The organism is Gilvimarinus xylanilyticus (genome assembly GCF_024195295.1).
Taxonomy (GTDB): domain Bacteria; phylum Pseudomonadota; class Gammaproteobacteria; order Pseudomonadales; family Cellvibrionaceae; genus Gilvimarinus; species Gilvimarinus xylanilyticus.
On the sequence record NZ_JAMFTH010000002.1, the window covers coordinates 1 to 376,637 of the forward strand.

Annotated in this window: 332 protein-coding genes and 1 pseudogene; 164 read left to right on the top strand and 169 right to left on the bottom strand. The window is 54.0% G+C overall.

All coding sequences use genetic code 11. The features are described from left to right. Positions 1-188 precede the first annotated feature (188 nt). Positions 189-1,793, bottom strand: coding sequence for a murein biosynthesis integral membrane protein MurJ (gene murJ / locus M6D89_RS08955; protein ID WP_336297545.1), 1,605 nt, complete (start codon positions 1,791-1,793; stop codon positions 189-191). Positions 1,794-1,921: 128 nt separating this feature from the next. Here murJ and M6D89_RS08960 point away from each other — a divergent pair, with 128 nt between their 5' ends. The 7 genes from M6D89_RS08960 to M6D89_RS08990 all read left to right on the top strand — a co-directional run bounded on the left by M6D89_RS08960 (position 1,922) and on the right by M6D89_RS08990 (position 11,247). Continuing rightward, positions 1,922-4,039, top strand: a complete 2,118-nt coding sequence (locus tag M6D89_RS08960) for a TonB-dependent siderophore receptor (RefSeq protein WP_253967722.1) — start codon at positions 1,922-1,924, stop codon at positions 4,037-4,039. Between the two features lie 18 nt (positions 4,040-4,057). After that, a complete protein-coding gene (locus M6D89_RS08965; protein ID WP_253967723.1) occupies positions 4,058-5,230 on the top strand; it encodes a PepSY-associated TM helix domain-containing protein in 1,173 nt (390 codons plus the stop codon). A 57-nt stretch (positions 5,231-5,287) separates the two neighbouring features. Beyond that, on the top strand, positions 5,288-5,566 hold the full coding sequence (locus tag M6D89_RS08970; protein WP_253967724.1) for a YebG family protein: 279 nt from the start codon (positions 5,288-5,290) through the stop codon (positions 5,564-5,566). Positions 5,567-5,871: 305 nt separating this feature from the next. Then, entirely contained in the window at positions 5,872-6,555 is a 684-nt protein-coding gene (locus tag M6D89_RS08975) for an OmpA family protein (RefSeq protein ID WP_253967725.1), read from the top strand. A 194-nt stretch (positions 6,556-6,749) separates the two neighbouring features. Then, positions 6,750-7,613 (top strand): MlaA family lipoprotein, encoded by an 864-nt coding sequence (locus tag M6D89_RS08980; RefSeq protein WP_253967726.1) that lies wholly within the window; start codon positions 6,750-6,752, stop codon positions 7,611-7,613. Further along, positions 7,603-9,975 (top strand): efflux RND transporter permease subunit, encoded by a 2,373-nt coding sequence (locus tag M6D89_RS08985; RefSeq protein WP_253967727.1) that lies wholly within the window; start codon positions 7,603-7,605, stop codon positions 9,973-9,975. The genes M6D89_RS08980 and M6D89_RS08985 overlap by 11 nt, the downstream gene beginning before the upstream one ends. Positions 9,976-10,107: 132 nt before the next feature. Then, positions 10,108-11,247, top strand: a complete 1,140-nt coding sequence (locus M6D89_RS08990) for a hypothetical protein (RefSeq protein WP_253967728.1) — start codon at positions 10,108-10,110, stop codon at positions 11,245-11,247. An 85-nt stretch (positions 11,248-11,332) separates the two neighbouring features. Here M6D89_RS08990 and M6D89_RS08995 read toward each other — a convergent pair whose 3' ends face one another. The 3 genes from M6D89_RS08995 to M6D89_RS09005 are packed head-to-tail and all read right to left on the bottom strand — an operon-like array spanning position 11,333 to position 18,011. Next, positions 11,333-13,312 carry a PhoX family protein gene (locus M6D89_RS08995; RefSeq protein ID WP_253967729.1) on the bottom strand — a complete coding sequence of 660 codons (1,980 nt, stop codon included), beginning with the start codon at positions 13,310-13,312 and terminating at the stop codon, positions 11,333-11,335. Continuing rightward, positions 13,305-15,188 carry a phytase gene (locus tag M6D89_RS09000; protein WP_253967730.1) on the bottom strand — a complete coding sequence of 628 codons (1,884 nt, stop codon included), beginning with the start codon at positions 15,186-15,188 and terminating at the stop codon, positions 13,305-13,307. Before M6D89_RS09000 ends, M6D89_RS08995 begins: the two co-directional genes overlap by 8 nt. A 48-nt stretch (positions 15,189-15,236) precedes the next feature. Beyond that, positions 15,237-18,011, bottom strand: a complete 2,775-nt coding sequence (locus M6D89_RS09005) for a TonB-dependent receptor (RefSeq protein ID WP_253967731.1) — start codon at positions 18,009-18,011, stop codon at positions 15,237-15,239. A gap of 315 nt (positions 18,012-18,326) precedes the next feature. Here M6D89_RS09005 and M6D89_RS09010 point away from each other — a divergent pair, with 315 nt between their 5' ends. From M6D89_RS09010 to fabB, 7 genes are all read left to right on the top strand, one after another. Next, positions 18,327-19,232 (top strand): GGDEF domain-containing protein, encoded by a 906-nt coding sequence (locus M6D89_RS09010; RefSeq protein ID WP_253967732.1) that lies wholly within the window; start codon positions 18,327-18,329, stop codon positions 19,230-19,232. Next, positions 19,233-20,246 (top strand): AraC family transcriptional regulator, encoded by a 1,014-nt coding sequence (locus M6D89_RS09015; protein ID WP_253967733.1) that lies wholly within the window; start codon positions 19,233-19,235, stop codon positions 20,244-20,246. Between the two features lie 443 nt (positions 20,247-20,689). Then, positions 20,690-21,673, top strand: coding sequence for a Gfo/Idh/MocA family protein (locus tag M6D89_RS09020; RefSeq protein ID WP_253967734.1), 984 nt, complete (start codon positions 20,690-20,692; stop codon positions 21,671-21,673). A 158-nt stretch (positions 21,674-21,831) separates the two neighbouring features. Beyond that, positions 21,832-23,124: an NAD(P)/FAD-dependent oxidoreductase gene (locus tag M6D89_RS09025; protein WP_253967735.1), complete on the top strand. Its 1,293-nt coding sequence runs from the start codon at positions 21,832-21,834 to the stop codon at positions 23,122-23,124. Between the two features lie 87 nt (positions 23,125-23,211). Beyond that, positions 23,212-24,174, top strand: a complete 963-nt coding sequence (locus M6D89_RS09030; protein ID WP_253967736.1) for a polyprenyl synthetase family protein — start codon at positions 23,212-23,214, stop codon at positions 24,172-24,174. 116 nt (positions 24,175-24,290) lie between these two features. Beyond that, positions 24,291-24,815, top strand: a complete 525-nt coding sequence (gene fabA, locus M6D89_RS09035) for a 3-hydroxyacyl-[acyl-carrier-protein] dehydratase FabA (protein WP_253967737.1) — start codon at positions 24,291-24,293, stop codon at positions 24,813-24,815. A 138-nt stretch (positions 24,816-24,953) separates the two neighbouring features. Next, positions 24,954-26,168 carry a beta-ketoacyl-ACP synthase I gene (gene fabB, locus M6D89_RS09040; protein ID WP_253967738.1) on the top strand — a complete coding sequence of 405 codons (1,215 nt, stop codon included), beginning with the start codon at positions 24,954-24,956 and terminating at the stop codon, positions 26,166-26,168. A gap of 28 nt (positions 26,169-26,196) precedes the next feature. Here the strand turns inward: fabB and M6D89_RS09045 are convergent, their stop codons facing one another. Continuing rightward, complete coding sequence (locus M6D89_RS09045) at positions 26,197-27,069, bottom strand: sugar nucleotide-binding protein (RefSeq protein ID WP_253967739.1); 873 nt, start codon at positions 27,067-27,069, stop codon at positions 26,197-26,199. 231 nt (positions 27,070-27,300) lie between these two features. Between M6D89_RS09045 and M6D89_RS09050 the strand changes: the two genes are divergently transcribed. After that, on the top strand, positions 27,301-28,629 hold the full coding sequence (locus M6D89_RS09050; protein ID WP_253967740.1) for an alpha/beta fold hydrolase: 1,329 nt from the start codon (positions 27,301-27,303) through the stop codon (positions 28,627-28,629). Between the two features lie 80 nt (positions 28,630-28,709). Here M6D89_RS09050 and M6D89_RS09055 read toward each other — a convergent pair whose 3' ends face one another. From M6D89_RS09055 to M6D89_RS09065, 3 genes are all read right to left on the bottom strand, one after another. After that, a complete protein-coding gene (locus tag M6D89_RS09055; protein ID WP_253967741.1) occupies positions 28,710-29,504 on the bottom strand; it encodes a hypothetical protein in 795 nt (264 codons plus the stop codon). A 125-nt stretch (positions 29,505-29,629) separates the two neighbouring features. Next, complete coding sequence (ssb, locus tag M6D89_RS09060; protein ID WP_253967742.1) at positions 29,630-30,187, bottom strand: single-stranded DNA-binding protein; 558 nt, start codon at positions 30,185-30,187, stop codon at positions 29,630-29,632. Between the two features lie 91 nt (positions 30,188-30,278). Then, positions 30,279-31,640, bottom strand: a complete 1,362-nt coding sequence (locus M6D89_RS09065) for an MFS transporter (protein WP_253967743.1) — start codon at positions 31,638-31,640, stop codon at positions 30,279-30,281. Positions 31,641-31,769: 129 nt separating this feature from the next. Here M6D89_RS09065 and uvrA point away from each other — a divergent pair, with 129 nt between their 5' ends. From uvrA to M6D89_RS09095, 6 genes are all read left to right on the top strand, one after another. Then, entirely contained in the window at positions 31,770-34,592 is a 2,823-nt protein-coding gene (gene uvrA, locus M6D89_RS09070) for an excinuclease ABC subunit UvrA (RefSeq protein ID WP_253967744.1), read from the top strand. Between the two features lie 195 nt (positions 34,593-34,787). Beyond that, the gene (rnk, locus tag M6D89_RS09075; RefSeq protein ID WP_253967745.1) at positions 34,788-35,177 is read left to right on the top strand and encodes a nucleoside diphosphate kinase regulator; all 390 of its coding nucleotides are present in this window, start codon (positions 34,788-34,790) and stop codon (positions 35,175-35,177) included. Positions 35,178-35,224: 47 nt separating this feature from the next. Continuing rightward, positions 35,225-36,280 (top strand): sulfite exporter TauE/SafE family protein, encoded by a 1,056-nt coding sequence (locus M6D89_RS09080; protein ID WP_253967746.1) that lies wholly within the window; start codon positions 35,225-35,227, stop codon positions 36,278-36,280. 1,239 nt (positions 36,281-37,519) lie between these two features. Further along, on the top strand, positions 37,520-37,846 hold the full coding sequence (locus M6D89_RS09085) for a hypothetical protein (RefSeq protein ID WP_253967747.1): 327 nt from the start codon (positions 37,520-37,522) through the stop codon (positions 37,844-37,846). 162 nt (positions 37,847-38,008) lie between these two features. Next, complete coding sequence (locus M6D89_RS09090) at positions 38,009-38,386, top strand: septal ring lytic transglycosylase RlpA family protein (protein WP_253967748.1); 378 nt, start codon at positions 38,009-38,011, stop codon at positions 38,384-38,386. Between the two features lie 81 nt (positions 38,387-38,467). Further along, the gene (locus tag M6D89_RS09095; RefSeq protein WP_253967749.1) at positions 38,468-38,884 is read left to right on the top strand and encodes a GFA family protein; all 417 of its coding nucleotides are present in this window, start codon (positions 38,468-38,470) and stop codon (positions 38,882-38,884) included. A 77-nt stretch (positions 38,885-38,961) separates the two neighbouring features. On the opposite strand, the gene serB is transcribed toward M6D89_RS09095, so the two are convergent. Beyond that, positions 38,962-40,179, bottom strand: coding sequence for a phosphoserine phosphatase SerB (gene serB / locus M6D89_RS09100; RefSeq protein WP_336297546.1), 1,218 nt, complete (start codon positions 40,177-40,179; stop codon positions 38,962-38,964). A 96-nt stretch (positions 40,180-40,275) separates the two neighbouring features. Here serB and M6D89_RS09105 point away from each other — a divergent pair, with 96 nt between their 5' ends. Both M6D89_RS09105 and olsF read left to right on the top strand, forming a co-directional pair. Further along, positions 40,276-41,406 carry a hypothetical protein gene (locus M6D89_RS09105; protein WP_253967751.1) on the top strand — a complete coding sequence of 377 codons (1,131 nt, stop codon included), beginning with the start codon at positions 40,276-40,278 and terminating at the stop codon, positions 41,404-41,406. Positions 41,407-41,492: 86 nt separating this feature from the next. Further along, entirely contained in the window at positions 41,493-43,211 is a 1,719-nt protein-coding gene (gene olsF, locus M6D89_RS09110) for a bifunctional ornithine lipid synthase OlsF (protein ID WP_253967752.1), read from the top strand. Between the two features lie 39 nt (positions 43,212-43,250). Here the strand turns inward: olsF and M6D89_RS09115 are convergent, their stop codons facing one another. The 6 genes from M6D89_RS09115 to M6D89_RS09140 form a co-directional block, all read right to left on the bottom strand. Beyond that, positions 43,251-43,964: a hypothetical protein gene (locus M6D89_RS09115; protein ID WP_253967753.1), complete on the bottom strand. Its 714-nt coding sequence runs from the start codon at positions 43,962-43,964 to the stop codon at positions 43,251-43,253. 323 nt (positions 43,965-44,287) lie between these two features. Then, positions 44,288-44,851: an HdeD family acid-resistance protein gene (locus M6D89_RS09120; protein WP_253967754.1), complete on the bottom strand. Its 564-nt coding sequence runs from the start codon at positions 44,849-44,851 to the stop codon at positions 44,288-44,290. Positions 44,852-44,895: 44 nt separating this feature from the next. Continuing rightward, positions 44,896-45,756: a TraB/GumN family protein gene (locus M6D89_RS09125; protein ID WP_253967755.1), complete on the bottom strand. Its 861-nt coding sequence runs from the start codon at positions 45,754-45,756 to the stop codon at positions 44,896-44,898. Positions 45,757-45,779: 23 nt separating this feature from the next. After that, positions 45,780-46,217: a D-aminoacyl-tRNA deacylase gene (dtd, locus tag M6D89_RS09130; RefSeq protein ID WP_253967756.1), complete on the bottom strand. Its 438-nt coding sequence runs from the start codon at positions 46,215-46,217 to the stop codon at positions 45,780-45,782. A gap of 27 nt (positions 46,218-46,244) precedes the next feature. Beyond that, the gene (gene pip, locus M6D89_RS09135; protein ID WP_253967757.1) at positions 46,245-47,216 is read right to left on the bottom strand and encodes a prolyl aminopeptidase; all 972 of its coding nucleotides are present in this window, start codon (positions 47,214-47,216) and stop codon (positions 46,245-46,247) included. Between the two features lie 119 nt (positions 47,217-47,335). After that, positions 47,336-48,628: an endo-1,4-beta-xylanase gene (locus M6D89_RS09140; protein ID WP_253967758.1), complete on the bottom strand. Its 1,293-nt coding sequence runs from the start codon at positions 48,626-48,628 to the stop codon at positions 47,336-47,338. Between the two features lie 123 nt (positions 48,629-48,751). On the opposite strand from M6D89_RS09140, the gene M6D89_RS09145 reads away from it, so the two are divergent. Further along, positions 48,752-49,879 (top strand): PQQ-dependent sugar dehydrogenase, encoded by a 1,128-nt coding sequence (locus tag M6D89_RS09145; protein ID WP_253967759.1) that lies wholly within the window; start codon positions 48,752-48,754, stop codon positions 49,877-49,879. 124 nt (positions 49,880-50,003) lie between these two features. Here the strand turns inward: M6D89_RS09145 and M6D89_RS09150 are convergent, their stop codons facing one another. Then, positions 50,004-50,360 (bottom strand): thiol-disulfide oxidoreductase DCC family protein, encoded by a 357-nt coding sequence (locus M6D89_RS09150; protein ID WP_253967760.1) that lies wholly within the window; start codon positions 50,358-50,360, stop codon positions 50,004-50,006. 127 nt (positions 50,361-50,487) lie between these two features. Here M6D89_RS09150 and hemH point away from each other — a divergent pair, with 127 nt between their 5' ends. Next, complete coding sequence (gene hemH / locus M6D89_RS09155) at positions 50,488-51,504, top strand: ferrochelatase (RefSeq protein WP_253967761.1); 1,017 nt, start codon at positions 50,488-50,490, stop codon at positions 51,502-51,504. A 5-nt stretch (positions 51,505-51,509) separates the two neighbouring features. Here hemH and M6D89_RS09160 read toward each other — a convergent pair whose 3' ends face one another. Together M6D89_RS09160 and M6D89_RS09165 are read right to left on the bottom strand one after the other, a co-directional pair. Further along, a complete protein-coding gene (locus tag M6D89_RS09160; RefSeq protein ID WP_253967762.1) occupies positions 51,510-52,310 on the bottom strand; it encodes a sulfite exporter TauE/SafE family protein in 801 nt (266 codons plus the stop codon). Between the two features lie 2 nt (positions 52,311-52,312). Continuing rightward, a complete protein-coding gene (locus tag M6D89_RS09165; protein ID WP_253967763.1) occupies positions 52,313-52,540 on the bottom strand; it encodes a peptidase S14 in 228 nt (75 codons plus the stop codon). 64 nt (positions 52,541-52,604) lie between these two features. On the opposite strand from M6D89_RS09165, the gene M6D89_RS09170 reads away from it, so the two are divergent. The 3 genes from M6D89_RS09170 (at position 52,605) to M6D89_RS09180 (ending at position 54,989) form a co-directional block, all read left to right on the top strand. After that, the gene (locus M6D89_RS09170; RefSeq protein ID WP_253967764.1) at positions 52,605-53,285 is read left to right on the top strand and encodes a TrmH family RNA methyltransferase; all 681 of its coding nucleotides are present in this window, start codon (positions 52,605-52,607) and stop codon (positions 53,283-53,285) included. 563 nt (positions 53,286-53,848) lie between these two features. Further along, on the top strand, positions 53,849-54,646 hold the full coding sequence (locus tag M6D89_RS09175; protein ID WP_253967765.1) for a transporter substrate-binding domain-containing protein: 798 nt from the start codon (positions 53,849-53,851) through the stop codon (positions 54,644-54,646). A gap of 1 nt (position 54,647) precedes the next feature. Continuing rightward, positions 54,648-54,989: a hypothetical protein gene (locus tag M6D89_RS09180; RefSeq protein ID WP_253967766.1), complete on the top strand. Its 342-nt coding sequence runs from the start codon at positions 54,648-54,650 to the stop codon at positions 54,987-54,989. 33 nt (positions 54,990-55,022) lie between these two features. On the opposite strand, the gene M6D89_RS09185 is transcribed toward M6D89_RS09180, so the two are convergent. Beyond that, entirely contained in the window at positions 55,023-55,823 is an 801-nt protein-coding gene (locus M6D89_RS09185) for a DUF4824 family protein (RefSeq protein ID WP_253967767.1), read from the bottom strand. Further along, complete coding sequence (locus tag M6D89_RS09190) at positions 55,820-56,881, bottom strand: DUF2157 domain-containing protein (protein ID WP_253967768.1); 1,062 nt, start codon at positions 56,879-56,881, stop codon at positions 55,820-55,822. The genes M6D89_RS09185 and M6D89_RS09190 overlap by 4 nt, the downstream gene beginning before the upstream one ends. 213 nt (positions 56,882-57,094) lie before the next feature. Between M6D89_RS09190 and M6D89_RS09195 the strand changes: the two genes are divergently transcribed. After that, the gene (locus M6D89_RS09195; RefSeq protein WP_253967769.1) at positions 57,095-59,056 is read left to right on the top strand and encodes a glycoside hydrolase family 97 protein; all 1,962 of its coding nucleotides are present in this window, start codon (positions 57,095-57,097) and stop codon (positions 59,054-59,056) included. Positions 59,057-59,313: 257 nt separating this feature from the next. On the opposite strand, the gene M6D89_RS09200 is transcribed toward M6D89_RS09195, so the two are convergent. Next, a complete protein-coding gene (locus M6D89_RS09200) occupies positions 59,314-60,021 on the bottom strand; it encodes a hypothetical protein (protein WP_253967770.1) in 708 nt (235 codons plus the stop codon). A gap of 162 nt (positions 60,022-60,183) precedes the next feature. Here M6D89_RS09200 and M6D89_RS09205 point away from each other — a divergent pair, with 162 nt between their 5' ends. The 8 genes from M6D89_RS09205 to M6D89_RS09235 all read left to right on the top strand — a co-directional run bounded on the left by M6D89_RS09205 (position 60,184) and on the right by M6D89_RS09235 (position 66,543). Then, complete coding sequence (locus M6D89_RS09205) at positions 60,184-60,732, top strand: DUF2058 domain-containing protein (RefSeq protein WP_253967771.1); 549 nt, start codon at positions 60,184-60,186, stop codon at positions 60,730-60,732. 21 nt (positions 60,733-60,753) lie between these two features. Next, positions 60,754-61,893 carry an endo-1,4-beta-xylanase gene (locus M6D89_RS09210; protein ID WP_253967772.1) on the top strand — a complete coding sequence of 380 codons (1,140 nt, stop codon included), beginning with the start codon at positions 60,754-60,756 and terminating at the stop codon, positions 61,891-61,893. Positions 61,894-62,061: 168 nt separating this feature from the next. Then, positions 62,062-62,784, top strand: a complete 723-nt coding sequence (minC, locus tag M6D89_RS09215) for a septum site-determining protein MinC (protein ID WP_253967773.1) — start codon at positions 62,062-62,064, stop codon at positions 62,782-62,784. A gap of 28 nt (positions 62,785-62,812) precedes the next feature. Further along, on the top strand, positions 62,813-63,622 hold the full coding sequence (minD, locus tag M6D89_RS09220) for a septum site-determining protein MinD (RefSeq protein WP_253967774.1): 810 nt from the start codon (positions 62,813-62,815) through the stop codon (positions 63,620-63,622). Beyond that, positions 63,622-63,882: a cell division topological specificity factor MinE gene (gene minE / locus M6D89_RS09225; RefSeq protein ID WP_253967775.1), complete on the top strand. Its 261-nt coding sequence runs from the start codon at positions 63,622-63,624 to the stop codon at positions 63,880-63,882. The genes minD and minE overlap by 1 nt, the downstream gene beginning before the upstream one ends. Before the next feature lie 191 nt (positions 63,883-64,073). Beyond that, positions 64,074-65,270, top strand: a complete 1,197-nt coding sequence (locus M6D89_RS09230) for an MFS transporter (RefSeq protein ID WP_253967776.1) — start codon at positions 64,074-64,076, stop codon at positions 65,268-65,270. A 670-nt stretch (positions 65,271-65,940) separates the two neighbouring features. Then, the gene (locus M6D89_RS17475; protein WP_418930353.1) at positions 65,941-66,150 is read left to right on the top strand and encodes a zinc ribbon domain-containing protein; all 210 of its coding nucleotides are present in this window, start codon (positions 65,941-65,943) and stop codon (positions 66,148-66,150) included. A gap of 45 nt (positions 66,151-66,195) precedes the next feature. Continuing rightward, positions 66,196-66,543 (top strand): VOC family protein, encoded by a 348-nt coding sequence (locus M6D89_RS09235; protein ID WP_253967777.1) that lies wholly within the window; start codon positions 66,196-66,198, stop codon positions 66,541-66,543. Positions 66,544-66,658: 115 nt separating this feature from the next. Here the strand turns inward: M6D89_RS09235 and waaA are convergent, their stop codons facing one another. From waaA to M6D89_RS09275, 8 genes are all read right to left on the bottom strand, one after another. Beyond that, positions 66,659-67,933 carry a lipid IV(A) 3-deoxy-D-manno-octulosonic acid transferase gene (waaA, locus tag M6D89_RS09240; RefSeq protein WP_253967778.1) on the bottom strand — a complete coding sequence of 425 codons (1,275 nt, stop codon included), beginning with the start codon at positions 67,931-67,933 and terminating at the stop codon, positions 66,659-66,661. 325 nt (positions 67,934-68,258) lie between these two features. After that, positions 68,259-69,524, bottom strand: a complete 1,266-nt coding sequence (locus M6D89_RS09245) for a metallopeptidase TldD-related protein (RefSeq protein ID WP_253967779.1) — start codon at positions 69,522-69,524, stop codon at positions 68,259-68,261. Then, complete coding sequence (locus tag M6D89_RS09250) at positions 69,524-70,882, bottom strand: TldD/PmbA family protein (protein WP_253967780.1); 1,359 nt, start codon at positions 70,880-70,882, stop codon at positions 69,524-69,526. Before M6D89_RS09250 ends, M6D89_RS09245 begins: the two co-directional genes overlap by 1 nt. Before the next feature lie 139 nt (positions 70,883-71,021). Next, entirely contained in the window at positions 71,022-71,300 is a 279-nt protein-coding gene (locus M6D89_RS09255; RefSeq protein ID WP_253967781.1) for a hypothetical protein, read from the bottom strand. Positions 71,301-71,334: 34 nt separating this feature from the next. Beyond that, entirely contained in the window at positions 71,335-71,877 is a 543-nt protein-coding gene (locus tag M6D89_RS09260; protein ID WP_253967782.1) for a DUF7010 family protein, read from the bottom strand. A 49-nt stretch (positions 71,878-71,926) separates the two neighbouring features. Next, entirely contained in the window at positions 71,927-72,229 is a 303-nt protein-coding gene (locus M6D89_RS09265; RefSeq protein ID WP_253967783.1) for a hypothetical protein, read from the bottom strand. 80 nt (positions 72,230-72,309) lie between these two features. Further along, positions 72,310-72,636, bottom strand: a complete 327-nt coding sequence (locus M6D89_RS09270) for a hypothetical protein (RefSeq protein WP_253967784.1) — start codon at positions 72,634-72,636, stop codon at positions 72,310-72,312. A gap of 147 nt (positions 72,637-72,783) precedes the next feature. Continuing rightward, positions 72,784-73,338, bottom strand: coding sequence for a DUF3299 domain-containing protein (locus tag M6D89_RS09275; protein WP_253967785.1), 555 nt, complete (start codon positions 73,336-73,338; stop codon positions 72,784-72,786). A 76-nt stretch (positions 73,339-73,414) separates the two neighbouring features. Here M6D89_RS09275 and M6D89_RS09280 point away from each other — a divergent pair, with 76 nt between their 5' ends. The 4 genes from M6D89_RS09280 (at position 73,415) to M6D89_RS09295 (ending at position 78,008) form a co-directional block, all read left to right on the top strand. Continuing rightward, positions 73,415-74,089, top strand: coding sequence for an ATP-binding cassette domain-containing protein (locus M6D89_RS09280; RefSeq protein WP_253967786.1), 675 nt, complete (start codon positions 73,415-73,417; stop codon positions 74,087-74,089). Continuing rightward, a complete protein-coding gene (locus M6D89_RS09285) occupies positions 74,086-75,306 on the top strand; it encodes an ABC transporter permease (RefSeq protein ID WP_253967787.1) in 1,221 nt (406 codons plus the stop codon). Before M6D89_RS09280 ends, M6D89_RS09285 begins: the two co-directional genes overlap by 4 nt. 280 nt (positions 75,307-75,586) lie before the next feature. Further along, positions 75,587-77,047 (top strand): family 43 glycosylhydrolase, encoded by a 1,461-nt coding sequence (locus M6D89_RS09290; RefSeq protein WP_253967788.1) that lies wholly within the window; start codon positions 75,587-75,589, stop codon positions 77,045-77,047. A gap of 436 nt (positions 77,048-77,483) precedes the next feature. Then, on the top strand, positions 77,484-78,008 hold the full coding sequence (locus M6D89_RS09295) for a PepSY-like domain-containing protein (protein ID WP_253967789.1): 525 nt from the start codon (positions 77,484-77,486) through the stop codon (positions 78,006-78,008). Between the two features lie 60 nt (positions 78,009-78,068). Here the strand turns inward: M6D89_RS09295 and M6D89_RS09300 are convergent, their stop codons facing one another. The 4 genes from M6D89_RS09300 to M6D89_RS09315 form a co-directional block, all read right to left on the bottom strand. Then, positions 78,069-79,412: a hypothetical protein gene (locus tag M6D89_RS09300; RefSeq protein ID WP_253967790.1), complete on the bottom strand. Its 1,344-nt coding sequence runs from the start codon at positions 79,410-79,412 to the stop codon at positions 78,069-78,071. Positions 79,413-79,739: 327 nt separating this feature from the next. Then, positions 79,740-81,305 (bottom strand): MFS transporter, encoded by a 1,566-nt coding sequence (locus M6D89_RS09305; RefSeq protein WP_253967791.1) that lies wholly within the window; start codon positions 81,303-81,305, stop codon positions 79,740-79,742. Positions 81,306-81,481: 176 nt separating this feature from the next. Next, entirely contained in the window at positions 81,482-81,841 is a 360-nt protein-coding gene (locus tag M6D89_RS09310; RefSeq protein WP_253967792.1) for a PilZ domain-containing protein, read from the bottom strand. 32 nt (positions 81,842-81,873) lie between these two features. Beyond that, a complete protein-coding gene (locus M6D89_RS09315; RefSeq protein ID WP_253967793.1) occupies positions 81,874-83,619 on the bottom strand; it encodes a DUF1631 family protein in 1,746 nt (581 codons plus the stop codon). 278 nt (positions 83,620-83,897) lie between these two features. Here M6D89_RS09315 and M6D89_RS09320 point away from each other — a divergent pair, with 278 nt between their 5' ends. The 6 genes from M6D89_RS09320 to M6D89_RS09340 all read left to right on the top strand — a co-directional run bounded on the left by M6D89_RS09320 (position 83,898) and on the right by M6D89_RS09340 (position 91,448). Next, entirely contained in the window at positions 83,898-85,373 is a 1,476-nt protein-coding gene (locus M6D89_RS09320) for a NarK family nitrate/nitrite MFS transporter (RefSeq protein WP_253967794.1), read from the top strand. Positions 85,374-85,465: 92 nt separating this feature from the next. Then, complete coding sequence (locus tag M6D89_RS09325; RefSeq protein WP_253968038.1) at positions 85,466-87,187, top strand: bifunctional protein-serine/threonine kinase/phosphatase; 1,722 nt, start codon at positions 85,466-85,468, stop codon at positions 87,185-87,187. 2,057 nt (positions 87,188-89,244) lie between these two features. Further along, entirely contained in the window at positions 89,245-89,697 is a 453-nt protein-coding gene (locus M6D89_RS17480; protein WP_418930356.1) for a GNAT family N-acetyltransferase, read from the top strand. A 72-nt stretch (positions 89,698-89,769) separates the two neighbouring features. After that, entirely contained in the window at positions 89,770-90,111 is a 342-nt protein-coding gene (locus M6D89_RS09330) for a hypothetical protein (RefSeq protein WP_253967795.1), read from the top strand. Between the two features lie 89 nt (positions 90,112-90,200). After that, positions 90,201-90,668 carry a GNAT family N-acetyltransferase gene (locus M6D89_RS09335; protein WP_253967796.1) on the top strand — a complete coding sequence of 156 codons (468 nt, stop codon included), beginning with the start codon at positions 90,201-90,203 and terminating at the stop codon, positions 90,666-90,668. A 60-nt stretch (positions 90,669-90,728) separates the two neighbouring features. Beyond that, on the top strand, positions 90,729-91,448 hold the full coding sequence (locus tag M6D89_RS09340) for a ZIP family metal transporter (RefSeq protein WP_253967797.1): 720 nt from the start codon (positions 90,729-90,731) through the stop codon (positions 91,446-91,448). Positions 91,449-91,470: 22 nt separating this feature from the next. Here the strand turns inward: M6D89_RS09340 and M6D89_RS09345 are convergent, their stop codons facing one another. Next, a complete protein-coding gene (locus tag M6D89_RS09345) occupies positions 91,471-91,764 on the bottom strand; it encodes an immunoglobulin domain-containing protein (protein WP_253967798.1) in 294 nt (97 codons plus the stop codon). Positions 91,765-91,970: 206 nt separating this feature from the next. Here M6D89_RS09345 and M6D89_RS09350 point away from each other — a divergent pair, with 206 nt between their 5' ends. The 3 genes from M6D89_RS09350 (at position 91,971) to M6D89_RS09360 (ending at position 95,644) form a co-directional block, all read left to right on the top strand. Beyond that, positions 91,971-92,684 (top strand): spermidine synthase family protein, encoded by a 714-nt coding sequence (locus tag M6D89_RS09350; RefSeq protein ID WP_253967799.1) that lies wholly within the window; start codon positions 91,971-91,973, stop codon positions 92,682-92,684. 172 nt (positions 92,685-92,856) lie between these two features. Beyond that, positions 92,857-94,254, top strand: a complete 1,398-nt coding sequence (locus M6D89_RS09355) for a DUF1254 domain-containing protein (protein WP_253967800.1) — start codon at positions 92,857-92,859, stop codon at positions 94,252-94,254. 16 nt (positions 94,255-94,270) lie between these two features. Beyond that, a complete protein-coding gene (locus M6D89_RS09360; RefSeq protein WP_253967801.1) occupies positions 94,271-95,644 on the top strand; it encodes a DUF1214 domain-containing protein in 1,374 nt (457 codons plus the stop codon). 22 nt (positions 95,645-95,666) lie between these two features. Here M6D89_RS09360 and M6D89_RS09365 read toward each other — a convergent pair whose 3' ends face one another. The 3 genes from M6D89_RS09365 to M6D89_RS09375 form a co-directional block, all read right to left on the bottom strand. Beyond that, entirely contained in the window at positions 95,667-96,260 is a 594-nt protein-coding gene (locus M6D89_RS09365) for a DUF3313 family protein (RefSeq protein ID WP_253967802.1), read from the bottom strand. A gap of 222 nt (positions 96,261-96,482) precedes the next feature. After that, a complete protein-coding gene (locus M6D89_RS09370) occupies positions 96,483-96,911 on the bottom strand; it encodes a DUF4168 domain-containing protein (RefSeq protein ID WP_253967803.1) in 429 nt (142 codons plus the stop codon). Positions 96,912-97,259: 348 nt separating this feature from the next. After that, positions 97,260-97,982 carry a glutamine amidotransferase-related protein gene (locus M6D89_RS09375; RefSeq protein WP_253967804.1) on the bottom strand — a complete coding sequence of 241 codons (723 nt, stop codon included), beginning with the start codon at positions 97,980-97,982 and terminating at the stop codon, positions 97,260-97,262. 89 nt (positions 97,983-98,071) lie between these two features. On the opposite strand from M6D89_RS09375, the gene M6D89_RS09380 reads away from it, so the two are divergent. Next, positions 98,072-98,857, top strand: a complete 786-nt coding sequence (locus M6D89_RS09380) for a polysaccharide deacetylase family protein (RefSeq protein WP_253967805.1) — start codon at positions 98,072-98,074, stop codon at positions 98,855-98,857. On the opposite strand, the gene M6D89_RS09385 is transcribed toward M6D89_RS09380, so the two are convergent. Continuing rightward, a complete protein-coding gene (locus tag M6D89_RS09385; RefSeq protein ID WP_253967806.1) occupies positions 98,843-100,081 on the bottom strand; it encodes an EAL domain-containing protein in 1,239 nt (412 codons plus the stop codon). The genes M6D89_RS09380 and M6D89_RS09385 overlap by 15 nt on opposite strands. Before the next feature lie 372 nt (positions 100,082-100,453). Here M6D89_RS09385 and fusA point away from each other — a divergent pair, with 372 nt between their 5' ends. Together fusA and M6D89_RS09395 are read left to right on the top strand one after the other, a co-directional pair. Then, positions 100,454-102,544, top strand: coding sequence for an elongation factor G (gene fusA / locus M6D89_RS09390; protein WP_253967807.1), 2,091 nt, complete (start codon positions 100,454-100,456; stop codon positions 102,542-102,544). Positions 102,545-102,671: 127 nt separating this feature from the next. Further along, positions 102,672-103,685 carry a Solitary outer membrane autotransporter beta-barrel domain gene (locus M6D89_RS09395; protein ID WP_253967808.1) on the top strand — a complete coding sequence of 338 codons (1,014 nt, stop codon included), beginning with the start codon at positions 102,672-102,674 and terminating at the stop codon, positions 103,683-103,685. 31 nt (positions 103,686-103,716) lie between these two features. Here M6D89_RS09395 and M6D89_RS09400 read toward each other — a convergent pair whose 3' ends face one another. Next, entirely contained in the window at positions 103,717-104,634 is a 918-nt protein-coding gene (locus M6D89_RS09400; protein WP_253967809.1) for a LysR family transcriptional regulator, read from the bottom strand. Between the two features lie 559 nt (positions 104,635-105,193). On the opposite strand from M6D89_RS09400, the gene ahr reads away from it, so the two are divergent. Together ahr and M6D89_RS09410 are read left to right on the top strand one after the other, a co-directional pair. Continuing rightward, positions 105,194-106,198 (top strand): NADPH-dependent aldehyde reductase Ahr, encoded by a 1,005-nt coding sequence (ahr, locus tag M6D89_RS09405; RefSeq protein ID WP_253967810.1) that lies wholly within the window; start codon positions 105,194-105,196, stop codon positions 106,196-106,198. 126 nt (positions 106,199-106,324) lie between these two features. Next, a complete protein-coding gene (locus M6D89_RS09410; protein ID WP_253967811.1) occupies positions 106,325-107,254 on the top strand; it encodes a hypothetical protein in 930 nt (309 codons plus the stop codon). A gap of 44 nt (positions 107,255-107,298) precedes the next feature. Here the strand turns inward: M6D89_RS09410 and M6D89_RS09415 are convergent, their stop codons facing one another. From M6D89_RS09415 to M6D89_RS09455, 9 genes are all read right to left on the bottom strand, one after another. After that, a complete protein-coding gene (locus tag M6D89_RS09415; RefSeq protein ID WP_253967812.1) occupies positions 107,299-108,375 on the bottom strand; it encodes an ABC transporter substrate-binding protein in 1,077 nt (358 codons plus the stop codon). A 12-nt stretch (positions 108,376-108,387) separates the two neighbouring features. Beyond that, on the bottom strand, positions 108,388-109,647 hold the full coding sequence (locus tag M6D89_RS09420; RefSeq protein WP_253967813.1) for a porin: 1,260 nt from the start codon (positions 109,645-109,647) through the stop codon (positions 108,388-108,390). Between the two features lie 435 nt (positions 109,648-110,082). After that, on the bottom strand, positions 110,083-112,194 hold the full coding sequence (locus M6D89_RS09425) for a BCCT family transporter (RefSeq protein ID WP_253967814.1): 2,112 nt from the start codon (positions 112,192-112,194) through the stop codon (positions 110,083-110,085). Between the two features lie 208 nt (positions 112,195-112,402). Beyond that, a complete protein-coding gene (locus M6D89_RS09430) occupies positions 112,403-113,407 on the bottom strand; it encodes an HAD family hydrolase (protein ID WP_253967815.1) in 1,005 nt (334 codons plus the stop codon). Between the two features lie 138 nt (positions 113,408-113,545). Beyond that, positions 113,546-114,286, bottom strand: a complete 741-nt coding sequence (locus M6D89_RS09435; RefSeq protein WP_253967816.1) for an alpha/beta fold hydrolase — start codon at positions 114,284-114,286, stop codon at positions 113,546-113,548. Positions 114,287-114,296: 10 nt separating this feature from the next. Beyond that, positions 114,297-114,791 carry a TspO/MBR family protein gene (locus M6D89_RS09440; RefSeq protein ID WP_253967817.1) on the bottom strand — a complete coding sequence of 165 codons (495 nt, stop codon included), beginning with the start codon at positions 114,789-114,791 and terminating at the stop codon, positions 114,297-114,299. A gap of 48 nt (positions 114,792-114,839) precedes the next feature. Continuing rightward, positions 114,840-116,588: a C4-dicarboxylic acid transporter DauA gene (dauA, locus tag M6D89_RS09445; RefSeq protein ID WP_253967818.1), complete on the bottom strand. Its 1,749-nt coding sequence runs from the start codon at positions 116,586-116,588 to the stop codon at positions 114,840-114,842. Between the two features lie 85 nt (positions 116,589-116,673). Beyond that, the gene (locus tag M6D89_RS09450) at positions 116,674-117,318 is read right to left on the bottom strand and encodes a class GN sortase (RefSeq protein WP_253967819.1); all 645 of its coding nucleotides are present in this window, start codon (positions 117,316-117,318) and stop codon (positions 116,674-116,676) included. Further along, positions 117,308-119,350: a marine proteobacterial sortase target protein gene (locus M6D89_RS09455; protein ID WP_253967820.1), complete on the bottom strand. Its 2,043-nt coding sequence runs from the start codon at positions 119,348-119,350 to the stop codon at positions 117,308-117,310. The genes M6D89_RS09450 and M6D89_RS09455 overlap by 11 nt, the downstream gene beginning before the upstream one ends. A 116-nt stretch (positions 119,351-119,466) precedes the next feature. Between M6D89_RS09455 and M6D89_RS09460 the strand changes: the two genes are divergently transcribed. Together M6D89_RS09460 and ybaK are read left to right on the top strand one after the other, a co-directional pair. Further along, on the top strand, positions 119,467-120,039 hold the full coding sequence (locus M6D89_RS09460) for a GNAT family N-acetyltransferase (protein ID WP_253967821.1): 573 nt from the start codon (positions 119,467-119,469) through the stop codon (positions 120,037-120,039). Then, on the top strand, positions 120,014-120,493 hold the full coding sequence (gene ybaK, locus M6D89_RS09465) for a Cys-tRNA(Pro) deacylase (protein ID WP_253967822.1): 480 nt from the start codon (positions 120,014-120,016) through the stop codon (positions 120,491-120,493). Before M6D89_RS09460 ends, ybaK begins: the two co-directional genes overlap by 26 nt. Here the strand turns inward: ybaK and ypfJ are convergent. From ypfJ to M6D89_RS09495, 6 genes are all read right to left on the bottom strand, one after another. Next, positions 120,486-121,379 (bottom strand): KPN_02809 family neutral zinc metallopeptidase, encoded by an 894-nt coding sequence (gene ypfJ, locus M6D89_RS09470; RefSeq protein ID WP_253967823.1) that lies wholly within the window; start codon positions 121,377-121,379, stop codon positions 120,486-120,488. The two genes, ybaK and ypfJ, sit on opposite strands and share 8 nt — an antisense overlap. A 76-nt stretch (positions 121,380-121,455) precedes the next feature. Further along, the gene (locus M6D89_RS09475) at positions 121,456-121,677 is read right to left on the bottom strand and encodes a hypothetical protein (RefSeq protein ID WP_253967824.1); all 222 of its coding nucleotides are present in this window, start codon (positions 121,675-121,677) and stop codon (positions 121,456-121,458) included. A gap of 129 nt (positions 121,678-121,806) precedes the next feature. After that, a complete protein-coding gene (locus tag M6D89_RS09480; RefSeq protein WP_253967825.1) occupies positions 121,807-122,286 on the bottom strand; it encodes a P-loop nucleotide/nucleoside kinase family protein in 480 nt (159 codons plus the stop codon). Next, the gene (locus M6D89_RS09485; RefSeq protein WP_253967826.1) at positions 122,283-122,705 is read right to left on the bottom strand and encodes a CBS domain-containing protein; all 423 of its coding nucleotides are present in this window, start codon (positions 122,703-122,705) and stop codon (positions 122,283-122,285) included. Before M6D89_RS09485 ends, M6D89_RS09480 begins: the two co-directional genes overlap by 4 nt. 150 nt (positions 122,706-122,855) lie before the next feature. Then, positions 122,856-123,362 (bottom strand): nucleotidyltransferase family protein, encoded by a 507-nt coding sequence (locus M6D89_RS09490; protein ID WP_253967827.1) that lies wholly within the window; start codon positions 123,360-123,362, stop codon positions 122,856-122,858. 32 nt (positions 123,363-123,394) lie between these two features. Then, a complete protein-coding gene (locus tag M6D89_RS09495; protein WP_253967828.1) occupies positions 123,395-124,261 on the bottom strand; it encodes a PA4780 family RIO1-like protein kinase in 867 nt (288 codons plus the stop codon). 412 nt (positions 124,262-124,673) lie between these two features. Here M6D89_RS09495 and M6D89_RS09500 point away from each other — a divergent pair, with 412 nt between their 5' ends. Both M6D89_RS09500 and gdhA read left to right on the top strand, forming a co-directional pair. Next, a complete protein-coding gene (locus tag M6D89_RS09500; protein ID WP_253967829.1) occupies positions 124,674-125,117 on the top strand; it encodes a hemerythrin domain-containing protein in 444 nt (147 codons plus the stop codon). An 80-nt stretch (positions 125,118-125,197) separates the two neighbouring features. After that, positions 125,198-126,538 carry an NADP-specific glutamate dehydrogenase gene (gene gdhA, locus M6D89_RS09505; protein WP_253967830.1) on the top strand — a complete coding sequence of 447 codons (1,341 nt, stop codon included), beginning with the start codon at positions 125,198-125,200 and terminating at the stop codon, positions 126,536-126,538. A 66-nt stretch (positions 126,539-126,604) separates the two neighbouring features. On the opposite strand, the gene M6D89_RS09510 is transcribed toward gdhA, so the two are convergent. The 3 genes from M6D89_RS09510 to M6D89_RS09520 all read right to left on the bottom strand — a co-directional run bounded on the left by M6D89_RS09510 (position 126,605) and on the right by M6D89_RS09520 (position 128,524). Continuing rightward, entirely contained in the window at positions 126,605-127,066 is a 462-nt protein-coding gene (locus M6D89_RS09510; RefSeq protein WP_253967831.1) for a hypothetical protein, read from the bottom strand. A 77-nt stretch (positions 127,067-127,143) separates the two neighbouring features. Beyond that, positions 127,144-127,743 (bottom strand): exopolysaccharide biosynthesis protein, encoded by a 600-nt coding sequence (locus tag M6D89_RS09515; RefSeq protein WP_253967832.1) that lies wholly within the window; start codon positions 127,741-127,743, stop codon positions 127,144-127,146. A gap of 400 nt (positions 127,744-128,143) precedes the next feature. Continuing rightward, positions 128,144-128,524 (bottom strand): helix-turn-helix domain-containing protein, encoded by a 381-nt coding sequence (locus M6D89_RS09520; protein WP_253967833.1) that lies wholly within the window; start codon positions 128,522-128,524, stop codon positions 128,144-128,146. A gap of 79 nt (positions 128,525-128,603) precedes the next feature. Between M6D89_RS09520 and M6D89_RS09525 the strand changes: the two genes are divergently transcribed. Both M6D89_RS09525 and M6D89_RS17485 read left to right on the top strand, forming a co-directional pair. Continuing rightward, positions 128,604-129,095, top strand: coding sequence for a DUF2938 domain-containing protein (locus M6D89_RS09525; RefSeq protein ID WP_253967834.1), 492 nt, complete (start codon positions 128,604-128,606; stop codon positions 129,093-129,095). Between the two features lie 34 nt (positions 129,096-129,129). Then, positions 129,130-129,354 (top strand): DUF2798 domain-containing protein, encoded by a 225-nt coding sequence (locus M6D89_RS17485; protein ID WP_418930354.1) that lies wholly within the window; start codon positions 129,130-129,132, stop codon positions 129,352-129,354. An 853-nt stretch (positions 129,355-130,207) separates the two neighbouring features. On the opposite strand, the gene M6D89_RS09530 is transcribed toward M6D89_RS17485, so the two are convergent. The 3 genes from M6D89_RS09530 to M6D89_RS09540 form a co-directional block, all read right to left on the bottom strand. Next, the gene (locus M6D89_RS09530; protein WP_253967835.1) at positions 130,208-131,662 is read right to left on the bottom strand and encodes an RNA-directed DNA polymerase; all 1,455 of its coding nucleotides are present in this window, start codon (positions 131,660-131,662) and stop codon (positions 130,208-130,210) included. An 808-nt stretch (positions 131,663-132,470) separates the two neighbouring features. Then, positions 132,471-132,785, bottom strand: coding sequence for a HigA family addiction module antitoxin (locus M6D89_RS09535; protein ID WP_253967836.1), 315 nt, complete (start codon positions 132,783-132,785; stop codon positions 132,471-132,473). A 15-nt stretch (positions 132,786-132,800) separates the two neighbouring features. Then, entirely contained in the window at positions 132,801-133,082 is a 282-nt protein-coding gene (locus tag M6D89_RS09540; protein WP_253967837.1) for a type II toxin-antitoxin system RelE/ParE family toxin, read from the bottom strand. Between the two features lie 150 nt (positions 133,083-133,232). Between M6D89_RS09540 and M6D89_RS09545 the strand changes: the two genes are divergently transcribed. Both M6D89_RS09545 and vapC read left to right on the top strand, forming a co-directional pair. Continuing rightward, entirely contained in the window at positions 133,233-133,427 is a 195-nt protein-coding gene (locus M6D89_RS09545; protein ID WP_253967838.1) for a type II toxin-antitoxin system VapB family antitoxin, read from the top strand. 5 nt (positions 133,428-133,432) lie between these two features. Continuing rightward, a complete protein-coding gene (vapC, locus tag M6D89_RS09550) occupies positions 133,433-133,819 on the top strand; it encodes a type II toxin-antitoxin system VapC family toxin (protein WP_253968039.1) in 387 nt (128 codons plus the stop codon). Positions 133,820-134,012: 193 nt separating this feature from the next. On the opposite strand, the gene ppc is transcribed toward vapC, so the two are convergent. The 3 genes from ppc to efp all read right to left on the bottom strand — a co-directional run bounded on the left by ppc (position 134,013) and on the right by efp (position 138,447). Then, the gene (gene ppc / locus M6D89_RS09555; RefSeq protein ID WP_253967839.1) at positions 134,013-136,628 is read right to left on the bottom strand and encodes a phosphoenolpyruvate carboxylase; all 2,616 of its coding nucleotides are present in this window, start codon (positions 136,626-136,628) and stop codon (positions 134,013-134,015) included. A gap of 290 nt (positions 136,629-136,918) precedes the next feature. Continuing rightward, complete coding sequence (gene epmA, locus M6D89_RS09560) at positions 136,919-137,872, bottom strand: EF-P lysine aminoacylase EpmA (protein WP_253967840.1); 954 nt, start codon at positions 137,870-137,872, stop codon at positions 136,919-136,921. 5 nt (positions 137,873-137,877) lie between these two features. Then, the gene (efp, locus tag M6D89_RS09565) at positions 137,878-138,447 is read right to left on the bottom strand and encodes an elongation factor P (RefSeq protein ID WP_253967841.1); all 570 of its coding nucleotides are present in this window, start codon (positions 138,445-138,447) and stop codon (positions 137,878-137,880) included. 39 nt (positions 138,448-138,486) lie between these two features. Here efp and epmB point away from each other — a divergent pair, with 39 nt between their 5' ends. The 3 genes from epmB to M6D89_RS09580 all read left to right on the top strand — a co-directional run bounded on the left by epmB (position 138,487) and on the right by M6D89_RS09580 (position 143,698). Then, entirely contained in the window at positions 138,487-139,506 is a 1,020-nt protein-coding gene (gene epmB, locus M6D89_RS09570; RefSeq protein WP_253967842.1) for an EF-P beta-lysylation protein EpmB, read from the top strand. 87 nt (positions 139,507-139,593) lie between these two features. After that, the gene (locus M6D89_RS09575; protein ID WP_253967843.1) at positions 139,594-141,381 is read left to right on the top strand and encodes a hypothetical protein; all 1,788 of its coding nucleotides are present in this window, start codon (positions 139,594-139,596) and stop codon (positions 141,379-141,381) included. Positions 141,382-141,616: 235 nt separating this feature from the next. Continuing rightward, positions 141,617-143,698, top strand: coding sequence for an EAL domain-containing response regulator (locus M6D89_RS09580; RefSeq protein WP_253967844.1), 2,082 nt, complete (start codon positions 141,617-141,619; stop codon positions 143,696-143,698). A 166-nt stretch (positions 143,699-143,864) separates the two neighbouring features. On the opposite strand, the gene M6D89_RS09585 is transcribed toward M6D89_RS09580, so the two are convergent. The 5 genes from M6D89_RS09585 to M6D89_RS09605 all read right to left on the bottom strand — a co-directional run bounded on the left by M6D89_RS09585 (position 143,865) and on the right by M6D89_RS09605 (position 150,834). Then, positions 143,865-145,091 (bottom strand): glycoside hydrolase family 27 protein, encoded by a 1,227-nt coding sequence (locus M6D89_RS09585; RefSeq protein ID WP_253967845.1) that lies wholly within the window; start codon positions 145,089-145,091, stop codon positions 143,865-143,867. A gap of 11 nt (positions 145,092-145,102) precedes the next feature. Continuing rightward, positions 145,103-146,425 carry a glycoside hydrolase 5 family protein gene (locus M6D89_RS09590; protein ID WP_253967846.1) on the bottom strand — a complete coding sequence of 441 codons (1,323 nt, stop codon included), beginning with the start codon at positions 146,423-146,425 and terminating at the stop codon, positions 145,103-145,105. A 36-nt stretch (positions 146,426-146,461) separates the two neighbouring features. Continuing rightward, a complete protein-coding gene (locus M6D89_RS09595) occupies positions 146,462-147,682 on the bottom strand; it encodes an AGE family epimerase/isomerase (RefSeq protein ID WP_253967847.1) in 1,221 nt (406 codons plus the stop codon). Then, complete coding sequence (gene mgp130 / locus M6D89_RS09600; RefSeq protein WP_253967848.1) at positions 147,679-148,860, bottom strand: 4-O-beta-d-mannosyl-d-glucose phosphorylase Mgp130; 1,182 nt, start codon at positions 148,858-148,860, stop codon at positions 147,679-147,681. Before mgp130 ends, M6D89_RS09595 begins: the two co-directional genes overlap by 4 nt. A 114-nt stretch (positions 148,861-148,974) precedes the next feature. Next, positions 148,975-150,834: a sodium:solute symporter family protein gene (locus tag M6D89_RS09605; protein WP_253967849.1), complete on the bottom strand. Its 1,860-nt coding sequence runs from the start codon at positions 150,832-150,834 to the stop codon at positions 148,975-148,977. 271 nt (positions 150,835-151,105) lie between these two features. On the opposite strand from M6D89_RS09605, the gene M6D89_RS09610 reads away from it, so the two are divergent. Beyond that, entirely contained in the window at positions 151,106-152,107 is a 1,002-nt protein-coding gene (locus M6D89_RS09610; RefSeq protein ID WP_253967850.1) for a LacI family DNA-binding transcriptional regulator, read from the top strand. An 80-nt stretch (positions 152,108-152,187) separates the two neighbouring features. Here the strand turns inward: M6D89_RS09610 and M6D89_RS09615 are convergent, their stop codons facing one another. From M6D89_RS09615 to rsmD, 3 genes are all read right to left on the bottom strand, one after another. Next, a complete protein-coding gene (locus M6D89_RS09615; RefSeq protein ID WP_253967851.1) occupies positions 152,188-153,330 on the bottom strand; it encodes an AGE family epimerase/isomerase in 1,143 nt (380 codons plus the stop codon). Between the two features lie 122 nt (positions 153,331-153,452). Next, positions 153,453-153,938, bottom strand: coding sequence for a pantetheine-phosphate adenylyltransferase (gene coaD, locus M6D89_RS09620; protein ID WP_253967852.1), 486 nt, complete (start codon positions 153,936-153,938; stop codon positions 153,453-153,455). 37 nt (positions 153,939-153,975) lie between these two features. Further along, the gene (gene rsmD / locus M6D89_RS09625; RefSeq protein ID WP_253967853.1) at positions 153,976-154,647 is read right to left on the bottom strand and encodes a 16S rRNA (guanine(966)-N(2))-methyltransferase RsmD; all 672 of its coding nucleotides are present in this window, start codon (positions 154,645-154,647) and stop codon (positions 153,976-153,978) included. On the opposite strand from rsmD, the gene ftsY reads away from it, so the two are divergent. From ftsY to M6D89_RS09660, 8 genes are all read left to right on the top strand, one after another. Beyond that, a complete protein-coding gene (ftsY, locus tag M6D89_RS09630) occupies positions 154,646-155,818 on the top strand; it encodes a signal recognition particle-docking protein FtsY (RefSeq protein WP_253967854.1) in 1,173 nt (390 codons plus the stop codon). The two genes, rsmD and ftsY, sit on opposite strands and share 2 nt — an antisense overlap. Continuing rightward, the gene (gene ftsE, locus M6D89_RS09635) at positions 155,815-156,504 is read left to right on the top strand and encodes a cell division ATP-binding protein FtsE (RefSeq protein WP_253967855.1); all 690 of its coding nucleotides are present in this window, start codon (positions 155,815-155,817) and stop codon (positions 156,502-156,504) included. The genes ftsY and ftsE overlap by 4 nt, the downstream gene beginning before the upstream one ends. After that, positions 156,501-157,481 carry a permease-like cell division protein FtsX gene (gene ftsX / locus M6D89_RS09640; RefSeq protein ID WP_253967856.1) on the top strand — a complete coding sequence of 327 codons (981 nt, stop codon included), beginning with the start codon at positions 156,501-156,503 and terminating at the stop codon, positions 157,479-157,481. The genes ftsE and ftsX overlap by 4 nt, the downstream gene beginning before the upstream one ends. 212 nt (positions 157,482-157,693) lie before the next feature. Continuing rightward, positions 157,694-158,554 carry an RNA polymerase sigma factor RpoH gene (gene rpoH, locus M6D89_RS09645; protein ID WP_253967857.1) on the top strand — a complete coding sequence of 287 codons (861 nt, stop codon included), beginning with the start codon at positions 157,694-157,696 and terminating at the stop codon, positions 158,552-158,554. A gap of 69 nt (positions 158,555-158,623) precedes the next feature. After that, positions 158,624-158,998 (top strand): DUF423 domain-containing protein, encoded by a 375-nt coding sequence (locus tag M6D89_RS09650; protein ID WP_253967858.1) that lies wholly within the window; start codon positions 158,624-158,626, stop codon positions 158,996-158,998. 6 nt (positions 158,999-159,004) lie between these two features. After that, positions 159,005-159,712 (top strand): tRNA (guanosine(46)-N7)-methyltransferase TrmB, encoded by a 708-nt coding sequence (gene trmB, locus M6D89_RS09655; RefSeq protein WP_253967859.1) that lies wholly within the window; start codon positions 159,005-159,007, stop codon positions 159,710-159,712. Further along, positions 159,690-159,818: a hypothetical protein gene (locus M6D89_RS17290; RefSeq protein WP_256504571.1), complete on the top strand. Its 129-nt coding sequence runs from the start codon at positions 159,690-159,692 to the stop codon at positions 159,816-159,818. The genes trmB and M6D89_RS17290 overlap by 23 nt, the downstream gene beginning before the upstream one ends. A gap of 40 nt (positions 159,819-159,858) precedes the next feature. Beyond that, positions 159,859-160,581 carry a CPBP family intramembrane glutamic endopeptidase gene (locus M6D89_RS09660; RefSeq protein WP_253967860.1) on the top strand — a complete coding sequence of 241 codons (723 nt, stop codon included), beginning with the start codon at positions 159,859-159,861 and terminating at the stop codon, positions 160,579-160,581. Here the strand turns inward: M6D89_RS09660 and M6D89_RS09665 are convergent. After that, complete coding sequence (locus M6D89_RS09665) at positions 160,556-161,254, bottom strand: substrate-binding periplasmic protein (protein WP_253967861.1); 699 nt, start codon at positions 161,252-161,254, stop codon at positions 160,556-160,558. The genes M6D89_RS09660 and M6D89_RS09665 overlap by 26 nt on opposite strands. A 315-nt stretch (positions 161,255-161,569) precedes the next feature. On the opposite strand from M6D89_RS09665, the gene M6D89_RS09670 reads away from it, so the two are divergent. From M6D89_RS09670 to M6D89_RS09680, 3 genes are all read left to right on the top strand, one after another. Further along, positions 161,570-162,652, top strand: a complete 1,083-nt coding sequence (locus M6D89_RS09670; RefSeq protein WP_253967862.1) for an endonuclease/exonuclease/phosphatase family protein — start codon at positions 161,570-161,572, stop codon at positions 162,650-162,652. A 44-nt stretch (positions 162,653-162,696) separates the two neighbouring features. Further along, positions 162,697-163,416 carry an SIMPL domain-containing protein gene (locus tag M6D89_RS09675; RefSeq protein WP_253967863.1) on the top strand — a complete coding sequence of 240 codons (720 nt, stop codon included), beginning with the start codon at positions 162,697-162,699 and terminating at the stop codon, positions 163,414-163,416. A 115-nt stretch (positions 163,417-163,531) separates the two neighbouring features. Continuing rightward, a complete protein-coding gene (locus M6D89_RS09680; protein ID WP_253967864.1) occupies positions 163,532-164,485 on the top strand; it encodes a GGDEF domain-containing protein in 954 nt (317 codons plus the stop codon). Positions 164,486-164,553: 68 nt separating this feature from the next. Here the strand turns inward: M6D89_RS09680 and fghA are convergent, their stop codons facing one another. Then, on the bottom strand, positions 164,554-165,390 hold the full coding sequence (gene fghA / locus M6D89_RS09685; protein WP_254722284.1) for an S-formylglutathione hydrolase: 837 nt from the start codon (positions 165,388-165,390) through the stop codon (positions 164,554-164,556). Beyond that, positions 165,390-166,514: an S-(hydroxymethyl)glutathione dehydrogenase/class III alcohol dehydrogenase gene (locus M6D89_RS09690; RefSeq protein WP_253967865.1), complete on the bottom strand. Its 1,125-nt coding sequence runs from the start codon at positions 166,512-166,514 to the stop codon at positions 165,390-165,392. The genes fghA and M6D89_RS09690 overlap by 1 nt, the downstream gene beginning before the upstream one ends. A gap of 104 nt (positions 166,515-166,618) precedes the next feature. On the opposite strand from M6D89_RS09690, the gene M6D89_RS09695 reads away from it, so the two are divergent. After that, complete coding sequence (locus M6D89_RS09695) at positions 166,619-167,500, top strand: LysR substrate-binding domain-containing protein (protein WP_253967866.1); 882 nt, start codon at positions 166,619-166,621, stop codon at positions 167,498-167,500. Between the two features lie 127 nt (positions 167,501-167,627). Continuing rightward, positions 167,628-169,766, top strand: coding sequence for a methyl-accepting chemotaxis protein (locus tag M6D89_RS09700; protein WP_253967867.1), 2,139 nt, complete (start codon positions 167,628-167,630; stop codon positions 169,764-169,766). 19 nt (positions 169,767-169,785) lie between these two features. On the opposite strand, the gene M6D89_RS09705 is transcribed toward M6D89_RS09700, so the two are convergent. The 7 genes from M6D89_RS09705 to M6D89_RS09735 are packed head-to-tail and all read right to left on the bottom strand — an operon-like array spanning position 169,786 to position 178,292. Further along, entirely contained in the window at positions 169,786-170,985 is a 1,200-nt protein-coding gene (locus M6D89_RS09705; RefSeq protein WP_253967868.1) for a hypothetical protein, read from the bottom strand. Beyond that, entirely contained in the window at positions 170,978-172,588 is a 1,611-nt protein-coding gene (locus M6D89_RS09710) for a VWA domain-containing protein (protein WP_253967869.1), read from the bottom strand. The genes M6D89_RS09705 and M6D89_RS09710 overlap by 8 nt, the downstream gene beginning before the upstream one ends. Then, on the bottom strand, positions 172,581-173,570 hold the full coding sequence (locus M6D89_RS09715) for a VWA domain-containing protein (protein ID WP_253967870.1): 990 nt from the start codon (positions 173,568-173,570) through the stop codon (positions 172,581-172,583). Before M6D89_RS09715 ends, M6D89_RS09710 begins: the two co-directional genes overlap by 8 nt. Next, entirely contained in the window at positions 173,567-174,046 is a 480-nt protein-coding gene (locus M6D89_RS09720) for a DUF4381 domain-containing protein (protein ID WP_253967871.1), read from the bottom strand. The genes M6D89_RS09715 and M6D89_RS09720 overlap by 4 nt, the downstream gene beginning before the upstream one ends. 3 nt (positions 174,047-174,049) lie before the next feature. After that, positions 174,050-174,997 (bottom strand): DUF58 domain-containing protein, encoded by a 948-nt coding sequence (locus M6D89_RS09725; protein WP_253967872.1) that lies wholly within the window; start codon positions 174,995-174,997, stop codon positions 174,050-174,052. Between the two features lie 9 nt (positions 174,998-175,006). Next, positions 175,007-175,984, bottom strand: coding sequence for an AAA family ATPase (locus M6D89_RS09730; RefSeq protein WP_253967873.1), 978 nt, complete (start codon positions 175,982-175,984; stop codon positions 175,007-175,009). A gap of 16 nt (positions 175,985-176,000) precedes the next feature. Beyond that, positions 176,001-178,292: a tetratricopeptide repeat protein gene (locus M6D89_RS09735; RefSeq protein ID WP_253967874.1), complete on the bottom strand. Its 2,292-nt coding sequence runs from the start codon at positions 178,290-178,292 to the stop codon at positions 176,001-176,003. A 298-nt stretch (positions 178,293-178,590) separates the two neighbouring features. On the opposite strand from M6D89_RS09735, the gene M6D89_RS09740 reads away from it, so the two are divergent. After that, a complete protein-coding gene (locus tag M6D89_RS09740) occupies positions 178,591-180,165 on the top strand; it encodes an arylsulfatase (RefSeq protein WP_253967875.1) in 1,575 nt (524 codons plus the stop codon). 99 nt (positions 180,166-180,264) lie between these two features. After that, on the top strand, positions 180,265-180,702 hold the full coding sequence (locus M6D89_RS09745; protein WP_253967876.1) for a hypothetical protein: 438 nt from the start codon (positions 180,265-180,267) through the stop codon (positions 180,700-180,702). Between the two features lie 57 nt (positions 180,703-180,759). On the opposite strand, the gene M6D89_RS09750 is transcribed toward M6D89_RS09745, so the two are convergent. Then, complete coding sequence (locus tag M6D89_RS09750; protein ID WP_253967877.1) at positions 180,760-181,560, bottom strand: hypothetical protein; 801 nt, start codon at positions 181,558-181,560, stop codon at positions 180,760-180,762. A gap of 108 nt (positions 181,561-181,668) precedes the next feature. Further along, positions 181,669-182,241 (bottom strand): MliC family protein, encoded by a 573-nt coding sequence (locus tag M6D89_RS09755; RefSeq protein ID WP_253967878.1) that lies wholly within the window; start codon positions 182,239-182,241, stop codon positions 181,669-181,671. 152 nt (positions 182,242-182,393) lie between these two features. Here M6D89_RS09755 and M6D89_RS09760 point away from each other — a divergent pair, with 152 nt between their 5' ends. Continuing rightward, a complete protein-coding gene (locus M6D89_RS09760; protein WP_253967879.1) occupies positions 182,394-184,067 on the top strand; it encodes a diguanylate cyclase in 1,674 nt (557 codons plus the stop codon). Positions 184,068-184,291: 224 nt separating this feature from the next. Then, positions 184,292-185,443 carry a helix-turn-helix domain-containing protein gene (locus tag M6D89_RS09765; RefSeq protein WP_253967880.1) on the top strand — a complete coding sequence of 384 codons (1,152 nt, stop codon included), beginning with the start codon at positions 184,292-184,294 and terminating at the stop codon, positions 185,441-185,443. A 421-nt stretch (positions 185,444-185,864) separates the two neighbouring features. On the opposite strand, the gene M6D89_RS09770 is transcribed toward M6D89_RS09765, so the two are convergent. The 4 genes from M6D89_RS09770 to M6D89_RS09785 all read right to left on the bottom strand — a co-directional run bounded on the left by M6D89_RS09770 (position 185,865) and on the right by M6D89_RS09785 (position 192,005). Continuing rightward, positions 185,865-187,358 carry a tryptophan halogenase family protein gene (locus M6D89_RS09770; protein ID WP_253967881.1) on the bottom strand — a complete coding sequence of 498 codons (1,494 nt, stop codon included), beginning with the start codon at positions 187,356-187,358 and terminating at the stop codon, positions 185,865-185,867. A gap of 34 nt (positions 187,359-187,392) precedes the next feature. Next, complete coding sequence (locus M6D89_RS09775) at positions 187,393-188,160, bottom strand: cupin-like domain-containing protein (protein ID WP_253967882.1); 768 nt, start codon at positions 188,158-188,160, stop codon at positions 187,393-187,395. A 169-nt stretch (positions 188,161-188,329) separates the two neighbouring features. Next, positions 188,330-191,395 carry a TonB-dependent receptor gene (locus tag M6D89_RS09780; protein ID WP_253967883.1) on the bottom strand — a complete coding sequence of 1,022 codons (3,066 nt, stop codon included), beginning with the start codon at positions 191,393-191,395 and terminating at the stop codon, positions 188,330-188,332. A gap of 358 nt (positions 191,396-191,753) precedes the next feature. Further along, complete coding sequence (locus M6D89_RS09785) at positions 191,754-192,005, bottom strand: GlsB/YeaQ/YmgE family stress response membrane protein (protein ID WP_253967884.1); 252 nt, start codon at positions 192,003-192,005, stop codon at positions 191,754-191,756. A gap of 276 nt (positions 192,006-192,281) precedes the next feature. Between M6D89_RS09785 and M6D89_RS09790 the strand changes: the two genes are divergently transcribed. Then, on the top strand, positions 192,282-193,484 hold the full coding sequence (locus M6D89_RS09790; protein ID WP_253967885.1) for a DUF3300 domain-containing protein: 1,203 nt from the start codon (positions 192,282-192,284) through the stop codon (positions 193,482-193,484). On the opposite strand, the gene M6D89_RS09795 is transcribed toward M6D89_RS09790, so the two are convergent. Beyond that, positions 193,477-195,255 (bottom strand): alkaline phosphatase D family protein, encoded by a 1,779-nt coding sequence (locus M6D89_RS09795; RefSeq protein ID WP_253967886.1) that lies wholly within the window; start codon positions 195,253-195,255, stop codon positions 193,477-193,479. The genes M6D89_RS09790 and M6D89_RS09795 overlap by 8 nt on opposite strands. An 88-nt stretch (positions 195,256-195,343) precedes the next feature. Then, entirely contained in the window at positions 195,344-196,042 is a 699-nt protein-coding gene (aqpZ, locus tag M6D89_RS09800; RefSeq protein WP_253967887.1) for an aquaporin Z, read from the bottom strand. Between the two features lie 205 nt (positions 196,043-196,247). Between aqpZ and M6D89_RS09805 the strand changes: the two genes are divergently transcribed. Beyond that, positions 196,248-197,735, top strand: a complete 1,488-nt coding sequence (locus M6D89_RS09805) for a glycosyl hydrolase (RefSeq protein ID WP_253967888.1) — start codon at positions 196,248-196,250, stop codon at positions 197,733-197,735. A gap of 40 nt (positions 197,736-197,775) precedes the next feature. Here M6D89_RS09805 and M6D89_RS09810 read toward each other — a convergent pair whose 3' ends face one another. Next, positions 197,776-198,324, bottom strand: a complete 549-nt coding sequence (locus M6D89_RS09810; RefSeq protein WP_253967889.1) for a YbhB/YbcL family Raf kinase inhibitor-like protein — start codon at positions 198,322-198,324, stop codon at positions 197,776-197,778. A 144-nt stretch (positions 198,325-198,468) separates the two neighbouring features. Between M6D89_RS09810 and M6D89_RS09815 the strand changes: the two genes are divergently transcribed. Next, a complete protein-coding gene (locus M6D89_RS09815; RefSeq protein ID WP_253967890.1) occupies positions 198,469-199,536 on the top strand; it encodes a CNNM domain-containing protein in 1,068 nt (355 codons plus the stop codon). A gap of 81 nt (positions 199,537-199,617) precedes the next feature. Here the strand turns inward: M6D89_RS09815 and M6D89_RS09820 are convergent, their stop codons facing one another. The 9 genes from M6D89_RS09820 to tkt form a co-directional block, all read right to left on the bottom strand. Next, on the bottom strand, positions 199,618-199,824 hold the full coding sequence (locus M6D89_RS09820; protein ID WP_020207706.1) for a cold-shock protein: 207 nt from the start codon (positions 199,822-199,824) through the stop codon (positions 199,618-199,620). Positions 199,825-200,108: 284 nt separating this feature from the next. After that, positions 200,109-200,423 (bottom strand): YceK/YidQ family lipoprotein, encoded by a 315-nt coding sequence (locus M6D89_RS09825; RefSeq protein WP_253967891.1) that lies wholly within the window; start codon positions 200,421-200,423, stop codon positions 200,109-200,111. Between the two features lie 77 nt (positions 200,424-200,500). Continuing rightward, a complete protein-coding gene (locus M6D89_RS09830; protein WP_253967892.1) occupies positions 200,501-202,123 on the bottom strand; it encodes a DUF4124 domain-containing protein in 1,623 nt (540 codons plus the stop codon). A 99-nt stretch (positions 202,124-202,222) separates the two neighbouring features. Beyond that, positions 202,223-202,627, bottom strand: coding sequence for a GFA family protein (locus M6D89_RS09835; RefSeq protein WP_253967893.1), 405 nt, complete (start codon positions 202,625-202,627; stop codon positions 202,223-202,225). Continuing rightward, a complete protein-coding gene (locus M6D89_RS09840) occupies positions 202,624-202,926 on the bottom strand; it encodes a hypothetical protein (protein WP_253967894.1) in 303 nt (100 codons plus the stop codon). The genes M6D89_RS09835 and M6D89_RS09840 overlap by 4 nt, the downstream gene beginning before the upstream one ends. 43 nt (positions 202,927-202,969) lie before the next feature. Further along, positions 202,970-203,827, bottom strand: a complete 858-nt coding sequence (locus M6D89_RS09845) for a DUF6602 domain-containing protein (RefSeq protein ID WP_253967895.1) — start codon at positions 203,825-203,827, stop codon at positions 202,970-202,972. 128 nt (positions 203,828-203,955) lie between these two features. Beyond that, positions 203,956-204,333 carry a hypothetical protein gene (locus tag M6D89_RS09850; RefSeq protein WP_253967896.1) on the bottom strand — a complete coding sequence of 126 codons (378 nt, stop codon included), beginning with the start codon at positions 204,331-204,333 and terminating at the stop codon, positions 203,956-203,958. A 626-nt stretch (positions 204,334-204,959) separates the two neighbouring features. After that, entirely contained in the window at positions 204,960-206,135 is a 1,176-nt protein-coding gene (locus tag M6D89_RS09855) for a phosphoglycerate kinase (RefSeq protein ID WP_253967897.1), read from the bottom strand. A 106-nt stretch (positions 206,136-206,241) separates the two neighbouring features. Beyond that, the gene (gene tkt, locus M6D89_RS09860; RefSeq protein WP_253967898.1) at positions 206,242-208,242 is read right to left on the bottom strand and encodes a transketolase; all 2,001 of its coding nucleotides are present in this window, start codon (positions 208,240-208,242) and stop codon (positions 206,242-206,244) included. Positions 208,243-208,488: 246 nt separating this feature from the next. Here tkt and M6D89_RS09865 point away from each other — a divergent pair, with 246 nt between their 5' ends. The 7 genes from M6D89_RS09865 (at position 208,489) to ppk1 (ending at position 215,951) form a co-directional block, all read left to right on the top strand. Beyond that, positions 208,489-209,490, top strand: coding sequence for an ArsR/SmtB family transcription factor (locus tag M6D89_RS09865; RefSeq protein WP_253967899.1), 1,002 nt, complete (start codon positions 208,489-208,491; stop codon positions 209,488-209,490). 18 nt (positions 209,491-209,508) lie between these two features. Next, on the top strand, positions 209,509-210,663 hold the full coding sequence (gene metK / locus M6D89_RS09870; RefSeq protein WP_253967900.1) for a methionine adenosyltransferase: 1,155 nt from the start codon (positions 209,509-209,511) through the stop codon (positions 210,661-210,663). 65 nt (positions 210,664-210,728) lie between these two features. Beyond that, positions 210,729-211,085, top strand: coding sequence for a four helix bundle protein (locus M6D89_RS09875; protein ID WP_253967901.1), 357 nt, complete (start codon positions 210,729-210,731; stop codon positions 211,083-211,085). 51 nt (positions 211,086-211,136) lie between these two features. Next, positions 211,137-212,537, top strand: a complete 1,401-nt coding sequence (ahcY, locus tag M6D89_RS09880) for an adenosylhomocysteinase (protein WP_253967902.1) — start codon at positions 211,137-211,139, stop codon at positions 212,535-212,537. Between the two features lie 63 nt (positions 212,538-212,600). Next, complete coding sequence (gene metF / locus M6D89_RS09885) at positions 212,601-213,443, top strand: methylenetetrahydrofolate reductase [NAD(P)H] (RefSeq protein WP_253967903.1); 843 nt, start codon at positions 212,601-212,603, stop codon at positions 213,441-213,443. A 22-nt stretch (positions 213,444-213,465) separates the two neighbouring features. After that, complete coding sequence (locus tag M6D89_RS09890) at positions 213,466-213,783, top strand: DUF4156 domain-containing protein (protein WP_253967904.1); 318 nt, start codon at positions 213,466-213,468, stop codon at positions 213,781-213,783. A gap of 113 nt (positions 213,784-213,896) precedes the next feature. Then, positions 213,897-215,951, top strand: a complete 2,055-nt coding sequence (gene ppk1, locus M6D89_RS09895; protein WP_253967905.1) for a polyphosphate kinase 1 — start codon at positions 213,897-213,899, stop codon at positions 215,949-215,951. A gap of 19 nt (positions 215,952-215,970) precedes the next feature. Here ppk1 and ppx read toward each other — a convergent pair whose 3' ends face one another. The 4 genes from ppx to M6D89_RS09915 all read right to left on the bottom strand — a co-directional run bounded on the left by ppx (position 215,971) and on the right by M6D89_RS09915 (position 218,824). Further along, positions 215,971-217,479 carry an exopolyphosphatase gene (gene ppx / locus M6D89_RS09900; protein ID WP_253967906.1) on the bottom strand — a complete coding sequence of 503 codons (1,509 nt, stop codon included), beginning with the start codon at positions 217,477-217,479 and terminating at the stop codon, positions 215,971-215,973. A 118-nt stretch (positions 217,480-217,597) separates the two neighbouring features. Then, positions 217,598-218,116 carry a protein-export chaperone SecB gene (gene secB / locus M6D89_RS09905; RefSeq protein ID WP_253967907.1) on the bottom strand — a complete coding sequence of 173 codons (519 nt, stop codon included), beginning with the start codon at positions 218,114-218,116 and terminating at the stop codon, positions 217,598-217,600. Positions 218,117-218,146: 30 nt separating this feature from the next. Further along, positions 218,147-218,404 carry a glutaredoxin 3 gene (gene grxC / locus M6D89_RS09910; protein WP_254722286.1) on the bottom strand — a complete coding sequence of 86 codons (258 nt, stop codon included), beginning with the start codon at positions 218,402-218,404 and terminating at the stop codon, positions 218,147-218,149. Positions 218,405-218,410: 6 nt separating this feature from the next. After that, positions 218,411-218,824 carry a rhodanese-like domain-containing protein gene (locus M6D89_RS09915; RefSeq protein ID WP_336297548.1) on the bottom strand — a complete coding sequence of 138 codons (414 nt, stop codon included), beginning with the start codon at positions 218,822-218,824 and terminating at the stop codon, positions 218,411-218,413. 225 nt (positions 218,825-219,049) lie between these two features. Here M6D89_RS09915 and gpmI point away from each other — a divergent pair, with 225 nt between their 5' ends. The 5 genes from gpmI (at position 219,050) to M6D89_RS09940 (ending at position 224,368) form a co-directional block, all read left to right on the top strand. Continuing rightward, positions 219,050-220,600, top strand: a complete 1,551-nt coding sequence (gpmI, locus tag M6D89_RS09920) for a 2,3-bisphosphoglycerate-independent phosphoglycerate mutase (RefSeq protein WP_253967908.1) — start codon at positions 219,050-219,052, stop codon at positions 220,598-220,600. Further along, the gene (locus tag M6D89_RS09925; protein ID WP_253967909.1) at positions 220,600-221,787 is read left to right on the top strand and encodes a murein hydrolase activator EnvC family protein; all 1,188 of its coding nucleotides are present in this window, start codon (positions 220,600-220,602) and stop codon (positions 221,785-221,787) included. The genes gpmI and M6D89_RS09925 overlap by 1 nt, the downstream gene beginning before the upstream one ends. Before the next feature lie 51 nt (positions 221,788-221,838). Beyond that, entirely contained in the window at positions 221,839-223,197 is a 1,359-nt protein-coding gene (locus M6D89_RS09930; protein ID WP_253967910.1) for a S41 family peptidase, read from the top strand. After that, a complete protein-coding gene (locus M6D89_RS09935) occupies positions 223,169-224,071 on the top strand; it encodes a divergent polysaccharide deacetylase family protein (RefSeq protein WP_253967911.1) in 903 nt (300 codons plus the stop codon). Before M6D89_RS09930 ends, M6D89_RS09935 begins: the two co-directional genes overlap by 29 nt. Positions 224,072-224,146: 75 nt before the next feature. Next, entirely contained in the window at positions 224,147-224,368 is a 222-nt protein-coding gene (locus M6D89_RS09940; RefSeq protein WP_253967912.1) for a DUF6316 family protein, read from the top strand. A gap of 208 nt (positions 224,369-224,576) precedes the next feature. Here M6D89_RS09940 and M6D89_RS09945 read toward each other — a convergent pair whose 3' ends face one another. After that, positions 224,577-225,515: an alpha/beta hydrolase gene (locus M6D89_RS09945; protein ID WP_253967913.1), complete on the bottom strand. Its 939-nt coding sequence runs from the start codon at positions 225,513-225,515 to the stop codon at positions 224,577-224,579. Positions 225,516-225,615: 100 nt separating this feature from the next. Between M6D89_RS09945 and M6D89_RS09950 the strand changes: the two genes are divergently transcribed. Together M6D89_RS09950 and M6D89_RS09955 are read left to right on the top strand one after the other, a co-directional pair. Next, positions 225,616-226,233 (top strand): CPBP family intramembrane glutamic endopeptidase, encoded by a 618-nt coding sequence (locus M6D89_RS09950; protein WP_253967914.1) that lies wholly within the window; start codon positions 225,616-225,618, stop codon positions 226,231-226,233. After that, the gene (locus tag M6D89_RS09955; protein ID WP_253967915.1) at positions 226,214-226,456 is read left to right on the top strand and encodes a DUF5062 family protein; all 243 of its coding nucleotides are present in this window, start codon (positions 226,214-226,216) and stop codon (positions 226,454-226,456) included. Before M6D89_RS09950 ends, M6D89_RS09955 begins: the two co-directional genes overlap by 20 nt. 19 nt (positions 226,457-226,475) lie before the next feature. On the opposite strand, the gene M6D89_RS09960 is transcribed toward M6D89_RS09955, so the two are convergent. The 7 genes from M6D89_RS09960 to M6D89_RS09990 form a co-directional block, all read right to left on the bottom strand. Beyond that, positions 226,476-226,820 carry a cupin domain-containing protein gene (locus M6D89_RS09960; RefSeq protein WP_253967916.1) on the bottom strand — a complete coding sequence of 115 codons (345 nt, stop codon included), beginning with the start codon at positions 226,818-226,820 and terminating at the stop codon, positions 226,476-226,478. 30 nt (positions 226,821-226,850) lie between these two features. Continuing rightward, entirely contained in the window at positions 226,851-228,080 is a 1,230-nt protein-coding gene (locus M6D89_RS09965; protein ID WP_253967917.1) for a heme biosynthesis HemY N-terminal domain-containing protein, read from the bottom strand. Next, entirely contained in the window at positions 228,077-229,267 is a 1,191-nt protein-coding gene (locus tag M6D89_RS09970) for a uroporphyrinogen-III C-methyltransferase (RefSeq protein ID WP_253967918.1), read from the bottom strand. Before M6D89_RS09970 ends, M6D89_RS09965 begins: the two co-directional genes overlap by 4 nt. 113 nt (positions 229,268-229,380) lie before the next feature. After that, positions 229,381-230,169 (bottom strand): uroporphyrinogen-III synthase, encoded by a 789-nt coding sequence (locus tag M6D89_RS09975; protein ID WP_253967919.1) that lies wholly within the window; start codon positions 230,167-230,169, stop codon positions 229,381-229,383. Continuing rightward, on the bottom strand, positions 230,166-231,113 hold the full coding sequence (gene hemC, locus M6D89_RS09980) for a hydroxymethylbilane synthase (protein ID WP_253967920.1): 948 nt from the start codon (positions 231,111-231,113) through the stop codon (positions 230,166-230,168). The genes M6D89_RS09975 and hemC overlap by 4 nt, the downstream gene beginning before the upstream one ends. Before the next feature lie 52 nt (positions 231,114-231,165). Then, positions 231,166-231,888: a LytR/AlgR family response regulator transcription factor gene (locus M6D89_RS09985; protein WP_272496038.1), complete on the bottom strand. Its 723-nt coding sequence runs from the start codon at positions 231,886-231,888 to the stop codon at positions 231,166-231,168. Between the two features lie 21 nt (positions 231,889-231,909). Continuing rightward, positions 231,910-232,977, bottom strand: a complete 1,068-nt coding sequence (locus tag M6D89_RS09990) for a sensor histidine kinase (protein ID WP_253967921.1) — start codon at positions 232,975-232,977, stop codon at positions 231,910-231,912. 112 nt (positions 232,978-233,089) lie between these two features. Here M6D89_RS09990 and argH point away from each other — a divergent pair, with 112 nt between their 5' ends. Together argH and M6D89_RS10000 are read left to right on the top strand one after the other, a co-directional pair. Continuing rightward, complete coding sequence (argH, locus tag M6D89_RS09995; RefSeq protein ID WP_253967922.1) at positions 233,090-234,481, top strand: argininosuccinate lyase; 1,392 nt, start codon at positions 233,090-233,092, stop codon at positions 234,479-234,481. A gap of 148 nt (positions 234,482-234,629) precedes the next feature. Next, positions 234,630-237,131: a response regulator gene (locus M6D89_RS10000; RefSeq protein WP_253967923.1), complete on the top strand. Its 2,502-nt coding sequence runs from the start codon at positions 234,630-234,632 to the stop codon at positions 237,129-237,131. Positions 237,132-237,168: 37 nt separating this feature from the next. On the opposite strand, the gene M6D89_RS10005 is transcribed toward M6D89_RS10000, so the two are convergent. The 8 genes from M6D89_RS10005 to M6D89_RS10040 all read right to left on the bottom strand — a co-directional run bounded on the left by M6D89_RS10005 (position 237,169) and on the right by M6D89_RS10040 (position 251,580). Further along, positions 237,169-238,686 (bottom strand): tryptophan halogenase family protein, encoded by a 1,518-nt coding sequence (locus M6D89_RS10005; protein WP_253967924.1) that lies wholly within the window; start codon positions 238,684-238,686, stop codon positions 237,169-237,171. After that, on the bottom strand, positions 238,676-240,157 hold the full coding sequence (locus M6D89_RS10010; RefSeq protein WP_253967925.1) for a tryptophan 7-halogenase: 1,482 nt from the start codon (positions 240,155-240,157) through the stop codon (positions 238,676-238,678). Before M6D89_RS10010 ends, M6D89_RS10005 begins: the two co-directional genes overlap by 11 nt. Further along, on the bottom strand, positions 240,147-241,682 hold the full coding sequence (locus tag M6D89_RS10015) for a tryptophan halogenase family protein (protein WP_253967926.1): 1,536 nt from the start codon (positions 241,680-241,682) through the stop codon (positions 240,147-240,149). The genes M6D89_RS10010 and M6D89_RS10015 overlap by 11 nt, the downstream gene beginning before the upstream one ends. A gap of 137 nt (positions 241,683-241,819) precedes the next feature. Beyond that, positions 241,820-245,254: a TonB-dependent receptor gene (locus M6D89_RS10020; RefSeq protein ID WP_253967927.1), complete on the bottom strand. Its 3,435-nt coding sequence runs from the start codon at positions 245,252-245,254 to the stop codon at positions 241,820-241,822. A gap of 278 nt (positions 245,255-245,532) precedes the next feature. Next, a complete protein-coding gene (locus M6D89_RS10025) occupies positions 245,533-247,227 on the bottom strand; it encodes a family 15 carbohydrate-binding domain-containing protein (protein ID WP_253967928.1) in 1,695 nt (564 codons plus the stop codon). A gap of 536 nt (positions 247,228-247,763) precedes the next feature. Then, the gene (gene xylA, locus M6D89_RS10030) at positions 247,764-249,098 is read right to left on the bottom strand and encodes a xylose isomerase (RefSeq protein ID WP_253967929.1); all 1,335 of its coding nucleotides are present in this window, start codon (positions 249,096-249,098) and stop codon (positions 247,764-247,766) included. 65 nt (positions 249,099-249,163) lie between these two features. Then, positions 249,164-250,084 (bottom strand): aldose epimerase family protein, encoded by a 921-nt coding sequence (locus M6D89_RS10035; protein ID WP_253967930.1) that lies wholly within the window; start codon positions 250,082-250,084, stop codon positions 249,164-249,166. 11 nt (positions 250,085-250,095) lie between these two features. Continuing rightward, positions 250,096-251,580 (bottom strand): xylulokinase, encoded by a 1,485-nt coding sequence (locus M6D89_RS10040; RefSeq protein WP_253967931.1) that lies wholly within the window; start codon positions 251,578-251,580, stop codon positions 250,096-250,098. Between the two features lie 272 nt (positions 251,581-251,852). Here M6D89_RS10040 and M6D89_RS10045 point away from each other — a divergent pair, with 272 nt between their 5' ends. The 3 genes from M6D89_RS10045 to M6D89_RS10055 all read left to right on the top strand — a co-directional run bounded on the left by M6D89_RS10045 (position 251,853) and on the right by M6D89_RS10055 (position 256,646). Beyond that, positions 251,853-252,581: an NUDIX hydrolase gene (locus tag M6D89_RS10045; RefSeq protein ID WP_253967932.1), complete on the top strand. Its 729-nt coding sequence runs from the start codon at positions 251,853-251,855 to the stop codon at positions 252,579-252,581. A gap of 620 nt (positions 252,582-253,201) precedes the next feature. Next, a complete protein-coding gene (locus tag M6D89_RS10050) occupies positions 253,202-256,075 on the top strand; it encodes a glycosyl hydrolase 115 family protein (protein ID WP_253967933.1) in 2,874 nt (957 codons plus the stop codon). Positions 256,076-256,190: 115 nt separating this feature from the next. Then, on the top strand, positions 256,191-256,646 hold the full coding sequence (locus M6D89_RS10055; protein ID WP_253967934.1) for a DUF6491 family protein: 456 nt from the start codon (positions 256,191-256,193) through the stop codon (positions 256,644-256,646). Here M6D89_RS10055 and M6D89_RS10060 read toward each other — a convergent pair. Genes M6D89_RS10060 through M6D89_RS10070 form a run of 3 tightly spaced genes read right to left on the bottom strand, consistent with a single transcriptional unit; the run spans position 256,640 to position 259,352 of the window. Continuing rightward, on the bottom strand, positions 256,640-257,074 hold the full coding sequence (locus tag M6D89_RS10060; RefSeq protein ID WP_253967935.1) for a response regulator: 435 nt from the start codon (positions 257,072-257,074) through the stop codon (positions 256,640-256,642). The two genes, M6D89_RS10055 and M6D89_RS10060, sit on opposite strands and share 7 nt — an antisense overlap. Beyond that, a complete protein-coding gene (locus M6D89_RS10065) occupies positions 257,046-258,617 on the bottom strand; it encodes a sensor histidine kinase (RefSeq protein ID WP_253967936.1) in 1,572 nt (523 codons plus the stop codon). Before M6D89_RS10065 ends, M6D89_RS10060 begins: the two co-directional genes overlap by 29 nt. A gap of 9 nt (positions 258,618-258,626) precedes the next feature. Then, the gene (locus M6D89_RS10070; RefSeq protein WP_253967937.1) at positions 258,627-259,352 is read right to left on the bottom strand and encodes a substrate-binding periplasmic protein; all 726 of its coding nucleotides are present in this window, start codon (positions 259,350-259,352) and stop codon (positions 258,627-258,629) included. 239 nt (positions 259,353-259,591) lie between these two features. Here M6D89_RS10070 and M6D89_RS10075 point away from each other — a divergent pair, with 239 nt between their 5' ends. The 3 genes from M6D89_RS10075 to M6D89_RS10085 all read left to right on the top strand — a co-directional run bounded on the left by M6D89_RS10075 (position 259,592) and on the right by M6D89_RS10085 (position 262,056). Then, the gene (locus M6D89_RS10075) at positions 259,592-260,386 is read left to right on the top strand and encodes an AfsA-related hotdog domain-containing protein (protein WP_253967938.1); all 795 of its coding nucleotides are present in this window, start codon (positions 259,592-259,594) and stop codon (positions 260,384-260,386) included. Between the two features lie 38 nt (positions 260,387-260,424). Beyond that, a complete protein-coding gene (locus M6D89_RS10080; protein WP_253967939.1) occupies positions 260,425-261,072 on the top strand; it encodes an HAD family hydrolase in 648 nt (215 codons plus the stop codon). Between the two features lie 444 nt (positions 261,073-261,516). Beyond that, on the top strand, positions 261,517-262,056 hold the full coding sequence (locus M6D89_RS10085; protein WP_253968044.1) for a sulfotransferase family 2 domain-containing protein: 540 nt from the start codon (positions 261,517-261,519) through the stop codon (positions 262,054-262,056). Between the two features lie 15 nt (positions 262,057-262,071). On the opposite strand, the gene M6D89_RS10090 is transcribed toward M6D89_RS10085, so the two are convergent. Continuing rightward, complete coding sequence (locus M6D89_RS10090) at positions 262,072-263,151, bottom strand: hypothetical protein (RefSeq protein ID WP_253967940.1); 1,080 nt, start codon at positions 263,149-263,151, stop codon at positions 262,072-262,074. Between the two features lie 573 nt (positions 263,152-263,724). Between M6D89_RS10090 and M6D89_RS10095 the strand changes: the two genes are divergently transcribed. The 3 genes from M6D89_RS10095 to M6D89_RS10105 all read left to right on the top strand — a co-directional run bounded on the left by M6D89_RS10095 (position 263,725) and on the right by M6D89_RS10105 (position 267,691). Continuing rightward, complete coding sequence (locus tag M6D89_RS10095; protein ID WP_253967941.1) at positions 263,725-265,179, top strand: RICIN domain-containing protein; 1,455 nt, start codon at positions 263,725-263,727, stop codon at positions 265,177-265,179. Positions 265,180-265,322: 143 nt separating this feature from the next. Beyond that, the gene (locus M6D89_RS10100; protein ID WP_253967942.1) at positions 265,323-266,327 is read left to right on the top strand and encodes a family 43 glycosylhydrolase; all 1,005 of its coding nucleotides are present in this window, start codon (positions 265,323-265,325) and stop codon (positions 266,325-266,327) included. A gap of 530 nt (positions 266,328-266,857) precedes the next feature. Beyond that, positions 266,858-267,691: a glycoside hydrolase family 11 protein gene (locus M6D89_RS10105; protein ID WP_253967943.1), complete on the top strand. Its 834-nt coding sequence runs from the start codon at positions 266,858-266,860 to the stop codon at positions 267,689-267,691. A gap of 179 nt (positions 267,692-267,870) precedes the next feature. Here M6D89_RS10105 and M6D89_RS10110 read toward each other — a convergent pair whose 3' ends face one another. Next, positions 267,871-268,446: an SRPBCC family protein gene (locus tag M6D89_RS10110; protein ID WP_253967944.1), complete on the bottom strand. Its 576-nt coding sequence runs from the start codon at positions 268,444-268,446 to the stop codon at positions 267,871-267,873. Between the two features lie 578 nt (positions 268,447-269,024). Between M6D89_RS10110 and M6D89_RS10115 the strand changes: the two genes are divergently transcribed. The 5 genes from M6D89_RS10115 (at position 269,025) to M6D89_RS10135 (ending at position 276,116) form a co-directional block, all read left to right on the top strand. Next, positions 269,025-271,259 carry a TonB-dependent receptor gene (locus M6D89_RS10115; protein WP_253967945.1) on the top strand — a complete coding sequence of 745 codons (2,235 nt, stop codon included), beginning with the start codon at positions 269,025-269,027 and terminating at the stop codon, positions 271,257-271,259. Positions 271,260-271,479: 220 nt separating this feature from the next. Further along, on the top strand, positions 271,480-273,153 hold the full coding sequence (gene ilvD, locus M6D89_RS10120; protein WP_253967946.1) for a dihydroxy-acid dehydratase: 1,674 nt from the start codon (positions 271,480-271,482) through the stop codon (positions 273,151-273,153). A 293-nt stretch (positions 273,154-273,446) separates the two neighbouring features. Next, positions 273,447-274,388 carry an alpha/beta hydrolase gene (locus tag M6D89_RS10125; protein ID WP_253967947.1) on the top strand — a complete coding sequence of 314 codons (942 nt, stop codon included), beginning with the start codon at positions 273,447-273,449 and terminating at the stop codon, positions 274,386-274,388. A gap of 825 nt (positions 274,389-275,213) precedes the next feature. Beyond that, positions 275,214-275,456, top strand: a complete 243-nt coding sequence (locus M6D89_RS10130) for a TIGR02647 family protein (protein WP_253967948.1) — start codon at positions 275,214-275,216, stop codon at positions 275,454-275,456. A gap of 111 nt (positions 275,457-275,567) precedes the next feature. Beyond that, positions 275,568-276,116, top strand: coding sequence for a DUF3617 domain-containing protein (locus M6D89_RS10135; protein WP_253967949.1), 549 nt, complete (start codon positions 275,568-275,570; stop codon positions 276,114-276,116). Between the two features lie 40 nt (positions 276,117-276,156). On the opposite strand, the gene M6D89_RS10140 is transcribed toward M6D89_RS10135, so the two are convergent. Then, positions 276,157-276,672, bottom strand: a complete 516-nt coding sequence (locus M6D89_RS10140) for a protease complex subunit PrcB family protein (protein WP_253967950.1) — start codon at positions 276,670-276,672, stop codon at positions 276,157-276,159. A gap of 278 nt (positions 276,673-276,950) precedes the next feature. Between M6D89_RS10140 and M6D89_RS10145 the strand changes: the two genes are divergently transcribed. Continuing rightward, positions 276,951-277,226 (top strand): hypothetical protein, encoded by a 276-nt coding sequence (locus M6D89_RS10145; protein ID WP_253967951.1) that lies wholly within the window; start codon positions 276,951-276,953, stop codon positions 277,224-277,226. Between the two features lie 211 nt (positions 277,227-277,437). On the opposite strand, the gene M6D89_RS10150 is transcribed toward M6D89_RS10145, so the two are convergent. Further along, positions 277,438-278,076: a response regulator transcription factor gene (locus tag M6D89_RS10150; protein ID WP_253967952.1), complete on the bottom strand. Its 639-nt coding sequence runs from the start codon at positions 278,074-278,076 to the stop codon at positions 277,438-277,440. A gap of 11 nt (positions 278,077-278,087) precedes the next feature. Then, positions 278,088-279,242 (bottom strand): sensor histidine kinase, encoded by a 1,155-nt coding sequence (locus M6D89_RS10155; RefSeq protein ID WP_253967953.1) that lies wholly within the window; start codon positions 279,240-279,242, stop codon positions 278,088-278,090. Between the two features lie 162 nt (positions 279,243-279,404). Between M6D89_RS10155 and M6D89_RS10160 the strand changes: the two genes are divergently transcribed. Together M6D89_RS10160 and M6D89_RS10165 are read left to right on the top strand one after the other, a co-directional pair. Further along, positions 279,405-280,172, top strand: coding sequence for a MipA/OmpV family protein (locus M6D89_RS10160; RefSeq protein WP_253967954.1), 768 nt, complete (start codon positions 279,405-279,407; stop codon positions 280,170-280,172). Between the two features lie 12 nt (positions 280,173-280,184). Then, entirely contained in the window at positions 280,185-280,685 is a 501-nt protein-coding gene (locus M6D89_RS10165) for a hypothetical protein (RefSeq protein WP_253967955.1), read from the top strand. A gap of 426 nt (positions 280,686-281,111) precedes the next feature. Here the strand turns inward: M6D89_RS10165 and M6D89_RS10170 are convergent, their stop codons facing one another. Further along, positions 281,112-281,570, bottom strand: coding sequence for a helix-turn-helix domain-containing protein (locus tag M6D89_RS10170; RefSeq protein ID WP_253967956.1), 459 nt, complete (start codon positions 281,568-281,570; stop codon positions 281,112-281,114). Positions 281,571-283,189: 1,619 nt separating this feature from the next. On the opposite strand from M6D89_RS10170, the gene M6D89_RS10175 reads away from it, so the two are divergent. The 3 genes and pseudogenes from M6D89_RS10175 (at position 283,190) to M6D89_RS10185 (ending at position 286,094) form a co-directional block, all read left to right on the top strand. Continuing rightward, positions 283,190-283,828: a hypothetical protein gene (locus tag M6D89_RS10175; RefSeq protein ID WP_253967957.1), complete on the top strand. Its 639-nt coding sequence runs from the start codon at positions 283,190-283,192 to the stop codon at positions 283,826-283,828. 401 nt (positions 283,829-284,229) lie between these two features. Then, positions 284,230-284,961, top strand: coding sequence for a hypothetical protein (locus M6D89_RS10180; protein WP_253967958.1), 732 nt, complete (start codon positions 284,230-284,232; stop codon positions 284,959-284,961). A gap of 164 nt (positions 284,962-285,125) precedes the next feature. After that, a pseudogene (locus M6D89_RS10185) lies at positions 285,126-286,094 on the top strand (IS30 family transposase). A 768-nt stretch (positions 286,095-286,862) separates the two neighbouring features. On the opposite strand, the gene M6D89_RS10190 reads toward M6D89_RS10185, so the two are convergent. From M6D89_RS10190 to M6D89_RS10210, 5 genes are all read right to left on the bottom strand, one after another. Next, a complete protein-coding gene (locus M6D89_RS10190; RefSeq protein ID WP_253967959.1) occupies positions 286,863-287,846 on the bottom strand; it encodes a glycerophosphodiester phosphodiesterase family protein in 984 nt (327 codons plus the stop codon). A gap of 320 nt (positions 287,847-288,166) precedes the next feature. Further along, positions 288,167-288,658, bottom strand: coding sequence for a hypothetical protein (locus M6D89_RS10195; RefSeq protein ID WP_253967960.1), 492 nt, complete (start codon positions 288,656-288,658; stop codon positions 288,167-288,169). A 447-nt stretch (positions 288,659-289,105) separates the two neighbouring features. Next, positions 289,106-290,695, bottom strand: a complete 1,590-nt coding sequence (locus M6D89_RS10200; RefSeq protein WP_253967961.1) for a general secretion pathway protein GspF — start codon at positions 290,693-290,695, stop codon at positions 289,106-289,108. 480 nt (positions 290,696-291,175) lie between these two features. After that, a complete protein-coding gene (locus M6D89_RS10205) occupies positions 291,176-293,617 on the bottom strand; it encodes a LamG domain-containing protein (RefSeq protein WP_253967962.1) in 2,442 nt (813 codons plus the stop codon). A gap of 229 nt (positions 293,618-293,846) precedes the next feature. Continuing rightward, positions 293,847-295,052 carry a hypothetical protein gene (locus M6D89_RS10210; protein WP_418930355.1) on the bottom strand — a complete coding sequence of 402 codons (1,206 nt, stop codon included), beginning with the start codon at positions 295,050-295,052 and terminating at the stop codon, positions 293,847-293,849. A 182-nt stretch (positions 295,053-295,234) separates the two neighbouring features. Here M6D89_RS10210 and M6D89_RS10215 point away from each other — a divergent pair, with 182 nt between their 5' ends. The 12 genes from M6D89_RS10215 (at position 295,235) to katG (ending at position 310,428) form a co-directional block, all read left to right on the top strand. Further along, on the top strand, positions 295,235-297,910 hold the full coding sequence (locus M6D89_RS10215; protein ID WP_253967963.1) for an HzsA-related protein: 2,676 nt from the start codon (positions 295,235-295,237) through the stop codon (positions 297,908-297,910). Next, on the top strand, positions 297,910-298,671 hold the full coding sequence (locus tag M6D89_RS10220) for an outer membrane beta-barrel protein (protein ID WP_253967964.1): 762 nt from the start codon (positions 297,910-297,912) through the stop codon (positions 298,669-298,671). Before M6D89_RS10215 ends, M6D89_RS10220 begins: the two co-directional genes overlap by 1 nt. After that, the gene (locus M6D89_RS10225; RefSeq protein WP_253967965.1) at positions 298,641-299,279 is read left to right on the top strand and encodes an outer membrane beta-barrel domain-containing protein; all 639 of its coding nucleotides are present in this window, start codon (positions 298,641-298,643) and stop codon (positions 299,277-299,279) included. Before M6D89_RS10220 ends, M6D89_RS10225 begins: the two co-directional genes overlap by 31 nt. Positions 299,280-299,295: 16 nt before the next feature. Continuing rightward, on the top strand, positions 299,296-299,781 hold the full coding sequence (locus M6D89_RS10230) for a TlpA family protein disulfide reductase (protein ID WP_253967966.1): 486 nt from the start codon (positions 299,296-299,298) through the stop codon (positions 299,779-299,781). After that, positions 299,778-299,990, top strand: a complete 213-nt coding sequence (locus M6D89_RS10235; protein ID WP_253967967.1) for a DUF4266 domain-containing protein — start codon at positions 299,778-299,780, stop codon at positions 299,988-299,990. The genes M6D89_RS10230 and M6D89_RS10235 overlap by 4 nt, the downstream gene beginning before the upstream one ends. Positions 299,991-300,075: 85 nt before the next feature. Beyond that, complete coding sequence (locus M6D89_RS10240; protein WP_253968046.1) at positions 300,076-301,164, top strand: DUF3570 domain-containing protein; 1,089 nt, start codon at positions 300,076-300,078, stop codon at positions 301,162-301,164. 297 nt (positions 301,165-301,461) lie between these two features. Then, positions 301,462-302,151: a GOLPH3/VPS74 family protein gene (locus tag M6D89_RS10245; RefSeq protein WP_253967968.1), complete on the top strand. Its 690-nt coding sequence runs from the start codon at positions 301,462-301,464 to the stop codon at positions 302,149-302,151. A 24-nt stretch (positions 302,152-302,175) separates the two neighbouring features. Next, positions 302,176-302,511 (top strand): DUF6694 family lipoprotein, encoded by a 336-nt coding sequence (locus tag M6D89_RS10250; protein WP_253967969.1) that lies wholly within the window; start codon positions 302,176-302,178, stop codon positions 302,509-302,511. A gap of 26 nt (positions 302,512-302,537) precedes the next feature. Further along, positions 302,538-303,494, top strand: a complete 957-nt coding sequence (locus M6D89_RS10255) for a DUF4862 family protein (RefSeq protein WP_253967970.1) — start codon at positions 302,538-302,540, stop codon at positions 303,492-303,494. A gap of 242 nt (positions 303,495-303,736) precedes the next feature. Further along, a complete protein-coding gene (locus M6D89_RS10260) occupies positions 303,737-306,637 on the top strand; it encodes an NAD-glutamate dehydrogenase domain-containing protein (RefSeq protein WP_253967971.1) in 2,901 nt (966 codons plus the stop codon). A gap of 158 nt (positions 306,638-306,795) precedes the next feature. Beyond that, positions 306,796-307,899: a glycoside hydrolase family protein gene (locus tag M6D89_RS10265; protein WP_253967972.1), complete on the top strand. Its 1,104-nt coding sequence runs from the start codon at positions 306,796-306,798 to the stop codon at positions 307,897-307,899. 312 nt (positions 307,900-308,211) lie between these two features. Beyond that, positions 308,212-310,428, top strand: coding sequence for a catalase/peroxidase HPI (katG, locus tag M6D89_RS10270; protein WP_272496039.1), 2,217 nt, complete (start codon positions 308,212-308,214; stop codon positions 310,426-310,428). Positions 310,429-310,575: 147 nt separating this feature from the next. On the opposite strand, the gene M6D89_RS10275 is transcribed toward katG, so the two are convergent. Then, positions 310,576-311,043: an FAD-binding oxidoreductase gene (locus M6D89_RS10275; protein ID WP_253967973.1), complete on the bottom strand. Its 468-nt coding sequence runs from the start codon at positions 311,041-311,043 to the stop codon at positions 310,576-310,578. Positions 311,044-311,476: 433 nt separating this feature from the next. Here M6D89_RS10275 and M6D89_RS10280 point away from each other — a divergent pair, with 433 nt between their 5' ends. From M6D89_RS10280 to M6D89_RS10320, 9 genes are all read left to right on the top strand, one after another. Next, positions 311,477-312,892, top strand: coding sequence for a sugar porter family MFS transporter (locus M6D89_RS10280; protein WP_253967974.1), 1,416 nt, complete (start codon positions 311,477-311,479; stop codon positions 312,890-312,892). 131 nt (positions 312,893-313,023) lie between these two features. Continuing rightward, on the top strand, positions 313,024-313,392 hold the full coding sequence (locus tag M6D89_RS10285) for a DUF6249 domain-containing protein (RefSeq protein ID WP_253967975.1): 369 nt from the start codon (positions 313,024-313,026) through the stop codon (positions 313,390-313,392). A 6-nt stretch (positions 313,393-313,398) separates the two neighbouring features. Next, positions 313,399-313,959 carry an RNA polymerase sigma factor gene (locus M6D89_RS10290; RefSeq protein ID WP_253967976.1) on the top strand — a complete coding sequence of 187 codons (561 nt, stop codon included), beginning with the start codon at positions 313,399-313,401 and terminating at the stop codon, positions 313,957-313,959. Next, on the top strand, positions 313,943-314,263 hold the full coding sequence (locus M6D89_RS10295; protein WP_253967977.1) for a DUF5056 domain-containing protein: 321 nt from the start codon (positions 313,943-313,945) through the stop codon (positions 314,261-314,263). The genes M6D89_RS10290 and M6D89_RS10295 overlap by 17 nt, the downstream gene beginning before the upstream one ends. A 143-nt stretch (positions 314,264-314,406) precedes the next feature. Beyond that, entirely contained in the window at positions 314,407-315,147 is a 741-nt protein-coding gene (locus M6D89_RS10300) for an endonuclease/exonuclease/phosphatase family protein (RefSeq protein ID WP_253967978.1), read from the top strand. Between the two features lie 27 nt (positions 315,148-315,174). Next, positions 315,175-316,476, top strand: a complete 1,302-nt coding sequence (gene clsB, locus M6D89_RS10305; RefSeq protein ID WP_253967979.1) for a cardiolipin synthase ClsB — start codon at positions 315,175-315,177, stop codon at positions 316,474-316,476. 3 nt (positions 316,477-316,479) lie between these two features. Next, positions 316,480-317,472, top strand: coding sequence for a putative bifunctional lysylphosphatidylglycerol flippase/synthetase (locus M6D89_RS10310; protein ID WP_253967980.1), 993 nt, complete (start codon positions 316,480-316,482; stop codon positions 317,470-317,472). Between the two features lie 59 nt (positions 317,473-317,531). Then, complete coding sequence (locus tag M6D89_RS10315; protein ID WP_253967981.1) at positions 317,532-318,296, top strand: GIN domain-containing protein; 765 nt, start codon at positions 317,532-317,534, stop codon at positions 318,294-318,296. Between the two features lie 111 nt (positions 318,297-318,407). Beyond that, entirely contained in the window at positions 318,408-318,818 is a 411-nt protein-coding gene (locus tag M6D89_RS10320) for a hypothetical protein (protein WP_253967982.1), read from the top strand. 1 nt (position 318,819) lies between these two features. Here the strand turns inward: M6D89_RS10320 and M6D89_RS10325 are convergent, their stop codons facing one another. Next, the gene (locus tag M6D89_RS10325) at positions 318,820-319,287 is read right to left on the bottom strand and encodes a tRNA-uridine aminocarboxypropyltransferase (protein ID WP_253967983.1); all 468 of its coding nucleotides are present in this window, start codon (positions 319,285-319,287) and stop codon (positions 318,820-318,822) included. A gap of 61 nt (positions 319,288-319,348) precedes the next feature. On the opposite strand from M6D89_RS10325, the gene M6D89_RS10330 reads away from it, so the two are divergent. Further along, positions 319,349-319,528 carry a hypothetical protein gene (locus M6D89_RS10330; RefSeq protein ID WP_253967984.1) on the top strand — a complete coding sequence of 60 codons (180 nt, stop codon included), beginning with the start codon at positions 319,349-319,351 and terminating at the stop codon, positions 319,526-319,528. A gap of 3 nt (positions 319,529-319,531) precedes the next feature. Here the strand turns inward: M6D89_RS10330 and M6D89_RS10335 are convergent, their stop codons facing one another. Continuing rightward, positions 319,532-321,028 (bottom strand): putative bifunctional diguanylate cyclase/phosphodiesterase, encoded by a 1,497-nt coding sequence (locus M6D89_RS10335; RefSeq protein WP_253967985.1) that lies wholly within the window; start codon positions 321,026-321,028, stop codon positions 319,532-319,534. 107 nt (positions 321,029-321,135) lie between these two features. On the opposite strand from M6D89_RS10335, the gene M6D89_RS10340 reads away from it, so the two are divergent. Beyond that, positions 321,136-323,118 carry a sialate O-acetylesterase gene (locus M6D89_RS10340; RefSeq protein ID WP_253967986.1) on the top strand — a complete coding sequence of 661 codons (1,983 nt, stop codon included), beginning with the start codon at positions 321,136-321,138 and terminating at the stop codon, positions 323,116-323,118. A 73-nt stretch (positions 323,119-323,191) separates the two neighbouring features. Here the strand turns inward: M6D89_RS10340 and M6D89_RS10345 are convergent, their stop codons facing one another. Then, positions 323,192-324,841: a polysaccharide lyase family 7 protein gene (locus M6D89_RS10345; RefSeq protein WP_253967987.1), complete on the bottom strand. Its 1,650-nt coding sequence runs from the start codon at positions 324,839-324,841 to the stop codon at positions 323,192-323,194. Positions 324,842-325,014: 173 nt separating this feature from the next. Next, positions 325,015-326,763 carry a polysaccharide lyase family 7 protein gene (locus M6D89_RS10350; RefSeq protein ID WP_253967988.1) on the bottom strand — a complete coding sequence of 583 codons (1,749 nt, stop codon included), beginning with the start codon at positions 326,761-326,763 and terminating at the stop codon, positions 325,015-325,017. 815 nt (positions 326,764-327,578) lie between these two features. Here M6D89_RS10350 and M6D89_RS10355 point away from each other — a divergent pair. From M6D89_RS10355 to M6D89_RS10370, 4 genes are all read left to right on the top strand, one after another. Further along, positions 327,579-328,982 carry an SLC13 family permease gene (locus tag M6D89_RS10355; protein WP_253967989.1) on the top strand — a complete coding sequence of 468 codons (1,404 nt, stop codon included), beginning with the start codon at positions 327,579-327,581 and terminating at the stop codon, positions 328,980-328,982. Positions 328,983-329,002: 20 nt separating this feature from the next. Next, complete coding sequence (locus M6D89_RS10360; RefSeq protein ID WP_253967990.1) at positions 329,003-330,223, top strand: nucleoside recognition domain-containing protein; 1,221 nt, start codon at positions 329,003-329,005, stop codon at positions 330,221-330,223. A gap of 222 nt (positions 330,224-330,445) precedes the next feature. Beyond that, positions 330,446-331,183, top strand: a complete 738-nt coding sequence (locus M6D89_RS10365) for a hypothetical protein (RefSeq protein ID WP_253967991.1) — start codon at positions 330,446-330,448, stop codon at positions 331,181-331,183. 60 nt (positions 331,184-331,243) lie between these two features. Further along, the gene (locus M6D89_RS10370) at positions 331,244-331,576 is read left to right on the top strand and encodes a glutaredoxin family protein (RefSeq protein ID WP_253967992.1); all 333 of its coding nucleotides are present in this window, start codon (positions 331,244-331,246) and stop codon (positions 331,574-331,576) included. 46 nt (positions 331,577-331,622) lie between these two features. Here the strand turns inward: M6D89_RS10370 and M6D89_RS10375 are convergent, their stop codons facing one another. The 3 genes from M6D89_RS10375 to M6D89_RS10385 all read right to left on the bottom strand — a co-directional run bounded on the left by M6D89_RS10375 (position 331,623) and on the right by M6D89_RS10385 (position 334,981). Then, a complete protein-coding gene (locus M6D89_RS10375) occupies positions 331,623-333,047 on the bottom strand; it encodes a mechanosensitive ion channel family protein (RefSeq protein WP_253967993.1) in 1,425 nt (474 codons plus the stop codon). A 329-nt stretch (positions 333,048-333,376) separates the two neighbouring features. Continuing rightward, complete coding sequence (locus M6D89_RS10380; protein ID WP_253967994.1) at positions 333,377-334,000, bottom strand: prolyl hydroxylase family protein; 624 nt, start codon at positions 333,998-334,000, stop codon at positions 333,377-333,379. Between the two features lie 129 nt (positions 334,001-334,129). Continuing rightward, entirely contained in the window at positions 334,130-334,981 is an 852-nt protein-coding gene (locus M6D89_RS10385; protein ID WP_253967995.1) for a family 15 carbohydrate-binding domain-containing protein, read from the bottom strand. Positions 334,982-335,013: 32 nt separating this feature from the next. Between M6D89_RS10385 and M6D89_RS10390 the strand changes: the two genes are divergently transcribed. Both M6D89_RS10390 and M6D89_RS10395 read left to right on the top strand, forming a co-directional pair. After that, positions 335,014-335,451, top strand: a complete 438-nt coding sequence (locus M6D89_RS10390) for a hypothetical protein (protein ID WP_253967996.1) — start codon at positions 335,014-335,016, stop codon at positions 335,449-335,451. Between the two features lie 465 nt (positions 335,452-335,916). Next, the gene (locus M6D89_RS10395; RefSeq protein WP_253967997.1) at positions 335,917-336,219 is read left to right on the top strand and encodes a putative signal transducing protein; all 303 of its coding nucleotides are present in this window, start codon (positions 335,917-335,919) and stop codon (positions 336,217-336,219) included. A 21-nt stretch (positions 336,220-336,240) separates the two neighbouring features. Here M6D89_RS10395 and M6D89_RS10400 read toward each other — a convergent pair whose 3' ends face one another. The 4 genes from M6D89_RS10400 to M6D89_RS10415 all read right to left on the bottom strand — a co-directional run bounded on the left by M6D89_RS10400 (position 336,241) and on the right by M6D89_RS10415 (position 339,478). Then, positions 336,241-337,029 carry a sulfite exporter TauE/SafE family protein gene (locus M6D89_RS10400; protein ID WP_253967998.1) on the bottom strand — a complete coding sequence of 263 codons (789 nt, stop codon included), beginning with the start codon at positions 337,027-337,029 and terminating at the stop codon, positions 336,241-336,243. A 71-nt stretch (positions 337,030-337,100) separates the two neighbouring features. Continuing rightward, positions 337,101-338,141: a methionine synthase gene (locus M6D89_RS10405; protein WP_253967999.1), complete on the bottom strand. Its 1,041-nt coding sequence runs from the start codon at positions 338,139-338,141 to the stop codon at positions 337,101-337,103. A gap of 24 nt (positions 338,142-338,165) precedes the next feature. Next, positions 338,166-339,143 (bottom strand): DUF1852 domain-containing protein, encoded by a 978-nt coding sequence (locus M6D89_RS10410; protein WP_253968000.1) that lies wholly within the window; start codon positions 339,141-339,143, stop codon positions 338,166-338,168. 35 nt (positions 339,144-339,178) lie between these two features. Further along, positions 339,179-339,478 carry a hypothetical protein gene (locus M6D89_RS10415; RefSeq protein ID WP_253968001.1) on the bottom strand — a complete coding sequence of 100 codons (300 nt, stop codon included), beginning with the start codon at positions 339,476-339,478 and terminating at the stop codon, positions 339,179-339,181. A 20-nt stretch (positions 339,479-339,498) separates the two neighbouring features. Between M6D89_RS10415 and M6D89_RS10420 the strand changes: the two genes are divergently transcribed. After that, complete coding sequence (locus tag M6D89_RS10420; RefSeq protein WP_253968002.1) at positions 339,499-340,518, top strand: transposase; 1,020 nt, start codon at positions 339,499-339,501, stop codon at positions 340,516-340,518. A gap of 331 nt (positions 340,519-340,849) precedes the next feature. Here the strand turns inward: M6D89_RS10420 and M6D89_RS10425 are convergent, their stop codons facing one another. The 14 genes from M6D89_RS10425 to M6D89_RS10490 form a co-directional block, all read right to left on the bottom strand. Further along, entirely contained in the window at positions 340,850-341,230 is a 381-nt protein-coding gene (locus M6D89_RS10425) for a hypothetical protein (protein ID WP_253968003.1), read from the bottom strand. Positions 341,231-341,867: 637 nt separating this feature from the next. Further along, complete coding sequence (locus M6D89_RS10430) at positions 341,868-342,839, bottom strand: AgmX/PglI C-terminal domain-containing protein (RefSeq protein WP_253968004.1); 972 nt, start codon at positions 342,837-342,839, stop codon at positions 341,868-341,870. Then, on the bottom strand, positions 342,839-343,360 hold the full coding sequence (locus M6D89_RS10435) for an ExbD/TolR family protein (protein ID WP_253968005.1): 522 nt from the start codon (positions 343,358-343,360) through the stop codon (positions 342,839-342,841). The genes M6D89_RS10430 and M6D89_RS10435 overlap by 1 nt, the downstream gene beginning before the upstream one ends. Further along, positions 343,357-343,929 (bottom strand): ExbD/TolR family protein, encoded by a 573-nt coding sequence (locus M6D89_RS10440; RefSeq protein WP_253968006.1) that lies wholly within the window; start codon positions 343,927-343,929, stop codon positions 343,357-343,359. The genes M6D89_RS10435 and M6D89_RS10440 overlap by 4 nt, the downstream gene beginning before the upstream one ends. Positions 343,930-343,938: 9 nt before the next feature. Then, complete coding sequence (locus M6D89_RS10445; RefSeq protein ID WP_253968007.1) at positions 343,939-344,613, bottom strand: MotA/TolQ/ExbB proton channel family protein; 675 nt, start codon at positions 344,611-344,613, stop codon at positions 343,939-343,941. A gap of 58 nt (positions 344,614-344,671) precedes the next feature. After that, on the bottom strand, positions 344,672-344,977 hold the full coding sequence (locus tag M6D89_RS10450) for a hypothetical protein (protein ID WP_253968008.1): 306 nt from the start codon (positions 344,975-344,977) through the stop codon (positions 344,672-344,674). Beyond that, positions 344,974-345,663 carry a tetratricopeptide repeat protein gene (locus M6D89_RS10455; protein WP_253968009.1) on the bottom strand — a complete coding sequence of 230 codons (690 nt, stop codon included), beginning with the start codon at positions 345,661-345,663 and terminating at the stop codon, positions 344,974-344,976. Before M6D89_RS10455 ends, M6D89_RS10450 begins: the two co-directional genes overlap by 4 nt. Further along, positions 345,650-348,610, bottom strand: coding sequence for a tetratricopeptide repeat protein (locus M6D89_RS10460; protein WP_253968010.1), 2,961 nt, complete (start codon positions 348,608-348,610; stop codon positions 345,650-345,652). Before M6D89_RS10460 ends, M6D89_RS10455 begins: the two co-directional genes overlap by 14 nt. Continuing rightward, positions 348,607-350,541, bottom strand: a complete 1,935-nt coding sequence (locus tag M6D89_RS10465) for a tetratricopeptide repeat protein (protein ID WP_253968011.1) — start codon at positions 350,539-350,541, stop codon at positions 348,607-348,609. Before M6D89_RS10465 ends, M6D89_RS10460 begins: the two co-directional genes overlap by 4 nt. Beyond that, complete coding sequence (locus M6D89_RS10470; RefSeq protein WP_253968012.1) at positions 350,529-351,035, bottom strand: AraC family transcriptional regulator; 507 nt, start codon at positions 351,033-351,035, stop codon at positions 350,529-350,531. The genes M6D89_RS10465 and M6D89_RS10470 overlap by 13 nt, the downstream gene beginning before the upstream one ends. 164 nt (positions 351,036-351,199) lie before the next feature. Further along, the gene (locus tag M6D89_RS10475; protein WP_253968013.1) at positions 351,200-352,195 is read right to left on the bottom strand and encodes an FAD:protein FMN transferase; all 996 of its coding nucleotides are present in this window, start codon (positions 352,193-352,195) and stop codon (positions 351,200-351,202) included. Between the two features lie 60 nt (positions 352,196-352,255). Then, complete coding sequence (locus M6D89_RS10480; RefSeq protein ID WP_253968014.1) at positions 352,256-354,619, bottom strand: putative bifunctional diguanylate cyclase/phosphodiesterase; 2,364 nt, start codon at positions 354,617-354,619, stop codon at positions 352,256-352,258. 73 nt (positions 354,620-354,692) lie between these two features. Further along, entirely contained in the window at positions 354,693-355,244 is a 552-nt protein-coding gene (locus tag M6D89_RS10485) for a pyridoxamine 5'-phosphate oxidase family protein (protein ID WP_253968015.1), read from the bottom strand. 12 nt (positions 355,245-355,256) lie between these two features. Then, positions 355,257-355,913, bottom strand: a complete 657-nt coding sequence (locus M6D89_RS10490; protein ID WP_253968016.1) for a DUF4919 domain-containing protein — start codon at positions 355,911-355,913, stop codon at positions 355,257-355,259. 245 nt (positions 355,914-356,158) lie between these two features. Here M6D89_RS10490 and M6D89_RS10495 point away from each other — a divergent pair, with 245 nt between their 5' ends. From M6D89_RS10495 to M6D89_RS10505, 3 genes are all read left to right on the top strand, one after another. Continuing rightward, positions 356,159-357,418: a PepSY-associated TM helix domain-containing protein gene (locus tag M6D89_RS10495; RefSeq protein ID WP_253968017.1), complete on the top strand. Its 1,260-nt coding sequence runs from the start codon at positions 356,159-356,161 to the stop codon at positions 357,416-357,418. Positions 357,419-357,534: 116 nt separating this feature from the next. Then, positions 357,535-358,623: a BamA/TamA family outer membrane protein gene (locus tag M6D89_RS10500; protein WP_253968018.1), complete on the top strand. Its 1,089-nt coding sequence runs from the start codon at positions 357,535-357,537 to the stop codon at positions 358,621-358,623. A gap of 85 nt (positions 358,624-358,708) precedes the next feature. Beyond that, positions 358,709-359,161: a hypothetical protein gene (locus tag M6D89_RS10505; RefSeq protein WP_253968019.1), complete on the top strand. Its 453-nt coding sequence runs from the start codon at positions 358,709-358,711 to the stop codon at positions 359,159-359,161. Between the two features lie 18 nt (positions 359,162-359,179). Here M6D89_RS10505 and M6D89_RS10510 read toward each other — a convergent pair whose 3' ends face one another. From M6D89_RS10510 to M6D89_RS10525, 4 genes are all read right to left on the bottom strand, one after another. Beyond that, positions 359,180-359,647, bottom strand: coding sequence for a nucleoside deaminase (locus M6D89_RS10510; RefSeq protein ID WP_253968020.1), 468 nt, complete (start codon positions 359,645-359,647; stop codon positions 359,180-359,182). Positions 359,648-359,661: 14 nt separating this feature from the next. Continuing rightward, positions 359,662-360,471 carry a response regulator gene (locus M6D89_RS10515; protein WP_253968021.1) on the bottom strand — a complete coding sequence of 270 codons (810 nt, stop codon included), beginning with the start codon at positions 360,469-360,471 and terminating at the stop codon, positions 359,662-359,664. Between the two features lie 74 nt (positions 360,472-360,545). Further along, entirely contained in the window at positions 360,546-361,316 is a 771-nt protein-coding gene (gene yaaA, locus M6D89_RS10520; RefSeq protein WP_253968022.1) for a peroxide stress protein YaaA, read from the bottom strand. A gap of 16 nt (positions 361,317-361,332) precedes the next feature. Then, positions 361,333-361,809, bottom strand: a complete 477-nt coding sequence (locus tag M6D89_RS10525; RefSeq protein WP_253968023.1) for a DUF4265 domain-containing protein — start codon at positions 361,807-361,809, stop codon at positions 361,333-361,335. Positions 361,810-361,933: 124 nt separating this feature from the next. Between M6D89_RS10525 and M6D89_RS10530 the strand changes: the two genes are divergently transcribed. The 8 genes from M6D89_RS10530 to M6D89_RS10565 all read left to right on the top strand — a co-directional run bounded on the left by M6D89_RS10530 (position 361,934) and on the right by M6D89_RS10565 (position 370,364). After that, entirely contained in the window at positions 361,934-363,217 is a 1,284-nt protein-coding gene (locus M6D89_RS10530; protein WP_253968024.1) for a M48 family metalloprotease, read from the top strand. A 68-nt stretch (positions 363,218-363,285) separates the two neighbouring features. Continuing rightward, positions 363,286-363,819 carry a TRAP transporter small permease subunit gene (locus M6D89_RS10535; protein ID WP_253968025.1) on the top strand — a complete coding sequence of 178 codons (534 nt, stop codon included), beginning with the start codon at positions 363,286-363,288 and terminating at the stop codon, positions 363,817-363,819. Beyond that, the gene (locus M6D89_RS10540; RefSeq protein WP_253968026.1) at positions 363,816-365,171 is read left to right on the top strand and encodes a TRAP transporter large permease; all 1,356 of its coding nucleotides are present in this window, start codon (positions 363,816-363,818) and stop codon (positions 365,169-365,171) included. The genes M6D89_RS10535 and M6D89_RS10540 overlap by 4 nt, the downstream gene beginning before the upstream one ends. 108 nt (positions 365,172-365,279) lie before the next feature. Continuing rightward, positions 365,280-365,672, top strand: coding sequence for an acyl-CoA thioesterase (locus M6D89_RS10545; protein WP_253968048.1), 393 nt, complete (start codon positions 365,280-365,282; stop codon positions 365,670-365,672). Between the two features lie 305 nt (positions 365,673-365,977). After that, positions 365,978-366,538, top strand: a complete 561-nt coding sequence (locus M6D89_RS10550; RefSeq protein WP_253968027.1) for a cytochrome b — start codon at positions 365,978-365,980, stop codon at positions 366,536-366,538. 25 nt (positions 366,539-366,563) lie between these two features. Further along, positions 366,564-367,166, top strand: a complete 603-nt coding sequence (locus M6D89_RS10555) for a YceI family protein (RefSeq protein WP_253968028.1) — start codon at positions 366,564-366,566, stop codon at positions 367,164-367,166. 412 nt (positions 367,167-367,578) lie between these two features. Beyond that, positions 367,579-368,652 carry a DUF1254 domain-containing protein gene (locus M6D89_RS10560; protein WP_253968029.1) on the top strand — a complete coding sequence of 358 codons (1,074 nt, stop codon included), beginning with the start codon at positions 367,579-367,581 and terminating at the stop codon, positions 368,650-368,652. Positions 368,653-368,789: 137 nt separating this feature from the next. After that, positions 368,790-370,364 carry a DUF1254 domain-containing protein gene (locus tag M6D89_RS10565; protein WP_253968030.1) on the top strand — a complete coding sequence of 525 codons (1,575 nt, stop codon included), beginning with the start codon at positions 368,790-368,792 and terminating at the stop codon, positions 370,362-370,364. A gap of 80 nt (positions 370,365-370,444) precedes the next feature. Here the strand turns inward: M6D89_RS10565 and M6D89_RS10570 are convergent, their stop codons facing one another. From M6D89_RS10570 to M6D89_RS10595, 6 genes are all read right to left on the bottom strand, one after another. After that, entirely contained in the window at positions 370,445-371,479 is a 1,035-nt protein-coding gene (locus M6D89_RS10570) for an acyltransferase family protein (protein WP_253968031.1), read from the bottom strand. 181 nt (positions 371,480-371,660) lie between these two features. After that, positions 371,661-372,302, bottom strand: a complete 642-nt coding sequence (locus M6D89_RS10575; RefSeq protein ID WP_253968032.1) for a hypothetical protein — start codon at positions 372,300-372,302, stop codon at positions 371,661-371,663. 644 nt (positions 372,303-372,946) lie between these two features. Further along, positions 372,947-373,963: a Fic family protein gene (locus M6D89_RS10580; RefSeq protein ID WP_253968033.1), complete on the bottom strand. Its 1,017-nt coding sequence runs from the start codon at positions 373,961-373,963 to the stop codon at positions 372,947-372,949. Between the two features lie 202 nt (positions 373,964-374,165). Beyond that, the gene (locus M6D89_RS10585; protein ID WP_253968034.1) at positions 374,166-374,591 is read right to left on the bottom strand and encodes an FKBP-type peptidyl-prolyl cis-trans isomerase; all 426 of its coding nucleotides are present in this window, start codon (positions 374,589-374,591) and stop codon (positions 374,166-374,168) included. Positions 374,592-374,624: 33 nt separating this feature from the next. Continuing rightward, on the bottom strand, positions 374,625-375,047 hold the full coding sequence (locus tag M6D89_RS10590; protein WP_253968035.1) for a DUF488 domain-containing protein: 423 nt from the start codon (positions 375,045-375,047) through the stop codon (positions 374,625-374,627). 30 nt (positions 375,048-375,077) lie between these two features. After that, positions 375,078-376,526 (bottom strand): sodium:solute symporter family protein, encoded by a 1,449-nt coding sequence (locus M6D89_RS10595; protein WP_253968036.1) that lies wholly within the window; start codon positions 376,524-376,526, stop codon positions 375,078-375,080. Positions 376,527-376,637: the final 111 nt, after the last annotated feature.

The window sequence follows — 376,637 nt, forward strand, 5'->3', positions numbered from 1 at the left end:
GCTGGACGCTGGACGCTGGACGCTGGACGCTGGACGCTGGACGCTGGACGCTGGACGCTGGACGCTGGACGCTGGACAAATTATGTCCGCCTGTCCTTCCCTGTCAACCCAGCCCCTGCAAAAACGCGGCGCCAGGCGTAAGTCAGAGTAAAAGACCTCTTAATACAGAACTTAGTTAGCCAACACACTCAGAAACTGCGATGTTTTAGGTGACGCGGGCGCAGTCCGGTGATAAGCAGTACTGCGCCGTAGGTGGCGGCGCCCAAGGTGCAAAGGGCGGCCAGACGCCAGATGCGATCGAGCGCTCCCCACTGCACCCAATTGGGCCAGAGTATTGTGGCGGCGTAGAGCAGAGCGCCCATGGCGACATTGGCCAGAACTAGTTGCAGCAAGAAACGCCCCCAGCCCGGCTGACGCCAGAATATCTGTCGGCGGCGCAGGCCCCAGTAGAGTATACCACTGTTTATGTAGGCCGATGCCGCCGTCGCGAGGGCCAGGCCCACATGGCCAATGCCGTAGTAAAAGTGCAGCGGCACTACAAAAATCAGGTTCAACACCATATTGGCGACCATAGCGATAATGCCAATGCGCACCGGGGTTTTCATATCCTGGCGGGCGTAAAAGCCAGGGGCCAGCACTTTAATCAACATAAACGCCAACAAACCCAGGGCGTAGGCACGCATACTTAGGGCCGCCATATCCGTATCCGCCGCCGTGGTGGCGCCGTATTGAAACAGGGTAACCAGAATCGGCTGGGCCAGAATCAGCAGCGCCACCACGGCGGGCAAGGCGATTAAAAACACCAGGCGAATCGCCCAGTCCAGAGTACTGGCAAAGCTGGCGGGGTCTTTACCGGCGTGCTGGCGCGACAAGTTGGGCAAGATAACCGTGGCGATGGCCACCGCAAACACCCCCAGGGGCAAATCGGCCAAGCGCTCAGAATAGTAAAGCCAGGAGATACTACCATCGGGCAGCAGCGAGGCAATCACTGTATCCAGCAGCAGGTTGATTTGACTGACGGACACCCCAAACAACGCCGGCACCATCAAGGTCAAAATGCGTTTGACCCCGGGGTCGCGCCAATCCACCTTGGGCGAGGGCACCAAAGCAATGGGCTTTAAAAACGGCAACTGAAACAGCAGCTGCAACACCCCGGCGGCCAACACACCCCAGGCCAGCCCCAGCGCCGGAGGGTCAAACATGGGGGCGACGACCAAGGCGGCGACGATAAGCGCCACATTCAACAACACCGGAGTAAACGCCGGTATCGCAAAGCGGTCGTAGCTGTTGAGAATGGCGCCCACCAAGCCGGTTAGCGAAATCAACATCAAATAGGGAAAGGTGATGCGAATCATCTCGGTGGCCAGGGCAAACTGCTCGGGGTCACCGCGAAAGCCGGGCGCAAAAACCGTCGCCACCAAAGGCGCCCCCAACACCGCCAGCGCGGTCACCAGCAGCAACACCAATCCCAGGCCCCCGGCTACCCGATCCACCAGCGCCTTGACCGCCGCGTGAGAGCCATTTTGCCGATACTCCGACAACACCGGCACAAACGCCTGGGCAAAGGCGCCCTCGGCAAATAAGCGGCGCATAAAGTTGGGAATCTTGAACGCTACGAAGAAAGCATCGGCCCCGCCGCCGGCGCCAATGGTGTGGGCAAACACTACATCGCGCACCAACCCCAACACCCGCGAGCTCATGGTCATGGCGCCCACTTTACTGCTAGAGCGCAGCAAACCGGGTTTTGCGGGCGGCTTGTTGCCCGACGGCTGTGGGGTTTCTAACTGACTCACGCGGCATCCTGTGGGCGGTTACAAGAGCGCCATTATCCATATCAACCACGCGGTTGAACAGCACACCAATTGCAAATATACATGATAATCTTTACCATCCGCACAAATTTCGCAGAACGGATAACTTCATGCTTAAACGATCGCCTCTCTTTCTCGCCGTAGCCCTCGCCTCGCCCCTGACTCAGGCGGCCGACTCTGAACCCAGCGCCGAGAAACTGGAAACCATGGTCGTCACCGGCCGGGCTCAGTCGCTGTATCGGGCCAACAACTCCTCGGTATCGACCCGTATTGATGCCGACCTGTCGCGGGTGCCTGCCTCGGTGCAAATTATTAACGCCGACCTAATTGAAGACCAGGGCGCGCGAGATGCGCGGGATTTGTATCGCGATATCAGCGGCGTGAGCGTATTCAGTTATTCGGGCATTACCTTTCGCGGCTTTCGTCAGGATGATGCATTGTACGACGGCCTGCGCGGCGACCCCTACGCGGGCTTTACCGTACCGCGCACCTTTGGCGTTGACCGCCTGGAAATACTCAAAGGCCCCAGTGGCGCCATCTACGGTGCCGGCGCGCCGGGCGGGTTAATTAACTACGCCACCAGCCAGGCGAGCCTGGAGCAATACGGCCGCGCCCAGATTGTGGTGGGCGATTACGACTTAACCGGGGTGAACGTACAGGCCACCGGCGGCTTTGGCGACAGCGACTTTGGCTACCGGGTAGCCATGCTTAAAGAGACCGAAGAGCCGTTTCGCAACAACAGCACCAACGACAACGACCAGGGCGACTTAGGTTTTATTTGGCAGCCGGGCGTCGACACCAGCGTGCAAGTCAAATATTCGTTTGTGGATCAAACCCTGGGCGCCAACCGTTTGCGCGGCGTGCCGGTGGATGAAGACGGCGAGTTTTTGGTGGACCCCAGCTGGAACCACAACGAACCCACCGACTTTTTAAGCCTGAGCGCCGATGTGTTTTACTCGCGCCTGCAACACGCGTTTAACGACAGCGTCAAACTGGATGCGGCGGTTCGCTACTATGAAAACCAAGAGCTGCAAAACTATCACGAGCCGCGCGGACTTTACGACTCCAATGACGATGGCGTGAACGACATGATGGCCCGCCAGTTTCGCGACCAGGTGCGCAACAGTGAAGGCACCAGCGCTTACGCCAACTTAATTTACGAATTTAACACCGGCGGCATCAGCCATCAGCTGCTGACAGGTTTTGATATTTATGACCTGGACAGCGACTTTAAAGCCAAGCGCGGCAGCCCAATCGAATCCGGCGGCGTGGTGCCACCATTAAGTCTGTACGATCCGGTTTACGGCCAGACCTCTCGCGCCCAGTACGGCCTGGATGATCGCGACTGGGAAAGCGAGTCGCAATCGGGGCTGACCCAATCCGGACTTTATGTGCAAGACTTAATCGGATTATCCGATGCCTGGGATGTGCTGGTTAGTCTGCGCTTTAACGACTTTGAAAGCATCAGCGGCACCGCCGAAGACAGCGACACCGCCCTCACCTACCGCCTGGGCACGGTTTACCACTTAACCGACAACCTTAACTTTTACGCCAGCTACAGCGAGGGCTTTGAGCCGCAAAGTGTTTCGAGCCAGGACGAAGAAAAAGGCGGCCCCTTTGCCCCGGAAGAAAGCCAAAGCTTTGAAATTGGAAGCAAGCTCACTCTGTGGTCGGGCCGCGCGCAGTTAAACGTCGCCGCCTACGAAATTGAAAAAACCAATGTCGTGCAAGCCGACCCGGCGGGCGATGTCGGCGGCGACGGCGTGGACGACTTAATTGCCGTGGGCAAGGTGCGCAGCCGCGGGGTAGAAATGGACTTGAGCGCTGACTTACTGCGCCACTGGACCATGACGTTGAATTACGCCTACAACGATACCAAAGTGCTGGAAGCCACCAGCGGCATCACTAACGCCACCGGCGATCGGTTCGCCAATACGCCGCGCAACCTGCTGGGGCTGTGGACACGCTACGACTTTCCCTCCATTAACTCGGCATTCGCCTTTGGGGTGGACTACAAAGACGAGCAAATCGGCATTCAGGGCGATTATGTGAAACCCTACACCGTGTTCGACGCCAGCTGGCAAAGCACTTTTGACCAGTGGAAACTGCAACTGAATGTCAGCAACTTGTTCGATGAAGAGTATGCCGAAAGTGGCTTTATTACCCGCACCGGTCACTTCCCCGGTGAACCGCGCCGTGTGGTTGCCACCATCAGCCGCGAGTTTTAACACTCAGTGGCGCGGCGGATGAACCGCAAACAGTGGTTTAGTCTGCACAGCTGGGCGGGCATAAAATTCAGTCTGTTGCTGTTTTTTATCTCGCTCACCGGCACTCTGGCGGTGTTTGCCTATGAAATCGACTGGCTGCTCACGCCCGAACTACGGGTAGAAGCACCAGCGGATGGCAAGGAGCGTCCGGCCGCTGAACTGCTGGCCGCCGCCCACACCGCCAACCCCGACTGGACGGTCAGCTCTCTTAATCTGGGCCTGCCGCGCTTTATGGCGGCCGAAGCCATTGCCCAAGACAAATCCGGCGAGCTGCAGCGAATTTACATCAACCCCTACACCGCCGAGGTGACCGGCACCGCACCGTGGTTTAACGCGCACCGATTTCTTCGCCAGACTCACCGGCATTTAATGCTGCCGCTCAAATGGGGCCTAACCATTGTCGGACTGCTCAGCATCCCCTTGCTGTTGTCTTTTGTTTCGGCGTTTTTTATTTACAAAAAATGGTGGCGCGGCTTTGCCAAAACGCCTACCAGTGGCGATACCCCCAGACGCTGGTGGGGCGACCTGCACCGCTGGCTGGGTATTTGGAGCCTGCCGTTTATCGGTCTTATCGCCCTAACCGGCCTGTGGTATCTGGTGGAGCGCTGGGGCGGCTCGGCGCCCGCCGCAACCAGCCTTTTGCCCGAGGCAGCCGCTCAGGCTCAAGCGCAACCACAAGACGCCGCCAAACTAATTCCAGCCATTGAGCAAGCCCTGGCGCAGAACCCGGGCTTTAAGCTCAAGCGCATTCTGGTACTAAAAGACAACCCCCTGCTGCTACAGGGCGAAGACACGGCGATATTGGTGCGCGATCGCGCCAACACCATCGCGGTTGATGCCAATACCCAAACCCTTATCGGCCAGGTTAAAGGCGAGCAATTGAGCGCTCACCAGCGCATCGCCGAAGCCGTCGACCCACTCCACTTTGGCACCTTTGCCGGTTATTCCAGCAAAATCATCTGGTTTATCTGGGGCCTGGCCATGACCATTCTGTCAGGCAGTGGCGTCTGGCTGTGCGCATTGCGCATGGGCAGTCGCCGCAAAGGCCCCAACCCCCGCGCCGCCTGGCGGCTGATTGGCCACAGCCGCTGGCTGCAGCTGGCCCTGGTGCTGGCGAGCCTCGGGCTCACCCTTCCCTTCTTTTTTGCTTGACAGCTTAACCACCGCCCGATACTGTATATCCAAACAGTATCGCAATGGAGGTTAACCATGGCAGTAGTCGCCGTCTGGAAATGTGACCGGGATGGAAAGATGTTTGATGACAAAAAAGCCGCCGAAGCTCACGACAAAATGTTGGAGCTGGCAGCCAATATTACCGACCTGATTGAAAATTCCGTTAAAGGAATCAGCGAAGAACACAGCGAAGCCATTGGCCTGTTGCTGGCGCGCAATAGCGACAAGCTGGCCAAGGCCTGTAAAGGCAAGCCCGAGGCTTTATTAGAGGTAGATGAAGACTCCAGCATAACGCCGCTGGCCGCCAACCAGTAAAACCACACCCTTCACCACGCGCCGGATGACCACCACTCATCACCACAACGGCGCACGCGGCGTCGCACCGCTTCCACAACGCGCCGTCGCTTCTTCACCGCTGCATTCGCCTCAACGATGCGGCGGTTTTTTTACCTCTGACGTCTGACGTCTGACGTCTGACGTCTGACGTCTGACGAAACATCATATTTCCCCACAATTGCTCCGCAACTTGCCTTAATTGCGCCACGGCTCTGCCCTTTTCTTAGCGCTAAATAGCACCTGTAGACACAGACAACTTCTCACTGATTCACAGGAGCAAGACCATGAAAAAAGCACTACTCGCCAGCGCTATTATCGCCGCCAGCACCGCTCAAGTACCCAGCACCCAGGCCGCCAGCCTGGAGACCAAGCAGGCGGGCGTCGCCACCGCCGGGGTGATAACCGGCGCCTTAGTCGGTGGCCCAGTGGGTATGCTGGCGGCATTTGTGGGCAGTATTTACGTCGCCGAGCAAATGGAAAACAACGAGGAGGCCAGACAACTGGAAAAGCAGTATCAAGCATCGCAAAGCCAGCTGCGCGACGTAACCCAGCAGCTGCACGCCGCCCACACTACCATTAATGACTTTGAAAGCATTACCCTGGATCAGCTGGAGCTGCAGGTGATGTTTAAAACTGGCGATGACCAATTAACCCCACAAAATCGACAGGCGCTAAACACTCTGGCCAAGTTTTTGGTGGACAACGCCGAGCTAAGCATCCAGCTGGACGGCTACGCCGACCCGCGCGGTACCGATGAATACAACAACGTACTCTCGCAATATCGTGCTCACTCGGTCAAAGAGGCGCTGGTGGCCGCTGGAGTAAACGCCGAGCGCATCAACATTACCGCCCACGGCGCTGCACCAGTCACGGTCAGTAAGGACGCCGAAACCTATGCCCTGGAGCGCCGCGTGGATATTCAGATTCTTAACCAGAAGCAATCCCAATCTCTGGTGCAGGCGCACTAACCCCCACAAAATGCTTTCTAGCTCACCCCCACTTGGGCGACCTATGTCGCCCCTTTTTGGTAGAAATTACAAAAGTTCAGCTCGCCTGCGCCGTTTATTTCTTTAGCTGCGCAGCCTGAGGTCGTTTTGTGGCATGGCACACCACTTGCTACGCTTACCTTCACAATCACAATAGCCTATAACAGGACATGATTATGAATGGCGGCCTGCCTTGGTATCACCCTATTTCGCGCTGGATTTTTATTCTTAGCCTAATCGCATTGGGCAGCGGCTGTGCAAGCCTAAACCAACCCCAGGAAAATGTCGGGCGCACTTATGTGCCGGTAGAAACGCCGGCAAGCGAGGTAGACCAAGGGGTAAAGGTGATTGATGCACCTGAAGGCATTCCCGACGTCGAACCCACGGTGGTTTCCTACACCGATTATAACGACCCGCTGGAAGGCTTTAATCGGGCGATGTTTACCTTTAACGACGTCGCCTATCGCTATGCACTGATCCCTCTCGCCAGCGGCTACGTTCAAGTTGTCCCGCTGCCCGTGCGCAACAGCGTAACCAATTTCTTTTATAATTTAAAAACACCCATTTATTTTGTGAATAATGCTCTACAGCTTGAGGGCGCGCTCGCCTGCCGCAACCTGGCACGCTTTGTTATCAACTCCACGCTGGGGCTTGCGGGGCTTTTCGATCCGGCCGCCGATTGGTTTGGCCTGGAGCGCGCCGAAGCCCACTTTGACGATACCCTAATGAAATACGGGGCAGGCTATGGCGTGTATTTGGTACTGCCTTTCTTTGGTCCTTCTGACTTGCGCGACGGCACCTCGGCCATTACCGACTACTTCCTCAACCCCGTCACCTACCTGATGGACAACCCGGAAAAGTTCGGTGTAAAGGCGTTTGATTATCTGCAAGACTATTCCAGCGATGCCGAGCGCTATAATGCCCTGCGAGAAAAAAGTGACGACCCGTATATTTTATTCCGCAACCTTTACCTGCAGAGCATTATGCGCGATGCCGACTACCAAAACGTAGAGAACGCCGAGGTAAGCGATGAGCCATAAAATCGCGGCGGCGGTGCGCTACCACAAAATCATTCTCGCCTGTTTTATTGCTCTTACGGTGTTCTTGGGCTGGCAGGCCACCAAATTCACCATTGACGCCTCGGCCGATACGCTACTCACCAAAGACAACCAGCTGTATTTAAAAACCCGGGTCACCGACGCGCGTTTTGCACCGCAAGAGTTCTTGCTGGTGGCCTACGAGCCCCAAGATCACCCGGTGCTTTCAGAAAAAAGCTTTACCGAGATTGAATCGCTGAGCGACGAATTTTCTCAACTAGAGCGAGTCGACTCAGTCCGATCCATTCTTAATATACCTTTGCTGAGCCTCGCCAAAGGCGGCTTGAGTGGCAGCGCGGCTGATCAGTGGACCATCGCAAACAAAGATTTCGCCCCTCAAGAGCTCGCACAAACCTTTAAAGACCACCCGATTTTTGAAGACTTGGTGATTAACCGCGAGCAAACCGCAACCGGCATTCAAATACTGTTTAAATCTCACCCCGAACTGGAAAGCATTAACGCTGAAATTACCGCCCTGCAAGAAAAAATGCTGCAGAGCGAACTCACAGAATCCGAAACAAAGCAACTTGAACGCTTACAAGAAAAAGCCGAACCGATTGAAAAGCGTTTAACTACCACCCGCAACCGCGAAATTGATCGCATTCGCGATATTATTAAACCCTATGAATCATCGGCTAATTTATACATTGGTGGCGCGCACGCTGTAGGCTATCAGTTAATCAACATCATCAAGAGCGATTTACTGATTTTCGGCAGCGCGATTGCGGGCATGATTTTTCTGCTGCTGATCATACTATTTCGCAAACCGCGCTGGGTTCTTTTAACCGCCGCTTGTTGCGCCTGCAGCGTGGTTATGACCCTGGGGCTATTCGGCGCCCTGGGATTCAAAGCGACGGTTATTTCCGCCAATTTTGTCGCCTTGCAGCTGATTCTTACCCTTGCCATTGTGGTGCATTTAATTGTCCAGTACCGCGAGAGCTGCGACCGCCACGAGGACTGGAACCAAGCGCAGCTTTTGAGTGATACCCTCAAGCAAAAATTTAAGCCCTGCCTGTACGCGGGGCTTACCACTTCTGTGGGCTTTGCCTCTTTACTGCTGACCGATATTCAACCGGTTATTGCCTTTGGCTGGATGATGATCATCGCCATGGGTTTTTCCATTGCTACCAGCCTGTTGCTGTTTCCCGCGCTGCTCGCCTTCTTTTCTCGCGAAGCCCAGGGCAACCCCCACGGGCTGGCAAAACGTGTTTTGAATGTCTTTTTAACCTTGTCCGATAAACACGGCGTACTGGTCGTTCTGGCAAGCATTGCGATTGTGATTGTCAGTGCCCTGGGGCTACTGCGGCTGAGCGTCGAGAACAGTTTTATTAACTATTTTGCTGAATCGACTCAGGTGTATAACGAGCTGAGTTTTATCGACCGGGAGTTCGGCGGCACCACCGCACTGGACATCACCTATTCACCGCAAAGTCCCGACAATCCTGACCTAGACTTTAACGCGCTGCAGCTGCAACGCTTACAGTTAATTCAATCGGCACTGACAGACTATGAGGCCAGTGGTGATACCTTGTCGGTGGTGAACTTTACCGAGCTGGCTAAACAGATTAACGGCGGTAAACCCCTGACCGAATACGAAATTAACGCGGTTTACTGGACAATAGACAAAGAGCTTCGCGATAGCCTGCTGGGCTCTTACTACAACAACGAGCATCATCAGTTTCGGGTAAGTACTCGGGTGCAAGACACCACCGAGGGGCTCAACCGCGCTGACTATATTGAGCAAATCAAAGCTGACATGCAGGCGCTGGAAATCCCCGCAGAGGATTACCAGATGACTGGCCTATTTATGCTCTACCAAAACATTTTGCAAAAACTGTTTCGCTCGCAAATATTGTCTTTAGGCTTGGTCTACATCGCCCTAACCCTGGCATTCTGGGTTATTTTCCGCTCGCTGCGTTTTGCCCTCGTGGGCATTGCTCCCAACATAGTAACGACCGTTACCGTATTGGGGACTATGGGCTGGCTGGGTATTCCTTTGGATTTAATGACCATGACCATCGCCTCGATTGCCATGGGCATTGCCGTGGATGACACCATTCACTATATGCACCGCTACCGCGAAGAAGGCGGCCACAGCGACGCCATGCAGCGCACGCATCACAGTGTGGGTTACGCTCTGCTCTACACCACGTTAATTATTGTCCTGGGCTTTGCCATGCTGTTGTTTTCCGACTTTGTCCCCAGCGTACAGTTCGGCTTACTCTCGGGCTTGGCGATGACCATCGCGCTGGTGGCTGACTTAACATTATTGCCTGTACTTTTAAAACGCTTCGCTCCCCGCTAAAGCCACGGGCAAGGATGCCCGTTTTTAATCTATTTGCCTCGTCCCCATCACACCTTTATTATTGCCTATCTCTTTCAAGACAATAAAATCAATTCAAGATAACTATCGTATTTATAAGACAAAGGACAGGCGATGACAGAGGACGCTCTTTTCGATGTGCACTTCACCGGCAAGGTAAAAACCGGCCACTCCCCCAAGGCCGCTATTGCAGCTTTTGCCAAGCTCGCGAAAATAGAAACGACCAAGGCCGCGCAACTGGTGAAAAACAACCGCGCGATTAAAAAGTCGGTGAGCTTGGAACGGGCAGAGTCGCTGCGGCAACAAATGGAAAAGCTGGGATTGCTGATGGCCATTAAACCGCAGGGCGAAACTATAGCGCCTCAAGCCCCTGATTCTAATACTCAGCCGATCAGTGGTAGTGCCGGCTTAACCCTGGCGCCCATGGAGCCGACAGAGATGTCACGCGAACAGCAAGCCAGCGACACCGCTACGGACACAGCACAGCAAGAACCCGAGGCGCATACCCAGGCGTTCACACCCGAAACACAATTGGCAAGCGGCGCAATACGCTACAACAAAACCAACGCCGCAGACGACAGCACCGAGGAGATTTCGCCCTCTACGGTTAAAATTTTACTCGCCGCTGGCACTGCCGCGCTGCTTGGCGCACTGTTGTGGAAGTTTGTCGCCATAACCTTTGAACTGGAACTGGGACTTCTGGCCTGGGCGATTGGTGGCATGATTGGCGCAGCGGCCGTTTACTTTGGCGCCGAAGGTGACAACGCCGGTTATCTGTGCGGCGCGCTGGCGCTGGTGGCCATACTCGGAGGCAAATACTGGGTGGCGTCATCCTTTACCGAGACTTACCTCGCAGAGATGAACAACCACATTACGCAGGAAGAGTTCGATGACTTTATCTCGGTCGCGCGGGACCAAATTGCACCTTTGCAGGCAGCGCTTGCCAGTGACCGCGCTTTGCGCGAACACATTATTGACAATAATTATGTGGTGGGCGTTAGCCCCTCGGAAATTCCCGAAGCCACCGTTGCCGAGTTTCGCACCCAATTGCAGGAAGATTTAAATGAAGCGCGCGAGGTGGGTTCGGCAAACACTATCGAAGAGTTCTCTGAGCAATACGGCCATATTGCCACCTCAGAAATATTTAAAGCGTCGTTTGGCTGGCTGGACTTTTTATTTTTGGGCCTCGGGGTTTATACGGCGTTTAATATGGCGCGCAGCGGTTCTTCACCTTTGGGGCGCAAAGCCTATTAGCCACGAGACAATTAACCACGAAACAATTAGCACACATTTTAGCGCGCCTTATCGCCGCTTATAAAAACGGCGATAAGGCGCTTGGTTAACTACCAATCACACCGCCATCGTCTTTTGTCACCACCACCGTGGTGGAGCGCGGCCGGGTTACACCATCGCTGGCCGGATAACTTAATCCTGGATGCTGCACGTTAAACCACAGGGTTTTGCCATCGGGCGTGCCGGTTAAGCCGGTAATTTCTGCCCCCACCGGTCCGGTCATAAAGCGTTTTACCTCGCGGGTCACCGGGTCGGCGCACAGCAGCTGATTGGTGCCCTGCCCGGCGTACTCCGGTTCCAGCTCGTCGTAGTCCGTGGCAATCCACAACCGGCCGTCGCCGTCAAACCAAAGGCCATCGGGGCAGGAAAAGCGGTCGCCTTCCAGTGCGGCAAACTCGCCGGGTTTCGGCTGGGTTTGCAACACGGGGCCCGCGAGTAGAAACAACTCCCAGTGAAACTTCTCGGCGGCCGGGTTTTGATCGAACTCGCGCCAGCGCAAAATTTGCCCGTGGTCGTTATCCGCGCGCGGATTAGCGGCGTTCAACGGCTGATCGGGGTCAACCCCACGCTTGTAGTTGTTGGTCAGCGAGACATAGCCGTCGGTGGTTTGCGGATGCACCGCGACCCACTCGGGGCGGTCCATAGGGGTTGCCCCCACCACATCGGCAGCGCCGCGCAGATTAATCAATACATCGGCCTGGGTGGCAAAGCCATTCTCGGGGGTCAGACCATTTTCGCCTTGCACCAGAGCGCGCCATTCGCCGGTGCCGTCCGCGTGATAAACCGCCACATAAGCGGTGCCTTTATCCAGTAAATCGCGATTGGCAGCGGGCGCATCGGCGCGGAATTTACCCTCGGGGACAAATTTATACACATACTCGCCGCGTGTATCGTCGCCGGAATAAAACGCCATAGTGCCATCGTCAGCCATCACGCAGGTACAGCCCTCGCGCACCAAACGTCCAAGGGCCGTGCGTTTAACCGGACGGGATTCGGGGTCGAACGGATCAAACTCCACCACCCACCCGAAGCGGTTGGGTTCGTTGACATAACCGCCGCGCTTTTGCTCCGCCTTGGGTGTAGCATCAAAGCGCTCGTCCGCCGACTCCCAATAGTTGTAGTAACTGTTAGCCTCTGCGGATATGCCATAGCGTTTGTGAGCCGGACGATTTTGCCAGTCCTGCTCGTCGCGGTTAACAAAATAGTTTTTCCAGTTTTCTTCGCAAATTAAATAAGTCCCCCAGGGCGTAACACCCATCGAGCAATTATTTAACGTCCCCAGAACGCGACGCCCGGTTTCGTCCTGCAGGGTTTTCATCGCCGCACTGCCCGCCGCCGGCCCGCTGATATCCATTACCGTGTTGGCCGTTAAACGACGGTTATAGTGCGAGGGATACACTTTTTGCCACTGCCCGTCAGCGTCCTTTTTAATTTCAATGACACTAACACCGTGAGCGGCCTGCTCTTTAAGCACCTCTTGCATGGGGCGCTGCTTTTGCCCTTGCGAATTTTCGGTAACCGTGGGGCCATTGGGGTGCAAGGTGTCATTGATGTATTCGTGGTTTACCACCAACAACCCGTGCTCATTGGGCGCGTCGGGGAATGGAAAAAAGTGCATGCCGTCATTGTTCTGCCCGGCTTGCAGCTCTTGCTCGGCGGCGGTGTTACTGGCATCAGAACGCCAATCTGCCGCCCCTTTAACCACCTTATCACCCCAGGAAAAAAACGGCCGCGCCGTGTAGCCATAGGGCACAGTCACAACGTCTACCTGATCGCCGAGCGCCACTGGCACAGGGGTAAAGCCAATGGTTGGTCGCAGCGCATCGTTAAAAATGGACGGTGAACTCTGGGTAGTACACCCCGACAATAAAAAAGGCCCGGCGCCGGGCGCCAGGCAAGCAGCCATGGAACCTGTTACGAAGCGACGTCGTGAACAGGCGAGCTCCCCAAGGGAAGTTCTTTGGGTGGGGTTAACCGCGATATCGTCAATATCGATATCGCGCCCCGTTATTTGTTTCTCAGTCATTCAATTCCAACTCCTGGGCGATATCCGACCAAGATACCAGTTTAAAGTTTTGCGGCCTCTCGGGCATAATATTGTGACCGTCCTGCGCAATAAAGGCCCCTCGCTCATAGCCCTTACCCAGCGAACGATGGGTCACTTCCAAACCGTCGGTTTCGGAAATGGCATCCACACCGGCGCCATAATTTGCGCCCACCCGGAATTTACCTACACGCTTGTAAGGCGCGCTGGACTCAAACACCACATAGCTGTCATCGCCCTGACTGGACACAATCAGATAGCGACTATCGACCGCCGGGTAAAGCGCCATGCCTTCTACATCGGCCACCAAAACATCGTCGGTCGCTGCAATTAACGATAAAGGCTCGTCGCTGTCGGGTTTAGCCGACAGGGTATAAACACCCACGGCCTCTTCGCCCACAAACAGTCTTCCCGTGGCATCGTCAGCGACACAACCTTCGGGCTGAGTTTCCACGGCAAAGGTGCGCGCCAGGCGTGCGGTGACCTTACCTGCGTTCGCACTCAGCAGATACTGCTCGAAGGTACCACTTTTGCCGTTGGCAATGGCGTAGGTTTTAGCGCCATCCTGATACATACAAAAGCCGTAAATCTCTTCGAGCCCGGTGGGCAGCTCAGCCAAATGCGTCGCTGCACCGTTTTCGGCATCGACTCTGTAAATGGACAAAGAATTGTCATCGCGCTGGGTGGCGACCGCAATATCATCAACGCCATCGCCAAAATCAAAGCCATAGCGGATATCAACATTATTCAGGCGCCCCGTCGGAAGCATCTGCGATTGCGAGCCATCCAGGCGATAAACCCCCAGACCATACTTTTTGTCGGTGCCGTAAATCAGACTTTGCTCGGGACTAGTAGGGTGAACCCAAATCGCCGGGTCATCCGCCGCATCGCCAAAGCGGGCCACGGGCTCAGTTTGGATGCGCGGTTTAACGGTTTTAACCTCTGACTCTAGCGCCCGAGAAAAATCAAACTCCGCTGCAGCCACAGTAAAGCGGTTGCGCGCATAGTCGCCCGAGGCATCGTCGCGCACTTGCAAATGCAGTGTTTCGCTTTCGGCCTGATACCAGGCCTGTAACTGTTCGGGCTCCTCAACACCTTTCCAGGTACCCAACTCAACACGCGCCCAGGTGTTGTCCTCGCCCGGTTGATACATTTGCACCAACCCCGAATCGACAGTGACCGAAATCACGTTTCCGCCCAAGTAGGCGACCGCTTCGCTGCCTTCACCCAGATTTCCATAAGGTGCGACTAAATCCACCACCTGACGACTAACGGGTTTTTCGGCATTGGACGAATACCGCCACAGTCCCATTTCTTCCTCGGCGATAAACAAGCCGCCTTTACCGTCGGCCGCGCAAGCGGTGGCGTTGGGGGCAATGGGTAAGGTGCGAAGCTTGGCAGGCTTTAGTGTTTGCTGCTCGCTGTACACCACCCACTGTTCAGCACTGCCGCGCTCATCCAGCATAAACAAAGAAACACTGCCGTCAGCTTCGGATGCCAGGCACAAACCCTCTACTAAAAATTCGGGCGCCTGCAGTGAAGCCAAGCGCTCTGCCTGCTTACCCTTGGCGTTCAACCGATAGAGCACGGGCGTTGATTCCACGCCCTCAATGGCCGCGACTAAAAAGCCGTTATTTACCTGCGCAACATCAACCACCTGCACCGCGCGGGCGAAGACATCACCGTCGCTAACCGATAGGTTGCTCTGCGCATCAAGCTCTAACCAAAAAGCAGGGTTTCCCTGCTGCAGGGCGGGTACGGATAGGGTGCTGGTGTCGGCCGATTCTTTGTTAGGCGCAGCGCAAGCACTTAAGCTTACACAAAGCGCAACCGATGCCGCTAAATATTTAACTGTCATTTTACTCAACCCCATAAGCGGCGCCACGCACCGCTGCTGCATTATTTATTAAAAGTTAGTCAAGGTCAGACCCAGCTTAAAGGTAAGCCCATAGCTTTCGTACTGAGCGTTGTACTGGTTGTCGTTCACATAGGCATAGTAAGGCTCGTCGGTCAAATTAAGCGCCTCAAAATACACTTGCATTCCCTCGGTCAAATAATAGCGCGCCGAGAAATCCAGCTGGGTTTGCTCATCCACATAAACATCTTCCGCCGCATCGGTCACATCCTGAACTTCCAGCAAGTACTCCGATTTATAGTTGGCGGCCAGGCGCATATTAAAGCTGGACGCCTCGTAACCAATACTTAAATTACCGGTGGTATCCGACTGGCTGGGCAACTTGCTGTCGCGACTCAGCCAGCCGCCTTCATCGGCATCGTAATAGCTAAGAGAGGCTTCCGAATCCGAGAAGGTCGCATTGGCCGACAGCAGCAAGCCACTTAACGCACCGGGCAAAAAGTCCATTTGCTTGGAAAACGCCAACTCAATACCGGACACCTCGGCCGAGTCGCCATTGGCAAAGGTAATGGCTTCATCATAATCACTGTACTGATCGGCGCCTGCCAGATCGGTTTGATAGATAAAGTTATCAATTTCTTTGTAGTAAATGTAGGCCGAAACGACGCCTGCGACCCCCATGTAGTGTTCAAAACCAAAGTCCAGGTTTTCCGCTTCCATAGGATCAAGCAGCGGGTTGCCGAATTCGGCCTCTTCATCATCGATAACAAAGTTAGGAGCCAGCTGTTCAAAGTTCGGACGTATCAATGAGTTGGTCCAGGAACCGCGCAACTGAGTATTTTCGCCGATCGCGTAGCGCGCGTGTACCGATGGGAAAAAGTTATCGTACTGGTTGTCTACTTCAACCGGGGAAAACTCATCGCCGTCAAAACGGGTGCCCTTTGAGGAAAACTCGGTATCTTCGTAGCGCACACCGGCAATTAACCGCAAATCGTTCAGATCAATGCGCCCCATCAGATAGGCAGCCGATACGGTTTCCTCGACATCAAAGTCTTCAATGGTGGAATCTTCTTCGGAGTAAAACTCACTGTCATCTAAACCCGCCAACGAGGCGGCTACAGCATCGGTGTTAATGCCCGGGCCAAAGTTGCCCAGAGAATAATCCGGTGCGCCCTGGGCATAGCCGCTCAGCAACAGTTGCTCATCACTAAAGCCGTGCTCATCCAGATCTTCATAAATCCAGATTTCGACATCGTTATCTTTTTCACGGTTGCGGTATTTACCCCCAAACTTTAACTGGGCCGAATGCTGGGCCACAAAAAAGTCGCGGGTAATATCCAACTGAAACGACTCTTCACTATCGTCAGTGCCGGATTTAGCTTTCTCGACTTCGTCCATTTCATAGCTATCGCCGGAAAAGAAGGCGTCGGGAGTGCTCAGGTAAGGCTCGCGGGTATCGCTAAAGGACACATTTGCAAACGCATCGCTGCCAGCAAAAACGGCGCCGCTCACGTGGCGAGGCTCATCTTCACTGGATTCTGACAGGGCCGCACGGTAATCGATTGTCCAACTGTCCAGTCGCGTGGTACCACCGAGGGCGGTAGACAAAATTTCTTGTGTTTCTTCGCGGTCTTTGAGCTCGCGCCCTACCTCGGCCACGCCCGCTTCGCCTGCCATCACACCGTCTTCAAATTCAAAGATATTGGCTTGGCGGACTTCCGCGTCAGTGTACTTGCTGTACAGGTTACGCCAGTATAGCTCGGTGTTTTCACTCAGTTTGTAATCAAAGTTCAATGTCGCACCTGAGCGCTCGCGGGTGATTAAGTAATCACGCTGTTCCACTTCTTCTAACAGTGCCCCGTCATCGTCAAAATCCCAGCCGCCACCGGTCTCGACATTATCGGAACCGAACTCGCGGTCATACCAGCTGATACCGCCGGCAATGCCTAGGTTATCGGTGCCGCTGCCAATGCTAAACTGATCCGATGCGGTGAGTGCCAACTTGGGGCTGGTGCTTTCGGTCAGCTCGTTGTAGCTGGCCTCGGCAGTGAAAGAGTAAAACATATCGTCGCGATCAAACGCCGACAAACTTTGGATATCAATACTGCCGCCCAGGGAGTTGGCATCCATATCGGCGGTCAAGGTTTTGCTCACCACCAGGCCTTCCAACAAGTCTGAGGGAATCACGTCCAAAGCAACCGCGCGGCGGCCCGAGTCGGGGGAAGGCAGGTTAACGCCATTCACTGTTACCGCATTGTAGTCGGGACCCAAACCACGCACACGCACATAGCGACCTTCACCCTGATCTCGCTCAATGGACAAACCGGGCAAACGCTGCAACGCTTCGGAGACATTGGTATCCGGAAATTGACCAATGGCGTCGGCGGCCACCGCGCTTACTAAATTGTCCGCTGAACGCTGCACGTTAAGCGCTTTGTTCAAGCTGCCCGCTTGGCCCATCACAATCACATACTCTTGCTCGGGGCGTGAGGGCTGAATTTTAAAATCGCTGACCAGGGTTTTATTGTCTACCACCTCAACGGTGCGCTGCATGGTTTGCACGCCCAGGTAGCTCACGCTCAGAGTATAGCGGCCGGGCTCGATACCCGTCAGGTTATAGCGGCCGTCGCGGCCGGTCACGGTGCTGACATTTAACTCTTCAATTTTTACCCGGCTGCCCTGCAAGGGTACGCCGCTGATTTCGGTAGTTAGCTGACCCGAGATCTGGCCATCGGCCAGAACACTGGCCGATGTGAGTACAGCAATGGCTGAAGCCAGTAATTGGCGACGTACCTGTGGTGCACATTTGGTGGCAATAGAGTTCATGGAAAATCCCCCAATGATCTAAAACAGTGCCAGCAATTGGCCGGCATTTGAAATGTGGGGCAGACAATAAAAAGCCAGCATGACATTTCTGTGACAGGCTTAAGGCAGACCTGCGAAACGCGGTGCTATCAGCGACACTTTGAGCCAATAAGCCCCCGAAGAATAAGGCACACAGGGGTTTGCTCGCCGTAATTTCTGCAAAAACATACCCGGATCCAAAAACACCCTGAGCTAATATGCCCCTCCCGGCTGTCACACAACTGTTACATAAGCTTGATAGTTAGAAGGCTCTTTTAGATAACGCGCCGGACTCTCATGATTCGTTTACACAAGTGGAAACTGCTATTCATCGCTGTGCTGACCAATCTCACCATTTTATTAACGCTGGCGGTGGGTGAGATTAAGTTCTGGCGCGAGATCGACTGGCTGGATATTGTGGCCGAATCGGGGGTTTGTCTGCTGGCCGGACTCTGGCTGGTGTTTACCTTAAACAGCCGTCCCAAGGGTTCGGTAACCACCTTGCTGGCGCTGGGCCTGGGCTGTATTTTTATCGGCTCGTTTCAAGATTTAATGGACGAAGTAATCGCGATTCCCGATGCCAGCCCCTGGCGCGGCAGCATCGAGTCGGTACTCATGCCTGTTGGTCTGATTATTTTAACGCTGGGTTTATACCACTGGCACAAAGAGCAGCTACTGCTTAGCCAGCAGCGCCAGCGCCAAGAACAAGATTATCGCGATTACCGTTTGCAAGACCGGCTTACCGGACTGGGTGATGCGCGTTTTTTAATGCAGCAGCTCAGCCAGCTGCAACTGCGCTGTCAGCAACAACACACCCCCCTGGCCATTGTACTGCTGGATTTAGACGACTTTGACACCATCAACCGACGCTACGGCCACCGCGAGGGCGACCGTTTGCTGCAAGAGCTGACCGAAGTCTTGCTGCTTAATGTGCGTCGCTGCGACCTGGTGTGCCGCTACGCGGGGGATCGGTTTGCGGTGCTGCTACCCGGGGCCGGAGAGCAATTGGCACAGCAGCTAGGGGCACAGCTACAAGACGCAGTGGCCCACTTTGCCTACAAAACCACCCGGGGTGAGACTATTTACCACAGCGCCAGCACCGGGATTGCCACCGACACCGGAACCCCGGCCGACGCATTGCTAACGCTTGCCACCCAACGCCTGCTGCAGGCGAAGGATTCGCGCACCCCGAGGGTGGCCTAAATGACCCTGTGGTACGAAAACGACACCCCGTGTATTGCCGCCCACGAGTTTCCCGCCGCCCTGATTGACTTGGCCTGCAGCCGCGACCTAGAGCCCGACAGACTGTTGCGCGGCACCGGAATTTTTATGGCGGACTTTCTCTCCGCCAGCCTGATTATTAAACCCGTTCAATGCTACGCCCTGCTGCGCAATATTCAGCGGCTTATGCCCGCCAGCGACACCGCTTTTCTCGCCGGGCACCGATTGTTTCCGGGAAACTTTGGTCCGGCCAGCACCGCGCTCACTCAGGCGTCTCACTTGCTGGACGCACTGCAAACACTGGAAAACTACAGCGCCCTGTTAAGCCCGCTGCTGCAGCCGCGCCTGTCACTGGACAGTGACTTTGTTTACCTCTACTGGCAGGAGAGCTGCGAAGCCAGCGACCAAGGGGCGTTTTTGCGAGATATGCTGATGACTGCCATAACCTCCCTGTCGCGTCAGCTTTACCAGCAATCGCTCCCCTGGGAGTACTTTCTGCCCGGCGAGCTCACTCACCCGGAACAATACTCGGTGAACTGGGGCCCGCGCGTTTACTCAAAACGTCACATCACCGCCATGCGCTTGCCCCGCGAACTGGCCACCCAGAATACCCCTATGGCCACTACCAGCGCGGCCACTATTGCCAAACGCCAGTGTGAAGTATTGTTTAAGGACAAGCCTAGTGAAGGGTTTATCAGCCATATCGATCAGCGCATTCGCCGCAGCATACCCGGCCATGTCAGTTTGGAATCACTGGCCCAGGCGCTGGAGGTCAGCCCCGCCACCCTAAAGCGCAAACTGAAAAAACATCACACCCACTTTCAACAGCGCTACGATAACGTGCGCAAAGAGCTGGCCATTGAGTGGTTAACCCGCCAGGAGCTAAGCGTAGAAGACATTGCCGCCCGCCTGCACTTTCACGATAGCCGCAACCTGCGCCGCGCCTTCAAACGCTGGACCGGTGTATTGCCCAGTGCGCTCAGCGCTTCGGTTTAACCGGTAACGGCGCACCCGCCCGCCCAATTACACACAGCCCGCCGATAAAACCACCTTTAAGCGCGCGTTAAAATTGACTATTCTTTAGAAACAGCTTGAAGTTATCCACATAGTGCGGGCTCGCCTAAGAGCGTATAATGCCGCAAGGAACCTCTGATCAAGTCCTCAGCAGTCTCTGGCTTACAGAGCTTTTCGAGGTCAAGGCGGCGAGCCGATGGCGTGCTGACGGCCCGGCGAGGTGAGCCAACGCAGAGATCGGAAAGCTCTGTAAGCCCCGAAGGGCGCGGCCAAAACGTCCATCCGCGGTGTTGCGCTTCTTGCCAAGGGCTATGGCCATTGCCTGCGAAGCGCGCCTTGCGGAGTGAACGTTTTGGACTCGCGCAGAGACCGCTGAGGACTTAATCAGAGGTTCCCTAAATTACCCCGCAGCGCCCGAGGAGACTATGGCCAAAATTCGTTGGGGTGTACTCAGCACCGCTAAAATTGCCCGTGAACACGTTATTCCCGCCCTGCAAAGCTCATCGTTAGGTGAAGTGGTCGCCATTGCGTCGCGCCGCCCCGAGCAGGCACAACAGACAGCGGCCGCCTTGGGCATTGCCCGCGCTCATGACAGCTACGAAGCGCTGCTGGCCGACCCCGAGGTAGACGCCATCTACAACCCGCTGCCCAACCACCTGCATGTGCCCTGGTCAATCAAAACCATGCAAGCGGGCAAGCATGTGCTGGTGGAAAAGCCTCTGGGACTGGACGCCAGCGACGCGCAAAAACTCTTACAGGCCTGCGCAGACTACCCGGACATTAAAGTCATGGAAGCGTTTATGTACCGCTTTCACCCCCAGTGGCAGCAAATACGCGAGCTGTGCGACAAGGTGATTGGCCCGGTGCGCAATATTCAGTGCGAGTTTTCCTACAATAATCGCGACGCTAGCAATATTCGCAACAATGCCGATATGGGCGGCGGTGCGCTGATGGATATTGGCTGTTACGGCGTCTCCCTGTCGCGCTTTATTTACCAGAGCGAACCCACCCGGGTGTGCGGCCACATGAACTTTATGAACTACGAGGTAGACGCGATTACCTCAGCCATTATGGCGTTTAGCGAGGGTACAGGTAGTTTTAGCTGCTCCACCAAAACCGAGCCGGGCCAGTGGGCCAAAATCTGCGGCGAGGCGGGCTTTATCAGCATTCCCCGGCCGTTCAACCCCACCGCCGACAGCGAAGCCCAGATTACGGTGCAGCACAACGATCAGACTGAAACCATCACCCTGGCACCGGCCAACCAATACCGGGCCATGGGCGATCACTTTTGCGATGCCATACTGCACAACAAACCAGTGCCCACACCACTGCAAGACGGGGTGAATAATATGAAGGTGATTGATCGTATTATTGCCAGCGCTAAAGCGGGGCAGTGGGTGGACGTCTAACGCAGAACGCAGAACGCAGAACGCAGAACGCAGAACGCAGAACGCAGAACGCAGAAAATTATAGAAATCTAGCGTTCACACGCAAAGCTATTGCAACGGGCCAAAAGCCCTTTTAATCAACGCGGGGCAATCCCCCGCCGTAAAAGAGAGAGTCACACGTGAAAAAGATTGTTGTAGTCGGCGGCGGCGCCGGTGGCCTGGAGTTGGCCACCAAGCTGGGTAAAAAGTTAGGCCGCAAGGAAAAAGCGCATATCACCTTAATTGATAAAAACACCACCCACGTCTGGAAGCCACTGCTGCACGAGATTGCGGTGGGAACCATGGACGAAGGGGTGGACGCAGTCAGCTATCGGGCCCATGCCTTTGCCAACCATTTCCACTTCCGTATCGGCACCATGACCGATATCGACCGTGACCAGCAACAAGTGGTGCTGGCACCCATGGCGGATGAAGACGGTGAAGAGCTTTTGCCCGAAACCCGCATTGACTACGACATTTTAGTGCTGGCCATTGGCTCATCCTCTAACGATTTCAACACCCCCGGGGTTAAAGATCACTGCATCTTTTTGGATGGCCCGGGGCAAGCTCACCGCTTTCGCAATAAGCTGCTGGGTAAGTTTTTGCGCATTCAGCGGGTCAGTGGAGTGCGCGATTCGGTCAACATTGCCATTGTGGGGGCCGGGGCTACCGGGGTTGAGTTATCGGCCGAACTGCATCATGCGGTCACCAAGTTTCACGCCTACGGCTTTGACGCCGTAGACAGCGAGCACTTAAACGTCACCTTGGTGGAAGCGGGCGGACGTATTCTGCCCGCCCTGCCCGAACGTATTTCTACCTCGGCCAGCCGCGAGCTGGCCAAATTAGGGGTCAAGATCAAGCTGAACACTCGCATCACCGCCGCCCAGCCAGACGGCCTGGAAACCAGCGATGGCGAAAAAATCGAGGCCGACCTGATGGTCTGGGCTGCCGGGGTCAAGGTGCCCGACGCGCTTAAAAATATTGGTGGCATTACCACCAACCGCATCAACCAGCTACCGGTAAACGCCTACCTGCAGGTAAAAGGTGAGTCGTCGATCTTTGCCATTGGCGACTGCGCCGAATTTATTCAAACCGATGGCAACCGAGTGCCACCCCGTGCGCAATCGGCACACCAAATGGCCGATGTCTGCTACCACAATATTCGCGCGCAATTGGATGGTGGCAAACAAAAGGTCTTTCAATACAAAGACCACGGCTCGCTGGTATCACTATCTAACTACTCTACCGTGGGCAGTTTGATGGGCAATTTAAGCCGCGGCACCTTGTTTATTGAAGGTCGCCTGGCGCGGATTATGTACATCTCGCTCTATCGCATGCACCAGTTAGCAGTACACGGCTACATCAAAACCGGTTTGCTGATGTTATCAGGCAGTATTAACCGCTGGCTTAAACCCAAGTTAAAGCTGCACTAAGAGGCCACACCCCTCAAGGGCCGCTGCGCTTGACAGCGTGCGGCCCCCTGCCTAGGATGCGCTCTGCCCCAATTACAGGAAGTCTTCATGCTGCCCTTTCACGACGTTGTTGCCGATGACTTTAGCCAAGTCAATGAACTGATTATCCGTCAATTGCATTCCGATGTCGGACTGGTAGAGAACATTGGCCACTACCTCATTGAAGCCGGTGGCAAACGTCTGCGTCCGCTCATGGTTTTGCTGGCGGCTCGGGCGCTGGACTATCGGGGCAAAGAGCATCTGGACTTGGCCGCCATTATCGAATTTATTCATTCGGCCACCTTGCTTCACGACGATGTGGTAGACACCTCCAGCCTGCGCCGCGGCCGCCCTACCGCCAACGCCGAATGGGGCAATGCCCCCAGTGTTCTGGTGGGCGACTTTCTCTATTCGCGCTCGTTCCAAATGATGGTGGCCATTGGCAATATGGATGTGATGTCAATTCTCTCTGACACCACCAATGTGATCGCCGAAGGCGAAGTGCAGCAGCTGATTAACGCCAAAGATCCCGACTTGACCGAAGAAGGCTATATCGAGGTCATCCACAAAAAGACCGCGGTGCTGTTTGCCGCCGCGTGCGAGGTGGGCGCGGTGATCGCAGGCGCCGATCAAAAAACCCGCCTGGCCCTGAAAGAGTATGGCTTACAAGTGGGCATCGCCTTTCAGCTGGTCGACGATGCGCTGGACTACAAAGGCGACGCCGAAACCTTGGGCAAAAACGTGGGCGACGACCTGGCCGAGGGCAAACCCACCCTGCCGTTAATTTACGCCATGCGCCAGGCCCCCGAGGCCGACCGCCAGATTATCCGCGAGGCCATCAGCGCGGGCGATGCCAGCAAGCTGCAACAAGTCGTCGCGATCGTTGAGGCCACAGGCGCCATGGACTACACCCTCAAAGCGGCCGAGCGGGCGGTGACGCAAGCGCTGCAAGCCCTTAAATCGGTGCCCGAGTCTCGCTACTGTGCCGCCATGGCCGATATTGCTCATTTCTCTCTGGGCCGCAATCACTGATTTTACCCACCAAGCCACGCAGGGCCTATCGCCACTGGACAAGTGGCGGGCAAACGGTAGAATGTGCCCCTTTGCGGCGAGACCGCCAACGGACTTTATAACCCAGAGTTGATACTATGACTTCATTCGTCCAGAAAAGCTCATATAACACCGAAGAGCTGCTCGAATGCGGCCACGGGCGCATGTTTGGCCCGGGCAACGCCCAATTACCTATCCCCAATATGCTGATGCTGGACCGCATTGCGCATATCAGCGAAACGGGCGGCGAGTTTAACAAGGGCGAAATTGTCGCCGAATTGGATATCAGCCCCGACCTGTGGTTTTTTGACTGCCACTTTCCCGGCGACCCGGTCATGCCTGGCTGCCTGGGTCTGGATGCCATGTGGCAGCTGGTAGGCTTTTTCCTCGCCTGGAAAGGCAACCCGGGTCGCGGCCGCGCCCTCGGCTGTGGTGACGTAAAATTCACCGGGCAGATTCTACCCACCGCCAAAAAGGTGAGCTATCACATCAACCTCAAGCGAGTGATTGAGCGCAAGCTGATTATGGGCATCGCCGATGGCCGGGTCAGCGTCGACGGAAAAGATATCTACTTTGCCAAGGATTTGCGGGTAGGCTTGTTCTCCAACACCGATTCTTTCTAATAACAGCAACTTCGCCTTATTGCGGCACTAAACTTACCCCACCAGGTCCAAGGCCACTGCCCTGTCACGTCACAGGCTGTGCCATAATGCCCAAGGGCAATGGAGCTGTACGGGTTAAGTAATATGAAGAGGTAGCCTATGAAACGCGTTGTAGTTACCGGTATGGGTATTGTCTCGTGCCTGGGTAATGATAAAGCCACTGTTCTCGACGCCCTGCGCGAGGGCAAATCCGGTATTAAGCACCAGCCGGCTTACGAAGAGATGGGCTTTCGTTCCACCGTAGCGGGCTCGGTGGACATTGACCTGAAAGAGCACATCGACCGCAAAGCCCTGCGCTTTATGGGCGATGCCGCCGCTTTCGCCTATATTTCCATGGAGCAGGCGATTCGCGATGCGGGACTGAGCGAAGAACAGGTCTCTAACGAGCGCACCGGTATTATTATGGGTTCGGGCGGCGCGTCGTCGCAAAATCTGGTAGAGGCGGCCGATGTACTGCGCGAGCGCGGCCTAAAGCGCGTGGGCCCCTACCGCGTGACCCAAACCATGGGCAGCACCACCTCGGCCTGTCTGGCCACGCCTTTCAAAATCAAAGGCGTTAACTACTCCATTTCCTCAGCCTGCGCCACCAGCGCCCACTGTATTGGCAACGCCATGGAGCTGATTCAACTGGGTAAGCAAGATGTGGTCTTTGCCGGCGGCGGCGAAGAAGAGCACTGGTCACTGACCTGCCTGTTCGACGCCATGGGCGCCCTGTCGACCAAATACAACGACACCCCCGATCAGGCCTCGCGCGCTTACGACGCCAACCGCGACGGCTTTGTCATCGCCGGTGGCGGTGGCTGCCTGGTACTGGAAGAGCTGGAACACGCCAAGGCGCGCGGCGCCACCATATACGGTGAAGTGGTCGGCTATGGCGCGACCTCAGACGGCTACGATATGGTCGCCCCCTCGGGCGAGGGCGCCGAGCGCTGCATGCGCCAGGCCATGGCCACCGTTGAGGGCGACATCGATTATATTAACTCCCACGGCACCAGCACCCCGGTGGGCGATCTGGCCGAACTTAAAGCCATCCGCAGCACCTTCGACAAGGTGCCGGCCATCAGCTCCACCAAGTCGCTAACCGGCCACTCGCTAGGCGCCACCGGCGTGCAAGAGGCGATTTACTCGCTGCTGATGATGGAGCACAAATTTATCTGCGGCTCGGCCAATATTAGCGAACTGGACCCCGAAGCAGACGGCATGAACATCGTCCGCGAGCGTCAGGATGGGGTAGAACTAAACCGCATTCTGTCCAATAGCTTTGGTTTCGGCGGCACCAACGCCTGCCTGGTGTTCCAGCGCTATAGCGACTGATATCCCAAGGCGACCAGGGACGGTCACCTCAGCTGTTACCCCCACCCTCACGATGTAACCACTGCTTTACGATGGGCAGCAAATAAGTCCTCCAGGTACGTGTCTGCACCCCGAAATCGTTACGTACCCGCAAACCGCTTAATAGCGCACTGACCGGTGTGCCCTCGGGGGCGCGATCCTCTAGGTGCCATTGGGGCTCGGGGCCTTGGTAATCTTGCTGCTTGAGCGCCTCCCACAAGTGTTCGGCAAACTCCACCTCGGTACACGCATCGCCAGAGCTGTAGTGGTAGATGCCCCAGCAATCGGCGCCACTGTTAATCTGCTTAACCAGTGCCACAATAATCCGCGCCAGATCCGACAGCGCCGTAGGCGCGCCGCGCAACCGGGCATTGAGCTGCCAGGGTTGCTTTTGTTGCAATGCCTCCATCAAGCGGGTGAGCAGGTTATCGCCGTAACTGCCGATAACCCAGCTGGTGCGCAGAATTAACGACCGAGCCTGCGCCTCTGTCACCGCGCTTTCAGCGGTTAAAAAGGCACGGCCTACGTCGCTATTGGGTTCGGGCGTATCTTTTTCCGAGTGCTTGCTTTTGTTGTCATCGCCAAACACCCGGTAGCTGGATAACTGTATTAGCGGGACATTCAAGCGCGCACATACGCGGCTGATATTCTGCGCCGCCGCTACCAACAACTCGGCGTCGATCGAGGCGGGGCTATCGCCCCACCCTAAATTATTAATCACCATGGCGGGGCGCTGGGCGCTGATGTACTCATCCACCACCTCGGCGTTTTGCCAATCAAGCTGCTGCGCGCGAGGCTGCAACAAGTTAAAAGGTTCGCGCTCCAGCTCGTGCTCCAGCGCAACCCCCAAAGCCTGCTGAGAGTCGGTTAACAAGAGTTTCAAAATTTAGTTCTCACGGTTGCTATTTACCCCATTATCACACATCCCCGCACCCACCAGCCAAGCCTTTGCCGTTATTGCGCGGTTGTGCACCCACAGCTTTACACGGTTGCGGTAACATAGTGCTTCCAAATCAAAAAGCGACCCAACACCGTGCCCAGCGCCGTCAAATTTGCCACCGATATGCCAGCTTGTTCCCTCGTACGCACCTTTATCTTATTAAGTCTTCTTGCGGTGAACAGCGCCCGCGCCCAAGCGCCTGACCTACCCGATGGTTGGCATTCGGGCTACGCTACCGAAACGGTTTACAACAGCCGAGTCTTTTGGGTAGAGGCGGGTAAACAGCACAAAGAAACCGTTATTTTGATTCACGGCCTGGGGCAAAAGGGCTGGCGTGATTGGCGCCAATTGATCCCACCGCTAGCCGAAGAGTATCGCGTGCTGGCAATCGACTTGCCTGGCTTTGGGCGCTCGGATAAACCTGCGGCCAAATACTCACCCGAAAACTACGCTCGAGTGTTAGACGCGCTGGTAACGGATGCGGGCATCGGCAGTTTTCGGCTTATCGGCCATTCCATGGGTGGCAATGTTGCGCTGCGCTACGCCACCCGATACCCGCAAAAAGTACAGCGCCTGGTGCTGATCAGCGCCGCCGGTATTCTCGAGCGCAGTACCTTCGCCCAACACTCCGCCGCCCTACCGCTGGAAACCGATATGTTTCCCAGCCTGCAACAGCTGCCACCGAGTCTGCGCGAGGGCATGAGCGAAATGGTGCGCACCCTGGGCGGAGGACTTTTACGCTGGGATGCGCTGCCCAATCCCGACCAACTGCTGAACGCCAGCGACGCCACCTGGGCGACCGCCCTGCAGGGCCGCCCCAACTTAAACGCCGCCTTGGCACTGGTACAGGAGGACTACAGCCGCGACTTAACCGACCTGCAAGTTCCCAGTTTAATTCTCTGGGGCGAAGACGACCCGGTTACTCCGCTGCGCACCGGCCAACTGTTGGACGGCCAAATCCCCGACTCACAATTAATCACCTTTACCGGTATGGGGCATATGCCCCTTAACCATCCCGATCAAGTGTACCCACCCCTGCAAAATTTTTTGCACGGAGAATTGACCGGTCGGGCACGCGCGATAACAGGCAAAAACCATGGCGATTACCACTGCCACAATCAAAACGATCTTACCCTGACAGGACACTACCGAAACATTCGTATAGAAGACTGCAACAACATAAAGCTCGAAAACCTTAAGGCCCAATCGATTTATATTCGCGACGCCAATGTCAGCATGCTGAACGTTTCCATTACCGCACCGGGTACAGGCTTGCAGATAGAAAGCTCAAACCTCCAGGCCACCAATTTACATGTCGAGGCACAGCAAGCGCTGGTCGTCAGCGACAGTCATATCGATATTGCCGGGGGGAAATTAACGGGCACAAAATCGGGGCTTAGCACACAGACCGCATCGCGGTTTGTGTTTTCGGTGAGCCAGATCATAGAGCCTTCTAAGGCTCGCTATATGCACGGGGTATATAAGTTCGGCAAGGCTCCGTAAGGCGGTTTAAGCACTTGCAAGTGGACTAAGTGCGCATCCAACATGGTGACAAAACCAAAACGAAAGTCACCCCAACGATGCTAACTTTTTTTGCGACTCAAACGACGTAAACGCTGCGCCGACCGCTCCCAGAGCTTTTGCCCCTGGGGTGCGTTTTCTTCTAAGTCCCTGTCTACGGTCTGCGCTTTTGCCAATTGGCGGCGCAGCTTTTCACGGGTTTCCTCGGGCACTTCCACGGGCGGGTTTAGGCTGTCGACTTCGTGCAGAATTAACCGCCCCATACGATCCAAAACATCGTCGTTGATTTGCGAGGCACGGTAACTGTAGCTTTGCACCCCCGGACGAGCAAAATTTTTAAGCAGCACCGCAATGGCTTTATTTTCCGGCTCCACCTGAATGCGCATAGCCAGTTGCAGCGGCCCTTCCAAAGTAAAACGCGCGCTTTGTAAGCGGTGATTGTGATTCAGCTGATCGCGGCGGTGATACTTAAAACCATAGCTTTGCAGATAATTAACATAGGCATCAATGGCGGCGCGATCACTCAGCTCGTACTCGGCGGGGTCAATTAACTGCGCGGCAACTCTGACATCCAGCTGGCGCGGATTGGCCGAACTGTCGATGACCAATTTATAGGCGCTTTGGTTTAATTCAATCGGCGTGGTGCGATCGGGCGTTAACGGATAGGCAATGGTTCGTTCGGGTTGAACATAATTGATTTGCTTGATCAACTCATCTAAATACTCAAGCACCTGTAGCATTACCGGGCGCAGGTTTTGTTCGTAGTATTCCAGCTCGGCCGCCCGGCGTTCGGCCTCCTGGGCCTCGGCGGTGCGTAAGGTTTCAGCCTGTTGTTTTAACTCGTCCAGAATTCCCATGGCTCATCCACTGTGCTATTCACCCTGCGCATTTTAACCCTAGTTGGCGGCTAATTTCACGTTCACTCCCACAAAAAAGGCCGCACTCATGTGCAGCCTTTTGCAGACGAACAACGTTCTAAACGTTAAAAAGGAATATCATCGTCAAAGCTATCAAACCCACCGGCCGGAGGCTGAGGCTGCTGGGGTTGTTGCGGCGGCTGTTGTGGCTGCTGAGGTTGCCCTTGGGGCTGGTTAAAACCGCCCGCCGCGGCCGCTGCAGCGGCCGGAGCGCCGTAGTTTTGCTGGCTACCCTGAGCGCCATAGCCACCCTGACCACCACCGTAGCCGCCATCACCGCCGCCGCGCGAATCCAACATTTGCATTTCACCCGCGACAATTTCGGTGGTGTAACGGTCTTGTCCGTCCTGGCCCTGCCACTTACGGGTACGCAGTGAGCCTTCAATATAAACCTTCGAACCTTTGCGCAAATACTCGCCGGCAATTTCCGCCAAGCGGTTAAAGAACACCACTCGGTGCCACTCGGTGCGCTCCTGGGGCTGGCCAGTGTTCTTGTCTTTCCACTGGTCTGAGGTCGCCACACTGATATTGGTTACGGCGCCGCCTGAGGGCATGTATTTGGTATCCGGGTCCTGGCCCAGATTCCCCACCAGAATCACTTTATTGACGCCACGCGATGCCATACTTGTCTCCTGAGAATCTTGTCTTTAATCGCACACTTTAACACACAGGCTCTGATATTGATCCGGCAATCAGCCTGCCGAGTTAAATGCGCTAAGTGTCAGCTAATAAACGGGTGATCTCGGCCCGGTCTACCCGGCGCGAATCCACCTTCAAGTAAATCATATCTTCGCCGGGTACAATCAGCACCTCGGCCACCCCTTTCTGGGCCGCCAGCTTTTGCTCGACCCACTCGGGGCTGCGCCCGGCCAGGGGAATTAAAATACTGGCCAAATAACGCGGTGGCGCCATGGCGCGCGCCGCCAGCCACCACAACCCGGTAACCAGCGCGCAGACGCCCAAAACCTGCGAAACTCCGCCCGACTGATACAAGATACCGCCCACTGCCCCGCCGCAAAAGGCGCCCAGAAACTGCGCCGTAGAATAAATACCCGTAGCGGTCCCCTTAGACCCCGCCGGCGCCAGCTTGCTTACCAGCGACGGCAAGGTGGCCTCTAACAGGTTAAAGGCCATAAAAAAGCCGAACAAGCCCACCAGCCACCAGCCCAACGCCTTAGGCACCAGCGCCAGCCACACCAGCGACAGCCCCAGCAGGCCAATGGCGAGCAAAAACACCGGTTTCATTTTGCGGCGCTTTTCGGCGATGATAATAAAGGGAAGCATGGCGATAAACGAACCACCCAATATCGGCAGATAAATGAGCCAGTGATAACCCGGCGCCACCCCCAGCGGCCCACCCAGCATTAAAGGCACCACCACAAAGCTCGCCATAAGCACAAAATGCAGCGCAAAAATGCCCGCATCCAGCCGCAACAATTCTTTGTTCTTCAGGGTTTGCCACAACAGCTGCGGCACCGCCCCCGACTCGCGCCGCCGAGTATTGCTCGTGGCCACGCTGGGTACCACCCACAGCACAATGGCAATACCCACCAGGCCCAGCAGCGCAGTCAACCAAAAGATTAAGCTCAAGCCTCCCAAGCCTGCCAGCGCCGGCCCCAGCACCAAGGCCAAAGCAAATGACACCCCGATAGAGGCACCGATACTGGCCATAGCCTTGGTGCGGTTTTCGTCCGAGGTTAAATCTGTCACCAGCGCCATAACCGCGCTGGCGATGGCGCCGCCGCCTTGCAGCAAACGGCCGATAATCAGCCCCCAGATACTGTCCGCCAGCGCGGCGATGACCGAACCCAGCATAAATATCAGCAGCCCCGCGATAATCACGGGCTTGCGTCCTAACTTATCGGATAAAACCCCAAAGGGTATTTGCAGCAGCGCCTGCGAGGCCCCGTACGCCCCCAGCGCCAAACCCAGCAGCGCCGCGCTGGCACCGGAATAGCTGGGCCCGTACACACTTAACACCGGCAACACCATAAACAGCCCCAGCATCCGAAACGCGTACAGCGACGAAAGCGCAGAGACCGAGCGGCGTTCAAATGTCGACAGACTGGGGGTCACAGTTAAACCTTAACCGAGTAGGGGTATAAAAGAGCGAGATTCTAACAGAAATTCAAACGCGCCGAACCCGCCCCCGACCGTGCAATTACCGTATAATGAACGGTTTTTGAACGAATCACAGGTGAGCTTTTGGATACCATCTACGTTCGCGGGGCCCGCACCCACAACCTAAAGAACATCGACCTGGATATCCCCCGGGATAAGCTGGTGGTGATTACCGGCTTGTCGGGTTCGGGTAAGTCGTCCCTGGCCTTTGACACCCTCTACGCCGAGGGCCAGCGCCGCTATGTAGAATCTCTGTCTACCTACGCGCGTCAGTTTCTGTCGATGATGGAAAAGCCCGACGTCGACCATGTTGAGGGGCTAAGCCCCGCCATTTCCATCGAGCAAAAATCCACCTCCCACAACCCGCGCTCGACCGTGGGCACCATTACCGAGATTTACGACTACCTGCGCCTGCTGTTCGCCCGGGTGGGCGAGCCGCGCTGCCCGGACCACGATATTCCCCTGGCGGCCCAGACGGTCAGCGAAATGGTCGATACCGTGCTGGCCCAGCCCGAAGGCACCAAGCTGATGCTGCTGGCGCCAGTGGTTCGCGACCGCAAAGGTGAGCACTTACACACACTGGAAAGCCTAAAGCGCGAGGGCTTTATCCGCGCCCGCATTGATGGCCTACTGGTCGATCTGGACGATGCCCCCAAACTGGATAAAAAGAAAAAGCACAGCATTGATGTGGTGGTAGACCGCTTTAAGGTGCGCGACGATTTACAGGTGCGCCTGGCGGAATCCTTTGAAACCGCGCTGAACCTAACCGACGGTATTGCCGCCATCAGTTATATGGACGGCGAGGCCGAGGACCGGGTGTTCTCGTCCAAGCACGCCTGCCCGGTGTGCGACTACAGCTTAAGCGAGCTGGAGCCGCGCCTGTTTTCGTTTAACAACCCGGCGGGCGCCTGCCCCACCTGTGATGGCCTGGGAGTTAAGCAGTTTTTTGATACCAGCAAGGTAGTGCTCTACCCCGACGCGTCCCTCGCCCAGGGCGCCATCCGCGGTTGGGACAAGCGCAACATCTACTACTTTCATATGCTGACCTCGCTGGCGCAGCACTACGACTTTGATGTCGACACCGCCTGGCAAGACCTGGCCCCCACCCAGCAAGAGGTGATTTTATACGGCTCGGGTAACGACTCCATCGCCTTTAAATACGTCAACGAGCGCGGCGATGTGATTCAGCGCAATCACACATTTGAGGGGGTGATCCCCAACCTGGAGCGCCGCTACCGCGATACCGAATCGGCCAGTGTGCGCGAGGATTTAGCGCGCTTTTTATCCACCCAAAGCTGCCCCTCGTGCAATGGCACCCGCCTGCGCCGCGAGGCGCGCCATGTGTTTGTGGACGAAAAGACGTTGCCCCACATGGTAGAAATGCCCGTGGGTGAGGCCCACAGCTACTTCGAGGCACTGGAATTTGAAGGCGCCCGCGCCGGTATTGCCGAAAAAATTCTCAAAGAGCTGCGCGACCGCTTCCGCTTTTTGGTGGACGTGGGGCTTAACTATTTAACCCTGAATCGCAGCGCCGACACCCTGTCCGGCGGCGAGGCCCAGCGCATTCGCCTTGCCAGCCAAATCGGCGCTGGGCTGGTGGGGGTTATGTATATTCTGGATGAGCCCTCCATTGGTCTGCACCAGCGCGACAACGAACGCCTGCTCAGCACCCTCACCCACCTGCGCGACTTGGGCAACACCGTGATTGTGGTGGAGCACGACGAAGACGCGATTCGGCTCGCCAACCACGTTATCGACATAGGCCCGGGCGCTGGGGTGCACGGCGGTCAGGTGATAGCCGAGGGCACCGTAGACGATATTATGGCCCACCCGGATTCACTCACCGGGCAGTATTTATCGGGCCGCAAAACCATCCCCGTGCCCGCCAAGCGCACCCCGGTTAAGCAAGACAAACTGTTAACCATTAAAGGCGCGCGCGGCAACAATCTGCAAAAGGTTAACCTGACCCTGCCCTTAGGCATTATGACCTGCGTAACCGGGGTATCCGGCTCGGGTAAATCCACCTTAATTAACGCCACCCTGCACCCCATTGCCGCCACTGAATTAAACGGCGCCACCACCTTAAAAGCCGCGCCCTACGATTCGATTACCGGCATGGAGCACTTGGACAAGTGCGTCGACATAGACCAGAGCCCCATTGGCCGCACGCCGCGCTCCAACCCCGCCACCTACACGGGTATTTTTACCCCGGTGCGCGAGCTGTTTGCCGGCACCCCCGAGGCCCGTTCGCGCGGTTACAAGGCCGGGCGCTTTAGCTTTAATGTAAAAGGCGGACGCTGCGAAGCCTGTCAAGGCGACGGCGTCACCAAAGTGGAAATGCACTTTTTGGCAGACGTGTATGTGCCCTGCGACATCTGTAAAGGTAAGCGCTACAACCGCGAAACCTTAGAGGTAAAATACAAAGGCAAAAACATTCACGAGGTGCTGGAACTTACCGTCGAAGAGGGGCGCGAGTTCTTTGACGCAATTCCCTCGGTGGCCAACAAGCTGCAAACCCTGATGGATGTGGGGCTGTCTTATATTCGCTTGGGGCAAGCCGCCACAACTTTGTCCGGCGGCGAGGCCCAGCGGGTTAAACTGGCAAAAGAATTATCCAAACGCGACACCGGCAAAACCCTGTATATTCTGGACGAGCCCACCACCGGCCTGCACTTTGGCGATATTCAACTGCTGCTGGATGTACTGCACCGGCTGCGCGACCAGGGCAATACCATTGTAGTCATTGAACACAACCTGGACGTGATAAAAACCGCCGACTATATCGTCGACCTGGGCCCCGAGGGCGGCAGCGGCGGGGGCCAAATTATTGCCACCGGCACCCCGGAAGAGGTCGCGCAAAACAAAGCCTCTTACACCGGGCACTTTTTAAAATCCATGCTCGGCTAACCCCGTATTGACATTACCCGGCCATCGGGTAATGTCTATTCTATGCTTTCGGCCCATTTTTACATGTGGAGGCTTTGCCCCACCTTCCCCTCCTAACGAGTGCCCTTTCGGCACTCGCGCCCCCGTACACCTGCTATTTACGTTTAGCGCCCGGCAAACGCCCGGCGCTGTTTTACCGTTTAGGGGATTTTTATTATGAGCAAACAACCACCCATCGTAATCGCCGAATCCGTTTATGACGCCATCGCCAACTTAATTGACGAGCGCGCCGAAGACGCCATTACCCAAGCGCTCAGCGCCGAACTGGACCGCGCCCGCATTGTCACCGACAAACGCCTGCCCGCCGATGCCGTCACCATTGGCTCGCAAGTAAGCTTTACCGTGGCCGCCACGGGCAAAACCTTTACTTACGTATTGCGTCTGCCCCGCCAGATAAGCGACCCCAGCGTCGACTTATCAGTACTCAGCCCCGTGGGCAGCGCCTTAATCGGCTTGCGCCAGGGCCAGCAAATCGACTGGACCATAGGCGCGGGCAAGCGTACTTCTATCACCGTTACCCAGGTGGACGCGCCTATTGCCGCTTAAACAGGTAAACTAGCCGCGCCTTTAAGAAAAGAACAACGAGATTTCCTATGACATTGCAAACACCCCGCAAACGATTTTTATGGGTTTGGGGGCTTTGGCTTATCGCCTTTTACGGCGTATGGGCTTTTTTAATCACCGCCGACGGCGCCCTGCAGGCCGCCATAGCGCACTGGCCTATGGCGCTTGCCATGGCGGTGGGCAGCTACGCGGCAGGCTCTACCCCTATGGGCGGCGGCACCGTAGGTTTCCCAGTGTTGGTATTACTGTTTGATATGCCCGCCACCCTGGGGCGGGACTTTAGCTTTGCGGTGCAATCCATCGGCATGGTCAGCGCCGCCATCTTTATTATGGCCCGTCGCCAGCCACTGGCCTGGGCCATGCTAAAAGGCGCGCTCGCAGGCGGGCTAATCGGCACGCCCATCGGTATTATCTTTTTCGCCCCGCTGGTGCCCGAGCTGTGGATTAAGGTTATTTTTGCCGTGCTCTGGGGCAGCTTTGGGGTACTGCACTTGTACCGCATTAACGAAATATCCGGCAATGTGGGCATGACCGAGTTCGACGAACACTGGGATCACAAAACCGGTTTTGTGTTGGGCCTGGGGGCCAGCTTATTGGCCGTCTCGGTCACAGGTGTGGGGATTGATATGGTGCTGTACGCGGCGCTGGTTTTACTCTGCCGCGCGGATTTAAAAATCGCCATTCCCACTTCGGTGGTGATTATGGCCGCCGCTTCGGTCTACGGTGTGCTCATTAAATCCATCACCCACAGCTGGCAACCCGGCGTTTACGAAAACTGGCTGGCCGCCGCCCCGGTAGTTGCCCTGGGCGCACCTTTAGGTGTGTTTATTGTCGAGCGTATTGGCCGTAAACCGATTTTATTAATCGTTGCCGCACTGTGTGTAGGCCAGTTTATCTGGACCTGTTTTGCCGAGCGCCAAGCTTTAGGTTTTATGGGTATTGCGCTGGCTATTTTGGCTTTGTGTTTTTGTCTGTGGGTATTTGAGCGGTTGCGGCGTTGGGGACGGTCGTTGGTGTTGCGGGTTCGCAAGCAGGAGCGGGCGAGGAGGTTACCCGTTGGGGAGGGTTCGGCGGCTGCCGAGTAGTTGAGTGCAGCCCCTTTGTTCGTCACACCAAACTGGGTTTGGTATCCATGGTAGGGGTGCCGCTGCGCGGCGGCTTTTTGTATGCCCGAGTCGCCGGGCGGGCGAGTTACTTTTCTGTTGTTTGGGCAACAGAAACCTAACGAAAAGAGAAGCCCACCCCGGTTCGCGGCCCTTCGGGTGCCCTCTCTCCGGCCGATTTTTGAGGGCCGTATCGACAGGACTTCCCTGTCCTGGCGATACTTGCGCAAACGTCCTGTTTGCTTACCCACAAAAATAGGCCTCCGTTCGGCTCGCTCTCAGGGGACGGCGGAATAATGCAGCGCTAACGCTCAACTTTTATTGTTCGTCATTCCGTGCCACGACACGGAATCCAACTGAAAAGCCTGACTTGTCACGGCCTTACGCCTACCAAACTGACTTTTTTGCCAAGGCTAAGAAAGACCAACAACACTAAGCCATTAGGCCGATTTATCCTTTTCAGCAGAAAGCCTTTGGTTAAGAGCATATACCGCCCGCCAGCATCAACATTTATCATAACTATCAATTAGTTACAGCAACCTTGTCACCAAAGGCAAAAAGCCTTACATTGGTTAAAAACAAGACAGAGTCTTTCTTTCGCCGGCCATGGAGCGGTACCAAAGTGCGCTTTTATCCTTTATTTTCAACCACTTCCGCCCAATTGATCAGCCGCTTTCTAGCGACGTTATATTGCCGCGGGGAATTTTACTTTGTCTTTTGGATTAGCTGTTATGTGCTATGAGTAATTGGGAAAAATTTTACATGAATGCTTACTTTGCGTTTTGCGTAGTTTTCCTTGTCATTTATCAAATGTGGTTTTGGCCAATATTAAATGGAACGCCAGAAATTGTAAGCATCTCTCACCGCTTCATGGATATTGTCGTATATACAGTTCTGGCTTCTAGCCTATTTTCCGAGATCCTACTTTTTCGCGATCTTCATCTACGAAAAATGAACGACAAGTCCGGTTGGGTGGGGGCTTTGATTATGTTTAATGTAGTCGCTGCTCCCTTGTATTATTTCAAGTATGCTAGGTATCCCCGAAGTGGTCTCACATAACAAGCAAAGGCAACATCGCCCGGAGGGGCTGGACCTCGCTTCGCTCGGCCGTTGCTTTGGGCGCTATACGGAAAACACATGAGCCTGAAAAGCCAATGGGGTCAAATATTGACTTAACCTTTTATAACACGTTGCCGGCAAAAGACACTAAAGGAGTGTTGGATGAAGATCGCATTAATAATTGCCTTAGCGCTAACATTGGCCGGATGTGGGGATGACGCTATTACTTATACCTCAAGTAAAAAACCTGAAATGATTATGATTGCCGTGAATGACAGAGGGGAAGTCTTTATGTCAAACCACGACTCCACACTGAGCTTTGATGATTTTGCTAAGGCGGTTTCAGAACTCGAGAATGATGAAAATAGCTACGGCTACGTTATCCAATCAGCAGCAAGCGACGACTCAGACGCCAAGAGAGTAAAAAAGCTCCTACTCGAAAACGGCGTAAAAGAAAGAAACATCGCTGTTTCCAGCCCCCGTCCTTGAAGGTTTGATTGCGCTTAGAAAGGTAACCGTTCACAAAAACACTCCGCCCCCTGCCAGAAAATAGAGTCAGTCGGCAAAGGCAGCCGGTGCTGCTTTGCAAGCACCTCTGAATTCACTATCTTTCCTGCGTTTTGATTAAGTTAAATCACTTCGGAGAGGCTGGTGAAACTTTTTGCTTTAGGCGTAATGACGACGATTATTATGGGCTGCTCCAGCGTGCCAGCGCAAAGCCCGGTTGAGCTGATTGGGCACACCCAGTCCGGCAAAGCGTCGTTCTATGCCATGAAATTTCAGCTGCGTAAAACCGCGAGTGGTGAGCGCTTTAATCAGATGGCGAAAACAGCCGCCCATAGGAGCCTGCCATTCGGAACGCGGGTAAAAGTGACTAACCTCAGTAATGATAAAAGCGTGATCGTTAAAATCAACGACAGAGGGCCTTTCATAAAAGGGCGTATTATAGACCTTAGCCGCTCGGCTTTTAGCGTTGTTGCCAATCCTGACGTGGGTATTATTCCCGTTTCCATTGAGGTTGTTAAATAGTTGCAATGCGAGCGCGAAGGTATTACAAAAGGTTTTTATAGTCGGCTTGATCGACGGGTAACCACGGCACAAGGAATTCAAATGAGCATCACCCAATACCCGATTAAAGGCTCCTGCCAATGCGGGAATGTCACCTACCAATTATTAGAGCCACCGCTTTTTATAGCGGCTTGCCACTGTAAAGAATGTCAGAAGCTTTCCACCAGTGCCTTTAGCATTACCGCTATGGTAAAAGCCGATAGCGTCCGCTTTGCGGGCAACATGAAGGACTGGAGCCGAATTGCGGATAGCGGAAAGGTGAGCGCCGCCAAGTTTTGCCCGGAGTGCGGAAATAGGATGTACCACTATGACCCAGATCAACCGGAGCAATTAAAGCTAAAGCCAAGTAACCTCGATGATACGAGCATCCTTAACCCCAGCATTCATATCTGGGTAAGCCAAAAGCAAGACTGGTATCAGATACCAGAGGGCGTCAAAGTGTTTGATAGGCAGCCGTAAACGAGCGCAAGGCGCAATCTCCAGCGTCAAACATCAGACCTCTGTCATCCGACCCATTCTTCATGCGTTCTGCGTAATTATAAAATCTGATCCCTCTCCCGAAACCCCAACAAATACAAAATCGCATCCAAACCCAAGGTGGAAATAGCCTGCTCGGCGCTGGCTTTGACTAGTGGCTTGGCACGGAAGGCGATGCCCAGTCCCGCGGCGGCGAGCATGGGCAGGTCATTGGCGCCGTCGCCCACGGCGATGGTTTGTTCGGCGGTAATGCCTTCGCGCTCGGCCAGCATTTTCAGCAGGGCGGCTTTGCGCTCGCCGTTAACCACTTCGCCTTTAACTTCGCCGGTGACTTTACCGTCAACAATGTCCAGGGTGTTGGCGTAGACGTAATCAATGCCCAGTTTCTTTTGCAGGTACTCGCCAAAGTACTGAAAGCCGCCCGAGAGAATGGCGGTTTTGTAGCCCAGTTTTTTCAAACTGCTGATCAGTTTCGCCGCGCCTTCGGTAACGGGAAGATTCTCGGCAATCTCGGCCAGTACGCTTTCGTCCAGGCCTTTTAGCAACGCCATGCGGGCGGCGAAACTCTGGTTAAAGTCCAGCTCGCCGGACATGGCCTGCTCGGTAATTTCGGCCACCTGCTCGCCTACCCCGGCGGCTTTGGCCAGCTCGTCAATCACCTCGGCCTCGATCAGGGTCGAGTCCATATCAAAACAGACCAGACGACGGTTGCGGCGGTAGACGGTATCGCGCTGAAAGGCGACGTCGGCCTCGTGGCGGGTGGACAGCTCCATAAAATCGCGCCGCAGGGCTTCGCGGTCGGCGGGTTCGCCGCGCACCGAGAACTCCACGCAGGCGTTGCTTTTGGTGGCCAGGCCGTCCAGCGGTACCCGGCCGGACAGCCGGCTGATATTGTCGATATTAAGCCCGTGCTTAACCGTTATCTGAGTCAAATCGGCGATTTGCCCGGCGGTTACCTCGCGCGCCAGCAGGGTGACGATGTAGCGGGCCTTGCCCTGATGCTCAACCCACTGCTGGTAGCTGGCGTGGCTGACCGGGGTAAAGCGAATGTCTATCCCTAAGTCGACCGTGGCGCTTTGCAGCTCGGCCAGCAATTCGGATTCTTTGATGTCGGCGGTGTCGACCCCGACCATCATACCCAGGGTGAGGTTGTCGTGAATGACGGCCTGGCCAATGTCTAAAATGGCGGCCTGATAGCGACTGAGCACCTGCGCGATGGCTGAGGTAACGCCGGGCTGGTCGGCCCCGGCGGCGTTGATCAAAAGTATTTGTTTCACAATTAAGGGGCTGTTGTCCGAAAAAGGGGCATTATAACGCGCAGCGTGTATCATTTGCGTTAGAATGCGCAAAAATCTGATTGGCCGATAAATGGAATGACTGTTTACCAGTACTGCACCCGCCGCCCCCTGCTTTGTATTTGTACGCTCGCACTTTTGTGCCTGGGCTTGCTGGGCGCGTGGCTGACCATACACTTCGCCGCCGAGCAACAAGACGCCGCGGCGACCCGCTATGGCCAGGCCCTGGCCGACCGCGCCTCTTCTCAGGCCGTAGAGCCGTCCATCGCCCAGGATATGATCAGCCTGCAGGTGATTTTACAGTCCCTGGCACGCCAGCCGGGCGTTAGCAGTGCCACGGTGCACGATGTGGAAAACAACCTGTTGGTGCAGGCGGGCGCCGCTCAGGCTCCCGCCGATATGAACAGCGCCAGTTTTGCCGCGCCCATCACTCTGGATACTCACATCGCGGGCCACTTAACGGTAAACCTGAGCCTACCGCCGGTGCAGCGCACCTACACCTCTTATTTTTGGCTTTGGGCCTTGGCGGTGCTGGCTTGCATCGCCGGACTGTGGGGCGCGGACTATTACCGCGAGCGTCCGCGTAAACCCGCCAAAGCCCGTCGCCCCAAACCCCGGGCCGAACCAGAAGCGTCCACCCACGAAGAGGTCTTTGCCGCCGATGGCGACGATGCCCTGCCCGATGGTGAGGACGACGAGGCCCACGACGAGCCCGATACCAGCGCCGAGGTAAGCGTAGAGCTGCGCTTTTTGAATCTGCGCGCGCTGGAGCAACAGCTGAGTAAGGGCGAATACGAGCTGCGCCTAAACCGCTTTAAGCAGCAATTGCAGGGTATTCTGGCGCTGTATACTGGCCATCAGCAATCGTTCGACGAGCAAAGCTTGCGTCTGAGTGCAACCGCCGACACCCGCTCTAATGCGATTTTTTACGCGGTGTGTATCAGCGAGCTGGCGGTCAGCCTGTGCCAAAGCGGCGAGAGCCCGCGTTTAAAAGTGGCCGCCTGCATCGACACTCACGACGGTGACGCGGCGCCCGAGCTTTCCGCCTACGCAATTTGGTTAACGCCCGAGCTGCAAGACAGTGCGCTGTCGGGCTACATTAACCTGAGCGACGAGAATTTGGTGGAAGAAATAAAGCCGCCCTACAAGGCGTTACTGGAACGCCAGCAAACTCAGCTTTTGGCCCTACCTGTCACGCGGCGGTCATAAAAGCATCACCTTTTTGTCACCATTTAGCACTAGCGTTAGCCACAACATACCCCCGCACGGGGGCTGGCAACATCAGGTAAAACGCTATGCTCAACATCGAACAATCCGTTACGGATAAATTTCCGGCATTTGCCAAAACCAAACCGTTTATCCGTCGCCCCACCCTTACGCTGCTGCGCAAGCTCACCCACGAGCAAAAAATTAATCAGTTTCTGACTCGCAACGAAGGCCTACGCGGCATCGATTTTATCGACCAGATATTCGACTATTTTAATTTTACCTACAGCGCCGGCTCGCGCGACCGACAGAACATTCCCGCCAGCGGCAAGGTAGTGATTATTGCCAACCACCCCATCGGTTCGCTGGACGGTTTGGCGCTGTTGCGCTTTGTCAGCGAGGTGCGGCCCGATGTTCGCATTGTCGCCAACGACATGCTGATGGCCTTCAAGCCACTGCACAACGTGTTCTTGCCCCTGGACAACATGACCCAGGGCGCCTACCGCAAAAGTTACCGCGCGATTATGGATGCTTTAAAAGATGATCAGGCGGTGATTATTTTCCCCGCCGGAGAAGTGTCCCGGGCCAGCCCCAAGGGCATTCGCGATGGCGCCTGGCACTCGGGCTTTTTGCACTTTGCACGCAAAACCGGCGCGCCCATTTTGCCCATCTATATCGAGGCCAAAAACTCGCTGCTGTTTTACTCCGCCTCAATGCTATACAAACCCTTTGGTACGGCGCTGCTGGCGCGGGAAATGTTCAAAAAGCAATCGGCAGAGATTCGCCTGCGCGTGGGCGAAATGATCCCCAGCTCGGAGCTAAATACCGACAAGCTGGCGGACAAGGCGCTGATAAAACGCCTGAAAAAACACATATACAAACTGCGAAAAAAACGCAGCACCCAATTTATTACCGAACGCACCATCGCCCACCCCGAAGAGCGCAGCACCCTTAAAACCGAGCTGCAAAGCGCACAGCTGATCGGCGCCACCTCGGACAATAACAAAATATTTTTGTGCGACTACGACCGCCACCCCACGATACTGCGCGAAATTGGACGGCTGCGTGAACAAACCTTCCGCCTGGTGGGCGAAGGCACAGGCGCACGCCGCGACTTAGATAAGTACGACCACCACTATCGTCACCTGGTGCTGTGGGATGACGCCAACCTGACCATTGCCGGCGCCTACCGCATAGCCGATTGCGGCCGGGTTATGCAAGAGCATGGTTTAGAGGGGTTGTACACCGCCGAGTTGTTTCAATACACACCCGAGGTATACACCTATTTAGAGCAAGGGGTAGAGCTCGGCCGCAGTTTTGTTAGCCCGAAATACTGGGGCAAAGCGAGCCTTGAATATTTGTGGCAGGGCTTGGGCGCCTATCTGCAGCACAACCCGCAAATACGCTATGTACTGGGCCCCGTCAGCATGAGCGACGAGTACCCCCGCGATCTGCGGGATCTGACCGTTTACTATTACGAGCGCTACTACCGCACCCACAAACCCCTGGCGCTGGCCAACCACCCGCACTTAATCGAGCCGCAGAGCTTCGCCCGTATCAACAGCGAATTTTCCGCCATGGATCAGCAAGACGGCTTTCGCCATCTGCAACAATGTTTTAGCCAAGCAGGACACAAGCTGCCTACCCTTTACAAGCAATACGCCTCCCTTTACGAGCCCGGCGGCTACAGCCTACTCGCCTTTAGTGTGGACTCGGACTTTGGCAACTGTTTAGACGGCTTGTTTATGGGCGACTTGACCTTGATGAAAGCGAATAAAAAGAAACGGTATTTGGGGGTTGAGGGTTAAACGCAGAACGCAAAATATTGTGTTAAACGGCCCTGCGAGTTAGCGATCGAACGGGCCGTTCAAAAATTCATTCACCTCGGGTGGCATGGTGTTGTCAAATTCACCAAACCCCATATTGCGGCGCATTCGCTGGTACTCTCGATACAGCGTTTGTGCCCGATTTTGAATCCAGGCATAGTCCTGAGCCGTTAAGGGTTCATCCAGATCGTAAGCATCGCGAAACTGCTGCAACTCTCTCTGCTTAGCAGAATCCACCGTGTATACTCCGTCAGCGCCTCTGAGCGAATAAAGCTCAAAGTACGCAAACGCCTCTCGCAGGCTTTGTAAGGTTTCAGTCCTTTGCTCCAGGCTATCTTCGGGTGATGGCTCCTTTAGCGCCGATCTGGCCCGAGCTGAAATTTCATATACCGAGCCCGCCGCTATCGCTTCATCCATATAACCTTGGGTTTCTTTCCGATAAGCTTCTGAAACAGCGGCAGCCTCTAGCATTTCCTGGTAGGCGCGGTCAAAAGCCTCGCGATCTTCGACCAGCTTTTCAGCACTCAATCGACTGTAATCAAAATCCCCCACCGTCCAGGCGTTATGAATGCGCCGACTGATTAAGGCTTGATAAGCAACAATGTCACCGTTGCGCCCCATAGTCAGCAACTGGTTATCGGTATACTGATTTTTATAGTTTTCGACCTGCTCCACATTTAGGCCCGAAGCCTCAAACCAATCGTCCACAATTTGTATTTCTTGGTAGCTGACCACACGCCCTTTAGACTCCGAGCTCGAACTTTTAATCTCGGAAGTCACATCAAGAGGTGATGAATGCGTACGCGAATCATGATTGGACACAACACTAGAAGCTGTGCCACGAAGTCCCTGACCATCCATCGAATTCAGGTAAAACCAAACAAACAGAAATGTAAATGGAATAAGGAGCGATACAAAAACTCTTTTCATGACTTCCTTGTGCTTTTCAAGCGTATTTTTATAGTATTTTATTTCCTAATAGCCAATTAATCTGTGGCTGTAAAAACATCGGGAGAGCGTTTACCGCCCTCCTCCTTAAGCGAGTAACCAGCTGCTTTTTACTGCAAAAATTTAAAGCTTCGCACCTTGAGCGCCAACACAATCAGTAGCACACCGATCAGTATGGCGAAAGCGCCGATTAACCACAGCAGGGTTAAAATACCCGCGGCGGGCCAGGCGAACAGGGCGATACCGAAAAGCACTCCCAGTGCTCCGCTGAGCACCAGGCGCCACTCGCCCTGCAGTTCTTGGCGCAGGCGCATCGCGGCGGCTATTTGCAACGCGCCCACAATGATCGACCAGCCGGCGATTAACAACAGTAAAACCACGGCGGTCACTCCGGGCGCAAACAGCGCGCACAAACCCACCACCAAGCTGCTTACGGCCCACAGAAACAACATCCACCAGTGGTTATTCTGCTGGCGCCCGGATATGGCCATCCATATACCCAGCACACCGTCAGCCAGCGAGAAGGCGCCAAACATAATAACTAACACCGCCAGAGACACACCGGGCAAAAACCAGGCGCATAAACCAAAAATAATGGCGAATAAACCGCGCAGCAAAAGTACCCACCAGCTTTGCGCCATGGCTTGGGCTAAAGGTAATTGTGCAGTATCCATAAGCTTTCCTTTTCGGTATGAATAAAATTGTTAGCGCAAAACGGCTAGTAACGTTTTACTTGATACCCCTCTTGACGCAGCATTTCAATAACGCTGTCGGGACCGGCCAAGTGAAGCGCCCCCACCATAATCATTTCCGTCTCGGGGGTTTTCACAAACTCATTTACCTGACTAATCCAGGCGCGGTTGCGATCGCGCAAAATGGTGTTGTACAAGTCTTGCGAATACTCCTGCATAGGCTCGCCACCCAGCTCAAACAATGCTTGATGATCCCCGGTTTTAAAGGCTTTGACCATATCGTCCATTAGTTGAGGCAAATCCGCCAAATCATCCAGGGTGTAACGCATAAAATTATCGGCGTTCAGCTCGGTCATCGCCCGCAAAAACTGTAACTGCTCGTCGGGGGTCTCCAGCCAAGCCAACTGTTTACCCTGCTCGTTTGCCATGCGGGTATAGCGTGCATCCACGCCCTCGGCGAAGCCCAATTTTTGCATTTCCATTATCGATAAAGTCAGGGCCACAAAGGCCGGCTCAAAGGTCTGCAGCTGCGCCAAGGGAAAGCTGCGCTGCTGCGCAAACTGGCTCAGCCTTTCATATACCTCGGGACTTAATCGGGTCTGCAGGCTTTCACCGGCGGGTAGCATCATCATTTGCGTCATTTTCGTCGCAAAGGCAGGGGCTTGTACCGCCGCCATATCCGTTTCAAACACTAAGGTATCCGCATCGGCAAAGGCCTGGGGGTATTCCTCAGATAACGGGTAGTCGGCGGGTTTTAGTAAATGGATCGTGCCCGCCACAATGACTTTATGCTCGCCTTTAGTCGCCTCCCACACCAAGGCATCGGCGTAGGATTGGCCGGCAACAAACAATAAAGTTAAAAAGAAAAAACGAAGAGTCCTTTGCATAAGAGTTCCTATTGGTTTTTAGGTTATGATTTGAGTGTAAAGGTAACCGGGCCATCATTGATTAACGACACCTGCATATCCGCCGCAAACTCACCGGTTGCGACCTTGGGGTGGGCCGCACGCAGCCGCTCGACAAAATAATCGTAAAGCTCGCGAGCTTTGTCGGGGGTGGCAGCACTGGAAAAGCCAGGCCTTAACCCCTTACTGGTATCGGCGGCCAAAGTAAACTGCGATACCGCCAGTACCCCCCCACCCACTTGTGCGACGTTTAAGTTCATTTTGCCATCGACGTCGGAGAACACGCGATAGGCAAGCATTTTTTTAAGCAGTTTATCGGCCGAGGCCTGGGTATCGTCGCGCTCGATGCCCAGCAGCAATAACAGCCCCCGATCAATTTCGCCGATACATTCGCCCGCGACACTTACTGAGGCACGGCTGACGCGCTGAATTAAACCTATCATCTACTGTTAACTACTGTGTCGAAAAGATTAGGCCAAGTGATCGGTGTCGTGGCTAAGCTTGCGCGCCAGATCATCGGTGGCGCGAATCAGCGCGTCTACAATGCCCGCCTCGCGCGAGGCGTGACCGGCGTCGCGGATGATTTGCAGCTCGGCCTCGGGCCAGGCTTTTTGCAAGGCGAAGGCGTTATCCAGAGGGCATACCATATCGTAACGACCGTGGACAATCGTACCGGGGATGCCAGCCAGCTTATGAGCATTGTCGATAATCTGGTTGTCATCCAAAAAAGCGCCGTTAATAAAGTAATGGGCTTCAATGCGGGCTAGGGCCTGAGCCTTAAAGGGGTTGGAGAAGGCATCGACCACGTCTTGGTTAGGGCGCAGGGTGGCGCAGCGGCCCTCCCACAAAGACCAGGCCTTGGCGGCCGACATTTTCTGTAACTCGTTATCTCCGGTGAGTCTTTTGTAATAGGCGCGCATCAAATCGTGGCGCTCGTCAGCGGGAATAGGCGCGAGAAAATCATCCCAATAGTCGGGGAAGATCGCGCTGGCGCCGTCTTGGTAAAACCACTGTAAATCCCGCTCGCGGCACAGGAAGATACCGCGCAGAATCAACCCTAGCACCCGCTCGGGGTAGGTTTCGGCGTACACCAGGCTAAGAGTGGAACCCCAGGAACCGCCAAACAGCGCCCACTGTTCGATGCCTAAGCTGGTTCGAATACGCTCGATGTCTTCCACCAGGGCCTGGGTGTTATTACCTTCTAAAGACGCGTGGGGCGTAGAACGTCCGCAACCGCGCTGATCAAACAGGATAATCCGGTAGCGCTCGGGGTCGAAAAAGCGCCGATCATACTTGCCACAACCTGCACCCGGGCCACCGTGAACGAACAGCACAGGAATACCGTCGGGGTTACCAGACTCATCTACATACAATTCATGAGGCGGCTCGACGGGTATTTGATGCCGCGCAAACGGCTTAATTTCGGGATAGAACATCAACATGGAAGACGGCCCTGGGACGGTGAAAGACAGCGATTAATTATCAGCCTGCAACTTAGCACACAAAGCCGTTGGGAGGGAGACCCCGGTGCCTTGCACCGGGGATAAAGCGATCAATAAACTCAGTTACAACCCTGTCCGGTAAAGGCGTCGGCCACCCCCTGCAGAGCAGGTTTAGCGGACAAATCGGCATTAAACAGCAGCGGCCAGACATCGTCATAGTCGGCGCCGGTGGAATTTGCAAACTGGTTCATCAGCCAGCTTTCGTCATCGGTCAGACCCCATACAGTAAAGCCGCCGCGCTGCTCGGCCGGTACGGTATCCAAGTAAACTTCCGCCACCTGACAAAAACGCTGTTTTTGGTCATTGGCCAGCTGCTCGTCGTACTCGGGCTGGGCCGGTGGGTTGCTACCATAGGGGTTCACTACCGACACATCAATCTCGGTCAGCTTAACCTTAAGCCCCATATCCACCACCTGCTGGAAAGCATTTTCAAAGTGGCTAAGCGAGGGGTAACCCATGTAAATGTGCATCTGGAAACCCACACCATCGATGGTGCCCTCTTCGTTCAAGGCCTCGGCAATTTGCAGGGTTTTGTTCAAGCGCGTCTCGTTGGCGGTGTTGTCATAATCGTTGTAGTACAAATCTACATCCGGAGCGGCATCGCGCGCTGCCTGGAAGGCCACCTTGAGGTATTCGGGAATATCGCCGTCGGTCGCTGGAGGCAGCTCATTGTAGAACACCGACCGGCGGAAACCGTCACCGGCGCCCTGATCGACGGCCTCGTTCACCACGTCCCAGCTGGTGACCACACCCGGGTACTCAGTTTCAAAGTGTTGCACCACGTTTGTCACATGGTCGGTTAACATGGCGGCAAAATCACCGTCATAATTATTCATAAAGCCCGGCACTTGGTAGCTTGAATGCCATACCAGAGCGTGGCCGTGGACGGTCATACCGTTGGTTTCGGCAAAGCCCACCAGCTGATCGGCATCGCCGAAGGTGAAGGTGTCTTCCTGCGGATGCAGGTAGCTCATTTTCATAATATTGCCAGCGGTTAACTGGCTAAAGTGCCGGGTAATCACATCCTGACGCGCACTGGCGTCGCTGTGATTGAAAATACTGTAATTCTCATTAGCGGCCGATACCGCCACCCCGACCGGAAAATCCGTAGGCGTTGTCGCATAAAGGTCAAAATCGGGCTCTATCGCAATGGGCCCTTCCGAGCTGACGGACGAGCTGGAGGAGCTGCTCTCAACCGAGCTGCTGGATGAGCTAGAGGATGAAGACACAACCGACGATGAGCTGGACGAGCTTGCCGGAGGCGGCGTATCACCACCACCCGAGCCACCGCCACAAGCGGTCAGAGCGGCAACCACGCCAAGTAAAGTTATGTGGTGTAGATTCGTTTTCATAGCGGACCTTCGTTATTATGCTTTTACAGTTGTATTTGTTGACATTTCAAATAGTCAGTCAGACCATATTAGCGCGCCGCACGCCAATTCTCAAGCGCTGAATAACCGATTAAAGGAGCTGTTATGAAGTTACGTCACCTAGTCTGCGCCTGCGCCCTGGCCTCAATGAGCTTTGCGCCCGCCCTCAATGCGCAAACCATTGAAACCGAACGCGCCGATATCGAGTTGCAAACAGTAGCCCAAGGGCTGGAAAACCCCTGGGGCCTGGCCTTTTTACCCGACGGCTCAATGCTGGTGACCGAGCGTACCGGCACCATGCGCAAAGTCGGCGCCGATGGCGAAGTCAGCGAACCTCTGACAGGTTTGCCCGAAATATTTGTACGCGGTCAGGGTGGCCTGCTGGATGTCGCGGTCGACCCCAACTACGCGGACAACGGCTGGATTTACTTCAGCTACTCCGAACCCGGTGACGGTGGCAACAGCACCGCTCTGGCCCGCGCCAAGCTGGACGGCAAGGCTCTGGTCGAACTTGAGCTGATTTTTAGCCAGCAACCCAAAGTCAGCAGCAACAACCACTTTGGCTCGCGCATTGTGTTTAAAGGCGACGGCACCTTATTTTTAACCTTGGGCGATCGCTACAGCCGCATGGACGATGCCCAAACCCTGGATAATCACCACGGCAAGGTCATTCGCATTAACACCGACGGCAGCGTACCTGCCGACAACCCCTTCGTTGACACCGAGGGCGCGCTGCCCGAAATCTGGTCCTACGGCCACCGCAACATGCAAGGCGCCACTGTTCACCCCCAAACCGGTGAGCTGTGGAGCGGCGAGCACGGCGCCCAGGGCGGTGACGAGCTGAACATCGACCGCGCGGGCCTTAACTACGGCTGGCCAGTGGTCACCTATGGCGAAGATTACGGCGGTGGCAAAATTGGCGAGGGGTTTAAAAAAGAGGGTATGGAAACCCCGATCTACTACTGGCTGCCATCGCTGGCCACGGCGGGCCTGACCTTTTACACCGGCGATGTCTTCCCCAAATGGAAAGGGGATATTTTTGTCGCCAGCCTGCGCGCTGAAACCCTGTCGCGGCTGGATATAGAAGGCGAGCGGGTGTTACATGAAGAGCGCTTATTGGCCGACGAGCTGGGCGAGCGCTTGCGTCATGTGGTGCAGGGCCCCAAAGGGTATTTGTATCTGCTAACCGACGCCTCGGACGGCAAAATTATTCGAATCGCCCCGGCTGATTAACAGCCTATTGAGCCCCGTACCCCCGCTCAGTGACACTGGGCGGGGGTATAGAATCGTCTTATTAAGTCCCCACGGGGCCAAGTAATGCGAGCAATCGGTTAATGACAGTATCAGTGCCCTTGGCTCAGTGTTCATCGTTTACCCTCGCCTCAATCCAATCGCAGCGATCTACCCGTCGGCTGGCCCAGCGCTGGTATGCCCAATTGGCAAACGTGCGAATTCCCGGCCACAGCAACGGGCGCCATAAAAAACCAAGGGGCGTGTAACCCCAGGCAGCCACATTGGCCTCTAACCCAATCGCCCAACTTTGGTCGTCGTATTGCAAGTGTAGCTGACGCAGCATTTGCTGACGTTGATAGTCAGACACCGACGCTTCGTGCACGTCCACCAGCGTCAACTCCGCCGATTTAATTCGGCTTAACCAGCGCATCTCGCGGCGACACCAATGACAGTATCCGTCGTAATACAGAAAGGCTTTCATAGACGACCCTGTTTTACAGCATGAGTGATTTATATTTTCTATACGACGTATAAAAACGCGAAGATCAATTCAGCAGTTGCAAGCTGTTAGAATTAAACCTGACCCGTAAAGCGATTGGACAGCATCTATGCCAGCGAGATTTAGCGCCCTCACCGACAAGGCCCACGACACCGTAAAAAAAGCCCCTCAAGTCGGCGTATTGCTGACCAACCTGGGCACCCCTGATGCCCCCGATGCACCGGCACTGCGAAGATACTTGGCGGAGTTTTTATCTGACCCGCGCATTGTGGAGATTCCGCGTGTTATCTGGAAGGTCATACTGCACGGTATCGTTCTGCGAACCCGTCCCAGGCAATCGGCCAAACTCTACCAAAGCGTCTGGACAGACGAAGGATCGCCCCTGCTGGTCATAAGCCAAAAACAGCGAGACAAAGTGGCCGCGCGGATGGAGGGAAAAGCCGTGGTGGCATTGGGTATGCGCTATGGAAACCCCTCTATTGCCAGCGCGCTGCGCGAACTGCAGGCAGCGGGAGTCAAGAAAATTGTAGTTCTGCCCATGTACCCGCAATATGCCGCCTCTACCGTGGGCTCAACCTTCGATGCGGTCAGTCGCGAGCTGCAACACTGGCGCTGGGTGCCCGAGCTGCGTTTTATCAGCGGCTATTGTGAAAACGAACGCTACACTGACGCCCTGGCCAATAGCTTAAAAGAGCACTTGGCCCAGCACGGCGCCCCGCAAAAATGGGTGTTCTCGTATCACGGCACCCCCAAATTTTGCCTGGAAAAAGGCGACCCCTATTACTGCTTTTGTATGAAGACCACCCGTCTGGCAGCCGAAAAAGCGGGATTAAATCCGGATGACTGTTTAACCACCTTTCAATCGCGCTTCGGTAAGGCGGAATGGCTTAAGCCTTACACCGACAAAACGCTGGAATCACTTCCGGCGCAAGGCATAAAACATATTGCCATTTTAAGCCCGGCGTTTAGCGCCGACTGCTTAGAGACGTTAGAAGAGCTTGAAGTGGAAAACCGCGAAGCGTTTACCGAGGCAGGCGGTGAGACCTACCACTATATTCCCGCGCTCAACGACCGCGACGACCATATTGATGCGCTGATGGACACCCTGGATAAGGCGGGGCTGTAAATAGGTTAACCGCCCCAGACATCAAACAGTACCTTGATGGCCAGGGACACCATCATGACCGCAAACACCTGCTTAAGGCGCGCCACCGGAATACGGTGCGCCACCTTCACCCCCAAGGGAGCGGTTACCAAGCTCATACACGCCATGGCAACCACCGCAGGCCAGATCACATACCCGAGCGCCAGGGGGCTATCGGTGGCACCCCAGCCGTTAATCACATAGCCAATGCTACCGGCCAAGGCAATCGGCAAGCCCACCGCCGCCGAGGTGCCAATGGCCTTGGCCGGGTGTTGGTTGCACCAAATCAAAAAAGGCACGGTAATCGAGCCGCCGCCAATTGCCACCAGGGCCGAGACTCCGCCAATACCGCCGCCCACGCCGAACATGGCGGGCGCCGAGGGCAACTGCCGGTCGGCACTGGGGGCGCGGCCAAACACCATATACCAGGAAATAAACGCCATAAACGCGGCAAAAAAAGTGGCGAGAAACTCCGTGGGCAAGTGCGAAGCAATAAACGTGGTGGCAAAGGTCCCCAGCAGCACACCGGGCGTTAGCTGCTTAACCGCCACCCAGTTAACCGAGCCTCGCCTGTGGTGGGCGCGCGCGGAAATAACCGCCGTGGGCACAATGGCCGCCATAGACGTGCCCAGGGCAAAATGCACAACATGCTCAGGCGCCACCCCCTGATGCGCAAACAGCATGGCAAGAATAGGCACCATAATGCCGCCCCCGCCAATCCCTAACAGCCCGGCGAAAAATCCCGTTATCCCGCCCAGAGCGAGGTAGGCCAACAACCACCACTCCATGGTTAATCCTTTTCTTTATCGCCTTTGGCTTTGCCCGGCCCTTCGCGCTCCATACGCGCAAGCTCGGCTTTGTACTTTTCCAGGTCCTCCCAATCGTAGGGTGAACCCACATTTAGGCCCTGCTCCAAGTGCGCCGCGCGCTCGCGGGCATTGTGCTCCAGCGAGTGATCTTCGGCCTCTTTTTCCTGCTGCTCTTTCTCGTACTTTTTCAAAAACTCGGACGCTTTCATACAACCTCCTGCGATTTGCCCAGCGGCCCCGCTATAATGACGCCTTTTTTGCCCGGATAACACCATGAGCCGCGAGCGTTTCGAAACCTTTAAAAAAGCTTTGCGTCAGCGTCAGCCCGACATGACCGTGCTGACCGACAAAGTCCACAAAGCTCAGAACATTTCTGCCATTTTACGCACCGCCGAAGCCGCCGGCATTGGCCACATTCATATGGTACGCCCCGAGCGCGGCCACCTGGTGTATCACAATACCGCGGGCGGCATAGGCCGCTTTACCAGCCAGACGGTGCACGACACCATTGAAGAGGGCTGCAGCGCCCTGCGCCAACAGGGCTTTACCCTGTATGCCGCCCACTGGTCCGAGCGCGCCATCGACTACCGCGAAGCCGATTTTACCCGCCCCTTCGCACTCATTATGGGCGCCGAAAAACGCGGCTTATCGGACTATGCCGCCGCCGAGGCCGACGCCCACCTGACCATTCCCAATATGGGACTGGTCGAAAGCTACAACGTCAGCGTCGCCGCCGCGATTATCCTGCAAACCGCTATGGAACAACGCGTTCGTGCAGGGTTATACGAGCGCCCCTTGGAAGAAGATGACCACTACTGGACCACCCTGTTCGAATGGATGCACCCCAAAATGGTGAAATACTGCCGCAAGCACAACCTGCCCTACCCCGACATGGACGAAGACGGCGATATTATCCCACCCCGCGACGAGCGCTACCGACGACCGTTTGATTGATATATCCATTTAAGGGAGTAGCGACTAATAGGCTACTCGTGGTCATCCTCATTTGCCCCGATTACATCTAAACCGGATGCCGTGGGAATACGCGTGTATCAATGTGTAGAAAGCTTTGGCCCCGAGTCAGCCCACTACCTTGCAGAAGAATGTGAAAGATCCTAATCCCTTTTAATAAGCCCGCGTCGCCGGGCGTTGCGAGTTACTTTTTTCGGCAAAAAGTAACCAAAAACCTCGCCCAACAACTGGCCCCTACGGGGTCCCCTCGCTCCAACCAATTTTAGCGGTCGGTCTAAACCGCACGTCCATGTGCGCTTAGACCTTTCGCGCTCGTCCAAGAGCGCTCAACCCCTAAAATCGGCCTCCACTCGGCTCAGTCGTAATTGGGCGAAAACCCCTATCGGTTCCACGGTTACAGCTCAATTTAAAAACGGGTCGCTAGGCAATATTCACCCCAATCAAAATAAACACAAAACACACCCAGCCACCCCCAAGGTGGTATTCCCCCCATTCGTGTAATAGTATCAACCCCGGATTTGATTGAACCCATAACGGAGTAACCCATGACATCTGTGGCAAAAATATTTACCGGCCTGTGCCTGCTGGTAGCCAGTCTTTTCACCCTGCAAGCGCAAGCCGACACCCTGGACAAGGTGCTGGACAAAGAAACCCTGCGCGTGGGCGTGGCCCTGTTCACCCCCTGGACCATTAAAAATGAAAAAGGCGAGCTGAGCGGCTTTGACGCCGATATTGCCCGTAAACTGGCCGCCGATATGGGGGTAAAGCCCGAAATCAAAGTTTACGAGTGGGACGATATTATGCCCGCGCTTAACAAGGGCGAAATTGACGTGATTGCTGCGGGCCTTGCGGTTACCCCCAAGCGCGCCCTGCGCCTGGAATTCTCACAGCCATACTCCGAATCGGGCGTAGGTTTGGCCACCCACACCGACAAAACCAAACACATCCGCTCGCTGACCGAGCTCAACCACAAAGACATCACCATTGCCGTGGTAAACGACAGCATTGGCGCGAGCTTGGCCCCCTCGGTGTTTACCCAGGCGAATATCCAAACCTTCGATACAGCCGATAAGGCCGAAAAAGCCATTCTGGAAGGCAAGGCCCACGGCTATGTCGCCAGCCAGGCGGTAGTGCGCTTTTTCGCCATGGACAACAGCGACACCATCGACGTCCCCCTGCCCGAGCCGCTGCTTAGCTACAAAGTGTCCTTTGGCGTGCGCAAAGGCGACCAGGCACTGCTAAACTTTTTAAATGCTTGGGTGATGGCACGCACAGCTGATCGCTGGTTACCAGCCACTCAAGATTACTGGTTTGATAGCCTGGAGTGGCGGGAGGCGCAATAACATGGCGCTTAAAGATACTTTAATGCTCAGCCTGGTCGCTGGCAGTGTCGCGTTCACCGCAACCGCACAAGACGGCGGCGGGGCCGCCGCCTACGATGAACGTGTGGTGGAGGAAGTCGTGGTACAGGCTCGTGGCTGGCGCAAAGAGGCACCCGAGCTGGAAATACCCGATACCACCCCGCGCTGGGAAATCTCTGACGAGACTCGCGAAAAAATGCAAAGCCGCATGCAATTTGGCTACGACCCGGTGCTGGAGGAAATCCGCAACACCGATAACCGCGTGCAGGTGCGCGGCAATATGGCCGAGCCCGAACCCTCTACGGTGTTTCGCGTCAGCTTCTAAGTATTCCCCTCAGGGCGCCCATCGGCGCCCTTTTTATTTCCCACAATCACCCTCACAAGGCTCCACACTGTCAATCCACGGCATTCCCAATGCCCCCAGCGCCAGAGTGGCCCGGTAGCGAGGTTTAGGTTTAGCCAGCGGTTGCTGATAACTGACCGTAGTGGCACTCACCCCTAGCTGTTGCGCCTGAGACCGACTTACATGAAATTGTCCCACGCCCCTAAGGCGCACGTTTACCTTACGGGTTTCGCACTCTGCATAGGGTGCAATGCGCGCGGGCAAAAGCAGAACTGGCTCGGAATACTCCGCCGCTGTCTCAACCAGAGCAGATTCGGTAACGGCGACCGCGACGGCAATCAGGCGCGATGCTCCCTGTCGCTGGCTGGTGAACTGCCGCTGCGCCCGCTCCAGCGCCTCGATGTCATCTTCGCGGCCGCTGAGCGCCAGGGTTTCAGCGTCGGCCAGGTTTTGCTGATACTGTGCCAGCAAGCGCTGGTAGGGCGCCCCGCCATACACCAACAACACAAATCCATCGCGAGAGTCGCGGCGCCCATGGCAATTCTCGCCGCCCAAATCCAATGCATTAAAGGCCGTTTCACTAAGCGCCATACTGTGGCTGGGGTAAAAACCATAGCGGGATAAAGGCGAATTGCCCTGCCAACGCAATGATAAAGTGCGGGTGGCATCGTGGGCGCGGGTCGACGCCAGCGCCAGCTCGCGCTCGGTCAGATCGAGACGCTTTACCTCCCCCCAGTGCCGGTTGATTCCCACTTGGGCCAACATCCAAACGTTAACGCCGACCACCACAATGGCCGCATAACAGAACAGCTTCATACCCCTGCCCCCGCCAGCTTGCGCAGCCGCGAAAACACCACCAGCGCCAACAAAGCCGTAAGCCCCAACAGCAAAAAGAACAGTGACTTGGGCAACCAATTCCACCACCAATCAAAAAACTTGGTGTAGAGAAACAAAAAGAAAAACACATTGCCGGTAGCCACCACCGGTGCCCAACCCCGCTTAACCCCAAGCCCAATGGCGCCGGCGCTGACGGCAAAACCCAACAGCTGATAAACGCCTTCGATGGTGTTGTGCTCCCATGGCAAATAGCTGGCACGGCCCCAGTTGGCCAACACCAAAATCACCACACACAGGGCGGTCAGTGACAAGACGCGATAAATACTGGCAAAGCCCTCAAAGCGCGCCTGAGAAATGACCGAGGGCAGGAAAAACAGCACCAGGGTAGGCAAGATAAAATGCTCAGGGTGCTCACCCACCGACAACCAGTAAGTGCCGCTGTAGGTGGCGCTTTGCGCGCCAATAAAGGCAAACAGCGCCAATATAGCTACCGCCAACAGCAGCTTCACCCCCAGGGCATAGGCCAACAGCGCCGCGTATACCGCGTAAACCGCCAGCGCCCCAGGCGAGGGACTAAAATTAAACATCTGCCCCAGTAAAGCGATATTAATCACAAAGCAGGCAAAGCTGATCATAGCGGCGATTTTGGCGAAGTAACGGGCCTGCCCATCGCGCTTTGCAATCGCGACCACAAGCGCCAAAGTGAGAAGCGGGGCGGCCACCAACACGGCCACTTGCCACACAGTGCCAAGCAGCCCCCAGTACTGCTGAAAAAAGAAAAACACACTGGCCGCCAGGGCCCAGGCACCGATAAAGCTGACCACCTGCATGCCCAGACTGAGGCGTTTGGCGCCCTCCACTAAATCGACATCGTGCGATTGCTGCAGTTGCTGTAACTGCTCGCGATGATAATCGGTTATCGCCTCGCGCTGGCTGTCGCTAAGCGACAGAACCGACTCCACTCGCGCCAGCTCGCGGCGAAAAGCGTAAATATCGTCGGCCCGGGCCTGCGCCTGGGGGCGGTTGAGTGCTTCCATCGACAAATTCCTTGTTATTATTCACCCGGCAATTGGCACGGCCGCCAGTATTTTAAAGGGCGACAATCAAGTGGATCGGGACCATCAACTTGCTTGCCAGAGTCTGCCGCTACTTTTTACTCTGCACAAGTCTTAAACTTCTTTACTTGTCTGCGGCCCCCAGCCGAGGCAAGATATTGCCATCTAACCGGTTACAAAATAAAAAGGGTATCTATGAAACTGACCTGGCAAGCCGCCACCGGCGCACTGTTACTCGGCACTTTTCTCGCACCACTAAGCCAAGCCGACAGCTTTGAGCTGACCTCTCCCAATGGCGAGCTGACACTAGACATCAATACCGACGAGGTTCTGCAATGGTCGGCCAGCCTGGACGGCAAACCCGCTATTGCCCCCAGTGAATTGGGGCTGGTGCTCAAAGGCGACGGCAATATTGCCAGCGAGATCAAAGTAACCTCAGCCGACACCACCGAGGTCGAGAACCTGTTAACCCCCGCCGTCGCGCACAAAAACGCTCAGATAAAAGAGCATTACCGCGAGCTTAAGCTGCGCTTTGCCAACGGCTATGGGGTGGATTTTAGAGCCTATAACGATGGCGCCGCCTATCGATTTGTGGGCGAAAACGACCAGCAAATTGTGGTGCAAGAAGAGATAATGGCACTCAACTTCCCCGAGCTGACCGAGACGTTATTCCCCGAAGAAGAGACCTTAATTTCCCACTACGAGCGCCTGTATGTGCCGGAGATTCTGGCCGAGATTGAAGCGCCGCGCTTTGCCTCGCTGCCGGTGTACTTTAACGCCGACGGCATCAATATACTGTTTACCGAAAGCGATTTGCGCGATTACCCCGGCCTTTTTGTTGCAGGCACAGGCACCGACGGCGTAACCGCCAAGCATCCGGGCGTCGTCACCAAAGCCACTCCCATGGCGGGCGCTGAAGACCGCAACCAAGACATCACCATGGCCAAACACATTGCCGACACTAATGGCAATCGCACCTTTCCCTGGCGCCTGGCGGTTATCACCGACAGTGATGCCGAGTTAGTGCAAAGCGAGCTGGTGTGGCTGCTGGCCGAAGAAAACCAATTGCCAGACGCCAGCTGGGTAAAGCCCGGCCGCATCGCCTGGGACTGGTACAACGCCAACAACTTATTCGGCGTGGATTTTGAGGCAGGCTTAAACACCCAGACCTACAAATACTACATCGATTTCGCCGCCGACTATGGCTTGGAATACGTCATTCTGGATGAAGGCTGGACCAAAACCACCACCAACATCGTCGAGTCCAACCCCGACATGGACATCCCCGAACTGATTCGCTACGGCAAAGAAAAAGGCGTGGGGATTATTCTGTGGGCGCTGTGGGGGCCGCTGGATAAAGACTACCAAAACATCCTTAAAACCTACGGCGAATGGGGCGCGGCGGGTATTAAAATCGATTTTATGCAGCGCTCAGATCAGTACATGGTGAATTACTACGAAAAAATCGCCAAAGAGGCCGCCAAACACCAGTTACTGGTGGACTACCACGGCGGCTTTAAACCCGCCGGCCTGCGCCGCACCTACCCCAATGTTATGACCTATGAAGGGGTTAAAGGCAACGAAAACAACAAGTGGAGCCAGGACATTACCCCCGAGCACAACGTCACCCTGCCCTTTACCCGCATGGTGGCCGGGCCCATGGATTTCACCCCGGGCGCGCTGCGCAACGCTCACTTGCCGCAGCATCACGTTAGCCACTTTCGTCCGGTGAGCATCGGCACCCGCGCCCACCAAGTGGCTATGTACGCCGTATACGAAAGCGCCTTGCAGATGCTGTGCGAGTCGCCTTCAACCTATCAAAAAGAGCCGGAAGTGACCGAATTTATCGCCCACTTCCCCTCGGTTTGGGACGAAACCCGGGTACTGGATGCTTCGGTAGGTAACTATATTCTGGTAGCCCGACGCAGTGGCGACGCCTGGTACCTGGGCGCCATGACCGACGACACCGCCCGCACCTTAAAAGTCGACTTTAGCTTTTTGGGCGAAGGCGAGTACCAGCTGGATCTATTGCGCGACGGTCTTAACACCGAACACTACGCCGAAGACTACAAACGCGAACAACGCAGCATCAGCGCCGGAGACACCATAGAGATCAACCTGGCCAGCGGTGGGGGTTGGGCTGGGATTGTGCGCTAAGCGCTTGTCTGAGGTCTGATGTCTGAGGTCTGATGTCTGAGGTCTGAGGTCTGAGGTCTGAGGTCTGAGGTCTGATGTCTGATGTCTGATGTCTGATGTCTGATGATCAGTATCCGCGACAGCCAAAGCCAATAAAACAGGCTTTGGCGTCAGACATCAGACGTCCGTCATCCGACCCATTCGTTCTGCGTTCTGCGTTCTGCGTTCTGCGTTCTGCGTTCAACAGCATCAGACATCCGACCTCAGACGTCCGACGATCAATCCCCCAAATACCACTCATCCCGATAGGTCTTCACCATATCCGGCCAGAGAATGGTAAACACCGTCGCCAAAGCGCCGTTACAAAAACCTTCCGGGAACATCATCAGCACAAACAGCAGGCCGTGTTCGCGCAGCACGGCCAGCGGGGCCTCGCTACCGCTCGCATAAAAAAGCGCAAACGCTGCGGCACCCAACCACAGGCAGCTAAGCATGGCACCAAAAAAACCGACACCCAGAAAGTAAGTGAACGGATTCTTAAAACGCCAGCGATCCACCAGGAATAAAACAACCAGCGTCCAGCTGGCGGGCACCAGAACGCTTAAGACAAAATCCACCGGCAAGGTAGCGGGCTCCAATGCCTGTAATGCCTGAGCCCAGCCGTCCAGACTGCCCCAGAGCGCGAGGCGATATAGCTGCAACGCGACTAGAGCCAGAGCACCAATCACCAACGCCAAATGCCAGCCAAAAATCATGGTCACCACGGTGATTAGCATGGGGTGAAACCCCAGGCTATCGCGCACCTCAACCTGTAACAGCCAGAACAAGCCCAGCGCCAAAATCGCAGCAAAAAACGCGTGCTGGCGCTGATTACTTACCGCCAGCTGACGCCAGGGCGCGCGCCATAGCGCCCACCCCAAGGCGGGCAGCGACAGGGCCAGACTCAACCCCAGTAAAATAAGCGATGGCGGCAGGAGTAAATTCATAGCGCTATTGTAACCTGCGCCCTAGCAGGCTGCTGGTGCTTGTTGCCACGCGCGAAGGTGGCTATTCTTCTGTTCTTTACACAGACCTGTTTACATTAATTAAACCCCGGCCCTCTTGCGCTGGGCACAAGTTATAGTAATATTGACCAAAAGAGGTAATCCATGGCATCGCTGCAAGATCAGCTTAAAAACGCCGGCCTGATAGACGCCAAAAAGGCCAAAAAAATACAGAAAGAGAAACACAAGCAGCAGAAGGTTGCGACCAAGTCCGGCCAGACATTGGTCAGCGAGAGTCGCCAAAGCGCCGAGGCCGCGCGCGCCGCTAAAGCCGAGCGCGACCGCGAACTCAACCGCGAGCGTCAGGCCCAGGCCGAGAAAAAAGCCATTGCCGCGCAGATTAAACAGCTGATCGAGACCAACCGCCAGCCCAAACACGAGGGGCGCGAGTCCGAGCTGGAATACAACTTCACCGACGGCAAAAAAATTAAAAAGCTGCTGTTGGGCGAGCAGGCCCACGGCCGAATCACTCGTGGCCAACTGAACATTGTAAAGCTGGGCGATACCTACGAACTGGTGCCCAAGATGATTGCCGACAAAATTGCCGAGCGCGACCCGGCCTATGTACTGGTGGCCAATACCGTCAGCAGCGATGCTCAGGACGAGGACGATCCCTACAAGGACTATGTAATTCCCGATGACCTTATGTGGTAGTAACTTTTTAGCAGGTGAATAATGACAATAAATCGCAGGACACTCTTAAAGCGCTCGGCGCTTTTAGCGGCGGCACTGGCCACCACCAAACAAAACGCCATTGCCAAAGCCCTTGAACAGACCGGTTTAAAAGATCTGTATAAAAACGACTTTTATATCGGCACCGCCATAGGCAACGCGCGTCTGAACAATCCGCCCGCGGGCTTTAACGCCCTGGTGGCCCGCGAATTTAACGCCATGACCATGGAAAACGACATGAAGTGGGAGCGCGTCCACCCCGAACCCGAAAAATGGGTTTGGGACCACGCCGACAAATTTATGGCCCTGGGCGAGCAGCACGGCATGTATATGGTGGGCCACGTACTGGTGTGGCACTCGCAAACCCCGCGCTGGGTGTTTAACGATGACGCGGGCCAACCGCTGTCGCGCGAGGCTCTGCTGGCGCGCATGAAAAGCCATATTGATACCCTGGCCGGACGTTACCGCGGCCGCGTCCACGCCTGGGATGTCGTCAACGAAGCGGTGGATGAAGACAAAGGCTGGCGTAAAAGCCCCTGGTTTAATCAAATAGGCCCCGACTTTGTCGACCACGCTTTTCGCTACGCCCGCGAGGCCGCCCCCGAGGCGCACCTGCTGTACAACGACTACAACATGCACAACCCCGGTAAACGCGAGTTTGTGGTCGATATGATTAAGCGCCTTAAGAAAAATGGCGTATCCATTGACGGCGTCGGCATGCAGGGCCATGTGGGCCTAGAGTACCCCGACATCGCCGAGTTTGAAAAAAGCATTGAAGCCTTTGCCGCCGAAGGTGTTGCCGTGCATATTACCGAGCTGGACCTGGATATGCTGCCGGTAGCCTGGGACCACATTGGCGCCGAGATTTCCGACAGTTTTGAATACTCCGACGAGCTGAACCCCTACCCCAATGGTCTGCCCGCCGACATGGAGGAAAAACTGGCCGCGCGCTACGCCGAGTGGTTTAAGCTGTTTTTAAAGCACCGCGACAAAATCGCCCGCGTGACCTTCTGGGGCACGGGTGATAGCGAGTCCTGGAAGAACGACTTCCCAGTGACCGGCCGCACCAACTATCCGCTGCTATTCGATCGCGATTATCAGCGCAAACCCGCCTACCACGCCGTCGCCGCGCTGAAAAAATAGCGCCTTATATCTCCTCCCCCTTATGGTGAGGCCGCAATATTTGCTATATTGCGGCCCACTTGGCAAAACCGCGCCAAGGCGCTTTTCTGTCCGGCGCCGCGTCGCTAACCTGCCCTCATTGATCAAACGGCTTAATACCGCCGTGCGCAAAAATATCAGGATGACTCGATGGCAGACCCCTGCTTTCAAATAAAAGGCACCAGCGTCACCAGCATGGTGCTGGACTTATACCACTACCAAAGCGAAGAATTTGCCCGCACCCTGCACGAAAAAGTGCAATCGGCACCGTTGTTTTTTACCGGTTCGCCACTGTTTATTAACCTGGCATCGTTTACCGGCGAGCTGCAAAAAGAGCAGCTGCAGGAGATTATCAAACACTGTCAGTCGCTGGGTTTTCAGCTGTTCGGCTGTAAAGGTGGCAGCGAGCCCCAGGCCAAAATGGCCAAAGACCTGGGATTAGTGCATTTACCCGCCTCGCGCCCACGCCCCGAAAAGGCCGACAGCGAACCCACAGCTCAGCCCGAACCGGCCACCGCCAGTACCCCGACGCCCGACGCGGCCAGCCGCCCCACCCGCATTATCGAGCGCCCGGTGCGCTCGGGACAGCAAGTTTACGCCGAGGGCAGCGACTTAATTTTGCTTGCCCAGGTGAGCGAAGGGGCCGAGGTGATTGCCGATGGCAACATTCACGCCTATGGCCCCCTGCGCGGCCGTGCCCTGGCGGGGGTGCGCGATAACCCCAATGCGCGTATATTCTGTCAGCATCTGGAGGCCGAACTGGTTTCCATTGCCGGGCACTTTGTGCTCAACGACACCCTGCGGGACAGTTGCTGGAAGCAACCGGCACAGATTTTTTTACAAGACGATTCTATTGAAATTGCCGCACTGTAATCAGTGCCCAACACATTGAGGAAACACCGTGGCTAAAATTATTGTTGTGACTTCGGGTAAAGGCGGCGTGGGTAAAACCACCTCTAGCGCCGCCATTTCTACTGGCCTGGCATTGCGTGGCCACAAAACTGTGGTTATCGATTTTGACGTGGGCCTGCGCAACCTGGACTTAATTATGGGCTGCGAACGCCGCGTGGTGTACGACTTTGTGAATGTGATTAATAAAGAGGCCTCGCTCAAACAGGCCCTGATCAAAGACAAGCGTACCGAAGGCCTGTTTATTCTGCCTGCCTCGCAAACCCGCGACAAAGACGCCCTCACCTACGAAGGCGTCGAGGCCGTGCTGGACGAGTTGGCCCAAGACTTTGATTATATTATTTGCGACTCTCCCGCCGGTATTGAGCAGGGCGCGCAAATGGCGTTGTACTTTGCCGAAGAGGCGATTGTGGTCACTAACCCCGAGGTGTCCTCGGTGCGCGATTCGGACCGTATTCTGGGCATCTTGCAAAGCAAATCGCGTATGGCCGAACAGGGCAAGTCGGTTAAAGAGCACTTGCTGTTAACCCGCTACAACCCCTCGCGCGTGGCCAGCGCCGAAATGCTGAGTGTGGCCGATGTGGAAGAAATCCTGGCAATCCCCCTACTGGGCGTTATCCCTGAATCCGAAGCGGTGCTAAAGGCCTCTAACCAGGGCGCGCCGGTTATTCTGGATGAAGAGTCTGAAGCCGGACAAGCCTACTCCGATGCCGTGGCACGACTGCTGGGTGAAGACGTAGAACATCGCTTTTTGGAACAACAGAAAAAAGGATTCTTACAGCGTCTGCTGGGAGGCAAGTAATGGGCATTCTTGACTATCTGTTAAAAAAGAACAAACCGACCTCTTCGGCGTCGGTCGCCAAAGAGCGACTGCAGATTATTGTCGCTCACGAGCGCAGTAACCGCGGCCAACCCGACTACCTGCCGCTGATGCAGCAGGAAATTCTGGAAGTGATCCGCAAGTATGTGGACATTGAACAGGATCAGGTGTCGGTACAAGTGGACAACGAAGACGACTGCTCGGTGCTGGAGCTGAATATTACCCTGCCCGACGCCAAGTAAACCGGTGCGGCTGGCAGCGAGCTGTCGGCCGCATACGTATTCACTAACCATTAACACGCCCTTACACTCAAGCCTGTACGCTTAGCGTACAATAACCCGCTTTCCATAACTCCAATCAAAACCCCGACTATCATTGATAACCGGACATGCCTGCATGTACCGGGTAAAGCTCGTTAATACGCGAAGGAATTATGCAGACAGAACAACCCAAAATCAGTAAAGGCGCCATGTGGCTAATTGAAATAGCCCTGGCTTTAGGAGGCTTTGGCATCGGCACCGGCGAGTTCGCCGCCATGGGCCTGATGCCAGGCATCGCCAGCGACCTGGGCGTCAGCGAACCCAAGGTAGGGCATATCATCAGCGCCTATGCGTTTGGCGTGGTAGTAGGCGCGCCCGTGCTGGCCGTGTTCGGGGCCAAACTATTTCACCGGCATTTACTGATCCTGCTTATGGGCTTTTACGCGGTCGCGAATATTGCCAGCGCCTTTGCCCCCAATTACGAATCACTGCTGGCCATGCGTTTTATTGCAGGCCTACCCCACGGCACCTACTTTGGCGTAGCAGCCTTGGTGGTCGCAAGCCTGGTGCCACCCAACCAACGCGGAAAGGCCGTCAGCCGGGTGATGGTGGGGCTGACCCTCGCCATTCTCATCGGCAACCCGTTGGCCACCTGGCTGGGGCAAACCATGAGCTGGCGCTACGCTTTCGCCTTGGTGGGCATTTTATCGGTAATCACCGTCGCGCTGATCTTTGCCTTTGTGCCCTTTAACCGTCAGCAACTGCGCAACAACCCACTGACGGAGTTAAAAGCGTTTAACAACCCGCGCGTATGGCTGGCGCTGATGATTGGCGCCACTGGTTTCGCCGGGGTGTTCTGTGTGTTTAGTTACTTGGCCCCCACTATTTTGCACGTGACCGGAGTGGGCGAGAACTGGATTCCCATTGCCATGGGTGTATTTGGTTTTGGCGGTTTTTGCGCCAACTTTTTGGGTGGCTGGCTGTTCGATAAATACCAATTTAAAGCGGTGGGCTGGCTGCTGGTATGGAGCATTATCGTGCTGCTGGTTTACCCCTTTACCACCGGACACCTTTGGAGCTTGCTGGTCGCTATTTTCACCGTGGGCACGGTCGCGGCTATTTCCCCGCCGCTGCAAACTCACCTAATGGACGTCGCCACCGGCGCCCGCACCTTGGCCGCCGCCTCGCACCACGCGGCCTTTAACACCGCCAATGCTATTGGCCCATTGCTGGGTGGCTTTGCCATTTCCGCCGGATTTGGTTGGAGCTCTACCGGGTTTGTGGGGGCGATTACGGCGGTGATTGGGTTGGTGTTTTTTGGGTTGGCGTGGCGGCTGGAGAAACGCGAGGGTTTGCAGGCCGACGCTTAATGATTTGGGCCGCCAAGCACAGCTTGGCTGTCGTTCGGCTCGCTCTCAAGGGGATTAGACCAATAATAAAGCGCTACTTTTTTATCTGGATTCCGTGCCACGACACGGAACCCAGATAAAAAGCGCGACTTGTTACTGACCTCACAAAGCAATCTTACCCCCCCTGTTATCTCATCCCCCTCAGAACCAGACTGTTCTTCCTACTTGCCATTCTACAGAGGCAACCTCTCTAAACAGGAATTACTTTCAGGCAGTTATAGCAACCTTGCCGAGCGGCGTAAAAACCCTTACATTGGCAAGAGCTCCCAGAACATTCTGTGCTGAGGCATAAAAATACAGAAAAGTGATTTTCCCTTTGGATGATGGTTAACTCGGGATTCCGGGAGAGGCTGAAGTTAAAATAGCAAAGTGGCGTGTCGACCAGAGATCATCGGGTTACAACACACGACGACTGGCAATCTTCCGCCGCCTCTATAAGCAAAGAACATTGGCACAGTCCCGACGGATGAGACTCTAGAACACATCGACGACAGTTACCAACTTGCAAAGCTTGACTTATCTAAACAGATAAAGCGGCGTATTGAAACCAAGCGTTTAAATAAACGCACTGTACACTCACAGCTGGACGATTTTGTTCACTGGAACCACATAAGAAAGGAAGCAATTAAATATGGAGAGCAAAGCCTGGACATGCATAAAATGCGAAACAAAAACATATGAAGAAGGCGAAATGCGCGTATCAGGAGGGTTTTGGTCGCGAATATTTGATGTTCAGAACAAGAAATACGTAACCATCTCATGTGCAGGGTGTGGTTACACGGAATTTTATAAAAAACCATCATCAATGGCAGGCAATGTTTTTGATTTTTTCACCAACTGAAAAATAGCCCGCCCTCAGAAGATTGCCATTTAGCAGGAAGCAAGCATGGACATAACTCATATAAAACCCTTCATTCCAAGTAAGGATTACGACGCTTCAAAGTCGTTTTATACCGACATTGGCTTCCGAGCGGAACACGTCTCGGATGACTTAACTTTGTTTCAAAGCGGCAAATGCTTTTTCTTTTTGCAACGATTTTATACACCCAAATTAGCAGATAATTTTATGCTGCAAGTATGCGTTACTGATATCGATGCCGCATTTAGCCTGTGCAAAAAATCGGAATACAAAACAAAAATCACCGAAATACAACAAGAACACTGGGGCCAGGTGTTTTACCTGTGGGGACCAGCGGGTGAGCTTCTGCATATCACAGAGTTGAAATGCCAATAACAAGCTTAAATGAGTTCACTTCAATTGAAAACAGCCCAAAAACTGTCCCGAGCCGGTCACCATTAATGCACCGGCAGTGAACTTATAAAAAAGCCGAACAAAGCATACCGTTTCTTCAAATAAACCGTTCAATAACCGCGACGGTTCGGGCCAGCGCACCTCGATTTTGCTCAGCGACCTGAAGCGCCGCTTGCCCGGCATGTACCCGCGCGCTGTCATCCGCAAACAACCGCTTCACTTCCGCCGCTATAGCCTCGGCATCCGGCGTGATTTTTAACGCCTGGGCCTCGATTAACAATCTTGATACTTCGGCAAAATTGTATAACACCGGCCCGCCCAGTAGCGGCTTGGCCCAGACGGCGGGCTCAATAAAGTTATGGCCGCCCACATCGGCCAAAGTACCGCCCATAAACACAATATCACTAGCGCCGTACAGCAGCATCAGCTCCCCCATGGTATCACCTAACACCACGTCAGTTTGAGCACATGGTGCTTGCTGCGCGGAGCGGCGCACACAGCTAAAGCCTCGGCTGTGAATCAGCTCTCCGACTCGATCAAATCGCTCCGGGTGACGAGGCACAAGCACCAGCAACAGCTTATCGGCGCCAATGCCCTGCTCGCGAAGCTTACTCAGCGAGTCCAGAATAATTTCATCTTCACTATTGTGAGTACTCGCCACCAACCACACCTGACGCCTACCGCTTGGATTCCATTGATTCGCCAACTGCTGGCTTTGCTCACGCAGCTGATCAGTGAGCCTGATATCAAATTTAATATTACCGGTCACCAGGGCCTTGGCGGGTACCAACCCCAGCTGGGTAAAACGGTCGGCATCGGCCTGCTGCTGAATCGCGGCGGCCGACAAATGGCTGAGCATTGCTGCGCTGAGCTTAGCAAACCGGCCGTAGCCACGCGCCGAGCGCTCTGAAAGTCGGGCATTTATCAACACACTGGGCAATCTTTTGCGACCAACCACGGCCAGGGTATTGGGCCAGAGCTCAGTTTCCATTATCACCAAAGCATCCGGCTGGAGGCGATCGACAAACCGGGAAATGGCAAAGGGCAAATCATAGGGCATATAGCTGTGCAGCACCTTATCACCCAAAGTATTACGCACCCTCTCGGAACCTGTAATCGTGGTGCTAGTAATACAAAGCTCCAAATCATCGCGCTGCAGCAACTGGTGAATTAACGGCAGCGCTCCCAGAAACTCACCGACGGATACGGTATGGAGCCAAAGCCGCTTTTTCTGCTTAGCCGGCGCACTTACCCACCCAAAGCGCTCCGCCAGTCGCTCAATATGTCGTCGATCTCGACGGGCACGCCAACACTGGCGCAAAAGCACCAAGGGAATTAATAGAACATAAATAAGAGTGTAGAGCAGTCGCATATGAGCTTGGAGTCAGATAAAAGCCGACAGGATAGCGTGAGAGGGAGATGATATAAAGAAAGTAGCCAATAATTGTCGACTGCGGCTTTTGTGGCTGGCGCGCAAAATATGACGAGTAACGAGCTTTAAGCCATTAACTCCATAGAGAAACAACGACTACCCGAGCCAAATAGGTGGCCTGGGCCAACGCACTTCGAAACAGCCCTTAAAAACCAGGATTCACAGTGAACCTCGGGTTTTAAGGGCGTGCATGCCCCTCAATTTATAGCAGCGCTTCCATGCGTCGCCTAATCATCTAACAATCTCGCTTGCCGAGCTAATAGCCTTAAGAAAATCGCAAGCCGCTGATTTTTAACCATGGCAAACGGCTGCCGCCAAAGTCGGACACCTCGGCGCTGATGGCCTGAATATCCTGCAGCATTTGCGCGACATTGCCGGTAATCATGGTTTCGGTTAGCGCCTGAGTGCGCACGCCGTTTTCCAGTAAAAAGCTGTTTTTAATCACCCCAGAAAAGTCGCCATTGGGTGCCGGGCTGCCCATGGACAAACGCCCCACCAAAGCGCCGCGCTCGACGCTTGCCTGCATATCGGCGCGACTGATACTGCCGGGGTCAATACTCCAGCTACCGCCCGATGCCGTGTAGGGGATATCCAGCTTACGGCTGCCATAATAGGTGGGCAGTAAGCGCGTCAGCTTGCCGCCGTCCACCAAAGTGACCGGACCAATGGTAAAGCCTTCGCCATTGTAGGCACGCTCGCCTGCCCCCTCGGGGTTATTGCGAATGGTCAGCGAAGGTGCGCCAATCATGTCACCCACAGACTTCTGATACACCGACGTCTGGCTAATCAAGGCGCCGTCACCCAGCTGGCTGGTGAGCCAGCCGATCAAATCCATCACCGCCATGGGCATAAGCACCACATCGCCGGTAAACTTTTCTTTGATCATGCTGGTTTGGGTTTCCTGCACACTGTTGGCCATGATTTCGCCAATATCCAGCACTTCGGTCAGACGCTCAGGTAACGCATCCATTTCACCGCCGGTGTAGGTAAACGAGCTGCTGCCGTGCTCGTCTTTGCTGGAGCCCATAATCATGACTTCGTAGCTGCCGACCGACGAGCTCAACTGGGTATCGGCGGTAGTGACTAACGTGTTTTTGGCCAGGGTGTGCTTAATCGCGCACTCTTCAATTTGAAAGCTGGGAAACTCCTCGCTGCGACTTTGCAGCAGAGATTTGGCCGCCGCGGCAATGGCATCGCGATCAACCGACTGCGGGCCCTTGGTAAAATCACCGCTCTGTCCGGGTGCCACGGCATAGGCTTCGTCCTGAGGTGAAGTGGCCACATCGCGCTGTAAATCGGCGATGACTTTTTCGATTACCGACTCATCCAGACTGCTAACCGATGCGGTTACACGGCGCTTGTCTTTTATCGCCATTACCGCCAGTGATTGGTTTTGGGTGGTACGCATTAAGCTGACATGGTTGTGGGCGATATTCAGCTCGTTCACGTCGGCCTCGGTAATACTGACGCGGGCATCGTCAAATCCGGCGCCGGTAAGCGCTTGTAAAATCTTATTGGCTTGCTCGTGCATTATTCACCCCCCAACTGTGCTTTGGCGCGAATCGCCGGGCCGCCCATAGACACCACCATGGGCTGCTTTTTACCGCAGTAACCGCTGCTGTCCCAGTGCATATCGCCCGACACGGCATCCACCGATTGCAGCATTTTAATCGCCGACCCCGACAGGGTGGTGTCTTTAATCGCACGGCCCAACTGGCCATTTTTGATTTCATAACCCAGGTTAATACCAAACATAAATTCGGTGGTGGTATCGGCCTGGCCGTTGCCGGTTTTCATCAGGTAGTAACCGTCTTCTACGTCGGCAATCATATCGTCCAACTTACTGGTCCCGGGCAAAATGGCGGTGTTACGCATGCGTATCAGCGGCTCGTCATCGGGTCCGTAGGCGCGCGCGTTGCCCGTAGCGGGGTTATCAAAGGCGGTGGCCGTCTCGCGGTTGTGCATAAAGTCGGTGAGTATGCCGTCTTTAATCAAGGTCACATCTTGGGCGGGGGTGCCCTCATCATCGGCGTACACGGGTACCGCCAATTCTTGGCCCTCGTAGCTGTGGGCAAGATCCACCATGGTGATTAAGTCGCTGGCGATACGCTCACCGCGCATGTCGCCGGTGACCGCACCGCCCAACACCAGGTCGGCCTCGCAGGGGTGACCCATGGCCTCGTGGGCCAGCATTCCGGCCAGGTTTGGGGCGAGTACCACAGACTGCAAACCACCCTGGGCGTGCACCGCTTCGCGCTTGGCCATTAAGTGTTCGTACAGCTCATCCAGCTGCGCCTCGACCGAGGCCATAGACATATCCAAGTCGCCAAAGCTGCCCTTACCGCCAATCACCTGCATCAGCTCTACGGGCTTATCGTCTTTGTCTTTCACGGTCATTAGCAGGTAGACCATAGCGCGAGAGATATTGTTGTAAGTGCGCGCCCCCAGGCTGTTCTGGACGAACTTATCGTGGTATTCATCCAACGCCAGCACCGTCATTGACGCCAGCTTATCGTAACGGCTGCGCGCTAAGTCGTTGACCGACTGCTGCCATTCAATTAACTGCTCCGATGACCAATTGGGTCTGCAGGCAACACCGTGCTCGCCCTGATGGGCCTGCTGCGGCAGAGGGCGGCTACTGCCGCCAAAGAGCTGCAGCGCCTGGGCATTGGCCAGAGCGATATTGCCGAGCTTATCGGCGCCAGTGGGTTGCGTGGCCGAGGCAAAACCCCAGTAGCCGTTTTGGTAGGCGCGGGCCGACTCGCCCAAGGCGTGGGAATTGTCGTTAACCATTAAGTTGCCGTCGACCATCACCAGCCGACGTTTGCGCAGCTCGTGCTGGCGAAATTCGTTGTATTCTCCGACGCGGGAGAAATCTGCAAAAGACATGTAAGACTCCTTGCACTGAAAGATGGGCGCAGCTTAGCAGAGGCTCTGGGTAAAACCTATAATTCGGCGCAAACAACTGCCCGGGCAACCCGCCCTTAGCGGGCAGGGAGCATCAAGGGTGCCTCCAGTATTGTGCAAGCTAGAGATATTGACGCAGCAGCAGCCGCTCAACCCGTTCGGGAACACGAAACAAATGGAATAAGATCATTACCGCGACTCCCACCACAAACGGTTCGACAGGTGCGTAGAGCGCGGCTGTTAAAACCCCGGAAAGCGTACCTAAAACGGCGGCGGTTAAAGCAAAAGTAAAAGCGTACTTGAGCCAGTAGAGAGTCCGACTTTGGGCCTGATACGCTCTATCCCGAGCCGCTGTTAAGTCATGCGTTTTATTCGGTTCTGATTCATTACTGTTATCCATTTTTTGTCGCTCCTTATTATTTAGTAATGACATTCTAATCTGCCGAACTTTTCTTGCTTTGCATAAAGATTATAAACGCAAAGACTAGCTCGATCATCCCACCAGTAAGACCACCGGCATACACAGGCACTTGCAACGCGAGCAGCAACCAGGCGGCCGCAAATAGCACCCCACCAAACAACCAGAAAATTCGATTACCATAAAGGGTGTTAAAGGTCAGATAGCGCCCACCAATGACGAACATCATGGCAGGAAAGAACCATTCGGGACGATAAAATGCGGCACCGATGGCGATGGGAATGGAGAACAACATCCATAATGTGCCCTCAATCGCGAGCGGTGCCAAGGGGTTACCTTTTTGGTGCTTGCCACTGCGCCCCAGGGCCTTACACAGCAACACCGATAACGGAAAGATGAGCGTTCCGCCTACAATTAACGTCGCAATACCCACGTTTGCACTGTGCAGCAATGCCACCAACCCGGCCAGCAACCAAACAGAACCCGACGCAATTATTCCGGGCACACCATAGTAATAAGCGGTGTTCATATCCTTTTGATAGTCATTGATATTATTCAACTGTTCTTCCCTCAATGTTTGTCCATCGTTGCCTTTAAAATAGAGCCAGCTAGACCAAAAGCGCCACGGGCGCAACCACCCAAACAGCACTTAAATGCAGGTGATTAACCTGGGCCTTTTTCAAAGCGGGAACAAATCCGGCCACAACTACCGCCACTCCCCCCAGCAGACAGCCCAACCACAAATGCTGCTTGGCGCCTATTACAAGCATAGCGCCAAAACCTGCGATACAAAATACGCCGAGCATGTGCTCATTTTGGCCTATTTGTTTGCCGCTGGACTGACGCACAATACGAATATATTGCATGGCACCTGTGCCAAGCAGGCACAGCGCCAAGGCTAAAACCATCATAGCTTACCGCTCATATTTTTGGCTATTATAGAGAAACCGGAGATCCACGCACCTCACCATACAAGCCGAACAGGCTAATATCATAAGCGTTTATTCCAATCACCGTTATTATCGCGCTCGCAATTTTCCTCGGTATCAAAACTGACATGCTTGCGGATGTTACCCAACTGAATATTAATCGATGCCAAGCTCGTTTGTATCAGCGAGCAAATCTCACCGCGATCCGTCCGAGCCAGTTGTTCGTTGGTGCTGTAAACACACACGACCTGAAGTGATTGGGGGAATCGTTCATAATCAACAAAGTGCGTTAACCACTCAAACCCATCGCCCCGGTCTTTGGCAATTTCGCACGCCTGAGTCAGCGCTCGGATAATGGCGTTTTCTTTTTTCTTGTCACTTTTTCGCATAGGGTATAAGTGTCTAATGTATTAGCGGTAAAAGGCCTTTTAAACAAGCTTCGGCGTCAGACTCCGCCATCCAACGCATCCGTTTTGCGTTCTGCGTTCTGCGTTCTGCGTTCTGCGTTCTGCGTTCTGCGTTCTGCGTTCTTCAGATTACTCCGCATACAACCCCATTTCATCCACACGCATCTGATACGCCGCTTGGGACAAATCAGTCTCGACCAGCTCAATGGTTAAATGCCCGGACACCCAGAAAGGATCGTAGAGTGCGTCCAAAATAATGCCTTCTTCGAACTTAGCGTATATCACCTGGTTGGGTGGCGGTGGGGGCAAGTGAATGCAGGCGCCAAAGAACGGCACCAATAAAAACTCGATAATGCGCTGCTGGTCATCGAAAACTAAAGGCACCACAAAGCCGGGAATGCGGATATTTTTTTGATCGAACTCGGGCACTGTTGTGGCCGAGCGTAAGGCACGACTGTAGGGGTCATCCTCGGGCAAGCCGGCTATGCCATCTCCCGCCGGAGGCATTTGGTCGGCCTCGCCGCCCTCGGGCACCTCGTCTATCCATTCGGGGCGATTCAGCAGTGCCTCCAAGTCCTCGGCGGGCATTAGATCGGGCCATTCCACAGTTTGGTAATCGTCTGCCCAGCTCACCGGGCTAAGCCAGCACATTGCCACCATTACATAAGCTAACACCGCTTTCATTTATCACCCTTGCCTAGCGTAAAAAATACGTTATAACATAACCGGCCATTTTCAAGCGACCGACAGCGCAGCATTCATGAACCCCCGCGAATACGCCATTAATATTGCCGAGCTGGAATACGGACACCGCCAGGGTCCGCGCTGGCGCCTGCCAAAGTGGCAATTGGCTGCCGGGCAGACGGTGTTTTTAGAAGCGCCCTCGGGCGCCGGTAAATCAACACTCTTGAATCTACTCGCCGGTCTATTATCCCCGACTAAAGGGGAGCTTAGGGTGCTGGGCGAGCCTTTGCACCAGCGCCACGCCGCGCAGACGGCGCCCTGGCGGGCTCGCCAGCTGGGTATTATTTTTCAGAATTTAAATGTGCTGGACTATTTAAGCTGTCTGGATAATATTCGTCTGGCCGCTCACTTTGCTCACCGCCACGAACAAGATACCGGGGCCAAAGCGGCCGATTTGCTGCAGCGTCTCAACTTACCCGATTCCATACTGCACACCCAAGCCTCCCAGCTGAGTGTGGGCCAACGCCAACGCGTTGCGATTGCCCGCGCTCTGATCAATGATCCGCCGCTGATTTTGGCCGACGAGCCCACCTCGGCGCTGGATGACACCAACAGCCGGGACTTTATGAACTTACTGTTTGATTTGGTACGTGAACGCGGCTGCACCTTGGTATTCGCCAGCCACGATCGCTCCCTGGGAGAGCGCTTTGATCAGCAGATCCAATTAAGCGAAGTCAGCCAGCCGCTATGATGTTTCGTCTGGCCTGGAAAAGCCTGCTTAGCCGGCGCTTCAGTGCGGCGGTCTGTATCGCTATGGTGGCGTTAAGTACCCTGGTTTTACTGAGCGTCGATACCGTCTATCGCGGCGCCCAATCAGCCTTTAGCCGCAGCGTGCAGGGCATTGATTTGATCGTGGGCGCTCCCACGGGCGAGGTCAATCTGCTGTTGTTTTCAGCCTTTCATGTGGGTGCCCCCAGCCGCGAACTAAGCTGGCAGACGTTCCAGCAATGGGAAAAGAGCCCCGGAGTCGCACGCGCCGTCCCCTTGATGTTGGGCGACAGCCACCAGGGCTTTCGGGTGATCGGCACCAATCAGGCGATGTTCGATCACCTGGCCGCCACCCACGACACAGCGGTGTTTACCCAAGGTAAGGCCTTTGCGCATGTATTCGAAGTGACCTTGGGACACGAGGTTGCCCGCACCCTGGGATACCCACTGGGCAAAGAACTCATCCTTAGTCACGGTTTGGGCAATCACAGCTTCCAACAGCACGAGGCGCGCACTTTTACCGTTACCGGTATTCTTGCCCCCACCGGCACCCCCATTGATAAAACCCTGCAAGTCAGTACCGAGGCAATAGAGGCCATTCACTGGCCCCCGGCCCGACTGGCCACCCTGCCCTCACAGCCGACACTGGGTGAAACGGCAGCGCTGCAGCCGGACCGGGTGAGTGCTTTTTACCTGACGCTCGCCAATAAGGTACGCACCTTTCAAATTCAGCGCGCTATTAATCAGAGCGATACCGAACCCACCCAAGCGATATTGCCGGGCGTCGCGATAACTCGATTGTGGGGTGTGATGGATTGGGTGCAAATGGCCTTAATGGGGTTGGGTTTGCTGGCCGCCCTAATGGCTGCGATTGGTGTTGCCAGCAGTTTGCTCAGTCATCTGGACAGGCGTGTTGCGGAGTTCCAGTTACTGCAGTTGCTGGGCGCGCGACGGCGCTTTATCTATACCCTGCTGGGACTTGAAAGTGGCGCCCTAATCGCCATCGGAATCATCGCCGGTACAGCCCTAACCGTTCTTCTGGAACGCGGCTTTAGCGTCATCGCACAAAGCCACTGGGGCCTGTATTGGCCCTTGCAGATTAACGGCTTTGCGCTAGGCACGGCCATGCTAGCGGCACCCTTGCTAGGCGGATTGTTGATCACACTGGCAGGAGCCTGGCGACTGGCGAAATTACCCTAGCGCCACCGGTCGCGCGCAAGAGACTATAAGCTTGTCACGCCTCCTTTTTTGCGCGTCTTAGCATACAAATAACTTTCGTTCGCCTCAGCTCATATAGCGTTTTGAAATTAGTATTCCGGAATATCTATTTCGAATCAATATCAAAACTCGTCCTTAACGAGACGATAATCGCTTTTTAAACTACTTAAATATAATACTATTGTAATACCTATTATATATAGGCGTTTACCACGCTTTTGCTGTGCGTGCTCCCAAAAATAATCAATTACCGGAGAGTACTATGATAATAACTCGCTCCATGACTCGAGTAATGGGCCTTTTGGCGGGCCTACTTTTATGCTTACAAGGTCACGCCATTACCCTAAATGGCACGACCGACATTCACGACCCTTCGACCATTGTTAAAGACGGCGATACCTACTGGACTTTTGGTACGGGCGCCGGATCATCTAACTTCCCCATCAACGCGCTCTACTCCACCGACCTGGTTAACTGGTCACGCGGACCTTCACCAGTTGCCCCCAACACCTATCCAAGCTGGATTAACGACAAGGTGCCAGGTTTTGACGGCAACTTTTGGGCTCCGGACATTATTAAAATGAACGGCCGTTACTATTTGTACTACTCGGCCTTCTCGGATTCCACCGGCATGAAATCAGCCATCGGCGTTATGGTGACCGACTCGCTCAACAACCCCAACTGGCAAGATTTGGGGATGGTGGTTTCCACCATCGATGAACCATACTCCGGCGGCCAGCCAGTCAACGCGATTGACGCGGGACTGTTCCGCGACGCCAACAATAATGTGTGGATGGTCTATGGTTCGCACTACGCCGGTATTTACATCCGCCCCATCAACCCCGCCACAGGCCACTTGCTAGACAATAACCGCCACCCAGTTGTGGGCAACAACGGTGCCTGGCACGAGTTTGAAGCCGCTCAAGTGCAATACATGAACGGTTACTACTATATGTTTGCCAACCTAGGTGACTGCTGCGCGGGAAACTCCAGCAACTACTATGTGGTAATGGGTCGCTCTACTAGCCCTACCGGCCCTTTCCACGACCAGGGCGGCGTTGATATGTGGAACTATGGCGGCAGCACCGTGCTGGCGACCGAAGGTATTTACATTGGTCCCGGACACTTCGGTCACCTGAATAACTACGGCCAAAATCTGGCAACGTTCCATTACTACGACGGCCGCACCGCCAACGGCTGGCCCGCCCGTTTGGACATTATGGAAATAAATTTTGCCAACGGCTGGCCGACTTTTACTCGCAATTACTCCCTGGCCGATGAACCCACTGGCCCTTTAGCGAACGGACGCGTTACTTTTACCTCGGTACATAGCGGAAAATTGTTAGAGGTCGCCTCGGGCAGTCATGACAATGGTGCCAATGTTGTGCAGTGGGAAGACAACGGCAGCGCTAATCAACAGTGGGACATCGTCAATCTAAACAACGGCTACTACTCCATCCGCGCGGCGCACAGCGGTAAATCGCTGGACGTGTATGGTTTTAGCACTGAAAACGGTGGCGAAATTCGCCAGTGGGAATACCTGGGCGGGGAAAACCAACAGTGGAAAATTGTCGATGAAGGCAATGGCACCTACGGTATTATCTCGCGCTCTAGCGGTAAGGCACTGGATGTATTCGAGTTCAGCACCGCAGACGGTGGCGACATCCGTCAGTGGGAATACTGGGGTGGCGCACCACAGCGCTGGACCGTTAGTTATCAGTAATCTGGCCGGGCACGAAAGGCACCGCATTAAGCGGTGCCTTGATATCGTGAACGCGGGCTTTAGTAACTCATCGAATCTATCAGTCGCCAAGGGTAGCCCCCTCTTAGAACTTGCCAAGTTAGTCCCACCGCCGAGACCAGCCACTAGCCCACTCGCTGCGCCGCGCAAAAACAGGCAGGTCCAGCGCGACTTTATTGCCCCCCCCCTCAAACCACCTCACCTTATGGTAAGCCAGCCTCGAATAGCCGAGCTCGCGCTTTGACACCTTTCACACACGGTTCTATTAAATAGGTTAAAATCTCGGTGTAACGGCCAAAAATCGCCAGACGTTGCATTAAGTACAGAGAATAAAAGATACCAAATACTAAAAAACCAGCAGAGCCCCTGAGCTGCCAGTGCATAGATATTATTCATTACTTAGCTATAGGGCCATTTTATGAAACTCTTGATACACCCAACGCTTGTATTTTTATCACTAGGCGTATCCGTCACCGCTAGCGCCGCACAATCAGAAGTAGGTACAGACTTATATCAGAAACAAGATATTCAAGTAGAGCAGGTGCCGCCACAAGCACTTGAGGCGGTAAAAAAACTCGCACCCGGCTTTGTTTTGCGCGAGGCCGAACAAGAATCCAAGCACGGCAACCAGTATCTGGACCTGGAGGGTGAAACAGCCGACGGCGAAGAAATAGAGTTTGACATGCTGTTGAACGATCAGGGTTTGTGGGAAGCGGTAGAAATTCAAAAAGACCTGACGCTTGACGAGTGTCCCTCCGCCGTGCAGAACCTATACAAAAACACTTTCGAGGGACAGCAGCCAGACCGGATTATCGAAAGCAAACAGATGGATGGCGTGGTCATCTACGAGTTTTACCTTGTGGGCAATAGCAAAACCACCAAACACGAAATCAAACTAGACGGCGATAATGCCTCTCTACTCGATCAAGAGTGGACACATTAAACACTCGCATATAAAAAAGGCCGGGGTTACCGGCCTTAATTTGGGTCAAACTCTCAACGTTTAACGTGTACCCGTTAGGTATCCGTATACCAACTCGTCGCCCGGGGCGTGATAAACAATCGTTACAGCAGATTCACTCACGGTGCCCATCACAAACCCTGCGGCATCTCCAGTGCCGAGGACTTCACTGCCTTTCAGCTCACAGCTAATATCGCCTTCATTGTGATTGATTGAGCAGCTGCCATCAGTATTGACCGTAAAGCTTCCCGCCAAAGCCGTTACGCTGGGGCCATTCTTGTTACCGTTGTTTTGCGCAATTAGCTCTTGGCCGGATATAGTGTATGCACCTGCACTTACATTGCCCGAAGCAGACTCAGCACTGTGAAATAAAGCCGAGACAGACTCACTACCCGAGGTGTTAGGTTTGGCGATAATAGTAACACTGTTTTCACCTACAGTACCTACAACAGTTGGGAAGCCAGTCTCCAGGGTGCCATCTTCAGCGTAAGTACACTCAGAGCGGTAACCTTCGCCCGCCGATAAATAGCAACTGCCATCCGACTCTAAGGTGAGAGTACCCAAAACACTATAGTGGTTGGGTTCTGTCTCTTCTTCAAAAACAATAATGGTTTCCGTACCTTGCAGTAGATAACTTTCTGCCCCCTGATCTTCCAAAGTTTGTGCGAAATGAGCTTCGGCCTGTTCACTGGTAACCAGAGCATCCACCGTGGAATCTTGCCCGGCGTTGGTAATCAAATTCACCACAGCGGCTGAAGATGAAAATTCCTCAGCCGACAAACTGAAATCTACGGGAGTGGCCACGGCTTTCGCCGCATCGGCAAGCTCAATACCGTTGTCCGGGTTGCCGTCTTTATCCAACGTTAATAACAAACGCACAATATTTAGGACTTGACCGTCGCGTGGATCCGCGGTGCCAACCAGATCCAGCGGTGTAATCACCGATCCACCGCTCACAGCAGGCAATTGCAAGTCGCCGATAGAAAAGCTGACTAATTCACCATCAACATATTCAAACTCGCCAATGGCAGTGGTTTGCCCCGAGACAGAGGGTGTCTGATAATCTAAATTAGCCACCGCGCTATCGACAAATATACCGGTCAACAGGCTCACTTCGGAGCTAGAGCTAGCCTCAGAGCTTTGCTCTGACGAAGAGCTGGAAGAGGACACAATAGAACTCGAAGAACTCTCGCTTGAGGAGACCTCACTAGAAGATGATGACGCAAGGCTACTGGATGAACTGCTGATGGATGAACTACTACTGGAACTAGAACTGGTTACCGAAGAGGCCGAACTGGTAGTTTGATTATCGTCCCCCGAGGACCCGCCACAAGCCCCCAACACCCCTGATAAAACAACCACCAACCCGAAGTTAAATGACTTCATTGCACTCTTTCCCTGTATAAATAATGAGAAAAGATTTTATCGTGGCAGGCAATTCAACTCAAGCTGTTAGTCTTTTCCCCAAAACCATCGTCTAGCTTGCATGTATTACGTTGCAGCAGCTTAAACTTGGCCCTAGGGCTTTAACCCTCGGACCATACAGGCACAACATTTGAGCAAGCGCACCGCTCAACGAGTTAGGTAGCAGTCAAGAAGATACTGGTTACGGGAACGTGTAAACGAGCACCAGCGCAAGCCACGCCCCCCGTTTCCCTTCCAGCGTCCAGCATTCTGCGTTCTGCGCTCTGCGCTCTGCGTTCCGCAGCCTACTTACCCCCGCTGCACATTTAACTCCGCTTCAATTTCCTCCATCCGCTTACTATTAAGCGGGTAGAAGATCAGCAAGAATACCGCGGCAAAAGCGAATACGGCGGGAATCCAGCTCATCAGCATCACCATGCCGTCGGTGGCCTGGGCGATGGTGCTTTCGTCGGTGCCCACATAGCCGTAGGCGCCCAGCACCATTAACACCAAGGCACCGGCAAAGCCGCCACCGGTTTTTTGGATAAAGCTACCGGCGGAGTAAAACAGGCCGGTGGCGCGGCGGCCGTGCTTCCACTCGGAGTAGTCGGCGGCGTCGCCCAACATGCTGAACGTAAGCACCGGCATAAACGCGGCGAAAAATTCCGCGGCGCAACCCAGTACAAACAATCCGGTCACATCGTTTTGATCCAGCAGAGAAATACAGCCGGTGAGCACACCGCTGATCACCAGCGAGGCAATAAACAAGGTCTTTTTGCCCACCAGTCGAGTAAAGTAACCGCATACAAACGCGGCGAAAATAGAGGTAATCAACAGCGCCAGAAAGTACATACCGGTCATGGTGGGTTCGTGCAAGTAGTGCTTAAAGTAGTAGGCAATAACCACATACTTAATACCGTTAAACAGCATGGTCAAAAAGCCCAGACCCAAAATCATCAACCAAGGCTTGTTGGTCAGCAGGTTGATTAAATCGCGCTGCGATGGCGTGGTGTCCGTCTCGGGGCGCGCAATAAGCGAGCGAATCAAATACCCCGTGCCTACCAGTACCAGTACGCACAAGGGCCCCATAATCCAGGGGTTTAGCTTGTAGGTGGCGTCTTCGGCCTGAGTCAGACTAAAAAAGAACAGCGAAATCGACAGCAGCGGCACGATGATAAACGGCAAGTTAATCAGCAGGTCTTTAAATTCTTTTTTAAACGAACCGGTATTTTCCGTGGGGACAATACGCTCGCGGGTGGACATAAAGGTGATCACGCACAGGGTCACCAACAGTGCCGCGAAGACATACATGGTTTGCTGGTAGCCCTTGGCCTCGTCGCCCTGACCAAAGTATTCCACCAGATAGGGTGTACCCGCCATCACCAGCGCACCGCCTAAAAAAGCCCCGGCAAAGCGATAACCCGACAACACACTGCGCTCTTCATGGCTGGAGGTCATTACCCCCATCAACGCCGAGTAGGGAACATTATTGACCGTGTAAGCCAAAGTTAAACCAATATAGGTAAAGTAGGCCCACACCAGTTTCATGGTGGGGCTAATATCCGGCGCGGTAAACGCCAACACCATAAACAGCCCCAGCACCGGGGCCGACCACAGAATCCAGGGCCGAAACTTACCGTACTTCGTGTGAGTGCGGTCGGCAATCATCCCCATAATAATATCGGTAATACCATCCGAGACGCGCACCAATAGCAACAAAGCGGCGGCAGCGGCGGCGGTAATACCCAGGGTGTCGGTATAAAAAACAGCCAGATACGCTAGGGCACCGCGCCAGACTAAGTTGGCGGCGGCATCGCCCATGGCGTAGCCGGATTTTTCTAAAATAGAGAGTTTATTGGCAGAAGATGTGGCCACGTGTCACCTCGAGGTCTTGTCATTATGAGGGGCCGCGTGCACCGCTGTGCGTCTTTTTAGCGTGCATGTGAGTCGATGCGGCGGCCCTTGGGCATTGATGCTCGGGCAAGAGCCGCTCAAGCATAAGAGCCGACCTCGCAAAAGTACAGCGTTAAAACCACGTTAACGATAACGAATTAACTATCATGTAACCGATGAGCAATTGCCTGCTTCCAAGCCTCAATCGAGGTATCATCCGACTCGTATAGGGCAATGCCAATACTGTAGCGACCATGCTCGGCGCGACACCACTTCACCTCGCCCGACAGCACGAAACGCTGATCGGGCTCGCGCAGCTGAACGCACAAGGCATAAATGTGACCGGTAGGCAGGGCGCGGTCCATTTCCACCTGCAAGCCGTTGGCCGACAGATCGGTCGAACGGCTCAGTAATATGCTGCCGGGCTGCTCGTCAGACTCGGCCTCAAGCTCAATATACACCGCCTCGGAGGCATTCAGGCGGTATTCTTGGCGCTGTTCACTCAGTGATGGGTTCATAACGTTACTCTTATGGTTTTTGATTTAGCCCATTAATCGGTGCGGCGCAGGCCGCGCACAATGCTTTCCAGGCGATTTTCAAAGTGCTGTTCGGGCTGATAAAACACCGCGGTGCCCGCCAATGCCATAGTCAATAACTGCTCGTACTGCAGCTCGGCCACCTTGCTCCCCACCCGGTCGACAAAAATGTATTTACCGGTCGAGCGCATACTGACCGCTAGTTTGCAGCGCGCTGTTCGGCCATTGTCCAGGGGCAGGTCGGCCCAGGTGCCCAGGGTTAAATTATCCAGCGTCTGGCGCACCTGCTTTTCGTGGGCGGCGCTTTCGGCGGCGGCTTGCTCGCGCTTTTCACGCTCCAGGCGCTCGCGCCGCTGGGCGGCTAGGCGCTCGGCCTCTTGCCGGGCCTTGGCTTCGGCTTCTTTGCGCGCGGCCAGATCGCGGGCGTGCGCCTCGGCCAGGGCGCGGCGGCGCAATTGTTCCTGCTCGCGGGCCTCGGCCGCGGCCGCAGCGCGCTGTTCGTACAGGGTTTGCAGCTGTGCCATACGGGCATTAGTCGCGGTAATCGCGGCCGATAGCACAGGAACATTGGCAATCTCGCGGGCGATGTCGGCATCAAAGCAGGCCCGCATATCGGCGACAGACTTTTGCAGCACCTTCTGTCCGTTGCGATTGACAAACAGCAGCTGGTCGGTGCCCGGAGCCTGTAGCAAAAACTGGCAGCGCAGCACTTGGTCGCCACAAAACTCTATCCAATCGCCGCCGCTAAACGGGTGGGCCTCACCGCCAGTGTGCAGCTGCTCTAGCGAGCCCTGCTGGTGGGTGTCGCGTGATGGAGCGGTCTGCACCTCAAAGCTCTGGCCCTTTAGCAGGGTAATGACACACTCCGAGACATCACTTAAAAATGCCTGATAGCTGGATGCCGCACAACTCGGGGGCGGCTCGGCTTGTTCCAGCTGAGTGAGCAAAGCCGGGCCTTTATTAAAAAACGCCTGGCGGTCCTCGGCCGATTTATCCGGGTTAAGCGACCACACTAATAGGCGCAGCATACGGGTCCAAAAACTCCAAGCGGGCGCCTGATCGGATTCGTTAATAAGCACAAATTGCAGCGCGGGCATTAGCTGCTGATCAATAAACACCCACACCGACTCGGGCAGGTCGCGCCCCGCCACCACCTGGTTGTACAAAGCATTAACCTGCTGCTCGGCATGCAGCGCTCGCATGCGCCCCACCTCGGACGCCTGCATGCGCTCGGCCAGCTTGGCGGCACGCTCTAACTCGCGGTTACCGGCGTGGTTGAACGCCTCAAGTCTTGGCGTTTGCCCTTCGGGTCCTGTACAGGCCTCTAGCTGCTCAACCAGCTCGTCAATGCGCTGGGTGAACTTGCGACCCTGAGGGCCCAATTCATCGCACCAAGTATGCAAGTGGAAAAACGCCTGATCCCAGTGACGGCGGTTGGCTCGCAGGGCGTGAAGCTGCAGCGACTCATCGCCAAGTATGGTGTGCAAAAGCCAGTCACTTAGCCGCTCGACCGTTTCCCGCAGCGACTCGTCACAGTCGATATTGTCGCGTAGCGCCTGAGCAAACCAAGCGGCGTACAGGCCCGGTAAGCTGGCGTTTTCACCCAGCTGTGCGCGATACCCCCGCCAGGGATCATCCGAGTGCAGCACCTCAGTCGGTAACGCCTTAAGCGCGGAAAGCTCCGTTGAGCTGCTGGGCGCGGCATTAAGTAGCTTGGCCAGACGCGCAAAACCCGAGCCCGACGATGTTTCTGTGCTCATATATTGTCCTAATTATGTGCAAACGCTCCGAAAGCGCACTCTCGCAAAGCAAAGCAGGGTGGCGAAAATGCACCACAAAAAACTCAACAGACAGTGCGTGCGCACCACAAACTCACAAACCCACCCAAACACCCCCTATTTTAAGCGTTTAATCGCCCCATTAACGTGCTTTAACACTCTGGCACAGCGGTTGCTCTAGCCCTTGCGATTAACATCCTCAAGCATTAACCCTTGGCGGAACCAGAGACTCTACCGCCAGTTTAGACGGAAGCGCTGTTATGAGCTCAGAAAAACTTAATCTATTGGATGCAACCAAGGCAAATATCCGCCTGTTGCACCTTACCTGGTTTGCCTTCTTCTTAACCTTTGTGGTGTGGTTTTCCCATGCCCCGTTAAAACCGCTGATTATGGAAGCCTTCAATATGAGCAACGCCCAGTGGAAGGCGCTGCTGATATTAAACGTGGCATTGACTATCCCCGCGCGCATCGTGGTGGGCATGTTAGTGGACAAGTTCGGGCCGCGCATCGTCTATTCTCTGCTGTTGGCCGCAGGCGGGCTAATGTGTCTGGCCTTCGCCAGCGCACAGAGCTATGAGCAGCTCGCGCTGTTCCGGTTTTTGCTGGGCTTTGTGGGCGCCGGCTTTGTCATTGGTATTCGCCTGGTGGGCGAGTGGTTTCCAGCCCGCCACGTGGGGCTGGCCGAGGGTGTTTACGGCGGCTGGGGTAACTTTGGCTCGGCGGCCGCAGCCTTTACCCTGCCCACCCTGGCACTGATTTACGGCGGTGACGACGGCTGGCGCTACGCCATTGCGACCACCGGCATGCTGGCAATCATTTACTCGGTATTTTTCTACCTGCGGGCGCGCAACACGCCCCAAGGCTCGACCTACTTTAAGCCTAAAAAAACCGGCGGCCTGGAAGTTACCAGCAAGCGGGACTTTTACTTTTATCTCGCCATGAATCTGCCCATGTACATTATTCTGGCGGTGTTGGCGTGGAAACTGTCGCCGGCCGGAGTAAGCCTGCTAAGCCAGGGCACCACCTACGTGATGTACGGCATTTTGCTGCTGCTGTGCGCTTACCAGTTCAGCCAGATTTATAAAGTAAACAAAGACATGTTGCACGGCGCCCCGGTGCCCGAGCACGACAAATACAAATTTAAGCAGGTAGCTATTCTAGACTGGGCCTACTTCGTAACCTTCGGTTCGGAGCTGGCGGTGGTATCTATGCTGCCCGCCTTCTTTTTGGAAACCTTTGAAGGCATGAGTCTGGCCGCCGCTGGTGCCCTGGGTGCGGCCTTCGCCTTTATGAACTTAGTCGCCCGCCCCGGTGGCGGTTACATCAGCGATAAATTTGGTCGCCGCCGCTCTATGTCCATTTTTATTATCGGCTTAACCATCGGCTATTTTACCCTGTCGCAAGTCAGCGGCGCCTGGCCCGTGTGGATGGCGGTTATCTCCGTTATGTTCTGCTCATTCTTTGTGCAAGCCGGTGAAGGCGCTGTGTTCGCCATGGTGCCGTTGGTTAAGCGCCGCTTAACCGGTCAGGTCGCGGGCATGGTGGGGGCCTACGGCAATGTGGGCGCGGTGACCTTTTTAACCATTTACAGCTTTGTGGATGCCGGTACATTTTTTATGGTGATTGGCGGCTGCGCACTGGTGCTGTTTGGCTTGGTACAACTGATTGAAGAGCCCAAAGGCCATATGCACGAGGTGAACGAAGACGGCAGCATTACCCAAATTGAACTGACCTAATGAACGCCCACTCAGAGCAAACCCCGGACGCTTTGGTGTCCGGGGCTAAACGAGTTACCATGGACGAAAATAACAAGCCTAAACGCGCGTCTATGGAACACTTACAACCCTCGCTTACGATTGATTTTGCACAGCTGAGCGAGGCCGGTCGCAAAGACGAAAACCAAGATACCGTGGGCGCCCGCTTCCCCGAGGGCCCCGCGCTGGCGACTAAGGGTGTCGCCATTGCAATTGCCGATGGTGTCAGCTCATCCAGCGCCGCTCGGCAGGCGAGCCAGACAGCGGTGACGGCCATACTGACCGATTACTACGCCACGCCGGACACTTGGCGCACCGGGCAATCCGCCAGTCGGGTTATTCACTCCATCAACCGCTACCTGTGGAGTCAAAGCCAAAACAATGTTCGCCAAGAAGGCTACCTGACCACGCTGTCGCTACTGGTATTAAAAGGCGACAAGCTGTTTACCTTTCACGTGGGCGACAGTCGCATTTACCGCCTGCGCGCGGGCCAGCTAGAACAGTTAACCCGCGACCACAATCAACGCATTGATAAAAATACCACTTATTTAAGCCGTGCCCTGGGTGCAGACCTATCGCTAGAAATTGATATGGAGTCGCTGGAAACCGAGCGCGGCGATATTTATTTGCTAAGTACCGACGGGTTGCACGATTTTATCGACCACCGCACCCTCACCGAAAAACTGCAAAGCAGCAGCGACCTAGAGGCGCTCACTCACCAACTGCATCAACTGGCACTGGCGAACGGGAGCCAGGATAATATCAGTGTACAAATAGCGCGGGTGGACGACATAGGCACACCCAGCGAGAGTGACGCCATTACCGTATTGTCCCGCCTGCCTTTTGCTCCACTGCTAAAAACCGGGCAAACACTAGACGGACTCACGGTAGAAAAAATTCTACACGAATCCGAACGCAGTCAGGTTTACCTAGTCAAAACCGTCGACGGCACACCGCTGGTGATGAAAACCCCCTCGGTCAACTATGAAGACGACGCCGCATACATCGAACGCTTTGTGCGCGAATCCTGGATTGGTTCGCGTCTGGCCAACCGCCATGTAGTGCGGGTGGTTGAGCCACCCCAAACCCGTACCTGCCTATATTATTTAACCGAGTATATTGCCGGCCCCACTCTTACTCAGGTCATCAATGAGCGTGCGCCTCTACCGGTATCCGATGCCGTGGAGCTGGCCGAGCAATTAGTGATGGGCATTCGCGCCCTGCACCGCAAAGACACGCTGCACCAGGATTTAAAACCCGACAATGTGGTCGTCGGCGCTCAAGGCATTTGTCTGGTGGACTTTGGCTCCTGTTGGGTGGCAGGCATTGAAGAAATGGCCTCGCCCATTGCCGCCGACAAAATACTCGGCACCCTCAACTACTCCGCCCCCGAATACCGCTACGGCGGACCCACCGGTCAGCGTTCGGATCAATTTTCCCTGGCGGTACTAATGTACGAAATGCTCACCGGCAAACACCCCTTCGGCGAGGCCTACGGCAAAGCCATGTCGCTGCCGCAGTTTCAAAAAATCAAATACCGCTCGGCGCTGCAGTTTAATCCTCTGGTACCGGTTTGGATGGATCGCGCCTTGGAAAAAGCCTTATCCATTCAACCCGGACAGCGTTACGAGGTGTTATCCGAGTGGCTGCAGGATTTAAAACGCCCGAATCCCAACTGGCTGACGAATCGACATAAGCCGATTATGGAAAGACACCCGGAGAAGGTTTGGAAGGGTTTGGCGTTTGCGGGTTGGGCCGTAGCGGCTGGGTTGTTGGTTTTTATTGCTACGCGGTAGGGACTTAGGTCGGACGCTTGAGCGTCTGACGTCTGATGCCAAGAGGGATTTTTGGGCCGCCAAGGCGGGCTCTTGATATGCCAGGGTCGCCGGGCGTGGCGAGTTACTTTTCTGTTGTTTGGGCAACAGAAACCTAACGAAAAGGCAGTTCCTGCGCATCCCTGCGCCCACTGCATTCGTGAATCCCTTCACATCAACAGCCCACCCCGGCGAATGGCCCTAAAGGGATTCCGGCCACCAAGCACAGCTTGGTATCGTTCGGCTACGCGCAAAGCAGCGCTTTGCAAACGCTAGGCCTCACCCCTCACTACGGTCGATTTTTGAGGGCCGTATCGACGTTCCTTCCCTGGCGCGGCGATACTTTCCTGAGCGTCCTGCTCACTTACCCACAAAAATAGACCTTCAGTCGGCTCATTCGCAGGGGACCCGTTCGAATAATGCAGCGCTAACACGCAGTTTTCTATTGCCTGTCATTCCGTGCCACGGCACGGAATCTAGCTAAAAAGCGTGACTTATTCTGCCTTACGCCTACCAAACCGACTTTTTCGCCAAGGATAAGTAAAGACCAAAAACACTAAGCCATTAGGCCGTTTTATCCTTTTTCAGAAGAAAACCTTTGCTCAAGAGCATATGCCAGCCCGCCAGCACAAATATTCACCATAACTATCAATCAGTTACAGCAACCTTGCCGCGAGAGGCAAAAAGCCTTACATTGGGGAAAAACAAGACAGAGTCTTTCTTTCCCCAGCCATGGAGCGGTACCAAAGTGCACTTTTTCCTTTACTTTCAAACACTTCCGCCCAATTGCTTAACCGCTCTCTAGCGACGTTATATTGCCGCGGGGGATTTTACTGTGTCTTTTGAATTAGCTGTTAAGTGAGAAAGATGAAGGCTAAGGAATCGATTAAGAAATGGTGGGAAGGAGAATATGTGCCTGAGCCACCTGGTAGCCCAATGCTCATGGGAACTTATGATCGACACTGGACTTCAAGTGCTCTCCATTCCTTTGTGCAATTCTATTTAAAGCACTGGAAATGGATATGGCCGTTTCTGGTGAGCGTTGTCGGATTGATAATTGTAATAACAAAAGGGGGAGGTTGGTGAAATCACTTAACAAGTGGCGGCAGCAGGACCAAATTTCCGTTCGTTCCTCACTCCAATTTGCCCGCTGCGCCGGGCGTTAAGTGAATATGGACCCGATTCTAGTAGCAGCTATAGTTTTATCTGAGATCGTCGCTTTAGTGTTGATAGTGCGCACTTGGATGAAACCCGATTACATTATTCTGAAACTGATTTTGTCTGTGGTTTTGCTCATACCGATTGTCGGTCCATTTCTGTACCTTTTCGTAAACGACCGAACACCACCTCAAAAGGGTTGCCTAAAAAACGACCTTCCGAGAGGGGCGTATACGGATAGATATATATCAACGCGTCCGCTATATAAAAAGATACTCGAAGAAAAAAGAAGTCGAACCGATGAGTCAAACGACACCTAGCAATCCCGTCCAGTGCGACGCTCGTACCTCGCGGGCATTAAGTATATGTACATTCGATTCGAAACGGATTTGAAATTTAAAGAGTTATCGTGCGCTAAGGGTATATTCGCTGCCATGGGTGACGCTAAACGTAAGGGTTCGATGAGCCTTCAGGAACACATTTGGTACATCAACATCGCGAACTGGTTTAATAAAAACCTGATAAACCCTACCTGCTTTGAGCCACCGATATGCAAAACTGTTAAGTTTAGAGCTCAAAGCTGGTTCAGACTTAACATTTCAGAGCATCTGGAAAGATCATTGTTGGTTGCTCAGTTACTTCGAAAGCATGGAATCGCGGTACACGTAAGGCTGTCCGATGACCCTGGAAGTATAATCTATGCGGATGAGCTTCAAGTTGTGGTAATCTCGAATGCCTAACATAAATGCTATATCCGCAGCCTTTGGCTGTTGGGCGCTCGCAAGCTTGCGTCGCTTATGGCGGCCCTCATGGCGAGTTCAATGATTCGTACTCTTTGTGAGAAAGACATTGAGAGCGTATTCGCCTTCATGAAGCAAAATATGGCGCCTTACCATAAAGCTAGAGGTGACACATGGAACGAAGAGAATATCCGGCGTTACTTCCTGAGCATGGAAAGTGTCGTACTTGAGGATCGAGGTCAAGTATCCGCTTTCACGTTCTATGAACTTTCCGCTAAAGGTGCTCATATCCATACTCTCCAAGTAGCGCCAGAGCGACAAAATGGAATGCTGGGAAGCCGACTATTTCGATGGTACTTGGAACTCGGGAAGTGCAGTGATAACTTCGAACTGACTTGCAATGTGTACACAACAAATCCCGCTTTTAAACTCTACCTTAAACTCGGCTTCGTAGAGGTAGAAAGAGACGGCGACGTTGCTCACCTTCGTCTACCACTGACTAGTAATGTTAGATTGAGCGCGCGAAAAGAATTCGCACACCGGACTGAAAGGCATTACTCTAAACTAGTCAACGAAAACCGTTCATGGTCTTAATTTTTCGAGAATAAAGTTAACATCCGAAGCATCTGATAATGACTTAAATAGTTTGTTTAAAAGGAAAAGAAAATGAAAAAGACAATTGGATTTTGTGCCCTAGCATTCGTCGCCTCATCTGCATGTGCGGAAGAGGCGTTTATGATCTCCTCGAAGGTATACGATGAAGGGAATTTAATAGGCTCTCCTGAGATGGCGGTTGCGCCTGAAACTGAGGCCTCGGTTTCGCAAGATCACTATACGTTAAACCTTGCATTAAGCGATATTAACGACAACACCGCGAAAGTCAGTGCGAAGGTGATAATCGATGGCGAAGCGTTCTCGCCTTCGTTTCTGGTGGAGTTTGGCAAAGAAGCTACAGTCACGTCGGAGGGCGCTTCGCTGTCGGTAACCGTACAGCGACTCGGTAGCTGATAGCGTCGTGGGCCCGGAGTTCAGCATAGTCGCACTCCGGGTTAATCTAAGCCGCCCCCGCACTCCCCTAGCCTATTAATGGAGACTCCGTGCCGATTATAAGAAACGCTACTCCGGAAGACTTGGCGTATATGCATGAAGCGCTGTTTCGCTTGAACGAGCTACACCATCAGGCAGAGCCGGACTATTTTAAGCCTGCCGCTGAAATTTCTGACCACAAGAACCTCGCCGCTTACATAGATAAAAACGATGCCTTCGCTTTTATTGCGAAGCAAGAGTCCATACCCATTGGGTTTGCGGTCGGGGAAACCAGGGAGCTTAGCTCATCCATTTCTAAAACGATAACGATGGGCTCTATTGAAGAGATTTATGTCGAAGAGCACTACAGAGGGACTGGAGTGGGTAAAGCCCTTTACGCGGCCATAGAAGAGCATTGCCGAAACCTGGGCGCAACCGACTTATTGACGGAGGTGTGGGGGTTTAATGAATCGGCGCTCTCGTTTTACGCCGCTCGCGGCTTTAGCACGCACGTTCACTGGCTGCGAAAAAGGTTATAATTCTGGCAATCTTTAAGATCATGCCGGTCGAAACACAATGAAAAACGACACCGACTCTTTATGACTGAAATTTTGAGCGTTACGCTTTTGTCTCTATTGGCCGGAGCGGCCATGCCGGTTGGCGCGCTGGTCGCCCGGTTTGATTTACTGCACCCAAAGCTTTTAACCGCCAATATCCGCAAGTTTATCGTCGCGTTTGGCGGCGGCGCGCTGGTCTCGGCGGTAGCGCTGGTTCTGGTCCCGGACGGTGCGAGTAAGTTATCCCCCGTATCGGCAAGCTTATGCTTCGCAGCGGGGGGCGTTTTCTTTTACTTGCTGGACCGCTATTTAAGCCAGCTAAAAAGTTCGGCGGGCCAGTTGGTGGCGATGCTGTCTGATTTTATCCCCGAGGCAATAGCCCTGGGCGCTGCATTTGCGGTGGGGGAAGGTACAGGGTTAATTTTAGTATTGCTGATGATTTTGCAAAACTTTCCGGAAGGCTTTAACGCTTACGAAGAACTTGCTCAGTCATCCTCTTATCGCCCCGCAAAGCTATTGGCAGCTTTCTTTTTACTGGCGATAGTGGGCCCGGTATGCGCGCTGACCGGTTATCTCCTTCTGGCTCAAGCGAGTGGGTTTGTAGCGGGGATGATGCTATTCGCCAGCGCCGGTATTCTTTACCTGGTCTTTCAGGATGTTGCGCCCGAATCCAAAGCCAAGCACGGCGGCCTGCCCGCACTGGGCGCCGTTGCGGGTTTTATGCTGGGTTTAATCGGCCATATGATGATTACAGCGAATTAAACGCAAGCGACATTACCGGAGCCTACCCCGAGTGATCATCATTATGGGGCCGGGTGCTGGATATCACCGTCCAAAGTTTCTTGAATCGGTGCTCCAGCAGTTTCTCGACTCTGTGGACGGTGCGATTGATTTTGCGCCAGCGCGAACGCGCCGCTTGAAGCATATGACGTGAACGCGCATTAACACACAGCAACGCGGCCAGGCTGGCGGTAATTACCACCAGTCCGACGGGAATGGGAGACATTAACAATAATACGCCCAGCATCAGGCCAACCAACGAGATCAGCGTAACCAGCCAGTCGCGGACTATTTTCATGACGGACAGTCTTGGCGCACAAGCATTACTTTGCCTTTGTAGCGAGTGTATTGTTACATCGGCCATAAACATGATGAACAAGCGAAACTAGAGCCTAACAGCGGATTGTTGCAGTTCCTTAACAAGAAAAACTTTCAGCATCCAGGTGGCCTGACATTAAATGCCTCAACGCGTATGATGCGACTACACACCCTTAAGGATTCATCATGCCCCTGTTCGAAGAGCTGGATACCCAGGACTCCCCCATCGGTGAAATCTCACTGCGTCGCCGTCGCATCCCCATTTTGGGCGACCGGGATATTTACGAGGTTAAGCTGGGCGACGAGTTCTTAATGTCCAGCATGTTTGTGGCCGCCGAAGAGGCGCTATCATCTATGGGGTTGGCGGCCGTAGAGGGCGACAAGCTAGACGTAGTCGTGGGGGGACTGGGGCTTGGCTATACGGCGGTAGAGGCCCTGAAGGATAAACGGGTCAACGAACTTTTGGTGGTGGACTTTTTAGAAACCGTGATTGGGTGGCACAAAGATGAGTTGGTGCCGCTGGGTAAAACCCTAAATGCCGACCCGCGCAACCGCTATATTCACGGCAGCTTCTTCGATTTGGCCGTTGACCCCGCAACCGGCTTTGACCCGGACCAAAAAGCCCGCCGCTTTGACGCCATATTGCTGGACATTGACCACTCCCCCACCGAGTTTTTGCACGAGGGCAACGCGGGCTTTTACACCACGGAAAACTTAACCCTGATGGCCCAACAGCTAAAACCTAAAGGTGTATTTGCCATGTGGTCGCAAAACCCGCCAGAGCCCGCCTTTGAAAAGCTACTGGCATCGGCATTTTCGACGGTAGATTCGCATTTGGTGGAATTCTACAATCCGTTTCAAAACAATCAGGCCACCAATACGGTCTATGTTTGCCAGTGACGCGAATATTTATAGCCGCATCGGCCCGTCCTTTCAATTCAGAATTTACTACGGATAAAAGCCGAAAAATCAAAGCAAGATAACCACCCTACTAGTAGAGTGTCGCGCCACTTAGCATCAGCTTTATAGGCTATACTAGTTTTCCGCTCGACTGTGATAAAGGAGTTTCACTATGTTCCACTGGCTGCGAAACCTTAGCCTTACCCTAATCTTGTGTACTTTTTTCAGTGCAGGCACCTGCGCAGACACCAGCAAACTCACACCCACTGAAGCTCGGCAATTGGCCGAAGAAGCCTACATTTACGGCTTTGGTATTGTGGAAAACTACAAAGCGCTGTTCGGCATGAGCATTGCCAAGCAATCGCCGGCCTACAGTGGGTTTAATAACTACCTGCACGGACGCAAGCTCTATGATCCGGATTACACCACGGTTGTCTCTCCCAACAATGACACCTTTTATTCCACCACCTGGGCGGATTTAAGCCGCGAACCTTTGGTAATTGAGGTGCCACCGACCGGCGACACCTATTTTGTGGTTCAGCTGGTGGATATGGTCACCGACAACTTCGCCTATATCGGCACCCGCACCACCGGCACCGAAGGTGGCACCTTTTTATTAACCGGGCCGGATAACAAGGGCGCCTTCTCCAGCGACAAGTTTGACCAGGTGATTACCTCACAAAGCCGCTATGTGGCACTGGCCACCCGCACCGCTACCGACGGCACTCCAGAGGGTAACGAAAAGGCATTCGCCATTCAGGATGGCCTGAAGTTAGCTCCACTGAGCCAATACCTTGGCGAAGGCGAGCCCAAGCCCGTCGTCGACCCGGAGTTTTCGATTTATAACGCCGATAAACTCTACGGCAAACCGGCCTTGTTTACCTATTTAAATCAGTTTTTAACCTGGCAGACTCCTTCCATTTACGAAACCGAATTAATGAAGCGCCTGAGCCAGATTCATATCGGCCCCTACCAGGAATTCTCTCTGGACAGTTTCAGCCCCGTAGTACAAAGCGCAATAAAAGAAGGCATTCGCGCCGGTCACGAGCAAATAGTGGCTAAAGCCAACAGCCTGGGTCAGCGCATCGATGGCTGGGAGTATATTCCGCCGATGGGCGATTATGGTCAGAATTACTTATTCCGCTCGGCGGTGGCCTATAAATTTATTTATACCAACAGCCCGGAAGAGGCTATTTACCCCATCGCCGAAGCCGACGGTAATAACCGCCCGCTGGACGGCAGCCAGCATAACTATGTGCTGCGGTTTGCCGCCGACGAGCTGCCGCCAGTTAAAGCTTTCTGGTCCATGACCATGTACCACTCCGATACCCGCTTGATGGTTAAAAATCCGATTCAGCGCTACTCCATTGGCGACCGCACCCCGGGTTTGCAATACGACGAAGACGGCTCACTAACCCTGTACTTACAAAAGGATTCACCGGGCGAAGACCTGCAGAGCAACTGGTTGCCAGCCCCGGATGGTCCCTTTTACATTATTGCACGCATGTATATCCCCAAGGCCGAAGCGCTGAATGGGGACTACCGCCTGCCCGCCATTAGCCGCCAATAGCGAGAAGGAGATCGCCATGAAAACTTTATTAGGTGTTACCACTGCACTGCTTGGCGCCGTGTTCCTGTCTGCCTGCGAACCCTCTGGTGATGCGACGCAAAACCAGCCACAGGCATCCAGCGCAAGCTCGAGCCCCGCCAGTATTAGCGACCAGGATATTATTAACTCATATGTTTATCTACTCAGCCGCGCGCTGGTGGTGCGCCAGGAACAAATTGACTTTAATAATACCGGCCTTGAATACAACACCATTAAATACAATGAGGCGGGCAAGGCCGACTTCGTCAACCCGAACCTGGACGTCGCCTACATGGAATCCTGGATAGCCATTGACGAAAACTCGGCGGTTATTTTAAGTATTCCCGAGGTACAAAACCGCTACTACACCGCGCAGTTTTTAGATGGCTGGGGCGAAGTCATTACCAATATTAACGAGCGCAACTACCCCGACCACCCCTACGGCGACTTTGCACTCTGCCTTAAGCCCTGCCAGGTGGATTTACCGGAAGGCGCTTACCTTATTGAAGTGCCCAATAAAAAAATAAAGATGCTGGCGCGGGTAGAGCTGCAAGATGACCTGCAAGGGGCCATAGACTTGCAACAGGAATTTACCCTGCGCACCCTGGGCAATCCGGATATAGAACCGACACTGGACTTTCCCGGTTTCACCAACCAGGCTCTTCCTAAATCAAACCTGTTTAGCTATACCGAAGCGTTTATTCGCACACCGGATAGCATGATGCCAAATGCCACCGAGCTGCAAAGCATTGCGCGCGAGCTTGGCGACTATGTCGCACAGTCCCAAGAAAATGCGGAGCGCGTAGACCGTGTGATTGGCGAGCAGGCGATACCTCAGTTTATGCAGTTTGCCACCACCAAAGCCGGTAAATTTGCCAATGGCTGGCTGGCGACACTAACAGCGGGTAACTATAACGGCGACTACTGGACACGCACCTCAGCCAACTTTGTGGGCATTTGGGCCAACACCTCGGCCGAGGTGATTTACTTTATCGCCGCCAAAGATGCCGCAGGTCAAGCCCTGGTGGGAGGAAAAGCCTATCGACTGCACTTTAGCAAAGACAATTTGCCAGAGAAAAACGTCAATAGCTTTTGGTCGGTTATTCTGGTTGATTTTCCGGGGTATAAAGTCGTCGACAATGCGCTCAACCGCTACAACTTTAATAATTATTCCGAGTTTAGCTATAACGACGACGGTTCGCTTACGCTGTATGTCGCGCCTGAATATAACCCCGAGTGGCCCAAGTCCAACTGGCTGCCATCGCCCAAGCAACAGGCTTTTAACTTAACCCTGCGCATGTATGTTCCCAAAGACAATGTTTTGCAAGGCGACTGGTTTCCGCCAGCACTAACCGCCATTGCCGCCCATTAGCGACTCGCGGGGCTCGTGTTTATCACGAGTCCTGGCGCTGCATTTGCTCGATATCATCGTGCAGATCCGTCACAATCCGCTGAAATGAACGCTTCCAGGCCAGGTTTCGCCCTACCCTGTCATCCACCGAATAGGAACCAGCCTTAATCTCCAAGCCGTCTTCAATCACGGCCACCAGCCTGCCACTTTGTGATTCCACCAATACCGCCTGAAAAGTCAGCACCCCCACGCCCAGGCTGTTGGTGGACTGACCTACGGTATCCAGCGCGTCTTCGCGCCTTTTGGAGGTGGGCATAAAATCTTTCAGCCTAAACTCCACCGCCAGTACATTGGGACCACCGGTCCGGGTCAGGGTAAGTACATCCGAGTCATCAAATTTCTTAATTATGTAATCATCAAAAAATTGGCAAATCTCATCCATTTCCTCAAAGCTGGACTTATTCCACGATTCGCGAAATTCGGGGTCCGAATGCTCAGTTAACGCCATTCGATCGAAGGTGAGGGGGAAAAAGATGGCTTTATCGTAGCGGGAGAAGTCTGCCGAGGTATCGTAAAAAAAACGACTAAAGTTGGAGTTTTCGCGCAATGCAAAGTTCTCCACCTTTGACGCTGGCATCTCAGACGCAACCGGCGATGATTTTTCTCGCGGTGAGGAAGGCTGCTGAGCAAATGCCTGTGTGCAGAGCGCTGCACTCAACGCTGAGCAAATAAGAAGGGATTGAATACGCATGTGGCATAGCCTCGGCTTATTATTTTCGCCCTACTATACCGTGATCGGAAAAGATAAAAAATAAAACAATGGCTGCAGCCTAAACTGCAGCCGTTGTAGAGCAGCGAATTAGCTTTCCGCTTCAGTCTCTTCGCCCTGGCCAGTAATGGCGGTAATGGCGGCGGAGATGCGGTTGCGCAGCTCTTCGTCTTGATTAGCGGCTTGCGCTATTTGACGATACTCTACCAACTCGAGACCGGACTCGGTGATCGCGCCTTTCATGTCCGCCTGAGCCTGCTGCTGAATCTCCTGAGTCTGCTCAGCATCGGCGGCGTTTTGCAGTTTTACACGATACTCCTGGCTAAGCGTTTGAACGGCCACATAGGCGTCGGCAAAATCACTCACTTGCTGTTCGCTGACATCAATTTGCGGCGCAGCTTGCTGCGGCATCGCCGGAGCCTGAGCCGATTGATCCTGTTGCGCCTGGGCGTAAACAGAACCTGCTGTCAGGCCGGTGGCAACCACTAAACTCAGCAGTGAGGTTTTAAACAATTTCATAATAATCTCCAGTTTCCTAGAAGTAAGTTCGGTCTTGCAATTACGTTCCTCAGCCTTTACGCAGCAATTGTGCCGATTTGCCAAGTAGCTGATTTCACTGCAAAAGAAAATCTTTTCGCTACATCCTTATGCAGTTTCTGTAAGCTTTGCCCCGCTTATCCATAAAATTTACAAACTTTTGAGCAAACGCTTTCGCTGGGCACCCTAACACAGGCTAACAAGCGAATAAAATTACCCGAGATTGCGCACGGGCGGCACGCACACGAGCGAAAACGCTGCATGTGGGACGTCAACGAGAGCGTTTGGTGCCGCACACGAAGAAAAATTTGTTTATTCGCGTGCGCCCTATCACAAAAAAACTCTAGAGCCTTGGGTTAACACATGCAGCATCCGCCGCAATACTGGAACGTCATCCAATGGTTGGCTCATAGATTCGACCGCAGCGCGATACGTGGACTCGCCTATATCAGTGCGGCGTTTATCCATTAACGCCTGAGCATAATCGCGGGTAAATTCCGGATGCCCCTGAAAGGTCAGTACCGTCTCATTCCAGTACGTTGCCGCAATGGGGCAATAAGGCGTGCTCGCCAATAGCTTGCTCCCCGGCGCCATTGCTACCACCTGGTCTTGATGACTGGACAACAAGCTCAGTAATTGCCCCTGATTACCCAGCCCTTCGATGTCGCATGTCAGCCGGTTTTGATGAATCCCGACGCACCAACCTTGCGCCGCTTTTTGCACCTGCCCGCCCAGCGCCTGGTGAATAACTTGATGCCCGAAACAAATACCTACTAACGGTATTTGCTGGCGGTACAGCTCGCGAATACACGCCTGCAGGCGATTTATCCATGGGTCCTGATCGTAAGCCGCACTCTGGCTACCCGTAATCAACACGCCAGAAAAAGTCTGCCAGTCACTGGGATACTCATCCCGATTAACATCAAACCGGACAAATTCAATGTCGTTATTTAACGCCGACAGGCAGCGAATAAACATGTCCGGATACTGGCCATGAACTCGGGCCAGTTCGGCGGGAATCGTGTCGGTGTTCAAGATTGCAATGGACTTCATTGCCACTCCTTATCAATCGTTAACTTGGCGCCCCGGTGCAGCTCGTTTATGCTTTGGGCAAAACAAACAATAAATCCCAGGATACCGTTATGCGCCTTTTACAAAACTCTCTACTTTCGCTGTGCTTTACCTTGGCTATGCCCCTGGCCGCCGCGGAGGGCCCCTGGCAGGGCAAACGTGCCGCCGTGGCCTTGACCTATGATGACTCCCTTAATGTACATTTAGACACCGTTATACCGGCATTGAATGAGCTCGAACTAAAAGGCACTTTTTACCTCACTATCGCCGCCGACGGTTTTAGCCAACGAATGGCCGAATGGCGGGCGGCGGCCGCCGATGGCCACGAGCTGGGCAACCACACCCTGTTTCACCCCTGCAATGGCCAGGGACCGGGACGCGAGTGGGTGGCCGCCGAGCGAGACCTTTCCACTTGGACGCTGGGGCGCATACTGGGAAATATTGAAGTGGCCAACACGACCCTCCAGGCGCTGGACGGCAAAACCGAACGTACGTTCGCCTACCCCTGCGGCGATACCTTGGCGGGCGGAGAATCCTACCTTGAGGCCATTAAACCGCTGTTTGCCGGAGCGAGGGGCGTAGCGCCTGGGTTTCCCTCGCCGGATAACGCCGAGCGGTTTAACCTCGCCGCCCATGTCATTAATGGCCAGAGTATCGAGCAGTTAAAAGCCTTGGTGGATAACGCGATTGCTCAACAAGGCTTACTGGTATTTCTGTTTCATGGCGTCGGTGGCGAACATCCCCTAAACCTGGAGGCCGATACCCACGCGCAACTGCTGGATTATTTGCACGCCCAGCAGCACCAGCTATGGGTGGCACCAATGGTTGATATTGCCAGTGCTTTAGCGGGCGAATAGCACCTGATCACTGACCAGCACATCCAGCAAAAGTACGGCAGAGTCGGATTGGCGCAGCGCATAGGTTTTGCACATGTCGCCGCTGCGAATATCCCGATAGGCCTCGGACACGACCATTTGCTCCAGAGGCAAATCGCGAATGCCCATAAGGCGAGGGAAATAGGGACGATGGCTCCAGTTGCTACCCACGTAGCAATGCTCAGGCACTACTGCTTCTGGCACCAACTCGTAGTTGGGCGAGGTTTGCGTGCCCTGCTCATCGCACCAGTAAAATCGCAGCATGCCCAGTTGATGCAAAACGCGCGGCGAGATTGACCATTGCGGCGCAAGCGCCCCGCCAGCGTTACTCCAGCCGTCTTTTATCAGACGAGCCTGCTCTTCAACCGCCAACTGATGCCGAAAGGCCCGATGGTGACTGGCACTTTTACGCTCCAAATACTGCGCCTTGAGCGCCTGCACCTGCTGCCGATAAACCGCCGGGTCGGCCGGTTCACGCAGGGCTTTATCGAATAACCACCCCTGAACCAGGTCGGCGCCACACTCGATGGCAAAATCAAACTCGGCGGCGGTCTCTACGCCCTCGCAGACAATCTGGCAGCCCGCACGCATTGCCATGGCCGTGGTAGCGAGAGCGATATCCGCCGCCGCGCCGCCGCTGGAGGCGGCCTTAAACAGCGTCATATCCAGCTTAATCAGATCGGGCTCAAGAGCGATAATTCGATCTACCTGTGAGGCGCCGGAACCGTAATCATCCACCGCCACCCGTAAACCATAGCGTTGATACTGGCGAGTTAAGCGCTGCAAATTTGCCAAATCGCCGCTGCGCTCGGTCACCTCTATCACCACCTGCCGCGGATCCAACCCCAGCTCTTCAATCATTTGCAAGGTGGGAATCACCTGAGCATCACCCAGTTTATCGACCCAGGCGGGCGATATGTTTAAAGCTATAAAGCCACCCTGCCCCCATTGACGCTGAGCCTGCAATGCCTGGTGGCGCAAATGGCGATCTACCCCACGCACCCACTCATCAGGTTGGGTGTCGTGCGCAAAAAGTGAAGCGGCGGAAACCACTTCGCCGCTTGCGCTTAAGCATCGGGCGAGCGCCTCATTGCCGGCTACTCGCCCGCTTTCCAGCTCGACAATAGGCTGAAAACAGGGAAAGTAGGTGCTGGGATCGGCAGCTCGGGCTGAGCTTGTCGGGGGTAAGGCAGTTTCAGGCTTCATATCGGACATCAAAAGGGCGGTCTAACCTTACGGCTCAGGAATTAAGATTGACAACGGTGTCAGCACGAAGCATACCAACTGACATCCTCACACCTTAGCGGGCCACCCCTACCCCAAACCTGCACACTGCACCAAATCGGACACCCCGCTCTAAGAGCCGTTTTTTACCGCACCACCGCAGGGCAAGCCATAACAAAGACTATTACAACTAACTGACCAATGCTTAGACACTATTACTCTAGGGGCTTTACCCAGCTTTTTCCGCTAAATCGCAAAAAGCTGGACTTTCAAGGCTAATTGGTATTGGCAATTGATGCCTCCCTCGCTGTACAATGCCGTCCAATTTTTGGCCTTGATTATACGAGTATCGAAATGACAGACCTTAGTTTATACAGAAACATCGGTATCTTTGCCCACGTTGACGCGGGTAAGACCACCACCACCGAACGTATCCTTAAGCTCACCGGTAAAATCCATAAACTGGGTGAAGTGCACGAGGGTGAATCCACCACCGACTTTATGGAGCAGGAAGCCGAGCGCGGTATTACCATTCAGTCCGCCGCCGTTACCTGTGAGTGGAAAGGTCACCGTTTTAACGTGATCGACACCCCTGGGCACGTTGACTTCACCGTTGAGGTATACCGTTCACTGAAAGTACTGGACGGCGGTATCGGCGTTTTCTGTGGTTCTGGCGGGGTTGAGCCTCAGTCAGAAACCAACTGGCGCTACGCCAACGAATCTGAAGTGGCTCGTATCATCTTCGTTAACAAACTGGACCGTATCGGTGCCGACTTCCTGAACGTGGTTGATCAGATCAAAAACGTTCTGGGCGCCAAGCCACTGGTTATGACCCTGCCTATCGGCCGCGAAGACACCTTTAAAGGTGTGGTTGATCTGCTGACCCAGAAAGCTTACGTATGGGACGATTCTGGCCAGCCCGAGAACTATAGCGTTGAAGATATCCCCGAAGATATGAAAGACGACGTTGAAGCCTACCGCGAAGAGCTGATCGAAACCGCGCTGGAAGCCGACGACGACCTGCTGATGGCCTACATGGATGGCGAAATGCCCTCTGAGGAAGACCTGAAACGTTGCATCCGTCAGGGCACCCGCGATCTGACCTTCTTCCCCACCTTCTGTGGTTCTGCCTTTAAAAACAAAGGTATGCAGCTGGTTCTGGACGCCGTGGTTGACTACTTGCCCGCGCCCACCGAGGTTGATCCGCAGGATCTGACCGACGAAGAAGGTAACCCCACTGGCGACAAAGCCATTGTAAGTGCCGACGAGCCCTTCCGCGCCCTGGCATTTAAAATTATGGACGACCGTTTTGGCGCCCTGACCTTCGTTCGCATTTACTCCGGTAAGCTGAACAAAGGCGACACCATCCTCAACTCGTTCACCGGCAAGACCGAGCGAGTAGGCCGCATGGTGGAAATGCAGGCGGATGAGCGCAACGAACTGAGCCACGCTCAGGCCGGTGACATTATCGCCATCGTGGGCATGAAGAACGTACAGACCGGTCACACCCTGTGTGATCCCAAGAACCCTTGTACTCTGGAAGCCATGGTGTTCCCGGATCCGGTTATCTCGATCGCCGTTGCGCCGAAAGACAAAGGCTCTACCGAGAAAATGGGTATCGCCATCGGTAAAATGGTGGCCGAAGATCCATCGTTCCGTGTAGAAACCGACGAAGACTCGGGCGAAACCATTCTGAAAGGTATGGGTGAGCTGCACCTGGACATTAAAGTCGACATCCTGAAGCGTACCTACGGTGTGGAAATGGAAGTGGGTCAGCCTCAGGTGGCGTACCGCGAAACCATTACCCAGGAAATCGAAGACTCTTACACCCACAAGAAGCAGTCTGGTGGTTCGGGTCAGTTTGGTAAAATTGACTACCGCATTAAGCCCGGCGAGCCGAACTCTGACTTTACCTTCCACTCCACCGTTGTGGGCGGTAACGTACCCAAGGAATTCTTCCCGGCCATTGAGAAAGGCTTTAAGAGCATGATGGAAAAAGGCCCGCTGGCTGGCTTCCCTGTGCTGGATGTAGACATCGAGCTGTTCGACGGTGCCTACCACGCGGTTGACTCCTCGGCGGTAGCCTTCGAAATCGCCGCTAAAGGCGCTTTCCGTCAGTCTATGCCCAAAGCTGGTCCTCAGCTGCTGGAGCCTCTGATGAAAGTTGACGTCTTCACCCCGGAAGATCACGTGGGTGATGTTATCGGGGATCTGAACCGTCGTCGCGGTATGATCAGCGGCCAAGAGCCAAACGCCACCGGCGTTCGCATTAAGGCAGAAGTTCCTCTGTCAGAGATGTTCGGCTACATCGGCCACCTGCGTACCATGACTTCTGGTCGCGGTCAGTTCTCTATGGAGTTCTCTAAGTATGCTCCATGCCCGCAGAACGTAACCGAAGAAGTGATCGCTAAGGTCAAAGAGCGCGAAGCGGCTGAGAAGAAGTAAGCAGCAACTCGCTTAACAAAAAAGCCCCGCCAATGTGCGGGGCTTTTTTGTTTCTGACACATAGATTTTTTCTGGTTTTTTGGTATAAGTTATAGTCAGCTTCAGGACGACAATAGCCAGGATCGCTATGCAGGCACTCTCCCTCCGTATTCTTAAAACCGCACTGGTTGCGCTGTCAAGTGGAATCAGTTGCTGCCTTTCGGCCCAATCACTCGAAGACTTAGGCGTAGCGCACCTAGTCGGCGAAGCGGTGGCTCAAAACAGCGCCCGCTCGATTGTACTTTCCGACGCCAATCTAATTACCTTGGGCGTTATGGACTTCGACCCCAATGAGTTTTTTGAGTTTGAAAACATTGATGTGGGTAATGAAACCTCACTTGAGCAGCGCAGCCAACTGACCACTTACTCACTACCCTGGCACTTTGCATCACGCCCGCTGAGCAATCGGGCGAGCTCACAAACCCAACTCCGCCTATCTTACATTGCCACCGAACAAGATTTAATTTTTGAAGACGAGACGGTGGGCAATCCACTAGAAGAAACCACCTTTTTGCTTTACGCCGAGCACACCTGGCGCTACCAATTAAACCAAGCTTGGCACCTGCGGACGGGGATCGGGGGTGAAATTCTGGTTTACGATAATGACCTCGCCTACCGCGATAGTACTCTTAAACTTTTCGCACCCTACTTTGATAACGCTCTGTTTAATACGTCCTATAAAGTTTGGACCCTGGATCCCAGCATCGGCGCCCGCTATCAAGGCGAGCTGATGGGTTATCGCTGGGAGTATCAAGTCGCTTACCGCTACGCCATCGGTCATTCGTTCGATACCGACTCTCACCTGCAAGACACCACGGTCGAGGCCGGCCGACTGAGCAACAGCGCCACTATTCATTTTGATACGCCCGATGTGTGGAATCGCCGCAGCCAAATACGTTTACTGGCCCGCCGTATCGATTTAGGCGCCGATGCTGTTCCCGCCATGGGCACCCACCATTATTACGAGTTAGGCGCCGGCTGGCTTATTGATACCAGCAATGACGTCAGCTTTCTCAATAACATTGGTATTGGTCTATCAATCAATATCGACAGCGAACTCAGCGGTGGTAGCCTAGTAATTCTTTTTAACGAATCTATGTAGATTATTGTCGTAGATTCCAAGCATCGCTGGTCTAAGCGCAGTGACGCTGCAAATCAAACAAGTGCTGATGCCGATCAATCAAAGTCAAAAACTCGGCGAGTTTGGCAGGCTTATTGGTTCCAAAACGATAGACAGCCGATATGCTCATTCCATTGCTAACCCAGCCCGGTAGCACTTCGGCCAAACGGCCATTTTTTATCTCATCGCGCACCACCAGCCAAGGCAATTGCGCCACGCCGGCACCGGCCAACAGCATGCTTTTAAGCGCCTCCATATCACTGCACTGGAACACCCGCGGCACGCTCACTACATGACTGATTCCTGCCTTTGTCAGCGTCCAGTCAATAAACGGACGATCAAACACCTGCAGGCAGCGATGCGCCGGCAGCTGCTCCGGCCTCGTTATCTCACCAAAATGCTTAAGGTAAGCGGGCGATGCCACCACCACACGATTCGCGTATCCCAGCTTTTTCTCAATCAGGTTATCATCACGGGGGCCGCCCATACGAAACGCTAAGTCCAAGCCCTCGCGAAACAAATCTTCGTAGTCGTAGGAAAGTTTGAGGGAGACGTTCACCTCGGGCCAGTCGCGCAAAAACAGGGGCAATAACTCGCGGGAGATATAACGCCCCAACGCAGGCGGCGCCGCCAGTCGCAGCTGACCACTCACCCGTCGGTGGCTGCTCTGTACGTCCGCCAGCATCAGCGAGGTCTCCTCCAACAGCGAGCGGGCCCGATCGAGCAATATGGCACCCGGCTCGGTCAGGCGCACCACCCGGGAAGAGCGCTCAAACAAGCGCACCCCCAATTCCGACTCCAACCGCTGTACCGCTTTACTGACCGCCGACTTGGGCACCCCCAGCTCTTCCGAGGCGCGGGTAAAGCTAAGCTGCTGCGCCGTGGCCACGAACAGACGCAGCACCTTAAAATCTATTGTTTCTAAATTCACAACAGTGGGTTTCGGAAAGACACATTGTTTCAATAAACTCAAGATACCATACTAAAGTCTTTCCACCGCACTTCTATTAACCCGGTGGCAGTATATGCCGGGTTAATAGGCGGTGCAGGGACGCACCGCCATGAGCCGAAGGTTCATGCGAGCCCTAGTGTCCTGTTCGAGAAGTTCGCTTAATTTCAGAGCGCCGTTGTGGTGCTAGGACAAGGCGCGTGCCGCCGCCAATAGTGGTTCTATTGGCAAGGTGCGCAACACAGTACTAGTGCCACAACGGCGCTCCCGCAGGGCGCGCCCTACAAGGGCTCTGGCTGTGTTGCGCTTCTTGCAAAGGACTACGGCCATTCGCTGCGAATCGCGCCTTGCCAGAGCCCTTGTAGGGCACGCTGAAAATATGCGAACTTCTCGGACAGGACACGAGAAATCCAGAGTTTTCGCACAAAGCCGCCTGATTTTTAGGGCGAAGTGTAAATAGATCAGGACGATCTATTTACCCACCAAATTAATAGCAGCGCCAACCATTGGATCGCTGCCAACCTTTATCCAGGAGGAACAGATGATTAAAGCCTACGCCGCCCAAGAAGCCGGGCAAGAGTTAACCCCCTACGAATACGACCCGGGTCCGCTGGGCGCCGATGAAGTCGAAATTGCCGTGGAATCCTGCGGCCTGTGCCACAGTGACCTGAGCATGCTGGACAACGAGTGGGGCTTTACCCAGTACCCGTTTGTGCCGGGCCACGAAGTTATCGGTAAAGTGGCCGCCACCGGCGAGAATGTCAGCCACTTAAAACCCGGGCAGACCGTGGGACTGGGCTGGCACAGCGCCTACTGTAACGAGTGCAGCACCTGCAACGACGGCGACCAAAACCTGTGCGCCAGTGCCCAGCCCACTATTGCCGGACGCCACGGCGGTTTTGCCGATAAAGTGCGAGCCCAGGCTAAAGCAGTGGTGCCACTGCCCGAAGGCGTTAATCCAGAAACGGCCGGCCCCCTGTTTTGCGGCGGTATTACCGTGTTTAACCCGCTGGTGCAATTTGATATTCCACCGACCGCAAAAGTGGGGGTAATTGGTATTGGCGGTTTGGGGCATATGGCGGTTAAATTTTTAAGCGCCTGGGGTTGTGAAGTAACCGCCTTTACCAGCAGCGAGAACAAAAAGGCCGAAGCGCTGGAAATGGGCGCACACAAAACCCTTAACTCCAAAAGCGCTGAGGCATTGGAAGAAGCCGCCGGCTCCTTCGACCTGATCCTATCCACGGTTAACGTAAAACTGGACTGGAACGCCTACTTAAATACCTTGACTCCCAAAGGCCGACTGCACTTTGTGGGCGCGACCCTGGAGCCCATCGAGCTGGGCGTGTTTGGCCTGATCGCCGCACAGCGTTCGGTGTCAGGTTCGCCCGTGGGCAGCCCCGCCACCATCGAAAAAATGCTGGCATTTGCTGCGCGCCACGAGATTGAACCCACCACGCAAACTTACCCCATGAGTAAGATTAACGATGCCATTCAAGCACTGCGCGACGGCAAGGCGCATTACCGTATTGTTCTTACCAAAGATTAGTCTGCTCGCCAATGATTAAGAACAGCGGCTTAGAATACATCCGCTGGCAGCGCGTTCTGGAGTCGGGCACAATAGTGTCCGACTCTTTTTTTGCGCCCGGGTATTGTTATGTCAAGGCAGACACTAATGCGCCTCTTTTTATGCTTAACCGCAGGCTGGGTGTTAGCGCCGCCAAGCCACGCAGACTTGATGACCGAATGGGCCGACGCCTTCGCTCAGAGCGATATTGAGTTTAGCCGCTCCACCTCTAACGCTCCCTTCCTTCCCCTAGCATTTGCCGGTTATAACCACTATCAGGAAAGCGACGTCGACCTGGGTGATGGCCGTTCTCTCAGTTTTACCCAAGACACCGTTACCCAGGGCGCGATTCTGCCGTTTTTAATGAGCGACCGTGACGCGCTATTGGTCGGGGAATGGGTCAGCTGGTCGCGCATGACTCCCGAGGCTGACAACCGCGACACCTTGGATGTCATGTCGGTGGGTATTCCCGTGGGCTGGTTTCGCCAGCGCGACACAAACTGGCAAGTGGGTGGCTTTTTGTTACCCCTGGGGCACAAAGCCAACAGTGAAAATTCACACTGGAGCTGGGAGTTAATGGGCGGCGGCTTTGCTCGCTATACCCAAACCGATCGCCTGTGGTGGGCCTTCGGTTTGTATTTTGATGTCAGCGAGCAATCCAATCTGGCGCTGCCCTATCTGGGCGCCTCTTACCAATTTAACGACCGCTGGACCCTGAGCGCGATTATGCCCTGGCCTGCGTTGATCTATTCACCCAGCAAAGATCTGATGTTTCGTTTAGGCGTGTCGCCAGCGGGCAACGCCTGGCAGCTGGATACCCGAGGGGATAAGTTTAACTATTCCATCGATAACTGGGATTTGGGACTCTCGGTAGAAAAACGGCTAGCGGGCAGTGTCTGGCTCGCCCTGGAGGGCGGCGTGGGCGGCCTTAAAGGCTTGAGCGTAGACGTGGACAACGGCGACTGGGATGAGCCTCACATAAGCCTGAGCAGCAGTCCCTATGTGAGCCTGAACCTAAACTTTCGCCCCTCACTGTAAGAGCGAGAAGGGGGAGCACCCACTCAAGGCGCTCCGCAGCAACCTCAGCGGGGCAAAGCCTTGGGCACCATTATTGAGCGCTCCAACCAGCGCTCAAACCGAGGCTGAATACGATCCAGGTTCTCCGACCACCAGACAGCGTCTAACTCCAACGCGGTTTTTAAGTGTGCTTCCGAGGTGGGCAAACGATCCCGCACTTTCTCATCCAGCATAGCCACCGCAGAGTGGCGCATAGGGCCGTAGGATATGTACTTAACCTGCTTCACCAAGCTCTCTGTTTTACTGGCAAAGCGAATAAAATCCAAAGCCAAGTCGGGGTTGCGACCGTTTTTAACAATCGCCCAAACGTCGTAATACCACACGTGATTGTCCCACAGAATATCCAGAGACTCGCCCCGGTCAATGGCTGCACCCACGCGGCCATTGTAGGCCGACGACATCACTACCTGCTCTGTCTCAAGTAAGCGAATCGCCTCCTGCCCGGTTTCCCACCACTGCACATGTGGCTTTATACGATTGAGCACAGCAAAGGCGCGGTTTAGCCCCTGCTCGGTGCTAAGCACATCGTACACTTTATCGCGGGGCACGCCATCGGCAATCAGCGCCCATTCCATATTTCCCTGAGGCGTTTTGCGCAAAGCGCGCTTGCCCGGATAGACGTCCAAGTCAAAGAAGTCCTCCAACGCATCGGGCGGCGTCTCAAAGCGCTGGGGGTCAAAACTGATTACCGTAGCACTGGCTACGTTGGCCACCCCACAGGGGGTGGCGCGATGATTAATAAAATCATCACGTGCCGGAGTGCCGTCCGGGGCGGCGGGCATATCATCCAGATCGATAGTCTCCAAAAGCCCCTCGTTACAGGCGCGAATGGCATCGTACAACTCCAAATCAATCACTTCCCACGACACATTCCAGGCCCGCGACTGACTGCGGATTTCGTCGATACCGCCGGTGTACTGAATCACGTTGACCCGGTTACCACTCGCTTGTTCGTAATCGCGGATATAACCCAAAATCTGACTTTTGACATAAGCGCCGTCCCACGACACCACATTTAACGCATCTGCCGAGGCCACCGCGCCAGTCGCGGACAGGATCAGTCCCGCCCAAAAAGCTTGCATACGCATAACTCGTTACCAATAGTATCCAATGTTTATATTGAACCGACCCTGCCAGTCGTTTTCGCCACCGCCAGCCAAAGAGCCGTCACCAAAGTAAGGCATATTCTTCGCCAGAATATAATCGACATAGGTAAATAACGGTCCACTGCCAATCGCACAACCGGTCGTGTTGATCTCTGAATCATTCACGCCTTCAATAGATTTGTTTAGACGCGAGTAGTCGTTGTAGCAGGTAAGGCTATCAATGAGGCGCCAGGGCGAGGGAAGATTGTAGGCGACGTTAGCCACCACAATGTCGGCATCACTGTCGATATCATAGCTGCCGGCAAAGGCGCCTACCCGCACCACCGAGGGGTCAACACCTACCGGATCTTTGGCATCATACTCATAGGTGGTGCCCTGCAGCTGAAAGTTCCAGCGTCCGCAGCGGCTGTCCATATGGGCGGCACCGGCATAGCGATCACCATTACTGTCAGTGGTGGCGTTATACATTTGCCCCATTTCGATTGAGGCGCCGACTTCCGTCTCGCAGGCCGACTCTTTGCCGAAGGTATAAGCCACCCGACCGTTAACGGTATTGGTTTCTTCGTTCTGCTGTTCACCCTCGCGTACCAAATCGAAAGCGTAGCGATCCAGGTTGGTAGCGTCGTTTAACTCTTCGTTTTTGTAGAACGCCAGCTCAGTGCTCCAGGGGCCATCGCTGCGTACATACTTGATGCCCATATCGTAATCATCGGCCAGCCCTACGTAATAGGGCACACCGTACCAGGCGTTGTGTGATGCATAAGGCAGTAAGCCAAAAGGAACCTGACTTATGCCCAACTGCACTTGGCTTTCGTCTTCAAATTCATAACCCACCCAGCCATGGTGGATCACATTCATGTATGAGTAGAACCGATATTCGGCAGAAATAAGGAAGTCGTCGATTTTTCCATCGACATTAAAGCGAAAGACATCCAAGCCGCTTTCACCTTTGCGTCCGACCGAAGCGTCCACTTCTTCGCGGTAGCCGGTGGTGAAGCGCAGCGCCCCGCCAATATGAATGGCAGGTTCCTCGGCCTCTTCGGCGTCAGAGGTGGCCTCGCGCTCGGCGGCCAGCTCGACCGCACCCAAATTCTGCTCAGAAATTTGCAACTGCTGGCGCTCCAGCGCTTCGACGCGCTGCTTCAGAATTTCGATCTGTTCTTTCAGATCTTGCTCGGTCTGGTCGGCGGCGGCCGACAACGCCACCACCGAAGCCGAGGTTAGAACCAGATAACGAATGACATTCACAGCTGGCCTCCTTTTAGCCTAGGGCCTGTTCACACTAATTAAATGCGCCTGCTGGAAGCCAGTTTTGTCTCCAGCTAGGCGCCGTGAGCGAAGTTTGGTTGTTCCAAATAAGCGATCGGCAACAACGCTGGGGACAAAACTGGCTCCAGCCCTCGGCAATTGCTCCTGCATTGCTCTAATACCTTACGTCCATGTAAGTATTCGGGTTGCGGCTAAAAATCCGCCACTCTGCGTTGCTCGTCGTTCATTTGGAATAACCAAACCACTCTCCTCGCGCCTTAATTGGCAAATTTTTAGTCGCAACAGGCTGCATCTAATTAGTGTGAACAGGCCCTAGCAATAAAGTAGATCATCCCGATCGATTTTAGTGTCGCCCTTGAAATACTGGCGCAAGTGCGCGGACTTGCTGGTATTTCAAGGGCTAGCGCCGGCTTACTAGCTGGCTGGTGGCGAATGGGGTTTCTCGTCCGATTCGCCTTTATTAACCCCCGGCTCATCTTCCGGTGGCTCGGGCGGCGTGGACAACATGTCATCGTGCTCTTCCATGCGCCAGGGCAAGCTGGCGGTTGAGATATGCAAGAAGTGCAGATGCTTCTCAAACTGATCCAGAATATCGGTAATAATATCCTGCTGATCAAAACCGAACACATCGTAGGACTGCCCCCCGCGGCGCAAGAATACCTCGGCACGGTAGTAGTACTGCTCGTCTTCGCTAGAGACTGACTCTTCGGTGCGCGCATAATCGGGCAGAACGTGATCGAGCATGCGAATTTCGTAAATAAAATCCACATGATCTTCTTTAATCACTTCAAGATACTTGCGGTTGTTTTCCGGATCGTCCTCCACCTTGGCCTGCCAGCCCTCTTTCACCAGCTCGCGTTCGACCCGGTGCATCGCCTTATTAACGGTGGTGTCCATAAATTTTTTCACTTCATCGCGAGTGGGAAAGGTCACCAAACCGTGCAAACGCTGACGCCACAAACCGGGGCCGCTGGTGCCCGAACCGCGCTGATGCACATCGGTTTTCAGGCTGCTCTGGTGATGGCCTTCAATCACCAGGGCACGCCACATACCCACGGCCGAGATAATCATAATGATGCTAAAGGGCAAGGCACTGGCGATAGTCATGGTCTGCAAAGCACTTAAGCCACCAGCCAGCAGCAAGGTACCCGCGACAATACCTTCAGAGCAGGCCCAAAAAACTCGCTGCCAGGCCGGAGTATGCAAAGCGCCGCCCGAGGCCAATGAATCGATGACCAGCGAGCCCGAGTCCGAAGAGGTCACGAAAAAGGTGATGATCAAAAGTACCGTAATAAACGACACTATCGAGGTCCAGGGTAGCGCTTCGTAGAGCTTAAACAGAGCGATGGCCTGATTGTTCTGCACTTCGCCAATCAAAGCCGTGTAACCCTCGTTCATAATTAAATTGAGCGCTGTGTCACCGAACACCGAAAACCACAAAAAGGTAAACAGCGAGGGCACTAACATCACCCCCACCACAAACTCGCGAATGGTGCGGCCGCGACTGATCTTGGCGATAAACAACCCGACAAAGGGTGCCCAGGCAATAGTCCAACCGAAAATAAACAGCGTCCAGTTACCAATCCAATCACTGCGCGAATAAGCTTCTAGATTAAACGTACGCTCGACTATAAAATTTAAGTAACTACCCGTGTTCTGTAAGAAGGTTTCCAGAATATGAACCGTGGGCCCTACGACAAATACAAAAAGCATTAGGGAAACGGCCAACACCATATTAAGAATAGACAGGCGCTTAACCCCTTTGTCCATACCCGCGACCACCGAAAATATCGCCAGCCCGGTGATACAGGCAATGGTAATCAGTTGTACCGTGGTGTTAACCGGTATCTGCGGCCACAGATAATTAATACCCGTGTTAATTTGCGTAACCGACAACCCCAGGGTCGTCGCGATACCAAACATGGTGCCCAAGATCGCAAACACATCTACCGCATGGCCAACGGGCCCGTAAATGCGATCACCAACCAAGGGGTAGAGGGCCGAACGAATGGACAGAGGCAAACCGTGGCGAAAAGCAAAATACGCCAAAACCAAACCCACCAAGCCGTAAATGGCCCAAATATGAAACCCCCAGTGAAAAAATGCAATTTGCATCGCCTGCTTGGCAGAGCCGACGGTTTCAGCGGCCCCCGCAGGAGGAGACGCATAGTGCAACACCGGCTCGGCGACCCCAAAAAATAACAGCGCAATCCCGTAACCGGCCGAGAACAACATGGCAAACCACTCGGGAAAACTGTACTGGGCGTCGGCGTGGTCGGGGCCCAGCTTAATACTGCCCCATTTGGTCATGGCAATGCCGACAATAAACAGCAAAAAGAAAGCAACCGACAACATATAAAACCAACCAAAAGTCTCGGTAATATACGAAAGGGTCGTTGCAAATAAGTTGCCCGCAAGTTCGGGGTTGCTGATGGTACCCACCACTAAAAGGAAAATCACCACCACAGCGGGAATAAATACGGGGATCAGAACCGTGGATCCGGCTTTGGATTTTGTTTCCGTCATATGTCCATCCTGGGATTTTTGAAGGTCGTTACATTAGACTAACAGCTGAGCTTGGGCTTTTCACCCCAGAGGCAATATTCGCCTACGAACAAACGGAACCAATCTCAATCTGACGGGCGCCGCTTAAAGAACCCTGCCAGCGTATGCCGGCAGAGGTGCTGCTAACATAGCAGGCTGTTGGAAACCCCTTGCATGCTAGCTAAAACAGCTAGGGATAAATTTGAGTCCAGTCATTTTTCATATCCACCACCAACCATCCGCGCCTGGGCGCTTCATCCAGGGCTACCTTTAACTGGCCGATATGGGATTCGCGATCGTATGCGTATTCGCGCTCGGCATCGGTATGGCGGACAATAATACCCAGCCTTGGTGTGGTATCGGCTTCGCTGCGGGGGATAGTGGTATACTGCAACATCTGTAAATCGCCATCGGAATTGCCTATTGCCACCACCGGGCGGCGCCCGATATGGCGGGAAATACCCACGGGCTTACCGGCTTTGTCATCCACTAAATTAAGCTCGGGCTCTTTAATCACGGCGGGCACACCGTCGCGCATCGCAAACGATGCCTCACCCGTCGAGCCCACGACCTGCTCGGGGGGCACACCGTAGACCTCCTCGGCAAAAACGCGCATAAAATCAATGCCCCCGCCGGAGACAATAAACACTTTAAAGTCGTGCTCACGCAAATAATCCAGCAACTCCAGCATCGGCTGATAGACCATATCGGTGTAAGCCTTACCTGTGTGCGGGTGTTTGGCGGTAGCCAGCCAGTCACCGACAATAGCGGCAAACTCCTCTTGGGTCATATTGGCGTGGGTTTCAGCCACAATTTTTGCCACACCTTCCATGCCGCTGGCGGCGACTTTTTTCAAATCACCGGATAAAACACTTTTAAAAGGCTCAGTCTCCTTCCACTCGGGGTGGTCTTGCTCCATTGCCTTAATGCGGTCCAGGGCAAACATAAACTGGAAGTAAACCGGCTGTTCGGCCCACAAGGTGCCATCGTTATCGGTGGTTACAATACGCTCGGGCACCGGTATAAAGCTGTCCGAATCAGGGTTAGTCGCGCTCGCAACAAACTCGACAATAGCCTTTTTAGTAGCGGTATCTTTCCAAGAGGGCAAGGGCGCATCCGCCAGGGCCTGTGGGGCACAGAGAATGCACAGTGCTGATACTAACCATACAGCCCGAAAACGAATCGAGAGTTTCATTGCCAATATCCTTTTGCGACGGTTAAAAGAGAAATACAGTTTGGCTACAAAATACACTAGCGACGTAAACCAAATCGGGATTAGGGAACAGTATAGACAGTTTAGCAGACGGTTGAAAATTCCCCTTTGGGCTAAAGATCACTGCGCCAAGGGCACATCTTTTAGCTGCTCGATAACCCACTCGGCATCATCGGCGGGCAAATCATGCCCGGCATCCTCGTGAGCCCGGGCCTCGCAAGATAAGTAGGCCGCCAGCGTTTGCGAGCATTGGCGGTCGACCATTCTATCGCGGCGCGAGTAGAGAATACGTGTCGGGGCTGCCGGAGCTTGGCTCAACCGATACCCGCTGGCTGCGCGCAGCTGGGCAATCAGGTTTTTCTTGGCGACGGGCCGCGCCTGTTGAATCTCGCACCAAGGCGCAAGCAGCTTGCGCCGCACCTGTTCGTCGTTGCTCACCATGCGCAAAATCCGTCGTTCGCAGCGAAGCGTGTTGGAGTCGAGCAGGTTTTTCACAACGGGCATAAAACTGCGCCAACGCAAACGCTGGTAAAAACGATTCAAGCGGCTGCTGGGGTTAATGAGCACCAGCGCTTTAACTCTCTCGCTCTCGGCCAAGGCCAGCTCAAGCGCCGCCATTGCCCCCATCGACAACCCCACCAGCACCAGAGGCTCGCCGGGTGCGACTCGCTCGCGCAGTTGTTGACGCAAATGCAAGACAATACCCGCCACTGAGGTGGGCGAGCGCTCGCGATAAAACTCGCCGGCACCGGGAAAATCCAGGCTCACCCCCGTGCAACCCAACCGGGCTTCACAGCGGGAAATAAAGTCGCCCCAGTGACCGGCTTCGCGCCCTAAACCGCGTAGAAATATCCAGTGCATAGCGACAAGCTTACAAGGTTTGCGGGTTCAATTGCCAAACCACAAGATTCAGCACCGCAGCAAAGGTCACCCACAACCAATAGGGCAGCAGCAATAATGCAGCCCACCGACTGATAAAGACAAAGCGGTAAATGGTTAAGGCGATTAACACCCACAGCAGCAGAACATCTAAAAAGGCCCAGCCACCCAGCTTCCAGGCAAAAAATAACCAACTCCAGGCGGTATTAAACAATAGCTGGACGATGAACAACCCCAAGCTGACCTTCGCCCCTGCCCTGGAGCGCATTCGCCATACCAACCAGGCAGAGACCGCCATCATGGCGTAAAGAACCGTCCATACCGGGGCAAACAAATAACCGGGCGGCGCCCAGGCAGGTTGCTGCAACAGGGCGTAAAAATCTTCCGCGCTGGCGGCGGCCACGCCGCCTACGCCCGCAGCGGCAAAACACAGCGCCAGCCAAGCAACCAACGCTAACAGTGACACGCTTTGCTCTCGTAAACTCATAATCGTCCTTAGTTGTTTCAGTGTCTACGAGCAAAATCGTTTTTTGGCTCAGGATTCCACGATCGCAGGTTTCATTTCCACCGATTGATCAATCACCGCATCCAGCGCTTCGGCTAGGGTGGGATAGACCACAAAGTTACCATTTTCCGGTTTAATCTGGGCTCGCACCATAGCCTTTAGAGGCTGAAACTGAATATCCGATAAAACCAGCTGCAATTTGCGTTTGCGACAGCGCTTAAGAAAACTGGCAAAACCGTCTAAACCACCCGCATCAAGCAAAGGCACCCCGTCCATATGGACCACCAAGCCCTTTTGGTCGCGTGCTAGGCGGTCCAGCTCGGCAAAAATTTTATCGGCGGCGGCAAAAAACAATGGCCCCGAGATTTTTACCACCCGCCAGCCTTCGGGCAACGGCTTGGGTACATGCTTGAGCCTATTGGTAATATCGCTGACTTTAGTCATGGCGGCGATATCGCGCATAAACAAAATGGCGGCTATCACCACGGCGCTGCCAATGGCCACCACCATATCCACCATTAGGGTTAGCAACAAACACACGCTAAACACCAACACATCCGCCGCAGGCGCCGTGCGAATGGTGTTAATAATCTGCCGCCCGTAGCACATCCGCCAGGCGACAATAATTACCAATGTGGCCATACAAGCCATGGGCAGGTGTTTTAAGTAGGGGGCGATCCACAGCAAGCTGACGGCAATAACCGCCGCATGCACGATAGAGGCGATAGGCGTATAAGCCCCGGCGCGCAAATTGGTGGTAGAGCGGGCCAGCTCGGGCGCGGCACTAAAGCCACCAAAAAACGCCGCCATGGAATTACCCACCCCCAGACCAAACACCTCGGCATTGGCGTGATAGCGTTTGCCTGTCATACGCTCCAGCATCACCGCACACAAAAGCGCCTCAATCGCCCCCAACAGAGCCAGGGTTAGCGCCTGGGGTAAAACCGCGCTGAGCATAGTAAGCGACCAGGGCTGGCCTTCACTTTGCTGCCAGGGCAGCACCATCTCGGGCAAAAAGTTGGGAATACCGGCCACCGTATGCCCCGCCGGGGCCTGATACTCAAACGAGCTGGCAATGGTCGCCACCGGGTAACCTTGCGAATGCAAAAGCATTGCTACCCCTGTGCCCACCACAATAGTAATCAGATGCGCGGGCACCGGCAGGCGCAACCTGGGCCAGGCAAACATGGTGATAAACGATACCAGGGTGACCAACAAGGTGGGCCAATGCAGCGTGGGCAGATGGCGCACGATAAGCCACAGCTTGGCAAAATAAAAATCCGGCATGGGTTCGGTCAGCACCAAGCCCAGTAAGTCCGGCAGCTGGATGGTGGCCAGAATCAGTGCTATCCCCAAGGTAAAACCAAAAGTCACGGTGTTGGGGATGTAAGTGACCACCCTACCAAAGCGCGCCACCGCCATTAGAATCATAAAAACGCCGGACATTAAGGTCGCCAGCATTAACCCCGATAAACCAAACTCTTGCACCACCGGTTGCAGCAGCACCACAAACGCCGCGGTCGGCCCGGACACCGAAAACCGCGAACCGCCCAGCAGGGCCATCACCAACCCCACCACCAGCGAGGTGTACAAACCGTGCTCGGGTGGCACGCCAATAGCAATGGCCAGCGCCATGGACAGCGGAATGGCCGAAATACCCACGGTAATCCCCGCCAGCAAATCGCCACGCAGTTTGGTTAGGTTATAGCCCTCTTCAAAGCAGCTTTCGCGCAGGGCACTGGCCACTTTCAGACTCTGCAAATTTCGTCTCGCCGACATATCCTTCCTTTAGGCGAATGTCTAATCTCAGCAGACCGAACACACCGAAAACAACGGCCTGCGGTGTTCAGTATACACCCCTGCATTAGATACTGGCCTGATAGCGTCCCCGAGACGGCGAAGGTAATTCAACCCGATCCGCGCGCACGACATAGCGCAAGCTGCCTCGGGGCACCACCGCATCAAAGGGGTAGCAGGTGACCAACCAGAGACTGTCTTGCGCGGGCTCAACCCACAGGCTCTCGCGACTGGCATCGGCAATGCTTTGACGGCTGATGCGATAAGTGCGCCAGCGGCCATTGGTATCTTGCCAGCGCAGGCGGTCGCCGCGCTCGGTGTTGCGCAAAAACTCAAAGTGGGTGTCGCGGTGCCCGCCCACCACCCGCGCGCCCTGCATTTGCGAGCCATCCAGCAAGCCGGGCCCAAACGCCAGAGCCTGACCGTGCCCCCCGGAAAGCACATACAAATCCTTGAGCACCCGGCCCTCGGCATCCAGCCACTGCAAGCGGGCCACCGGCTGAGTATCTGCCCAGGGCCAGGGGGCAGCAGACAGTTCGGGTGCGACCAGCTTTTGCTGCCAGGCGCGCTCAATCAACACCTGCGCCAGCTGCGCTTTTAGCTCAATACCAAAGGCGGTGCCCCACTGCCAGCACAGCACCAGTAAAAGCAAGGCACTTACCAGCAAACGGCCGCGGTTGCGCTGTACAAAGCGCGTCTTTTTAACCCGCATGACGACCTCCGCGATATTGCACCGCCAACAAGCCTATTAACGCTAGCGCCCCCAATAACCAGTGCCACAGGGTTCCCGCCGCGGTCTGCGGATAGCCCACCGCGCGCATTTGCGAACCGGCGGGCATGGCGTTGGCCACGGCGGTATCGCGGGCGGCTTGCGACTCGGGTCGGGTGGGGGTTTTGTCCACCGCCACCAAGCTGGTATAGCGCGACATCAACTGGTAGTTAAGGGCCACCGGTAGTATCTCGGCGCGGGAGCTTTCGCTATCGCCCGCACGATAAGCCTCGTCTTCCAGAAAGGCAATTTGGGCGCGACCGAAGCGCTGCGCCAGCACGGGCACGCCCGTCTGCTCCGCGTCAGACGGCATACCCAGCACCAGCTCGCGGCGCCAGCGAAGGCCTGCGGACTCGCCGCTGACCACCACCCGGGCGTCCGAACGCGACGGCCAGGGCGGGAGCTTGGCAATGACCTGCACCGGCTCGCCCCAATACAAATCCGGCACTTGGCGCGGAAACGCCTGCACCGGCTGGGGCCAGTCGATACGCACATTACTTACCACCGGCTTTTGCAACTTGCTTAGCAACGGCTGCATACGGGCTTGCACCTGTTCGGCGGTGGCGATTTCGGTAAAACTGCCGCGCCCAAATTCGGCCGCGCGGCGCATAAAAAAGCGGTTGGGGGCACTGCCAATGGCGACGGTAAACAAGCGCGCCTGACCCAATTCGCGATGAATAAGGTTTAGCAATTGCGACTCATTGCCGACACTGCCATCGGTGACAAATACCACCTGCTGCAGGTGCGACTCGGGCGCCTTATGAGCAAAGGCTCGCGCCAGCGCGCCGTGCATTTCGGTACCGCCCCCGGCGCGCATTTTTTGCAACGCCTGTCGGGCAATGGCTTTATTGTCGGCGCTGGCCACCACAGCCTGGGGAAAGACCGCACGGGTATCACTGGCAAAAAATAGCAGGTTAAACCGATCCCCTTCCGCTAACTGCTGCAGAGCCATGAGCGCACTGGCGCGGGCCTGCTCAATAGAAGTACCTCCCATAGAGCCCGAGGTATCCACCACCAGAATTAATTCGCGCGGCAATACCTGCTCGCTGTCTAACTGCTGGGGCGGCATTAACAGAATTTGCGCGTAGCGATCCCCTTGCCACTGGGTGACAAACTGCGCCGCCACCGGCGACTTGCCGGGCTGGGCCCGCCAAGACAATTCTAGATCTCGGTCCATTTCCACTTTACCTGCCGCAAGGCTAATCTCGCGTTGCAGCGGCGCGCCTTGCGGCGTTTGCACCGCAAGCTTGTGAGTCGCGCTGCCCACCTGCGCCAACGGCATGCCCGCATCCAGGTGCACATCCAACGTCATGGGGTTGAGAATCTCGCCCGCTGGGCTGTGCCACTGAGGCGGGGTGATCTGCGGCGCATCGGGCACCTCGGCGGTGGGCAACGCCCAACCAGACGCGCCGGTTTGCACCTCGCCCTCGGGCTGGAACTCGGCATGACTGATGCCGGGAATATAGCGCGGCGTTAAGGTGGTGGGCAGGCGCAGGCGAAACTCCCCGGCGTCGTAAATCACCTGCTGGTTGTAGCCCAGAATAATCTTCACCGTCTCGCCCGGGCCCACATTGGCCAGCTGCTGACGAAACAGGTTGGGCCTTTGCTGCTCAATCAAGGTCGCTTTTTTACCCGCGCGTTTAGCCGCCTCAAAGGTTTGGCGGGCTTGCTGTTTTTCCTGTATTTCGCCTTCAATCACCCGCTTGCCCACCGTCATGGTTAAGCGACTTACCGCGCTGTCCTCCGGCAGCGGAAACACATATGTGGCGTTAACCCACTCCTGCGAGGTGTTTTTAAAGGTTTGCGTCAACTCTACCCGCGCCGCCAACCCTTGAATCTGCAGCCGGTAGTGGCTGGACAAGTGCATCGCCTGCCCGGCCCCCTCCAACATCAGTTGCCCGCTGTGTTCGCGCTCGTCGGCCCAGGTGGCGGGACACAAACACACCAGTAGCCAGAGTCCTATTTTCTTTACCATTGCCTTGCTCCGTTGATGACGTTGGCCTCAGTACACCAAAGCATTCGGGCCGCACGCCGTCCGAAAGGGGCAAAGCGCTGATCAATTGTGATTAAATATGGCAGGAGGAGATAAACATGGAGCCTATCGCTATTGACGCGCAGCTCAGTCTACGACCGGTCGCGCGCGATGATGCATCAACACTGTTTGCGTTAGTGGAAAGCAATCGTCTGTACCTGCGCCAGTGGCTGCCCTGGGTAGACGCCACCGCCAGCATCGACGATATGCAGGGCTTTTTGCTCAGCGTCACCAAAGACGCCGACCTAGGCACGGACATTACCCTGGCCATCACCCTGGACGATAAGGTGGTAGGCATTTGCTCGCTCAATGCCATCAACACCCGCCCAGGCCAGGCGCGCATCGGCTACTGGCTGGCCGAAAACTACTGCGGCAGCGGCATTATGACCCGCAGCGTAAACGCGCTGTGCCATTACGGTTTTGCGACCCTCAAACTGCACACGCTTGTGTTGTGCGCGGCCGAGCACAACCAAAAAAGCCGCGCGGTCGCAGAGCGCCTGGGCTTTCACCTAAGCCGTAAAATAATGGCGGCGGAAGATCTCTACGGCGAATCCATTAACCATATTCGCTACACATTAAACCCAACGCAGCATCGGCAAAGCACCTATGACCCCCGCCATTATTCAGCTTAATAAAAGCAAAACACCCTACCAGCTGCACGAATACGCCCATGACCCGGCGTGCACTGCCTACGGCGAAGAAGCGGCGCAGGCTTTGGGTGTGCCGGCCATGCGGATTTTTAAAACCTTAGTGGTAGAACTGGCCTCTGGCGAGCTGGTGGTAGCCTTGGTAAGCGTTGACTCTAGCTTACAATTAAAAGCGGTCGCTAAAGCGGCAGGTGCCAAAAAAGCCAAGATGGCAGCCGCAGAGAAAGTTGAACGCAGCAGCGGTTATGTCTTGGGCGGCGTCAGTCCTTTGGGCCAGAAAAAGCGCCTGCGCACATTTATTGATACCAGCGCCGAACACCTGAACAGCGTATTTATCAGTGCAGGAAAACGGGGACTGGAAATCGAAATTGCCCCGGCGCAACTGGCGAGGCTACTCGATGTGCGCTACTGCGAGCTCGCCATAAACCCGACTAAATAGCGCCCGAAAAAGTATCACACTGGCGCATATCGCCCGAGCTAAACCCGCGCTTAAACCATTTCACCCGCTGCTGTGAAGTACCGTGGGTGAAGGATTCGGGGGTAATATATCCACGCGCGTCTTGCTGCAGGCGATCATCGCCAATGGCCGAGGCCGCTACTAGCGCTTCTTCTAAATCGCCCGGCTCTAGCAGATCGCGAAATTTATTGGCACTGTAACCCCATACGCCGGCAAAGCAGTCGGCCTGCAACTCCTGGCGCACCGATAGCTCGTTTGCCTCGGACTTGCTCACCCGCGCCTGCTCCTCGCGTACCTTGGGGGAAATACCGAGCAGCGTTTGCACATGGTGGCCTACCTCGTGGGCAATGACATAGGCCTGAGCAAAATCACCGGGGGCGTTGTGGCGATTCTTTAAGTCCTGGTAAAAACTTAAATCGATATACACCTTGCGATCCGCCGGGCAGTAAAACGGCCCCATGGCCGAGTCAGCGCGGCCGCAGGCGGAGTTAACCGCGCCGTTAAACATCACCAGGGTCGGCTCTTGATACTGGCCGCCGCCCTCAGAGAAGATTCGCCCCCAGGTTTCTTCGGTATCGGCCAGGACCACGGCGGTAAACTCGGCCAGCTCTTGCTCTGCTGCACTGGGCTGGTAAGCCGCGCTCTGCTGACCCGTCGGCCCACTGGCCGATAAAAACGGAATATCCACTCCAAGATATGAAGCTACCAGCAAGCCGCCAATAATTACGACCACCCACTTACCGCCCTTGCGGCCCAGCAACATGGGTAACAGTCTCAGCAAAGGCGCCGCGCCCGCACTACTACCAGAGACCCGCTGCCCCCGGCGATCTTCAATATTGCTGCTGCGTCTGCGATTTTGCCAGCGCATAGCTCTCTCCTTGAAAGGGTAAACCTAAGGAACCTCTGATCAAGTCCTCTGTGGCCTCAGCGCGAGTCCAAAACGTTCACTCCTTCGCCGGAAAATGCTCCTGCCTTTCCGGCATTCGGGCAATCCATTGCCCTTGGCGCGCTTCGTAGGCAATGGCCATAGCCCTTGGCAAGAAGTGCAAGCCTTCCGCGTCCTGCTCACGGCCCTTACCTACATCCGTGTAGGCAACACAGCGGATGGACGTTTTGGCCGCGCCCTTCGGGGCTAACAGAGCTTCCCGATCTCTTCGTTGGCTCACCTCACCGGGCCGCCAGCCCGCTATCGGATCGCCGCCTTGACCTCGGAAAGCTCTGTTAGCCAGAAGCCGCATAGGACTTAATCAGAGGTTCCTAATAATAGCTCGCCAATATGACCGCTTCCGTATTTTTTACCGGGCGATGTTAAAGCCTTCTTCAGCGCCGGGCGGCTCAAAATAGTGACTTACCTGGGCAAACATGTCGGGCGTGTCGGTCTGCTCCCGACCGGGTTCTGTCCGTCGGCGCTTGCGTATACGCTGCAAGCAGATGTCGTCTGTCTGCTCGAGATATACCAACCGATGCTCCGCTCCGACCTCCGTAAAAATATCACGAAACCACTGTCTTTGCGCTCGGGTGTTGGCGGGAAAGTCTAATATCACATCAACACCAGCCAGCAACATTGACTGAACGAGGGTTGTGACCTGCCCTTTTAACCGCCCCGACATTCGAACATAATCGGCTAAAGACGCAATTTGTCCCGGGTACAGAGCCGCCAACCACTCGTCCTCACTAAGCAGCACCGCATGGCTGTCTGCCGCCATCTGCTTGGCACGGGTAGACTTACCCGCGCCCATCTTGCCGCAAAAAAAGGTGAGAGTGCCTTTGCTCATTCGCCTTTGCCCTTATTGCGGTTGCCAATTTCGCGCATAATATCCCGCCACGTAATAATGCCCACGGGCTTGCCCTGTTCGTTAACCACAGGGATGCAGGATATCGAATGACTATTAAAAAGTTCGACGGCCTCAATGATCGACGCCGAGTCATTAATTGTTACCGGATTGCGGGTCATTATCTGATGGGCTTTTTTATTTAAGGTGGCCAAATCCTTACTGGTTGCCGCTACAGTTTCCACATTGGGACTAATGGCTTTTAGAAGATCGCGGTCGGATATCACGCCCAATAGTTTGGGGCCCTCGACCACTAAAAGGTGATGAAAGCTCACGTGATCAAAGATATCCTTGATCAGGGCGAGTGAGTCATCCAGATCAACCGTAACCAGCTTAGAACTCATTAAGTTTTTAGCTTTCATGTAAGCACTTATCTACCGTCTAACTCAATGCGAAAGCATGCTGGTTGCGCGACCGCACTCAGCAATGAGAACCCCGTTTAGAACACCGTCATTTTGGCACTAACCGTTAACGTTTGCATTGACCACCAACTTTGGCCATCTTTTTAACCATTATTTATCTCTAATTCTAGCGAAAAACTCAGCGGGCTTTGGTCTTTTGGCATTAATAGTAACGGTATAATCAAAATTCGAGCTGACACCAAAAGGCGCCACAAGCTCAATGGATTGGTCGGGCTGTAACCTGACCCCCACAGCAGTTTCCACTTCCACCCAAAAGCTCATGGCATGCTCAGTGGAGTTATAGGGTTTGTCCCCATTGCGAGCGTGCATTCTGGCTTGATTTTTCACTGACCAGGGCAGCCGCGAAACGCCGCTTAAATGCGATTCGATAGCGATGTCGCGACCCTCACGGGTGTCCTGCGGGTCAAAGAATATCAAATCGACGTCGTTTAAAGGCGTTAACGGCGAGTGCTGATGCAGCTTATCCCAAGCCAGGTTTCTTACAAAGCCGGCTGCGATACACCATTGCGGCAACTGCAACTCGGCGGCTATAAACAAAGCGTCCATTCGCAGAGAATCTTCCTCTATCCAGGCTGCAAGCTGCTCTTCAAGGCTCATTTGGGTTATTCGCCTATTACGATCTACGACCGTTAGTCATCGTCCCCTTCACCCGTAACCCGGCGAATCCGCGCCTGCTCTTCTTCGTGCTCGGCCATCACCGCTTTAATCTCAGCCAACACCGAATCCACATCTGCGTCGTCTTCATCGGCGGCATAGACACCGGTAATGTCGGTTTCGGGCGTTAGCTCACCCTCCGCAAACAGGGCCCACATTTCCCCCGCGTAGTCGGTATCGGCCAGCTCGGGGGCAAAAGCGGCGTAGTACTGGGTGATTTTATTCACGTCGCGGGTAAACATCTTTTGTGCATTGTTATTAGCGGCGGCGTCCACGGCCTGGGGCAAATCAATAATCACTGGGCCATAGGGGTCGAGTAACACGTTAAATTCCGACAAATCCCCGTGTACCAGCCCCTCGCACAGCATCAGCTTAATGTAGTGCATCATCACGGCGTGATCTTCCAGCGCCTGTTCGCGGGTTAAGATTACATCGTCCAGGCGCGGCGCCACATCGCCGTCATCGTCGGTGACCAGCTCCATCAGCAGTACGCCATCCACACAGCCGTAGGTTTCCGGTACCCGCACCCCCGCGCGAGCCAGACGGGCCAGGGCGGTGACTTCGGTGCTTTGCCAAATCTCTTCCTGCTGCTGGCGCCCGTAGGACGAGCGCTTAGCCATGGCCCGGGCCCGACGCCCGCCACGCACCGAGCGCCCTTCCTGATACTCGGCGGCTTTTTTAAAGCTGCGCTTGGCCGCGTCTTTGTACACTTTGGCACAGCGAATGGCATCGCCACAGCGGACAATAAAAATATCGGCCTCTTTACCACTCATTAAGCGGGACTGAACCGAGCTGATTAAGCCGTCATCCACCAACGGCTGCAAACGTTTTGGGACTTTCATTTTTTCTTGTATGGCACCTATTTTTAACCAAGCCATTAAGATGCTCGTCCTGAACATCTTAATGGTCGACCTGCAAAATCGGCGGAATTTACGAAATCCCTTGATTTTACAGGTCTCGCGCTCGCCTTCGGCGACGTAGGCGCATCCTGCGCCGCTATTAATCCGACAATCATAACTGCCAGCTTAATAAAAATTGCCAGCCACAATAGAAGTACTGACGGCAAAGTGCAACGGCGATTGCAGGGATTTTATGTACAACGACGGATAATGGGGAGCGGCGAACGGTAAATGGGAATGCGGATGGCATCGGGCGCTGGCTAGCTTCTGGCAGGTATATTGCTTTAAACGGTTAATGTAATCCAATCTGGTTTACAGCTCGTAAACCTAGAACAAGAAGCAACGGAGATAAAACATGAGTATTTTTGATGCCCTGCGCGAAGACCATGACGTACAGCGTAAGCTGTTGGATGACTTGATCAGTACCGAGGGGAAAAGCCGTGAGCGGGAACAGTTTCTAGGCCTGATCAAAGAAGCCATGGAAAGCCACGCCGCCGCCGAAGAGCGCTATTTTTACAAACCCCTTATAGATTTTGACACAACGATTGATCATTCCCGTCATAGCGTGGCCGAACACCACGAGCTGGAGGAACTGCTTGAAGCGCTAACCGATACCGACATGGACTCCTCGGCGTGGATGGTCAAAGCCAAGAACCTCAAAGAGCGATTACTACACCACCTAGATGAAGAAGAAACCGAAGTTTTCCCACTGGCGGGCAAGGCACTGACTCCCGAATTAAAAAATCAATTGGGCTCGGACTACATTGCCGAAATGTCCAAACGAAGCCATTTCGCTTAAGTTTGTTACCCCGGCGGTTGACCGCGTCGGGGTAATAAGACACTGCCCTGAAAACATAGCCCCCAACTAAGGAGCCACGAATGCCCGCGGATTCCGCCCTCGAATCTTTTGAAGATTACGTCAAAACACTCTACCCCAATTATACCGCCTTCCATCAGGCCACCCGTGATGTAGCCGAAGACGTGATTCCCTACCTCCTGGAAAACGATGACAAAGACGGTATAGAGATTCTTAAGTACCTAGCCCAACCGGACCGAGTTATCGACTTTAGAGTGGATTGGCGCAACGACCAAAACCAGACAGAAACTCACCGCGGCTTTCGCGTTCAGTACAACAACGCCCTCGGCCCCTATAAAGGCGGCCTGCGCTTTAGCGATTCGGTCGATTTGGATGTATTGTTTTTTCTCGGCTTTGAGCAATGTTTTAAAAACGCGCTAACGGGTTTGCCCCTAGGCGGCGCCAAAGGCGGGGCAAATTTTAACCCCCACGGTCGCAGCGACGAGGAAATCCGCCGTTTTTGCCAGGCGTTTATTACCGAACTGGCACGCCATATCGGCCCGTCCACTGACATTCCCGCTGGCGATATCGGTGTCGGCAGTCGCGAAATCGCTTTTATGTTTGATCACTACAAAAGCATTACCGGTCGGTTTGAATCGGCCCTGACCGGTAAAAGCCCCGCCTTTGGCGGCAGCTGCGGTCGCCAGGAGGCCACGGGCTACGGCGCTGTTTACTTTACCGAAGAGATATTGGCCCACCACAATGACAGCCTTAAGGACAAACGCTGCTGCATATCCGGCGCGGGCAATGTCGCCCTGCACACTGCCGAAAAGCTTATTGAGCTAGAGGCCCAGGTACTCACTCTATCCGATCGCGGCGGCACCGCCGTGTTTGCCAAAGGGTTAAACCACAAGACCCTCACAAAAATACAGCGCGGTAAAGCCCAGCGGCAATCACTGCAAGAGATTTGCGCAAAGCTCGACATTGAGTATCACGACGAACAAAAGCCGTGGCAACAAGCGTGTGACCTTGCCTTTGCCTGCGCCACCCAAAACGAGCTGGGAGAGCGCGACGCGCAGCGCCTGATCGACAACGGCTGCCGCTATGTGATTGAAGGGGCTAATATGCCCAATACCGATGGCGCCTTAAAACTGTTTGCCAAACAGAGTATTGTGGTCGCGCCGGGCAAAGCGGCCAACGCTGGTGGAGTAGCGGTTTCCGGGCTGGAGATCAGCCAGAACCGGTCGATGATGCCCTGGGACATCGACCGAGTGGATGAAGAGCTGCGAAAAATTATGAAGGACATTCACAACAACTGTGTGAAATACGGAGAACACAAAGGCAAGGTTAATTATATTAAGGGGGCGAACATAGCCGCCTTTAAGCAGCTTTCTGAGGCGATGACGCTGTATGGAAAAGTGTAACCGATAGAACTCACCCGGACCGGCGAGCGACTCAATGCAAACAGCGCCGCCGGCCGGGCCCTTCGATTATTGATCCCCCAAGCGCCGGTAAATACGCACCACCAACTCTTCCGCAGTAATCATAACCGCCACCACCGCAATAAAAGGTACGGCGCCATGAAAGCGACCGTCAAAATGAATCTGCCCGCTAAAAGCTAACTCTATCGCGCCCAACATAATAAATTTTGAGATAAACAGGATAAACCAAACGCTAACAAAATAAGCGCCCTTGGCCGCCGCACCGGATTTGGCCTTAAAGTAATCGCTAACATAATGCTCCACCTTAAAGGTTGCCTGCAGCAAAAGCTGCATCAACGCCGCCGCCATCAACGCCACCGAAAAGGCCTCGATATGCACCCGATCCCAAAACTGGTTAAACAAGCCCAGCACCACCAGATCAATTAAAATGGCAAGCGTATAGCGTACAAATAGTTTTTGGCCGTTAGACGGGGGAGCCGCAATGGCAGGCATGGTTTCTTGTTGCTTCATTTTGACTTCTCTTTTAATTCTGTTGAACAATCGCTAATAAAATTACGGAGCATTGACACAACGCCTATTTTCAAGCACTAACCCCAAACCCCATAAAACACCAACGTCACACTGGCAATCATCAGAGCAAATGCCAGCAAGGCCAGAAAACCATCACGAGCAATCAGCGCCAAACCAAAACAGGTAAGCACACCACCGGCAAGGTTGGCACTAAAGGGGATAAACTCCATTAAAGGCATCATTAAAGCAATAGCAATACTACAAAGCGCCACACAGCGGGCCGGTATATAGCCGCGAATTAAAAACGTTAATCTAGGCTTAACCAGCCTATCCACAAAACGCGCCGGTTTGCGTGACAGATCAATCGCTTTGTTCAAGCTACTGGTCTTTATCGAGCGGTTCAATAGCCACTGGGGCAGCCAAAAATGCTCCCGGTGCAACATCAACTGAACCGAAAAAAGCAATACGATAATGGCGCAGAGCGTGGGCACACCGGGAATATCCCCGATTAAAGGCGCAAGCACAATCAACCCAATTAATAGCAGCACCGGACCATAAGAGCGCTGACCAACGGCATTGAGGATCATATCAAGATTCACACAATCGTGCCCCTCCGCCGCGTCAAGAATACGATCCATAACCTGTTCTAAATTTTCGACCTCAGGCGAGCTCTCCACAGATTCTATCCTCAAACAAGACAATTATCACAGCTATGAGAGATTTGATCAGACCCCACTTACCTGCCCGACCCAGCAATCAGTTAACAGGTGGCCTTTTGGGCCGTCTAGTCCTATGTTCAGCTTTAATCGCGCCAGAGGCCGCTAGCAGGCTGTTGAAAAACCCCTTGCATGCTCAGCGTGGCCTGAAGCGTGCAGATGTCGTCCCTTGTCTCGACGGACAGGGTGGTTCCCTTTCCTAGAGGCAAAGTGCGGCAGATGTGCGCTTCAGGCCTCGCCCTGCGGGACTTCCAGGCTGCTCCGTACTCGTCGTTGCCACTTCTCGATGGGTGGGCACACACCTTCAAAGCGGCGCCTAGATTACGAATCAGCCTGAAAGTCTGAGTACGTAAGGGGTTTTTCAACAGCCTGCTAGACCGAGCAAGCGGCGAAACTTAGGGCACTCCATATGGCTCGGCGCAGAACACACGGCTGCATGCCTAAGACCATCGCGCATGGCTATCAGCTTCTTAATGGTGCCATCCAGCTCATCGGCTTTTTTCGTCAGCAGCTCTCTATCAATATTGGGGCTGCCATTGCCCCCTACCATGGGTGCGATTTCATCCAGCGACAATCCCGCTGCGCGTCCCAGCGCAATCAATGCAAGCCGCTCCAGAATATCGGCGCCAAACACCCGGCGCAGCCCTTGCCGGCCCACAGAGTTGATTAACCCTTTCTCTTCATAGAAACGCAATGTAGAGGCGGGAACCCCAGAACGCTTGGCCACTTCTGCGATATCCATAAACGGCTGTTGACCTCAAGTTAACTTGAGGTTGTACGCTACCACCCGTTTAAAACCGAAACAAGCAGAGGAAAGGCTTATGAACAACCTACTGGCTATCTCTTTAATTGGAATAGGAGCCACCGCGACCATGGATTTGTGGAACCTAGTCAGAAAATTTCTGTTTGGCATGACACCCCCGAACTACGCAATGGTCGGGCGATGGCTGGCTTATATGCCCCAGGGAAGATTTCGCCATACAGCGATTTCAACCTCGGCACCTATTCGAGGCGAGCACTTTATTGGCTGGACGGCCCACTACGCCACAGGCATGGCCTTCGCCGCTGTTCTGGTGGCATTTGCTGGCGAGCCCTGGATTTACCACCCGACCCTTGGTCCCGCACTCGCTGTTGGCGTCGCCACCGTGGCAGCCCCCTTTCTACTAATGCAGCCAGGCATGGGCGCCGGCATTGCCGCGCGCCGAACACCAAAACCAAACGTCGCGCGGGTACACAGCCTGATCAATCACGGGGTTTTCGGCCTTGGCCTATTCGCAACCGGATGGCTACTACAGCTTTGCTATTCCATGTAACCACGGCTCACCCAACCACACAAAGAAGAACGATATGTATATTCCCGCTCGCTATTCCCCAATACTATTCAGCGCCCTGCTCTCGGCCATTATGGTCTGCATTGTATCCGCCTTTGTCCTGGTAATATCACAAGGCATTCACCCGGGGTTCGCAGGCCAGTGGCTTAAAAGCTGTTTAACGACATGGCCTATAGCCTTTCCTACGGTCGCCGTTGTCGCGCCAGTGGTAAGAAAAATAGTGGGGAAGTTGACCAGGTAAATGATGGGTCGCTTTCGGTGCTCAAAGACCATCATAAGCACTGAGGCGGGCCCTGCTTTAAACACGTTGATGTGAATTGTAAGGCCCGACACCATGCACGCTAAAGCACAAAGCCAACCAATGGAAAAGACGTCCATTTGACAGCCGTGCTAACTTTTTCACCTATTGACCTGCATCTCTTTCTTAAGTATTTCAATTTCTTCTTCCGTAAACTCATGCTTGCAGACTTTACAACGAAGATAACCCCATTTGACCGTCTTTTTACAGGCAGGGCAATGTGCAGTTGGTACAAATGTAACTTTATAATAAATCAGTAGAGCTACTATTGTAACGAGCCATGCAATAGGAAAGCTTGCGAACTTCTTGGTAAGATATGGGTCATGAAATATCAGTGACTGCCTCCATCCACACACCTCAACTCCACTAAGAACTAGTTCTAAGGGCAATCCTACTAGAAGCGGCAATGGAAAACCAAAACCAGTAAAACCAGCGGCACACCCAGCCAAACCGGGTACACTTCCTATAAGAACTACGGAACATTCGACAAATGTTACACCTTTGTATTTACGCCTACCGATCAAATATTTATATACAAGGTGAATTAACACACCAAACACCAATGACATGACAATAACTAACAATGTAAATAAGATCATAATTTAGGTTAACGCCCAGTTCAGCGGGCAATTGGAGCGCAGCGTAAATTGATCCGCTGCAACTGATTGTTATATATTATTTTCCTTTCTTTTTCGGATCGAACGTCTCAACTGCAAAAAAGTCGTCTCCTGAGTGAACTTTTACGTTCTTGAGCCAAGGCCTCTTTTCCTCTTCAGAAAGAACTGAGTCAACGATTCTAATGATAGCTCTTTTTTTCCCATCGGTCTGCCCGCTGATAATATTGCCGGATTTCCATGACATCTGTTCTATTAGCGACTTTGGAAAGGGCATCGAGAACAGCTCTTCCAATATATGCTCCTGAGTTCCGTCTCAAATTTCTAAAGAATGCCATCAGCGCGATTTTATCGGCGAAGCCATCTTGGCCGAGCAATCTGACTACGGATATCAAAAGATACTCGGGATACCGTTCGCCCTCGGATAACATTTTAGAAAAATACTCTCGGATAGAATTCTTGAGAATTTCAGGAAAGGCAGATTCTTTCTTTATAAAAAGATCCACCAACAGAGGGGTAAACTGAGGGAATTTCTCTACAAGAGAGTTGAATATACTAAGCTTATTGTAATCTTCGCTTGCGACTACAATTCTGATAAATCGCCTTACATCATCTGGCTGAAGTATCTGATTATTCTTTATTTTATCTTCAAGCTCTTCGGTCGCTACCTCTTTAAGCTCTTCTATTTCGCGATTAGATAGTTCTCGGAATTTCGTAGGAATTGTACCGGTATATCCAACAATAATTCGTCCTTGACGAAGTTCGTTTGCCACTTGCCGAGCTTCCTCGGAAACAGCAGACGTCTTTGTGGTTTTCGAAACGTCTTCGATTACTGTCTTTGAGGGGTTAACCATCAACCCTTCCAAATATAGGCGATCTACGAGAAGCGTTAACCATGAATGGGCGGTCTTTGCATCTGGCGCGAACAGACGATAGTCATCGACAAATCTACAAAACTTAACATCTAAAGATCGCAAATAATCGTCGACCGATAACAAGGCAGCTTCAGCAAGGATTCGGCTAGCGTTTCCGCCAATAGGCAAACTATATGAATCTCTATTAGCCCAGAATGTTAGCAACTCATTAGTAAGCTTTATAAGCTTCTTCTCTATTGGAAGACTTAGCAGTGTTGATTCGAGGCGGTGCAAATTTAGTCTGTAGTAAAAATTTGAAATATCGCACTTCACCAACACCTTGATCCTCGGACTTTTGATTCGACCTGAGACATGGGCCTGAAAGTGTGTGAAGTTATATTTTGAGTCGAAAAGATAGCCCGATCTTGGCTTTAACCGGTACGAGAAAACAACATTCCTACGCTTTTCTATTCGATGCTTCTCGATGATATCCGCATACATCAAAACAAGCGCTAGGTAAGTTATGGTGTCAATTGGTTGAATTAGTGCCGCACGCCTGAAGTCGTATGCGTCCTTTTTAGGGAATAAAACATGGCTGATTGGATAAACCTTCAAACCAGACAAAGAGCCCGAATTGATTCTTGATTTAACCTGATCTGACAGAAATGCCCTGAATTTATCGTTTTTCAACAATGAAATCTCAAAGGGATCACGAAAAATATCGGTTAGCCCTTCTTTCCGAACATTCTCGATCGCCAGCTCAATCGCCTTATCGATGTTCACTGAAACTCCCTATGAAATATAACATTTGTATATCGCGCATGCGCATTATCCTTCGCTGAAAAACCCCAACAAAGAGGCGCAAGCCTTTGAATTATCAGTCATTTAAGCCGCTTACGCGGCTTCAGGAAGGGCGAACAAAGCGTGCGTGTTATCGCGCGAAGAGCGGTCTTGTTATCTAACCTTCCAAACTGGTTAAGTGCCTGACTATAAAGCTTATTATAAAATTTGAAAACCGCAAACGCGAACTAGAACTCGAACTTTCAAAGAAGACTACTTGCGAGGAATTTCCGTCCCGTAACACCGAAGGAGGCTAAGGCTGACTTTTTAAAACCGTCAAAACGCGAGCTAGCTACGAAGCGAGGATTCTACCCCGTTTACATCTAGGCCGAATGGAAATCGATTTTAGGGGTAAGCAAACAGGACGTTTGCGCAAGTATCGCCAGGCCATGGACGGCCTGTCGATACGGCCCGCTAAAATCGATTGGAATGAGGGAACCCGCAGGGCCAGATGTTGGGGCGCGGCTTTTGGGTACTTTTGGCCAAGACCAAAAGCACCTCGCAACGCCCGGCGACACGGGCACACTAAAAGGAAAATGGCAATTTTAGCAATGTGTTCTTGACCATGGCGCGCGAAGGCAGGCCCCCAAAGATCCCAGAACTTAAAGCCATTAGATCCCCGCTTTCGCGGGGATGACGAGGCTTAAGTACGTGCCATTCGCCTCAGACCTCCGACCACTGCAATATTCGCAGCACCTCTAACCCTACCAAAACCTTTCCAAATAGCGCATTCAGCATAGCGATAGAATTATCAAGCCGCATCCAGGGGTTTGATTTTAGCCACGTCATCTTTTACTGCCTGAGCGGCATTCCATAAATCAACGGCCCTTTGCGCATTCAGCCAAAACTCAGGTGAGTTGCCAAATAAGCGCCCAAGTCGCAGCGCCATTTCGGGGCTGAGCGAGCGGCGTTCACGCAGCAGCTCATTGACTGACTGGCGAGAGACACCCAGTAATTCGGCGAGCTTTGCAACGCTTAAATCATAGTCCGGCAGAAAATCTTCCCGCAGCATCTCGCCCGGATGGGTAGGCTGACGCAGCATAGCTTTAGTATTAGCGATAGCCATAATTGTTACCTCATTCTAATGGTAGTCACAGACTTCAACATCGTATGCATCACCTTCCTCAAAGCGAAAACAGATACGCCACTGGTCATTGATTGCGATAGCGTACTGCCCCTGCCTGTCACCCGAAAGCATATGCAGGCGATTGCCAGGGGGCACTTTCAAATCATCGACATTTTTCGCCAAATGCACATATTCAAGTTTGCGCGCTGCCCGTCGCGCCACATCCGGGGGAAACTTTTTAGCTTGGCCTTTGCAATACAGCGCCTGCGTGCGCTTATCGGCGAAAGTCTTAATCATACCGTCAATGTAACTCGTCACGTGACAGGCGTCAACACAACATCAGACCTTAGACGTCCGACATCAGTCCGCTTCGTAAGCCCCTTTGAGTTGACCAAACTACAATGTGTATATATTCTTAAAATATACACATCAGGTGAGGTAAAAACAATGCGCACCAATATCGACATTGACGATAAGCTGATGAGCGAAGCACTTAAGGCAACCGGCCTTAAAACCAAAAAAGAAGCTGTAGAGCAAGGGCTTAAGGCTTTGATTCAGCTGAAAAAACAAGAAGGGATTAAACAGTACAGAGGCAAGCTGGATTGGTCCGGCGACCTGGACGATATGCGGAGCGCCTCTTGATTCTGGTGGACTCCAGCGTTTGGATCGACTTTTTTAGCGGTAACGACTGCGCCGAGGCCGATCTATTAGACAGTATTTTAGGCCACCGCGCCGTGGCGATAGGCGACTTAATACTCACCGAAGTGCTGCAGGGGTTCCGTCATGAAAAGGACTACAAAGTAGCCAAAAGCTTGCTTGAAGAGCTTACGATATACGAGCTTTTAGGGAAAAACATGGCGATAAAAAGCGCTGATAATTTCCGTAAGTTACGCAAGAAGGGCATTACCATACGAAAGACCGCTGACGTTATTATTGCCTCATATTGTATTGAGCATAACCTCCCCCTACTCTTCTCAGACAAAGATTTTCAACCCTTCGTAAAGCACCTGGGCCTGCAAAACGCAGCGCAGTAAAAGACAGAATCAGCGATGCGTCTACTTTTCTGGGGTCACTCCAGTTCATCAGACCTCAGACGTCCGACATCAGACCGTAAAGCGTTCAGCATTCCGCGCACCGCCGAGCACAAAAAAGGGGAGACAGCCAAAAGGCCACCTCCCCTCATTTCCATCATCCGTTCACCAAAACCCGTGAACCGTCAACCAACCATTACCCCGTATTGCGCATCCCCGCCGATATACCGGCCATGGTCACTTTAAGTGCACGCTCCAGCTCGTCGCTAAAGGGTTTGCCGCTGCGATAGCGCTTAAGCAATTCCGCCTGTAGCAGATTGAGTGGGTCAATGTAAGGCTTGCGCACGCTTAAAGTCTGGCGCAGCATGGGGTCGCCGTCGAAAAGTTCATCCTGCTTTTTGATGCGGTTGATCAGCACCTCAAGCGCAGACAAATCGGCGCGCAGTTCCTGACCCAGCGGGTGCAGCTCTTCGGGCACCAATTGCTTTTCATAGTAGGCGGCGATGGGTGTGTCCGCCTTGCCGATCACCATTTCCAGCAGGTCTAAAAATGCCGAAAAGAATGGCCAGTTTTCTACCATGTCGTTCAAGGTACCGGGAGAGTTTTCCAGCGCGTATTCCAGTGCTTGGCGGGTACCCAACCAGGCGGGCAGGTTTAAGCGCACTTGCATCCAGGCGAACACCCAGGGAATGGCGCGCAGGCTTTCCACCCCGCCGGTGGCTTTACGCTTGGCCGGGCGCGAACCCAGTGCCAGCAGGCCCAGCTCTTGCTCGGGGGTGAGTGAGCGGAAGTAAGGCACAAACTGCGGGTGCCCCTGAACAACGCGGCGGTAGCCTTCAAGGCTGGCTTGCGCCATGCGCTCGATCAAGTCGCGCCATTCGGCTTGCGGGGCGGCGTGGGGCTCCAGGGTTGCGCGCAGGGTGGCCACGGTGTAAGTCGAGAAGCTGCTAAAAGCGACTTTGGGCAGGCCGAACTTGTAGCGAATCATCTCGCCCTGTTCGGTTACGCGGATTTTGCCTTTGACCGAGCCGGGTGGCTGCGAGGCCATGGCTTTTTCCACCGGGCCGCCACCGCGACCTACGGTGCCGCCGCGACCGTGGAACAGAATTAAATCAATGCCGTGTTTGTCGGCCAGCTGCACTAAGCGTTCTTGGGATTTGTATTGCGCCCAGGTAGCGGCGAATTTACCCGCGTCTTTGGCCGAGTCGGAGTAGCCGATCATAACGGTCTGCTTGGTATCGGCATATTCACGATACCAGGGCAGTTGCCACAGCAGGTCCATCACCTCGGCGGAGCGATCCAGATCATCCAGGGTTTCAAACAGCGGCACGATGGGCATGTTCCAAGTCATGCCGCACTCTTTTAACAGCAGTGCCACGACTAATACATCCGAGGGCTGCTGCGCCATTGAAATAATATAAGTGGACAGCGTCTCGGCCGGTTCGCTCGCGATCACGCGGCAGGTTTTCAGCACCTCGGCGCCTTCGTCGCTCACGGGCCAGTCAGCGGGTAACAGCGGGCGTTTTTCCTGCAGGTGTTTGAGCAAAAATTCTTGGCGGGTGGCTTCGTCCCACTCCAGGTAGCTGCCCATTTCCAGGTACTGGGTCAGCTCGTCCATAACGGCCACGTGGCGCTCTCCGTCCTGGCGTACATCCAGCGGTACCAGGTTAACGCCAAAGCTGTGCACCCGGCGGATGGTATCCAGCAGCGGGCCGTTGGCAATGTGCGGCAGGCCTACGTCGTTAAGCGAGCGGTAGCAGAGCATTAACGGCTCGAGCAAGTCGTCGCGGCTTTCGATTAAACCGACGGGCTTGGCAGGCTCTTCGCCCTTAAGGGTGCCCTCGGCCCAGTCCAGGGTAGCCTGAATGCGCTTGCGGAAACCGGCCAGATAATCGCGATAAGGGGTGTCGGAGTCGCCCACATGTTCGCGCAGCTCGGCGCTTGCTTCATACATGCTCAGGTCGCCGTAGAGTCCCTCCACATCGCGCAGGTACAGCTCGGCGGCCATCCAGCGGCCCAGCAGCAGCACCTCGCGGGTGACGGCGTGGGTAACATTGGGGTTACCGTCGCGGTCGCCGCCCATCCACGAGAAAAAGTGGAAGGGGTGCAAATCCAGCGGCAGTTTTAGATCCAGGTGGCGACTGCTCAGGCGGTCCAAGTGGCGGATAAAGTCCGGCACCGCCTGCCACAGGCTGTTTTCAATCACTGCAAAGCCCCACTTGGCTTCGTCCACGGCGGTGGGTCGCTCGCTGCGAATTTCGTCGGTGGACCACATTTCTTCCACCAGGCGGTGCAAGCGACCGATAACCTTGTCTTTTTCAAAACTGAGCAAATTGCCGCGCTGCTGATCCGACAGGGTGTTTACGATTTGATCGTACTTGCGGATTAAGGTGCGGCGGGTCACCTCGGTGGGGTGGGCGGTTAACACCAGCTCGATGCGCAGGTTGCGTATCTCTTCGGCCAGTCTGTCCTGCCCGTAGGTGTCTTTAAAGTTGAGCAACATAGCCTTTAGCCCATCTTCGGGCTCGGCTTCGGCGCTGGCGCCATACTCTTGGTCGGCCATATTGGCCAGGTTAAGAAACTGATTAAAGGCGCGTACGATGGGCAGAATATCCTCATCGTTCAGCTCGCCCAGCATATCCACCAGGGCCGAGGGGTCATCCTCTTCGCTCTGATTGATACTTTTGCCCAACTGGCGGATCTGTTCGATCCTGCTGAAACGCTCTTCGCCCTCGTGGTCGCGAATGGTCTCGCCCAGTAACTCCCCTAATAAGCGGACGTTTTCCCGCAGGGTTTCGGGTAACTGTTGCATCAACTTTTCTCCGTTGCCAAAAAAAGACATTTTAAGGGATTTTTAAAAAGCGTGTCAGCGCCTTTTATCCACCCCCATTTCATTATCCACACTCACTGTGGATAAGTTTGTGCACGGGCTTTGCGTAACCACCCCCAGGCCCCGCCATCACTGGGCTGAACAAAACTGTGTGATTGACAACCAGTGCAAAAAGCAGCCATTTTTAACGGCTTTTCAGGCTTGACTTTGGCACTTTTACACTGAGTTTTACACGCCCGCTGCGCAAGTATTGAGCGATCGCTGTGTATAACTTAGGCGCGCTCGTCAGCAAAGGCTAGGGTCTGCCCGATATCCGTGCAACCGGTCGTTTGCAACAACAGGCGGTCTACCCCCAGGGCAACGCCAGCACACTCGGGCAGGCCCGCCTCCAGCGCCTGCAGCAGGCGTTCGTCGGCAGCCACATCCGCTAACCCCAAAGCTTGGCGACGGGCGCGATCACTATGAAAACGCTGGCGCTGCTCGACGGGATCAGTCAGCTCCCAATATCCATTAGCTAACTCCATACCATTTAAGAAGGCCTCAAAGCGTCGCGCCACTAAAACACCCTGTTTATTGGGGGTAATTTTAGCCAAAGCGGCCTGGCTGGCAGGATAATCGTAAATAAAGGTAAGCCCCGGGGGCATTTCGGGCTCTAGCTTGTGGGTAACCAGTAAATCCAGCCAGTCGTCGCGCGTCAGACCGGTATCGTCTATCTCAATCAGCCCCTTCCCAATCGCGCGCAGCTGGGCAAAGTCACAGGTGTGAGGGTTTATCCCCAGGCTGTCCGCAAACCACTGGTGATAACTTAAATAATGCACCTGGGTGTCGGGGCATAGCTGGGTGACCAGCTCAGCCACCTCACTCATCAGCTGATGATCATCCAGCCCCAGACGATACCACTCCAACATGGTGAACTCGGGGTTGTGACGGCGACTGCGCTCACCGGCGCGGAACACCTTGCCTAAAGCGTAGATGCAACGCGGCTGGGCAGCTAACAAGCGCTTCATGGCGTATTCGGGAGAGCTTTGCAGGTAGCGGCGAGTGCCGGCGTTATCCGCCACAATGGGCTGAATAAAGGGGTCGGTCACAAAGTGTGACCCCAACAGCGGCATATCTACTTCAAGGACGTCGCGCCGGTAAAAGAATTCGCGAATACTGCGGTAAAGATCCGCCCGCGCCTGGATAAGCGCGGGGGAACAGGAAGGAGAATAAGGTGCGTCAGACACAGCGTTTAGCTGTTGGCACGGCCCAGGTATTCGCCGGTGCGGGTGTCTACCCGGACGACATCGCCTTCGTTCATAAACAGCGGCACTTTTACCACGGCGCCGGTGCTCAGGGTGGCGGGCTTGGTACCGCCCTGGGCGGTGTCGCCTTTCAGGCCCGGGTCGGTCTGAGTCACTTCCAGCTCGACGTGGTTGGGCGGGGTGACCACCAGCGGGGCGTTGTTAAACAGGGTGACTACACACTTGTCCTGCTCGCGCAGCCACTTGGCGGCGTCGGCCACGGCCTTTTCATCGGCGGCAAACTGATCAAAGGTGTTGGGGTCCATAAAGTGCCAAAACTCGCCGTCGTTGTACAGATACTCCATATCCAGGTCGATGACGTCGGCGCTTTCCAGCGATTCGTTACCACGGAAAGTACGCTCCCACACGCGGCCGGTGGTCAGGTTGCGCAGCTTCACACGGTTAAAGGCCTGGCCCTTACCCGGCTTAACCAGTTCGTTTTCCACAATGTTACAGGGATCGCCGTCCAGCATTACTTTCAACCCGGTACGGAAATCATTGATAGAATAGGTGGCCATAACCCCTCTCTAGTCGTTTATAGAATTTGAAAGGCGCCAATGATACATCGAACCGCCGCCACATGGCAGACCGAAACCTGGCAAGAGGCGCTGAAAAACCTGATTCGCACCCCCGAGGCGCTGTTTGCCGAGCTAAATCTGGACCCGGCCCTGCTAAAAGCCGCCCACATGGCCAGCCGCGAATTTGAATTGCGCGTGCCGCGCAGCTATGTCGCGCGAATGGAGCGCGGCAACCCCAACGACCCCCTGCTGCGGCAAATACTGCCGCTCGGCGATGAGCTAGTCGCCGAGCCCGGCTACACCCAGGACCCGCTGGGCGAGGAAGACGCTAACCCTATGCCCGGGTTAATTCACAAATACCACGGCCGGGTGCTGCTGGTAGTGACCGGCAGCTGCGCCATTAACTGCCGCTACTGCTTTCGCCGCCACTTCCCCTACGCTGATAACCGCCCCAACCGAGGCCGCTGGCAAGAAGTGCTGGACTATATAAGAAGCGATACCAGCATTACCGAGGTAATTTACAGCGGCGGCGACCCCCTGGGCGCGCCCGATACGACCTTGGCGTGGTTAACCCGGCAAGTGGCTGATATACCCCAGGTGAAACGTCTGCGAGTACACAGCCGCCTGCCCATTGTGATCCCTCAGCGGATTACTCCCGTATTGACTCAGTGGCTAACCGCGACCCGGCTAGACACGACTCTGGTACTGCACGCCAACCACGCCCGCGAGTTAAACCACGAGGTAGAAAACGCTTGCATCCAATTGCGCCGCGCCGGCGTAACGCTGTTAAATCAAACGGTCTTGCTCAAGGGCATTAACAATACTTTCGCCGACCTAAAGGAACTTAGCGAGAGGCTTTTTGCCTGTGGAGTACTGCCCTACTACCTTCACTTACTGGATAAGGTACAGGGCGCGGCACACTTTGATGTGGAAGACAATCAGGCACTGGCGCTGCACCAACAATTGCAACACCACCTGCCGGGCTATCTGGTGCCGCGCTTAGTGCGCGAAATCGCGGGCGAACCCTGCAAGACCCCGGTACTGCCTCAAGCGAAGTAACCACCGCAGACAAGCATTAACGAAATCCGCTATATTCTTAATTGAAATCTGGTATCAGATTGACCGCAAAACAGGCAAGATAGGCTCATGAGCACAACCACACTGCAAGAATTACTGGCGCGCCTGCGCCTACCCGAGCCAGAGCTAAAGCAATTAAGCTTTTGCAAAAGCCCCACCCCCAAAAGCGTAAGCCAATGGGTGGACAGCCTGCCACTGACCCAAACCAGCTTTGTCAGTGCGGTACTGTATTCTGCTCTGCCCGAGCTGGCTCGCCTAAAAACCGATGGCGACAATCATCTGCAACTGCTCGAAATAGTCCGCCCCGCAGTGCAGGGCTGCATTACCGGGCTGACCAAAACCTTTTTAAACCAGCCTATTATTCTGCCCGAACCCGCGCGCAAGGGCGCCACCGTAGCCCAGGCGCTGCAAAAGCATTTAAGTAATGCCTACACCTGCGCGGTGCGCGACCTATTAAATGGTAAAGGCAGCGACGAGGCCCGTGCGCTAGCGATTCACCGCGCCATGACCGGGCTGGGGCATTTGCTGTTGCGCAGCTATCAGCTGTACACGCCCACGCTTAGCCAGGTGTGGCGCGAGCTGAATACCCTGTATCAACTGGCCGAAATGTATAACCTGACCCAGGTTGAGGTGCGCGACCCGCTGCCTCATCACAAGGGCATTCGCACCATTGAAGCGGCCTATGCCCGCAGCCTGTTACTGGCGGCTGCACGCCCCAACCAGCTGCGACAAACCGATTTGTACAACGTATACCTGGCGCTGGAAACCCTGGCGCCCAAGGCACAGCTGCAAACCCTAGCGGCCGAGCAGGCCAGCAACCTGTATAGCGTTATGCTCGATACCGCCAACCCACCGGTGTACCGCTCGCGTTTGGGGCTGTACAACAGCGATGTGGTGCGCCAACTGGACACCACCGACGTCTGTGACGAGCTGGCCCGGGCCCAACACTCGCCCGAACAACTACGCGCCCTAAGGCTGAACAGCGCACTGGACTCCCACTTAATAAGTGCCTGGCAAAAACCCGCCCAACGCACCTTCGAGCGCCACGCCGGTGAAGGCCAACTGGAGGTCACCATCGGGTTAACCCACCTGCACTTTTACGCGGCCGACGAAACGCCCTTTAATATGTTTGTAGGCAACCCGGCCGACTTAGGGGTGGAAGGTGACAATAGCGGTATTTTTCAAAAGCGCAGCGTCAAGCTTAAAGACCGCTTAGACCCCGGTTTAGTAGACCCCTGGGGCGAAGCCTTTGACGTTGCCAAGCCCGCCTTTACCGACTCCAAAACCTCGACCGCCAATGTAGAGGAAAGCATTAAGCGCAGTACACGCCTGCGCTATCGCGGCCAGCACCCGATTTACTCAGTGGACGTGGTTGATGTCAGCGCCGGGGGCTACTGCCTGGAATGGCAGGCCGAAAGCCCGCCGCAGCTAAAAGCCGGTGAGATTCTGGGGGTACGCGAGCCGGGCCGCCAAAAATGGGCCATTGCCGCGGTGCGCTGGGTGCAGCAAAGTCGCACAGCCAGCCAGCTGGGCATACAGCTGCTGGCCCCTCAGGCGCAACCGGCCGCTGCCGCCATTATTCAAAAAACGGGCGCCGAGGCCGAATACCTGCGGGTACTCGCCCTGCCCGCTCAGCGCCTGGCCAACCGCCCGGCCAGCCTGCTAACCAACGCTTTAAGCTTTCGCGAACAGCAAAAAATCAAACTGTTCTTAAACGGCAAGCTCACCACTATGCAATTGACCCGGCGTCTGTTTAGTACCGGCTCGATCAGTCAGTTCGCCTATAAAACCCTGGCCAGTGCCGACACCCAAGATCGCGACACCAAAGAGGATTTCGACTCTATCTGGCGCAACTAACCCGCCCCGAGCTCTTTTGTCGCATTTATCATTTTACCCGTGTCGCCTGCTTCAACAATGACTGCACGCCCCTTGTGATGGTCTATGATTGCGGTAAGATAGGCTTCGCCCTGGCGAAAAACACTGAATTTTCAAGCCTTCACCGATAACTGGTGGTGCTTGTGGTGCAAACGGACTGCCTGGTTACGCCCGGGCCCTCCATTACCGAAAAGAATTTAGAGTGCAGTCACCTTCTATGAATCCCAACGATACAATCCGTTTGCTTATTCTCAACGACTCTCAGGCCGAGGCCGAGCGTCTGATCAGCATGTTGCACAACGCCGGGCGTCCCAATCGGGCGCAACATGTGACCGCTGAGGATTCACTGATCAAACTGCTGGAGGAACAAGCCTGGGATTTGGCCATCGCCCACGACAATACCGAAAATCTCTCCCCCGCCAAGGCCATCCAAACCATCCGCCGCCTGAACAAAGATGTGCCTATGCTGCTGCTTACCGACGAAGAGGGCAGCCTGCCAATTGTCGAGGGGCTGAAGTTAGGCGCTCACGACGTCATCCGTCTGGATGAAGACCAGCATTTGCTGATGGCGATTAACCGCGAAATCATCAACCGCCAGCAGCGTCAGGACAAACGCATTGCCGAGCGCCGTTTCCGCGAATCCGAGCGCCGCGCCCAGTCGCTACTGGACAGCTCGCGCGACGCCATTGCCTATGTGCAAGATGGTTTATACCTCTACGCCAACGAGTCCTTCGCCGAGCTGTTTGGCTACGACGACAAAGACGATATCGACTGCATGCCCATTATGGACATGGTGGCCGATTCCGATCAGAAAAAGCTCAAGGAATTTCTGAAAAACTTTACCCTGAAAGGGGTGGATTCTGAGTCCACCCAGCTGACCTTTCAGGGCCTGCGCCAAGACGGCAAAACCGCCGAGATCTCTCTTGATGTTGCTCACGCGACTTATGATGAAGAGCCCTGCATCCAGTTTTTAGCGCGCGCCACACGCAACGATGGCGTCTCCGCCCAAGAGCTAGAGGCGGTGAAATCCAAAGACGTGGTTACCGGGCTGTACAACCGCAGTTTTATGCTCAGCCATACCGACAAGGTCATCGACAACTTGGCCGACGGACAAAGTCGCGCGCTGCTTTATATCGACATCAACGATTTTGCCGATACTGTACAAAGCCGCCTGGGGGTATCGGGCGCCGACGCAGCCCTGGATGATCTATCGCGCCTATTCGATTCGCAGTTAAAAGAAGGCGAAACCCTGGCGCGCTTTGGCGATACCAGCTTTACCCTGTTAACCACCCAAACCACGGCGAAAGACGCGGTCAAACACGCCGACGAGCTATGCCACAAAGTAGCCGAGCATATCGTCGAGGTTAACAGTAAAACCTTACAGCTAACGGCCAGCATCGGGGTGTCGATCATCAATGAAAACAGCGTGAGCGCCGAAACCGTGATCGAACAGGCCATTGACGCTATGGAAAAGGCCCGCGCCAGTGAAGAGGCCTCGGCCCTGCTGTACGAACCCCCCATGAGCGACGAGGAAAAAGAAGAAAAAGACATCCTGAGTGAAGTACAAAACGCCCTGGACAATGATCTCTTCCGGCTGATGTTCCAACCCATTATCAGCCTGCGTGGCTCGGACGATGAGTACTACGAAGTTCTGCTGCGTCTGGCCAACGAAAAAGGCGAAGAAGTGTCGCCCACGCGCTTTTTGGAATCCGCCGCCGAAGCTGGCCTGGGCACCAAGGTTGACCGCTGGGTGATTCTCGAGTCCATCAAAATGTTGGCCGAGCACCGCGCCCAGGGTAGCAACACTAAGTTAATCGTTAACCTAAACCGCGCCTCTATTTGCGACGACAGTCTGCTACCCTGGCTGGGTGTCGCCTTTAAAGCCGCCAAGTTACCCACCGACGCCATTGTTTTCCAAGCGCCCGAAATAGACGTAACCAACCACTTGAACGCGGCTAAAGCGCTTAACAACGGACTCAAAAAGCTGGGATCCGCATTCGCCATCAGCAGTTTTGGCTGCTCACTCAATCCATTCAATACCCTCAAGCACGTGGATGCCCCCATCGTGAAAGTGGACGGTTCCTTCACTCAGGATATTCAAAGCAAAAGCGAAAGCCCCGAGGCCTTAACCCAACTGCTGCAAGAGCTGCACGAAGGCGAGAAAATCACCATTGTGCCTTATGTCGAGAATGCCAGCGTACTATCCACCTTATGGCAGGCGGGCGTGCACTATATTCAGGGCCACTATCTGCAAGAGCCCAGCGAATCCATGAGTTATGATTTTAATATGGAGGGGTAGGCAGCAGAACGCAGAACGCAGAACGCAGAACGCAGAACGCAGAACGCAGAACGCAGAACGCAGAACGCAGAACGCAGAACAGTTTAGGCTAGAGTTCAGTTTGGTAAAATTGAGACACAAAAAAGGCGGCAATTTTGCCGCCTTTTTTGTGTCTGTCGCTGCCCGCTTAGTTGGCAGGCTTTAAGCGCAATACCACCACATCGTGGGGTGGGATTTCCAAGTTCAGGGGCTTATCGGTATTACCCTTGCCGCCTTTCCACAGGTCCTTCCAGGTGAAACGCTCATTGTTAAAGTTAATCTCCAGCCCAGTCTGATCATCTTTGATGATATTAAACTGCCAATCGTGAGAGTACTTGAGTACGTCGTCACCGCGGTTTAAAAACAGCAGGGCCAGCTCATCGTTGGCCAGCGGCTTGAGGAACACATTCAAGTCGCCGGCATCAATGTAGCGCATGGCTTCGACGCCTTTAGGGTCTTGGTTAAGGGCGATAATTTCCTTATTGGTTAAGATCTCGCGGGTGGTGTCCGACATGCTGCGCAGGTCGTTGCCGGTAATCAGCGGCGAGTTAAGCATGGCCCACAGCGAGAAGTGCGAACGGTCTTCCGCCTCGGTCATACCATTGCCCACTTCCATCATGTCGTAGTCGTTCCAGTGACCGGGGCCGGCGTACTGGCGCAAGCGCAAGTCTTTGCGGATATCCAGAATTTTTAAGACCCCCAAGCTGCTCCAGCTACCCCAGTTGTAGGAGCAGTCCCAGCAGGGGTAGATGTCACCAGTGGCACGCCAGCTGTGGCCGATGTCCTGCGCCCACTCCCAGGGCTGATTGTCGCCCCACTCGCAAATGCTGTAGTAAATGGGCCGCCCCGCTTCGTGCAGCGCATCGCGCATGGTGGTGTAGGCACCGATGGGGTTAATGTTTTCGGTATCGCACCAGTCGTATTTTAAGTAATCGATACCCCACTCGGCATAGGTGCGGGCATCTTGATATTCGTGGCCGCGAGAGCCCGGGCGACCGGCACAGGTGGTGTTACCGGCATCAGAGTAAATACCCAGTTTTAAGCCTTTGCTGTGCACATAATCGGCCAGCGCTTTCATACCCGAGGGAAAGTGCTCTTCACTGACCTGAATTTCGCCGTTCTCATCGCGCTCGCCGTGCCAGCAGTCATCGATATTGATGTACTCGTAACCCGCGTCACGCATGCCCGACTCCACCATGGCGTCGGCCATTTCGCGAATCATGTTTTCATCGACATCACAGTCGAAAGTATTCCAGCTGTTCCAACCCATGGGCGGGGTATCGGCTAAACCTTCAAATTTTTTTTCGGCAGCGGCGTTGACGCTAAGCAGCAGTGCGCTGCACAAAACGCCAGTTTTAATGAGAGTTTTTCGCATAATCTTGTCCTTTATTCTATTGCTTGTAGTGCCTGGGCATGGTCTTTAATAATGCGCAGAGTCGACTCGTCGTTGGAGAAAACCGAATTTAAGCCCTGCGCCTCTTGCGGCGGATCGCCAAAGAAGTCATCCCCTGGCTGCCACATATAATCTTCGCGGTCGGTTTCACCAAAGCCGCCCCAGGCCCAAAAGTTGGAACCGGCAAAGGGGCCACCGGCGCGGGCGTTGCTTTCAATAAAGTTAAACACCTGAGCGTAAAAACGGTCGCGGTACTTGGTCCTGGTATTGCGGGCAAACACGCCGTTATCGCGCTCTACACCAAACTCTTCCAGTACAATGGGTTTGTTTAAACGCTCGGCAATCGCCATATGTTGCTGCATGTATTCTTGCGCGGTTTCCCAGGCACCGGGGTAAGAAGCTTCGGCGTCTTTTACGTCAAACCAGCTCCAGTTTTTAATCCACATGTGAAAAGTCAGGTAGTCGACATTGTCACTGGCGTGGGACTGCTCAAAAAGCTCGGCATCCTGCAAAGTGCCCATGGCGCCTTCGTTGCCGGTGCTTACCAGTTGCTGAGGTGCTAACGCTTTGATGTAACCGGCGGTTTCGTCAATCCACTTTTCAAAGTGAGAAAAATACGGGCGACCATCGGCATCGCTGCCGGGACGCGGTTCGTTGGCCAGCTGCCAGGACATAATGGTGGGGTCCTGGTTGTAAGCAACACCGGTAATGGTGTTGGTGCGGGTCACCACGGTTTTAATCACATCGCGATACAGTGCCTGGGCTTCGGGCATGCGGTAAAAGCGTGCCGAGTTTTGCATAAACGGGTTCCACTTACCGGTCACATCTGGGTCGAACACCGGCTCGCCGGTAAACCAGGCAACATACTGCGACATACCGCCGGACCACTGCCAGAAATTGTTCAGGTACAACACGGCTTTCATATCGCGCTTGGCCATTTCCGCCAACAGGAAGTCCATGCCTTGCAACAGAGCCTGATTTAACTCACCCTCTTTATTTTCTACAATCGCCGGACGCACCGCGCGCATTAATTCGCTGTCTTCCGAGGCGGCGAGTACACGCAAGTTGTTAATGCCTTTGGCGTGCAGCAAATCCAACTCTTTAATCAGACGCTCGCGGTCACCCAGCTCGCCGGGCGCACCCAGGTAGGCGCCATACCACATGTTGGTGCCAACGTAGCGATAGGGCTCGTCGTCTAACATAAATTGGGTGCCCTGAACACGGACAAAATCATCCGCCGGGGCATTCGTTTGCGGACCGGCGCAGGCGGCCAACAGGCACACCAACGCGAAAAGAAAAGCGGGCATTTTTATCATGAGAGTTCTCTACTTTTTTAGTTGAATCGTTTAGCTTTATTCGGCCAACAGCTTTGCCACCTCAATCATGGCGCGGCCATTGTGATAAGGGCCTTTCCAGAAACCGGCTTTGTAATCGCGCGCACCATCGGGCTCATCCAACCGACAGTGCCAGCGCCACTCACCGCGTTCGGTATCCATTTGGTATTCTTTAATAAAACTCCAAACATTGGCGGCAGTCTCAAACAGAACCGGCTCGTCGCTGAGTTTCCAGGCGACCAAAAAGCCTACCAAGGCTTCGGCCTGCACCCACCAAACGCGCTGGCTGTGCACTTTGCCTGTGGCCTTTTCCATACTGTCCAGCACTTCGCCCAACTCGCCCAGCGCCTCGCGTCGACAGGTGTGCGAAAGCTTAATAATATCCGGCACCAGCTTATCGGTACGCGTTTGATCACCCAGTGACTGCAGGGCTTTATACAGCAGCCAGGCACACTCGATGTCATGGCCGTAGGTCAGCTCAGTGGAGCAGTCCTGCCAATCGTCTTGCATAAACATGCGCAGGTGATAGTTGCCGCGGTCGATCATGTAGCGGTCAAACAAATCGATGTTGTACGCCAGTGCTTTTTCAATGCGCTCTTCTTTGCATACCTGGTACAACGAGGTGTAGGCCTCCAGCACATGCAAATGGGTGTTCATGGTCTTGGGAAAGTTAAGATCCTTTTCGCTCAGGCGCACATCGTCCATCTTGCCCCACTCGCGGGTATAGGCTTCAAAGTAGCCCTCTTGCTCGCGATCAATACAATGGCACTCAATCAACTCAAAGCAGGCCAAAGCATCATCCAGCACTTGTTGTTCGCCGGTTAACTGGTAGTAGGCCACCAGGGCATAAACGCCAAACGCCTGGGCGTAAACCTGCTTTTTGTCATTGGCAACCGAGCCGTCTGCATTCAATGACCAGTAATAACCGCCAAACTCCGTGTCAAAAAAGTAATCGCGCAGGTAGTGATAGGCGCGCTCGGCCGCCTGACGATAATCGGCATTATTACTAAAGCGCGCCGCTTCGCTAAAGAACCAGAGTATGCGCGTGTTTAACACAATGCCTTTTTCCGCAGCGGGATCGGGCTTGTTGTCGTCGCAAATTTGGCCGTAGAAACCGCCGTTTTCGTGATCCAGCGAATAATCCAACCACCAGCGACCCGTGCGCGCCAATTCGGCGCGACACTCGTCTGCCATTTGCGTTTTGCTTAGTAGGTTTTGTTGAATAGCCGCCTGACTCATTTCAGCGAATCCAAAATATCCAGGTTGCTTTTGATCAGCGCGTTGCGCGTTTGCACCGAAGCGGCGGAACGCAATCCGTCCTCGGGAGTGTTGATGCAGTAATCCACCAGCTTATCGACGGTGGAGGTAGCCACATGCATGCGCGTGTCGGACGAGGCGTAGTAAACAAACACATCGTTGTTTTCATTCACGATCCAGCCATTGGCAAAAGCCACGTTGGATACATCACCCACACGTTCGCTGCCTTGCGGGGCGATAAAGTGACCGCCGGGGCGATGGGTAACCACCCAGGGTTTGTCCAGGTCGGTCATAAATACGTACAGCACATAGCGCAGACCGGCGGCGGTGTTGCGCACACCGTGAGCCAGGTGCAGCCAGCCTTTATCCGTTTTGATAGGCGCGGGACCCTGACCGTTTTTCACTTCTTTAATGGTGTGGTATTCCTTGCCGTCGACGATAACTTCATCTTTAATTTCGGCATTTTCCATGGACTCGCTCAAGCCCCAGCCAATGCCGCCGCCGGAACCGACACTGATAAAGCCGTCCTGCGGGCGGGTGTAGAGCGCGTACTTGCCATCCACAAACTCGGGGTGCAGTACCACATTGCGCTGCTGGCCCGAGTAGGTAATTAAATCGGGCAGACGCTCCCAGTTGACCAAGTCTTTGGTGCGGGCAATACCACACTGAGCTTCAGCGGCTGACAGATCATTGGGTTGAGTGTCGTCTTTGCGCTCGGTGCAGAACAGGCCGTAAATATAGCCGTCTTCGTGCTGGGTTAAGCGCATATCGTATACATTGGTGTCCGGGCGATCGGTTTCCGGCAAGGTGATCGGGTAATCCCAGAAGCGGAAGTTATCCACGCCGTTGGGGCTTTCGGCAATCGCAAAAAAGCTTTTGCGATCATTGCCTTCGACGCGCACCGCAAGAATGTATTTGCCCTTCCAGTAAAGTGCGCCCGAGTTAAACGCGGCGTTTACACCCTGACGCTCCATTAAAAAGGGGTTGGTTTTTTCGTTCAGATCATAGCGCCAGGTAATGGGGGCATGCTCGGCGGTGAGAATCGGGTTCTCCCAGCGCGAGTAGATTCCATTGCCCGGCGTCACTTCGCGGTTGGGGCGAGCGATCAGCTGCTCGTGTTGCTGTAAAAGCGCCTGGGCGCGTGCCTTAAAATTGCTCATATTCTTTTCCTGCAAGTTCAATTGTTCAGTAGCCAGACGGCAGCCGGAGATCAGAAACCGGTTACAGCCTGCGATATTAAAAAGCCCCCATCTCGGGGGCGCCCCGCTTTGGTTTTACGTGCGGGGCAAATATTTTTCCGGGGTATCCGCCGGGTAGTCTTTGAGCTTGCGCCACCAGAATTGCCACAGATAAAAACTACTGGCGGCGACTACAACCAGCGAGATCACAAACTCTTGCCAGTGTTGAATCACCATAAAAATGGCCGACGCTGTCATGGATGTTTGCCAGACAATCCCCACGGCAATATTGGCCCAGTCGCGGCCGCATTCACGGTTGCGTTCAAGCTCGGGGTGGTCTTGTTTCGCCGCCTCGTAAACCGGCCCCCAGAAACCCCAGGGACGCACTTTGATATAAAAGTTTTTCAGCACTTCCATATCGTCGGGTTCAGACATTAACGAGCCGACTACGCAGGCGATAAAACAACCCAAAAAGATAAAGGGAAAGGCGTAAATCTGCATAAACTCCACGCCCATCATCCATTGGATAAGCTGAATCGCCAGCAGAATCACCACCCCGGCGGCCATGCCGCAGAAATAACCCACGCCGTTAAAGCGCCACCAGAACCACTTGAGCACATTGGAGGCGGTGTAGGCACCGTAAAAGGCGCTGACAATCCACATGATGATCGAGTTAAGGGAGGGTACGAACAGACCGATTAGCACCCCCAGCACCACAAACAGTACCGAGACCACATAGCTCGCCACAACATAGTTTTTGTCACTGCCGCCGGGCTTAAAGTAGCGCTTGTAAATATCATTCACCACATAGGCCGGGGCGGCGTTGGTGGTGGCTGCAAAGGTGGACATAAACGCGGCCAGCAACCCGGCGATAAGCAGCCCCAGCAAACCGGGCGGGACAAACTCGCGCATGGCAAAGGGCAGAATCTGCTCAAAGTCGACATCCGGCCCCATGGCCCGCAGATCATCCATAAAGTAGACCAACGCCAGCACGGTCAAACCGGCAATGAGCATATAGCGCGGAAACAGCAGCACCACATTCACAAAACCGCTCATTTTGGCCGCCTCGGTGGGTGTGCGTGCCGATAGCACCCGTTGCATATCATAGTTGGGGGGCGGGCCCATCAAGCTTTTGAGAATGCCCGAGGTCAACATCAACATAAAGAAGATGGTGAAAGGCTCGTAGCCATCGGTCACAATTTTGGTATTGGCCGACTCGAGTATGCCCGACCAGTCCATATCCAGATTCCAACCAAACCCAATACTGGTCCAGTTTTCCGGCACGGCGGCGGCCAGCATTTCCGGCGATACCAATTTCATGGCGATAATACCCACCGCCACACAGGCGAAGGTCATGATGAAAAACTGCAGCACCTCGGTAAACACCACGCTGAACATACCGCCTTTCACCACATACACCGTGGTCAGCGCGGTGATAATCAGGCCGTAGTAAATATCGTTAGTGGTCGGGTCGGGCGACAGCTCCCAGGGCAAAAACACCGAGGCAAACTTGCCGATACCGATAAAGCCATAGGCCAAAAAGCCCACCACATTCACCAGGGCAAAAAGCACCACAATAAGGTGGGACAGGCGCGCCCCCAGACCATCGCCGAAACGGAAGGTAATCCACTCGGCCCCAGTCAACACGCCCGAACGACGCAACCAAACCGAGAGAAAAACCATCATAAAAATCTGGTTAAACACGGGCCACAACCAGGGGATGTAGACACTGGTTAAGCCGTAGACGAACAGCAGGTAGACCATCCACATGGTGCCCGAGATATCGAACATACCCGAGGCGTTGGACAGCCCCAGGGTGTACCACTTGAGCTTATTGCCGCCCAAAAAGTAACTGCGAATGTTTTTGCTGGCCTTGGCGGAGATCCAGAAACCGATTACAACTGTGGCGAGGATGTAACCGACGATCACCGCCACATCGATAAATGCTAACTGCATACAGAGTGTCCAACGTTATTATACGAATTAGAGCTGGATTGAAGCGCCTGATCGGCTTGTGCAACCGGTATCACACAACTCCCAGCAAGCAATAATGCCAGATCCGGCCGGGCCTGGGAATGCCGACCACCGCAATTCAATCGCTCCACGAATATCAACAGCGCGAAATGTAACCGATTACACCGCAAAACGCCAGCACTTTACACTACTTATCGGCATTGCGGTGCTGTGCTAGTATCCCCGCAAACCGATCAGCATATAGGCAAAACCAGTGTCCAATATTCGAGATGTAGCCCGCGAGGCCGGCGTATCTGTCGCCACAGTGTCGCGCGCCCTGAGCGACCCCGAAAAAGTTTCACAAACCAGCTTAAATAAAGTGCACAGCGCCATCGAGAAAGTGGGCTACCGCCCCAATATGCTGGCGCGCAGCTTCCGCTCGGCAAAAAGCTACGCAGTGGTGGTACTGGTACCCGATATTACCAACCCGTTTTTCTCGGAAGTGATCCGCTCGATCGAAGACCGCGCCCAGCAAAAAGGCTATGCGGTACTGCTGGGCGACACCCGCGGCCTGCCCGAGCGCGAGAAAGAGTATATTCGCCGGGTAGAAACCCGCCTGGCCGACGGCGTAATTCAGCTGCGCCCCGACGAGCCGGGCAAACAAAGCCAAATCCCCAAAGATGTCGCCTTTGTAAATGTCTGCGGCTGCGAATCTACCACCGGCCCGCGAGTGCGCATCGACAACCGCGGCGCGGCGCGCTCGGTGGTGGAGTACCTGATCTCCCTGGGACACAAACGCATTGGGGTAATATCGGGCCTGAGCACCAACCCACACACCGTGGACCGCCTGGCGGGCTACCGCGAGGCACTGGAGGCGGCTGACCTGGAATTCGATCCGGCCCTAATCGCCGAGGGCGACTTCACCACCTGGTCCGGCCTTAACAGCGCCAAGCAGTTTTGCACCATGAGCAACCGCCCCACCGCAGTGTTCTGCATGAACGATGAAATGGCCATTGGCGCCATGCAAACCTTTAAAAGCGCAGGCCTGCGTGTGCCGGAAGACATTTCGGTGACCGGCTTTGACGACATCAGCTACGCCCGCTACTGCGACCCCAGCTTAACCACCGTCACCCAGCCCGCCGAAGAAATGGGCAAACTATCGATGGATATGCTGCTGCGCCTGATAGAGGGCCAGGACCTGGCCCAGGAAGAGAATGTGCTGCCAGCGGAGTTTGTGATTCGTAAAAGTACCAATGTGCCGCCGAAGGGTGATTGAATAAAAGGTCAGACGTCTGATGTCTGAGGACTGACGCGGGTCACTCCAAAACGTCTGACGTCCGACATCCGACGTCAGACTTATTTACCCTGATACCTCAGCAACTCCTGCATCAACACCAACAAATGGTAGAGGGTACTGGCAGGCGCGGTATCCACCACCACTTCATCCTGCTCGCCGCGCTGGTCGACATAGCTGCCGGGGGTAGAGCCGCACAAGTAATAGTCAAACAAGGTGGCGACCGAATCGGCGGCGCGCTGTTCGGCGCTCGGGTCGCCGCGCTGGGCCATGACCAATGAGGCTTTAATCAGCTCGGTTAGGCCCCAGCAGCGCTTGGTGTGCTGCAAAATTTCTCCGGCGGGGGTTACGGAATCGTACAGCAACCCCGAATCTGCTTTCAGCCCTAGCTCCAGGCCGCGCCGATAGAGTACCGACAAATATTCACTGACATCGGTACCACTTAAGCGCTGATACCAATCCAGCAGCCACACCCACTCCATCATATGACCGGGCTCGACCACCTGACCGGCATCGGCGGGGGCCAGGGTCCAGTCGTCGTTAAAGAACTCGAACAACACCCCCTGCTCGGCCGAGAAAAAGTGTTTTTCAAACAGCGCAAACATTTGTCCGGCACGCTCCAGCCAGGCGTTATCGCCGCTCGCCTCGTACAGCGCCATAAAAGCCTCAAACAAATGCATATGCGGGTTTTGCCGACGCCAGGCGTAGTCGTAATCCCCCTCGGACCAACCGCCGTTACCCATAGCAAAGGCCCTGTCAAAGTGGGCGACCAATTGCCGGGCTTTTTCCAGCGCGGCGGAGTCTTGGCGTACCCGGTACTGCCAGGCATAGGCGAGCAGGAAGAAAGCGTGATCGTATAAATCCTGCTTGGTGTCGATTACGTCAAAATCCGGGTTAAACAGGTGGGTAAAACCGCCCCCAGCCGTTGGGTGCGCCGCCTTATTTTCCACATAGGCCAGCATTTGCTGCCCTACTGCGGCGCCATCGTCGCACCAGCCGAGGGACTCGGCAGCGGTAAAGAAAAAAGCCTGACGGGCCTGCACGCGGACGCGGATATTCGCCTGGGTATCCACCTCACCCGAGGCCAACAAACGCTCGATACTGGTTCCCTTTGCGGTAACGCTGCGGGTGCGCCACAAGGGCAGTGCTTGATCCTGAAACCAGTTGGCCAGGCGCTGGGTTTGGGTCTCTAATGAAGCCGTCATGAAGCTATGTTTCCTTTGGGTATTTCTCGGGCCTATGCCGGGGCTAGGTCTAATTCGCGGCGCAATAATGCCCCACAATGTAACCGGTTTCAACAATCAATTGGCCATTAAAGACACACGCTTTATGCGCGGGCGGCGAATTTAGCTTTAAGGGCGGCCTCTACCTCGGGAGTCACAAACTTGCTGACATCGCCGCCCAAAGTGGCAATTTCACGCACAATGGAGGATGAAATATAAGAAAGGTGTTCGGCGGGGGTCAAAAACAGGCTTTCCATGCGCGAATCCAGGGCGCGATTCATATTCGCCAGCTGGAACTCGTACTCAAAGTCCGACACCGCCCGCAAACCTCGCAATACGCCCTGGGCGCCGCGGTCGTGAACAAACTCCACCAGCAGATTATCAAACCCACAGACCTCGACATTATCCAGGTGCGACAGGGTTTGCCGAGCCAGGGCGACCCGTTCCTCCAGGTCGAACAGCGGTTGCTTACGGGTGCTGGCGGCAACGGCGACAATCACATGGTCAAACAGGCGGCAGGCACGCTCCACCAAATCCTTGTGGCCATTGGTAATAGGGTCAAAAGTGCCCGGGTACACGACCTTGCGCATAGTCTTATTCTCTACTGTCGGATTGTGGGGGCGGATACTACAAAATTCGCTCTGCGCTTGCTACTCGATACAGGCAATATCTCACCTTACCGGCGCGTTTGTCGCGGTGCAGCTGCCAGCTGGCGGGCACGCAATAAGCGGTATCCGTTTGGGATTCAATATAGACCAAAGCATCGGCGGCCAACCACGGCCCCAGCGCATCGATCACCGCCTGCCATAAATCGGCGCTAAAGGGGGGGTCTAAAAAGACAATATCAAAGGGCTCGGGGCTCTGCTGCAAAAAACTCAGACTGTCGCCGGGGCGCAACTGCCCCTGGGAATCGCCCAACACTTTTAGGCTGTCGGCGATACAGGCGGCGGCCTGTTTGTCGCGCTCGCACATCAGCACCTCACCCGCGCCGCGAGACAGCGCCTCAAGCCCCAGAGCACCCGAGCCTGCGAACAAGTCTAGGCAGCGAGCGCCAGGTAATTCGGGGGCCAACCAGTTAAACAGGGTTTCGCGAATTCGGTCGCCGGTGGGGCGCAGCCCGTCCACGGCGGCAAAATTTAATTTGCGCCCGCGATAGCGCCCGCCAATGATTCGCAAGGTCTGCGTCTGTGTTTTTTGTCGCCGCGCGTGCAAATTGCCCACCAGTTTCTCTCCCCCGTACTCAGAAGTGGTAGGATAGCGCCTTTGTTGATCAGCGATAAGGGTTAGCACTCCCGCCATGTTTTTTAAACGCTTTAGAAAGAACTCTGACACCGACAAGCAAAAGCCGGCCGAACAACCGGAAGAAGCCGTCGAGAATGAGGTTAGCCCCGACCCCGAGCCTGCCCCCGAGGCCCGGGAACCTGCACCCGTACCCGAGCCCCCAGTAGCGGATGCTCCCGAGCCTGCGGCCGACACGCCTGTGCCGGTCGTCGAGCCCACTGCCCCTGAGCCCGAACCTGCGCCCGCGCCGGAACCGGAAAAACCCGCCAAAGAGGGTTTTTTCAGCCGTATTAAAAAGGGCCTGGCGCGCACCAGCAATAACTTCTCAGAAGGTATTGGCAATCTCTTTTTAGGTAAAAAGGAGATTGACGACGAACTGCTGGAGGATATCGAATCGCAGTTGCTGGTCGCCGATGTGGGCATGGAGGCCACCGAGGAAATCATCGAGGACTTAACCGACCGGGTCGCCCGCAAACAGCTGGCCAACCCAGAGGCGCTGCTGGACGCGCTTAAGGTATCGCTAAGCGAAATGCTGCAACCGGCCGAAGCCCCCTTGGTGATTGATACCAGCCGCCAGCCCTATGTGATTTTAGTGGTGGGCGTAAACGGCGTGGGCAAGACCACCACCATCGGTAAGCTAGCCAAACGCCTGCAAAACGAAGGCAAGTCGGTGATGCTGGCCGCCGGGGACACCTTCCGTGCGGCGGCGGTAGAGCAACTGCAAGTGTGGGGCGAGCGCAACAGTATTCCGGTTATCGCCCAGCACACAGGCGCCGACAGCGCCTCGGTCATCTACGATGCGGTGCAGGCCGCTAAGGCTCGGGGCATAGATGTATTAATCGCCGACACCGCCGGGCGTTTGCACAACAAAGATCATTTGATGGAAGAGCTGTCCAAGGTGCGCCGGGTGATGGGCAAGCTGGACGAAACCGCACCCCACGAAACTTTGCTGGTGCTGGACGCCGGCACCGGGCAAAACGCCGTCAGCCAGGCCAAGCACTTTATCGAATCGTCCCAGGTGTCGGGTATTGCCCTAACCAAACTGGACGGTACCGCTAAAGGCGGGGTCATTTTCGCGCTGACCAAACAGTTTAACCGGCCGGTGCGCTTTATCGGCGTGGGCGAGGGCATTGACGATTTGCAGCCGTTTCGCGCCGCGCCGTTTGTCGAGGCACTGTTTAACCGGTGATACGCTTTCAGTCCGTCAGCAAGCGCTACGACACCGGCCAAGAGGCCCTAAGCCGGGTCGACTTTCATATCGAGCGCGGCGAAATGGTGTTTTTAACCGGCCACTCAGGGGCCGGTAAAAGCACCTTGATGAAGTTGATTATGCTGATGGAGCGCCCCACCCAGGGGCAGATACAAGTGGGCGGCCGCGCCACCGAACGCATTCGCGGCTCGGCCATTGCCCACTACCGCCGCAATATTGGGGTGGTGTTCCAAAACCACCAGCTGCTGTTTGATCGCAGCGTGTTCGACAATGTCGCCCTGCCCTTAAGGGTAGCGGGCTACCACGACGCCGACATCGGCCGCCGGGTGCGCGCTTCGCTGGATAAAGTGGGGCTGCTACGCAAAGAGCGGCAAAACCCCATCACCCTGTCGGGCGGCGAGCAGCAGCGCGTGGGTATCGCCCGCGCAGTGGTTAACAAGCCTGCCCTTATTCTCGCCGACGAACCCACGGGTAACCTGGACCCCGAGCTGTCGGCCGAAATCATGCGCTTGTTTCGTCAGTTTAACGAGCTGGGCATGACCCTGGTCATTGCCAGCCACGACATTGACCTGATCGGACGTATGAATAAGCGTGTACTGAGCCTGGCCGAGGGCCGGGTCGTCGCCGGGGCTAACCCGAATAGCAGCGGGAGAGCCGAACCGTGAGAGCCAAAGAGGCACCTCGCCCCCAGGGGGCCGTACAGAGTAAAACCCAGTGGCGCGATCGCTTAGCCAGCTGGCAGGCCCACCACAGCACCTGTGCACTGGAGAGCTTACTGCGTCTGCTGCGCCGCCCGCTGCAAAGCTTTTTAACCTGGCTGGTCATCGCCGTGGCTACCGCCCTGCCCGCGACGCTTTATGTGGCTTTGCAAAATGTCGAGTCTCTGGGCTATCAGTGGCAGGATTCCAGCCAAATATCAGTCTTTATAAGCGCCGACGCCAGCGATCAGGCTTTGACTCAGTGGCGCGACGATTTACGCTCGCGCGACGATATTGCCGAGCTAACCTATATCAGCCCCCAACAAGCACTGGATGAGTTCCGTACCCACTCGGGCCTGGGGGATGTGTTGGACGATTTAGAACAAAACCCACTGCCCGCGGTACTGTTGGTGCAGCCCAGCCTTGCCGCCAGCCAGGGCCAGCCCTTGCAGGGGTTGCTGGACACCCTGCAACAACACCCACTCAGCGACGACGCCCGCCTGGATATGCTGTGGGTGCAGCGCTTGGAGCAACTGCTGACCCTCGCCAGCCGGGCGGTGTTTTTCTTTGCGCTGTTACTGGGTCTGGGGCTGCTGCTGGTAATCGGCAACACCATTCGCCTGGCCATTGAGAGCCGGCGCGACGAGATTTTGGTGGTCAAACTGGTGGGCGGCACCGACGCCTACGTGCGCCGCCCGTTTCTGTATACCGGCCTGTGGTACGGCCTGGGGGGCGGAGTCATCGCCTTGGTACTGCTGGCTCTGGGGCTGAACTGGCTGGCCACCCCGGTGTCTCAGTTAGCCAATTTGTATCAAAGTGACTTCAGCCTGCAGGGACTCAGCTTTATTGCCAGTTTACAGCTGGTGCTACTGGCGGGGCTGATTGGGCTGGCTGGCGCCTGGCTTGCCGTAGGCCGTCATCTGGCGGCCATAAAACCGCGCTAAACTGGCGCTGGGTTGCAGAAATTCGCATGCCCTGAAAGGGCGCAAGTCTCCGGAAAGGTACACCTCCCGTAAATATGCGTAAAGTGCCGGTTTTAGCGGCTTAGCGGTGAACTTTCGGCTATTGGAAGTCTCTAATAACTAGTGCTAGACTAATTGCCCCGTGAAATTACCACTGGGCCGAAACAAGGTTATCACTTAGGAGTAGACACACTATGGGCACAAGCCTACAGCCATTGGGGAACCTCGCGCCAGGCGGCAACCTCAACGCCTATGTGCAGGCTGTCAGCAATTTCTCTGTACTCACTGTTGAGGAAGAGCAGTCACTCGCTGAAGACCTTTACTACAACGACAACCTGGACGCCGCCCGTAAACTGGTGATGGCGCACCTGCGTTTTGTTGTGCATATCGCCCGTTCTTACAACGGCTATGGCTTGCCGCTGGGCGACTTGGTGCAAGAGGGCAATGTCGGCCTGATGAAAGCGGTCAAGCGCTTTAACCCCGAAAAAGGTGTGCGCCTGGTCTCTTTTGCGGTGCACTGGATTAAAGCCGAGATCCACGAATACATTCTGAAGAACTGGCGTATCGTAAAAGTGGCAACCACCAAAGCCCAGCGCAAACTGTTCTTCAACCTGCGCGGCGCCAAAAAACGCTTGGCGTGGCTGACCAACGACGAGGCCAAGGCGGTCGCCGAAGACCTGAACGTTGAAGTAAAACATGTGCGCGAAATGGAAAGCCGCCTGTCATCTTACGATGCGGCCTTTGACGCGCCCGAAGGCGATGACGACGACAGCAGCTATGTCGCCCCGGCCCACTATCTGGAAGACGCCCGCCAGGACCCGGCCGCCCAACTTGAAGCGGCCGACTGGGAACAAAACAGTGTCAACGGCCTGGAAAGCGCCATGGCGCAGCTGGACGATCGCAGCCGCGATATTTTGCAGCGCCGCTGGCTGGGGGATGACAAATCCACCCTGCACGAACTGGCCGCCGAGTACGGTGTCTCTGCCGAACGCATTCGCCAGCTCGAGAAAAACGCCATGAAGAAAGTCAAAAATATGATGATGGAAGCCGCCTAAAACACGCGCTACCAGAATCAACAAAAGGCCGCGCACCGCGCGGCTTTTTTATGTCAGCCGGATCTAACCATGCACCAGCTTTTTCTTATCGCCGCCGCCGCCTCAGGCTTTATCGCCGTCGCTCTTGGGGCTTTCGCCGCCCATGGTTTAAAAGGCAAGCTTACCCCCACATTGCTGTCGGCGTTTGAAACCGCCACCCAGTATCAGATGTATCACGCCCTCGCATTGCTGGCGGTGGCGCTACTGATAAAGCTTCAGCCCTCGACCTGGTTAAACGCCAGTGGCTGGCTGTTTATTGCCGGTAGCCTGCTGTTTAGTGGCAGCCTGTATGCCCTGGCACTCACCGGCATTCGTCTGTTTGGCCCCATTACCCCGATTGGCGGAGTTTGCTTTTTAATGGGCTGGCTCTGTTTGCTTATCGCTTCAGTTAAACTTATTAAGTAACCTTACATGAACGAAGAATATCGTCCCGAATACAAAAAGAAATCCATCCGCAGCTTTGTGATTCGCGCCGGCCGTATGACCGATGGCCAGAAAAAAGCTTTTGATACTTACTGGCCTGTTTACGGCGCCAGTTTATTCGATGGGCCCTTGGAGCCCGAACAAGCGTTTGGCCGCAGCGCCCCACAGGTGCTGGAAATTGGTTTTGGTATGGGCGACTCGCTGCGCGAGATGGCCGAAAACGAACCCGATAAAGACTTTATTGGCATTGAGGTGCACCCGCCTGGCGTGGGCCGTTTAATTTATACCGCCGGTGAAGCCGGTGTTCGCAACCTCAAGGTGTATATGGCGGATGCCACCGACGTGCTGGATGACTGCATTGCCGATAATAGCCTGACCCGTTTGCAAATTTACTTTCCCGATCCCTGGCACAAGAAAAAGCACCACAAACGCCGCATTGTGCAACCGGACTTTGTGCAGAAGATTCGCCGTAAACTTAAAACCGGTGGAGTTTTACACCTGGCCACCGACTGGGAAAACTACGCCGAGCACATGAAAGAAGTGATGGACGCCGCCGAGGGGTATAAAAACACCCAGGCCGACGGCAGCTTTGCCCCCCGCCCCGCGTATCGCCCTATTACCAAGTTTGAGAAGCGCGGTGAGAAGCTGGGGCACGGGGTATGGGATTTGGTTTATGAAAAAATTGGCGAACGGTAAACAGCCTGGACGCTGGACGCTGGACGCTGGACGCTGGACGCTGGACGCTGGACGCTTAATGAGTTTTGCAGGAGCTTTGAATATTGGCAAGCAAACACCTGGGTAGCTCGCTTATAAAACCGCGGCTTTTAACCAGCGCGTTGATTATGATAGGGGCTGGGGCGGCCTTTATTGCGGGCGCCCTCCCCATGGTTTGTCTGCTGGGGATCGGAGCTCTCATCGTCGGGCTTTACGGCTTGCAGAGACTTTCCGGCGGCGCGGCAATAGGTCTGTGGCTTTTTTGTCTGGTGGCGGGCTTTACTGTGGCGCTCTACCGTCCGATGGAGTTTGACTACCCGGTTATCCATTTTTTTAGCTCGCTTGATTTCACTCTCTACTTAAACGTGGGTAAGGCCCTGGCGGGGCTGGCGGTTTTTATCTGGCTTTGGCGGGCGCACCCCAGCCCCAAAAACATGGCGCTGTCGTGTGCTCTGGCAAGCGGGGCCATTGTGGCCGTGCTCGGGGTGGCTCACTGGGTGTTTGGGGTAGGTTGGGCCATTAAATGGCCAGACGGAATTATCTGGTTTGCGCTGATCAACGCCGGGGCGACGGTACTCGCGGAAGAGGCGTTTTTTCGCTTACTGCTGCAAAATAAGCTGGCATCCTTGCTCCCACTCCATTATCGCCCCCGACTGATCGCCGCCCTGGTGGCCACCTTGGTATTTGCCCTCGCCCATGCACCGCCGACTCATCCCAGCTTTTTACTGTTTTTATGGGCGGGGGGTTTGTACGCCTGGGTCTACGCGGCGACGGGGCGCTTTAGCATGGCTCTGCTCACCCATTTTGGAGTCAATATTTTGCACTTTACCTTACTGCGTTATCCTCTCTAGTCTCACCTGAACGCCAATCGGTTAGGCCGTATTTTGCCAGCAATTGCGCCAACTCACCCGAGGCACGGGCCTCGGTCATATACTCAGATAACCAGCGAGCGTAGGTCGCCGACATGTCGTGCTCGGGTGAAAAAGCAATATACAGGCGCTTGAAATTCTCACCCTGGCCCACCGAGCCCGCGCGTCGATACTGGTCTAAAGCGCCATTAAGTCGCAGCCAATGATGCATAACATTGGCATCCTCAAGCAGCACGTCAATGCGCTTGCGCTTAAGCATGTTCAGGCCTCGCTCGAGCGGGGTGTTGCCCGATAACACGGTAATACGTCCGACATTATTCTCGTCGTTAATATAGGCCTCGATCTCTTCGCTATAACTGTAGCCGCCCATGACTCCCAAGCTGACCTCTTGCAGGGAAGCCAAGCCGCGATACTGCCAAGCGTTATCACTCTCTACCCAGAAACTGTTGGCCGCCCGCCCCTGCTCCTGGGCCGGAAAAACAAAGTCTGGCGCCTCGACCTTGGTAGCTCCAATCACCGCCGAGTAGCGTCCCACCTGAGTGCCATAAAGCGCCCGCAGCCAGGGCAGCACCTGATACTCCACGGTTATCTCGTGCGCGGCAAAAGCGCGCTGGGCTATTTCCACCATAAAGCCGGGCGCTTGCGTATCGGGCACACAGTTATAAGGGCACCATTGATCTGCCGCCAGCGTTATCGTCTGTGCCCTCACTTGGGAACACAGTGCCGCGAGCAATATAAAGCAAAAACATCGTCCCCACTGGACGATAGCTGACCGATCCATAGAAACTACTTCCATTCGGGTAGAGGGTTGAGCACAATTCTTGAATAACGAAATAGAAGACGCACAAGAGGTGCCAAATTGGCCTCATTGCCACTGATTTTGCAGCGATTTGGCAAAAATGTCAGCATTTTTTACAAACTTGTACCGCCACTATTGGCATACTGTCGCCATAGACGTTAAGGACAGCCCATGTTAATTGGATTCTATATTACTACTGCCCTGGTGTTACTACTCGCATTGCTACCCATTTTGCGAATAGAGTTTTGGCCAATACGAGCCCTGGATTTTCCGCGCCTGCAAATTGCCTGTTTCGCCGCAGCACTACTCATCGCCGAGGCCCTGCTGCTCCCGCTCACTCAATGGTCCACGCAGATTTTGCTAACCGGCGGCGCTGTGGCACTGGCCATTGAGTTATGGTGGATTATTCCCTATACCCGGCTGGCGCCCGTGGAGGTGAATGCAAGCCTTGAAACAGACGACGCCCCGCGCATCAGCATCGTAACCGCCAACGTTCTCACCCCCAACCGTCAGGCAGAGCGCTTGCTGGCGCAAATAAGAGAGCACCAACCGGATATTTTTGTCACCCTGGAGTCCGACAGCTGGTGGGAAAGCCAACTGGATAGCCTTAGGGATGACTACCCCCACTCGGTAAAATGCCCGCTCGATAACCTTTACGGTATGCACGTGTATTCACGTTTGCCGCTCAGCGATACCCACACCGAATTTTTGGTTGAAGACGATAAACCCTCGGTGCACACCTTGGTGCAATTACCCTCGGGGGAGAAGCTGCGCTGTCACTTTCTGCATCCGGCGCCCCCCAGCCCTACCGAGAACGACGAATCATCCGAGCGCGATGCCGAACTGTTAGTAGTGGCGAGAAACCTGCGCGGCAACACCGAACCGGTGATTGTCACCGGCGATCTCAACGATGTCGCCTGGTCACGCACCACCCGCACCTTTCGCAAAATCAGCGGCTTGCTGGACCCGCGCATCGGCCGGGGAATGTTTAACACCTTTCACGCCAACTTTTGGTTCTTGCGCTGGCCCCTGGACCATGTATTTCACTCCGAACATTTTCGTTTGGCACGTATGTTTCGGCTGGAACCATTCGGTTCGGATCACTTTGCGCTGTATACCGAGTTGACGTTTAATCCCGCTCACCAGTCTCAGGGAACATCGCCCGAGGCCGAGCAAGAAGACTTACAGTTAGCGCGCGAGAAAACCCGCGACGAAGCTGTTAAGCCTGACGATGTCCCAGAACCTGGGAACTGAGCCAAATTCAAACCCTCAAAGAAAAAACACAGGAGATTCATACAATGCTAAAACCTTACCTCGGACTCGCCCTTATCGCCTTGCTGGCAGGGCCGGCCTATGTCAATGCCCAATCCATGCCCGACTTTCCTCATTTAAACGTTACCGGACAGGCAAAAGAAGAAGTCGCCCCGGATATGGTGCGCCTGCAATTTCAGATTATCGCCACCGATGAGAATGCCGAAACGGCGGTTAATACCGTCACCGAACGGGCGGGACACATTGTCGCCATGGTAAAGAAGCTGGGCCTTGAGCGCAGCGATATCGAGTCTTGGGCGATCGACAAACAAACCCGGCGCGACCGCGACCCCGAGAGCAACATGCTCAAAATATCCGGCTACCAAGTCAATCAGCGGATGATTTTGACCATCCACGGGCTGGATATTTACGAAAACATCGTTAACGAGCTGCTGCGCATGCCCAATACCGAAAACCTTAACGCCGAGTTTGATATCAGCACTCGCGAGAAACTCACCCGTCAGCTGACCGCCAAAGCCGGTAAAGACGCCCGCCAGCGTGCCGAAGATATGGCCTATGGTCTGGATGCAAAGCTTGGGGATGTTTACGCCATTAGTGCTGGCAATCATTACCCCCAGCCCATAGCAAAATTTGGCATGAGCGAAGCGCAGTTTGATCGCGCCGGCGGCAGCCGCTTTGAACTTTTTGCCCCGCAGGCCATCACCTTAGAAAAACAAATCAACGTAATCTTTGAAATTAAGCCCTAAACCACATCAGATTTAGCGGTTGTCCCATTTTGCCCTCAGGGGCAATCGCTGCTATCTTTAAAACCTACCCGATTGCTTTCGCCGGGGCACTGCGCCACCAGATATGGCTCAACCTATGCTCAAAAAATTAAGGGAAGACTTTCGCCTGGCCATGAGTATTTTTTTGGCCGGTTGCGCCACTGTCGCGATAGCTCCGTTTGCATTGATTCGCGCGCTCTCAGGCCAATGGCTTTTAGCGGCGCTGGATGCGGCTATCGCTGTGGGAATGGCGATCATGCTACGCCACCTAATATTGCATGGACAAACGCCCCTATCCCGCTTTGTCTCCGGGCTGTTTTACAGCCTTGCCGCACTGGGGATGTGCCACCTTAACCCGCAGCCAATGATCTACTGGATTTTCCCTGTAGTCATAGCCAACTTTTTTCTTCTCCAAATTAAGGTGGCCGTAGGCATTAACTCTCTGGTTCTGGCGGCTTTACTGCCTCTGCGAAACGCTTTTCCTGGAAGCCTGGAATTTATCGATCTAATGGTTTCGCTTATTTTGGTATCGGCCTTTGCAGGCATTTTCGCGTGGAAAACCGACGACCAACACAAACAGCTGGATAAATGGGCCCACCTGGATTCGTTAACGGGCATCGGCAATCGTCGCAAGTTTTTTCTGGAACTGAATAAACGCAAAAGTGTATCGACCTGCTCACTGGCCGTTATTGATTTAGACCATTTCAAAAACATTAACGATCAAAGCGGACACGAGGCGGGGGACAATATATTGCAATCAGTCGCTAAGCTTTTTAAATCCCGTTTACGGGCTGATACCGATGAAATTTTTCGCTACGGCGGAGAAGAGTTTTTACTCTTGTTAAACAATACCGATTTGAAAGGAGCTTGCCTCGCAGCAGAACAGCTACGTCAAACGCTGGAACAAGAAATCGGCGTGACGGCCTCTTTCGGCTGCGCCGAGTACCGCGATCAAGAACCTTGGGATAACTGGATTCAGCGGGCCGACAATGAGCTATACGAGGCCAAAAACGCCGGGCGTAACTGTGTACGCCCCATTATGCCCACCTAGTAATAAAGTCGATCGTCCTGATCAACTTTATTGTCGCCCTTGATTATCAATTGTCGGGTTAACAGACACTACCAATGACGCGCGTGAAAACGCAGATGCTCTTCTATAAAACTGGCGATAAAATAATAGCTGTGGTCGTAGCCCGGCTGCAGGCGTAACTCAAGCGGGTACCCGCTTTTATCCGCCGCCTTTTGTAAGGCCTCGGGTTTTAGTTGCTCCCGTAAAAAATTATCGGCATCGCCCTGATCAACCAATGCCGGAACATCACCACCCTTTGCCATTAACACACTGGCGTCATACTCTTGCCACAGTTTTTCATCCGACCCCAGATACGCACTGAACGCTTTTTTACCCCAGGGGCAATCAACGGGATTGCTGATGGGACTGAACGCCGTTACCGAACTGTAGCGACCGGCATTTTGCAAAGCCACAGTCAAGGCGCCATGCCCACCCATGGAGTGGCCGCTAATGGCACGCTGTTGGGTGACGGGAAAATACTGCTCGATTAACTCGGGCAGCTCTTTTACCACATAGTCGTACATTTGATAGTGACGCGCCCAGGGCTCGGCGGTGGCATTGACGTAAAATCCCGCCCCCAAACCCAAATCGTAAGCGCCGTCGGCATCGTCCGCGACGCCCTCCCCCCGCGGGCTGGTATCGGGGGCGACCAGCGCCACCCCCAGCTCGGCGGCTATACGCTGGGCGCCGGCCTTTTGCATAAAATTTTCGTCGGTGCAGGTAAGACCAGAGAGCCAGTAGACTACCGGCACACTCTTACCCTCGGACACCACCGGCGGCAGATAAACCGCAAACTCCATGGTGCAATTCAGCACACTGGACTGATGGCTGTAGCGTTTGTGCCAACCACCAAAACACTTATTGCTGCTGATCGGTTCGATGCTCATTAGGCCTCCTGCTGAAAGTGAATCACCGAGCGAATGCTCTCGCCCTCGTGCATCAAATCAAACGCTTCGTTAATATCATCCAGAGGCATGGTGTGGGTAATAAAGTCACTCAGCTTAAATTTGCCCGCCAGGTAATCTTCGACAATGCCCGGCAGCTCGCTGCGACCTTTTACACCGCCAAAGGCCGTGCCTCGCCAGACTCGGCCGGTCACTAACTGAAACGGCCGGGTGCTGATTTCCTGCCCGGCCCCGGCAACGCCAATAATGACCGACTCGCCCCAGCCCTTGTGGCAGCACTCAAGCGCCGAGCGCATTACATCCACATTGCCGATACACTCAAACGAGTAGTCCACCCCGCCGTCGGTTAGCTCGACAATAACCTCTTGAATCGGTTTGTCGTAGTTTTTAGGGTTAATGCAATCGGTTGCCCCCAGCTGCTTGGCCAGCTCGAACTTTTTCTCGTTGATATCAATCGCCAGAATACGTCCGGCACCTGCCATGGCCGCCCCGATAATGGCCGACAGACCAATACCACCCAAACCGAAAATCGCTACGGTGTCGCCCTTTTGCACTTTCGCGGTATTGAGCACCGCGCCCATACCCGTGGTTACACCGCAACCGAGCAGACACACTTCTTCCAGCGGCGCAGACTTGTTCACCTTAGCCAGAGAAATTTCGGGTAATACCGTGTACTCAGAGAAAGTCGAACAGCCCATATAGTGATAGATAGGCTCGCCGTCTTTGTAAAAGCGGGTGGTGCCGTCGGGCATCAAACCCTTACCCTGAGTCTCGCGAATTTTCTGACACAGATTGGTTTTGCCCGAGGTACAAAACTTACACTCACCACACTCGGGGGTGTAAAGCGGAATCACATGATCCCCCACCTGAACACTGGTAACGCCCTCGCCTACCTGCTCGACAATACCACCGCCCTCGTGGCCCAAAATAGCGGGCCAGTTGCCCTCCGGGTCATCCCCGGACAGGGTAAAGGCGTCGGTGTGACAAACACCCGAGGCGATCACGCGCACCAAAACCTCGCCGGCCTTGGGCGGCATAACATCGACTTCTTCAATGCTGAGTGGTTGGCCCGGACCCCAGGCGACAGCGGCTTTTGACTTAATCATGACAGTTTCTCCAATGTTTTTTGCGTATGGGACTATTGTAATTAGCATCATCAAAGTAATAATAGAGCCCCTATGCAAAACATTTTTACATCAGAGTAATAATAGTGATTAATTGGGAAGGTATTAACGAATTTGTCGCCGTCGCCGAGGGCGGTAGCTTTACCGCCGCCGCGGATAAGCTGGGGCTGTCGATTGCCCATGTAAGCCGACGTATCAAAGCGCGCGAGACGCGCATGAACACCCGCCTGCTCAATCGCACTACCCGTAAAGTCAGCCTGACCGAAGAGGGCCAGGTGTTTTACCAGCACTGTCGGCAAATTCTGGACGCTCTGGCAGGCGCTGAAAATGCCTTGGACGACCTGCAATCCAGCCCCACCGGCGCGCTGCGCATGACCGCACCCGTGTCCTTTGGCGACACCTACATCGCCCCGCTAGTAAACGACTTTGCCCGCCAGCACCCCAAACTGCGCGTCGAGCTTAAACTCACCAACCAACGCTTGGACATTATGGACGAGGCGCTGGATTTAGCCGTGCGCCTGGGGCCTTTGGAGGACAGCCGATTGATTGCGCGCAAGCTGGGCGAGCGAGCGCCGACTGTTTGCGCCGCGCCCGAGTACTTGGCCCGGGCCGGTCAACCTCACACCCTGGGCGAGCTTAATGAGCACAACTGCCTGCTTGGCACTCTGGATTACTGGCGCTTTCGCGACAATGGTCGCGCGCGCACCATTCGCGTCAGTGGTAATCTGCGCTGCAACAGTGGCCCCAGCCTGCTGGATGCCGCCCGTAAAGGCCTGGGGCTGGTGCAGCTGCCAGACTACTACCTGCGCGCCGACTTAAGCGCGGGCAATCTGGTGCCCCTGCTGCAGCCCTATGCACCCGAGCACGAGGGCATCTGGGCTCTCTACCCGCCCACCCGCCGACTCTCACCCAAAGTGCGACTGCTGTTGCACTATCTCGAAGAGCAGCTTCCCGAGCGACTTGCCTAACCTTAAATAGATTCTCCTCAACTTCTGCCCGCCGCGCCCGATAACTTTTATGCCGGCAGCAAAGGCTTCTCCGTACTGTCGCGAAAATCGACTAGACTAAAACGGCTGCGCCCTATTGGAGACACGCATGTTTCGTTCGCTCAAAGCAAAATTACTCGGCGTTATTGCCCTGGCCTTTGCCTTACTGCTGGTACTTTTGGTGGCCCAGCTCACCTACAGCTTAAACAGCATGAAGTCGCAGCTGGTAAACCAAACGCAAACCACCATGGAAAACGAAGTGTTGGGGCGACTGGAAAGCGAAGCCGCCAGTCTAGGCAACGCCATCTCGGGCTACCTGAACAGCCTATTTCGAGTTTCTAATACGCTCGCCAGCACCCTGGCAGCCAATGCGATTAACAGCTCGAGTCAGACTGAATCGGGACTCGACCGCGCGCAGGTGAATCAGCTGGTCGCGTCAACCCTCGCCAGTCATCCGGACATTAGCGCCCTTTACGCCCAGTTTGAAGCCAACGCCTACGATGGCCTGGACGGCGAGTACCTAGGCAGCGATGCCATTCACTCAGTGCCCGACACCGGCAGCCTGGAGATTTACTGGATACGTGATGAAAGCGGCCAACTAGTGCAGGAACGCGTGCTGGACTCCAGCGAAAAATACTTGGATGACACCGACGAATTCGGCCAGCGCGAAGCCGAGTGGTTTCTCTGCTCCAAAGACAAGGGCCGCGCCTGTATGCTCGAGCCCTACTTTTACGAGATTCGCGAAGGCTACAGCGAGCTAATGACCAGCCTTACCAGCCCGGTTATGGTGGACGGCAGTTTTCGCGGGGTGGTGGGTATTGATGTGAACCTACCCGTCATTCAATCGTTGATCGACGAACTGCAACAGGAACTCTACCAGGGCAAAAGCCGGGTAACTTTATTAAGTGAAAAAGGCCTGATCGTCGGTTCCAGTGAGTACGCCGACCACCTTACCCGCCCTCTGAAAGAGGCCCGCGGCACTCTGGGCAACCGGCTTACCCAGCTGCACCAACAGCGCGATGCTTTTATACACCAAGATGGCACCTACTTTGTCGCCCATCCTCTCACCATTGAGGCGTCGGGCACTACCTGGTCACTGCTGCTCGAACTGCCGGAAGATATTGTACTCGCCTCCACAGACACTCTTACTGCAACCATTGACCACAATGTCGCCACCCTGCTCAGCACCGAAATTATTATCGCACTGGTCAGTACGGCGATAATTATGTTCGTACTGCTGTTACTGGTGCGCTCAATCGTCAGCCCCATCCGGCAATTGGACCAGCGGGTTCATAACCTCGCCAGTCAAGACGGCGACCTGAGCACCAATATCAATATGCAAACCCACGCCGAGTTGATGTCGCTTAGCAGCGGGTTTAACGACTTTATCGCCAAGCTGCGGCATATGGTTTTAGAGCTGAAAAATATCGGCACTAACGCCAAACACTCTGCCGCACAAATCAAAACCATTAACGCCCGCGCCGCCGAAGCCACTGGCGAGCAGCAACGCGAAATCGACAGCGTGGTGACCGCCACCAATGAAATGTCGCAAACGGCCTCAAGCGTGTCGCAGCTGGCCGCCGATGTCGCCAGCAACGCTACCAGCTCGCTGGATACGGTAAAACGCTCGCGCGAATCGCTGGCCAATTCGGTGACTCAGGTAGAGGCATTAACCGAGGATATGCTGTCGGCCAGTGACAGCATTCGCGAAGTGTCCGACCGCACCGAAGATATCAACCGCATTTTGGATGTGATTCGCGCGATTGCCGAGCAGACCAACCTGCTGGCATTAAACGCCGCCATCGAGGCGGCGCGCGCAGGCGAGCAGGGACGCGGCTTTGCGGTGGTGGCCGACGAAGTGCGCAGCCTGGCCAGTAAAACCCAGGACAGTACCAATGAAATTAACGACTTAATTTCCAATTTAAAAGAGGGCGTGGCGCGCTCGGTGTCGATTATTGCCAGCAGTAACGAAAAAGCCGAAGACACCAAGCTCAATACTCAGGAATCTTACCGCTCACTGAAAACCGTGGTGGAAGATGTCAACGCCATTGCCGACAACATTACCCAGGTCGCCACCGCTGCCGAAGAGCAAAGCGCGGTAAGCGAAGAGATTAGCCGCAACCTGACCATTATTGGCGATGCCGCCAACCGCCTGGCCAGCATGACCGCCGAATCGGATCAGGCCGGGGTAGAGCTGGAAAGTGTTATGCAGCAGCTGGACGAACAGCTAGCGTCGCTGCGCACTTAAGGCGCGGAGCAAACACCCATTAAGGGTTTAGCGGTTGCAGCTGGGTATGCTGGCGGGTTTGCATTTGCTGCAAGGCGCGGCGATAAGCGTCCAGTTGGGCAACCAAATCGGTGTTGGACTGAACCTTGGCTCGGGGAAGATAGATTCGCTGCTCCAACGCCAGCATTAAGGCGCTAAACTCTTTTTGCCGTTGATGTTGGTCTCGGTACTGGACGGGCCAGCAATGATGCCATTGGTGTAAAGCTTGTTCGCTGGCGCGCTCGGGTTTTGCCAGAGCGTGGCGGGCGCGTCGAAAGCGCGCCGGCTCGGTTTGCAAATAGGCGTTATATTGTTTTCTCAGCCATAGGCCCAGCAGCGCCAAAACCAGTAATCCCACCAGCGCCAGCACAGCATAAAAGAGTTTTTGCAGTGCCGTGGCCGGGGGCTTGGCAGCCTCAAACACGGTGCCCTCGGCAACCACTTCAACTATCTCGCCAGAACTGGGTTGATAGTAGCGCAGCGCTATATCGGCAAATGGAACCCGCCCCGAGGCTTTAACCAGAACATCCTGTTGCTCGGTGCGTACACCATTGACTCGATCACCTTCGACTTCATCTTGACTCACCGGGCTCTGCTGATAAGACGACACTGACTCATCTTCCAACGCCTTAAGCAAGGGCGGCAAAAACAAGGATGAACTGCCGCTGACGCGCACGGTTAACGAGCGGCTGACACTATCGCCCACCGTTAACTGATCCGGTGCGCTGAACGATTGCTCGAACCTAATATCCTCGGCAATAATCAACGGCTGCAAACTCTGCGCAGCGGGAGGAACATAAGCATTAAAAATAACCGGCGGGGGAGTCACCTCAAGGTTCTGCGGCTTTCCATCCTCGCCACTATAGTGCAACTTTAACGTCGGAAAGTTTAAGGTAAAACTGCCCGCCGTCATGGGCACCACCGTATAGTCTTTGACAATACCGGACCAGGTTTGACCGTTAACACTTTCCGATACTGGATAAGAGCTTTTGTTACCCGCGAGACTGATAATGTTCACCGCCTCGACCTCATCAAAATAAACCGACTGGGTAAACCAGGTGGGCACCAACACCTTGACCGATAGAGTGTTCAGCTGCCCAACCATAACCTGTTCGTCTTTTACCGACGAGCTCACCCGGGGTTCAGCCAGCGCAGACAAGCAGAAAAATCCGAGCAATAGGGACAAAATCCATCTATTCATTAGCGTCACCTACCGGATTATTCGCCTCGTTGGCAAACTTGGCCGAGAGAAAATCACTCATATCCGAGTCCACACTGCGCATCCACTTTTCCCGCGCATCTTCCGACAGGGTATCGCCCACCTGATACTGCTGCGACTTACCCGTTTGCTCCTCGGGCTTGGCCTGTCTATCGTCTACCTCCAGCGAGATACTCTGCTCGGCATCAATATTCTCGCCGGCATCAATCAACTCCTGGATTATCGCCTGAGTGATGGCGAGGTTGCGCTCGGCCTTGGCAAAACCGGGCTGTTCTTTTAACACCTGCTGGTAGGCGGCCACGGCGCCGTAATATTGGTGGGCTTTTAGCAGCGCATTGGCGCGATTGTACATAGCCTCTAGCGTGCCAATGGTCGCAAATAAATTGGCGGCTTGATTGTATTTTCCCTCTTCATAAAGCGCGGTGGCTTTCCACATAGGGTCGGCAAATGCTTGCGCCGCCCGCTCAAAATGATTTTTCTGAAACTGCCAATAGCCCTGCTGATCGGGCGTAACAAACCAATCCAGAACATCGGCGCGCGCCGTTTGCGGCTGCATGGCAAAACCGATAAACAGTGCCACCAACACCGGGGCCGCGCCGCGCGAGCCAATCTGAGCACCGGTGGAGGTAAAACCTTTGCGAAACCACAGCGCCATCAACCCCAACACCGGCCAGATAAAATACCAAGCCATATCTTGATAGGGAGCGTTAGGGTTATTGCGCAGAGCCTCGCGCCGCAACTCGCGCACAGCGCTATCCAGCGCCAATAAATCCTGATTGTTAAGCGTAACCTTTTGTGTAATCACTTGATCCAACTCGGCCGCAATAGTCGGGTTGAGCGCAAAATTCAAAGCCTGGCCACTGTCATCGCTCTGATAAGCGCCGCTATCGCTGACAATAACGCCGCCCTGTTCGGTGGCGAACTGCCACCAGATAAAAGGTGTCTCACTCTGATTTAATTTCTCCACCTCGCCCGGTTGCAGATTATCGGCCATTAAAATCACCACGCCCTCACCGGCGCGCTCAACCTCCTGCGCGGCCAGCTCAATGGCGGCGGCCGCGTCGTCGGCGCCCAGCGAAGCGTTATTGGGCATAATGTCCGGGCTCAAAGCTTCGACAAACGGCTGGAAAACGCGATTGTCTTCGGTCATGGGCAAAACTTTATGACTGCTGTCGGCGTAGACAATCAGTGCGGTTTTGGCCCCCGCGCGAAACGAGAGTAAATCGGTAATTTTTTGTTTGGCCCGGGTCAGACGATTGGGCTGAAGGTCGTTAGCCAGCATGGTCTGCCCGAGCTTAAGTACCAGTACCACTGGCGGCGATTTCTCAGCTTCGTCAACCGCTTTGTACCAGGCGGGGCCAGCGGCGGCGAACACTAATAGAAAAGCGATTACCGCCACCAAGTCTACCGGCTTGAACTTATCAAGTAAGCTCTGGCGCGGAGTTAATGCTTTAACCAAATGCGGAGCAATGGTCTTTTGCCAGTTGGCTTTGCTGATCAAGCGACGGCGCAAAGCCCAATAAAGTAGTGCCAGTATGGGCAATGCCAACAATAAGGCGGGACGCAAAAAATGGAAATCAAACATGACGGCGCTCCAGCATCAGCACACGAATAAAACTGATGAAAAACGACAGAATGAACATCCCCAGAGCCGCTACCAGTGGGTAAACGAGTAATGCCTGCTCGCTGCGTTGCACAGGTTTTTCGCTGGTGGTGGCAGCAATTTTATCAATTTCAGTGTAAATACGACCGAGAGCATCGGAGTCTTGGGCGGAATAAAATGCACCGCTGGTAATCTCGGAAATCTTGCGTAAAGTGTCAAAGTCTACCCGGTACTGGCCTTCACCGTTTTCGTCACCGATACCGATGGTGAAAATTTTCACTCCGTCTTCGGCGGCAATATGCGCAGCATTTAAGGGCGACATACGCGAACCGGTGTCGGCGCCATCGGTCAGTAAAATTAACACCCGGTCTTCTACCTGGGAGGATTCAAAGTGTTTGATCGCCAAACCAATAGCATCGCCAATGGCGGTATGTGGCCCGGCAATAGAAACCGCCGATTCGCGCAAAATTTCTTCAGCGCTGGCCAAATCCTGGGTAAAAGGCACCTGCAGATAGGCGCGGGTACCGAACACAATCAAACCAATGCGATCTTCGCGGCGGTCGCGAATGTATTGCGACACCACATTTTTGACGGCCTGCAAACGCTGTATTTTCGCGCCGCTGGCATCGGGAAAATCCTGCTCATCCATGGAGCCGGACAAATCAATTGCCAGCATAATATCGCGGCTAATCACTTTTTCCTGAACAGGCGCCCCCAATTTCACCGGCTCGGCCAAAGCCAACACCAGCAACGCCCAGATCAGCAATCCCGCAACAATATCCCACACCGGTTTACCAAACACCTGGCTGCCCGCCCCTACCCGCGCACCGGAAACCTCGGCGGCCAGATTAAAAAACGGAATGCGTATCGCCAGAGCGCGCTGGCGCAGCGCGGGTAAAAGCCAATACACCAATAATGGCAACGGTAAAAGTGCCAGCAGCCATAGGTGCTTAAAGACAATCATGGCACCGCCTTGTAATTTTGCAGCCAATAAATAGCCTGCTGCTTAAGTGCCTGAGGATCAAACTCGTCGCTGTCGCGCAAACGATAGAAATTGGTAAAGGTAACCTGATGATCGGCCCGTGCGTTTAAATACTCACACCACTGCTCGCCCGTCAGCGCTGCTATTTCGCTGCGGGGTACATGGCTCAACAGGCAGCGCTTGAGAATCGCGCTGATATCGAGCGGGCTGTAATCGTCATTCAGCGCCTGGACCTCGGCAATGGCGTACAGGCGATAGCGGTTTTGATAACGCCGGTAATAGTGGCGCCCCGCCATAATCGCCACGATCAATAAGATGGTACCCAGCAATACCCACCAACCCGGCCCCTGGGGAAACATGGAGACGGGTTCGGCGGGCTCCAGCGGTTCCATCAATTCGAACAGCTGATAAATCTCCAGCCCTTCTAAATCCCTGTTATCCATGGCCCCGTCACTCATTATTTATCTCCGCACCGCCAGGGCCTCGGCCATTTGCATAAAGGTATCTTCGGCGGTGCTCAGCTCCATAACCGATAATTTCATGCGCTCACGCCAATGGCCGATTTTTTCTACCCGTTCGCTAAAGCTCGCCTGCAATTTGGCGTGGGTTTGACGCTGGCTGGTATCCAGGGTCATTTGCAGGCGACCGTCGCTCACCACCATTTGCATGTCCGCTGGCAGCTCGCGGGCCATGGGGTCAACTACCTGCACCAGTACCACATCATTGTGAGCGCAAAGCTCGCCCAGATACACCTCGGTTTGTTCATCCACCTCGTCAAAATCGCTGATCACAATAATCAGCTGATCGTGGCCGGCACATTCTGCCGCCGTTTTAAGCGGCAGGTTTAAATGCATGGGTTGGGAAACCGGAAGGTCACAGTTAAGGGCCAGATTACAGTCGGCCAGCGCACGCACGATTTGCTCCAGCGAGCGGGCGCGTTTGCTGGGTTTATAGGCGTGAACCTGCTCGTCGTTAAACAGTACCGCCCCCACCCGATCACCGCGCTCGAAAATGCCGTAAGCGCAAAGCGCGGCGGCCTCGCTGGCGGTGACGGATTTCATATTGTGGGTCGAGCCAAAAAACATACTCATCCGCTGGTCCACAATCAACAGGGCCGAGCGATCTTTTTCTTCGGCGTAAACACGCACGTGGGGTTTGCCCGTGCGCGCCGTCACGCGCCAGTCTATGGTGCGAATATCATCCCCCACCCGATAATCGCGCAGCTCTTCAAAACTTAAACCCCGCCCGCGCATTCGCGATCCATGGCGCCCGGACAAAATGCTTTTACTGTTGTGGCGGGGCAGAAAGTTGAGTTTACGCGCCCGCCGCTGCAACCCCTTAAGGTGCACAAAGTCGGTGTAGATGCGTGAATCGTGTGAACCTGCGGCGTCATTCCCTGTCGGCTTCATACTACGCCCCTAAGGTAAGGCAACCAGCTCGATAATTTTGTCGATCACGCCGTCGGCGTCCAGCCCCGCCCCCTGAGCTTGATAACTTAGGGCCAAACGGTGGCGCATGACGTCTTTGGCAATGGCGCGAACATCTTCCGGGAGCACATCGGCGCGGCCATTTAACCAGGCCTGGGTGCGGGCGCATTTATCCAGCGAGATGGAAGCGCGCGGCGAAACACCAATTTCAATCCAGCCGGCAAGCTCGGCGTCGTATTTTTCGGGGGTGCGGGTAGCGTAGACCAAGTCGGCCATATAGCGGGCCATGGCGGGGTCGACGTTAACCGCCGCTATTTCCCGGCGGGCGGCAAAGATAACTTCTTGCTCGGTGCGTTCGGTTTCACTGTGGGGCTTGGTACCCTGGGCTTGTTGCTCCTCGCCGCGCACCAGCTCAATCACTTTAACTTCGTCTTCAACGCTCGGGTAGTCGATATTGACCTTCATTAAAAAGCGGTCCAGCTGCGCCTCGGGCAATGGGTAGGTACCCTCTTGCTCCACCGGGTTTTGTGTGGCCAGCACCATAAACAGCGGCTCCATGGCGTGGCTTTTTCCATTAACCGTTATCTGCCGCTCTTCCATGGCTTCCAAAAGCGCTGACTGGACTTTGGCCGGGGCGCGGTTAATTTCATCGGCCAAGACAATATTGGCGAAAATGGGACCCGGGTCAAAGTGAAACTCTCCGCCAGCGGGAGTTTGGTGGAAGACCTCAGAACCAGTGATATCCGAGGGCAGCAGATCGGGGGTGAATTGCACCCGACTGAATTCACTTACCATATTTTTCGCCAAAGCTTTAATGGCGCGGGTTTTAGCGAGCCCGGGCAGGCCTTCAATCAGCAGGTTGCCATTGGCCAGCAGGCCAATCAACAAGCGGTCAACGACTTCTTCCTGGCCAATAATACTGGCGGCGATGCGGGTTTTTAGTGCTTTTACTTGTTCCAGTGTATTCATACCAACTCTTTCAACCTCAATCCTTTTGCTGCTGTTGCAGTTGTCGCACCATTTGCTGAATTTGCTGATTGCCCGGCACCAGGGCATTCAGTTTTTGTGCGTAAAACAAAGCGCGGTCGTACTGATTATTACTGGCGTACAGCTGCGACAGAGTATAGCTCATGTCGGGGTTGCCTGGCTCGAGCTCGTAAGCTTTTTGCAACTGCACGATGGCGTCGGGGATACGCCCCCTATCCTGCAACAACAAGCCATAGGTGTAAACAAAATTAGCACTGGCCTCTGGCCCACTCGCAGCCGCTTTTAATGCCGGTAGCGCGCTGGGTTTATCGCCCCGACGGATATAGCTCATAGCCAGGGCGTAGTGAACGGCGGGCGCTTCGGCGTTTATCGCTAACGCCTGCTCTAGCACTTTTTGCACCTGGGCCTCGTCCTGACGAATTCGATATAAATCGGCCAGATTGACATAGGCGGGCATAAAAATCGGCTCAATTTCAATCGCTTTGCGATAGTGTTTTTCGGCATTGCGCGAGCGCCCCAGCTCTTGCTCCAAATTGCCCAGATTAGTGTGCGCGAAGCCTCGGTCGGCTTGATAAGCCTGCACATCGCGATACTCGTCCAGCGCCTTACGCAGCCGCGCACTGTCGGCTTTATTGAGCGCCGTCTCTGACGGCTGCACCAGCATACGCGCCAGCGAGCGGGCCGCCTGGGTGCGAATCGGCAAGTGGGGGTCATCCAATAGTTCATTCAGCATACGCCACTTATCCGGTGCTGGGTAAGCCGATGCCGCCTCAATCGCCCCCTGACGCTTTAGCGGGTCTTCATCGCGTACCGCGCGGACAATGGCGACCACCGCATTTTGCCCAGGCGTGGCGGCCATACGGTGCAGGGCCGAGGCACGAATAATATCCGGGTAGCGCGGGTCCTGGGCGATTTTAGTCAGCTCTTGGCCGGCGTCGGCCGCGACGGTATCGCCCTTGCGAAAGGCGGTGGCGAAATGCTCACTGCCCAGATATTGGCTGTCTGGGTGCCACTGGCGAATCTGCGTCTCGGACCACTGGGCGGTTTTATCGGTATGGCAACCGTTACAGGCGTTGGGGACATCAAGACTCTGGGTTAAATCCGGGCGGGGCACTTTAAAGCTGTGGTCCCGGCGCGGATCAATCTGCATATAAGTAGTGGCGGGCATATGACAGTCCACACAGGCACTGCCACTAGTGCCCAGCACATGGCCGTGGTGCTTTTTGTTCTCGTAAATGTTTTGAGTATGGCACTGGGTGCACACTTGATTGCCCGGCAGCTTTAGCTGCCCCGAGTGGGGGTTGTGGCAGTTGGTACAGGTAACGCCAGCCTCGTGCATTTTGCTTTGCAAGAAAGAGCCCCAGACATAGTCTTCGTCCCATATCTGGCCGTCGGCGTGGTAAAGCTCTGCGGTGATAAGCGCGGGCTGGAAAGTATTGTGGTAATCGTCGGGCGCTTGGCTGTCTGATAATGCCGAGCGGCGCGAGTGACAGCTGGCGCACACCTGCACTTGGCGGCTGGGTTTAATCTCGCCAATCGCCTGCATTAAGCCCTGATCATTCTCGCGAAACAGTGGCGTTTTGCTACCGATATAGGTGCTGTAGCCTTTATCAGCAATGGATTTATCACCCTCAGCCCACTTAAGATGCTGCTCGGCACTGCCGTGACACGCAGCGCAACTGACATTCACCGCCGAGTAAGTGGAGTGGTAGGACTGACTTTCTAAATCAAAGCCTTTGCGATAATCAGTGGAGTGACAATCGGCGCACATCTGGTTCCAGTTTTGCCCCATATTGGACCAGTGGAACTCGTCGCTCGGGGTTTGCTCGGGGTGCAACACAAACCAGCGCTGCCCACCGTCATCTTGGGGGCGGCTGTCCCAGGCAAAGGGGAAGAACTGATATTTACCCTTGCCCGCGTCGAACATATATTGCTGCAGCGGCTCGTAACCAAAGGTATAGGCAACCGCCAGGGTTTGCATCTTGCCATCAAGCCCCGGCATAGCGATAAACAGCTGTTCTCCCCGGCGGGTAAAGGTCGCCTTCTTACCCTGGTAGCTCAATGATTGATTATCGAAATTTCCCAAGGCCGTTTGCGGCGTGGCGGGCTCCATCGCGTGAAAATGATGGGATTGCTGCCAGTCTTTTACTTGTTCGGCGTGACAGTTGGCGCATTTTACATCGGCCGTTTCGGCAAAAGCAGCAATAGTGTGCAGCGAGGCGAAAACACCCATCAGCAATAACCACACGAATTTCCCTAAACGCCTACCCGGCTGTCGTCCTACTGTCACACTTGGCCTCTTTAATATTTTAACTTTTGCATTTCACGGTTGCGGTATTTTGGCACAGCCGCGACAAGTAAATACAGCGGCGTTCAAGCAAGCACAATAAAGTGACAAACGCGTGAACCGTAAAAAGCTTAGAATCTCTTGGGGTTAACGTAATTTAGGCTATATACTCAATGATCCTGAGGCGATCAGTGTCCGTACTTAAGGACAGTGCTCACCGCACAGAATAGGCAAGATGAAGGAGCGTGCCGATGGTTCGCGCATTTATCTGCCACCCTGCCACAACTAAAGGAGTTAGAACGTGTTTACATTTAAAGCACAGTGGAAAAAGCTTGTCGCTTTGACCGCACTCACCCTGGGCGCATCCGCCACTACCCACGCTGCCGACAAACCCAATATTCTGGTGATATGGGGCGATGATATCGGCGTTCACAATATTAGCGCTTACAACCACGGCATTATGGGTTATCAAACCCCGAATATTGACCGTATCGCCAACGAAGGGGCTATGTTCACCGACGCCTACGCGCAACAGTCCTGTACCGCCGGTCGCGCCTCTTTCGTTTTGGGCCAGCACCCCTTCCGTACCGGTCTTTTAACCATCGGTATGCCAGGTTCGGATCACGGCATCCCCGACTGGACCCCTACTATTGGTGACATCCTGAAAGAGCAGGGTTACACCACCGGGCAGTTTGGTAAAAACCACTTGGGTGATCAGGACAAGCATCTGCCCACCAATCACGGTTTTGACGAGTTCTTCGGTAACCTGTATCACTTGAATGCCGAGGAAGAACCCGAAAGCTACTACTACCCTAAAGACCCCGAGTTCCGTAAAAAGTATGGTCCCCGCGGCGTTATTCACGCGACAGCCGATGGCAAGATTGAAGATACCGGCCCGCTGACCAAAAAGCGCATGGAAACCGCAGACGAAGAATTTTTATCGGCCGCCTTGGATTTTATTGACCGCGCGGTTAAACAAGACAAACCTTTCTTTGTTTGGATGAATACCACTCGTATGCATGTGTGGACTCACCTGAAGCCTGAATCGGATGGCGTAACCGGTAAGGGTTTGTACCCAGACGGTATGGTTGAACACGATAAGGCCGTGGGCGTATTGCTGGACAAGCTGGATGAGCTGAAAATTGCCGATAACACCATTGTCATGTACTCCACTGACAACGGCGCTGAAACTGTCAGCTGGCCCGATGGCGGTACCACTCCATTCCACGGCGAGAAAGGCACCACCTGGGAAGGCGGACACCGCATTCCTCTGCTAGTGCGTTGGCCCGGCGTGATTGAGCCCAATACCAAAATCAACGACATCATCTCTCACGAAGACTGGATGCCCACTTTTGCTGCTGCCGCTGGCGAGCCAGATTTGGTTAGCAAGTTGAAAAAAGGCTATCGTGCCAATGGCGAGAAATGGCGCATTCACCCCGACGGCTACAACTTCTTGCCTTACTTTAAAGGCGAAGCCGAAGCCCCCCGTAAAGAGATTTTCTACTTCGGTGCTACCGGTGAGCTAAACGCGGTTCGCTATATGGACTGGAAAGTTCACTTCGCCACCCTAAGCGGTGACATTACCAAAGCCGTGCGTGAAGTACCTGCGTGGCCGCTGGTAATTAATTTACGCGCCGACCCATACCAGAAAGGTGCGCTGGAGTCAGAGATGTACCTGAAATGGTACGCGGAAAACACCATGTGGATTTTCGTACCAATTCAACAGGAAGTAACCAAATTCCTGTCCACCATTCCTGAGTACCCCTTCCAAATGGGTTCCAGCTTGACCATGGGCGATATCAGCTACAAAACCTTTGCAGAAAAGGATGCGATGAAACGCCTGGAGAACATAGAGGCGACTCTGCCACGCAACTAAGTTTGCGTCGTCTAAATAGACTTTAAAGTCTTACAAGACAAATGCCCCGGCACTCCACCGGGGCATTTTTTTACCTGAATATTGGCGAGGTAACCCCTGATGACAGAGTTTGAGATTTCCTATTTGACCAGTGAAGCCCTGGACCGGATGTGGGACATTATGCAGTTTTGGGTCAGCATCACCTTTGGCCTGATCGCCATGTCGCATATTGCGCGCCGCCATTTGAATGTTATTTTGGTGGCAGCGGTAAGCCTTTTGTACCTGCTTTTTTCACTGTTTGTTTTTCGAGTGATTTATTTCAACCTGAAAGTCATGCAAGGACACCTACTCGATTTGCGAGCACTGGGTAAAGACAAGTTAAGCACCGCTCAGCAGTACTTTATCGAATACTTTCCGTCAGAGTTTGAAATTGGGATAGGGGTATTATTCGCTTTTGTGGGGTTATTGGTTTGCGTTCTACTGTTTCTGTGGCACAACACGATAGAACAGAATAAAACCTATCGAAATAGACAATTTAATGCAAACACACTGGATTAATCCAGTGTGCCTTAGACCAAAGCCGGGCAAGCGGGCGGAGCCAACCCGCTACTCTCTTTACAGCTGATAATTAAATTCTATCCGCTGATCCCCATCGTCAAAGTCGACATTTTCATTCCAGTTAGCGAAATAGCGCACATTAAAACGCGGGGTAATTTGATAACTGAGTGCGAATTCGTGGGTCAGAATATCGCCGTTGTCCTGGCCATAGTAATTATCTTCGTAGTTGTCCGAGCCGGTAATCGTCGTCAGCCAAAAAGGGTTGTAATTAACCCAGATTTTATCGGTAATGGCCAATTTGGCGTACATACCCGCCAGTCCGTAAAAACCCATAATGGAGTAACCACTGTCAAGAGAGCCGTCATCTTCAATGGCGTTCTCCCCCATGGAAACCCCCGCCCCCACCAGTGGGTATAAATTAACCGGCCCCATTTTGGGCAGTGCCTGCATGATACCGTAAGAGATATCGGCAGACTTTTCCGCCACCAGGTTTTGTTTCAGATTAACCGTGGCGTCTATTTGCTTACCACGGCCCTTGGTAACGTCCACGGTAAAGTTGCGAAAACGAAATGAGTCCACCGAGTCGGTGGTGATATCTTCATCGCGCCAACCCAGCGCATCGCCATAAATACCTTTTACCTCGATCAGGTTCATTCCCGCGGTAGTCGGCTCGCCAGTATCATAAGACTGGCCTACCTTAAGGTTGATCCCTTTGTCGGTAATACCCGCGCCCACTTGAGTGTAAATGGCCAACGGGTCCGACATATCCTGAACGTCATCTTCACCCGAGTTCTGGGCAAGCACCGACGCCGATGACATAAAAGCAATCAAGCCGAGTGTTGTAGTTTGCAATTTCATAGCATTTTCCTTTCCTTTGAAAAACGAACGCATCAAATATCGCCCAGTCTGAACGAGAATAAGGGCTAGAGCAAAAACCTCATTACCGTTTCAGTCAATCATCGCGGTTTAAGACTTAACCTGACAGCCGCGATACAGTATTTTTTCACCCTCTTGAACTAAGGCTTCGTCACCTTTAGACCAGAAGGTGATTTCACCGTCGGAATACTTCTCGCCAGACGCACTGGAAACACGCTTCATTCTGTGAGCGGTGCGGGTCTGAGTATTGGACAACCAAATTTCGTTCTCTTCAAGCTTGACCCGCATATCGCTTGCGCGATACTCACCGCGAAAAATGATAAAAGTCTCACCATCGGCGCATTGGTAATTGATTTGGGAGAATTCCGCATCGGCTTTTGCAGCGTCCTGGTCCAGGCAACGGGGCTCTTTGTACTGCATACACGCTTTGCGCGTGCAGGCGGCCGTAGCGGCGCCGGGGGCGCGGGTACAGGTGTTGCAGCCATCAAAAAAACTGGCGCAGGTATCAGGAATAATCGCCTTCCAACTGTCGGGGCCATAAGACTCAGTGGTGGTTTTTCCCTGGGTAACGGCCGAGTCGTCGACCTCAGTCTTGTTAGAGTCGGGGCTGCACGCACACAAAAGCCCTAAAAAAGCCCCTAGCAACCATAATTTGCTCATCATTTGTCTCCTCAAATCTTAAAGACGCAGTTATAACATGTATCCGCTCGGCGAAATGGTCTATGATTTCATTAATGCTACTTTAACCGCCAACAGCGTTTCTATTTGTGTTCTATTTACACCAACCATTCAAAGCACTGACAGGATATCTGGGTGTGACATTCGCGCTAGCCGCTCTGTTGCTGGACGCCGGTTATGCCCTTTCCGCGCCACCTTTACAGCACGACGCAAGCCTGCCACCGGCTCGCTACCTGCTTGCCGATCAGCGCTTAAGCCTGGAGCAGGCCATGGCCTCCAGCAACTGGCTACCCCTGACGGCAAAGCGGGCCAATCAGGGACTCAGCCGCCGCGATCACTGGGTTCATTTTACCTTCGATAATAGTACAGACCAGCCACAGACGCGTTTTTTGGTCAGCCAGACCAGTTACCTCGATACCGTAAACGTCTTTTACCAGGACGCCAACGGGACGCCCCAGGCACTACACCTGTCTGATCGCCAACCCTTTTCCGAGCGACCAGTCGAATACCGCACCCTGACCGCGCCCCTCACCTTTGCCCCGCACACGAATACGGACGTTTACCTGCAGGCTTACAACCAGAAAACCGACTCGGTCACCTTGGGGTTTCAACTATTAACACCCCAGCAATTTAACGCGATCCAACAGCGCGATTACGCCGCCATGGGCGCCTTTTACGGTGCCTTGGGTATTTTAATTATAATTTCGCTGGTATTCGCCGTTATGTTGCGCCAGATCAACGCTCTTTACTACGCTCTGTTTCTGCTATCGAGCGCAGTAATGTGGCTGCCATTAAATGGCCTGGGGTATCAGTGGTTATGGCCCAACGCCGTATACTGGCACAACGAAGGTATCCACCTGAGCTATCTGGGGTTTGTATTTTTTGCCCTCCAGTTTAGTAAGAGCTTTTTACAGCTTAGACGCTTCTCTTCAGCGCTACTGCGGATTTTTCAAATCCTGCAATTTTTTGCTTTAGCAAGCATCGCTCTGCGACTTGCAGGATTCTACGAGCCCGTATTATATCTATCGTTTATTTTATTAATATTGCTGGCACTGGTCATTCCCCTGGCAAGTGCCTTAGTTTGGCGCCAGGGGTTGGGGTACGCGCTGTGGAGTTTGTTGGCCTGGTTGCTTTACGCGGCGGGCCTGATCAGCAGCATTATCAGTGCGACCACCTCGTGGCTTCCCTGGGGTATGACGCCACTGCTGTTGGCGCAATCGGCCAGTATGCTGGAGACGATTTTCTTAATGATTGGCATGGCAACCTGGCTGGTCAATCTAGAGCTGGAGCGCCAGAAAGCCCTGGCACTGGCCAACGAAGATCCCCTGACAGAGCTGGGCAACCGCCGCCTGCTGCAAACCGCTTTTGAGCACTACAGCAACACATTCAGCCGTGATACCCGCCCGGCGTTTCTGATAATGATTGATCTTGATTATTTTAAGATCATTAACGACACCTATGGTCATGACGCCGGTGACCAAGTGTTGCGCGAAGTGGGCCAGTTATTAAAACGCAACTGTCGGGAAGAAGATGTGGTGACCCGCTTTGGCGGCGAAGAATTCGCTATATTATTGCGCGCCGCCGACCAAGAGCGTGCACTGAGCATTGCCGAACGCATTCGCCACGAATTTTCTACCAACCCTACGCACTATGCTGGTCAAGACATAGCGCACACTTTATGCTGCGGTATCGCCGAGGTGCTAAATACCCAATGGCAGCCCAGCGTTCAGGAAATGATGCGCCACGCAGACGAAGCGCTGTACCAAGCCAAAGCGGCCGGGCGTAATCAGAATCACCTTTACTGTCCCTAATTCGGGACGCGGATAATTGCCTGTAGCGACGAATCGCTTATACTAACAGCCTTTGATTTGCACTAAGCCACCGCCGGGCGAGTCCCAGAGGCTCATTAAAACAATAAATTGCTCAATACCTGATCGTTCCGCTGCGCCCCAAGGCCTACAGCTATACCCTCTAGCCAGGTGGTAAATACCCGGAACCTTGAGCTTTTACCCGAACCGAGACTATTTTTTTATTTATGGAAGCCTATATTTTTAATTTCCACGATGTCGTGCTGTTTATGACGATCATCGAGTGCATCATGCTGGCGCTGTTTCAATGGGCACTGCCTACCGGTCGTCACCTGTCCAGCAATATGCTAATCGCCTTTTTACTTTCCACCAGCATTCATAGCGCCTGTGTGTTGCTGCTGTGGAACGACATGGTGCACACCACCGATTTTTTTGATTTAAAAATTATTCCCTACCTGCTTATGCTAGCCACCCTTCTCAAAGGGCCTGCCCTGTACTTTTATGTGGCCTCACTAACCGAGCAGGAATTTAAGCTCAAGCGCTCACACCTATTGCATTTGGCCCCATTGGGTATCGCCTGGGCGCTACTGTTGGCTTTTGGTCTGGACAGCGATGCCCTGCGCTGGCGCGGCGAGACCCAAACGGACACGTCCACCGCCGTGGTTAACTTTCTCTGGCACAGCACCAAAGTCATTCCGTTTTTGTACGGCTTGGCCTCGGTATATCTGGTGCGTCGCTATTACCAGTCCCTGAAAGATCAGTATTCATCCATTTCCACTAGCGAGCCCGGCTGGCTCAGCGTGCTCACCATCGGCTTTTTGCTCAGCTGGGGCTTTTCGCTGTTTGTGCATATCAGCGCCCAGTTTGTTTCGGAGCAAATGTCCAACTACTTAGGGATATCGGAAAACTACGTTATCTTTGTTCTGATTAATGGTTTGTTTGCCTACAGTGCCGCCTACGCCCACCGAGTACTGACCACTAAACCTATGGCGGTAAAAGAGCCCGCTCCCGAACAGCCGGACGATAGCGCCATTAATAAGGTGCGCCAGGGCATGGAGCGGGACCGACTGTACCTGGAGCAAAACCTCAATATTGAAGAGTTTTCCAACCGCATCGACTTACCCGTGCGCGACGTCTCTGGGGTGATTAACAAGCACTTTGGCACCAACTTTTTCGAATTTATGAACTCCTACCGGGTAGAGGAAGCCAAGCGCCTGCTAACCGATCCGGCCCACAGCAATATGACGATATTGGATATTCTGCTGGAGGCGGGCTTTAACAGTAAATCGGCCTTTCATCGGTTTTTTAAACGGCTGGTGGGCATGTCGCCGTCCGAGTATCGCAAGCAGGCTAGTGGAGCGGTGAACGGCGAGGGGTGAAACGCAGAACGCAGAACGCAGAACGCAGAACGCAGAACGCAGAACGCAGAACGCAGAACAAGCTTATGCCAGCTCTTAAAGCTGACACCAAATTGAGGCTAAAAAAGCCCTCCCGAATGGGAGGGCTGAAAGGAGAGTCAGATAAAAGGGACCTGTCCCAAGACTCGCATTGACAGTACCTGACTGAGCGCTATGCCCAAACTGTCCAATCCGTGAACGTAATCCGGTTGCCCGGTTGCCCATACATCCACCCTTGCAGTATTGCGTAGCCTCCGACTTTATGTGTCCCACCTTATAAAACTGGGACGGTTACGCCAAGAATTACTTTAGGGCACCTCTATTAATCCAGAATTGCCCTTTAAAAATCTCGCCACCGCAGACCGGTATCGAAACAAGGTTCGGGCGCTTTAGAACGGGGCTTTTAATGGTTACTCAGGTTAGCGTTGCAATAACGCCCAACAAAATCGCCGTGACTGGGCATATCACTCACCTGACGGCGAATGGTGCTTCGCAACTCATCCAGTGTCTGATAAAGCTCTTGCTCGGAAATAGTATCGACAAAGGGATGATGGTGCTCGGGCATCAGGCCCTGTCCCCAAAGTACCTGAATCCAGGACTCTTCGCCAAATAACTCGTAAGAACGTTTAAACACCTTGGCCGAGCTTTTAAACAACTCGATTCGGTGACTCAAATCATCCGGCACGTCCATACCGCTGCAGTGACGCCAGAAGTCCGAATCACGACGGTTATGCACTTTGTAATGCATAATTATAAAATCACGTATCGCTTCCGTGTCTTCGCGCGCCTGACGGTTAAACTCGTCCACCTCGGCCGGGTTAATTTGATCGGAGGGAAACCACTGAATCAAACGCATTAAATTGCGTTGTATTAAATGAATACTGGTGGATTCCAAAGGCTCTAAAAACCCACTGGACAAGCCCAAAGCAACACAGTTCTTATGCCACTGCTTACGCCGTGCACCTGTTTTAAAACGGATTAACCGCGGCTCATTAATGGGCTTGGCATCCAGACTATCGATCATTAAATCCAGCGCCGCCTGATCCGAGGTAAACGCGCTGCAAAAGACATGACCATTGCCCCGACGCGATTGCAAGGGGATACGCCACTGCCAACCGGAGTGGTTGGCTATAGAGCGCGTATAGGGCGGAATTTCACCCGAGCGTTCGGTTTGCACAGCGTAGGCGCTGTCGGACGGCAACCAATGACTCCAATCCTCAAAGCCGGTATGCAGAGCGCCCTCAATAAGCAATGCGCGGGCCCCGGTGCAATCGATAAAAAAATCGCCTTCAACCACCTCACCACTTTCAAGCTGCAGTGCTTCAATGTGACCACTATCCGGGTTCAGTTTAACCTCACCGATGTTGCCGGCCATCCGTTTAACGCCTAAGGTTTCACTAAAAGTGCGTAAACACTGGGCGTATTTACCGGCGTCCAGGTGGTACGCGTATTGAACCTGCCGATTGGCCATAATAGTGAATTTATTTTGCCGCGCCGCCGTTAATTCCAGGCAGTAGTTTTCAAAATCGGCGCTGCCTTTGTCGCGAGCGGCGGCCAGCCAATAGTTAAAAAAACGACAGTGCCAACTGTCTTTTCCGAAGTGCCCGAAGGCGTGCATATACTTGTGACCGGGCTCGCGCCAGTTTTCAAACTCAATGCCCAATTTAAAAGTGGCATCGGTGGCACGCATAAATTCACGCTCGTTAACGTCTAAAAACTCGTGAAACAGCTGTAAAGGCGGCACGGTAGCTTCGCCTACCCCCACGGTGGGAATAGCATCGGACTCCACCAGCACGATTTCTTTGGTCGCCGCAAAAGCTTTACTGAGCAAAGCGGCAGACATCCATCCGGCGGTGCCGCCACCGGCAATCACAATTTTATTGACACCCGGCTTCATACTGGCCTCTTATCGTTATGTCTTAGGGACAAGCCTACCACCAAAAATTAACCAGTGTGTTGACATCATCCAAGGATTCCACGTTGTGCCACCAGTTTTTAGGAATATACAGCGCGTCTCCCGGCGTCAGGGTATAGGTAAGGGCCTGTGCCTGGGCAGTGGCGTACCGAGGGTATGTTTGTAGATCGGGCTGAGCAACATCCACCCGGCTAACAGGTCGGCCCGCCGGAGTTTGCGGCAACTGGGCGATATACAAATTGGGCTCTTGCTCGGGCGCGAACAAGGTAAAACGGCGGCGCCCGGACACCACACAAGCGACATTATCATTTTTGTCGTTATGAGTTGGCACAACTACGCGGTTCCCCAGCCATATATTGGAAACGGCAGACTCGGGAATGCCCGATAACCGGCAATATTTTTCTAAGCCCGGAAGATAGTCAGCGATTGAGTTGGCCCCCAGATAAAAGGTCGGGCTTTTGGAATTATTCTGCTGAGATGCTAGATATTCCAGAGCGTCCGTCAAATAGCCGTTCATGCGGGTAAAGTTAAAAGCTTTAAAGTCGCGCCGGTAGAAGATACGGCCACGCTCTTCGGGCCGGGCAATCATGGCTTGGAATACAGCCCTTTGATCAAAGCCACGCAAATAGTCAAAATACTCCGGCACGCTTTGCTCGGCTTTTTGGACAATCTGCCAGTAAGAGACTAGCCGGGGCAATAGCACTGGCTGCATCGGCCTGCTGGCCAGAAACGCACTGATATCAATGCCTGACTGCCGGTTATCTACGGCCGCAGAGAAAGACATAAACGCACCTGTTTATGATTAGATAAAAGCGCCAGTCACACGGCTAACGCTGCTATTATTTTTATGACGTTTTATATTTACTTACGACAATGCCCGGCGCAGGCCAGGCATTGTCGTAAGCAAAGCGCCCCACCGACCACTGGGGCCGATGAGTCGCTGAGCTAATCGCTTAGAAAGTATAGCGCGCGCCAATATTGTAGCGTGCGTAACCTTCGTAGTAACCCACAATCTGATTAGTACTGCGGCTATAGTTACGGCCATTTTCTTCGGTCAGATTTAAACCTTCGAAGAATACCGACAAATTATCGGTAAGATCGTAGCTGACGTTCATATCGATCTGACTGTACTCATCTACAAACAAAGGACTATTGTACAAGCCACCTTGGCCTACCGCCGCCAGGAAGCTATCACGCCAATTGTAGGCAATACGTGCTTGCAAACCATGCTTGTCGTAGAAAGCCACTAGATTAGCCGTATCACTTAAACCGGTAATAGGTGTCTGAGCCGCGCCTAGATCCATCAGATCATAACCGATGTTTTCATCCACCATGGTGTAGTTGGCAATAACACCAAAGCCAGTCTCACCAAAGGTGTGCTGAATATTGGCCTCAATACCATCAATAGTTACTTCACGATCTGAATTAAAGAAGGTGTTGTAATTAACCGTTGCGTTAGGATCTTCCCCAGGAATACCGACGATAATAAGATTGTCGTTAGCATCCATATACGCGGTGTTCGGATCAGCAAAGTTGTCATAAATATACTGGCGAATAGCGCCGGCGTCGCTGGGCGCTATACCCGAATCAATTGCCGCCTGAGCACGCAAGCCATCGGGATCTGCCGGGTTGGGGGTATTTTCCAGAGGTCCATCAACTGTGTCAGTGGTAGAACTAATAAACTTAGACACGTTTTTACGGAAATACCCGACCGATGCGTAGCTTGCATCGTCATAGTACCACTCTAGCGACAGGTCAATATTATCTGACTGATAGGGTTCCAGCGCCGGGTTACCCGCCGATGCACTCACGCCTTCAAGACCGGCCTGCTCGTTGTAGCTATCACCCACCAATTGCAGCCAATCCGGACGAGCAATGCTCTCGCTGTAAGAGGCTCGAACGGTCAGGTTTTCCAATACATCTAAACGCAAGTCCAGTGATGGCAAAATAAAGTCGTAACTGCCTTCAGCATCAACCGTGCGTGCACTGCCATCTACCGGACGCATATAGATTTCGTTATTAGAAACCCAGCGCAGCGGCTGATAATCAAACGCTGTATAGGGGGCCGCAACTTCGGTTTCTTCGTAGCGCAAGCCCGCATTGGCGTAGAAGGCCATGCTACCGATATCGGTGGTAAAGTTGGCTTGCACAAAGGCACTGTTGGTAGTCTCGATAATCTGCTGGAAGGTGTCCGGCTCGGCCGAGCAGTACCAGGTTGAACCATCGGGGCAGCTGGCTTTGCCGTTGCCGTCACGATAGTTTTCCGAGGCGAAATCGCGCAGTTTATAAAAGTCGGCTTCCCAGCGCTGGTTAATCACTTCGGTGTTGCTACCGCCCAAATAGCTGATTTCTTCCTGGCTGGTTTGGCCAAAGGAGCCTGAGAAATGATCCTTAATGGTCGCCGCGGTAAAGAACTCTTCGGGAACATCACCGGGCGAGCCCAAACCTCCCCAGGTATCGCGTAGGTTATCGGAGAAGCCAGAGTTAAACTCGCCCTCGGTCCAGGCCACACCAAAGTCAACATTCAACTGGTCGTTAAACTCCCAGTTACCGTCAAACTGAACTTGTTTAATATTGTGTTCGGAGTGGCTCTCGCGGAACCAGCTGCCCGATACCTGTAGATCTTGCAGCAGAATGTCCGAGCCACCTTGGCTGTTGGTTAAATCAAGCACCAGCCCAGGCACCTCGCCGCGGGTATTGAGCGTGGTGCGATCGCGCGAGTAAGAGGTCACCGAAATACCCGAACTGTTGCCGTAGGGACTGTCGGGGCCCAGCTTTGCTTCAGAACTGTGAGCATCTAACGACAAGGTCAGTGGCTCAATGGGGTTCCACTCAATGTTCAGACCGATCGAGTTGTTTTCGGCGCGGGTTTTCTCAACCCCCACACCCATAGTCAAGTCACCGTTTTCGCCGCGCTCGGAGTAAAGCTCGGGGGTTTGTACGCCGGGTGAAGGGTTATCAGTAAAGACGGTATCCTGACCGCCCCAACCAAACCAAGCACCCAAATCGTGATAAGTTTGCGAGAATTCATTTTCGCTGTAGGTGTAATCCACCGTGGCGGTCAAATCATCGGTGGGGGCAAACTGTAAGGTCAGCTGGCCGTTGGTGCGGGTGCGCTCAAACTCGCCAAACTGGTAACCCACCTGCTGGGGCACGCCGTATACATCGCCATCTTCGGGCTGATTGCGGTGGGTGCCACCCAAAAAGTCGATACCACCCCATAAGAAGTCGACACCTTCCTGGCCGCCCCAGTCCTGTACTACCGAGCCCGGAACGCCCGTCCAGCCGCCGCCATTGGTGGCGTTGGCGAAGCCGCCTTGACGCTCTTGGTAGCTGCCGGTTACCGCGACGCCGATTTTGCCGTCGGCGAACGAGTTGCTGTAAATACCGGAGATTTCGGGCGTTATTTCAGAATCGGGCGCCGACTCGTCCCAAACGCCTTTCACACCGATGGATGCTTTGGAATCAATTTCCAAAGGCTTGGGGGTTACAATGTTAATGGTAGCGCCCATACCGCCCGAGGGCACATCCGAGCGGGAGGTTTTAAACACCTCTACCGCCTGCACCCCTTCCGAGGCGAGGTTGCCAAAATCAAACGAGCGCGAACCAGACGCATAAGTGGCGCCAATGGTCGCACCCGGCATTTGCCGACCATTAAGGGTGACCAAGTTAAAGTCTGGGCCGAGGCCGCGTACGGTTACCTTTGAGCCTTCACCGTTTTCACGGCTGATGGACACACCGGTAATACGTTGCAACGATTCGGCCAGGTTGGTGTCCGGGAACTTACCGATGTCTTCGGCTGAGATGGCATCCACCACACCACTGGTGTCTCGCTTCATATCCATCGAGCGCTCGAGACTGGCGCGAATACCGGTGACAACAACTTCTTCCAGCATCCGATCTTCACCGGCCTGGGCGGGGCTATTCTGCGCCAAGGCGCTCGCGCTGAACGCCGCCATTGCCGCAGAGGCAACTGCGGACGCGATAAGTTTACGTTGGAAATTCTGCTTTGCTTTCATGAGCTGATCCTCAAACCATTATTGTTATGTCGCTGTCGGCCGGGCCAGTAAAAGTGCCGGGCCGTTCGAACCGCCGACAATATCAACCTCGCGGCTCAAAACCGTCGTCCCACTTTGACGGTGAGCGATAACATGGCGAGTCTCACTTTATCCCACCCCAAGTGGGACGCTAAAACTCTTTATATTTCAAATATCTACACTTGTCACACAATTAATTGCCAAAGCATTAAAAATCCTGCCCAAGTCCCTTTAGGCAACCCAGCTCGAGCGTTACTGACTATTTTTTGAACACAAAAAAGCCGGAGCCCGTCAGGCGCCGGCTGCGATTTTACCCGGGCGCAACACCTGCGCCCTTCGGCTACGCTTTTTTAATCAGCGATATTAAAAAGAGTAAAATGATGGCCCCCAGGGTTGCGGTAATAATAGACCCGATCAAGCCACCCGCGGCAATACCCAGCAAGCTAAACACAAAGCCGCCGATAAAGGCTCCTACAATCCCTACGACGATATTGCCCAACAGCCCAAAACCACGGCCTTTCATCAACAGGCCTGCCAGCCATCCGGCCAGTGCGCCGATAAGCAGAAAAATAATAATAGCGGTAATATCCATACAAATGCTCCGTTATTTGTTCTGTGGAATTTCATAGCCTAACCTAACAGCGACGACAGCCCCACGTCGGCTTTAAACAGATTTCCCATAAGCGCGGGTTTTGATATGCGTATTTATTGGCCAGTTGTTCAGGGAGTATTCAGCACTTATCGCTAGACTATCGGGTAAGGAGCAAACATCGGTAAACGATGTCCAATGGGTTACGGAAACGCGCAGGGGCAACATAACGCCACCAAGGCCCTCGGCGCGCACAGCCCAAGGCAGAGAATGACCACTATGATCCATCGACTGGCACGCACATTATTCGCGCTCACCCTGCTGTTTGGGGTGAGCCTTAATACTTTTGCCGACGACTTCAGCGAAGAGCGTCGTCAGCAACTATTGGCGCCCGTGGCACTTTACCCGGACACGGTGTTAACCCATGTACTGATTGCATCGACTTATCCGCTGGAAATTGTTCAGGCCCAGCGCTGGTATCAAAGTCACGACCACCTAGCCGCGGAAAAGCTGATAAACGCCGCCGATGACGAGCCCTGGGACCCCAGTGTTAAAGCACTGCTGCCTTTTCCCGACCTACTCTCACGCATGAGTGAGGACTTACTATGGACCCAGGAGTTGGGCGAAGCATTTTTAGCCGATGAACAGGCTACCCTGGCGGCGGTGCAGCAGCTGCGCCAACAGGCCTGGGACAGTGGCACTCTGGCCGAGATGGAACACCAACAGGCCAGTGTGGAAGACCGCCAGATTATTATTCAGCCCACCCGCCGCGAAGTGGTATACGTGCCCTATTACGACTCGCGGGTGGTCTACGGAAACTGGCGTTGGAGCAGTTATCCGCCGATTTACTGGCCCCGTCCGCCCCGTTACAGCGGTGGTTTTTACTGGGGCTTTTCCGCCCCGGTAGGGGATTGGTTTTACTTTGGCGGCTTTCACTGGAGCCAGCGCACTCTGATCATCAGCCACCAGCGGCCTTACTATCACTATCGCCACCGCCACTACGGTTACCACAATGGTGTGCAACACTGGCGCCACGATCCGCGCCATCGGCGCAATGTAAACTACCGCCACTGGCGCTCGGGGCCTTCCAGCCGGCCGCCCTCGTACCGGCAGCGCGATCTGGGCAACAGCCATAATCGCCAGCGTCTGGAGCGCCAACTGCGCCAGCGCACCGAACAAAATCGACGGGTATATCGCGACAGTCACCCTCGGTTAGAGCGTCGCGACCAAGGCAAGTCGGTGCGACGGGAAACCACCACCATCAAACGCAGCCCTCAGTTTCACCGCGATACCCAGCGTACCAAGCACATAGAGCGCAATACCAAACGCCTGGAACCGAGCAACCGCCTGCAAAGCCGGCCCAAGGCGCGCACCGAGACTAGCCCGCGTTACAACCGCCAGGCCAATCCCAGGCGCACCATGGAGCGCGGCGGCAACTCCCAGCGAGTACGCTCAAGCCCGCGCCTGGAGAGAATCAAGTAAGGGCTGTGGAGTTACTCGACAGCACTTGCATTGTCTGGGCGCGCCCGGACTGCAATTGATAGCTCGCCTCTTTAATCGACGAAACAAACTCCCACTTGGCCTCTACCCGCTCGCGGTTTATATCCAGCAGTAAAAAGCCGCGATCTCCGGCGTTTAGGTATTTAAGTCCCGCCACCATATCGACAATACCCTCCTCGGTCTGCGCATAGGCGGAGGCCGGGATGGCCAAATACTCCTCCAGCCCCGGCGAGCTAACCGACGAGGTCGCCAGCTCCACCCCCACAGGCGTGCCTTCGGCATTGGCCAACTCACTGGCCCAGGCGTTGTGGGTATCGCCCGCTAACACCACCAGACGGGCGTTGGCCTCGCGGGCGATAGCGTAAACCGCCTCGCGCGCAGCGCCGTAGCCATCCCAGGCGTCCAGGTTGTAAGGCACCGCCGGTGCCTGCAGCAGGGCCAACACCTCGGGCGTTAGACGACTTTGATTGGCCTGCAGGTAAGCCAGCTCGTCAGCGGTTAAGGTGGGGTCACCCGCCTCGGCGCGAGCAGCCAGTTGCGCCAGCACGCCCAACTCGGCGTATTCGGGTATCGCCAGCTGTTGAGTGGCGATGGCGAAGGGCAGGTACATCTGCCCCATCAGTACCTGCTGGCCCAGCAGCTGCCAAGTGGCGCTGGAGCTGACCATGGCCGAGCGCAACCAATCCAACTGTTGTGCCCCCAGCAAGCTCCGCGATGGATCGTTGATATCCCCGAAGAGCCCTTCAAAATCGAAAGCGCCTGTGCCGGCATCAAAGTAGTCGGTCATCACCAAGGGCTTGGCGCGCGCTTCGTTGCGGGTATCCAGCATCAGCAGATTAACCAAATCGCCCCACTCGAACTGGCGGTAAATACTGGAGGGCATGGCCAAATCTTCATCGCTGGCCGCATCCAGCGGACGAATGGGCAGCCACTCAAAGTAAGCGCGCATGGCGGCCAGCTTGCGCTCGTTAAAGTCGCCCTCGCCTTCGTTATGGTTTTCGGCGCCGCCAATGTAGGTGTCGTTGGCGATTTCATGGTCGTCCCACACCACCAAAAAGGGCGCGCTGGCGTGCACCGCCTGCAGGTCGGCATCGCTACGGTACTGGGCGTAGCGGGCGCGGTAATCATCCAAAGCGAAAAGCTCGTTGGCGGGCTGCGACTCGCGGCCCATAGCGGCGGCCTGCTCTGAAGCGTAACCGCCGGGGCCATACTCGTAAATGTAATCCCCCAAATGCAACACTAAATCCAGATCGCGCTGGGCCAGCTCGCCATAGACATGGAAGTAACCGGCGGGATAGTTAGAGCAGGACACCACCGCCAGCTTTAAATGCTCGCTGGTTAAATCCGGCAGGGTGCGGGTTTTACCCACAGGAGAAACCGCTGCGGCGGTGCGGAAGCGATAATAGTAATGGGCATCTGGGTTTAAATCGCGAACGTCCACCTTGACGGTAAAGTCGCGGGCAATGTGCGCCTCACCCGAGCCCTGGGCCAGTAAAGTTGTAAAGTCGGCGCTGTCAGATACCTCCCAGCTTAAACGAACACTCTCGGCGCCGGAATCAGCGGGCGTAACGCGCGTCCACAAAATCACACTATCGGCCAGCGGGTCGCCCGAGGCGACACCATGCTCAAAGCTTCCAAAACCGAGCGAATCATCGTCATCGCTGCCACAACCGGACAGCGCCGTGGTGACATACAGCCCACCCAAACCGAACAGACCATTGCGAATAAAACCGCGCCTGGATACATCTGGCATCTGACTACTCCTGCGAATAAAAGCAGGAGTATCCGCAATGCCGGTGACAGGTAAATGACAGCCCGGCGAGCGCCGGGGGCCCAATGAGTTAACGGCTGGCTTCTTCTTTGCCGATAAACCGATAAACCAGAGCGCCCAGGACCCCGCCGACAATAGGCGCCACCCAAAACAACCACAGCTGCGCCACCGCCCAATCCCCCACAAATACCGCGACACCGGTACTGCGCGCGGGGTTTACCGAAGTGTTAGTCACAGGAATGCTGATCAAGTGAATCAGCGTTAAACACAAACCAATGGCAATATGCGCCAAGCCCGCCGGAGCGCGTTTGTCGGTCGCGCCCATAATCACAACCAAAAACATCATGGTCATAACCACTTCACATACCAGCGCGGCGGTAAAACTATAACCGCCGGGGGAGTGCTCGCCATAACCATTGGAGGCGAAACCGGCACTCACATCAAAGCCCGCCTGGCCGCTGGCGATAACGTAAAGCACCGCCCCGGCCACAATGCCGCCCAACACTTGGGCAATAATATAGGGCGCGAGCTGCGAGGCCGGAAAGCGCCCACCCGCCCAAAGGCCAAACGAGACCGCCGGATTTAAATGACAACCGGATATATGGCCAATGGCGAATGCCATCGTGAGCACCGTTAAACCAAACGCTAACGAAACCCCCAGCAAACCAATCCCCACATCGGGAAAGGCCGCCGCTAATACGGCACTGCCGCAACCACCTAACACTAACCAAAATGTTCCCACAAATTCCGCTGCATATTGTTTCATCATCAATTTCCTTATGTTCCCTGAAAACCGCTGGCGCGGGCCGCTAATCATTACCCCAAACGCGGTGAAACGCCAGCTATATTATCCATAAAGGAATGCCTCAACCGCCCGAATAGAAGAATTGAGCCGGCAGCTGTAATCGGTTACACTTCGACAACCATGACACCGATAATAAAAGGCCGGCAGCGTTCGGCGCCATGAGAGAATAATGATGAGAACAAACCTAATCCGCGCAGTGGCCCTGGCATGGGCAGCCCTGGGCCTAAGTGCCTGTGGCAGCAGCGGTGGTGGCAGCGCGCCCACCACCTCGGGCAATAGCAGTCAATCCAGCACCTCCGCTATCAGTTCATCTTCCAGCGTGGCCAGCAGTGAGGGCAGCTCAAGCAGCGCGTCCTCAAACACCTCGTCCGCTGGCAGTAGCCTTACCGCGATCATCCCCAACGCCGCCAGTAACGGCACGCCCTACTGTCGCTACAGCGAGGCCGATAACGGCTGGGGCTGGGAGAACAGCCACAACTGTGTGGTATATCAATCGGCGGCCGATCCGGGCATTGGAGAATTTGACCACTGCAAAGTGGGCGCCGAGGAAATCGCTTACTGCGACAGCGGCGACAGCGATTGGCAGATAAACGGCAACCAGGTCTGCATCGCCCGGAACTTTTGCCCGGGCAACAGCGCCAAAACCCAAACCAGCCTGAGCCCTGAGTTGGTCACCCCCGAGGCCAGTGAAACGGCGCAACAGGTATTTACTTACCTGCACAGCATTTGGGGCGAAAAAATGCTGAGCGGCCAAATGGACCTGACCTGGGCAGACGACGTGGACATGCACCAGCGGGTATTGGACGATACCGGCAAATCCCCGGCGATTATGGGCTACGATTTTATGAACTACGGGGCCTACACCTATGGCTCTGGCCTGACCCAAACCGAAGAGGCGATTGAGTACTGGAACCAGGGTGGCCTGGTGACTTTTGCCTGGCACTGGCGCGACCCATCGGGTGAGACCAAAAACTTTTACGCCAGCCAAGACGATGCGAGCAAAAACGCCGCCTTTACCATTCCCGTGGCCAACGGCGAGCTGGACACCACCAGCGAAGCCTTTACCGCGCTTGAGCGAGACGTGGACCTGATCGCCGGCGAGCTGCAAAAACTGGAAAACGCCGGCGTGCCGGTGCTGTGGCGCCCGCTACACGAAGCCGCCGGTGGCTGGTTCTGGTGGGGCCGCGCACGCACCGACGGTGTCCCTGCAGGCTACGCGCAAACTCTGCTGTGGCGCTATATGTTCCAACGTTTAACCGAGCACCACGGCCTGGATAATTTAATCTGGGTGTGGAACGGGCAAAACGCCATCTGGTATCCGGGTGACGACGTAGTGGATATTGTCAGCACCGATATCTACGACGGCGAGCGCAATTACGAATCGCAAAAAACTTTATACGAGGTCACCAAGGCCTATCCCCACCGGGAAAAAATGGTCGCCTTAAGTGAGAACAGCAACATCCCCGACCCAGACGCCATGGCCGCTGACAATGCCTGGTGGCTCTGGTTTATGGTGTGGAACGACGGCGCCCTGGACACCATGGACGACCACTCAAACAACTTCTGGACCGGCGAGTACTACAACACTGACGCTCATAAAAAGCATGTGTATGAGCATGAGTTAGTGATTACCCGGGATGAATTGCCGGAGTTTTGATGTTCGCGTCAGACGTCGGACGTCTGACGCTAAAAACAACTTACCTTCCATACATCGCGGTAAAGCTGGCCTCGCCGATTTTATTGGCGTTAATCATAAAACCAATCAGCGCGGCGCTGGCGTTTTCGGGCACTTGCAGGGTGTCGGTGCCCAGCGCATACAGGGTAAATTCATAGCGGTGCGGCTCGTCGCCTTCGGGTGGGCAGGCGCCGCCAAAGGCTTTTACGCCGTAATCAGACGGCCCCTGTTGAGCGCTCTCGGGCAAGTTATTGCCGGACTCGGTGCCCGCGCCCGTGGGTAGCGATTGGACCTCGGCGGGGATATTAATTACCTGCCAGTGCCACCAGCCCGAGCCGGTGGGCGCGTCCGGGTCGTACACGGTTAAAGCGTAGCTTTGGGTGCCCTCGGGCGCGCCGGACCAGTTCAGTGCGGGCGAGACATTCTCGCCGCTGCAACCAAAACCGCTAAACACCTGAGCCGAGGTTAAGGTGCCACCGTCACTCACGGCGGGGCTGCTTAAAGTAAAGCTGTCGGCACTGGCATAGCAGCTGCTCGCCAGGACTAACGCGGCAATCGATTGTTTCCACATAACTATCTCCTTGCAATAATGACGCGGGGCAAGGGGTACTTTAAAGGCTATCATCCCATTAAAGGCCCCGAACCTTGTATGATTGGGAAAACGAAAACTATACCGTTAAACACAGTTCACCCACCAGCCCCCGGAGGCTGATCAATGACACTGTTAATTCTTTATATCGCTCTGGCGCTGGGCGTGTCGTTTTTGTGCTCGGTGGCCGAGGCGGTGCTGCTCAGCGTCAATTCGGCCTACTCGTCACTGCTGGAGCAAAGCGGCAAACGCTCAGGCAAGCTATTGGCCGAGCTCACCAAAGACGTCGAGCGCCCCCTGGCGGCCATTCTTACCCTCAACACCATCGCCCACACCATTGGCGCCGCCGGCGCCGGGGCACAGGCAACCATCGTATTCGGTAACGCCTACCTGGGCGTATTCTCGGCTGTACTCACGCTGCTTATTCTGGTGCTGTCCGAAATTATCCCCAAAACCCTGGGCGCCTATTACTGGCGGGGGCTCGCCCCCTTTACCGCCTATGGCCTGCACTACCTAATCAAACTGCTCTACCCGTTTATTCTAATGTCGGAGTTATTAACCAAACTGATCACCCGAGGCGAGCGCGCCGGCACCGGACTGGACCGCCAAGAGCTGGCCATTGCCGCCGATATTAGCAGCGCCGAGGGGCACCTGGATGAAAACGAAAGCCTAGTGGTCAAAAACCTGCTGGCGCTTCGCAACACCACCATCCGCGAAGCCATGACCCCGCGCACCGTACTGTTTAGCGAAGACCAGGAGCACGGCGTAGAGGATTTTTTTGCCCGCCATAAAACCATTCCCTTCTCTCGCATTCCGGTCTACGCCGACGACCCGGACAATATTACCGGGGTGGTACTGCTCAGCGACCTGTTAATCGCCCAGGCCAAAGGCGACACCCAAATGCCATTGCAAGACTACCGCCGCGAGTTACCTGCCCTGCTGGATGCCATGCCACTTACCCAGGCGCTGGAGGAGTTTTTACGCAAAAAGACCCATATGATTCTGGTGGTCACCGAGTTTGGCGATGTGCAGGGCATTATTACCCTGGAAGACGTGCTGGAAACCCTGCTGGGGCGGGAAATTGTGGATGAAAACGATAAGACCCGCGATATGCAGGAACTGGCTCGGCGTCACTGGCGCCGGCAGGCCAAGAAAAGCGGCGCCGATATAGAAGAAGAGCCCCCTACCGCTTAACTCCCTATCTCTTAAAAAGTAGCAGGCATAAAAAAAGCAAACCCGAAGGTTTGCTTTTTAGGTCTGGCAAAATAAGGTTACTTAAACAGCAACAATATTCTCAGCCTGAGGACCTTTTTGGCCTTGAGTTACGGTGAACTCAACGCGCTGGCCTTCGGCCAGAGTTTTGAAGCCAGAACCAGAAATGGCGCTGAAGTGAGCAAAAACGTCTGGACCAGACTCTTGCTCGATAAAACCAAAACCTTTTGCTTCGTTGAACCACTTAACGGTTCCTTGAACTGTAGACATAACAATATCCTGTAATCAAAAAAATAAGCGCCTTGCGCCTGCTAACCATAGCAAACCAGGCAGGAGTAGCAAAAAATCTAGACGTATCTTTAAAACTGCAGGACGAGGTGTTACAAGTACAACTTCGAAGGCGGATCTAACGAGTGGTCAATTTCTAGCTGACTGGCACTGTATAGGGAATGTTTGCCTTTGTCTATCTTTATTTTGCGTATTTTTAAACCCCGTGCCGGAGGCGCCCAAGGGCGGTTTTACCCCCGGTTTCTTTGCGCATCCGGGCTACGTCATCACTCTAAATCAAGACTTCCCTCGGTGTATTGCTGGTAGCCGGTATAGGGCAGCAACAGCGTATCCACCACCGCCGAGGCAATACCATCAACCAGGTAATAACCCGCAAACCAATTCAGGTTGGCGCCTTTCGAAGGCGCGTGCAGCGAGCAAAAATCAAACGCGACCCCGCTGTACATTCGCGGGATGGACGAGCAATAGGTGTCTTTGCGCTCTAAGTTGGCGGCGACGCTGTAATCCGACGAGCCAACCGTAGTCACCGAGCCACAGCCCGACACGCACAGCGACAACGCCAATAAGGCAATTTTACGCATAATAACTCCCTGTCTTTGTGTTATTCGCAGTTCGTTTCGAACTCGACAGCAACCTTAAGTTCCCGCGGCGGTGTCCGTTAGCCGCCTCCCGACTCTGGACGGGTCGTCAACGCCACCAAGCGCTCGATAAATTCGGCGGCCTCAGGGTCGCCCAGCTTCTCTGCCATACGCGCACTGTCCAGCGCGCGATAGTATTGTTCCAGGTGGTAGAAAGTACCGGCACGCTCGGAATAGGCCACGGCATTGTCCGGGTAGCGCGCGATAACGTCGTCCCAAAAAGCGACGATGTCATCCAACCTCGCCTGGCGAAACAATGCAAAATCCAGCCAGCGGGCGTATTCCATATTTTCGGGTTTTAACTGGGTTAAACGTCTAAACACGGCCTCGGCGGCTTCATTTTCGCGTAAAGCCAAGTACGCCAAGCCTTGTTTGAATTGGTTTTCCACATCGTATTTGGGCACCTCTTTCTCGATCATTGCCTGCGCCAAGCCGTTATCAGCATTCTTCAGCTCGGGATGGCCGTAATTGCGAAAAAGCCGCTGGCGAAACTTCTGTATATATTCATCCGTGGGGTCCAGGGCGTAAGCGCGTTCTATATCCGCCAAGGCATCGGCGTAACGACCAAAATAATAAAGCGCCTGAGAGCGCCAATAGTACTGATCGGCATAGTCGGGCCGCAGATAAATGGCCTTGGTGAGATCATCAATCGCCAGCCGATCTTTATCAAGCCGGTAGTAGGCTCTACCCCGGTATGCATAAGCCACAGGGTTGGGGCCAGACTCCAGCGACTGATCAAACGCCTCAATAGCAGCCTGATACTCCTTATCAAGGTAAAGCAGAGCGCCTTTCTCAAAACTTTCGTAGCCTGCCAACTCTTTTAACTTGGGGTTACCCGTGTCTTGTACAGGTACCTCTGCGACAAAATCCTGAATCTCTTGCCACGAGCCTCCCCAACGCGGCGACAGCCCCAGAATATAGCCCCGTCGCACTATATAGTTTTGGGGGTACTGGTAGTTTGCTTTGACCAAAGCACTATAAGCTTTTTCCTGATCACTGCCCGACCTGCCCAGCGCAGTAATCAGATAGTAAGCCACAATCGCCCGGTTATTGAGTGCCAGTGCCTGTTCCACATCTTCGTAAGCGTGGGCAAACTCTCGCTCCATTCCCGCAATCTGATCGCGGCTGGTATCGCTGATAAAACGATTGCCGCGCTCGCTCCAGCCACGCGCATAGCGACACATGGCTCTGGCTATGTAGGCTTGGTAGCTCTCGGGGGAAGCGGCGACCCAGGCATTTAACGCTTGCAGCATTTCGTTGGTAGGGACTTTAAAGGCGTAATACGCCGTTCGCAGCGCAAAGTCCTGACTGTTATCTCGCTCGACAGCCTCTAGGCCCGCCTGCAACACATTGTTAAGTTGCGAGTACTCACCCGTGCGCAGTAAATGGCGCAAATACAAGGTTTCGCTATAGGCCGGGCGGCTATAGGCAATATCGTCGGGGTCTATCGCCGGGCGAGAAACAAGCGTTGGTTCGTTTGCAGACGTAGACGCGGCAGAGGGACTTGATACCGGCGCCTCAGCCTGCTGCCCCGGTGGTGGTTTATCACTGTAGTGGGTTCGACCGTTTTCATCGGTCCACTGATACAACTGCGCGGCGGCAGGCACACCTAGAAAGATTAAAAATATTAAACACAGTCGCATCACCATCCTCCATGAAACTTCGCGCTGTTCAATTAGCGTCCTGTCAGTATAAATCGATTTATATAGCCAAACCAACGGCCGTGATCGTTATCATGAACTTTAGGACTCAGGCAAGGCGTCAAAAGCGGGAGCCGCTGCAATATCAGCCTCCCACCGAGCGCGACTGGCGTTAAAAATATTCGCAGTAGGCGGGATTACCACTTCCGTATCCAGACAACCGGCAGGGACCAACACATCGCCACTATCCTCCACTCCCGGCACCGCCGAACCACAGACATTGCAAAAGCTCTTGCGGTGCGCCGTACTCGGTAGCGTAAAACTCGTTACGGTCTCTTTACCGCTCAGCCAGGTAAGAGCTCCAGCAGGTACAAATAAATTAGCCGCAAAAGCAGAGCCTGTCCCCTTCTGGCAATAGCGGCAGTGGCAGATATAAAAACTGTCAAAATCACCTTTGACATCAAACGTAACCGCGCCGCATAAACAGGAGCCACTATGCACAGTCATTGATTTCGCTTCTCTTTTAACTCAGCCAAATACCGCACCGCATCCGGATCAGAATGAATCGATTTATCCAGCAACTCACAGGCCCGCCCCGCGCCCAACTTAGACGTAAAATAAGAAATCGCCTGCAACCCCACAAACACACCGATAATAGCCAAGGAACCGGGCAAAACACCCAGAACCTCTTTACCCAGCGCGGCAAAAATAAAACAAGAACCCATAACCGCCAAAAGCGCATAACCATTGGCCCGAATTTCCCGCTTTATTTCCAAGTAATCTTTTACATCCTTTTTGCTGAACATATTATTTATTCCTTATTGAAGCTATAAAAACCATCATCGGAATTCACGAATCAAGACTTGAACCCGAAACTACTCGCTCCTCCCACAGAGCGGAATGATCATAATATCTTTCTAATGCCGGCACCCAACTCGAATCTGGCCTCGGGAAAGTCGATAGAGCTTTCATCAACTCAATTCTAAATGCCGCAAAGGAGTTCTCACTTGTATAGCACACACGAAAACTATCATCTGAATCTTCGGCGCCACTATCATCAGGCTTTGTATATACATAACCGGCGTCAGCTATATAAACACCATGCAAATGCGCCGGGCATCCCTTTTTATTGAGACTATCAGAAACTCTTTGAGAGAATAAGCCGATGTCTTTAGCAGCAGCCCCCGAAGACTCAAAGGCAAAAACATATGACCGCAAACCAAGCCAGTGCAATTTTCTTATATCTACACGAACCGGACTTTCATCCATTGGGACCCAAAATGACCGTTCATACATTTGTCGAAGTTTAAAATTCTTATCTATACATTCTTCTATAGAGCTTCCTGAAGGCTTAGACCCTACCGAGCTACAAATCGATGCTTTAACTTCTACGTATCCGTATACCGCCTCAAGAGGAAATACATCACACGTTCCCAGCCTAATCAAAGGTCCGCTTCTTAGCGCGTCGTAAATAATTATATCCAACTGAGAAGACAACCTGACTCCACTTTCAGTTAAATAAGCTATGAAGCCTGTTGATACCCCATACTCTCCCGGCAACAGATCCTTAAGAAGAGCAATCACATACTGCTCTAAACTTCGACCTTTTTCAGCTGCATGGGAAATTGAGTGCCGAACCGACTTTAGCTTTGCAGCCATCAATTCTTCTTCGATCTTTGCTAGTTCTGCTAAATTCGTCGAGCTCATTTCAACCTCATTTCAATGGGTGAATCCGCCAACTCAAAAACATTGCAGATTTAACCTCAGAATGTAAGCGACGTGAAAACTGTTGTAACGAAATAGGTCTGCTCGTCATTTTTAAAATCTACGAAAAATCAAAGTGAGCCAGAACAAGAAAATTTTATAAAATTTCCTGTTTCCGAACTAGGCATTGGTCTTGACCTACCCATCGAGTCAAGCCCCCTCGAAATAGCAACGAGCTCAGTGAAAGAATCTGCATCTGGCGCAAAGACATAGTAGCTTTCCTGAGCTCCAGAGATTTTGCTTCTAACCGTAGAGGAATATTTGGCAACCCCACTACGAGTGGTAACTATTTCATCATTCATGTAGGTTTTTGCCGAAACCTTCAAATCGTCATTTTCGGTTGAGTCAAACACATAGACAGAATCCAGCCCATTTGCACTCCCTTTACACTCTAATGAAGCATAAACTGAAGCAGGAAAAAACATTATAAAAATAATTAACACTTTCATATTCTCATCCCATTAAAATAAGTGAGCTAAACAATCAATTAAAAAGACAAAGTAAACCTCCTATGGCAATATAATTCCGCTAGACACCAGTTTAAGAGTCGATCATAAGCAACTAACAGCAAAGGAGAAAATCGCAATTCTGACTGCTCCGTGGCTGGGAATTTACGACTTAGTCTTATTTACGCCCCAATGTAAGGGTTTTTGCCTTGCCCGGCAAGGTTAGTGGGCCATGCGTGTTATTGGTTCGATATTATGATGCGGTGACAAGTCACGCTTTTTAGCTGGATTCCGTGTCGTGGCACGGAATGACGAGATTCAAACAAGAACACCTAACCCGCAGAATGGCACACCCGGGGCCCCTGCGAATGAGCCGAACGAAGGTCGATTTTTGTGGGTAAGCACGCATGGATGCGTGCGCAAGTATCGCCGCGCCAGGGACGGCGCGTCGATACGGCCCTCAAAAATCGACCGTAGTGAGGGGACCCGTTAGGGCCATTCGCCGGGGTGTCCTCTTTTGAGTACTTTTCTGGACAAGCAGAAAAGTGCTTCGCCCGCCCGGCGACTGAGGGCACATAAAAAAGGCGAGCACAAAGCTCGCCTTTTCAAACCACACAAAAAACCAAAACTTAGTCTTTCGCGCGCTCTTGCAAAATCGCCACCGCAGGCAACTCTTTACCTTCCACAAACTCCAGGAAAGCACCGCCACCGGTAGAGACATAACTGATTTTATCAGCCAGATTCCACTTATCGATAGCCGCCAGAGTATCGCCACCGCCGGCCACCGAAAAGGCTTCGCTGTCGGCAATGGCGCGCGAGATAGTTTCGGTGCCTTGGGCGAAAGCATTGAACTCAAACACACCACAGGGGCCGTTCCACAAAACGGTTTTGGCGTTTTTAATAATCTCGGCCACGCGCGCGGCGGTTTCCGGACCATAGTCGATGATTTCTTCATCGGCCTGAATCTCGCTGGCCGCTTTTACTTCGGTCTTGCTGTCGTGGCTCCACTCATCAAAACCATCTTTGGTGGTGCGCACGTCAGTGGCAAACACCACATCAGTTGCTTCACGCAAACGCTTGGCTTCGGGAATCAGGTCTTCCTCGTACAGCGAGTTACCCACCTCGTTACCGGCCGAGGCAACAAAGGTGTTGGAAATACCGCCGCCCACAACCAGAGTGTCGGCAATTTTAGACAGCGCATCCAGCACGCTTAGTTTGCTGGAAACTTTAGAGCCACCCACAATCGCTACCAGTGGGCGAGCCGGGTTATCCAGTGCTTTACCCAGGGCGTCCAGCTCGCTGGCCAGCAAGGGGCCGGCGCAGGCCACCGGGGCAAACTTCGCCACTCCGTGGGTCGAGGCCTGGGCGCGGTGCGCAGTGCCGAAGGCGTCCATGACAAACACATCGCACAGTTCGGCCATTTTTTTCGCCAGGGTTTCATCGTTGGCTTTTTCGCCTTCGTTGAAACGCACATTTTCCAGCAGGACCACATCGGCATCGCCCATATCGAAGCCGTTTACCCAGTCTTTGATCAGCGGCACATCGCGGCCCAGCTTTTTGCCCAGCTCGGCGGCGACCGGCGCCAGCGAGGCGGACTCGTCAAAGCTGCCTTCCTCGGGGCGGCCCAGGTGAGACATCAGCATCACCTTGGCGCCAGCGTCCAGGGCTTTTTTAATGGTGGGCAGCGAGGCGTCGATGCGCACGCTGCTAGTGATTTTGCCGTCGTCCAGGGGCACGTTTAGGTCCTGACGGATCAATACGCGCTTGCCCGACAGATCTTGATCGCTCATCAGTTTTACGTTCATGTGTGTGGCTCCATGTGCGCTATGCGCTATCTGTATAAAACGTGATTAAAAAATAAGGCAGGAAAACAAAGCGCCGCCGGACGGCGGCGCTTTGGCAGCTGGTGGTTTAGTCCAACAGCTCTTGGGCAGTCGCCGCAATGTTATCGGCGGTAAAGCCGAAGTAGTTCATCAGGTCGGGGCCTTTGGCCGACTCACCGAAGGTGGTCATGCCCACAACGCGACCGTCGATACCGACATACTTGTACCAGTAATCGGCGTGCGCCGCTTCTACCGCTACCCGGTTGGTTACTGACAGAGGCAGAACAGACTCTTTGTATTCGGCGTCTTGCTGGTCGAATACGCTGGTGCTGGGCATGGAAACCACACGCACTTTTTTGCCTGCCGCGGTCAGCTTGTCCGCCGCTTCAACGGTAACCGGTACTTCAGAGCCGGTGGCAATCAGAATCACTTCTGGCTCGCCGTCGCAGTCTTTCAGTACATAACCACCTTTGGCGATGTTGGCAACCTGATCGTCAGCGCGCTCAACACTGTCGATGCCCTGACGGCTGAATACCAGCGCGGCGGGGCCGTCTTTGCGCTCGATGGCCGCTTTCCAGGCCACGGCGGTTTCGGTGTTGTCACAGGGGCGCCAGGTGTCCATGTTGGGCGTCAGGCGCAAGGTGCCCAATACCTCAATGGCCTGGTGAGTGGGGCCGTCTTCACCCTGACCAATAGAGTCGTGGGTGTAAACAAACACGTTGCGCAACTTCATCAGCGCCGACATACGCACGGCGTTGGCGGCGTACTGTTGGAACATCAGGAAGGTGGCGCCGTAGTTAATGAAACCACCGTGGGCACTCAGACCGTTCATGATCGCGCTCATGCCGAATTCGCGCACACCATAGTAAATGTAGTTGCCTTCGGCGTTTTGTGCAGTAACCGGACGCGAGCCTTCCCACATGGTCAGGTTAGAGCCGGCCAGGTCGGCAGAACCACCCACCATTTCGGGCAGCAGCTTGTTGTAAGCGGCGATGGTTTTTTGCGAGGCTTTACGCGAGGCTTCTTTAACCGGGTTTTTGTGACACTCTTGAATAAACTCTTGTGCCTTGGCTTCAAACTCGGCGGGCAGTTCGCCCTTGATCACGCGGCGCTCGTATTCGGCGGCGTCTTCGGGGTAAGCGGCTTTGTAGGCTTCGAACTTTTCGTTCCAGCTTTTCTCGGCGGCGGCGCCGTCTTCTTTGGCATCCCAACCACTGTAAACATCGGCGGGGATTTCAAAGGGGGCAGCGTCCCACTTCAGGAACTCACGCGCCGCGGCGATTTCGTCGTCACCCAGAGGGGCACCGTGACAATCGTGTGAGCCAGACTTGTTGGGCGAGCCAAAACCGATGGTGGTTTTACAGCAGATCAGGGTCGGCTTCTGGTCTTCGGCTTGAGCCGCTTCAATCGCGCGCTTAACCGCGTCTGGGTCGTGACCGTCGACGTTGGCAATGACATGCCAGCCGTAAGCTTCAAAACGCTTGGGGGTATCGTCGGTAAACCAGCCTTCAACGTGGCCGTCAATGGAGATGCCGTTGTCGTCCCAGAAAGCAACCAGTTTGCCCAAGCCCAAAGTGCCGGCCAGCGAGCAAGACTCGTGCGATACACCTTCCATCAGGCAGCCATCGCCCAGGAAGCAGTAGGTGTAGTGATCGACAATTTTGTGGCCGTCGCGGTTGAACTGCGCGGCCAGCATTTTCTCGCCCAGGGCCATGCCCACAGCGGTGCTGATGCCTTGGCCCAGAGGACCGGTGGTAATTTCAACGCCCGGGGTGTAACCCAGCTCGGGGTGACCCGGAGTTTTGGAGTGCAGCTGACGGAAGTTTTTCAGCTCTTCCATGGGCAGGTCGTAGCCGGTCAGATGCAGCAGCGAGTAAATCAGCATTGAGCCGTGGCCGTTGGACAGCACAAAGCGGTCGCGGTCGGTCCACAGAGGGTTCTGCGGGTTGTGCTTTATAAAGTCGTTCCACAGGACTTCGGCGATATCGGCCATGCCCATGGGGGCACCGGGGTGGCCGCTACCGGCCTTTTGTACGGCATCCATGGACAGTACACGGATGGCATTAGCGAGTTCTATACGAGACGGCATAGGGGTCAAGGCTCCTTAAATGTCGTAGCTGTAGTTGGGTTCAGGTTGACCTCTAGCGGGTCTAAAATCAGTGATTACGCAACCTTGTCTTGTGCGCGGGTACAGGGCTCCCCACCCATTACTCCGCTTTTTTAGGGGGCGCTATTGTCCCGCACATGGGGCCATCAGTAAAGGCGAATCATTTTTAACTCCCAATCTATATCAAAATATTTTGATATAGATACTAAATTCGTCTATTATGCCCCCATGAATCAAGCCGCACTTACCACCCCAATTACGCCTCAGGCCGACGCCTCTGAGGCCCTGGCCGGACTGCTAAAAGCCGCCGGTGACCCTTTGCGCCTGCAGATTCTGCAGGTCTTGGCGCAGAACTCTTATGGGGTATCCGAGCTGGCGCGCATCTTTGATGTACGCCAGTCGGGCATGAGCCACCACTTAAAGCTTTTAACTGCGGCGGGGCTGACCACCACCCGGCGCGAAGGCAACTCCATTTACTACCGCCGCGCCATTGTGGTGCCCGGCCAACCCCTGGCCGAGTTGCAGCGCGCACTGTTTAGCAGTGTGGATCAAAACCACCTGAACAATGCGGTGGCCGAGCAGTGCCAAGCTATTGCCGCCGAGCGGGCTGAAGCGTCGCAGCAGTTCTTTGCCGCTAACGCCCACAAGTTTCGCGCCCAGCAAGACTTGATTGCCAGTTACCCAGTATACGGCGAACAGGTGACGCAACTATTAAGCAACACTCCGGTTAAGAACACCTACCTGGCACTTGAGGTAGGCCCGGGCCAGGGCGAGTTTTTACCGATATTGGGCCGGCGTTTTGCCCATGTGATTGCCCTGGATAACGCCGAGCCCATGCTGGAACATTCGCGCGCCGCCGCCCAATCAGCCGGAGTGAGTAATGTCGAGTTTATTCACGGCGACACTACCGAACTGTCCGCCCATAAGGTACTGGCCGATTGCGTGGTGATGAACATGGTGCTGCACCACACGCCCTCGCCTGCGGATATCTTCAAAGATTTAAGTAACGCCCTAACCCCCGGTGGCGCCCTGGTGGTGACCGAGCTGTGCCGCCACGAACAGGACTGGGCGCGGGAGAACTGCGGCGATTTATGGCAGGGCTTTGACCCCGCCGACCTGACCCAGTGGGCCCAGGACGCGGGCCTGGAAGACGGCCAGAGCATGTTTATCGCGCTGCGCAACGGTTTTCAGGTGCAGCTGCGACAGTTTTTTAAACCTTACCACCGATAATTTCAGGAGCCACATTTTATGGCCGAATATTCTGTCTTTACCTCCGAGTCGGTCTCGGAAGGCCACCCCGACAAACTGGCCGATCAGATTTCCGACGCCGTACTGGACGCCATTCTCAAGGACGACGCCGATGCGCGGGTCGCGGTGGAAACTTTGGTGAAAACCGGCATGGCCGTGGTCGCCGGTGAAGTGCGCACCTCAACCTACGTGGATTTAGAAGACCTGATCCGCCAAGTCATTCTGGACATTGGCTACAACAGCTCAGACGTGGGCTTTGACGGTGCCTCGTGCGCGGTGCTGAACGCCATTGGCAAACAGTCGGCCGATATCGCCGTGGGCGTGGACGAAGCCGAAGCCAAAGATCAGGGCGCCGGTGACCAGGGGTTGATGTTTGGCTACGCCTCGGACGAGACCGACGTGCTGATGCCCGCACCTATTTATTTCTCGCATCGCTTAGTCGAAAAACAGGCTGAGCTGCGCAAAAACGGCAAACTCGACTGGCTGCGCCCAGACGCCAAAAGCCAGGTGACCCTGCGCTACGAAAACGGCAAGCCCGTGGCGGTAGACGCCGTAGTGCTTTCCACTCAGCACGACCCCAGCATTAAACTGGCGGATTTGCAGGAAGCGGTGCGCGAGGAAATCATTAAGCCCGTGCTGCCCGCCGAATGGCTGCACGACGATACTCTGTACCACATTAACCCCACCGGCCAGTTTATTATCGGCGGCCCCGTGGGCGACTGCGGCTTGACCGGGCGCAAGATTATCGTCGACACCTACGGCGGTATGGCCCGTCACGGCGGCGGCGCCTTCTCGGGCAAAGACCCCTCCAAGGTCGACCGCTCCGCCGCCTACGCCGGACGCTATGTGGCGAAAAACATCGTCGCCGCCGGGCTTGCCAGCCGCTGTGAAATTCAGGTGTCCTACGCCATCGGCGTCGCCGAACCCACCTCAATTTCGGTCAACACCTTCGGCACCGGCAAACTGCCCGACGCCGAAATCGGCAAACTGGTGCGCGAACACTTCGACCTGCGCCCCAAAGGCCTGATCGCCATGCTCGACCTAAAACGCCCCATCTACCGCGCCACCGCCGCCTACGGACACTTTGGACGGGAGCTGCCGGAGTTTACCTGGGAGAAGACGGATAAGGTTGAGGCGTTGAAGAAGTATTTGTAAGGGTAAGGTCGGATGTCTGAGGTCGGACGTCTGACGCGGAAAGAAATTACTCACAGGGAGGTGACATGGAACGAAAGTATCAACAGCTTAAAGTTTGGCAGGAGTCTATGCTGCTGGCTGAGATGGTTTACAAAGCGCTTCTTAATTTACCAGCCTCCGAGCGCTTTGGGCTAGCCGACCAATTACGGCGAGCCAGTGTCAGCATACCATCCAACATTGCCGAAGGCGCCGGGCGAGGCAGCGATCGAGAGTTTGTTCGATTCTTACAAATCGCCAAAGGTTCGCTGCAAGAGCTGGAAACCCAGTTACTTCTTTGCGCAAGGCTAAAGCTGCTACCAAGCACGACTAGCTTACTGGATGTAACAAATCGCGTTTTTGCCCTGCTAACCGCATTTATTAACAGGCTTAAACAAAATCTTTAATGCTTCAGACGTCCGACATCAGACATCTGACACCGTCAACCGGAGAAAGCAATGAACATCGCAACTAACTTCACCGACTACAAAGTCGCCGCGAAAACCGCGGAAGAGTTCGAACAACTGGCCCAGTGGGGTCGCCGCGAAATTGAAATCGCCGAGGGCGAGATGCCGGCGCTGATGGCGCTGCGTACCAAGTACGCGGGCGAACAGCCTTTAAAAGGCGCGAAGATCATGGGTTGTATTCACATGACCATTCAGACCGCGGTGCTGATTGAAACCCTGATCGCGCTGGGCGCCGAGGTGCGCTGGTCGTCGTGCAATATTTTCTCAACCCAGGATCACGCTGCGGCCGCGATTGCCGCCGCCGGTATTCCGGTGTTTGCCTGGAAGGGCGAAACCGAAGAAGAATTCTGGTGGTGCATTGAGCAAACCATTTTAAAGGACGGAGAAGTCTGGGATGCGAATATCATTCTGGACGATGGCGGCGATTTGACTCAGCTGGCCCACGAAAAGTATCCGCAGATTCTGGACAATATTCACGGCATCAGTGAAGAGACCACCACCGGGGTTCACCGCCTGCAGGATATGATGAAAAAAGGCACCCTGAAAGTTCCCGCGATTAACGTGAACGACGCGGTAACCAAAAGTAAAAACGACAACAAATACGGCTGCCGTCACAGCTTGAACGATGCCATTAAGCGCGGCACCGACCACTTGCTATCGGGCAAAAAAGCACTGGTAATCGGCTATGGTGACGTAGGTAAAGGTTCGGCCCTGTCGCTGCGCCAGGAAGGCATGATCGTTAAGGTCACCGAAATTGACCCTATCTGCGCCATGCAGGCGTGCATGGACGGCTTTGAAGTGGTTTCGCCTTACACCAACGGCGTTAACACCGGCAAAGTCGAAGACATCAATACCGCCGTGCTCGGCACCACCGACCTGCTGGTTACCACCACCGGCAACATTAATGTGTGCGATTCAGCCATGCTGCAAACTCTGAAAAACAGCGCTGTGGTGTGCAACATCGGCCACTTCGATAACGAAATCGATACCGCCTTTATGCGCGAGAACTGGGAATGGGAAGAGGTAAAACCGCAGGTACACAAGGTGTATCGCGACCGCAAAACCAACAACCACTTGCTGCTGTTGTCCGAAGGCCGCCTGGTAAACCTGGGCAACGCCACCGGTCACCCGTCGCGCATTATGGACGGCTCTTTCGCCAACCAGGTGCTGGCGCAAATGTACTTGTACGAGCACAAGTTTGCCGACCTGCCCGCGGCTGACAAGCCAGAAAACATTTACGTAAAAGTTCTGCCCAAGCAACTGGACGAAGAAGTGGCGCGCCACATGGTCGAAGGCTTTGGCGGGGTCATTACCCAGCTGCGCAGTGAGCAGGCCGACTATATTGGTGTCGCGGTGGATGGACCGTTTAAGCCTGAGAGTTATAAGTATTAACGATGTTTACGTCGGACGTCTGACGTCGGCCGTCCGACGATTACTGCGAAGCAGGAATATGATATGAGTGAAGATTCTTTACGCTTAAGCTTTGAGTTTTTCCCGCCCAAGACGGATGAGGGTAAGGCCAAGCTTGCGGTGGTGCGCGATAAGCTGGAAGTGTTTGCGCCGGACTTTTTTTCGGTGACTTATGGCGCCGGCGGCTCTACCCGCGACAATACCAAAAACTTGGTGACTCAGTTTAACGCCCTGGATACGCCAGTTGCGCCGCACTTGTCGTTCGGTGGCGACGATGAGGCTGCGATTAAGGCATTGATTAACGAGTACAAGGACGCCGGAGTGGAGCGCATTGTCGCGCTGCGCGGTGATATGCCCTCTGGCGTGGGCGGCTCCTATCAGCTGGTGTACGCCAACGAACTGGTGGCGTTTATTCGCGAGCACTTTGGCAACGCCTTTGAGCTGGAAGTCGCGGCCTACCCGGAAATTCATCCGCAGGCCAAAAGCTATGAGGATGACGTACGTTATTTGAAAGGTAAGTTTGACGCCGGAGCCGACAACGCCATTACCCAGTACTTTTTTAATCCGGACGCCTACTTTTATTTTATGGACCAGTGCGCCAAAATCGGTATCGACAAGCCGATTTACCCGGGCATTATGCCGATCATTAACTATCGCAACCTGGTTCGTTTCTCGGACAGCTGCGGCGCCGATATTCCGCGCTGGCTGCGCCGTCGCCTGGAAAGCTTTGAACACGATCCCGAGGCGCTGCGCGATTTTGGCGAAGAAGTCGTTACCGAGCTATGCGAAACCCTGCTGGAAGGCGGCGCCCCCGGATTGCATTTCTATACCATGAACCAGGCAGAACCCGTGGCCAGCATTGTTACCAACCTCGGGTTAGAAGAATAAAATTGTGCAGAGGATAGTACCAATGAAGCAATTAAGTGTGGCATTTTTAACTCTGGGCTTACTCGGCGGCTGCACCTGGGTCGACCTTGAGCCCGGCGCCCAGAGCGTCGCCGTAGCGCGAACTCAGGATGTCGCCAACTGTCAGCAGGTGGGCAACATTACCGCCAATGTTATGGACGGTGTGGCTTTTTTAGATCGCGATGCGGAAAAAGTGGCCGAAGAATTGAGCACCATCGCTCGCAACCGGGCGGCAGGGCTTGGGGGCGACACGGTGGTGCCCGCCTCCAGTATCAGCGATGGCAGTCAGCACTTTGGTGTGTATCAGTGTCGTAACCTCTGATTGCCAGGACATCCAACGCGGGGCGTGGCACCTACACGCACCTGTAACATTTCTGTCATACACTCAGGTTAGCTTGCAGAGGTTTTACATTGATACAGCACAGGGGTAGTAAAGTGTCAGAGCAGTTTTTCAATCGCGAACTCAGCCTGCTTGAGTTCAACCGACGCGTTTTGTACCAATCTTACGACACTAACCTACCGCTGATGGAAAGGCTGCGCTTTCTGTGCATTTTTTCCACTAACCAAGATGAGTTTTTTGAGGTCCGTGTGGGCGGGCTGGTGGAAATGCTGGAAGTGGGCACCAGCACCCTGCCCCCGGACGGCTTAACCCACGCCGACAACCTGGCCGCCATCAGCCAGATATCTCATCAGCTCGCAAACGAGCAGTACGAGATTTTTAACCAAGATATTCTACCCAAGCTAAAACAGCAGGGTATTCATATTGTCAGGCGCGACGATTGGAGCGCCGACCAAATCGCCTATCTGAACGACTACTTTGAAACCGAAGTGCTGCCGCTGTTAAGCCCCATCGGCCTGGACCCAGCGCATCCGTTTCCGCGCATTATGAATAAGTCGCTCAATTTTATTGTCGCTCTGGACGGCAAAGACGCCTTTGGTCGCAGCTCAGGCCGTGCGATTGTGCAAGTGCCCCGCTCACTGCCCAATATTATTGAGTTGCCCGAATCCATATCGAGTAATGGTCGCAATTTTGTCTTTATGTCATCCATTATTCATTATTTTATGGATGAGATTTTTGTGGGCATGAAAGTGTTGGACTGTTTCCAGTTTCGCCTGACCCGCAACTCGGATATTTTCTTAGACGAAGAAGAGACCGACGATTTGCTGCGCGCTATGCAGGGCGAGCTGATTTATCGTCAGTACGGCGACGAGGTGCGTCTGGAGCTAACCGGCACCTGCCCCAAGGATATTGAAGACTTTTTGCTGGAGCGCTGCGAAATTCAGCGCCGCGCCCTCTACAAAGTCGATGGGCCAGTAAACCTGAATCGCTTATCTGACCTATTCGATTTAATCGACGACCCGGATCTGTACTTTAAGCCCTTTGTTCAGTCGATGCCCAAGCTGCCCAAACGCGCCGACAATTATTTTGAAGCACTTAAGAAAAACGATATTTTGCTGCACCACCCTTTTGACTCTTTTCAGTCGGTGGTGGACTTTTTGCGCGAGGCCGCGCAAGACCCGGACGTACTGGCGATTAAACAGACCCTGTACCGCACCGGCTCTAACTCGCCGGTGGTAGACGCCCTGGTGGCCGCGGCCAAAGCGGGTAAAGAGGTTACCGCCATTGTCGAGTTGCGCGCGCGCTTTGATGAAGAGCAAAACGTCGCCCTGGCGGAGCGTTTACAGCGCTACGGCATTCACGTGATTTACGGCGTAGTGGGCTATAAAACTCACGCCAAAATGCTGTTGGTGGCGCGCCGCGAAAATAAGAAACTCAGCTACTATGTGCATTTGGGTACGGGCAACTATCACCCCAAAACCACCAAGCTGTACACCGATTATGGCCTGATGACTTCAGACCCGGCCATTTGCGCCGATGTTTACCGAATTTTTATTCAGCTTTCCAGCATGGGTAAAGCCTCTAAAATGAGCGAGCTGCTCTACGCCCCCTTTACCCTGCACAAAAGCATGCTGAAATACATTCAGCAGGAAACCGAAAACGCCCGCAAAGGCATACCCGCCCGCATTATTGCCAAAATGAATTCGCTCTATGAAGAGCAACTAGTGCTGGCCTTGTACGAAGCCTCTAACGCCGGGGTGCAAATTGATTTAATTGTGCGCGGCGTGTGTCAGCTGCGCCCGGGCATTGCCAATCAATCGGAAAATATTCAGGTGCGCTCTATTGTCGGGCGCTTTTTGGAGCATACCCGTGTTTTCTATTTTGAAAACGACGGCAACCCACAGGTATTGTGCTCCAGTGCCGACTGGATGATTCGCAACATGTTCCACCGGGTAGAGACCTGCTTTCCGGTTAAGGCGAAAAAAATCCGCGAGCAGATTGTTAGCGACTTAAAACTCTACTTGGCGGATAACACCCACGCCTGGATTCTACAGAGCGACGGCAGCTATGTTCACAGCCAACCAGAGGAAGGACAAAATGCGATTGACGCCCAGGACGAGCTGTTAAAACAATGGGCCGCGCGGGTTTAACACCGCGCCTACTGCAGCGCTAATCGACCGGCACCACCTGCAATTCAAACCCCGCGTTACTGTGGTAGCGCGCCTCGGACTCCAGGTCAGCGTAGGTAAGCGGGTTGGCCTCTAGCCAGACGCGCGGAATACGCAACATAATCTTTTTCTTTTTCGCACTCAGCGCCAGGCCTTCAGGCATAGAATGACGCCGGGTGCGATGAAAGATATGCGCCAGCCGCAAAATGATCGCCAGCGGCATCAAGTCGGTACCAGCCTCGGCAAAGTGTTTAGGACGTAGGCTTTTGCGATGACAGCGCACCAGCGCGGCCAACTGAGTTTGCTCGGCGCGTGAGCAACCGGCAATATCCACATTCTGCACAATGTAAGCGCTGTGCTTATGATAATCGCTGTGGGAAATATCCAGACCCACGGGATACAAAAACGCCCCCCAGCGCAGCAATTGCGCCGAGTCGTGCAAATCCAGCGACCAGCTTTCGGCCACCTGCTGCAAGAGCGCTTGTGAGGTTGCCGCTACCCGCTCGGCCTTGGCGATATTGACGTGGAAGCGTTCGGCCAGGGCGCGCACACTGGACTCGCGAATATCATGGTCTTCCAGGCGGCCTTTTAAATCAAACAATAGGCCTTCGCGCAGAGCCCACTCTGCCGCCACCATGGACTCTATATTAAGGTTTTCAAACAGCGCCGCCAGCACGATAGCGCCGCCTAAAAACACTGGCTGCCGATCTTCCGACACACCGTCCAAGGTTAAATCGGTGGCGCCGTGTTTGGCGTAGAGGGCGATGATTTTCTCCAGCGACTTGAGAGTGATTTCTCCACTGCTCCACCCCGCCTGCTGACAGACTCCCGCCACCGCTTTAATGGTACCCGAGGCGCCTATGGCTTCATCCCAGGTGTGTTCACTGTATTCGTCCGCCACCGGGGCAATTTCTTGCCCGGCCGCGATGCGGGCTTTTTTGATGGCTTTATCGGTCACTTTACCGTCGGCAAAAAAACGTTTGGTCATGGCCACGCAGCCCATGCTCAAGCTCTCTTTCACCTTGGGGGCCATGCCCTCGCCCAGAATCACCTCGGTACTGCCGCCGCCGATATCGGCCACCAGGCGCGAGCGGTTATCCGGCGCGATGCAGTGAGCCACCCCCAAATAAATTAGGCGCGCCTCTTCCTCGCCCGAGATGATTTCCACCGGGTGGCCCAGCTTGGCTTTGGCCTCGCGCAAAAAATCGCGCGAGTCTTTAATTGAGCGCAGGGTTTTGGTGCCCACCGCCCGTACACTGCCCGAGGGAAAATCCCGTAGTCTCTCGCCAAAACGCTCCAGACATGCCAGTGCTCGCTCGCGCACCTCGGGGGTTAAGCTGCCGTCGGCCTCTAGTCCCCAGCCCATTCTCACAGGCTCGCGCAGCTTATCCAAAAGGGTGAGCTGCTGGTTTTCCCAGCGCGCGATGATCATATGAAAACTGTTGGAACCCAGGTCAATAGCGGCAATATGACCGCTGTCGCCCGGAAGCACTCGCGAGAGGTTAAACATGCACGGTTTCCTAACTGCTTGTTGTTTCTGTTTAACTATACACACAAGCCATTACAGCACCAATAAAAAAGGCCCGCCAGCTGGCGAGCCCTTTTACACTCATACGACTGAGTTTGGCTTAGGCGTCGGTTTCCGCCTGCGCTTGGTCAGCGGCTTTTTGCTGCGCTGAATTAACGGCCTGGGCAAAAACCGCATCGAAGTTAATCGGTGGCAGCATCAAGGGGGCAAATGAACCGCGTGTCAGCACACTATCGATGGTTTCGCGCGCATAGGGGAACAGAATGTTAGGGCAGTTGGCGTTAATAATTTGCGCCATAGTGGCTTTATCCATTCCGCTGATGGAAAAAATACCGGCCTGCTTCACTTCGATCAAAAAGGCGACTTTCTCTTCCATTTTGGCGGTGATGGTCAGCAGCAGAACCACTTCGTGGTGATTTTCATCCACGCGGTTAACCTGCACATTCAATTCCTGTTCGATTTTGGGCGGTTGTTTTTGATTAAACGCCTCTAGGCCCATGGGCGTTTCAAACGACAGGTCTTTCAGGTAAATACGGCGCACGGCAAATGAAGGCGCGGCTTTGTCTTGGTCCTGACCATTGGCTTGAGCTTGCGGCTCTTGAGTGTTTTCTTCTGACATAGCAGTGTCTCTTGGTTCTGTTTGATTAATTTATTGGTTCAGCAAGCTATCCAGCTCACCGCGTTTGTCCAGCGCCCAGAGATCGGTAAAGCCGCCCACATGGCGCTCCCCAATCCAGATTTGCGGTACCGTCTGCTGCCCGCTTTCGGCCATCATTTTTTGCCGCAACCCAGGCTCGCGGTCGACGCGAATTTCTTCGGCCTCGACACCCTTTGACGCCAACAAGCGCTTTGCGTTGACGCAAAAAGGGCAAATAGCTGTGGTGTACATACGAACTTTCGCCACCATAGTCGCCTACTTTTTAACCAGGGGTAAATTCTGATTTTGCCACTCACTGATACCGCCGGAGAGGCGCCGCACGGTAAAACCTTTAGCGCCTAACTGGCGTCCGGCACTGCCCGCGTGTTGACCCATTTTATCCACCACAATCAGCGTTTTATCGCGATATTTCTCCAGGCTGTCCAGCTGCTCGGCCAGTTTCCCGTGGGGCACATTGATCGCGTCAACGATATGCCCGTTTTTGAATTCGCCATTCTCACGCACATCCAGCCAGATACCGGCATCGGTGTTGATGAGTACAGTAGCCTCAGATGTGGAGATGGGCTGGCCATTTTTCAAGCGCTCGCGCCAGGCATAAACGTAAATAAGCACCACCAGAATGCCCACCAACATCCATTCCTGACTTAAAAATACTAGTAAATCGTCCACCCGACTGCCCTTAATATCGATATTGCAATGGCGCCCAGAGACCTCCGGGCCACAGAGGGCGGGAGTATACACCACAGGCGCCCTTCCCGACAGACACCCGAATTTATCGCCCGAATTGATAAAAACTGGGCCCCACGCCCCGCCTGAGCGTAGAGTTGCCCCGCGTAAACCGGTAGAATAAATGGCCTATCTGTTCACTTTTCCAGACAAACAAGCGATTTATCTATGACAGCCAAGAAAAAACCCATGGTTTTGCTGGTGCTCGATGGCTTCGGCTATTCAGAGCAAACCGAACACAACGCAATTTACAGCGCCAACACTCCGGTGTGGGATGAGCTGTGGAACAATCGCCCCAAGAACTTAATCGGCACCTCTGGTATGGCCGTGGGCCTGCCCGAGGGGCAAATGGGCAACAGTGAAGTGGGTCACATGACCCTGGGCGCGGGCCGGGTGGTTTACCAGAGCTTCACCCGTATTAATAAAGCCATTGAAGACGGCGAATTCGCCAGCAATCCCGCCTACGCGTCGGCCATCGATAAAGCCATTGAAAACGGCAAGGCAGTACACGTTTTGGGGCTGCTGTCCCCCGGCGGTGTTCACGCCCACGAAGATCACATCTTCGCAATTATTAAAGCGGCGGCCGAGCGCGGCGCTAAAGAGATTTACCTGCACGCGTTCCTCGACGGCCGCGACACCGCACCGCGCAGCGCCGAGGCCTCGCTGCAAAAAGCCCAGGACCTGTTTGCTGAGCTGGGAGTGGGCCGCGTCGCCAGTCTGTGCGGACGCTACTTCGCCATGGATCGCGACAACCGCTGGGATCGGGTAGAGCAGTGCTACAACGTGATGGTCACCGGCGACTGCGAATACGACGCCGAAACCGCTGTTGAAGGCCTGAAAGCCGCCTACGAGCGCGATGAAAACGACGAGTTTATCAAAGCCACGGTGATTGCCGCCGAAGGCGAAGAAGTCGCCACCATTAACGACGGCGACTCGGTTCTGTTTATGAACTTCCGTCCCGATCGCGCCCGGGAAATTACCCGCGCGTTGATCGAGCCCGACTTTGACGGCTTTGCGCGCAAATTGGTGCCCCAGCTGGGCGAATTTGTGATGACCACCGAATACGCCGCCGACATCAAGGCCAGCTGCGCCTTCCCGCCCCAGGCGTTGACCAACTCGTTTGGCGAGTATTTGCAAAACCAGGGCAAAACCCAGCTGCGCATCGCCGAGACGGAAAAGTACGCCCACGTCACCTTCTTCTTTAACGGTGGCCAAGAGGCCGTATTTGAAGGCGAAGACCGTATTTTGGTGCCCTCACCCGATGTCGCCACCTACGACTTAAAACCCGAAATGAGCGCCCCGGAAGTGACCGATAAACTGGTGGAAGCCATCGAGTCGGGTAAATACGACGCGGTGATCTGCAACTACGCCAACGGCGATATGGTGGGTCACTCGGGCGTGTTTGAGGCGGCAGTCGCGGCTGTAGAAGCGGTCGATGCCTGTGTAGGCCGCGTGGTTGAAGCCACCCAGAAAGCGGGCGGCGAAGTGCTTATTACCGCCGACCACGGCAACTGCGAAGAGATGTTCGACCCAGAGTCGGGCCAGGTGTCTACCCAGCACTCCACCCTGCCAGTACCACTGGTTTACGTGAGTGACCGCAAAGGCACCATTGCCGACGGCGGTTCGCTGGCTGACGTAGCACCGACCATGCTGCACCTGATGGGAATGCCCCAGCCCGAAGAAATGGGCGGGCGCAACCTGATTACTCTGGACAGCTAATGCCGGTTCGCAGACCTTCTGCGCCAGCCACTCACACCCCCCAGCGCCGCCGGCGTTGGGGGGTGTTTGCGTTGCTAATGTTCAGTCTTTGCGGCGCCGGCACCTGGGCCGCGGACGATGCCGCCGAATACCAGAAAAAGCTGGAGCAACTCAAAGAAAACATTGAAGCGCTCAAAAGCGAGCTGAACGACGTTAAAAGCAAAAAAGGCGAACTGGAACAAGAGCTGGAAGAATCGGAAAGCGAAATCGGCGAGCTGGAAACCAAGGTCGATGAGCTGAACCAGGATATCAAACAGCAAGACAGCGAGCTGCAAAGCCTGCGCGGCGAACAGCGCGAGCTGCAGCAACAGCGCCAGCAGCAGCAATCACAAATTGCCGCCCAGCTGCAAAGCGCCTATAAGGCCGGGCCGCAAAGTCCCCTTAAAATGCTGTTAAACCAGCAATCCCCCGAGCGCATTACCCGGCTCAAGCAATACCACGATTACTTTCTGCGCGCGCGCCAGCAAAAGCTGACCCGCTATCGCAATACTTTAAAACAACTAGACGCCCTGGAGCCGCAAATTATCGCCGCCCGGGATTCGCTCAGCCAGCAAAAACAAAGCTTGCGCGAGCGCCAGAGCCGCCTTGAAGCCGAGCAGCAAGATCGTTCTGAAACCCTGCAAAAGCTCGCCCAGGTAATTGCCAGTAAAGACGCCGAACTGGCCGCCGAACGACAAAACACCCGGCGCCTGAACGCCCTGTTAGAAGAGATGACCACTACCCTGGGCAGCGCGAATCCCTCTAACGCCCGCTTTAGCCGCCTGCAGGGCAAGCTGCCCTGGCCCACTAAAGGCAAGCTGCGCCACCATTATGGCAGCGACCGGGTGGGCAAGCAGCTGAACTGGGAAGGCATGATGATCGAGGCCCAAAGCGGTACCCCCGTGGTGGCAGTACACAGCGGTCATGTGGTGTTTGCCGACTATTTACGCGGCCACGGGCTGCTTATTATTGTGGACCATGGCGAGGGCTTTATGAGCCTGTACGCCCACAACCAAAACCTGCTCAAAAACCTCGGTGACCGGGTCGATGCCGGAGAAACCATCGCCCGGGTAGGCAGCAGTGGGGGCCAGAGTTACTCGGGCCTATACTTTGAAATCCGCCATCGCGGCCAGCCCACTAACCCGGGTAAATGGTTGACGCGGGCCTAGAGCCTGTTAACACTGTGCGCCCACTCAGAGCGCGCTTTTTAGGAGACATGAATGCGTTTTGCCGGAATTTTGCTCACCCTAGCGGCGCTATTGGGCGCCCCCTGGTCACTGGCACAGCCAGCGGCCAGCGATTCGGCCGATGTAGAAGCCAGCGGCCAGCAAGCGCTCTTGCCATTAGAAGATTTGCGCACCTTTACCCGCGTCTACGACCATATTCGCTCCAGCTATGTGGAAGAGCTGAGCGACTCCGAGTTACTGGAATACGCCATCAAGGGCATGATGGCCGAGCTGGACCCGCATTCAGCCTACCTGGATGCCGACTCGTTTGAAGACCTTCAAGTCAACACCTCGGGCGAATTTGGCGGCCTGGGGATCGAAGTAGGCATGGAGAATGGCTTTGTTAAAGTTATCTCACCGATTGATGACACCCCCGCCCAGCAGGCCGGGGTAGAGGCGGGCGATTTGATTATCCGCCTGGGCGATCAGCCGGTAAAAGGCATGTCGCTGAACGAGGCGGTGGCAATTATGCGCGGTCCCAAAGGCAGCGACCTAACGGTCACCATCGTCCGCGATGGTATCGACCAACCCTTTGACATCACCATTACCCGCGACATTATTAAAGTGCGCAGCGTGCGCACTAAAATGCTGGATGACAACTATCTGTATCTGCGCATCGCCACCTTCCAGGTTAGTACCGGCAAAGATGTACAGGAAAAGCTTGCCAAAACCCTCGCCGACTACCCCGGCATTGAGGGGGTTATTTTGGACTTGCGCAACAACCCGGGCGGCGTTTTGCAGGCCTCGGTGGATGTGGCCGATGCCTTTTTGGACGGCGGCTTAGTGGTGTATACCGAGGGCCGCCTGGAAAGCAGCTACAGCCGCTACAACGCCAACCCGGGCGATACCCTTGACGGCTTACCCGTCGTGGTGTTGATTAATGACGGCTCGGCCTCGGCCTCGGAGATTGTCGCCGGCGCTTTGCAAGATCATCACCGCGCGGTCATTTTGGGCACCCGCAGCTTTGGTAAAGGCTCGGTACAAACCGTGGTGCCCATTACCGAAAGCCGCGCTATCAAACTGACCACAGCGCGCTATTACACCCCCGGCGGCCGCTCGATACAGGCCCAGGGGATTGAGCCAGACGTTATCGTTGAGCGCGCCAAGGTCACCGCGGTTAAACCGCGTTTGCGTACCACCGAAGCCGATTTAGCGGGCCACTTAAACAACGGCAACGGCGAAGACGAGGTGGGCAGCAAAGCGCGCGAGCGAGAAACCAGCAGCAGCTCGTCGCTACTGAGCAATGACAACCAACTGCATGAAGCGCTCAACCTTTTGAAAGGCTTGAATATTTTCCGCCAGCAACCCACGGCAACGGACGGCAATGATACGGCTCGCGTCGGCGCCCCTTAAGGCACTGTATATCGCGCTGGCGCTGCTACTGTTAAGCCCGCTGAGCGCGTGGGCCGGGCAGCTGGCCATTATCATTGATGATATCGGCTACAACCTAAAAGCCGGGCAGCGCACTATTGCCCTGCCCGGCGCCTATACCTTGGCCCTGCTACCGGCCACCCCTCACAGCCGGACGCTCGCCGAACTGGCCCACCAAAACGGTAAAGAACTGATGCTCCACGCCCCCATGGCCAATATGGGCGGCCTGGCATTGGGGCCCGGCGGCTTAACCCGCGAACAGACGCGCGCCGAGTTTACAGCGCGCCTGCGACACAGCTTGGACAGCCTGCCCCATATTCAGGGAGTGAATAACCACATGGGCAGCGCCCTTACGCCCCTGGCCACCCCCATGGGCTGGGTGATGGATGAAATTGGCAAGCGCGCGCTCTACTTTGTCGACAGCCGCACCACCGCCGCCAGCCGGGGGTATGAAGTGGCCCGGGCCTATGGCCTCAAAGCGGCGGAACGGGACGTATTTTTGGACCACAGCCGCGAGAGCGACGACATCACCGCGCAGTTAAAACACGCTATCGACATCGCGCAAAAACGGGGCCAGGCTATTGCCATCGGCCACCCCTACCCGGAAACCTTAGCGGCACTGGAGGCGGCCCAACCGTTACTTAAGGCCAGCGGAGTAAGGTTAGTGCCCGCCTCTGCACTGGCACAAAAACCCGCCCCCGGTAACGGCCACTGCCCGATTCCACCGCCATTGCTGCGCCCCGTAATACTCGCCCACAGCCCCGTGCCCCCAAAAGCTGTCTGGTGGCAAGATATCAACACAGGTTATGAACAACGCGAACCCCTAGAGAAACATAATATAAACAAACGCGGTTGATGCGCGTATACTCGTAAGAGAGTAAGCATTGCGCGCAACGGCGCTGACCGACGCAACGACAGTAAAGGTGAAACTATGGCTGATCACAGAGAGGGTGAACAGGGCTCCATTCCCGAGCGCAGCGGACGCTTTTTGGAAAAATCCGGCTACTGGTACTATCAAACCCGCGAGGGTGTCGACATAGGCCCCTTCGATACCCGTCACGATGCGGAAATCGGCGTGGGCGAATTTATCGACTTTATCTGCGCCTCGGCCCCCGAAGCGGCCAAAATTATCGAGCGCTACCGCGCCGCGTAAAACCTATTAACTTGACAATTAAGATGCTCGTCCTGAGCATCTTAATTGTCGCCCTGTAAAATCTGCGGAATTTGCGAAATCCCTTAATTTTTCAGGGCTCGCGCTCGCCTTCGGCGACGTCGGCGCATCCTGCGCCGCCCCCGCTGCTTTGCGACTTATCCTGTACGCACTTTACCCTGCGTAACAGCAAAGCCAGATCAGACTTCTCTTAATATAGGTCTTCGGACTTCATCCATTGCAGCATGGTGGCAAACCAATCCACTGGGTTGCGCATGCCAAACCCGTGTCCACCCTGGGGCAATATCAGCATACCGGCGGGCACATCCTGCGCGTGCAAGGCTTGGTAGTAGCGCAGCGAGTTTTCCACCCGCACCGCGCCGTCATCACCCGCGTGCACTAAAAAGGCCGGCGGGGTTTGCGTGGTTACTTGCTGTTCGTTGGAAAAGTACTGCCACCATTCTGACGGCTCCCCCACCCCCAACAAGTTGGTACGCGAGCCCTGGTGGGCAATATCTGAATCGACATTAATCACCGGGTAAATCAACACCTGAAAATCCGGGCGCACCTGTTCGGGGCTCAAGCGCTCAAGTACCGGATCGGCAAAGTGCACCGCCGCAGACGAGGCCAGATGCCCACCTGCGGAAAATCCCATAATCCCTATTCGATCAGACTTAAGGCGCCACTGATCAGCCTTGGCCCGGACCATCGCAATTGCCTGCTGCACATCCTGCAGAGGGCCAAACTTTTTATCTGCCATGGTTTTATCCAAAGGATCGCGGTACTTGAGTACAAACGCGGCCACACCCTCTGACTGCAAGCGCTCGGCAACCTGGTAGCCCTCTTTTACGATGGACACGCCCTGGTAACCGCCGCCGGGGCAAATAATTACCGCGCTGCCAGTGGCGATATCCGGCTCGGGCAAGTAGGCGGTTAAAGTCGGGTAGGTAACCTTCTGCAAAAACGTATCGGGATGATCCGGGTCACGGGCATGCTCTAAATCATCGCTCTTGAGTGCGCCGGGTATGGCGCCGGCGTAAATATCCATGGTCAGCGGCTCTTGAGATAGCGTCAGAGGCGAGAATGATAGCAGCGTTAAAAGCGCCGCCCATACAACACTCAGCCGCGAAGGTTTTATTGTTGGGTACATAGTCCATTTCCTATACATGAGTTCGCACAATACCTATAGTAACCAGCTAATTATCATCAGCCTACTACCTATCATGCGTTGTAAAAAATTCTTTCTGTTTATGAGCTTCGAGCTCGGCCTGGGCTTGCTGGGACTGGCGGGCCTGATGTGGGCTGGCATCCAAATTTTGCCTCTGTCGCCCGACTGGGTGAACAGTGCCCTTGGGGGAACCAGCGCCGCGGCTGCCACTTACCTGACTTGGCTGGTGGTAATGCGCATCTTTCCCACACTGCAGCGCGAACTTTTACCCAGTTTAGAGCAGTTTCGCGCGCTCTTTGCCCGCAGCAAGCTGTGGCAGATCAGCTTGATAAGCGCCGCAGCGGGCGTGGGAGAAGAGCTGCTGTTTCGGGGTTTTATACAAAGTTTTGCCAGCCAGCATTGGGGCACGGGCTACGCGATCGCAATTGCCTCGCTCATTTTCGCCGCCGGTCACGCCCTCTCGCTCACCTATTTTATGATCACGCTGGTGATGGGGCTGGCATTCGGCTGGGTCTATGCGCAAAACGGTGATCTATTGCTGCTAATGGTTTGGCACGGCGTTTATGACTTTATTGCCATTACCGTTATTTTGCACCGCCCCCGGTGGTTATTGGCGGGCTACCTTTGGCAGGGGCCATCGGAACCTGCTATAAAAACTGATACTGACCCGCGAGGTACGAATGAAAAAACTCGACAATGAAAAAGAGTTATTTAAAAAGGCTTTAACCGTAGGCGGTCACTACGCTGAAAAGCGCGGTGCCGCACAATTTGAAGCCAGTGATTCGGCCGCAGAGCGCGCGCTTTACATTTACCGCTTGCTCGCCCATGACAAATTGATTCAACCCTTGCCCGAAGATCAAGTGTCGCAAAAAGCTATTCAACACAAGTTGGCGCTGTGGGCCTCACGCCTGCCGCAGGACTAAAAGGCTGCGTCAATAGCCGTTAAGCGTCCGCTCGAGGCGGGAAAAATACCGCCAGCCAGACGCTGTGTTCATCGGGTAAGGTGCCCTCGACCCGGTGGCGGGTAGCCGCCGGAATAAACACATAGTCGCCGGGCGCCAAGGCCTGCTCGGCGCCCGAGTCCCAGCGCAGTACCGCGCCGCCACTGAGCAAAATCACCCACTCGTGCTCGTCTTGCTCATACCAAAAATCCGGCTCGCTGGCGTGGCCGTGAGAAACAATACGCTCAATCCTGACCCCGTCGCCCTCTAGTAGCGGCTGAATGAGTTCACGGGACAACTCATCGGGAATATCCGCCAGCAAATTGCCTACCGTCAGCTCACTCACTTCGACACCTGACTCATTTCGACACCTGACTCACTTCGACACCATGGGAACAGGCTTGTGCGCCAAGCTCATCAGCGCTTCGCGGTACAGTGTTGCGCTCTGATCAGCCTCGCCCAGGTGCTCCAGCAGCAGGCCCAACTCTAGATACACTTCGGCGTTCGGTTGCATATCCAGAGACTGACGAAAATAATCTCGCGCCTTACCCCAGAGCTCGTTGCGCGTGCAAATGCGGCCCAGGGCCGCCATTAACACCGCATCGGCATCGTGCTGTTTAAGCCAGCTGTTGGCCACTTTTAGCTGGGCTTTGCTATCGTCGGCGTTCGTGCGTCCGTATAACTCGACCCACTCGCTGCGCCAGTCTTTTTGCAACGCTTTGGCCAGCAAAGGCTCGGCCTGCGCGTCAAAACCCAGGCGAATATTAGCCGCCGCAAACCCCGCCATAAAGCTGGGCTCTTTTTGCAGCCCGCTGGGTATCCGGGCCCAGATTTCATCCAACCCCTGTTTGCACAGCACCTTGTCGCCGTCTTTCTTGTAACGCTTTTCCAATAGCTGGATCTGTCTCAAATAGACCTCGGCCTCCAGCCGGTTAAGGGCATCGCGACTGCGCACCTTGCCCTGGCGCAGGCTCGGCAAGAGAGCCTCCAGCGCCTCCATGTCGTCCAGCTCCCAATAGACGTGGGCCAACAAATCAAGCACCACCGGATGCTCAGGCGCGAGGCGCTTTATACGCTTGAGCGTCGCCAGACACTGCTCGTAACGCTGACTACCCAACTGCATACGGGCCTGGGTCAGGGCCACCGCCAGTTCGCTGCTGTCGCGGCATTTTTCCGCTTTGTGCAGCATATCCAAGGCGCCAGAGAAATCTTTTAGCTCGTAGGAGCAACGTGCGGCGGCAAGATAATTCACCAGCGGATTCGCCGATTTATCGGCACTTTTTACCAGCTGCTTGCGCGCCACCAGCCAGTTGCCCTCGATAAAGCTGACCAGCGCTGCCATGGTGCGATTTTGCGCCCGGACAGAGTATCGCTGACGGCCACGACTGAGAAACGCCGACACCTTGCGACTGGTGTGAGCCAGCCGCCAGAGCAGGTAAAACACGCCCAGCACCACCAGAGCCAGGGCCAGAGCGGTCCACAAACTCATCTCCACCGTGGTCGCGCCATAGGCCAGCAGTACATAGCCGCTGTCGTGACGCATCAGCTGGAACAGCAGCGCCCCCAGCAGCATAAAAACGATCAGCAAAATCAGGCGTTTTTTCATCGCGTCTCTCCCGCTGACACCTTATGCAGCCTCTCGATATAAGTCTCAAGCTGTTGCTGCGCCTCACTGATATCGGGCAAATCCACGCTGACCGGCTCCTGGCGAAGGCGCTCCAGCTCCTGCAGCAACACCTGAGTTTGGCCGTTGTGAGTAAAGTAGCTGGCCAACCAGGCATGGGCCTGATTGAGCGACTGAATATAAATTTCCCCCTCTTCACGCATGAGGGCGACCTGCGCCTGTTCGAGCATCAGCTGTAGATTCTGACGTAAAAACCAGGTTTGCTCGGGGGTCAGCAAAGGCTGCACTTGCTCGCCGTGGCGGTTTACCCGCACCAGCGAGCCCAGTGTATGCAGGGCGCGTGTAACGCTCTGCTGGAGGCGCTGCCAGACACTGCCTTCAACAGCGACATCGGCCACTTGCAACTCGGGCGCCTTCTCGCGCTGGTAGGACTCCAGCACCGCCAACTCCGAGACCTGATCAATCAGCGCTTGAATTTGCAGGTATAAGCCTTCGCGATCCACTGGCTCGACCGTTTTTAACGCCATGATTTCGCCACTTAAGCTTTCGCGCACAGCAAACAGCTTGGGGTCACTCTGGTTTTTTAAAATAGCATCCGCCGCCTGGGCGAGCGCCAAGGCTTCGGAACTGTTGTGCTCTACCAATAAGCGCTGATTGGCCAACCGCAATAAAAAAGCCGCCTCGGCCAGCTTCCAGTCGTCCCGCGAGGTATCGGTGAGGGCGTCCAGACGCGCTTCGGCCGAGCTGACATCCTGTGCCAGGGCGCGAATTTGCCGGGTCAGCTGATCGTCATTATCCAGACTTTGCAGCGCGTCATCGAGACGGGCATTTTCGGCCTTTAATTGCGCGATTTGCCGCTCCAAAGGCCCGGCGTCAAACTCGGGGGCTGCGGCAACTTGGGACGTGGGTTCGCGCTGCTCCATCCCCTGAAGCTGCTGCCAAACTTGCCAGCCACCCCAGCCACCGGCACCCGCCAGAAGCAAAATAAGCAACAGGCAAAACATCGCGAGGCCCCGGCCGCCCGAGGCTTTGCTGGGCTTGGACCTGACTGCGGTTGCGGCATCCGACTCTTTCGCGCTGCCATTGTCCGGAGACTCACTGGGCGCACTTAAGGCCTGTTGTTTATCCGATTCGGGCTGCGAGGTCGCATCCTTAGGGGTATCTGACATAGTTTTACTCTCCTGAAAAAGATGCCTGGCACGACACCTCAAACATCGTGACTTACCGTTCGCGGGTGTAAGCCATCGCCTTTGTTTATCGTCAACAGCGACGCAAATCGCGTTTAATCCAGAGTCCCGGCATAGGCTTGTATTTGCTCCAGCATGGCGTCACTTCCGGCGTTGCGCGCCACCCACAGACGTGCCAGTCCGGCCTCGCGGGCCAGCTGGGCCACTCTGTCACCTGGCACTAAAAACGTCCGCTCGCGCAACAGCGACTGGGTTTCAGTGCGGCGCGCCAAGTCCAACAGGTTCGTCAGGCTTTCGCCGCTGTGCACGGTAATTAAATCGGTGCTCTGACCGGCCTCAAGCCACTGTTTTACACGGGGCGCGCTTTGTGCGGGTAGAACCCTGCGGTAGAGCTCGCAGTGCTCGACCCGGGCGCCGCGCTCGGTTAGGGTCCGGGTCATCAACTCGCGGCCACCCTGACCGCGAAATATCACAATTTTTTCGCCACTGACATTGCCCAGGGCACGACTGGCCAGCAAGTGCTCACTGTTCATGGCGCTGCGCTCGTCGCCCAGTGCCGCAACCGGCAAATCTAGCGGATCCAGCGCATCGGCGGTTGCCCGCCCCACCGCCAGGCATTGGAGGCCGATAGGCCACTGGGGCCAATAGTCTTCCAGCCATTGTGCGGCATAGTGTACGGCATTGCGACTGACGAAAATCGCCTTTTGGTACTCATCAAGGTTCATCACCACCGACTTAATACGCTGCTCACTGTCAAAGTCGTCCAGTGCCTCCAAGGCCATAACGGGTATGGCCTGGGCATCATAGCCCTGACGTTGCAACCAGCTTTGCCACTCATCCGCCAACGGCTGAGGACGGGTCACCAGTATTCGCGCAGCGGTCATTGCAGCTCGCGCCCGTAAACCTCGGCGAGAATTTTATCGGCACCGGCGGCGAGCAGGCGCTCTGCCATTGCCACCCCCATGGCTTCGGCACTCTCTAACGGACCGCGATCTTCTTCGCTGAGCATGGTTTTACCATCGACCGAGCCCACCAGACCGCGCAGCCACAGCCCGCCAGCCTGTTCGATGGCGTAGCAGGCGATGGGCACCTGACAGCCGCCTTCCAGGCGCCGGTTCATGGCGCGCTCGGCTTCGACGCACACGGCGGTAGGGGCGTGGTGCAAAGGCGCTAACAGCTCGCGCAGCTGGGTATCATCGGTGCGGCATTCAATACCCACGGCACCCTGACCGCCCGCCGGCAGACTGACCTCGGGGGCCATGTAATCGGCGATGCGCGCTTGCAGTTCCAGCCGGATCAGCCCCGCACTGGCGAGAATAATGGCATCGAACTCACCGTCGTCCAGTTTGCGCAGGCGGGTCTGGACATTGCCGCGCAAGAACTTGACCTCTAGGTCGGGGCGGGCCGACAACACCTGGCACTGACGACGCAAGCTTGAGGTGCCTACCACACTGCCGGCGGGCAACTCGTCCAGATTGTGAAAGCGGTTGCTGACAAAGGCGTCGCGAGGATCTTCGCGCTCGCAGATAACCGCCAGCCCCAAGCCTTCGGGAAACTCCATGGGCACATCTTTCATTGAGTGCACGGCGATGTCCGCCTCATCCGCCAGCATGGCCTGCTCCAACTCTTTGACGAACAGGCCCTTACCGCCCACCTTTGCCAGGGGTACATCCAGAATTTTATCGCCGCGACTGGTCAACGGTACCAGCTCGACCGCCAGGCCCGGGTGATGCTTTTCCAACTCACTTTTAACGTATTCGGCCTGCCACAGGGCCAGCAAGCTTTTGCGGGTGGCGATGCGGATGGTGCGCGAGGGAATTGAGTTCATGGTACTCCTGTCGAGGCTATAAATAGGCCATGATAGCAAAGCTTGGGGGTGACTACAGACTTTGCAGCAGCGCTTTAACCGCACTGGCATGACGGCGGCTGACCGCGGGCTTGTGCTCGCTGTCGCGCAGGCAAATACAGTAGCCACCATCGGCGCAGCGCTCGAGCGCCTGAATATGCTCGACCATCACCAAAGCGTTGCGGTGCACCCGCACCACGGCACTACCCAACGTTTGCTCCAGCTCCTTGAGCGTGTTATCCAGCAGATGCTGCCCACCGGTGTGGTAGACGGTCACATATTTTTGGTCAGCGTGAAAATAGCGCACATTGCGAAGAGGAATGCGCTCTAAACCCTTATGGGTTTTGGCGGTAATACTGCCGGGCAAGCCGCCCGCAGGCGCCGAACGCTGAACTTTATTGGGCTTACCGGCTTTATCCAGGGCCTTTTGCAAGTCGTCACGACGCACCGGCTTTAGCAAATAGCCCACGGCCGTAGTGGAAAAGGCCTCTAACGCATGTTGATCATAGGCGGTACAAAAGATGACGGCCGGGGGATCATCCAGCTCGCCAATTTGTTGCGCCGCCTCCAGGCCATTGCCACCGGGCATTTGAATATCCAAAAGGACAATGTCCGGATCATCCCGCTCGATAGCCTCCAACGCCTTGGCGGCCGTGCCCGCCTGAGAGCTCACTTGATAGCCCTCCAGATCCTGAATCATTCGCTCCAATCTGGCGCGCGCCAGAGGCTCATCGTCGACCAGCAAAACATTCAGCATTTTATTATCACCTTGCTCTGGTTATGGGGTCCGTTGGCGACAGGCTTTTAGTGATACCTTCAGAGTCACAGTGTAGCGCGTGTCACCGGGCTCTACCGCAAGCTCCGCCGCCTCGCCAAAATGCGCAGCCAAACGATGGCGAATATTATCCAGCGCCATACGATTACCCGCCTCGCGCGCAGCGGTTTGCGCATCGGGCAGACTATTGCTAATGCGGATAACGAGCTGATCGCCCTCCTGGCGCGCCTGGATGCTTACCTCACCGCCTTCAGGTGCCGGGTCCACTCCGTAGCGGATGGCGTTTTCCACTAGAGGCTGCAGCGCCAGATTGGGCAGTGACGCCTCGCCAGGCAAGGGCCCAACGGACCAGTTTAGGCGCAAGCGCTCGCCCAAGCGCGCCTGTTCGATATGCACGTAGCACAGGCACAGAGCCAACTCTCGCTCGGCACTTATCAACGCGGGCTCAGCCAGGCTGGCCCGCAGCAAATCGCTTAGATCCTCTACCTGGCGCTCGGCTAAGGGGGCATCCACCGCAATCAAACTGGCAATACTGTTCAAACTGTTAAACAAAAAGTGAGGCTCGATGCGCGCCTGCAACGCCTGAATGCGCGAGCGCAATTCCGCTTGCTTTTGTAAATACAACTGCTGTTGCAAATAGAGGTAGCGCAGCACCACCGCTCCCAGCACCGCGGCAATCAAAACGTGGGTAAACACTTCCTCCCAATCGATAAAGCCGCGCCCTAACCCTTTGAGCAACCACTGCCCCAAAGCGGTAAATACAAAGGTGCACAGCAATATCAGCAAATACCCGCAAAGCCCGGCCCACAGCGGGCTCAGCCGCCGCAGCAAAGGTTGCAAGCGGCATAAAATAACGGCACTGGTCAGTACTATCCACTGCAGCAGAAATGACACCAGGCCCAAATGAGCCCAGCTCAAATCCCCTACCCCGCGCTCGGCCAGAGCCAATAGCAGGGCCAGCAATTCGCCTACAATCACCAGCAGCAAGAGCGCACTGGCGCTGCATAAATGCGGCAGCGCACCCGGTGATTGATCCTCTGTGTTGAGTTTACGCGTTTGCAATTGGCTCATCGTGGCCCCTTTAGCGCCTTTAATTGGCTATAATGCCGCCGTTTAATTGTATCGGCCCGCGCGTTGACAGCAAGCGACGCCTGCGCCATTCACTATAGCCGCGAGAGATACTATGAGCGAACAAGATCAGACCGCCAAACCCTGGGGAGGCCGTTTCTCCGAAGCGACCGACGCTTTTGTGGAACGCTTCACCGCCTCGATTGGATTCGACTGGCGACTGTATCATCACGATATCAACGGTTCTATCGCCCACGCCACAATGCTGGAATCGGTGGGCGTGTTAAGCGCCGAGGAAAAAGCGCAGATCATTACCGGCTTAGAAGAGATTCGCGCCGATATTGAAGCGGGCAATTTCCAGTGGTCGGTAAGCTTAGAAGATGTACACATGAACATCGAAGCGGCGCTAACCGAAAAAATCGGTATTACCGGCAAAAAACTGCACACCGGCCGCTCGCGTAACGATCAGGTGGCCACCGACATTCGCCTGTACCTGCGCGACGAAATCGACACCATTGCCAGCGAACTGAAACGCTTGCAAAGTGGCATTTTGGATATCGCCGAGCGCGAAGCCGACACTATTATGCCCGGCTTCACCCACCTGCAAACCGCGCAGCCGGTTACGTTTGGTCACCACTTGCTAGCCTGGTTCGAGATGTTGACCCGCGATGCCGGGCGCCTGGCCGACTGCCGCGCGCGCCTCAACCAATCGCCCCTGGGCGCGGCCGCTCTGGCGGGCACCACCTACCCGATAAACCGCGCCTTGAGTGCCGAGCTGCTGGGTTTCGACAAACCCACCAACAACAGCCTGGATTCGGTATCGGACCGCGACTTTGCCATCGAATTCTGCGCATTTGCCAGCATTTTGCTCACGCACCTTTCCCGCGCCAGCGAAGAGTTGGTGCTGTGGACCAGCGCCCAGTTCGACTTTATCGACCTGCCCGACCGTTTCTGTACCGGCTCGTCAATTATGCCGCAAAAGAAAAACCCCGATGTGCCCGAACTGGTGCGCGGTAAAACGGGTCGGGTAAACGGCCACCTGATCAGCCTGCTGACGCTGATGAAATCCCAGCCGCTGGCCTACAACAAGGACAACCAGGAAGACAAAGAGCCGCTGTTCGACGCCGTGGATACCGTAAAAGACTGTTTGCGCGCGTTTGCCGATATGATCCCGGCGCTTACCGCCCGCAAAGACAACATGTACGAGGCGGCGCGGCGCGGCTTCTCGACCGCCACGGATCTGGCCGACTACTTGGTGCGCAAGGGGATGCCCTTCCGCGACGCCCACGAAGTAGTGGGTAAATCGGTCGCCTATGGTATTGAAACAGGCAAGGATCTGTCGGAAATGAGCCTGGAAGAGCTGCAGCAATTCTCCGACACCATCGCCGCCGATGTATTTGAGGTACTGACCCTGGAGGGCTCAGTCGCCGCGCGCAACCACACCGGCGGCACAGCCCCCAAGCAGGTTAAGGCGGCGGTGAGTGCAGCGAGAAAGCAACTGAACTGACACTCGCCACCTGTCCGGTGCCACCCAACTGGGGTGGCACCCAAATTTTCTTTTATTTACCCGTTTTGCGCCCTCTTTTCACTGCATTCCCCCGCAAAGTCGACTATGATCAAATATTAATCCGCGTCGCAATTGGCAAGGGGCAAGCATGGCCAAGGATCCTAATAATAAGGATTTAAACACACTCGAAGCACGCAATGCCGATCTTGAGCAGGCACTGGCTGAAAGATCCGATGAGCCAGCCTATGGTGAGCTCCAGCCCCACCTGGAGTTACTCCAGGGCGATCTTAAACCCGCAAACCTGACTCTCAGCCTGGAGCTTTTAAGCGCTCAGCTGCAGCTATCCGGCTTAACGCTGTGGCGGCTTAGCTCGCGCGACCAATGGCACGTGTTAGCCAGCCAGTCGGAACACCTGCAGCCCCCCGCTAAAAACCAATTACTGCCGCCGGCGGGAGAAACCCTCGATGCATCCTCAGGCTCAGGCCAATTGCTTGCTCTTTACCAAGATCAACGCCCGATTGCCGTCTGGCAACTACCCGAGACGCCGCTTTTACCGCGTGCCCGCAAATTACTGGAAGCTGTGGGGCGAACCATGCACGATGCAGCGGCAAGAATGCTCGCAAACCAAAGGCTGGCGGAAAACGAGGAGCGCTACCAACATATAATCGCCGCAGCACAGCCCAACCTGTGGGAATGGAACACGCAAACCGACCAGGTGCATTTTAACCAACACTATCTCGCGCTCCTCGGTTACGAAAGCCGCGAGCGCGCGGGCAACTTACAAACCCTGGCCCAGTATTTTCTACACCCGGAAGATGCGCGCAATGTTCTCGATCAGCTGCGCCAGGGTCTCCGTCAGCAATGCCGGGAATTAAACCTTGAGCATCGATTGCAGCATCGCGACGGCCGTGTCCTCTGGGCCCGCTGTCACTGCCTTTTTACAGGTTTCGACGAGTCGGGTAGGGCGACCCACTGCTACGCGTACAGCACCGATATAACCGAACACATCGAAGACAAGCACCAAGTGCTGGAAACTCACGCCCGGGCCGAAGCAGCCAGCAATGCCAAAGCCAAGTTTATGGCCAGTATGAGTCACGAAATACGCACCCCCATGAACGCCATTATTGGGCTCAGCCACTTGCTGCAGGATACCCAATTATCCACCCTGCAAGAGAGCTACCTCAACAGTATTCACAGCGCCGCCGACTCACTGCTGCAAACCGTCAACCAAGTGTTTGACTACGCCAAACTAGAAAGCCACAAAGTGTTGCTGGAACACAGTCATTTCGATTTAGAGCAAGTGTTAGAACGTGTGGCGCGTTTGTTTGAGGACAGCTCGCTTCACAATCACGCCCGCATCACCTTTGACATTGCCGATGATGTGCCCCGGTTTATGCGCGGCGACGCCACGCGCTTAAGCCATATTATTAGTCAGCTGATGAGGCTCGCGCTGCAACACCCGGACAGCGACCGGCTGACGTTTCTGGCACATTTAGTGGACGCTCAAAATGATAGTCTGTGTCTGCGTTTTAGTGTCATCGATTACACCACAGGACTCAGCAAGAGTGACTTAACAGCGTTAAAAGCCGAACTTAAACAGCCCCAACTAATCGATCCCCACAATGATATCGCCTTTGGCTTGCATATCTGCAACCGTCTGGTTCAGCTGATGCACGGCGAACTAAACGTAGCAAGCTCGGTTGACGAAGGAACCATTTTCTCTTTCACCGCCAACCTGGAAAAAAGTCATATTGGCGCGCAACGGATTCAGCAAAACGCCGATGCCTGCAAAGCGTTAAAGCTGCTGGTGGTAGACGACAACCAATTGGCCCTGGATATTCTGACCAAATCAGCCAACAAACTGATCGACCACGTGGATGCCGCCCTGGATGCACACTCGGCGCTGGGTAAGATTGAGCGCGCCGAGAAAGATAAAAAACCCTATGATTTGGTTCTTATCGATTACAAAATGCCCCTAAAAAATGGCCTGGAAACCGCCCGCGAGATTAAATGCTCGACCCAGCTTCACCAAAAGCCCAAAATATTTTTAGTATCGTCTTTTCAACGCGACGAAATTTTCACCCAATACAGTGATACCGAGTATGTGGATGATTTTCTCAACAAGCCCGTCAGCGACTCGCGTCTGCTGGACGCCATTTTCCGCGCCCTGCCCCAACACGCACAAAGCTCGGACAATGCCAATAGGCTAAACGAGTTTCCCGCTTTAAACGGCCGTCAGATGCTCTTGGTTGAAGATAATATGGTTAATCAACAGGTCGCGCGCGGACTCTTGCGCAAGGCGGGCATAGTGGTGACCAGCGCGGACAACGGCCAACAGGCACTGGATATTCTCGCCGAGCGCGAACAACCCTTTGACGCCATCTTAATGGATATTGAGATGCCGGTATTGGACGGCATTAGCGCCACCCAAAAAATTCGCCGCATGCCCACCTTTGCCGCGACCCCAATTATCGCGGTCACAGCCCAGGCGATGAGCGGCGACCGGCAAAGCTGTCTGAACGCGGGCATGAACGAATACTTGAGCAAGCCCCTTAAACCCCAGGAGCTTTACCAAACCCTCAACGATCTGCTCTCATCAACTCAAGCCCCTGCAACAGCACTTAGCCTTCCGCCCCAATCGCGCGATTAACCTGGCAATCATAATTGCCAGGTTTATAGTTCGTACCCTAAGTTCCCGATGATTGGGCAGCACACTGTTGGGCGATAAAATCGCGATGCAAAGGCATATACTCGACCGAGCGATGAATCACCTCGCGAATACTCGCTAGCCGCTTCTCGATTTCCTGGGCCGATAAAGTATCCACAATCGGATGATAGGCTCGCGGCCGCAACCCCTGACCGTGCATTACCTCAAGCCAGCTCAAATCGTTAAACAACTCTTCATTGGTGCGAAAAATTCGGCCGTTTTTCTGATACTGATCGATCTTTTGTTGCAGAGTGTCGGGGATGGACATAGTGCGGCAATAATTCCAGAATTCGGAATCATCCCGGCGGGTAATACAATAATGGGCAATCAAGAAGTCGCGAATTCGCTCGTACTCAAAATCCACTTGGCGGTTGTACTCGTCGATGTCTTCTTGATCGAAGTAGCGATTGGGGAACAGGCTCATCAATTTGGCAATGCCCGACTGTACCAAGTGAATACTGGTGGATTCCAAAGGCTCCATAAAGCCACTGGCCAACCCCAGAGCGACACAGTTCTTATTCCAAAAGCGTTTGCGCTTACCCGTGGTAAAACGCAATAACTTGGGATCTGCCAACGGCTCACCGTCAAGGCTATCTAGCAGTATTTGCGTCGCTTCGTCATCGCTCATAAATTGACTGCAATACACATGGCCGTTACCGGTGCGGTGTTGCAGCGGAATACGCCATTGCCAGCCGGCGCTCTGCGCAGTTGAGCGAGTGTAAGGAATGGGATCAGCCACCTTAGCGCAGGGCACGGCCACGGCGCGGTCGCAGGGCAGCCACTGACTCCAGTCCTCGTAGCCGGTATGCAAGGCCTGTTCAATCAGCAATCCCTTAAAGCCGGAGCAATCAATAAAGAAATCGGCCTCTAGCGTATCCCCATCATCCAGAGTGACCGACTGAATAAAACCGTCATCGGGGCGCAGGGTGACATCGGTAATTTTCCCTTCGCGCCGAGTTACGCCTCTGTCCATGGCAAAATCGCGCAAGTACATGGCGTAGAGGGCGGCATCAAAATGGAAGGCGTAGGCAATATCCGACAAAGGTGAATTGCCCGCGTCTACCGGACGCATAAAACGCCCCTGCTTGGCGGCAAGGCAGTTAAGGGTATACTGATCAATATCGGGCGCTTTGCCTGCCTGAAACATTTTTAGCCAGTAGTGATAAAACTGCACGCCCTCCATATCTTTACCCACGCCACCAAACGCGTGTAGATATTTCTCGCCAATATGGCCCCAGTTAACAAACTGAATACCCAATTTAAAAGTGCCCTGGGTTTTGCGCACGAATTCATTTTCATCCAATCCCAGCATTTGGTTAAACAGCTGGATCTGCGGAATCGTCGCCTCACCCACGCCTACGGTGCCAATGGCATCGGATTCAATCAGCTGAATGTCGCAATACTGATTTTTTAGCACTTTTGCCAGCGCCGCAGCCGCCATCCAGCCGGCCGTGCCGCCACCGACAATCAATACTTTTCGAATACGGTTATCCGTCATTATTTTGCTTAAACCTCGTTGTGGTGGGGTCTTTAAGTACAGCCTCTAAAAAGGGCATAGTATCGGCTTCGCGCTCCAGAGTCTGGTAGATAGCTCGATGCTTTTGCGCCAATTGTTTAGGATCGATGTTGGCTAAAGTCAGATCGTAAGCTCCCGCATGCCAACCCAGCCCCAGCGCCAGTGAGAGCCAAGCCTCGTCAGCCAGCACCTCCTCATCCCGGCGCCAAAGGCGGCCCAGGCGAGTAAAAACATCCAAGCGCCACTTTAAATCCGCAGGAAGATCGGCATGAGCACATTCGACTCCCGCGGCGTGCATCCAGTGTACTTCGTTAAGTCTTTGATACAACAAACTGCGGCGGCGGTTATATTCTGCTCGCAGGTGCGTCTGATCACCCCCACTGGGCAATAACTCAAGCCACAGCAAAAGACAGCGACAAGCCCAATACCACTGCGATAACACCAGCTCGCCCGGTTGAGCATCGGCGCCCCCCAAAGCCAAGCAGTTGTAAACCCAGCCTTGTGCGCGTGCGCCCTCGGTTTGCTGCCAGCTAGCGAACTCGCAACCTTGTTCGCGCAGTGAGGCTTCAAGGCGATCCAGCGCCGCCTGATCACAGAGCCAGGCATCCACTATGGTTTTATCCCGCAACCCCGCCCGTCGTCGCCAGCCGCCCGCTATTCTCGCAAACTCAGAGCGTGGCTTGAGTGGAGATTCTGCCGGCTCGGAAAAGGTAATCCGGTAGGGCCACAATGATCGACTCTGCGCTTGGAATTCAACGCCCAAAGCTTGCCCTAGAAGGCGCGAGGACTCGCCAGTGGCGTCAATAAAAAAGTCGGCCTCCAGTCGTATACCGCCATCCAATGACAACGCCTGGATACCGCGCTGAGGATCACCGTGCACTTGCAGCGAATCAGTGCTCTGGCATACCACTCCCAGATTTTGCGCATGAGCCGTAATAGCCTCAACGAGCGCAGCGCGCTCTAAATGCAAACCGTATTTAAGTGTGGAGCGAGCCGACCGCGGGTCCTTTGCGGGAAAGGCAAAGCGTGCCTTAGCCGCCGCACGAGTCGCCAAAAAGTGTTCGCTAAAGGCGAGCTGCTCCGGCCCCGAAAAGCGTTTAAAGAACTCCTGTTCGAAAGGCGCCGGAGAGGGCTGAATACCGTGACTTGCGTGAGGTACAAAAAATTGCTTTGACTCTAACCGATATTCGGCACCTAAGCTATAAAGGCCCTGACACTGATGCAGCAGCTTGGCTTCCGGCAATCCGATCATTTCGAGCCAGCGACCCAATGCGGGATCGGCCACTTCCGCCCCAGCGATACCAGCTTTATTCGTCTCAGTACTCACCTGAACCCAGCTAATACGAGTCGCAAAAGGCCGCAACATTTTCGCTAAGGTTACCGCCGCACCCGCGGCTACCAATCCCTGCCCCACGACAACAATATGCTGTAAGGGCTCAGGTTTATGATTCACGGCCGCCTCCGTAAAGATTCATGGCGGCAGGCGGCTCGCGCTTAAGACCGCCGCGCGCGAGTACTTCGGCATGCGCGGGCGCCCGCTCAGCCATTGTTTGCAGCTGAGAGGCTAAACCGTGCAAGGTGCGCGCGACTTTGTCGGCGGACACGGACGCCGCACGGGAATCCCAACCTAAGGGCACCAAGCCCTGACCGAAATACACAGCGAGCCAACTGGGCTGGGCAAATAAACCCTGATCATAGTGCTGAACCACAGCTGATTCACGAAACAATTCAATTTTTTCCTGCAAACTTGCGGGTATATTCATATCGGCACAGTAGCGCCAGAAGTCCGAATCTTGCCGACGGTTAAGATGATAGTGCAAAACTAAAAAATCCCGCACCCGGCGATATTCCATGCCCATCCAGCGGTTAAACGCCTCGCGACTTATGTGCTCGTCGGCGTCGGGAAAGAATTCTACCAACTTAACAATTGCCATTTGAATGAGATAAATACTGGTCGATTCCAAGGGCTCCAGGAAACCACTTGACAAGCCAATCGCGACGCAGTTTTTCTCCCAGCTGTGAGTACGATACCCGGCCTCAAACTGAATGAAATTGGGGTCGGACAAAGGCGCACTGTTAAGCGCTCTTTGCAGCTGGGCGCAAGCTTCATCGTCGCTAATACACTCGCTGGAATAAACCTGGCCGTTACCCGTGCGATGCTGCAAAGGTATACGCCACTGCCAACCACTGGCAGTGGCGCGAGAGCGGGTATAAGACGGCAGCGGCGTTAAAGGCTCGGACGCCTGAGCGACCGCACGGTCGCATGGCAGCCATTGGCGCCAGCTTTCAAAGGAAACACCCAAAGTTTTACCCAATAACAGTGAGCGAAAGCCCGAGCAATCGATAAATAAATCGCCCTCAATCACCTCTCCCGATTCCAACACTAACGCCGCTATGCGTCCATCATTCGGAGCGGTTGTAACCCGTTCTACTTTTCCTTCGCGTCGCACTACCCGACGCGCCTCGGCATAGCGGCGCAGAAAAGACGCATAGGCGGTTGCATCCAGATGGTAGGCGTAGCCATAGCCCAAACCCGGTTCATCGGGTGGCGGAGCGAAGCGATTGCCACGGGCTAACTGCGCGGCTAAAGAAAAATCATCCAGCGCAGCGTTCGAACCGATTGCGCGAGCCGTTAGAAAATGGTGATGAAAATCCACGCCGCCTAAGTCCGCACCAAAGGCGCTAAAAGGATGCATATAACGGCTGCTAGCGTTACCCCAACCTGTAAACTCGATGGCCAGTTTATAGGTCGCCTGAGTCTCGCGCATAAAGTCACGCTCGGGAATTCCCAACAGCTGATTGAAGTAGCGTATGTGGGGAATGGTCGCCTCCCCAACGCCGACCGTGCCAATTTGCTGCGACTCTACTAAAGTCACCTTGCATTCGCTGGGCAGCAAGCGTGCGAAAGCCGCAGCGCTCATCCAACCTGCCGTACCTCCACCGACAATGACTATCTTTTTAGCGAGCGGGCTCGCCATAGAGTGTCTCCGATTTTTTACTCAGTTTAGGGCACCTTTATCCTATCACACCGGTGTTTCGGCTAACGCCTCAATTATTAGGCACAAAAAAAGGCGCAACCCGAAAGTTGCGCCTTTTTACTTTCACTCAATCAGGCTTAGTAAACAACCTTCAAGGTCAAAGCCAGACGGCGATCGTTGATAAACCATGAACGACCGGTCTCGCGACCATTTTCATCCAGAGTCATCAGCGTCTTGGTCTGAGTGTCGAGCAGGTTCGTGGCCTGCAGCCCCAAGGTGACATAGTCATTCACCGTATACTGAACCGAGCCATCCAAGAAGCCTGCGTCGTCATTCCAGATCGGCTGACCACTGATCACATCACGCGTGGTAACCAAGTACTTAGAACGCCAGTTATAAGCCAAACGCGCTGACCAATCGAACTTCTCGTACATTAACACCAAGTTGGCCGTGTGCTCTGACTGACCGCGCAGTGGCAAGCCTTCCAGCAAGCTTAAGTCAACGGTTTCCAAGCCCGGTTGTGGCGTATCTGGACCGCTATCATCCAGGTCGTCCTCGGTGGTGGCATCGGCGCTACTGGTAAAGTTAGGCACACCTTCTGAATCGATAAAGGTGTAGTTTGCCTGAATACCAAAGCCATCGAATGGCTCGGGCAGCATATCGTAAAACTGCTGATAGGCAATCTCGATACCCTGCATCTTACCTTCTTCACCGTTGCGGGTGGTGGTGAAGTCAACGGTTTGACTAACACCCGTGGTGGGGTTGGTAAAGGTTCTAGGCAACGCACCCTCAATAAAGAAGTTGCTCAAGTCTTTATAGAAGATACTGGTGGTCAGCGAGCCAACCGGCGCAAAGTACCATTCCAAAGAGGCATCGTACTGAATCGACTCCATGGGTTGCAGCGCGGGGTTACCACCACTACCAGTCCAAACTACGTCGTCTACCGACAGAATGTTTACGCCACCATCAACCGGACCCGGCTCGACAATCTCGCTGGTATCGGTTTCGCGATTTACCACGAGCTGACGCGCACCCAGTACCGCCTGATTACGAACTTCAGACATGTCGGGCATGGCGATAGCTTTAGCCACCGCAAAGCGACCAATCAAGTCGTCGGTAAGCTCCACTTTTAAGTTCAAGCTGGGCAACACTCCGTCCCAAGAGGTACTGCTTTCTTGGGTTTGATCCGCATCGTTACCAAAACCCTGCTCGGTTTCCGACAGCCAGTTGTTGGCATCGCGAGAGTATGCCATTAACTGGTTAACCTGGTCCAACCACTCTTGCTCGCTGGGGAACAGACCGGGATCAAACGGACCCACTTCCTCTTCGGCCCACTTGCGGATAGCACCGCTATCGGATAAATCGGTAGGTGCGCCTTCTGGGTAATCCTGGCCGATCATGTCTGGGTACTGAATAGAGCCCAGAGCGTCGCGTTCCAGTTCTACATAGCGCAGACCAATATTACCCGAGAAACGCAGAGCAAAATCGTCCGAGCCAAAGTCCAAGCGCACATAGGCGGCCTTGTTAGTTTCGGTGGTATCGTAAATTTCCGCATCGGAGAAGTAAGAGCCGTTTTGCGCCTCGGGGCGCAAGTTTGCGGGCTCCCAAATACCCTCGGCCCCTGGGTTAGCCTGAGGTACCGTGCGACCGTCAATGACTTCTTTCAGGAATTCTTCCTTGGGAAACAAGAAGCCATCACCCGGAATATTGGCAACACCACCGCGGTGGAAATCGGACCAGTCGATATACTCGTAAGCATCGCTCAACTCTTCGGTTTCGGACAACCAGAGAGCACCGTCACCCGCGTTGGGCGCCCATTCAGCACCGATACTACCCCAGTTGTAAGGCGTGGTACGCACAACCTGATTGCGGTCAGCAAAACGAACCCCCGCTTTTACAGAGCGCAGCAAGTGGGTGTCATCGAAGTAATGTGTCGCATCAAAGCGAACCGCTTTTGACTCACCTTCGGAACGCTCGTAGTGGTCCATCGCCGAACGCCACCAGTAACTGTCGGGGTCCTGGAAGTAGTTGGCATCGCCCTGCGGGTCATTGGAAAAACCTGGGAAAAGAGGCTGATCTTCTTCGCCCAGCTCAGGGTAATAATCAGCGTTAACCCGGTAATAATCAGGATTCGCGTCACGGCGACCATCCCATGGCTCGATTACATTTAGCCAAGGTTTGTCCCCATCGCCTTGTATGGCGAACTGCTGCAAGGCATAAAAACCATTAGCAATCTGCAAATCATCATCTTCAGTGGTGGCTTCCACTAACTGGAAATCACCCTCGAACTCCCACGAGTCGCTGGGCATCCACTTAATATTAAAGCTCAAATCATCAACAATGGTGTGAGTATCTTTAAAGCGTGTGTCTGCTTGATACTTTTGCCCGAAGTAGTCGTTTGAGGTGACGTAATCGTCTGGAACATCACCTTCGCCACTCCAGCCGCTAGGTACACGACCTTCACCACCGCGCCAGCCGCCGCCGTCGACAATATAACCCTCTTGGAAGATACCCATATCATCCCAGCCAAACTCGGTACCCGGGTATGGGCGAGCGCGGCGGGTTTCACTGACCGAACCATCGTCATTTTCGTCGCCGTAACCACCCTGGTACTTAATGGCATTTTCTTTCCAGCTCAAACGCGCATCGGAGCGAATAAATTCTGCGGTTGCTTCCCACTCATCATTAGGGCTGGCCCACTGAAAGGATGTGGCCAAACCTTTACGCACACGATCGTCTTCTTTGGTGAAGAAGTTGGAACCATTGGTCATCCATACCTGGTTATCTTCATCGGCAACGCTAGAAGGTGCGCCCAGAGTATCGGCATTGTATTTAACGAAAGCGTCACTCTGAATACCGTTAGATTCACCCAGAAGCTCAGAGTAAGAGGCGTTAATCAAAAAGCCAAACTCACCCAAATCCTCGGTGTCCCAGCGGTTGCTGTACAGACCCGAGAAGGTGGGCGAAGCCTCTTCGGCCATGTCGCCGTAGGAAACATCACCGGTAAAGGCGATCATTTGCCCATCTTGGTCAAATGGCTTACGAGTCTTAAGGCTGACCGTACCGCCAATACCACCTTCGATCATGTCAGCGGTCTGGTTTTTGTACAGATCCACACCCGACATTAGCTCGGGCGGAACATCCTGGAAATTAAGACCGCGACCGGAGTTCGCGGTGAAGGAGTCACGACCGTTAAACTCGCTTCGCGTGGCACTCATACCACGGATAACGGCGCCACTACCCTCAACCCCGAAGTGATCCGGGTCTTCCGGTGCCGCAAAGCGTTCAATCGAAACGCCTGGCATACGTTGCATTGCTTCCAGAACACTGCGATCCGGCAGCGAACCAATATCTTCTGCCGAAATAGCATCGACAAAAGTATCTGCATCCCGCTTAATGTCCTGGGCATTTTGCAAGTTCTGGCGAGTGCCACTAACGACAATCTCTTCCAGAAGCTCATCTTGTGCTGGCGCCTCTTGCGCCAGAGTGGGTGTTCCCATTGCCATGACACACATGGCAAGCATGGACTTTTTGAATGGGACAACTTTCTTGTTGTTGTCGCGATAAACCATAGCGCTTTACCCCGTTGTTATTATCTAACTTGTTGTTATGAAACCCTGGCACCAATATTTTGATCAGCAGTGTTTCATACGTGTATTTGTAAAATATGCCGGCCCGATTTGTTTAACTGACTGGCATCGACTCTCTTTTTATGCCGTAGTGCTAAAAGTCTTTATATTTGCATGACGCTCGGCACCACTGTTTAAACTTACTCTAAATGGCAGAGACTTTACTTTTTATGACCCGCCCCATAGGAACGGGTCACCATAAATGTCCCTTTGCCACTTATTTACTCGATAGTAATCTGGCGCAACAAAATAGGCTCGCCTTCTTCGCGAGTCGTCAAGCCAGCACCTTGCAGCTTAATACCCACACGATGAGCGGTTGGCTCGGTAGGTACACCTTCAAACGCTTGCTCGAAACGGTACCAGCCGTCACCCAAGTCTTCACCCGCACTCAGAGCAAGGAAGTCACCGTAGATACCCTCGTAACCGCCCTCATTTTGCTGAATATAAGGCTGAATTTGCATGCCAGGATTTTCAGTCAGATAGTAGTCGCTTATGTACAACTCAAACCCAACAGTGGCGCCTTCCAAATCTGGCAACTCATCAGCGGCTGCCACATACATAACAGTACGCTCGTCGCTGTCTGTTGCCTGCCAATTGGGATCGATCTGCAAAGCGCCGGTGTCGCTATCAATCGATAAATCAGGCGCACCCTCTAAGCCCTGCCAGTTGTCGTTATCCCAAGTGCCAGCATCAAGATCTTCTTGCGTAGGCACCAAAGTAAACGGACCACTATCGCCACTTGAGGTGGTGATATTGATCTGCATGCTGTTGATGGTGACACGGCCAGCCACTTCGTTTTTAACCTGTAGACCGACGCGAATATTCTGTCCTTCTTCGGCGATAAACGCTTCGTTTTCAGTGGCGCAGTTAATTTCGTAGGGCTCACCTGCAGTCAGTGATCCGTTACCCACATAACAACCGAACTCACCGGTATAACTACCGAAGTTTTGTTGAATAATTGGCTGAACATCAGCGCCTGAATCTTTAAACGCCTGATCCACAGTAATAGTCATATCAAAGCTGCGGCCCACTAGATCGGCTGGACCTTCCAGCAGATAAACCAGCTTCTGATCGGCTGCGGTAGGCTCGTAGTAGACGCCAGTGTCATCGGTCTGCACGGTAACGCCATCGGTGGCATCCATTACCGTCCAAGCCGGATCATCGGCTTCAACGACCAAAGGACCACCCGCGCCAGAGGATGGAGTCAGCGTGACGTTATCGAACCAAAGGGGACCTGCGACCTCAGGTGCTTTACCGTTAGCCACCAAGCGAACACCCACCTCGTTGATATCACGCAGCGAGAAGCCTTCGTCGTGCCAGGCAAAGGTGCCATAGTCAACCACAGGCTCGCCTTCAACGACTTCGGATTCGCCGGTACCGGCAGCCAGCTCCCACATTTCGATGCGGTTCCAACCCGCCTCTGCGGGGTAAGGGCGACTTACACCTTTAAGGCCCGAGGCGTTGCTCAGCAACAGGTGCATGGTCATATTGCCATCGCTCGCATAAGCATCGGTGACATACACCCAGATGCTGGCAGCCGAACCGGCCATATCGTCGACTTCGTCAACCGCACCGTAAATGTCCAGTTGGTCGGCGTCGCTCGCCCAGGTGGGCTCTGCCACCAGAACTTCCTCTGTGCCGTTCCAGCTCATACTCGCGGTCGCGTTACAGCCGTTCGCACAGGCGCTCATCCAAGCGTCAATGTCGGCTTCTTCATCAAAGGGGATATAGGTATAGATTTTTGGCTCACCCGGCTCAAAATCACCGTCGCCACCATCGCCGTCGCCGCCATCACCGTCACCATCTCCACCGCCGTTATCGGGTGGCGGCGCTGTGCTTGGCCCCAAGTCTACATCTCCGCCACAGGCAGAGAGCACAAATACTGTGCATAGCGCGATAAGCAGTTTTTGTAACATATCAAAACCCTCTATTATTCTAGTCTCAAGCTTAATTATTCTGTCAGGAGCGTAAGTTGACCGAACTCGGTTGGCTTTCCGCCTTTTATATTTTGCTGGCCACTTTTCAATTCCACCGAAACCGAACTCCTGGGCCGGAGTTCAAAGTGAGACTTATGAAACAGTCAAAGTGACGCGCATTACACATAACATAGCACACAAATGTTCGATATGACTATAAGGCGCTAGTATTTTATTTAAAAATAATCTTGTTACTTGGGCATCAAAATGTATGACAAATGTTCGACTCCTCCATGGTAAATTTTTTGTTATTTGTTTTACGCCACAGAAATCGTTTAGATCAAAAACCATGTAAGGCTGCAGCGTGGGATTTAAGTATAGAAACAAATCCACACAATGCGATTAACTTTACCCTTTAAAACACCCCCGCCTCGCAATAAAAACCAATCAAACTTTATAGAGCCAAAAACAAAAAACGGTGCACCGATTACTCGGGGCACCGTTCTTTTGAAGAACTGCTAATTATCAGCGCAATATTAACGAATATAACGATTGATAATATTTTCGTACAATTCCTGCTGACCACTCACTTGAGCGGGTTCACCAGCGGCATTACCGATAGCCGCCAAAGCTTCTAGACTGAGGTCACCCGCCTCAAACTTAGCGCCGTCACCTGAATCAAAGGTCGCGTAACGCTCTTTACGCATTTGCTCTAGGGGTGACTTCTGCAGAATATCGTCGGCAATAATCAAGGCGCGGGCAAACACATCCATACCACCAATGTGGCCGTGGAAGGTATCAACCAAATCGGTAGAGTTGCGACGGCGCTTGGCATCGAAGTTAACACCGCCACCGGCCCAGCCACCGGCACGCAGTACAACCAACATCATTTCCACGGTCTCGTTAATGTTGTAAGGGAACTGGTCGGTATCCCACTGGTTCTGATAGTCGCCGCGGTTGGCATCAATAGAACCCAACATGCCGGCGTTGGCGGCCACTTGCATTTCGTGGTCCATGGTGTGGCTAGCCAAGGTGGCGTGGTTGGTTTCAATGTTCAGTTTAAAGTCCTTGTCCAAACCGTGATGACGCAAAAAGCCAATAACGGTTTCACTGTCAAAGTCATACTGGTGCTTGGACGGCTCCATGGGCTTGGGCTCAATCAGGAAGTTACCTTTAAAGCCATTGGCGCGGCCGTAGTCGCGGGCCATGGTTAAGAAGCGCGCCATGTGCTCTTGCTCGCGACCAATGTCGGAGTTAAGCAGACTCATGTAGCCTTCACGACCACCCCAGAATACGTAGTTCTCACCACCCAGAGCGATAGTCGCGTCGATGGCGTCTTTTAATTGCGCACCGGCGTAGGCCACTACGTTAAAGTCGGGGTTGGTTGAAGCGCCGTTCATAAAACGCGGATTGGTGAACAGGTTAGAAGTGCCCCACAAAAGCTTCATACCCGAAGCGTCTTGCTTTTCTTTGGCCCACTCTACCCACTGCGCCAGGCGCTTGCTGAAAGCGGCGCGACCGTCATCACCCTCTTCAACCACATCCACATCATGGAAGCAGTAATAAGGAGTACCCACTTTGGTAAAGAACTCAAACGCAGCATCAAGCTTCATGCGCGCGCGAGTCTCGGCATCTTTCCCTTCGTTCCATGGGAAGATAAAAGGTCCTGGACCGAAAGGATCGTGACCGGCGCCGCAGAAGGTGTGCCAGTAACAAGTGGCAAAGCGCAAATGGTCTTTCATGGTTTTACCGGCGACTACACGGTTCTCGTCATACCACTTAAACGCCAGAGGATTGTCGGACTCTGGGCCTTCGTAGGCGATCTTGCCGACACCTTTAAAATATTCTTTATCTCCGATGAGTACACTCATAACTAATACCTTTTAATGTTGCCGCGAAGGCGGTACACCCCCGCAAATGTAATAAACGTTCTGGCCTATAAGCCGTAGGCGCGTACACCAAAAACGCCGCTAAAAGTCTGGCCGGGCTCTAGATTTACCAAGCCCTCACCAGTATTAAATGCATCGATACCGCAGCTCATTGGCTCGACCGCTAGCGACTTGCGATCGGGCGACGTGTACACCTGCATAAAATTCATTCCCCGGTTGCCAGCCCGCTGCCACAACTCCAGACCAAAACCGGCCCGCTCGCTGTCAAAGCGCGCTGATACTCGACCACTTTGGCCATCCAGTACAAAACAGTTGTCCAGCTCAACATCGGCGAGGCTCGCGCCCTCGACAAACCGAGTATCCGGTTCGCTTTGCCCTGTGGGCAGCATGCGCTCATCCACCAAAGTGCGCCGCGCCGGCGGCAATGCCAACCGACAATCATCCAGTGCAACCCCCAGCGAGAAATACGGATGCCACCCCATACCCACTGGAATTGTATGCGTGCCTTGGTTTACCACACTCATACAAACTTCCAGCTCGCCTTCGGGGTAGAGCACATAGTCCAGCTGCACTCGCGCCCTAAAAGGGTAGCCGGGCTCCGAGCCATCGAAAGCGTAGACCAAACTAACCGAACTCGCCCCCTCTACTAAAGGCCCTTCTGTCACTTGCGCCTCGGCGCGATACAAAAAACCATGCAGAGCGTTACGCAAAGCCGGCTCATTGAGGTCAAACTGATAGTCGCGCCCTTCGCACCGGTAGCGACCATCGCGCAAACGATTGGGGAAGGGGAACAACACCGCACCGCGAAAACCCGGATTGGCCGCACATTCGTCACGACCAATTCCCGCGATCACATCGCGCGCGCCCGCCCGCGTGGGCAGAACCAAGCCATTAATCATGCCGCCATAGGCAGGCTCCAAGGTTAAACAGGCCTGCCCGGCACGCAACTCGAGCGGCTGATGATTCACCGCCATCGCCCTTACCCTAAGTCAGCCAGGGCTTTTTGCCAGGCGCCATAGGCACTCTGGTACTCATCGGCGCGCGAGGCCTGGGGCTCTATGATGGCCACTTTTTCCAACCCCGCGAAGGCCTCTTTGGCCGAGGCGTAGTAGCCTGCCCCCAAGGCCGCACCGCGAGCAGCGCCCGCCGCGCCATCGGTATCGTACAACTCTACCGAGGCCTGGGTGGTGTTGGCGAAGGTCTGGGCGAATACGTCACTTAAAAACATATTCCCCTGCGCCACTTTAATCACCTCACAGCTGCCACCCAGCTCTTTCAGCACATCAAAACCCTGGTTGAGCGCGAACACAATACCCTCTTGCGCCGCCCGGACCATATGGCCCAGACCGTGACGGTTGAAATCAATATTGCGAATGTGTCCGCCCATATTGCGGTTTTGAAAAATACGCTCAGCACCATTACCAAAGGGGTGAAAGATAAGCCCGTCACTGCCCACGGGGATTTCGGCGGCCAGCTGATTCAGGTGCGGATAACTCAGATCGCCACCGGCGGTCAGCATTTGCCGCAACCAACTGTAAAGACGCCCGGTGCCATTGACGCAGACCAAGACACCATTGCGCTTGTGCGCCTCGGTATCGGTCACATGCACAAAGGTATTAACGCGGGACTTCACATCGGCCACATCCTTATCGGTAACGCCGTAAATAACCCCGGAAGTACCCGCCGTAGCCGCCACCTCACCGGCTTCCAACACATTCAGACTAAAGGCGTTATTGGGCTGATCACCCGCGCGGTAGCTGATTAAGGTGCCCGGCGCCAAGCCCAATTCGGCGGCCGCGGCATCGCTTACGCGAGCCTGTTCGCCAATATTAGGAACCAGCTCTGGTAGCAGGTCGGTACTCATGCCCCAGTGGGCCATCAACTTTTCGGCTGGCGTACGATTTTGATAGTCCCAAAAGGTACCCTCTGACAAACCCGAGGCGGTGGTGGTCGCCTCGCCGGAGAGCTTCATGGCAATATAATCGCCGGGCAGCATCGCCTTATCAATTTGACCGAACAGCTCGGGCTCGTTTTCCTGCACCCAACGCAGCTTAGCGGCGGTGAAATTACCCGGCGAGTTCAGTAAATGTTGGTAACAATAATCTTCACCCAGCGCCTCAAGCGCGGCATCGCCATAGGGAACGGCGCGCGAGTCACACCAAATGATCGCCGGACGCAACACTTGCTGGGCCTTATCTACCAGCACCAGGCCGTGCATCTGGTAGGAGATACCAATCGCCTTGATGCTTTTTAAATCAATGCCCTTGGCGGCAAGCTTGGCCAACCCGGCGGCCACACACTCCCACCAGGTTTGCGGATCCTGCTCGGCAAAACCCGCCTGGGGACTTTTGATCTCAAGCTCCGACTCTGGATGAGTCACAGCCGCCAGCGTGCGACCACTGTCACCATCGATAACCGAAAGCTTGGTTGAAGAACTACCGATATCCAGACCTAGAAACAACATGACTCTCCAGTAATTTAATCGTTGTTTTTATGGGCGCCCAGCGCCTAAAAAGAACCTCAAAGGATTCTCGAGTGTAGCGCACTATATCTTATTGTCCCAATGACCACAAGACTTAGTGCTTGAATTTTACGCGGTTTTCATCCACATTACCTCGCCTGCGAACCCTATGTACGTAATATGGTATTATTGACCAGATCAAGTCAAATACAAAATCAATATCATATTTGAACACCCTGGATCGTTTAAATAGTCATTTTTACAGGCAACACACCGTGTCAGAAACCAACCACCGCTACAGCGCTCACGTCGAGCCATCCTTCACGCCCAAGAACGTCATAAAATCTCTGTCCATTGATAACCTTATTTTTGGCCTAGATCACGGCAAGCTCGACATATTGCTGGTTAAACATAAAGTGGGGCTCAGCAAAGGCCAGTGGGCCCTGCCCGGCGGCTTTATCCGACACGACGAGAATCTGCGGGATGCCGCCTCGCGCCATCTGCACGAGCTGACCGGGGTAACCGACCTATACCTGGAACAACTCAAAACCTTTGGCCGAGTGGACCGCTTTCCCTCCGAGCGAGTAATCACAGTGGCCTATTACGCGCTGGTTAGCGCCGAAGACTACAAACTGGTGGCGGGCAACAACGCCTCCGACGCCTGCTGGTTCGGTATTCACGAATTGCCCGAGCTGATCTTCGACCACAAAGAAATCGTCGACTTCGGTATCCAGCACCTGCAACAGCAAGTGCGCCGTCGCCCCATTGGTTTCAACTTGCTGCCGGAAAAATTTACCCTGCTGCAGTTACAGGAGCTTTACGAAGGTATTCTGGACACCAAGCTGGATAAACCCAACTTCCGCCGTAAGATCATGAAAATGAACTTGTTGACCAGCTGCGAAGAAAAGCAAACCGGGGTTGCCCACCGCGCCGCCAAGCTTTACCGCTTTGACGAGCAAGCCTACCAAGCCCTTACCGAAAAAGGCTTTTCCTTCGAAATATAGGGAAACTCGCGCCGCGAACTCCTCTCGGCGCCCCCTCTTACGTCATCCACCTAAGCGACTCTTTTTAGGGCCTGTTCACACTAATTAAATGCGCCTGCTGGAAGCCAGTTTTGTTTCCAGCTAGGCGCCGTGAGTGTAGTTTGGTGATTCCAAATAAGCGATCGGCAACAACGCTGGGGCAAAACAGGCTCCAGCCCTTCGGGTTGCGGCTAAAAATCCGCCACTCTGCGTTGCTCGTCGTTCATTTGGAATCACCAAACCACTCTCCTCGCGCCTTGATTGACAAATTTTTAGTCGCAACAGGCTGCATCTAATTAGTGTGAACAGGCCCTAGCGGGGGTTGTAGATCGCCGCATTTTGGTTTATGTTATGGTTTTCATGACTATAAGAAGAGTGGCAATAACAGCGACTCTGCGGATCCGACCGCCCCAAATCACGACTTAAAGCGCGCGAGTCACAGACGAATCCTCGGCGCCCCGACGCTACCTCAGAATAAAAAAGGACAGGGGCAGTAGGTAAGGGCCTACCCTGAGCAGGCTTCACAGTCTTGCGCGCTAGCTTCCCGGGTTTTACTTCCGGCGCAGCGAGTTGCAATTTTATTTTAGCGATGTACTGACATTATGAAGATTATTAATAAAATATCTCTTGCCGCAGGCTTAGTCGCGGCCCTGGCCGCACCTCAGGGCGCTCTCGCACTGGGCGGCCCCAGCTTTATCAATGACAAGCCAAACGACGGAGACTTTCAGCTCGTGCATCGCAATCATAGTGCGCCCCTGCTGCACTATGCCCAAGCCGATGCTGCAATCAAGATTGCGCTGCAAAACCTGCAAGCTGATATTGAACGAGTCAGCAACAAGCGCCCCTCGCTAACCACCCTGAAGCAAGCCAAATCGCCTCTTAAGCAAGCGGTCATTGCCGGACAAATCGGCACCAATCCACTGATCGACAAACTCATTGCCGAGGGAAAACTGGATACCGAGAGCATCACCGGGCGCTGGGAAGGCTACGTGATTCAGACTGTCGACCAGCCGACCGAAAATATTGACCAAGCGCTGGTCATCGCCGGCACCGACAGGCGCGGGGTGGCCTACGGGATCTACGAGATCAGCGAGCAAATTGGTGTTTCACCCTGGTATTGGTGGGCGGATGTGCCGGTACACAAACGCGACAATATCTACCTGGATGGCGACCTGAAAATCGCCGATTACCCCGACGTGAAATACCGCGGCATCTTTTTAAACGATGAGGCGCCCGCTCTCACGGGCTGGGCCCAGGAAAAATTCGGTGGTTACAATCACGAGTTTTACGAAAAAGTATTCGAGCTGTTAACGCGCCTGAAGGCCAACTATTTATGGCCCGCCATGTGGAACAACGCCTTCAATGACGACGATCCGCTGAACATGGTGCGCGCCCACGAATACGGCATTTTTATGGGCACTTCACATCACGAACCGATGATGCGCGCCGATAAAGAATGGAATCGCTACGGCGAGGGCCCCTGGGACTATGAGCGTAACCCCGAAAAGCTGTACGACTTTTGGGTAGAGGGCGCGAAACGCAACAAACCCTACGACTCCATTTATACGTTGGGTATGCGCGGTCAGGCCGACACCCCCATGAGTGACGAACAGAATATTGGCCTGCTGGAAAAAATTGTCACCGATCAGCGCGAGATTTTAGACGACGTTTTCGACCGCGACTTAAGCGAGATTCCCCAGGTCTGGGCACTGTATAAAGAGGTGCAAGGTTATTACGAAGACGGCATGCGCGTCCCCGATGATGTGACCCTGCTGTGGGCCGACGATAACTGGGGCAATGTCCGGCGCCTGCCTACACCACAAGAACGCGAGCGCGAGGGCGGTGCCGGGGTTTACTACCACTTTGATTATGTGGGCGGGCCGCGTTCCTATCGCTGGATGAATGTTACCCCCATCGCCAAGATTTGGGAGCAAATGAATCTGGCCGACGCGTTCGATGCGAAAAAGATTTGGATTGTTAATGTCGGCGACTTAAAACCGCAAGAATTCCCCACCGAATTCTTTCTGCGTATGGCGTGGGACCCAAGCGACTGGCCCAAAGAGCGTTTGGAGGAATTCAGCCAGCTTTGGGCCGAGCGCGAGTTTGGCGCCGAATACGCCGCCGACATTGAAGATATCATCACCGGCTATACCCGGCAGAATGGTCGCCGCAAACCCGAGCTGATGAGCCCGGATACCTACAGCCAACTAAACTACCGCGAGGCAGACCGCATCAGCGCCGAGTTGAACGGGCTGCTGGAAAAAGCCGAGTTGCTTTACGGGAAAATTCCAAAACAACATCAGGATGCCTTCTTCCAACTGGTGTTACACCCCATTAAAGCGACCACCATCATTCACGAGCTGTACAGCAATACTGCCAAAAACCGTCTTTACGCGGAGCAAGGCCGGGCTAATGCCAATGAATATGCTGAGCGGGCAAAAGAGTTGTTTGCCGCCGACGCCGCCTTAAGCGAGCGCTACCACAGCATTAATGACGGCAAGTGGAATCACTTTATGAGCCAAACCCACATTGGCTACACCCACTGGAACAATCCACCCGCGAATACCCTGCCGGTAACCTATCGCTATCAGCCCCACGATAAGCCCGATATGGGTGTGGCCGTTGAGGGACAGGCACAGAGCTGGCCCGCCACCAGCAACCTGGCGCTGCCCGAGTTCAGTCCCTACGGCACGACCAGCCATTACATCGACGTTTATAACAAGGGCACCGCTCCGTTCAACTTTACGGCTGAAGCCAGCGAGCCCTGGATTAGCATTAGCCAAACTGAGGGCGAAATTACTGGCACCCAACGCCTGCGCGTCAGCATCAATTGGCAAGAGGCCCCTGTAGGTCGCCATACCGGACACGTCTTTGTCAAAGGCACCGGCTGGGGCGGGGCAAAAGTTCAGGTCGAGTCATTCCTACCCGAGTCCGACATCCGGGCTGAGGTCAAAGGTTTTGTAGAGGCGAATGGTGTTGTGGCCATCGAACCGGCCGACTACGCTCGTAAACAGTCAGCGGACGGTATCGAGTGGCAGGAAATTCCGCTCCACGGTCACACCGGCTCGTCCATGTCGACCTTCCCGGTCACCGACACCAGCTTCGAGGATTTAGAACACGCGCCTTGGGTAGAATACGATTTCTATCTGTTTAGCGCGGGCGACATTAGTGTCAAAGGCATTTTCGCACCCAGCCTTAACTTTGTTCCCGAGCGCGGCCTTCGCTATGCAATTGCGATTGACGACCGGCAGCCGCAGGTGGTGGACATTCTCAGCGACCTATCTCACCAAGCCTGGCAAGAGGCGGTACGCCAAGGCGCCCGTAAAACCACAACTCAACACACCATAGAGAAGCCGGGTCCTCACACTCTGCGTATTTACGCCATCGACCCGGGTGTAACCCTGCAAAAGCTGATTATCGACAACGGTGGTTTAGAGCCCAGCTATCTGGGCCCAGAACCCAGTTACCGTCGTTAAGAACCCTGGAGCAACCTCAGGAAGCTTACCCCGGTCGGAGCAATCCACCGGGGTTTTTTTTGCGTTACTTGCAGCTATACTGAATAAAATAAGGCAAATCGCAAACGAGGTCATCATGGTAAAGACAACTCACAGCTTACTCCCCCTCACCACAACCGCTTTATTCGCTGCAGCCATAACCGCCTGCAGCACCACAGGCGGCCCCTCCACTAATGTATCCAGCTTGCTGTTAGACGCTACCGGACAAAATGGCCGCGCCTGCCTGGACGTCAAAGATATTCGCGGTTATGGGGTGCTGGACGGCGATGTCATCTCCATTAACACCAATCGTGAATACTACCTAGCAACGGTACTACCAGGATGTATGGATTTGCAGATGTCGACCCACGCCATGTTCAAACAGCGCTTTGGTGAAATTTGCGGAGGCGGTATGGACAGTGTCAGAACAGGGGGTGATAACTGCACCATTCGCAATATCTTTGAATTTGAAAACCGCGAGAGTGCCTTTGCGGTTCACGACCAGGTCATGGAAAAACAGGCCGAATTAAGAGAGGCCGCCAGAGCTCAGTGAACTCGGGTATTCAGTTTTAACCAGTAGTGACTGACATCCTGTAAAAGCTGCGCAAACTGGTCAAATCCCAGCGGCTTTTGCAGGTAACTGTTTACTCCCAGCGCGTAGCCCTCTTCGATATCGGCGTTCTCGTCCGACGTGGTTAAGAAAGCAATGGGGGTATGGTGGTAGGCGGCCGACGAGCGCAGCGCGCGCAGTACATCAAAGCCGTTAAGTTGCGGCAGATCGATATCCAAAAGCACCAATGCCGGTTTGCGATAATCGGGGCGATCACAGTAGCGCCCCGAGGCGAACAGAAAATCCAATGCCTCTTCGCCATTGGCCACTATCTGCAAGTCGTATTCAGCATTCAGGCGAGCAAAAGCCAACTCAGCCAGCTCCGCCTCATCGGCATTATCTTCAACCAGTAATATCGTTTCCCTGATCACGGTCCGTTTTCCCATCCCAGAAAGTGAAATAAAAGCTGGCCCCTTTTCCGGGTTCAGCCTCTGCCCAAATTCGTCCTCCATGGCGGGCGACAATACGCTGCACTGTCGCCAAGCCAATGCCTATTCCCTCGAACTCTGAGGCTTTATGCAGGCGGGTAAAGGGCGAAAACAAGCGCCCCGCATACTTCATGTCGAAACCCGCGCCGTTATCGCGCAAAAAGAATTGCCGCTCACCATTGTCAGCGCTCTGACAACCAAACGCAATACGCGCACACGCTTCGCGGGCGGTATACTTCCAGGCGTTGTGCACCAGGTTATCCACCAGAACCGCAAGGAAACGATGATCTGCCTCGACCACTACGCCATCTTCAATGGTAAGCTCCACACGGCGTTCAGGCTCTAGCGCGCTTAACTGCGCAAAATAGTGTCGCACTAATGCCGATAAGTCCACCTGACTGATATGCAGCTCGCTCTGGGTGGCGCGCGACAGCTGCAAAAAACTATCGATCATTTCGCTCATCTCTTGCGCCCCAGACTCCATTCGCCCCAGGTAGTGTCGCTGTTGCTCGTTGCACCGCTCTTCGATCTGTTCCGCGAGAATCCGGCGAAACCCTTCGATCCGCCTTAGCGGGGCACGCAAATCGTGAGAAACCGAATAACAAAAGCTGGCTAACTCACCATTGGCCGCTTCAAGCTCTGCCGTGCGCTGTTTAACTCTCTCCTCCAAAACCGCATTTAAGTGCTTTACCTCTTCCTCAGCGCGACGCCGCGCCACAATATCATCGGCCAGGGCCTGATTGACCTGGCGCATATGTTCGTAAGCATCCTCGAGTTTCGCGGTTAGGGCATTGAACGAGGTCACCACCAGATCCAGCTCATCCGGGTGGCTACGACGATCTCGCGCAAGCGTTAGAGGACTGGTTTGATCAATATTGTAATCACTTAAATACTGCGCAATACGACCTAGGTGAACAGCCACTAACCGGTAAAACACATAGAGAATAAACAATGACACCAGAAAGGTTTTAACCCCCTGACTCAAAAGGATAACAATCGCTTTATCCCACAGGCGGGCATACACTTGAGTCAACGACGCCTCAACCCTCAGTATGCCGATTGTGCGGCTATCCTCGGCAAAGGTATGGGTAATGGCGTATTCGCGTACAATCGCACTTTCGGCCTCGAATTTCCCCAGCTCAATCTTCAGGGGCTTGCTCACCGCGTTCCCCACCTCATACACAGCGACTGAACTAACATCGGGCAAATGGCGAATCCCTTCCAGCTGTAATTTGAGCTGGCTCACATCCAAATTCCAGAGACTGGCGCTAATACTGGCCATATAGCTGCTATCAATGTCTGCCAAGCGGCTTTTTATTAAGCTTACATCGCGTTGATAGTCGGTTAGCAGCTGCACGGCAGTAGCGACAAGCGTCACCACAGAACTAAAGACAATAATACTGAGCAGGAGACGCCGACCGATCCCATGCCGCTTGAGTGCTTGTTTTAAATAGTCCCACTGGTAGCCCGAACCGAGCAGCTGCATACTCTAATCCTAAAAGTAATATTCTGATTTGATCCGCTCGATAACCCCTTCGGCCTTCATGTCCATCACGGCGCGATTAAGGGCGGGCAGCAAATCCAGGTGGCGGGATTGACGCGAGCACTGCAACGTCAATGGCACATCCCCCAGCTTTAGCGGTTTACCCAGGGCACCCGCCAAACCATTTTTTTCCGCCAAGTACCGCATCGTAGGAATGGCTCCGGCAACGGCGTCCACCCTTTGGCGATCCAGCTTGCGCAATGACATCAAATAGTTTGTATCGTAAACCTTCTGAAACGTCACGTCGGCATCAAAGCGCGATGTAATAGAGGCGCCGCGCAGCACCGCCACCTTTTTCCCCTTTAGCTGACTATAGTCATTCAGGGTAACGTCACGGGCGGGGATCACCCCAATATCATGTTCACCCACCACCTCGCCTCTCACGACCATTTCCTCAGGGCGCGGTATCAAAATGGTGCAATCGTGCCCCCCCAGCTCCAGCTCGCGATCAACACGTGCGAACGGCGTCAGGGTAATACTCAAATCGGCATCTACCCGGGCATCTAACTCTTTTACCATTTCCGCAAAAGCTCCCCGAATCTCACCAGACTCTGAATCCTGCCAGCCCCAGGGTGCCACCTGAATAGAAATAAACTTTAAGGTTATGGGCTCAGCCAGCGCGTGCTGGGAGAACATCCACACCCCCACCAGTAAAAGTCCTCGCAACAACAGTGTCATACCTAACAGTCCTCGCACGTTCAATCTTTTAGATTCTAGACACATTTCATCCACCCAGTCGCTGCTTAACAGGCTGTTAAACCCAATGCGAATAGTGGCCGTTTCACCCAGGCCAGATATAACTAAAGAGCCCTCTGCAGATTCAGTGGCGTTGCTATTGCTACGGCATTGGGCGGTGTCTGTGTCTTTTCGACTCAGGCCAAATGTAACACATTCTCATCACTTATATAGGTAACTCTATGAACTCACGTATTATGTTAGTAGTCAGCGATAAATTCTCTTCATTCGCTCTGGGCAAAGACGCCATTACCGTCTCTCAGCTCAAGGGGCTGATGGCCCTTCCCCACGACTTATTGCCTTTTACCGGACGCGTTAGGCTCGTTCCCGGGCAAGGCATGGGAGATCAATGCATAGCTGACATTCTCCTTATGGCCTCGCGCTTGGATCGTCACGCTAAGTTTGACTTCAGCCTGTGGCAGCAAATGCCAAGCCGTGCCCCGCGAGAGATTACTCACAAACATCAGTTAGAGAACACTCTAATATCCACCCCGGTACAGATTGCTCAAGATCTCTACGAAATGCATTTTTTAATCGATGAAAATAGTGAGCTAATGAGCGATCACCAAAGTGGTCAGCACGTACAGGGAATGCTACTGATAGAGGCGGTTCGACAAGCCACAGTGGCAATTACGGAACTGTTTTTTTTGACTCAGGCCGAAGGAAGTTTTGCTTTTGTGCTGAATAACATGTCGGTTAAGTACAATAATTTTTCATTCCCCCTTCCGGCAAAAATCCAGTGCCGCATCAGCGATAAGTTAGTTGAACTTCCCAAGCGCCTTAATTTCAGCATTGAAGCGGACGTAGTGCAGTGCGGCACCAGTGTCTCAACCCTTCACTTTGAAATAGCCGCGATGGATAAGGAGCGAATTTACAAGCAGGAGAATCGCCAGGCGCTAAAGGCACAAAAGGTTCATATGAGTCATTTTTTTGTGCAAACAGAAGATTCCCTGTCTGAAGCCACCCCTAGCGCCTGAGGAGAAAACTTATGAAACCCCATAGAAGTTCACAACCCATGGCTTTTTTTGATGTCGACGATACACTGATTTCAGTTAAAAGCATGCTTAGTTTTCAGGATTTTTGGTATCAAATCCATCCCCACCCTGAAGAACAAAAAGGCTACCGGGAAACTTTGCAACAAGTTTATTCCCCGAGCAGCTCTTGGGGCGACCTGAACCGACAGTATTATCAGTACTTTTCCGGTCGCCCTGTGGCAGAGGTGGAAAATGTAGCGCTGCAATGGTTTCAAAAAACCAGTTCTCAGCCAGGGTTTTATCACTCCCCTGTGGTAGACATTATGCACCGGCATAAACAGCGTGGGCACGAGTGTATTTTGGTCTCGGGATCATTTCCCTCACTGCTCGAACCTATAGCAGTCGAGTTGGGAGCTGACCATATTCTCGCCACTCAGTTGGAGCAAAGCCTCGGTGTGTACACGGGTAAAATTATACCTCCGCAAACTATCGGAGAAGGCAAGGTGATCGCCATTGCCGATTTGTTGGCAAAACGGGGCATCGACAGAAGAACCTGTTACGCCTACGGCGATGATATTTCTGATCTTCCCATGCTGGAGTATGTCGGCTACCCTCATGCGATCGCCGGGGGACGGCAACTGCAAGAGAAGGCTCGGAAAAATAGTTGGCCCATCATTTTACCGGTCTAAAACCAACCCGCTCCCGCTTCTGCGGGAGCGTCTAATCTGGGCAAGTCTCGCTATATCAATACGAATACAGACGCTACCTGCAGAAAATAATTCAGTCTAAACATTGGCTCTCGGCGGCCCTATCAGTATTATGTACCGATATCACCTTAAAACCCAACAGGCCCTTCCGCCCTGAAACCGATTATGCGCCCAGTATTGCCCCACTTGTTTGCAAGATTCAAACGCAGACCACGAAATATTTTTCATCCTTTGTTCCTACCTAAAAAGCAACTAATGCTCTCGCTGTCAGCCAAATCGGGGTCGGTATTCGGGGCTAGCTGGCTCTTCTATCATGCCGGCCTGGGAGATCAAGTTAAAAACCACCCTCGCTGGGTGCATAAATACCGTCAGGAAGTTTATTACCCCAGCCGAGAATACAAAAGCATATCGCGACAATTTTTCGCCATGCCAAGTGATTTTAAAAAAGTTAAAATAGTAAGAAACCCCTACGCTCGTGCCGTCAGCGCTTATCTTCATACGCTTAAAAGGCCCGAGCTTCTGCACAAAGACACTGCGGGTCAATTCAATCGAATGCAATACAGCTTTGCCGAGTTCATCGACACTTTAGAGCGCTTAGAGGGAAAAAACATTGACCCTCATTACAGTCCGCAAACCTACGATTTCGAACGCCATGCCAAATGGAGTTACGATTGGATTATTCAACTGGAATCGTGCACCGAACAGCTACGCGAGCTTGAGTGCGCCATGGACTTAGGTGCCTCACCGCTAGAGGAATTTCGCGAATCGAAGCATCATTCTAAGCGACGCACAAACAGCGATAAATTTGTCGGTCACACCTCGTACCGTTCGGGGAACATCGCTCACAGTGCTTACCCATACTTTTACAATCGCGACCTTGTTCAGCGGGTACATAAGCTCTTTAAAGACGATTTTTCACGCTACGGGTACAGTGACGAGCTAGAACTTCCCCACAGTGGACGATAAGCAACTAAACGAAGGTTAAAACTGCCGCCCCAGACCCATTGGCATATTTAAGGTAAAACCAAGCCAAGCACGGTCATCATCGGTAACACCCAAACCTAGGCCAAACTTTATCGTCTGCGACTTCCAAGGGTACACATTTACCCTCAGCTTGAGCGCTTCGGTACCATTGTAGATAACCGACCAGAGTAAATTACCATCACGATCGCCAAATACCCCCAAGCTAGGACGGGACTCATAACGCAGCACGCCGCTGCGATAATAAATTCGGGTAAGCGCAATACCCGCTCCCCAGGACAATGTATTGCCGCCACTTAGAGAGTGCGATAAGCCCACCAGAGAGTTCATTCCCATATAGACAAAAAACTCAGTGCTATCAAAGCTGAGAAACTGCGGGCGTACGACATAATTAATGCCGGCGTTGCGCAAAGTATCGGAGCTGGGGTCGTAGAAGATCAAATGGGGCCAGACCTCGGGCTGCAAGTGCTTCTCGATATACGCCGCTCGCTCATCATCCGCAAACAACCAGACACCAAGAGGGCGAAAGACATAGAAATCCGCGATCGGGTCGTCGTCTGTTGAGGTTTTCTTCTCCACCGCCTCCTGAGACAGCTCAGAGGCTAAGGCGGTGGCAATAGCCGCAAACTGCGGATAGCGATAACCATGCGCACGGTAGTATTCCAGATCGCGGCGATAAACCACCCCTCCGCCAAAAAGGTGCAACGCATAGTTTGGCAAGGCTGTGGGCCAGTCGCGGGCATAGTCAGAATCGTAGGGCAAGAGTTGGCGATTGATAAAACGTCCCCAGCCGCCTTCGTCCTGAATGGCGGCGTCAGGGTTACCCAGCTCATCAAACAGCTCATTAAAGCGATCACCCAAATTATGCTGATCGAAGTTGTCGGGCATTTGCAGGGTGTCGAACGCGTAATGCGAAAAGCTGTTTAATGGGTTGTATAACGCATCCGCCCCCTCTTGTGATGCGCGATAGTAATCAGCCCGAGCCTGAGGAACGAGACACACGCATGCAATGAGCGCGGCAAGCGCAAATCCACAACAGGCAGCGCTTGCTATCGCCTGGGCAAGTGGGAGTACAGGCATTTGATTATTATCATTAAGCTGGCGAATCGATTGGCATTGTTATAGAGCCTCACCCAAAAGTAAATGCCTGAGCCTGTGTAAACCTCGGCTAACCTTACGCCGCACATCCCATCTGTGCCAGTAACATCCTAATCAAACCAGTGACACCCTAATCAAAAGAGACAGGCGTGTCAGTGGGCTCACCCAGCGCACTTCAAATGTGCGCTCGCTCACACACATGGATTATTATATTACAATTATGATGATTTATAGACTAGCCTCTGATCGTCCGCTTTGCGGCAAATAAAACTAAGGAGCCTCTGATCAAGTCCCCAGTGGTCTCTGCGCGAGTCAAAACGTTCACTCCGCAAGGCGCGCTTCGCAGGCAATGGCCATAGTCCTTGGCAAGAAGTGCAACACAGCGGATGGACGTTTTGGCCGCGCCCTTCGGGGCTTACAGAGGCCACTGGGGACTTAATCAGAGGCTCCCTAGGGCTCATAATAACCATCGCAGTACCTCTCGCCGAAGGGCGCTCTCAGGATGATTGGCTAAAGCTCACACCGGGCTCAAAATCCAATAAAAAGGGATAGTCTATGTCTCACATCAAACGCTCACTCTGGTTGGGCGCGGCCCTAGTCGCAGCCTCCACAGGTTTCACCTCCCATGCTCTGGCCGACGCCGAGGTCACCTACACCAATGGTAGCTGGCTGGCGCGCGTCGACGGCAACCAGGTATATAACGGCAGCCGCTACTTCGATGCGATTAACGCGGCCATTAACAACATGGGTACAGGCACCGTTAATATTCGCAACTCGGGCAACAGTGGTAGCGACGGTGGCCAGGTATACGCTGTGCGTCCGCGTGCGGGCCAGACCCTGGATTTTCACGGCCATCAACTCAACGCCAACGGCGGCGACTTAGTCGTCCCTGTCTATTGCGACCGGCGCGATAATATTACCGTGCACAACCTGCACGTCACTGGCAACCCACGCTATGGGGTCTGGTTTCGCGGCTGCTCAAACGTCACCCTGGAAAATATCACCATGGATTTAAGCAACAACAATCCTGTGGGTCTGGGTATACGGGTGGACTCTTCGACCGCGCCGGCCAGTAATTTAACCGTCGCCGGTAATATCAATATTAACGGCGCCGCCGGGCACGGCCTGGAAACCTATGGCATCGATGGCTTTACCATTGGCGATGTCACGGTTACCAATAACGGCGGCTCGGGTGTCCTGTTGAATAATTCACGCAATGGCACAGTGGGCAACGTGACCGGCCACTACAATAATTATGGCGGCGGCTATGCGACCTTTCGGGTGGCGAACAATAATGGTCCCAATGTCACCGTAAGCAGCGTGTACTCACGCAATTCGGGACGAGGCTTTTTCAGCGTTTCCGGCAGTCATGGTACAACCGTCAATTATGTAGATATAGAATCTTCCACGTCCCACGGCATTTTCCTGGAAGACGCCAGCGATACACATGTCGTAAGTGGACGCGTGGCGAACGGCAACCCGAACTGTCAATTGGTGCGCACAGCAAGCTCAAGCATTAATGTTTCCGGCTGTGGCCAAGTGGGAACACCGCCTGGCGGCGGCAGCAACAATGGTTCGATCAATGGCGTGTATCGTATTGTTCCACTTCACAGCGGCAAAGCTCTGGATACCGCCAACTGCGCCACTGCCGACGGTACTAATGTGCAACAATGGAGCTGGCTCAATAACGACTGCCAAAAATGGTCGATCTCTCAAGTGGATGGCGACTATCATCGCATATCCCCACTCAATGCCCCCACCCTGGGGCTGGACATAGATTCACTGTCAACCGATAACGGTGCCAACGCCATGCTTTGGAACTACTGGGGCGGAGATAACCAACAGTTCCGCTTCCAAAGTGCCGGCGAGGGACGCTGGCGAATTATTAACCGGCTCAGCCAGAAGTGTCTTGACGTAAGTGCGAGCGACTCGGCTGACGGTGCCAACTTAATTCAGTGGGAATGCTTACCGGGCGCCAACAATCAGCAATACCAATTGCTCGCCCAATGATGCTAGCAGGCTGCTAGAAGGGGCGCGCTGACGCCCCTGTGCTAACGCACATTAGCAGGCTGCTAGTATTTTTCTGGCAATAATTTCCTGTAAGATGCCCTTTTCGCTTACCCACTATAATTCGTTTGCATAAAGGTAATGAAATGGTCAAAGCCAACACCCCTGGTATCATCGCTTCAATATTAGCCATCAGTGCTTGTGTGGCTTGCGCCCCCACCGCTATCGATAAGAATACTTCAGCAACCCAAGGCAACCCTCTGCAAATGGGCGACAACTTGCGGGTTGCCGATCCGTCTGCCTACGTTTGGGGGGATGGTAAAATGTATGTTTATACCTCTCATGATTTGGAGTGCCAAGAAGATTTCTGGATGAAGGACTGGTACGCCTTTTCATCCACCGACTTAAAGAACTGGGAAACCCACGGCCCCTTGCTCTCGGTTAACGATTTAACCTGGGCCGACAACTACGCCTGGGCACCGGATGCCGCCTATAAAAATGGCAAGTACTACTTGATATTCCCCGCCGGCACGGGCCATAAAGACCGGGTTAACCCCGAAAACAGCACCAAGTGGATGGGCATCGGCATCGCCGAAAGCGACTCGCCCACCGGCCCCTTTAAAGACATGATTGGCGCGCCTCTGTGGCGTACGCCCTATGCTAATGACCCCAGCCTGTTTATTGACGACGATGGTCAGGCGTATTTGTACACCCACGCCAAAGATCACGATTACCATGTGATTAAAATGGCAGACGACATGCGCAGTACCGCGGGCGAGTTAACCAAAATGGACATGGGCGGATACGAGCCCAAAATGGAAGGCCCCTGGGTGTTTAAGCGCGGTGACTGGTATTACTACACCATGCCAGAAAACAACCGCATCCTGACTTACTATATGGCAAAATCCCCCACCGGCCCCTGGGAGTATAAAGGCGAGATTATGGGCCAGGAGAACAACAGCAATAATCACCATTCAATTGTTGAGTATCAGGGTCAGTGGTTTTTGTTTTACCACCGCTGGCTGGATATCAACTCCGCCTGCGGTCGTCAGCGCCATGTGGCCGCCGAATATTTATACTTTAACGACGACGGCACCATTCAATCCATCGAGCGCACTGAAAAAGGGGTAAGCAATTTTAGCGAACGTTAGATTTTATATATCTTGCGAAGCGCAGAAACGGCACCGAATAAAAAGTTCGGTGCTGTTTTTGAAAACTCAGATTAATAAATATTAACGATTTACGAAGCACCAAAAGAGCCACCCGAGTCGATACCAACCATTCACACCGCACTCTTTACACTTTTCAAAGTACTGCTCACTGGTTATTCGCCGTTTACTTCTGCGGTTGTTTTGCACAAACGATGCAACCAATATCTTTGCCAATACGAACCTAGAGTCCGACACCACAAGCTTTTTCAGCAACCAACCAAACGCACTAATGATAACGATTATCACCATAAAATAGCTGCGCTCTGGAAGATTGGCACCCGGCAGCTGATTTGCTTCCCTCTTTTGTCACCCATATATTTGAAGGTCCACGCCCCCTTACTTAGAACCAGCGACAGCCTGCTAGTGCTTGGGGTCCAACTTTGATATAGTCACAAAAACCATAACAGATCACCCTGAATTCTTACGCTTTCGCACTCGGGGTTAAAACCTTAATACAGGAGAACCACGGCTTGAACATCTCTCTCCCTCTTGCAGCTTCAGCTCTATTAACGGTTGGCTCTCTCACCAGCTGCGCTATAGATCAAGATCGTAGCTCGACCGCATCGGACCGAAACCAATCTACGACTATCCCTGACGGCATTGAAAAGTTCAACGCTTACACCCAGCGTTACCCCCAGAGCGCACACCTGACCCAGAATCATGCCACTGGCCATGTAGGCGACTACTTTTTCACCCATTGGAAGGACGGCGGCTCAACCTCGTTAAACCTGGACAACGATGGATCTTTTAAGGTGACCTGGGAGGGAGGCGGTTACAACTATGTTGGTGGCCCAGGTTGGCACTATGGGGACCCCGATAGAGAGATTGGTTATCGCTTTGACGAAGACAGTGGCGCGAGCTATATCACGCTATACGGTTGGGGCTACGACGAAACCATGCCCACCTCTGACCCCGCACATCTGGTCGAGTACTATATTCTCCAACGCTGGACCTACGATCCCAGCCAGGACGGCACATACGGTAAAACTTTTGTCAGTGATGGGGTTGAGTATTCCACCTACCGCTCCATTCGCGAACAAAAGCCCTCAATTAACAGTACGTCCACTTTTTATCAGTACTGGAGCAAACCCACCGAGCCTCGCGCACTGGGTGAAGATCATAAGATTATTTTTGCCGACCACGTTAAAGCATGGGCGGACACCGGCTGGATCATTCCCGATATGAATAACTTCAATGCCAGCGATGACCCCACCTATCAGGTAATGGCGGTGGAAGTGTTCAACCCCGCCAATGACGGCGCAGCGTCTGGACAGGTATGGGACGCTTCGAAGGAAAGCAAATAATAAATCAAGGCTCAGCCCAGGGGCCGAAAACGCCCCGGGGCTGAAGCATTAAAATAGATTCCTCAGCAATTTTTAGCCAATCCATCGTAATTTACAGACAATCGCTCAGCGTTAAATCCCTGATCCGCTCAATCGCGTTCTAGAATAATCACATCCCCCGCTAAAACGCTCTGCTCCATCTACTCTAACAACAGACGAATGGTATTTAAGTCTTTCTCTACCAACCGCATATCCTCCTGAAACCGCGCATCCGTCATACCTTTATTTTGGAATACCGTAAACATCAACGCGCAGCCAGCCCCATTGGCTACCACTCTCATTGGGTTTATTAATGTGGCACCCGATGAAAACCGAATGCGATGATCCAGAACGCCCAAATTATTATCGGGCGCAAACTCAAAACCGGCCGGCCCGTCGGGAGTCACCACATTCCAGACACCGTCCTGCCCCGGCGCAACAGATTCAAAAAAAGGAACCCAGCGCGGCAAATTGTTAGGATCGCGGACAAAACCATATACTTTGTCGGCCGGTACATTAATGGCGACCGATAGAGTCTCAACATTCATGGCGCAATTCCCTGAGTGACCAAAATAATTATATTGACCTGTTTTAAACGCGCAAATCAAGTCTACCCGCGAGATCCTCGCGCTCGCGCATGAACACTTAGTATTAAAAATGGAAACTTTGTCTCGGGCTTTACCTATCAGAACCAAATAAATCAGTGTGAATAACAATAACAAAGTCACATCAATCATACGACGGCAGAGCCAAGAGCAATTTCATAAATAATTTGGTTACTCTTCACCACGATATAAAGTCCGACTCGTAAATCGTTTCACAACTTGATATATTCACACGCCACACAGAGATGCAAACCAGACGACAATTGCCCCAAAGCGGGGCAGCCCACCCTAAAAAGACAAGGAGAGTTTCAAACACTGATTGATATCACTAAAACAATCTCACACTTTCTATAACCCGGCAACGATCAGTGTAGTGTCGCGCCACTAGGCTGTAGTAGCGGCTTTGGCGACGGTCATCACTTTTAAAGTTTGATCAAAAAATAACGTATAAGCAGAACAACGTTTATTTCGTTAAGTATTGGCGTGATATATGCCTTACCAAGGCCACCTTGCCCTTAAGGCACCGCAACCAAGGTTTACCCTCGGCGCTGCACAATCAATATTCTTACGTCACTCATAAAAGTGGACATAAGATTCAAGCAATACTAAACCTAATTGTGGCCAAGAAGTTAGGCGCATATTAAAAACTCAACCCGCTGATTTTCAATCGAACGCAAATTGGATAAGTCAGATCAATATAAGGAAGAACTATGCAAACGTTGAAGACCACACCCAGCAAAGGTCCCCTATCACTCGCAATCGCTATATCCGCCGCTGTTTCCGGCTATACGGGATCAGCCTCCGCACAAGAGCAGCAGGAACCAAACAAAAAACCGCGAGCCATTGAAGAAGTCATGGTTACGGCACAAAAGCGAACCGAGAGTGCGCAAGATGTTGCCATCGCCATGTCGACCTTTAGCGGCGAAGCTCTGGACAACATGGGGGTTGAAGCGGGCATCGAAATTACCCAGCAAGTGCCCAACATGAACTTTTTCGCGATTTTTGGCGAGGCATCCAGCCCCTCACTAACGCTGCGTGGTATTGGTCTGTCTAACTTTGCCGACACCTGGGAAGCGCCCGTGGGCCTCTATGTCGATGAAGTCTATCGCGGTAATCCAGCGGGCTCGGGCATGCAACTGTTCGATGTGAAACGGGTAGAAGTATTGCGCGGCCCTCAGGGCACACTGTTTGGTCGCAACACCTCGGCGGGCCTCGTCCACCATATTACCAACGACCCCACTGAACACTTTGAAGCCGATGCCAGCGTACAGGTAGGCACCGATAACCAACGTATTTTTGAAGGCGCGGTCAGCGGTTCATTCACCGATAGTGTGCGCGGCCGCTTTGCGGTCAAAAAGAACGATAGCGACGGCTGGCAAACCAACGGCTTTGACGGTCGCGAATTGGGCACCACAGATACCTTAGGCTATCGCGGCAAGCTGGCTATCGACTTCTCTGACCGGGTAAACCTGTTGTTGGATATTCACGGCAGTGAGGCCGATCAACAAACCGTTGGTTTTGTGCATATGGGTTATTTGGACCCGGAAAATACCGACTCTTATTGCTCCGTGTCGCGCATTCAAAACGGCGAATGTATCAGCGCTATTGATGGTGCTGGCACCGGTCGCGAAGAGGCCGGTGGCTGGGGGCCAGAGTACGCCTCCTCCGGCGCCAGCGATGGCATCAAAACCGAAATTGAAACCTTCGGCGCCTCGGCCAAACTGGTGATTTCCACCGACAGCTTCGATATCACCTCCATCACTGCACTTGAACAAATGGACAAGCTGCTGGAAGACGACTTTGATGCAACCAAGGTTATTTTCTTCGATGAGCAATACAAAGCCGACACCGAACAGTTCAGCCAAGAGCTTCGCATCAGCGGCTCAATGTACAATATGGATTGGGTATCGGGGGTGTACTACTTTAAAGATGATCGCGACCTGATTACCCAGGCCCCCACTACCAGCGATGCGACCGGCGGCTATTGGCACAATGAATATATGGATCAGGATACCGAGTCCTACGCCGTCTTTGGCCAAGTCGACCGAACCCTAACCGATACGCTATCGCTCACCGTCGGCGCCCGCTACACCTGGGAAGAAAAAGACGCCGTACTCAGCAACCGCGGCGAACCCAATTATTACGGTGACCCCAACTACACCGATACCATTGATGAATCCGGCTTCAGCGGTCGCCTGGGGCTTGATTACACCCCCAACGACAACACCCTTTACTACGCCAGCTTATCCCGCGGCTTAAAGTCCGGCGGCTTCAATGGCTCTTATGTTGGCAGCGTGGGGGCATTTGGTCCGGTTAAGAAAGAAGTTATGACCAGTGCCGAAGCCGGCTACAAAGCAACCCTGGCCGGCGGCCGTGCGCGCTTGAACATGGCTATTTTTGCCTATGAGTTAGAAGACTTTCAAGCGCAGCTGTGGGACGCCTCTACCGACTCCTCCGACATCTCTAACCTAGGCGATGTCAACGGTCACGGCCTGGAAGCCGAATTCACCTACTTAATTACCGACAACTTCGAAATCGTAACCAATCTGGGCTTACTGGATACCGAAATTGATTCAGACCTGATTACCGAAGTAGGCAATCAAACCATCGCCATTGACGGCAACGAAATGCCCTCGGCACCGGGTATTTCCGCCAACCTGGTCGCCCGCTACTATCTCGGTAACTGGACGCTACAGGCCGATTACTCCTGGGTAGACGACCACGAACTGCAACTTGAAAACGACCCCTGGTCCAAACAAGACGCCTACGGCATCACCAACGCTCGCGTCTCCTGGCAGTCCGGCTCTTGGAAAGTCACCGGCGCCGTCAAAAACCTGCTGGACGAAGAATACTTTACCTACCAAAACACCGGCCAAGCTTCGTGGGGTTACGCCGTATGGGGCGCGCCGCAAACAGCTTATGTGAAGTTAGACTATAGTTTTTAATGACCAATTAAAGCCTGTTAACAAAGGGGAATGGCTGGCCATTCCCCTTTTTTTGTCTGGTAATGCTTTGGCTAAAGGTATCTGGATTTAAAAGCAAAAAAATAGTGAAAGTTAAAAAGCGCATCACCTGATCTACCTAGCAAAGACTTCAACCCTGTTTCCCCAAGCCAAGACCTTGTAAGGTATGGGAATGAACGCACCGATAACCACGGGGTAACCCATGACTGACAAACGCAAACACTCGTCCAAGGTAGTGGACGGTATTGAAAAAACCCCCGCCCGCGCCATGCTGCGAGCGGTGGGCTTTAGTGATGATGACTTTAAAAAGCCCCAGGTGGGTATTGCTTCTACCTGGAGCATGGTCACGCCCTGCAATATGCACATCGACAAATTAGCGGATGAAGCCTGCGCCGGCGCCGACCAGGCCGGTGGCAAAGGCGTGGTGTTTAACACCATTACCATCTCCGACGGTATCTCCAACGGTACCGAGGGCATGAAATACTCGCTGGTCTCCCGTGAGGTGATTGCCGACTCTATCGAAACCGTCGCCGGGTGCGAAGGGTTTGACGGGCTGGTGGCCATTGGCGGCTGCGACAAAAATATGCCCGGCTGCATGATCGGCCTGGCGCGGCTGAACCGGCCCTCGGTGTTTGTGTATGGCGGCACCATTAAGCCCGGCGCCAATCATACGGATATTGTTTCGGTGTTTGAGGCAGTGGGCCAGCACGCCCGGGGCGACCTCTCGACCATTGCGGTCAAACAGATTGAAGAAACCGCCATCCCCGGTCCCGGCTCCTGCGGCGGCATGTACACCGCCAACACCATGGCCTCGGCCATCGAGGCGCTGGGCATGAGCCTGCCGAACAGCTCGGCGCAAGAGGCGGTGTCGTCCTCTAAAGCCGAAGATTGTCGCCGCGCTGGTGCTGCCGTGCTGGCACTGCTAGAGAGTGACATTAAGCCCACCGATATCATGACCCACAAGGCGTTTGAAAACGCCATTACCGTCACCATCGCCCTGGGCGGCTCCACCAACGCCGTGCTGCACCTGCTGGCCATGGCTCATGCGGTGGATGTGCCGCTCACGCTGGATGACTTTGTGCGCATCGGTAAACGTGTACCCGTGCTGGCGGACTTGCGCCCCAGTGGCCACTACATGATGTCCGAATTAATTGCCGTGGGTGGCATTCAGCCGCTAATGAAAATGCTGCTGGACAAAGGCCTACTGCACGGCGACTGCCTCACCGTCACCGGCAAAACCCTGGCCGAGAACCTCACCAATGTAGAGCCCTACCCGGCCGAGCAGGAGATTATTAAAGATTTTGATAACGCCATTAAAGCCACCAGCCATCTGGTTATCCTTAAAGGCAATCTGGCCCCCGAGGGCGCGGTGGCGAAAATCACCGGCAAAGAGGGCTTAGTGTTTACCGGCAGCGCGCGGGTGTTTCACTCCGAAGAAGAAGCGCTAGAGGCCATTCTGGGCGGCACTGTGGTGAAGGGCGATGTTATCGTCATCCGCTACGAAGGACCGCGCGGCGGCCCCGGCATGCGCGAAATGCTCAGCCCCACCTCGGCGGTGATGGGTAAAGGCCTGGGTAATGATGTCGCACTGATTACCGACGGGCGCTTCTCTGGCGGCAGCCACGGCTTTGTGGTGGGCCATATAACGCCCGAGGCTATGGACGGCGGCCCCATTGCCATTATCGAAAACGGCGACGAAATCACTATTGATGCCGAAAACGCCCAGATCAGTCTGAATATTGCCGAGGCAGAGATCCAAGCCCGGCTAGCAAAATGGCAAGCGCCAGCGCCGCGCTATACACGTGGAGTACTGGCTAAATTTGCCAAAACGGTATCTTCGGCATCCGAAGGGGCGGTAACGGATAAAAACCTGTAGCCGCACCCTTTAACCAACATCACAGCGGGGTCGAATAGGTAACGCCACCCCGCTTATTATTAAGCTTTCTCCGTTCTACCTCGGCTACTTTTTCCGTAAAACCCCCAAACGTTAGCGCTTACTTAAGCAACTGTTTTATATAAAAATACTGTTTTACTGGCAAATGCGAAAAGCGCCGCTCGACTGCTCTCTACCGGTGTTGCATTCAATATGGTCTGTATGACTATAATACATTACGGGCGTGTGGATTGCGTCCCGAAATAATGAATAACAAACCTTCTGGAGAGCAGCAAATGTTAACTATAAAAGCCAAAGGAACCCTGGCGTTCCTATTTATCTTTTTTTCACTGTGCGGCGGCATTTCTAACGCCCAAGACGGCAAAATGTACCCCATGGAAGCGCCGGATGAGCCAAACGCCATCCCCCTTAATACCGGAGGCGTAGACGACCAGGACGCCGAGGAAAGCTGGTTTCGTCAATGGGGCGATCCCATGGCCCGCAATATTACCCAAGCCACTTTAACCCCCGTATTAGCCGATCCCAACAAGGCCACAGGCACGTCAATTATTGTCGCTCCGGGCGGTGGATTTATGTGGCTATCGATGGGCAATGAGGGCTGGGAAGTCGCCGACGCTTTGGCAGCTCAGGGCATTAACGCCTTTGTCTTAAAGTATCGCCTACAACCTACCGCCCCGGCGCTAAAAGATTTTGAACAACAAATGAATCAGCGTTTTGCCGAGGCCGCCGAATCAACCGATGATGGCGAAACAGACGCCCCCGAGCGCCCCCGCTGGAATCTTGCTAACCAACTGCAGGACGTAGAAGCAGCCTACGATCTGATTCTTGCACGCAAAGACGAATGGGGCGTAGACCCTTCACGCATTGGCATGATTGGCTTTTCCGCCGGCGCCGGTTTAACCATGCATACCACCCTGAACTCTGAAAAAGTTGATCTGGCATTTATTGGTCCTATTTACGGCGGCATGAACTCGGTTGATGTCCCCGAGGATGCCCCTCCCATGTTTGCCGCCATAGCCTCTGATGATTTTCTTTTCCACGGCCAGTTCGGTCTAATTCAAAGCTGGTATGACGCGGGCGTGCCCGTAGAATTCCATCTGTATCAAAACGGTGGCCACGGGTTTGGTTTAGGTAACCCAGATCGCACCAGCAACAAATGGTTTGATGCGTTTATGCACTGGCTGAGTGTGAATAAGTTTCTAGTCGCAGACCAGTAAACGCATACCCCAGAGGCCAGGCCACTTAAAAGCGTAACTAGTTTTTTAACGGCCTGGCTCAGAGTGGCACATTCCCGGCGCCACTCTGGCTCCCTAATATTTGACTTAATACAGCGATGTCGAGCAAATCATCGCGTTAGGGTTTACTGCAAATAATACATTCCACCATGATTAATTAATCCCGGGCATTTCTATGCGTCGCATCATTCGAGCCATTAGCCAACACGTTTCTGGCACTGAGCGTACTGACCAATGAGGTCCGCACCAGCAATGACAAATCCGGTGACACAAATAAAATTGAAAATCAGCTGCTATGCATCAGAGAGTCTGTTCAGCAGCTACTGTTAGCCAAGCCCTCTTACCCCTATTACGCGGGCCAAGACTTTGGCCTTGTGGACATTAGCTTTGCACCACTTTTTCGGTACCTTTACTTGTTTAGCGAAGCTTTGGATTTTGATTTTATCGGGTCCAGAAGTCGACTGCACGCTTGGTCTAGCAGTGTTCTTCAAAGGAAATCCGTTCGCGAGTGTGTTCCGCCGACTTACGCCAAAGACCTGATTCACTTTATTCAGCCCATTAACCCCATCCTCGCCAAGCAGCTACAAAGCCGCTAACCAGCCTAGGTGTATCGGCTAAAAGTAGCCAATGGCCTGCCCGATATACTTACATATTCAGGATACATCTTCACAACCATATTCAACTAATGGCACAGGCGGTTTTTAATCACGTAAATTGACAACGCAATTGAGGCAAAGACCGTCTATGCTTAAACTCATCAATTCCGTTTGATCGGGCGTCACGCCAGACAACAATAAGAGGTACAGCATGCCATTTTCCCAAGACCAGCTAAATGAACTGAACCTGCTCGCTTTGTTTTCCTCCTCATCCAATCAAGAGGGCATTAAAGTCCACCAGCACTCCGCCGATCCAGCCTCGGTAGCCGCCGCCAAGCGCTTACACGAGCGCGGTCTTGTCACCCAACCTGACGGTGGTTACCTAACTCCCCTGGGTAGTGAAATTACCGAGCAAGTGCATAAAATACTGGCGGTGCTCAGTAGCACCTCATAAATGCCCAGCAAGGCTTAACCGCGCTGCAAACCGACGCTTGAACTGCCCCGTTGACTGGCCCACACTTTGCGAACACGCTTTATTAATCCACCGGCGAAAAGGACGACACCCATGAACAGCTATAAGTGTTTATTGACTCTACCGGCATTTTTAGCCCTGGTACTCCTGGCGGGCCAAGCTCAGGCCGATGAGCCACATATGAAACCCGGCCTATGGCAACACAAAATGGAATTCACCAGCGAGAGCGGGGAAATGGAGAAAATGATGGCCCAGCTGCGCCAACAAATGGAGAACATGCCCGCCGAACAGCGGCAGATGATGGAAGGCATGATGAAATCCCAAGGCGTGAATTTCGACTTTGAAAGCCAGGCCTTCAAAACCTGCCTGACACCCGAGCAAGCCGCCCGGGGCCACCTGGATCTAATGGAAAACAACAACTGTCGGGAAACCGGGCGCCACACCAGTGATGGCAGCACTACCATCGAGTTTACCTGCAGCGGCGAAACCGAGTCCCAAGGCTCGATAATCTTTGAAGGAGATACAAGTTACTCGGGTGAATCAAGCGCCAACGTCGACTTTCAAGGCCGCCCCGAAAAAATGACCATCGCCCATCAGGGCAAATGGCAAAGCAGTGATTGTGGCGACGTAAAGCCCCAGTAAATCACTCTGGGCGCTCTGGCAGCGCCCACCGGGAGCGGTATCATTCTTCCCCGCCGCACGAGGCCTCTTCGGTTATAGCAGAGTAACTCACGGGTAAATCGCTTTTTTCCATAGCGATAAAACAATAGGGTGATACCACCATGGCCGGGTAGGCGCAGTCACCACTACTGTTGGCCAGGATATCGGTATAACGCACAACAATGGAGCCTTCGTGAGTGACCACCTCATCGATGCGCAGGCCGTAACCGGGGTTCGGCTTCCAGCCCGAGTGAATCGCCACAACCTGTTGGGTGGAGAAGTCTATGTCGGGCACCTCCTCTTGGCTGTTTAAATCCGTAACGCCATATACTTCGCGAAATTCGTGCATGTCGGTAATCACTTCGCGACTGGGCTCCTCAATCGTCGTATGCGGGCTATTGCCACACTCGACAATCTCATAAGCGTATGACTCCCCCGTGTTGTCGTGGCGCACCCGGGTTTCATCTTCATTCTCACTATCACCGGCACACCCCAATAGGGAAAATGCCAACGGGGCGATCAAATACACTGGCTTCATCTCAACTCCTTGTTCTGATCCGTGAATTCAGCGCAACTGTTAACCTGGTAATTACAATCAACCTGGCAATCACAATGGCCGAGTTGAAAGCTTACCAAACAGAAAGCTCGCGATGTGTAAAAAACTTTATTCTTGTCGATCACCACACCTAAACTTCGATGGCGAAATTGCGACCAACGACAACTCGCCTAACGAGTAAACCTTGCTCGCGCTACTCATTTTATTGTTTCTCATTTAGTATACAATTAGCCTCAAACTCCCATATCCGATATTTAACCATGAAATCCGACCCCAAAAAACTTGTCGACAAAAACCAAAATCTTATCCACTCCGAGATGATGAAAGTCGTCTCTCATGTGCAACGCGATCAAGGCGAGTGGATACTGCATACCGTTATGGTCGAGGGGTGTGACGTTCCTTTTAAGTTTAAGCGCAAAGGAAACTACCAAAATTTGAAAGGAGCACGGGTCAATATGACCTACTACCCCGAGACGGAAAAAGTAGCGGGCATAGACTTTGAAATTATGAAGGTCGTGCGTATAAAACGCGGATAATCTGTTTAAAAGCTACCGAAAGCACACTTAAACTTATATTTAAGCGGAAAACTCAGGACCAACGGCCACCATTTTTATGAAATAAGCTTTTATAAAAGTTAATAGAGATCGTCAACATCTACGAATAATCAGCTAGTTTTTGCATGATTTACAGATCATATCCGGTCATAGAAGAGCAGAACGATAAGCCCGATTTAACTTATAAGATTGACTAAAGAATACCCAGGTCCATCGCCTTTAGTACCGCGCGCGTACGATCTTTAACCTCTAATTTTGAGAGAATTGAAGAAACTTGATTTCGCACCGTTCCTTCGGAGCGAAAGATCGCTCCGGCTATTTCATTATTCGTATACCCGGCTGCCACTAATTGTAGTATTTGCTGCTCTTTCTCAGTAAGCGGTGATGTCATCACCTTATGCCCGTCACCTGCGGACGGCACCTGACTTCTAATACGCTCAGTCACCACTGGCTGCATCCAGTTCTTACCATCGGCTACGGTTTTTATTGCACTGACCAGGGTGTTCAGGCTTACATCTTTCTTTAAATAGCCTTTGGCACCCAGCCTCAGGCACTCCAGCACTAGGTCGTGCTCGTCAAAGGTGGTTAGTACAAGAATATTAAGCGATAAGCTTTCTTTTTCTAGCGCCTGTAAAAGCTCTAGCCCACTCATAACCGGCATACGGACGTCCAGCAACACAACGTTCGGTGACATGGACTGAAGCATATCTAACGCCTGTTTCCCATCCCAGGCTTCGCCACAGACGTGAATATCACTGTTTAGCGACAGCAAGCTCTTTATGCCTTCTCGAACCAAGGTTTGATCATCGACCACCAAGACACTGATTGTCATGGTTATAACTCCTAACTGGGAATATCTATATTCAGGTTAAAACCATGGGCGTCGAAATCGACTGCCATTGTACCGCCTAGATTTTCGACTCTTTCTTTCATTCCGGTTAGCCCATTACCCCAAACAAAGTCTTCCGAAATCCCTCCATTGTCGCGGTAGCAAAACCCGAATGATTGGTGAGATTTTAAAATAGAAATTTCAATACTTGTGGCTCTACTGTGTTTTCGCGCATTGGTCAGCGATTCCTGGGCACATCGAAACAAGGTTTCGGCCAGGGTCGCGCTTTGCAAGTCAAGGTCGTCTTGAATATTCAGAGACACACGGCCTTCATCGGTTGGCTGTAAAAGGCTTTCAACCGCGCGCTCTATATCAATATTGGTCTTGGCTCTGATATCAGTAATCGTTGCGCGTATATCGCTTAGCAATAAACGTGAAATATCGCGAGCCCGATGCACGTATTGCAATGCATGTTCAGGAGCTGCGTTAATCGCCACCTCCAGCTGCAAGCTCAGTGCAGTTAAGTGGTGACCGACCTGGTCGTGCAAATCACGGGATATGTGCAATCGCTCATCCTGCTTTGCGGCCTCACTCAATAAGTACTGGGTGGCCCGAAGCTCTCGCAACAGTTTTTCAGATCGTTCTTTCTCGCGGCGCTCAGACATAACCGCAAACCCAATAACCAAAATCGCTAAATTGAAAAGTACATATAAAATAGCACCGTGAATAGCATAGGGAATAGAGTGGTAATAGTGATCAATTAGCCCTCCCGACATTGTGGGAACAACAGCCAAAACTAAGCAAGTTGGTAAACTGAATATTTGCGTTGCGCGATTAACCATTAGAATAGTAAGAATGCTGACGAACGACAGCTCATACAGCAACATCAGTATATAGGTGGCGGCAAACGCCACAGCAAAAAAATGCCGGCGGTATCGGCTTAGCTTTTCCAGTCCACCCCAAAAAAACTCTAAAACCAAGTAGCTGGTTACCACGGCGAGCAAGGCGGCGATAACATACTTAGGCACAGCCAGAGTTTTCACCCAGCCCCTGGGATCTTCAAAGGTTAGCGTCAAGTAAGCCACGATAACACCTGTGCATATCGCCAGCATGCGCTCCAGCGTTCGCAGTTCGTATAAAGACGCTAAAAAGTTATTTTTCTTCGACATTGTTAAATTGTACCTGCGCTAACGTCTAACGGGCATGTGTCATATGTCATTATCATAATGGGGATGAATTCATGACAATTGACACATGCGATTACCGGACCCGAGGGGTAAGCTTTTGCATCGAAACTGAGTGGAACCTTTACCGGAAATAGGGATTAGACCATGTGGCGACTACTTTTTACAGCTACCTTGTTAAGCCTGACACTAGCCTCGAAAACCAGTGCGGACACCCGTTGGCACGTTGAGGTAGGCGGGGGCGGGGCTAGCTTTCAAGCGCCTTGGCGAGGTGTGGGTGTTGAATTGACGCCTTTGCCCTATGTTACGGCCCGCTACGGGCGCTGGGGGTTTGGGGTAGGTGAAGGCCTGGTTCAATACGCCTTAATGCAATCTGACCTTCAGGTAGAGGTTGGACTGGGCTATCGCGATGAAACCTATCAAAGTAACTTTTCACTGGTTAAGTACGACTCCGACGATGCGGTTTTTAACGGCTACAAAAGCCCCAAAGGCGAAGTCACGGCACGAATGCAGTTTAACTATAGTTACTTTCATTTACGCCTGGCACAAGATATTCAGGGGCGTTCCAAAGGTGGCACTGCCCTTCTCAGGGCGGACATACCTGTCTATCGACATAATAGCGGTTGGCAGGTATCTACCCGTGTTGGCGCCTACTGGTTGCAAGACAAGTACGCAACCCATGTATTCGGTGTCTCGCCCGGCAACACCAACGAATCGGTAGGCCGATATCAGTACCAAGCGGATAGCTCACTGAATTACTTCACCGGCCTTCAAGTTTACGTACCCGTGGCAAAGCGCCATTCAGTGCGTGGCTTCGCACGATATGAGCGACTGGATAATGAAATCAGCAATAGTCCACTGGTCGGACGCAAGTATCGCGCGCAGTTAGGCATTATGTACGTAGTCACCTTATAAACGGACATACCTATGAACTTTCCAAAACATGTAAAGTGTATCGGATCGCTCACCGGCATAACTCTGTTAGTCGCCTGTGGGGGCAATAGTGATCCGCTTACCAAAGAGTTAAATCGGCACCTAGAGGTGGATATTCAGGATTTTGATGTCGATAAGTCAAACCTACACCCGGGCCAGTCGCTTGATATCGAATGGCGCTCCGAGGGTGCTGTATTGTTTGATGCCCACCTTTACCTAAGCGAAGACCGAACAGTGTCCAACAGTGATATCCAGATTGTCGACGAAAAGTGCGGTGTCGAGCACAACGACCATTGTCATGCTGCACGCGAAGTCGAGTTCACATGCGAATTTTACTCAGACAACTATTTTGGCTGTTATGAAGATGGTGACAATATTGGTACGGAAGATCTGACCGAATATTTAACTCAACTGCCTTTTGAAAACTACTTAATACTAGAGCTATGCAGCCACGGAGATTGTGAAACAAGGGTACATCGTCTGACCTTTTACTGAACCAGGCCACTTTTTGACCCGCTATTGATCCTCCAGTGAATAAACAAGTGGGGCTCCCCGCTTAGGGTATGACTGACAATGTATGCATAGGCTCTGAGACACAACAACGCGCAGCGCGGCCTGGTCACTCTCTGTTTTCTGAACACTCCAACAGGGCTCTGGTTGAGTATAGTATTCGCAGACAACGCGATAAACAATTATCGCCTCAAACAGCAAGCTTAGCGGCAAAACAACAAACAAAATGGCATTAGAAACGTTATTTATTTGGCGATCTGCCGCGAAAAATCCCGGTGTGTTTTCTAAATTGGGAGTTCCATCTGACATAGCGTCCTCGCATGGGCTGATTCGGACCTGCGGAGCCAAAACCCGTTACTGCGCCGGCATCAGCTCCACGTGTCGATAAGTAGAGGGTAAAAACGGGAAGACTTACAACTTACGCCCCAACCGGCGCTCGGCCAGGCGTCGCTCCCAACCTGGGCTCATAAAGCTGATCACCCCAAACGCAATCAGCCCTTGCACCACCAGCCCAACTCCCAGCCCCGCGAAGATGATGTAAACAATCGGCGCATCGTGGAATGCAAAAAAGAATACAGCAGCCGTTATAAGGTAAGTAATCAGGTACTCGTAAAATTCTTTCACACGCCTCGCGTACAGAAGAACGTATTGTTCATCCAGCTTCAACTCGGTGTCATCTTGCATAGGTTTATCCTCTGGTTGCAGTACAGACAGATCTACCTCAAACACAGATGCCAGAGCCTTACAGGTTTCCATACTCGGTCGGTGCCCCTGCTCCACCCGCTGAATGGTGCGGGTGGTAACCCCCGCCATTTCCGCTAGCTGGGCCTGAGACCAGCCCCTTTTTAAACGCAACTTCCTGATAATCATGGCTCTGTTTACCCTTACTGCCTGAGGTGGCTGCAGTGTTACCGAATTGAACGCCCAGCAAAACGACACAAACGCGAAACACAGGCGAAATTGACACGACAGTCTAATAGTATCAATGACTTACAAGGTTATGTATTGCTTAAATCCTGTTCAGCGCTAATCTAATGGTAACCTACTTTTACCCAATCATGGTTCAAATAACGTACAACCACTAGTTGTTCAGATAGACTAAAAGCCTCATAGAACCTTCAAGAATCTCAATACCCCCTAAAGCGACTTCAATAAGGTTAATTGACGAAACCCTGGCCCGAATCGGATAACTAGCAAAAGCTATGGACAGTCCGTGAGCCTGGTTAATGGCCGAAGCCATAAAACAGTTAGTCGCCCGACAAGAATGGTTTATCCGCGAGCTAGAGCAAGACGCCAGCCGCGGCTGACGCCAATCGTCTAGTCGACCACAGCGACTTAAAAGCCCTTGGGGAGGCAAAGCGCGCCGCCACAATGGACTGACCTGGCCGCGCAAGATTTAGAGAAAATAGAGCGGCATATTGCCGAACAGAGCAATCCGCCTATTTCTATAGATGTCGTACCCGCTATCCGAACATAGGGCACAAGACCAGCTGAAACAGCCTGCCGCCGTTGGATTAATTGAAGCGATTACTTTGGCGCCATAGCTTCATCTGACTCCAAGATTTTCCACTTACCCCTATAGCCGGCCTTCTAGCCATCTCCCGGTTGTCAGGTCCATTCCGCCGTGGCACACTAGCCCGCATAACGCGTAGGCTTATCACCGAATCTGCTTGCCAGGGGCAAGCCAAGATAAGTCAGATTTAACCAGTCAGGAAGGTTAGATAATAGCAGGCATATCCCGGATATACGCAATGCTTCTCCTCCCTTTTGGCTCGTCCATTTATTCGCAGGAATTTTAAGCTGGGGGCAGCTTAGCCTTTGTATTTCTATTGTGTGAAATGTAAAGCCTGACGCCGCCGGTTTTCGATTTCTTCATAAAGGTGCTCTCGAAAAGCGCCCTTATGTGGTGTCACAGTTGGAAGAACGTAATGACTATTCTATTTTTTGTTCATCTAGCGATACTGCTCCCTTTGGTGATTACTTTAATATCGCTGCTCGCTGAGTCAACCATTCTTGGCGGTTGGGCCCAGAACCTGATGATACTATTGTTAGTTATTGGGTCGGTAGGGTTGGTTTACGCTAGAGGAAGAGTTCCTTTTAAGGTCACCACTTCGAGTCTTATTGTGTATAACTTTCCTTTGATGCGTACTTTTTCTCTGAATGGAGTTCAGGAAATTTCATTAGCAAACAGTTTTGGGGGAACCAGAGTTGACATCTCAACAAAGAGCGGAAAACCTATGAACACTCTTATACTGGCCCCGGTAAGCGTTTGTGTTGCTTCATTGCGAAATATTCCGTCTGACATAGAAGTAAAAAGCTAGCTAATTAAAAACCATCGGCGTAAGGCCTTACAGTTCACACTAAGATGTAAAATTTAAGGCCTGCACCTAAATTTCTCGATGCCCTAAGCCCTATTGATGGCCATACTCGGCACTCGCTTAAAGGCACGATAGTCTTAGATTTCACCAACTTGGAAGGTAACAATAAAAATGAGAGCACTCAGCCACCTTGCCCTTTATATTTTTGCTTTTGTGGGATTTGCCGCAACGATAGCGTCAGCGGGAATTTATTATTTTGTAAACTCGCAATCTGACGCTGTTAACAGCATGGCGCCGCTGGAAGAAAAGTACGAGCCCGCTCTTAGCCCCCTCGAAACTAATGCCATTATCAACGGATCGCGCAGTGAAAATATTAACGTAACCAGCGTAATCGTGCGCGAAGAAACCCCCGAGCACACCGTACTAGAGGTAACCTACGATACGGACGACAGCGCGCCGTTAGACAATGTTTGGATCGGTGCCCATTTACTCGAGCAGTCCGGCGCTGTTATGACTACCGCGTATAAACCAGGCAAGGCACACGTAGGCATGGGCCGAACAGCCCGGGTGTGGATTGGCTTGGCGGACACCGAAGAAAAACCCTTGGTGGTATCAGAACGCCTGCTAATCAAATTCTATGAAGCCGGTGGCTCACCGTTTCACGAAGAGCAGTTTGCGTATCAACGGGTGTGGTGTCGAGGCGAATCCGTTCTCAGTGATCTGGTCCGAGGCACCTTTACCAACGAGCGCACCAGCAAATACGCCGCAACCTCACAGAGAACCGTCTCCAGACTGTGCCTGGGGGACTAACCACAATCGTTGTGCTTCGAACAAGCACCTCAGAATCAGGCCTTTCCAGTTGAGAAACCGGGGCCAGATGACACTTATGCAGCAGATTTCACACTGGCGCCCCGTGCTGCTTCCCGGTTGTCAATCGCCATAGGCCGTGGCACACTAGACCGCATAGCCCGTAAGGCTTATCACCCAAACCGCTTGCCAAGGGCAAACCACGATAAGTCAGATTGAACCAGTCGGGAAGGTTAGATAATAGCGGGGATAACCCCGGATATACGCAATGCTTCTCCTCCCTTTTGGCTCGTCAATTAATTCGTAGAAATTTTAAACTGGGGTCACATTAGCCTTTATATTTTTATTGTGTGAAATGTAAGGCCTGATCCCGATATTGCGCTGAGCGCGAAGAGTTGGAGTGAATGATTACTGCCGCAATAGAGTCGTGGAAAGTGTTTAAGGCTATTGATAATAAGGTTAAGTGTCTATTCTACTTCTCCTTGTTCTTAATATTGGTTAGAAATTTAATATATCTTGATTATATTCCGGTCCGCTTCGACCCTATGATTTTTGAATCTGGAAAGCTAGCTTACAGACTTTCGCTTGGCATTTTCACCAGCTTTATATTCTATGTTGTAGTTATTCACATTCCCGAATATAGCAAGAGAAGAAACCTTAATCCATATATATTTACGCTTTCTGACAGGCTTATCACAAGGTTCGAAAATGAAAAGCAACATTTATTTTTAAAGAATAGTTTAAGAGATAAAAATTTCAAAGTTCTTATAGAAAAGATTAAAAGTGAGAGCGATTCTGATGAATTCGATAAATCTAGAGTGACATATTTCTTTAACGCAACTACACTTTCTGAGTTTTCGCGTGGATTGAAGAATGACGTCGACTCGCTTATCAGGTGCTCTATCCACGTCGACCATGAGGCATTCTCAATTGTCAATAACATAGATATGGATCTGTGCCGGGTGGCGTCTTACTCATACCCTTTTTCAGAGAGCAACGAAGGTGTTAAACCATGCAATCTAGTAGAAGATTGTTTACTGGATAAAATTATCCAGGCCCTAGAAAGTATTGAGAGAAATGTATATTTACTAGATGCTTACGTAAATAGTTTAAAGAACAAGTACAGCCATCAATAATTTTAACTTTTTTCTCTCAAACAGTTAACTCGATGAAACCATCGGGGTCAAACCTTACAATTCAAGCCGAAATATGAAACGCGGTTTCGGATAATAAGTGCAATTGGTAAGAGAGAGGCCAGCTGGTAGAGTCGGCACCTCTCCCGACCAAGAGAAAAGCACTGATGAGCTACTACCAGCTGACCGAGAACGAACGATACCAGATTTACAGCCTGAGAAAAGCCGGACATTCACAAACAGAAATAGCGGAGCTACTGGAAAGGCACCCATCGACGATCAGTCGAGAGTTACAGAGAAATAAGGGGTTGCGGGGGTATCGCCCTGGTCAAGCCGATAAGCTGTCAGATCTTCGGCGAAGCAAGGCCCACAAGGCACGGAAGGTTACCGACGAGGTTCTGCGTCAAATTGAGATGTTAACTAGGCAGGATTTAAGCCCACAGCAGACTGCGGGCTACTTGAAGAGGCGCACCGGGGTTTCGCTACACCATGAAACGATCTATCAGGTAATTTATGCAGATCAGGCCTGTGGTGGGGATTTGTATAAACATCTGCGGATAGCGTCAAAGCCGTATCGAAAACGCTATGGCAGCTATGATAGACGGGGAAAGATTAAAAACAGAGTGAGCATAGATGAGCGCCCAGCTGTAGTTGATCAGATGAGCCGGACTGGCGACTGGGAGGGTGATACGGTCATTGGTAAGGGGCGCAACGGAGCCTTGCTGACGATGGTTGAGAGGAAAACATTATATACGGTCATTGTACGATTAACCGGTAAACGATCAGATTTGCTGGCCGATGCAGCTGTTTCTCACATGGCCCACCTCAAGGACAAGATCAAGACGATCACCTTCGACAACGGGCTTGAGTTCGCCGGGCACGAGGTTATAGCCAAAGGTCTGAATGCAGACATTTACTTTGCACACCCCTACGCCTCCTGGGAGCGGGGAATCAATGAAAACACCAACGGCCTTATCCGGCAATATTTCCCGAAAGGCACGGACTTCAATAAGGTGACGGACGAATAGGTTCGCTTTGTAATGGATCGGTTGAATAGCAGGCCGAGAGAAAGCCGAGACGGAAAGTCACCGAATGAGTTATTTATGGGGCAACGAGACGACTTGCTCGCTGCGTAAAGAAATTGCAGTTATTACTTGAAACCAAGAAACTTAAAGTCTTTCAGATATTTTTCGATTTGGCGGGGAATAAGAGGTCAAATCGTGACTAAACCAATTTAGGTCTTAGACCACTTCATAACCACAACCGAGCTGCTTTTCTTCTTAAGTCAACACTAGCCCCCATCTTTTTTATTAATCACTCCTAAGCTTCTGAACGGCTGGCCCAACAACCTCGACTTTATTTGTCCATATATAGCCGGAAAACGTTTCAGGTACGCGGGACACTTGCGTCAAAGTATCAATTCCGGGGGCACCGTTACTATCCATAGTACCGATCAAGATGATTTCGCTGTTTACGCTCTGCAAACGCTGAGAAAATAGATTTGGCCAACCCCATAGCCAGGGCGCTATATTCATTGGCACCATCACAAATGTGTTCCGGCAGCCCTCTGGCACATAACCTGTCCAACCGAAGGTAATATAGCGCTTAAGACAGTTCTTGACACTGGCACGGGTAAAACCGCGCAGGTTGCCGCCCACGCGTTTCGTGGCTCGCCAAGTCGATTCGGCTCCGCCATAGACGCCCCAAAGGGTCAGTGGATCGGGGTCAGGCCTTACAGTGGATCGGGGTCAGGCCTTACAATTTACAACGAAATATGAAGCTTAAAGCCTGCTCCAAAGTAATAAGGGATAAAACTTAGCTTAACCAATTCAGGTCCTAGGCCACTTCATAACCACAACCGAGCTGCTCTTTTCTTAAGTCAACACTAGCCCCCATCTTTTTTATTAATCACTCCTAAGCTTCTGAACGGCTGGCCCAACAACCTCGACTTTATTTGTCCATATATAGCCGGAAAACGTTTCAGGTACGCGGGACACTTGCGTCAAAGTATCAATTCCGGGGGCACCGTTACTATCCATAGTACCGATCAAGATGATTTCGCTGTTTACGCTCTGCAAACGCTGAGAAAATAGATTTGGCCAACCCCATAGCCAGGGCGCTATATTCATTGGCACCATCACAAATGTGTTCCGGCAGCCCTCTGGCACATAACCTGTCCAACCGAAGGTAATATAGCGCTTAAGACAGTTCTTGACACTGGCACGGGTAAAACCGCGCAGGTTGCCGCCCACGCGTTTCGTGGCTCGCCAAGTCGATTCGGCTCCGCCATAGACACCCCACACAGACTGTCGCCACTGCGGGTTCTCGTCAAGCAAGGTGGCCAGCATCTCACCTTCTTGCGTTTCGCGACCTTTAAAGTTAATCAAAAACTTCTGGCTCGGAAAGGCAGAAAAAACCTCACCCAGCTCGGGCAGCAGGCCAACACCCTTACCACGCAGAGGGAAGGTCTTGCCGTTATCCGCAGTATAGCCATACCCAAGGTCCAAGGTTTTCAGATAGTCCAAATCATGGTGACGCGTAACGCCTGTCCCTTCAGTGCGGCAATCCAACGTCCAGTCGTGGAAGACGGCAAAGTAGCCATCTGTTGTGGGGTGAACATCTAGTTCAACCACATCCGCCCCAGTGGCGAATGCCGCGCGTATGGAGGGTATAGTGTTTTCAATGTAGTCATGAGTCGGCGTATCAATACGCTGAGCGGTGCAGGTATCATTGGTTAGCCCCTCACGATGATAGGTTTGATGAACCCCTCGATGCGAAATAATTTTTAAGTCATCCGATTCCGAGCTAGCCCGCCACGAAGCATTCAAAATATATGCGCTTAGACTGAATAGGACCAAAATAGACGAAGCAATCGTTTTTATTTTCAAATCACACTTCCTGTTAACACCACGACAAGTGATAATGTTTTTTATTATTGATCTAATACTTTCCGTTTATCATTAAGAAGTCTAAAACACGAAGTGGACATTTTTAAGGCATAATTGTGGCGAATTATGGCAAGTGACCAACTGTAACCCTCCCCAACACGCGGGAATTCAGGGGGGACAGTTTACTTAATTCAAACTGAATCTTAAGGCCGGGCATCGGGGCTGGTCTTACAACACACATCAAAATGTAACATCCAAGGCCAGTCCTGAAGCTTTTAGGGTTATCAGGTTCTAGTCTCCATCTTTAGCCGACAAAAAACCTATTCTGGCTTACTCAACTGCCTCGTTAAGAAAAAATAGCCAATCAGTCCAAAGACAAACGGATGTCCGGTATAAAGCCTAACTTGATGCGGGCGTCGGAACTCATATTCTTGCTCGCTAACCTCATAGTACTTCTCAGGATTATCTCCAAGGACATAGAATTTATTATTTTCATATTTAGTAACTCCACCAATTGCAGAACTGTAGGAGAAATTGAAAAAGAAGTAGCCGCCCACGAGAAATACTATTAAAAATCGCTTGGCTGTCGCCTGCTGAAACATCGCCTCTATGGGGTTATCGACAGTCTTTGGTGTTCCGGATTTTATTTGATGTATCCCAAGGCGGCCACAACCCAGAACAAAAAAAGACATGCTGACTACGGATAATGGTAGCCAGAACCATTTTGGGGGAAGAATTCCGAGCCATGCAATTAAATGAACCAGCATTAGGCCTAAAAAAGTAATTGCTGCTATTAGTTTTATAGTTTTCATGGTGGTATGTTCAATCTATTCGCGAGCTTATTATTTGGTCCAAATTTTGGGCTTGTCTTTATTTCGATCAGAACAAAGCCTAAATCTCGCACGGTGCACTTTCCCCTGCAACCAGCCGAGCGCAGGCCTATTTTAGGGGGTAAGTGAGCAGGACGCTCACGCAAGCATCGCCACGCCAAGGACAAGGTGAATGCCGCATAGCGGGAGAGAAGGTGCCCTGGGGTACGGCGTGTCGAAGCGGCCCGCTAAATTAGGTCGGAGCGAGGGAACCCGTAGGGCTGAGATGCCGGGGTGCGTTTCTTGGTTACTTCTTGCCGCACTGCAAGAAGTCACTCGCCCGCCCGGCGATTGAGGGCACACAGTTAAAAAGTAACACCGACACAATCGTTAAACTTACGAGCTTAAAGATGTAGTGCTTTATAAGAATAAGGCGCACCGCCCAACCCGCTACACCGGATTCCCAATCCCCCCATCGCAAATCGGATTCATCGCCGTCAACCGATCCATCAAGGTCGCATTCCCCAAACCATGCTGGGGGAACAGCGTGGGGAATAAATGCTGCTCGTTATGCAGTGCCATATAATTCAGCACCAAAGTCTCCACCAATAAGTTCACGTTATTAGCGGCGGGGCTGGAGGCGGTTTCTACGTCGCCGCTGCGGCGCATGTAGCCCAATTGCTGATGCACGGCTTGTTCTTCCAGCGAGCCGCCGACGATGCCGGGGCGGCCATTGGGGTTGTAGACCAGAAAGAAGCTGGCGGCGGTTTGCTGATTGTCGCCGGTCCAGACGCCTTTGCCGCGTCCGTTTACGGATTCATCCAGCATGCCGTTGGAGAACACCGAACCGTCGGAGAATACGTAAATCATGACCGGTACGCCCACGCGGGCGGCGTATTCAATGCAGGCGCCAATGCAGCGCCCGGCGCGCAGGTCGCGGATTTCGCCGGTGGCGCGGTCGCCGGTGTGGTAGTCGTAACCGCCCATGGTAATGGTGCCCGCACCGGCGTAACCGTTAACCACCAGTTTCATTATTGATGCGGCCTTGCGGAATTCGCCGTCGGAGTCGAACTCGTCAAAACTGAAAATACCGGCGGGGCCGACAATGTCCGGGTCGGCCACCGGGTCGATAGCGGCAGGGTTGCCGAAGCGGTCGGCGAGATCGGCGCTTTTGACATAGCCGCAGCGCATTAAATCTTTTAATACCGTATCGCGCACGCTGCCGGTATTCACCGCGCCCAGCTTGGCGTTGCTGATGCGGTACATGGATTCCATTACCGCGACTGTGTCCGACTGGCTGAGCAGGCCCACTAAATCGCCCACATCCACCAGGCCCGAGACATCGCTGGGGCGGTCGACTTTAGTGGGGCGCACTTCGGGGTTAATCAGCATTTCGGGCGCAAGAGAGTTACCGCCCGAGTCGCTGGCGCGCGAACCGATAAGCGCCAGCAGCGAGCCGTTGGCACCTACGCGGTTAATGCCGTACATGGGGTTGTGGGGGTTGTTGCCGGTGTCGTTTTCCGAGCGCGCGGGAATCACCGCGCCGTTAACGCTGGCGGCGCGGTCGGTGCCTATGCGCTCTAAAATACCGCGCAGCATTTGGCTGTCGGAGTGAAAGGCCAGGCCCAAATCCTGATTAATAAAATCGCCCTGCCCGCTTTGCGGCGTCATATCGCCGGGCAAACCCTGTTTGCTGTAACCGGCGGTAGAGAGAAAATCCATTTGCCCACCGGGGCCACCGACTAATACATTCGAGCCCGCAATATTGGCGCCGCCTGCTAAATCGAAACAGATAAACGGAATTTTACCCGCGCCTTGGGTGGCTATGCCGCAGGCATCGCGCATGGCAGCCAAATCCGACGACAGTGCCGCTTCGGCCTGGCGTGGGTTGGCAAACAGGCTAAAGGCGCTGCCGCCCAACACGGTGGCCGTGCCTTTGTAAAAGCCCTGGCAGATCATATCGCGCCGGGTGATGGGGCGGCCGTGATCGTTGAGCTTTAGCGGTGCATCTGGGTGCAGGGGTTGTTTGTTTTTACGCATGGGGTGGCTCCTGGGCCTTATTGCGTTGTTTCAACTTTTGCTGTTCACTTTGAACATCTAACGTATGTTGTACTTTCATTGCATTGCTAAATGCACAAAATAATTCTGCTGAATTTTCAATTCTTTTTTCATATGCCCGTGTCGCCGGGCGTGGCGAGCTACTTTTTTCGGCAAAAAGTAACCGCCATCTCTCCTGCGCGTCCTGCGCGTCCTGCGCCCGCGATGTTAGTGAATCCCTTCACGTCAAAAACCTCGCCCAACAACTGGCCCCTTTCGGGGTGCCCTCCCTCCGACAAATTTTCGAGGGCCGCATAGACGCGCCTTCCATGGCGCGGCTATGCTTGCGCGAGCGTCCTGCTCACTTACCCTCGAAAATTGGCCTCCGCTCGGCTCAGTTGTAAACGGGCGAAAAACCCAAGCGGTTCCACGTTCTCCACGTCGATTTCAATACTTTTTAATGCCTAGTTACAGAAAACATTGTTAATGCACCAACATTATCGCGCTGCCGAGTGCTGCTGCGCAGGTGGCTTTTACGGCGGTGGCGGTGCGTTCGGCGTTGCAGTTGCTGCCGCAGTTGGCCATGGTGTCTATTAGGCGGTTTAGTTCTTCGCGCACTACCGCAGGCTCGGCCTGGTTGTTTAGGCTGGTGCCGTTTACTTCACCCCCAACCAGTGCGTTTAGCAGCGGGTCGATTATTTGCGCGCGGCCGGTGGTGTTAAAGGCTTGGGCCGGGGCGGCGTTGAAGTTAAAGCCGGTAAAAAACTCGCTGCGTTTGGTTGTGTCGTTGACCAGGGCGTTACAGTAGGCGACGGCCAGTTGGGTTATGCCCATTTGCTGGGCGGCGACAAAGCCGTCTATTTGCGCGGCTACCGGCAGTTGCTGTTCCACTTTTTCGTAGGTGGCGCGCACGGTTTCTGTGCTGTGGCTTATGCCGGTCATGGCGGCCAGGGATTGGTTAATGGCGGCGAAGGTTTTAATCCCAATGCGCGGTTGGTCGGCGATGTCGGCGGCCGGTGGTGGCGCGGGTGGTTCGGCTTCGATGCGTACGTATTCGTGCTCGCCTAAGCGATCGAAGGTTAAAAAGAAGGTATCCAGCTCGCTGCCCTGCTCCAGCCCGATGACGGCGCCCTGGCGGGATAAGTCTTGCTTGCCGTCTACATACTCGGCGGCGTTAATCTCGGTATCCAGCGCGGCGAATACCTGGCCGACGATGGCTTCGCGGCCGTTGATGCCGATGCGGATGCCTTCGAGATCAACGGTGGGAATGGGTTCGTCCCCCAGGCTGGCAAAGAAGGGTTCGCTGAACAGGTAGCTGTAGTCGTCAAACTGCTGCACCTGAAACACCACATAGGCCTGGCTTAGGCCGACTTTTTCGCTTACATCAAACAGCAAATAATACTTTTGCCCCACGCCCACCTCGTAGTTGGCGGCGATGGCCTCGGGCGGCAGGGCGCGGTTGTGAATGGCGAGAAAGCGCAGGCTGCCTTTCCATAAGCGATCCGACGAGACTTCGTTACCCACCACCAGGGCGTAGCTGGAATCCCACTCGTTGAGGTTGCCGGGTTCGGTTTCATCCACATCGCCGGTGTACTCGCCGTTAACGTAAATACGGCGGCCGTTGACCGGGTCAAAGGTAATCACCGTGTGTTGCAAGCTGGCCTGCAAACGCTCGTCGGCATCGGCGGTGGAGAGCGCTGGCATGCCATTGCCATCGGTGGTGGAGCTGCGGTGGAAAAAGTCGTAGTTGTACAGGGTTTGGCCCAGGGTAAAGTTGCGCACCTGAGTGCTGCCGGAGTAGCTGACAATGCGCGCCTCTTCCTGGGTGACGTTATCGGGTATGACCCAGGCCTCGATGCTGTACTCGCCGGTGGCGGTGATTAAATCGAACAGCTTGCGGCTGGTGGCGGTAGCGGCCTGAGCTTTGCCGTCGATAATGCGCAGCCCCCAGCTGGACATCCAATCCACATCGCCACTGATGGTTAAATCGGCGGCGGGCTCGACCCCGCTGGTGTCGTAGGCGATGCTGCCCTCGCCCGCTTTAAATTCGTACTTGGCGATTAGGTCGTTTTCTACCCGCCCGCCGGAGCTGGCGATAATGCCGTCGCCCAGTTGCAGGGCTTTGCTGATGACCAAGTCCGGGTTTACCTGAGTTACCGGCAGGCTGTTTACAAAGCTTTGAATGGCGCTTTGCATGGCGGCGGCATCGGATTGGCAGTTGTCGCTCCAGCAGTTGTGGCTTTCCAGCCCCAGGCGCTGTACCAAACGCGAGTCGGCGGGGTTGTCCAGGCGAATGCGGCTGCGCGCCGCGTCGTAAGAGACTTGTACATCGCTACTTCCCAAATAGGGTTGCTGCTGGGTGGGCGCGCTTTCGGCGTGGCAGCCGCTGCAGTATTGGCTGAGCAATGGGTACACGGTGCTGCTAAAGGTGCCTGGGCTGGCAGTAAAGTTTTTGCTCTGCCCCACGTCTTTTTCTACCGGCGGAATCAGCACAATTTCGTTGGTGAGCGAGCCGGTGCTGCTGGCCCAGTCGGTAATGTAGCCTTCAATAATATCCGCGCAGGCGGTGGCGCTGTCCAGCCAGCAGTTGTGACCGCCCGCCACCTTGGTAACCAGGGTGGATAATTGCGGCGTGCCCAAATCCACCAATGGCTCGCCCGCACTGTAAGCCTGGTTAATATCGTCGCTGCGCACAAAACGTGGCAGCTGACCGCCGGTGCCGTGGCAGCTGCCGCAGCGCTCCTGTGTGGCCAGGTTGTCCCAAATGTTTAGCTTGTACAGCTGAATGTCGTCGGTTTGCGGTGCCGGGCCGTTGTATTCCAGGCCGTTGCCGCCTCCGCCACCGGTATCCGGGTTGACGTTGGGGGTGGTGGCTTCGCCGCTGTCGGAGCCGCAGCCCGCCAGTAAAGCTGCGCTAACTACCAATGCGGCGAAACTCAGTGGTGCCTGGTGTTTTGAGTGCTTTACCGGATTATGGGGCGAGCGGTAACCGACGCTGAAATTCAGAACACGCGGTGAATACGTCCTTGTAGCTCTGCTCCAGCATCCATGCTGGAGAAGGTTCTGAATTTCAGCGCCGGTTGCCACCCTTCGCTTTATACAGCGGGAGAGGCGGATCGCGATTGTGCTCAGGTGTGATGTGATCGCCGCCATATTATTCACCCTTACAGTAGTCGGCGGTGTCAATAAACACCTGCTTTAAGTTGTAACCACTGGCGGCAAAGTTGCTCGTGGCGTTTGCAATTAAGGCGCGGTCGGCACTGTCGCCGGGTTTGCGCAGGCACACGGCGTTAAACACTTTTTCCACCTGGCAGCTGGCAAAGGCGCCCGAGTGGGCCAACTCCATGCCTAGGCTTTTAGCGCCGCTGCCACTGCCTTCAAGGCTTGGGTCCCAGGCCAGCACCACGTTGGGGCCGCGCCGCCAGTAGTTGTCCCAGTGGTCGTCGGGGGTGACGTAGCCCGGCGCAAAGGTGCCGGCGTTAATGTGGTATTTGGCCTCGACGCGGGTGCCGGTGGCGGGGTCGGTTTCGCCGTCCGTGTTGTAGTGAATGGCGCCGAACTGGGCGTCCGGGTCGGCGGCGGCATCGTACTCGTAGTCGTAGTAGGCAAAGGCCTGGGCCATGGGGTCCATGCCCGTGTGGCAGCCCACGCAGTTATTCAAAAACACCCGGCTGTCGCCGCCGGGGCTGCGGCTTACATCCTGGCGGATGCGGTCGGGAATACCGGTGGTGTCGTGTACCTGTTCTAAATCGCGGCACAAATGGTTGAGCAGGGTAAAGCGGAACATCGCGCGGTTGGTGCCGGCGTAAAAAAACGCTTTGGCGGCAGCGCGGCTGGTCATGACCCCGGCGGTGGCTTCGCTGGGCAAACCAGTAAGTGAAGACTGACTACGGCGGGTAAGCGTGTCTTTTAAGCTGGCGTCACTCGCCTCTAGAGCGCGATAGTGCTCGTTGTTGTCGGTGCTGTAAGCGGGCAGATCGTCACTGCCGGTATAGAGCACATTGCCATACAGCAGCTGGCGAAAGTCCTCGCCATCGCGCACCAGCCCCATCACCGTGGCGGTGTAATCGTTTAGCGGGGCGAAAGGCGTCATATCGCGGTTGGTCCAGGGCGTGGCCAGGGTTTTAAGGGTGGCGCGGTAAAAACCGTCGTTTTCCATGGCCATCCGCACTGCAGCGGCTGTGTCGCCACTGTCTATATGCTCGGCCATTTGCAGCAGCACGGTTTGGCTGGGCGGCACCCCGGCCACGCGCGAGTGAATTTGCAGCGCCTGCTCGCGCGGCCCGGCCTGCACCTGCACGGCGGCGCACAGCATGGCGGCGCCCAGCGCCAATCGCTTAAGTTGTTTGCTTAGGGGCATTCCCCGGCTCCACGGTTTTGTTCTATAACCGACTATTATAGGCGCATGGCAAAGGGTATCCTGTGGTTTGCGCCGGGCAGTCTTGTCTACCCAATCACAAATACATCAATTGGTGGCAGATTGCGCCATCGCTAAGGCTAGAATAACTCGCTCACCCTAACGCTCAAAAAGAGTTTGACTGCATGGAATGGCCCCACTCGATCTTGCCCGTCGCACCGCTTAAGCGATTATTGCTGAGCTGCACAGCCGCCACTCTGGCCGCCTGTGGCGGAGGCGAGGGCGGTGTATCCGGCGGCGGACAAGATCCGGACCCAGTGGTGGTGGATTTACCCATTGCTTATATTCAGCGCGCACTGCCCCGCGACGACGAGGGCGAACTTGAGGCCCCGGAACCCTTCGCGCGGGATGACTTTGCCCCAGGCGCCCGGTTATTTTTAAAAGAGCGCGCCACCGACTCGGCCCTGACCGTTAACATCACTGATCGCGCCTTTGGCGAGGGCGCCGAATACGATGTAAGAGATTTAAGCGCGCACCCCAATGGCGAGCGACTGCTATTCGCCCTGCGTGCGCCCGAGCTTGAAGACGTAGACGAGGACGAACAACCCAGCTGGAATATTTGGGAGTACAACCTGGAGCTGGACAGCCTGCGCCGGGTGATTGAATCGGACATTGTCGCCGAGCAAGCCGACGACATTAACCCCCGCTACCTGCCTGACGGGCGCATTGTGTTTTCCTCCACCCGCCAGGTGCGTAGCCGGGCTATTTTGCTGGACGACAACAAACCCCAGTACGCCGCCCAAAGTGAAAGCGGCGATGGCCCGGCCTTTGTCCTGCACTCCATGAACAGTGACGGTACCGATATCCGCCAGCTGACCTACAACCAAAGCCATGACTGGGAACCACTACTGCTGGAAGACGGGCGCCTGCTTTACACCCGCGCCGACAACTACCGCAATAACCGCATTAGCTACTACACCATGCGGCCCGATGGCACCGACGCCCGGCTGCACTACGGCTACCACACCCGTCTGGGCGACGAGACACCCTGGCTGTTTAACCCCGAATTGCTGCCCGACGGCCGCCTGGTAGGCATTTATAAGCCCCGCGACACAATGCTGGGCGGCGACATGGTGGCCATCAACCACACCGATTACGTTGAAGATAACCGCGCCCTTACCTCAAGCGAAGAAGAGACCAGCCTGGCCGAGGATGCCGCGCTGGATACCCTGACAGTCCTGCCGGTGATGATTGACGGCAGTATCTCTCGCCACGGGGAATTCTCGGCCCTGACGCCACTGTACGATGGCACCAACCGCTTGCTGGTCAGCTGGAGTCAGTGCCGCCTGCTGGACCCGGTTGAGCCGGAAAACCCGGACAGTGAAAACCGCACCGTGCCCTGCACTGAAGATAATTTGGCGCGCGAGCTGGAAGCGGCGCCGCCGGTATACGGTTTGTGGATTTACAACCTGGACGACAATACCCAACAGCCGGTGATTGTGCCCGCCGAAGACGTTTACTACACCGATATCGTCACCCTGGAGCCGCGCGCCCCGGCCGATTATCGGCCACCCACCACCGACCCCGACTTGGCCGCCGAAGGTCTGGGCGTGCTGCATATTCGCAGCGTTTACGACATAGACGGCGTGGACAGCACCAGCGCGGGTATCGAAAACCTGCGCGACCCGGCACAGTTTAATGCCAGCGAGCGCCCTGCACGTTTTCTGCGCCTGGTAAAAGCCGTCTCCGAACCGCCGGATGAGATTTTAAATGTTCCCGGCAGCGCCTTTGGTATCAGCAGCGCACAGCGCTTCAAAGAGGTGCTGGGTTATGTTCCGGTGGAGCCCGACGGCTCGGTTAAAACCCTGGTACCCGCTGACGTGGCCTTTACTCTGTCGGTCCTGGACGGCAATGGCCGACGAATCAGCCCCCGCCACCAGCATTGGTTACAGCTGCGCCCGGGCGAGACCTTCGAGTGCCAGGGCTGCCATGATGGCGACACCCAAATCCCCCACGGTCGGTTAAACGCCGGGCCAGAGACGATTAACACGGGCGCCGAAACCACCGGTGCCCCCTTTGCCAATACCGACCCCGCGCTGTTTGCCGACATGGGCGAAACCATGGCCGAGGTGTACGCGCGCATTGCCGGCATCCGCCGCCCCAATGTGAATATTGAATACACCGACGATTGGACCGACCCCGACGTGCGCGAACCGGACGAGTCCTTCGCTTGGCGCTATGAAGACCTGGCCGCCGCACCCGAGGCCATCCCCACCACCGAGGCCTGCCTTGAGGCCTGGAACGCCCAGTGCCGCATTGTCATCAATTACCCGCAACACATTCAGCCGCTGTGGAATAAACCCCGCATCGAACTTCGCGACGATGGCAGTGTACTGGCCGACAACACCTGCACCGGTTGCCACAGCCCGCTGGACCTTGACGGCCTTGTACAGATTCCGGCAGGGCAGTTAGACTTAAGCGCCAGCGAAAACAATACGCCCCACCTCACCTCTTACCGGCAGCTACTGGCCACCCGTTTCGAGCAAGAAGTGGTAGACGGCGTGCTACAGGATATTTTAATTGAAAGCGGCGAGTATGAAGTGGACGAAGACGGCGAGCTGATACTGGATGCCGAGGGCAACCCCATTCCGATCTTAGTGCGGGTGCCCGTGGGTCGGCCCATGTCGCCGGCCGGCGCCTGGGCCAGCGCCCGGTTCTTTAACGCGTTAAACAATTTTGCGCCAGAAGAACAAACCTTTGACCATCGCGGCCTGCTAAACGCCAGCGAGCAAAAATTACTAACCGAGTGGCTCGATATCGGGGCCCAGTACTATAACAACCCATTTGACGTGCCCGATTAATGCCAAACCTTGTTAAGCCAAGCTTGTTACTGTTGCTGCTGTTTAGCGCGCCGCTGCATGCCGGTTGGTTAGACTGGTGGAGCGAAGATGAACCCCTGGTGGTCACCGTTAACAGCGCTTACATAGATGTATACACTGGCCCCGGCCGGGGCTACCCCATCTTTTATGCGCTGGAAAAAGGCGAAACCATCACCCTGCTAAAAAGCCGCACCGGTTGGATTAAGGTTGCCACCGCGCGGGGGCAAGAAGGCTGGGTTAAACGCGACACCATGGCCGACACCATAGATAGCACCGGCGAGCCGCCAGACTTTACCGACGACTATCGCTCGGACGCGGTGGTGGGGCAATTTGAGTTGGGCGCCGCCTTTGGCGATTTTGATGGCGCCGATTCCACCACACTCAGTTTGGGCTACCGCTTTACCCGCAACCTGACCATCGAAGCACGCTACGGCGAACAGGCCGGCAGCTTTTCCGACAGTGATGTGGCATCACTGGGGCTTACCCATCAGCCCTTCCCCGAATGGCGAGTATCGCCTTACTTGGGACTGGGAGCGGGGATTATTAACATTAACCCCAGCGCCACCCTGGTGGATACCGAGGATCGCGAAGACACCGTATGGCAGGCCAGCCTGGGGACCTATGTGTATTTATCGCGCCGGTTTTTTCTGCGCCTGGACTACACCAACCATTATTTGCTTACAAGCCGCGAAACTAACGACGAGGTTGACGAATGGCGAGTCGGATTCAACGTATTTTTCTAGCGGCCCTGGCCTGCTTACCCCTGGGCGCAAACGCTCAGCAAGATGACCCGCTGGAACCTATTGTGGGATCGGATATCGAGCGCCGCGACATTGACGAAGACATGCTGGATTCGGAAAACTTTGAAATCGGCGTGTATGGCGGCGCACTGGGTATTGAAGACTTTGGCAGCAACGCGGTTGTGGGCGTAAGCCTAGCTTACCATATAACCGAAGACTTTTTCTTTGAGGCCATTTACGGCGTTAGCGAGGCGCAGAAAACCAGTTACGAGCTACTCAGCGGTGCGGTAGAATTTTTAACCGATGATCAGCGCGAGTACAGCTACTATAACTTGTCGTTGGGCTACAAGCTGTTTCCCGGCCAAGCGTTTTGGAGCGAGAATACCGCCTTTAACACCCACTTTTATGTCACCGCAGGCGGCGGCAACACCGAATTTGCCGACAACCGATACGCCACCTATTCGCTGGGTGCCGGCTACAAAATTTATTTTACCGACTGGTTCGCGCTGGACATAGGCCTGCGCGATTATATGTTCAGCCACGAGCTGTTTGGCGAACCCCGCGACACTAATAACTTTGAAGGCCGACTGGGTCTGTCGGTTTTCTTTTAACCCGTAAGGATTGGCTATGACATTTTGGCACAAGACACTTTTGGCAATTACTATCTGGGTAACCGCCACAGGCGTTCAGGCACAACAGAGCGCACCCGACTTCACCTTAAAAAGCACCACCGGCGATAACCAGCGTCTGGCCGAGCAACGCGGCAATGTAGTCATGCTGAATTTTTGGGCCAGCTGGTGCGCCCCCTGTCGCAAAGAAATGCCTTTACTGGATGAGCTATACCAACGCTACCAAGACGCGGGATTTGTGTTGTACGGGATTAACGTAGAGTCAGACACAGACGCCGCCGACAAACTGCTGGAAGATATCCCTGTCAGTTTTCCGGTGCTTTACGACCCCACCAGCAAAGTCAGTGAACTGTATGGGGTAGACGCCATGCCCACCACCATTTTGATTGATCGCGACGGCAACATCCGCCACACCAACCGCGGCTACCGCTCGGGCGATGAAGAAAAGTACCGCAAGCAAATCAAAGAGCTGATTCGCGAATGATTCGCTCATTGTTGCTGATAACGGTCGTAGTACTCGCCAGTGGTTGCAGCCCCTGGGTAAAACCCTACGAGCGGGAAAACTTGGCCGATGAAATCATGGACTTTAATCGCGACCCCATTGCCAGCAATTATTTACACCATGTGTACGAGGCGCGCGAGGGAGCGCGCGGCGCCGATGGCGCCAGCGGAGGCGGTTGTGGGTGTAACTGATTTAGTTCGCAGCACGCTTAACGCGAAACGCAGAACGCCAATTGCTCAAGTCGCAGCGTTGGGGGTTTTGCTACTGCTGGCGAGCATGTCCCTTCAAGCCGAAGTGCTGGACCCGGACCGGGTGGATGTGATGTACCACAGCTACGATGGCGGCGGCGCGACTATTGATGGCCCGTCGGTCTTGGTGCGTAAAAATATTGGCAGCAATGTGGCTGTATCAGCCAACTATTATGTGGACATGGTATCGTCCGCGTCTATTGATGTATTAGCCACCGCCAGCGAATACTCGGAAAAGCGCACCGAGTATTCGCTGGGCACCGAGTATTTGCACGACCGCACTATTATCAGCGCTGGCTATACCAGTAGCGAAGAAAACGACTACAGTGCTGAAACCGGAAGTCTGGGAATTAGCCAAAGCTTTTTTGGCGATTTAACCACATTAAGTTTTGGTTTTAGCTTTGGTAAAGACGTTGTAGGTAAAAACGGGCGACCTAACTTTGAACACGACGTAGAACGCCGTCGCTACCAATTGAACTTAACCCAAGTCATCACCAAATCGTTTATCGCCGCCGCCAGCGTTGAGGCCGCCGTGGACGAAGGCTATTTAAACAACCCCTACCGCCAGGTTCGCTATTTAGACCCCAACGCCGCCCAGGGCTATAGCTACCAGGCTGAAGTGTACCCCCACACCCGCAATTCGGATGCCGTAGGTCTGCGGGGCATATACTATTTACCCTACCGCGCCAGCATCCGCGCCGATGCCCGCTACTATGACGATAGCTGGGGCATAACCGCGAAAAACTGGGCCCTGCGCTACACCCAGCCCTGGGGCGAGCGCTGGCTGTTTGAGGTGAAGTACCGCGCCTATCAACAAACCAATGCCGACTTTTACTCCGACCTATTTCCCTTTCGCGATGCACAAAACTTTCTCGCTCGCGACAAAGAGCTCAGCGAGTATCAATCGGACAATTTTGGCCTGGGCGTGACCTACGACATCCCCGAACGCTGGCTGTGGAGCTTTGAGAAAAGTACCATCAATTTATACTGGGATTATTTCGACTTTAACTACGACAACTTTCGCAATGTGCTGGATACCGAAGCTTCGCCGGGGGAAGAGCCGCTGTACAGTTTTGATGCCAATGTCATTCGGTTTTATTGGTCCCTGTGGTATTAAATAATGCCCTTTAGTTCTGACGAGCGCGCCGCTCTACTCGCATTAAAGGGTGTAGGCCCCACGGTTATTCAACGCTTTGGAGAGATTGGCATATAGGGCACCTCTATTAATCCAGCTCGCCCGGCACGAGCCTTACGACATTGCCGAACTCGTGGCCGATATGCTCCACTCAAGCTGCTGGAAGAACAGCCCCAGGGCTCTGGCATCGGTGGAGGCCGCGATTAATCGGGCCAAGCAGGGTAATTGAGGGAAAACGCTCAGTCATAGGGCTGACCAAGCAAATTACGGAGATAAGCGATGCAAAATAATAAACCACTTTACCTCTATCAAGAAATAATGCTGTTGGCTCTGCGCGATGAGAAGGGCACCATTTCCACCGGCTTTATTGAGCAGGTAATCGCCGGTGCGGTTTTGGCAGAGCTACTGCTTAACGAAAGAATCACGGTAGAAAGCGCCAAGAAGCCACTGGTTAACATAGAAAATTCAGCGCCCTGTGGAGACCCCGTAATAGACGAATGTCTTGCCAAAATGAAGGAGGCTAAGCGTAGAGCGTCGCTGCAAAACTGGGTATCGCGGCTTGCCGGGGTGAAAGACTTAAAATATAAAGCGGCGCAATCACTGTGCGATCGGGGCATTCTCAAAGCCGAGGAAGATAAAATTCTGTTTATTTTTACACGACGAATTTACCCCGAGCTAGACCCCATCCCGGAACGAGAGATTATTGAAAGATTAAAAACGGCTATATTTACCGACAAAGAGCCGCTTGATCCTCGCACCGTGGTATTAATTTCTCTGGCCAATGGCTCGGGAATGTTGAGCGAAACCCTGGGTCGCAAAGAGCTCAAACCTTACAAAAAGCGAATCGATAAAATTCAAGAGGGAGAACTAACCGGCGAAGCGACCAAACAAGTTATCAGCGCCTGCCAGTCAGCCGTTATTGTCGCAGCCGTTATGCCCGCCATCGCGGCCACTACCATCAGCAGCTAAAGAACCTAATGTATTGAGGATTTAATGAAAAGACTATTATTTATACTGCTATTTATCTGCGTTGCCGGGTGCGCCACTAGCAAACCAAACTTCGTATTTGACGGAAGCACAGCAGAATCGACTAAGGCCGGAATAGCGACAGTAATGAAACGCCTTGACCGAGCGGAGAAAATAAAGTTTGGAACTGCACTTGTAACTATTCAGTTTTCAGATATTAACACTGTCTACGAGGTGGCAAATAATCCAACGATGCAGCAATTCAACTACGCATTAATCGGCCGAAAAATTGATGGCCTAACCTACGACCAAGTACTGGAGCTTGCCAAGCAGTCGCCCAACCAATTTAAAGATTCTGACTGAGCCAATCAACTGAATAAGGATACTCCATGTCTTATTATGTAGGTGCCTACGCCTCCTCACCCTGCACTTCAGGCTGGAATCCAGAACTGGAAACCCGCTACTACCATCAGTTAAAGCAAATTCCATCGATTAAGGGCCTGGAACACCCATTTCTCGGTGAAAACCTGCACGCTTACGACGACGATTGGTTTTTAGAGAACATTGACCCTAATTGGCAATATGTTTTTACCTGTGTACCCGGCACTATGGGCGCGATAGGAATAAACCCTAATTTTGGTATTGCCTCGGATGATACAGCAGGTCGTGAGCAAGCCTTGGCCTTTATGGAAAAGGCTCGCGCTGCGATAGCGAAATTAAATGCCCACGCCGGACGCCAGGTGGTGCAAGCGATTGAAATGCAAACCGCGCCCAATAAAGCAAAGGCAAGCTCATCTGCTGCTTCGCTTAAAGCGTCGCTGGAAACCATGCTGCAATGGGATTGGCAGGGTGCGCGAGTTGTACTTGAGCATTGCGACACCTTGATTGAAGGGCAAGAGCCCGCCAAAGGTTTTTTAACGCTTGAGGACGAGATAGAGGTAATAAAAGCCGTTAACCAAACTCACAATGCCAATCTAGGGGTAGTCATTAACTGGGGGCGATCCGTTATTGAGACCCGCTCGACCACAGGTGCAATCGAACACATTCAACAAGCCAAACAGGCGGGCGTACTGGCCGGATTAATGTTTTCGGGCGCATCAGATCAAGACACACCCTATGGCGTGTGGGCGGATACGCATATGCCTGCCGCACCTTCAGAACATAGCGCTATCGGTGCCGAGCGCTCACTTATGAGCGAAGCACAGATTCACCGGTGCATTCACGCAGCCGACGCAAAGAACTTGCCGATTTTAGGTATAAAGCTGGGCATTCGCCCCAAAGATGAACGCCTTGAAAATCGCGTGGCATACAACCGCGAAGCTCTGGCCATGCTTGGACGGACATAGTATCGAAAACGTTTACGCGATCGAACTGCATCAGCCCGATTAACCCGAGGGATCAATAATCGCTCTGCGGGGTAAGGTTGGTATCAGTTTTGATACCAACCTGGGGGGATAAGAAATTTTATTGCCTTCAAGGGCGTCTACGGGAAAACATCAGTAACACAGCCCTGCAAAAGGGCATTCACGCTCACTAAAGCCCTTTAATGGCGCCCTATCCGCAGTCAGCACCAGACAAAGGAATGATCATGCCAAACGATTTGAAAGAAACGTTTAAGTCGGGGCTTATTCAGTATGTCACAGACTCGACCGATCGCATGTTGGACAACTTCTTCGCCATAATGCCGCAAAGTTATTTCGATTCTAACGACGAACGCACGATCCTTCAGCATTTATCGGCCATTTTATTGGCGAACATTTCCGGCACCCAAGAGCGCATCATGCTGGAAAATCATGATGCCAACCGCCAAACCTATATCCACTTTGGTGGCTACCCGGGGCTACTGGGGGATATCCTCAACCAAATCCCGGCACACAAAAGCCTTAAGCAAGCGCGCGCTTACACCGCTAAAAACAATTCCCTCGTCATCGATGTGTTTGATTTTAGTCAAGCGGAGCACACCGCCAACGATCAGAGATCGGCTCGACGAGAAGCGCTGCTCGCCGAGCTGGACAAGGTTTACATTGAATCCGATAAGGCGGTGACCGAAGTTACGCGGGACTTTATCCGCGCAGCGAATGACAACTATCTGGCCCGCCACTGCCTGCAAGAGTTGCTGGGGCACGCCCAGCTGGTGCAGAAAGTACGTCACTCGCTGGACACTGAATCACGTATTACGCCTGTGCCAGGCAGCTCATCGGTCTTTAATATCGCCTATGCCACGGGCCAGGTGGACTCTACTAACCTGTTCACCCGCGTGGCCCGTTTTTGCTGCAGGCATGAAATAGATATACGTGAAAGCTATGTTGAAAACTTTGACCTAGACACGCCGGCGCAACGCACCCTGCTGGTTTTACAAGTCGATATGCGCGGTTGTAACGACGACCAAATCAGGCAGTTTGGGGCGGAAATTAACCGCCTGGCCTACCTCGATAAGGAAGTTCTCGAACTCGCTTTTACGCGCCCCGGCTGGTCTTTGCTAGAGACAGAAGTGCTTGTGGGACTGTGTCACCTGGCCGATCAAGTGCTGGGCATCACTATAAGCCAAGAGTTAAGCCGCGATGCTATTTTAGCCGATGCCCTAAGCGACGAGAGTATTGCCCTATCGCTCGCACGGCTTGTGACCGTGCGGTTTGATGCAGAGCAATCTCATAATTTTGACCGACTCTATTCCCAACTGGCTCACACGATCAGTAACCGGGTGGCGGATAGCCGCATCGCGCAAACGTATAACACACTGCTGAAACTGAGCAAACACTTGCTTAAAGCCAACCTTTATGCGCAGCAACGCTACGCCCTGGCCTTTAATATAGATCCCGCCATAATGGTATCTGAGCAGCGCCCGCTACAAGCCTTTGGTATTTTTTATATTTTTGGCAAGGCGTTTGACGGCTTTCATGTGCGCTTTGAAGATATTGCCCGCGGCGGCGTGCGCATAGTGCAACCCAAAGGTATTGAGCAATACGCCATTGAAGTGAAGCGTCTGTTCGATGAAGCCTATCAATTGGCGAGTGCTCAGCAGCTGAAAAATAAAGACATACCCGAAGGAGGCTCCAAAGGCGTAATTTTGGTTAAGCCCTCGGCCAATACCTTGCGCTGCGGTAAATCCTATGTGGATGCCCTGCTAGACGTCATTGTCGATACCCCTCTTACCCAGGCTCAACGATGCGACTACTACCCTAAGCCCGAGCTTCTTTTTCTAGGCCCGGATGAGAATGTTTCGGATAATTTAATTGAGTGGATTATCCAGCGGGCCGAGCAGCGCCGTTACGCTCTGCCCAACTCGTTTATGAGTTCCAAGCCGGGCGCGGGCATCAATCACAAAGCCTATGGAGTCACCAGTGAGGGCGTGAATGTATTTTTGCGGGTGGGGCTGGAAAATATAGGCATTGATCCGGCAACGCAGCCTTTCACCGTTAAAATGACCGGCGGACCCGACGGCGATGTGGCGGGTAATCTTATACGTATTCTGTTTCGCGACTATGGCGACAAGGTAATCATTACCGGCATTGCCGACGGCAGTGGTTGTGCCGAAGACCCGAGTGGCCTTGAGCGCAACGAGCTGCTGCGCTTGGTCGCACACAACCTTACCATTGCTCAGTTTGACAGGTGCAAAGTCGGCCCCAACGGGCGTGTGTTGAGCATTGATGAACCCGGCGGCATTGAGGCGAGAAACACGCTGCACTGCCGTCTGCACACCGATGTTTTTGTCCCGGCCGGTGGGCGCCCTGGCACCATTAACGAAGCCAATGCAAAGTATTATCTGAATGCCGAAGGCAGACCCGCCAGTCAGCTCATTGTAGAAGGCGCCAACTTATTCTTAACCCCCCGGGCGCGCGAATGGTTAACCCGCCAGGGCGTGTTTATCGTCAAAGACAGCTCGGCCAATAAGTGCGGGGTAATATGCAGCAGCTACGAAATCGCTGCGGGTATGATGTTAAACGAAGCGGCGTTTTTGCGTATAAAACCTGAGTTTGTGGAACAGGTAACCCAAAAGCTTCGCGCTTTGGCGCTGCTGGAGGCGAAAACCCTGTTCCGGGAATTTTACTTTCACCCGGAATCCAGCCTGGCGCAGCTAAGTATGCAGCTGTCGCAAGAAATTATAACCCTCACCGATACTATTGCGAGGCTTATCGATTCAGAGAAAGTCTCACCCACGGGTGTCTGTCGCTCGCTGTTGCTGGAGTTTTTCCCCCAATCGCTGCTGCACAAAGCCGGCGATCGCGCACTGGATAAGCTGCCGGCCAGCTATTACGCGCGGGCTATGGCCTCGGTTCTGGCCAGTCGGATTGTCTACCACGAGGGCATTCGCCATATTCAGGCGCTGCCCGCTGATCGCTTAGAGCAGCATCTGATTCGCTATTTACAGCAGGAGGAAATTACCGCCGGCTTGCTTCGCACCATTGCAGACTCAGATATTGCAAACAAACAAATGCTTTTGGAGCTGATTAGCAAAGGCGCAACGGGCACTGCGCTGAAGTGGCGTTAAGCACCTATACCGAAACCGGGTATAGGCGCGGTGAAATGTAAAGCACTGCTTAAGCCGCCATTGAGTTTGGCTGTTGCGCCTGGATTTTTATGTGCGCGCTTCGCCCTGTGGGTAAATTCGGGTATCTTGGCGGCAAGATATTCAGACAGGAAAAGACTATGAATCCGACTAAGTCCCTGCTGGGGTTATTCGCAAGCCTTAGTTTAAGTGCCTGCAGTAGTGTACCGGCAGGCATGGGAAATCAGGTGAACGCCTGCGCCGGGCAAGACTCGCTGCGCATGGTAGATTATTTTGAGCCCATGCCCATGGGCCAGCAAAACGCCGAGGTATGGGGCGCCGCAGGTGTGCTGCCGCGGGACATTGCCAATGGTTTGGAAAGCGCAAAAGCCCAGCCCGAGTGGAATTACTGGGACGGTAAAATTATTAAGGGCCCCGAGGGCAAATACCATTTGTTCGCCAGCCGCTGGTCGGGTGATTTAACCCATTACGATTGGTCTAAATCGATTGCCGTACATGCCGTTAGCGACTCGCCTAAAGGCCCCTACCAAAACCCGCAACCGTTTTTCTCAGACCGCGATGGCCTGGGCCACAATATTACCGGCGGCGTACTGCCCGATGGCCGTTACTATGTGGTCGCCAGTGACGCAGGTCGCGCCGGGGATGTGTTTATCTCAGATACCATTGACGGCGAATTTGAGTTGCAGGGCACCGTAACCATGGAGGCCAATGGTCAGGACCTGGAGCATGCCGGAGCTAATGTGAGCATTATTGTGCGCCCCGACGATACCTTTATGCTGGTATCGCGTCCGGGTATTGTGATGCTTAGCGACGATATTATGGGGCCTTACGTTGCTCAGGGGCCCAGCATTTGGCCCACGGTTGAAGGCTACGATAACAGCAAGGCCGAAGACCCGATTGTCTGGTACAGCGGCGGCCTGTATCACATTACCCTTAACTGGTGGAACATTCGCAAGGCGCGCCATTTGGTCTCGCGCAACGGCATCGATAACTGGGTGGATACCGGCATCGCCTACGACCCGCGCCTGGGGTTTGAATATACCGACGGCAGTAAAAATACCTGGAGCCTGCTGGAGCGCCCTGGGGTGTTGGTAGAAAACGGCCACGTCACCCACTTCACTTTCTCGGCTCTGGATGTGAACAAGTGGGACGATATGGGCAACGACGCCCACGGCAGCAAGGTATTGGTAGTGCCTTTTGATGGCAAATGCTTTGATCGCGCGCTGGATGCGGCCCTGCCATAAAGCGGTCTGGAGCGGGCACAGGCTTTCGGTGCTCTTGCCCGCCCACCGGCCATAGACCAAGCTTTACGCATTATTTTGGTGCTTTTGGCTAAATTTCGGCAATTTTCACCCATAAGATATACGTATAGATGATCAACCAAAAGACCACCATTAAAAATACCTATCAAGCACTTCAATAAATGAAATTGGTTGCACCGATAAAGTGCATCTAAAGTTGTCGCCGATAACAAGTAACCCTGCTAGCCAATTACGGATACACCCTCTTGTTATCGCTCCTGTTTACCACAAACCACTGGAAAGAGGACAGCGACAATGACACCCTCAATGCCGAAAAGGCTTCTCTCAATCGCCGTACTGTGCGCTATGGGCGCTACCGCCCAAGCCAACACAGGCACTACCCCCAACAACGATTACTGGTGGCCCAACCGCCTGAGCCTGGAGCCGCTGCGCGACTCATCCGCCTCGGCCGACCCGCGCCCCGAGAATTTTGACTACCAGCAAGCGCTAAAAGATCTGGATGTAGAGGCGCTGAAAAAAGATTTGAAAGAGCTGATGACCACCTCGCAAGACTGGTGGCCCGCTGACTACGGTCACTATGGCCCCTTCTTTATCCGTATGTCGTGGCACGCCGCCGGTACCTACCGCATGGTGGACGGCCGCGGTGGCGCCGACGGTGGTATGCAGCGTTTTGCCCCGCTCAACAGCTGGCCCGACAACGCCAGCCTGGATAAAGCCCGCCGCCTGCTGCAGCCGATTAAGCAAAAGTACGGCAATAACTTGTCGTGGGCCGATCTGCTGGTATTGGCCGGCACCATTGGTATGGAAGACATGGGCTTTCCCATCATCGGTTTTGCCTTTGGCCGCGATGACGAGTGGGAACCCGAAGAAGTCAACTGGGGCCCCGAGGGCGAATGGCTAACCGACAAGCGCCACAGCGGTGATCGCAAGCTGGACAAGCCCTTTGGCGCTACCGAAATGGGCCTGATTTACGTCAACCCCGAAGGCCCCCACGGTAACCCAGACCCCCAAGCCGCCGCCCACGATATTCGCCAGGCCTTTGGCCGCATGGGCATGAACGATGAAGAAACCGTCGCCCTGATTGCCGGTGGCCACACCTTTGGTAAAGCCCACGGTGCGCACAAGCCCTCCGACTGTGTCGGCGCCGACCCGGAAGCCGCCAGCCTGGAAGATCAGGGCTTAGGGTGGAAAAACAAATGCGGTAAAGGCAACGCCGAAGATACCGTCACCAGTGGCCTAGAGGGCGCCTGGACCATCAGCCCGGCGCAGTGGACCCACAACTTTTTGCAAAACCTGTACGGCTTTGAGTGGGAGCTGAGCGCCAGCCCCGCCGGCGCCAAACAGTGGGTGCCTAAAGACGGTGCGGCCTCTACTATGGTGCCCGATGCCCACGACGCCACCAAGCGCCACGCTCCCATAATGATGACCACTGACCTGGCGTTAAAAGTTGACCCGGCCTATCGCGAAATTACGCAAAAGTGGTTGAACGACCCAGAAGAGTTTACCCGCGCCTACGCCCGCGCCTGGTTCAAACTGACCCACCGCGACATGGGCCCCACCTCACGTTACATCGGCGAGCTGGTTCCAGAGCAAACGTTCGTCTGGCAAGACCCAGTCCCCGAGGCGGACTACCAGCCAATTGGCGAGCGCGATATCAAAAAGCTCAAAAAAGCCATTTTGGATACTGACCTCAGCACCAGCGACCTGGTGAAAACCGCCTGGGCATCGGCCGCCTCCTACCGCGAGACCGATATGCGCGGCGGCGCCAATGGCGCACGCATTCGCCTGGCACCGCAAAAAGACTGGGCGGTCAACCAGCCCCAAGAGCTGCAGCGCGTGCTGAGTGTGTTGCAAGACGTGCAGAGCACTTTCAACGACAAGGCTGGTAAAACCCAGGTATCACTGGCCGATGTCATCGTTCTGGGCGGCGCCGTGGCCATTGAGCAGGCAGCGGATAAAGCCGGCTACGACATCGAGGTGCCCTTCTACCCCGGCCGTACCGATGCCAGCCAGGAAATGACCGACGTCGACACCTTTGCCTGGCTGGAGCCTAAGTCTGACGGCTTCCGTAACTACCACGCCAAAGGCTACGACCGTAACCCGGCCGAAGCACTGGTAGAGCGCGCCGCACTGTTGGATTTAAGCGTGCCGGAAATGACCGCACTGGTGGGTGGTATGCGCGTACTGCAAGCCAACGCCGATGGCAGCCAGCACGGTGTGTTTACCGATCAGCCGGGCGCGCTCAGCAACGACTTTTTCGTCAACTTGGTGGACATGTCCACCGTGTGGCAAAAGTCCGATGACCAGGCTGGTATTTTCCAGGGGTTGGATCGCGACACGGGCAAGGTGAAGTGGACCGCCACCCCGGTGGATTTGATCTTTGGCTCCAACTCCGAGCTGCGCGCTATTGCCGAGTTTTACTCGCAAGACGACAGCGACGAGAAATTTGTGCAGGACTTTGTCAGCGCCTGGAGCAAAGTGATGACCGCCGACCGGTTTGATCTGAAGTAATTGTCCTTTGGCAGGGGTTCGCCCCTGCGTTTTTAATTCCCTTTCTAATGGCTTTGCCCGGGTTTTACCCGGGCTTTTTTTCGCGGCAATTCTGCCTAAGACCTGCCAATCAATATCTGACTGTAGCCTGCGCCCAGTATAATCTCCTTAAGAGTCATCTTCCGGCACCGGCTTAATCACCGACACAGGTAGCACTCGTTCGCGCTGAGCGGGCTTAAGCGCTTCAATAGCTTTTTCTACCGATTGCTGTTCGGCGGTGCTTAACGCGCGATATCCCCGGTATTCAGGCCAGCCGTAGCCCCAGCGAAAATCGGTGGGCACGAAAGGAGTGCCGCCCAGCCTTACGCCCATATACATCACGCTAGCGATTACCGGCTCATCCAGCTTGGCAACACAGGCCTCTAAAGCTTGATCGGCCTCGCGGCGCTGGGTGTAGGTGCCACCGCGCCAGTAGGCAAAGTCGTGTTTTTCACAGCACTCCAGCCACAAGTCTTGCTGCTCTAACGTGCCATTGGGAAACCGGCTACAACCGTCGCTGCTAAAAGGGGCGATGCTCTGCGCCTGAATCAGCGGAACCGACAGGCCTAGCGCGATAATGGCGACGCTTTTTCTCATTGTCTTGTCATTGCTCAGGTTTACTCTGTTACCAACAAATACCCTCATCACGGGGTCATTTATTCACACTCCCGCCAGCTTATGGTCCGCAGCAGCAATTCGTCACAGTTTACCGCAAGTGTCCGCCTTGCCCTGACCGGCCCGGACCAGCGGCTGGCTGGCGCTGCCTTCGGTCTCGCTGACCGCCGGAGAGGCCTCTAATGGCCGGCTTGGCTGTGAATAACTTTGTCCTGGGACGACGCTTTGTTTTCGATTTGTAAATTCCCTGTGAAACACCTGTTTAAATCGCAAACCAAAGTGTAATATTGACTATATGTCGGGAGAGCCATATGCCGACCGGGCGCCTTTACTCTTGTAGGGGCGCCCTTTTTACCGCTATGATCCCCACCTATCAAGAATAACCTCGTCCGATTTTAATAACAGGGTAAGATCCATGCGTAACTCCTCCGGCCCCAACCAGGGCAGCACAGGCTTTATTATCTTCATCAGTGTGATCGCTACCATTGGCGGTTTTTTGTTCGGCTATGACAGCGGTGTCATTAACGGTACCGTGAAGGGCTTGCAGCAGGCTTTTGACTCAGAAGCCGCCGGTACCGGCTTTAGCGTCTCGTCCATGTTGCTGGGTTGCGCCGTGGGCGCCTTTTTTGCCGGCCGCCTGGCGGACGCCTACGGCCGCAAGGCACTTTTGATCGTCGCCTCGGTCTTTTTCATTGTCTCGGCCTGGGGCTCGGGCATCGCCACCTCGACCTTCGAGTTTGTCATCTACCGTATTCTGGGCGGTATGGCAGTGGGTGCCGCCTCGGTCATGGCACCGGCTTACATCAGTGAAGTGGCGCTGGCCAAGTATCGCGGCATGCTGACCTCGGTGCAGCAAATTGCCATTATCTGCGGCTTAACCGCGTCTTTTTTCTCTAACTATTTCCTTGCCGAGAGCGCCGGTGGCTCTACCGAGATGTTCTGGAGCGGCTACGAAACCTGGCGCTGGATGTTCTGGGTAGAGCTGATTCCCGCCAGCATTTTCTTTTTAGCTCTGCTGATTATTCCCGAAAGCCCGCGCTTTTTGGTGGCCTCGGGTAAACAAGAAAAAGCCCGCGAAGTGTTAATTAAGCTCTACGGCGATGTGGACGGCAGCGCCAAGCTAACCGATATCAGCAACTCGCTGGCGTCAGATCACCACAAGCCTCGCCTTTCAGACCTGTTTGACAAGGTTAAAGACCGGGTTCGCCCTATCGTCTGGGTGGGCATTGGCCTTGCGGTTCTGCAGCAATTTGTGGGCATTAACGTGGTTTTCTACTATGGCGCAGTGCTCTGGGAAGCCGCGGGCTTTACCGAGAGCGAGGCGCTGCAAACCAACGTGCTGTCCGGCACCATCAGTATTGCCGCCTGCCTGATTACCTTCTTTTTGGTGGATAAAATTGGTCGTAAGCCGCTGCTGTGGTTTGGCTCGGCGGGTATGGCGATCAGCCTGGCCGTGGTGGCCTACGCTTTTGCCGGTGCGCCGGTAGATGCCGATGGCAGCTTGAATCTGTCTAAAGAGTCGGGCCTGCTAGCGCTTTACGGGGCCAACGTGTATGTATTCTTGTTCAACATGTCCTGGGGCCCGGTCATGTGGGTGATGCTGGGCGAGATGTTCCCCAACCAGATTCGCGGCTCGGGCCTGGCGGTGGCCGGTCTGTTTCAGTGGCTGGCGAACTTTTTGGTCACCTGGAGCTTCCCCATTATGCTGGCGGGTATTGGTCTGTCGGCGGCCTACAGCATTTACGCCTTCTTCGCTCTGGTATCGGTGTTCTTCGTGCTGATCTTTGTGCGCGAGACCAAAGGCAAAGAACTGGAACAGATGGAAGGCTAACCGAGCCTGTTCATCTGTGCCCATTAAAGCCACCTACGGGTGGCTTTTTTGTACCCCTTCGCAGTCTGCATCCAAAACCCGACGTAACGCGTCTATGGAGTAACGCCAGAACCTATGTAAAGGAGAGTGCCATGCACGATTTGGTACCCATAGTCGCCATTGTTATGGTTTTTTCGACCCCCATCGCCTGCCTGGCGATCCTGATGTTCAGTCTGCACAAGCGCAAGAAGTTGCAACTGGAGATCGTCAATCGGCTGATAGAGGCCGGACAACCCGTGCCCGACACCCTGTTCAGCCAGGGGCCGGATGCCGGTGACCCCAACACTTTGTACCGCCGCAGCCTGTATTTGCTGTGGGTGGGCGGCGCTACGTTTATCGCCCTGCTGCTGTTCGCAGGCTTGGATGTCGCCGCCCTGGCGCTGATTCCCCTGGCCATCGGCGCGGTGCACTACAAACTCTGGCAAGAGAGCAAAACCCGGGCGACACAGCAGCCCGAGTAACGCCCCATGGATATCCCCGACAAGGAACTGATTGCGCGGGCGGTCAAACACCAAGACCGCCACGCTTACAGCCAGCTGGTCAGGCGCCATCAGTCGCGCCTGCGCCAGGCGCTGCGCAACCTGTGTAACGGGGATGACGCCCTGGCCGACGATATGGCCCAGGAAGCCTTTATAAAAGCCTACAAAGCCCTGCCCGGCTTTAAAGGACAGGCCCAGTTCTTTACCTGGCTGTACCAAATTGCCCGCAACCAGTTAATGAGCCACTACCGTAAAAAGCTGCCCGAGCCGGACAGCGAAAAAGTAGACAGGCTGAACGCCGATACCGCCTCAGACGAAACCTGCGAGCTGACCCGCCGGGACTTACACCGGGCGATGAGTCAGCTGTCAGCTGCACAGCGCGAGGCGCTGCACCTAACCTATCAATTGGGTCACAGTAACGAAGAAGCGGCCCGGCTTATGCAAGTGCCTGAGGGCACCATTAAATCTCATATACTGCGCGGTAAGGCAAAGCTCAAAACCCTACTGCAAGACTGGCAAGGAGAGACCTCTCATGACCCAGCACGATAAGCTCGACCACTGGCTGGAAGACGCCTTAACTGACGAGACTTATTTAGACGACGACGGCTTCACCGAGCGGGTGATGGCGCGCCTGCCCGATCCGGCCGTCAATCCACACAGGGTGCGGCTGTTAAGTTGGGCCGCCGGTCTTAGCGCCGCGACGGTGGCCGCCGCGGTTTTCCCCTGGTCTAAAGCGGCACCTGCCTTAACAGCCCTAAGTGTTGACGCCTTGCTGAGCGGGGCGGTCATCCTCGGCGGTGCCTTTACCCTGGCGGCCTTAAGCGCGGGCCTATACACCCTCAACCGGGCCTGAGCCAAGGCCCTCTCAGGTGTCCTCCTGGCCTTAGCACCAAATCGGCATTAAATCTGCAATATCCCCTGTGAAGACCAGAAATCGGCGAAAAACCGGTCTATTTTTGCAATAGCCTTGTAACTTTTGCTGCCAACGGGGGAGCTGTGACCTGCTTAAAAGTACTGACGGTGAACACCCACAAGGGTTTAACCTCATTTAACCAACGCTTTATGTTGCACGAGTTGCGCGATGCGGTGCGCATAGTCTCGGCCGACTTGGTTTTTATGCAGGAAGTACTGGGCGAGCACACTCGGTTGTCTGAGCGCCACGCCGAACTCTGGCCCGACACCCCGCAATACGAGTTTATGGCCGACAGCATCTGGCACAGCTTTGCCTATGGCCGCAACGCCGTGTACGACGACGGCCACCACGGCAATGCGATTTTGAGCAAATACCCCATTATCAGTTGGGACAACTGGGATATCTCGTTAAGCGGGATTGAAAAGCGCGGCCTGTTGCACTGCCAGATAGACGTTGAGGGCCACACGGTCCACGCCATTTGCGTGCACCTCAGCCTGCGTGAACCGCATCGCCAAGTGCAATTAAAAAAGCTTGCCGAACACGTCAATCAAATTCCGCGCAACGAAGCGGTGATTGTGGCCGGCGACTTTAATGACTGGCGCCAGAAATCGCTGCGCATCTTGTCCCGCGATGCAGGGATGCAGGAGGTTTTTACCGAAGCCTACGGCAAACCGCCGCGCACATTCCCTGCGGTATGCCCCATATTGCGCCTGGACCGCATTTACGTGCGCTCGGCAAAATCCCACATGCCGATTGTTCTTTCGCGCAAACCCTGGTCGCGTTTGTCCGACCACGCCCCTCTATTAGCCGAAGTAGAATTTTAGGGCCTAGTCACCCCACCGGAGTATCGAATGTTTGGATTTCACCATTTTAAAGGTCGCTTTTCCCAGGGAAACCGCTTAACCCTGATGCAAAACGGCGAGGAGTTTTTCCCCCAGCTGCTGCGCCGTATTCGAGGCGCCGAGCACGAGATTTTTTTGGAAACCTTTATTCTGGAAAAAGACCGCGTGGGTGAAGACATTAAAAAAGCGCTGCTGCGCGCCGCCGAGCGAGGCGTTTGGATAGGCTTGACGGCAGACAGCTGGGGCAGCCACTTTTTAGATAAAGACTATATTGAAGAGCTAACCGACGCGGGCATTGTGTTTCAAATTTACGACCCGCAGCCCCAGTGGTATAACGGGCGCCCCAAGCTCTTTCGCAGACTGCATCGCAAACTCGCGATTATTGACGGCCGCTATGGTTTTATCGGTGGTATCAATTTGTGCCACGATCATTTAATTTCTGTGGGCCCCCAAGGAAAAACCGATTACGCGGTCGAGATTGAGGGGCCGGTGGTGCCCGAAATGCGCGAGCTGTGTAAAAGCTATGTGCGCGACTCCAGCGATAAAAACCTGCAACAGAGTATCAAGTACATTGAAAACCCCGAACGCCCCGGAGAGTCCGAAGTCGCGTTTGTCTCGCGAGATAATCGCCGCAACCGCAGCAACATCGAAAAATCTTATCTGGCCGCCATGCGTCAGGCCAAAAAACGCATCTGGATTGCCAATGCCTACTTCTTTCCCGGCTACCGGTTTATGCGCGCTATCCGCCAGGCGCGCAAGCGCGGGGTTGAGGTCAACCTTATTTTACAAGGCGACCCGGACATACCTTTTGCCCTGACCCTGGCGCGCACGCTATACGAGGTGTTGGTGCGCAGTGGCGTTAACGTCTACGAGTATCGCGATCGTCCGCTGCACGCCAAAATTGCCTTGGTTGACGACGAGTGGTCTACCATTGGCTCCAGTAATCTTGATCCTTTAAGCTTGGCGTTTAATTTAGAGGCCAATGTGGTGGTAAAAGACAAAGACTTTAATTCCCAGATTGCGCAAAAAATTGAAGCTTTGGTTGAGGACAGCGTGTTAATCGAAGACAGTTGGATTAAACGCCGCGCCTGGTATCTGGTGATTAAAGATTTTTTTATGTATCACGCGCTGCGTTATTTCCCTCGCTTAAACGGCCTATTCCCTGCGCACACCCCGACTATTCGTGAATTGAAGCGCGAATGGCAAACCGATCCGGGTAAAACCGAGAATGATGATTTAAGCAAACGCTACCCAGAATCGCGCGGCGCCCGTCGAGTGCGAAAAACCGATTACCACTCGGCGGAGGTATAAACAATGTCGGCGACCCAAGCGTTAAAGAACAGCTGTACAAGTGGCTATGACTGGGCCCGTGAAAAACTGCCCTGGCCCATTATTAAAAAGATATTAACAATTGTATTTTTTGTCTTGGTGGCGACCTTACTGGTTAAGCAAGGCGCCACCATTGAATGGGCAAAGGTATGGCAAACCTTAAAAGATACCTCGGTGCTGACTCTCGGCATCGGGGCGGGGCTGGGGTTTCTCTGTTATTGCGTTTACGCCAGTTACGACTTGCTGGGCCGCTACCTGTTAAAACTTAACGTCTCATGGCCTAAAACCTGGTTTGCGGCCGGCCTTTGCTACGCGTTTAATTTGAATTTGAGTGCGCTGGTGGGCGGAGTTGCGTTTCGCTATCGGCTGTATTCTCGCTTGGGCATTAAAGCCGCCGATGTCACCCGTATTTTGGGTATCAGCGTGGTCACCAACTGGTCGGGCTATATTTTATTGGCCGGCGGCTTGTTTGTATCGGGGCAGATTAACCCGCCCGACTCCTGGGCAGTGGGCCAGACCAGCCTACAGGTTATCGGCGCGGCTTTTATATTTGTGATAGCCGCTTATGTGGGTGTTTGTTGGCGCGCGCGCAAACGCGAATACCGCTTTAAATCCACGACCATTACTCTACCCCCGGTGAGCATTGCCCTGTTACAGCTTGCCATGGCCTGCGCGCACTGGACATTAATGGCCAGCGTGATCTATCAGTTTATGCCGGACGAGATTGCCTTTGCCACGGTGTTTGCGGTGTTGCTGGTCAGTGCGCTGGCTGGGGTTATCACCCATATTCCCGGTGGCTTGGGTGTACTTGAAGCGGTGTTTATCGCGTTACTGTCGGGCCAGGTTGCCAAAGCCGATATTCTTGCCGGGCTATTTGCCTACCGCTGTGTGTTCTATCTGCTGCCGCTGGCCGTGGCTACACCTCTGTATTTGATTTTTGAAGCCAGAACCCGGCCCCCCGAAAAAACCGCTGACTAGCCGCATCCAAATCTCTTTTGTTGGCGTCTAAGAGATACCACAATAAAGGGAGGTGCATTATGGCTACTCGTTTACTACTGACAATGGTGCTGGTGTTGACCAGCATCCTTAGCTTTGCCGATTCAAACACTCGATCCTTTTCCCTGGAGGATGTCACCAAACTACACCTTGACGGCGACATCACGGTTAACTTCAGCCAAACCGATCGCGCCCACGCGGAAATTACCCTTGTGGATGGCGCCTGGGAGGACGTTGAAATTGATCAAAACGGCGACAGATTTAAAGTGTCTGGCGAAACCGGCTTTTGGAATTTCTTTGGCGACAGTGATGTCGAGCTGGATATCACCCTATCGCTGCCTGAGGTGACCCGCTTAGAGCTTGTCGGAGAAGTAGAGTTTTATGCTGACTCGCTCGATTCCGAAAAGCTGGATATCGAGCTGGTCGGCGCCTGTTTTGCCGTATTCAAAAATACCCTGGCCACTCAATCATTAGCCGTGGAAATGACCGGAGCCACTAAGCTCGAAGCCGAAACCCTAACCGCTCACACCGCCAAGCTGGAGCTAACCGGTGCGTCTACCTTAAAGGTATTGAGCGCGGGCAGCATTCCCACCCTGGACGTCCGCTTAACCGGCGCGAGTAACGTCTATGCCAAACCTTTGCAAACCCAGTCGGTAAATACCGAGGCAACCGGGGCGTCTAATCTTGAGCTGCAAGTGAGTGACCACCTTAAAGCGCGTTTGTCGGGCGCTTCCAATGTTTATTACGGCGGTACGCCTAAGCTGGACATTAAAACCTCGGGCGCCAGCTCCGTGCAAACTTACTAATGGTTCCACCCTCCCCCAGTTTCCGGGCACTGCCCGGCTTTTTATGGCATAATTAAGTGACAACTATAAATCTGCCATGATGGATGATAACAACAAAATAGGAGAGAACTTGTGAAGTTAAGCACCTTATTTTTACTGTTATCCATTCTTATTAACCTACCGGCAAACGCCGCCGAGCCTTCAGAGTTGTCCGGCACCTGGGAGCTAGTCAACGGCTATATTATTGATTCCGAGGGTAAAAAAATTGCCTATGATTTAGAGGCAATGGTCTCACGCAAAGTGTTAACAACCACCGATTATGGGTTTGTATCGCGTAAAGGCGGAGAGTTTTGGGCCGCCAGCACCGGTACCTATCTTGTTGAGGGAAATCAGTACACGGAAAAGCCCGAGCTTTTATCTTACCCGCTGGAGGCAGGCGCGACCTATACCTTCACGTTTGAGATAGAGGGCGACAATTGGTATACCCAACGCTTTGAAAAAGGCGAGCCTGTCGAGCAAGAGCACTGGCGACGCTTACGGTAGGTTAAGACTGCATTGCCTCAAGCGCATCCGCTAAACAACGGGCAAAGCCCCCCATCCCATTAGTGGCTGCGATAGCAGCCACACTCTCACTGGTGCACAGACCACCGGGCACTTGGTTACGCCTTAAGCTAAACACCGAGCCTTCATTTGAGGAGAGATTTATGTGGGGCAGTGGATGAAGATAGGGGCTGTGATTATAAATCTTGCGCGCCTGCTGCCAGGTACTGTCAATCAACACCCAGTGCTCAGGGGAAAATGCAGCATTAAGCTCTTTGGCGTTTTTAGCCGGGTATAAAAGTGCGCTGGTCTTATTGCGCAACCGCTCCAGCAACTGAGGGTCGGGAACTTTGCGCTGCCAAATGACCCGGGCACAGTCAACGTCGAAAGTACTGGCATACTCCGCCACCAGTCTACCGGTGTTCGTATTTTTCTTGAGCTCTTCGCTATGAGTTAGTAAAGTGATAAACATTGTGCGATTATGAAGGTCTATTAAGGTCGCGCCCTACGCGCCAACCTCAGGAGACACTATTATGAAGCTTTTGACTCGCTTGCTGGTGTTAATCGGCTGCTTTTTTGCCGCCATTGCCTGTTATGTCTTTGGCATTCCCGCCGGGGGCGCTATCTTTCTGGGTATCGGCCTGATTTTCGAGGCGTTTTTCTGGGTGGGACTCTTCTCTTTGCAAGACAAAGATAAGCATAAAGCCTCGTAGCTTTTAAACACTAACATCCTTTGCCAACACCGTCTTCAACTGCTCAATAGGCACGGGATGCCCCAACCAATACCCCTGTAGCACATCGCAACCATGGCTTTGTAAAAACTGCGCTTGCTCCTCGGTTTCCACTCCTTCGGCCACCACACTTAACGATAGGGTTTGCGCCATCGCCAATATCGCTCGGGTTAGAACCACATCATTGCTATCACCCGGTATATCTTGAATAAAGCTGCGGTCAATTTTTAGCTCGGTCAATGGCAATTGTTTAAGCCTCGCCAGGGACGAATAGCCGGTGCCAAAATCATCAATGGAAAAAGTAACGCCCCGACTCTGCCACTGCTTCATTGCTCCCAGGGTATCGTTCAGGTTTTCCATGGCCGCGGTTTCGGTAATTTCCATAATAATGTTGGGGCGGTTTTTATCGTGGGCGGTTAAGGTCGCAAACAACCGGTTCATCACGGTTTCATTGGTCAACACCGGGTATGACAGGTTAAGACTTAAATTATCCAGTGCCGTATTTGCCTCGGGGTGGTTCGACAATTCGTAGAGCGCACGTTCAAACACAAACTCGGTTATCGACTCAATGAGCCCCTCGCGCTCGGCCAAAGGAATAAACAATTCGGGCGATACAGGCCCCCGCTCGGGGTGATGCCAACGCAATAATACCTCGGCCCCAATCCAACACTTTTGCTTTAGTGACCACTGGGGCTGATAGACCAGAGTAAAGGCTTGCTCAACACAGGCGCTGCGCAAATCTTCCAGCAACGACAAACGCTCTAGCAGGTTTTGTCGCAGCTGATCGTGAAAAAGCAAATGCCGATCCCGGCCCTGCTTTTTAGCCGCGGACAGGGCCATATCCGCATTGCGCATCAAGTCTTTAGCCGTTTTACCGTGCTGAGGAAAAAAGCTGGTACCTGCACTGAGCGTCAACCGGTGAATACTGATTTTACTGGGTAATCGATTTTGTACCCGATCTAACACCTCAACCAGGCTGCGATGATTGTCGCCGGTCGGGGACAATACGCCAAACTCGTCGCCGCCCAAACGCGCCACATACCAGTGTTCCTGAGACAGCTCATCGGCAAAGCCTTCGGCCAGCTGACTAATAAGACGATCACCCTCACCGTGCCCCAGCGAGTCGTTAATATCGGTAAAGTGATCAATATCCAATAACGTCAGGGTAAACAGAGCTTGAGGCTTGGCCCGGCAGCGATACTTGAGGGCATTAATAAACGCCACCCGGTTGGGCAGCTGACAGAGGTTATCTTCCAGGGTAAGGCGCTCGATATTGCGAAACGACCGACTCAGCAGACCGTACAACAAGCCGGCGGTAATGGCGATAAACAACCATCCCTTAAAAGTTTGCGCCCAGCGAAACCAACCGCTGTCGCCAAAAATCCAGTAAGCCAGCTGATCGGAAAATAAAATCCAAACCGTGGCAAACACCACATACAACAGCGTTATGCGGCGCGCCGAGTGCGTAAATATCCGTTTCATACAGACGCCGATAGAGAATGCATGGCTTCATCATAGCAACTGCAGTTTTCAGATAACAACAAGTGTCGTAAGATAGTCATAATGACTAAAACGTTAACGGTGTCTCTATGCTAATAAAAAAATTCACAGCCCTGCTGGCCTTGGCGGCCAGCACCAGTGTCCAGCTCGCTCAGGCCGAGGTGATCCCTAACCGTCTACTGACCGAAGGCGCAGTGCTTCAACGCCAGCAACCACTGACGCTGTGGGGCCAGGCAGATCCTGATGAGGCAATCAAGGTAAGCCTAAACGGCGAACAGGTAGGCAGTTTTAACGCCGATAACAACGGGCGCTGGCACTGGGAGGGAGACACCTACCCCGCGGGTGGCCCCCACACTCTGGTGATTGAAGGTGACAACCGAATAGAGCTAAGCGATATTTATTTCGGCGACGTCTGGCTGGCGGCTGGGCAGTCCAATATGGAAATGAAAATGTCCAATATCAAAGAGCGCTATGCGGCTGTTTTGGCGCAATCGGACAACCCTCGCATTCGTCACTTTCAAGTTCCTAAAAACGCCGTTTACGACGGCCCCCAAAACGATTTACCCGGCGGTGAGTGGCTGGCAGCCAATCCTGATAACGCCCTCAACTTCAGCGCTGTGGGCTATTTTTTCGCCCGTCAGATTGAGCGCACCCAGAATGTACCTGTGGGCATTATTATGAACGCCTATGGCGGCTCGGGCGCACAGGCATGGATGAGCCCCGAGGCGCTTAAGAATTACCCTCACTATGTCGAGCAGGCCAAGCGCAACGCCCAGCCCGGCTATGTGGATGACGCCAAGGCCGCTGACAATGCCAAAGCGGCGCCCTGGTACGAAAACCTACATAAAGCCGACCAAGGCACCCACGCTCAACCCCAGTGGTCAGCCACTGAGCTGGATGACAGCGATTGGCAACCCGTTAACTTGCCCGGCCAGTGGAGTGACAGCGGTATTGAGGACCTAAACGGCGTGCTCTGGCTGCGCAAAACCATCTCCGTTCCTGAAAGCGCTGCCGGTCAAGCCGGTATGCTGCGCTTGGGCCGTATTGTGGACGCCGATACCGCTTACATTAACGGCCAAAAAGTAGGCAATACGACCTACCTGTACCCCCAGCGACGCTATTCGATCCCCGAGGGTCTGCTAACCGCCGGCGACAACACGATTGTGGTGCGTGCGGTTACCAATGCCGGTAACGGCGGCTTTGTTAAAGATAAGCCCTATCGACTGGAAGCCGGAGACACTCACGTCTCGCTCGAAGGCGAGTGGCGCGCCAAGGTAGGGGCCAGGGTCGAGCCCGCGCCCTCGCGTGAATTCTGGGATATGGGTCAACCCGTGGGTATTTACAACGCTATGCTGGCCCCTATGACCCCCATGCCACTCAAAGGGGTTATCTGGTACCAGGGCGAAAGCAACGCCGGTAAACCCGAAGAGTACACAACACTGCTTCCCGCCATGATCCGCCAGTGGCGGCATGAATTCGGCCAGCCCGAGCTGCCGTTTATTTACGCTCAACTACCGGGCTTTGGCGAGCCTGTCGATGATCCTGTACAAGACGGCTGGGCAAACATGCGCCAAGCTCAGACAAAAGTCCTGTCTGAGCCCAATACCGCCATGGCGGTGACCATAGACCTGGGCGAGTGGAATGACATTCATCCGCTTAACAAAAAACCCGTCGGGGAGCGCCTGGCCCTGTTAGCACGCCAGCAAGTCTACGGAGAAACCCGCCTACAAGCCGAAGCACCCGCACCCTATGTTATGCAAGTGAACGATGGCCAAGCGTTTATCAGCACTGCGCATGCTTATGGTGGCTTAACAAGTAAAGATGGGAAGCCGGATGGCTTCGCCATCGCCGGGAAAGATGGCGAGTTTGTCTGGGCCGAGGCCGAGCTGGATGGTGACCTGATTCGTATATGGAGCGACGACGTAAAAGAGCCCGTAAAAGTGCGTTATGCCTGGTCGGACTTTCCAGCCCGTGCCAATGTGTACAACAGTGCTGGCTTGCCGTTAATGCCTTTTGCGCTGGAGCTCAAGCCCTTAAACACCCAAGAATCCGCAACGGTTGAAAAGCCATAAGTTCCATTTAAAGGCAGATGTTACCCTGTAAGCCGCGAGCAATATGCTCACGGCTTATTTTTTTCGGTGACAGTTAATCCGGGATTCGCGAGTAGCTTACGTTGGTCATGGTCACGGTCGATTCGGTAATGCCCAAATCGGCAAAACACTGGGCAAAGGATTCAGAATCTCCGGGCTCGCCGCAGTTTTTCCGCGTGTAGGTATTTTGCGATTGCAGGTAATTGCCAAACTTAAAGTAAGAATCCGCATCATCCTCCACCGGCATACCAAACGCACGCCCCATACCATAGACGGTGACATAACCGTAATCGTTCACCATTTTAAAGTCGAAGCTATCGCCGCTGCGAATGGTGCCCAGGGCGTACTTTTCTTCTTCGCCATCGGTATTGCGCAAACGTACATAGACATCAAAAATGCCGTTTCCGGCCACACTGTCATCAAAGCCAGACTCTGAGGAGTCGGCCACGTACAGTTTCATAATGGTACCTAAGCCGCCGGCATGATGCTGAGCGATAATGGTTTTTCCGGCATCGGACATTTCTACCTTAACGTCAGCCTCAAACACTTCATACACGTCGGTCATAGCAACCCGCAGGCTTTGTTTAACTTTATATTCCTGACGCCAGCCGTTGCCGTTGGGTGACACATAACGGGCCTCAAGAGGAACAAACTCCAAGGCGGAGGCGTTTACCAGCGGATGTGGGCTGGCCCCTTCCAAGTCGAAAATACTGCCGTCGGTAATGTTCGCTGGAATTTCCGTGCCTACGCCCGGACTGTCGTTGCTATTACCGTATAGCTCTACCTCAGTGATGTTGGTCCAGTTGCTACCCGAGGTGTTGGTAAAGGTTTTAATGCGCACCTGCTTGGCAGCAATGTCGGATACATCTACGAGTTCAATACCGCTGTTTGAGCCACTGCTGACGCCGTCAAAAATTTTTGTCCAGATATTGGGGTCACTGCTATCGGTGCGAGCATACACCTCAAAGGTGTAGGCGCGTTCATCGCCGCGGCCCCAGGCGATACCCAGCTTGGTGACATCGCTCAACTCTTCGAGCTCAAGGGTGAGGTTTACCGGCGAACCAGAGGCGGCCCAGCGCGACGCCCAGCCAGTGTCACCGTCAATAACGTGACCTGCCGGGTAGCTGGCGTGACTGCTACCATCGTCAAAGGCATTTGCTACCGCGAGACGATTGTCAGCGTCATTATTATCGTCGGGGTTATCGCTGCCGTCGTCGACGCGAATTAATTCCCACTGTTGATTGATGTTGTCACTATTGGAGTTCCACAGATAAATAGATTGTCGGTTTGCCCCATCGCGATTGCCATCAAGGGAAAAGTCATCGGCATTACGCTTAGCGAAACGGTAAACCTCACTACCGGAGTAAACCTTTATTTTGGAAAAGTGTTGGTCGTAATTATTTTCATCGCACTCTTGTAAGGTTACGGCTTGTTGGCGCGAGGCGCCGCTACCGGCATCCCAACAGAGGTTTGTGTTCTCTTTTTTGTAGGCGTAGTAACCATTGCCTCTGTCGAGTTGAACCCAGTGCTGGTTAAGGTTAGTGAGGTTAGTTTCCCACAAATACAATTGCTGGCCCGCCTGGGCGCCGCCATTACCATCAATAGCGTATCCAGTGCCGTGTTTTTCCATAACAAAATTGGCCGCCTGAGCCAGACTACCAGTAACGGCGAGAGAAGCTGCGAGCATAAATTTATACAGTGTCATCGTAGTCAGTACCTGTTTTATATTTAGCCGATCAAAACCCATAGAAAGGGCGCACAGGACTGTCTGCCTGCGTGCAGGGTTTAAATTTAAAAGGTAGGGAGCAAATCACCCGACCACAGACGGGTGTGATCGGGTGAGAAGCTAACTGTCCAGCCCGTGGGCCGGGCCTATAATTACTGATGATCTACCCAGAAGTCGTAAACAACCACTTCACCATAGTTGTCAGGATCACCGGTGGCGCTACCCTCGCGGTCGGCATTACTTTGCGTGTAATTACCGATTTTGAAATAGGCATCGCCGTAGCTGCGGTCCATCACATAATCATTAGAACCGTCGCGCACTAGGTACTGGTCGGCATTGCCCGCGTTATAGGCGCTTTCCAGGTTGCCGTCTTCACTGTAGTAGACGTAGTGTTTGCCATCGATTACTTCAAAGATAACCTCGTGGTTGGTACCCAGGCTATAGTTGTTGGTAACGGTGACATCGCTGCGCAACTTTCCGCCATTAAAGCTCAGGAATAAATGCGAGTCTTCTAAGCGCAGCACTAGTGCGTCATCAATGCCTTCGTCTTTGTTACCGTGAATTTGCGTGGCAACCAGATGACTTTTGACAATGGGGAGATGGGTAATGGCTTGGTTAACGTAAACGACATGCTCGCCCGATGTGCTCCAGTAAATGTCTTTGCTGCCATCGGCTTCACGTTCGCGAAGCTCAGAGCGAATATAGCTGGAGTTGGGTGTGGTGCCGTTGCCGTCGCGTACCGGAGCGAAGAACACCATCGCGTTGCCAGAGTTATTGACGTAGAAATACTCGTTGTTTTCTTCACCACATAAAGTTTTGTCTTCTACGCCATCGGGGTAAGTAATTTTCCACTGGTTACAGTTATCCATTAAATCCGAGGGAACTTCGGCAGAACCTGGGGGAACGTCATCGTCTCCGCCTCCGGTGTTATCGTCATCGCCACCACCGGAACCATCGCTTTCGCCGCCGTAGACTTCCACTTCGGTAATGTTGGTCCAGCTGCTACCAGAGGTGTTTTCAAACGTTTTAATTCGCACTTGCTTGGCGTCAATATCGGTCACATCAACTACTTCGAAACCGCTCTCAGAGCCACTGCTTACGCCGTCGTAGATTTTGGTCCAGCTATTGGCGCCACTAGTGGTGGGGCGTGCATAAACTTCAAAGGTATAGGCGCGCTCATTGCCGCGACCCCACGCAATACCCAGCTCGGTGATTTTACTCACTTCATTCAGCTCTAGGGTTAAGTTAACTGGCGAGCCGGACGCTGCCCAGCGTGAAGCCCAACCGGAATCACCATCTATGGCATTGCCAGCGGGGTAGCTGTTATGGCTGCTGCCATCGTCAAAGGCGGTATCAACGGTTAATTTGTTGAACCCGTTGCTGCCACCCCCGTCATCTCTGTTGCCGTCGTCAATACGGTGCAGCTCCCACTGCTGGTTAATATTGCTGTCGCTAGAGTTCCACAGATAGATCGACTGGCGGTTCTCGGCTCCGCCTCCCCCATCCAGAGAGAATCCTGTGGCGTTGCGTTTTTCGAACCGATAAATTTCAGTTCCCTCATAGATTTTTACTTTGGAAAAGTGCTGATTGTAATTTCCTTCGTTACATTCTTGCAGAGTCACTGCCTGCTGACGGCTTCCACTACTTCCGGCGTCCCAGCATAAGTTGGTATCTTCCTTTTTATAAGAGTAATAGCCATTACCCCGACTTAGCTGAACCCACTGCTGGTTTACGTTATTGAGGTTTGTATCCCACAGATATAACTGTTGACCAACTTGGGCGCCACCGTTTCCATCAATGGAGTAACCGGTACCATATTTTTCCATTACAAAAGAGGCTGCGCTGGCGTAGGAACCTAGTGTTGCGATTGAGGCTGAAAGTAATAATTTATGAAACATCATGATGTGTTTACCTATTATTCGTTTGCATGAATTAACAGAGCATCAATCTCTGGGCGATACTGACCCGGCTGATTTATCCCGAAGAATATTCAGCTAAAAGATTGATTACCGATTCAGACGAATACAAGGCACTGGTCGAAGCGGACGATGACAACAAGAGTTTGCTATTATTTTGTGGAGATTAAAAATTCACAAGACAAGTAATCACGGCGGAATTTTTATCTCTTTTAACTCGTTTGCGTTAGCGCAATATTTGACTCTACATCATCCTCATGCAACGTCGGGTCGAAGACTACACTAAATTTTCTGGTTTAATAACAGCAAATGCACTGAATCTTTTAAGCGTTTCTTTCTATGTTACTTTTTGAATCAGGTGTAACAGATTAAATAGCGTGGTTTTCCTAAAAGTCATTAGATTTTCGAATAGTAAGACAGCAAATCTATAAAAATTTCACATTAAAATATTGAACAAACGCCGATTTCGTTAGGGTTTAGCGAATAAATTGTGACACTTTTCATATTCAAGTTATATTCAAAATGACAGTTACACTTTTGTAGCCTGACTTTTCAGGATTTATGCGAAGTTCCGGCCAAAAGCATTAGCGCTTACCTTAAACGAAGGCTGACTGGCAATACGGGCCGATTAGCACCCAGACTTTTGCACGTCGATTACCGGCGCATCTATACCCGCTGCGATGCCCCTTGGGTAATGGCATTTAGGTGAACCAGATTCGCCACGAATCCCCTACCCCGAATGTGGGTTTACCCCATCGCCTGGGCGGGGCAGAATAACCGTATTTGGCCAAGGAACAACCATGCGTACAACCACCCGCCTGTGGGCCGCCCTGTTAGGTGCAGCCGCATTTATGGCGACGTTCGTGCTGCCCCCACCGGGCACCTTGAGTGTCCCGGCCTGGCAAACGGCAGGGCTTGCCGCCGTTATGGCTATTTTCTGGATTGCGCAGGTACTGCCTTTTGCGGTAACCGCCCTTTTACCCCTATTAGCGGCGCCCCTGCTGGGTTTGGCCGATCTCAAAACCCTGGGCGCCAGCTATGGGCACCCTTTGGTCTTTTTATTTTTGGGCGGCTTTGTGCTGGGGTTGGCCATGGAACGCTGGCAACTGCACCGCCGCATTGCCCTGATGCTTCTGGTGTACTTTGGCGGCAGCCCCAGACGCCAACTGGGGGCGTTTATGCTGGCCACAGCCCTGTTAAGCATGTGGGTCAGCAATACCGCCACCGCGATTATGATGCTGCCCATTGCTCTGTCGGTCATCGTGCAAACACCTTCTGACGAATCCCCGATAGCGGCCCGCCGCTTGTTGCTGGGTGTGGCCTATGCCGCCAGCATAGGCGGTGTAGCCACTTTAATAGGCACCCCGCCCAATGCGCTGATGGCCGCCTATTTAGAGCAGGAACACAATATTAACCTCACGTTTATCGGCTGGATGGCAATGGGTTTACCCCTGTCGGCCACCCTGCTACTGCTTTGCTGGTGGTGGCTGGGGCGCGATTTAAATACCCAGACTAAGGCCAATACCACTGCCTCTAGCGCCGTGTTGCGCACCCAGCTTACCGAGCTTGGCGCCATGAGCACCATGGAAAAACGCGTCGCGCTGGTGTTTGTGATTACGGCCCTTTGCTGGGTCTTGCGCCCGCTGCTGGCCACCTGGGTGCCGGGCCTAACCGATACCAGTATAGCGCTCGGCGCTGCCATCGCGTTGCACGCCCTGCCCGCTGGCGACGGAAAAGGCTCGGCGCTAATGGACTGGGAGCACAGCAAAACCCTGCCCTGGGGGGTATTGCTATTGTTTGGCGGCGGTCTGGCCCTGGCGCAGCTAATGAGCAGCAGCGGCCTGGCCCAGGCACTGGCCGATATGCTGCAAGGTGCGGCCGGCTGGCCCCCATTGGTGCTAGTACTGGTGGTGGCGGGGTTAATTATTTTCCTGACCGAAATAACCAGTAACACCGCCACGGCAGCGGCTTTTTTACCTTTATTGGGGGCTTTGGCAGTAGCCGTCGGCCTAGCGCCGCAAACCCTGGTCATCCCCGCCGCCGTCGCGGCCAGTTGCGCCTTTATGATGCCTGTAGCCACCCCGCCCAATGCCATTGTATTTGCCGCCGAACGCCTCAGCGTGGCCGACATGGCGCGCGCGGGGCTGATGATCAACCTGTTAGCCTGGGGCTGTATTGGGGCACTGGGTTTATGGCTATTGTGAACAGGCCCTAGGGAGCTAAGGTGCTGAATCGTATTTGGGCGACATTGATACTGGTTTCGCTGCTCTGGGGCATTGGCGCCACCGTAATGGGCCAGGCCGAAGTAGCCGATGCTTTGGTGGCATCGCTGTTCGAGATGGCCGAACTCGCCACCAAGATTTGTCTGGGCTTAATTGGCGTTATGTGTTTCTGGCTGGGGCTAATGCAGATCGCGAATGTCAGCGGCTTGAGTGAAAAGCTGGCCCGCGCGCTGGCGCCGCTGTTTAGCCGCCTGATGCCTGAGGTGCCCAGAGGCGATAAAGCCATTAGCAGTATCAGTATGAATATGGCGGCTAACATGTTGGGGCTGGACAATGCCGCCACCCCGGCCGGGATTCAGGCCATGCGCGATCTGCAGGTGCACAATAAAACGCCTGCCATACTCAGCAATGCGCAGATTTTGTTTTTAGTCATCAACACTTCGTCGGTGACTTTAATTCCCACGACGGTGTTTGTTTATCGCGCCCAGCTGGGAGCCGCCGCGCCCACCGATGTATTTTTACCGGTTCTATTAGCCACCAGCTGTTCCACGCTGGTGGGATTATTGACCGTCGCCTGGATACAAAAGCTGCGGCTCTGGTCGCCGGTGGTGTTGGCTTACTTTATCGGGGCCGCGGTAATCTTGGGCGGATTACTGGCCGCGAGCATCGACGACGGCGAGATCGGTAAGCGCTCGGCACTTGTGGGCAATCTAACCCTGCTGGCATTAATCGCGGGCCTATTCGCTTACGGTTTTAAACGCCGTGTAAAAATGTACGACGCGTTTATCGACGGAGCCAAAAATGGTTTTGATATTGCCATTGGTATTATTCCCTATTTGGTCGCTATGCTTTTTGCGCTGGGACTGTTGCGCGCCTCGGGTCTGCTGGATTTATCACTAGAGCAACTGCGTTTTGTAGTGGCTTACTGCGGCGGCGATACACGCTTTGTCGATGCTCTGCCCACCGCCATTATGAAGCCTTTTTCGGGCTCGGGCTCGCGCGCACTGATGATCGAAACCATGGAAACCTATGGCGCTGACGCTTTTGCCGGGCGTCTGGCATCGGCCTACCAAGGCAGCACCGAAACCACCTTTTACGTTTTGGCGGTATACTGTGGTGCAGTGGCCATTACTCACACCCGCTACGCCCTGGCCTGCGCGCTGCTCGCCGACGGCGCGGGCATTATTGCCGCGACCCTACTGGGTTATTGGTTTTTTACTTAATTGAAGCTCTGTATGGCACTTAATAAACTACGCGTGTGGCTTTTGCTTTTATTGGTCGTTTTACTCGCCTTTCTGGCCTATCTTTTAGGGCCGGAAATGGCCGTAGTACTAATATTGCCGGTCGGTGCAGCTCTGGAAATTTACTGGGCTTTCTTGCGGCGTCGCTAGCAATACCAAATTTGAAATAATAATAATCAAAGAACCTCACACCAGGATGTGACTATGATAAAAACCCTAATACTCTGTTTTTTTCTGTTGTTTTTTGGCCTCTCGGGTTGCTCGCGCACCATCGTGCATCTTCACGCGGATAAGCTCACCACCGCTGAGCAAAAGGCAATTCGGGCAGAGCTTCAAGCTCAGGGCTTTGTCGTCGAGCGCCAGCACAATGAGCCACCCGCTTATCGCAACTTGATTCTCTACACCCCGCACGATGGGATTGATAATGATCTGAATACGATTGATACCATTTTAGCCGCCCACGGTTTCTCGGCAGATCACAGATACACGCCGCCCAGCAAGCAATTGGGAAAACACGAGTATACGGCAGGCAATATCGGGGTATATCTTATTCCCGCCGGTTTTCAGCCATACACATCTCCTGCGCTTCAGGTGAGAAATACTTTTCCAATTACCGAAACCGACGCGGACTTCATCAGTACGGATTGCGACAAAGAGTATGTTTACGAGCTGTTCGACGATGGTCGAGCCATTGCCAATGATTTTAGCCTGCCGGTGGGTGAAGCCGCGCTGGCGACAGGCCGCTGGCAAAGCAATGAAGAAAGCGTAACGTTAAACATTGAGGGAAAGCAGTTCCAATATAAGAAAACGCGGTTTCACCGAGAGTATGCCAACGAGTACAGTGATCATGTCATTAGCTACTATATTCTTTTGGAGCCTGAGGGGTACTATGAATTACCCTTTGGTTGCACCTTCAAAAGCTCCTTCTCGGAAGCGACCTAGAGCCTCTCGAACACAGATCGCTCTATCAGCCAGGCCACCATTAACCTTTAAAGGACAACCGTGAAAAAAATATTTTTTATCTTGCTATGTGCAGCCGTTTTATTGAAATCCGGATTCATACCTAACCCGTTTGCACCTGGCACGGAGGTGGTTAAGGGCTACGGTGACGAAACCACCCTTTACGCCACCAGCTGGTGTGGCTACTGCAAGAAAACCCGCGAGCTATTGCGCGAGCACAACATTCCTTACACTGAATACGACATTGAAAAATCGGCAAAAGGCGAGCGCGAATACCGGGCGCTTGACGGGAATGGTGTGCCGCTTATGGTGATTAACGGCGAAGTTGTGCGTGGATATAACCCGCGCAAGATTCTAGCACTAGCTTCCCCTTAGGCTCCCTGATCGCCGTCAACAGTTTGGCTATTGGGGAAATTGCAACTTAAATAATATTCTTCCCCTCTTCTGGGTCGCGGGAATTTTTAGCCTGCTCTTGAATAGCCTGGGTGTCGCTGTCTAGATCGTCCAGCAAACGCTCTGTGGCTGGATTAGACGTCGGGGCTTTTGCATCCTGGGTCTGCGCGGGTGGCACAGACCGGCCCTGAGGTGCAGCAGTGGATTGTTCTTGCTCAATCCAGGGAACGCCCTGAGGAAAAATAATCTCGCGCGCATCATCGGGCATAGAAACATCGGCCGCCTCAAAGGCACGCACGATTTGCCGCATTAGCGCCGAGGCAACTTTAATAACACTGTACTGATTGGCATCCACCCAGAAATAAACCCGCAAATTAATGGTGGAAGAGGCTAGATCTTCAATCAGCACCTGAGGTTCGGGATCGCTGAGCACCGCCGGATGCTCCAACATTATGCTCATAGCCGTTTCCTGGGCGAAGCGCACTTTCGCATCGTAACCCACACCAATTAAAAAATTTCCCCGTATATTGGGATTCGCAGAAAAGTTTTGAATAACGTTTTTGTAGATTGTGGCGTTGGGAACCTGAATATGGTTGCCATCAAAATCAACCAGTGTGGTTCCCCGGGTCGTTACTTTTTGCACCACCCCTCTGTACCCCGACACGTCAATAACGTCGCCCAAACGAAAAGGCCGCTGCATGCTGATCAGCAAGCTAGCGATAAAGTTTTCGGCAATATCACGGAAGGCAAAACCTACCACCAAACCAAGCAGGCCCGTACCACTCATAATTGCGACGGCAAACTGGGTTAGGCCCGCTATGCGCAAAAAGAAATACAGCCCTAACAGCACTACAAATACCGCGACGATGCGGCGCAACACGACCTTAATCAGCTCACTGTCGGTAACGTAGCGCACTGGCCCCACCACGAATGCGGAAATAGGGCGAGAAACTAGAAAGAAAAACACGAAAGTAATAACCGCTGCCAGCAGCAGAGGTAGTGCGTGAACGAATCTACCCCAGGCGCTCAAAAACTCAGCCTTAAAAACCGATGCACTAAAGTAGTCAACCGGGCTCATCTCAAGATTATTGACAACCGCAACTACGCCTTCGGTGTTATCGGCAATTTCACCGGCCCAGTCGATAAAAGCACGCTTTTCGGCATAGCCATCGATAAACACCAATCCATTGTCGACGCGAAGCTGGAGCTGTGAAAATTGCTGGGAACTATCGAGAATGGCTTGTAGCCGATTTTTAATTTCGGCGTCGGGTGGCGCGGATTGGGTGGTAATCAGTTGCCCACTGCTATGCAGATTATCGACATCCAGCCCTTCGCTGGACTCAGCGCTGTCACTGGCGGCCAGGGCCGAAGGATTCAGCAGCAATACAATAATAAAGGTAATCAGCCGGTAAAGCTTGGCTGGTTTAAGTACCGTTGTTCTGTTTAGGCTCATCGTCTTGTTCCGACCACGCTATAGACAGGTTTTCACCGCACGACTTACATCGCGTTGTACTCCACTTCCAGCTTGGCAATTTACCACACTTGGCGCAACCGGCCTTGTGCATTGCTAACGATAGAAATACCAAGCCTATAAATTTCAGCGTCAGATCCAAACCAGCCCATTGTGAATCACTCACGAACATCAACACCAGAGATGAACCCCAAAACAAGCCAAAAAGCCATTGATAGGTGAGACGGCGTCTTTTGTTGCCTTAATAGATAGCAGCGCTGTTTAAGAGCTTTTCAGTGCTCATTTTTTACATTCCTGTATTTAACGGAAGATTAACGTAACCGACCTTCTCGAAACCATAAATTACACGCCCACTTTTCTCCGTCTACCACTGGCAACCCGCCGTGTAAACTGTCGGGGTGGCGCTGCGTGCTATTGGGAATGCAGTTATAGAACATCACCATACGGCCGCGCCTGGCGTCTATCTCAAGATCCAACTTGGGAAATCCGGTACCGCCACCTTCGGCGACATCGTTTAAGTAAAAAAGACAGGTCACCAAACGCTGGCCACCCTTCGCCATACAACGCTGTCCGCGTTCGGTATCCGGGTCCCAGGCATCATAGTGCGCCTTGTACTCCTGACTTTTTCCGTAGTGGATCATCTGCAGAGATTCGGCCTGGTTTAAGGGTAAACCCACCAACTCGCTGGCGCGCTGGCACATTTTTTTAATCACCGGGGTTTCGCGGTGGGGAATCCAACAGTTCTGCCCGGTTCGACCCTTGCTCTGAATACCACCCTTCGCACCACTGACTAATGCCTGACGAAACTTGGTAGAGGCCACTTTTTTAAGCGCGGAGATTTCCTGATCTGTTAGAAAATTATCAAAGACCACGATATAAGGGGTTTTATTGAGTTCAAACTCGGCGGGGAAATCGTCTCTTAGTTGGATGGTCATGGGGCACCTTTTTGTTATCGATATAGAATTAAAGGTTACACGAGAGCTATAGAGGGCTCAAAATGAAATTTTAAATAAAAAGGCCCCGCCATCTGGCGGGGCCTTCGGGATAACTCCCGTTCAGCTTATTTATTCAGCATAGTTAATCGTAACGCTGTGAATGACAACACTCCCCTCCCGAGTAGCTCCGGAGTCACCCGGCGCCTGAATACCCACCTGTACTCCAGCATCGTGGGCTATATTCCAGCCAGAAGCGGGTATAGTATAAGTGAAGGTACCGCTAGACAAAACACTATTGTCTATCCAGCCATTGCTAAATTCACCAGCCCATACCGACTTCTCCTGGATAAAGGCTTGCAAAGAATAGCCCGCATCCAGATAGGTACTGTCAACTGTAAACTCATATTCAATGGTCGCACTGTTGAAGTTTACTGGGCTAACAACATCAAATACTGCACCGCCTCCTTCAACAGTAGGGGTGAGTTCGACTCCATTGGCGACATACTCAATAGCCCCCGAATTATTCCCTCTCCAACTATTTTCCATATCAACATTTACAGTACTGCTAGGCTCCGGGGGATCTGCGAGTACAGCCTTGGTAACACTGACGGAGCCTGTCACCGTATCCCCATTAGTATGCATACCTGCTTTGAAACCAGTATCATCGGTAATATTCCAATCTGGCTCATCAGGAATTACACAACTAACCTCCACTTCAGTTGTAGAGACATCGGCATTTCCAATCCAGCACCACTCACCTGGACTTCCATTCTCTGAAAGAGATTGAATAAATGGTTGTAAATTGGCTCCACTACCCTTGTAATCGGATGAGGCACTGTAAGTTAAGGTCAGCACTTTTCCACGTAGATCCATAGGGGTTTCAGCTCTAAAATACAGCTGCTGACTTGATGCATTAGGTTCGTATGAGTACCCACCTGAAATAGAAGAAAAGTTCGTCCCCTCATCGCTGGTCCAGCCCATATCGAAGCTCACGTTTCCTGAACTATCAATGGTTGCAAACTCTGGTTCCGGCTCTGGCTCAGGTTCCGGCTCTGGCTCAGGTTCCGGCTCTGGCTCAGGTTCCGGCTCTGGTTCAGGTTCCGGCTCTGGTTCAGGTTCCGGCTCTGGCTCAGGTTCCGGCTCTGGCTCAGGTTCCGGCTCTGGCTCAGGTTCCGGCTCTGGCTCTGGCTCTGGCTCTGGCTCTGGCTCAGGTTCCGGCTCGGGTTCCGGCTCTGGCTCAGGTTCCGGCTCTGGCTCTGGCTCTGGCTCTGGCTCAGGTTCCGGCTCTGGCTCAGGTTCTGGCTCGGGTTCCGGCTCTGGCTCGGGTTCCGGCTCTGGCTCAGGTTCCGGCTCGGGTTCAGGCTCTGGCTCATTTTGAGTTGGGGGATTATTATCGTCGTCGCTGCCTCCACAGGCGGTTAGGCCCAGGGTGGATAAGGCGAGCAGCATAATGAATATGCGGTATAACATTAGACTTACCTCATTGTTATTATTGAATCTCCGATGACTTTACTGCGACAAAAACTTATGCCTTTTACTTGGCGTGAATTATTGTTTCGTCGAGCAGCAGAAAACTTACCATCATATTTTCGATCTGACTATATGATGCGGAGGTGAAGGTTAAGGAATGTATATGGCGCGAGTATCAATACCACCTTTCAGGTATGCCGTGACTTGTTGCCCCAAGGATTCATCAACAGCAATTTACCCTTTAAATACAGATACTTATATAACAAATATAAGCTTTTGAGGGGGTTCATTAAAACCGAGGGTGTTATGTTATCGGTTACTTGAAAATGTTAAGATTTATTTGAAATATAAAGGTTACTCTATATTTCAAATACCCTTTTAATGTTTTTACTTATAAAAATACTTTAATATATAGCCATTATTTTGGCTTCACACAGCGCTAAAATATGAAACTTGTCTATACCCACGAGAACAAACTTCTTGTCGAGAATACGGCAAACCTGCTGCGCCAAAAGGGCATAGAATCGACCCTTGAAAATGAGTTTGCCGCCGGTGCTATGGGTGAGTTATCACCCCTACAAACCTGGCCGGAGCTTTGGGTGAACGAGGGCGATTACCTCCATGCTAAAGGCATTATTGCTCAGCTAGCTGAGACCGCTATGGGGGCCCCTTGGCAATGCCCAGCGTGTAGCGAAGAAAACGACGCCAGCTTCGAGCTATGCTGGAGCTGCCAGCAGGAAAAGCCATAACTGGAAAACGTCGGCGGCGTGTTAGGCCACTAAAAAACGAATCCCCACCACAAAAAGCAATACCGCAAACAATTTTTTAAGAAGTTTAGCGTCCAGCGAATGGGCCAATTTCGCTCCAACTCGGGCGCTGGGCACACTGGCAATAGCAATGCCCAGCACCGCTGGCCAGTATACGTAACCGGTACTCCATGGGGGTAAGTTCGGGTGATTCCAGCCCGCAACTATATTGGTAATGGTTGCCACAAGCGCAATGGGTAAACCGCAGGCGGCGGAAGTTGCCACAGCGTTTCGCATACTAACCCGCAACCAGGATAAATAAGGCACGGTAAAAGTACCGCCGCCAATGCCGAACCAGGACGAGCCAAACCCTATCACCCCGCCTGCAACCCCTAAACCGACTGCACCCGGTTCACTTCCCTCGCCCGGCGGCTGCCAGTTAAGCAGCATTTTGATCGACAGCAGTAACGCGAATACACCGATCAGCTTTTGCAGCACGGGCCCGGGTACCGAGGAAATAAAGAACACCCCTATCGCCGTACCGGCCACAAGGCCCAGTGCCATCAGCTTAACGATTCGCCAAATAACCGCGTTGTTACGGTGGTGCGTCCATACCGAACTGATGGAGGTAAACACAATACTGGCCAACGACGTTGCCACAGCCATATGGGTAAGCACGTTCGGCGAGACACCGGCGCCGATAAAGCTGAAAATAAGTACCGGCACAATCACCATACCGCCGCCAATGCCAAATAACCCCGCAAGCAGACCGGCGAAAGCGCCCACCAATAAGTACATCAAAAACAGGAACATGGATCCCCTTAAAATCAAAATCCCGAATCCGCCTCAGCCACGCCCACCAGGCGGGGCGCTGAGGGCGTTTACTAGCAAGCCGTTTCAGCTGATAACTCTTGACGCACGATTTGTGCACCCGCACTCAGGGCATTCAGTTTACCTCTGGCAACCTGTCGCGGCAGGGGCGCCATACCGCAATTGGTGCAAGGGTAAAGCTTGTCCGCATCCACAAACCTTAGGGCTTGTCGCAGGGTATCGGCGACCTCCTGTGGCGTTTCGATTTTCTGGCTTGCCACATCAATAGCCCCTACCATCACTTTTTTACCGCGAATCAGCTCCAGCAAATCCATTGGCACGCGAGAGTTGTGGCATTCCAGTGAAATAAAATTAATACTTGAAGCTTGCAGCTTGGGAAATACCTCTTCGTACTGACGCCATTCAGAGCCCAGAGTCTTTTTCCAATCAGTGTTGGCCTTAATGCCATAGCCATAGCAAATATGCACCGCTGTTTCACACCGAAGCCCTTCAATGGCCTTTTCCAATGCGGCAATACCCCAGTCGTTTACCTCGTCAAAAAATACATTAAAGGCAGGCTCATCAAACTGAATAATGTCTACACCTGCCGCCTCTAGCTCTTTCGCCTCCTGGTTAAGAATTTTGGCAAACTCCCAGGCCAGCTTCTCGCGACTTTGGTAATAATCGTCAAACAGGGTATCGATCATGGTCATCGGACCGGGTAACGCCCATTTAATCGGCTGCTGGGTTTGGTTACGCAAAAATTTCGCATCGTCTACGAATACCGGGTTTTTCCTGGCCACAGAATCCACCACCACGGGCACACTTGCCTCATAGCGATCGCGAATTTTAACCGTTTTTCGCCGTTCAAAATCCACACCGTTTAAGTACTCGATAAAGGTCGTCACAAAGTGTTGTCGGGTTTGCTCGCCGTCGCTGACGATATCAATACCAGCTTGCTGTTGCTCTTGCACGGCCACACGCAAAGCGTCCTGCTTGCCTTCAATCAATTTATCGCCCTGCAGCTTCCAGGGGGACCACAGTTTTTCCGGTTCAGCAATCCAGGCGGGCTTAGGCAAACTACCCGCCGTTGAAGTTGGTAATAATTTTTTCATGGGTGTCTCGAGTTTTCTAATGGCTTAAACCGCGCAGCTGGCTGCCCAGTGCTCCAGAACGCTTTGATAGGGTTTCATAAAATGCTCTTCGGCAAACTTACCCTGCTCAACGCCCAGCTTGCTGCGCTCCTCGCGGTCATACTCAACCTGAGTTAGGGAGTAGTCACGGTGTTGCAAACTCGGCTGATAGCGTGCTCCCGCTTCACTGTTGGCATTGTAGATTTCCGGGCGATAGATCTTCTGAAAAGTCTCCATTGTGCTAATGGTGCTGATAAGCTCAAGATTGCTATAATCGCTCAGCAAGTCGCCAAAAAAGTAGAACGCCAAAGGCGCCGCACTCTTGGGCGGCATAAAATAGCGAACCTGCAGCCCCATTTTTTTAAAATACTGCTCTGTTAGCGACGACACATTCGGTTGGTACTCAACCCCCAACACCGGATGCTGATTCTCAGTACGGCTATAAGTTTTGTTATCCGACACACTCAAACAAATAACGGGTGGCTTACGAAAACTCTGTTTGTAGGCGGCAGAGCTGATAAAGCTTTTAAATATTTTTCCATGCAACTCGCCAAAGTCTGCAGGAACACTAAACTTCGCTTGATTTTTATTGTGCTCGCGCAGCACCACACTAAAGTCGTAATCGCGCACGTACGAAGAAAAGTTGTTACCCACAATGCCCTCAATACGCTTGTTCGTTTTGCGATCAACGATATGGGTTTTGAGAACCTCAATGGCCGGAAAGGCATCATCACTACCGGCAATATCCATTTCCACCGAAATTATCTCCAGCTCCACCGAGTAACGATCGCCTGTGGGGTTGTCCCAATGGGCCAAAGCATTAAACCGATTGTCAATCATCCCGAGCGCGTTGCGCAGATTCTCCTGCCGGCTCTCCCCGCGCGCTAAATTGGCGAAGTTCGTGGTAATGCGCGTACTGTCCGCAGGGTGATAATTTTCATCGAAATCGATGCGTTTAATCGAAAACGTAAACTCGCTATTCATGATAATCCGCTGCCCTATAGTCCGATAAATCCAATTTAGCTTTCGGTCTTACAAGGCATTTGAGCGTTCCAGTCAGTAACCATCTTGCCTAACGCCGAAAACAGGTGTGATTTATACGCCAGCAAACACATGAATAAAAATGCTATTAATTCATCTAAAGATGCACTTAATTCATACTTTGCAAAAGTACCAGTTTCAGGGAGGCTTAAAGGACGCAAAGAGGGGCCGGGCTGGCACCCGGATTCGAGGACACCCATATATTTGACACTTTGCAAAGGATTCAAGGACATCCACATATTTGACAACACCACACCGCTGAACCAAAGTACAATCACAGTGTGCTCAAGGAGGAGCTATGACCCAGCCACGGAAACAGCTGATTTCTCTCGACGACACCCCCTATTATCATTGCGTCTCGCGCTGCGTTCGCCGGGCCTTTCTATGTGGCTCGGGGGAAGGCTACAACTTTGAGCATCGCAGGGGCTGGATCGTGCAGAGACTCAAGCAGCTATCGGCGGTATTTGCAGTGGATGTGGCCGCTTACGCTGTTATGTCCAACCACTATCATGTGGTGCTTCGTGTTAATAAGCCCCTTTCCGACAACCTCAGCCGGGACGAGATCATTCGCCGCTGGCGGACACTGTTTAAGGGTCCACCCCTGGTTCAGCGCTATCTAACAGGCGCAAGACTGAACAAACCCGAAGTGGACGTAGTAGACGAAGTTGTCGAACAATGGCGCAGCCGCCTATGCGACATCAGCTGGTTCATGCGCTGCCTCAATGAACCCATAGCGCGCTGGGCCAACCAGGAAGACAATTGCACCGGCCGGTTCTTTGAGGGGCGCTTTAAAAGCCAGGCGCTGCTGGATGAACGCGCCATACTCAGCTGTATGGCCTATGTAGACCTTAACCCCATCCGCGCCACCATAGCTGATACCCCCGAGGCCTCAGACTTTACCAGCATTCAGGAGCGCCTGGGTATAGAGCCCACCACCTCAGTCGAATCACCGGCCGGTAACGATCAAGACAAGCCCTTGGCACTGGCCGAGCTGATGCCCTTTGCCGGGAGCGAGCATCAAAACAACTCACCCAACCACCTGCCTTTTGATCTGAGCGACTACCTAGAGCTGGTAGACTGGACCGGTCGCGCCATTCGAGGCGACAAACGCGGCGCCATCGACACAAAGCTCCCCACTATACTCGACAGGCTTGGCCTACCCTCAAAAGACTGGCTTGATACCTGCTGCCACATCGAGCGGCGTTTTGGCCGAGCCATTGGCCCGGTCGCCAAAGTCAGTGAGTTGTGTGAATCGTTAAACTTAAACTGGATACACGGCATTCAGAACTGCCGAAAGCTTTACCCGAAAACCAGCTGACAACTACCCCTCCTCCAGAAGCCTTAGCGCTAGCGGCTAGCAAGGATTCGCGTGTCCGAAATACGCCATTTTCACTAAAAAGCCGTTTATGGCTTTCCACCGGATAGCCTGAGCCAAGAACCGTCGGCTATAAGCGCGAACAGAGAGCGCGTTAATCAGTCTGTGGGTGTCTTATATTTACCGTTAGTGCTCGCGTCGAGCAAGGGTTCGCGTGTCCGAAATACGCCATTTTCACTAAAAAGCCGTTTATAGCTTGTCACCGGATAAACTGAGCCAAGAACCGTCGGCTATAAACGCGAACAGAGAGCGCGTTTATCAATCTGTGGGTGTCCTATATTTTCGTTATGCCTGCCTCGACGCCCATAATACTTCCCACGGAGGCAGCAACAGTAGCAACTATGACTTTTGTACCCTGCTCACTTACTTCTTCAAGTGATTTTCTCAATTGGTCGTATTTTGAATCACTCCTGCATATCAAAGTGAAAATTTCATGTTTGACCTGCTTCCAATAGCTTTTTGGAGGCCTCGATTCTTTTTCTTGTTTGGCTCGGGCAATAAAAACTTCTTTGTCGCCAGCGGCGGCCATAGGTTTGGATAACCCTTCTCTGTACATAAAGATTGCAGCATCTTCTGGATCATCTTCATATACGAACAAGGCTGGAGCCATATACTTCAACTCTGTTTCAGATAATCCTGCTATCCAGTTATTCATGATCTTCCTAATTGATTACACGTAACAGCTAATTCATCAGCATGGTCAGATACACACATAATGTCTATATCTGACCATATATTCCTATATAGACATGTCTGAATATGAATGCGCAAGAAACTGCTGGGGCGATTATCCTTTATTCGCTATTTTTAACAGACCGCTAAAGGCTACCTCTGAACAACAAGCAACTCGGAAACATTAAAATGATGGGCATGCGTCAATGATGAGATACTGCCCTGTATGTCCCCAGCCTCCTGGCTACGCCAATGTTTTATAGTTGTACTGCGTAACAACAATAAACGCATGTTTTGATGAAGAAAATAGTGCCATAGGCCAGCCCGTTTAGCAACGGGCTGGCGTCGGACGTTTACATCTGAGCCGAACAATCGTCCGCTACGAAGCGCCGCTTTTGGCCCCCGTATATCCCGCCGAACGGAGGCCTGCTTATTGGGGGTACGCGCACAGGACGTGCGCACAAGCATCGACAGGCCATGGACGGCCTGTCGATGCGGCCCCCAAAAACAGGTCGGAGTGAGGGAACCCGCAGGGCGGGATCTCCGGGGTGAGTTTCTTGGCTACTTCTTTACTCATCTAAAGAAGTAGCTCGCAACGCCCGGCGACCCGGGCAAAAAACCTACAGTTGCGGCAAAAAATTCAAAGTATAATTCCGCGTAGTCACCACCACATCATCCCTTGCCGGAAAGGTAATCAACTTAACCCGCGCCAACACCTTCGCCTCCAACTCGGGATCGTTAAGACCCGAGCTAACAATGGTGACATCGGCGAGGGTACCATTGGGGTTAATCACCAGCGCCAGTACTATTTTACCCTGCAACGCGGGGTTGCTGCGCAGGGCGCGGCGGTAGTAACGGTCCAGCGCGCTGGCGTGCTGGCTCATGACCTGCCGAATTTCTTCGTCGCTGCGCTGGCCACGGCTTTTGCTTTTCTCGGGCTGGGTTGAAGCCACGGCATCTTCGCCGCCCAGCGGGCTTTCAACCTGGGTAGTTTCGCGCCCCGACAGAGCCACGCCGCCGGTATCGGTGGAAAGCTCGGCGGTGTTAATGCCGCCACTATCGGCTTGGGCGTTGCTGGTAATGAGGTCGCGCTGGGTTTGCTCGGCTTCGGCCTGGCCCCGGGTAATGTCATTGCTGGCTACGGCCTGGGTGTCGATGGCCTCGCGCATATCGCTCAGGGCATCCTGGAATTGCAGCACGCCGGTGGTTTTGGCTTTTTCCCGCGCTTTATCCACTTCAGTGACCGGTTCTGGTTCGGGCTCGGGCGTTTCTTCGGGTTCTGGTTCCGGTTCGTCTTCGGGCTCAGGTTCCGGTTCGGGTTCTGTTTCTTCTTCAGGCTCCGGCTCCGGTTCCGGCTCGGGTTCAGGTTCCGGCTCTGGCTCCATCTCCTGCTTTTCCAGCAGTACCCGCGCCAGCTGCGGGGGCAGCTCTTCTTTTTCTTCGCGCTCGATTTCTGGCAGGTTAATCAGCGGTATGGTCACCCCCAGCACGACAAATATTGCCACGGCGCCTACAAGTATTTTGCCAAAGCGCGAGTCGTCGGCGGCGCTGCGATTAAAGGGTGACGAAAGCTCGGGGTTACGGCGGGCCATTACCGGGCGGCCCCCTCAAGCGCTTCGCCGCGCTTGTCGGCGGTTTTATTAACCGCCAGGGAAATATCGCGGTAACCCGCCTGGGCGCAGGTGTTCATGACCTGTTTAAGCAGCGTATAGGGAATGGCCTTATCGCCCATAATGGTAATGGGCAGGCCCTTGGCCTGTTGCTCGGGGGTGATGTTGCGGCGCGAGGCGCGGTATTCCAGCTCGGTTAACAGCGGGGTAATTTCCGCGTCCTCGCCAATGCTGGCGATGTCGGTTACCGGGCGGCCGCCCACCAGAATATTCTGGTCGTTTACCATGACCACCAGAGTGGTCTCGGGCACGGTGTCGGCGATAGAAGCCGGCAGCTTAATGGATTTATCGTTGGTTAGTACCTCAACGTCGGAGGAGTTCACCAACAAAAAGAACACCAAAATGGTGAAGATATCCATCAGCGACACCAGATTCAGCTTGGGCACATTCTGGTTGCGGCGATGGTGCTTGGCCATACGTTTGGCGCGCAGCGATTGCTTCATGGCGCACCTCCGGTAACGGTGTCGCAGGGCACCTGATCGCGCAGCGGATCATTCTCGGGGGCATCGCCCAAAGACACATCGGGGAAGAGCGAGGCGTCCACCACGTTTGCCGCTACCACCGCTTTAAACGAGCGCACCGCATCCATGGTGCTGACAATGGTCTGGTAATCGGTATCGGGCTGGGCGAGCAAAACAATGTCGTTTTTCTCGATTTGATACTCGTCTTCCAGGCGCACCTTAATCTGCTGCAGGGCTTCGTTCAGTTGGGTGTAGTTATGGCTACCGGCCAGCTCGCCCTCTGGGTGGGGGCAGACCGAAAAGGCGCGGTTACCCGCCGGATGGTTAATTCCGAGATAATCGGGGTAAATAACCACCTCTAAAAAGTCCATGTCTTCGGTTTCTGTCGCACTGCTGGACGAGGCCGAATCGGGTAGATTCAGCTCCAGCACGGTAATGCGCGAGAACACCATGCTCAGCAACAGCACCGGCACCAATACGATCATCAGATTCATAAAGGAGGTGATGTTGAGCTCGGCTTCCTCGTTGTGGCGCCGTCTTCTAAAGCGCATGAGCCCGCCTTAAACGCCCGCCTTGGGGGCCGCCTGGGCGGCGGGTTTGGCTGGGGCCTTACCGGTTAGCAGGTTCAGGCATTTCACCCCGGTCATTTCCAGCGAATCCACAAGCTCGGTGGTTTTGGTTTGCAGCATGGCGTGAAACAACAAAAGCGGAATGGCGGAAATAAGACCAAAGGCGGTGGTGTTCATGGCCACCGAAATACTGTTAGACAGCAAGGTCGCTTTCTCGGCCGGGTCGGCCTCGGCGACGGCGGTAAAGGCGGCGATTAGGCCGATAATAGTGCCCAGCAGCCCGAGCAAGGTGGCGATATTGGCAAGGGTGGCGAGATAGGGCGTGCGCTTTTCCAAGCGGGGCATGGCCTCTAACACGCCCTCTTCCATGGCCAGCTCGATATCATCGCGGTTGCCCGACTGGCCCATGCGCGCCACCCCGGCGGCGACAATGCGCGCGATGGGCGCGTCATCGGAGCGGCCCATTTGCACCGCGCCCTGATAGTCGCGCTTTCTAAGCAGCGGCATAACCCGGTTAAACGCATTGGCATTGGCGCGCTTGGCGGCGCTAAGCACTAGGTAGCGTTCTACGGCAATCACCAAACCAATAATCAGCACCAGCGCAATGGGGTACATAAAAGGTCCGCCGTTTTGAAAAAAACGTACGATCGTCGAGAAAAAATCCATAGTCTTTTTACCTTATTAATGACTCGCTGCAGCCGGTTTGACGCCGACCCATTATGCCTTAATTTTCCAGCTCTGTTTGTGACTGCGCTGGGCTTTTTACTTCAGTATTTTCCGAAGGCGCCTCAACGTCATCTAACAACTTTAATTCCCGGGTTAACTCCGAGCGCTCCAAGTGTTGATAAACCGCCGCGGATTGATCGCGCACCACATCATACTTGAGTGTGGGACTGTCGAGCGTTTGCCAGGGCACAATATACAATACCTGAGGTTGCTCCTGGTTGCCGGTAATGTTGCTTTGCAGGTTATCGTCCTGCCCCACGGCCAGCGCGGGTACCAGTACCAATCCATACAATATTTTGTTCACACGCCCTCCCCGGCTTTGATGCGCCTTTGCAAATCGATAATCCAACCGTTCAGCGTCGCATTCGGCTCGCCCTGGGTTTGCTCGATAATAATTTGCGCGGCCTGATAGTGTTCCAACGCTTCGGGCCAGTCGCCGGTGTAAATATCCAACAAAATGCCCAGGTTTTTGTGGGCGGCGACACTGTGAGGCCAAACCTCCAAAGCCTGCTCGTAGTTGTTTTGCGCCTGCGTGAAGTTACCCTCGCGCCGCTCCAGTGCGCCCAAATGGTTGTAGGCATCTACGTTTAAGGGGTTGGCGGCCAGCGCGCGTTCAAACGCGGCGCGGGCCTGGCCGGGCTCGTTAAGTTGTACCCAGACAATACCCAGGTTTAACCAGGGACCGGACAGTTCCGGCGCCTGAACCACCAACTGCTGCAGGGTTTGGCGCGCGCCGCTCCACTGCGCGTTTTGCATTTGCCGCTGGGCGCGGGCAAAGGCGCTTTGGACATCGGCGCTGACGTTGGGTGCAGGCGAGTCTAAATAAGGGTTACGGGTGATAGGGCCTGCGGGTAAAGCCGAATTATCAAACTCGGGGACTACCGCCTCGGCGTCGGTGGGTTCGGGCACGGGCGCTTTTTCGGGCGCACTGGAACAACCGATCAGCAGCAACCCCACGATAAGTGGCGCAAACCATTTAGCGAATCTCACGGGCCACCTCCACGGTCTGTTCTTGTTTGCCGTAACGCGCGGGCAAAAGTTTAGCCAGCGAGTCGATACTGGCCGCGACCCATTCATCGTAAATACCGCCCCAGCTGCGCTCGGCGTTGGCCTTGTGCAGGTCGATGGCTTTTTCCTCGAGGGGGAAGACCTGCTCTTCCAACAGAATATCGTACTGTTCCAGCTCCAGGGCGTTAAGATTATCCGGGCGTTCGGAGTCCATTAAATCCCGCGCCAGCGAGGTATAAATCTGGCCGATAAAATAATTGGCGCGGGTGGTAAAGTCGGCCACCTTAAAATCCAACACTCGCTGCTGTGCCGCCAGGGCGTCATCCAGGGCGGCGCGCTTATTCCCCAGGCTTTGTTTAATGGGCAGGGTTAAGGCGATATTTTTAAAGCGGTTGTACGGGGCCTCGGCCAGGGTGGCGGCGGCCTGGGCACCCAAATACTGGCTGCGCTCGGTGGGGTTGGCGCGGGCGGTTTTAATAATCCGGTCGAGCCAGAAGTCCCGGCTTTGGACATCGCCGACCTCGTTGTACAACTCGGACAAACGCAGCTCGACCTCTAACCGATCGGTCACCGGCTCGGCGTAGGTGTGTGCATAGTCGCGGTAGTGATCGCGCGCGCCCTGCCAGTCGCCGTCTTTATCGTAGTACTCGGCCGCGCTAAGCAGTGATTGCCGCCCCAGCTCAGTGCCGGAATTGGCCGTCGCCTGTTCGCTTAGCAGGGCGGCGGCCTGGGACCAATCTTCCTGCGCCTCGTAAATCACAATCAGTTTAGCGGGTAAGCGTGTACCCAGCTCGTGGCCCGGGTAACTGGCATTAAACTCGGTCAGCAGGCTTTCGGCCTGGGCGTAATCACCCGCCATTTGCGCGGCGTGGCCGGCGTCGAACAACGCGGTGGCAGCGATGTCGGTAGCGGGTAATTCGCGGTGAATCCGCAGCAGCAGATCAATGCCTGCGGCGGTTTCCCCGGCGGCCAGTTGCGCCTGGCCCTGCTGGTAAATACTGGCGGCAATACGCTCGTGAATCTCGGCGGCGGTGGGGGCGCCCGACTGCTGACCATACTCAGTGTGCAAATCCAGCGCTTGCCAATAGGCCTGTTCGGCGGCTGGGTAATCTTCTTGCGCAAAGCGCGCGTGGGCCAGGGTTAGCCAGGCGGTGTAGCGCGAGTCGCCACCCGGCTCGGGCTGCCAGTCGATAACCTGCTGAGCAACGGTCGCGGCGCGGTGATAATCCTGCTGCTGCAACAGCTCGGGCGCGGTTTGGGTAAGTACCGCCAGGGCGCGGCTGTCATCCGGGTAAATGCGCGCAAACTGCAGGGCGTTATCAATTTTGCGCTCTTGCCACTGCCACAGCTGGCTTTGCACTGGCTCGTCGGCGAGCGTTGAGGTGGCCAATGGCTCGCCCTTGCTGGCGCGCTCCACCAGTGTTTGCGCCAAGAGTACCGAGCTGTAACCCGCCTCGGCGCCGTAGTCTTTGTCAATGCGGTCAAACGCAACTGTCTCGTAGGCGCTTAAGGCGGCAATGGTGCGGCCGCTGTCTTGATAGGCCTCGGCCATTAAAAAGTTCATTTCCCCCGCGCGCTCGTCCAGCGGGAAAGTCACAATAAACTCTTCGTAGCGCGCCGCGGCGGCGCTGTAGGCGCGGTTTACATCGGCGCGCGAGGGCGCCTCGGCCGCAGGCTGATTTAAGGCCAGTTGCAAGCGCTGGGCTTCGGCGTGGTTATGGCGCGCCAACTCTTCCAAATACAGCCTTAGCTGGGCCAGGGCCTCGCTGCTCATATTGCGCGGGCGGTTGTTGCGCACTTGCTGGCGGGCGGCCAGGGCACTGGTGGTTTGGGGAATGCCCGCGCGGGCCTGCCAGTAGCGGCTGTAAATGCCGTATTGATCCACATAGGCCTCTTTGGCGGGCAGCACCAGCGAGGGAAAACCACCTGCCTGGTAAGCCTTAATCTCGCGAATGGAAAAATCCGGCGCCATGTCCGACTCGGGGTTATTACTCACAAACCGGGCGTAGGTATCGGCGCTATCCAGGTAGCGATCTTGGGTTTGGTACAGCTGCCCCAACTGCTGATACAGCCGGTGCTGGTAGGGCCGGGTGCCGATTGCGCGCTGCTGCTCGGCAATGGACTGGGCGCCGTCGAGGTTGGCGTAGGTAAAACTAATAACCCGCAGGGTGTCGTCCACCAGGTTGCGCTGGTTGGGGTCCATGCGGGTCAGGCGCGTCTCGACCTGAGAGGGCAAGGTCGCCCCAGCAAAGGCCTGATCCAGCAGCTGGGTAAACCGCGCCAGAGCGTCCTCGTAACGCCCCTGTTTGTAGGCCGCCCAGCCCTGCATATAGAGCGCATTATCGGCAAAGGCGCTGGTGGGGCTGGCGGCCACCACCTGATACAACCCACCGGCGCGCTCGTAGTCACCCGCGGCAAAGGCCCGTTCGGCGCGGCGGAACTGGGCCTCGTGAATATAGGGCGACTCGGGAAAGCGGCGCGCCAGCTCGTCCAGGGTGGCGGCGGCCTCTTGGTCGCGGCCATCCAGCGCGTAGGCTTTGGCGAGTTTGTAATAGAGCGCATCCGGCGCGGTGGCGACCGACTGCTCGGGGTCTTGTTGGTAGTCCTCCACCAAAGCTTGATAGTGGGCGATAGGCTCAGCAAAAAATGCGGTTAGGGTGCGGGCCTCTTGCTGGGCTTGCTCGCTGCGGGCCATTTCCAAATCGGCCAGGCGCACCTGAATATGGTGGCGTACCTCGGGGTCGGTGGCCACCTGCAAAGCGGTGCGGTACTGGGCCTCAATCTGGGCCAGGTCCGCCGCCTTAACGCCTTCGTCTTGATCGGGCAGAGTCGCCTCGGGCAAATCCGCGAGGGTGCGGCTGTCCTCCACCGGATTATGGCTGCAGGCGGCGAGCAGCACCGCGAGGGCTAAAGGCGTCACCCGGATCACGGTTGCACCTCGGGCAATTGCGGGCCGTCGGACGGGGGATCAGCGCGGTAGGCATCGTCCAGCAGCCGGGCAATACTTAAACGCGTCTGGGCCAAATAATCGTTTAGGCGCACACGGTGATTGGATAAATGCTCGCTCAGGGTATCGGCCAAGGCATTACCTCGCTCTTGTATGGCCTGCCTGAGCGCCGCCAACTCGCGATCATTGCGCGCACTTAAACGGTTTAACGCCGCGAGCCCGGCATCGATATCCGGCTCGCTTTGCAACAGCGATTGAATCCGGGTGGCGCGCTCGTCCGCCTCGGCCAGGGTTGCCTCGGCGGTGGTTAGCGGCTTTTGTACCTGCCACAGGTTGTGGGCAAACTGCTCGTGGGCGCGCCAACGGAGAATACCGCGATAAAGCTGTAGCTTTGCGGCAGTATCGGGCGGCAGGTTTTGCTGCCCTTGCAACTGGCTGAAGCTTTGTTCGGCGCGCTGCAAACGCAGCCACAGTTTAGCGGTATCGCCCGTTGCCAGCGCCATGGCATTGCGCTCTTGCGCCAGAGTTTGCAAGCGCTGCCGTTGTTCACGATGTGCAGCACCAAGCGCCGCCGGTTGTTGTAGTGTTTGTTGCTGCTGCAATTGCGCGGCGCGTTCGACCCGGCGCTGACGTTTGTCCTCCCACAGCTGGGTGTAAATCACGAGTTTGTTTTGCCACTGTTGCAGTTTATCCGCCAGGCCCAACAGGTCGCGAAGGTTCTGCACCCGGGCCTGAAAATCATCGCTAATCAGTAATTCATCCAGGTAAGTTAAGTCGCTTTGCAGCACACTGACCTGATCCAGCGAAAGCCAGTTTTGACGGGAATGGGTGTCGCCCCATTGCAGGCTGGGGTGCGACTCGGCATCGTTTAAGTGGGCTAAAAGCTCCGATCCGCTCATGCGCGCGAGCGCGGCATCCAGCTCGGCCAATTCGGCGGTGAGTAGCAGCTCGGACTCGCGATAGGCGCCGAGCGCGGCGCCAGTGGAGTCAATCTGCTCGTAGGCCCAGGGCACGGCGATTAACGATTCCTGCACCGCCGGGTCCAGCAGGGATCGCTGGCGCAGCGCTTGCCAGGGCTTTAGCGCCAATACGTAATCGTGGTAGCTGGCCGCCGCCCAGCCATAGCCCAGCAGGGCGCGATTGGCGAGCGAGGTATCCAGCCGCACCCCGCGAAACGCCGCCTTGGCCGAGGCGTAGTCGCGCTGTTCCAAGTAGCTGTAGCCCAGCGCGGTGTAGACCTTATCGCGAATGGCCAAATACTCATCCACCCGCGCCTCGTCCTCGGGGGCATCTTCGTCCAGCATGGCCCGGTAGTAGCTTTGCGCCCGAATCGGATCGCCCCCACGGGCGGCGCTGTTGCCCAAGTTCAACAGTGCCAGATAGCGATTGTCCGCCAGAGGCTCAAGCAAGGGGGCGGCCGTTGCTAGGCTGGGAGCCCCGGATTGCTGAATGCGCAAATGCACTGCCAGCAGGGCTGACTCGTCGCTAAGATGCGGGGGAAGCGCCTCGCCCACGGCCTGTAAATGCTGCCGGGCGGCGGCATAGTCGCGGGCTTGGTAACTGAGCCGCGCCAAATAATAATGCGCTGTGTCGCGAACCGGCTCGGGCTCGCCCTGGCCCAAATGGGCCGAGAATTCGGCGCGCGCGCGCTCGGTCATGCCATAGGCGAGGTACATCCCGGCGCGCATTAGCTGGGGGTAATGGCCGTGGCCGCTCATGCCGCCGCGCTGATTGGCAAGCTCCAGGGTAGTGAGGGCCTGGGCAAAATCGCCCTGATAGTAGTGGTACAAGCCTTCGCCGTAATCCAGATCTTGCGCCGCCGAGTGGGTCTGCGTTGCAGGCGGGCTCGCCGCCAGGGCCGCGGCGCCCCACAGCGTCAGCGCTAGGGCGATACTGTGACTTACAGCTCCCATTGCTTAATTTCAAACACCGGTTGTAACTTGGCCGTCGAGTCGACAATTTTTAACTCTAGCACCAGCGGGGCGGTGGTCTTTTCTACCTGCAGCGACGCCGCACGTTTGTAGGGCTGGCCCTGGGGCCCTTCGCCGGTAAAGAAGGCGCTGATTTCGTGTGCGCCGCTTTTGATGTTGCCCAAGTACAGTTTCTGCACGCCGCCGCGAATCAGTGCGTCCACCTGATTGTCGGTATAGAGTTCGCTGGTGACAAACGTGTCGTCAATTTTGACCTTGACCGCATCCAGGGCGAAGTACTCGGCAACATCCATACTCAAGTACAGGGCAATTTGACTGCTGGGCGGGTAGAGCAGCTCTTCTTCCAGAATAAGCAAATCGCGATTTAGCTCTAGGGCGCGCTGCTTCAGCGTCTGGGCGTCCGCAGCGGGATCGCTCTGGGCGCCGGCGGGCAAGCACACCAGGCACAGCGCCAGTAATAATAGTGTTCGAATCATTGTATCTTCCTGTGAGGCCGGCCCCGCCATCGCCGGGTCCGCGCTATACCCTATTGTAGAGAGATGCGCCGCGTCGCGTTGTGATAGCTATCACCCTGTTGTCCACCGCTGTCTGATGCACCTACTATTGCCGATCAGCGCGACGCGATCAAGGCCCGGGCCGCTCACTGTTCGCCCGCCGCCAAACCATCGCTGTAATGCACCTTGCCCTTACGGGTGATAATCACCGCATCGAAACCGCTCAGACGATTAATCAGCGCCAGCCCCTCGTCTGCGCCCAGCACAAACACACTGGTCGATAGGGCATCGGTATCAAACCCTCGGGGGCCAATTATGGTCACACTGGCAAGCTCGGCGGTGCTTTTACCGGTTTGCGGGTTAATAATATGGTGGACCCAGTCGCCATCCTCATTGATAAAGTAGCGTTCGTAATCCCCCGAAGTGGATATAGCGGTATCAGTTAAAGGTAAGGTAATAGCGACCCCCTCGCCACCGCGAGGCTTTTTAATGCCCACCATCCAGGGGCGGCCGCGCCTGTCACCCAGCACCCGGCTGTCGCCCCCGGCGCTGACGCTGGCGTGCTGCACGCCGTCGTTTTCCAGCAACTCGATAGCGCGATCCACGGCATAGCCCTTGGCGATTCCGCCCAAATCGATATACACCGCCGGGTGCTGGTAATAAACGCTCTGCTCCGTTTTATCCAACACGACATGGCGGTAATCAATGGCTTCGGCCAGCTGCTGAGCTTGACTGTCGCTTGGGGCCTTGCCCGCGCGATAGTCGTAATAACGCCCCACCGAGGCAAAAGTAATATCGAAGGCGCCATCGGTTAAGCGGCCGTAAAAAAGCGACTTATCCAGCAGGCGTGTCATTTCTGCGTCTATTGCAATCGGCTTGTTTACCGCTTGAGGCTTGGCAGCCTCGCGATTGAGCCGCGATAGCTCGCTGGTCTCTCGGTAGGGACTGTAAGTATTATCGATGCGCTTCATTTCCTGCATCACTTGCGCGGCCAAGGCCTCGCCGCGCGCTTGGTCGGTGTGCCACAAGCTGACACTGACCCGAGTGCCCATAATATCGGCTTGCCGATGCACCCATTCGGCATGGGCAACCGTACTCAAAACCAGTGCGGCTAAGGCCCACACAAACACCAACAATCGCATACCGGCGTATCCACTCCCACAGATTAAAAACCTATAATACGAGAGTCATAGCGCCTGTGGCTAACAATCTGTTTCTTTGAGTAGCTCAATCAGCGAGCTGGGCTTGTGCACGCCAAAGCCCTGAGCGTAATCCACGCCCATGGCCTTGAGTAACTGCAAACACTCGTCGTTTTCTACAAATTCGGCAATCGTGGACTTACTGAGGGTTTGTCCGACTTCGTTAATCGCCCGCACCATAGCCAAGTCGGTTTTGTCATCGACAATATCGCGCACAAATACCCCGTCAATTTTTAACGTATCGACAGGCAGGCGGCGCAAGTAACTAAACGAGGACAGGCCGGTACCGAAATCATCTAACGCAAAGCTGCAGCCAATTTCGCCCAGAGCTTCCATCAGCGCAATGGCCTCCAATAGGTTATTAACCGCTGCCGTTTCGGTGACTTCAAAACAGATTTTCTCGGGCGGCACCGGGTAGCGCTCAAAGCATTGCACCACAAAAGTGTAAAACTCCGGCTGATCCAGCGAGACGCCGGACAAATTGATATGGCATTTCGCCAGCTTCTGCAAATGTTTGGGGTGCGCCGCCAAAAGCGATAAGGTGTGTTCAATCACCCAGCGGTCAATTTGATTGGCCGCACCGAAACGCTCCGCTGCGGGTAAAAAAGCCGCCGGCGAGACAATCTTGCCACTTTCATCGCGCAGCCGCACCAGCACTTCGTAGGAAAGCAAATCGGTCTCTTGTTGCAAAGGGGCAATGCGTTGCGCATCCAAAAAGAGCCGATCATTTTCCATAGCTTCGCGAATCCGGCCCAGCCAGTGCATTTCACCTTCGCGCTGCTGTTGAAACTGATCGTTCTCGCGCGAGACATATACCCGGTTGCGACCCTTATCTTTCGCCAGGTAGCAGGCGATATCCGCCGCCCGCATAATCGATTCGGTATTTTGCGCGGTGGCCGAAATAGCCACCACGCCAATACTGCAGCTGATGTTATAGCTGTGACCGTCCCAGCTAAAATGAAACTCCTCCAAAGCCGCACGGAGTTTTTCGGCAACTTTCTCTGCCGCCTCCAGCGAGCAATTCTCTAAAACCATGGCAAATTCGTCGCCCCCCAGGCGGGCAAACATATCGCAGTCGCGCAGTTCACGACGAAAAACATCCACTACCTGTTGCAGCAATCGGTCACCGGCAAAATGCCCCGAGGTATCGTTAACCACTTTAAATTGATCTAAATCGATAAAGCAGAGCGCATGGCTGGTACCCTCCACTCGGGCACGCTTAAACGACTCGCCCAAGCGCCGCTCAAACGCGCGGCGATTGTACAAACCGGTAAGCACATCGTGGGTGGCCTGAAAGTTCAACTCTTTGGACAGCCGGCGAGACTCGGAGATATCTTCCACAATTACCACACAATCGGCCGCACTGCTGGCGCGCGAATAGGTCAGCCGCGCCCATAAGACCCCGCCACCCAAACGGTTTAAACGCTGCTCTACGGTAAAGCGGGGTAAAACCCCGGTGGCCAGCTGGCGACATTGGGCATCGTCAATCTCCCAATCTTCGGGGTGCACAAAATCGCGCAACGGGGTACCCGTTAATTGCTCGGCCTGAATATTTAAAATATCGGCAATGGCCGGGTTCGCCCGAGTGACTACCCCCGCGGCATCCAGGTGAACGATACCCACCGCCGCCTGGGTGAATATCGCCTGAAATTTTTCCTGGGTACCTTGTAGCAGTCGCACCAAGCGCCAGATAAGTAATGAGGCCAGAACCGCAAACACAATAAAAAACACCAGACTCGCCAGCGTTAACGTATCGGTTAACCAGCGATTGGTGCTAGTCATGACCTCGCGAAACTCGGATGCCAGCTGTTGCAACCTTATATTGTTGCCGTGCAGCGCCTGCTTGAGTTGCTGCAATCGTTGAGGATTCGGTGGGCCACGCCAATAGTGCTCTAAATCATCAGCGATACGGGCTAGCTCAAGAATATAGGGATCGGAGTCACGCCAGAGAGAAAAGGCTCGTTGCAGCTGGCCCAGATCGCCAAAATCGCGATAGAGCCAAATCATCAGGCGGGCATCATCGGGATGATTGGCGCCACGAACAAACGCCGCCACCACCACATCATCGGATGATTTCGCTTCCAGCTCCAGGCGCCCGTGTCGATCGGACAGCGGAACGGACAAATACTCGCGGGCGGCTTGTAAATCGCTGCGCTGCCCCTGTTCGGCGTAGCGACTTAGGTGATGAACGGCACCTATCTGCGATTGATTCCAAACACTCAGACCACTTAAATAAGCGCTGGCTGCGGCCTGTAGCTGAACCATACCTACGGACATACTGGTGGCAAGCCCCAACAGAGTCAGCAAACCTGCAACCAACAAGGCGATTTTAAACGGAGGAGCAAACTGGGGTTGCGATCGATCCATGAGCGACGATTATTTCGATGCGGGTGTTTACATTATATTTAAGCATCCCGTGGCGGTGTTTGCCACATTACTTCTAGCCCAGGGAGGGCTCAATACCGGTTTCCAAGCCATCAATACTCTGCCGGTTCTTATTAGCCCAATAATCGCGCACTCCTGTGTCACCTTTTTTCTCGGCCCATTGCTTTAACTGGTCGCGATCCCCTTGATAGTCAAAAAAAGGAACCGCCATACCGCAGGAGGCCTGTACTAAATCCACATCCAATTCAAACACCTGGCGCGCGCCGGGCAGTGGCGTAAAGTGAGAGTAGTACGACTGCCATTCGCTATCGCCATGATGAATAACACGCGCCTGACCATAGAGGCGCAAAATCATCGGCGCCCCCTCGAAAGCGCAAAACATAATGGTCATGCGGGGGTTGATACGCACATGCGCCGCCGTTTCGTTACCCGAGCCGGTCACGTTTAGCCAGACAACCCGGTTGGGCCCTAAAACCTTAAGAGAATCCATCCCTTTGGGAGAGACGTTAACGCGACTATTGTCGGTGGCAGTCGCGACAAAAAACATTTTTTGGCGGGCAATAAAAGTTTGTAGAGGTTCACTGATTTCGCTGTATTGGCGTCCCATAATTCCTTTAACCTACAGAGTGTTATATTCGCTCCAGCCTTTGTCCCACTGGCTGGTGATATCAAAGTACCAGGTAAATTGCCGCCCCGTTACCGGCTCTTTGACCTCGACCACATCATAGGCGCGTCCGCCCTCTTCACGCTCCAGCCCCTGACCAATCATCTCCAACCCCTGGCTTTGAATAAACACCTGCAGCTCGGGGGTACTGGTACAGAAAAAGGCTTCGTCTTTGCTAGTGCCATTGCCCGAAGACCAAATGGCCTCGACCAAACCGTTCAGCATAACTTGATGAAAGCTGCCCGCATCGTCGTTGCCCAGCATTTCCTCACACATCATCGCACCATAATGGCCGGGCAAGCTGATGTAGTTGGTTTTTAAAATGCTTTGGGCATGCTCGGAACAGCTGCGCCAGTCTTCGCGCCCCATAGCCTCGAACATAACCGGGGAAAGCGTAATTTCGGCACCCGCGTAAGGGGAGTAGTAGCTGGTTTTAACATAGACTTCGCGCAGGCTGATCAGATCGGGCAGGGTCGTGTTTATGGCCACACTCTGGACTAGTTCGCGGTAAGCACTGTCGGCCCCCTTCTGAGATTGGGTATCGGGGCCGCTCCCCGTATGGCTACAGCCACTCAGGCACAGTATTAACCACGCCAGTCCAATCGCGCGCATATCAAGCTCCTTTTTGCCTGCTCTGATACCCGACACTGTCCGCAAAACCGGGCAGTGGCCGGGAGGGGCACTTGCCCACACCTGGAAAAGACGAAGCATAGCACGCTACTGCTGCGATGCTGAGCCTGCCATGGGGTTTCAACAGCCTGGGTGACAATCTTTTTCACATAACGCACACGAAATAGTAATGATTTGTATTACAATGGCGTCTTATTTTTAAGCAGTAACAGTTTCAGGTAATTCCAATGCGCGCTTTTATGCTACGTCTGCACCGGTATATGGGGCTGACTATCGCCGTTTTCCTGGTCATCACCGGTGTAACCGGTGCCATTATCTCGTGGGATCACGAGCTGGACGAATGGCTCAACCCCCATCTAAACGAGACACACACGAAAGGCACTCCCATCGCCGCCACCGAACTGGCAGCAATGGTTGAGAAGGAATTCCCCAAGGTAGAAGTCACCTACTTTGAGCTGGCGCCCGAGCCCGGCCACTCGCAATACTTTTGGGTGGCGCCCCGGGTCAACCCGGAAACCGGGCACTTGTACAAGCCCGAGTTTAACCAGGTGTACGTTGACCCGGTCAGCGGCGAGATTATGGGCAAGCGCCTGTGGGGCCAGGTGTGGCCTATTACCGGCGAGACGTTTATGTCTTTCTTGTACAAGCTGCACTTCAGCCTGCACATCCCCGAGTTTTTCGACATAGACCACTGGGGCCTTTGGCTGCTGGGCGTAATCGCACTGATTTGGACCTTTGACTGTTTTGTGGGCTTTTACCTCACCTTGCCGCGCAACAAAGGTCGCGAGCGCAAAAACGGCCGCGGTTGGATGAGCCGCTGGGCACCGGCGTGGAAAATCCGCCGCACCGCAGGGCCCATACGTTTTAACTTTGATTTGCACCGCGCCCTGGGCCTGTGGACCTGGCTGCTGCTGTTTATCATTGCCTTTACCGCCTTCTCGCTCAACCTGTATCGCGAGGTGTTTTATCCGGTAATGTCTATGGTGTCGGATGTGACCCCATCGCCGCTGGAAGAACGCGTGCCCAACGACCACGACGAGCCCATTACACCGACACTGACCTTCAGCGATATCGAGACCCTGGCGCGCACCGAGGGTGATGCCATCGGCTGGACTCAACCCGTGGGCTCTATTTGGTACGCCCGAGAGTGGGGCATGTACCGCGTAGAGTATTTCGCCGGTGGTGACAGCCACGGCGCTGGCGGCGTGGGCCACGAGGCCCTGTTCTTTGATGGCCATACCGGCGAAGTACTGGGCGATTTTGTGCCCTGGGAAGGCACGGCCGCCGATATTTTTGTGCAGGCGCAATTCCCGTTGCACTCGGGCCGTATTCTCGGCTTACCCGGTCGCATTTTAATTTCCATTATGGGTATTGTGGTGGCCGCCCTCAGCATCACCGGGGTGGTTATCTGGTGGCGCAAAGTGAAGGCCAAAGAAAAGCGCATAGCACAAATGCAAGCCGAGGCGCGGCCCGCTACCGCCTCTTAAACACCGATCAAGGCCAGCTTAGCTGGCCTTTTTTGTGGGCATAGACAAGCGGACTTTCAATCGCAAAGTTTACGCGCTATTTTTACTGTTCACCCGCGCGGCAAAGGAACTTAGCCATGCCATACAGCCCAGGTACTAATCTTTTACGTCGTCTCGCCATGGGCGCAGCCTTAAGCATCAGCACCACACTCGCCTGCGCCCAAGCCACCGGCGACGCCAGCCCCCACGAAAAGAAAGAATCCCCCTGGTTGCTGGTACCCAAAATCAGCAGCAACCCCAAAATTGGCACTTCGGTGGGCGGCGTGGGCGGCTACCTGTTTCAACTTGATAAAGAGTCCACCGCCTCAATGGCGGCGCTGATGGCCAACTACAGCGATACCGACTCGGTGACGGCCTCGGGCTTTTTCAAAGGCTTTTGGGACGGCGACAGCAAACGTTTGATTGCCGGTTTGGCCGGAGGAAAAATTCGCAACGATTACGAAGATTACCTGGGCACCGGTCAGGAAGTTTCCACCACCGATGATATGAAATTTGCGTTTGTGCGCTACCTGCAAGAGGTCCACAAAAACTGGTTTGTGGGTGGCCAGGCGGTCTACACCAATTACTACATCGACGGCGAAGGTTTACTCACCGATGAAATTTTCTCGCTGCTGGGTCTTACCGGTTATACCTCGGGTGGGGTGGGCTTAACCGCTATGTACGATAGCCGCGACAATCAGAACTCACCCCTTCGGGGGATGAACCTGAACCTTAGCAACATCGCCTACCGGGAAAATTTAGGGGGTGACCAGGACTTCGACACCTACCGGTTGCAGTTTAAACACTACTTACCCGTGGGCGCCAAATCGGTCTTTGCCTACCGCGCGGTGGGCCGCTGGAGCGATGACGCCCCAACAGGCGCTTACTCAAGCGTGGCCCTGCGCGGCTACACACGGGGCCAGTATCTGGCGCCCAACTCGGTGATGGCTGAGGGTGAACTGCGCTGGAACCTCACCGGTAAATGGGGGCTGCACCTGTTTGGCGGTGTGTCTTGCCTATACGGTGACGACAAAAGCTGCGGCGACAGTGAGAATATTTACACCAGTGGCGGTGTGGGTGGCGAGTATATGCTTAAGCCCTCGCAGCGCATGGTGGTCTCGGCTGACTATGCCGTGGGCGAGGGGGATAACCAGGGGTTTTATTTGCGCTTTGGTCAGGCGTTTTAACGTTTTACGTTAGTTTACCTGCCCACATTCAACTGCAAACACCATTCACTGGTCTATACAGGCAACTTTTCATTAGGAGTTGTCTATGCCCCGTTTATTGCTTTGCAGCCTTACCGTATTCCTTACCGCCTGCGCCAACGGCCCGGATCGCGAGCCACCACACATGGAACATAAGCTTCATACCAGTATTTACGACAACGGCTCGAAGTTGTTTGTGTTCCAGATGTTGCGCGCCTCTGGGCAGGATGGGGCCAGAGAAGGCGCCGGGCCGAGGGGCGGTGGCCATGGCGGGCCGCCACCGGGGGGTAGCCGCGGAGGTAAACCCGGCAAGGGGCCAGACCCGGACAAATTGCTCAAGCAAGCCCACGAGGCCTTAGCACTTACGCTGGCAGAAACCGGCTACTGCCGCGAAGGCTATATGACGCTGGAAGAAAAAACCGACCGCGGCCAGCTGGCCATTCGCGGTGAGTGCACCGAAACTGCGACCGAGGCGGATAGAGAAGAATTTGGCAAGGGAAAGCTGCCCCAGTGGTATTAGCCCTGGGGCACACGCTTTTTAATAAAGTGTTTTTCCGGCGTTACTGTGCCACTGCGCAAAGGGTCGCTCACTGTCGTTATCCGCAAGGTGCTGAAACGGTATTTGCCGTTGGGACAATGGCTGCGCGACCTCGCGGTAGATAAGCGAATCATCAAAACCCGCCGCGGCGGCCTGCTCGCGGGTTGCGGCGAAGTACACGGCATCCAGTCGCGCCCAGTAAATGGCGCCCAGGCACATGGGGCAGGGTTCGCAACTGGCGTAGAGCACGCACCCGGTTAGCTGGTGACTCTGCAAATACTCGCAGGCCTCGCGTATGGCGACGACTTCGGCATGGGCCGTAGGATCGCAACTTGAGGTAACTTTATTGCTGGCGGCAGCCAGCACTTTGCCATCACCCACAATCACCGCGCCGAAAGGGCCACCGCCACTGGCGGCGGAATCGGCGGCAAGGTCTATGCTGCGCTGTAAATAATCGCGATGCTCCATAACGCTCCCGGTCATTATCGCCCAAGCATATGCGACAACTGTTCGGCCTTGGCGCTGTCGTTGTCTACAAAGCGCAGCTGAATTTTCACCAGCCGACTGTCGGGCTTGGCCTCGGCGGCCTGTAAACTGTGGGTATAGGCGTTAAGCTGCAGGGTTTCGCTGCCGTCCTCGGTGCCCACATCAATCACCACCTGATCAAACAGTCCCGGCAAGCCGTTATCTTTGGCGATGGCCGCCGACAACATCTGCAAATTTAAATCGCGAATCACGCAAGCGACAGGCGGCTTATTACTGTCAAAACGCAATTGCGCGCGCAGTTTTTTGGCTTTTTCCGGCGCGGCGGCGGGTGCGGTTTCGGGACTGGCGCCGCCGGTTAGCACATCCACCGAACCAAAGGCGTGACCCTGGGGCTGGGCACCGCCACGGCCGGGACCAGCGGGAAGCTTGCCAACCTTTTTCAGCTGTTTAAAGACTTTGCGGATCAACTCGTCGGGGGTAAAGGGCTTGGTAATGTAATCCGACACCCCGGCCTGCACGGCCTTCACCACATGGGCGCGGTCGCCCTGGCTGGAAATCATGATAAAAGGCGTGGCCTGGTAGCGTTCATCCTTGCGCAGCTGGCGCAACAATTCTTCGCCGCTGACATTGGGCATTTCCCAGTCGGATAAAATTAAATCCATGGTCTGACCGCGCAGGGCCGCCAGGGCCCTGCTGCCATCCGGCGCCTCGTAAATTTCAGCCCCGGGCAGCTTGTCGCGCAGGTGTTTTTTTACCATGTCGCGGACAAAGCTGGCGTCATCCGCCACGAGTATTCTCAACGCCATTCCTGGCCCTCGGTATTAACAGGTGTATGTCAGAGCATAGCCGAAACTGCGGCGCGCGGCTCAGACGCGCCGTATTATTCTTTGCGGGTAAAGACCCACTCGCGCTCTTTGGATAGCTCGGGGGCAAAGCCGTAGCCGTCTACATCAAAGCCTTTAAGGTCTTCGGCCGATGTAATGCGATTTTTAATAATATAGGCGCTCATCAGCCCGCGTGCCTTTTTAGCGTAAAAGCTGATGATTTTGTACTGGCCGTTTTTCCAGTCTTTAAAGAGCGGGGTAATAATCTCGGCGTCGACCTGTTTGGGCTTAACCGCTTTGTAGTATTCGTTCGAGGCCAGATTCACCAGCACCTTACCTTTAGTCGCCGCCAGCTGTTCATTAATGGCGGTGGTCAGACTATCGCCCCAAAACTGGTACAAGTTATCGCCACGCTGGTTTTTAAATTTAGTGCCCATCTCCAGCCGGTAAGGCTGAATCAGATCCAGCGGTCGCAAAAGGCCGTACAGTCCCGAGAGAATCCGCAGATGCTTTTGCGCAAAGTCAAAGTCTCGCGCTTTAAAGGTCTCGGCCGCCAGCCCTGTATACACATCGCCCTGAAACGCCAAAGCCGCCTGTTTGGCATTGGCGGGGCTAAAGGGGGTTTTAAAGGCCTGGTAGCGGTCGAAATTCAGCACCCCCAGCTTGTCCGAGATTTTCATTAAGCCCGAGATATCCGCCGGCGACAGCTCCCGCAGCTCTTTTATCAAAGCGTCAGAATCTTTTAAAAAATCCGGCTGAGTATATTTGTCGGTCACCGGAGCGGTGTCAAAATCCAGGGTTTTGGCTGGCGAAATCAGTATTAGCATAGCTCTCTCGTCGGGGTTATTCGGGCTTTAAAATCTCTTGCCACCAGTTTAAGGGGGTGACGCCGTCGGCGGGGTCGTAGACATTGCCGTACAGCCACATGGCGTTTTCACTGTTGATGGGGTTAAACACATTCTCGATGGCGGTAAAGCCGCAGCTGACGTGAATGGTATAAATCAGCATGCGCGGTGTTTCAAAATCCAGCTCGCCACCCAATTTGGCCACCGGGCCATTGAGTTGATCGGCCAATGCCCCGGTATCGGTTTTGCTGTAGACCCGCACGCTCAAGTTACCGCTATGCTGGACAATTTCAAACTCGCGCTTGTCCGGCTCGGCTTTAATGATATCGCCCCCCGCCAGGCCTTTTACGAAGGCGGGCGAGCGCACCAACTGCACGGTATCGTCAGGCAGTACTTTAACCGCCAATCGCTCAACCATAGGTTGGCCGTCGGGTTTAAGGCCGGCAAATAATTCTATCGCTTGCAGTGATTCCATGTATCCTCTGTGCAGGTAAAATGGGCATTATAAATGCTAGCTAAATGCTTAAGCTATGCGTTACATCAATTACGCCTGCGCTCACGCCCGAGCATTAAGGTTATAACAACATAAGGAGTCAGTTGTGAAATTGCTTCGATCTATCGCCTCTATTGCGCTGCTGGCGGCACTGGCCACAGGTTGCAGCGTCAACCCGGTCACCGGCAGCAACGAGTTGTCACTAATGTCGCCCGAGCAAGAGGTGGCCATTGGCGAACAGCAATACGAACCCAGCCAACAGTCCCAGGGCGGCCGCTATGTGGTGGACCCGGATTTAAACGTCTACGTCAATAACGTGGGCCAAAAGCTTGCCCGCGTCAGCGACCGGCCCGACTTGCCCTACGAGTTTGTGGTGTTGAATAACAACGTGCCCAACGCCTGGGCCCTGCCCGGCGGCAAGATTGCCATTAACCGCGGCCTGCTGGTACTGCTGGATGACGAGTCGGAGCTGGCGGCGGTGCTGGGCCATGAAATTGTTCACGCCGCAGCGCGCCACGGTGCCCAGCAGCAAACTCAGGGTACCTTGCTGAATGTAGGCCTAATGGCCGCCGGGGTCGCTCTGGCCACCCAGGACCACGAGGCCGCTGGCTTGGCCGTGGGCGCGCTGGGTGTGGGCGCCCAGGCATGGCAAGCCCAGTATGGCCAGCGCCAGGAATTGCAGGCCGATAAATACGGCATAGATTATATGGTTCGCGCCGGTTACGACCCTCAGGGCGCGGTAGAATTGCAAAAAACCTTTGTAAAATTGTCCGAGGGCCAGAGCGCCAGCTGGATGGAAAGCTTCTTCGCGAGTCACCCGCCATCGCAAAAACGGGTGGAGGCCAATCGCGAAATGGCCGCCGAGCACCCGGGCGGGGTGCGCAACCGAGCGGAGTACCAAAACGCCATTGCCCAGCTCAAAGAAGACATGGATGCCTATAAAGATTACCAGCAAGCTTTAAAGGCCATGAGCGAGGAAAACTACACCCGGGCACAACAGCTGGCCGATAGCGCGGTTAAAGCCCAGCCCAAAGAACCGCTGTTTTGGGAGTTACAGGGCCGTCTGGATGCCCAGAAAAAGGATATGGACGCCGCCGCCCAGGCCTTTGGCCGCGCCATTAGCGCCAACCCCGAATACTTTCGCCCCTATGTCTATCGCGGCATGGCCTATAAGCAGCTGGACAAACCCCAGCAAGCCGCCGCCGACTTTCAAAAAAGCATGAACCTGCTACCCACCCAGATCAGCGCCTACTATTTGGGTGAGTACGCCATGGAGAACGGCGATCGGCAAAAAGCTATTCAATACTTTCAAATGGCGGCCCAGGGCGATGGCGAAATCGCCAAGGCGGCGCAGGCCAAACTACAGCAATTGCAGCAGCAGGGCGGTTAACCCTGCAATCATAGAAAGCGCCCGCTATAATGGGCGCTTTTGCGATGCAGGCCGATAATAATAAGCTCATGACTGAACACCAAAGCTTGCCCCCCACTCCCGCCATGGTTCGCCATCTGGACGCGATTACCGAATGGACCGGCCGCTGCTGCGCCTGGCTGACCCTGGTGATGGTGCTGACCACCGTCGCCGTGGTTTTGCTGCGACGCTTTTTGGGCCTGGGCGCCACGGGCCTGCAAGAGGCGGTTATTTACATGCACGCGGCCGTGTTTTTGCTGGGGGCAGGCTATGCGCTCAAGCACGGCGAACAGGTGCGGGTGGATATTTTCTACCGCCGGTTTAGCCCGCGCACCCGCGCCTGGGTCGACGCCCTGGGCACTCTGGTTTTTTTGCTGCCAATGTGCGTATTTGTCGCGGCGATCTGTTGGTCTTTTGTGCTTAACTCGTGGCACATAGGCGAAGTGTCTACCGATGCCGGCGGGCTGCCCACCGTGTATTTACTCAAATCCCTGATGCTGCTGTTCGCGCTCAGCCTGGGGCTGGCGGCACTGGCCGAGCTGGGCCGGGCCATTGCTGTGCTGGTGTGGGGAGAGCGGTCGTGATTGAGTTGCTGCCGATTATTATGTTCGCGGTGGTGTGTCTGGCACTGATGCTGGGCTACCCGGTGGCCTTTACCCTGGCGGGTGTGGCCCTGCTGTTTGCCGGAGGCGGTATTATCGGCGGGGTCTTCGAGCCCGCTTTGCTGCTCACCTTTCCCAATCGCCTGTTCGGCATTATGAGCAATTACACCCTGGTCGCGGTGCCCCTGTTTGTGTTTATGGGTGTGATGCTGGAAAAATCCCGTTTGGCCGAAGAGCTGCTGAGCAATATGGCCAAAGCTTGCGGGCGCCTGCCAGGTGGATTGGGACTGGCGGTAATATTGGTGGGAGCGCTGCTGGCCGCCAGTACCGGTATTGTCGGCGCCACAGTGGTGACCATGGGGCTGATGTCGCTGCCCACCATGCTGCGCCACGGCTACAATCCCTCTTTGGCAACGGGCACCATTTGCGCCACCGGCACCCTAGGGCAAATTATTCCCCCCTCTATCGCCCTGGTATTGCTGGGCGATGTCATCTCCAGCGCTTACCAACAGGCCCAGCTGCACCTGGGCGTGCTCAACCTGCAAACCGTTTCGGTGGGCGACTTATTTGTGGGTGCGGTAGTGCCCGGGTTGATGCTGGTGGCAATGTATATGGGCTATGTACTTTTGGTCGCCTGGCGACGTCCGGCACAGGCGCCCCGCGCCCGCTTAGAGACCCATGAACAAACGGTATCGCGTACCCAGCTGCTGCTGTCGCTGGTGCCGGTACTGGTGCTTATTACCCTGGTGCTGGGCTCGATTATCACCGGTGTCGCTACCCCCACCGAAGCCGCAGGCGTTGGCGCAGCTGGCGCCCTGGTGCTGGCGGGGCTTAAGAAACAGCTGGATTGGGCACGCCTAAGCGAGGTGATGACCACCACCACCCGCATCAGCGCAATGATTTTTACCATCTTGATCGGCGCGTCGCTGTTTTCTCTGGTGTTTCGCGGATTCGGCGGCGAAGAGCTGGTGCACCACCTGTTTGACCAGCTACCCGGCGGCACCCTGGGTGCGGTGCTGGTGGTAATGCTGGTGATATTCCTGCTGGGCTTTATACTCGACTTTATTGAAATCACCTTTGTGGTGGTGCCTATTGTGGGCCCCGTGCTGTTGGCCATGGGCGTAGACCCGGTGTGGCTGGGTATTATGATCGCCATTAACCTACAGACCTCGTTTTTAACCCCGCCGTTTGGCTTTGCCCTGTTTTATCTGCGCGGGGTCGCGCCCGAATCCGTTCCCACCGCCGCAATTTATCGCGGCGTTGCACCCTTTATTGTCTTACAATTACTATTATTACTGGCGCTGGCGCTCTGGCCCCAATTGGTGATTAGCTAGTGGGCAACACCTAATACGGGAACCCGGGCAGCCTTTGCCTGTCGTTAAAGCATTCCCGTATGCTTTGATGTATCGACCACATACAACCTAAAGGTAAACCACATGGCCATGCACGGTCTGGACGACGACCCCACCCCCCACGGCGAACTCACCCTGCAAACCCTGTCTATGCCCGCCGACACCAACCCCTACGGGGATATTTTTGGCGGCTGGCTAATGTCGCAAATGGACATAGGCGGCGCGATTTTAGCGCAGGATATTGCCGGTGGGCGTGTTACCACCGTTGCCGTGGGCAGCATGGTGTTTTTGCGCCCGGTGCCCGTGGGCGCCACGGTAAGTGTTTACGCCGAACAAATCGAAGTAGGGCGCTCGTCCATTCGAATTATGATTGAGGTGTGGATTAAAGATCACCGCAACAGTGAAGTGGCGAAAGTCACCGAGGGCGAGTTTGTTTACGTGGCCATTGATGATAACGGCCGCACCCGCCCCGTCGAGCGCTAAAACCCAAGCAAATTGCCAGGTAGTAGGCCATGCACAAAAGTAGGTAACAGTTCGCTGCGCCAAAACGCCCAGCTCTGCGGTGGAAAAACTTGAAATAGACCCACTATTGCAGCATTTTTCCGTCTTGATCTGGTCATTTTGGTTGTGCTCCTTTGTCACCTAACTTTACCCACGGCCCACTAGCTGACAAAAAGCGCGCAATATTGGCGCGCCTTTCATCCTTTTCTCACAGTTCTTAACCGCAGTACCGCTCTTTCTCTGATAGCTTATACTCAGTTAACCACAAGCTTGATTAGGACACCCACATGCTGCGGGATAAGCGCGAAGGCTTCGGCCTGGTATCCATCGCCGTTCACTGGCTTAGCGCCCTGGCGATCATTTTTTTATTCGGCTTAGGGCTGTATATGACCAGCCTTAGCTACTACGAACCCTGGTACCACAAGGGGCCCACACTGCACGTCAGTGTTGGTCTGCTACTGTTTGCGCTGACCCTGATGCGGGTTATCTGGCGCCTTGTTAACCCCAAACCGGCCGCACTGCCCAATCACACCCCGGTCATGCGTCTGGGCGCTAGCGCGATTAAAGTGTTGCTATACGCGCTATTGTTTACGCTGCTGATCACCGGCTACTTAATAAACACCGCCGAGGGCAAAGGCGCCGAAATCTTTGGCCTTGTCACCATACCCGCACTGATCGAGCTGGGCCCCGACACCGTAGATCTTGCCGGAAGCGTGCACCTGATTTTCGCCTGGAGCATTATCGTGCTCGCGGCTCTGCATGGCGGCGCTGCACTGTTGCACCACTTTTACCATCGCGATAAAACATTAGTCCGTATGTTAAAACCCGTTAAAACCGATTCCCATTAAATGAAATACCATCAAGGAGATACACATGAACGCATTTAAAACTCTGGCCAAATCAGCCGCCGCTGCCGCGATTATTACCAGCGCCAGCTTAACCGCCAGCCAGGCCCTGGCCGATGACTATGTCATCGACACCAAAGGCGCCCACGCCGCCATCAACTTTAAAATTAAGCACCTGGGTTACAGCTGGCTGACTGGCCGCTTTAACACCTTCAGCGGTAACTTCAGTTACGACCCCGCCGATGTGGCGGCCAGCAGAATCAATGTCACCATCGACACCACCAGCATTGACAGCAACCACGCCGAGCGCGATAAGCACTTGCGCGGCGGCGACTTTCTGGAGGTGAGCAAATACCCCGAAGCCAAATTTGTCAGTAAAAGCATTACCGACATTGACGACGACGGCGAAGAGTTCGACGTAGTGGGCGACTTAACCCTGCACGGCGTGACCAAAGAAATCACCATTGAAGTGGAAAAAGTCGGTGAAGGTAAAGACCCCTGGGGCGGCTACCGCGTCGGCTTTGAAGGCGAAACCACCATTATGCTGAAAGACTTTGGTATCGACTACGACCTGGGCCCAGCCTCACGTTCGGTTGAGCTGGAACTGCATGTGGAAGGTATTAAGCAGTAGGTTAGACAGTCTGACGTCGGATGTCTGAGGTCAGATGCGGCTGAACGCTGAACGGTTCAGCTTAAAGCTCAGCCAGCCTGCGGGCTGGCTTTTTTGTGTCCGCTGTAGACAACAGCGCCATAATGTTAAACATCCCGCCCCGCTTTCTTGCGCCTACTCCGAGCGTCATCTACTATACTCCCGCAAGGCTTATGTTGACACGACTGCGCCAGGGACCCACGCAATTCATCTCAGAAACAATATCCCCCCGAGGGATTTCCCTTCGCGTCATAGACTGACGACCCATTCCAAAACCTTGCCGTAGGTAGCACAGCCGTTTGTGTACCCAAAAACAGCTTGAAACTAAAGCCATTTATAAATCGATGCGATTTTATTAGGTGACGCTCTAAACAGACCAGTAGGAAGGAACTCTATGATCTCTTTAATCTCGCTGCGAATTAACCCTCGCATTATTGCCACCTCCATACTCACCGCCGCACTAACCTTGCCCTTGACTCTGCAAGCCGATGACAGCGTCCCCGTCACCGATGAAAACTTCGCCTACGCCATGACTGACTTGGCGATGCAAAAAGAGTTTGTACAGGGCGCCGATAACACCTGGAACCACCACCGCAAACCTATGCCCCTTGACGAACAACCGGCGCCATTAATGAACCGCGATACTCTCTATTCATTCGCCATTCTCGACGGCCGTGGCGATGTCGCAATAACGCTTCCAGAGAACGATGGTCGCTATATGTCACTGCACATTATGAATCACGACCATATAACCAACCGCGTACTCTATGGCCCCGGCCGCTATGTACTGCCTGCCGATGAAACGTCAGACTTTTATTACGCCAATGTGCGTATGCAGCTTGATGCCAGTAACCCGGCGGATGTCGCCAAGGTGAACAACTATCAGGATCAGCTAAAAGTAGAGCACCTAAACGGCTACCAACCTGAGTCTTTTCAGGTAACCCAATGGGATATGGATGACTTTACCAAGGTGCGCGATAAATACGTTGAACTCGCGCAAAAACAAGGCGTCACCGGAACCATGGGTACGGTTAAACATCCGGTATCGCTGGAGGCGCGCAATCGCGGCGTCGCTATTGCCACGGGCTTGTTACCCGATAAAGATGCGGTTTATTTTACTGCCAAGCACGACGTAAAAATGGGAAAAGCTTATAAAGCCACCTTTGAGGTACCAAAGCTGTCCGATCCTGAACTCGGATTTTTTTCCATCACGATTTATGGCGAAGACCAATACCTAAAAACAGACCAAGGTTCCATTCTTAACAATAAAACCATCAAGCTAAACCCCGACGGCAAAACCTTTGATGTCTGGTTTGTGCCGGAAAGTGAATTTGGCAAAGGTAACTATCAGAATGAAGTCATTATCCCCACCGCACCTTTTTGGACTTGTTTCCGAGTGTATATGCCGAGCGAATCGGTACAGCAGGGTGAGTACAAATTGCCACCATTGATCGAACAGAAAGACTAAAGCCGTTTTTCGCAAAAAGCTGCCCGAATTTTAGGACGAAGGATAAATAGAGCAGGACGATCTATTTATCTGCCGAGTTAATAGTTCCATAAACTCAATAGACAGTAATGTCATTAATTTTCATCAAGGGAAAGAAAATGAAACTACCTAATCTCATAACCGCAGGCGCATTGTTATTAAGCACGCTTAGCTTTGTAGGCTGCGGCCCAGACGCACTCAACCATGCCAACGCCGCCGACAACAGTGGCAACCAAGAGGCGCAGAAAAATCGTTTTGAATCGCTGGCCAACAGTGCCATGGATCACAATCGCCCCACTGCCGAATCTGCCGAGCAATTACAAGATGAGTTATTGTTTCAGCGCGCCACCCAGGCGTACCTTTGGGCGATGCCGATGATTAACACCATGGGCATGTACGATGGCTTCAAAGAAGTCTACGGTGCCGATTACAACCAAATGGCCATTTGGGAAAAACGGCTGGACGCCAAGACTCATATCACCACGCCAAACTCTGATTTAATTTACGGTATTAGCTGGGCCAACCTTGCCAAAACGGGGCCATTGGTACTCGATGCGCCGCCCAAACTGCAAGGCATTTTGCTCGACATGTGGCAACGCCCCATTCCTGTGGACGGCGGCAAGTTCTTTGGCGATCTCGGCTTGCCTGGCCCCGATGAAGGCAAGGGCGGCAAGTTCCTGCTGCTGCCGCCGGGCTACGACGGCGAGATACCCAAAGATCACTACGTCTACCGCTCTGGCACCAACAATGTGTTTATTTTTTTGCGGTCATTCTATCAATCGCTCGATAATATTCAGCCCGCGGTTGATGTGTTAGAAAAAACCAAAATTTATCCATTGGGAAAACAAGCCGACGCCAAGCCCATGAAGTTTCACTACGCCTCGGGCAAGCGCCACGATATGTTGCCGCGTACCGACATCGAAGCCTTCGAGCAATTAAAATGGCTACTGGATGCCGAGGGAAGCAATCTTGCCGACGCCGATGGATTAGCCATGCTCGCCGGTATGGGCATTGTGCAAGGCAAACCCTTCGAGCCCGATACACACGAGCAGGAAATCCTCAATGCCGCCGCATCAACGGCCTACAAAATGTCCCGCGTGATCGGCATGCAAGATCACGTCGGCGATGTGGATTTTAGAGTGTACGAAGATCGCCAGTGGCTCAACCCCATTAACAATCTCGATTCACGCTACCCTAACTCCCATGTTGACCTGGGCTGGACCGATGCAACACACGGTTTCCGCAACGTCGATGCACGTGCCTGGATGTTCACCGATTACTACTCAATCAGCCCCGGCATGGTATCAATGACACCCGGCAAGGGCGCGTTCTATATGATTGCGTTTAAAGATGGCGATGGCGAATGGCTCGACGGAGAACACAGCTACACAGTCCGACTGCCTAAAGACATTCCCGCCGCGCTGTTCTGGTCGGTCACCTTGTATGAAGCGGAAAACGCATCCGGCCTCGACAACGGCCAACCATTCCCGTCACTGGGAAAACTCAACAAACCCGCGCAAGAGGCCGACGGCAGCACCATCTTACACCTGGGCCCCAAAGCGCCTGAAGGTAAAGAGAGCAACTGGCTCGCCACAGTTCCCGGTAAAGGCTACTTTGTCATCTTGCGCCTGTATGCCCCCACGGAGCCCGCTATCAACCTGACTTGGAAACCCGGGGATATCGAAAGAAAATAATCGCTAAATAGTAGATAAATAGTAAGCCAGCCTTCGGGCTGGCTTTTTTATGTGTACAAAAATTTGATCGATTCACCCGTTTAGCGTAATAACTTTCGCTTTAGCCAAGTTTGCATGGGCTTTTCTACCCAGCGCCAAATAAGCCACGACGCCAGCAACATAAACGCCAGCACCCCGGCTATCAGAGCCCAAGCTGGCACATAGGTATGCCAGGCGTTAAACATCATAAAGCCGACGTTTTCGTGCAATAGATATAACGGGTAAGTGAGTACGCCCAGGTAATAAAACCGTGGGTCGCGCAATAAACCGTTTTTACGTAAAGCCACCAGCGCTAAGAATGCGTAAAACAGTAAGGTGGCGCCAGCGACAATCCAGGCTTTAAATTCCACCTGATAAAAGTCCGTGAGAATTTGGGCAAACACCTGATTCTGGCGCACACAGAAAATAATGCTCAGCAATACCAGTAAGCCGTAGCCCCAGTTAAAACCGTGTAGTCGAATTAAATAGAGTACGCAGCCGCAGGCAAAGTAGCCCGCCCAATGCGGAAAGCCCACAACAAAGGTTGCTACGCTTGTCGCCAGCGAAGTGCTCAGGCCAATAATAGACCCCACTAACACCGCGCCACAAAACCAGGGTAAAAAGCGAATCCAACGCAGCCAGACCATAACCAGCACCAGCGCGTAGAATTTAAGCTCCATCCACAGAGTCCAGTAAACCCCATCCACCAAAGGGACATCCAACCCGCTTTGCAGCATGGTCAGGTTAATGAGCACATCGGTCCAGGGCAGCTGAAACGCCTCTTGGGAAAATACCACCGCCGCTCCAGCGGTTAGCAAAACGCACAGCCAATAGGCTGGGTAAAGACGGATAAAGCGCGACAGAACAAACTTGCGCGGCTCTCCATCCTTGGCGCTGAGCAAGATGACAAAACCGCTGATAATAAAAAAGAAGTTAATACCCAAGTACATATAGCGGCTGTACTCGCCAAAGCCTTCGGTGCGCGGCTGAGGTGAAAAATCGAGCATCCAACCCACGAAGGTGTAGTGAAACAAGACCACTAACACCGCCGAAACCAGACGCAACAGATCTATCTCGTAAAATCGATTACCCTGCACTTATTTTTCTCCCGTATTCAAGCATAACGAGCAGTGTAACGGGATCAAATCAGCACTGATAGTTAATATCTGTTAACTATTGGAATAATGAAAATATTTTTCGTCCACATTCTCGGGTGAGAACACTTCCTGTAACAACACGACAATAACTTTATGAAACGAGTTACCCACGCATCCTTTGCTAAAAATCAAACCCAGTTTCAAACGGCAAGACCAACTGCTCGGGGGTGCGATAACACTTGAACTTACGCCATGGCCTAACCACTTCATTCCCTCGACCACCAGGATCCAACGGTAATGGCCTCTGGCAATCGGCTAAAATTCTTACTTTCTGAAAACGCCGGTAGCCTTGCGACCGCGATAGCTTCAAAAACCGTGCGACGGTCAGCATTCTATTGCCATTAAGCTCCAACACCAAAAGCCAAGCATTGCCCAGACTCATTCCTTGTTCAGAGAGTTTATAGGCTTCTCGCTGCTCTCGCTCGCTCCGTACAAACTCATCCGGAACGCCGTTACCGCTGGGTAGACGCTCGTATAAATTGGCTTCGCTTTCGCTCCAAGGGCAATCCATGCTTTTCGCGTAACGCACCGTCGTTTCGGCGTACTTCACCAGCTTTTGATAAGTGAACTTTAGCACCAAGTCCCTGTGCTCAGGGTTATCAAAATTAAATTCGATCGTGTAACGATCTTCCACCTCGAGCGCCATTAACCATAGTTCATTGCTAACATCACCAATACTGTGTTCACCGCCCGTGCAGCGAGCTATTCGGGCAATGCTTTTCCTACAATCCCGCACAAATCGCTCGTAAGCTGAAAGCCTCATGAAACGTCCCTTTATGTAGCCAATTGAGAGCAAGCCTACAAAGGCGCTGTTACAGTTTCGGGTAAGTGAATCCGCCGCTGCACACCAAAATCAGCAGCCCCAAAAGCACTCTATTTGGCCAGACTTATGGTTATCAGTGCACGATTAGCAAACCACACAAAGGAGTATTTATGCAGTCCTTGTCACGTTAACGCCAACTGGCAACCAAAGTGCAGGCGTTTATTGATTATTTAGATGTGTTTGGGGAGAAACCGTATGGGGAGAAAGAGATTTAGCGCTGCCGCTAAACTTAAAGTAAACCGTCATTTTTAAATGTGACTTATAGTCCGTAGACCTTGCAGCCTAGGCGTACAACAATACTCCTGTAACCACCACAGAGCTGCTCTTATTTGCAGGCAGGAGCCTATAGGCCCTTGATTTGTTCAAACTTCCCCGGCGGCGGAAAGCGCCAAGGCACCCGAAATGCTGCACCGCCCAACAAACGCTGTGATTGATCAATGATGGCGGGCCACCAGCGAACGATTTGGTAGGCTTTATCCCAATAAGACACATTAGACCATTGCTTGGCTAGACAAAATACTGTTAGCCCTGCGCGGCGGATAGCCAGCAAACCCATACATTCTTTGTTCAGATCAAGGGCAGCCTTAGCTGTGCGCCATTAGCAGGCTGCACAGTGGGGTATTGATATAGTAATTAGCGCGGCCAATTTTTTGCTTTTCCAGAAAATCATGTTCTACCAACATCTCAAGATACTTGGTCGCCGTGATACGCGAGACGGACAAATCCTCCATAACGAACTCAATCTTGGTGTAGGGGTGGTTAAACATATTGTTTAACAACTCCTGACGGTAGATTTTGGGCAATTGTTCGCGCAAGCGGTGCTTGTAGGCCTTCATCAGCCTTTTTATTTCCTTAATCAACTCAATGGTGTTTTGCGCTGTATTGGAAACACCCTCAAGTATGTACAGCAGCCAGGGCTCCCAATCGCCAGTCACTCGCACCGCCTGGAGGTGTTGATAATAATCGGCTTTATTGCGGATAAGAAAACGGCTCAAGTACAGAACAGGCAAATTAAGCAGATCTTTTGCCACCAGGTACAACATATTAAGAATACGCCCCGTGCGGCCATTGCCATCATAGAAGGGGTGAATGCTTTCAAACTGATGATGAATAATCGCCATCTTGACCAGTGGGTCGGCGTCACAGAGGGCGTCATCGTTAATATACGCCACCAAGTTGTCCATCAACCGGGCTACATCTTCGGCATGCTGTGGTGGCGTGTAGACGACTTCACCGGTCCTGGAGCTTTTAAGTTCGGTACCCGGCAAACGGCGAAAGCCTGCGTTATTTTTTTCAAGAGTTTGCTGGATTGCTAGAATATCTGACAGCCGAATCAGCTTTTGATGGCGCACAATCTGAAACCCTTGCTTGAGAGCGACAGCGTAGTCTTGCACCTCTTTGGCGGCCGGGTTGGGCAGGTTTTCTTCAAACAGGCTTGCCTTGTAAAGTTCGTCGTGGGTGGTGACGATGTTTTCAATCTCAGAGCTGTCCTTCGCCTCTTGCAGACTCAATGTATTGATCAGAATGGCTTCGTTGGGAATGGTGGCCGCCACGCCTTTTAGCTCCGCCAAAAAGCGATGCGCTTCCGCCGTTTTTTTCAAAACAGCTCGAGTCTCCAGCTCTGTGATATTGGGCAGAGGTAGTACTGGGGGCTGAATCACCATAGGTTATGCCTGCGGTTTCGGCTCGAAAAACGAGCCCAAACGATATGTATAGATTTCGGCTTATTCTATACATGTTATGCAGAAATGTATATTTTTCTTAGTTTTCTATACCCGTTTAGCCGGATATCTATACAATCAGCTAAAAAACCACCTTCATCAATCGCAGATCAAAGATCAGCACCGCATTAGGGCCAATTTTATTGCCCACACCCTTTTTGCCCCAGGCCAGATCGGGCGGCACCACAAACTCGTAGCGGGCGCCTTCCTGCATCAGCTGCAAACCCTCGCGAATGCCTGGGATGGCTTCTTTCATGGTGAATTCGTCGGGCATGCCTTCTTTGTAGGTGTCGCCCACGACTTTGCCACCCACCAGCTGGATGCGCTGATTGACTTCGACGGTGTCGGTTTCGGTGGGGGTCATACCATCGCCCGGTTCAATCACGCGGTACAGTAAACCGCTAGCGGTTTCCTGGACGTCGTCTTTGCTGCGGTATTTTTCGATGTAGTTATCGCTGGCGGCGCGATTTTGGCCCGAGGAGCCTTTGTTGAGTTTCTTCTTTGCCATGGTCTTGGTTCGCGTAAAAGCGGGTATTTTACCTCAGCTCTTGCTCTGACCATAACAGGTAGGCGAAGCCGGGTCGTCCCGGTCGGCGGCGTCTTCGGCCTCCAGGGCGTCCAGCAGGGCGCGGCGTAAGATGGGCAGGTGGGAGTGCTCGGGCTCGCGGCTGGCGGTTAGCAGGGTCAGGGTGCCCGCGCGGGCAGCGCGCAGCAGTGGCAGCAGGGTGCCGGGCTCCTGATCCAGCTGGTGGCGATAGGCGTTGGCAAAGGCGTCCTCGGTGAGTTCATCGCGGTGCCAACACTGGCGCAGCCCCGCCGAGGGCGAGGCATCGGCGTACCACTCATCCAGCGCCAGATCTTCTTTACGCTGCCCGCGGGGCCAGAGACGGTCGACCAGAATGCGGGTGCCATCGGTGGCATCCGCCGGTTGGTAGATGCGTTTGAAACGGATGTCGTAATTCATGCCTATAGCCTACTGGATGATTTTTACAATTCATAGGCTTCCCTCCATGGCCCGGCGCTCTTCGTCCAACACTTGCAACGCCTGCGCGGGTGTTAACTGACTGGGTTTTGTCAGCAGCGATACCACAAACCCCGTGAACAATGCCGACAGAACCGCCGGTATCACCGGATTGCCCCAAAAATCGGCGTAAAAATTTACCACCACTAATGACGCGACCGAGGCGGCCAGCAGCGAGGCAATGGCCCCCGGAGCGTTGTAGCGCGGCCAAAAGCGTCCCAGCAGCCCGCACACAAACATACCCGCCATCACCGTCGAAATCATGGTGGTAATATAGCCAATAATGTCGTTCGACAGTAACGCAAACGCCAGTGCAAGACCCACCACCAGGATCAGCGACAGCCGCGAATAAGCAATGACTTTATCGCGCGGTGGCATTTTTCCGGTCAGCAGAATAAAAATATCGCGCAGCAATACCGCCACCCCGGCTATGGCATCGGAGCTGGCACTGGACATAGTGGCCGACAGCCCGGCAATAAGCACCACAACTCCGATGGCCAGAGGCAAAACCTGGACGGCGATAAATGGAAAGGCAAAGTTGCGATTGTCCAGCTCGGGGCTGAGGGCGTAGGCGCCCATGCCGATAATGGCGGGCACGCAGGAAAACAGTAAGTACAAACTGCCCGAGGTGTAAAAGGATTTGCGAACCGAAGCGACATCGTGGGATGAATAAATGCGCTGGCGAAACGAGGGTGTTGCCAACACCCCCACAGCCACCACCAACGCCAAAGATAGCGCGTGCAATCCGCCGATGGATTCTATTGCCAGCAATGATACGTTAGCCGCCGGTTGCGCCGCCATTAACTCGCCCCAGCCACCGGCAGCATCCACCGCCAACACCGCCATTAAAATAAATCCGATAAACAAAATAATAGCCTGCAGAGTGTCGGTCCAGACCACTGCGTGGTAGCCGCCAATAACCACATAAATCGCAAAACTGACAGCGATAATAATTTTAGCCAGCTGTAAGTCAATATCGGCAATCCAGGCCAAGTATAAACCGCCGCCCAGAATATGCGCGCCCAACCAGCCAATGCTGGCAATAAAAATAAGCACCGCGACGATATTTTTAACCCAGCGATTGGCGCCCACATAGTAGGACAGCTCTTCACTCATGGTCATAAACTCGAGCTTACGCACCGGCGCAAACCATAAGCCCAACAACAAAATACCCACCGCGCCGCCTACGCCGTAAAGCATACCGCCCCAGCCGTTGGCGTAACCAAAACCCACCGCGCCCATAGACGAACCCGTGCCCACCATGGTGGCCACGGTTGTACCGATGGTTAAAAAAATAGGCAGGCCCCGGCCGGCCAATAAAAAGTCTTCACCGCTTTTATTGTGGCGCGACACATACACACTAAGCGCAATTAAAAACACAATATAAGCGGCAAGCGCGGTTAAAAATAAGCTGGTGTTCATAATCTTATTCGAATATTTTTGTAGTGACGTTTTCGCGTTCAGCGTTCAGCGTTCAGCGTTCAGCGTTCAGCGTTCAGCGTTCAGCGTTCAGCGTTCAGCGTTCAGCGTTCA

What these genes read in the sequence shown, in the direction of transcription:
- M6D89_RS09825 (WP_253967891.1), bottom strand. Translation starts at nt 200,423, where the DNA reads ATGCGTAAAATTGCCTTATTGGCGTTGTCGCTGTGCGTGTCGGGCTGT.
- M6D89_RS09275 (WP_253967785.1), bottom strand. Translation starts at nt 73,338, where the DNA reads ATGAAAGCGGTGTTAGCTTATGTAATGGTGGCAATGTGCTGGCTTAGC.
- M6D89_RS09310 (WP_253967792.1), bottom strand. Translation starts at nt 81,841, where the DNA reads ATGAACCCATCACTGAGTGAACAGCGCCAAGAATACCGCCTGAATGCC.
- M6D89_RS10240 (WP_253968046.1), top strand. Translation starts at nt 300,076, where the DNA reads ATGTCCCTTCAAGCCGAAGTGCTGGACCCGGACCGGGTGGATGTGATG.
- M6D89_RS09670 (WP_253967862.1), top strand. Translation starts at nt 161,570, where the DNA reads ATGTTAATTGGATTCTATATTACTACTGCCCTGGTGTTACTACTCGCA.
- M6D89_RS09850 (WP_253967896.1), bottom strand. Translation starts at nt 204,333, where the DNA reads ATGAAAGTGTTAATTATTTTTATAATGTTTTTTCCTGCTTCAGTTTAT.
- M6D89_RS09460 (WP_253967821.1), top strand. Translation starts at nt 119,467, where the DNA reads ATGGAGCCTATCGCTATTGACGCGCAGCTCAGTCTACGACCGGTCGCG.
- M6D89_RS09715 (WP_253967870.1), bottom strand. Translation starts at nt 173,570, where the DNA reads ATGATTGTCTTTAAGCACCTATGGCTGCTGGCACTTTTACCGTTGCCA.
- M6D89_RS08965 (WP_253967723.1), top strand. Translation starts at nt 4,058, where the DNA reads ATGAACCGCAAACAGTGGTTTAGTCTGCACAGCTGGGCGGGCATAAAA.
- M6D89_RS09675 (WP_253967863.1), top strand. Translation starts at nt 162,697, where the DNA reads ATGCTAAAACCTTACCTCGGACTCGCCCTTATCGCCTTGCTGGCAGGG.
- M6D89_RS10480 (WP_253968014.1), bottom strand. Translation starts at nt 354,619, where the DNA reads ATGGATCGATCGCAACCCCAGTTTGCTCCTCCGTTTAAAATCGCCTTG.
- M6D89_RS09145 (WP_253967759.1), top strand. Translation starts at nt 48,752, where the DNA reads ATGAAGTTACGTCACCTAGTCTGCGCCTGCGCCCTGGCCTCAATGAGC.
- M6D89_RS10465 (WP_253968011.1), bottom strand. Translation starts at nt 350,541, where the DNA reads ATGGGAGCTGTAAGTCACAGTATCGCCCTAGCGCTGACGCTGTGGGGC.
- M6D89_RS08990 (WP_253967728.1), top strand. Translation starts at nt 10,108, where the DNA reads ATGACAGAGGACGCTCTTTTCGATGTGCACTTCACCGGCAAGGTAAAA.
- M6D89_RS09780 (WP_253967883.1), bottom strand. Translation starts at nt 191,395, where the DNA reads ATGAAAGCAAAGCAGAATTTCCAACGTAAACTTATCGCGTCCGCAGTT.
- M6D89_RS09185 (WP_253967767.1), bottom strand. Translation starts at nt 55,823, where the DNA reads ATGAAGCTGTTCTGTTATGCGGCCATTGTGGTGGTCGGCGTTAACGTT.
- M6D89_RS09575 (WP_253967843.1), top strand. Translation starts at nt 139,594, where the DNA reads ATGAGCACAACCACACTGCAAGAATTACTGGCGCGCCTGCGCCTACCC.
- M6D89_RS10130 (WP_253967948.1), top strand. Translation starts at nt 275,214, where the DNA reads ATGCCATTTTCCCAAGACCAGCTAAATGAACTGAACCTGCTCGCTTTG.
- M6D89_RS09805 (WP_253967888.1), top strand. Translation starts at nt 196,248, where the DNA reads ATGATGAGAACAAACCTAATCCGCGCAGTGGCCCTGGCATGGGCAGCC.
- metF (WP_253967903.1), top strand. Translation starts at nt 212,601, where the DNA reads ATGAGTGAAGATTCTTTACGCTTAAGCTTTGAGTTTTTCCCGCCCAAG.
- hemH (WP_253967761.1), top strand. Translation starts at nt 50,488, where the DNA reads ATGCCAGCGAGATTTAGCGCCCTCACCGACAAGGCCCACGACACCGTA.
- M6D89_RS10160 (WP_253967954.1), top strand. Translation starts at nt 279,405, where the DNA reads ATGTGGCGACTACTTTTTACAGCTACCTTGTTAAGCCTGACACTAGCC.
- M6D89_RS09890 (WP_253967904.1), top strand. Translation starts at nt 213,466, where the DNA reads ATGAAGCAATTAAGTGTGGCATTTTTAACTCTGGGCTTACTCGGCGGC.
- M6D89_RS10435 (WP_253968005.1), bottom strand. Translation starts at nt 343,360, where the DNA reads ATGAAGCAATCGCTGCGCGCCAAACGTATGGCCAAGCACCATCGCCGC.
- olsF (WP_253967752.1), top strand. Translation starts at nt 41,493, where the DNA reads ATGCTCAACATCGAACAATCCGTTACGGATAAATTTCCGGCATTTGCC.
- M6D89_RS10550 (WP_253968027.1), top strand. Translation starts at nt 365,978, where the DNA reads ATGCTGCGGGATAAGCGCGAAGGCTTCGGCCTGGTATCCATCGCCGTT.
- M6D89_RS10070 (WP_253967937.1), bottom strand. Translation starts at nt 259,352, where the DNA reads ATGACACTGTTGTTGCGAGGACTTTTACTGGTGGGGGTGTGGATGTTC.
- M6D89_RS09300 (WP_253967790.1), bottom strand. Translation starts at nt 79,412, where the DNA reads ATGAAGTCATTTAACTTCGGGTTGGTGGTTGTTTTATCAGGGGTGTTG.
- fghA (WP_254722284.1), bottom strand. Translation starts at nt 165,390, where the DNA reads ATGAGCATCGAACCGATCAGCAGCAATAAGTGTTTTGGTGGTTGGCAC.
- M6D89_RS09485 (WP_253967826.1), bottom strand. Translation starts at nt 122,705, where the DNA reads ATGAAAGCTAAAAACTTAATGAGTTCTAAGCTGGTTACGGTTGATCTG.
- M6D89_RS09180 (WP_253967766.1), top strand. Translation starts at nt 54,648, where the DNA reads ATGGCGCTTAAAGATACTTTAATGCTCAGCCTGGTCGCTGGCAGTGTC.
- M6D89_RS09280 (WP_253967786.1), top strand. Translation starts at nt 73,415, where the DNA reads ATGAACCCCCGCGAATACGCCATTAATATTGCCGAGCTGGAATACGGA.
- M6D89_RS09605 (WP_253967849.1), bottom strand. Translation starts at nt 150,834, where the DNA reads ATGCAGTTAGCATTTATCGATGTGGCGGTGATCGTCGGTTACATCCTC.
- M6D89_RS09140 (WP_253967758.1), bottom strand. Translation starts at nt 48,628, where the DNA reads ATGAAAACGAATCTACACCACATAACTTTACTTGGCGTGGTTGCCGCT.
- metK (WP_253967900.1), top strand. Translation starts at nt 209,509, where the DNA reads ATGGCCGAATATTCTGTCTTTACCTCCGAGTCGGTCTCGGAAGGCCAC.
- M6D89_RS10350 (WP_253967988.1), bottom strand. Translation starts at nt 326,763, where the DNA reads ATGATGTTTCATAAATTATTACTTTCAGCCTCAATCGCAACACTAGGT.
- M6D89_RS10565 (WP_253968030.1), top strand. Translation starts at nt 368,790, where the DNA reads ATGAAACTACCTAATCTCATAACCGCAGGCGCATTGTTATTAAGCACG.
- M6D89_RS09595 (WP_253967847.1), bottom strand. Translation starts at nt 147,682, where the DNA reads ATGAGTCAGGCGGCTATTCAACAAAACCTACTAAGCAAAACGCAAATG.
- M6D89_RS09315 (WP_253967793.1), bottom strand. Translation starts at nt 83,619, where the DNA reads ATGAGCACAGAAACATCGTCGGGCTCGGGTTTTGCGCGTCTGGCCAAG.
- tkt (WP_253967898.1), bottom strand. Translation starts at nt 208,242, where the DNA reads ATGCCGTCTCGTATAGAACTCGCTAATGCCATCCGTGTACTGTCCATG.
- M6D89_RS09590 (WP_253967846.1), bottom strand. Translation starts at nt 146,425, where the DNA reads ATGATAAAAATGCCCGCTTTTCTTTTCGCGTTGGTGTGCCTGTTGGCC.
- M6D89_RS10395 (WP_253967997.1), top strand. Translation starts at nt 335,917, where the DNA reads ATGAAACTTGTCTATACCCACGAGAACAAACTTCTTGTCGAGAATACG.
- M6D89_RS10195 (WP_253967960.1), bottom strand. Translation starts at nt 288,658, where the DNA reads ATGAAAACTATAAAACTAATAGCAGCAATTACTTTTTTAGGCCTAATG.
- M6D89_RS09700 (WP_253967867.1), top strand. Translation starts at nt 167,628, where the DNA reads ATGTTTCGTTCGCTCAAAGCAAAATTACTCGGCGTTATTGCCCTGGCC.
- M6D89_RS17485 (WP_418930354.1), top strand. Translation starts at nt 129,130, where the DNA reads ATGTATATTCCCGCTCGCTATTCCCCAATACTATTCAGCGCCCTGCTC.
- M6D89_RS09755 (WP_253967878.1), bottom strand. Translation starts at nt 182,241, where the DNA reads ATGATGAGCAAATTATGGTTGCTAGGGGCTTTTTTAGGGCTTTTGTGT.
- M6D89_RS10410 (WP_253968000.1), bottom strand. Translation starts at nt 339,143, where the DNA reads ATGAATAGCGAGTTTACGTTTTCGATTAAACGCATCGATTTCGATGAA.
- M6D89_RS10375 (WP_253967993.1), bottom strand. Translation starts at nt 333,047, where the DNA reads ATGAGCCTAAACAGAACAACGGTACTTAAACCAGCCAAGCTTTACCGG.
- M6D89_RS10085 (WP_253968044.1), top strand. Translation starts at nt 261,517, where the DNA reads ATGCCAAGTGATTTTAAAAAAGTTAAAATAGTAAGAAACCCCTACGCT.
- ssb (WP_253967742.1), bottom strand. Translation starts at nt 30,187, where the DNA reads ATGGCATCGCGTGGCGTCAATAAAGTGATTCTGGTGGGGAATCTGGGC.
- M6D89_RS10335 (WP_253967985.1), bottom strand. Translation starts at nt 321,028, where the DNA reads ATGAAACGGATATTTACGCACTCGGCGCGCCGCATAACGCTGTTGTAT.
- M6D89_RS09690 (WP_253967865.1), bottom strand. Translation starts at nt 166,514, where the DNA reads ATGATTAAGTCAAAAGCCGCTGTCGCCTGGGGTCCGGGCCAACCACTC.
- M6D89_RS10225 (WP_253967965.1), top strand. Translation starts at nt 298,641, where the DNA reads ATGGCGAGTCGGATTCAACGTATTTTTCTAGCGGCCCTGGCCTGCTTA.
- M6D89_RS10575 (WP_253968032.1), bottom strand. Translation starts at nt 372,302, where the DNA reads ATGAGGCTTTCAGCTTACGAGCGATTTGTGCGGGATTGTAGGAAAAGC.
- M6D89_RS10080 (WP_253967939.1), top strand. Translation starts at nt 260,425, where the DNA reads ATGGCTTTTTTTGATGTCGACGATACACTGATTTCAGTTAAAAGCATG.
- M6D89_RS09165 (WP_253967763.1), bottom strand. Translation starts at nt 52,540, where the DNA reads ATGAAAGCGTCCGAGTTTTTGAAAAAGTACGAGAAAGAGCAGCAGGAA.
- M6D89_RS10000 (WP_253967923.1), top strand. Translation starts at nt 234,630, where the DNA reads ATGGCCAAGGATCCTAATAATAAGGATTTAAACACACTCGAAGCACGC.
- efp (WP_253967841.1), bottom strand. Translation starts at nt 138,447, where the DNA reads ATGGCCACCTATTCTATCAATGATTTCCGTACCGGGTTGAAAGTAATG.
- M6D89_RS09020 (WP_253967734.1), top strand. Translation starts at nt 20,690, where the DNA reads ATGGCCAAAATTCGTTGGGGTGTACTCAGCACCGCTAAAATTGCCCGT.
- M6D89_RS09510 (WP_253967831.1), bottom strand. Translation starts at nt 127,066, where the DNA reads ATGAAGCAACAAGAAACCATGCCTGCCATTGCGGCTCCCCCGTCTAAC.
- M6D89_RS08980 (WP_253967726.1), top strand. Translation starts at nt 6,750, where the DNA reads ATGAATGGCGGCCTGCCTTGGTATCACCCTATTTCGCGCTGGATTTTT.
- M6D89_RS09250 (WP_253967780.1), bottom strand. Translation starts at nt 70,882, where the DNA reads ATGTCTTTTGCAGATTTCTCCCGCGTCGGAGAATACAACGAATTTCGC.
- M6D89_RS10420 (WP_253968002.1), top strand. Translation starts at nt 339,499, where the DNA reads ATGACCCAGCCACGGAAACAGCTGATTTCTCTCGACGACACCCCCTAT.
- M6D89_RS10020 (WP_253967927.1), bottom strand. Translation starts at nt 245,254, where the DNA reads ATGGTTTATCGCGACAACAACAAGAAAGTTGTCCCATTCAAAAAGTCC.
- M6D89_RS09975 (WP_253967919.1), bottom strand. Translation starts at nt 230,169, where the DNA reads ATGACCGCTGCGCGAATACTGGTGACCCGTCCTCAGCCGTTGGCGGAT.
- M6D89_RS10040 (WP_253967931.1), bottom strand. Translation starts at nt 251,580, where the DNA reads ATGTTGTTTCTAGGTCTGGATATCGGTAGTTCTTCAACCAAGCTTTCG.
- ppx (WP_253967906.1), bottom strand. Translation starts at nt 217,479, where the DNA reads ATGTTTAACCTCTCGCGAGTGCTTCCGGGCGACAGCGGTCATATTGCC.
- waaA (WP_253967778.1), bottom strand. Translation starts at nt 67,933, where the DNA reads ATGCGACTGCTCTACACTCTTATTTATGTTCTATTAATTCCCTTGGTG.
- M6D89_RS10535 (WP_253968025.1), top strand. Translation starts at nt 363,286, where the DNA reads ATGACTGAACACCAAAGCTTGCCCCCCACTCCCGCCATGGTTCGCCAT.
- M6D89_RS09325 (WP_253968038.1), top strand. Translation starts at nt 85,466, where the DNA reads ATGGAACACTTACAACCCTCGCTTACGATTGATTTTGCACAGCTGAGC.
- M6D89_RS10265 (WP_253967972.1), top strand. Translation starts at nt 306,796, where the DNA reads ATGAATCCGACTAAGTCCCTGCTGGGGTTATTCGCAAGCCTTAGTTTA.
- M6D89_RS10285 (WP_253967975.1), top strand. Translation starts at nt 313,024, where the DNA reads ATGCACGATTTGGTACCCATAGTCGCCATTGTTATGGTTTTTTCGACC.
- fusA (WP_253967807.1), top strand. Translation starts at nt 100,454, where the DNA reads ATGACAGACCTTAGTTTATACAGAAACATCGGTATCTTTGCCCACGTT.
- ahcY (WP_253967902.1), top strand. Translation starts at nt 211,137, where the DNA reads ATGAACATCGCAACTAACTTCACCGACTACAAAGTCGCCGCGAAAACC.
- M6D89_RS10210 (WP_418930355.1), bottom strand. Translation starts at nt 295,052, where the DNA reads ATGCCCCTAAGCAAACAACTTAAGCGATTGGCGCTGGGCGCCGCCATG.
- M6D89_RS09770 (WP_253967881.1), bottom strand. Translation starts at nt 187,358, where the DNA reads ATGAAGCCGGGTGTCAATAAAATTGTGATTGCCGGTGGCGGCACCGCC.
- M6D89_RS09085 (WP_253967747.1), top strand. Translation starts at nt 37,520, where the DNA reads ATGAAGATCGCATTAATAATTGCCTTAGCGCTAACATTGGCCGGATGT.
- M6D89_RS10235 (WP_253967967.1), top strand. Translation starts at nt 299,778, where the DNA reads ATGATTCGCTCATTGTTGCTGATAACGGTCGTAGTACTCGCCAGTGGT.
- M6D89_RS09210 (WP_253967772.1), top strand. Translation starts at nt 60,754, where the DNA reads ATGACAATAAATCGCAGGACACTCTTAAAGCGCTCGGCGCTTTTAGCG.
- M6D89_RS09245 (WP_253967779.1), bottom strand. Translation starts at nt 69,524, where the DNA reads ATGCACGAGCAAGCCAATAAGATTTTACAAGCGCTTACCGGCGCCGGA.
- M6D89_RS09525 (WP_253967834.1), top strand. Translation starts at nt 128,604, where the DNA reads ATGAACAACCTACTGGCTATCTCTTTAATTGGAATAGGAGCCACCGCG.
- M6D89_RS09125 (WP_253967755.1), bottom strand. Translation starts at nt 45,756, where the DNA reads ATGCAAAGGACTCTTCGTTTTTTCTTTTTAACTTTATTGTTTGTTGCC.
- M6D89_RS08975 (WP_253967725.1), top strand. Translation starts at nt 5,872, where the DNA reads ATGAAAAAAGCACTACTCGCCAGCGCTATTATCGCCGCCAGCACCGCT.
- M6D89_RS09705 (WP_253967868.1), bottom strand. Translation starts at nt 170,985, where the DNA reads ATGAATAGATGGATTTTGTCCCTATTGCTCGGATTTTTCTGCTTGTCT.
- M6D89_RS09380 (WP_253967805.1), top strand. Translation starts at nt 98,072, where the DNA reads ATGCGCCTTTTACAAAACTCTCTACTTTCGCTGTGCTTTACCTTGGCT.
- M6D89_RS10385 (WP_253967995.1), bottom strand. Translation starts at nt 334,981, where the DNA reads ATGGGCTGGACCAGCGATGAGGGGACGAACTTTTCTTCTATTTCAGGT.
- M6D89_RS09295 (WP_253967789.1), top strand. Translation starts at nt 77,484, where the DNA reads ATGAAACTCTTGATACACCCAACGCTTGTATTTTTATCACTAGGCGTA.
- M6D89_RS09355 (WP_253967800.1), top strand. Translation starts at nt 92,857, where the DNA reads ATGTTCCACTGGCTGCGAAACCTTAGCCTTACCCTAATCTTGTGTACT.
- M6D89_RS10255 (WP_253967970.1), top strand. Translation starts at nt 302,538, where the DNA reads ATGTCTTATTATGTAGGTGCCTACGCCTCCTCACCCTGCACTTCAGGC.
- M6D89_RS10380 (WP_253967994.1), bottom strand. Translation starts at nt 334,000, where the DNA reads ATGACCATCCAACTAAGAGACGATTTCCCCGCCGAGTTTGAACTCAAT.
- M6D89_RS09750 (WP_253967877.1), bottom strand. Translation starts at nt 181,560, where the DNA reads ATGAAATTGCAAACTACAACACTCGGCTTGATTGCTTTTATGTCATCG.
- M6D89_RS10015 (WP_253967926.1), bottom strand. Translation starts at nt 241,682, where the DNA reads ATGGCGAGCCCGCTCGCTAAAAAGATAGTCATTGTCGGTGGAGGTACG.
- M6D89_RS10115 (WP_253967945.1), top strand. Translation starts at nt 269,025, where the DNA reads ATGCAAACGTTGAAGACCACACCCAGCAAAGGTCCCCTATCACTCGCA.
- M6D89_RS09580 (WP_253967844.1), top strand. Translation starts at nt 141,617, where the DNA reads ATGAATCCCAACGATACAATCCGTTTGCTTATTCTCAACGACTCTCAG.
- M6D89_RS09480 (WP_253967825.1), bottom strand. Translation starts at nt 122,286, where the DNA reads ATGAGCAAAGGCACTCTCACCTTTTTTTGCGGCAAGATGGGCGCGGGT.
- M6D89_RS09970 (WP_253967918.1), bottom strand. Translation starts at nt 229,267, where the DNA reads ATGTCAGATACCCCTAAGGATGCGACCTCGCAGCCCGAATCGGATAAA.
- epmB (WP_253967842.1), top strand. Translation starts at nt 138,487, where the DNA reads ATGATACATCGAACCGCCGCCACATGGCAGACCGAAACCTGGCAAGAG.
- M6D89_RS09680 (WP_253967864.1), top strand. Translation starts at nt 163,532, where the DNA reads ATGCTCAAAAAATTAAGGGAAGACTTTCGCCTGGCCATGAGTATTTTT.
- ahr (WP_253967810.1), top strand. Translation starts at nt 105,194, where the DNA reads ATGATTAAAGCCTACGCCGCCCAAGAAGCCGGGCAAGAGTTAACCCCC.
- ilvD (WP_253967946.1), top strand. Translation starts at nt 271,480, where the DNA reads ATGACTGACAAACGCAAACACTCGTCCAAGGTAGTGGACGGTATTGAA.
- katG (WP_272496039.1), top strand. Translation starts at nt 308,212, where the DNA reads ATGACACCCTCAATGCCGAAAAGGCTTCTCTCAATCGCCGTACTGTGC.
- rsmD (WP_253967853.1), bottom strand. Translation starts at nt 154,647, where the DNA reads ATGGCGGGAGTGCTAACCCTTATCGCTGATCAACAAAGGCGCTATCCT.
- M6D89_RS09030 (WP_253967736.1), top strand. Translation starts at nt 23,212, where the DNA reads ATGCTGCCCTTTCACGACGTTGTTGCCGATGACTTTAGCCAAGTCAAT.
- gdhA (WP_253967830.1), top strand. Translation starts at nt 125,198, where the DNA reads ATGCCCGCGGATTCCGCCCTCGAATCTTTTGAAGATTACGTCAAAACA.
- M6D89_RS09000 (WP_253967730.1), bottom strand. Translation starts at nt 15,188, where the DNA reads ATGACAGTTAAATATTTAGCGGCATCGGTTGCGCTTTGTGTAAGCTTA.
- M6D89_RS09730 (WP_253967873.1), bottom strand. Translation starts at nt 175,984, where the DNA reads ATGAATACACTGGAACAAGTAAAAGCACTAAAAACCCGCATCGCCGCC.
- M6D89_RS09820 (WP_020207706.1), bottom strand. Translation starts at nt 199,824, where the DNA reads ATGTCTACAGTTCAAGGAACCGTTAAGTGGTTCAACGAAGCAAAAGGT.
- M6D89_RS10585 (WP_253968034.1), bottom strand. Translation starts at nt 374,591, where the DNA reads ATGGCAAAGAAGAAACTCAACAAAGGCTCCTCGGGCCAAAATCGCGCC.
- M6D89_RS09500 (WP_253967829.1), top strand. Translation starts at nt 124,674, where the DNA reads ATGAGTATTTTTGATGCCCTGCGCGAAGACCATGACGTACAGCGTAAG.
- M6D89_RS09350 (WP_253967799.1), top strand. Translation starts at nt 91,971, where the DNA reads ATGCCCCTGTTCGAAGAGCTGGATACCCAGGACTCCCCCATCGGTGAA.
- M6D89_RS09360 (WP_253967801.1), top strand. Translation starts at nt 94,271, where the DNA reads ATGAAAACTTTATTAGGTGTTACCACTGCACTGCTTGGCGCCGTGTTC.
- M6D89_RS09765 (WP_253967880.1), top strand. Translation starts at nt 184,292, where the DNA reads ATGGAAGCCTATATTTTTAATTTCCACGATGTCGTGCTGTTTATGACG.
- M6D89_RS09945 (WP_253967913.1), bottom strand. Translation starts at nt 225,515, where the DNA reads ATGTACCCAACAATAAAACCTTCGCGGCTGAGTGTTGTATGGGCGGCG.
- hemC (WP_253967920.1), bottom strand. Translation starts at nt 231,113, where the DNA reads ATGAACTCAATTCCCTCGCGCACCATCCGCATCGCCACCCGCAAAAGC.
- M6D89_RS10050 (WP_253967933.1), top strand. Translation starts at nt 253,202, where the DNA reads ATGAAGATTATTAATAAAATATCTCTTGCCGCAGGCTTAGTCGCGGCC.
- M6D89_RS08970 (WP_253967724.1), top strand. Translation starts at nt 5,288, where the DNA reads ATGGCAGTAGTCGCCGTCTGGAAATGTGACCGGGATGGAAAGATGTTT.
- M6D89_RS10275 (WP_253967973.1), bottom strand. Translation starts at nt 311,043, where the DNA reads ATGAGAAAAAGCGTCGCCATTATCGCGCTAGGCCTGTCGGTTCCGCTG.
- minE (WP_253967775.1), top strand. Translation starts at nt 63,622, where the DNA reads ATGGGCATTCTTGACTATCTGTTAAAAAAGAACAAACCGACCTCTTCG.
- M6D89_RS09775 (WP_253967882.1), bottom strand. Translation starts at nt 188,160, where the DNA reads ATGTCTTTCTCTGCGGCCGTAGATAACCGGCAGTCAGGCATTGATATC.
- M6D89_RS09015 (WP_253967733.1), top strand. Translation starts at nt 19,233, where the DNA reads ATGACCCTGTGGTACGAAAACGACACCCCGTGTATTGCCGCCCACGAG.
- M6D89_RS10100 (WP_253967942.1), top strand. Translation starts at nt 265,323, where the DNA reads ATGGTCAAAGCCAACACCCCTGGTATCATCGCTTCAATATTAGCCATC.
- M6D89_RS10200 (WP_253967961.1), bottom strand. Translation starts at nt 290,695, where the DNA reads ATGCGTAAAAACAAACAACCCCTGCACCCAGATGCACCGCTAAAGCTC.
- M6D89_RS10095 (WP_253967941.1), top strand. Translation starts at nt 263,725, where the DNA reads ATGTCTCACATCAAACGCTCACTCTGGTTGGGCGCGGCCCTAGTCGCA.
- M6D89_RS10145 (WP_253967951.1), top strand. Translation starts at nt 276,951, where the DNA reads ATGAAATCCGACCCCAAAAAACTTGTCGACAAAAACCAAAATCTTATC.
- M6D89_RS09615 (WP_253967851.1), bottom strand. Translation starts at nt 153,330, where the DNA reads ATGACGGCTTCATTAGAGACCCAAACCCAGCGCCTGGCCAACTGGTTT.
- M6D89_RS10355 (WP_253967989.1), top strand. Translation starts at nt 327,579, where the DNA reads ATGCGTACAACCACCCGCCTGTGGGCCGCCCTGTTAGGTGCAGCCGCA.
- M6D89_RS10425 (WP_253968003.1), bottom strand. Translation starts at nt 341,230, where the DNA reads ATGAATAACTGGATAGCAGGATTATCTGAAACAGAGTTGAAGTATATG.
- M6D89_RS09395 (WP_253967808.1), top strand. Translation starts at nt 102,672, where the DNA reads ATGCAGGCACTCTCCCTCCGTATTCTTAAAACCGCACTGGTTGCGCTG.
- rnk (WP_253967745.1), top strand. Translation starts at nt 34,788, where the DNA reads ATGAGCAAACAACCACCCATCGTAATCGCCGAATCCGTTTATGACGCC.
- M6D89_RS10475 (WP_253968013.1), bottom strand. Translation starts at nt 352,195, where the DNA reads ATGCGATTGTTGGTGTTTGTGTGGGCCTTAGCCGCACTGGTTTTGAGT.
- M6D89_RS10445 (WP_253968007.1), bottom strand. Translation starts at nt 344,613, where the DNA reads ATGGATTTTTTCTCGACGATCGTACGTTTTTTTCAAAACGGCGGACCT.
- M6D89_RS09950 (WP_253967914.1), top strand. Translation starts at nt 225,616, where the DNA reads ATGAGCTTCGAGCTCGGCCTGGGCTTGCTGGGACTGGCGGGCCTGATG.
- M6D89_RS09285 (WP_253967787.1), top strand. Translation starts at nt 74,086, where the DNA reads ATGATGTTTCGTCTGGCCTGGAAAAGCCTGCTTAGCCGGCGCTTCAGT.
- clsB (WP_253967979.1), top strand. Translation starts at nt 315,175, where the DNA reads ATGTTTGGATTTCACCATTTTAAAGGTCGCTTTTCCCAGGGAAACCGC.
- M6D89_RS10110 (WP_253967944.1), bottom strand. Translation starts at nt 268,446, where the DNA reads ATGATTGATGTGACTTTGTTATTGTTATTCACACTGATTTATTTGGTT.
- M6D89_RS10555 (WP_253968028.1), top strand. Translation starts at nt 366,564, where the DNA reads ATGAACGCATTTAAAACTCTGGCCAAATCAGCCGCCGCTGCCGCGATT.
- minC (WP_253967773.1), top strand. Translation starts at nt 62,062, where the DNA reads ATGGCAGACCCCTGCTTTCAAATAAAAGGCACCAGCGTCACCAGCATG.
- ypfJ (WP_253967823.1), bottom strand. Translation starts at nt 121,379, where the DNA reads ATGCGCTGGCAAAATCGCAGACGCAGCAGCAATATTGAAGATCGCCGG.
- M6D89_RS09440 (WP_253967817.1), bottom strand. Translation starts at nt 114,791, where the DNA reads ATGAGTTTACGAGAGCAAAGCGTGTCACTGTTAGCGTTGGTTGCTTGG.
- M6D89_RS09450 (WP_253967819.1), bottom strand. Translation starts at nt 117,318, where the DNA reads ATGCGGGTTAAAAAGACGCGCTTTGTACAGCGCAACCGCGGCCGTTTG.
- M6D89_RS10170 (WP_253967956.1), bottom strand. Translation starts at nt 281,570, where the DNA reads ATGATTATCAGGAAGTTGCGTTTAAAAAGGGGCTGGTCTCAGGCCCAG.
- M6D89_RS10325 (WP_253967983.1), bottom strand. Translation starts at nt 319,287, where the DNA reads ATGTTTATCACTTTACTAACTCATAGCGAAGAGCTCAAGAAAAATACG.
- grxC (WP_254722286.1), bottom strand. Translation starts at nt 218,404, where the DNA reads ATGGTGGCGAAAGTTCGTATGTACACCACAGCTATTTGCCCTTTTTGC.
- M6D89_RS10155 (WP_253967953.1), bottom strand. Translation starts at nt 279,242, where the DNA reads ATGTCGAAGAAAAATAACTTTTTAGCGTCTTTATACGAACTGCGAACG.
- M6D89_RS10560 (WP_253968029.1), top strand. Translation starts at nt 367,579, where the DNA reads ATGATCTCTTTAATCTCGCTGCGAATTAACCCTCGCATTATTGCCACC.
- M6D89_RS09270 (WP_253967784.1), bottom strand. Translation starts at nt 72,636, where the DNA reads ATGCGAAAAAGTGACAAGAAAAAAGAAAACGCCATTATCCGAGCGCTG.
- M6D89_RS17290 (WP_256504571.1), top strand. Translation starts at nt 159,690, where the DNA reads ATGAAAAAATTGGCGAACGGTAAACAGCCTGGACGCTGGACGCTGGAC.
- M6D89_RS09795 (WP_253967886.1), bottom strand. Translation starts at nt 195,255, where the DNA reads ATGCCAGATGTATCCAGGCGCGGTTTTATTCGCAATGGTCTGTTCGGT.
- M6D89_RS10330 (WP_253967984.1), top strand. Translation starts at nt 319,349, where the DNA reads ATGAAGCTTTTGACTCGCTTGCTGGTGTTAATCGGCTGCTTTTTTGCC.
- M6D89_RS08960 (WP_253967722.1), top strand. Translation starts at nt 1,922, where the DNA reads ATGCTTAAACGATCGCCTCTCTTTCTCGCCGTAGCCCTCGCCTCGCCC.
- M6D89_RS09725 (WP_253967872.1), bottom strand. Translation starts at nt 174,997, where the DNA reads ATGAAGCCGACAGGGAATGACGCCGCAGGTTCACACGATTCACGCATC.
- M6D89_RS10400 (WP_253967998.1), bottom strand. Translation starts at nt 337,029, where the DNA reads ATGTTCCTGTTTTTGATGTACTTATTGGTGGGCGCTTTCGCCGGTCTG.
- pip (WP_253967757.1), bottom strand. Translation starts at nt 47,216, where the DNA reads ATGTTGATGTTCTATCCCGAAATTAAGCCGTTTGCGCGGCATCAAATA.
- M6D89_RS08985 (WP_253967727.1), top strand. Translation starts at nt 7,603, where the DNA reads ATGAGCCATAAAATCGCGGCGGCGGTGCGCTACCACAAAATCATTCTC.
- ybaK (WP_253967822.1), top strand. Translation starts at nt 120,014, where the DNA reads ATGACCCCCGCCATTATTCAGCTTAATAAAAGCAAAACACCCTACCAG.
- M6D89_RS10150 (WP_253967952.1), bottom strand. Translation starts at nt 278,076, where the DNA reads ATGACAATCAGTGTCTTGGTGGTCGATGATCAAACCTTGGTTCGAGAA.
- trmB (WP_253967859.1), top strand. Translation starts at nt 159,005, where the DNA reads ATGAACGAAGAATATCGTCCCGAATACAAAAAGAAATCCATCCGCAGC.
- M6D89_RS10505 (WP_253968019.1), top strand. Translation starts at nt 358,709, where the DNA reads ATGCCCCGTTTATTGCTTTGCAGCCTTACCGTATTCCTTACCGCCTGC.
- M6D89_RS09935 (WP_253967911.1), top strand. Translation starts at nt 223,169, where the DNA reads ATGATACGGCTCGCGTCGGCGCCCCTTAAGGCACTGTATATCGCGCTG.
- M6D89_RS10365 (WP_253967991.1), top strand. Translation starts at nt 330,446, where the DNA reads ATGATAAAAACCCTAATACTCTGTTTTTTTCTGTTGTTTTTTGGCCTC.
- M6D89_RS09925 (WP_253967909.1), top strand. Translation starts at nt 220,600, where the DNA reads ATGCCGGTTCGCAGACCTTCTGCGCCAGCCACTCACACCCCCCAGCGC.
- M6D89_RS09845 (WP_253967895.1), bottom strand. Translation starts at nt 203,827, where the DNA reads ATGAGCTCGACGAATTTAGCAGAACTAGCAAAGATCGAAGAAGAATTG.
- M6D89_RS10065 (WP_253967936.1), bottom strand. Translation starts at nt 258,617, where the DNA reads ATGCAGCTGCTCGGTTCGGGCTACCAGTGGGACTATTTAAAACAAGCA.
- M6D89_RS09345 (WP_253967798.1), bottom strand. Translation starts at nt 91,764, where the DNA reads ATGAAAATAGTCCGCGACTGGCTGGTTACGCTGATCTCGTTGGTTGGC.
- M6D89_RS10490 (WP_253968016.1), bottom strand. Translation starts at nt 355,913, where the DNA reads ATGCGCGCGATTGGACTGGCGTGGTTAATACTGTGCCTGAGTGGCTGT.
- M6D89_RS10510 (WP_253968020.1), bottom strand. Translation starts at nt 359,647, where the DNA reads ATGGAGCATCGCGATTATTTACAGCGCAGCATAGACCTTGCCGCCGAT.
- M6D89_RS09080 (WP_253967746.1), top strand. Translation starts at nt 35,225, where the DNA reads ATGACATTGCAAACACCCCGCAAACGATTTTTATGGGTTTGGGGGCTT.
- M6D89_RS10485 (WP_253968015.1), bottom strand. Translation starts at nt 355,244, where the DNA reads ATGGGACGCCAATACAGCGAAATCAGTGAACCTCTACAAACTTTTATT.
- M6D89_RS08995 (WP_253967729.1), bottom strand. Translation starts at nt 13,312, where the DNA reads ATGACTGAGAAACAAATAACGGGGCGCGATATCGATATTGACGATATC.
- M6D89_RS10005 (WP_253967924.1), bottom strand. Translation starts at nt 238,686, where the DNA reads ATGACGGATAACCGTATTCGAAAAGTATTGATTGTCGGTGGCGGCACG.
- M6D89_RS09430 (WP_253967815.1), bottom strand. Translation starts at nt 113,407, where the DNA reads ATGAAACTCTCGATTCGTTTTCGGGCTGTATGGTTAGTATCAGCACTG.
- M6D89_RS09835 (WP_253967893.1), bottom strand. Translation starts at nt 202,627, where the DNA reads ATGACTGTGCATAGTGGCTCCTGTTTATGCGGCGCGGTTACGTTTGAT.
- M6D89_RS10525 (WP_253968023.1), bottom strand. Translation starts at nt 361,809, where the DNA reads ATGGAATCACTGCAAGCGATAGAATTATTTGCCGGCCTTAAACCCGAC.
- M6D89_RS09865 (WP_253967899.1), top strand. Translation starts at nt 208,489, where the DNA reads ATGAATCAAGCCGCACTTACCACCCCAATTACGCCTCAGGCCGACGCC.
- M6D89_RS09205 (WP_253967771.1), top strand. Translation starts at nt 60,184, where the DNA reads ATGGCATCGCTGCAAGATCAGCTTAAAAACGCCGGCCTGATAGACGCC.
- yaaA (WP_253968022.1), bottom strand. Translation starts at nt 361,316, where the DNA reads ATGCTAATACTGATTTCGCCAGCCAAAACCCTGGATTTTGACACCGCT.
- M6D89_RS10090 (WP_253967940.1), bottom strand. Translation starts at nt 263,151, where the DNA reads ATGCCTGTACTCCCACTTGCCCAGGCGATAGCAAGCGCTGCCTGTTGT.
- M6D89_RS09985 (WP_272496038.1), bottom strand. Translation starts at nt 231,888, where the DNA reads ATGCTGAATGTTTTGCTGGTCGACGATGAGCCTCTGGCGCGCGCCAGA.
- M6D89_RS09815 (WP_253967890.1), top strand. Translation starts at nt 198,469, where the DNA reads ATGACACTGTTAATTCTTTATATCGCTCTGGCGCTGGGCGTGTCGTTT.
- fabB (WP_253967738.1), top strand. Translation starts at nt 24,954, where the DNA reads ATGAAACGCGTTGTAGTTACCGGTATGGGTATTGTCTCGTGCCTGGGT.
- M6D89_RS09840 (WP_253967894.1), bottom strand. Translation starts at nt 202,926, where the DNA reads ATGTTCAGCAAAAAGGATGTAAAAGATTACTTGGAAATAAAGCGGGAA.
- M6D89_RS09010 (WP_253967732.1), top strand. Translation starts at nt 18,327, where the DNA reads ATGATTCGTTTACACAAGTGGAAACTGCTATTCATCGCTGTGCTGACC.
- M6D89_RS10345 (WP_253967987.1), bottom strand. Translation starts at nt 324,841, where the DNA reads ATGACACTGTATAAATTTATGCTCGCAGCTTCTCTCGCCGTTACTGGT.
- xylA (WP_253967929.1), bottom strand. Translation starts at nt 249,098, where the DNA reads ATGAGTGTACTCATCGGAGATAAAGAATATTTTAAAGGTGTCGGCAAG.
- fabA (WP_253967737.1), top strand. Translation starts at nt 24,291, where the DNA reads ATGACTTCATTCGTCCAGAAAAGCTCATATAACACCGAAGAGCTGCTC.
- M6D89_RS09790 (WP_253967885.1), top strand. Translation starts at nt 192,282, where the DNA reads ATGATCCATCGACTGGCACGCACATTATTCGCGCTCACCCTGCTGTTT.
- M6D89_RS09005 (WP_253967731.1), bottom strand. Translation starts at nt 18,011, where the DNA reads ATGAACTCTATTGCCACCAAATGTGCACCACAGGTACGTCGCCAATTA.
- M6D89_RS10315 (WP_253967981.1), top strand. Translation starts at nt 317,532, where the DNA reads ATGGCTACTCGTTTACTACTGACAATGGTGCTGGTGTTGACCAGCATC.
- M6D89_RS09785 (WP_253967884.1), bottom strand. Translation starts at nt 192,005, where the DNA reads ATGGATATTACCGCTATTATTATTTTTCTGCTTATCGGCGCACTGGCC.
- M6D89_RS09940 (WP_253967912.1), top strand. Translation starts at nt 224,147, where the DNA reads ATGGCTGATCACAGAGAGGGTGAACAGGGCTCCATTCCCGAGCGCAGC.
- M6D89_RS09095 (WP_253967749.1), top strand. Translation starts at nt 38,468, where the DNA reads ATGAGCATCACCCAATACCCGATTAAAGGCTCCTGCCAATGCGGGAAT.
- M6D89_RS17480 (WP_418930356.1), top strand. Translation starts at nt 89,245, where the DNA reads ATGGCGCCTTACCATAAAGCTAGAGGTGACACATGGAACGAAGAGAAT.
- M6D89_RS10165 (WP_253967955.1), top strand. Translation starts at nt 280,185, where the DNA reads ATGAACTTTCCAAAACATGTAAAGTGTATCGGATCGCTCACCGGCATA.
- M6D89_RS10280 (WP_253967974.1), top strand. Translation starts at nt 311,477, where the DNA reads ATGCGTAACTCCTCCGGCCCCAACCAGGGCAGCACAGGCTTTATTATC.
- M6D89_RS09810 (WP_253967889.1), bottom strand. Translation starts at nt 198,324, where the DNA reads ATGTGGAAACAATCGATTGCCGCGTTAGTCCTGGCGAGCAGCTGCTAT.
- M6D89_RS09875 (WP_253967901.1), top strand. Translation starts at nt 210,729, where the DNA reads ATGGAACGAAAGTATCAACAGCTTAAAGTTTGGCAGGAGTCTATGCTG.
- M6D89_RS10025 (WP_253967928.1), bottom strand. Translation starts at nt 247,227, where the DNA reads ATGTTACAAAAACTGCTTATCGCGCTATGCACAGTATTTGTGCTCTCT.
- M6D89_RS09660 (WP_253967860.1), top strand. Translation starts at nt 159,859, where the DNA reads ATGATAGGGGCTGGGGCGGCCTTTATTGCGGGCGCCCTCCCCATGGTT.
- M6D89_RS10135 (WP_253967949.1), top strand. Translation starts at nt 275,568, where the DNA reads ATGAACAGCTATAAGTGTTTATTGACTCTACCGGCATTTTTAGCCCTG.
- M6D89_RS09930 (WP_253967910.1), top strand. Translation starts at nt 221,839, where the DNA reads ATGCGTTTTGCCGGAATTTTGCTCACCCTAGCGGCGCTATTGGGCGCC.
- M6D89_RS09320 (WP_253967794.1), top strand. Translation starts at nt 83,898, where the DNA reads ATGAGCTCAGAAAAACTTAATCTATTGGATGCAACCAAGGCAAATATC.
- M6D89_RS09175 (WP_253967765.1), top strand. Translation starts at nt 53,849, where the DNA reads ATGACATCTGTGGCAAAAATATTTACCGGCCTGTGCCTGCTGGTAGCC.
- M6D89_RS09540 (WP_253967837.1), bottom strand. Translation starts at nt 133,082, where the DNA reads ATGATTAAGACTTTCGCCGATAAGCGCACGCAGGCGCTGTATTGCAAA.
- mgp130 (WP_253967848.1), bottom strand. Translation starts at nt 148,860, where the DNA reads ATGAGCAATTTTAAGGCACGCGCCCAGGCGCTTTTACAGCAACACGAG.
- M6D89_RS10260 (WP_253967971.1), top strand. Translation starts at nt 303,737, where the DNA reads ATGCCAAACGATTTGAAAGAAACGTTTAAGTCGGGGCTTATTCAGTAT.
- M6D89_RS09120 (WP_253967754.1), bottom strand. Translation starts at nt 44,851, where the DNA reads ATGGATACTGCACAATTACCTTTAGCCCAAGCCATGGCGCAAAGCTGG.
- M6D89_RS09235 (WP_253967777.1), top strand. Translation starts at nt 66,196, where the DNA reads ATGGACATAACTCATATAAAACCCTTCATTCCAAGTAAGGATTACGAC.
- M6D89_RS10140 (WP_253967950.1), bottom strand. Translation starts at nt 276,672, where the DNA reads ATGAAGCCAGTGTATTTGATCGCCCCGTTGGCATTTTCCCTATTGGGG.
- M6D89_RS10245 (WP_253967968.1), top strand. Translation starts at nt 301,462, where the DNA reads ATGCAAAATAATAAACCACTTTACCTCTATCAAGAAATAATGCTGTTG.
- M6D89_RS10125 (WP_253967947.1), top strand. Translation starts at nt 273,447, where the DNA reads ATGTTAACTATAAAAGCCAAAGGAACCCTGGCGTTCCTATTTATCTTT.
- M6D89_RS09425 (WP_253967814.1), bottom strand. Translation starts at nt 112,194, where the DNA reads ATGACGGAAACAAAATCCAAAGCCGGATCCACGGTTCTGATCCCCGTA.
- M6D89_RS10310 (WP_253967980.1), top strand. Translation starts at nt 316,480, where the DNA reads ATGTCGGCGACCCAAGCGTTAAAGAACAGCTGTACAAGTGGCTATGAC.
- M6D89_RS09650 (WP_253967858.1), top strand. Translation starts at nt 158,624, where the DNA reads ATGCACCAGCTTTTTCTTATCGCCGCCGCCGCCTCAGGCTTTATCGCC.
- M6D89_RS09535 (WP_253967836.1), bottom strand. Translation starts at nt 132,785, where the DNA reads ATGGCTATCGCTAATACTAAAGCTATGCTGCGTCAGCCTACCCATCCG.
- ftsY (WP_253967854.1), top strand. Translation starts at nt 154,646, where the DNA reads ATGTTTTTTAAACGCTTTAGAAAGAACTCTGACACCGACAAGCAAAAG.
- M6D89_RS09455 (WP_253967820.1), bottom strand. Translation starts at nt 119,350, where the DNA reads ATGGTAAAGAAAATAGGACTCTGGCTACTGGTGTGTTTGTGTCCCGCC.
- M6D89_RS09490 (WP_253967827.1), bottom strand. Translation starts at nt 123,362, where the DNA reads ATGAGCCTTGAAGAGCAGCTTGCAGCCTGGATAGAGGAAGATTCTCTG.
- coaD (WP_253967852.1), bottom strand. Translation starts at nt 153,938, where the DNA reads ATGCGCAAGGTCGTGTACCCGGGCACTTTTGACCCTATTACCAATGGC.
- M6D89_RS09265 (WP_253967783.1), bottom strand. Translation starts at nt 72,229, where the DNA reads ATGATGGTTTTAGCCTTGGCGCTGTGCCTGCTTGGCACAGGTGCCATG.
- M6D89_RS10340 (WP_253967986.1), top strand. Translation starts at nt 321,136, where the DNA reads ATGCTAATAAAAAAATTCACAGCCCTGCTGGCCTTGGCGGCCAGCACC.
- M6D89_RS10405 (WP_253967999.1), bottom strand. Translation starts at nt 338,141, where the DNA reads ATGAAAAAATTATTACCAACTTCAACGGCGGGTAGTTTGCCTAAGCCC.
- M6D89_RS10590 (WP_253968035.1), bottom strand. Translation starts at nt 375,047, where the DNA reads ATGAATTACGACATCCGTTTCAAACGCATCTACCAACCGGCGGATGCC.
- M6D89_RS09255 (WP_253967781.1), bottom strand. Translation starts at nt 71,300, where the DNA reads ATGGATAACAGTAATGAATCAGAACCGAATAAAACGCATGACTTAACA.
- M6D89_RS09965 (WP_253967917.1), bottom strand. Translation starts at nt 228,080, where the DNA reads ATGAAAAAACGCCTGATTTTGCTGATCGTTTTTATGCTGCTGGGGGCG.
- M6D89_RS10075 (WP_253967938.1), top strand. Translation starts at nt 259,592, where the DNA reads ATGAACTCACGTATTATGTTAGTAGTCAGCGATAAATTCTCTTCATTC.
- argH (WP_253967922.1), top strand. Translation starts at nt 233,090, where the DNA reads ATGAGCGAACAAGATCAGACCGCCAAACCCTGGGGAGGCCGTTTCTCC.
- M6D89_RS10470 (WP_253968012.1), bottom strand. Translation starts at nt 351,035, where the DNA reads ATGATTCGAACACTATTATTACTGGCGCTGTGCCTGGTGTGCTTGCCC.
- M6D89_RS10175 (WP_253967957.1), top strand. Translation starts at nt 283,190, where the DNA reads ATGAGAGCACTCAGCCACCTTGCCCTTTATATTTTTGCTTTTGTGGGA.
- M6D89_RS09365 (WP_253967802.1), bottom strand. Translation starts at nt 96,260, where the DNA reads ATGCCAGCGTCAAAGGTGGAGAACTTTGCATTGCGCGAAAACTCCAAC.
- M6D89_RS09710 (WP_253967869.1), bottom strand. Translation starts at nt 172,588, where the DNA reads ATGTTTGATTTCCATTTTTTGCGTCCCGCCTTATTGTTGGCATTGCCC.
- secB (WP_253967907.1), bottom strand. Translation starts at nt 218,116, where the DNA reads ATGTCAGAAGAAAACACTCAAGAGCCGCAAGCTCAAGCCAATGGTCAG.
- M6D89_RS17475 (WP_418930353.1), top strand. Translation starts at nt 65,941, where the DNA reads ATGGAGAGCAAAGCCTGGACATGCATAAAATGCGAAACAAAAACATAT.
- M6D89_RS09830 (WP_253967892.1), bottom strand. Translation starts at nt 202,123, where the DNA reads ATGCGACTGTGTTTAATATTTTTAATCTTTCTAGGTGTGCCTGCCGCC.
- M6D89_RS09495 (WP_253967828.1), bottom strand. Translation starts at nt 124,261, where the DNA reads ATGAAAGTCCCAAAACGTTTGCAGCCGTTGGTGGATGACGGCTTAATC.
- M6D89_RS10595 (WP_253968036.1), bottom strand. Translation starts at nt 376,526, where the DNA reads ATGAACACCAGCTTATTTTTAACCGCGCTTGCCGCTTATATTGTGTTT.
- M6D89_RS10250 (WP_253967969.1), top strand. Translation starts at nt 302,176, where the DNA reads ATGAAAAGACTATTATTTATACTGCTATTTATCTGCGTTGCCGGGTGC.
- M6D89_RS10495 (WP_253968017.1), top strand. Translation starts at nt 356,159, where the DNA reads ATGCGCGCTTTTATGCTACGTCTGCACCGGTATATGGGGCTGACTATC.
- aqpZ (WP_253967887.1), bottom strand. Translation starts at nt 196,042, where the DNA reads ATGATGAAACAATATGCAGCGGAATTTGTGGGAACATTTTGGTTAGTG.
- M6D89_RS09435 (WP_253967816.1), bottom strand. Translation starts at nt 114,286, where the DNA reads ATGCACTGGATATTTCTACGCGGTTTAGGGCGCGAAGCCGGTCACTGG.
- M6D89_RS09105 (WP_253967751.1), top strand. Translation starts at nt 40,276, where the DNA reads ATGACTGTTTACCAGTACTGCACCCGCCGCCCCCTGCTTTGTATTTGT.
- M6D89_RS09410 (WP_253967811.1), top strand. Translation starts at nt 106,325, where the DNA reads ATGCGCCTCTTTTTATGCTTAACCGCAGGCTGGGTGTTAGCGCCGCCA.
- M6D89_RS10220 (WP_253967964.1), top strand. Translation starts at nt 297,910, where the DNA reads ATGCCAAACCTTGTTAAGCCAAGCTTGTTACTGTTGCTGCTGTTTAGC.
- M6D89_RS09150 (WP_253967760.1), bottom strand. Translation starts at nt 50,360, where the DNA reads ATGAAAGCCTTTCTGTATTACGACGGATACTGTCATTGGTGTCGCCGC.
- M6D89_RS09055 (WP_253967741.1), bottom strand. Translation starts at nt 29,504, where the DNA reads ATGGGAATTCTGGACGAGTTAAAACAACAGGCTGAAACCTTACGCACC.
- M6D89_RS09200 (WP_253967770.1), bottom strand. Translation starts at nt 60,021, where the DNA reads ATGAATTTACTCCTGCCGCCATCGCTTATTTTACTGGGGTTGAGTCTG.
- ppc (WP_253967839.1), bottom strand. Translation starts at nt 136,628, where the DNA reads ATGCAACAGTTACCCGAAACCCTGCGGGAAAACGTCCGCTTATTAGGG.
- M6D89_RS09720 (WP_253967871.1), bottom strand. Translation starts at nt 174,046, where the DNA reads ATGAGTGACGGGGCCATGGATAACAGGGATTTAGAAGGGCTGGAGATT.
- M6D89_RS09170 (WP_253967764.1), top strand. Translation starts at nt 52,605, where the DNA reads ATGAGCCGCGAGCGTTTCGAAACCTTTAAAAAAGCTTTGCGTCAGCGT.
- M6D89_RS10440 (WP_253968006.1), bottom strand. Translation starts at nt 343,929, where the DNA reads ATGCGCTTTAGAAGACGGCGCCACAACGAGGAAGCCGAGCTCAACATC.
- M6D89_RS09330 (WP_253967795.1), top strand. Translation starts at nt 89,770, where the DNA reads ATGAAAAAGACAATTGGATTTTGTGCCCTAGCATTCGTCGCCTCATCT.
- M6D89_RS09385 (WP_253967806.1), bottom strand. Translation starts at nt 100,081, where the DNA reads ATGAAGCCTGAAACTGCCTTACCCCCGACAAGCTCAGCCCGAGCTGCC.
- rpoH (WP_253967857.1), top strand. Translation starts at nt 157,694, where the DNA reads ATGGGCACAAGCCTACAGCCATTGGGGAACCTCGCGCCAGGCGGCAAC.
- M6D89_RS09370 (WP_253967803.1), bottom strand. Translation starts at nt 96,911, where the DNA reads ATGAAATTGTTTAAAACCTCACTGCTGAGTTTAGTGGTTGCCACCGGC.
- M6D89_RS09545 (WP_253967838.1), top strand. Translation starts at nt 133,233, where the DNA reads ATGCGCACCAATATCGACATTGACGATAAGCTGATGAGCGAAGCACTT.
- gpmI (WP_253967908.1), top strand. Translation starts at nt 219,050, where the DNA reads ATGACAGCCAAGAAAAAACCCATGGTTTTGCTGGTGCTCGATGGCTTC.
- M6D89_RS09520 (WP_253967833.1), bottom strand. Translation starts at nt 128,524, where the DNA reads ATGGATATCGCAGAAGTGGCCAAGCGTTCTGGGGTTCCCGCCTCTACA.
- M6D89_RS09990 (WP_253967921.1), bottom strand. Translation starts at nt 232,977, where the DNA reads ATGAGCCAATTGCAAACGCGTAAACTCAACACAGAGGATCAATCACCG.
- M6D89_RS09230 (WP_253967776.1), top strand. Translation starts at nt 64,074, where the DNA reads ATGCAGACAGAACAACCCAAAATCAGTAAAGGCGCCATGTGGCTAATT.
- M6D89_RS10545 (WP_253968048.1), top strand. Translation starts at nt 365,280, where the DNA reads ATGCACGGTCTGGACGACGACCCCACCCCCCACGGCGAACTCACCCTG.
- M6D89_RS09290 (WP_253967788.1), top strand. Translation starts at nt 75,587, where the DNA reads ATGATAATAACTCGCTCCATGACTCGAGTAATGGGCCTTTTGGCGGGC.
- M6D89_RS09955 (WP_253967915.1), top strand. Translation starts at nt 226,214, where the DNA reads ATGAAAAAACTCGACAATGAAAAAGAGTTATTTAAAAAGGCTTTAACC.
- M6D89_RS09745 (WP_253967876.1), top strand. Translation starts at nt 180,265, where the DNA reads ATGACAGAGTTTGAGATTTCCTATTTGACCAGTGAAGCCCTGGACCGG.
- M6D89_RS10515 (WP_253968021.1), bottom strand. Translation starts at nt 360,471, where the DNA reads ATGGCGTTGAGAATACTCGTGGCGGATGACGCCAGCTTTGTCCGCGAC.
- M6D89_RS09160 (WP_253967762.1), bottom strand. Translation starts at nt 52,310, where the DNA reads ATGGAGTGGTGGTTGTTGGCCTACCTCGCTCTGGGCGGGATAACGGGA.
- M6D89_RS09585 (WP_253967845.1), bottom strand. Translation starts at nt 145,091, where the DNA reads ATGCGAAAAACTCTCATTAAAACTGGCGTTTTGTGCAGCGCACTGCTG.
- M6D89_RS09415 (WP_253967812.1), bottom strand. Translation starts at nt 108,375, where the DNA reads ATGCAAGCTTTTTGGGCGGGACTGATCCTGTCCGCGACTGGCGCGGTG.
- M6D89_RS10290 (WP_253967976.1), top strand. Translation starts at nt 313,399, where the DNA reads ATGGATATCCCCGACAAGGAACTGATTGCGCGGGCGGTCAAACACCAA.
- M6D89_RS10180 (WP_253967958.1), top strand. Translation starts at nt 284,230, where the DNA reads ATGATTACTGCCGCAATAGAGTCGTGGAAAGTGTTTAAGGCTATTGAT.
- M6D89_RS09195 (WP_253967769.1), top strand. Translation starts at nt 57,095, where the DNA reads ATGAAACTGACCTGGCAAGCCGCCACCGGCGCACTGTTACTCGGCACT.
- M6D89_RS09855 (WP_253967897.1), bottom strand. Translation starts at nt 206,135, where the DNA reads ATGAACGTAAAACTGATGAGCGATCAAGATCTGTCGGGCAAGCGCGTA.
- M6D89_RS10055 (WP_253967934.1), top strand. Translation starts at nt 256,191, where the DNA reads ATGGTAAAGACAACTCACAGCTTACTCCCCCTCACCACAACCGCTTTA.
- M6D89_RS10430 (WP_253968004.1), bottom strand. Translation starts at nt 342,839, where the DNA reads ATGGCCCGCCGTAACCCCGAGCTTTCGTCACCCTTTAATCGCAGCGCC.
- M6D89_RS10230 (WP_253967966.1), top strand. Translation starts at nt 299,296, where the DNA reads ATGACATTTTGGCACAAGACACTTTTGGCAATTACTATCTGGGTAACC.
- M6D89_RS09340 (WP_253967797.1), top strand. Translation starts at nt 90,729, where the DNA reads ATGACTGAAATTTTGAGCGTTACGCTTTTGTCTCTATTGGCCGGAGCG.
- dauA (WP_253967818.1), bottom strand. Translation starts at nt 116,588, where the DNA reads ATGTCGGCGAGACGAAATTTGCAGAGTCTGAAAGTGGCCAGTGCCCTG.
- dtd (WP_253967756.1), bottom strand. Translation starts at nt 46,217, where the DNA reads ATGATAGGTTTAATTCAGCGCGTCAGCCGTGCCTCAGTAAGTGTCGCG.
- M6D89_RS10295 (WP_253967977.1), top strand. Translation starts at nt 313,943, where the DNA reads ATGACCCAGCACGATAAGCTCGACCACTGGCTGGAAGACGCCTTAACT.
- M6D89_RS10500 (WP_253968018.1), top strand. Translation starts at nt 357,535, where the DNA reads ATGCCATACAGCCCAGGTACTAATCTTTTACGTCGTCTCGCCATGGGC.
- M6D89_RS09375 (WP_253967804.1), bottom strand. Translation starts at nt 97,982, where the DNA reads ATGAAGTCCATTGCAATCTTGAACACCGACACGATTCCCGCCGAACTG.
- M6D89_RS10215 (WP_253967963.1), top strand. Translation starts at nt 295,235, where the DNA reads ATGGAATGGCCCCACTCGATCTTGCCCGTCGCACCGCTTAAGCGATTA.
- M6D89_RS09190 (WP_253967768.1), bottom strand. Translation starts at nt 56,881, where the DNA reads ATGGAAGCACTCAACCGCCCCCAGGCGCAGGCCCGGGCCGACGATATT.